At 60.8% G+C, this 433,356-nt stretch carries 398 protein-coding genes, 1 tRNA gene, 4 pseudogenes and 1 riboswitch; of the genes and pseudogenes, 186 read left to right on the top strand and 217 right to left on the bottom strand.

What is annotated here, in order from left to right; genetic code table 11:
- Nucleotides 1–149: 149 nt before the first annotated feature.
- Both EDE09_RS06020 and EDE09_RS06025 read right to left on the bottom strand, forming a co-directional pair.
- Nucleotides 150–1,730, bottom strand: a complete 1,581-nt coding sequence (locus tag EDE09_RS06020; RefSeq protein ID WP_165924124.1) for a DHA2 family efflux MFS transporter permease subunit — start codon at nt 1,728–1,730, stop codon at nt 150–152.
- Nucleotides 1,731–1,749: 19 nt separating this feature from the next.
- Nucleotides 1,750–2,964 (bottom strand): HlyD family secretion protein, encoded by a 1,215-nt coding sequence (locus tag EDE09_RS06025; protein WP_105371555.1) that lies wholly within the window; start codon nt 2,962–2,964, stop codon nt 1,750–1,752.
- Nucleotides 2,965–3,097: 133 nt separating this feature from the next.
- On the opposite strand from EDE09_RS06025, the gene EDE09_RS06030 reads away from it, so the two are divergent.
- From EDE09_RS06030 to lysS, 5 genes are all read left to right on the top strand, one after another.
- A complete protein-coding gene (locus EDE09_RS06030) occupies nt 3,098–3,799 on the top strand; it encodes a TetR/AcrR family transcriptional regulator (protein WP_112799148.1) in 702 nt (233 codons plus the stop codon).
- 94 nt (nt 3,800–3,893) lie between these two features.
- Entirely contained in the window at nt 3,894–4,649 is a 756-nt protein-coding gene (locus tag EDE09_RS06035; protein ID WP_132409347.1) for a TerC family protein, read from the top strand.
- A gap of 253 nt (nt 4,650–4,902) precedes the next feature.
- A complete protein-coding gene (locus EDE09_RS06040; protein WP_132409349.1) occupies nt 4,903–6,675 on the top strand; it encodes an SLC13 family permease in 1,773 nt (590 codons plus the stop codon).
- Between the two features lie 116 nt (nt 6,676–6,791).
- Nucleotides 6,792–8,249 carry a glutamate--tRNA ligase gene (gene gltX, locus EDE09_RS06045; RefSeq protein WP_105371552.1) on the top strand — a complete coding sequence of 486 codons (1,458 nt, stop codon included), beginning with the start codon at nt 6,792–6,794 and terminating at the stop codon, nt 8,247–8,249.
- A gap of 175 nt (nt 8,250–8,424) precedes the next feature.
- Entirely contained in the window at nt 8,425–9,924 is a 1,500-nt protein-coding gene (gene lysS, locus EDE09_RS06050; protein ID WP_132409351.1) for a lysine--tRNA ligase, read from the top strand.
- A gap of 128 nt (nt 9,925–10,052) precedes the next feature.
- On the opposite strand, the gene EDE09_RS06055 is transcribed toward lysS, so the two are convergent.
- Nucleotides 10,053–11,252, bottom strand: coding sequence for a hypothetical protein (locus EDE09_RS06055; protein WP_207914811.1), 1,200 nt, complete (start codon nt 11,250–11,252; stop codon nt 10,053–10,055).
- 253 nt (nt 11,253–11,505) lie between these two features.
- Here EDE09_RS06055 and EDE09_RS06060 point away from each other — a divergent pair, with 253 nt between their 5' ends.
- From EDE09_RS06060 to EDE09_RS06090, 7 genes are all read left to right on the top strand, one after another.
- Nucleotides 11,506–12,390: a metal ABC transporter substrate-binding protein gene (locus EDE09_RS06060; protein WP_132409353.1), complete on the top strand. Its 885-nt coding sequence runs from the start codon at nt 11,506–11,508 to the stop codon at nt 12,388–12,390.
- Nucleotides 12,390–13,280 (top strand): manganese/iron ABC transporter ATP-binding protein, encoded by an 891-nt coding sequence (locus EDE09_RS06065; protein ID WP_105371595.1) that lies wholly within the window; start codon nt 12,390–12,392, stop codon nt 13,278–13,280. Before EDE09_RS06060 ends, EDE09_RS06065 begins: the two co-directional genes overlap by 1 nt.
- Nucleotides 13,261–14,121 (top strand): metal ABC transporter permease, encoded by an 861-nt coding sequence (locus tag EDE09_RS06070; RefSeq protein ID WP_105371549.1) that lies wholly within the window; start codon nt 13,261–13,263, stop codon nt 14,119–14,121. The genes EDE09_RS06065 and EDE09_RS06070 overlap by 20 nt, the downstream gene beginning before the upstream one ends.
- On the top strand, nt 14,118–14,951 hold the full coding sequence (locus EDE09_RS06075) for a metal ABC transporter permease (protein WP_132409355.1): 834 nt from the start codon (nt 14,118–14,120) through the stop codon (nt 14,949–14,951). Before EDE09_RS06070 ends, EDE09_RS06075 begins: the two co-directional genes overlap by 4 nt.
- 45 nt (nt 14,952–14,996) lie before the next feature.
- Complete coding sequence (locus EDE09_RS06080) at nt 14,997–15,398, top strand: MarR family transcriptional regulator (RefSeq protein ID WP_132409357.1); 402 nt, start codon at nt 14,997–14,999, stop codon at nt 15,396–15,398.
- 73 nt (nt 15,399–15,471) lie between these two features.
- Nucleotides 15,472–16,767 (top strand): MFS transporter, encoded by a 1,296-nt coding sequence (locus EDE09_RS06085; protein WP_132409359.1) that lies wholly within the window; start codon nt 15,472–15,474, stop codon nt 16,765–16,767.
- A gap of 113 nt (nt 16,768–16,880) precedes the next feature.
- Nucleotides 16,881–17,678 (top strand): methyltransferase domain-containing protein, encoded by a 798-nt coding sequence (locus EDE09_RS06090; protein WP_132409361.1) that lies wholly within the window; start codon nt 16,881–16,883, stop codon nt 17,676–17,678.
- A gap of 55 nt (nt 17,679–17,733) precedes the next feature.
- Here the strand turns inward: EDE09_RS06090 and tal are convergent, their stop codons facing one another.
- Nucleotides 17,734–18,699: a transaldolase gene (gene tal / locus EDE09_RS06095; protein WP_132409363.1), complete on the bottom strand. Its 966-nt coding sequence runs from the start codon at nt 18,697–18,699 to the stop codon at nt 17,734–17,736.
- A 197-nt stretch (nt 18,700–18,896) separates the two neighbouring features.
- On the opposite strand from tal, the gene EDE09_RS06100 reads away from it, so the two are divergent.
- On the top strand, nt 18,897–19,892 hold the full coding sequence (locus tag EDE09_RS06100) for a sugar-binding transcriptional regulator (protein ID WP_132409365.1): 996 nt from the start codon (nt 18,897–18,899) through the stop codon (nt 19,890–19,892).
- Between the two features lie 20 nt (nt 19,893–19,912).
- On the opposite strand, the gene EDE09_RS06105 is transcribed toward EDE09_RS06100, so the two are convergent.
- The 3 genes from EDE09_RS06105 to EDE09_RS06115 form a co-directional block, all read right to left on the bottom strand.
- A complete protein-coding gene (locus tag EDE09_RS06105; RefSeq protein WP_132409367.1) occupies nt 19,913–20,395 on the bottom strand; it encodes a ClpX C4-type zinc finger protein in 483 nt (160 codons plus the stop codon).
- An 85-nt stretch (nt 20,396–20,480) separates the two neighbouring features.
- Complete coding sequence (locus EDE09_RS06110) at nt 20,481–21,362, bottom strand: bifunctional helix-turn-helix domain-containing protein/methylated-DNA--[protein]-cysteine S-methyltransferase (RefSeq protein WP_132409369.1); 882 nt, start codon at nt 21,360–21,362, stop codon at nt 20,481–20,483.
- 65 nt (nt 21,363–21,427) lie between these two features.
- A complete protein-coding gene (locus tag EDE09_RS06115) occupies nt 21,428–21,904 on the bottom strand; it encodes a DUF2244 domain-containing protein (protein WP_245505085.1) in 477 nt (158 codons plus the stop codon).
- A gap of 42 nt (nt 21,905–21,946) precedes the next feature.
- Between EDE09_RS06115 and nth the strand changes: the two genes are divergently transcribed.
- Nucleotides 21,947–22,729 (top strand): endonuclease III, encoded by a 783-nt coding sequence (gene nth, locus EDE09_RS06120; protein ID WP_132409373.1) that lies wholly within the window; start codon nt 21,947–21,949, stop codon nt 22,727–22,729.
- Here the strand turns inward: nth and EDE09_RS06125 are convergent.
- A complete protein-coding gene (locus tag EDE09_RS06125; protein ID WP_132409375.1) occupies nt 22,691–23,272 on the bottom strand; it encodes a TetR/AcrR family transcriptional regulator in 582 nt (193 codons plus the stop codon). The genes nth and EDE09_RS06125 overlap by 39 nt on opposite strands.
- Nucleotides 23,273–23,361: 89 nt before the next feature.
- Between EDE09_RS06125 and EDE09_RS06130 the strand changes: the two genes are divergently transcribed.
- Nucleotides 23,362–23,787, top strand: a complete 426-nt coding sequence (locus EDE09_RS06130; RefSeq protein WP_132409377.1) for a VOC family protein — start codon at nt 23,362–23,364, stop codon at nt 23,785–23,787.
- Here EDE09_RS06130 and EDE09_RS06135 read toward each other — a convergent pair.
- Nucleotides 23,784–24,497, bottom strand: a complete 714-nt coding sequence (locus tag EDE09_RS06135; protein ID WP_132409379.1) for a sulfate transporter family protein — start codon at nt 24,495–24,497, stop codon at nt 23,784–23,786. The genes EDE09_RS06130 and EDE09_RS06135 overlap by 4 nt on opposite strands.
- 194 nt (nt 24,498–24,691) lie before the next feature.
- Here EDE09_RS06135 and EDE09_RS06140 point away from each other — a divergent pair, with 194 nt between their 5' ends.
- From EDE09_RS06140 to EDE09_RS06150, 3 genes are all read left to right on the top strand, one after another.
- On the top strand, nt 24,692–25,015 hold the full coding sequence (locus tag EDE09_RS06140; protein WP_105371537.1) for a metalloregulator ArsR/SmtB family transcription factor: 324 nt from the start codon (nt 24,692–24,694) through the stop codon (nt 25,013–25,015).
- Nucleotides 25,012–25,443, top strand: coding sequence for an SRPBCC domain-containing protein (locus EDE09_RS06145; RefSeq protein WP_105371536.1), 432 nt, complete (start codon nt 25,012–25,014; stop codon nt 25,441–25,443). Before EDE09_RS06140 ends, EDE09_RS06145 begins: the two co-directional genes overlap by 4 nt.
- 83 nt (nt 25,444–25,526) lie before the next feature.
- Complete coding sequence (locus tag EDE09_RS06150; protein WP_132409381.1) at nt 25,527–25,727, top strand: hypothetical protein; 201 nt, start codon at nt 25,527–25,529, stop codon at nt 25,725–25,727.
- A gap of 52 nt (nt 25,728–25,779) precedes the next feature.
- On the opposite strand, the gene EDE09_RS06155 is transcribed toward EDE09_RS06150, so the two are convergent.
- The 11 genes from EDE09_RS06155 to EDE09_RS06205 all read right to left on the bottom strand — a co-directional run bounded on the left by EDE09_RS06155 (nt 25,780) and on the right by EDE09_RS06205 (nt 38,577).
- Nucleotides 25,780–26,172 (bottom strand): ester cyclase, encoded by a 393-nt coding sequence (locus EDE09_RS06155; protein WP_132409383.1) that lies wholly within the window; start codon nt 26,170–26,172, stop codon nt 25,780–25,782.
- 2 nt (nt 26,173–26,174) lie between these two features.
- A complete protein-coding gene (locus tag EDE09_RS06160) occupies nt 26,175–27,752 on the bottom strand; it encodes an FGGY-family carbohydrate kinase (protein WP_132409385.1) in 1,578 nt (525 codons plus the stop codon).
- 48 nt (nt 27,753–27,800) lie between these two features.
- Entirely contained in the window at nt 27,801–28,508 is a 708-nt protein-coding gene (locus EDE09_RS06165; protein ID WP_162712376.1) for an HAD family hydrolase, read from the bottom strand.
- A gap of 12 nt (nt 28,509–28,520) precedes the next feature.
- On the bottom strand, nt 28,521–30,002 hold the full coding sequence (locus tag EDE09_RS06170) for a mannitol dehydrogenase family protein (RefSeq protein WP_132409387.1): 1,482 nt from the start codon (nt 30,000–30,002) through the stop codon (nt 28,521–28,523).
- Between the two features lie 166 nt (nt 30,003–30,168).
- Complete coding sequence (locus tag EDE09_RS06175) at nt 30,169–31,173, bottom strand: ABC transporter ATP-binding protein (RefSeq protein WP_105371530.1); 1,005 nt, start codon at nt 31,171–31,173, stop codon at nt 30,169–30,171.
- Nucleotides 31,174–31,184: 11 nt separating this feature from the next.
- Complete coding sequence (locus EDE09_RS06180; protein ID WP_105371529.1) at nt 31,185–32,009, bottom strand: carbohydrate ABC transporter permease; 825 nt, start codon at nt 32,007–32,009, stop codon at nt 31,185–31,187.
- A gap of 9 nt (nt 32,010–32,018) precedes the next feature.
- A complete protein-coding gene (locus tag EDE09_RS06185) occupies nt 32,019–32,891 on the bottom strand; it encodes a sugar ABC transporter permease (protein WP_105371528.1) in 873 nt (290 codons plus the stop codon).
- 146 nt (nt 32,892–33,037) lie between these two features.
- On the bottom strand, nt 33,038–34,363 hold the full coding sequence (locus tag EDE09_RS06190; protein ID WP_105371527.1) for a sugar ABC transporter substrate-binding protein: 1,326 nt from the start codon (nt 34,361–34,363) through the stop codon (nt 33,038–33,040).
- A 145-nt stretch (nt 34,364–34,508) separates the two neighbouring features.
- Complete coding sequence (locus EDE09_RS06195) at nt 34,509–35,462, bottom strand: sugar-binding transcriptional regulator (RefSeq protein WP_132409389.1); 954 nt, start codon at nt 35,460–35,462, stop codon at nt 34,509–34,511.
- 77 nt (nt 35,463–35,539) lie between these two features.
- Nucleotides 35,540–37,387, bottom strand: a complete 1,848-nt coding sequence (locus EDE09_RS06200) for an ABC transporter ATP-binding protein (protein WP_132409391.1) — start codon at nt 37,385–37,387, stop codon at nt 35,540–35,542.
- Between the two features lie 26 nt (nt 37,388–37,413).
- Entirely contained in the window at nt 37,414–38,577 is a 1,164-nt protein-coding gene (locus EDE09_RS06205; RefSeq protein WP_132409393.1) for a M20 aminoacylase family protein, read from the bottom strand.
- 324 nt (nt 38,578–38,901) lie between these two features.
- Here EDE09_RS06205 and EDE09_RS06210 point away from each other — a divergent pair, with 324 nt between their 5' ends.
- The 4 genes from EDE09_RS06210 to EDE09_RS06225 all read left to right on the top strand — a co-directional run bounded on the left by EDE09_RS06210 (nt 38,902) and on the right by EDE09_RS06225 (nt 42,947).
- A complete protein-coding gene (locus tag EDE09_RS06210; protein ID WP_132409395.1) occupies nt 38,902–40,611 on the top strand; it encodes a peptide ABC transporter substrate-binding protein in 1,710 nt (569 codons plus the stop codon).
- Nucleotides 40,612–40,688: 77 nt separating this feature from the next.
- Complete coding sequence (locus tag EDE09_RS06215; protein WP_132409397.1) at nt 40,689–41,699, top strand: ABC transporter permease; 1,011 nt, start codon at nt 40,689–40,691, stop codon at nt 41,697–41,699.
- Nucleotides 41,692–42,618 carry an ABC transporter permease gene (locus EDE09_RS06220; RefSeq protein ID WP_105371522.1) on the top strand — a complete coding sequence of 309 codons (927 nt, stop codon included), beginning with the start codon at nt 41,692–41,694 and terminating at the stop codon, nt 42,616–42,618. The genes EDE09_RS06215 and EDE09_RS06220 overlap by 8 nt, the downstream gene beginning before the upstream one ends.
- Before the next feature lie 131 nt (nt 42,619–42,749).
- The gene (locus EDE09_RS06225) at nt 42,750–42,947 is read left to right on the top strand and encodes a CsbD family protein (RefSeq protein ID WP_105371521.1); all 198 of its coding nucleotides are present in this window, start codon (nt 42,750–42,752) and stop codon (nt 42,945–42,947) included.
- A gap of 242 nt (nt 42,948–43,189) precedes the next feature.
- Here EDE09_RS06225 and EDE09_RS06230 read toward each other — a convergent pair whose 3' ends face one another.
- Entirely contained in the window at nt 43,190–44,194 is a 1,005-nt protein-coding gene (locus tag EDE09_RS06230; protein ID WP_245422809.1) for a sensor histidine kinase, read from the bottom strand.
- A 193-nt stretch (nt 44,195–44,387) separates the two neighbouring features.
- Complete coding sequence (locus EDE09_RS06235; protein ID WP_105371520.1) at nt 44,388–45,182, bottom strand: response regulator; 795 nt, start codon at nt 45,180–45,182, stop codon at nt 44,388–44,390.
- Between the two features lie 169 nt (nt 45,183–45,351).
- Between EDE09_RS06235 and EDE09_RS06240 the strand changes: the two genes are divergently transcribed.
- The gene (locus EDE09_RS06240) at nt 45,352–45,534 is read left to right on the top strand and encodes a NepR family anti-sigma factor (RefSeq protein WP_105371591.1); all 183 of its coding nucleotides are present in this window, start codon (nt 45,352–45,354) and stop codon (nt 45,532–45,534) included.
- A complete protein-coding gene (locus tag EDE09_RS06245; protein WP_105371519.1) occupies nt 45,531–46,097 on the top strand; it encodes an RNA polymerase sigma factor in 567 nt (188 codons plus the stop codon). Before EDE09_RS06240 ends, EDE09_RS06245 begins: the two co-directional genes overlap by 4 nt.
- A 58-nt stretch (nt 46,098–46,155) precedes the next feature.
- On the opposite strand, the gene EDE09_RS06250 is transcribed toward EDE09_RS06245, so the two are convergent.
- The 21 genes from EDE09_RS06250 to EDE09_RS06350 form a co-directional block, all read right to left on the bottom strand.
- Nucleotides 46,156–46,611 (bottom strand): hypothetical protein, encoded by a 456-nt coding sequence (locus tag EDE09_RS06250; RefSeq protein ID WP_105371518.1) that lies wholly within the window; start codon nt 46,609–46,611, stop codon nt 46,156–46,158.
- Nucleotides 46,611–46,958: a DUF883 family protein gene (locus tag EDE09_RS06255; protein WP_105371517.1), complete on the bottom strand. Its 348-nt coding sequence runs from the start codon at nt 46,956–46,958 to the stop codon at nt 46,611–46,613. Before EDE09_RS06255 ends, EDE09_RS06250 begins: the two co-directional genes overlap by 1 nt.
- A 279-nt stretch (nt 46,959–47,237) precedes the next feature.
- Nucleotides 47,238–48,635: an amidase gene (locus EDE09_RS06260; RefSeq protein WP_132409399.1), complete on the bottom strand. Its 1,398-nt coding sequence runs from the start codon at nt 48,633–48,635 to the stop codon at nt 47,238–47,240.
- A 22-nt stretch (nt 48,636–48,657) separates the two neighbouring features.
- On the bottom strand, nt 48,658–49,476 hold the full coding sequence (locus EDE09_RS06265) for an ABC transporter permease (protein WP_132409401.1): 819 nt from the start codon (nt 49,474–49,476) through the stop codon (nt 48,658–48,660).
- Nucleotides 49,473–50,423 carry an ABC transporter permease gene (locus EDE09_RS06270; protein ID WP_132409403.1) on the bottom strand — a complete coding sequence of 317 codons (951 nt, stop codon included), beginning with the start codon at nt 50,421–50,423 and terminating at the stop codon, nt 49,473–49,475. The genes EDE09_RS06265 and EDE09_RS06270 overlap by 4 nt, the downstream gene beginning before the upstream one ends.
- A gap of 270 nt (nt 50,424–50,693) precedes the next feature.
- Nucleotides 50,694–52,223: an ABC transporter substrate-binding protein gene (locus EDE09_RS06275; protein WP_132409405.1), complete on the bottom strand. Its 1,530-nt coding sequence runs from the start codon at nt 52,221–52,223 to the stop codon at nt 50,694–50,696.
- Nucleotides 52,224–52,364: 141 nt separating this feature from the next.
- Nucleotides 52,365–53,294 carry a LysR family transcriptional regulator gene (locus tag EDE09_RS06280; protein WP_132409407.1) on the bottom strand — a complete coding sequence of 310 codons (930 nt, stop codon included), beginning with the start codon at nt 53,292–53,294 and terminating at the stop codon, nt 52,365–52,367.
- Nucleotides 53,295–53,323: 29 nt separating this feature from the next.
- Nucleotides 53,324–54,073, bottom strand: a complete 750-nt coding sequence (locus EDE09_RS06285) for an ABC transporter ATP-binding protein (protein ID WP_105371511.1) — start codon at nt 54,071–54,073, stop codon at nt 53,324–53,326.
- On the bottom strand, nt 54,070–54,915 hold the full coding sequence (locus EDE09_RS06290; RefSeq protein WP_112799212.1) for an ABC transporter ATP-binding protein: 846 nt from the start codon (nt 54,913–54,915) through the stop codon (nt 54,070–54,072). Before EDE09_RS06290 ends, EDE09_RS06285 begins: the two co-directional genes overlap by 4 nt.
- Complete coding sequence (locus EDE09_RS06295; protein ID WP_105371509.1) at nt 54,912–55,844, bottom strand: ABC transporter permease; 933 nt, start codon at nt 55,842–55,844, stop codon at nt 54,912–54,914. Before EDE09_RS06295 ends, EDE09_RS06290 begins: the two co-directional genes overlap by 4 nt.
- A complete protein-coding gene (locus tag EDE09_RS06300; protein WP_105371508.1) occupies nt 55,841–56,908 on the bottom strand; it encodes an ABC transporter permease in 1,068 nt (355 codons plus the stop codon). Before EDE09_RS06300 ends, EDE09_RS06295 begins: the two co-directional genes overlap by 4 nt.
- A 17-nt stretch (nt 56,909–56,925) precedes the next feature.
- Nucleotides 56,926–58,569, bottom strand: a complete 1,644-nt coding sequence (locus EDE09_RS06305) for an ABC transporter substrate-binding protein (protein ID WP_132409409.1) — start codon at nt 58,567–58,569, stop codon at nt 56,926–56,928.
- Nucleotides 58,570–58,616: 47 nt separating this feature from the next.
- Nucleotides 58,617–59,666 carry a dipeptidase gene (locus EDE09_RS06310; RefSeq protein ID WP_105371506.1) on the bottom strand — a complete coding sequence of 350 codons (1,050 nt, stop codon included), beginning with the start codon at nt 59,664–59,666 and terminating at the stop codon, nt 58,617–58,619.
- An 88-nt stretch (nt 59,667–59,754) separates the two neighbouring features.
- Nucleotides 59,755–60,432, bottom strand: coding sequence for a phosphoribosyltransferase (locus EDE09_RS06315; RefSeq protein WP_105371505.1), 678 nt, complete (start codon nt 60,430–60,432; stop codon nt 59,755–59,757).
- A 9-nt stretch (nt 60,433–60,441) separates the two neighbouring features.
- A complete protein-coding gene (locus EDE09_RS06320; protein WP_165924126.1) occupies nt 60,442–62,229 on the bottom strand; it encodes an adenine deaminase C-terminal domain-containing protein in 1,788 nt (595 codons plus the stop codon).
- Nucleotides 62,226–63,149, bottom strand: coding sequence for a nucleoside hydrolase (locus EDE09_RS06325; RefSeq protein WP_105371504.1), 924 nt, complete (start codon nt 63,147–63,149; stop codon nt 62,226–62,228). The genes EDE09_RS06320 and EDE09_RS06325 overlap by 4 nt, the downstream gene beginning before the upstream one ends.
- 12 nt (nt 63,150–63,161) lie before the next feature.
- Nucleotides 63,162–64,187 (bottom strand): ABC transporter ATP-binding protein, encoded by a 1,026-nt coding sequence (locus EDE09_RS06330; protein ID WP_132409411.1) that lies wholly within the window; start codon nt 64,185–64,187, stop codon nt 63,162–63,164.
- Nucleotides 64,180–64,962, bottom strand: a complete 783-nt coding sequence (locus tag EDE09_RS06335) for an ABC transporter permease (RefSeq protein WP_105371502.1) — start codon at nt 64,960–64,962, stop codon at nt 64,180–64,182. The genes EDE09_RS06330 and EDE09_RS06335 overlap by 8 nt, the downstream gene beginning before the upstream one ends.
- Complete coding sequence (locus EDE09_RS06340; protein ID WP_105371501.1) at nt 64,959–65,801, bottom strand: ABC transporter permease; 843 nt, start codon at nt 65,799–65,801, stop codon at nt 64,959–64,961. The genes EDE09_RS06335 and EDE09_RS06340 overlap by 4 nt, the downstream gene beginning before the upstream one ends.
- Before the next feature lie 106 nt (nt 65,802–65,907).
- Entirely contained in the window at nt 65,908–66,930 is a 1,023-nt protein-coding gene (locus tag EDE09_RS06345) for an ABC transporter substrate-binding protein (RefSeq protein ID WP_105371500.1), read from the bottom strand.
- A complete protein-coding gene (locus EDE09_RS06350) occupies nt 66,927–67,997 on the bottom strand; it encodes a LacI family DNA-binding transcriptional regulator (RefSeq protein WP_165924127.1) in 1,071 nt (356 codons plus the stop codon). Before EDE09_RS06350 ends, EDE09_RS06345 begins: the two co-directional genes overlap by 4 nt.
- Before the next feature lie 145 nt (nt 67,998–68,142).
- Here EDE09_RS06350 and EDE09_RS06355 point away from each other — a divergent pair, with 145 nt between their 5' ends.
- Nucleotides 68,143–69,570, top strand: coding sequence for an amidase (locus EDE09_RS06355; protein ID WP_105371499.1), 1,428 nt, complete (start codon nt 68,143–68,145; stop codon nt 69,568–69,570).
- A 257-nt stretch (nt 69,571–69,827) separates the two neighbouring features.
- On the opposite strand, the gene EDE09_RS06360 is transcribed toward EDE09_RS06355, so the two are convergent.
- On the bottom strand, nt 69,828–70,751 hold the full coding sequence (locus EDE09_RS06360) for a LysR family transcriptional regulator (RefSeq protein WP_105371588.1): 924 nt from the start codon (nt 70,749–70,751) through the stop codon (nt 69,828–69,830).
- A gap of 100 nt (nt 70,752–70,851) precedes the next feature.
- Between EDE09_RS06360 and EDE09_RS06365 the strand changes: the two genes are divergently transcribed.
- From EDE09_RS06365 to EDE09_RS06375, 3 genes are all read left to right on the top strand, one after another.
- Entirely contained in the window at nt 70,852–72,027 is a 1,176-nt protein-coding gene (locus EDE09_RS06365) for an acyl-CoA dehydrogenase (protein WP_105371498.1), read from the top strand.
- A gap of 182 nt (nt 72,028–72,209) precedes the next feature.
- Nucleotides 72,210–73,646 carry an NAD-dependent succinate-semialdehyde dehydrogenase gene (locus EDE09_RS06370; RefSeq protein ID WP_132409413.1) on the top strand — a complete coding sequence of 479 codons (1,437 nt, stop codon included), beginning with the start codon at nt 72,210–72,212 and terminating at the stop codon, nt 73,644–73,646.
- Between the two features lie 128 nt (nt 73,647–73,774).
- A complete protein-coding gene (locus EDE09_RS06375; protein WP_105371496.1) occupies nt 73,775–74,881 on the top strand; it encodes a DNA alkylation repair protein in 1,107 nt (368 codons plus the stop codon).
- A 19-nt stretch (nt 74,882–74,900) separates the two neighbouring features.
- Here EDE09_RS06375 and EDE09_RS06380 read toward each other — a convergent pair whose 3' ends face one another.
- From EDE09_RS06380 to EDE09_RS06445, 14 genes are all read right to left on the bottom strand, one after another.
- Nucleotides 74,901–75,515, bottom strand: a complete 615-nt coding sequence (locus tag EDE09_RS06380; protein WP_105371495.1) for an N-acetylmuramoyl-L-alanine amidase — start codon at nt 75,513–75,515, stop codon at nt 74,901–74,903.
- Nucleotides 75,516–75,712: 197 nt separating this feature from the next.
- The gene (locus EDE09_RS06385) at nt 75,713–76,735 is read right to left on the bottom strand and encodes a sulfate/molybdate ABC transporter ATP-binding protein (RefSeq protein WP_105371494.1); all 1,023 of its coding nucleotides are present in this window, start codon (nt 76,733–76,735) and stop codon (nt 75,713–75,715) included.
- The gene (cysW, locus tag EDE09_RS06390) at nt 76,732–77,619 is read right to left on the bottom strand and encodes a sulfate ABC transporter permease subunit CysW (protein WP_112799242.1); all 888 of its coding nucleotides are present in this window, start codon (nt 77,617–77,619) and stop codon (nt 76,732–76,734) included. The genes EDE09_RS06385 and cysW overlap by 4 nt, the downstream gene beginning before the upstream one ends.
- A gap of 2 nt (nt 77,620–77,621) precedes the next feature.
- The gene (gene cysT, locus EDE09_RS06395; RefSeq protein WP_105371492.1) at nt 77,622–78,443 is read right to left on the bottom strand and encodes a sulfate ABC transporter permease subunit CysT; all 822 of its coding nucleotides are present in this window, start codon (nt 78,441–78,443) and stop codon (nt 77,622–77,624) included.
- 79 nt (nt 78,444–78,522) lie between these two features.
- The gene (cysP, locus tag EDE09_RS06400; protein WP_105371491.1) at nt 78,523–79,521 is read right to left on the bottom strand and encodes a thiosulfate ABC transporter substrate-binding protein CysP; all 999 of its coding nucleotides are present in this window, start codon (nt 79,519–79,521) and stop codon (nt 78,523–78,525) included.
- A gap of 215 nt (nt 79,522–79,736) precedes the next feature.
- Nucleotides 79,737–79,976: a hypothetical protein gene (locus tag EDE09_RS06405; RefSeq protein ID WP_105371490.1), complete on the bottom strand. Its 240-nt coding sequence runs from the start codon at nt 79,974–79,976 to the stop codon at nt 79,737–79,739.
- A 585-nt stretch (nt 79,977–80,561) separates the two neighbouring features.
- Complete coding sequence (gene mmsB, locus EDE09_RS06410) at nt 80,562–81,449, bottom strand: 3-hydroxyisobutyrate dehydrogenase (protein WP_105371489.1); 888 nt, start codon at nt 81,447–81,449, stop codon at nt 80,562–80,564.
- Between the two features lie 80 nt (nt 81,450–81,529).
- Nucleotides 81,530–82,609 (bottom strand): enoyl-CoA hydratase/isomerase family protein, encoded by a 1,080-nt coding sequence (locus EDE09_RS06415; RefSeq protein WP_105371488.1) that lies wholly within the window; start codon nt 82,607–82,609, stop codon nt 81,530–81,532.
- Between the two features lie 221 nt (nt 82,610–82,830).
- On the bottom strand, nt 82,831–84,426 hold the full coding sequence (locus EDE09_RS06420; protein ID WP_132409415.1) for a GMC family oxidoreductase: 1,596 nt from the start codon (nt 84,424–84,426) through the stop codon (nt 82,831–82,833).
- Between the two features lie 13 nt (nt 84,427–84,439).
- A complete protein-coding gene (locus tag EDE09_RS06425) occupies nt 84,440–85,438 on the bottom strand; it encodes a branched-chain amino acid ABC transporter permease (RefSeq protein ID WP_105371487.1) in 999 nt (332 codons plus the stop codon).
- 1 nt (nt 85,439) lies between these two features.
- Nucleotides 85,440–86,327, bottom strand: coding sequence for a branched-chain amino acid ABC transporter permease (locus EDE09_RS06430; protein WP_105371486.1), 888 nt, complete (start codon nt 86,325–86,327; stop codon nt 85,440–85,442).
- A 256-nt stretch (nt 86,328–86,583) separates the two neighbouring features.
- Nucleotides 86,584–87,285, bottom strand: a complete 702-nt coding sequence (locus EDE09_RS06435; protein WP_105371485.1) for an ABC transporter ATP-binding protein — start codon at nt 87,283–87,285, stop codon at nt 86,584–86,586.
- Nucleotides 87,282–88,064, bottom strand: coding sequence for an ABC transporter ATP-binding protein (locus tag EDE09_RS06440; RefSeq protein WP_105371484.1), 783 nt, complete (start codon nt 88,062–88,064; stop codon nt 87,282–87,284). Before EDE09_RS06440 ends, EDE09_RS06435 begins: the two co-directional genes overlap by 4 nt.
- Entirely contained in the window at nt 88,064–89,266 is a 1,203-nt protein-coding gene (locus tag EDE09_RS06445; protein ID WP_105371483.1) for an ABC transporter substrate-binding protein, read from the bottom strand. The genes EDE09_RS06440 and EDE09_RS06445 overlap by 1 nt, the downstream gene beginning before the upstream one ends.
- A 176-nt stretch (nt 89,267–89,442) precedes the next feature.
- On the opposite strand from EDE09_RS06445, the gene EDE09_RS06450 reads away from it, so the two are divergent.
- Nucleotides 89,443–90,432, top strand: a complete 990-nt coding sequence (locus EDE09_RS06450; RefSeq protein ID WP_105371482.1) for a LysR family transcriptional regulator — start codon at nt 89,443–89,445, stop codon at nt 90,430–90,432.
- On the opposite strand, the gene EDE09_RS06455 is transcribed toward EDE09_RS06450, so the two are convergent.
- From EDE09_RS06455 to EDE09_RS06465, 3 genes are read right to left on the bottom strand one after another with little or no spacing between them, the layout of a single operon-like run.
- Complete coding sequence (locus EDE09_RS06455; protein WP_132409417.1) at nt 90,378–93,539, bottom strand: efflux RND transporter permease subunit; 3,162 nt, start codon at nt 93,537–93,539, stop codon at nt 90,378–90,380. The genes EDE09_RS06450 and EDE09_RS06455 overlap by 55 nt on opposite strands.
- 24 nt (nt 93,540–93,563) lie before the next feature.
- Nucleotides 93,564–94,721: an efflux RND transporter periplasmic adaptor subunit gene (locus EDE09_RS06460; RefSeq protein ID WP_105371480.1), complete on the bottom strand. Its 1,158-nt coding sequence runs from the start codon at nt 94,719–94,721 to the stop codon at nt 93,564–93,566.
- Between the two features lie 49 nt (nt 94,722–94,770).
- Entirely contained in the window at nt 94,771–95,373 is a 603-nt protein-coding gene (locus tag EDE09_RS06465) for a TetR family transcriptional regulator (protein WP_245422813.1), read from the bottom strand.
- Between the two features lie 195 nt (nt 95,374–95,568).
- Here EDE09_RS06465 and EDE09_RS06470 point away from each other — a divergent pair, with 195 nt between their 5' ends.
- Both EDE09_RS06470 and EDE09_RS06475 read left to right on the top strand, forming a co-directional pair.
- A complete protein-coding gene (locus tag EDE09_RS06470) occupies nt 95,569–97,512 on the top strand; it encodes a PAS domain-containing sensor histidine kinase (protein WP_105371478.1) in 1,944 nt (647 codons plus the stop codon).
- 59 nt (nt 97,513–97,571) lie between these two features.
- On the top strand, nt 97,572–97,853 hold the full coding sequence (locus EDE09_RS06475) for a BON domain-containing protein (RefSeq protein ID WP_105371477.1): 282 nt from the start codon (nt 97,572–97,574) through the stop codon (nt 97,851–97,853).
- Nucleotides 97,854–97,915: 62 nt separating this feature from the next.
- Here EDE09_RS06475 and EDE09_RS06480 read toward each other — a convergent pair whose 3' ends face one another.
- Nucleotides 97,916–100,258, bottom strand: coding sequence for a glucose/quinate/shikimate family membrane-bound PQQ-dependent dehydrogenase (locus EDE09_RS06480; RefSeq protein WP_105371586.1), 2,343 nt, complete (start codon nt 100,256–100,258; stop codon nt 97,916–97,918).
- Between the two features lie 172 nt (nt 100,259–100,430).
- Here EDE09_RS06480 and EDE09_RS06485 point away from each other — a divergent pair, with 172 nt between their 5' ends.
- Both EDE09_RS06485 and EDE09_RS06490 read left to right on the top strand, forming a co-directional pair.
- Nucleotides 100,431–101,066, top strand: coding sequence for a UdgX family uracil-DNA binding protein (locus EDE09_RS06485; protein ID WP_105371476.1), 636 nt, complete (start codon nt 100,431–100,433; stop codon nt 101,064–101,066).
- A gap of 2 nt (nt 101,067–101,068) precedes the next feature.
- Nucleotides 101,069–101,812 carry a glutathione S-transferase gene (locus EDE09_RS06490; protein WP_105371475.1) on the top strand — a complete coding sequence of 248 codons (744 nt, stop codon included), beginning with the start codon at nt 101,069–101,071 and terminating at the stop codon, nt 101,810–101,812.
- Between the two features lie 99 nt (nt 101,813–101,911).
- Here the strand turns inward: EDE09_RS06490 and EDE09_RS06495 are convergent, their stop codons facing one another.
- Nucleotides 101,912–102,418 carry a sigma-70 family RNA polymerase sigma factor gene (locus tag EDE09_RS06495; RefSeq protein ID WP_245422808.1) on the bottom strand — a complete coding sequence of 169 codons (507 nt, stop codon included), beginning with the start codon at nt 102,416–102,418 and terminating at the stop codon, nt 101,912–101,914.
- A gap of 152 nt (nt 102,419–102,570) precedes the next feature.
- On the opposite strand from EDE09_RS06495, the gene EDE09_RS06500 reads away from it, so the two are divergent.
- Together EDE09_RS06500 and ligD are read left to right on the top strand one after the other, a co-directional pair.
- Nucleotides 102,571–103,434: a Ku protein gene (locus tag EDE09_RS06500; protein ID WP_205839321.1), complete on the top strand. Its 864-nt coding sequence runs from the start codon at nt 102,571–102,573 to the stop codon at nt 103,432–103,434.
- A 2-nt stretch (nt 103,435–103,436) separates the two neighbouring features.
- Entirely contained in the window at nt 103,437–105,962 is a 2,526-nt protein-coding gene (gene ligD / locus EDE09_RS06505) for a DNA ligase D (RefSeq protein WP_105371472.1), read from the top strand.
- Between the two features lie 3 nt (nt 105,963–105,965).
- Here ligD and EDE09_RS06510 read toward each other — a convergent pair whose 3' ends face one another.
- On the bottom strand, nt 105,966–106,772 hold the full coding sequence (locus tag EDE09_RS06510) for a Ku protein (protein WP_105371471.1): 807 nt from the start codon (nt 106,770–106,772) through the stop codon (nt 105,966–105,968).
- Between the two features lie 109 nt (nt 106,773–106,881).
- On the opposite strand from EDE09_RS06510, the gene EDE09_RS06515 reads away from it, so the two are divergent.
- Together EDE09_RS06515 and EDE09_RS28095 are read left to right on the top strand one after the other, a co-directional pair.
- On the top strand, nt 106,882–107,085 hold the full coding sequence (locus EDE09_RS06515) for a hypothetical protein (protein WP_105371470.1): 204 nt from the start codon (nt 106,882–106,884) through the stop codon (nt 107,083–107,085).
- A gap of 191 nt (nt 107,086–107,276) precedes the next feature.
- Complete coding sequence (locus tag EDE09_RS28095) at nt 107,277–107,453, top strand: hypothetical protein (protein WP_157949003.1); 177 nt, start codon at nt 107,277–107,279, stop codon at nt 107,451–107,453.
- A 24-nt stretch (nt 107,454–107,477) separates the two neighbouring features.
- On the opposite strand, the gene EDE09_RS06520 is transcribed toward EDE09_RS28095, so the two are convergent.
- Nucleotides 107,478–107,807: a hypothetical protein gene (locus EDE09_RS06520; protein ID WP_105371468.1), complete on the bottom strand. Its 330-nt coding sequence runs from the start codon at nt 107,805–107,807 to the stop codon at nt 107,478–107,480.
- A gap of 127 nt (nt 107,808–107,934) precedes the next feature.
- Here EDE09_RS06520 and EDE09_RS06525 point away from each other — a divergent pair, with 127 nt between their 5' ends.
- The 3 genes from EDE09_RS06525 (at nt 107,935) to EDE09_RS06535 (ending at nt 109,425) form a co-directional block, all read left to right on the top strand.
- Nucleotides 107,935–108,522 (top strand): isochorismatase family cysteine hydrolase, encoded by a 588-nt coding sequence (locus EDE09_RS06525; protein ID WP_105371467.1) that lies wholly within the window; start codon nt 107,935–107,937, stop codon nt 108,520–108,522.
- A 134-nt stretch (nt 108,523–108,656) separates the two neighbouring features.
- A complete protein-coding gene (locus EDE09_RS06530; RefSeq protein ID WP_105371466.1) occupies nt 108,657–108,842 on the top strand; it encodes a hypothetical protein in 186 nt (61 codons plus the stop codon).
- 85 nt (nt 108,843–108,927) lie between these two features.
- Entirely contained in the window at nt 108,928–109,425 is a 498-nt protein-coding gene (locus EDE09_RS06535; protein WP_105371465.1) for a ferritin-like domain-containing protein, read from the top strand.
- Nucleotides 109,426–109,521: 96 nt separating this feature from the next.
- Here EDE09_RS06535 and EDE09_RS06540 read toward each other — a convergent pair whose 3' ends face one another.
- Nucleotides 109,522–109,890 (bottom strand): hypothetical protein, encoded by a 369-nt coding sequence (locus tag EDE09_RS06540; RefSeq protein WP_105371464.1) that lies wholly within the window; start codon nt 109,888–109,890, stop codon nt 109,522–109,524.
- 54 nt (nt 109,891–109,944) lie between these two features.
- On the opposite strand from EDE09_RS06540, the gene EDE09_RS06545 reads away from it, so the two are divergent.
- Both EDE09_RS06545 and glgA read left to right on the top strand, forming a co-directional pair.
- Nucleotides 109,945–110,310, top strand: coding sequence for a DUF2934 domain-containing protein (locus tag EDE09_RS06545; protein WP_105371463.1), 366 nt, complete (start codon nt 109,945–109,947; stop codon nt 110,308–110,310).
- Nucleotides 110,311–110,610: 300 nt separating this feature from the next.
- Nucleotides 110,611–112,089 carry a glycogen synthase GlgA gene (gene glgA / locus EDE09_RS06550; RefSeq protein WP_165924136.1) on the top strand — a complete coding sequence of 493 codons (1,479 nt, stop codon included), beginning with the start codon at nt 110,611–110,613 and terminating at the stop codon, nt 112,087–112,089.
- A gap of 60 nt (nt 112,090–112,149) precedes the next feature.
- On the opposite strand, the gene glgX is transcribed toward glgA, so the two are convergent.
- From glgX to EDE09_RS06565, 3 genes are all read right to left on the bottom strand, one after another.
- Nucleotides 112,150–114,228: a glycogen debranching protein GlgX gene (gene glgX / locus EDE09_RS06555; RefSeq protein WP_105371461.1), complete on the bottom strand. Its 2,079-nt coding sequence runs from the start codon at nt 114,226–114,228 to the stop codon at nt 112,150–112,152.
- Between the two features lie 69 nt (nt 114,229–114,297).
- Nucleotides 114,298–114,540 carry a membrane lipoprotein lipid attachment site-containing protein gene (locus EDE09_RS06560; RefSeq protein ID WP_105371460.1) on the bottom strand — a complete coding sequence of 81 codons (243 nt, stop codon included), beginning with the start codon at nt 114,538–114,540 and terminating at the stop codon, nt 114,298–114,300.
- Complete coding sequence (locus tag EDE09_RS06565; protein ID WP_105371459.1) at nt 114,537–114,824, bottom strand: hypothetical protein; 288 nt, start codon at nt 114,822–114,824, stop codon at nt 114,537–114,539. The genes EDE09_RS06560 and EDE09_RS06565 overlap by 4 nt, the downstream gene beginning before the upstream one ends.
- Nucleotides 114,825–114,935: 111 nt before the next feature.
- Here EDE09_RS06565 and EDE09_RS06570 point away from each other — a divergent pair, with 111 nt between their 5' ends.
- Nucleotides 114,936–115,202: a hypothetical protein gene (locus EDE09_RS06570; RefSeq protein ID WP_105371458.1), complete on the top strand. Its 267-nt coding sequence runs from the start codon at nt 114,936–114,938 to the stop codon at nt 115,200–115,202.
- Between the two features lie 231 nt (nt 115,203–115,433).
- On the opposite strand, the gene EDE09_RS06575 is transcribed toward EDE09_RS06570, so the two are convergent.
- From EDE09_RS06575 to coxB, 5 genes are read right to left on the bottom strand one after another with little or no spacing between them, the layout of a single operon-like run.
- Nucleotides 115,434–116,498 carry a c-type cytochrome gene (locus EDE09_RS06575; protein WP_105371457.1) on the bottom strand — a complete coding sequence of 355 codons (1,065 nt, stop codon included), beginning with the start codon at nt 116,496–116,498 and terminating at the stop codon, nt 115,434–115,436.
- Nucleotides 116,495–117,139 (bottom strand): cytochrome c oxidase assembly protein, encoded by a 645-nt coding sequence (locus tag EDE09_RS06580; protein ID WP_245422807.1) that lies wholly within the window; start codon nt 117,137–117,139, stop codon nt 116,495–116,497. Before EDE09_RS06580 ends, EDE09_RS06575 begins: the two co-directional genes overlap by 4 nt.
- Nucleotides 117,136–117,519: a hypothetical protein gene (locus tag EDE09_RS28585; protein ID WP_245422806.1), complete on the bottom strand. Its 384-nt coding sequence runs from the start codon at nt 117,517–117,519 to the stop codon at nt 117,136–117,138. Before EDE09_RS28585 ends, EDE09_RS06580 begins: the two co-directional genes overlap by 4 nt.
- Nucleotides 117,516–120,032, bottom strand: a complete 2,517-nt coding sequence (gene ctaD, locus EDE09_RS06585; RefSeq protein ID WP_105371455.1) for a cytochrome c oxidase subunit I — start codon at nt 120,030–120,032, stop codon at nt 117,516–117,518. Before ctaD (EDE09_RS06585) ends, EDE09_RS28585 begins: the two co-directional genes overlap by 4 nt.
- A complete protein-coding gene (gene coxB / locus EDE09_RS06590; protein WP_105371585.1) occupies nt 120,029–121,075 on the bottom strand; it encodes a cytochrome c oxidase subunit II in 1,047 nt (348 codons plus the stop codon). Before coxB ends, ctaD (EDE09_RS06585) begins: the two co-directional genes overlap by 4 nt.
- Before the next feature lie 197 nt (nt 121,076–121,272).
- Between coxB and EDE09_RS06595 the strand changes: the two genes are divergently transcribed.
- On the top strand, nt 121,273–121,473 hold the full coding sequence (locus tag EDE09_RS06595; protein WP_105371454.1) for a hypothetical protein: 201 nt from the start codon (nt 121,273–121,275) through the stop codon (nt 121,471–121,473).
- A gap of 34 nt (nt 121,474–121,507) precedes the next feature.
- Complete coding sequence (locus tag EDE09_RS06600) at nt 121,508–122,068, top strand: type 1 glutamine amidotransferase domain-containing protein (protein ID WP_105371453.1); 561 nt, start codon at nt 121,508–121,510, stop codon at nt 122,066–122,068.
- Here the strand turns inward: EDE09_RS06600 and EDE09_RS06605 are convergent.
- The 7 genes from EDE09_RS06605 to EDE09_RS06635 form a co-directional block, all read right to left on the bottom strand.
- Nucleotides 122,065–123,150, bottom strand: coding sequence for a DNA topoisomerase IB (locus EDE09_RS06605; RefSeq protein WP_165924137.1), 1,086 nt, complete (start codon nt 123,148–123,150; stop codon nt 122,065–122,067). The genes EDE09_RS06600 and EDE09_RS06605 overlap by 4 nt on opposite strands.
- Nucleotides 123,151–123,219: 69 nt before the next feature.
- A complete protein-coding gene (locus tag EDE09_RS06610) occupies nt 123,220–124,920 on the bottom strand; it encodes a sensor histidine kinase (RefSeq protein WP_105371452.1) in 1,701 nt (566 codons plus the stop codon).
- A 242-nt stretch (nt 124,921–125,162) separates the two neighbouring features.
- Entirely contained in the window at nt 125,163–125,990 is an 828-nt protein-coding gene (locus tag EDE09_RS06615) for a BON domain-containing protein (RefSeq protein ID WP_245422805.1), read from the bottom strand.
- Between the two features lie 192 nt (nt 125,991–126,182).
- Nucleotides 126,183–127,289 carry an ABC transporter ATP-binding protein gene (locus EDE09_RS06620; protein WP_105371450.1) on the bottom strand — a complete coding sequence of 369 codons (1,107 nt, stop codon included), beginning with the start codon at nt 127,287–127,289 and terminating at the stop codon, nt 126,183–126,185.
- A gap of 17 nt (nt 127,290–127,306) precedes the next feature.
- Nucleotides 127,307–128,188 carry a carbohydrate ABC transporter permease gene (locus tag EDE09_RS06625; RefSeq protein ID WP_105371449.1) on the bottom strand — a complete coding sequence of 294 codons (882 nt, stop codon included), beginning with the start codon at nt 128,186–128,188 and terminating at the stop codon, nt 127,307–127,309.
- Nucleotides 128,185–129,123, bottom strand: coding sequence for a sugar ABC transporter permease (locus EDE09_RS06630; protein WP_207914812.1), 939 nt, complete (start codon nt 129,121–129,123; stop codon nt 128,185–128,187). Before EDE09_RS06630 ends, EDE09_RS06625 begins: the two co-directional genes overlap by 4 nt.
- Before the next feature lie 160 nt (nt 129,124–129,283).
- Nucleotides 129,284–130,534 (bottom strand): ABC transporter substrate-binding protein, encoded by a 1,251-nt coding sequence (locus EDE09_RS06635; RefSeq protein WP_207914820.1) that lies wholly within the window; start codon nt 130,532–130,534, stop codon nt 129,284–129,286.
- Nucleotides 130,535–130,800: 266 nt separating this feature from the next.
- Here EDE09_RS06635 and EDE09_RS06640 point away from each other — a divergent pair, with 266 nt between their 5' ends.
- Nucleotides 130,801–131,853 (top strand): LacI family transcriptional regulator, encoded by a 1,053-nt coding sequence (locus tag EDE09_RS06640; RefSeq protein WP_132409421.1) that lies wholly within the window; start codon nt 130,801–130,803, stop codon nt 131,851–131,853.
- 23 nt (nt 131,854–131,876) lie between these two features.
- Here the strand turns inward: EDE09_RS06640 and EDE09_RS06645 are convergent, their stop codons facing one another.
- From EDE09_RS06645 to EDE09_RS06665, 5 genes are all read right to left on the bottom strand, one after another.
- On the bottom strand, nt 131,877–133,382 hold the full coding sequence (locus EDE09_RS06645) for a tripartite tricarboxylate transporter permease (protein ID WP_132409423.1): 1,506 nt from the start codon (nt 133,380–133,382) through the stop codon (nt 131,877–131,879).
- Nucleotides 133,383–133,392: 10 nt separating this feature from the next.
- Complete coding sequence (locus EDE09_RS06650; protein ID WP_105371445.1) at nt 133,393–133,854, bottom strand: tripartite tricarboxylate transporter TctB family protein; 462 nt, start codon at nt 133,852–133,854, stop codon at nt 133,393–133,395.
- Nucleotides 133,855–134,046: 192 nt separating this feature from the next.
- Nucleotides 134,047–135,030: a tripartite tricarboxylate transporter substrate-binding protein gene (locus EDE09_RS06655; RefSeq protein ID WP_105371444.1), complete on the bottom strand. Its 984-nt coding sequence runs from the start codon at nt 135,028–135,030 to the stop codon at nt 134,047–134,049.
- A gap of 207 nt (nt 135,031–135,237) precedes the next feature.
- A complete protein-coding gene (locus tag EDE09_RS06660; RefSeq protein WP_132409425.1) occupies nt 135,238–136,611 on the bottom strand; it encodes a sigma-54 dependent transcriptional regulator in 1,374 nt (457 codons plus the stop codon).
- Nucleotides 136,608–138,452, bottom strand: coding sequence for a sensor histidine kinase (locus EDE09_RS06665; protein WP_281033646.1), 1,845 nt, complete (start codon nt 138,450–138,452; stop codon nt 136,608–136,610). Before EDE09_RS06665 ends, EDE09_RS06660 begins: the two co-directional genes overlap by 4 nt.
- Nucleotides 138,453–138,662: 210 nt before the next feature.
- On the opposite strand from EDE09_RS06665, the gene EDE09_RS06670 reads away from it, so the two are divergent.
- The 14 genes from EDE09_RS06670 (at nt 138,663) to EDE09_RS06735 (ending at nt 155,575) form a co-directional block, all read left to right on the top strand.
- A complete protein-coding gene (locus tag EDE09_RS06670) occupies nt 138,663–139,139 on the top strand; it encodes a DUF4126 family protein (RefSeq protein WP_105371582.1) in 477 nt (158 codons plus the stop codon).
- Nucleotides 139,136–140,509, top strand: coding sequence for an FAD-containing oxidoreductase (locus EDE09_RS06675; RefSeq protein WP_132409429.1), 1,374 nt, complete (start codon nt 139,136–139,138; stop codon nt 140,507–140,509). The genes EDE09_RS06670 and EDE09_RS06675 overlap by 4 nt, the downstream gene beginning before the upstream one ends.
- 102 nt (nt 140,510–140,611) lie before the next feature.
- Entirely contained in the window at nt 140,612–142,579 is a 1,968-nt protein-coding gene (gene asnB, locus EDE09_RS06680; protein ID WP_132409431.1) for an asparagine synthase (glutamine-hydrolyzing), read from the top strand.
- Nucleotides 142,576–143,886, top strand: coding sequence for a lipopolysaccharide biosynthesis protein (locus EDE09_RS06685; protein WP_245505077.1), 1,311 nt, complete (start codon nt 142,576–142,578; stop codon nt 143,884–143,886). The genes asnB and EDE09_RS06685 overlap by 4 nt, the downstream gene beginning before the upstream one ends.
- Entirely contained in the window at nt 143,883–145,037 is a 1,155-nt protein-coding gene (locus tag EDE09_RS06690; protein ID WP_245505078.1) for a GNAT family N-acetyltransferase, read from the top strand. Before EDE09_RS06685 ends, EDE09_RS06690 begins: the two co-directional genes overlap by 4 nt.
- A 102-nt stretch (nt 145,038–145,139) precedes the next feature.
- Nucleotides 145,140–146,801 carry a GumC family protein gene (locus tag EDE09_RS06695; protein WP_245505079.1) on the top strand — a complete coding sequence of 554 codons (1,662 nt, stop codon included), beginning with the start codon at nt 145,140–145,142 and terminating at the stop codon, nt 146,799–146,801.
- A 10-nt stretch (nt 146,802–146,811) separates the two neighbouring features.
- Entirely contained in the window at nt 146,812–148,152 is a 1,341-nt protein-coding gene (locus EDE09_RS06700; protein WP_132409433.1) for an O-antigen ligase, read from the top strand.
- Nucleotides 148,145–148,918 (top strand): polysaccharide deacetylase family protein, encoded by a 774-nt coding sequence (locus tag EDE09_RS06705; protein ID WP_132409435.1) that lies wholly within the window; start codon nt 148,145–148,147, stop codon nt 148,916–148,918. The genes EDE09_RS06700 and EDE09_RS06705 overlap by 8 nt, the downstream gene beginning before the upstream one ends.
- 17 nt (nt 148,919–148,935) lie before the next feature.
- Nucleotides 148,936–150,165, top strand: a complete 1,230-nt coding sequence (locus EDE09_RS06710; protein WP_132409662.1) for a glycosyltransferase family 4 protein — start codon at nt 148,936–148,938, stop codon at nt 150,163–150,165.
- A gap of 165 nt (nt 150,166–150,330) precedes the next feature.
- Nucleotides 150,331–151,710, top strand: a complete 1,380-nt coding sequence (locus tag EDE09_RS06715) for a glycosyltransferase family 4 protein (RefSeq protein ID WP_245505080.1) — start codon at nt 150,331–150,333, stop codon at nt 151,708–151,710.
- Nucleotides 151,707–152,774, top strand: coding sequence for a glycosyltransferase (locus EDE09_RS06720; protein WP_132409437.1), 1,068 nt, complete (start codon nt 151,707–151,709; stop codon nt 152,772–152,774). Before EDE09_RS06715 ends, EDE09_RS06720 begins: the two co-directional genes overlap by 4 nt.
- Nucleotides 152,701–154,869, top strand: a complete 2,169-nt coding sequence (locus tag EDE09_RS06725; protein ID WP_105371436.1) for a glycoside hydrolase — start codon at nt 152,701–152,703, stop codon at nt 154,867–154,869. The genes EDE09_RS06720 and EDE09_RS06725 overlap by 74 nt, the downstream gene beginning before the upstream one ends.
- Nucleotides 154,870–154,957: 88 nt before the next feature.
- Nucleotides 154,958–155,173 carry a hypothetical protein gene (locus EDE09_RS06730; protein WP_105371435.1) on the top strand — a complete coding sequence of 72 codons (216 nt, stop codon included), beginning with the start codon at nt 154,958–154,960 and terminating at the stop codon, nt 155,171–155,173.
- A 186-nt stretch (nt 155,174–155,359) separates the two neighbouring features.
- A complete protein-coding gene (locus tag EDE09_RS06735) occupies nt 155,360–155,575 on the top strand; it encodes a hypothetical protein (RefSeq protein ID WP_112823758.1) in 216 nt (71 codons plus the stop codon).
- Nucleotides 155,576–155,604: 29 nt separating this feature from the next.
- On the opposite strand, the gene EDE09_RS06740 is transcribed toward EDE09_RS06735, so the two are convergent.
- On the bottom strand, nt 155,605–156,117 hold the full coding sequence (locus tag EDE09_RS06740) for a DUF892 family protein (RefSeq protein ID WP_105371433.1): 513 nt from the start codon (nt 156,115–156,117) through the stop codon (nt 155,605–155,607).
- Between the two features lie 56 nt (nt 156,118–156,173).
- Complete coding sequence (locus EDE09_RS28100) at nt 156,174–156,572, bottom strand: hypothetical protein (RefSeq protein WP_165924123.1); 399 nt, start codon at nt 156,570–156,572, stop codon at nt 156,174–156,176.
- A gap of 102 nt (nt 156,573–156,674) precedes the next feature.
- On the opposite strand from EDE09_RS28100, the gene EDE09_RS06745 reads away from it, so the two are divergent.
- Nucleotides 156,675–156,878 (top strand): hypothetical protein, encoded by a 204-nt coding sequence (locus EDE09_RS06745; RefSeq protein ID WP_132409439.1) that lies wholly within the window; start codon nt 156,675–156,677, stop codon nt 156,876–156,878.
- A gap of 88 nt (nt 156,879–156,966) precedes the next feature.
- Complete coding sequence (locus EDE09_RS06750) at nt 156,967–158,472, top strand: phospholipase D-like domain-containing protein (RefSeq protein WP_105371576.1); 1,506 nt, start codon at nt 156,967–156,969, stop codon at nt 158,470–158,472.
- On the opposite strand, the gene EDE09_RS06755 is transcribed toward EDE09_RS06750, so the two are convergent.
- A complete protein-coding gene (locus EDE09_RS06755) occupies nt 158,452–159,390 on the bottom strand; it encodes a UPF0104 family protein (protein ID WP_105371431.1) in 939 nt (312 codons plus the stop codon). The two genes, EDE09_RS06750 and EDE09_RS06755, sit on opposite strands and share 21 nt — an antisense overlap.
- 65 nt (nt 159,391–159,455) lie before the next feature.
- Between EDE09_RS06755 and EDE09_RS06760 the strand changes: the two genes are divergently transcribed.
- Complete coding sequence (locus EDE09_RS06760) at nt 159,456–160,208, top strand: endonuclease/exonuclease/phosphatase family protein (protein ID WP_105371430.1); 753 nt, start codon at nt 159,456–159,458, stop codon at nt 160,206–160,208.
- Nucleotides 160,209–160,211: 3 nt separating this feature from the next.
- Here the strand turns inward: EDE09_RS06760 and EDE09_RS06765 are convergent, their stop codons facing one another.
- The 5 genes from EDE09_RS06765 to EDE09_RS06785 all read right to left on the bottom strand — a co-directional run bounded on the left by EDE09_RS06765 (nt 160,212) and on the right by EDE09_RS06785 (nt 162,610).
- The gene (locus EDE09_RS06765) at nt 160,212–160,892 is read right to left on the bottom strand and encodes a phosphoribosyltransferase family protein (protein ID WP_105371429.1); all 681 of its coding nucleotides are present in this window, start codon (nt 160,890–160,892) and stop codon (nt 160,212–160,214) included.
- 126 nt (nt 160,893–161,018) lie between these two features.
- Nucleotides 161,019–161,261 carry a hypothetical protein gene (locus EDE09_RS06770; RefSeq protein WP_105371428.1) on the bottom strand — a complete coding sequence of 81 codons (243 nt, stop codon included), beginning with the start codon at nt 161,259–161,261 and terminating at the stop codon, nt 161,019–161,021.
- Nucleotides 161,262–161,282: 21 nt separating this feature from the next.
- Nucleotides 161,283–161,483, bottom strand: a complete 201-nt coding sequence (locus EDE09_RS06775) for a hypothetical protein (protein ID WP_105371575.1) — start codon at nt 161,481–161,483, stop codon at nt 161,283–161,285.
- A 48-nt stretch (nt 161,484–161,531) separates the two neighbouring features.
- Nucleotides 161,532–161,801, bottom strand: coding sequence for a hypothetical protein (locus EDE09_RS06780; RefSeq protein ID WP_112799329.1), 270 nt, complete (start codon nt 161,799–161,801; stop codon nt 161,532–161,534).
- A gap of 254 nt (nt 161,802–162,055) precedes the next feature.
- The gene (locus tag EDE09_RS06785) at nt 162,056–162,610 is read right to left on the bottom strand and encodes an XRE family transcriptional regulator (protein ID WP_105371426.1); all 555 of its coding nucleotides are present in this window, start codon (nt 162,608–162,610) and stop codon (nt 162,056–162,058) included.
- Nucleotides 162,611–162,707: 97 nt separating this feature from the next.
- Between EDE09_RS06785 and EDE09_RS06790 the strand changes: the two genes are divergently transcribed.
- Nucleotides 162,708–164,069, top strand: a complete 1,362-nt coding sequence (locus tag EDE09_RS06790; RefSeq protein WP_105371425.1) for an LLM class flavin-dependent oxidoreductase — start codon at nt 162,708–162,710, stop codon at nt 164,067–164,069.
- A 1-nt stretch (nt 164,070) separates the two neighbouring features.
- Nucleotides 164,071–165,306 carry an MFS transporter gene (locus tag EDE09_RS06795; protein WP_132409441.1) on the top strand — a complete coding sequence of 412 codons (1,236 nt, stop codon included), beginning with the start codon at nt 164,071–164,073 and terminating at the stop codon, nt 165,304–165,306.
- Here EDE09_RS06795 and EDE09_RS06800 read toward each other — a convergent pair whose 3' ends face one another.
- From EDE09_RS06800 to EDE09_RS06815, 4 genes are read right to left on the bottom strand one after another with little or no spacing between them, the layout of a single operon-like run.
- On the bottom strand, nt 165,307–166,122 hold the full coding sequence (locus EDE09_RS06800; RefSeq protein ID WP_105371574.1) for an ABC transporter permease subunit: 816 nt from the start codon (nt 166,120–166,122) through the stop codon (nt 165,307–165,309). It lies immediately after the preceding gene.
- A 4-nt stretch (nt 166,123–166,126) separates the two neighbouring features.
- A complete protein-coding gene (locus tag EDE09_RS06805) occupies nt 166,127–166,840 on the bottom strand; it encodes an ABC transporter permease (RefSeq protein WP_105371423.1) in 714 nt (237 codons plus the stop codon).
- Nucleotides 166,841–166,856: 16 nt separating this feature from the next.
- Nucleotides 166,857–167,636: a transporter substrate-binding domain-containing protein gene (locus EDE09_RS06810; RefSeq protein ID WP_132409443.1), complete on the bottom strand. Its 780-nt coding sequence runs from the start codon at nt 167,634–167,636 to the stop codon at nt 166,857–166,859.
- 24 nt (nt 167,637–167,660) lie between these two features.
- Nucleotides 167,661–168,434, bottom strand: a complete 774-nt coding sequence (locus EDE09_RS06815; protein WP_105371421.1) for an ATP-binding cassette domain-containing protein — start codon at nt 168,432–168,434, stop codon at nt 167,661–167,663.
- A 283-nt stretch (nt 168,435–168,717) separates the two neighbouring features.
- Between EDE09_RS06815 and EDE09_RS06820 the strand changes: the two genes are divergently transcribed.
- From EDE09_RS06820 to EDE09_RS06830, 3 genes are read left to right on the top strand one after another with little or no spacing between them, the layout of a single operon-like run.
- Nucleotides 168,718–169,365, top strand: a complete 648-nt coding sequence (locus EDE09_RS06820) for a TetR family transcriptional regulator C-terminal domain-containing protein (RefSeq protein ID WP_105371420.1) — start codon at nt 168,718–168,720, stop codon at nt 169,363–169,365.
- Between the two features lie 15 nt (nt 169,366–169,380).
- On the top strand, nt 169,381–170,574 hold the full coding sequence (locus EDE09_RS06825; RefSeq protein WP_105371419.1) for a pyridoxal phosphate-dependent aminotransferase: 1,194 nt from the start codon (nt 169,381–169,383) through the stop codon (nt 170,572–170,574).
- On the top strand, nt 170,571–172,187 hold the full coding sequence (locus EDE09_RS06830) for a 5-guanidino-2-oxopentanoate decarboxylase (RefSeq protein WP_105371418.1): 1,617 nt from the start codon (nt 170,571–170,573) through the stop codon (nt 172,185–172,187). Before EDE09_RS06825 ends, EDE09_RS06830 begins: the two co-directional genes overlap by 4 nt.
- Before the next feature lie 4 nt (nt 172,188–172,191).
- Here the strand turns inward: EDE09_RS06830 and EDE09_RS06835 are convergent, their stop codons facing one another.
- Genes EDE09_RS06835 through EDE09_RS06845 form a run of 3 tightly spaced genes read right to left on the bottom strand, consistent with a single transcriptional unit; the run spans nt 172,192 to nt 174,984 of the window.
- Nucleotides 172,192–172,470: a hypothetical protein gene (locus EDE09_RS06835; protein WP_105371417.1), complete on the bottom strand. Its 279-nt coding sequence runs from the start codon at nt 172,468–172,470 to the stop codon at nt 172,192–172,194.
- A gap of 42 nt (nt 172,471–172,512) precedes the next feature.
- Nucleotides 172,513–173,784 (bottom strand): DUF763 domain-containing protein, encoded by a 1,272-nt coding sequence (locus EDE09_RS06840; protein ID WP_105371416.1) that lies wholly within the window; start codon nt 173,782–173,784, stop codon nt 172,513–172,515.
- Between the two features lie 27 nt (nt 173,785–173,811).
- The gene (locus tag EDE09_RS06845) at nt 173,812–174,984 is read right to left on the bottom strand and encodes an aminotransferase (RefSeq protein ID WP_105371415.1); all 1,173 of its coding nucleotides are present in this window, start codon (nt 174,982–174,984) and stop codon (nt 173,812–173,814) included.
- Between the two features lie 73 nt (nt 174,985–175,057).
- Between EDE09_RS06845 and EDE09_RS06850 the strand changes: the two genes are divergently transcribed.
- Nucleotides 175,058–175,720, top strand: a complete 663-nt coding sequence (locus EDE09_RS06850) for a sulfite oxidase-like oxidoreductase (protein WP_105371414.1) — start codon at nt 175,058–175,060, stop codon at nt 175,718–175,720.
- A 51-nt stretch (nt 175,721–175,771) separates the two neighbouring features.
- Here the strand turns inward: EDE09_RS06850 and EDE09_RS06855 are convergent, their stop codons facing one another.
- From EDE09_RS06855 to EDE09_RS06865, 3 genes are read right to left on the bottom strand one after another with little or no spacing between them, the layout of a single operon-like run.
- Nucleotides 175,772–178,063: a xanthine dehydrogenase family protein molybdopterin-binding subunit gene (locus EDE09_RS06855; protein ID WP_132409445.1), complete on the bottom strand. Its 2,292-nt coding sequence runs from the start codon at nt 178,061–178,063 to the stop codon at nt 175,772–175,774.
- Nucleotides 178,060–179,043: a xanthine dehydrogenase family protein subunit M gene (locus tag EDE09_RS06860; protein WP_105371412.1), complete on the bottom strand. Its 984-nt coding sequence runs from the start codon at nt 179,041–179,043 to the stop codon at nt 178,060–178,062. Before EDE09_RS06860 ends, EDE09_RS06855 begins: the two co-directional genes overlap by 4 nt.
- On the bottom strand, nt 179,043–179,555 hold the full coding sequence (locus EDE09_RS06865) for a (2Fe-2S)-binding protein (protein WP_105371411.1): 513 nt from the start codon (nt 179,553–179,555) through the stop codon (nt 179,043–179,045). The genes EDE09_RS06860 and EDE09_RS06865 overlap by 1 nt, the downstream gene beginning before the upstream one ends.
- Nucleotides 179,556–179,787: 232 nt before the next feature.
- On the opposite strand from EDE09_RS06865, the gene EDE09_RS06870 reads away from it, so the two are divergent.
- A complete protein-coding gene (locus EDE09_RS06870) occupies nt 179,788–180,381 on the top strand; it encodes a TetR/AcrR family transcriptional regulator (RefSeq protein WP_105371410.1) in 594 nt (197 codons plus the stop codon).
- Nucleotides 180,382–180,386: 5 nt separating this feature from the next.
- Here the strand turns inward: EDE09_RS06870 and EDE09_RS06875 are convergent, their stop codons facing one another.
- From EDE09_RS06875 to EDE09_RS06910, 8 genes are all read right to left on the bottom strand, one after another.
- Entirely contained in the window at nt 180,387–181,190 is an 804-nt protein-coding gene (locus EDE09_RS06875) for a helix-turn-helix transcriptional regulator (protein WP_132409447.1), read from the bottom strand.
- Complete coding sequence (locus EDE09_RS06880; RefSeq protein ID WP_105371573.1) at nt 181,187–181,552, bottom strand: nuclear transport factor 2 family protein; 366 nt, start codon at nt 181,550–181,552, stop codon at nt 181,187–181,189. Before EDE09_RS06880 ends, EDE09_RS06875 begins: the two co-directional genes overlap by 4 nt.
- Before the next feature lie 89 nt (nt 181,553–181,641).
- A complete protein-coding gene (locus EDE09_RS06885; protein ID WP_105371408.1) occupies nt 181,642–182,253 on the bottom strand; it encodes a LysE family translocator in 612 nt (203 codons plus the stop codon).
- Nucleotides 182,254–182,343: 90 nt separating this feature from the next.
- Complete coding sequence (locus EDE09_RS06890) at nt 182,344–183,147, bottom strand: ABC transporter permease (protein ID WP_205839317.1); 804 nt, start codon at nt 183,145–183,147, stop codon at nt 182,344–182,346.
- Nucleotides 183,135–183,992, bottom strand: a complete 858-nt coding sequence (locus EDE09_RS06895) for an ABC transporter permease (protein WP_105371407.1) — start codon at nt 183,990–183,992, stop codon at nt 183,135–183,137. The genes EDE09_RS06890 and EDE09_RS06895 overlap by 13 nt, the downstream gene beginning before the upstream one ends.
- On the bottom strand, nt 183,989–185,032 hold the full coding sequence (locus tag EDE09_RS06900) for an ABC transporter ATP-binding protein (RefSeq protein ID WP_105371406.1): 1,044 nt from the start codon (nt 185,030–185,032) through the stop codon (nt 183,989–183,991). The genes EDE09_RS06895 and EDE09_RS06900 overlap by 4 nt, the downstream gene beginning before the upstream one ends.
- Nucleotides 185,033–185,113: 81 nt before the next feature.
- Complete coding sequence (locus tag EDE09_RS06905; protein ID WP_105371405.1) at nt 185,114–186,151, bottom strand: ABC transporter substrate-binding protein; 1,038 nt, start codon at nt 186,149–186,151, stop codon at nt 185,114–185,116.
- Between the two features lie 82 nt (nt 186,152–186,233).
- Nucleotides 186,234–187,208, bottom strand: a complete 975-nt coding sequence (locus EDE09_RS06910) for a 2-oxoglutarate and iron-dependent oxygenase domain-containing protein (protein WP_105371404.1) — start codon at nt 187,206–187,208, stop codon at nt 186,234–186,236.
- 112 nt (nt 187,209–187,320) lie between these two features.
- Between EDE09_RS06910 and EDE09_RS06915 the strand changes: the two genes are divergently transcribed.
- Genes EDE09_RS06915 through EDE09_RS06930 form a run of 4 tightly spaced genes read left to right on the top strand, consistent with a single transcriptional unit; the run spans nt 187,321 to nt 192,377 of the window.
- The gene (locus EDE09_RS06915) at nt 187,321–188,430 is read left to right on the top strand and encodes a carbohydrate kinase (protein WP_105371571.1); all 1,110 of its coding nucleotides are present in this window, start codon (nt 187,321–187,323) and stop codon (nt 188,428–188,430) included.
- A gap of 35 nt (nt 188,431–188,465) precedes the next feature.
- A complete protein-coding gene (locus tag EDE09_RS06920) occupies nt 188,466–189,395 on the top strand; it encodes a pseudouridine-5'-phosphate glycosidase (protein WP_105371403.1) in 930 nt (309 codons plus the stop codon).
- A gap of 56 nt (nt 189,396–189,451) precedes the next feature.
- Entirely contained in the window at nt 189,452–190,261 is an 810-nt protein-coding gene (locus EDE09_RS06925) for an enoyl-CoA hydratase/isomerase family protein (protein WP_105371402.1), read from the top strand.
- A gap of 10 nt (nt 190,262–190,271) precedes the next feature.
- Nucleotides 190,272–192,377, top strand: coding sequence for an acetate--CoA ligase family protein (locus EDE09_RS06930; protein WP_105371401.1), 2,106 nt, complete (start codon nt 190,272–190,274; stop codon nt 192,375–192,377).
- Here the strand turns inward: EDE09_RS06930 and EDE09_RS06935 are convergent, their stop codons facing one another.
- Genes EDE09_RS06935 through EDE09_RS06945 form a run of 3 tightly spaced genes read right to left on the bottom strand, consistent with a single transcriptional unit; the run spans nt 192,378 to nt 198,227 of the window.
- Nucleotides 192,378–193,355 (bottom strand): nucleoside hydrolase, encoded by a 978-nt coding sequence (locus EDE09_RS06935; RefSeq protein ID WP_105371400.1) that lies wholly within the window; start codon nt 193,353–193,355, stop codon nt 192,378–192,380.
- Between the two features lie 27 nt (nt 193,356–193,382).
- Nucleotides 193,383–196,859: an indolepyruvate ferredoxin oxidoreductase family protein gene (locus EDE09_RS06940; RefSeq protein ID WP_132409449.1), complete on the bottom strand. Its 3,477-nt coding sequence runs from the start codon at nt 196,857–196,859 to the stop codon at nt 193,383–193,385.
- Nucleotides 196,860–198,227, bottom strand: coding sequence for an FAD-binding oxidoreductase (locus EDE09_RS06945; RefSeq protein ID WP_132409667.1), 1,368 nt, complete (start codon nt 198,225–198,227; stop codon nt 196,860–196,862). It abuts the gene before it with no gap.
- 267 nt (nt 198,228–198,494) lie between these two features.
- On the opposite strand from EDE09_RS06945, the gene EDE09_RS06950 reads away from it, so the two are divergent.
- From EDE09_RS06950 to EDE09_RS06960, 3 genes are all read left to right on the top strand, one after another.
- On the top strand, nt 198,495–199,250 hold the full coding sequence (locus EDE09_RS06950; RefSeq protein WP_132409451.1) for a FadR/GntR family transcriptional regulator: 756 nt from the start codon (nt 198,495–198,497) through the stop codon (nt 199,248–199,250).
- A 30-nt stretch (nt 199,251–199,280) separates the two neighbouring features.
- Entirely contained in the window at nt 199,281–200,276 is a 996-nt protein-coding gene (locus tag EDE09_RS06955; RefSeq protein ID WP_132409453.1) for an MDR family oxidoreductase, read from the top strand.
- A gap of 127 nt (nt 200,277–200,403) precedes the next feature.
- Entirely contained in the window at nt 200,404–201,024 is a 621-nt protein-coding gene (locus EDE09_RS06960) for a nucleoside triphosphate hydrolase (protein ID WP_105371396.1), read from the top strand.
- 7 nt (nt 201,025–201,031) lie between these two features.
- Here the strand turns inward: EDE09_RS06960 and ugpC (EDE09_RS06965) are convergent, their stop codons facing one another.
- The 4 genes from ugpC (EDE09_RS06965) to EDE09_RS06980 form a co-directional block, all read right to left on the bottom strand.
- Nucleotides 201,032–202,102: a sn-glycerol-3-phosphate ABC transporter ATP-binding protein UgpC gene (gene ugpC / locus EDE09_RS06965; RefSeq protein WP_105371395.1), complete on the bottom strand. Its 1,071-nt coding sequence runs from the start codon at nt 202,100–202,102 to the stop codon at nt 201,032–201,034.
- Between the two features lie 15 nt (nt 202,103–202,117).
- Nucleotides 202,118–202,966, bottom strand: coding sequence for a carbohydrate ABC transporter permease (locus EDE09_RS06970; RefSeq protein ID WP_105371394.1), 849 nt, complete (start codon nt 202,964–202,966; stop codon nt 202,118–202,120).
- A complete protein-coding gene (locus EDE09_RS06975) occupies nt 202,959–203,897 on the bottom strand; it encodes a sugar ABC transporter permease (protein WP_105371393.1) in 939 nt (312 codons plus the stop codon). Before EDE09_RS06975 ends, EDE09_RS06970 begins: the two co-directional genes overlap by 8 nt.
- Nucleotides 203,898–203,964: 67 nt before the next feature.
- Nucleotides 203,965–205,263: an extracellular solute-binding protein gene (locus EDE09_RS06980; RefSeq protein ID WP_105371392.1), complete on the bottom strand. Its 1,299-nt coding sequence runs from the start codon at nt 205,261–205,263 to the stop codon at nt 203,965–203,967.
- Between the two features lie 231 nt (nt 205,264–205,494).
- Between EDE09_RS06980 and EDE09_RS06985 the strand changes: the two genes are divergently transcribed.
- From EDE09_RS06985 to EDE09_RS06995, 3 genes are read left to right on the top strand one after another with little or no spacing between them, the layout of a single operon-like run.
- Nucleotides 205,495–206,694 carry an ROK family transcriptional regulator gene (locus EDE09_RS06985; RefSeq protein ID WP_132409455.1) on the top strand — a complete coding sequence of 400 codons (1,200 nt, stop codon included), beginning with the start codon at nt 205,495–205,497 and terminating at the stop codon, nt 206,692–206,694.
- Nucleotides 206,695–206,725: 31 nt separating this feature from the next.
- Entirely contained in the window at nt 206,726–207,829 is a 1,104-nt protein-coding gene (locus EDE09_RS06990) for a Gfo/Idh/MocA family oxidoreductase (protein WP_132409457.1), read from the top strand.
- A 16-nt stretch (nt 207,830–207,845) separates the two neighbouring features.
- Nucleotides 207,846–208,487, top strand: coding sequence for a ThuA domain-containing protein (locus EDE09_RS06995; RefSeq protein ID WP_105371389.1), 642 nt, complete (start codon nt 207,846–207,848; stop codon nt 208,485–208,487).
- 26 nt (nt 208,488–208,513) lie between these two features.
- Here EDE09_RS06995 and EDE09_RS07000 read toward each other — a convergent pair whose 3' ends face one another.
- Together EDE09_RS07000 and EDE09_RS07005 are read right to left on the bottom strand one after the other, a co-directional pair.
- A complete protein-coding gene (locus tag EDE09_RS07000) occupies nt 208,514–210,505 on the bottom strand; it encodes an alpha-glucosidase (RefSeq protein ID WP_105371388.1) in 1,992 nt (663 codons plus the stop codon).
- 24 nt (nt 210,506–210,529) lie between these two features.
- Nucleotides 210,530–211,234 carry a GntR family transcriptional regulator gene (locus EDE09_RS07005; RefSeq protein WP_105371387.1) on the bottom strand — a complete coding sequence of 235 codons (705 nt, stop codon included), beginning with the start codon at nt 211,232–211,234 and terminating at the stop codon, nt 210,530–210,532.
- A gap of 98 nt (nt 211,235–211,332) precedes the next feature.
- Here EDE09_RS07005 and EDE09_RS07010 point away from each other — a divergent pair, with 98 nt between their 5' ends.
- The 4 genes from EDE09_RS07010 (at nt 211,333) to EDE09_RS07025 (ending at nt 215,156) form a co-directional block, all read left to right on the top strand.
- Nucleotides 211,333–212,490 (top strand): LLM class flavin-dependent oxidoreductase, encoded by a 1,158-nt coding sequence (locus EDE09_RS07010; protein WP_105371386.1) that lies wholly within the window; start codon nt 211,333–211,335, stop codon nt 212,488–212,490.
- Nucleotides 212,490–213,383, top strand: a complete 894-nt coding sequence (locus EDE09_RS07015) for an aldo/keto reductase (RefSeq protein ID WP_105371385.1) — start codon at nt 212,490–212,492, stop codon at nt 213,381–213,383. Before EDE09_RS07010 ends, EDE09_RS07015 begins: the two co-directional genes overlap by 1 nt.
- Nucleotides 213,383–213,916, top strand: a complete 534-nt coding sequence (locus EDE09_RS07020; protein WP_105371569.1) for a flavin reductase family protein — start codon at nt 213,383–213,385, stop codon at nt 213,914–213,916. The genes EDE09_RS07015 and EDE09_RS07020 overlap by 1 nt, the downstream gene beginning before the upstream one ends.
- A gap of 70 nt (nt 213,917–213,986) precedes the next feature.
- Nucleotides 213,987–215,156, top strand: a complete 1,170-nt coding sequence (locus EDE09_RS07025; RefSeq protein WP_105371384.1) for a pyridoxal phosphate-dependent aminotransferase — start codon at nt 213,987–213,989, stop codon at nt 215,154–215,156.
- A gap of 61 nt (nt 215,157–215,217) precedes the next feature.
- Here EDE09_RS07025 and EDE09_RS07030 read toward each other — a convergent pair whose 3' ends face one another.
- Nucleotides 215,218–217,614 carry a DNA translocase FtsK gene (locus EDE09_RS07030; RefSeq protein WP_105371383.1) on the bottom strand — a complete coding sequence of 799 codons (2,397 nt, stop codon included), beginning with the start codon at nt 217,612–217,614 and terminating at the stop codon, nt 215,218–215,220.
- 152 nt (nt 217,615–217,766) lie between these two features.
- Here EDE09_RS07030 and EDE09_RS07035 point away from each other — a divergent pair, with 152 nt between their 5' ends.
- From EDE09_RS07035 to cysG, 11 genes are all read left to right on the top strand, one after another.
- A complete protein-coding gene (locus EDE09_RS07035; RefSeq protein WP_105371382.1) occupies nt 217,767–218,354 on the top strand; it encodes an ANTAR domain-containing response regulator in 588 nt (195 codons plus the stop codon).
- A 37-nt stretch (nt 218,355–218,391) separates the two neighbouring features.
- Nucleotides 218,392–219,669 (top strand): CmpA/NrtA family ABC transporter substrate-binding protein, encoded by a 1,278-nt coding sequence (locus tag EDE09_RS07040; RefSeq protein WP_205839316.1) that lies wholly within the window; start codon nt 218,392–218,394, stop codon nt 219,667–219,669.
- 343 nt (nt 219,670–220,012) lie between these two features.
- Nucleotides 220,013–221,311, top strand: a complete 1,299-nt coding sequence (locus tag EDE09_RS07045) for a CmpA/NrtA family ABC transporter substrate-binding protein (RefSeq protein WP_105371380.1) — start codon at nt 220,013–220,015, stop codon at nt 221,309–221,311.
- A gap of 56 nt (nt 221,312–221,367) precedes the next feature.
- A complete protein-coding gene (gene ntrB, locus EDE09_RS07050) occupies nt 221,368–222,261 on the top strand; it encodes a nitrate ABC transporter permease (RefSeq protein WP_105371379.1) in 894 nt (297 codons plus the stop codon).
- A gap of 11 nt (nt 222,262–222,272) precedes the next feature.
- On the top strand, nt 222,273–223,070 hold the full coding sequence (locus EDE09_RS07055; RefSeq protein ID WP_105371378.1) for an ABC transporter ATP-binding protein: 798 nt from the start codon (nt 222,273–222,275) through the stop codon (nt 223,068–223,070).
- Between the two features lie 4 nt (nt 223,071–223,074).
- Nucleotides 223,075–225,525: a nitrite reductase large subunit NirB gene (gene nirB, locus EDE09_RS07060; RefSeq protein WP_112799415.1), complete on the top strand. Its 2,451-nt coding sequence runs from the start codon at nt 223,075–223,077 to the stop codon at nt 225,523–225,525.
- A 5-nt stretch (nt 225,526–225,530) separates the two neighbouring features.
- Complete coding sequence (nirD, locus tag EDE09_RS07065) at nt 225,531–225,869, top strand: nitrite reductase small subunit NirD (RefSeq protein ID WP_105371376.1); 339 nt, start codon at nt 225,531–225,533, stop codon at nt 225,867–225,869.
- A 49-nt stretch (nt 225,870–225,918) separates the two neighbouring features.
- Nucleotides 225,919–226,764 (top strand): formate/nitrite transporter family protein, encoded by an 846-nt coding sequence (locus EDE09_RS07070; RefSeq protein ID WP_105371375.1) that lies wholly within the window; start codon nt 225,919–225,921, stop codon nt 226,762–226,764.
- A gap of 50 nt (nt 226,765–226,814) precedes the next feature.
- Entirely contained in the window at nt 226,815–228,548 is a 1,734-nt protein-coding gene (locus tag EDE09_RS07075) for a bifunctional protein-serine/threonine kinase/phosphatase (RefSeq protein WP_132409459.1), read from the top strand.
- Between the two features lie 289 nt (nt 228,549–228,837).
- On the top strand, nt 228,838–231,510 hold the full coding sequence (locus tag EDE09_RS07080) for a nitrate reductase (protein ID WP_132409461.1): 2,673 nt from the start codon (nt 228,838–228,840) through the stop codon (nt 231,508–231,510).
- A complete protein-coding gene (gene cysG, locus EDE09_RS07085) occupies nt 231,482–232,960 on the top strand; it encodes a siroheme synthase CysG (RefSeq protein ID WP_132409463.1) in 1,479 nt (492 codons plus the stop codon). Before EDE09_RS07080 ends, cysG begins: the two co-directional genes overlap by 29 nt.
- A 51-nt stretch (nt 232,961–233,011) precedes the next feature.
- On the opposite strand, the gene EDE09_RS07090 is transcribed toward cysG, so the two are convergent.
- The 8 genes from EDE09_RS07090 to EDE09_RS07125 all read right to left on the bottom strand — a co-directional run bounded on the left by EDE09_RS07090 (nt 233,012) and on the right by EDE09_RS07125 (nt 242,489).
- Nucleotides 233,012–235,348 (bottom strand): polysaccharide biosynthesis tyrosine autokinase, encoded by a 2,337-nt coding sequence (locus EDE09_RS07090; protein WP_132409465.1) that lies wholly within the window; start codon nt 235,346–235,348, stop codon nt 233,012–233,014.
- A 76-nt stretch (nt 235,349–235,424) separates the two neighbouring features.
- Nucleotides 235,425–236,330, bottom strand: a complete 906-nt coding sequence (locus tag EDE09_RS07095; RefSeq protein ID WP_132409467.1) for a UTP--glucose-1-phosphate uridylyltransferase — start codon at nt 236,328–236,330, stop codon at nt 235,425–235,427.
- Nucleotides 236,321–237,334, bottom strand: coding sequence for a glycosyltransferase family 2 protein (locus EDE09_RS07100; protein WP_132409469.1), 1,014 nt, complete (start codon nt 237,332–237,334; stop codon nt 236,321–236,323). The genes EDE09_RS07095 and EDE09_RS07100 overlap by 10 nt, the downstream gene beginning before the upstream one ends.
- Complete coding sequence (locus EDE09_RS07105; RefSeq protein ID WP_132409471.1) at nt 237,331–238,260, bottom strand: glycosyltransferase family 2 protein; 930 nt, start codon at nt 238,258–238,260, stop codon at nt 237,331–237,333. Before EDE09_RS07105 ends, EDE09_RS07100 begins: the two co-directional genes overlap by 4 nt.
- Nucleotides 238,260–239,261: a glycosyltransferase family 2 protein gene (locus EDE09_RS07110; RefSeq protein ID WP_132409473.1), complete on the bottom strand. Its 1,002-nt coding sequence runs from the start codon at nt 239,259–239,261 to the stop codon at nt 238,260–238,262. Before EDE09_RS07110 ends, EDE09_RS07105 begins: the two co-directional genes overlap by 1 nt.
- Before the next feature lie 8 nt (nt 239,262–239,269).
- A complete protein-coding gene (locus EDE09_RS07115; protein WP_132409475.1) occupies nt 239,270–240,463 on the bottom strand; it encodes a glycosyltransferase in 1,194 nt (397 codons plus the stop codon).
- A gap of 67 nt (nt 240,464–240,530) precedes the next feature.
- Nucleotides 240,531–241,328, bottom strand: coding sequence for a glycoside hydrolase family 16 protein (locus EDE09_RS07120; protein ID WP_162712387.1), 798 nt, complete (start codon nt 241,326–241,328; stop codon nt 240,531–240,533).
- Nucleotides 241,329–241,331: 3 nt separating this feature from the next.
- Nucleotides 241,332–242,489 carry an acyltransferase gene (locus EDE09_RS07125; RefSeq protein WP_245505081.1) on the bottom strand — a complete coding sequence of 386 codons (1,158 nt, stop codon included), beginning with the start codon at nt 242,487–242,489 and terminating at the stop codon, nt 241,332–241,334.
- Nucleotides 242,490–243,249: 760 nt separating this feature from the next.
- Between EDE09_RS07125 and EDE09_RS07130 the strand changes: the two genes are divergently transcribed.
- Both EDE09_RS07130 and EDE09_RS07135 read left to right on the top strand, forming a co-directional pair.
- Nucleotides 243,250–244,218, top strand: coding sequence for a glycosyltransferase family 2 protein (locus EDE09_RS07130; RefSeq protein ID WP_132409477.1), 969 nt, complete (start codon nt 243,250–243,252; stop codon nt 244,216–244,218).
- 42 nt (nt 244,219–244,260) lie between these two features.
- Nucleotides 244,261–245,205 carry a polysaccharide pyruvyl transferase family protein gene (locus EDE09_RS07135; RefSeq protein ID WP_105371365.1) on the top strand — a complete coding sequence of 315 codons (945 nt, stop codon included), beginning with the start codon at nt 244,261–244,263 and terminating at the stop codon, nt 245,203–245,205.
- Here EDE09_RS07135 and EDE09_RS07140 read toward each other — a convergent pair.
- Both EDE09_RS07140 and EDE09_RS07145 read right to left on the bottom strand, forming a co-directional pair.
- Nucleotides 245,196–246,197, bottom strand: coding sequence for a glycosyltransferase family 2 protein (locus EDE09_RS07140; protein WP_132409479.1), 1,002 nt, complete (start codon nt 246,195–246,197; stop codon nt 245,196–245,198). The genes EDE09_RS07135 and EDE09_RS07140 overlap by 10 nt on opposite strands.
- Before the next feature lie 85 nt (nt 246,198–246,282).
- The gene (locus tag EDE09_RS07145; protein WP_105371363.1) at nt 246,283–246,576 is read right to left on the bottom strand and encodes an exopolysaccharide production repressor protein; all 294 of its coding nucleotides are present in this window, start codon (nt 246,574–246,576) and stop codon (nt 246,283–246,285) included.
- 729 nt (nt 246,577–247,305) lie between these two features.
- Between EDE09_RS07145 and EDE09_RS07150 the strand changes: the two genes are divergently transcribed.
- From EDE09_RS07150 to EDE09_RS07165, 4 genes are all read left to right on the top strand, one after another.
- Entirely contained in the window at nt 247,306–247,986 is a 681-nt protein-coding gene (locus EDE09_RS07150; RefSeq protein ID WP_105371362.1) for a sugar transferase, read from the top strand.
- 105 nt (nt 247,987–248,091) lie between these two features.
- On the top strand, nt 248,092–249,345 hold the full coding sequence (locus tag EDE09_RS07155) for a polysaccharide biosynthesis/export family protein (protein WP_105371361.1): 1,254 nt from the start codon (nt 248,092–248,094) through the stop codon (nt 249,343–249,345).
- A gap of 7 nt (nt 249,346–249,352) precedes the next feature.
- Nucleotides 249,353–250,681 (top strand): O-antigen ligase, encoded by a 1,329-nt coding sequence (locus EDE09_RS07160; protein WP_105371360.1) that lies wholly within the window; start codon nt 249,353–249,355, stop codon nt 250,679–250,681.
- A gap of 77 nt (nt 250,682–250,758) precedes the next feature.
- Entirely contained in the window at nt 250,759–251,769 is a 1,011-nt protein-coding gene (locus EDE09_RS07165) for an acyltransferase (RefSeq protein ID WP_105371359.1), read from the top strand.
- Nucleotides 251,770–251,782: 13 nt separating this feature from the next.
- On the opposite strand, the gene EDE09_RS07170 is transcribed toward EDE09_RS07165, so the two are convergent.
- Together EDE09_RS07170 and EDE09_RS07175 are read right to left on the bottom strand one after the other, a co-directional pair.
- Nucleotides 251,783–253,411 carry an FAD-dependent oxidoreductase gene (locus tag EDE09_RS07170; protein WP_105371358.1) on the bottom strand — a complete coding sequence of 543 codons (1,629 nt, stop codon included), beginning with the start codon at nt 253,409–253,411 and terminating at the stop codon, nt 251,783–251,785.
- Nucleotides 253,412–253,545: 134 nt separating this feature from the next.
- Nucleotides 253,546–254,454: a helix-turn-helix domain-containing protein gene (locus tag EDE09_RS07175; protein WP_105371357.1), complete on the bottom strand. Its 909-nt coding sequence runs from the start codon at nt 254,452–254,454 to the stop codon at nt 253,546–253,548.
- 151 nt (nt 254,455–254,605) lie between these two features.
- On the opposite strand from EDE09_RS07175, the gene EDE09_RS07180 reads away from it, so the two are divergent.
- The 7 genes from EDE09_RS07180 (at nt 254,606) to EDE09_RS07210 (ending at nt 261,659) form a co-directional block, all read left to right on the top strand.
- On the top strand, nt 254,606–254,791 hold the full coding sequence (locus EDE09_RS07180) for a hypothetical protein (RefSeq protein ID WP_132409481.1): 186 nt from the start codon (nt 254,606–254,608) through the stop codon (nt 254,789–254,791).
- Nucleotides 254,788–255,672, top strand: coding sequence for a sugar ABC transporter permease (locus tag EDE09_RS07185; RefSeq protein WP_132409483.1), 885 nt, complete (start codon nt 254,788–254,790; stop codon nt 255,670–255,672). Before EDE09_RS07180 ends, EDE09_RS07185 begins: the two co-directional genes overlap by 4 nt.
- A gap of 95 nt (nt 255,673–255,767) precedes the next feature.
- Nucleotides 255,768–256,583, top strand: coding sequence for a carbohydrate ABC transporter permease (locus EDE09_RS07190; protein ID WP_105371567.1), 816 nt, complete (start codon nt 255,768–255,770; stop codon nt 256,581–256,583).
- Between the two features lie 4 nt (nt 256,584–256,587).
- Entirely contained in the window at nt 256,588–257,700 is a 1,113-nt protein-coding gene (locus EDE09_RS07195; protein ID WP_105371355.1) for an ABC transporter ATP-binding protein, read from the top strand.
- A 32-nt stretch (nt 257,701–257,732) separates the two neighbouring features.
- A complete protein-coding gene (locus EDE09_RS07200) occupies nt 257,733–258,989 on the top strand; it encodes an ABC transporter substrate-binding protein (protein WP_105371354.1) in 1,257 nt (418 codons plus the stop codon).
- A gap of 5 nt (nt 258,990–258,994) precedes the next feature.
- Complete coding sequence (locus tag EDE09_RS07205; RefSeq protein ID WP_105371353.1) at nt 258,995–260,509, top strand: glycoside hydrolase family 28 protein; 1,515 nt, start codon at nt 258,995–258,997, stop codon at nt 260,507–260,509.
- Between the two features lie 4 nt (nt 260,510–260,513).
- Nucleotides 260,514–261,659, top strand: a complete 1,146-nt coding sequence (locus EDE09_RS07210) for a glycoside hydrolase family 88 protein (protein ID WP_105371352.1) — start codon at nt 260,514–260,516, stop codon at nt 261,657–261,659.
- Nucleotides 261,660–261,685: 26 nt separating this feature from the next.
- On the opposite strand, the gene EDE09_RS07215 is transcribed toward EDE09_RS07210, so the two are convergent.
- The 4 genes from EDE09_RS07215 to EDE09_RS07230 form a co-directional block, all read right to left on the bottom strand.
- Nucleotides 261,686–261,991 carry a DUF982 domain-containing protein gene (locus EDE09_RS07215; RefSeq protein WP_105371351.1) on the bottom strand — a complete coding sequence of 102 codons (306 nt, stop codon included), beginning with the start codon at nt 261,989–261,991 and terminating at the stop codon, nt 261,686–261,688.
- 88 nt (nt 261,992–262,079) lie between these two features.
- A complete protein-coding gene (locus tag EDE09_RS07220; protein WP_105371350.1) occupies nt 262,080–262,301 on the bottom strand; it encodes a hypothetical protein in 222 nt (73 codons plus the stop codon).
- A gap of 1 nt (nt 262,302) precedes the next feature.
- Complete coding sequence (locus EDE09_RS07225; protein WP_105371566.1) at nt 262,303–262,497, bottom strand: hypothetical protein; 195 nt, start codon at nt 262,495–262,497, stop codon at nt 262,303–262,305.
- Nucleotides 262,498–262,586: 89 nt separating this feature from the next.
- Nucleotides 262,587–264,704: an EAL domain-containing protein gene (locus tag EDE09_RS07230; RefSeq protein WP_105371349.1), complete on the bottom strand. Its 2,118-nt coding sequence runs from the start codon at nt 264,702–264,704 to the stop codon at nt 262,587–262,589.
- A gap of 334 nt (nt 264,705–265,038) precedes the next feature.
- On the opposite strand from EDE09_RS07230, the gene EDE09_RS07235 reads away from it, so the two are divergent.
- Entirely contained in the window at nt 265,039–267,006 is a 1,968-nt protein-coding gene (locus tag EDE09_RS07235; RefSeq protein WP_132409485.1) for a protein-L-isoaspartate(D-aspartate) O-methyltransferase, read from the top strand.
- A 39-nt stretch (nt 267,007–267,045) separates the two neighbouring features.
- Here the strand turns inward: EDE09_RS07235 and rhaI are convergent, their stop codons facing one another.
- Together rhaI and EDE09_RS07245 are read right to left on the bottom strand one after the other, a co-directional pair.
- Entirely contained in the window at nt 267,046–268,338 is a 1,293-nt protein-coding gene (gene rhaI, locus EDE09_RS07240) for an L-rhamnose catabolism isomerase (protein ID WP_105371347.1), read from the bottom strand.
- A 78-nt stretch (nt 268,339–268,416) separates the two neighbouring features.
- Nucleotides 268,417–270,513 carry a bifunctional rhamnulose-1-phosphate aldolase/short-chain dehydrogenase gene (locus tag EDE09_RS07245; protein ID WP_105371346.1) on the bottom strand — a complete coding sequence of 699 codons (2,097 nt, stop codon included), beginning with the start codon at nt 270,511–270,513 and terminating at the stop codon, nt 268,417–268,419.
- Nucleotides 270,514–270,712: 199 nt separating this feature from the next.
- Between EDE09_RS07245 and EDE09_RS07250 the strand changes: the two genes are divergently transcribed.
- The 7 genes from EDE09_RS07250 to EDE09_RS07280 all read left to right on the top strand — a co-directional run bounded on the left by EDE09_RS07250 (nt 270,713) and on the right by EDE09_RS07280 (nt 277,877).
- A complete protein-coding gene (locus EDE09_RS07250) occupies nt 270,713–271,528 on the top strand; it encodes a DeoR/GlpR family DNA-binding transcription regulator (protein ID WP_105371345.1) in 816 nt (271 codons plus the stop codon).
- 49 nt (nt 271,529–271,577) lie between these two features.
- The gene (gene rhaS / locus EDE09_RS07255) at nt 271,578–272,573 is read left to right on the top strand and encodes a rhamnose ABC transporter substrate-binding protein (protein WP_105371344.1); all 996 of its coding nucleotides are present in this window, start codon (nt 271,578–271,580) and stop codon (nt 272,571–272,573) included.
- Nucleotides 272,574–272,648: 75 nt separating this feature from the next.
- Nucleotides 272,649–274,181, top strand: coding sequence for a sugar ABC transporter ATP-binding protein (locus tag EDE09_RS07260; protein WP_245422797.1), 1,533 nt, complete (start codon nt 272,649–272,651; stop codon nt 274,179–274,181).
- Nucleotides 274,182–274,190: 9 nt separating this feature from the next.
- Nucleotides 274,191–275,180, top strand: coding sequence for an ABC transporter permease (locus EDE09_RS07265; RefSeq protein ID WP_105371342.1), 990 nt, complete (start codon nt 274,191–274,193; stop codon nt 275,178–275,180).
- The gene (locus tag EDE09_RS07270) at nt 275,177–276,178 is read left to right on the top strand and encodes an ABC transporter permease (RefSeq protein WP_105371341.1); all 1,002 of its coding nucleotides are present in this window, start codon (nt 275,177–275,179) and stop codon (nt 276,176–276,178) included. The genes EDE09_RS07265 and EDE09_RS07270 overlap by 4 nt, the downstream gene beginning before the upstream one ends.
- On the top strand, nt 276,175–276,495 hold the full coding sequence (gene rhaM, locus EDE09_RS07275) for an L-rhamnose mutarotase (protein ID WP_132409487.1): 321 nt from the start codon (nt 276,175–276,177) through the stop codon (nt 276,493–276,495). The genes EDE09_RS07270 and rhaM overlap by 4 nt, the downstream gene beginning before the upstream one ends.
- Nucleotides 276,492–277,877, top strand: a complete 1,386-nt coding sequence (locus EDE09_RS07280) for an FGGY-family carbohydrate kinase (protein WP_132409489.1) — start codon at nt 276,492–276,494, stop codon at nt 277,875–277,877. Before rhaM ends, EDE09_RS07280 begins: the two co-directional genes overlap by 4 nt.
- A 36-nt stretch (nt 277,878–277,913) precedes the next feature.
- On the opposite strand, the gene EDE09_RS07285 is transcribed toward EDE09_RS07280, so the two are convergent.
- Together EDE09_RS07285 and EDE09_RS07290 are read right to left on the bottom strand one after the other, a co-directional pair.
- Complete coding sequence (locus EDE09_RS07285) at nt 277,914–279,824, bottom strand: PAS domain-containing sensor histidine kinase (protein WP_105372790.1); 1,911 nt, start codon at nt 279,822–279,824, stop codon at nt 277,914–277,916.
- A 22-nt stretch (nt 279,825–279,846) separates the two neighbouring features.
- On the bottom strand, nt 279,847–280,596 hold the full coding sequence (locus EDE09_RS07290) for a helix-turn-helix domain-containing protein (RefSeq protein WP_105372791.1): 750 nt from the start codon (nt 280,594–280,596) through the stop codon (nt 279,847–279,849).
- Nucleotides 280,597–280,703: 107 nt separating this feature from the next.
- Between EDE09_RS07290 and EDE09_RS07295 the strand changes: the two genes are divergently transcribed.
- Nucleotides 280,704–281,432: a response regulator gene (locus EDE09_RS07295; protein WP_105372792.1), complete on the top strand. Its 729-nt coding sequence runs from the start codon at nt 280,704–280,706 to the stop codon at nt 281,430–281,432.
- A 43-nt stretch (nt 281,433–281,475) separates the two neighbouring features.
- On the opposite strand, the gene maiA is transcribed toward EDE09_RS07295, so the two are convergent.
- Genes maiA through hppD form a run of 3 tightly spaced genes read right to left on the bottom strand, consistent with a single transcriptional unit; the run spans nt 281,476 to nt 283,656 of the window.
- Entirely contained in the window at nt 281,476–282,111 is a 636-nt protein-coding gene (maiA, locus tag EDE09_RS07300) for a maleylacetoacetate isomerase (protein WP_105372793.1), read from the bottom strand.
- A 36-nt stretch (nt 282,112–282,147) separates the two neighbouring features.
- On the bottom strand, nt 282,148–282,519 hold the full coding sequence (locus tag EDE09_RS07305) for a Rieske 2Fe-2S domain-containing protein (RefSeq protein WP_105372912.1): 372 nt from the start codon (nt 282,517–282,519) through the stop codon (nt 282,148–282,150).
- Between the two features lie 24 nt (nt 282,520–282,543).
- Complete coding sequence (gene hppD, locus EDE09_RS07310; protein ID WP_105372794.1) at nt 282,544–283,656, bottom strand: 4-hydroxyphenylpyruvate dioxygenase; 1,113 nt, start codon at nt 283,654–283,656, stop codon at nt 282,544–282,546.
- Between the two features lie 117 nt (nt 283,657–283,773).
- Between hppD and EDE09_RS07315 the strand changes: the two genes are divergently transcribed.
- Entirely contained in the window at nt 283,774–284,244 is a 471-nt protein-coding gene (locus EDE09_RS07315; protein WP_105372913.1) for an Lrp/AsnC family transcriptional regulator, read from the top strand.
- Between the two features lie 20 nt (nt 284,245–284,264).
- Here EDE09_RS07315 and EDE09_RS07320 read toward each other — a convergent pair whose 3' ends face one another.
- A complete protein-coding gene (locus EDE09_RS07320) occupies nt 284,265–284,702 on the bottom strand; it encodes a MarR family transcriptional regulator (RefSeq protein ID WP_342588633.1) in 438 nt (145 codons plus the stop codon).
- A 58-nt stretch (nt 284,703–284,760) separates the two neighbouring features.
- Between EDE09_RS07320 and hmgA the strand changes: the two genes are divergently transcribed.
- Both hmgA and fahA read left to right on the top strand, forming a co-directional pair.
- Nucleotides 284,761–286,110 (top strand): homogentisate 1,2-dioxygenase, encoded by a 1,350-nt coding sequence (gene hmgA / locus EDE09_RS07325; RefSeq protein ID WP_105372795.1) that lies wholly within the window; start codon nt 284,761–284,763, stop codon nt 286,108–286,110.
- Nucleotides 286,111–286,117: 7 nt separating this feature from the next.
- Complete coding sequence (gene fahA / locus EDE09_RS07330; protein ID WP_132409491.1) at nt 286,118–287,440, top strand: fumarylacetoacetase; 1,323 nt, start codon at nt 286,118–286,120, stop codon at nt 287,438–287,440.
- A gap of 40 nt (nt 287,441–287,480) precedes the next feature.
- Here fahA and fhuF read toward each other — a convergent pair whose 3' ends face one another.
- Nucleotides 287,481–288,266, bottom strand: coding sequence for a siderophore-iron reductase FhuF (fhuF, locus tag EDE09_RS07335; protein WP_105372797.1), 786 nt, complete (start codon nt 288,264–288,266; stop codon nt 287,481–287,483).
- A gap of 341 nt (nt 288,267–288,607) precedes the next feature.
- Here fhuF and EDE09_RS07340 point away from each other — a divergent pair, with 341 nt between their 5' ends.
- Nucleotides 288,608–288,952: a cytochrome c family protein gene (locus tag EDE09_RS07340; protein ID WP_245422919.1), complete on the top strand. Its 345-nt coding sequence runs from the start codon at nt 288,608–288,610 to the stop codon at nt 288,950–288,952.
- 38 nt (nt 288,953–288,990) lie between these two features.
- Here the strand turns inward: EDE09_RS07340 and doeB are convergent, their stop codons facing one another.
- From doeB to EDE09_RS07390, 10 genes are all read right to left on the bottom strand, one after another.
- Nucleotides 288,991–290,010, bottom strand: a complete 1,020-nt coding sequence (gene doeB, locus EDE09_RS07345) for a N(2)-acetyl-L-2,4-diaminobutanoate deacetylase DoeB (protein ID WP_105372799.1) — start codon at nt 290,008–290,010, stop codon at nt 288,991–288,993.
- Nucleotides 290,011–290,017: 7 nt separating this feature from the next.
- A complete protein-coding gene (doeA, locus tag EDE09_RS07350) occupies nt 290,018–291,199 on the bottom strand; it encodes an ectoine hydrolase DoeA (RefSeq protein WP_105372800.1) in 1,182 nt (393 codons plus the stop codon).
- A 34-nt stretch (nt 291,200–291,233) separates the two neighbouring features.
- Entirely contained in the window at nt 291,234–292,226 is a 993-nt protein-coding gene (eutC, locus tag EDE09_RS07355; RefSeq protein ID WP_105372801.1) for an ectoine utilization protein EutC, read from the bottom strand.
- Entirely contained in the window at nt 292,223–293,224 is a 1,002-nt protein-coding gene (eutB, locus tag EDE09_RS07360; RefSeq protein WP_132409493.1) for a hydroxyectoine utilization dehydratase EutB, read from the bottom strand. Before eutB ends, eutC begins: the two co-directional genes overlap by 4 nt.
- 4 nt (nt 293,225–293,228) lie before the next feature.
- Nucleotides 293,229–294,014, bottom strand: a complete 786-nt coding sequence (gene eutA / locus EDE09_RS07365) for an ectoine utilization protein EutA (protein WP_105372915.1) — start codon at nt 294,012–294,014, stop codon at nt 293,229–293,231.
- Nucleotides 294,007–294,666 (bottom strand): ectoine/hydroxyectoine ABC transporter permease subunit EhuD, encoded by a 660-nt coding sequence (ehuD, locus tag EDE09_RS07370; protein ID WP_105372803.1) that lies wholly within the window; start codon nt 294,664–294,666, stop codon nt 294,007–294,009. Before ehuD ends, eutA begins: the two co-directional genes overlap by 8 nt.
- A 2-nt stretch (nt 294,667–294,668) precedes the next feature.
- Nucleotides 294,669–295,328 carry an ectoine/hydroxyectoine ABC transporter permease subunit EhuC gene (gene ehuC / locus EDE09_RS07375; RefSeq protein WP_105372804.1) on the bottom strand — a complete coding sequence of 220 codons (660 nt, stop codon included), beginning with the start codon at nt 295,326–295,328 and terminating at the stop codon, nt 294,669–294,671.
- A gap of 103 nt (nt 295,329–295,431) precedes the next feature.
- On the bottom strand, nt 295,432–296,283 hold the full coding sequence (ehuB, locus tag EDE09_RS07380) for an ectoine/hydroxyectoine ABC transporter substrate-binding protein EhuB (protein ID WP_105372805.1): 852 nt from the start codon (nt 296,281–296,283) through the stop codon (nt 295,432–295,434).
- Between the two features lie 59 nt (nt 296,284–296,342).
- Nucleotides 296,343–297,128, bottom strand: a complete 786-nt coding sequence (ehuA, locus tag EDE09_RS07385; protein ID WP_105372806.1) for an ectoine/hydroxyectoine ABC transporter ATP-binding protein EhuA — start codon at nt 297,126–297,128, stop codon at nt 296,343–296,345.
- 122 nt (nt 297,129–297,250) lie between these two features.
- Nucleotides 297,251–298,636, bottom strand: coding sequence for a PLP-dependent aminotransferase family protein (locus EDE09_RS07390; RefSeq protein WP_105372916.1), 1,386 nt, complete (start codon nt 298,634–298,636; stop codon nt 297,251–297,253).
- An 89-nt stretch (nt 298,637–298,725) separates the two neighbouring features.
- On the opposite strand from EDE09_RS07390, the gene EDE09_RS07395 reads away from it, so the two are divergent.
- The 12 genes from EDE09_RS07395 to EDE09_RS07450 all read left to right on the top strand — a co-directional run bounded on the left by EDE09_RS07395 (nt 298,726) and on the right by EDE09_RS07450 (nt 310,091).
- Nucleotides 298,726–299,244, top strand: a complete 519-nt coding sequence (locus tag EDE09_RS07395) for an Lrp/AsnC family transcriptional regulator (protein ID WP_105372807.1) — start codon at nt 298,726–298,728, stop codon at nt 299,242–299,244.
- A gap of 88 nt (nt 299,245–299,332) precedes the next feature.
- A complete protein-coding gene (locus tag EDE09_RS07400; protein ID WP_105372917.1) occupies nt 299,333–300,829 on the top strand; it encodes an NAD-dependent succinate-semialdehyde dehydrogenase in 1,497 nt (498 codons plus the stop codon).
- Nucleotides 300,830–300,857: 28 nt separating this feature from the next.
- The gene (locus EDE09_RS07405) at nt 300,858–302,237 is read left to right on the top strand and encodes an aspartate aminotransferase family protein (protein ID WP_105372808.1); all 1,380 of its coding nucleotides are present in this window, start codon (nt 300,858–300,860) and stop codon (nt 302,235–302,237) included.
- 10 nt (nt 302,238–302,247) lie between these two features.
- Complete coding sequence (locus EDE09_RS07410; protein ID WP_105372809.1) at nt 302,248–303,318, top strand: alcohol dehydrogenase family protein; 1,071 nt, start codon at nt 302,248–302,250, stop codon at nt 303,316–303,318.
- Nucleotides 303,319–303,510: 192 nt separating this feature from the next.
- Complete coding sequence (locus EDE09_RS07415) at nt 303,511–304,326, top strand: cytochrome c oxidase subunit II (protein ID WP_132409495.1); 816 nt, start codon at nt 303,511–303,513, stop codon at nt 304,324–304,326.
- A gap of 50 nt (nt 304,327–304,376) precedes the next feature.
- Nucleotides 304,377–306,155 (top strand): cytochrome c oxidase subunit I, encoded by a 1,779-nt coding sequence (gene ctaD / locus EDE09_RS07420; RefSeq protein WP_105372811.1) that lies wholly within the window; start codon nt 304,377–304,379, stop codon nt 306,153–306,155.
- On the top strand, nt 306,152–306,862 hold the full coding sequence (locus tag EDE09_RS07425; protein WP_132409497.1) for a cytochrome c oxidase subunit 3: 711 nt from the start codon (nt 306,152–306,154) through the stop codon (nt 306,860–306,862). Before ctaD (EDE09_RS07420) ends, EDE09_RS07425 begins: the two co-directional genes overlap by 4 nt.
- Nucleotides 306,863–306,874: 12 nt before the next feature.
- Nucleotides 306,875–307,585: a heme-copper oxidase subunit III family protein gene (locus EDE09_RS07430; protein WP_112799537.1), complete on the top strand. Its 711-nt coding sequence runs from the start codon at nt 306,875–306,877 to the stop codon at nt 307,583–307,585.
- A gap of 12 nt (nt 307,586–307,597) precedes the next feature.
- Nucleotides 307,598–307,951, top strand: a complete 354-nt coding sequence (locus tag EDE09_RS07435; protein ID WP_132409499.1) for a cytochrome C oxidase subunit IV family protein — start codon at nt 307,598–307,600, stop codon at nt 307,949–307,951.
- A 243-nt stretch (nt 307,952–308,194) separates the two neighbouring features.
- Nucleotides 308,195–308,404: a cold-shock protein gene (locus EDE09_RS07440; protein ID WP_007754805.1), complete on the top strand. Its 210-nt coding sequence runs from the start codon at nt 308,195–308,197 to the stop codon at nt 308,402–308,404.
- 176 nt (nt 308,405–308,580) lie between these two features.
- Nucleotides 308,581–308,961 carry a DUF6481 family protein gene (locus EDE09_RS07445; protein WP_105372815.1) on the top strand — a complete coding sequence of 127 codons (381 nt, stop codon included), beginning with the start codon at nt 308,581–308,583 and terminating at the stop codon, nt 308,959–308,961.
- An 89-nt stretch (nt 308,962–309,050) separates the two neighbouring features.
- Nucleotides 309,051–310,091, top strand: coding sequence for a fatty acid desaturase (locus tag EDE09_RS07450; RefSeq protein WP_132409501.1), 1,041 nt, complete (start codon nt 309,051–309,053; stop codon nt 310,089–310,091).
- Between the two features lie 131 nt (nt 310,092–310,222).
- Here the strand turns inward: EDE09_RS07450 and EDE09_RS07455 are convergent, their stop codons facing one another.
- Genes EDE09_RS07455 through EDE09_RS07465 form a run of 3 tightly spaced genes read right to left on the bottom strand, consistent with a single transcriptional unit; the run spans nt 310,223 to nt 313,070 of the window.
- A complete protein-coding gene (locus tag EDE09_RS07455; protein WP_132409503.1) occupies nt 310,223–311,017 on the bottom strand; it encodes an ABC transporter ATP-binding protein in 795 nt (264 codons plus the stop codon).
- A complete protein-coding gene (locus EDE09_RS07460) occupies nt 311,014–312,042 on the bottom strand; it encodes an iron ABC transporter permease (protein WP_132409505.1) in 1,029 nt (342 codons plus the stop codon). Before EDE09_RS07460 ends, EDE09_RS07455 begins: the two co-directional genes overlap by 4 nt.
- The gene (locus tag EDE09_RS07465) at nt 312,039–313,070 is read right to left on the bottom strand and encodes an ABC transporter substrate-binding protein (protein ID WP_132409507.1); all 1,032 of its coding nucleotides are present in this window, start codon (nt 313,068–313,070) and stop codon (nt 312,039–312,041) included. Before EDE09_RS07465 ends, EDE09_RS07460 begins: the two co-directional genes overlap by 4 nt.
- A 186-nt stretch (nt 313,071–313,256) precedes the next feature.
- Nucleotides 313,257–313,494, bottom strand: a riboswitch (cobalamin riboswitch).
- Nucleotides 313,495–313,951: 457 nt separating this feature from the next.
- Between EDE09_RS07465 and EDE09_RS07470 the strand changes: the two genes are divergently transcribed.
- Nucleotides 313,952–314,848 carry a LysR family transcriptional regulator gene (locus tag EDE09_RS07470; protein WP_132409509.1) on the top strand — a complete coding sequence of 299 codons (897 nt, stop codon included), beginning with the start codon at nt 313,952–313,954 and terminating at the stop codon, nt 314,846–314,848.
- 293 nt (nt 314,849–315,141) lie between these two features.
- On the opposite strand, the gene EDE09_RS07475 is transcribed toward EDE09_RS07470, so the two are convergent.
- From EDE09_RS07475 to blh, 8 genes are all read right to left on the bottom strand, one after another.
- On the bottom strand, nt 315,142–316,242 hold the full coding sequence (locus EDE09_RS07475) for a nitroreductase family protein (RefSeq protein ID WP_348631310.1): 1,101 nt from the start codon (nt 316,240–316,242) through the stop codon (nt 315,142–315,144).
- The gene (locus tag EDE09_RS28430) at nt 316,239–316,964 is read right to left on the bottom strand and encodes a hypothetical protein (protein WP_207914814.1); all 726 of its coding nucleotides are present in this window, start codon (nt 316,962–316,964) and stop codon (nt 316,239–316,241) included. The genes EDE09_RS07475 and EDE09_RS28430 overlap by 4 nt, the downstream gene beginning before the upstream one ends.
- Nucleotides 316,961–317,185, bottom strand: a complete 225-nt coding sequence (locus EDE09_RS28435) for a hypothetical protein (protein WP_207914815.1) — start codon at nt 317,183–317,185, stop codon at nt 316,961–316,963. The genes EDE09_RS28430 and EDE09_RS28435 overlap by 4 nt, the downstream gene beginning before the upstream one ends.
- Nucleotides 317,161–317,370 carry an FAD/NAD(P)-binding protein gene (locus EDE09_RS28440; RefSeq protein WP_207914816.1) on the bottom strand — a complete coding sequence of 70 codons (210 nt, stop codon included), beginning with the start codon at nt 317,368–317,370 and terminating at the stop codon, nt 317,161–317,163. Before EDE09_RS28440 ends, EDE09_RS28435 begins: the two co-directional genes overlap by 25 nt.
- 145 nt (nt 317,371–317,515) lie before the next feature.
- Nucleotides 317,516–317,947, bottom strand: coding sequence for a YeeE/YedE family protein (locus EDE09_RS07485; RefSeq protein ID WP_132409511.1), 432 nt, complete (start codon nt 317,945–317,947; stop codon nt 317,516–317,518).
- Nucleotides 317,944–318,354, bottom strand: a complete 411-nt coding sequence (locus tag EDE09_RS07490; protein WP_132409513.1) for a YeeE/YedE family protein — start codon at nt 318,352–318,354, stop codon at nt 317,944–317,946. The genes EDE09_RS07485 and EDE09_RS07490 overlap by 4 nt, the downstream gene beginning before the upstream one ends.
- The gene (gene bigR, locus EDE09_RS07495; RefSeq protein ID WP_132409515.1) at nt 318,351–318,698 is read right to left on the bottom strand and encodes a sulfite-sensing transcriptional repressor BigR; all 348 of its coding nucleotides are present in this window, start codon (nt 318,696–318,698) and stop codon (nt 318,351–318,353) included. Before bigR ends, EDE09_RS07490 begins: the two co-directional genes overlap by 4 nt.
- The gene (gene blh, locus EDE09_RS07500) at nt 318,689–319,987 is read right to left on the bottom strand and encodes a bifunctional sulfur transferase/dioxygenase Blh (protein WP_132409517.1); all 1,299 of its coding nucleotides are present in this window, start codon (nt 319,985–319,987) and stop codon (nt 318,689–318,691) included. Before blh ends, bigR begins: the two co-directional genes overlap by 10 nt.
- Before the next feature lie 276 nt (nt 319,988–320,263).
- On the opposite strand from blh, the gene EDE09_RS07505 reads away from it, so the two are divergent.
- Nucleotides 320,264–322,102, top strand: a complete 1,839-nt coding sequence (locus tag EDE09_RS07505; RefSeq protein WP_132409519.1) for a heavy metal translocating P-type ATPase — start codon at nt 320,264–320,266, stop codon at nt 322,100–322,102.
- Between the two features lie 686 nt (nt 322,103–322,788).
- Here the strand turns inward: EDE09_RS07505 and EDE09_RS07510 are convergent.
- On the bottom strand, nt 322,789–323,619 hold the full coding sequence (locus EDE09_RS07510) for a universal stress protein (RefSeq protein WP_132409521.1): 831 nt from the start codon (nt 323,617–323,619) through the stop codon (nt 322,789–322,791).
- Between the two features lie 294 nt (nt 323,620–323,913).
- Here EDE09_RS07510 and EDE09_RS07515 point away from each other — a divergent pair, with 294 nt between their 5' ends.
- Both EDE09_RS07515 and EDE09_RS07520 read left to right on the top strand, forming a co-directional pair.
- On the top strand, nt 323,914–324,195 hold the full coding sequence (locus EDE09_RS07515) for a hypothetical protein (protein WP_132409523.1): 282 nt from the start codon (nt 323,914–323,916) through the stop codon (nt 324,193–324,195).
- 254 nt (nt 324,196–324,449) lie between these two features.
- Complete coding sequence (locus EDE09_RS07520) at nt 324,450–324,977, top strand: Hsp20/alpha crystallin family protein (RefSeq protein ID WP_132409525.1); 528 nt, start codon at nt 324,450–324,452, stop codon at nt 324,975–324,977.
- Between the two features lie 310 nt (nt 324,978–325,287).
- On the opposite strand, the gene EDE09_RS07525 is transcribed toward EDE09_RS07520, so the two are convergent.
- The gene (locus tag EDE09_RS07525) at nt 325,288–325,731 is read right to left on the bottom strand and encodes a host attachment family protein (protein WP_105372920.1); all 444 of its coding nucleotides are present in this window, start codon (nt 325,729–325,731) and stop codon (nt 325,288–325,290) included.
- A 464-nt stretch (nt 325,732–326,195) separates the two neighbouring features.
- On the opposite strand from EDE09_RS07525, the gene EDE09_RS07530 reads away from it, so the two are divergent.
- Nucleotides 326,196–327,800, top strand: coding sequence for an MBL fold metallo-hydrolase (locus EDE09_RS07530; protein WP_132409527.1), 1,605 nt, complete (start codon nt 326,196–326,198; stop codon nt 327,798–327,800).
- A gap of 12 nt (nt 327,801–327,812) precedes the next feature.
- Here EDE09_RS07530 and EDE09_RS07535 read toward each other — a convergent pair whose 3' ends face one another.
- Nucleotides 327,813–328,796 carry a zinc-dependent alcohol dehydrogenase family protein gene (locus EDE09_RS07535; RefSeq protein WP_112799571.1) on the bottom strand — a complete coding sequence of 328 codons (984 nt, stop codon included), beginning with the start codon at nt 328,794–328,796 and terminating at the stop codon, nt 327,813–327,815.
- A 193-nt stretch (nt 328,797–328,989) separates the two neighbouring features.
- On the opposite strand from EDE09_RS07535, the gene EDE09_RS07540 reads away from it, so the two are divergent.
- Together EDE09_RS07540 and EDE09_RS07545 are read left to right on the top strand one after the other, a co-directional pair.
- Complete coding sequence (locus EDE09_RS07540) at nt 328,990–329,571, top strand: glutathione S-transferase N-terminal domain-containing protein (RefSeq protein ID WP_132409529.1); 582 nt, start codon at nt 328,990–328,992, stop codon at nt 329,569–329,571.
- Nucleotides 329,568–330,419: an alpha/beta hydrolase gene (locus tag EDE09_RS07545; RefSeq protein WP_132409531.1), complete on the top strand. Its 852-nt coding sequence runs from the start codon at nt 329,568–329,570 to the stop codon at nt 330,417–330,419. The genes EDE09_RS07540 and EDE09_RS07545 overlap by 4 nt, the downstream gene beginning before the upstream one ends.
- A gap of 164 nt (nt 330,420–330,583) precedes the next feature.
- Here EDE09_RS07545 and EDE09_RS07550 read toward each other — a convergent pair whose 3' ends face one another.
- Together EDE09_RS07550 and EDE09_RS07555 are read right to left on the bottom strand one after the other, a co-directional pair.
- On the bottom strand, nt 330,584–331,714 hold the full coding sequence (locus tag EDE09_RS07550; protein WP_132409533.1) for a DJ-1/PfpI family protein: 1,131 nt from the start codon (nt 331,712–331,714) through the stop codon (nt 330,584–330,586).
- Between the two features lie 143 nt (nt 331,715–331,857).
- Complete coding sequence (locus tag EDE09_RS07555) at nt 331,858–333,579, bottom strand: thiamine pyrophosphate-requiring protein (RefSeq protein ID WP_105372830.1); 1,722 nt, start codon at nt 333,577–333,579, stop codon at nt 331,858–331,860.
- Nucleotides 333,580–333,758: 179 nt separating this feature from the next.
- Here EDE09_RS07555 and EDE09_RS07560 point away from each other — a divergent pair, with 179 nt between their 5' ends.
- From EDE09_RS07560 to EDE09_RS07595, 8 genes are all read left to right on the top strand, one after another.
- Nucleotides 333,759–334,715: a TAXI family TRAP transporter solute-binding subunit gene (locus tag EDE09_RS07560; protein WP_105372921.1), complete on the top strand. Its 957-nt coding sequence runs from the start codon at nt 333,759–333,761 to the stop codon at nt 334,713–334,715.
- Nucleotides 334,712–336,664: a TRAP transporter fused permease subunit gene (locus tag EDE09_RS07565; protein ID WP_245505088.1), complete on the top strand. Its 1,953-nt coding sequence runs from the start codon at nt 334,712–334,714 to the stop codon at nt 336,662–336,664. Before EDE09_RS07560 ends, EDE09_RS07565 begins: the two co-directional genes overlap by 4 nt.
- Nucleotides 336,661–337,440, top strand: coding sequence for an IclR family transcriptional regulator (locus EDE09_RS07570; protein ID WP_132409535.1), 780 nt, complete (start codon nt 336,661–336,663; stop codon nt 337,438–337,440). The genes EDE09_RS07565 and EDE09_RS07570 overlap by 4 nt, the downstream gene beginning before the upstream one ends.
- 167 nt (nt 337,441–337,607) lie before the next feature.
- Nucleotides 337,608–338,624, top strand: coding sequence for an amidohydrolase family protein (locus tag EDE09_RS07575; protein ID WP_105372833.1), 1,017 nt, complete (start codon nt 337,608–337,610; stop codon nt 338,622–338,624).
- Between the two features lie 11 nt (nt 338,625–338,635).
- Complete coding sequence (locus tag EDE09_RS07580) at nt 338,636–340,075, top strand: aldehyde dehydrogenase family protein (protein ID WP_132409537.1); 1,440 nt, start codon at nt 338,636–338,638, stop codon at nt 340,073–340,075.
- A 33-nt stretch (nt 340,076–340,108) separates the two neighbouring features.
- Nucleotides 340,109–341,770 carry an FAD-dependent monooxygenase gene (locus tag EDE09_RS07585; protein ID WP_132409539.1) on the top strand — a complete coding sequence of 554 codons (1,662 nt, stop codon included), beginning with the start codon at nt 340,109–340,111 and terminating at the stop codon, nt 341,768–341,770.
- 86 nt (nt 341,771–341,856) lie between these two features.
- Nucleotides 341,857–342,846 carry an AraC family transcriptional regulator gene (locus EDE09_RS07590; RefSeq protein ID WP_132409541.1) on the top strand — a complete coding sequence of 330 codons (990 nt, stop codon included), beginning with the start codon at nt 341,857–341,859 and terminating at the stop codon, nt 342,844–342,846.
- A gap of 61 nt (nt 342,847–342,907) precedes the next feature.
- Nucleotides 342,908–344,116 (top strand): MFS transporter, encoded by a 1,209-nt coding sequence (locus EDE09_RS07595; RefSeq protein ID WP_132409543.1) that lies wholly within the window; start codon nt 342,908–342,910, stop codon nt 344,114–344,116.
- Between the two features lie 77 nt (nt 344,117–344,193).
- Here EDE09_RS07595 and EDE09_RS07600 read toward each other — a convergent pair whose 3' ends face one another.
- Nucleotides 344,194–344,874 carry a DUF2161 domain-containing phosphodiesterase gene (locus tag EDE09_RS07600; protein ID WP_132409545.1) on the bottom strand — a complete coding sequence of 227 codons (681 nt, stop codon included), beginning with the start codon at nt 344,872–344,874 and terminating at the stop codon, nt 344,194–344,196.
- Nucleotides 344,875–345,034: 160 nt separating this feature from the next.
- Here EDE09_RS07600 and EDE09_RS07605 point away from each other — a divergent pair, with 160 nt between their 5' ends.
- Nucleotides 345,035–346,270, top strand: coding sequence for a glycosyltransferase (locus tag EDE09_RS07605; protein WP_132409547.1), 1,236 nt, complete (start codon nt 345,035–345,037; stop codon nt 346,268–346,270).
- Nucleotides 346,271–346,433: 163 nt separating this feature from the next.
- Here EDE09_RS07605 and ugpC (EDE09_RS07610) read toward each other — a convergent pair whose 3' ends face one another.
- From ugpC (EDE09_RS07610) to EDE09_RS07640, 7 genes are all read right to left on the bottom strand, one after another.
- A complete protein-coding gene (ugpC, locus tag EDE09_RS07610; RefSeq protein WP_132409549.1) occupies nt 346,434–347,555 on the bottom strand; it encodes a sn-glycerol-3-phosphate ABC transporter ATP-binding protein UgpC in 1,122 nt (373 codons plus the stop codon).
- A gap of 23 nt (nt 347,556–347,578) precedes the next feature.
- The gene (locus EDE09_RS07615) at nt 347,579–347,959 is read right to left on the bottom strand and encodes a cupin domain-containing protein (protein ID WP_105372840.1); all 381 of its coding nucleotides are present in this window, start codon (nt 347,957–347,959) and stop codon (nt 347,579–347,581) included.
- A 14-nt stretch (nt 347,960–347,973) separates the two neighbouring features.
- A complete protein-coding gene (locus tag EDE09_RS07620; RefSeq protein ID WP_132409551.1) occupies nt 347,974–349,065 on the bottom strand; it encodes a Gfo/Idh/MocA family oxidoreductase in 1,092 nt (363 codons plus the stop codon).
- A 2-nt stretch (nt 349,066–349,067) separates the two neighbouring features.
- Entirely contained in the window at nt 349,068–349,895 is an 828-nt protein-coding gene (locus EDE09_RS07625) for a carbohydrate ABC transporter permease (RefSeq protein ID WP_112799601.1), read from the bottom strand.
- Entirely contained in the window at nt 349,892–350,902 is a 1,011-nt protein-coding gene (locus tag EDE09_RS07630) for a sugar ABC transporter permease (RefSeq protein WP_245505082.1), read from the bottom strand. Before EDE09_RS07630 ends, EDE09_RS07625 begins: the two co-directional genes overlap by 4 nt.
- Before the next feature lies 1 nt (nt 350,903).
- A complete protein-coding gene (locus EDE09_RS07635) occupies nt 350,904–352,157 on the bottom strand; it encodes an extracellular solute-binding protein (protein WP_132409553.1) in 1,254 nt (417 codons plus the stop codon).
- An 86-nt stretch (nt 352,158–352,243) separates the two neighbouring features.
- Nucleotides 352,244–352,909: a GntR family transcriptional regulator gene (locus tag EDE09_RS07640; RefSeq protein ID WP_132409555.1), complete on the bottom strand. Its 666-nt coding sequence runs from the start codon at nt 352,907–352,909 to the stop codon at nt 352,244–352,246.
- Nucleotides 352,910–353,042: 133 nt separating this feature from the next.
- Here EDE09_RS07640 and EDE09_RS07645 point away from each other — a divergent pair, with 133 nt between their 5' ends.
- Nucleotides 353,043–354,239, top strand: coding sequence for a Tm-1-like ATP-binding domain-containing protein (locus tag EDE09_RS07645; protein ID WP_132409557.1), 1,197 nt, complete (start codon nt 353,043–353,045; stop codon nt 354,237–354,239).
- A 9-nt stretch (nt 354,240–354,248) separates the two neighbouring features.
- Nucleotides 354,249–355,085, top strand: coding sequence for a phosphoenolpyruvate hydrolase family protein (locus EDE09_RS07650; RefSeq protein ID WP_132409559.1), 837 nt, complete (start codon nt 354,249–354,251; stop codon nt 355,083–355,085).
- Nucleotides 355,086–355,396: 311 nt separating this feature from the next.
- Here the strand turns inward: EDE09_RS07650 and EDE09_RS07655 are convergent, their stop codons facing one another.
- The 5 genes from EDE09_RS07655 to EDE09_RS07675 all read right to left on the bottom strand — a co-directional run bounded on the left by EDE09_RS07655 (nt 355,397) and on the right by EDE09_RS07675 (nt 360,322).
- Nucleotides 355,397–356,596 (bottom strand): mandelate racemase/muconate lactonizing enzyme family protein, encoded by a 1,200-nt coding sequence (locus EDE09_RS07655; RefSeq protein WP_132409561.1) that lies wholly within the window; start codon nt 356,594–356,596, stop codon nt 355,397–355,399.
- An 8-nt stretch (nt 356,597–356,604) separates the two neighbouring features.
- Complete coding sequence (locus EDE09_RS07660) at nt 356,605–356,931, bottom strand: NIPSNAP family protein (RefSeq protein ID WP_132409563.1); 327 nt, start codon at nt 356,929–356,931, stop codon at nt 356,605–356,607.
- Nucleotides 356,932–356,967: 36 nt separating this feature from the next.
- Nucleotides 356,968–358,329 (bottom strand): mandelate racemase/muconate lactonizing enzyme family protein, encoded by a 1,362-nt coding sequence (locus tag EDE09_RS07665; protein WP_132409565.1) that lies wholly within the window; start codon nt 358,327–358,329, stop codon nt 356,968–356,970.
- A gap of 61 nt (nt 358,330–358,390) precedes the next feature.
- Nucleotides 358,391–359,557, bottom strand: a complete 1,167-nt coding sequence (locus tag EDE09_RS07670; protein WP_132409567.1) for a mandelate racemase/muconate lactonizing enzyme family protein — start codon at nt 359,555–359,557, stop codon at nt 358,391–358,393.
- A 54-nt stretch (nt 359,558–359,611) separates the two neighbouring features.
- Nucleotides 359,612–360,322 (bottom strand): GntR family transcriptional regulator, encoded by a 711-nt coding sequence (locus EDE09_RS07675; RefSeq protein WP_105372852.1) that lies wholly within the window; start codon nt 360,320–360,322, stop codon nt 359,612–359,614.
- A gap of 206 nt (nt 360,323–360,528) precedes the next feature.
- On the opposite strand from EDE09_RS07675, the gene EDE09_RS07680 reads away from it, so the two are divergent.
- From EDE09_RS07680 to EDE09_RS07705, 6 genes are all read left to right on the top strand, one after another.
- On the top strand, nt 360,529–362,007 hold the full coding sequence (locus EDE09_RS07680; RefSeq protein ID WP_105372853.1) for a sugar ABC transporter substrate-binding protein: 1,479 nt from the start codon (nt 360,529–360,531) through the stop codon (nt 362,005–362,007).
- Between the two features lie 73 nt (nt 362,008–362,080).
- Nucleotides 362,081–363,040 (top strand): sugar ABC transporter permease, encoded by a 960-nt coding sequence (locus tag EDE09_RS07685; protein WP_132409569.1) that lies wholly within the window; start codon nt 362,081–362,083, stop codon nt 363,038–363,040.
- Entirely contained in the window at nt 363,037–363,924 is an 888-nt protein-coding gene (locus EDE09_RS07690) for a carbohydrate ABC transporter permease (protein ID WP_132409570.1), read from the top strand. The genes EDE09_RS07685 and EDE09_RS07690 overlap by 4 nt, the downstream gene beginning before the upstream one ends.
- An 11-nt stretch (nt 363,925–363,935) precedes the next feature.
- Entirely contained in the window at nt 363,936–365,033 is a 1,098-nt protein-coding gene (locus EDE09_RS07695; protein WP_132409571.1) for an ABC transporter ATP-binding protein, read from the top strand.
- A gap of 30 nt (nt 365,034–365,063) precedes the next feature.
- A complete protein-coding gene (locus EDE09_RS07700) occupies nt 365,064–366,227 on the top strand; it encodes a mandelate racemase/muconate lactonizing enzyme family protein (protein ID WP_132409572.1) in 1,164 nt (387 codons plus the stop codon).
- Between the two features lie 21 nt (nt 366,228–366,248).
- Nucleotides 366,249–366,995: a ribonuclease activity regulator RraA gene (locus tag EDE09_RS07705; protein ID WP_105372857.1), complete on the top strand. Its 747-nt coding sequence runs from the start codon at nt 366,249–366,251 to the stop codon at nt 366,993–366,995.
- A 115-nt stretch (nt 366,996–367,110) separates the two neighbouring features.
- On the opposite strand, the gene EDE09_RS07710 is transcribed toward EDE09_RS07705, so the two are convergent.
- The 6 genes from EDE09_RS07710 to EDE09_RS07735 all read right to left on the bottom strand — a co-directional run bounded on the left by EDE09_RS07710 (nt 367,111) and on the right by EDE09_RS07735 (nt 374,217).
- Entirely contained in the window at nt 367,111–367,908 is a 798-nt protein-coding gene (locus EDE09_RS07710; protein ID WP_132409573.1) for an inositol monophosphatase family protein, read from the bottom strand.
- A gap of 89 nt (nt 367,909–367,997) precedes the next feature.
- The gene (locus EDE09_RS07715; protein WP_105372859.1) at nt 367,998–368,663 is read right to left on the bottom strand and encodes an HAD family phosphatase; all 666 of its coding nucleotides are present in this window, start codon (nt 368,661–368,663) and stop codon (nt 367,998–368,000) included.
- Nucleotides 368,664–368,697: 34 nt separating this feature from the next.
- On the bottom strand, nt 368,698–369,759 hold the full coding sequence (locus EDE09_RS07720) for an ABC transporter ATP-binding protein (RefSeq protein WP_112799638.1): 1,062 nt from the start codon (nt 369,757–369,759) through the stop codon (nt 368,698–368,700).
- Nucleotides 369,756–371,978 (bottom strand): iron ABC transporter permease, encoded by a 2,223-nt coding sequence (locus tag EDE09_RS07725; RefSeq protein WP_132409574.1) that lies wholly within the window; start codon nt 371,976–371,978, stop codon nt 369,756–369,758. The genes EDE09_RS07720 and EDE09_RS07725 overlap by 4 nt, the downstream gene beginning before the upstream one ends.
- 72 nt (nt 371,979–372,050) lie before the next feature.
- On the bottom strand, nt 372,051–373,076 hold the full coding sequence (locus EDE09_RS07730; protein ID WP_132409575.1) for an ABC transporter substrate-binding protein: 1,026 nt from the start codon (nt 373,074–373,076) through the stop codon (nt 372,051–372,053).
- A gap of 118 nt (nt 373,077–373,194) precedes the next feature.
- Nucleotides 373,195–374,217, bottom strand: a complete 1,023-nt coding sequence (locus tag EDE09_RS07735) for an ABC transporter substrate-binding protein (protein WP_207914817.1) — start codon at nt 374,215–374,217, stop codon at nt 373,195–373,197.
- Between the two features lie 220 nt (nt 374,218–374,437).
- Here EDE09_RS07735 and EDE09_RS07740 point away from each other — a divergent pair, with 220 nt between their 5' ends.
- A complete protein-coding gene (locus tag EDE09_RS07740; RefSeq protein WP_132409577.1) occupies nt 374,438–375,178 on the top strand; it encodes a response regulator transcription factor in 741 nt (246 codons plus the stop codon).
- The gene (locus EDE09_RS07745; protein ID WP_132409578.1) at nt 375,175–377,268 is read left to right on the top strand and encodes an ATP-binding protein; all 2,094 of its coding nucleotides are present in this window, start codon (nt 375,175–375,177) and stop codon (nt 377,266–377,268) included. The genes EDE09_RS07740 and EDE09_RS07745 overlap by 4 nt, the downstream gene beginning before the upstream one ends.
- Before the next feature lie 164 nt (nt 377,269–377,432).
- On the opposite strand, the gene EDE09_RS07750 is transcribed toward EDE09_RS07745, so the two are convergent.
- The 5 genes from EDE09_RS07750 to EDE09_RS07770 form a co-directional block, all read right to left on the bottom strand.
- Nucleotides 377,433–379,082, bottom strand: coding sequence for an FGGY-family carbohydrate kinase (locus EDE09_RS07750; RefSeq protein WP_132409580.1), 1,650 nt, complete (start codon nt 379,080–379,082; stop codon nt 377,433–377,435).
- Between the two features lie 55 nt (nt 379,083–379,137).
- Nucleotides 379,138–379,866: an SDR family oxidoreductase gene (locus EDE09_RS07755; protein WP_132409582.1), complete on the bottom strand. Its 729-nt coding sequence runs from the start codon at nt 379,864–379,866 to the stop codon at nt 379,138–379,140.
- A gap of 21 nt (nt 379,867–379,887) precedes the next feature.
- Nucleotides 379,888–381,138 (bottom strand): sugar ABC transporter permease, encoded by a 1,251-nt coding sequence (locus tag EDE09_RS07760; protein WP_132409675.1) that lies wholly within the window; start codon nt 381,136–381,138, stop codon nt 379,888–379,890.
- An 8-nt stretch (nt 381,139–381,146) separates the two neighbouring features.
- Nucleotides 381,147–381,968 (bottom strand): ATP-binding cassette domain-containing protein, encoded by an 822-nt coding sequence (locus tag EDE09_RS07765; RefSeq protein WP_112799653.1) that lies wholly within the window; start codon nt 381,966–381,968, stop codon nt 381,147–381,149.
- Nucleotides 381,969–382,040: 72 nt separating this feature from the next.
- Nucleotides 382,041–383,087, bottom strand: a complete 1,047-nt coding sequence (locus EDE09_RS07770; RefSeq protein WP_105372868.1) for a sugar ABC transporter substrate-binding protein — start codon at nt 383,085–383,087, stop codon at nt 382,041–382,043.
- A 278-nt stretch (nt 383,088–383,365) separates the two neighbouring features.
- Here EDE09_RS07770 and EDE09_RS07775 point away from each other — a divergent pair, with 278 nt between their 5' ends.
- The 9 genes and pseudogenes from EDE09_RS07775 to EDE09_RS07815 form a co-directional block, all read left to right on the top strand.
- Nucleotides 383,366–384,379, top strand: a complete 1,014-nt coding sequence (locus EDE09_RS07775; RefSeq protein ID WP_132409584.1) for a LacI family DNA-binding transcriptional regulator — start codon at nt 383,366–383,368, stop codon at nt 384,377–384,379.
- Between the two features lie 555 nt (nt 384,380–384,934).
- Nucleotides 384,935–385,819 carry a dihydrodipicolinate synthase family protein gene (locus EDE09_RS07780; RefSeq protein WP_132409586.1) on the top strand — a complete coding sequence of 295 codons (885 nt, stop codon included), beginning with the start codon at nt 384,935–384,937 and terminating at the stop codon, nt 385,817–385,819.
- An 18-nt stretch (nt 385,820–385,837) separates the two neighbouring features.
- Entirely contained in the window at nt 385,838–386,497 is a 660-nt protein-coding gene (locus EDE09_RS07785) for a GntR family transcriptional regulator (protein ID WP_132409588.1), read from the top strand.
- 52 nt (nt 386,498–386,549) lie between these two features.
- Nucleotides 386,550–387,881, top strand: coding sequence for a sugar ABC transporter substrate-binding protein (locus tag EDE09_RS07790; RefSeq protein WP_132409590.1), 1,332 nt, complete (start codon nt 386,550–386,552; stop codon nt 387,879–387,881).
- Nucleotides 387,881–388,816: a sugar ABC transporter permease gene (locus EDE09_RS07795; RefSeq protein WP_132409592.1), complete on the top strand. Its 936-nt coding sequence runs from the start codon at nt 387,881–387,883 to the stop codon at nt 388,814–388,816. The genes EDE09_RS07790 and EDE09_RS07795 overlap by 1 nt, the downstream gene beginning before the upstream one ends.
- Nucleotides 388,817–388,830: 14 nt before the next feature.
- On the top strand, nt 388,831–389,652 hold the full coding sequence (locus EDE09_RS07800) for a carbohydrate ABC transporter permease (protein ID WP_207914821.1): 822 nt from the start codon (nt 388,831–388,833) through the stop codon (nt 389,650–389,652).
- 46 nt (nt 389,653–389,698) lie between these two features.
- Nucleotides 389,699–390,754 (top strand): sn-glycerol-3-phosphate ABC transporter ATP-binding protein UgpC, encoded by a 1,056-nt coding sequence (gene ugpC, locus EDE09_RS07805; protein ID WP_132409594.1) that lies wholly within the window; start codon nt 389,699–389,701, stop codon nt 390,752–390,754.
- 3 nt (nt 390,755–390,757) lie between these two features.
- The gene (locus tag EDE09_RS07810; protein ID WP_132409596.1) at nt 390,758–391,687 is read left to right on the top strand and encodes a sugar kinase; all 930 of its coding nucleotides are present in this window, start codon (nt 390,758–390,760) and stop codon (nt 391,685–391,687) included.
- Between the two features lie 252 nt (nt 391,688–391,939).
- Nucleotides 391,940–392,161: pseudogene (locus tag EDE09_RS07815) on the top strand (ABC transporter ATP-binding protein); the annotation flags it as partial.
- Between the two features lie 170 nt (nt 392,162–392,331).
- Here the strand turns inward: EDE09_RS07815 and EDE09_RS07820 are convergent.
- Together EDE09_RS07820 and EDE09_RS07825 are read right to left on the bottom strand one after the other, a co-directional pair.
- The gene (locus EDE09_RS07820; RefSeq protein ID WP_132409598.1) at nt 392,332–392,931 is read right to left on the bottom strand and encodes a gamma carbonic anhydrase family protein; all 600 of its coding nucleotides are present in this window, start codon (nt 392,929–392,931) and stop codon (nt 392,332–392,334) included.
- A 29-nt stretch (nt 392,932–392,960) separates the two neighbouring features.
- On the bottom strand, nt 392,961–393,341 hold the full coding sequence (locus tag EDE09_RS07825) for a nuclear transport factor 2 family protein (protein ID WP_112799675.1): 381 nt from the start codon (nt 393,339–393,341) through the stop codon (nt 392,961–392,963).
- Nucleotides 393,342–393,431: 90 nt separating this feature from the next.
- Between EDE09_RS07825 and ftrA the strand changes: the two genes are divergently transcribed.
- On the top strand, nt 393,432–394,409 hold the full coding sequence (gene ftrA, locus EDE09_RS07830) for a transcriptional regulator FtrA (protein WP_132409600.1): 978 nt from the start codon (nt 393,432–393,434) through the stop codon (nt 394,407–394,409).
- A gap of 104 nt (nt 394,410–394,513) precedes the next feature.
- Here ftrA and EDE09_RS07835 read toward each other — a convergent pair whose 3' ends face one another.
- The 8 genes and pseudogenes from EDE09_RS07835 to EDE09_RS28105 form a co-directional block, all read right to left on the bottom strand.
- Nucleotides 394,514–395,773 carry an MFS transporter gene (locus EDE09_RS07835; RefSeq protein WP_132409602.1) on the bottom strand — a complete coding sequence of 420 codons (1,260 nt, stop codon included), beginning with the start codon at nt 395,771–395,773 and terminating at the stop codon, nt 394,514–394,516.
- Between the two features lie 433 nt (nt 395,774–396,206).
- Entirely contained in the window at nt 396,207–396,896 is a 690-nt protein-coding gene (locus EDE09_RS07845) for a response regulator (RefSeq protein ID WP_105372880.1), read from the bottom strand.
- Nucleotides 396,893–399,583 (bottom strand): sensor histidine kinase KdpD, encoded by a 2,691-nt coding sequence (locus EDE09_RS07850; RefSeq protein WP_132409604.1) that lies wholly within the window; start codon nt 399,581–399,583, stop codon nt 396,893–396,895. Before EDE09_RS07850 ends, EDE09_RS07845 begins: the two co-directional genes overlap by 4 nt.
- A 7-nt stretch (nt 399,584–399,590) precedes the next feature.
- On the bottom strand, nt 399,591–400,160 hold the full coding sequence (kdpC, locus tag EDE09_RS07855) for a potassium-transporting ATPase subunit KdpC (RefSeq protein WP_132409606.1): 570 nt from the start codon (nt 400,158–400,160) through the stop codon (nt 399,591–399,593).
- Between the two features lie 2 nt (nt 400,161–400,162).
- Nucleotides 400,163–402,199: a potassium-transporting ATPase subunit KdpB gene (kdpB, locus tag EDE09_RS07860; RefSeq protein ID WP_132409608.1), complete on the bottom strand. Its 2,037-nt coding sequence runs from the start codon at nt 402,197–402,199 to the stop codon at nt 400,163–400,165.
- 9 nt (nt 402,200–402,208) lie between these two features.
- The gene (kdpA, locus tag EDE09_RS07865; protein WP_132409610.1) at nt 402,209–403,918 is read right to left on the bottom strand and encodes a potassium-transporting ATPase subunit KdpA; all 1,710 of its coding nucleotides are present in this window, start codon (nt 403,916–403,918) and stop codon (nt 402,209–402,211) included.
- Between the two features lie 13 nt (nt 403,919–403,931).
- Nucleotides 403,932–404,033 (bottom strand): K(+)-transporting ATPase subunit F, encoded by a 102-nt coding sequence (gene kdpF / locus EDE09_RS07870; RefSeq protein ID WP_207914818.1) that lies wholly within the window; start codon nt 404,031–404,033, stop codon nt 403,932–403,934.
- 351 nt (nt 404,034–404,384) lie between these two features.
- A pseudogene (locus EDE09_RS28105) lies at nt 404,385–404,558 on the bottom strand (transposase); the annotation flags it as partial.
- 37 nt (nt 404,559–404,595) lie between these two features.
- Here EDE09_RS28105 and EDE09_RS28110 point away from each other — a divergent pair.
- A complete protein-coding gene (locus EDE09_RS28110) occupies nt 404,596–404,844 on the top strand; it encodes a hypothetical protein (protein ID WP_165924133.1) in 249 nt (82 codons plus the stop codon).
- Between the two features lie 361 nt (nt 404,845–405,205).
- Here EDE09_RS28110 and EDE09_RS07885 read toward each other — a convergent pair whose 3' ends face one another.
- Nucleotides 405,206–406,021 (bottom strand): ATP-binding cassette domain-containing protein, encoded by an 816-nt coding sequence (locus tag EDE09_RS07885; protein ID WP_132409614.1) that lies wholly within the window; start codon nt 406,019–406,021, stop codon nt 405,206–405,208.
- A 140-nt stretch (nt 406,022–406,161) separates the two neighbouring features.
- On the opposite strand from EDE09_RS07885, the gene EDE09_RS07890 reads away from it, so the two are divergent.
- The 6 genes and pseudogenes from EDE09_RS07890 to EDE09_RS07915 all read left to right on the top strand — a co-directional run bounded on the left by EDE09_RS07890 (nt 406,162) and on the right by EDE09_RS07915 (nt 413,626).
- Complete coding sequence (locus tag EDE09_RS07890) at nt 406,162–407,046, top strand: AraC family transcriptional regulator (RefSeq protein ID WP_132409616.1); 885 nt, start codon at nt 406,162–406,164, stop codon at nt 407,044–407,046.
- A 163-nt stretch (nt 407,047–407,209) separates the two neighbouring features.
- Entirely contained in the window at nt 407,210–409,360 is a 2,151-nt protein-coding gene (locus EDE09_RS07895) for a TonB-dependent siderophore receptor (protein ID WP_165924134.1), read from the top strand.
- Nucleotides 409,361–409,422: 62 nt separating this feature from the next.
- Nucleotides 409,423–410,307, top strand: a complete 885-nt coding sequence (locus EDE09_RS07900) for an ABC transporter substrate-binding protein (protein ID WP_132409618.1) — start codon at nt 409,423–409,425, stop codon at nt 410,305–410,307.
- Nucleotides 410,308–410,314: 7 nt separating this feature from the next.
- A complete protein-coding gene (fhuB, locus tag EDE09_RS07905) occupies nt 410,315–412,291 on the top strand; it encodes a Fe(3+)-hydroxamate ABC transporter permease FhuB (RefSeq protein ID WP_245505083.1) in 1,977 nt (658 codons plus the stop codon).
- Nucleotides 412,292–412,303: 12 nt separating this feature from the next.
- Nucleotides 412,304–413,191, top strand: a pseudogene (locus tag EDE09_RS07910) (IS3 family transposase); the annotation flags it as partial.
- A 183-nt stretch (nt 413,192–413,374) separates the two neighbouring features.
- On the top strand, nt 413,375–413,626 hold the full coding sequence (locus tag EDE09_RS07915; protein WP_132409622.1) for a hypothetical protein: 252 nt from the start codon (nt 413,375–413,377) through the stop codon (nt 413,624–413,626).
- 271 nt (nt 413,627–413,897) lie between these two features.
- On the opposite strand, the gene EDE09_RS07920 is transcribed toward EDE09_RS07915, so the two are convergent.
- Entirely contained in the window at nt 413,898–416,669 is a 2,772-nt protein-coding gene (locus tag EDE09_RS07920; protein ID WP_132409624.1) for a GAF domain-containing protein, read from the bottom strand.
- Between the two features lie 258 nt (nt 416,670–416,927).
- Here EDE09_RS07920 and EDE09_RS07925 point away from each other — a divergent pair.
- Nucleotides 416,928–417,110: pseudogene (locus EDE09_RS07925) on the top strand (transposase); the annotation flags it as partial.
- A gap of 150 nt (nt 417,111–417,260) precedes the next feature.
- On the opposite strand, the gene EDE09_RS07930 reads toward EDE09_RS07925, so the two are convergent.
- Complete coding sequence (locus tag EDE09_RS07930) at nt 417,261–418,220, bottom strand: MBL fold metallo-hydrolase (protein WP_132409626.1); 960 nt, start codon at nt 418,218–418,220, stop codon at nt 417,261–417,263.
- 93 nt (nt 418,221–418,313) lie between these two features.
- Between EDE09_RS07930 and EDE09_RS07935 the strand changes: the two genes are divergently transcribed.
- Both EDE09_RS07935 and EDE09_RS07940 read left to right on the top strand, forming a co-directional pair.
- A complete protein-coding gene (locus EDE09_RS07935; RefSeq protein WP_132409679.1) occupies nt 418,314–419,267 on the top strand; it encodes a LysR family transcriptional regulator in 954 nt (317 codons plus the stop codon).
- A gap of 543 nt (nt 419,268–419,810) precedes the next feature.
- A complete protein-coding gene (locus EDE09_RS07940; RefSeq protein ID WP_132409628.1) occupies nt 419,811–420,845 on the top strand; it encodes a TerC family protein in 1,035 nt (344 codons plus the stop codon).
- An 89-nt stretch (nt 420,846–420,934) separates the two neighbouring features.
- Here the strand turns inward: EDE09_RS07940 and EDE09_RS07945 are convergent, their stop codons facing one another.
- On the bottom strand, nt 420,935–421,867 hold the full coding sequence (locus EDE09_RS07945) for an EamA family transporter (RefSeq protein WP_132409630.1): 933 nt from the start codon (nt 421,865–421,867) through the stop codon (nt 420,935–420,937).
- Between the two features lie 78 nt (nt 421,868–421,945).
- Here EDE09_RS07945 and EDE09_RS07950 point away from each other — a divergent pair, with 78 nt between their 5' ends.
- The 4 genes from EDE09_RS07950 to EDE09_RS07965 all read left to right on the top strand — a co-directional run bounded on the left by EDE09_RS07950 (nt 421,946) and on the right by EDE09_RS07965 (nt 424,375).
- The gene (locus tag EDE09_RS07950; protein WP_105372906.1) at nt 421,946–422,560 is read left to right on the top strand and encodes a CGNR zinc finger domain-containing protein; all 615 of its coding nucleotides are present in this window, start codon (nt 421,946–421,948) and stop codon (nt 422,558–422,560) included.
- A 120-nt stretch (nt 422,561–422,680) separates the two neighbouring features.
- Complete coding sequence (locus tag EDE09_RS07955) at nt 422,681–423,253, top strand: hypothetical protein (protein WP_112799732.1); 573 nt, start codon at nt 422,681–422,683, stop codon at nt 423,251–423,253.
- Complete coding sequence (locus EDE09_RS07960) at nt 423,250–423,813, top strand: hypothetical protein (RefSeq protein ID WP_132409638.1); 564 nt, start codon at nt 423,250–423,252, stop codon at nt 423,811–423,813. The genes EDE09_RS07955 and EDE09_RS07960 overlap by 4 nt, the downstream gene beginning before the upstream one ends.
- Nucleotides 423,803–424,375 carry a hypothetical protein gene (locus tag EDE09_RS07965; RefSeq protein ID WP_132409640.1) on the top strand — a complete coding sequence of 191 codons (573 nt, stop codon included), beginning with the start codon at nt 423,803–423,805 and terminating at the stop codon, nt 424,373–424,375. Before EDE09_RS07960 ends, EDE09_RS07965 begins: the two co-directional genes overlap by 11 nt.
- 18 nt (nt 424,376–424,393) lie before the next feature.
- Here EDE09_RS07965 and EDE09_RS07970 read toward each other — a convergent pair whose 3' ends face one another.
- Nucleotides 424,394–425,686: a hypothetical protein gene (locus tag EDE09_RS07970; protein WP_132409642.1), complete on the bottom strand. Its 1,293-nt coding sequence runs from the start codon at nt 425,684–425,686 to the stop codon at nt 424,394–424,396.
- A gap of 730 nt (nt 425,687–426,416) precedes the next feature.
- Here EDE09_RS07970 and EDE09_RS07975 point away from each other — a divergent pair.
- A complete protein-coding gene (locus EDE09_RS07975) occupies nt 426,417–427,547 on the top strand; it encodes an NAD(P)/FAD-dependent oxidoreductase (RefSeq protein WP_132409644.1) in 1,131 nt (376 codons plus the stop codon).
- Between the two features lie 15 nt (nt 427,548–427,562).
- Here the strand turns inward: EDE09_RS07975 and EDE09_RS07980 are convergent, their stop codons facing one another.
- The 4 genes from EDE09_RS07980 to EDE09_RS07995 form a co-directional block, all read right to left on the bottom strand.
- Nucleotides 427,563–428,336, bottom strand: coding sequence for an MFS transporter (locus EDE09_RS07980; RefSeq protein WP_245505084.1), 774 nt, complete (start codon nt 428,334–428,336; stop codon nt 427,563–427,565).
- Nucleotides 428,337–428,396: 60 nt separating this feature from the next.
- Nucleotides 428,397–428,951, bottom strand: a complete 555-nt coding sequence (locus tag EDE09_RS07985) for a hypothetical protein (protein WP_132409646.1) — start codon at nt 428,949–428,951, stop codon at nt 428,397–428,399.
- Nucleotides 428,935–429,960, bottom strand: coding sequence for an alpha/beta hydrolase (locus tag EDE09_RS07990; protein ID WP_165924135.1), 1,026 nt, complete (start codon nt 429,958–429,960; stop codon nt 428,935–428,937). Before EDE09_RS07990 ends, EDE09_RS07985 begins: the two co-directional genes overlap by 17 nt.
- Nucleotides 429,961–430,445: 485 nt before the next feature.
- Nucleotides 430,446–430,967 carry a MarR family transcriptional regulator gene (locus tag EDE09_RS07995; RefSeq protein WP_105375146.1) on the bottom strand — a complete coding sequence of 174 codons (522 nt, stop codon included), beginning with the start codon at nt 430,965–430,967 and terminating at the stop codon, nt 430,446–430,448.
- A 245-nt stretch (nt 430,968–431,212) separates the two neighbouring features.
- Between EDE09_RS07995 and EDE09_RS08000 the strand changes: the two genes are divergently transcribed.
- Both EDE09_RS08000 and EDE09_RS08005 read left to right on the top strand, forming a co-directional pair.
- Nucleotides 431,213–432,418, top strand: coding sequence for an MFS transporter (locus EDE09_RS08000; RefSeq protein WP_207914819.1), 1,206 nt, complete (start codon nt 431,213–431,215; stop codon nt 432,416–432,418).
- Between the two features lie 270 nt (nt 432,419–432,688).
- Nucleotides 432,689–432,997: a hypothetical protein gene (locus EDE09_RS08005; RefSeq protein WP_132409650.1), complete on the top strand. Its 309-nt coding sequence runs from the start codon at nt 432,689–432,691 to the stop codon at nt 432,995–432,997.
- Here EDE09_RS08005 and EDE09_RS28115 read toward each other — a convergent pair.
- Nucleotides 432,954–433,070 (bottom strand) — tRNA-Met (locus EDE09_RS28115). The genes EDE09_RS08005 and EDE09_RS28115 overlap by 44 nt on opposite strands.
- Nucleotides 433,071–433,356 lie beyond the last annotated feature (286 nt).

A 433,356-nucleotide genomic window follows, 5' to 3' on the forward strand; every position in this document is an offset into this window, starting at 1 on the left:
GTCGCCCTTCCGCAGTTGCGCTTCACTTCGCTCGCCATGACCAGCTTACGGTGGGACTTCCACCCACAAGAATGCGCCCATGCTGGGCGCACAACGAAAAAGGCCGTCGCTTGCGCGGCGGCCCTTTCCGGCGGTGGAATCTCTGGAACCTAGTGGCCTCCGCCTCCGGCGCCGGCAGGCGCCGCGGGTTTGGCAATCAGGAAGACGAAAAAGATCAAGCTGGCAAAAAGGCCGGTGAGCAACAGGAAAACGTCCATGAAGGAAAGCAGCCAGGATTGCTGGGTGATGATCCCGGAAATCTTCTGAAGCGCCGCAGAACTGCCGTCGAGTCCGTAGGAATTGAAGTTGGCGCCAACGCTCTCCAGCCAGTCGAGAGCTGCCGGATTGGCGTAGTTCACGTGTTCGGCCAACCGCTGGTAATGCGCGTCGGAACGCTGGGTCAGCATGGTGTTGATGATCGCCAGGCCAACGGCACCGCCGAGATTTCGCGTCAGGTTGAACAGGCCGGAAGCACCCTGGATGCGCGAGGGATGCAGCGTGCCGAGCGCGATATTGTTGATCGGCACCATGCACATCATCATCGACGCGCCGCGCAGGATCTGCGGCAGGAGCAACTCGTAGAAATCCCAGTCCGCCGTGATACCCGTCAGCAGCCAGGTGCCGAGTGCGAAGCCGCCGAAGCCGATCGCCATCATCACCCGAAGGTCGAGAACGTTCGTCAGGCGCCCGACGATCGGAGCGGAAACGAACATCGCAATGCCGGAGACGAACATGGTTTCGCCGATCATCAGCGAGTCATAGCCCCGGATGCGGCCGAGATAGAGGGGATAGAGATAGGTCAGGCCGTAAAGGCCGACGCCCATGACGAATGAAAAGAGCGAGCCGAAGGCGAAATTGGCATTGCCGAAGGCCCTGAGATCGACCACCGGGAATTCGATCTTGAAGGCGCGCCAGAAGAACACCACCGCCCCTAGGACGATGAACACCGTGCCCATGACGATATGTTCGTCGCTGAACCAGTCCTTGTTGTTGCCCTCCTCCAGGACGTATTCCAGCGAGCCGAGGAAAATCGCCATGGAGGCAAGCCCCCACCAGTCGAACTTCTTCCAGAGCTGCATCTGCGGCTTGTCGAAATCGATCATGCTCCAGGCGACGGCAGTTACCAGGATGCCCGGAATGACGTTGACGAGAAAGAGCCAGTGCCAGGAGAAGGCATGGGAGAGATAACCGCCGACCGTTGGTCCGATGGTCGGAGCCAGTGTCGCGACGAGGCCGATGATCGGCGACACGATGCTGCGCTTCGAGGGGGGGAAGATCGTAAAGGCAGCGGCGAAGACGGAAGGGATCATGCCGCCACCGATGAAGCCCTGCAGCGCCCGGTAGACGATCATCTGCTCGATATTCGTGGCGGTGGCGCAGAGCACGCTGGCGATCGTGAAGCCGCCGGCACAGATGGAAAAGAGTACGCGCGTCGAGAGAATGCGGGCGAGCGTTCCCGACAGCGGGATCATGATCACTTCGGCGATCAGATAGGATGTCTGCACCCAGGCGACCTCGTCCGAACCGGCCGACAGGCCCGCCTGGATTTCAGACAGCGATGCCGAGACGATCTGGATGTCGAGGATCGACATGAACATGCCGAAGACCATCGCGAAAAAGGCGATGAGCTTGCGCCTGTCCATAGGTTGGTCGGCGGGCATGACACCCGCCGCGGCCGTTGCTGTAGCCATGGCCGTTCTCCTTGATGGGTTACTTGGCCGCTGCCACGGTGGTGTTGTCCGGCGCGGTGCGCGTGTCGACATCGACAACGACGCTCAATCCCGCGCGCAGATGTTCGCGCTCCAGATCCTCCTTCGGGATCGAGATGCGAACCGGTACGCGCTGGACGACCTTGGTAAAGTTGCCCGTGGCATTTTCAGGCGGCAGCATCGAGAAAACCGCTCCTGACGCTGGCGCGATGGATTCGACAGTGCCGACGATCGGCTGGTCCTCATAGGCATCGACATGCACGCGCACTTTCGAGCCCGGTTCGAGGTGACCGATCTGGGTTTCCTTGAAGTTGGCTTCAATGTAGAGTTCGGTGAGCGGTACGAGCGAGGCAAGCCGCTTGCCGGCCGAAACCAGATCGCCGGTCTGGACCGCGAGATTGCCGATCACGCCATCATAAGGCGCCTTGAGCACGGTGAAACTGAGATCGCGGGCTGCCTGGTCGCGGGCGAGTTCCTGGGTGCGGACCGTATTGACCGCTTCCTTGCGCTGCGCCTGCAGGAGGCCAATATTCGCCTCGGCGGAGGCGACGGCGGCCTGCCCGGCGACGAGATTGGCGCGGGCCTGTTCGAGCGCGATCTTTGCATTGTCGAGGTCGGCGGTGGTGCCTACGGATTTCGCGGCGAGCTCGCTTGCCCGCTTCTGGGTAATCTCGGCGCCGCGTACCGCCGCCTCAAGCGCTCCTTGCTGCGCCTTGGACTGTTCAAGAGCGGCCCGCCCGCCGACGATCTGGGCGTCGATGCGGGAGATTGCGAGATTGGCGGATTCGATCGCCGCTTCTGCTTTTTGGAGCGCAAGCTTATAATCCCCGTCATCAAGCGTGACGAGCGGATCGCCGGCCTTGACGGACTGGTTTTCGACGACGTTTACTTTCGCAACATAACCGGAGACCTTGGGAGAAATGACGGCAAGGTTGCCTTCCACATAGGCATCATCGGTCGAAACGAGGAACCGACCGTCCGTCCACCAGTTGTAACCATACCATCCGGCGCCGCCGAGGAGGGCAAGCGCAATGACCGGCAACAGAAATCCACGCCGCTTCTTCTTTTCAGGCGCCTTCGCGGCGGCCGGCGCAGCGATCGCTTCCGCCGCAGGCTGCTCGGTTGTCGGCCGCTCGTTGCGGGCTTCGGCTTCGCTGGTGCCAATGTTATCCGTCGTTACGGCGCGCAATGCGCCGCCATTTTGAGAGGCCGTCATGTTCGTATACCGTCAATGGGAGTTCAGCATTTCATCGAACCGCTCGGTTCAGTGAGCTTGACATAGACCTTTCGATGACACATATCAAGGGCAATCGAACCGCTCGGTTCGAAAAGGTTAAAAAAGGCATCCAATGGCCAGACAGACAAGGAAGCAGGAGAAATCCGATCCGGTTGCAGCCGGACGTTTCGCGGCAGGGGAAGACCCCGCGAAACGGGAGCAGATCATCGACGGCGCAAGCCGCGTCTTCATGAAGCTCGGCTTCGACGCGGCGAGCATGAACGATATCACCCGCGAGGCGGGGGTGTCGAAGGGCACGATCTACGTCTATTTCCAGAACAAGGAAGATCTGTTCGCGGCACTCGTCGCTCGGGAGAAGGAACGCGTCACGCTACGGATGCGCGATATTCTCGCCGGCAGCGAGGAGGTCGAAGTAGGACTCTACCGATTCGGAATAAACTTCGTTGCGCATATCACCTCCTTGCAGGTGATCAACGCCATGCGAACCGTGATCGGTGTCGTCGACCGCATGCCGAGCCTCTGTCGGCAGTTCTTCAATTCGCCTTCGATGAACGTCCGCACCGTGCTCGACGATTTCATCAGGCGGCACGTAGCGCTGGGCAATCTGAACGTCGAGCATAGCGATCTGGCTGCGCGCCAGTTCATCGACATGACAAGCGGCACCTTCTTCAAGCTGAGGCTGTTCGGCGATCTCTGCGACGTTCCCCCGCAGTCGGAAATCGACGAGGTCGTAAAGGGCGCCATCAAGGTCTTCATGGCCGCCTATGGCGTTCATGACACATCCGTGATCGCAAAAGAGGCGGAACACGCCTGATTTTGGCGGTCGTCGCGTGACCGCCTCTTGTCTTCCCGCTGCCGATCCTTAAATCGGCAGGCGATTGTGTTTTGCGATTGAAAGGGAAGATTGGATGGACATTGCAGCGCTTGTAGCAGACCCGGCGGCCTGGGTAGCGCTCGTTACACTTGTGGTCATGGAAGTCGTGCTCGGCATCGACAACCTGATTTTCATTTCCATCCTCACCAACAAGCTGCCTCCTGAGCACCGCGACCGAGCTCGCAAGATCGGCATCGGCCTGGCGCTCATCATGCGCCTTGCTTTGCTCGGTACGATCGCCTGGATCGTCCAGCTCACCAATCCGCTGTTTGAGCTTTTTGGCCACCCCTTTTCCTGGAAAGATATCATCCTCATCGCCGGTGGCCTCTTCCTCGTCTGGAAGGCGACGAAGGAAATCCACCACAACGTCGATCCGGAGGATCACAAGGAGGATATGGTTGGCGGCGCGGCCAGCATGTCTTTTGCAGCTGCCATCGGGCAGATTCTCCTCCTGGACCTGGTCTTCTCGATCGACAGCATCATCACGGCCGTCGGCATGACCGAACATCTGCCGATCATGATCGTCGCGGTGATCGCGGCCGTGACCGTGATGCTGGTGGCCGCAACTCCGCTCGCCAATTTCATCGAGAGGAACCCGACGATCGTGATGCTCGCGCTCGGTTTCCTGTTGATGATCGGCACGACGCTGATCGCCGACGGCATGGGCTTCCACGTGCCAAAGGGCTACGTCTATTCGGCCATGGCCTTCTCGGCGCTGGTCGAAATCCTGAACATGATCGCCCGCAACGCCCGCCGGAAGAAGAAGGCGGGGCAGCAAACGCTGCACTGAGACCGGAGAATATGAAAAGGGCGCCCGCGGCGCCCTTTTTCGTTTGCCCGCGGTATACGATTGTGCCCCCCCGGCGAGACTGTCTCCATGCGGCACCCCCTGCGGAGCAATATCCTGCTCCAGGGTTGTTTAGCATTCGAACCTGCTTTATCGGAACTTTGGACTGCCGGCGGAATTGATGCGCTACCTCGGAGCGGCGATTTCCTCCAAAAGCGGAAACTCATTCGCCGACCTCTCAAAGCTGCGGAGCCGCATGACCACACAGCAGATCCTCGCCTTCACCCTGATCGCCGTCATGATGGCGGTCTTCATCTGGGATCGGTTCCGTTACGACGTCGTCGCCTGTTGTGCACTGGTGCTGGCGGTGGCACTGGGCGTCGTGCCGGTCGACAAGGCATTTTCCGGCTTCTCGGACGATATCGTCATCATCGTCGGCAGCGCACTCGTCGTCAGCGCCGGCGTCGCCCGCTCGGGCATCGTCGACATGGCGGTCAAGAAATTTTTCCCGAACCTCAACACGCTGCACACCCAGCTGGCGCTGCTGATGATCGCGGTGGCACTGCTTTCCGCCTTCATCAAGAATATCGGCGCCTTGGCTATCATGATGCCGGTCGCCTTCCAGTTCTCCAAGAAATCCGGCGCATCGCCTTCGAAATACCTGATGCCGATGGCTTTTGCGGCTCTTCTCGGAGGGTTGATGACGCAGATCGGCACCTCGCCGAACATCGTCGTCTCGAGGCTGAGGCAGGAACTCACCGGCAGTTCCTTCACCATGTTCGACTTTACGCCGATGGGTGCGCTGCTGACCGTCGTCGGCATCACCTTCCTGCTCTTCTTCCATTGGCTGGTGCCCAGCCGGACGAAGCAGAACAACTCGATCGAAGAAGCGATAGAGATCAAGAACTACACCTCGGAAGTATCGGTCACTGCGCAATCCGCCGTGCTCGGCAAGCCGATCAGCGATCTGCTGAAGCTGGGCGACGGCGAGGTCATCGCCACGGCCGTTCTGCGCGGCACGGCCCGCATGTCGCCGTTTCCCGATCTCCAGTTGCGCGAGGGCGACGCCGTATTGCTCGAGGGTCCCTCGAACGAGCTCGACCGGATCGTCTCCAGCGGTCGATTGAAACTTTCTGGCAAACCGCTGAGCGGCAAGGGCCAGGCCCGCCCGGATGTGATTTCCGTCGAGGCCGTCATCAGCCAGGAATCGACGCTGAGGGGGCTTTCCGCCAAGGAACTGGCCCTATCCTACACGCGCGGCGTCAATCTCCTGGCGATCAGCCGCCGCGGCGAGCGGCTCAAGGAACGGCTGGGGAACCTGACGCTGATGGCCGGCGATGTGCTGGTACTGCAAGGAAGCCGCAAGAACCTGCCCGGCGTGCTGCAGGACTTTTCCCTGTTGCCGCTTGCCCAGCGCGAAATTCTGCTCGGCACCCACCGGCGCGCGTTCGTGCCTCTGATCATCCTGGCGCTCGCCATGGCGGCGACCGCGGTGGGTATCGCTCCCGTGCCCGTCGCGTTCTTCGCAGCAGCATTAGGCATGGTCGTGTTTCGCGCCATACCGCTTGCGGACTTCTACAAGGCGGTCGACGGACCGATCCTCGTTATGCTGGCAGCCCTGATCCCCGTGTCGGATTCGCTGCGGACCACGGGCGGCAGCGAACTGATCGCCGGCTGGCTCGGCGGTGTGGCGGCAAGCCTGCCAGCATGGGGGGCGCTGGCGCTGATCACCATCACGGCCATGGCCGTCACACCCTTCCTGAACAATGCCGCGACGGTACTCGTCATGGGACCGATCGCCGCGAGCTTCGCGACCAATCTCGGTTTCAGGCCCGAGGCTTTCCTGATGGCGGTGGCGATCGGCGCCGGTTGCGATTTCCTGACACCCGTCGGCCACCAGTGCAACACGCTGGTCTTCGGCCCCGGCGGCTACCGGTTCTCCGACTATCCGCGCCTTGGCCTGCCGCTTTCGTTCCTGATCGTCCTCGTCAGCGTCCCGGCGCTGCTCTATGTCTGGCCCGTGAGGTAGGATTGCGGCCAAGAACCTTGACGCCTGCGGCTGAATATGCGCTAAGGCCTGCCTCAAATCCTTAGTCCCGATAAGCAGGTTCGCGCCGCTGAAGGCGCAAAGATCGAGCAGTATTCATGACAATCACCGGCCCCCGCGTCCGCATCGCCCCCTCGCCCACCGGCGAGCCGCATGTCGGCACCGCCTATATCGCTCTCTTCAACTACCTCTTCGCCAAAAAGCACGGCGGTACGTTCATTCTCCGCATTGAAGATACCGATGCGACGCGCTCGACGCTGGAATTCGAACAGAAGGTGCTGGATGCACTGAAATGGACCGGCCTCAGCTGGTCTGAAGGTCCGGATGTCGGCGGCCCCTACGGCCCCTACCGCCAGTCGGACCGCAAGGCGATGTATCAGCCCTACGGCCAGGAGCTTCTGAACAAGGGCCATGCCTTCCGCTGCTTCTGCACGCCGGAACGCCTCGAACAGATGCGCGAGGCCCAGCGCGCCGCCGGCAAGCCGCCGAAATACGACGGCCTCTGCCTCAATCTGACCGCAGAAGAAGTGACCGCCAAGATGGCGGCGGGCGAAAGCTCGGTCATCCGCATGAAGATCCCTACGGAAGGTTCCTGCGATTTCCACGACGGCGTCTACGGCGACGTGTCGATCCCATGGGATTCGGTCGATATGCAGGTGCTGATCAAGGGCGACGGCATGCCGACCTATCATATGGCGAATGTCATCGACGACCACCTGATGAAGATCACCCATGTGGCACGCGGCGAGGAATGGCTGGCGTCCGTGCCGAAGCACATCCTGCTCTATCGCTATTTCGGTTGGGAGCAGCCGGTCTTCATGCATCTCTCGCTGATGCGAAATGCCGACAAGTCGAAGCTGTCGAAGCGCAAGAACCCGACCTCGATCTCCTATTATTCCGCGCTCGGTTACCTGCCGGAAGCACTGATGAACTTCCTCGGTCTGTTCTTCGTGCAGATCCCGGAAGGCGAAGAAATGCTGACCATGGACGAGCTGACGGCAAAGTTCGATCCGGACAACCTTTCGAAGGCCGGCGCGATCTTCGACATCCAGAAACTCGACTGGCTGAACGGCCGCTGGATCCGCGAGAAGCTTTCGCCGGAAGACTTTATTGCCCGCACGCTCGAATGGGCCTCGGAAAACAGCCGCCTGACGGAAGGCCTGAAGCTCTCCCAGAGCCGGATCTCGAAGCTCGGCGAACTGCCGGGCCTCGCCGGCTTCCTGCTTTCCAACGATGTCGGCCTGACGCCCGCCTCCTTCGCCGGCCTCAAGACCAACCCGGCCGAGACGCTTGAAATCCTGCAGACGGTCCAGGCCGATCTCGAAAAGATGATCGAATGGAACGTCGAGTCGATCGATGCGGAGCTGCGCGCAATCTCCGACAAGCTCGGCAAGAAGCTGCGCGTCGTCACGCCGCCGCTTTTCGTCGCCGTCTCGGGTTCGTCCCGCTCGCTGCCGCTGTTTGACTCCATGGCGCTGCTCGGCCGATCAGTGGTGCGCCAGCGCCTGAAGATCGCCGCCACGGTGGTGGCTTCGATGGTGGGAAGCGCGGCCTAGTCCGCAGCCCCCTCATCCGCCTGCCGGCACCTTCTCCCCGAGGGGGAGAAGAAAGTTGCGGCACCGGCGGCATACTCTAATTTCCCTCTCCCCTCGGGGAGAGGGTGGGGTGAGGGGGCCAAAGGCTCCGCATAGCAAATTGATCTGCGGCGATATCGCCGAAAAGGCAAACACGATGACCGACAATAACACGACTGAAACCGCCCTCTCCTCCGACGCGACGCAGGTGCGCGCCCAGAAGCTCGCCATCCTTCGCGACAAGGTCGGCGACGTCTATCCGGCGCATTTCCACCGGACGCTGACGAATGCGGAGCTCGCCGAGAAATACAAGAACCTCGAGGCGGACGTGGAAACGCAGGATATCGTCACCGTTGCCGGCCGTGTCTATTCCTCGCGCAATTCTGGCATGTTCATGGATATCCATGACGCTTCGGGCAAGGTGCAGATCTTCTCGCACAAGGACACCACCCCGGAGGATGCCCGTGCGCTTCTGTCGCTTATCGATATCGGCGACATCGTCGGGGTGACCGGCGTCGTGCGCCGCACCAAGCGGGGCGAGCTGACGATCAACGCCCAGTCGATCATCATGCTCACCAAGTCGCTGCTGCCAATGCCGGAAAAGTGGCATGGCCTCTCCGATATCGAGCTGCGCTACCGCAAGCGCCATCTCGACATCATGACCAACGAAGAATCCAAGCTTCGTTTCCAGCAGCGTTCGAAGATCGTGTCCGGCATCCGCCGCTTCATGGAAAACGATGGCTTCATGGAAGTCGAGACGCCGATGCTGCAGGCGATCTACGGCGGGGCCACCGCCGAACCGTTCAAGACGCATCACAACACGCTGAAGCTCGACATGTATCTGCGCATCGCGCCGGAACTGTATCTGAAGCGCACGCTGGTCTCGGGCCTCACCGACAAGGTGTTCGAGATCAACCGCAACTTTAGGAACGAAGGCGTCTCGACCCGCCATAATCCCGAATTCACGATGATGGAATGCTACTGGGCCTATGCCGACTACGAAGACATGATGGATCTCGTGGAGCGCATGTTCCAGACGCTCGCCTTGAGCATCCACGGCTCGACCGAGTTCAAGTTCCAGGACAAGGAGCTTTCGTTCAAGGGCCCATTCAAGCGCGTGTCCATGCCCGACGCCGTCAAGCAAGCGACCGGCATCGACTTTCTGTCGATCAAGACCGACGAGGAAGCCCGCGCCGCGGCACAAGCCGCCGGCTTCGAGGTGGAGAAGGACTGGACCTGGGGCGAATGCCTCGCTTTCATCTTCGAGGAAAAGGTCGAGCCGACGCTGATCCAGCCGAGCCACGTCACCCATTTTCCGAAGGACATCTCGCCGTTTGCCAAGGAAGTGCCGGGCGAACCGCGCCTCGTCGAGCGCTTCGAGACCTATTGCAATACCTGGGAGCTCGGCAACGCGTTTTCCGAACTCAACGATCCGGAAGAGCAGCGCCGGCGCATGGTGGAGCAGCTCGAGCAGGCACATGCCCGCGGCGAGAAGGACAAGCAGCTGGACGACGAATTCCTCGACGCGATGGATCAGGGCATGCCGCCCGCCGGCGGCTTGGGCATCGGCGTCGACCGTCTTGTCATGCTGTTGACGGATTCGCCATCCATCCGCGACGTGATCCTCTTCCCGGCGCGCCGCGCGAAGGCGGATTGAGCAGCTCTGCTGATTTCGGATAGGCAAGCCTTACCAACGAAATCCATGGTCTTAGCTTCAGCTAAGACCATGGATTTTATAGCCTCTCCTCTTGCAGGGAAATCGCAAGGGAGGGATCCCCTCCAAATTCAATGCGCCGGCTTTACGGACGCTTCCTCGTCCGGCTTGGCTGCAGCGGGCGGAACTTGACCCGGTTCCTTGCCTTTCACCGGCTGCTGGCCCTCTTCACCGCGCATCTTGGCAAGCCAGGCAGCGCCTGCCGCATCGGCATCCATTTTTCCGCCGGTCGGCTGCGGGGCCGCTTCGCCATGCACGGTTTCTGCCCGTTTTTCATCCGCACCGGTCGCCTTCGACCAACGCTTGCCGCCTTCTGCCGCAGTCCTCGGCTCCGGAGCGGGCTCGTGCGGGCCTGGCTTTGCAGCCGGGGCAGAGGCCTGATCGCCGTGATCCTCGGCTGCCGCGTGGTTGTCTGCAGGCGCCCCATGACCATCGGCCGGAACCGGCGCGTGGTCCGCAGCTTCTGTAACATGACCTTCCGCCGGCGGCGCCTTCTCGCCGGAACCGAAGATCATGCCGCTTATGGAACCCAGCAAACCACCGCCATCCTTGGCTGCGACCTCGTCCCCATGCCCTTCGGCGGGAGCTCCGTGGCCTTCGGCCGCCGGTTCTTCGCCATGTCCGCCACTGCTTTCACCGTGGCCGCCTGACGTCTCGCCGTGCCCGCCGGCAGGTGCGCCATGCGCGCCCTCCGGAACCGCAGCCGCAGGTTCGACGCAATCGGCATGATCGGTCAGCCGCGCCGTGACCGCCTCGACATCTTCGGCCGGCAGGTCGATGCGCATGCCGTAATATTCGCCGCTGGCATTGGCCGAACCGTCGAGATAATAGGCGGAGTAGACCGCCGCGGCAGTCCCCTTCGGCATCTTGCCGGGATCAGGAATATAGATGACCTGCGCGCCGATCATCCGGCCGCGCATCAAGGCTCGGTCCGTCGGGCCGGCCTTGTCGATCAGCGCCACCTGGACGAGATCCGCCTTCTCCTTTTCCTGCACCGCGCGGGCGACCCGGAGCGCCGTGCGGATACGCGCCATGCCGTCGCCCGCTTCTTCGGTGGTAACGTATTTGCGGACCCAATAGCGCTGGTCGCGCTTGATCTTGATCGTCTCCAGAGCAGTGCATTCGAACCCGTTCATCTCCAGATAGGACGGGCCGAGAAGCTTGTCCGCACCAACGAAGACCGCTGCCGCGCCGCTGCCGCCACCCAGCACGACAATGCCGCCCATGATCAGGATGAGCTTTTTCGAGACCCGGAACGCCAGGCCCTTCACTTGCCGAACTCCGGCATGGTCAACCCCACTTTACGCAAAACAACCGAGGGAATATCGGCGGCATAATCGGTCATTCTCCTTGAAGAAGCTTTAAGCCCGCGCGGATGTTTCGACCGATCATCCGAAACCGGCCCTGCCTTTTCCATCGCTCAACCACATGTCTAGTTGCAAATGATTTGCAATAGCATTGACAGAAGCAAAATCCCGACTAGGTTAGATTGCGAATGAATTGCAGCTAGGGATCCGTCGCCGCATGTCTTTCCGAAAATTCCTCCTCATCGCAGCCGTTCTGGCGGTGCCCGCGTTTGCCAATGCGCAGGAAAAGCCGAAGGTCGTGACCACCTTCACCGTCATCGCCGACATGGCAAAGAACGTCGCGGGCAATGCAGCCGACGTGGAAAGCATCACCAAGGCGGGCGCCGAGATTCACAACTACCAGCCGACCCCGCGAGATATTCTGCGCGCCCGCGACGCGGACCTCGTTCTTCGCAACGGACTGAACCTCGAGCAATGGTTCGAAAAATTCCTCGCCAATCTCGGCAAGGTGCCGAGCGTTACGGTCTCCGATGGCGTCGAGCCGATGGCGATCGCCGGAGGCGCCTATCAGGGCAAACCGAACCCGCATGCCTGGATGTCGCCGGAAAACGCGGTGATCTATGTCGAGAACATCCGCAAGGGTCTTTCCGAAATCGATCCGGCGCATGCCGACACCTATGCCGCCAATGCCAAGGCTTATACGGACAAGATCCGGGCTGCGGTCCAGCCGATCCGCGATATACTTGGCAAACTGCCGGAAGATCACCGCTGGCTGGTGACGAGCGAAGGGGCCTTTTCCTATCTCGCCCGCGATTTCGGCCTCAAGGAACTCTATCTCTGGCCGGTGAATGCCGACAGCCAGGGCACGCCGCAGCAGGTGCGCGAAGTCATCGACGCGATGCGCGAGCATCAGATCAAGGTCATTTTCAGCGAAAGCACGGTGTCCGACAAGCCGGCGAAGCAGATCGCCTCCGAAACCGGCGCGACATATGCGGGCGTCCTCTATGTCGACTCGCTTAGCGAGGAAGGCGGACCGGTGCCGACCTATCTCGACCTACTTCGAGTGACCACCGAAACAATCGCAAAAGGTCTTTCGCAATGATGATGGGCAAGACGGCGCCGACAAGCGCCGGACTGAAACTGGACAACGTCACTGTCGCCTATCGCAACGGGTTGACTGCGCTCAGGCATGCGAGCTTCGTCGTGCCGAAGGGCACCATCACGGCACTGGTCGGCGTCAATGGCGCCGGCAAGTCCACCCTCTTCAAGGCGATCATGGGCTTCGTCACGCTCACCGAAGGTTCCGTCGAAATTCTCGGGATGCCCGCCCGGGAAGCGCTCCGCAAGAACCTCGTCGCCTATGTGCCGCAGGCCGAAGAGGTGGACTGGAACTTCCCGGTGCTTGTCGAGGACGTGGTGATGATGGGCCGCTACGGCCACATGAATTTTCTGAGGATCCCCTCGCGCCACGACCACGACATGGTTACCCGCGCTCTGCAGCGGGTGAACATGGAGGACTACCGCAAGCGCCAGATTGGTGAACTCTCCGGCGGACAGAGGAAGCGCGTCTTCCTCGCCCGGGCGCTCGCGCAGGAGGGACAGGTGATCCTGCTCGACGAGCCTTTTACCGGTGTGGATGTGACGACCGAGGAACAGATCGTCGAACTTCTGCGGGCCCTGCGCGACGAAGGCCGCGTCATGCTGGTCTCGACCCACAATCTCGGCAGCGTGCCGGACTTCTGCGACCGCACCGTCTTCGTGAAGGGCACAGTGCTCGCCTATGGAAAGACCGAGGACACGTTCACGGAAGCCAATCTGGAACTGGCCTTCGGCGGCGTGCTGCGCCACTTCATCCTCGGCGGCTCCGATCTCCACGACGATGCCGACGAACGCAGGGTCAAGGTTATCAGCGACGACGAACGGCCCTTCGTGACCTACGGCAACGGCCAACAAAAGGCTTCGGTGAAGACAGATGCTCCAGACGCTCCTTGAGCCCTTCACCTATGGCTATATGCTGAACGCCATCTGGGTCAGCGCGCTGGTTGGAGGCGTCTGCGGCTTCCTCTCCGCCTACCTGATGCTGAAAGGCTGGTCGCTGATCGGCGATGCGCTTTCCCATTCTATCGTGCCCGGCGTGGCAGGAGCCTACATGCTCGGCCTGCCCTTCTCGATCGGCGCCTTCCTGTCGGGCGGACTGGCGGCGGGCGCGATGCTCTTCCTCAACCAGCGCACGCGGTTGAAGGAGGACGCCATCATCGGCCTGATCTTCACCTCCTTTTTCGGTCTCGGCCTCTTCATGGTGTCACTGTCGCCGACTTCGGTGAATATCCAGACGATCGTGCTCGGCAACATTCTCGCCATCACACCCGCGGACACGATCCAACTCGTCATCATCGGCGGCGTCAGCCTTGCGATCTTGGCGCTGAAATGGAAGGACCTGATGGTGACTTTCTTCGACGAGAACCATGCCCGCACCATCGGCCTGAAACCCGACCTCCTGAAAATCCTGTTCTTCACATTGCTGTCGGCTTCCACCGTCGCAGCACTCCAGACCGTCGGCGCCTTCCTCGTCATCGCCATGGTCGTGACGCCCGGCGCAACCGCCTATCTGCTGACCGACCGTTTCGACAGGCTCGTCCTGATGGGGCTCGTGATCGGCGCCGCAACAAGTTTCGTCGGCGCCTATCTGAGCTACTTCCTCGACGGCGCGACAGGCGGCATCATTGTCGTGCTGCAGACAGCACTTTTCCTCGCCGCCTTCCTGTTCGCTCCGAAACACGGAATGCTCGCGGCCCGCAGGCGGCTGCGCAAGACGCTGGAGGAAACCGCATGAGCGAGATCCTAGAACTGGCGATCCTGCCCTTCCAGTTGCCCTTCATGCAATCGGCCTTCATCGTGACGCTGATGATTGCCGTGCCGATGGCGATCCTCTCCTGCTTCCTGGTGCTGAAGGGGTGGTCGCTGATGGGGGATGCCGTCTCCCATGCGGTGCTGCCGGGCGTCGTTGTCGCCTACATTCTCGCCATTCCGCTCTCCGTCGGCGCCTTCGCGGCCGGCATGATCTGCGCGCTCGCCACCGGCTTTTTGAAGGAGAACAGCCGGATCAAGGAGGATACGGTCCTCGGCATCGTCTTTTCCGGCATGTTCGGGCTGGGGCTTGTGCTTTATGTGAAGGTGCAGTCCGACGTGCATCTCGACCACATCCTCTTCGGCGATATGCTCGGCCTCCTGCCCTCCGACCTTGTTGAAACCGGCTTGATCTCGCTTGCCGCGACCCTGTTCCTTGTGATCCTGCGCAAGGACCTGCTGGTCCATTCCTTCGATGAACAGCATGCCAAGGCGATCGGCCTGCCGACGCGCCTGCTGCATTACGGATTGCTCGCGGTGCTGTCGCTGACCGTCGTCGGCGCGCTGAAGGCGGTGGGCATCATCCTTTCGGTCGCCATGCTGGTCGCGCCCGGCGCCATCGCCTTCCTGCTCACCCGCCGCTTCACGGCGATGCTGCTGACGGCGGTGGCGATCGCGGTCGGGGCCTCAGTCTGCGGCATCTACCTGAGCTTCCTCATCGACAGCGCCCCCGCCCCGACCATTGTGCTGCTGATGACTGCGCTGTTCATCATCGCCTTCCTCAAGACCACACTGACGCCGCGCGCCGCTGTCTGAACTTTGCCCTTGCGCAACCCACGTCGCGGGTATATACCCGCAGCCATGCCTAACGACACTTGCCACTGCATCATGCTGCGCCAGGCCTCCCGAAAGGTTTCGTCTTACTACGACGAGGCGCTGGCGCCGCTCGGGGTGAATATCGGTCAATTCAGCCTGCTGCGTAACATCAAACGGCTGGAACCGGTCTCGCTCACCGAGCTTGCCGGCAAGGTCGAGCTCGACCGCTCGACGGTCGGCCGCAACACGAAAGTGCTGGAGCGCATGGGGCTGGTTGCGATCGGCCATGGCGAGGACCAGCGGGAAGCGATGCTGACGCTGACGGAAAAAGGCCGCGACCTGCTGAAGGAAGGCGCGCCACTGTGGGATAGCGTTCAGGAGGATATCGAAGACCGGCTCGGCCCGGAGAAGACCAAGCAGCTTCTGGAGCTGCTCAAAGAGCTCTGATTTCTTGCCCGAAAGCGGGCATATACCCATAAAACGCCGCAGCCGCGGCGACGATCAGGAAAGGGACAGTTACATGATCTCCACCAGCGCCGCCCGATGGATGGCCGGCAGAAACCTCCACTACGGATGGGTGGTCGCCGCCACCACCTTCCTGACCATGTTGGCGACCGCCGGCGCCATGGGCTCGGCCGGCGTGATGATCCAGCCGCTGCACCAGGAATTTGGCTGGGACATCGCCGACATCTCCTCGGCCATGGCCGTTCGTCTCGTCCTCTTCGGCCTGCTCGGCCCCTTCGCCGCCGCCTTCATGAACCATTTCGGCGTCCGGCAGGTCGTATCCTTCGCGCTCGCCCTGATCATGGGCGGCCTCGTCGTCTCCCTGTTCATGACCGAGGTCTGGCAGCTCGTGGCTCTATGGGGCGTGGTGATCGGCGTTGGAACCGGCATGACGGCGCTGGTGCTTGGTGCCACCGTTGCAACCCGCTGGTTCTCCAAGCGCCGCGGCCTCGTCGTCGGCCTGATGACGGCGAGCAATGCCACCGGTCAGCTCGTCTTCCTGCCTCTCCTTGCCGCAATCACCGAAGCCTATGGCTGGCGCGCGGCACTCACGCTCACCGTCGCCGTCATCGCTGCGGCTATGCTGCTGGTGCTTCTCCTGATGCGCGATTATCCCGCCGACGTGGGCCTGCCCGCCTACGGCGATACAGCGGTGTCGAAGGCGCCGAAGCAGGATCACAAGTTTCTGGCGACGCTCGTCTCGCCGCTCGTGGCTCTTCGCGAGGCGTCCGGCAGCGCCACCTTCTGGGTGCTGTTCGGCACGTTCTTTGTCTGCGGGCTGTCGACCAACGGCCTCATCCAGACGCACTGGATCTCCATCTGCGGCGATTTCGGCATGGCTGCCGTAACGGCTGCGGGCACGCTTGCCGTCATCGGCATCTTCGATTTCTTCGGCACGATCTTCGCTGGCTGGCTCTCCGACCGCTACGATAACCGATGGCTGCTCTTCTGGTTCTACGGCCTGCGCGGCCTGTCCTTGATCTACCTGTCGCTTTCGGGCTTCAGCTTCATGGAACTGTCGGTCTTTGCGATCTTCTACGGCCTCGACTGGGTGGCGACCGTGCCCCCGACCGTCAAGATCGCTGCCGAAAAGTTCGGCCGGGAAAAGGCGGGCCTTGTCTTCGGCTGGGTATTCGCCGGACACCAGATCGGCGCGGCAACCGCAGCCTTCGGCGCCGGTTTCTTCAAGAGCGACTTCAACACCTATATGCCCGCGCTTCAGATCGCCGGCGTGATGTGCATGATCGCCGCCGTCTCGGTTCTCTTGCTGCGGAAGCCCGGCTCGGCAATGCCGGTGCCCCAAGCGGCCTAATCCACAGATAATCCACCCGGCGGCCAATCTCTATGGCCGCCGGGAAGCCGCATTTGCAAGATGCAGATCGCACGGGATATTGACATGGTCGAACTTTCTCGATGGGAGGCATCATGTCGTCGATTACCTCAGGCAATTCCGAACAATATGCCGATAGCCGCAAGCTGGCGGCCCGCGGTCGCCTCAACAGGGAATACACGATCGCCGAAACCGGCTGGTTTCCCTGGGTCGCCCGGCAGATTCCTCTCCGCCCTGGCGACCGTGTCCTCGACATCGGCTGCGGCCCGGCCTGGTTCTGGGCCTCGGTAGTTGAGGAAATCCCCGACAACCTCGATCTGACGCTTGCCGATCAATCCCACGGCATGGTGGCGGAAGCGGTCGACCGCTGCCGCACCCTGCCCTTCAGATCGGTGACCGGCTATCAGGCCGACGCGGTAGCGTTGCCCTTCGAAGATGGCTCCTTCGACGCCGTCATCGCCATGCACATGCTCTATCACCTTACCGATCCAGCCGTCGCGATTGCCGAGATGTCCCGCGTATTGAAGCCCGGCGGCGTGCTTGCAGTGACGACCAACGGCGTCGGCAACATGCGCGAAATCTACGCGCTGACCGCCGTGCTCGGCAGCCCGCCGGTCGATCCGGGCGGTGCTGCCTTCGGTTACGAAAAGGCCGAGGCGATGATGCATGCCGAGTTCGGCAATGTCGCCTTCTCCGAACATCCGGCCCGGATGCGGATTACCGAGCCGGAAGACGTTTTCCTGGCGCTGACCTCCTACCCGCCGGGAGACCGATCGAGCGAACCCCAGCTTGCTGCCTTCCGCGAAGCGATCGCCAGGGCTTTCGAAGCGGGCAACGGCGTGCTGGAAGTCGGCAAGCAAACCGGCCTCTTTCTCAGCAGAAAGCGGGCATGAAAGGCAAAAAGGCCCGTCGCGGGAGGGGCCTTTTGTTCATGCAGGCGGTGGAATATCAGGCGGCGGCGAGAGTCAGTTCCTTGCGGACGAGTTCGCGCAGCGCCGTCAGGTCCTTGGCAAAGGCGCGGATGCCTTCGGAGAGCTTTTCGGTCGCCATGGCGTCTTCGTTCAGCATCCAGCGGAACTGCTTCTCGTTCAGCGATTGCAAAGGCTCGGCCTTGAAGGTTTCCGGAAAAAGCTTGCGCTCCAGCTTGCCGGTATCCTTGTCGAGTTCGTCGAGGAGGGCCGGGCTGATCGTCAGACGGTCGCAGCCGGCAAGGGCTTCGATCTCGCCCGCATTGCGGAACGAGGCGCCCATGACGATCGTCGAAACGCCGTTCGCCTTGTAGTAATTGTAGATCTGGCGGACCGAAAGCACGCCGGGGTCAGTCTCGGCGGTATAGTCCTGGCCGGTCGATTTCTTGTACCAGTCGAGGATGCGGCCGACGAAAGGCGAGATGAGGAAGACCTTGGCCTCGGCGCAGGCGATTGCCTGGGCCTGGCTGAAGAGAAGTGTCAGGTTGCAGTCGATGCCTTCCGTCTGCAGGACTTCGGCGGCACGAATACCTTCCCAAGTGGAAGCAAGCTTGATCAGGATGCGGTCGCGTTCGATGCCGCGCTCCTTGTAGGCTGCGATGATCGAACGAGCCTTGGCGATCGAAGCTTCCGTATCGAAGGAGAGATCGGCATCGACTTCGGTGGAGACGCGGCCCGGAACGAGTTCGGCAAGTGCCGCACCGACATCGATGGCCAGACGGTCCGCCACCGCAGACACGACCGCATCGTCCTGGCCGCCCTGCTTGCGGCCCCAGGCGATTGCTTCCTTCACCTTGTCGGCGAAGATCGGCGTGCCGAGCGCCTTTAAGACGATCGTCGGGTTGGTCGTGCAATCCACGGGTTTCAGGCGGGCAACCGCCTCGATATCGCCAGTATCGGCAACGACCGTGGTCATGGAACGAAGCTGCTCTAGTTTCGACGTCATCCGAATATTCCTCGTTGGAAACTTAGGTCATCCACTCATAACCTGAACGCCTGTCGCGGGAATTTGCTCCTCCGGCGCGTAGAGAGACTATCGACCTTCCGTGGTCAGGAAGTCAAGACATTTGTCATTCCGAATTGACATATGTTTCATATGAGCCAATTATCGGAACACCCGTTCCCGATCCTTTCGGAGCCCCGTTGACCAAGCTCAGACGCGAGACCCATACCGCCTTTTCCGAAGCCGCGTCCCTCAGGCTGCGCGCTGCATGGCTTTATTATAACCAGGGATTAACGCAAAAAGATGTCGCCGAGCGTCTCGGCATCAGCCGCTCCACCGTGATCCGCATGCTCGATGAAGCGATGAAACGCTCGGAGGTGCAGATCTGGATCAGCGAGGGGATCGACACCTGCGTCGAACTCGCGACCCGATTGGAAAAGCTTTACTGCCTGGACGAGGCCGTCGTGGTGCCGGCGCCGCGGGACGATAGCACGACCGCGATGGCGAGCGCGGTTGGCCTGGCGCTCGGGCAGTTCCTTTCCGAAGTGGTGCAGAACGACATGACGATCGGAGTCGGCTGGGGCCGCACCATGACCGCCTCGCTGTCGAGCTTTCGTCCGCCGCGACGCGAGAACTGCAAGGTCGTTTCGCTGCTCGGCGGCATCGTCGCCGTCCACCAGACCAACCCGATCGACTATACATGGCGCTTCGCCGGCCAGCTTGGCGCCGAATGTTACATGTTCCTGGCACCGCTTTTGGTCGATTCCATCAAGACAAAACGAGCCTTGATCGAGCAGTGCGGGCTGAAGACCATCTACGATCTTGCCGAAAACCTCGATCTCGCGATCGTCAGCTGCGGCGACATCGGCCCGCATTCCACCTCGTTGTCGGAAGGATTCATCTCCAAGGCGGAACTGAACCGGCTGATTGCCGCCGGCTGCGTCTGCGACACCATGTTCAATTTCCTCGACAAGGAAGGTCGTTCCGTCGATCACGCGCTCAACGAGCGGGTGATGTCGATCGATCTCGATACGCTGAAAAAGGCGAAGCACATCGTGCTTTCCTCAGGCGGCGCCCATCGCGCCATTGCAATCCGCGCCACCATCCGCCGCATCGGCTGCAATACGCTGATCACCGACGAGACGGCGGCAAGGGAGCTGTTGAGGCTGGGCGAGGAGTCATTGCCTGCGCATTGACCTTGAAACCCAACAAACCGTCAGGAAGACGTCTTTTCGAATTGCGATGGCCAGAACAGCATCCGGGTGAACGTCTGCTGATAGACTAGGCCATTGGCGCCTTGCGGCCTCTGAACAAAGACGGAAATGCCGTCGGTGAAGTCTCCGTAGCCTCGCGCATAGGACCAGCCTATGAGCGAGGAGGAAAGCTCTGCGGCGCAATCTTCGATCAGGTCGTTGAGGGTTGCCCGGCTCTCCGGCAGTAGCGAGGCCGGATGCTCGAACAGGGGAAAGCTATCCAATTCCTTCCCTTCGTCCGGTTTGGCTGATGCCAGCGTTTTCCAATTCATCGCGATATCGACGCAGGCGCCGCAGATCGCCACGCCCGGGCCGCTAACGATATTGCCTACATTGGCATGCCGGTCTTCTCCGCAGAAACTGCAGACCACGGCATCGTCACCTCTGCCCTTCAGCAACCGCAGCGCGCCGCGGACTCTCTCTCCAAACGATGGATTGATGTGCATGTAGATCCCCTGAAGCTGCCCAACGTGACGGCAATATAGAACAGCTTCATTCCCGATCCATGCTCGGCCGAACGATCCTGGCCGGTCACGCCGCTCCTGCTTCCCAGCCGAGGATCGCCCGCTTGCGGGTCAGTCCCCAGTGATAGCCGGTCAGCGCGCCGCTTTTGCCGAGCGCCCGGTGGCAGGGCACCACGAAGGAGATCGGGTTGCGGCCGATCGCGGCACCCACGGCGCGGCTGGCGGTCGGCTGGCCGATATCGTTGGCCACATCCGAATAGGTAACGGCCTTGCCGAATGGTATCTTCAAGAGGCTCTGCCAGACCCGCACCTGGAAATCCGAGCCGATCAGCACCACCTTGAGCGGCTGGTCCCCAGACCATTTCGAACGGTCGAAAATGCGCGTGATGTAAGGCGCCGTGATCTCGCGGTCCTCCACATACTCGGCATTCGGCCATCGGCAGGTCATGTCTTCGAGGCAGGCTTTTTCGCCGTTCTGGTCGGCGAAGGCGAGGCCCGCCAGTCCGCGGTCCGTTGCCATGACGAGCGCGATGCCGAAGGGCGACGGGTGGAATCCGTAACGGATCGTCAGCCCGCCGCCGCGCGCCTTCCACTCGCCGGGAGACATGGCTTCGTGGGTGACGAACAGGTCGTGCAGGCGTCCGGGGCCGGACAGGCCGAGCTCGTAGGAGGCTTCGAGCAGCGGTAGTTCTTCCTTGCCGAGCAGCCGCTTGGCATGGTCGAGCGTCACCGCTTGCAGAAAGGCCTTGGGCGAGAGCCCTGCCCAGCGGGTGAAAACCTTCTGCAACTGGGTCGGCGACTGGCCGAGTTCGGCGGCAATCACTTCCAGCGATGGCTGGTCGCGGTAATCCAGCGTAATCATTTCGATGACGCAGCGGACGGTTTCATAATCGGAACCTTCAGGCGTCACGTCGGTGACGGGTTGAGCAATCTGAGCGAAAGCGTTCATGACATCTCTCCTTTCACCCATAGATGCTCCTTCGGCTCTGCCGAAACCACCCGTTTCTTGCAGTATCAGACTTTTCGTTTCACCGTGGCGAGAGCGCCCTTGAAGGCCTTTGCGAAGCTCTCCCGGTCGTCCGGATTGAGAAAAGAGCCGATGTCGGTAAACCGCCCCTCGCCCGTCACGAACATGCCGGTAATGCCGAATTCCTCATGCCGCTTCACCCGGAATCGCGCCCAGAACGGATTGAAGCGATGCTCTACCATGCGCCCCGCCGGCGAAAATTTGCGGATCGAAAGATTGGTGCGCGTGACGGTGACTTCCTCCCGCGCCTTGCCCGAGCGGTAGCTCATCTTCAGCGCGATATAGAGGCCCAGAAAATCGAGCCCGAAGAAGAGGCCGATCGGATAGGCGCCGGTAACCAGGAAGAACCCACCATAGATCAGGCAGACCGCACCCGACAACGCCAGCACGACACGGAACCCGGTCTTGCCGAGCGAACGATGGGGCGTGAGTTCGGCTGCGAAAACCGGCCGATCTTCTGGCATGTCCACGTTGCATTCCTTCATGCAGGCTGGCTATAGACGCATATGGCGACTTCCAAGACCAAATCCAGCACCAGCACTTTGCAAAAGTCAAATCACGGCTCTGCGCGAAAGCCCAGGCGTTACAAATCCGCCTATACCAAAGCGGAGATGGAGGAGATCTTCCGCCGCTTTTCCGTGCAGCGGCCCGAGCCGAAGGGCGAGCTGGAGCATGTCAACCCCTTCACGCTGGTGGTGGCCGTAGCGCTTTCCGCACAGGCGACGGATGCCGGCGTCAACAAGGCGACACGCGCCCTCTTCAAGATCGCCGATACGCCGGAAAAGATGCTGGCGCTCGGCGAGGAAGGTGTCACCCAATACATCAAAACGATCGGCCTCTACCGCAACAAGGCAAAGAACGTGATTGCGCTCTCGCGAATGCTGATCGAGGAATTCGGCTCCGAAGTGCCGAAGAGCCGCGAGGAACTGATCCGGCTGCCGGGCGTCGGCCGAAAGACGGCCAACGTCGTGATGTCCATGGCCTTCGGGATCCCGACACTTGCAGTCGACACGCATGTCTTCCGCATCGGCAACCGCCTGCTGATGGCGCCGGGCAAGACGCCGGACGAGGTCGAGGAGCATTTTCTCAAGGTCATCCCGGAGCAGTATCTCTATCACGCCCATCACTGGCTGATCCTGCATGGCCGCTATACCTGCAAGGCCCGCAAGCCGGAATGCGAGCGCTGCGTCATCGCCGATCTCTGTCGCTCGCCGGAAAAGACCTGCGACGTGCCGGCGCCGCTGGTCGAGCTACCGCCTCAATTTATTGGGGCTGAGGCCGTCGATTAAAGCCGCGATCGCCGCTTCGTAATTCTTGCGGTTGCCGCCGCAATCGATGGCGATCGCCGCCCGTTCGAAAGCCGCCGAGACCAGCACGGTCAAAGGATCGAGAAGCGGAAGAAGCGCGGCGCCCTCCAGGAGATGCGAGAGCCCCACCTTGAGGCTCGATTCCGCTGGATCTTCGCCATTCCCGGAATCCACGGCGGTCTGGGCCGGAGCCTCCTTGAGCAGCAACCGCGTTCGCCCGGGCGCGGCCATGGCATCGAAATATGCGCAGGCACCTTGCAAAAGAGCCTCCCGTGCCGATGAAGCCTCGGCCGACCGCGCCTCGATATCCGCAGCGACCTCCCCCGCTTCACGCTCCACCACCGCCCAGAACAGCGCTTTTTTATCTGGGAAGTGGTGGTAAAGAGCGCCGCGCGTCACCCCGGCGGCCGCGACGATGTCGGGCGTCGCCGTCTCGGCATATCCCTTTTCCACGAATAAGCGTCTGGCCGCCTCCAGAAGAGCGGTGCGGGTCGCATCGGTACGTTCGCGGTTGCTGCGCGCCATCTTAATCTCGCTATTTACATACAGACTGAATGTATCTATAAATTTACATACAGACTGAATGTATCCGCAAACTCCTTGGAGGGAAAGCCATGAAGGTCAGCAGCTATTATCCCGTCATTATGACCGGCGATGTCGCCGGCACATCCGATTTCTACATTCGGCATTTCGGCTTCGAGGCGCTGTTTTCGGCAGACTGGTATGTGCATCTGCAATCCAGGGAAAGCGAACACGTAACCTTGGCAATCCTCGACGGGAGCCATGAGACCATCCCGGAAAGCAGTCGCGGCAAAGCCTCCGGCCTGCTCCTGAACTTCGAGGTTGAGGATGTCGATGCGGTCTACGAACGTCTCAAAGCAGCCGGTTTGCCGATCCGGCTCGATCTCCGCGACGAAGATTTCGGCCAGCGGCATTTCATCACGTCAGACCCCAACGGCGTGTTGATCGACGTCATCAAGCCTATCCCGCCAAGTGCCGAGTTTGCATCAATGTACGATGGTTTGGCTCTGCCGGCCTAACCCTTGAACGCCGGATCGCGCTTCGAGATCGCCTTGTGGAGATGCACCATCAGGCCCGCGGCAAAAAGCGGCGTCAGAAGGTTAACGATCGGGACGGCCAGAAAACAAGCGATCAGAAGGCCCGCCATGAACACAGTCGAGGAATGTTTCGAGCGGAAGGCGCGAGCGTCCGTCGGCGTGCGAAACCGCATCGCCGCGAACTCGAAGAATTCCCGCCCGAGCAGATAACCGTTCACCAGAAAGAAGGCGATCAGGTTGATGCCGGGAATGAACAACAGAAACAATGCGATGATGTTGCCGACGATGACGACGCCCAGAAACTTGATCGAACTTGCCATCGCCTCGGCAAGCGGCATCGCCTTGCCGGGCACGTCATTGGGATAATCGCGCTTCTCGACCACTTCGGCGACATCATCGAGAAACAGGCCGGCAATCAGTGCGGTGATCGGCGCGATCAGGAGCGCCAGCGCCAGCGCGAGCCCGATGCTGGCAGCGATGGCGGCAATGAAGGTGAGCCAGCCGGTCCAGTCCGGCAGATCCGGGAAAAATGCCGCCATCCACGGCCAGGCATAAAAGGCGAAGAGTTCCCGCAGCCCGAACCAGAGACCGACCAGGACCAGGATCGTCAACCCCAGCGTCTTCCAGAAGACATTGCGTGTTTCCGGCGCGAAAAGATTGAGAAGCGAAAGGCGTGCTGCGTCGAGGATCATGCAAGGTCTCCGGTTGCCGCCAAGATGTAGGTGGGAGAGTGCGCGCGAACAAGCACGAGCGCCCCTCCTCACCGGCGGCGGCCAGGGCGGAACACCGTAATAAATTATGCAAATGCCACTTCGCGTTTCCCGCTTGACCAATTCATAGCTCACCAGCTATACGTCAATTCATAGCCGACGAGGTATGAATTGACGTGACAGCCGCCCATGACGAGATCTTCAGAACGCTTGCCGATCCCACCCGGCGGGCGATCTTCGAACGCCTGTGCCGGGAAGGAGAAAAGACGGTCGGAGCCCTGACGGCCCGGGCCGGAGTTTCGCAGCCGGTCGTTTCGAAACATCTTGCGGCCCTGAAGCGGGCCGGATTGGTGCGCGACCGCCCCGAGGGACGGCAGACGCATTACAGCGCGGAATTCGCCGCGCTTGCTCCCCTGGTCGACTGGGCAAACGAGATGACCAGCTTCTGGGAAAAGAAGTTCGATGCTCTCGAAGATCTTCTTAAAAGGATGGACCAATGAACGAAGTATCGCCTGAGGCCCGCACCGTGATGGTGGAACGGGAGATCCCTCACCCGCCGGAAAAGATCTGGCGCGCGCTTACCCAGCCGCACCTGATCCAGGAATGGCTGATGAAGAACGATTTCGCACCCGTCGTCGGACACCGTTTCAATCTCCGCGGGGAATGGGGCGGCGTGCTGGATTGCGAAGTCCTGATCGTCGAGCCGAACGAACGGCTCTCCTACACCTGGAACTTTGCGCATGACGATGCGGCCTACGACCTGAAAAGCGTGGTGACCCTGACCCTCACGCCGACCGCCAAGGGAACGCATCTGCGCATTGAGCAGACCGGCTTCCGGCCGGAGCAGAAACAGGCCTTTCACGGCGCCCGTCATGGCTGGCAGGGCTTTTTGGAGACGCTGGAGAAGGTTTTGGACGCACAGGCCTGAAAACCGCCCGTCATGGGAACCGCATCCGGCCATCCGGCGGACAAGCCGGCAACCATCAACGACCGATTTTGAAAGAAAAGACCATGACCTGGAGCAACGCAATCCGGCAGTCCCACCGCTGGCTGTCGATCATCTTCACGCTGACCGTCGCCGCCAACTTCGCCGCCATGGCATTCGGCGAACCGCCCGCCTGGATCGTCTACTCCCCACTGCCTCCCCTATTTCTGCTGCTGTTCAGCGGGCTCTATATGTTTGCACTGCCTTATGTGAGACGCAACGTCTGAGCAGAGGGATGACGAGCGGAGGTAGGCATGTGGCATCGCGAGCAAGGGAGGCCTATTGTTTAAGCTGAACCTCGATGGCGGCCTTGTCGATGACGGACCAGACCTCCGTGATCTTTCCCGTTTGGAATCGGTAGAAAACATTCTCGGTGAAAGAAATTTGCCTTCCGTTAACGTCGAGGCCGAGAAACGTGCCCATTGGGGCGCAATCGAAGGCAAGCCTCGCCGCCACATGAGGTGGTTCGCAGACGAGCAGATGGATGGAAAAATGCAGGTCGGGAATCTGCTCAAAGTCGTGGACCAGCATGCTCCGATAGCCTGACAGGCCAAGCCGTCTGCCATTGTGGACAACCTCGTCACTGACGAAGCAAGCCAGATTCTGCCAGTCCTGGCTGTTCAGGCAGGCAATGTATTCGCGATATATTTCGTCGAGGTCCGGGCTGTTCATGGTCAAATCCCCCGCAATTCCTCCCGATGCCTGACCATCGCCAGGAACCGCCGGTAATCCCGGGCGTATTGCGCCGCACGCGCCGAATCCGGCAGCCGTTCGCTGCCGCCGCCGTCCATCGCCCGCCCCGCCTCGAACAGGCTCGGCTGCACGCCGCCGGCGACCGCCGCGGTCATTGCCGTGCCGAGCAGAACGGCGTCTCGGTTTTGCGGGATCACCACCTTGCATCCTGTCACGTCCGCATAAAGCTCGACCAGCAGCGGGTTGTTCACATGGCCCCCGGTGACATGCAGGGTGTCGAAACGATAGCCGTGATCGGCGAGCGTTTCGAGGATGTGGCGGATGCCGAGCGCGATGGCGACTGAAGCGCGCCAGTAGAGCCGGCAAAGCCCGTCGAAGGAGGTGTCGAGGGTGAGCCCGCTGATGACGCCCGTCGCATGCGGATCGGCAAGCGGCGAGCGGTTGCCGTGAAAATCCGGCAGGACGTGAAGGTTCGGGGCAATGTCGCCATCGGTCTCTGCGCGCAATTCGTCGATGCGGGCGATGATGCGCCCGTGCAGCTCGGCTGTCGGTTCGCCGCCGGCGGCATGCATGTGTACCATATGGTCGAGCAGCGCGCCGGTCGCCGACTGGCCACCCTCGACCACCCAATGGTTCGGCAGGACCGCTTCGTAATAGGGGCCCCAGAGGCTTCGCCCAGGCTTTGCATCCCGCGCGAAGGCGACGACGCAGCTCGACGTGCCGCCGATCAGGGCAACGCTCGCCTCGAGTTCTGCTCTTCCCGACGCACCGCCGAGCACGCCCAAAGCGCCCGCATAGGCGTCGATCAGACCCGGCGCCACCTGGACGCCGGTATCGAGGCCGAGTTCCTCAGCTGCCTTCGCGCTGAGGCTGCCCATCGTGGTTCCGGCGCCGACGGTCTCTTCCGGCAGGCCGCCCTTCTCCTTGAGGTCCTCCAGCCCGGCAAGCGCCCAGAAATCGGCGTTCCAGCCGGGATTTTCGTGGGCGAGATAGTTCCACTTGGCCGTCAGCGTGCAGCGTGAGCGATGACCCGAACCGGTCGCCTTCCAGGTGAGGAAATCGGCAAGGTCGAAGAAATAACCCGCCCTCGCCCAGCTCCCGGGCAGGTGTTTCTTCAGCCACATCAGCTTCGGCATTTCCATCTCGGGCGACAGCGAGCCGCCCGAAAATTCCAGCACCTTGTGGCCGGTGGCCGAAAGCAGATCGGCCTCCTCGATTGCCCGATGGTCGAGCCAGACGATGGTGTCCTGCGCGTCCCTGCCGGTCGTCGAGACGCTGAGCTGATTGCCATCGCGATCACGGGCGACGAGCGAACAGGTGGCATCGAAGCCGATCGCGGCGATCCGGTCCGGCGTGATTCCGGCCTCGCCCAGGGCCTCCTTCACCACGCGGCAGGCGGCGGCCCAGATATCCTCCGAATCGTGCTCGGCGTGGTTTTCCTTCGGCCGAAACATCAAAATCGGATGCTTTGCCTTGGCAAGCAGCCGCCCGTTGCGGTCAAAGACGCCGGCGCGTGCGCTGCCGGTGCCGATATCGACCGCAACGAGGTGATCACGCATCCGGATCTGTTTCCTGTCCCTGTGCCTGTCCCATATGCCGCTGCAAGCCTAAGCCTGCTGCGAAACGGAGCCATTGCGGCCCTCGACATATTTTCGGACAAGGTGGATCAAATCCGGCATCGCGTCAAACACCACTTCGGGCGAAAGCGCGTCGATCCTTTCCCGGTAGCCCGGAGTGCCGGCATGCGAACCGCCGACGAAGGCAAAAACGGCCATCCCGGCACGGTGGCCCGCCTCGATGCCGGCGGGACTGTCCTCGATGACAATGCAATTTTCCGGATCGGTCCCCATCTGGCTTGCCGCATGCAGGAAGAGGTCCGGCGCCGGCTTGCCGTGTGCAACCATAGCGGCGGAAAAGATGTTCGGTTCGAGCTTGTCGATGAGGCCCGTCAGCGTCAAGGACAGCCGGATGCGCTCCGGCTGGCTGGACGAGGCGACGCAGCGACGCAGATCAAGACCATCAAGCGCATCGGCAATGCCGGCCATGGGCTGCAACTCCCTGCGAAAGCGGGCGTAGAGATCGTGGCGCATGTCTTCCAGAAAGCTCTCGTCCGCCTCGACGGCGAATTCCTCGCGCATGGTCCTGGTAATGGTGGCGAGGCTGCGGCCGAGAAAGCGGCGATAGGCTTCCGTCTCGTCCATGTCGAGGCCCTTGCGGCGAAGGGCATCGACCAGAACGCGGACCGAAACGGGTTCGCTGTCGACGAGAACCCCGTCGCAATCGAAGATCACCAGTGGTCCCGCCGTTTGAAGCACTTTGCCAACCCGTTATTTGACAAGTTCGTCCCGAAGATAAAGTTCGAGCGTCCTGGCCGTCCCCTCCCTCCAGAGCGTCGAGAGCGCATGGGCGAAGCGTTTCCGGAACAGCTCGGACTTCGAAACCTCGCCGAAGATCTCGTCGAACACAAGAAAGGCGTCCGGGTTATCCCTGGCTTTCAGCGCGGCCGCGTGCAGCTTGTCGGCGCTGGCGTCGTTGAACACGATCTCCCGGCCGCTATCCGACGTGCCGGCAAAGTAGCGGCACCAGAGCGCCGAGACGAGCGACAGGCCGACGATATCGAGGCCCTTGGCGAGCCGGTCGCGGGTGGACGGCAGGATGAATTTCGGCTGCCGGTTGGAACCGTCCTGCGCCAGCCGCGGAATGGTGTCGCCGATCTTCGGGTTGAGGAAACGGCGCTCGATCAGGCCGTAATAGTCGTTGAGATCGATATCGGGCACCGGCGGCACGATCGGGATGATCTCGTCCTTTTCCAGCTTGGCGAGGAACGCGCGGATCAGCGGATGCTCCATCGCCTCATGCACGAAATGGATGTCGAGAAGTGCTGCCGGATAGGCGATTGCCGCGTGGCCGCCATTCAGGATGCGGATCTTCATCAGCTCGTAGGGCGCAACATCGGGCACGAACTGGACGCCGACCTCTTCCAGCCGCGGCCGGCCGGAGGGAAAATTGTCCTCCATCACCCATTGCTTGAACTCTTCGCAGAAGACCGGCCAGTTGTCGTCGATATCGAAATCGTTCCTGAGGATGTCGATCTCGCGCTGGCCGGTCGCGGGCGTGATGCGGTCGACCATCGAATTGGGAAACGCGACGTTGTCGTGGATCCAGCGGGCAAAGTCCGGATCGGCAAGTTTTGCGAGCCCGATGACGGTGTTCTCCGTCACCTCGCCGTTTCCGGGAATGTTGTCGCAGGACATGATGGTGAAGGGCGCAATACCCCTCGCCTTCCGCTCTCTGAGGCCGGCAAGGATGAGGCCGAAGACGGTTTTCGGACTATTGGGATTCCTGCTGTCCTCGACGATCGCCGGATGGGCCGGGTTGAAGTGGCCGGCGGCATCGATGAAATAGCCCCCTTCGGTAATCGTCATCGAGACGATTCGGATCGTCGGGTCTGCGAGCTTCTCGATCAGCGCCGCGGTTTCGCCCGGAGCGATGATATCGGTCATTGGCGCGGTGACGCGGGCGGCGGTCCTGTTGTTGTCCTGTTCGACGACGGTAGTGAGGAAATCCTGGGCCGCGAGCTTGTCGCGCATCGCCGCATCGGATGGCATGACGCCCGCGCCGATGATCGCCCAGTCATGTGCCTTGCCGGTGTTGAACAGGTCGTCGAGGTAGATCGCCTGATGGGCACGGTGGAAATTGCCCACCCCGAAATGCAGGATGCCGGGGGTCAAACTCTTCGGATCATAGGCCGGCACGGCGGCGGTGCGCGCCACGTCTTTCAAGCTCGCCAGCGAAAGTTTTACCGTCATTATCTTAACTCCAGTATGGCCTGAGAAATCCCAAGCCAATAATTCAGACCAAGACCTGGACCCCGATTGAAAGCCGCGGTCGGCAGGCGTCTTGCACTCCCCTCGCCGTCATCCTCGGGATTGTCCCGAGGATGACGGTGGAGAACACAGCGCCCCCGTCGCAATCTTATCCCCGGATCGCCAGCCCCTTGTCGTCGAAACGATGCAGCTTGGACTCGTCCGGGGTCATGTAGACCGTATCGCCATGATAGGCGCCGAACTCGCCGTCGCAGCGCGCGGTGATGGGACCGATGCCGTCGACATCGAGGTGCAGGAACGTATCGGCGCCGAGATGTTCGGCGACCTTCACGGTGCCGCGCCAGGTGCCACTGTCCTTCGAGAGGCCGAGGTGTTCCGGACGGATGCCGGCGGTCCTGGCGCTCCTCGACTGGGCATAGGCTCCGTCGATGAAATTCATCTTTGGCGAACCGATGAAGCCGGCGACGAAGAGGTTGCGCGGCGACTTGTAAAGGTCGAGCGGCGAGCCGACCTGCTCGATATTTCCGCGGTTCAAGACGACGATCTTGTCGGCCATGGTCATGGCCTCCACCTGGTCATGGGTGACGTAGACCATCGTCGTCTTAAGCTGATGATGCAGATCGCTGATTTCGAGCCGCATCGTGCCGCGCAGGGCCGCGTCGAGGTTCGACAGGGGCTCATCGAACAGGAAGGCAGAGGGTTCGCGCACGATGGCGCGGCCGATCGCGACACGCTGGCGCTGGCCGCCGGAAAGCTGCGAGGGGCGGCGCTCCAGATAGTCGGTGAGGTTCAGAACGCGGGCGGCGGCCTCTACCTTCTTGTCGATCGCCGACTGCTCCATCTTCGCCATCTTCAGCGGGAAGGCGATGTTCTTCCTGACGCTCATATGCGGATAAAGCGCATAGGACTGGAAGACCATAGCCAGGCCGCGCTCGGCGGGTGCTGCGTGGGTGACGTCCTTGCCGTCGATCAGGATCTGGCCGCCGGAAACGTCTTCGAGACCGGCAATCAGCCGCAGCAGCGTGGACTTGCCGCAGCCCGACGGGCCTACGAAAACGACGAATTCGCCGTCGTTGATCTCGAGGTCGATCGAAGGGATGACCTTCGCTTCGCCGAAGACCTTCGACACTTGTCTGAGCGTGATGCTGCCCATATCCGTATTCCTTACTTAACCGCGCCGAAGGTCAGGCCGCGAACGAGTTGTTTCTGGCTGAACCAGCCGAGGATGAGGATCGGCGCGATCGCCATGGTCGAGGCCGCCGATAGTTTCGCCCAGAAGAGGCCTTGCGGACTGGAGAACGAGGCGATGAAGGCCGTCAGCGGCGCCGCATTGGTTGTCGACAACCGGATCGTCCAGAAGGCTTCGTTCCAGGCGAGGATGATGTTCAAGAGCAGCGTCGAGGCAATGCCGGGCACCGCCATCGGCGTCAGCACGTAGACGATCTCCTGCCAGAGGCCAGCGCCGTCCATGCGTGCCGCTTCCAGGATCTCGCCCGGAATCTCGCGGAAATAGGTGTAGAGCATCCACACGACGATCGGTAGGTTGATCAGCGTCAGCATGACGGTGAGCCCGATGCGAGTGTCGAGCAGCCCGAAATCGCGGAACATCAGGTAGATCGGCACCAGCACCGCCACCGCCGGCATCATCTTGGTGGAGAGCATCCACATCAGGATGTCCTTGGTCCGCTTGGTCGGCGAGAATGCCATGGCCCAGGCCGACGGGATCGCGATGATCAGCGCCAGGATGGTCGAACCGACCGCCAGCACGACCGAGTTCATGAACGGCTTGAAATAGTCGCGTTGCGTCTGCACCGTCACATAGTTCTCGAACGTGCCGGACGGGATCAGGCTGAAGCCGGCGATCGCTTCCGGCTCCGTCTTCACGCTGGTGATCAGCGTGTAGAGGATCGGGAAGAAGATGATGAGGGCGACGATCCAGGCAAAAACCGTGGCGGTGACCTTGTGTCTTGTCGTGACATTGCGAGCCATATCCGTCTCCTATCGATCCAGGTTCTTGCCGACGGCGCGCATCAGGAAGAAGGCGACGATATTGGCGAGAACGACCGCGATGATGCCGCCTGCCGAGGCGCCGCCAACGTCGTAGCCGAGAAGCGCCGTGCGGTAGATCAGGAAGGCGAGGTTGGTGGAGGCATAACCCGGGCCGCCATTGGTGGTGACGAGGATTTCCGCGTAAACCCCAAGCAGGAAGATCGTCTGGATCAGGATGACGACCGTGATGGCGCGGGCGAGATGCGGCAGCACCAGATAGATGAAGCGGTTGAAGAAATTGGCCCCGTCCATCTCCGCCGCTTCCTTCTGTTCGCCGTCGAGCGACTGCAGCGCAGTGAGCAGGATCAGGGTGGCGAAAGGCAGCCATTGCCAGGCGACGATGACGACGATCGAAAACAGCGGATATTGCGCGAACCAGTCGACGGGCCGGAGACCGAAGAACTTGGCGATATCCGCCAGCACACCATAGCCCGGATGCATGATCATGTTCTTCCAGATCAGCGCCGCGACCGGCGGCATGACGAAGAAGGGCGAGATCACCAGGATGCGGACGATGCCCTGGCCGAAGATCGGCTGGTCGAGCAGAAGCGCGATCGCAATACCGCCCACCACGGTGATCAGCAGCACCCCGCCGACGATGACCAGCGTATTCCAGATCGACTGGAAGAAGGCCGGATCGGTATAGAAATACTCGTAGTTGAAGAAACCGGTGAAGCTCACATTGGCGGGATTGAGCAGATTGTAGTTCTGGAACGAGAACCACAATGTCATCGCCAGGGGAACGATCATCCAGACGAGAAGAAGCAAGACGGAGGGCGCCATCATCAGGCGCGCCAACGTTTTCGTGTTTTGCGTTGCCATATCGACGCCCTCCCTCTGTTGCCCCGCGCCTTTTTTCTTTGGGAAGGAGACCGGCGCAGGAACATCGCTGCCTTTGTTGTATCAGTGACGGATTGTAGCTTGACCGCCCGGTGGAAAAGAGGACCGGGCGGCCGATGCTCGGGAGGTTACTTGATGTAGCCGGCGCGGGTCATTTCGCGCTTGGTGGCCGACTGGGCCTGTGCGAGCGCATCATCCACCGAGGACTGCCCGGCGACCACCGCGGAGAAGAGCTGGCCGACATTCGTGCCGATCGCCTGGAATTCAGGGATCGCGACGAACTGGCCGCCGGTGTAGGGCACCGGCTTGACAGTCGGCTTGGTGATGTCGGCCGCACCCATCGCTGCAAGCGTCGGAGCCGCGAAGGCTGCGGCCTTCTTGTATTCGGCGTTGTTGTAGAGCGAGGTGCGGGTGCCCGGAGGAACGTTCGCCCAGCCTTCCTTGGACGCGACGAGCTGGGTGTATTCCTTGCTGGTCGCCCAGGAGATGAACTTCTGAGCCGCGTCGCCCTTCTTGGAGGAGGTCGGGACGGCAAGGTTCCAGGACCACAGCCAGTTGCCGTGGTTGTTGACGCCTTCCTTGCTCGGGAAGAGCGCATAGCCCACCTTGTCGGCAACGGTCGAATCCTTCGGATTGGAAACGAAGGAAGCCGCAACCGTGGCGTCCATCCACATGCCGCACTTGCCCTGCTGGAACAGCGTCAGGTTCTCGTTGAAGCCGTTCGAGGAAGCGCCCGACGGACCGGCATCCTTCATCAGATCGACGTAGAACTGAAGAGCGGCCTTCCATTCCGGCTGGTCGAACTGCGGGTTCCACTTTTCGTCGAACCAGCGGCCGCCGAAGGAATTGGTTAGTGCCGTAACAAAGGCCATGTTCTCGCCCCAACCGGCCTTGCCGCGCAGGCAGATGCCGTTGATGTCGTTGGCGCGGTCGGTGATCTTGCGGGCAGCATCGCCGATGAATTCCCAGGTCGGGTTTTCCGGCATCTTGAGGCCCGCTTTGTCGAACAGGTCCTTGCGGTACATGATCATCGCGGACTCGCCATAGAACGGCGCGGCGTAAAGCTTTCCGTCGACCGTCAGACCGCCCTTGATCGCCGGCAGTATGTCGTTGGCGTCGTATTTGTCGCCGAGCTTGTTGAGCTCCAGCAGCCAGCCCTGTTTCGCCCAGATCGGCACTTCGTAGTTGCCGATCGTGAGGATGTCGTACTGGCCGCCCTTGGTGGCGATGTCGGTGGTGACGCGCTCACGCAGCACGTTCTCTTCCAGCGTGACCCAGTTGATCTCGATATCCGGATTGGCCTTGGTGAACTCCGAAGTCAGGCCCTGCATGCGGACCATATCGCCGTTGTTGACGGTAGCAATCGTGAGAGTTTCAGCCGAAGCCGCGGTGGAGAAAATGCCGGCAAACGCCAGCGCCGAGCAGGCGCCCAGCAAAACCGTCTTCAATGTCATATCTTCCTCCCAGAAGATGAGTAACGAGCATTCGCTTTGCTCGTGGGCAATTACTCATCAACCCACACAGAAAGTCAATCGCCTTTCGTCGCTGCACTGCAGCGGAGACGGGACATGCCATTGATTCAACAGTGGATAATTTTGCTCAAGCGGAGAGCAATTGCTCTGCAGTGGCTTCATCCGTGATGATGCCATTGATGATTTTGCCCTTCAGGGCGCCGGAAATTGCCGCAAACTTTTTTCTGCCCAGGGCGATTCCGATAACCGAGGACCTTTCGCGGGATGGGATCGGCACACTGGCGACGCGATCATTGATGGAATTGCCGAGCAACTGCCCTTCGCGATCGTAAATCCAGCCGCAGATCTCGCCGGCAGCGCCGCTCTTGACCAGGTCCAGCATCTCCTCCTTGCCGAGGAACCCGTCGATGCACAGAGGACCGTCGACGCCCAGTTCGCCGATGCCGACGAATGTGACGTCCGCCTGAGCGCCGAGTTCCAGTGTTGAACGAACCAGCGCTTGGCCGTGCAGCGTTTCGCGCTCCGCCGCCGACGAACAGAGGACCGGCAGCGGCATCGGGAAATGCCGTGCCTTGATCGCGTCCGCCATGGAGAAGATGACGTTGTAGTAAGCGGCCGAGCCGTCCGGGCCGATATTGCCGGTGAGCGAGACGATCCGGTGCTGCAGACATTCCATCGGCGGCAATTGGTCGACGGCCGCTTTCAGCGTACGGCCTGTTCCGATGGCGATGATGATCGGGTCCGGACGCTTGAGCCAGCGCTCGATCTCGGCAGCAGCCGCTTCGGCGATGCCGACCGTGCTGGAGACGCCGGCAGGATCGCTCGGCACGACCTCCGAATGGCGCAGGCCGTATTTCTTGCGCAGCGCTTCGGCAAGTTCCAGGCAGGCCGCTATCGGATGATCGAGACGCACCTTGATGAGACGTTCGGCAACGGCGAGCGAGACCAGCCGCTGTGCCGATTGCCTCGAGATGCTCATGGCCGCGGCAATCTCGTCCTGGGTGCGCCCCGCAACATAATAGAGCCACCCGGCCCGCGCCGCATCATCGAGCCGTCCTTGCGTATCAGACCGTTTTGCCATGGCAGAAAATCTCCTCCGCGCGTTGCTGCCACGTTTTGCGAGTTTCTGTCAAACGGGTGTAAAGGCGATAGGAAACCTCAAGCCACCTGCACCAGATGCCCCTCGCCCACTTCACGATATTCCCGTCTCGGCGGCACGTAGCCGACGGGGCGGATCGGGCTCTTGATTTCGTCCGTCGACATGTTGCGCTTGACCCTGCGGCGCGAGGGATCGGGGATCGGCACGGCCGACATCAGCTTGCGGGTGTAGGGATGTTGCGGATTTTCAAATACCGCCGCCCGCGGGCCAATCTCGACGATTTCGCCAAGATACATGACGGCAACCCGGTGGCTGACCCGCTCCACCACCGCCATGTCGTGGGAAATGAACAGGAAAGCGAGGTTCAAGCTCTGCTGCAGGTCCAAAAGCAGATTGCAGACCTGCGCCTTGATCGACACGTCGAGTGCGGAGACCGCCTCGTCCGCCACGATCACCTTCGGATCGAGCATCAGCGCCCGGGCGATCGCAATGCGCTGGCGTTGGCCGCCTGAGAATTCGTGCGGAAAGCGTTTCATCATGTCGGCGGAAAGGCCGACCTTGTCCATCAGGCTCGCCGCCTTGTCGCGCGCCTGTTGCTTGGTCCCGAGATTGTGCTCGATGAACGGCTCCATCACCGCCGACCCGATGCTCATGCGCGGGTTGAGCGAGGCGAAGGGATCCTGGAAGACCATCTGGATCGAACGGCGCATCTTGCGCAGCGTCGGCTGGTCGAGCTTCATCACCTCATAGCCGTCGAGCATCACCTCGCCGCTGGTCGGCGTGATGAGACGCGTGACCGAGCGGCCGGTGGTCGACTTGCCGCAGCCCGATTCGCCGACGAGCGACAGCGTTTCGCCTTCGAAGAGGTTGAAGGAAACCTTCTCCACCGCGTGCACGGCGCCGCTTTTGCGGCCGAAAAGGCCGGAATGGATGTCGAAGCGGGTGGTTAGATCCTTGACATCGAGGATCGGCGTCTTTCCCTTGGCGACCGTGTCCGAGACATCCGCTAGCGCCTGCTGTTCGCCGGTTTTCACGTCGATGATCGGGAACCGCAAGGGAAGCTTACGCTCGCCCATCGACCCGAGCCGCGGCACGGCAGATAGGAGCGCCCGCGTATAGGGGTGTTTGCCGCGATGGAAGATATCGTCGGTTTCCCCCGTCTCGACGGCGTCACCCCGATACATGACGATGGTCCGGTCGGCGACTTCGGCGACGACACCCATGTCGTGGGTGATGAAGAGAACCGACATGCCCTCCTCTTCCTGCAGCACCTTGATGAGGTCGAGGATCTGGCCCTGGATGGTGACGTCGAGCGCCGTGGTCGGCTCGTCGGCGATCAGAAGCTTCGGCTTGGAGGCGAGCGCCATAGCAATCATCACGCGCTGGCGCATGCCACCCGAAAACTGGTGCGGATATTCGTCGAAACGGCTTTTCGCGTTCGGAATCCGCACCTTTTCGAGCAGGCGGATCACCTCCGCCTTGGCTTCGGCCTTGGAAATCTCCGTGTGGACGGTGAGAGCTTCGGCGATCTGCTTGCCGATCGGAAAGATCGGGTTGAGCGAGGTCATCGGCTCCTGGAAGATCATCGAGATGTCGTTGCCGCGCACCTGCCGCATCTGCTCTTCGGGAAGGGACAGAAGCTCCCGGCCGTTGAGGAAGACCTGTCCTTCGATCCGGCTCGAATTCTTCGGCAGGAGCCGCATGATCGAAAGCGACGTGACGCTTTTTCCCGAGCCGGATTCACCGACGATCGCCACCGTTTCACGCGGCGCCACGTCGAAGGAAATATTGCGGACCACCGTGCGCCATTCGTCGTTCACGCGAAACGAGGTTGACAGATTACGCACCGAAAGGACCGGGGTCACCGAACCGCCGCCCTGTTCCATTGCAGTTCCCGAAAGCAGCATGGAAAATTCTCCTTGAGGTTCGGATGTCAGGCGGCGAGTGCTGTTTCGGCGAGCGTCACCCAATAGCTGACGCCGTAGGGAATGGCCTCGTCGTTGAAATCATAAGCCGCATTGTGGAGGCTTGCGGTATCGCCGTTGCCGATGAAGATGAAAGCGCCGGGACGGGTTTCCAGCATGTAGGAGAAATCTTCCGCTCCCATATGCGGCGGAACATTGGTGTGCACGGCTCTGGAGCCCGCAACCTTGCTGGCGATCTCCACCGCGAAATCGGTCTCCTCGTCATGATTGAAGGTGACGGGGTATCCGCGGCTATAGACGATCTCCGCGGTCGCGCCATGGGCGATTGCGGTCGACTGGGCTACTTCCGTCAGTCGTTTTTCGGCAAAATCACGGGTTTCCGGAAGCAGGGTACGCACCGTGCCGGCCAGCTTGACATAGGCGGGAATGACGTTGCTCGCCTCGCCGCCGTGGATCGATGCGACGGTCACCACGAGCGACTTCAGAGGATCGGTCTCCCGTGAGACGATCGACTGCAGCGCAACGACGATATGCGAAGCCGCGAGCACCGGATCGATCGAAAGATGCGGCTGCGCGGCATGGCTGCCGCGGCCATGGACGGTGATCTCGAACGTGTCGGCAGCCGCCATGGTCGAACCCTTGCGGATCGCAAAGCTGCCGACCGGCAAGCGCGGCTCGTTGTGCATGCCGAATACCTGAGCGATGCCGAACCTCTCCATCAGGCCGTCGTTGATCATCGCCAGCGCGCCGGCGCCACCCTCCTCCGCCGGCTGAAAGATTACCGCCACCGAACCCTTGAAATTGCGGGTTTCGGCGAGATATTGGGCAGCACCGAGCAGCATCGCCGTATGGCCGTCATGACCGCAGGAATGTGCCTTGCCGGGCGTCTTGGAAGCCCATGGTTTGCCGCTTGTTTCGAGGATCGGCAGCGCATCCATGTCGGCCCGGAAGCCTATGACAGGCCCCTCGCCCTGGTTACCCTTGATGACGGCAACGACTCCGGTCTGGCCGATGCCCGTTTCGACAAGGTCGCATCCGAAGGATCTCAGCTTTTCGGCAACGAATTTGGAGGTCTCGTGAACGTCGTAGAGCAGCTCCGGATTCTGGTGCAGATGGCGCCTCCATTCGGCGACTTGATCCTGCATTTCCGCGACGCGATTGATGACTGGCATGATCGAGACCTCGTTGTCTTTCTCTGTTTCCCACTCTGTTCGGGGCGGATATTGCGACGCATAAAGCAGGTTTTGCAAGCTTCAATTTTCCGACTTGAACGGAAAATAGGCCTATGCTTAGATGGCTCAAATTTTGATCATGCTCGCGTCAGGCGACACGGTTTAACTTGTTTTGAAGATAATTTTCGAGGAGGATAGAAGGAAAAATCGTCCTGCGAAGTCAACAAGTTACAAAAAGCCTTCGCGGACCCCAGGCTCCAAATTCCGGCATGACCGGAAGGCCGTCAACACAACTCATAAGAGAACGACAAGGGGAATAATAGCATGAAAAACCGCAAACTTCTTCTGGCTGGCACGGTTGCCGCGCTTGCCTTCGCCGGCTCCGCCGCCCATGCCGAGCGAGGCACCGACGGCGACCTGAAGATCCTCTTCTGGCAGGCCGTCTCCACCCTCAATCCGTACCTCTCAGGCGGTACCAAGGAAGTCTATTCATCCTCCATGGTGATCGAACCGCTCGCCCGTTACGACGAGAAGGGTGAACTCGTGCCGATGCTGGTCACCGAGATCCCGACGATCGAGAACGGTGGCGTCGCCAAGGACCTGCTCAGCATGACCTGGAAGCTGAAGTCCGGTGTGAAGTGGTCGGATGGCACGCCTTTTACGGCAGAAGATGTCATTTTCACCTGGAAATATTGCGTCGCGCCGGATGGCGGCTGCGCGCAGAAAGCCCAGTATGAAGGCGTCACGAGCGTCGAAGCTCCGGATCCGATGACCGTCAAGATCACTTTTTCCGAACCGAAGCCCTATCCCTACAGCGCCTTCGTCGGTGCCCAGTCCCCGGTAATTCAGAAGAAGCAGTTCGAAAACTGCGTCGGCGCCAAGGCTCCGGGCTGCACGTCGGCCAACTTCGGTCCGATCGGTACCGGTCCCTTCGTCGTCAAGGAATTCAAGCCGAACGACGTCATCACCTTCGAGGCCAACAAGAACTATCGCGATCCCGCCAAGCCGGCGTTTGCAACCGCGACCCTGAAGGGCGGCGGCGATGCCGCTTCGGCCGCACGCGCCGTTCTGGAAACGGGCGAGTTCGACTATGCCTGGAACATGCAGGTCGAGCCGGAAGTGCTGGCCACCATGCTGAAAGCCGGCAAGGGTCAGCTCGTGACCTCCTTCGGCACCCAGGTCGAACGTATCAACCTCAATTGGTACAACCCGGATCCGAAGCTCGGCGACAAGCGCTCCACCAAGGAAGCAGGCCCGCATCCGGCCCTGAAAGACCCGGCTGTCCGCCGCGCGCTTTCGCTGGCGATCGATCGCAGCATCATCGACGAGGCCGGTTACGGCGAAGCTGGCAAGCCAACCTGCAACATCGTCCCGGCACCGGAAGCCTATGCATCCACCAAGAACGACAGCTGGTGCCTGAAGCAGGACATCGATGCGGCCAACAAGCTGCTCGACGATGCCGGCTGGAAGAAGGGCGGCGACGGTATCCGCGCCAAGGACGGCGTGAAACTGTCTTTCCTCTACCAGACCTCGACCAACTCCGTCCGTCAGGCGACACAGGAACTCGTCAAGGACATGTGGTCTCAGATCGGCGTGGGTGCCGAACTGCGCAACGTCAGCGCCTCGGTCTTCTTCGGCGGTGATCCTGCAAGCCCGGACACCTTCCAGAAGTTCTATGCCGACGTCGAAATGTACACCAACAACTTCGATGGCACCGACCCGGAAAAGTACCTGGCCGAATGGCTCTGCGACAAGGTTCCGAGCCCGGAAAACGGTTGGCAGGGTCAGAACATCCCGCGTTACTGCAACCCGGCTTATGACAAGCTCGTCGGCGAGCTCTCCAAGACCGCCGATATCTCCAAGCGTGAAGAGCTTGCCAAGCAGCTCAACGACATGCTGACCGAGGAAGGTGCGCATATCCCGCTCATCCACCGCGGCAGCGTCTCCTCGCATTCCGTGAAGCTTGATGGCGTTCGCATGAACGCCTGGGATTCCGAACTTTGGAACGTCGCCGACTGGTCGCGCAAGAAGTAACGACGGTCGCCGGGCCTCGCCTTTGAGCGCAGGCCCGGCGAACGCCCTTCCTTCCGCGCCAGTTCGGAGAGTTCTCGATGTTCACATACACCTTGCGGCGATTGCTTTTTGCAATCCCGACGCTGCTGGTTATCAGCTTCGTCATCTTTGCGCTGCTGGATCTTGCGCCCAGCGATCCGACCGGCGATCTGCCGTTGACGATCCCCCCGGAAGTCCGCGAACAGATCCGCGCTTCTCTCGGCCTCGATCAGCCTTTCCTCATCCGCTATCTGAAATGGCTGCAGCAATTCTTCATCAATGAACCGCTCAACATTTTCGAAAGCCTCACCGGCTGGCAGGTCGGCGACGGCGAGCGCATGCGGGTGCTCTCCTGGGCGACCCGAAGCCCGGTGGTCGATCTGATCGTCCAGCGCCTGCCGCAGACCCTCTGGGTGGTCGGTCTCGCCTATCTCTTCGGCGTCCTGATCGCCATCCCGATCGGCGTCATTTCCGCCTACAAGCAATATTCGATCTTCGACCAGATCGGCACCTTCCTGGCCATGGTCGGCTATTCCGTTCCGACCTTCTTCACCGGCGTCCTCCTGATCGTCATCTTCTCCTCCTATCTGCAATGGTTTCCCTCGGTCTACGACACCAATCTGAGGGTCACGGACTTTGGAAGTTTCGTTGCGCAAATGAAGCAGATGATACTGCCCGTCACGGTCCTGGCTCTCTTCAACGCGTCCCAGATCACCCGTTTCGTGCGGGCCTCGATGCTGGACAACCTGCATCAGGACTATGTGCGGACCGCCCGCGCCAAGGGCGTCAAGGAAAAGTCCGTCCTGCTCATCCATGTGCTGCGCAACAGCCTGATCCCTGTGGTGACGGTCATTGCGCTCGGCGTCCCGACGATCTTCTCGGGCGCCATCATCACGGAGCAGATCTTTCGCGTAAATGGCCTCGGCCAATTGCTGATCACTGCCGTGCAGGGGGCGGATATCCCGCTCGTGCAGACGCTCACCTTCATCTTCGCGGTGCTGATCGTGCTCTTCAACCTCATCGCCGACGTACTCTACGGCATTCTTGATCCGAGGATCCGTTATGACTGATGCGACCATCGTAACCGCACCGCCCGCCAAGGCCGCCTCGCCCGCTCGTTCCGCCCTCGTCGATATATGGCGACAGTTTCGCGCTCACAGAGGCGGCGTCGTCGGGCTTATCGTCTTCACGTTCATCGTGACGGCGGTCTTCGTCGGCCCGTATATCCACCGGGTGGCCCCGAATGCCATCAACATCCGCGACAAGAACCAGTGGCCGTCGCTCGCTCACCCGTTCGGCACCGACAATCTGGGCAAGGACATGCTTGCCCAGGTGCTCGCCGGCGGACGCATCTCGCTTGCCGTCGGCATCACCGCCATGCTGCTGGCGCTCTTCCTCGGAACGCTGGTCGGTGTCGTCTCCGGCTATATCCGAAGGCTCGACGGCCCGTTGATGCGGATCACCGACCTGTTCCTGGCGCTGCCGCTCCTGCCTTTGCTGCTCGTCATCATCATGCTGTTCCGCGACACGCTCCGCGCCGCCTTCGGACCGGAAACCGGCATCTTCATCCTGATCGTCTTCGTGATCGGCATCACCAGCTGGATGCATACCGCCCGTATCGTCCGCGGCGACGTGCTGGCGGTAAAAAGCCAGGAATTCATCCTGGCGGCGAAATCGAGCGGTATGCGGGAGTACCGGATCATCCTGAGGCATATCCTGCCCAACGTGCTGAGTTCCATCATGGTCTCGGCCACGCTCGGCATCGCTTCGGCGATTATCACGGAGTCGGCTCTTAGCTTCCTGGGCCTTGGTTTCCCCTCGGATTTCCCGACCTGGGGACGCCTCCTGTTCGACGGCGCAAATTTCCTGCAGCTCACACCATCGCGCGTGCTCTGGCCGGGCCTGGCGATCTCGCTCACTGTGCTCAGCGTCAATTATATGGGCGACGCAATCCGCGACGCGCTGGATCCAAGGGCGTTGAAACACTGATCCGCCCCCATGCACCCAGATGGCGGCTTCGGCCGCCATTTTTGTTTCATCCTCCGTCGGAACCAGCTCAGGGATCATCTCGTTCAATTGCTTGGTGGAATGACCCACCCCACAAACACGGGAGCAAGACGATGAACTGGAATCAGGTGGAAGGAAATTGGGAACAGTTCAAAGGCAAAGTTCAGAGCCAGTGGGGCAAGTTGACCGGCGATGATCTGGATGTCATCGCGGGCAACCGCAAGCAGCTCGCCGGCAAGATCCAGGAACGCTACGGCAAGGCACAGGACGAGGCCGATCGGGAAGTCGACGACTGGCTCCGCCGGCACTGAATTTTTTTTCGAGGGTCCCGGAACCTATTCCGGGACCACTCGTTATAGCAGTGTTCGAAGGCAACCCCCCGTCCCCCGCCCTACAAAAGCCTTCGGACATACTCTTCAATCCCCCTCGAAGAGACGAACTGGCTCGGCTCCGTCAATCGGAACCGGGCCAGCTCAGTTTTGTGGGCAAACAATGGGTAGCCGGTGGCCTCCATCACGACGGCAGGCTGGGCGCCGAAATCTCCGCTATCTTCTCAGTCGTTGGCGCCTTCCAGAGGGAAAACGAGCCTGTAGCTGATGCGGTCATAGGCGATGACATATTGAGCCTTGCCGTTGACGGCAGCCGGGACGACGCGCTCCAGCACTGTGCTGCCGAAATGCGCCTTCAACGCCTCTTCATGCTCCTGCGAGTTGACGGCTGCTTCCAAAACCTCGTCCCAGACGATCTCCAGCACGTCATGGCCGTCGAGTTGCATCCGCCCGCAGGTGATATTGATGACGCGGCCGCTGCGCAGAAGCGACCCGTGGCTTACCGCATTGACGATCAGTTCGTGCAAGGCGAGCCCGAGATGCAGCGATGCATTCGGCGTCAGCAGCACGTTGTCGCCCTCGACACGCACCAGATGTTTGTTTTCCGGCAGGTATTTTTCCGTCTGCTGCTGCACGAGCTCGAAGAAATAAGCGCCGCGCCAGCTGGAATCGGTAATCAGGTCCTGGGATTGCGAAAGCGAATAGAGCCGCCCCCGGAACTTGTGCAGGAAAAGCTCGAGAGAGCCGGAATAACGGGCCGTCTGCAGCGCAATGCTCTGGATGATCGCAAGCAGGTTCTTGGAGCGGTGGCTGACTTCTCTCAACAGCGCCCGCAGCAGCCGCTCGCGATGGCGCTCCTCCGACCGGTCGATAATGGTGGTGACGAGGTGGATGCCGCGCTTTGAAAATTCCACCGCCTGCACGCGAAATTCGTAGACCTGCTCGGTTCCGACGGTGATTTCGATATGGCCGTTTTTGCCCGGCTCGGTGATGGCCGACTTGAGAGCCTTAAGCTTGGCGGCTACGTCTTCGCCAAAGAGGCTGATATCGCTCGGCGTCGTCACGTGCTCGGTTGCCCAGACCTCCGGAAGGTTTGTGACGAAGAGATAATTGAGGCGGGAATCCTGGATGATGACGCTCACGCCGAGATCCACGAGTGCCGGCATGAAAAATTCACGCAGTTTGTCATCGCTCTGACCAGCCTGCTGCCATGTCAGGGGATGCGACAATTTCCTCACTCCGTTGCGGACTTCCGGGGAAACCGGGGTGCCCGCTGGAGAGACCCCGGATTTGCAAGTTTGGCATTTATAGGACGTCGCAAGTGCTGGAACAACCCGGCAGCGACGACATCAGCTGCCGCTAAAGGAGTAGGCAGGGTCGCGCCAGCTGGCGACGACCGCTGTTCTCCTTGCGTCGCGCAGATCACGCAGCCGCCTTCACCGCCTCGTTGAAGAAGAGCGCCTGGCTGATCAGTGCCTTCACCATGTCCGGATTGAACGGCTTGGTGACGAGGAAGGCAGGCTCCGGGCGTTCGCCGGTCAGGAGCCGCTCCGGAAAAGCGGTAATGAAGATGACCGGCACACTGGACGACTTCAGGATTTCATTGACGGCGTCGATACCGGAGCTGCCGTCCGCAAGCTGGATATCGGCAAGCACCATCTTCGGATGAGACGTATTGAAGAGCGAAATCGCTTCCTTGTGGGTGCGCGCGATGCCCGTGACACGGTGTCCGAGGTCCTGCACCATCTGCTCGATATCAAGCGCAATCAGCGGTTCGTCTTCGATGATCATGATCTCCGTTGCAACCTGGCGGGAGATCTCGCGGGTCGCTTCATCGAGCAGGCGGTTGACTTCGCTGACGCTGACATCCAGCACCTCGGCTGTTTCCTCGATACTGAAACCTTCGACCGATATCAGCAGGAAAGCGTGCCGGGCCTGCGAGGGCAATGTCGACAGATTGGATGCCGCACGTTGCTCCCACGCGAAAGGCGACTCGATCGGCCGGATTTCGATGTTGGTGGAACCAAAAATCGTGACGAATAGTTTATAAAGCGAGACACGGTCCTTGGACGTTTCCGGGAATATAGAAACGTCTGCGATCAGCGCTTCCAGGACCGCAGCGACATAGGCGTCTCCCGAGGTCTGAGATCCGGTGACTGCCCTTGCATATCGACGCAGATAAGGAAGGTGAGACGCAACGCGTGTGGTAAGTGACATACAAAATCTCCCCTGATGCCCGACGGGCAATTGACCCATTATGAACGTGGGCAAGTAAAAAAAGTTCCGGAAGGGGGAACTTATTTTCCTCCCAGGAATTCTCATGCCCGAGATATCGCAACAGGCTGCCCGCGTGATGAGTGAAGAAGAAGATAGAAAAAAAGATGATATGACGACAATTCAACCCCACGAAGTCAGACCTGGAGCGGTGCAGCCTAACGCTTCCATTTCTCGCAAACTGCGCGAATTCTACGATGCCGTGCAAGAGGAAGGAATTCCGGACCGTTTTCTCGACCTTCTTGAGCGCCTGGAGCAGGCCGAGAGAAACGCAAAGCCGGTGAAAGTAAAATGAGCAAAGAAGACGAGATCGACGATCGCGGCTTCAAGCGCGACCTCCTGGCGTCGCTGCCCAATCTGCGCGCTTTTGCGGTATCCCTGACCGGCCGGCACGACAAAGCCGACGACTTGGTGCAGGACACGATCATGAAGGCCTGGGCCAACCAGTCCAGCTTCACTGCCGGGACCAACATGAGGGCCTGGCTGTTTACGATCCTTCGCAACGAATTCTACAGCCAGATGCGCAAGCGCGGCCGCGAGGTCCAGGACAGCGACGGCCTCTTCAGCGAGCGTTTTTCGGTGCATCCGGAGCAGTATGGCCGCCTCGACCTTCAGGATTTCCGCAAGGCTCTCGACAAGCTGCCCGACGATCAGCGTGAAGCGATCATTCTAGTGGGAGCTGCCGGCTTTGCCTATGAAGAGGCCGCCACGATCTGCGGCTGTGCCGTCGGCACGATCAAGAGCCGTGTCAGCCGGGCCCGTACCCGTCTTCAGGAATTGCTCGGCGTCTCCGGCGAAGGCGACTTCGGTCCCGACCCGGACCACGCCGCAATCACCGCCCGCGCCTTCGGCAGCTGAAAATCAAGCGGTTGATCAACAAGGAAAAGCGGCCCCCGAAACCGGGGGCCGCTTTTTATTATTCGGCCGGTTCGTCAGCATGACGCTTGGCCGGCGCCATCTGTCTCGTCAACAGGAAACCAAGGCCGGCCGCAACCGAAACAAACAGGAGCGGCCGCGACTTTACGATCAACGGCAGTGCCGAAAGTGCCGCGGTTGCCATCAGCGCCTTGCTGCTGTTGGCTGCCGCTGCTTCGCGTTTGCGCCTCGCCTCAGCCCGATTTGCCGTCGCGACCCAGAAATACATAATGAGAGCCAGGACGAGCGCGCCGCCTGCGACGACCAGCAAGGCCATCGGCATGCCCCACAGGCCACCGAGATAGACGGCGAGCGCCGCGACCACCAGCGCATAGGCCGTCAGCAGGAACAGCAGTGCGAAACCATAAAGAATTGCGTTTCGCCTGAACCGGCTCATGAACGCCGCGATGTCGATCGCGGCGAGCGAAGCCAGGAGAGGCCCAAGTCCCGTCATCATCAGCGGCGCGTCATCAGTGCGAACAGGAATCCGACGCCTGCGGCGATCGCGACGGCCTGAATGGGGTTTGTCCGGATCTGACGCTCGAGGTCGCGCTCCAGCGATACGGCCTGTTCGCGGGCGGCCTCCACCATATGCATGGATGCGTCGGCCGCCTCGTGGGCAGCGCGGCGCGCCTTGCCGCGCACTTCGCTTGCCTTCTCGTTGCCGACGGTGGCGACAGAGCGGGCGAGCGAGGCGATGTCCTCCCGAAGCTGCTGCAGCTGCGCTTCGATGTCCTTCGAAGCGGCAGAGTTCTGGCCGTTGCCGCTGCGGGCGAATTCGCTGGTCGGATTGGCAGTGGGCATATTCGATCTCCTCGGTTTATCGGTTCTTTGAAGCACTCAGGCCGCGATCCGGCTTTGCGAAAAATCAAATGACGCAGAAGTGGGTGAGCAGATCGGTCACCGGAATCCGGTCATCCAAGGCCACAGGAATATACCTCTCATCTTCACCCCTCCTCGACAAATACGTGACGAGCGCGCGGCTTTGCGGTCCCGTTTCGGACTGCCCGCGTTGAACGCGGCAGAAACGTGATTGTTCCGAGACAAGGTATGGAGCAGAAGACCTGCCGATGAATCGTAGGATCAGTTCGTGGCGGGCGGCTCCGGCCAGCGAGCGATGCCGCCAGTCCATTCTTCGAAGGCTCGGGAGAGCTTGAGGACGAGCATGTCGTCGAAGCGCGGCCCGACGATCTGCAGGCCGATCGGCATGCCGGATTTCGAGAAGCCGCAGTTGATGGACGAAGCCGGCTGCTCCGACATGTTCCAGGGAACGGTAAAGCCGATATGCTCGAATGGCAGCGCCGGATCGTTAGTGGGTGACGCCCATTCGGCCGGATAGGAAACGATCGGATTGGTAGGCGAGATGACCGCATCGACGGTTGTAAACAGCCTGCCGCAGGCCTTGCGCATCTCGATCGTCTGATTGAAGCCGCGCACTGCCTCGACGCCGGAAACAGAAGCGCCTCCTTCCGCCCATTGATAGATATAGGGCAGGATCAAGGCTCTGCGCTCCTCCGGCATCTTCTCGATATCGCCCCAGAAGCGTGAGCGCCAGAAATTGTCGAGCCCATCGAGCATGACGCGGGTCATCACCGGGTCGACCGGGACGACGATGGCGCCCGCCTCCTCGAAACGTTTGGCCGCCGCGACAACCGCATCGCGGACCTCGTCGTCGAGCGGCAGACCGACACCCGCGTCGAGCATCAGCCCGATCCTCATGCCCTTCACATCCAAGTGGAGGTCGAGCCAGTCGAAGGCGTTGGGCGGCAGGCTGGTGCCGTCACGCCAGTCCGGCCGCGAAAGTGTCGCCATGGACATGGCGGCATCCTCGACCGTTCGGGTCATCGGACCGGCGCAGCGGCCGACGTAATAGGGATCGACCGGGATCCGGCCCTGGCTCGGCTTGAAACCGAAAAGGCCGGTCCAGCCGGCCGGCAGACGCACCGACCCGCCGATATCCGTGCCGATATGCAAAGGTCCGAAACCGGCCGCACCGGCCGCCGCTGCTCCGGCGCTCGACCCGCCCGGATTTTGTGTCAGATCCCAGGGGTTGCGGCTCAGGTGATGGAAGCTCGAAAGGCCGGAGGAGAGCATGCCGTAGTCCGGACACGTGGTCTTGGCGAAGATCACCGCGCCGTCTTCCCGGCAGCGTGCGGCGATCGGCGCGTCCTCGGCGGCCGGCACGAGTTCCACCGCAGCCGTACCGAGCGGTACCGGCTGGCCCTTGGTGGCGATTAGTTCCTTGAGCGTGACGGGCACGCCGTCGAGGGGACCGAGCGTCTCGCCCTTCATCCATCGTTCGGTGGAGGCGGCGGCCTGGCCGCGCGCGCTGTCCGGATCGTAGAGATAAAGCGCCTGCACATGCGGCTCGAAAGCCGCAATGCGGTCTTCGACCGCCTGCCAATATTCGGAAGGAGAGAGCTTGCTGGCCGCATAGAGGCCCTGCAGCTCGCGGATGGTCAGTTTCAGGAGGTCGTTCATCGCAATATCTTCGTTCTTGAAATCAGGAATTGTCGCGCGGATCGAGAAGGTCCCGCAGCCCGTCGCCCAGCATGTTGAGGCCGAGGACGGCGAGCGCGATGGCAAGGCCCGGCATCAGGGCCAGCCATGGTGCCTGGCCGAGAAAGGTCTGGGAGTCGGCAAGCATCCGGCCCCAGGTCGGCGCCGGCGGCGGCATGCCGAGACCGAGAAACGAAAGCCCCGCCTCCGTCAGGATCGCAAGCCCGAGCTGGATCGTCACCTGCACGATGATCTGGTTGGAGATGTTCGGCAGCACGTGGACGAGTGTGATCTTGGCTTTCGATCGTCCCATTCCCACCGCCGCGGCCACATAGTCCCTTGTCCAGATCTGCAGCGCCGCACTCAGCGTCAAACGGGCAAAGACCGGCACCATGAAGACGCCGATCGCGACGATCGCGGTGAACCGGCCGGAGCCGATGAAAGCGCCGAGCATCATGGCTGACAGGATCGGCGGCACGGCAAAGATGATGTCGCAGCCGCGCATGACGATGAGTTCGAGCCAGCTGCGCCGCATGGCCACGACGACGCCGACCATGGTGCCGATGCTGGCGCCGAGCGCCACGGCAAGAATGGAGGTGGACAGCGAATTCCAGGCGCCGACCATCAGCGCGGAGGCCACGTCGCGGCCGAACTGGTCGGTACCGAGCAAGCCGAATTCGAGCGGCGCCTTGAGCTTGTGGACGATGTTCATCTTGGTCGGCGGCAACGGCGTCCAGACGAGCGAGAGGAGTGCCACGGAAAACAGCCCCAACGAGATGAAAAGCCCGATCAGCAGGACGGGACGGCTAAGCGTTTTCCTCATCGCGCACCCGCCCTCAGGCGCGGGTCGATCGCCAGGTAGGCGAGATCGACCACGAAATTCATGAGGATCACCAGACCTGAGAAAAACAGCACGACATCCTGCATCACCACGATATCCCGCTGGGAAAGCGCCTGATAGGCAAGCCGTCCGAGCCCCGGCAGATTGAAGACGTTTTCCACCAGCACGGCGCCGGCAATCAGGAAGGTGAATTGCAGGCCGAGCATGGTGACGACAGGCACCAGCGCGTTCGGCACCGCATGCCGCCAGATGGCGGTGCCGTCGCTCAGGCCCTTGGCGCGCGCAGTGCGGACGAAATCCTCGTTCATCACTTCAAGCACCGCCGCCCGTGCCACCCGCGTCAGCACACCCGCCTGCGGCAAGGCGAGTGCCACCGCCGGCAGGATGAGAGCCTTGAGGCCGGCGGACAATCCGGCCTCCCAGCCGGGGAAGCCGCCCGCCGGCATCCAGCCAAGCATGGTGGAAAAGAGAATGATGAGGATCAGCCCGACCCAGAAGGCCGGCACCGCAATGCTGATATAGGAGAACAGCCCGGCGGCAAAATCGAAGGCGCCGTTATGCCTGCGTGCCGCCTGCACGCCGAGCGGAACGGCCACGAGAACGGAGATGACGATCGCGATCAGCGCCAGCGGGAGGGTGACGCCAAGCCGTTCGGCAATCAGACCGGCGACAGGCACCCCGTAGGTATAGGACTGGCCGAGGTCGCCTTGCAGGACGCCGCTAAGCCAGGCGAGGTATCGCACCGGCAGCGGCTGGTCGAGGCCGAGCTGTTTCTGGAGCGCGGCAAGCGTTTCCGGACTGGCCGACGTGCCGAGCATGATCGCCGCCGGATCGCCGGGCAAAAGGTCCATGACCGTGAAGATGATCAGGGAAACGACGAGAAGCGTCACGACGAGGCTGAGAAAGCGGCGGATAAGGATGGAGATCATGGGGAGACCTCCCGATTTTGAACGATCCTCATTCCTGTGTTTGTCATAGCGACGAGGGTACGGGAAGCGGTACGGCAAGCTCCCACCGATCTCCCCCCTTGAGGGGGAGATGTCACTGAAGGTGACAGAGGGGGGTAGCAACGGCGCGGCAAACACGATGGCTCAAGAATATGCTGAGAGGTTACCCCCCTCTGCCCTGCCGGGCATCTCCCCCTCAAGGGAAGAGATCGATATGCCGCACGCACCCCACTCCAACTCATCGCTCAGGCTTCACTCTTCCCAATGAACATCCGTGAGGACGTTCGACGGGATCGGCTCGTTTTCCCAGAGCCCCTTCACCTTGGCGTTCCAGACGCCGAGTTTCGGCATCACGAAGAGGTAGAGCGCCGGCACGTCACTGGCGAGAATGGTCTGCGCCTCGCCGTAGAGCTTTTCCTGCTCGGCAGGGTCCGAGGTCCCCTCCACCTTTTTCAGAACCTCGTTGAAGATCGGGTTCTTGTAGTTGAAGTAGTAGGGATCGCGGGCATAGATATCGATGTCCATCGGTTCGGCATGAGCGACGATCGTCATGTCGTAATCCGCGGCCTTCAGCACGTCCGCCACCCACTTGGCGGGGAATTCGGTCGTTTCGATATTCATCGTCACGCCGATTTCGGCAAACATCGCCTGCAGTATCTGCGAGGTCCGCTGCGCATAGGCCATCTGCGGCGCCTTGATGGTGAAGGTAAATCCATCAGGATAACCGGCCTCCGCAAGCAGCGCCTTCGCCTTTTCCGCGTCATAGGCATAGACGCCGGTCAGATCCTTGTAGCCGCGGTCGTTCGGCGTGTAGTGGCTGCCGATCGGGGTCCCGAAGCCGGACCATGCTCCTTCCACCACGGTCGCGCGATCAACCGCCATCATCAGCGCCTGCCGGACCTTCTTGTCGCTGAACGGTTTGCGCGTGTTGTTCATCCCGGCAACCACCTTGAGCTCGGTATTGCCGATCACGGTCGCAAGCGTCTTGTCGCCTTCGAAGGACTTGATGAGTTCCGGTGCAGCGAATTCCGGAAACGCATCCACATCGCCGGCCTTGAGCGCAGCCGCCTGGGCCTGCGGATCGCTGATAAAGCGGAATGCGGCCGTGTCGAGCTTCAGCGACACGGCCTTGTTCCAGTAGTCGGAATTTCTGGCGAGATCGACCTTCGATCCCTTTGCCCAGCTTACGAACTTGAATGGGCCTGTACCGATCGGAGTCGTCTTGTTCTCAGCCGCTGATCTCGGTTCCACAATGCTGGAGGACGGCCAGCCCAGCCAGTAGAGCAGGCTGCCAGCCGGCTGCTTGAGCTTGAGGACCAGTGTCGATGCATCCGGCGTCTCGATCGTGTCGATCGAGGCGAAATAGCGCTTCTGCGGATTGACGGAATCTGCGCCGCGAGCCCGGTCGATCGAAAATTTCGCGACGGAGGAATCGAAAGCGGCGCCGTTGTGGAATTTGACCCCCTGACGCAGCTTGAACGTGTAGGTGAGGCCGTCCGGCGAGATCTGCCAGCTTTCGGCAAGCTGCGGCTGCACCTTGCCGGCCCTATTGATGGTCGTCAGGCCTTCGAAGATGTTCTGCCAGGTCACCTGGCCGATGGCGACCGGTGCGGCGATGGTCGGGTCGAGACCCGCCGGCTCGATCGTCATGCCGACCGTGATTGCAGTCTTGGGCGCCGCTTCAGCACCCCTTTCCGCGAGGAAAGTACCCGCGGCCACAGCCAGCGCGAATGTCGCGCCTTTCAGAATCGTAGCCGAGTTCAAGAACGTCATCCTGCCCATCAATGTCCCCTTTTGGTTCACGATCCGGCCTGATCGGCACCTGCAGGATCGCTCTTTAACCGGAGTGTGTCATTTCGCAGGTGCACACACAATGCAGATTTTTGTGTTCTCTGTGTAGCCGAAATCGATACACAAACACGTTTAGCTCGCCGCTTTGCGGGCCGCCGGCTTGCGGTTGCCGGCGCCCCGCATGAACCCTTCGATGAAATCGACGAGCTTGCCGGCCGCGAAGGAAAGCTGCCGGTCCGGCGCGACGCAGAGATCGATCGGAGTACGCACACCCTTGCCGGCCGCAATCGGTACGGCGACGAGCTGGCCCGTATCGATCTCGCGCTGCACGGCAAGCGCTGGCAACAGCGTTATCGCGGCGCGGCGCAGCACCAGTTCCTTGAGCATTTCCAACGCCCCGGTGACGAAGACCGGGTCAAGTTCCAGTCCGTCTCTGGAAAAGATCTCCTCGAAAGCCTGTCTCGCGCCAAAACTCTTGTCCGGCAGCGCAAGCGGCATCTGGGCGAGATCGCGCAACGTCATTTCCCTGGCTCCGGCCGCCGGGTGATCGGCCGCCATGATGACGTCATAGGTGATTTCGGAGCGCAGCCGCACCTTCACGCCGGATATCTTCGGCGCAAAAAGCGTCACGACGAGATCGGCTTCGGCGGCAGCCAGCGCCTCCACCGCCTCGCGGGCGCTGGTGATCGTCACCTCGAACCTCAGCTTCGGATATTTTAGGCTGAACTCCGCCAGAACCGGCGCAAGGAGATTGGCGACCGTCGCTCCATTGGCATAGATCACCACCCGCCCGCGTTGAAGCCCCTGCAGGTCGTCGATGAGCTGATGCACATGCTCCAGCTCCCGCAGCGTCCGCCCTGCCCTTGCCGCCAGCAGCTCGCCGGCGGCGGTCAGCTTGATGCCGCGATTGCTGCGCTCGACGAGCGGCGTCCCGAAATAATGCTCGAGGTTCTCGATCTGCCGCGACACGGCGGTGGCAGCGACATTGAGGTTCTCTGCCGCCGCCCGCATGGAGTTCGTCCGCACCAGTTCATCGAAATACATAAGCGCGCGAAGCTGCATGCGACCCTTGTCCTGTCAAACCTGCCCTGTCAGCCGCGGCGGAAACCTTCGCTGGCAACAAGCAGCTGGCGGGTATAATCGGCGGAAAACTCGCGCTTTTCCAGCGCTTCGACCGGCATGGTTTCCACCACCTTGCCGGTCTTCATCACCGCCAGCCTTTCGCACATGTGGCTGATGACGCCGAGATCGTGGCTGACCATGACGAAGGTGAGGTTCCGGTCGCGCCGCGCCTGCTCGAGAAGGTTCAGAATTTCCGCCTGGATCGAGGCGTCGAGCGCCGAGGTCGGCTCGTCGAGGAGCAGGATCTTCGGCTCCAGGATGAGAGCCCGGGCGATCGCGATGCGCTGCCGCTGGCCGCCGGAAAGCTGGTGCGAATAGCGGAAACGGAAACCCGATCCCAATCCCACCTCGTCGAGCGCCCGGGTGATCCTCGCCTCGATATTGTCGAAACCGTGGATGACGAGGGGTTCCAGCAGCAGGCGGTCCACCGTCTGGCGCGGATGCAGGGAGCCATAGGGATCCTGAAAGACCATCTGGACGGTCTGGTAGAAGTCCTTGTCGCGCCGCCGCCCGGAATAGGAGCGGCCGTTGACCGTGAGCGTACCTTGGGAAAACGCTGTCAGACCCGAAACGGCCCGCAGCAGCGTCGATTTGCCGGAACCGGACTCGCCGACGATCCCGAAGGACTCGCCCACGCCGACATCCAGGCTGACATGGTCGAGCGCCGGAAAGCCGTCATAGCTGACGAGCATGTCGCGGATGGAAATCGCAGAGGTCATAGCGCCCACTCCCGCTTGCGATCAAGCACCGGCAAGGGGTGCCGGTCGGAGCCGATGGTCGGCAGGCAGTTCAAAAGCCCGCGTGTATAGGGATGTTGCGCATCGGCAAGGTTGGCGGACGGCAGCTCCTCCACGATCTTGCCGGCATACATGACGATGACGCGGTCGCAGAAGGAGGAAACGAGCCTCAGATCGTGGGAGATGAAGATCAGCCCCATTCCGCGCTCGGCCACCAGCTTGTCGAGGATCGACAGGACTTCGAGCTGCACGGTGACGTCCAGTGCCGAGGTCGGCTCGTCGGCAATCAGCAGCTCGGGGCCGCAGATCAGCATCATGGCGATCATCGCCCGCTGTCCCATGCCGCCGGAAACCTCGTGCGGATAAAGGCCGAACACCCGTTCCGGATCGCGGATCTGCACCGCCTCCAGCATGGCGAGCGCCCGGCTCTTCGCTTCCGCCGAGCTTACCTTCTCATGGGTCTTGAGAGTTTCGACGATCTGCCGGCCAATCGTCGAAACCGGGTTGAGCGAATATTTCGGGTCCTGCAGGATCATCGCGATCCGCTTGCCCCTGAGCGCCCGGCGCTCGGTCTTCGGCATGGCCAGAAGATCCCGATCCCCAAAGGCGAGCTTCCTTGCGGTGATCTTCGCGTGGCCCGGCGTCAGCCCCATGATGGCGCGGCCTGTCTGCGACTTCCCGGAACCGGATTCGCCGACGATGCCGAGCCGTTCCTTGCCGAGCGTGAAGGAGACGCCGCGCACCGCGTTGACTTCACCGGTACGCGTCGGGAACGTGACGCGAAGATCCTCGACCGTCAGGAGCGGGCTTGGTGATCCGGTCATTGGCCGGCCTCCTTCGGATCCAGCGCGTCGCGCAAGCCGTCGCCCAGAAGGTTGAATCCGAGGCTGACGATCAGGATCGCAAAGCCCGGCATGGCGGCGACCCACCACTGGTCGAGAATAAATCGGCGGCCGGATGCGATCATCGCCCCCCATTCGGGAAGCGGCGGCTGGGCGCCGAGCCCGAGGAAGCCGAGGCCGGCGGCGATCAGGATGATGCCCGCCATGTCGAGCGTGACGCGGACGATCAGCGAGGAGAGGCAGAGCGGCATGACGTGACGCAGGACGATGCGGAAGGGCGACGCGCCCATCAGCTTCACCGCGGCGATGAACTCGGAATGGCGGAAGGTCAGCGTTTCGGCACGGGCAATGCGGGCATAGGGCGGCCAGGACGTGACGGCGATGGCGAGGATGGCATTCTCGATGCCGGGGCCGAGGGCCGCCACCAGCGCAAGCGCCAGCACGAGTTTCGGGAACGCAAGGAAGATATCGGTGATGCGCATTAGCACCGCATCGATCCAGCCGCCGGCATAACCGGCAACCGTACCGACGATCAGCCCGATCGGAGCCGCGATGACCGCCACCAGCACGACCACGAGCAGAGTCAACCGGGAGCCGTGGATGAGACGCGAGAGGATGTCGCGCCCCTGGTCGTCGGTTCCGAGCAGATAGCCTGCTGTTCCAGGCGGCAGCAGGCGTGCATTGCGCAGGTCCCCCTGCACCGGATTGTAAGGCGCCAGCACGTCAGCCAAGGCCGCGACCACAAGCAGAAGGATGAGGATGCCGAGCCCCACCAATGCCAGCCGGTTTTCCGCAAACCGCCGCCAGACGATATAGGCACGTCCGAGCCGCGCCTGCTTGCGCGAGGTCGGGCGGTCGGAGAGCAGCCATTCGCGGCTATAGGGTCTCGTTTCGGGTTCCACGATGCTCATCGGTTGCGAGTCCTCGGGTCAAGCGTGCGGTAGAGGAGATCGGAGAAGATGTTGATGCCGACGAAGACCGACCCGATGATCAGGGTGCCGCCGAGCACCGCGTTCATGTCCGCATTCTGCAGCGAATTGGTGATGTAAAGGCCGAGCCCCGGCCACGAGAAGATGGTTTCAGTCAACACCGAACCCTCCAGCAGGTTGGCGTAGGAAAGGGCGATCACGGTCACCAGCGGCACCGCTGCGTTTCTCAGCGCGTGAAACCAGATGATGCGGGCCTCGGAAAGCCCCTTCGCCCGCGCGGCCACGACATACTCCTGCGAAAGCTCGTTCAGCATGAAGGAGCGGGTCATGCGGCTGATATAGGCGAGCGAGAAATAACCGAGCAGCGATGCCGGCAGGATGACATGCCGGAACACGTCCCAGAACACATCCCATTGTCCCTGCCAGGCTGCATCCAGAAGGTAGAAGCCGGTGATCGGCGTGAAGGTATATTCGTAGACGATGTCGATGCGGCCCGGATAGGCAACCCAGTTCAGTCGCGCATAGAACAGCACCAGCGACAGGAGCCCGAGCCAGAAGATCGGCACCGAGTAGCCGATCAGTCCGATCACCCGCACCACCTGGTCGGCGATGCTGCCGCGCTTGACGGCGGCCAGCACTCCGAGAGGAACGCCAAGCAAGGCTCCGATTAGCGTACCGATCGTTGCAAGTTCGATCGTCGCCGGGAAAACCCTCGCGATATCCGTCATCACCGGATTGGTGGTCAGCACGGACGTGCCGAAATCGCCCGAAAGGGCCTGTTTCACATAGAGGTAGAACTGCTGGTAGAGCGGCAGGTTGAGCCCCAGCTCCTCCCGCACGCGCTCGACCACATGGGCAGGCGCGCGATCGCCCACAATGGCGAGCGCCGGATCGATCGGCACGACGCGGCCGATGAAGAAGGTGACGGCCAGGAGACCAAAAAAGGTGGTGACCGCGGTGACCACGAAACGCAGCACGGCGGTCAGCAACGACGAGGCACGGCGCCTGTTGCGCCGTGTCGCGATTGTCGAATCGGTGAGGGTCAAGGAACCGGCCCTTCCGGTTATTCCTTGGAGACCGTATAGACGAAGTTGGTATCGAAGCTCGGGCCCAGCTTGAAGTTCTTGAGCTTGGAGGAATAACCCGCGACTTCCGTCTGCTGGAAAACGATCACGAACGGGCTCTGGGCCAGCACCTTTTTCTGCAGATCCTCGTAGGTCGCGGCACGCTTTGCGCTATCTTTCTCGAGCAGCGCGCCCTTTGAGGCGTCGCTCAACTCCTTCGGCACGTCCCAGGCATTGCGCCATGCGAGCGTCTTGTTCTTGCCTTCGTCGGAATTGTCCAGGTTGATCGTAAAGGTCTCCGCATTCGAGTTCGGGTCGAAATAGTCCGAGCCCCACTGACCGATATAGATGTCGTGCTGGCGGGCGCGATACTTGGTCAGCGTCTGCTTGCCGTCGCCGGGGATGATGTCCATCTTGATCCCCGCCTGGGCGAGCGTCTGCTGCACGCTTTCGGCAATCCCGGTAACCGGCTGGGTGTTGCGGACATCCATGGTGACGGTGAAGCCGTCCTTCAGGCCCGCCTTCGCCAGCAGCTCCTTGGCCTTGGCGACGTCCAGCTTGTACGGATTTTCGTTAAGCGCCCCAAGCTGTCCCTTCGGCAGGAAGGTCTGATGGATTTCGCCGATGCCCTTGATCAGCGTGGCGCCGATCGCATCGTAGTCGACCAGATATTTGATCGCCTCGACCACTTCCGGCTTGGCAAGGTTGGGATTCTTCTGGTTAAGGCTGAAATAGTACAGCGTGCCCTTCGGAGCCGAGGTCGTGGAGATGCCTTGCTTCTTGGTAACCGCATCGAGGTCGCCCGGCTCGAGGTTGCGCGCAATGTCGATGTCACCGTTTTCAAGTGCCAGCCGCTGGCCCGCGCTTTCCTTCATATGGCGATAGATCACCCGCTTCAGCGTCGGCTTCTCGCCGAAGTAATTCGGGTTGGCTTCCATGATCACCGCCTCGTTGGCGCGCCATGCAAGCACCTTGTAAGGTCCCGAACCGGCATAACCGGTCTTCAGGAATTCGTTGCCGAAATCGGTATCGTATTTGTATTCGGCGCTGGGCGTGACCTTCTTGGCCTTTTCCATCACGACCTTCTTGTCGACAATGGACGCAACCGTCGCGGTCAGCACGTTCAGCACGAAGCTCGGTGCATAGGGCTTGTCAACCACGAACACGAAGGTGTTCGGGTCGGATGCCTTCGCTTTTTCGGCCACGTTGTCGCCGGTCAGGCCGAACTGGGTGAGAAGGAATGCCGGCGACTTGTCGAGCTTGACGGCACGCTCGAACGAGAAGGCGACGTCGTCCGCCGTGATCGGGTTGCCGGACGCGAATTTCAGGCCCGACTTGAGCTTGAAGGTATAGGTGAGCCCGTCGTCGGAAACGGTCCAGCTGTCGGCGAGTTCGCCGACCACCTTCGACGTGTCGCTCGGATCGAGCATGACGAGCTTGCTGTAGCTGTTGGCGGTCACTTCCGCGGTCGACAGTTCGAAGGCTTCGCCGGGGTCAAGGCTGATGATGTCGTCGATCGCGAAGCCTTCGACCAGCGTGTCGGCGGGCGTCACCGCGAAGGCCTGCGGTGCGGCCATCAGCAATACGGAAAGGGCAGCGCCGGTCGTAAGCACGCGAAGGCTTTTGTTCAGCGAATGAATCATGGTCGTTGTTCCCTGTTTTTCCTTTTTTGGACCCCTGGAGAAGCAACCTATTCGTGCCAGGCCTTCCCCAAAACTCTCAGCCAGTTTTCCCGGCACATCTTTATGAGTTCGTCGTCAGCGTATCCCTCAGTTTTGAGGGCCGCAACCAGATTCTGATTGCCCGCAGCATCCTGAATCTCTTCGGGAATCGACGCTCCGTCGAAGTCCGAGCCAAGTGCCACGTGATCGATGCCCATGCGGTCGACAAGGTGGTTCACATGACGCACCATGTCGGAAAGCGGCGTCGATACATTGTCGCGCCCGTCGGGGCGCAACATCGTGACCGCATAGTTGAGCCCCACCAGGCCGCCGCTCTCCTTGATCGCGTCGAGCTGCTTGTCCGTCAGGTTGCGGGCGACCGGCGTCAGCGCATAAGCGTTGGAATGGCTGGCGATCAGCGGCTGGTCGGTGGTCCTCGCCACATCCCAGAAGCCCTTTTCGGTGATATGCGCAAGATCGATGAGGATGCCGAGCCTGTTGCAGGCCCTGACGAGTTCAAAGCCGAGATCGGTAAGCCCCGGGCCGGTGTCGGGCGACATCGGATAAGCGAAAGGTACGCCGTGCCCGAAGATGTTGTGCCGGCTCCAGACGGGTCCGAGCGAGCGCAGGCCGGCGGCGTAGAAAACCTCCAGATTGTCGAGGTCGGGATCGATCGCCTCGCAGCCTTCCATATGCATGACGGCGGCAAAGATGCCGTCCTCCATTGCCTGACGGATTTGGGCGGACGAACGGCACAGGCGCCACGCTCCCGCACGATCGAGACGGAGCGCAATCGCGGCCTTCTCCAGCGCGATCGCCAGCGAAGGAAGGTGATCGAGCGGCGCGGAAAGCGGCGTTTCGTAGCGGCCGTTAGCGTCGGGCTCCTTGAGAACGAGGTCACCTGACGGAATATAGATGGCGCAAAGCCCGCCCGCGAGGCCGCCGGCCTTGGCGCGGGGGCCGTCGATATGGCCGCTGGGCGTACCGTTCATGAACTCGGAGACCGGGTCGCCACCCGCCTTCATGGTTCGCCAGAGGCGTAGAAGCACGTCGTTATGGCCATCGAACACCAGTTCCATGAAGCTATTCCCGATTTTGTGAGAATCCCGCGGTGAGTGATCTGTCGATCCTATTCAGACATCAGCCTTTCGCAAGGCACAAAACGCCTCAGGCGGTCCAGATCCCCTCGCCCGCCTTCTTCAGCATCGGCGTCCTGAAGACCCCGACGACGCGCGGGCGCCATTGAGGGCCGAAGCCGTCGAGCCGGTCCTGCCAGCGCTCCGATTGCAGCATGGCGGCACCGACTGCCACCGGCTCGATCCCGAGCGATGCCATCAGGGAAAGGCCGGAGACGATCGACGCGCCGCTTGATATCACGTCGTCCACCAGGGCGACGCGCTTTCCTTCAATGAGCGGCAGCATGCGCGGATCGACGTAAAGCCGCTTCTGCTGTTCGGGCGTCGTGATCGAGGATAGCGGCACCGACAGGCCTTCGTCGTACCAGAACTTCTTCGAGGTCCCGAGCGGCACATAGCGGGCGAAACCGAGAGACCGGGCGACGGCCGCCGCCAGTGTCAACCCGAGCGTCGGCAGGCCGACGACTACCTCCGGCCGATGCGCCGCAAGCTTCGGAGCAAGATCTGCGGCAAGCGCGTCCTGAACGTCGAAGCTGGCCTGGTTGATGATCAGCGACGCCAGCGCATGCTCCCCATCGGCGAGAGGACGGATCGGCAGCCTGATCTGGCGGCCGTCGTCGAGCGTGGCGGGAAAAAAGCCGGAGAACGGTCCACCACGATCGAATGTGCCCGCCGGGTGGACGTCCTGCCAGAAATCGTGCGGCTGCATGCGCGTTTCCTATTCGAGCACTTCGAGGATCGGCGATTCCATGAGCGTGCCGGTGGCGACATCGGCAATGCCGCGATCGGTCTGATGCGGACCTGCATTGCAGGCAAGCGTCGCGCCGAAACAGGCTTTGAAGATTAGGTAGGGCGGCTGCCAGTCCACCACGCGGTCCATGGCCGCGCGGATTTTCTCAAAGCTCGCGGAAACCTCCTGCATCGAGGCCTGCGAGACGAGGCCGGAAAGCGGAAGAGGCAGCAAGGCTTCGATCTTTCCGCCGATTGCCACCGCCATTCCGCCGCCCGCGGTTATCACCGCATTGGCGGCCGCCGCCATGTCGGCGGGATCGGACCCGAAGACGGTGAGGTTGTGGCTGTCATGGGCGAGCGTGGTTGCGAAAGCGCCCTTCCATTTGCCCCAGCCGGTGAGGAACCCAAGACGGGTGCGGCTGTCGGCGCGGCCGTGGCGGTGGGTCACGGCGATCAACGTCGCGCCCTCCGGGGGTACCACATAGCCGTCGACGACATCCGCATCCGTCTGCCCCCAGTTCGTGAAACGCGGGCGATCGATGGTCGCGAGCCGCACCTTCCTGCCCGTCGCGGGAAGCCTGAAATCCTCGGCCTGGAGGGGCTCAAGCTTGACCGAGTCGCGAAGCAGCGACGGGTCGGCGGCAAACAGATCGATCGTCATGGCCCCGGCCCGCGCGGCCAAGGTGCCGCTTGCAAAGACCTGGCGCGCGCGGAAATCCTTGAGATCCTCGAACAGCACGATGTCTGCCCGCCGACCGGCGGCGATGAGGCCGAGGTCGGCACGACCAATCCTGACGGAACCGTTCAAGGTGGCCGCCTGCAACGCCCATTCCGGTTTCATCCCATAGCGGACGAGCCGGCGCACCACATCGTCGAGACCGCCGTTCTTGGCGAGATCGTCCGGAAAGACATCATCCGTCGCGAGCGTCACGGTCTGCGGCAGCTGGCCGAGTCCATTGAGCGCCTGGACGAATTCCGGCAGCAGGTGGTCATGCGAGCCGCGCAGCTCGATTGTAAGGCCTGCGCGCAGTTTGGCGATCAGATCCTCGCCCGAGACGAGCTCGTGGTCGGAGGTCACGCCTGCCGTCATGAATGCCTGGAGATCCGGTCCCGCGAGGCCGCGCGCATGGCCGCAAACGAGTTTCTCCGAGGTCAGCGCGGTTTGCACGATGGCACTGATGCGAGGTTCGCGGTCGATGACGCCGCGCATGTTCATCACCTCGGCAAGCCCGGCGATCTTCGGCCAGAAAAGCATCTCCTCGATGGCCGAGACGTCGAAATCGGCTCCTGCCACCTCGAAACCGGGAGCGGAAGGGACCGAAGACGGTGCCAGCACGACGGCCCGAAGCGGCAGCAGCTTGACCGAATCCAGCGCCCAGCCGACCCCGTCGATGCCGTGCACATTGCCGAATTCGTGGGGATCCCAGACGACTGTCGTGACGCCGCGCGGCAGGACGGTGCCGGCATAGGTCGCAGGCGTCACCATCGAACTCTCGATGTGCATATGGGTATCGATGAGGCCTGGCGAAATGAAGGTGCCGGACGCATCGACGATCTCAGCCGCATCGGACCGGCTGCCGGCCTCATGAACGCTGGCGATCAACGGGCCGATGATGCCGATGTCGGCAGGGCGTAGCTCGCCGGTCACCACGTCGACCAGGGTACCGCCGGTTATCAGGATGTCGAACGGACCGTCGCCTCGCGCGGCCGCCACCGCGCGGTCGCGCAACCCGGGCTCTGTAAACTCCTGTACGGTCGCTATGATGCTCTTCACCAGCTTGCCTCCGCGCGCAATGTTTCGAGGATAACGGTTCTTGCCTTCTCGACGTCGATCTCGACGCCGAAGGCTGCATTGAATTCCCCACGGCCGGCCCGCGTCTCGATGACGGTGCGTCCGCGCGTGAATGTTCCCGCAAGCTCCACGTCGAGGCGAGCCTTTCGCCAGATGACTTGTTCGGGATGAGCGAAGGCGACCGCCGCCACTGCATCGTAGAGTGGCATGGCCGGGCGGCCCCGGCTCGTGGCAATGGCGACGAACCCGGCGAGCAGATCGGCGAGCAGCGCCGCATTGCGCCCTCCCGCAGCTCGGATCGGCGCCACGTCCTCGGGCGCACAGAGAACCTGGCGACAGAGATCGAGATCGATCATCCGGAACGGGATCCCGTGCGCCAAAAGGATTGCCAGCGCTTCGGGATCGGCGAAGGCGTTGAATTCGGCGGAAGCCGTGTGATTGCCGGAAGTCACCCCACCGCCCATCCAGGTGAGATCGGTGATCCTGTCGGCTAGATCCGGCCGGGCAAGCGCCACGGCGGCGATATTGGTAAGCGGGCCGAGTGCCAGGACGCGCCGTTCTCCCTCATCCTTCTCCAGCCAGGCGCAAAGCGCTTTAAAGGCATCGTTGTGGAAGGTATCGGCGAACTCGGGAAGGTGGAGACCAGTCGTCGGCATGCCGGCATCGCCCAGAACGTTGGCCGCCGTTTCCAGCCGGCCAAGTGCGGGAGCGGCGCGTCCGGCATGAATTGGGAACGGCCAGACGAAGGCTGACGCTGCGCCGGCGGCGTTGTGGCGGACACGCTCCAGCGGCGCATTGCCGAAGACGAGCGAAACACCGTCGATCGCAAGTCCCGCATGCGCAGCCACCATGACCGCTGCTATGTCGTCGAAGCCCATGTCGGTATCGATCCAGATGCCCATGTCAGCGACGCCTTACGAAAACTTGGAAAGGAGCGCGGCCTTTTCGGCCGGCAGGTCGAAGAGAAGATCGGCACCGAGCGGGTGAGCGGACAGACCTGCCTCGACCTCCGCCTTGATCGGGCCGAGCGAAGTATCCAGCAGATATTCCCGGCTATCGCCGGCAAAGGATGTGCCGCGCACAGTGCCCCGGAAAGGACCAGTTCCCAGGGTCACCATACGCGGCCGCCAGGCGAGACCCGCCGCTGAAGGGGCCTCGCCTGAGAGTTCGATCAGGCCGCCGCTCGTCCTGAGCCTGCCGCCTTCAAGAGGAAAGATGTTTTCGAAGCCGACGAAATCGGCAACGAAAGACGAGACGGGGCGGTTGTAGATGTCCTCCGGTGATCCGATCTGCTCGATCGCCCCGCCCTTCATCACCACGATCCGGTCGGCGAGCGCCAGCGCCTCGGCCTGGTCGTGGGTGACGAAGATCATCGTCACCCCTGTTTCCTTCTGGACGCGCTGCAGTTCGGTGCGCATTTCGAGACGCAGGCGGGCGTCGAGGTTCGAGAGCGGCTCGTCGAGCAGCAGCACCTTCGGCTCCATGACCATGGACCGGGCCAGCGCCACGCGCTGCTGCTGGCCGCCCGAAAGCTCCGCCGGCTTGCGGTTCGCAAAACTCGACAGGCCGACGGATTTCAGGCCGGCCTGAACCTTGGCATCGAGATCGGCACCCCGCATTCCCTTGAGCTTCAATCCGAAAGCGACGTTTTCATAGACGGAAAGATGCGGGAACAGCGCATAGGACTGGAACACCAGGCCGACGGCGCGCTTGTTGGCCGGCACCCAGGCCATGTCGGCACCGTCGAGACGGACATGGCCGCTTTTCACCGGCAGCAGGCCGGCGATCGCGCGCATGGTCGTCGTCTTTCCGCAGCCGGACGGGCCGAGAAGCGCGATCAGTTCGCCCTTCCTGATGTCGAGATCGAGATCGGCGACCGCGACCGTGTCGCCATAGGCGAGCGTCAGCTTTTCGAGCGAGAGGTAGGACGCATCAGACATAGCGGGAAAATCCGAGAAAACGTTCGGCGGCAAAGACGATGCCGATGGAAAGAAAGGCGAGCAGCGAGGAAAGTGCGGCAACCGACGGATCGAAGACGATCTCCATATAGGCGATCATGTCCACCGGAAGAGTGCGCACGCCCGGCCCGGAAAGGAAGAGCGACACCGGCACCTGGTTGAAGCTGGTGACGAAGCCGAGGATGAAGGCCGACATGATGCCGCCGCGGATGTTCGGCATCACCACCCGGAAGAAGGCACCGAGCCGCGACGAGCCGAGCAGCACGGCGGCCTCCTCGATATCGGAGCGCAGGTTGTCGAGGCTGGCGGAAACGACCCGCACCGCATAGGGCAGCACCAAAGCCGTATGGGCGACGAACAGCGCCAGCGTTATGCCCACCTGGAAGGGGACCACGATATAGCGCAGGAGCGCCAGGCCGACGATGATGCCCGGCACAATGATTGGCGCGGAAACGACGGTGCGGACGATTTCCGCGCCCGGCAGCTTGTAGCGCGACAGGGCATAGGAGGCCGGAATGCCGAGCACCAGCGCCGCCGCTGTGCCGCCGATCGCCAGAAACAGGGACATGGCGAAACTTGCCTGGAAACTCTCGACCGTGAAGACCTTGGCGATCCAGCGGAGGGAGAAGCCCTGCGGCGGGAAATTGAGCGTCTCGCCGGCCGAGAAGGAGGCTGCCACGATGATCAGGAACGGCCCGATCAGGAAGCCGAGCACCAGAACCAATGTAATGGGGATGAAGAGGCTGCGCGCATTCATGGCCGGCTCCTCATCTTGTTCCTCGCGGTCGCAACGCGCTTCAGGAGAATATTGGCGGCAAAGCTCATGACGATCAGGATGAAGGCGATGACGCTCGCCGAGACGAAATTGTTGGAGACCGAAACCTGCTGGTAGAGCAGCGTTTCCAGCATCAGCACTTTGGAGCCGCCGAGGATGGCCGGCGTGATATAGGCCGTCAGACAGCCGGTGAAGACCAGCGTGCCGCCGATGACAAGACCCTCCTTGGTCAGCGGCAGCACCACTTTCCAGAACACCTGGAACCAGTTCGCGCCGAGTACCCGGGCGGCAGGAATGGCGTCCTTCGGCATGTTTTCGAGCGCCGAGATCAGCGAGATGATCATCAGCGGCAGGAAGAGCTGCAGAAGGCCGATGAAGATCGCCGTCTCGGAGAACAGGATGCGCAGCGGCACTTCAGTAATCCCCAGAGCCTGAAACGCCTGGTTGACGATGCCGGTGCGGCCGAGGATGACGATCCAGGCGTAGGTGCGAGCCACCGGCGAGATCATCAGCGGCAGCACGACGAGCCCCGTCATCCGGCCCTTGGCGCCGGGCTCCAGGCTGACGATCGCGAATGCCGCCGCATAACCGATCACCGCCGAGACCACCGTCACCAGCGCTCCGAGCTTCAGCGTGCGCAGGAAAACGGTCTGGTTCAGAGAATTGGAAAAGAAATCCGTATAGGCCGAGATCGTCCAGCCGCCAGCGGAACTGCGAAATCCGTCGGAAAGCAGGATCACCACCGGCACGAGGAAGACCGCCGCGGCGAAGAGCGCGGCGGGCAACGCAAGTGCAAGCGCTTCGGCCCTGTTTTGAAACATCTGAAGTGACCCTGTTCCGCAGAAAGTAGGGATGCGGACAGGCATTCGCGCGCTGCCCGCATCCCTCAGCCTTGGGAGGCTATCTCGTAATTACTTTATGGATTGCTTATTGACCGACCGCCTCGTTCCAGCTCTTGATCCAGCCGGCCCGGTTGTCGAGTGCGACGGCGGATGGAATGAGCTTCAGGCTTTTCGCCGTTTCCTCGCCATAGGTAAGGTTATTGGCGGCGGCTTCCGACAGCTTCACCTCCTTGTTGGCCGGGCTGTCGATCATCTTTTCAGCCACCTTGGTCTGAACGTCCGCCGAGAGCCAGAAGTCCATGAACTGCAACGCCAGGTCGCGGTTCTTGGAACCCTTTGTGACGACCATGACGTTCATGCCGCCGGTCTGGCCTTCCTTCGGAGTGGCCCAGGCGATCGGCATGCCGAGCTTGGTGAACGGCGCCCAGGTGAAGCGGCCGATCGGCGCTGCCCAGATTTCCTCCTGCTGCATCAGTTGCACGAGCTGCGAGGACTTTTCGTAGAAGGTGACGATCTCGTCCTTCTTTTCGCCGACCGCCGCGATCGCCGCCTTCAGGTCCGGCGTATCCTTGCCGAGCGCCTGCCCCAGCATGTAGAGCGCCGGCGGCCCCTGGTTGGTGGTGACGTTCGGCCAGGCGATATGGCTTGCATATTCCGGCTTCAGGAGATCTGCCCAGGATTCGATCTTCATCTTGTCGGAACGATAGGCGATCGAGGTGGCGTAGAACGTGTAGCCGACGCTCATACCGTCCTTGTTCGGATCCTTGGCGATGTCGTAGAGCTTGTCGAAGTTGGAGAGCTTGGACGTGTCCACCTTGTCGATCAGCCCGGCGCGCGAAGCGGCCAGCGCATCGGCCATGGAGACGACCGCCATATCGACCACCGGATTGGCCTTGTTGGCTTCCATCTTGGCGATGCGCTCGACGCTGTTGCCGGTCTCCACGACAAGCTTGCAGCCGCAGACCTTTTCGAAGGGATCGTAGATGATCTGCTTGTATTCGTCCTGCGCCAGCGCATAGACGGAGATTGTCAGCGTCTTTTCCTGGGCCTGAGCCGCCCCTGTGGCGAGCATCAGAACAGCGCCCGATGCAAAAATGACCTTTTTCATCGCGTAAGTTCTCCTGCTGTCGGTTTTATCGTTGAGGTTTGGGCATGCGAATTCGGAACGCCGCTCGACTGGCGGACGATAAGCTGCATGGGCACGCGGTCCCGGGCGGACGAGACCTTTTCCGCCGTCTCCGGCTCGATGCCGCCGGCAGCCTCGATGGCGCCGGTAAGGGCTGCAACCGCCAGATCGGCGATTTGTGCCATGTCCATGCGCATGGTGGTCAACGCCGGAGTGACCACGGGCGACCAGACGAGATCGTCGAAGCCGGTGACGCTGACCATTTCCGGCACGCGAATGCCCGCGCGCTGCAATTCGGTAAGCGCCCTCAGCGCCGAAAGGTCCGAAACCGCCGCAAACGCAGTAAACCCGGCCCTCGCCTTGGCCACGAGACCGAGAGGACAGCCTTTGCCTGAAAGAGCCTCCACCTTTTCGATCCACAGGGTTTCGCATTCGACTTCGGCGCCGAGGCCCGCCTTCAACCCGCCGATCCGGTCGTTCTGCACGTTGGAGGAGCTGCCCGTCCCGATCAGCAGGACCTTTCGATGTCCGAATGCGGCCAGATGCCGGCCCATCTGCGCCCCGCCATCCCAATGGTCGGCGGAAACGGTGTTACCGGGGGTCGACGGCGTATCGATGACCGCGACGGGACAACCGACATCGGCGATCCGCGTGCCGCGCCGGGGTACGATGACCATGCCGTCGACGCCGCGTTCGAGAAGCCGGTTGATCGCCTCGGTCTGCTGGCCGATATCGCCGCGGGAGTCGGCAATCAGCACGCCGAAGCCGGCATTCGAGGCGGCATTTTCGATCGCCTGGGCGATCTGCGGGAAAAGCGGATTGGCGATGTCAGGCAGCACCAGACCGAGCACTCCGGTGCGGCCGGTCCTCAGCGCCCGCGCCGTCAGGCTCGGCACATATCCAAGCTCCGCCGCCTTGGCGCGGACCTTCTCGACGAGTTCCGGAGATACCCTCCCCTTGCCGGAAAGCGCATTCGACACGGTCGCCGCCGACACACCCAGTGCGGCCGCAATCGCGCTCATGTTCGATCCGGTTCGGACAGCCTTCATCAGGGACCCTGCTTAAACGTTTAATCAGGATAGAGGGGCCGTACTGTTTTGTCGAGTCGTTTACAGGCCTCTCGCAACTTGTCCCGGGCTTCTTGACTTTTTCAGCTTCCCGGAAGGAAATCCAGACCGCCATCGGGAGACAGATATGCAGGACGAGGAAATTACCGGGCTTTCCGCCATTGAGCTTTCGGAGGCGATCCATGATGGCCGGCTCTCCTGCATCGATGCAATGAAAGCCTATCTCGCACGGATCGGGAAATTGAACCCGGCGATCAACGCCATCGTCAGCCTTCGCGACACTGGCGCCCTGCTTGCCGAAGCGGCCGCCTGCGACACGGAACTGGCCGGAGGGACTTCGCGCGGCTGGATGCATGGCTTTCCGATCGCCATCAAGGACCTCTGCGAGGTAAAGGGCATCCGCTGCACCTACGGTTCGCCGCTCTTTGCCGATTTCGTGCCTGATAAGGACGAGGTGATGGTCGAGCGGATCCGCGCGGCGGGCGCGATCATCATCGGCAAGACCAACACGCCCGAACAGGGCTTCGGCTCGCAGAGCTACAATCCGGTGCACGGCACGACGAAAAATCCCTACGATGCGACCAAGACCGCTGGCGGCTCGAGCGGCGGCGCAGCCGCAGCCCTTGCCGCGCATCTGCTGCCGGTGGCCGATGGCAGCGACATGATGGGGTCGCTGCGCAATCCGGCGGCGTTCAACAATGTCGTCGGTTTCCGTCCGAGCTACGGCCGCATCCCCTCGTCGCTGAAGCTCGAACTCTTCATGGGTCAGCTTTCGGTACTCGGTCCGATGGGGCGCACCGTGCGCGATGCCGCCGCATTGCTCTCCACCCAGGCCGGCTATGATCCCCGCGACCCGCATTCGCTGGCGACCGAAGACCTGACGCCTGAAATCCGCCATGACTTTTCCGGCACCCGCATTGCCTGGCTCGGCGATCTCGGCGGCTACCTGCCCTTCGAACCCGGCGTGCTGGAACTCTGCAGCGCCACCCTGCCCCTCTTCGAACGGCTCGGCTGCAAGGTCGATGATCTCGTGCCGGATTTCGACATGGCGGATGTCTGGCGGTCCTGGACGACGCTCCGAAGCTGGCTCGCCGCCAATGGCATGCGCGACAGCTACGACGATCCGGAAAAGCGCGCGCTTATGAAGCCGGAGATCATCTGGGAAATCGAACGCGGCCTCGAGATGACCGGACGCGAGGTGCATTTCGCCTCGAAACGTCGCAGCGCCTGGTATCAATATATGCTGGCGCTTTTTGAGCGCTACGACTACCTGATCCTGCCGTCGGCTCAGGTTTTTCCCTTTGATGCGGACATTCATTGGCCCAAGGAAATCGCCGGCCACACAATGGATACCTATCACCGCTGGATGGAAGTGGTCATCGGCCCCTCGATGGCTGGGCTGCCGGTCGCCGCCATGCCCGCAGGCTTTTCGCAAAAGGGCCTGCCGACCGGCATCCAGATCATCGGCCGACCGCGGGCGGACAAGGCGGTGCTGGAAATGGCACTTGCTTATGAAGCTGGGACGGATTGGTTGGATATGAGGCCGAGGCTTTAGCCGCGAGGGCGCAACGGGCTCCCTCTAATCTCCCCCCTTGAGGGGGAGATGTCACGAACGTGACAGAGGGGGGTGCCGCCGCAAACTCAACAGCAGAGGGAGTATGCCACCATACCCTCCTCTGCCCTGCCGGGCATCTCCCCCTCAAGGGGGGAGATCGACATGCCGCACCGCTTTGCCTTGCTCAGCCCTTTTGATTCAACCGGTTGAGCCTAAGCCTCTGCCCTTGCGGGGAGGATTAAGGCCACCTCAGCGCCTTACCACCCCACCACCTCTTCCTTTTCCCGATACCGCCCGACCTCTTCCAGCAACCACGCCCGAAAGGCCACCACCGGCCGGAAATCCTTCTTGCTCATTGGCGCCACCGCATAATAGGCGCTCGGGCTCCTGACCTGATGCGGAAACGCCTCGACCAACTGCCCGCTCGCGAGCTCTGAGTCGATCAGGAAAAGCGGCATCAGCGCCACGCCGAGCCCGGCGATGCACGCCTGCGCCACATTGCCGAACTGCTCGAAGCGCATGCCCTGCGACGGCGTGCCGGTTATGCCGAGGCTTTCGAACCAGTGGCTCCAGGCACCCGGTCGTGAGGCCATGTGCAGGAGCGGCAGACGCAGGAGGTCTTCCCCCTTGCCGATCGGATGCGTCTTGAGAAAGGCGGGTGAAGCGACCGGCGCCACCATCTCCTCCATCAGGAAGGTGCATTCGGCGCCCGGCCAGTCTGGCTCGCCGATATGGATCGCCATGTCGATGCCGTCCCGATCGAAATCGAAGACGCCGATGCGGGTCGCGAAATTCAGCGTGATCTCCGGATGACGCGCGACGAAATGCGGAATACGCGGCATCAGCCAGCGGGTACCGAAGGTCGGCAGGATCGCGATATTCAGCTGGTCGCTATGCCGTTTGGTCATGGCGGCCAGCGACGCGGAGCGGATCTGCGCGAGTGCGCCGGCAACCGCCTTGGCATAGTCTGCGCCCGCTTCGGTCAGCACCACGCCGCGGCTGGTGCGGTCGAAAAGCAGGATGCCCAATTGCTCCTCCAGCCCGGAAACCTGGCGGCTGATCGCCCCTTGCGTGAGCGACAACTCGTCCGCCGCACCGGAAAAACTGCCTAGCCGTGCAACGGAATCGAAGGCGGCGAGAGCCGAGGTGGAAGGAAGGAATTTTCTCGAAAGGTTCACCATGGTGCTATTACTATAGATCATGGCGGATTGAGTAAACGGTGCTTGCTCTCAGCCCCGCTGCGGCGATAATTCCTTCAACTTTGAAATTGGAGGCAGACCCTTGGCTTTTTCCTGGAGCGATCCCTTTCTCATCGAAGACCAGCTGACCGACGAGGAGCGGATGATCCGCGACGCGGCGGCCGCCTTTGCCAAATCCGAACTCCTGCCGCGCGTCCAGGAGGCCTATCTCGATGAAACGACGGAGCCCGAGCTTTTCAGGCTGATGGGCCAGACCGGCCTGCTCGGCGTCACGCTGCCGGAAGAATACGGCGCGGCCAACGCCTCCTACGTCGCCTACGGCCTCGTTGCCCGCGAGATCGAGCGCATCGACAGCGGCTACCGCTCGATGATGAGCGTCCAGTCCTCGCTGGTCATCTACCCGATCTACGCCTATGGCTCCGACGAACAGAGACAAAAATACCTGCCGGGCCTCGTCTCCGGCGAGCTGATCGGCTGCTTCGGCTTGACCGAACCCGATGCCGGCTCCGATCCGGGCGGCATGAAGACGCGCGCGGAAAAAATCGAAGGCGGCTACCGCCTGCGCGGCTCCAAGATGTGGATTTCCAACGCCCCGATCGCCGATGTCTTTGCCGTCTGGGCAAAATCGGAAGCCCATAACAACGAAATCCGCGGCTTCGTGCTGGAAAAGGGCATGAAGGGCCTCTCGGCGCCGAAGATCGGCGGCAAGCTCTCGCTGCGCGCGTCGATCACCGGCGAGATCGTCATGGATGGCGTCGAAGTCGGCGAGGATGCGCTGCTGCCTGGCGTTTCGGGACTGAAGGGTCCGTTCGGCTGCCTGAACCGCGCCCGCTACGGCATTTCCTGGGGCGTCATGGGGGCTGCCGAAGACTGCTGGTTCCGCGCCCGCCAGTATGGCCTGGACCGCAAGCAGTTCGGCAAGCCGCTCGCCGGCATGCAGCTCTACCAGAAGAAGCTCGCGGACATGCAGACCGAGATTGCGCTTGGCCTGCAGGCCAGCCTGCGCGTCGGCCAGCTGATGGATCAGCACAAGATGGCCCCGGAAATGATCTCAATCGTCAAGCGCAACAACTGCGGCAAGGCGCTGGATATCGCCCGTCAGGCCCGCGACATGCACGGCGGCAACGGCATCCAGATCGAATTCCACGTCATGCGCCATTCGCAGAATCTGGAAACCGTCAATACCTACGAGGGCACCCACGACGTCCACGCGCTGATTCTGGGCCGTGCCCAGACCGGCATACAGGCCTTCTTCTGATCCGCTTTCAACCGGCATTTGAGCGCAGGCGCGGGCTTCCCGCGCCTGCGCTTTTATTAGTATTACTTTTTCGCCAGCCCATTGATTGGGGACGGCTTTTATCTTACGTCAGCACCGGAATTTCCATCTGCCTCGGCGATCCCGACTACGCCGATCCCCCTTTGATCATGAAAGTGGACCTCATGCAGACCTATCCTGACGTAAAGCTTTTCATCAACGGCGAATGGCGCGATGCCATCGGCGGCGAGACCTTGTCCGTCGTCGATCCAGCAACCGAAGAGGTGATCGGCAAGATCGCCCATGCCCGCAAGGCCGATCTCGATCTGGCGCTGGAAGCGGCAGGCAAGGGCTTCAAGATCTGGCGCGATACCTCGGCCTTCGAGCGCTCGAAACTGATGCGCAAGGCCGCCGACATCATGCGCTCGCGCGTGGAAACCATCGCCTATATGATGACGCGCGAACAAGGCAAGCCGCTCGCCCAGTCGAAGATGGAAGTCATGGGTGCGGCCGACACGATCGACTGGTTCGCCGAGGAAGCCCGCCGCACCTACGGCCAGATCATCCCGGCCCGCTTCAGCGGCGTCTCGAACATGGCGATCAAGCTGCCGGTCGGTCCGGTGGCCGCCTTCACGCCCTGGAACTTCCCGATCAACCAGCTCGTCCGCAAGCTTTCCGCGGCACTCGCCACCGGTTGCTCCATCATCGCCAAGGCACCGGAAGAAACGCCGGCTTCCCCGGCCGAACTGATCCGCGCCTTTGCCGATGCCGGCATTCCGGCAGGCGTCGTCAATCTGGTCTACGGGATCCCGGCCGAGATTTCCGAATACCTGATCCCGCATCCGGTCATCCGCAAGATTTCCTTCACCGGCTCCACGCCCGTCGGCAAACATCTGGCGGCGCTCGCCGGCAGGCACATGAAGCGCGCGACGATGGAACTCGGCGGTCATGCCCCGGCGATCATCTTCGATGACGCCGATCTCGAAAAGGCGATCGAAGTAACGGCGGCGGCGAAGTTCCGCAATGCCGGCCAGGTCTGCGTCGCGCCGACCCGCTTCCTCGTGCAGGACGGCATCGCCGACAGGTTCATGGAAGGTTTCGTCAAGGCCGCGCGGGCAATCAAGGTCGGCAACGGCCTGGAAGACGGCGTCACCATGGGGCCGCTTGCCAACGACCGCCGCATTCCTGCCATGGAAGAGATGATCCATGATGCGGTATCGAACGGCGCCGAATTGAAGACCGGGGGAAAACGCATCGGCAACAAGGGCTATTTCTTCGAGCCCACCGTGCTTGCCGACGTGCCGACCTCGGCGAAGGTGATGAACGACGAGCCCTTCGGCCCGCTTGCAATCGTCAACCGCTTCTCGCATTTCGAGGACGCGATCGCGGAAGCCAACCGCCTGCCCTTTGGTCTCGCCTCCTACGCCTTCACGGGCTCGGTCAAGACCGCTCACGCCCTCGGGCGCGAGATGGAAGCCGGCATGCTGACGATCAACCATAACGGTCTTGCCATTCCGGAAGTGCCCTTCGGCGGCATCAAGGATTCCGGCTACGGCACGGAAGGAGGTTCGGAAGCGGTCGAAGCCTACCTCGAAACCCGCTTCGTCAGCCAGATGAGCTGAACGCGCACCCGCCGACAAACCAACCACAACCGGCCGACGCCTCAAGCATCGGCCGGTTTTCTTTTGCCCTTGCCTCCCCCAGACGAGTCGAATAGCAAAACAAAAAGGGAACATCTGAAGGTGAGGACATGGCCGAGACTGAAGCCGAAGCAGCTCCGCTGCTGAAGGAAATCTTCAATCGCGAACGCCTTAGACACTTTGCAGCCGAAACCGCCGCAATCTATCCCGCATTCGACTGCGAGAAGTTTCTCGCGCTGGCCTCGGAAGGTCTCGACGGCCTCAGCATTATGCAACGGCTCAGGCAGATCGCGGTCGCCTACCACCATGTCCTGCCCGGCGGTTTCGAACGAAACCTCGAAATTCTCCGCGCGCTCGCGCCGCGCATAGACCACGGCTTCGCCTCCATCACCCTGCCGGAATACGTGGCCCTCTACGGCCACGACCATTTCGATCTCTCCATGGATGCACTCGCCTTTTTCACCCGCTTCGGCTCCTCGGAATTTGCCGTGAGGCATTTCCTCCTGAAGGACCTCGAGCGGACGCTCAAGGTCATGCAGCGCTGGTCGCTCGATGAGAATGAGCATGTGCGACGCCTTTCGAGCGAAGGCTGCCGGCCTCGCTTGCCCTGGTCTTTCCAGTTGAAGGCGCTGATCGCCGACCCCTCACCGGTCGCGCCGATCCTCGAAAACCTGAAGAGCGATCCAAGCCTCTATGTCCGCAAATCCGTCGCCAACCACCTGAACGACATCACCAAAGACCACCCGGAATGGGTTTTCGACACGATCGCGCATTGGGATCAGAACGATCCCCGCACCGGCTGGATCATCAAGCAGGCACTCAGAACGCTGATCAAAAAGGGGGATTCCCGCGCCCTCCATCTTTTCGGCGCGGGCCACAAAGCGGAGGTGACGGTCGATGCCTTTGCCGTAACGCCCCCCGCAGTGAAGCTCGGCGGTTCGGTAAAGATCGCAGCAAGGCTCACGTCGACCGCCACTGAACCGCAGAAGCTCGTCATCGACTACGCCGTCCATTATGTGAAGAAGGCCGGCGGCACGTCGAAAAAGGTCTTCAAGTGGAAGGAGATCACGCTTGCGTCCGGAGCAGCCTGCGAGCTTTCGATCAGCCGCGCCATCCGAAATTTCACCACGCGTGTGCACTATCCCGGGCGGCACCCGGTCGAACTCATCGTCAATGGCGAGGTTCTGGCAACGAGCAGCTTCGAACTTCTGCCTTGACGCAGTTGCCAGTCCCGGATCAGGTATGGCGCCCGAGGATACGCGACCGTACGGAATTCATTGGGAAGGCCGGACCGGGGTCCGACTTTCGCGGCCACGAGATGTCGTCATGGCCCAAAATGTCGAGGAAGTTGTATTTTGCATGCAGTGCGTGGGCGACCTCGATCAGCCTGTCCAGCTGCTTCTGCGGATATGTATGCCAGCCGCGCACAGGCCCTCCCCGCTCGTGAGCTGCCTCCATGACCTCGCCATCCGGGATTTCCTTGCCGAACCACGTCGTGAACTTGCCGTTCGCAAGTTTTGTCAGAACACCGCCGTTGGAAAGTTCAATGCCTATCGAATGACTGTTGAGGCCGGCGATTTCTCCCCACTGGCTCCGCCCGGCATGCCAGGCGACACGATTGAACGGCACGATCTGCGCCACCTTTCCGTCCCGCCCGATGAGGAGGTGGACCGACGCCTGGGTCTCCTTGTCGCGGGCAAGCGACTGAAGGTCTCCATCGAAAGAGGCCCCGGCGGTATAGTGGATGACCAGAAAACGGGGATCGAGCGCCCCGCCCATTTTGGTCGTGCCCTCATCGAGAATATCGACGCCCTGCGAAACAAGTTTATGGTTTGCGATTGAAAACGACATGCGCCCCTCCAAGCGTAGGTGGCGCCCCGTGAACGCCGGCAGTCGGATCGCTCACGCAAAGGAGAACCCTGGCGCGCGGCGAGCCGGCGACCTCCAGAAGGGTGACAACGATAGCTGACGACATGCGGGGCAGGTATGCTTACGCAACAACCTTCGCATACAGTATCAATAATTGCAAATGCAATTTTAATACAACTTTAAGTAAGCAGGAACACTTTCGCCCGCCGCAATGTCACGAAGCCGCCATCCCCTGCTTTCACGAGGCGTTCCGGCTCGACATCGAATTCCAGATGCTCGCCAGTCTCGGCCGTCGCCAACACCCGGCGACCGTCGGCGCGGTCGAGTACGCGGATGATGCTGGCGGGAATGCCGGGGCCTTGCAGCGACCAGTCGAGATCGGTCGGACGCGCATAAAGCTCGGCCTTGCCGTTCGCCAGGCCGGAAACCTCGATCGCGGCGCCGCTGGCATAGGCCCTGCCGTCGCGCACTTCGGCAGCGATCACGTTGGCATCGCCGAGGAATTTCATGACGAAGGACGATTTCGGATCACGGCAGACCTCTTCCGGGGTGCCCTGCTGGACGATCTGGCCGTCTTTCAGGATCACAACCCGGTCGGCAAGGTCGAGCGCCTCTTCCTGGTCATGGGTGACGAAGAGCGTGGTGATGCCGAGTTCCGAATGGATCTCGCGCAGCCAGCGGCGAAGGTCGCGGCGGACATTTGCATCGAGCGCGCCGAACGGTTCGTCGAGCAGCAGCACCTTGGGATCGACCGCAAGTGCGCGGGCAAGCGCCACACGCTGCCTTTGGCCGCCGGAAATCTGCGCCGGAAACCGATCGCCGAGGCCTTCGAGGCGAACCAGACGCAACAGATCCAAAACGCGGGCGTCGATCGCCGCCTTTTCGCGTTTCACCCTGGACACCTTCATGCCGAAGGCGATGTTTTCCGCGACCGTCATATGCGGAAAAAGCGCATAGTGCTGGAAGACGAAACCGACGCCGCGATCGCGCACGGGAATATCGGTCGCATCCTGATCGCCGAAATAGATGTGGCCTTGATCCGCATATTCGAGGCCGGCGACCATGCGCAGGATCGTCGTCTTGCCGGAACCGGATGGCCCGAGCAGCGCGACGAGTTCACCGCTTTCGATCTCCAGCGAAACATCTTTCACCGCACGGAAGGTTTCAAAAGTTTTGACGACGTGGTCGAGGCGGATTTTCATGAGGTTTTCTCCGCAGTATTGGCGGCAAGTGCCGGACGTCGGATCCGGCCCGCCCCCTGGCGCTCCAGCGCCACCTTGGCAATGATGGTGAAGACGGCGATCAGCGCCAGGATGGAAGCCGAGGCGAAGGCACCTGCCGCCTGGTAGTCGTGATAGAGCAACTCGATATGGAGCGGCAGCGTATTGGTCTGGCCGCGGATATTGCCCGAAACGACGGAGACGGCGCCAAACTCGCCCATGACGCGCGCATTGCAGAGCACGACGCCATAAAGCAGCGCCCATTTGATGTTCGGCAGCGTCACCGAGAAAAAGGTCCGCCAGCCGGACGCGCCGAGGGAGGTCGCCGCCTCTTCAAGATCGCGCCCCTGAGCCTGCATCAACGGGATAAGTTCGCGCGCGACGAAGGGTGCGGTTACGAACATCGAGGCCAGAATGATGCCGGGGATCGCGAACAGGATCTTGACCCCATATTCGTCCAGCACCGGCCCGAATATGCCCTGCAGGCCATAGACGAAAAGATAGGCGACGCCGGCGACGATCGGGGACACGGAGAACGGGATCTCGATCACAACGAGCAGGAAACGCTTGCCCCAGAAATCGAACTTGGTGATCGCCCAGGCGGCTGCGATGCCGAAGACCGTATTGACCGGCACGGCGACGAGCGCCGCAAGCACCGTCAGCATGATCGCGTGGCGCGTATCGGGATGGGTGATCGTATCGCGATAGACCGCCCAGCCTTTGGCGAAGGCTTCGACGCCGATGATGATCAGCGGTGCGAGGATCAGGAAGGCGCCGAGGACGAGCACCACGCCGATCAGCAATCGGCGAAAGAGCGGCTGGTCGCCAACGCGCGGCGGCTTGCGGCGGGTAGCGGGAGTGCTCATCGTCAACCCCTCGCCGTGTAGCGCAGCGCCCGCGACTGCATCCAGTTGGTGAGCGCGAGCATGAAGAACGCTGTCAGGAGGAGGACCGACGCGATCGCAGCAGCGGCCTGATAGTCGTATTCCTCGAGCCGGATGAAGATTAAAAGGGCAGTGATCTCCGTCGACATCGGCTGGTTGCCGGCAATGAAGATGATCGCCCCGAACTCACCAAGCGCCCGCGCGAACGAGAGCGAGACGCCGGCCAGAAGCGCAGGCGTCAGGAGCGGCAGGATGACCTTGCGAAAGATCGCCCAGTCCGAGCCGCCGAGCGATTGCGCCGCCTCTTCCAGCGCCGGATCGAGATCCTCCAGCACCGGCTGCACCGTGCGCACGATGAAAGGCAGCGAGGTAAAGCACATGGCGATCATGATGCCGAGCGGCGTATAGGCCACCTTGATGCCGAGATCGCCGAGGATCGAGCCGAACCAGCCGTTGGTGGTAAACAGCGCCGTCAGCGCAATGCCGGCCACCGCCGTCGGCAGCGCGAAGGGGAGATCGACCATGGCGTCGACGATGCGCCAGCCGGGAAAGCGATAGCGGGTCAGCACCCAGGCGAGTGCGAGGCCGAAGAAGAGATTGAAGACTGTGGCGCCCAGCGCCGAAAGCACGGTGACGCGGTAGCTCGCGAGCGCCCGGCTGGATGAGACGATCCTCCAGTAATCCTCGGGCCCGAGGCTCGCCGCCTTGAAGACGAGCGCCGCCAGCGGGAGCACGACAATCAGCCCGACATAAAACAGGGTCACGCCCAGCGACAATGGCAGTCCGGGCAGGACATTGCGTCTCACGCAGCTACTTCCTTTTTTCACGGCAAAGCCCGGCGAAGAGAATCCGCCGGGCAGGATCAAATAATGTCAGGGTGCCGGATTAACGGCTGCCGTAGAGCTTGTCGAGAGTGCCGCCGGACGCGAAATGCTCCGACTGGATCTTCTGCCAGCCGCCGAACACGTCGTCCACCTTGACGAGCCGGATTTCCGGGAACTGGCTCTTGAACTCTGCCGCCACCTTCTCGTTGTTGATGCGATGGCCGAACTGCGCGGCGATCCGCTGGCCTTCCTCGGAATAGAGGAAATCGAGATAGGATTTGGCGAGCGCTTCGCTGCCGTGCTTCTTGGCGACCTTGTCGACGATGGCAACCGGGAATTCCGCAAGCAGGCTGACGGATGGCGTGACGGCCTCGACCTTGTCGGCGCCGTATTGTTTGGCGATTCCGCGGGTTTCCGCTTCGAAGGTGATCAGCACGTCGCCCGTCTCGCGCTCCACGAACGTGGTCGTGGCGGCGCGACCGCCGGTATCGAAGACCGGAACATTGTCGAAGATCTTGGCGATATAGGCTTCGATCTTTTCCTCGTCGCCGTCATAGGCTTCCTTGGCCCAGGCATAGGCCGCGAGATAGGTGTAGCGGGCGTTACCCGAGGTCTTGGGGTTCGGGAAGACGGCATGCACGTCGTCACGCGCCAGATCGCCCCAGTCCTTGATGTTCTTCGGATTGCCGGCGCGCACCAGGAAGGACGGGAAGGAATAGAAGGGCGAGGCGCTGTTCGGGAATTCCTTCTGCCAGTCGGCCGAAACAAAGCCCTGTTTGACCAGGAAATCGACGTCCGTCACCTGGTTGAAGGTTACGACATCGGCTTCCAGCCCTTCGACGATGGACCGGGCCTGCTTGGAGGTACCGGCATGCGACTGATCGATCGTGACGCCCGGATGGCTCTTGATGAAGGCCTCGTTTTCTGCCGCGAAGATTTCACGGGCGATGTCATAGGAGGCATTGAGGAGTTTGTTCGGCTGCTGGGCGAGCGCAGGCGTTACGAAAAGCGCGGCCAGGGGGGCGACAAGCGCGGTGCCGAGGATAAGGAGGCGGTGCATGGATTTCTCCGGTGTTCGAGACTGACGGAGAAACTACCGGGAGACACGACGGACCGCGAGGAAGGGGGGACCCCGCCAGATGGCGAGCTTGGAAATTTTTCTCCATTTCAGCATCATTTGGCGGAGCTTTTACCCCTGTTTTACAATGCCCCCTTTGGCCCGCGCCGAAAAGCCCAGGGCTTGAATGCGCCACGGGCTCTCGGCGGACAGGTACCTTAGCGCCACTGACGGCCGTCGGCGCCGCTCTGGCAGCCGTAAGGGGGCAGAATATTGCCGAAGGTTTCGTGCAGCCTGTCGCATCCCCATTTATTGATGGGCCCCGGCATCCGGCTGTTCAGTTCGATGCCGATCTCCTCATACGCCGTTTCGCTGTTGGTCACGTATCTGTGCCAACGGAAGCCGATGACGGCAATCAGTGCGATCATGGCGATCGAAATCAGCTTGATAACTTTCATATTATTTCTCCGTGCATAAAATAAGCGGCCTCAAGACTGCCGAGACGGCGCTTCCGGTTTGCGCCCGGAAGCGGCCATCCCCTCTTTATGATTGCTCTGAAAAAGTCCAGCGCTGATCGGCTATCGATTGCAATCCCCAACCCGGATCAACCTTTTTGGTCGGCGAAGTATCCCGAAGCGTTTCCCATTTCGTCCACGAAATAAGCCGCAGATGCCCACGGGGATATTCGAAGATCTCTCAAAAAATAATCCTCCACCCCTTCAATGACTTCCGTCGAACGAGCCGCTCTTTTCGTCCCCCTCCCTCGCCGCCGCGCCACAATCATCCCGTCATCGGATGGGAACCGGGTTCGCGAACCGGCCTCCTCCTCGGGTTCTCGGCTCGGTTCCGGTGATGGTCGTGAAAAGTGGTCTGACGAGGGCTGGGAAATCCTCGAATGATCGCCGAAGCGGCCGGGGCAGGCAGACAAAATCTACCTTCTACCCGCATCACCCACTGCCTGCCCCGTTCCCGACCATGCCGGTGCTGCCGGCGTGGCCAAACGTGTTGGCGAAGCCCGCCTGCATCAGAAGATCGGATCCACCCTAGGCACCCGCCTTCTCCCGCAGCATCTGGATGATCGCGGAAAAGTCGTCGCCGCCATGCCCGGCTTTCTCAAACTCCGCATAAAGCTCGGACGCGTGACGCCCGAGCGGCGTGGCGGCCCCCGTCTGCCTGGCTGCCTCCTGCGACAGCGTCAGGTCCTTCAGCATCAGCGCGGCGGCGAAGCCGGGTCTATAATCGTTGTTGGCGGGCGAGGTCGGCACCGGCCCCGGAACCGGGCAATAGCTGGTGAGCGACCAGCACTGCCCGGACGAGGTGGAGGCGACGTCAAACAGCGCCTGATGCGAAAGACCGAGCTTTTCCGCCAGCCCGAAGGCCTCGCAGACGCCGATCATCGAAATGCCGAGGATCATGTTGTTGCAGATCTTCGCCGCCTGCCCGGCCCCGGGGGCACCGCAATGAACGATCTTCTTGCCCATGGCTTCCAATATGGGTTTTCCCATTGCGAAAGCCTTTTCCGAACCGCCGACCATGAAGGTCAGCGTCCCGGCCGCCGCTCCGCCCGTGCCGCCCGAGACCGGCGCATCGAGCGCGCTGCAGTTCATCACCTCCGCCAGCTTGTGCGCCTTGCGGGCGCTTTCCACATCGATGGTGGAGCAGTCGATGACCAGCGTGCCCTCAGGCAAAAGCGTCGTCAGATCGCTCCAGACCGCCGTGACATGCTGGCCTTTCGGCAGCATGGTGATGACGCATTCGGCATCGCTGACGGCTTCCGAAAGTGCGCCGGCGGCCTTGATACCGGCTGCTGTTGCGGCCTTTACGGAAGCCTCCGACAAATCGAAGCCGCGAACCTCGTGGCCCGCCTTCACCAGATTGGCGGCCATCGGTCCGCCCATATTTCCAAGGCCCACAAACGCGATCTTGGTCATCTTTCCCTCCCGTCTGTTCTTCTTCCTGCCGTTTGGTCGTTATCCCGAAACCCGCTTCCATTTTCGGGGCGCGGCCCGATCTATAGCCGATGGTCCGCAAACAGAACCGGATGCCGCACGGCGAGATATTTTTCGAGCTCCGCCTCGCCCACCTCTTCGAGCGTTAGAGGCCGCCATTTCGGGTTCCGGTCCTTGTCGATCACAGCCGCCCGAACCCCCTCGTAGAAGTCATGGTTGTGCAACAGTTCCGAAGCGACCGTGAACTCGCGCTCCAGGCATTCGACGAGGCTCGAGCTTCCACGCCCCAGGCGCAGCAGCCGCAAGGCCAGTTTCAGGCTCGTCGGCGAGCGTTTGGCGATCACTTCGCGGGTCTTCACCGCGAAAGCATCATCCTCCTTATTCAGAGCTTCGACAATCTCCTCAACGGTATCGAAACCAAAGCAGCGGCTGATCAAATCGCGATTGGCCTGAAGCTGGCTCTCGCCCGGCACGACCGCAAACCGATCCATCACCGCGCGGACCTGCTCGTCCGAAGCGCCACCCTTCAGTTCGCCGAGTGCTTCGACCAGCGCATCGAGCCGTTCGGACGGTACGCAAACATCGGCAAGATCGGCATAGATTGCGTCAGCCGCACCGATCATCTCGCCCGTCAGCCCCATCCACGTACCTGTTTCGCCCGGAGCGCGCGGCAGGAGCCAGGTGGCGCCGACATCCGGCACATAGCCGATGCCGGTTTCCGGCATGGCGAGTTTCGTCCGCTCGGTGACGATGCGATGCTTGCCGTGCGAGGCGACACCGACGCCACCGCCCATGACGATGCCGTCCATCAACGCGACATAGGGTTTGCCGTAATGGGAAATAGCGTAATTGAGCGGAAATTCCTCGCGCCAGAAACGCGTCATCTCAGCGTCCCTGGTCCTGCCCATCTCGTGGATGACGCGGATATCTCCACCGGCGCACAGGCCCCGCTCGCCCTCCCCCTTCAAAATTACGCAGGAAATGTCCGGATCGCCCGCAAACTGCTCCATTGCCGCCTTCATGGTCCGTACCATGGAAAGATTGAGGCTGTTCAACGCCTTCGGCCGGTTGAGCCGGATAATGGCGGCCGAGCCGATACGATTGAGCAGGATTTCATCGGTGTGGTTTGCGGTATCGGGCATGCTGCTTCCTTCTCCTTTGGGTGTTCGGCGCGGGAGATTTTCCCTTCTCCCCAGCGGGGAGAAGTGCCGAGCGAATGCGAGGCGATGAGGAAGCGCACGGCAGAACGCCCATTTCGAGACCGAGGACTTTGCCCCCTCATCCGGCCCTTTGGGCCACCTTCTCCCCGCGGGGGAGAAGGTAACATCGCACCGTCCAAACTCTCTACATTCGACATCCCACCCTACCTGTTATCCGCCAAAATCATCTCGGCCGCCTTTTCGGCGATCATGATCGTCGGCGAATTGGTGTTGCCGGAGGTTATATTGGGCATGATCGAGGCATCGGCGATACGCAATTTCCCAAGCGCCCGCATTTTCAGCCGTGGATCGACGACACTCTCCGGATCGGCGCCCATGCGGGCGGTGCCGACCGGATGGAAGATGGTCGTGCCGATATCGCCCGCGGCTCTTTCGAGATCGGCTTCCGTCTCGTAGCTCGGGCCAGGCTTGTATTCTTCCGGATGATAGCGCGCGAATGCGGGCTTGCGGACGATTTCCCGGGTTAGCCGGATCGACTTCACGGCAACGTGCCGGTCGGCCGGCGCGGAAAGATAATTCGGATGAATTGCCGGAGAAGCGGCAAAATCCGGGCTTTTCAGATGCACCGAACCGCGGCTTTCCGGGCGAAGGTTGCAGACGCTGGCAGTCATGGCCGGAAATGCATGCACCGGGTCGCCGAACTTGTCGAGCGAGACCGGCTGCACGTGATATTCGAGATCCGCCGTTTCCTTGTCCGGTCCGGACTTGGTGAAAATGCCAAGCTGGCTCGGCGCCATCGACATCGGCCCGGAGCGCTTGAATGCATATTCGAGGCCGATCGCGGCCTTGCCGACCAGGCTCGATGCCTTTTCGTTCAGCGTCGGAACGCCGGTCACCTTGTAGACCATGCGCAGCTGCAGGTGGTCCTGCAGGTTCTCGCCGACGCCCTTGACCTCCTTGACCACATCGACCCCCGCATTCTGCAGGATATCGCCGCGGCCGACGCCGGAAAGCTCGAGGATATGCGGCGTACCGATCGCGCCGGCGCTGAGCACGGTTTCTTTTGCCGCATAGGCCTTCTTGGTGACGCCGTCGTGCTGGAATTCGACGCCCTTGACCTCGCCGTTTTCGATGATCAGCCGCCGCACATGCGCCTTCGTCAGCACGGTGAGGTTCGAACGTTTCATCGCCGGACGCAGGAAGGCCTTGGACGCATTCCAGCGGATGCCGGAGCGCTGGTTGACATCGAAATAACTGGAGCCCTCGTTGTCGCCCCGGTTGAAATCCTCGACGATCGGGATGCCGGCCTCTTCCGCCGCCTTCTGGAAGGCATCGAGCACCGCCCAATGGAGACGCTGCTTTTCGATCCGCCACTCGCCGCCGGCACCGTGCATCTCATCGGCGCCTCGATAGAAATCCTGGCTCTTCTTGAAGATCGGCAGCACGTCGTCCCAGCCCCAGCCGGTGCAGCCCATCTGCCGCCACAGATCGTAGTCCCGCGCCTGGCCGCGCATGTAGATCATGCCGTTGATCGAGGAGCAGCCGCCGAGGATCTTTCCGCGCGGATAGGAGAGCGAGCGGCCGTTCAGCCCCTCTTCCTTCTCAGTCGTGAAGCACCAGTCGGTGCGCGGGTTGTTGATGCAGTAGAGATAGCCGACCGGAATATGCACCCAGTGGTAATTGTCGTTGCCGCCCGCTTCCAGGATCAGGACGCGATTTGCCGGGTCCTTCGACAACCGGTTGGCGAGGACGCATCCGGCGCTGCCGGCGCCGATGACAATGTAATCGTAATTTTCCATTGCTTGTGACCGTTCAGCGCCGATGCTCGAAGCCGAGCTTGCGGCCGAGGCGGGAGGCATAGAATTCGCCGATAAGGCCCCGCCGGAACAGGAGGACGCAGACCATGAAGACGACACCGGTGATGATCGTTACCGGGAAATCCGAGGTCGCCAGATAGTTCTGCAGGGTGACCACCAGACCGGCGCCGAAGATCGGCCCGATCAGCGTGCCGATGCCGCCGAGCAGCGTCATCAGGATGACTTCTCCGGACATCTGCCAGGCGACGTCGGTGAGCGTCGCGAACTGGAAGACCAGCGCCTTGACGCCGCCGGCAAGGCCCGCCAGCGCCGCGGACATCACGAAGGCGCCGAGCTTGTAGCGTGCGACGGAATAACCAAGCGAGGTGGCCCGCGCCTCGTTCTCGCGGATCGACTTCAGGATCATCCCGAAGGGCGAGTTGATGAAGCGCCAGATCACCACCATGCCGATCAGGAACACCGCCAGCACGAAGTAATACATATTGGTCGACTGGCTGAGGTCGATGAAGCCGAAGAGATGCCCGCGCGGCACCGACTGGATGCCGTCCTCGCCTTTGGTAAATTCCGCCTGCAGGCAGAAGAAGAAGAACATCTGAGACAGCGCAAGCGTGATCATCGCGAAATAGATGCCCTGCCGGCGGATTGCCACGTAACCCATGACGAGGCCGAGCAATGCTGCGCCGACGACGCCGGTCAGGACGCCGAGCTCGGGCGGGAAACCCCATTCCTTCACCACATGGGCGGTGAAATAGGCAGCCCCCCCGAAGAACGTCGCGTGGCCGAAGGAGAGCAGCCCGGTATAACCGAGCAGCAGGTTGAAGGCACAGGCAAACAGGGCGAAGCAGAGCAGCTTCATCAGGAAGATCGGGTAGAAGAACAGCGGCGCGAGAAGGAGCAGGATCAATCCCGTGGTGAGGAAGATCGCGTAGGTCATCGACGCGGTGGCCGACCGTTCGGCGCGCGGTTTGGCTGCGGTATGGGTCATGTCGCTCATCTTACGCATCCCGTCCGAAGAGGCCGGCGGGCCTCAGCAGAAGCACGATCGCCATGATCACGAAGATCACGATATTCGAGGCTTCCGGGTAAAATACCTTGGTGAGGCCCTCGGCGATGCCGAGCATGTAGCCTGTGACGATCGCGCCCATGATCGAACCCATGCCGCCGACCACGACCACCGCGAAAACGACGATGATGATGTTCGAACCCATCAGCGGCGAGACCTGGTAGATGGGGGCCGCGAGCACGCCGGCGAAGGCCGCGAGCCCCGCCCCGATCCCGTAGGTCAGCGTCAGGAGCACCGGCACGTTGACGCCGAAGGCCTGTACGAGAACCGGGTTTTCCGTCGCCGCGCGCAGGTAGGAACCGAGCTTGGTCTTCTCGATCAGCAGCCATGTGCCGATACAGGCGACAAGCGATACCACGACGACCCAGCCCCGATAGATCGGCAGGAACATGAAGCCGAGATTCGTGCCGCCGGCAAGCTGCGCCGGTACCGCGTAGGGCTGGCCGGATGAACCGTAGAGATAACGGAAGGTGCCCTCTATCGTCAGCGCCAGGCCGAAGGTGAACAGCAGGCCGTAGAGCGGATCGAGATTGTAGAGCCTCGACAGCATGGTGCGTTCGATGAATGCGCCGAACAGGCCGACGACGATCGGCGCGAGGATCAGCGCGAACCAGTAGTTGATGCCGAAATACTGCAGCATCAGCATCGCCGCAAAAGCGCCGAGCATATATTGCGCGCCGTGGGCGAAATTGATGACCCGCAACAGCCCGAAGATGACGGCGAGGCCGAGGCTCAGCATCGCGTAGAAGGAGCCGTTGATCAGCCCGATCAGGAGCTGCCCGAGAAATGCCTGGAGCGGGATTCCGAAGATCATCGTCATGGGGCGAGGCTCCTCCTGACCAATGTCGTCGCGATTTGAGGAAGACGGCGCGGCGTGCCAATCTCCCCCCTTGTGGGGGAGATGCCCGGCAGGGCAGAGGGGGGTGGCGCCACACCCTCTTCAGTCGAACTTGCCGTACTACCCCCCTCTGTCACCTCCGGTGACATCTCCCCCACAAGGGGGGAGATCGGGAGCCTGCCGCACCGCCCATATTCCATATCCAAATGCCGAGGTTTCCTGAGAGCGATCACCATCCCTACACCCCCAGCACTTTATGCAGCATGTCCATCTTGCCCGGCAGTTCGCCGACCGGGAAATCCGCGACCATCTTGCCATGCTCCATCAAGTAGAAGCGATCGGCGATGCGGCTTGCGAAGCGGAAATTCTGCTCCACCAGGAGCACCGTCATGCCGCGCTCCTTGAGTTTCTTCAAAACCTCGCCGATCCTCTGCACGATGACCGGGGCAAGTCCTTCGGTCGGCTCGTCCAGGATCAGCAACTTCACGCCCGTGCGCAGGATGCGGGCGATCGCCAGCATCTGTTGCTCGCCGCCGGAGAGTTTCGTGCCGGGGCTGGCGCGGCGTTCTTTCAGGTTCGGGAAAAGTTCGTAGATCTCGTCGAGCGACATGCCGCCCTCCGCCACCACCGGCGGCAGCATCAGGTTTTCCTCGACGGTCAGCGTCGAGAAGATCCCGCGCTCTTCCGGCACGAAGCCAATACCGGCATGTGCGGTCTTGTGCAGGGGCACGCCGAGCATGTCCTTGCCAGCGAAGCGGATTTCGCCCTTCCGCTCGCGGATGATGCCGACGATGGTGCGCAGCGTTGTGGTCTTGCCGACGCCGTTGCGGCCGAGAATGGTGATCGTCTCGCCCTCGCCCACGGTCATGTCAACGCCGTGCAGCACATGGCTTTCGCCATACCAGGCATTGAGGTTGGAAACTTGCAGCAGAGGGGTCATGCGTCCTCCGAACCCATATAGGCGAGCCGCACGCGTTCGTCCTGGCTGACCGTGGCATAGTCGCCTTCGGCGAGGATTTCGCCGCGCTGGAGCACGGTGACGTGGTGGCAGATGTCGGCGACGACGGAAAGGTTGTGCTCCACCATCAACACGGCCCGGGTCTTGGCGACTTCGCGGATGATGTTGGAAACGGTGCCGATATCCTCCTGCCCCATGCCGGCCATCGGCTCGTCGAGCAGCAGGACCTTCGGATCGAGCGCCAGCGTCGTGGCGATCTCCAGCACACGCTTGCGGCCGTAGGAAAGATCGGCGGCCAGCGAGTTACGCTCCCGCTTGAGGCCGACTGCCTCGATCAGCTCGTCGGCGCGGGCGTTCAGGCGATCGAGCGAGGACATCGGCAGCCAGAACTGCGTTGCGAGACTGTTCGGCCGCTGCAGCGCGACGCGGACATTGTCGAGCACGGTCAGATGCGGGAAGACCGCGGAGATCTGGAACGAGCGCACCAGCCCCATGCGCGCCACCTTGTCCGGCGCGGTCCTGGTGATATCCGTGCCGAGCAGGGTGATCGAGCCGGATGTCGGCTGCAGGAACTTGGTGAGCAGGTTGAAGACGGTCGTTTTCCCCGCCCCGTTCGGGCCGATCAGGGCGTGGACGCGCGCATGTTCGACGTCGAGATCGACATTCTTCACCGCCGCGAAGGCGCCGAAGTGTTTCGTGAGGCCGCGGGCGGAAAGCACCACCCGCGGCTCCTCATGCGTTGCTGTCGCGGAAACCGCCATTACTTCACCAGCTCGCAGCCGCTCTTTGCAGGATCCATGTAGGCTTCCTTGCCGGGAATGGTAGCGAGAACATTGAAGTAATCCCACGGCTCCTTGCTGTCGGCCGGCTTCTTGACCTGCAGCAGGTACATGTCATGGATCATGCGGCCGTTCTTGGCGACCGTGCCGTTGCGCGCGAAGAAATCGTCGACCGGCATTTCATGCAGCGCCTTGGAGACGGCGTCCGCGTCGTCCGTTCCGGCCTTCTGGATCGCCTTCAGATATTGCGTCACCGCCGAATAGGTTCCGCTATGGACCATGTTCGGCATCTTCTTGGTGCGGGCGAAGAACTTCTTGGCGAATTCGCGGCTCTTGTCGTCGAGGTTCCAGTAATAACCTTCCGTCAGCGTCAAGCCTTGAGCAGCTTCAAGGCCCAGACCATGCACTTCGGCAAGCGTGAAGAGCAGGGCCGCGAGGTTCTGGCCGCCGGCAGTAATGCCGAATTCGGCCGCCTGCTTGATGGCGTTTGCCGTGTCGAGACCGGCATTGGCAAGCCCGATGACCTTGGCGCCGGAAGATTGCGCCTGCAGGAGGAACGAGGAGAAGTCGGTGCTCGCCAGCGGATGGCGGACCGCGCCGACAACCTTGCCGCCGCTCGACTTAACGAAATCGCTGGTCTGCTGCTCCAGCGAGTAACCGAAGGCGTAGTCGGCGGTCAGGAAGAACCAGGTGTCGCCGCCTTGCTTCACGAGCGCTCCGCCGGTGCCGACGGCGAGAGCGTGGGTGTCATAGGCCCAATGGAAGCCATAGGGGCTGCAGGCCTTGCCCGTAAGATCGGTGGTCGCCGCGCCGGTGACCATATTGATCCTTTTCTTTTCCTTACCAATCGCCTGCACGGCGAGCGCAACCGACGAAGTGGTCAGCTCCATGATCGCATCGACCTGCTGGGTATCGTACCACTGGCGGGCAATGTTGGAGGCAATGTCAGGCTTGTTCTGGTGGTCGGCGTCGACGATCTCGACCGGCACGCCGAGCACCTTGCCGCCGAAATCCTCCACCGCCATCTTCGCGGCTTCGACCGACGACTTGCCGCCGAAATCCGCATAGACGCCCGATTGGTCGTTCAGGACGCCGATCTTGACCTTGCCGTCCGATGGGCTCTGCGCAAAGGCCGCGCCGCTTGCCAGAAGAACCGCCAGGGACGTCAGAATTGTCTTTCGCATGATTTCTCCTCCCAGAGATGCCAGAGTGCGAGTCTGTTCAAAATTGGTGAGCCACTCTCCTCAAAGCGACCATTCCCAACCTCATGCTTTAGTAAAACCGCCATTGACGCAAGCTGGAACATCAAATTAATTGCAAACAGCATCTGTGCATTTTTGAACAGATGCTTGGGGGGATCATGACCGGAAATCCGAACTTCACCTGGGACGACCTGCAATATTTCCTGGCGGTGGCCCGCACCGGCCAGCTCTCGACGGCTGCCCGGCAGTTGCGCACCAGCCACGCCACCGTTTCGCGCCGCATCGACCGGCTGGAGTTTTCGCTCAAGGTAAAACTCTTCGAACGCAATCCGCGCGGCTATGTTCTGACCGCGCTCGGCCAGCGCTTCATAGAGGCGGCGGAACGGATCGAGGCGGAGGCGGATCGACTTGCCGCAGACATAACCTCCGGGACGACCGCCCAGCGGGGCGTGGTGCGCCTGAGCGCGCCGGAAGGATTTGCGAACTTCTTCTTTGCCGACAAGATCCGCGATTTCTGCGACAGCCATCCGAACATTTCGCTCGAACTGGTGACGATCCAGCAGATCATGTCGCTGTCGCGCAAGGAAGCCGACATCGCCGTGTCGCTCGATCCTCCCAAGGAAGGCCCCTATCTCACCGAAAAGCTGACCGACTATAACCTGAACGTCTACGGGTCGAAATCCTACCTCGCCAAGGCCGCTCCAATCCGCAGCCGGGAGGATCTGCTCGAGCATCCCTTCATCGGTTATATCGAGGATATGATCTTCGTTCCCGGCCTGGATTACCTCGGCGACGTGCATCCGGGCATCAAGGCGCGGTTCCAGAGTTCAAGCATCTTCGCCCAGATGACGGCCACTTTGAACGGGCTCGGGCTCTGCGTGCTGCCGCATTTCATCACCCGCACGCAGCCGGATCTGCAGATCGTCCTGCCGGACGAGGTGGAACTGCGGCGCAACTATTGGCTCGTCTGCCATCGGGACCTGAGCCACATACCGCGGGTGCGCATGGTGACGGACTACATCTTCGACGCCGTCAAGCACAATCAAAACGCCTTCCTCCGGGGATTCCAAGCCCCGGAGGAAGGCGGGCGACATTATTCGGCAGCCATGGGCAGGGGTGTTTCACGGCTTTCGAACAGGTCGCCTTGATTTGCCGGCTGGAGGTCATCATCGCTCTTCTTCTTACGTTCGCGACCAAAGAAGAGCGCATAGCCGGCGGGGAGGACGAGGATGGTGAGCACGGTGGCCACGAGAATGCCGCCCATCATTGCATAGGCGAGCGGTCCCCAGAACAGGCCGCGCGAGATCGGGATCAGCGCAAGCACCGCAGTCAATGCCGTCAGCGTGATCGGTCGGAAACGGCGGACGGCGGCGCCGACGATCGCTTCCATCCGGTCCATGCCGGCGGCGATATCCTGATCGATCTGGTCGACGAGAATGATCGAGTTGCGGATGATGATGCCGAGCAGCGCGATCACTCCGAGGATGGCGACGAAGCCGAAGGGCGCGCCTGTGATCAACAACGCCATGGCGGCGCCGATGATGCCGAGCGGGCCGGTCGCCAGCACCAGCATGGCCTTGCCGAAATGCTGGAGCTGGACCATCAGCAGGAGCAGGATGACAAGCAGCATGATCGGCGCCTTGGCGGCGATCGACGCCTGGCTTTCGGCAGAATCTTCAGCCCCGCCCTGGATCTCGATCTTGTAGCCCGCCGGCAGGCTGGCCCGCAGATCGGCCATGCTGTTGTAGAGGTTGAGCGAAACCTGGGTGGGCTCGATGCCATCCGGCAGCGTCGCCTTGACGGTGATCGTCGGCAGGCGGTCGCGGCGCCACTCGATGCCTTGTTCGAGCACGGGCACGACCTTGGCCACCTGCGAGACCGGCACGAAGCCGCCGAAATCGGTCGGCACATAGACCGACTGCACGGCCGAAAGCAGATTGCGGGTCGCTTCCGGTTCACGCACGACGATGGACACCGTTTCCTCGCCGTCTCGGAAGTCGCTGATCGGCGCGCCTGAGGCGGAGGCCTGCAGCATCTGGCGAACGCGCTGCGAGGTAACGCCGAGGGCGCGGGCGCGATCCTGGTCGACGACCAGTTTCATCGCGGGCACCGGCTCCAGCCAGTCGTCGTGGATGGCGCCGAACAGCGGCTGCTGCCGGTAGCGTTCCTTGACGAGATCGGCGATACGGCGGACCTCGGCCTTGTCGGGACCGACCACGCGCATCTGCACGGGCCAGCCGGTCGGCGGACCGAGGAAGAGACGGTCGACCTTGCCGCGCACGGTCGGGAAATCCTTCGCGAGGATGTCCCTCAGCTTGACGATCAGCCGCTCACGCTCTTCGACACCCTTCGACATGATCAGGAGCTGCGCATAGTTCGGGTTGCGGAGCTGCTGGTCGAGCGGCAGGAAGAAGCGCGGGGCTCCTTCGCCGATGAAAGTAGCAACGAAGGTCTTGTCCTCATCGGGCAGGATCTTGTTTTCCAGCGCCTTGGCCTGGCGCTCCACCTCTTCGATCGCCGTGCCTTCCGGCAGCCACATGTCGACCAGGATTTCCGGCCGCGACGACTGCGGGAAGAAGCTCTGCGGGATGAACTGGAAAGACCAGAGGCTGCCGGCGAAGACACCGATCGTCAGAAGGAGAACGATGATCCGGTGCCGGACGGCCCAGCCGACCGTCGAGCGGAGCCGCCGGTAGAAACGCGTGTCATAGACATCATGATGGGTGCCGGCATGCGCCCGCTGTTTCAGGATCATGTAGCCGAGCCAGGGCGTGAAATAGACCGCCACGAACCAGGATACGACGAGCGCGATACCGACCACGAAGAACAGCGAACGGACATATTCGCCGGCGGTCGACTCGGCAAAACCGACCGGAATGAAGCCGGCGGTGGTGATCAGCGTGCCGGTGAGCATCGGGAAGGCGGTGGAGGAATAGGCGAAGCTTGCGGCGTCGATGCGGTGCAGCCCCTCCTCCAGCTTGCGCTCCATCATCTCGACCACGATCATCGCGTCGTCGACGAGGAGCCCGAGCGCGATGATCAGCGCGCCGAGCGAGATGCGCTGCAGCTCGATGCCCAGGTAGTACATGATCGCAAGCGTGGCCGCGAGCACGAGCGGGATGGCGATCGCGATCACGATTCCCGAGCGCCAGCCGATCGAGATCAGCGAGACGACGAGCACGATCGCCAACGCCTCGAGGAGCGCCTGGGTGAACTCGCCGACCGCCTCCGTCACGACTTCCGGCTGGTTGGAGATCTGCTCGACCGAAACGCCGACCGGCAGGGTCTGTTCGAAGCGGTGATAGGCGGCTTCAAGCTCGTGGCCGACATCGGTGACCTTGAAGCCCTTGGCCATCACGACGCCAAGCTGGACGCTGTCCTTTCCGTTGAAGCGGAACTTGCGCTGGAAGGGATCTTCGAGACCTTCCTTGACGGTGGCGATATCGCCGATCCGGATCACCTGATCGCCGGCGCGCAACCGCAATTCGCGAATGTCTTCCGGCGTCGTAACACCGCCTTCGACAGAAATCCGCACGGAATGGTCGGCGGTCTCCACACTGCCGGAAGGATCGACATCATTCTGGCCGGAAAGCGCGTCGCGGATGTTGAGAACGGTCAGACCGCGCTCGGCAAGAGCTTTGGACGAGACGTCGATGAAGATCTTCTGCGGCTGATCGCCGAGGATGACGGCCTTTTCCACGCCGGGCGTCGCAAGCAGTATGTCACGCGCCTGGATCGCGAACTGCTTGAGCTCGGGAAAGCTGTAGCCTTCGCCGGTGATCGCGTGCAGCGTGATGAATGTATCGCCGAACTCGTCGTTGAAATAGGGGCCGAGCAGGCCGGACGGCAGTTCCTGCCGGATATCGCCGATCTTCTTGCGCACCTGATAAAAGGCGTCGGCGACTTCCTCGCCATCAGTATCGCCGTTGATCTGGACGGTGGTGATCGCGAAGCCGGCGCGGGTATAGGAGCGCACGAAATCGAGATGCGGCGTCTCCTGCAGCTTGCGCTCGATCTTGTTGACCACCTGGTTCTGCATCTCGTCGATCGAGGCGCCGGGCCAGACGCTTTGAACTACCATGACGCGGAAGGTGAAATCCGGGTCTTCCTTCTGGCCCATGTTCATGATGCCGAGCGCGCCCATGACGATGATGAGGCCAAACAGGAAGCGCGCGATGCTTGGATGGGCGATTGCCCAGCGCGACAGGTTGAATGAGGCTTTTTCCGAGGGATCGGCCTGATGCGAGGAGTTCATGGTCGTGGTCCTTGAAACCGGAAATCAGGGCGCAATCGAAGCGGTGCTGATGCTGCTGACGGAGCCGAAGCGGGACGCAACGGTTTCGGGCAGCTTCACCTTCATATCTTCCTGCATGAACTGGGTACCGGCCGAAACGACGAGATCGCCTTTTTCGAGCCCCTGCAGGACACGTACGCCGTCATCGGAGAAATCGGCGACGGTAACGGCGCGGGAACTGACGGTCCCCTTCTCGCGATCGACGATCCAGACCACCGGATGACCCTCTTTCTTGCCGAGCGCCGCAAGCGGAATGGACCAGGTCTGCACCGCGTTGTCTTCGGCGGCTTCGATCGTGGCAGTCATTCCGAGAAGCACGCGCGGGTCTTCCGGCAGGCTTACGCGGACCGCGAAGGTGCGCGACTGCGCATCGGCGCTGCCGGCCACCTCGCGGACCTTGCCGTCGAGCACGAGATCGGCGGCGGACCAGAAGCGGACCTTGACCGTCTTGCCGGGCTTGAACTGACCAACCTCTACTTCCGGAACGGCAACCTGCACTTCCTTGCCGCCATCGACGGCAACGGCCATGACCGGCGTGCCGATGCTGACGACCTGGCCTATATCGGCGCTGACCGTCGTGACGATGCCGTTCTGGTCGGACTTGAGCTCGGTATAAGCCACCTGGTTGCGCGCCTGATCGAGGGCGGATTGAGCGGATTGGCGGGCGGAAACGGCCTGGTCCCGGGCAAGCGCCGCCTGCTCCAGTTCCGATTGCGAGGTGATATTCTTCGAGTGAAGCGAGTCGGCGCGGCGATAGGCAAGTTCGGAGATTTCCACCTGCTTCTGTGCGGAGGCCAGATCTGCTTCGGCGCGACGAACCGCCAATTCGTAGTCCACGTTATCCAGCCGCGCCAGGACTTCGCCATGGCTGACGCGGTCGCCGACATCTACAAGCCGCTCGGTGACCTTTCCGGCAACGCGGAAGCCGAGATTCATTTCCGTGCGCGCCTTGACGGAGCCGGAATATTCAAGCCGCCGCCCCTGATCGGGAGCGGCAATTTCAGCCACCTTCACGGGGCGCACCACTTCCGGCGCTTCGGCTTTCTTCTCTTCCGAGCAGGCGGTGAGGACGGCGAGCGCTGCAGCAAGCGCCAGAGCCTTGGAGAAAAAAGACACGTGATTTCTGGGCGTCACGACAAACATGGTCCGCACTCCTAATAGCGGGTAACGAAAAAGGCGCGTCCGGCGCCGATCACTTCAATGCATGCAAAACGAATTCCACGATATCGGCAGGGGTACTGTGCCGGTTCTCGACCAGACACTCGGCAACGATCTGCGGATGGCAGAGCACAACCATGCTGGAGCAGCAGCATTCCGCCGCCACGTCCGGATTCTGCTCGCGGAATTCGCCAGTCTCGATACCTTCGCGGATGAGGCCGGCGACGATGACGCGCATCTTCTCGATGTGGTCCTGCACGGCCCCCCACTGCTCCTCGATGGCGATCACCACCATCTCGTGCACCTTGTTCTCATGGAGAAACGTTTCGACCGTGATGCGGTGCTGCTGCAGGAAATGGTCGCGGATCCGTTCTGTCGCGCTTACCGGGCGCCTTGCGTTTTCAAGCGCGACGGCCTGGCTTGCTTCCAGCATGCGCCGGGCGAGCGCCTGGTGGATGTCCGCCTTCGAGGAGAAGAAACGGTAGATGTTGGCCGGCGACATGCCGAGATCGCGGGCGATATCGGCGACATTGGTCTTTGTGTAGCCGTAGTGCTTGAAGAGACGCTCTGCCGCATCGAGGATGCGGGTGACGTTCTCCTGCTTCGTTGTCTCCAGGGTCTGCTCCATGGAATCCATCTTGCTGGCGGCCTTCTGTTTACGACTGACGAATTTCATATTTCGTCAGTCGTAAACTCATCACATGTGTTTGTCAACGCCGACTCCGCCGAAAGGGGCGAATCGTGTTAAGGTCGCACCGTGGCGGGAACCATTCCGGGCGTTGCACGTTACGCTACGTCGCGCCGCGCGATCCGCCGGCGCTGGGGACGATTAATGAGTATGACGCAAAGTTACGACGTCTCGTTGCTTGATGAGGAGCGCTATAGACTTCTCGTGGACGCAATTACCGATTATGCGATCTTTATGCTGGATGCGGACGGCCGGATCGTGAGCTGGAACCCGGGAGCGCAACGCTTTAAAGGCTACGAAGCCTGGGAAGTGCTTGGAAAGCATTTTTCACACTTTTACACCCCCGAAGACCGCCTAGCCCGTCTGCCGGAAAAGGCCTTGCGGACGGCGGCGAGCGAAGGCCGCTTCGAAAGCGAGGGCTGGCGGGTGCGAAAGGACGGCAACCGCTTCTGGGCTCATGTCATCATCGATCCGATATGGAGCAGATCGGGCGAACTTCTGGGTTTCGCCAAGGTAACCCGCGATCTAACGGAGCGGAAACAGGCCGAACTCGAGCTCAGGCGGAGCGAGCGGCAATTCCAGATTCTCGTTCAGGGCATCTCCGACTACGCGCTCTACATGCTCGATCCCGACGGCTACGTCAGCAGCTGGAACGTCGGCGCTGAACGCATCAAGGGCTACCAGGCCGAGGAAATCGTCGGAAAACACTTCTCTCAATTTTATACGGAGGAAGACCGCGAACGCGGCGAGCCGCAGCGCAGCCTCGATATGGTCAGGAAAGAAGGGCGGACCGAGAGGGAGGGCCTGCGGCAGCGCAAGGACGGTACCCGGTTCTGGGCTCATGTGATCATCGATGCGATCCACGACGACAACGGCGAGCTTATCGGTTTTGCCAAGATCACCCGCGACATCACCGAAAAGATCGAGGCGCAGAAGGAACTTGCAAAGGCCCGGGAAGAGCTCTTTCAAGCCCAGAAGATGGAGGCGATCGGCCAGCTCACCGGCGGCGTCGCCCATGATTTCAACAATCTCCTGATGGCAGTCCTCGGCAGCCTTGAAATTCTGAAGAAGCGATTGCCTCAGGACCCTTCGATCACGCCGTTGCTCGACAACGCCATCCAGGGCGCCGAGCGGGGTGCCGCGCTGACGCAGCGCATGCTGGCCTTCTCCCGCCGCCAGCAACTCAACATGCAGACGGTCGATGCCCCCGCGCTGATCGGCAACATGATGGACTTCGTTCAGCGGTCGCTTGGCGCCGAGGTGCGCATCGAAACGCGATTTTCAGGCAATGTGGCTCCGGTCGTCACGGATCCTGTGCAGCTCGAAACGGCCCTCCTCAATCTTGTCGTCAATGCCCGCGATGCCATGCCCGGCGGCGGCCTGATTACGATTGCTGCCGAAGACTATGTCGCGGACGAACATCACAAGCAGCTGAAGCCCGGCCACTATGTCCGGCTGTCCGTGGCCGATACCGGGGAAGGCATGGACAGCGAGACGATCTCACGGGCCGCCATACCGTTCTTCACCACCAAGGGTGTCGGCAAAGGTACCGGTCTCGGGCTCTCCATGGTGCAGGGCCTGACCGAACAATCCGGCGGCAAGCTGTTGATCGAGAGCAAAAAGGGGCACGGGACGACCGTTTCGCTGCTCCTCCCCGTCGCCGATGTCAACGACTGCCCTCCACCTTCTGAGACGGCGATGTCCGCGCTTGTCGACCCTCCCAAAGGCAATCTGACCATCCTGGCTGTCGATGACGACGCTCTCGTGCTGATGAACACGACGCTGATGCTGGAGGACCTCGGTCACACCGTGATCGAAGCCTACAGCGGCGTCGACGCGCTCCGGGAGCTGAAAAGCGGCGCTCACAAAGTCGACCTTGTCATCACGGATCATTCGATGCCGCGCATGACCGGTTCGGAACTTGCAGCCGCCATCCGCGAGGAATGGCCGGGGCTTCCGGTCGTCCTGGCAACCGGTTACGCCGAACTGCCTTCGGGCGGCGACAACCGTCTGCCAAGGCTGCCGAAGCCATTCTCGCAGAACCAGCTTCAGGAAACCATCGCCTCGGTATTGGCGGGCGCAGCCTGAACCAATTCGCTACGACAAACGTTGTTTGGCCGGACCTTGACAGGAACGGAGAGCGATCAATGGTTTTCAAACATCAGCATTTTCACGAGACACCGCCGGAAGTCGAAGCGGAATTTCCGCCGAGCGCCACCCTGGAAGGCGCCGTTTCCGATGCGCTCGCATCCGCCGGCGGCATAGACGCCTCCGACGTGACTGTGACGGCCCATGGTGCAACCGTCACGCTGGCAGGCACTGTCCTGCAGGAACGCGAGATCGCCCGAGCCGGGGAAGTCGCACGCGGCGTCGCTGGCGTCACAGACGTCCGAAACGAGATCAGCGCCAAGGGCCTTGCGGGCTTTTGAAGCGATCACGGCGAAGGCCCGAAGGCAAGACCTTCGGGCCTTCGAGCACTCCAGGCCATTCGTCAGCGCGGCAGCGCGTAGGCGATGACGTAGTCGCCCGGTTTGGTGCCGACCGAGCCGTGGCCGCCGGCCACCATCACCACGAATTGACGGCCGTCGTCGACCGCATAGGTCATCGGCGTGGCCTGCCCACCGGCGGGCAGCCGCGCCTTCCAGAGTTCCTCGCCGGTGGTGAGGTTATAGGCCCGCAAATAGTTGTCGACGGCCGCCCCGAGGAATGCCAGGCCGCCCTTGGTGATCATCGGACCGCCGATGCCGGGCACCCCGACCTTGAAAGGCAGAGGCAGCGGCGTCATATCGTAGACGGTGCCGTTGCGGCGCTTGTAGGCGATCTCGCCTGTCCGCAGATCGGCAGCGGCGACATAACCCCAGGGCGGCGCCTGGCAGGGGATCTGCAAGGGGCCGAGGAAAGGTCCCATATACACGCCGTAGGGTGCCCCCTCATTGCGGTTAAGGCCTTGTTCGCTGCCCTTCTGATCCTGCTCCTTCGGCGGGATCTCGGAGCGCGGCACCAGGCGCGAAGTGAAGGCGAGATAGGTGGGCATGCCGAACATCACCTGCCGTTCCGGGTCGATCGCGACGCTGCCCCAGTTGAAGGTGCCGAAATTGCCGGGATAGACGATTGTGCCCCTGAGGGACGGCGGCGTGTAACGGCCCTGGTAGTTGTACTGGTGATAGCGGATACGGCACACCATCTGGTCAAACATGGTGACGCCCCACATGTCCTTTTCCTCAAGCGGCTCCGGCTTGAAGGTCAAGGCGGATGTCGGCTGCGTCGGAGCGGTGAAATCCTCAGGGATCGCCCCTCCCGGCGCCGGTTCTTCCGTCACCGGAATGATCGGCTCGCCGGTGCGCCGATCGAGCACGTAGATATCGCCCTGCTTGGTCGGTCCGACCAGCGCCGGTACGACGCTGTTGTCCGGCTTGGTGATGTTGAGAAGCACCGGCTGGGCGGGAACGTCCATGTCCCAGAGGTCGTGATGCACCGTCTGGCGCACCCAGCGGTCCGCACCGGTATTGAGGTCGAGCGCCACGATGGAGGATGAATATTTTTCGACGCTTTCGCTGCGGCCCATGCCCAGCTGGTCGGGAACCTGGTTGCCGAGCGGGATATAGACGAGCCCCAGTTCTTCATCGACGCTGAAGACGGACCAGCTGTTCGGCGAATTCGTCGTGTAGGTCTGGCCGGGCTGAAGCGGCTGCGTCTGCCCCGGATTGCCCGAATCCCAGTTCCAGATCAGTTGTCCCGTATTGACGTCGAAGGCCCGGATGACGCCCGACTGCGACTGAGTGGAATAGTTGTCGTTGACCGCCCCGCCGATGATGATCTTGTTGCCGGCGATCGCGGGTGGCGACGTGGAATAATAATAGCCGGCCGGATTGTATTTCATGCCGGCCTCGAGACGCAGCGTGCCGTTGTCGGCGAAGGATGGGCAGACCTGGCCGTTTGCCGCATCGAGCGCAATCAGGCGTGCATCCGAAGTCGGCAGATAGACGCGTTCCGCGCAGGGCGTTCCGGCCGCCGCTGCCGGATCCTTGTAATAGGACACGCCCCGGCAGGTCTGGTGCTGCCTGTCCGGATTGAGGCCGGCATTGGGATCATATTTCCATTTCTGCTGGCCGGTGGTGGCGTCCAGGGCGATCGCCCAGTTGTGCGGCGTGCACAGATAGAGGGAGTTGCCGACTTTGAGCGGCGTCACCTGATAGGTCGTCTCGCCCACATCCTCCGGAAGCTTGACGTCGCCGGTCTGGTAGCGCCAGACCTCCGTGAGGTTGGCAACATTGTCCAGGTTGATCTGGTCGAGAGGCGAATAACGCTGGCCGAAAGGCGTGCGTCCATACTGATGCCATTCGCCGGGGGGTACGTTTCCGCCCATGGCGGGCGCCGCCGCCACCGACTGTGTCGGCAATTCGCCGGTTTTGCTGAGCGGATCCATAAACATCGAGAGGACGGCGACCGCAATGGCAATCGCCAGCGAGATCGCAAGCGGCGTGGCACTTGCGCCATAACGTGCGCCGGTAGGGCTGAGAAAGCCAAGCGGCTGCCGGATCGGGGGCGTGAGCAGCCAAAGGCCCAAAAGAATGATGACACCTCCGCGCGGTCCAAGCTGCCACCAGTCGAAGCCGACCTCCCAGATCGCCCAGACGAGCGACGCCAGCACGAGGACCGCATAGACCCTGAGCGCCACGGACTTCCTGAGGAAAAGAAGAATTGCAGTCAGCACGAAACCCAGACCGCAGATAAGATAATAGGCGCTTCCGCCGAGCAGCACCAACTGGCCGCCGCCGACGGCCAGCGCGATCCCGATCAACGTAAAGAGGATCGCGGTGATCTTGATGGCCATTTTGAAAAACCCTGTCCGCAAAAAAGATATGAAGCCGCGTGGGAACAATCCGCGCTCTGCGCCTTTAACCCGAGCTTGGCGGAAAGGTTCCAGCACGACCGGACATTCCCCCGCTCGATTTTCCGGAACCTGCGGCAGTCGAGCTGGTTCTGCCACATCAAGGAGTTCCGGCATGCTGACCTCCCGCAAAGGCCCCGCTTTCGAAACGACGGGCGCAGACGGAGACCACATTTCCGACGTCAGGAACGACGCGGAAAATTGCACCCGTTGCGATCTTTATAAAAACGCCACCCATCTCGTCTTCGGTGAAGGGCCCGGACGGGCAAGGATCCTGTTCGTGGGCGAACAGCCGGGGGACAGGGAAGACCTAGCGGGCAAACCCTTCGTGGGGCCGGCCGGCAGGCTGCTGGACCGCTGCCTCGACGAAGCGGGCGTCGACCGCGACCTCTGCTACGTCACCAACGCCGTCAAGCATTTCAAGTTCGCCGCCCGCGGCAAGCGCCGCATCCACGCAAAGCCGAATGCCGGCGAAGTGCAGGCCTGTGCCTGGTGGCTGGCGGCCGAACTGCGGCTGGTGAAGCCGAAACTTGCCGTGGCGCTGGGCGCGACGGCGCTCTATTCCTTACTGGGACGGCAGGCCAAGGTCACCCGCGACCGGGGAACCGTGTTGCGTTCGCCAGACGGGCTGCCGGTCCTCGTCACCATCCATCCCTCGGCATTGCTGCGGACCATGGATCAGCCGGATGCGGAAATGAACAGGGCCCGGTTTGTTGAGGACCTGAGGAAGATCGCGGATTTTGTGGAGTAGGCATGGCATACGAACTTTATTACTGGGACGGCATTCCCGGCCGGGGCGAATTCGTGCGCCTCGCTCTCGAGGAAGCCGGCGCCAAATATCTCGACGTGGTGCGAACCAGCCACGGGATGTCCGCCATGATGGAATATCTGCGTGGTAAACACGGTTATCTCTGCACGCCCTTTGCTCCGCCGTTTCTCAAGGATGGCGACATCATCGTCTCCCATGTGGCCAACATCCTGCACTATCTCGGCCCGAAACTGAATCTGGTTCCGAAGGACGAGAAGTACCGGATCTTTGCGCACGGCCTGCAGCTCACGATCGCCGATTTCGTGATGGAAGCGCACGACACGCACCATCCGATCAGCACCGACGACTATTACGAAGACCAGAAGGACGAGGCCAAGGCGCGTACGGAGGCCTTCCTCAAAAACCGCGTGCCGAAGTTCATGGGTTACTTCGACCGGATCATCGAGGGCAATCCGGCAAGCGGCGGCTACGCGATCGGCGGTGCGCTAAGCTACGTGGATCTGTCGCTGTTTCATGTTTCGGAAGGGCTCGCCTATGCCTTCCCCCGCGCCATGAAGAACTTCGACAGCTCTTTTCCGCGTGTTGCCAGACTGCGCGACATGGTCCGCGATCGGCCAAACCTCAACGCCTATCTCAAGTCCGATCGTCGGCTCGCCTTCAACCAGTCCGGAATATTCCGGCATTATCCGGAATTGGACCAGGATCCGGGCCGAACCGGGATCAGATAAAAAGGAAAACCGGCGCGATCGTCGCAACGATGACGGCCACGGCAATCAACGTGAACTTCATGGATGATCCCCCCAAGGCGACTGGCCTCAACCGACAGCTCAGCTCGCATCCTCTCCCAGTTCCTGCAATATCTGATGCCTCGCGCGATTGAGCCGACTTTTCACCGTGCCGACGGCGCAGTCGCAGATTTCGGCAGCGGACTCGTAGCTTTCGCCGAGGATCGCCACGAGGGTCAGAACTTCGCGGTAGTGCGGCGGAAGCTTCTGCAGCGCCCGCTGCACCTCCTTTGCCCGCGCAGCGGTCTCCTGGGTCGCCGCCATGGCGGTGTCGCCGGAAACATTTTCCTCGACCCCCGGCGCCTCGCGGCCGAGCACCTTGACGCGGGTGTAGAACGTGTTGCGCATGATCGTGAACAGCCAGCTCTTCAGCTTGGTGCCCGGCTCGAATTTGTCGAGGTTGGCGAGCGCCTTGGCAAGCGTCTCCTGCACCAGATCGTCCGCATCGCTGGGGTTGCGGCAGAAAGTGCGGGCAAATGCGCGGAGGGCCGGGATGAGCCTGACTATGTCCGCACGTGCAGGATCACTATTCAACTGTGATTCAGACACCGTTGCCTACCTCTCCGAACTCGATGGGCTGGAATTTCGGTGGCAAACGCACGCCTTGCGTGTTTGGTTCCAGTAAGATGAATAGCTTGTTCATCTTGCTCGCGGAACAAACCGGCCCATACCCCTGTTGATAGGACTCTCACGGAGTTCTGATCGTGGCACCGCGTGCAAATTGGAAGGGTTATCTCAAGGTTGGCGAATTGAGTTGTCAGGTGGCGCTTTATACCGCCGCCTCCACGTCCGATCGCGTCAGCTTCCACATCATCAACCGGGCAACCGGCAACCGCGTCCACCGCCAGATGGTCGATGCCGATACCGGCAAGGCGGTGGAGAACGAAGACATCATCAAAGGCTACGAAATATCGAGCGGCGAATATGTCTTCCTTGAGCCGGACGAGGTGAAGGCGGCAGTGCCCGAGGCCGACAAGACGCTGGAGCTGGAAGCCTTCATCCCTTGTGACGGTGTCGACACCGCCTATCTCGACAGGCCCTATTATCTGGCGCCGGCCGACAAACCGTCGGCGGAGATCTTCGCCCTGATCCGCAAAGGACTTGAAGAAAAGAACGTCGCAGCCCTTGCCCGGACCGTATTGTTCCGGAGGCTCCGGACGCTGCTGATCAGGCCGGGCGAGCAGGGCCTGATCGCCAGCACGCTCAACTATGATTACGAGGTCCGGCCGGCCAAGGAGATCTTCTCGGACATCAAAAACTTCAAGATCGACGGCGAAATGCTCGATCTCGCCAGACACATCATCGACACCAAACGCGGCGAATTCGACCCCACCGAATTCGACGACCGCTATGAGACGGCCCTTGCCGAACTGATCCGCGCCAAGATCGAAGGCCGCAAGCTGAAGAAGAAGGCAAAAGCGGAACCGAAAAAAGTGTCGAGCCTGCTCGACGCCTTGCGTCAGAGTGCCGGCACACCCTCAGCAAGGAAGAAGGCCGCGCCCAAGAAGACCGCCGGTAAAACCGCATCTCGCAAGACCGCCGCTCCGCAGAAAAAGGCTAGCTGACCATGGCGTTGGAAACCTATAATCAGAAACGCAATTTCAAGGTCTCGCCGGAGCCTCAGGGGAAATTCTCCCGCACCCGCAAGGGCAAGACCACCGGCAACAGCTTCGTGATCCAGAAACACGACGCTACCCGGCTCCACTACGATTTCCGACTGGAGATGGACGGGGTTCTGAAAAGCTGGGCCGTCACCCGCGGCCCGAGCCTCGTTCCCGGCGAAAAGCGTCTTGCGGTACATGTGGAAGACCATCCGCTGGACTATGGCGGTTTTGAAGGCACCATTCCTGAAGGCAATTATGGCGCCGGGGCCGTCCTCCTTTGGGATCGCGGCTCCTGGGAGGCGATCGGCGATGCGCATAAGGCCTACAAGAAAGGCCATATGGAATTCGAGCTGAAGGGCGAGAAGCTGGAAGGCCGCTGGCATCTGGTGCGCATGGGCCACCGTGAAGGGGAAAAGCGCGAGAACTGGCTGCTGATCAAGGGTGAGGACGAATTTGCCCGCAGCGAGGGCGATGCCGACATTCTGGAGGAGATGCCGCTTTCGGTGAAGACCGGAAAGACGCTCGAGGAAATCTGGGGCCGCACGCCGCCCAAGAAGAAGAAGGCGATCAGGAAAAACAGGCCGACGGCTCCGGAGCCCGAAGCGACGGAGGTTGCGGTCGCCGGGGTTAAGGGCGCGAAAAAGGCCGACCTGCCGGAATTCGTCGAGCCGCAGCTTGCGACATTGGTGAAAGCCGCGCCCTCCGGACAACGGTGGCTGCACGAGATCAAGATCGATGGTTATCGCCTGCAGGCGCGGGTGGAGAACGGCAAGGTCAGGCTGCTCACCCGCACCGGCCTCGACTGGACCCACAAGTTCGGCGAGGAGATCGTTTCGGCATTCACAAAGCTCGATCTGTCGAGCGCCGTGATCGACGGCGAGGTTGCCGTTGAAGCCGGTTCCGGTGCGACAGACTTCTCTCTGCTGCAGCAGGATCTGAGCGAGGGGCGCTCGGATCGCTTCACATTCTACGCCTTCGATCTCCTCCATCTCGACGGCTACGATCTGACCGGGGCAAAGTTGCTCGCGCGCAAGGAGGCGCTGGAGAGGCTTCTAGCCGGCAGCGGCCCTGCCCTGCGGTATAGCGAACATTTCGGCGACGAGGGAGGGCTGGTGCTCAAACATGCCTGCCGGCTCAGCCTCGAAGGCATCATCTCGAAGATAGCCGACGCACCCTATCGCCCCGGGCGCGGGCGCGATTGGGTAAAGTCGAAATGTTCCGCCCGGCAGGAATTCGTCGTAGCGGGCTACGTCCCCTCCTCCGTCAGCAACAAGGCGATCGGCTCGCTGGTGATGGGCTATTACGAGAAGGGAAAACTCCGCCATGCCGGACGTGTCGGCACCGGTTATTCCGGCGCGGTGGCGCAATCCCTCTTCAAGCGGCTGAACGAGATCCGCATCGACAAGAGCCCGTTTGACGAAAAGCTCGCCGCGGTGGAAAAGAAGGATGTCGTTTTCCTGAAACCGGAGCTGGTCGCCGAGGTGGAATTCCGCGGCTGGACGGCCGACGCGCATATCCGGCATGCGGCGTTCCGAGGATTGCGGGAAGACAAGGATCCGAACGAAATCGTCCGGGAGGGCGGCCCTGTGACAGCTACCGAGGAGGAAAAGCCGCCGAAACGGACGGTCAATCTCACCCATCCCGACCGCCTCTACTGGCCGGATGCAGGCGTGACCAAGGCCGGTCTGGCGGATTATTACACGCAGGTCTGGCGCCTGATGGCTCCTTTCGTCGTCAACCGGCCGCTGGCGCTCATCCGTGGCCCTGACGGCATCAACAGCCAGCTCTTCTTCCAGAAGCACGGCTGGAAGGGCATGACGAAAAACGCCGTCCTGGTGAAGGATCCCGCCGATCCGAGCGAGGAAGATATCACCATCCGCGACCTAGACGGCCTTCTAGGCCTGGTCCAGGGCGCGACGCTCGAGGTCCACCCCTGGGGCTCCAATCTCGACGACTGGGAAAAGCCGGACATGGTCAATATCGACCTCGATCCCGGCGACGGCGTCTCGTGGACGGAAATCATCGCGGCGGCACACGAGGTGAAGCAGCGATTTGAGGACATGGGGCTCACCGCCTTCGTCAAGACATCGGGCGGCAAAGGATTGCATGTCGTGGCGCCCGTGAAGCCGAAAGCGGAATGGCCCCAAGTCAAAGCCGCAATGAAGGCGCTCGCCGACGGCATGGCCGGCGACGACCCGGACAAATACGTCTCGACCATCACCAAATCGAAGCGCAAGGGAAAGATCCTGATCGACTACCTGCGCAATGGCCGCGGCGCGACCGCCGTCGCTCCCTACTCCACTCGTGCCCGCCCTGGCGCCCCGGTCTCCATGCCGGTCGCCTGGGAAGAACTCGGCGGCGCGATCGGCCCGAATTATTTCACCGTCAACAACGCGCCCGCCCGAATCTCTCAACAGACAAGCGACCCCTGGGGCGATTTCCGCAGAGCGGAGACGCCGATTGAATTTAAGGAGAAGAAGAAGAAATAGCTTCTATTTTCGCGTCGACTTGCGCTCCGCCTCGAGGCTCTTCTTCAGGGCGGCGGTAATATCGATGACATTGCTCGTCCGCTCTGGGGTTTTCTCTTCGGGCCGTTTCTTCGCCTTGCGGCCTTTCTTGCGCTCGGCGATGATTTCCAGCAGCCGGTCCTGGACCGGATCGTCGACCATGGAAGGCTGCCAGGCCTCCGTCCGTTCCTCTATCACCTTCTTCAGCATCGTCAGATGCCGGGCTTCGGGCTTTTCTCGCAGCGCTTCCGCCGCATACTCGTCGGCATCGCGCACTTCGTCTCCGTAGCGCAGCGTCCAGACGACAATTCCCTTGTCCTTCGGCAGCAGCAGCACCGCGCGCTCGCGGCGATACATTACGAGCCGCGCGATCCCGCCAGTCTTCGTCTTGGCCATTGCCTCCCGGATGACCGCGAAGGCTTCCGCGCTCACCTCGTCGTCCGGGGCGAGATAATGCGGTCTGTCATACCAGATCCATCCGATGGAACCCGCCGGGACAAACCTCTCGATATCGATCGTTCGGGTGCTTTCCAGTCCCACATCCTCGAGCTCATCATCCTCGAAGAGCACGTAGTTTTCCTCGTCTTTGGGATAACCCTTCACCTGGTCGTCGTCTTCGACCGCCTCGCCGGTCTCGGCATCCACATATTGGCTCAGCACCCGGTTCTGGGTCTTGCGGTTGATGTTGTGGAACCGCACCTTCGCCCCTTCCGAGATGGCCGGCGTCATCGTCACGCGGCAGGTGACGAGCGAAAGCTTCAGATAGCCTTTCCAGAAGACGCGCGGTGCCACGGAGAACCTCCTTCTTTTGCGGCGATAACCCATGCCGCACCGGCTTGGTTCCGGAACAAACGGCAGGAGAAGCCGTTTTCTTCCAGACGCAGCACAGGAGGGTATTTCCATGAGCACGAACAACAGCCCGAACGCTCCCCGCAAGGAGTGGGACAAGAAGACGGCCGAACGCTCCGCACGCTCGAAACACGAGAGCCAGGAACTGGAAGAACAGCTGAACGAAGGGTTGGAAGATACCTTCCCGGCAAGCGATCCGGTTTCGACCACGGTGACGTCCATTCCCGCGGGCACACCGAAACCGCCCAAGCATTAGACGATTCTCGGCAGGGTCCTGGAACAAATCAGGCGGCTTCCTGGATAGGAAGTCGCCTGATTTGATTTATGGCCTGTGACTTTTTCGGGATATCCGAAGCCAAGCATATTGCGGTAAGGAGGAATACTGCAAATTTTGGCGGGGCGGGCAACTTCGGCTTGGATTGGCCGGATATCGATGACGAGGTCGGGATGGCGAAGCAGAATAGTCCGGTTGAGGAACAGGAAGTCAGGATGGGACGGCGCGTCAATCGCCGGGTTTCGGTCCTGCTCACCGAAATCGAGAAGGAGGAAATTCCCGACCGCCTGCTCGAACTGGCCCGCGAGCTGCAGAAGGCGCTCAACGGCAAGACCAATGGGGCCGACTGACGACCTTGAGCCGGTCAATATCGGCTAGAGCTGGGTCGATATCAGATTGTCGATCCTGACCTGTCCCTCCACCACGCCTCGCGGGCCTTTCGCATCAAACCGCCCGCTCTCGTCCTCGATCACCGTATAGAGTTTTTCGCTGCGGAAGGCGCTGGCCATCTGTGTGGAATTGCCTTCTGAGGGCAAGGCGTCGATTTCGGTAAAGTCGAGTTCCGCTTCGCTCGCAACGAGACGGGCGTCGCCTGCCGTCCTTGCGCGGACGATCACTTCGCCCTGCGGAGGCGAGTTCTGCCAGTTCGGATCATGGGGCGGCGCGATCGGCACCAGGCGGTAGATCTTAAGGCTGTCCTGCATTTTCTCTTCCCTTCGGCAGTCATCTCCATTCCCAACAGGCAACGCGATCCGCGCACCTCAAGTTCCTCTTCGCCGGAACTTTTGCCCGCGGGCCGCCGTTCGTGAACGCTGACGGAGTAAATGCGCCATGGAAGACCCGAACCGCTGCCGACATCTTTGCGTCGATATGCAACGGATGTTCGCAGAAGATACCCCCTGGCATATTCCCTGGATGCCGCGGGTACGGGAGCCGGTCGCCGAACTTACAGGAACTCATCCCGCCGAGACGATTTTCACCCGCTTTGTGCCTCCGAGAACATCCGCCGAAGCAGGAGGAAGCTGGCGCAGCTATTACGAGAAATGGGCGATGATGACGCGCGAGCGGCTCGGCGACGAGATGGTCGACATCCTGCCGGAGCTCAGAGCCTTTGTTCCGCCAGCACTCGTCTTCGACAAACCGGTCTATTCACCCTGGCTCGACGGTCGGCTCCATCATTTCCTGCAAGATCAGGGCGTGACCACGCTCGTTATATCGGGCGGAGAAACGGATGTCTGCGTCCTCGCGGCCATTCTGGGAGCGGTCGACCTCGGTTATGCGATCATCCTCGTCAAGGATGCGATCTGCAGCACCTCCGACGAAACCCACGACGCCTCCCTCGCCCTTTTCGGCAGGCGCTTTTCGACCCAGCTGCGGATCGCCGGCGCCGACGAGGTGCTGCAGTGGTGGCAGGGATAGGCCCGTTCCGGAACCTTTTGCGGCAAACGGCTGTTTCCCAGATACGCCTCTGTGATCGAGGGAAACCCACAATCAGCAGCCCCTTGGGCTGCCCCGGCACGGCCCGCAGGGACCTTGCCTGAAAGGAGAAAGCGATGGCAGACAATTTCTGGTTTGTGGTCGTGGCGCTAGGCCCGATCCTCCTTGGCGGAGCGATCGCCTACGCATTGCTGCAGCGTCGCCGCCTGACGAGCGGCGAGGAAAGCAAGCAGGAGGAGGCGATCGAACGCCTCTACGATAAACCGCCGGGCGGGCGCGAGCCGCATCCGGGCGGTCACTGAGAGCGAGGAACTTTCAGTCCGCCTCGTCGTTCTATGTCTCGCAACAGCCATTCGAACATTTTCATAAAAATCCAAGGAGAGAGCAATGGCCACCAAGACCCTCGACGACCTTTTCTATGAAACCCTCAAGGACATTTACTACGCCGAACGCCAGATCGTGAAAGCCCTTCCTAAGATGGCGCGCGGTGCTCAGGACCAGAAGCTGAAAGCTGCATTCGAAAAACACCGGGACGAAACGGAAGGTCAGATCGAGCGCCTGAAACAGGTCTTCGAGATCATCGGCAAGCGCGCGCAGGGCAAGACTTGCCCGGCGATCGACGGGATTATCGAAGAAGGCGAGGAAATTCTTGACGAATTCAAGGGCAATCCTGCACTCGACGCCGGCCTGCTCGCCGCCGCACAAGCCGTCGAACACTATGAGATCAGCCGCTACGGCACCCTGCGCAGCTGGGCTCAGCAGCTCGGGCTGAAAGAGGCAGTCACGCTTCTTGAACAGACCCTTGCGGAAGAAAGCAAGACGGACGAAGCCTTGACCGCACTTGCCGAGTCCGCCGTCAATGCAGCGGCTCAAAAGGCCGCGTGAGGTGAAAAGCTAAGGGGCGCGACATCAGGTTGCGCCCCTGACGAGACGGAAAAGCCCGGCTTGGCCGGGCTTTTCATTTCCTCCCTTTATTCGGGCTCAGTGACGGAACGAGCCGCTCGGTCTCGAAGTCGCCATGCCTTGCGCCAGGATCTGCACCGGCAGCATTTCGCCGTTCAGCGCTTGCCGCCGGAAAACCTTGTCCCGGGTGGAACCGGAGCGGGCGAGCTGGGCTTTTGCAGCATCCATAGCCAGATCATAGGTGTGATAATAGGACGCGGACTGCACCCCATCTATGACATAGACCCAGCCGGTTGCGTGCGGGATGATATCGCAGTACTTTTCCATTTCGATGTGTCTCCTTCCCGGCGGAATAAACATATTTGGGCTGCCGAAAGTTCCGTCGGGCAGACTTTTGAATTGGCCGTGTGCCTGTTGGCCGAATTGTGAGTTTTCGTTTTTGACCATGGAACTTTGCTCCCGCGAATCCGTTGGGGCAATCGGGCGAATGGAGACTAAATAATGGCGGAATCCGAACAAGACTGGATCAAGAAGCGGGCCTACGCTTTGTGGGAAGCGGAAGGCTATCCTACCGGCAAGGACAGAGAGCACTGGGAACAGGCTAAGCTGGAATATGCGACGTTGAAGCCCGCGGCGCTGAACGGAGCGTCGGCCAAGGCTTCGGGTGGCAAGGCGGCAGCGGCGGTCAAACCTCCCAAAGCAGCCTCGAAGGCCGCGGCTCCCAAGGCAGTCTCCCCTAAGGCGGCGCCTAAGACAGTCGCATCCAAGGCCGCATCCGCAAAAACCGCGTCGAAACCACCGGCGGCCATCACCGCGGCGGTCGAACCTGCCAAGAAACGTTCCAAAAAGGTACCGCCGGGCAAATAGTTCCGGGGGCGGGAAAAACAGCAAGGACCAAGTTTACCGGTCGCGACGAGTGCCATCGTCGCGGCGGCAAGATTTTTTTGTTCCGGGAAATGACATGACATCTGCATCCGAATTCCGCCTGGAGCCGACCCCGAGAGGGAACGTTGGCCAGGGCTTGGTTGTTTTGGAAGAACTGAACGGGCTATGGCGGAGAGACGCATGATGAACGCCCACCTTCCGGTCGACGAGGGCCATCACAATCCGCGCAGCGTGATCGGCCATGAAGCTGAGATCGTTCCCGGAAAGCGGGCTTTGCCGCATATGAAAGTTCTTTCGGTCACCTCGGAGATCTACCCGCTTGTCAAGACCGGCGGGCTTGCTGACGTGACCGGCTCCCTGCCGAAAGCACTTGCCGGCTCGGGTATTGAGACCACCACACTGATCCCCGGGTATCCGCGGGTGATGCAGCAGCTGAAAAGCGCCATGCCGCTCGTCACCTTCGAGAGCCTTCTGGGGGAGCGCGCCTCGTTGCTCCACACCCGGATCGAGGGTTTGAGCCTTTTCGTACTGGATGCCCCAAGCCTCTACGACCGACCGGGCGGTCCCTATGTCGACGACACGGGTGCAGATCATGTCGACAACTGGAAACGGTTTGCCGCCCTGTCCCTCGCCGCGGCCGAAATTGCCGACGGTGCCCTGCCCGGCTGGGTTCCGGACCTCGTCCATACCCACGATTGGCAGACGGCACTGACCTCCGTCTACATGCGCGAACGCGGCTGCATGACACCTGTTGTCCTGACCATTCACAACCTGGCTTTCCAGGGGCAATATCCTGCAACCCTGCTTAACAGCCTCGGTCTGCCGCCCCAGGCCTATTCCATGAACCGGCTGGAATATTTCGGTGATATCAGTTTCCTGAAAGGCGGATTGCAGACGGCCGATGCGATCACCACGGTTAGCCCGACCTATGCACGGGAAATTCTCACACCCCGTTTCGGCATGGGGATGGACGGTGTTCTGAACGCGCGCATTTCCATTCTGCGCGGCATCGTCAACGGCATCGACCTCGAGGTATGGGATCCTTTGACGGACCCGCACCTGCCGCGCAACTACGATGCCACCAACCTGCGCCGAAAGCGGGAAAATCGCCGGGCGCTGCTGGAGAAGTTCGGCCTGGACACGACTGGAAACGGCCCGGTGTTCTCCGCCGTCAGCAGGCTGACCTGGCAGAAGGGTTTCGATATGTTCGCCGAGACGGCGGACGAGATCATCCATCGCGGCGGACAGGTCATCGTTTTCGGCCAGGGTGATCACGGGATCGAGCGGGCCCTCCTCGACGCGGCCTCACGCTTCCCCGGTCGAATGGCCGTCCACATTGGTTATGACGAACCGACGGCGCATCTGATCCATGGAGGCTCGGACGCCATCGTGCAGCCCTCGCGCTTCGAGCCTTGCGGCCTGACCCAGCTCTATGCGCTGCGTTATGGCTGCGTACCCGTCGTTTCCCGCACAGGCGGACTATCGGAGACCATCATCGACGCCAATGATGCCGCGATGTCGGCCCGCGTCGCGACGGGTTTTCAGTTCCACCCGGTCACCACCGACGGCCTGCGCCTGGCGCTTCGGCGCGCTTTGCATGCGTACGAGGACCCGAAAATGTGGGCACGGCTGCAGAACCAGGGCATGAAGGCAAAGTTTTCCTGGGAACGCAGCGCCCTGCAATATGCGGCGGTCTATGCCAACTTGGTGAAGAAGTCCGGCCAGGGATCGGCCTCGGATCGATACCGGGCGATACTCTGATCACAGATCGCGAAAACCGGCCTTCGAGGCCGGTTTTCTGTTGCCGATCGGCCGCTTCCTTTACGGTCTGCGGAACAACACCAGGCTGCGGCCTTCGAGCTCGAAATCCTTTTCCTTGGTGATCACCTGGCCATGCCTGGCGGTATCGGAGGTGGTGAGTTCCAGCACCCAGCCGCCCTCGCCGAACTGTGGGATGCGGAACGGCACATTGCCTTCGAACGGATTGAAGAGCAGCAACACGTCGTGCCAGATGCCTTCCTCCTCCCGAAGATCAGGCCGGCCGATATAGAGGCCGAGCGTCGAGCCCTCGTCCCATTGTTCCGGCGTCTGAAAGCCGCCGCCGGCATTGAACCATTTGATCTCCAGTCCGTCGCGCCAGTTCTCGCGCCTGAGAAGCGGCTGCTCCTTGCGCAGCTTGATGATGTGGCGCGTAAATTCGCGCAACGCCTCGCAGGTCTCCGGCAAATCCTCCCAATGGACCCACGAGATCTCGCTGTCCTGACAATAGCCGTTGTTGTTGCCCATCTGACTGCGGCCGAATTCGTCCCCGGCAAGCAGCATCGGCGTGCCGTGCGAGAAGAACAGCGTCGCGAGGAAATTGCGCTTCTGACGGTCGCGGACCGCGTTGATGTCCTCGTCTTCGGTCGGCCCCTCGGCACCGTAATTGTAGCTGCGGTTGTCGTTATGGCCGTCGTTGTTGTCCTCGCCGTTCGCCTCGTTGTGCTTCTCGTTGTAGGAAACAAGGTCGTTAAGGGTGAACCCGTCGTGCGCGGCGATGAAGTTGACGCTCGCCCAAGGCCGGCGACCGCGCTGGTCGTAGAGATCGCCGGAGCCAAGCAGGCGGGCAGCGAAATCGGTCGAGACATTCGTTCCCTTCCAGTATTCGCGTACCGTGTCGCGGTACTTGTCGTTCCATTCCGCCCAGCCCGGCGGGAAGCCGCCGACCTGGTAGCCGCCAGGCCCAATATCCCAAGGCTCGCCGATCAGCTTCACCTTCGACAGCACCGGGTCCTGCGTCATGGCGTCGAAGAAGCCGCCGCGCTGGTCGAAACCCTGCGGCTCGCGCCCGAGGATCGTCCCGAGATCGAAGCGGAAGCCATCGACATGCATGAATTCGACCCAGTAGCGAAGCGAATCCATCACGAGCTGCAGCACGCGAGGGTGGGACGTGTTGACGGTATTCCCGGTGCCTGTGTCGTTGATATAGTAGCGGTGCTGGTCCGGCATCGTCCGGTAATAGGAAAAATTGTCGATGCCCTTGAAGGAAAGCGTCGGCCCAAGCTCGTTGCCTTCGGCGGTATGGTTATAGACCACGTCGAGAATGACCTCGATTCCCGCGTCGTGGTAAGCGCGCACCATGTCGCGGAAGCCTTGGATGCCTCTCGGGCCGTAATAACGGGAGGCCGGCGCGAAGAAGCCGAGCGTATTGTAGCCCCAGAAATTCTTGAGACCCTTGTCGAGCAGATGCTGGTCGTCCGGGAAGTCGTGAACGGGCATCAGCTCGACGGAGGTAACGCCGAGGCTTTTGATGTAGTCCACCGAAGCCTTGTGGCCCATTCCTTCGAACGTGCCGCGCAATTCCTTCGGGATCGCCGGATTGAGCTGAGTGAAGCCCTTCACATGCGTCTCGTAAATGACGGCGGCGGGCCAGGGAATGTTCGGCCGGTTCTGATCCTGCCAGTCGAACTCGTTGGGATCGATCACTCGACACTTTGGCATGAACGGTGCGCTGTCGCGCTCGTCGAAGGTAAGATCCTTATCCTCGTGCAGGAGATCGTAGCCGAAATGGGCCTCATTCCATTTGACGTCGCCCACAAGCTCGCGGGCGTAGGGATCGATCAGCAGCTTGTTGGGATTGAACCGATGGCCATTCTCCGGATCGTAAGGGCCGTGGACGCGATATCCGTAAAGCGCGCCAGGCTTGAGGCCCGGCACATAGCCGTGCCAGACCTCGTGGGTATATTCCGGCAGCTCCAGCCGCGCGATTTCGATCTTGCCGCTATTGTCGAACAGGCATAGCTCGATCCGTTCGGCATGGGCCGAAAAGATCGCGAAGTTGACCCCCTCGCCGTCGTAATTGGCGCCGAGCTGATGCCAGTATCCCGGCTCCACTGTGAAATGGTTCGATTTCGTGTCCATGCGGCACCCTTCCAAGTTTCCGCCTGATAATGGTGCCGCACAACAAATCGTTCCCTAGGGCTTCAAAATCTATGGATTGCCGGAGCCTGCCGGCGCAGGGGTTACGGGTGGATTGCTGGTTGTCCCGGACGGGGATGTGGCAGGGCTCTGGCCGCCGGTGCTTGTTTGCGGCGTGGGATCCTTGTCCGCGGGTGCCGTGTTGTTTGGCTGCTGCGGCGGCGTGTTGTTGATCGGGTCACTCTGTTTTTCGTTGTTGTCGCTGCACGCGCTCAAAAGAACCACCGTCGAAAGGGCAAGGATCAGGCGTTTCATTTTTTCTCTTCTCCATCGAGATTGCTGACGGAACCCCGGCGCCGATGGGCATCGAGTGCGATGACTTTCTCTACCGCGGCAACATCTTCCGCCGCTGCGACGGGAACCGGATCACTGGCGATCGCTTCCAATACCTCAGGAGAGATCGCGCCTTCGCGGATCACATATTCGAGCGCTTCCCGGGTTTGCCGCTCCGCCTTCAGCTGGGCGTAAAGGGCAAGGATCAGACGGTCGCGCACGTCCCGTTCTCCATGTCCTGCCCCTGATCTGACGAAGTCCGCCATGGTCGTTCTCCCTATCTTTGTTAAGGGATGAACTTTCGGTCCGGGCGATTGTTCCCTCCGTCAAACGGTCCCCTATCTCCTTGAGCAACGGAATTCGTCAGGAGGATTGAGATGTCGGCGCTGACACCCGAGGAACTGGAAGGACGCCTGAACGCACACCGGGAGCTGATGATCGAGCTTCTGGCGGCAATGATCGGCGGAGAGGTCACCATCTCCTCGTTTCTGAGGCGGCTGAGGGACGATGCCACCTTCAAGGACAATGAGGAGGATCCGGGCGTCATGCCCGAAGATACCTTTGCGATAGAAAATTCCGCCGCGCGTGAAGTGCGCGCCATACTCGAAGCGGCCCGCGCCCGGGCAGAGGCGGACGACCGTTGAAACGTCGTTAACCGTAGCGCTTCACATTTATGGCAATCCCGCCACGTTTATGGCCATTTCGTGGAACTAGAATGGTGTTTTCTCGTTCACTTGCTAGGGAAGCGATGGAGGCGTCTATGGTCAGGGAATGGGTAGAGGCGGCAGGCTTCGTTCTTGTGATCGCGGCATGCTACATGCTCGTCATTCCAGTCTGATTTTGAAAGCTCCTGGGGAGGAGAGAGTGGCCTGAACTCAAGGGCCCCTGCTCTCGCGGCTGGCAAAAAAGGCCGCGAGAGCGGCAAAATCCTCTTCCTTTAGACTTCTGGCTGCCTCGGTCATCAGGTGACTGAATGGGCCGCCGCCTCTGGCACCGGTATGAAAGAGGCGAAGTTGACGCTCCAGGTAAGGAGCGGTCTGACCCGATATGCGCGGATAGGCCGGGTTGCCGCCGGCCTTTTCATGACAGCTCAGACAGGCCGGCACCTTGTCAGCCGGCCTTCCTCTTTCTGCCAGCTCCCGCCCCCTTTCGACCAATTGCGGATCGCCTTGGCCGATCTGTCGTGCAGGCGGCGCCTGCTTGGCGTAATAACTCGCAAGCTCCGGCAGGCTCTCTTCCGGCAAGGTGCCGGCTGCCACCTGCATGATGCCGCTCGGACGCTTTTCCTCCGCATAAGCCTTGAGGCTGTTGAGCAGATACGCCTCCGACTGGCCGGCAAGCCTGGGAACGATACTGCCTTCCGTAAGCCGCTTTTCCGCATGACAGCTCTCGCAGGTGATCGGCAGCGGCGAGACCTCGCCCGCATGGCCGATGCCGTGCAGGCCGGACACCTGCAGATAGGCGTTTGCGTCCATCTCCGGCAGCTTGCGCAGAAAAGCGACCATCGCCCAGATCTCGTCATCGCGCAGCCCGGTCGGCCAGCCCGGCATGCCGGTGAAGCGCACGCCATGTTTGACGATCTCGAAAAGCTGGGCATCGGTCCAGGTCGGCACGACCATCTTCAGGTCGGGCGGCCGCGGCAGCATGGCGAGCACCGCATCGGACCGCCCCTGCGCCGGCGAGCCGTGACAGATAGCACAGCCGGTCTCGAAGTGGCCGGCGGCTGGTGGCAGAAGCGCCGGATCGTCGAGCGGCGGAACCTCCACGAACAGTGCGGCGGTGCGCACCGAATTCTTCATCACCCAGTGGAGGAACCAGTCCGTCACGCCCCAGTGGCCCGTGCTCGCCCTGACGCTCATCAGTCCCGACCAGGCGAAAACCATGCCGAGCAACGGCAGTACCACGACAAGGGCAATCAGGTATTTCCTCGGGATCGTCATCGGCCCCTCCTCCCCAAAGGCTTTGGCGCATCAATGTTCAGCGTGCGAGCCAGGAGCGCTACGCCACCGGCCAGATAGACGACCGCGCCGACGAGCAGCATCACCACGCCACCTATCTGTTGGTCCGTCCCGGCATTCAGCACGACACCGAAACAGCTTACCTCCCCGTCACCGTAAAGCGGCCGCGGCGAAAGCGCCAGAAGCGCGCCAAGCAATGTCATATGCATCGATGTGAAGAGAAGCCCGACCGTGCCGGCAAGCCGCCGCTCTTCACGGCCACCGGTGGCGCCGCCGAGGCAGGTCAGCCAGAGCGTCAATCCCGCAGCCACGAAGACAAGCTGTTCCAGCACCGTGACGACGGTAGAGGTTTCCGAGAGAGCCCGCACGGCCGGCACATGCCAGCCCCATACAGCGACCAGCTCGATCAGCGAGGCGAGCACGGGTGTCAACCAGGCCCGCCCGGCGGTGAAGTCGAGGCGGGTTCCCGAAAGGCCGACGGCAATCAGCGGTGCAGCACCTGCCACCACACCCATATGCGCAATCATGTGGACGGAAAAGGAGCCCCGGTCGGCAAAGGGGAGCAGGAACGCCCAGAGCAGGAGAAGCAGGACAAGGCCGAAAACCCAGGCCGCCCGCTTCAACGCTGGCACTCCGCGATGAAGATCAAGGGAATGGCGGCATAGACGACGGCGACGAAACTGAGGCCGGAGAGGAGAAGCGTCGCAAAACCTTGAAAATACTTTCGATCTTCCCGCGTCGCCGCGTCGTGCGGAGGATCTCCCGATCCGAAACCCCATTGCCGCCAGGCGAGATAGGCGGACAGCACGATCATCGCCAGCGCCAGCAGCGTGAAGACCCCCAACGCGAACCGCAGGGTGCCGAAGGTAATCTCTTCGGCCAGCCCCTTGGCGCAGAAGATGGCGACCGCCGCATAACATACGACAAAATGCAGCGCCCAGACGGTGGGCGCGGTAAACAGCGTCCAGAGGGTTTCGACCTCGCGCGGGATGAAGCTCTTCATTCTATCACCATCGGAAAGAGGCCGATGACGCCGAAGGTTGTCACGGCGGTGACGGCCATGAAGTGCCAGTAGAGCGTAACATTGCGGATATCCTGATCGTATTCCGCCGTCATCCTGCCGGCAAAACTGCGGGCCAGGCAGTAGAGATGCATGATCGCGCCGACGGCGCCATGCGTCACCGTCCAGATTGCCAGGATCCAGACGGTGGCGGGATAGACGTTGGCGGTCGGATCCATGGCGTGGAAATAGGGACCCGCCAGACCTGCAAGCGACGCTGCGACCGTGACGACGAAGCCCGCGACCAGCGCGAGCCGTGCCCCGACCGGCCCCTTTTCATTGAGCTCCCGCGCAAGCACCGTCAGCGCCCACGCGACGACGAAGAGCGCCAGCGCGATCATCGGCCATAAGATGCCCGGCCCCTGTGCCGCGGCGGTGAAATCCGCATGGATCGTCCAGTAGAAGAAATAGCCGAAGATCAGGCTGGCGAAGGCCGTTCCGTCACCCACCATGGTGATGAACATCGCCCACCAGCCGACCGACGCCGGACCCGAGACATAGATCGGCAGTTTGAGCCCGAGCCCGACATCGATCTCCGGCTCCTCCGGGATCGGCGCCGTCCCCGTCCACAGCCAGACGACGATGGCCACGAACGTAATGATCGCGCAGACAATGGTCGTGATCCACCAATGGAAGGTGAGCGCGATAAAGACCCCGCCGAGCGCAAGCGCCGCGATGATCGTCACATAGGAAACGCCGCCGACCCGCAGGCACTGGATCGGATCGGCATCCAGGACCGAGGTGACGAGGGTTTCGCGCTTGCCCGACTTCGCATCCGGCAGATAAAAGCGGCCCGCCTCGATATCGCGCTGCAGGTTCGGCTGGTCCCAGAGCGGATAGCGGCTGGTGATGACCGGCACCGAGCGCATGCCCCAGCTCTCGTCAGGATCGTTCGTCCATTCCAGCGTGCCGGAATTCCAGGGATTGAGATTACGCGCCGTCGGTTTTGGCTTTGGCCTCAGAATATCGGTGACGACGATTGCCACACCCGAGGCGAAGATGAAGGCGCCGATCGTGGAGACCAGGTTGAACCAATCCCAGCCGATGCCCTCCGGATAGGTGAAGACGCGACGCGGCATGCCTCGCAGGCCGGAAAAATGCATGGGGAAGAAGGCAATGTTGAAGCCTGAGAACATCAGCCAGAACGCCACCTTGCCCCAGGCATCGCTGAGCTTCTTGCCTCTTACGAACGGGAAATAATAATAGATGCCGGCAACCACCGGAAACAGCATGCCCCCGATCAGCACATAATGAAGGTGCGCGACGACGAAATAGGTGTCGTGCGCCTGCCAGTCGAAAGGTACCAGCGCCACCATCACGCCGGTCAATCCGCCGACCACGAAGATGATGACGCCGCCGGCACCGAACAGCATCGGCACCGAAAAGATCACCCGGCCGGCAAGCATCGTGGCGATGAAGACGAAGATCTGCACTCCGGTCGGGATCGCCACGGCCTCGGACGCAGCGGAGAAGAAGGCCAGCGAAATCTGCGGCAGGCCGGTCGCGAACATATGGTGCACCCAGAGCCCGAAACTCAGGAAGCCGGTGCCGACGGCCGCCAGCACGATCCAGGAATAACCGACGATCGGCCGCTGCGAGAAGGTCGGCACGATCATCGCCATCAACGCGATCGCGGGCAGGAAGATGATATAGACCTCCGGATGGCCGAAGATCCAGAAGAGATGCTGCCAAAGGAGCGGGTCGCCGCCCCTCTTGGCATCGAAGAACGGCCAGTCGAACATCCGCTCCATCTCGAACAGGATGTCACCGGCGATCAGCGGCGGGAAGGCAAACAGGATCATCCCTGCGACGATCAAGAGATACCAGGCGAACATCGGCATGAGGTTGATGCGCATACCCGGAGCCCGGCATTTCATGATGCCGACGATGATCTCGACGGCCGCGGCGATCGACGCCACCTCGATGAACGAGAGGCCGAGCAGCCAGATATCCGCACCGATGCCCGAATATTCCTTGTCGGTCGCGAGCGGCGGATACATGAACCAACCGGCATTCGGCGCCGCATTGAAGAAGATCGAACCGCAGACGAAGATCCCGCCAATGAGGAAGCTCCAGAAGCCGAAAGCAGAGAGACGCGGGAACGGCAATTCGCGGGCGCCGAGCATCGACGGCAACAGGAAGATGGCGATCGCCTCGAAAATCGGCACCGCGAACAGAAACATCATCACTGTGCCGTGCAGCGTAAAGGCCTGGTTAAAGAGATCCGCCGAGATGAGATCGTTGTTGGGCACCGCGAGCTGCAGGCGCATCAAAAGCCCGAGCAGACCGGCAAACAGCATGAAGGCGAACGCAGTCACGCCGTACCAGAGGCCGATCTCGCTATTGTTGACCGATGTCCAGTAACGGAGCCCCTTCGGCGTCTCCCACACCTTGCGGAGCCGTTCTTCCTGGGCCGCCCTTTCTTCGGCCGAGAAATTGCCGAGCTCTGGGGTCATCGTAGCCCTTTCAGGTAAGCTGCGATCCGTTCGACATCCGCATCCGGCAGCATGGAGAAATGAGGCATCCGGACCTCGGGCTTGACGCCGTCCGGGTAGCGGATGAACCGCGCAATATGTTCGGCCGTATTGGCTAGCGACCCGGCGCCGACGCTGCCGCGTTCTCCGAAGGCGGTAAGATCCGGACCGATCGTGCCGCGCGCCTCGGTGCCTGAAATAGCATGGCAGGCGGCGCAGCCGTGCCTCAGGAAAAGTGCCAAGCCCTCCGCGTCAGCACCCGACGAGTTTTTCCGCGCCGAAAGCCAGGCTTCGTAAGCCCGTGGCTCCATGGCATGCACCGTAAAAGCCATCAGCGCGTGGGACGGCCCGCAGAATTCGGCGCAGACCCCGCGATAGGTGCCCGGTTTTTCGGCGACAAGCGTCAACCGGTTTTCGCGCCCGGGGATCATGTCCATCTTGCCCCCGAGCACCGGGATCCAGAAGGAATGGATGACATCCGGCGACTTCAACAGGAAAACCACCCGCTCGCCGACGGGTATGCGCACTTCATTTGCCGTCTCGAAGACGGGCCCGCTGTCCTCACCGAGATACCGGACCCGCCACCAGAATTGCTCGCCGGTCACTTCGATGCGCCGCATGCCGCTTGCATCATCCTGAAACCAGGGCCGCATGACCGGCATCAGCCAGACGGCATAGGTCAGAAGCGCCGCAAGCACCACGGTCGGAAAAACGGCTCCACCCCACAGGACCAACTGGCCGGCACTTTTCGTCGAATGCGCCCGCCGCTTGCGTGCCGCGTAAAAGAGCAGACCGACAACGCCGCACCAGATGACGATCCCGCCGATCAGCATCGTGTAGAAGAGCGTGGCGACGCCTGCCGCCTCGGGTCCTGCGGGATCCAGCGCGGATTGCGCTCCCGAGCATGACGCGAGCGGCGGAAAAACGAAAAGGAGGAGGTGATGGCGTCGACAGACGCCGTGGCGGCCCAGGCTTGGTCCTGATCGAATTGGCCGGCCGGAGGCAGCCAAGCGGTCATCATTCATTTCGGCCGATACCTGGCAAGTGTTTTGCGGCAACGCCGCGAACATCCGGCCAAGAACGCGGCTTGCCCGCTTTTGTTCCAGGCCCCCGATAACTTTCTGTAACGTTCTGAGAAAAAGTTGGAACGATTCCCTACCGCATGGGTTTGCTCCTTCGTGAGAGGGCCGGACGCCCTTGCCTCGCGACGGGAGAAATCAACATGCGACACTTTTTCAAGATGCTCAGGAACAGGCTGACCGGAATCCGGCACGAGAAGAAGACTTTTGCCGTGGAACACCCCGAAGAGCTTCAGGTTATGGTGCCGGAGGCCGTGGTTCTGCCTCTACCTAAGTCGCCCCGCGATGAAATCAGCGTTCCGGCGTCGATCAACGGCCGTGACCTTTCCTCAGGCCGCTTGTGAAGGAGCCGGACGAAATCGACCGAAGGAGTAATGAATGACCGCTATCGATTCCGCTTCCATCCTTATTCTGGCCACCGACGGCTATGAACGATCGGAACTTCGGGTTCCGTTGGAGGAGTTGAAGAAGCGAGGCGCCACCGTCAAGATCGCATCCATCAAAACCGGCGAGATCAAGAGCTGGGACGAGAAGGATTGGGGCGATACCGTGTCCGTCGATCTCGAGGCGAAGAATGTGAAGACGGAGGAGTTCGACGCCCTGGTTTTGCCCGGCGGGCAGATCAACCCAGATCTTCTGCGCGTTAATGAAGAAGCCGTGAAGGTGGTGCGAGACTTCGTCAAGAGCGGCAAGCCGGTTGCCGCGATCTGCCACGGCCCTTGGCTGCTGGTGGAAGCGGATGCGCTTCGCGGCCGCAAGGCTACCTCTTACCATTCCATTCGCACCGACATCCGCAATGCCGGCGCGTCCTGGAAGGACGAGGCGGTGGTCGTCGACAACGGGATCATCACGTCTCGATCGCCAAAGGATCTTCCCCAGTTCGTGGAAAAGATCGTCGAGGAGATTCAAGAAGGTCCCCACGATCGCCGCGCGGCCTAAGTTTTCGCCAGCTCTCCAACAGCCGCCCGCAGTGCTTCGCGGGCGGTCATCGGCGGGTTCTCCGGGGAAACCTCCCGGAGAAAGGCCACCAATCGGCCCTCGCTTTCCCTCAAGCCCCTCGGAACATTCAGCTCCGCCTTGTTTGTCATTATCTTTTCCAGTGGCGCCGTGTTTTCAGAAAGCTCCAAAATGCTTGGATGGATATAGCTGGAGCGGCAAACCGCCGGGGTATTGTGCAACGCGTCAGAAGCCGCGTGAGCCATCAATTTTATCTTTGGAGGCTTTCCTTCCCTTTCCATGAAGTCCCAGGCAGCGTTGAAGGCGGTGAGACTCCCGCCCCAGGTCCGGAATGTCTTTGCCGACACCGGAAAACCCGCCGCCTTGGCAAGGTAGGCGTTCAAGCGACCTGAATCCACCGAATGAGGCACGCCCTGTTCATCTGGCCAGGAAAACAGCTGCCGTCCGGGCAGATCCGCTATCTCCTCCAGGATGCGCTGCAGGCGCGGATGCTTCAGCGTGTGCCGTACCCTCTTCCCGCCCTTCGCCGTGAAGCGCAGGAGGACCGCGTCGTCCGACAGGGTCATATGACGCTTCAAGAGCGTCGTTGCTCCATAGGTCCTGTTCTCTTTTGCGTAGGCCTGGTTTCCCACCCGCAGGTGCGTCGCATCCAGGAGCGCGACCAGCGCAGCAATCACGGCCTCGGTTTTATCCAGACCAAGTGCCAGATCCCGTTTCGCCCGGCTGCGAATCCGCGGCAGCGCCTCTCCGAACTTCAAGAGCTGGTCGAACTTTCGTTCGCTGCGGAAACTCTGCCAGTCGGGATGATACCGGTATTGCTTTCGGCCGCGGGAATCATACCCTGTTGCCTGCAGGTGGCCGCGAGGATCGAGGCAGATCCAGACATTCTCGTAGGCAGGCGGCAGCCCGAGCGCTGCGATCCTTCGCCGCTCCCGCTCGTCAGTCAGCAGCGCTCCGTCCGGCAGGCGGTAGCAGAACCCTTTGCCGCGCCGGAGCCTGCGGATGCCGGGTTCCGTATCGCTGACATAGGTAAGGCCGATTGTTTGAAGGGTATCCTGATCGATGTCGATTGTGGTGAGCATGGCGTCCATGGCCGATTAACGGCAAAGCGACGCCTTCGTTCCGGTTGTCGGCTAAATCGCTATGTCCCTCAGATCGTCGGCGCCCTCGCCTCGCTCGAACGCGGCACGCGGCGCGGTCAACCTCCAGCAAAGCCCTCCGGGATTAAAATCGATTTCGACCTCCCCCCCAAAAGCCGCTGCCGCATGGCGCTTGACGATGGTGGTGCCGAAGCCGGTGCGTGAGGGCTCATGAACCGGCGGCCCGTTCTTTTCTTCCCACACCAGGCGCAGCTTTACCTCGTCCTCATCATCCTTGACCACGTCCTTCCAGGCGATCCGGACCTTGCCGTGCGGCACCGAAAGCGCACCGTACTTGACGGAATTGGTCGCAAGCTCATGCAGGATGAGGCCCAGATTCTGTACCGCTTCGGCTTTGAGCGTGAAATCCGCTCCCTGAAGTTCGACCCGCTCGGCCACTTCTCCAAAGGTACTGAGATGGATTTCGATGACTCGCCGAATCGAAACCCCCGACCACTGCTCTTTCGCAAGTGCTTCGATGGATTTGCCGAGCCCCTGCAACCGGCCACTGATAGCCCTCTGGAACTCCTCCATGGTGGTGTCCTTGCGCGCCAGCTGACGCATCATGGCCTGCACCAGAGTCAGGATGTTCTTCGTGCGATGTACGAGCTCATGCAGGATCAGATGGATGCGGTCCTCCGCCTGGCTGCGGTCGAAGGATGCGTTCGATAGAGCCACCGCAACCTGGTTGGCTTCGCGGATTTTCGTTTCGATGGGCGAAACGATCTCGCCCCTGCCCATCCGTTCAGCCATTTGCGCGAGCTGCCGGATGGGAATCCGAAGCTGACGCCCGACCAGCCAGGCGATCAACATGCCGACGGCGAGAAAGATCGCGCCGCCCCCGATCAACTGCCGCCATGTGGTGAGAATGCTCGCCTGCGCCGTATCGATCGGGCCCCAGACGACCGCCTTCCAGGTCCAGCCGGTGATCTGCGCATAACCATACATCTGCCTGCGGTCACCGCTCATGTCCTCGATGGTCCCCTTGAAACCTGTCATCAGCTTCAGGGTATTTGCGGGAAAGGCAGAGCCTGAGGCGAATGTGTCGGCCCCGACGGACGTAACTACATTTCCCAGGCCGTCGACGATGGCGACGGACCAGCCTGCGGGAAGCCTCTCCACGGAAATCAGCTTCTGTAGATCCTCGGCATTCTGCGTGATGACCATCGCCGCACCGGCGCCGGAGACTTCGGTGGGCATCGGCATGGTGATGTTGAACACATGCTTGCCGCTGGTTGCCCCGAAAAAGACGCCGGAAACTTCGGTCACGCCGCTGCGCAGCGCCGACTGAAGCGCCGTTGGATTGGAAACCTTCTGGAGGGGAGTTCCAAAGGGCACGCGCGTATTGAGTTTCTGTTGCCCATCCGCATCGACGACCAGCACATACAGCGAATTGGAGCGCAGGCTGGTCTGGGTCCTGTTGTGGAATGACTTCAGGTCCCCGTTTTTAAGCTCCGGCGACGTCACGAGGATCCGCAGCGTCGTTGCCATATCCTGCAGCTCGCGATCGACGGCGCGAGCAATGAGCTGTGCGTCCTCAGCCGTGTCGTTGGCAAGGATTTCGCGCTCGTTCGCCTCCAGCTCCATCATCAGATAACCGACGAAGATCAGCAGGGGCAGAGCCACACCGGCTGCGAGCGCAACCAGATACGCGCCAATGGGCGCAATCGGGAAAAACCGCGAAATTCTTAACATTTCCTGGAGTTAACCCGAAAAGACGGCGCACGTGGCCTGCCGTCCGCCCTCATGTTCATTTATGTATCCCGCCATCTACTAATATATGCAGCACAGGACTTCTAACTGGTTTTGGAAGTCGGGCCAAGGATTGATTGCTGACAATGTGTCTTTTCCGCGAGGGTTCGCCGAAAGGGGTTTTATCATCGACTTCGAGGACTGGACCCCTCCGCAAAGCGGTCCAGTGGCGCCTGCCGACCGGATCAGATGGTCGTCGAACCTGTCAAGGTGTCGGTCGGAGCGTTGTTGACGCGCAGGTTGTTCTGCACATGCCGTACACCCGAAACACCGTCCACGAGATCCTCGGCCCGGCGTTTGTCCCAGCGGCTGGAAACGAAGCCGTCGAGGGTGACCTCCGCACCTTTCACGGTAACCGAGATGTTCGAAGCGTCCAGTATGGGATCATCGCTCAGACGGTCGTTGACGTCTTCTTCGATCCTGGTGTCGGAGCGTTGGTAACCCTTCGGTCCCTTTCCCCGATGTTCATCCATCGCGCGACGCTGTTCGGCCTCCTCATCGCCGAACCAGGAAGCGACCTCGTCGCCTGCCCGCTCCATGAAGCCACGTTTGCGGCCATAGTCCTCTTCTTCGCGGAACCGGTGCTCCTGGCCGTAGCGCGGCCGGCTCTCGCCGCCGTAACCATAGTCCGAACCGTATTGCTCGCCATAGGCCTGGTTCACGCGACCGCGGCCGGGTTCATAGCTGAATGAAGAGGGTCTGCCCCGGTAGGAGTCGCGCGCCCATATTCGCGAGCGCTCCGTATCACCGTAGCCGGGGTCATAACCGTAGTCGTCGGTGGCCCATTGCTCGCCCCGGCCATAGCGGGAGAACCGCGAGCGATCGCCATCCTCCCGGCCGTATTCGTGATCGCCGGGAAAATTGTCGCCGCTTCGCTGATTGTCGCCAAAACCGCGGACGTACCCCGTGTCTCCCGGGCGATAATCACCGGACGGCTCGCGAGGAAAATCGCGTTCGCCTCGCATCCGGTCGTTTCGATACCGGCCCGGTTGAGAATAGTTTCCGTTAGCCATTGTTTGTCTCCTCGACCTGGTTGGTTCCGTTCCAAACGGAACACAAACCGAACGCAGCCTCCTCCGGATTGTTCCGGGCTTTCGCGGAGCCAAGCCCTCGAATTCGGTGGTCGACAAGAGTGCGGCTTCGCGAGAAACAGCCCCGGACGGAGCCACGTCCGATTGATCGCGCAAACGTCAATGACGGGCGCGTCAGCCGATGCGGCTGCCACTTTCGGGATCGAAGACGACGGCCTTGTCCAGGTTGAAGGAGAAGGGAAACTTCTCGCCGAGTTTCACCTGCACGTCGGAGCGGGTTCGGGCGGTAAAGCTCGCGCCGTCCAGCTTGCCGGTGACAAAAGTATCCGAACCGGTCGGCTCGACCATGATGACGTCGGCGGCGATCTGGGCCGTGGCGCGCGCCTCGGGATCCACCAGGCCGGCATCGGTGATCGTTTCCGGACGCAGGCCGAGAATGACTTCCTTGCCGTCGGGTAGGATTGTCGTAACCGATGGCGGCATGGCGACTTTGACGCCTTCGTTGCCGAAGAGCGAAATGCCCTGCGCGCCGGCGGCGGACATCACTTTGCCCTTCAGCATGTTCATTGCCGGCGAGCCCATGAAGTCGGCGACGAACAGGTTGGCCGGGTGATTGTAGATCTCCGCCGGCGTACCGACCTGCTGGACCATGCCTTCCTTCAAGACGACGATCTTGGTGGCGAGCGTCATCGCCTCGATCTGATCGTGGGTAACATAGACGATGGTGGCGTTGGTGTTCTGGTGAAGCGCCTTGATCTCGGCCCGCACCTCGACACGAAGCTTCGCATCGAGGTTCGATAGCGGTTCGTCGAATAGGAAGACCCGCGGCTGGCGAACGAGCGCGCGGCCCATGGCGACGCGCTGGCGCTGGCCGCCGGAAAGCTGGCTCGGACGGCGTTTCAGCAGGTGCTCGATCTGCAGGGTTTTAGCCACCTGCTTTACCGCGGCCTCGCGCTGCGCCTTCTCGATGCCGCGCATTTCAAGCGCAAACGCGATGTTCTGTTCCACCGTCATGTTCGGATAAAGCGCGTAGGACTGAAAGACCATGGCGATGTCGCGCTGCGAGGGATGCAGGTCGTTGATCACCTGGCCGTCGATGACGATATCGCCGGACGACGGCGGCAGGAGACCGGCGATGGCATTCAGGAGGGTCGACTTGCCGCAACCTGAAGGGCCGACGAGCACCAGGAAGCCGCCCTTTTCCAGATCGATATCGATACCCTTGAGGATCTCGACATTGCCGATCTTCTTGCGAATGTTCTTGATTTCAAGAAAGCTCATTGACGGTTATCCCTAAGTCAGCCCTTGACTGCGCCGGCCATCAGACCGCGCACGAAGTAGCGTCCGGCGACGATATAAACGAACAGCGTCGGCAATGCCGCGAACACGGCCGCGGCCATGTCGACGTTGTATTCCTTGACGCCGGTGGAGGAGGAAACGAGGTTGTTGAGCGCCACCGTCATCGGTGAGGCCTCACCGCCCGCAAACGAAATTCCGAACAGGAAGTCGTTCCAGATATTGGTGAACTGGTAGATGATCGTGACGACGATGATGGGCCCGGAACTCGGCAGCAGGATGCGCCAGAAGATACGGAAGAAGCCGGCGCCGTCGATCATCGCTGCCTTCACCAGCTCGTCTGGGAAAGCTTCGTAATAGTTGCGGAAGAACAGCGTCGTGAAGCCGAGGCCGTAAATCACGTGCACCATGACGAGGCCCGTGGTGGAATTCGAAAGGCCGAGGAGACCGAGAAGACGCGCCATCGGAATCAAAACCGCCTGGAACGGAATGAAGCAGGCGAACAGCATCATGCCGAAAACCAGTTTATGACCGGGGAATCGCCATTTCGTCAGCACGTATCCGTTGAGGGCGCCGAGCAGCGTCGAGATCAGCACGGCCGGAACCACCATCTTGATGGAGTTCCAGAAATAACCCTTGATGCCGACGCAGCTGACCCCGATGCAGGCCTCGCCCCAGGCCTTGACCCAGGCGGCGATCGAAGGGGAGCCCGGCAGGGCCAGCATGTCGCCGCCGCGGATCTCGTCGAGCGACTTCAGCGAGGTGATCAGCATCACATAAAGCGGCAGGAGGTAGACGAGTGCGAGCACGACGAGGGCCGCATAGATGAAATAGCGGGCGGCGCGGGCCTGGCCGGCGCTGACGGTTTCGTTGGCCGCGCTCATTGGTGCTTCTCCCGCAGTTCCGAATAGAGATAGGGCACGATGATCGCGGTGATGCCCATCAGCATCATGACGGCGCTCGCCGAACCGACGGCCATCTGGTTGCGCGTGAAGGTATAGGAATACATGAAGGTGGAGGGCAGCTCGGTCGCATTGCCCGGCCCGCCTCCGGTCAGCGCAATGACCAGATCGTAGGACTTGATCGCCATATGCGCGAGCACGATGAAGGCGGACAGGAAAACGGGGCGTAAGAGCGGAATGATGATGCGGCGATAGATGGATATCGTCGAGGCGCCGTCGATCTGGGCGGCCTTGATGATCTCCCCGTCGATGCCGCGAAGACCGGCCAGGAACATCGCCATGACGAAACCGGATGCCTGCCAGACCCCGGCGATGACGACGGTGTAGATCGCCATATTGGGATTGACCAGCCAGTCGAACTTGAAGCTTTCCCAGCCGAGATTGTGCATGGTGTTTTCAAGCCCGAGACCGGGGTTCAGAAACCATTTCCAGGCCGTGCCGGTGACGACGAAGGAGAGCGCCATCGGATAGAGAAAGATCGGCCGTAGCACGCCTTCGGCGCGGATCCGCTGGTCCATCAAGATAGCGATGAACAGACCGATCGCGATGCAGATGCCGATGTAGAGAATGCCGAAGATTGCGAGATTCTGCATGGCCACATACCAGTTGGGCTGCGACCAGAGACGGAAATAGGCGTCGAACCCGCCCCATTTGTAGACCGGCATGATGCGGGAGGTCGTGAACGACAGATAGATCGTCCAGAGGATGAACCCGTAGACGAAAACCAGGATGACCGCGAACGACGGCGCCAGGACGATCTTCGGCAGCGCGTTGCGCAATCCGTCCGCAAGTGATCGGCCCTGTCTCTTTGGGATCCCATTGGGCGTCAGGGCGGGCACCGGCTCGATTGTCGTCATCATGACCTCCGGATGAGGGCGGGAGAAATATCAGTTCCGAGGATGCGTGACCTATCCTCTCACCAACAAAATCTGGCACCTAGCCTTTGGCTAAGATGCTGAATTACAAGTAAGGGGATCGCCGTCGGCAACCCCCTCACCTTGGCGTTCAACTATGCCATCACTTGGCGGCAGCAACCGCTTCCGGCAGGCGCTTCAGCGCCGCGTCGGTCGTGAGCTGGCCGTTGAGATGCTGGGTGATGACGTCGAGCATGGCTTCCTTGATGGCGGCCGGCTGGGCATAACCATGGGCGAGCGAGCCCATCATCGTGCCCTTGGTGGCTGCTTCGGCCAGATCCTTCATGCCCTTCTTGCCGCAATCGTCGAACTTCTCGTCCGAGATGTCGGTGCGGGCAGGTACCGAACCCTTCACCGTGTTGAAAGCGATCTGGAATGCCGGATTTTCGACGGCCGAAGCCATCTTGAGCTGTGCGGCACGCTGATCGTCACCCACGTCGAACATCATGAACTGGTCGGCATTGAAGAGAACGGACCCTTGCGTGCCGGGGAAGCGGATGCAGACGAAGTCGGTGCCCGGCTTCTTGTTGGCGCGCAGCCACTCGCCCTTCGACCAATCGCCCATCTGCTGGGCGCCGGACTTGCCCTCGATGACCATGGCAGTCGAGAGGTTCCATTCGCGACCCGAGAAATTCTGGTCGAAATAGGTCCTGAGCTTCGACATGGTGTCGAAGACCTTCTTCATGGTGTCGCTGGAAAGCGAAGCCGGATCGAGGTCGAGAACGGCCTTCTTGTAGAAGTCCGGACCGCCGACGGAGAGAACGACGGCTTCCCAGAGCGTACCGTCCTGCCACGGAACGCCGCCATGAGCGAGCGCGGTAAGGCCCTGGCCCTTGAAGTTGTCGAGCAGGGCGATGAACTCGTCGATATTGGTCGGAACCTTGCCGCCGGCCTTGTCGAGGGCGGCCTTGTTGATCCACAGCCAGTTGGTGGAGTGGATGTTCACCGGAGCCGCGATCCAGTGGCCGTCATACTTGGAAAAGTCCTGGAGTGCAGCCGGAATGACCTTGTCCCAGCCTTCCTTGGTGGCGAGTTCGTCGAGGTTTGCGGCAACACCCATTTCCGCCCAGTCCTTCAGGTCGAAACCGAGGAGCTGAACGGCGGTCGGCGGATCGCCGGCGGTAACGCGGGCGCGCAGCGCGGTCATCGCCGCAGAACCTGCACCGCCGGCAACCGGCATGTCCTTCCAGGCAACGCCTTCCTTCTGCAGGTTTTCCTTCAAGACGTTGAGCGCCGCCGCTTCGCCGCCCGAGGTCCACCAGTGAAGGACTTCGACGCTTTCGGCTGCCTTGGCGGCACCGGCCGTCAGAGCGATAATCGCCGCACCGGCGGCGAGTTTGCTGATCATTCGAATATTCATTGAGATTCTCCCTTTGCATCCGGGCTCCTCTCCGGATATTTCGATTTATAACGATATAAATGCGGTGGGTGTCAACCCGGACACGGAGATTTCTACAGCAATCGGACATACCGATAACAGATTGAATTCAATGCGAATTTCCCCAAAACTCGAAATTTTTCTCCGGAATCGAGAAAAAATTCCCGCGTAGCCGAAAAAATTTGTAACGATATAGATGAAGCTTGCCTTGGTTTTTTGGGCGGGAACGGAGGAAGAAGGAGATGTCGCTGGGAGACCTGGGGGAGAAGGGTCGGCGGGCGAAGCCGGAGCGGGAATCCGGGCAAGCCGGCGGCAACGCGAAGCCCACCCTGAAAACCATCGCCGAATTGACGGGACTTGCCGTCACCACGGTGTCGCGTGCGCTCGCCGATGCGCCGCAGATAGCCCTGGAGACACGCCAGCGTGTGCGGCAGGTGGCAAGCGAGATCGGTTACCTGCCCGACCGTGCGGCCCAACGCCTGCGTACAGGCCGCACCAACGTCATCAGCCTCGTCCTCGATCCTCACGAGGAAATCCTGAGCTATGCCACCTCTATGATCAAAGGGCTGACGGAAGCGCTCCGCGGCACACCTTATCACCTTGTCATCACGCCGCATTTCTCCGACACGCCGCAGGCCGACCCGGTCCGGCATATCATGCGTAACCGCATGGCCGACGGCATTATCTTCACCCGGACCGAACCGTCGGACGAACGCGTAAAACTGCTGATGGAAAACAATTTTCCATTTATCTGTCACGGTCGGACGGAACTGGCGACCGCCCATCCATACGTCGATTACGACAACTATGGTTTTGCCTATCTGGCGGCGCGAAAACTGATCGCGGCGGGCTGCAGGAAGCTGTTCATCATCCTGCCGCCTGAACGCTTCACATTTGCCCATCACATGCGGCACGGTTTCATGACAGCAGTGCGGGAGGAAGGGGTCGCGTTCGAGATCGCCAGAGACGTCACGCTCGACAGCGGATCGGACGATATCCGCGATTATCTTTTCCGCCGGATGGGCGAAGCGGAACGGCCGGATGGCTTTATCTGCGGCGGCGAGGTTTCCGCCCTTTCGGTCATGGCCGCAGCCTACGACCACCATCTCGAACTGGGGAAGGATGTGCGCCTGGTGGCCAAACAAACCTCCGGCCTTTTCGACCAGATCAGGCCGCGGGTCGAAACCATCTACGAGGACCTGGCGGAGGCCGGGCTGCTGATGGGCCGCCTGCTTCTGAAGCGTATCGGCGGCCCCCAACCTATCGACGAAATGCAGGTGCTCCAGACCGTCTGAGGTCCGGGGCACCCAATGATATCTCAATCCTCTTCGACGAAGACTTCCTCGCGTTTCTTCTTGACGCTCGGCAGGAAGACGACGACCAGGACCAGCGCTGCGATAAAGAGAAGGCCGGCGCTGATCGGACGCGTGACGAACGTTGTCGGATCGCCGCGCGACAGGATCATCGCACGCCTCAGATTCTCTTCCAGAAGCGGCCCGAGCACGAAGCCGAGCAGCAGCGGCGCGGGCTCGCAGCGGAGCTTGACCAGCACGTAGCCGATGAAGCCGAAGAAGGCCACGGAGTAGAGATCGTAGACGTTCGAATTGACGCTGTAGACCCCGATCGAGCAGAAGGCCATGATGATCGGGAACAACACGTAGTAAGGGATGGTCAACAGCTTCACCCACAGCCCGATGAGCGGCAGGTTGAGGACGACGAGCATCAGATTGCCGATCCACATGGAGGCGATGATGCCCCAGAAGAGGGCCGGCTGCTCGACAGCAACATTCGGACCCGGCACGATGCCCTGGATGATCATCGCGCCGATCATCAGCGCCATGACCGGATTGGCCGGAATGCCGAGGGTCAAAAGCGGAATGAAGGAGGTCTGCGCACCGGCATTGTTGGCTGATTCAGGTCCGGCGACGCCCGCTACAGCTCCCTGGCCGAATTCCTGCGGGTTCTTTGAGACCTTCTTTTCCACCGTGTAGGAGGCGAAAGCCGCAAGGATTGCACCGCCGCCCGGCAGGATACCGAGGATCGAGCCGATGACAGTGCCGCGCAAAACCGGCGCGACCATCGCCCGAAAGTCCTCCTTGGTCGGCAGCAGGCCGCTGACCTTCGACACCAGCACCGACCGGCTCTTTTCGTTTTCAAGGTTGCGGAGAATTTCCGCGATACCGAAGACGCCGACCGCGACGGCAACGAAATTCAGGCCGTCGGCATACTCACGAATGCCGAGCGTGAAGCGCGGCGTTCCGGTGTAGATGTCGGTGCCGACGAGCCCCAGCAACAGGCCGAGCGCCACCATCGCCAGCGCCTTGACGATCGAACCGTGCGCCAATGCAATCGAGGACACCAGGCCGACGACCATCAGGGAGAAATATTCGGCCGCGCCGAACTGCAGTGCGATTTCGGTGAGCGGCGGCGCAAAGATCGCTACCAGGAAGGTCGAAACGGTGCCGGCGAAGAACGAGCCGATCGCCGCGATCGCAAGTGCTGCACCCGCCTTGCCCTTGCGCGCCATCTGATAGCCGTCGATGGCCGTGACGGCAGAGGAGGATTCACCCGGCATGTTGATGAGGATCGCCGTGGTGGAGCCGCCGTATTGCGCGCCGTAATAGATACCGGCGAGCATGATCAGCGAAGAGACCGGCTCCAGCTGAAACGTGATCGGCAGCAGCATGGCGATCGTCGCAGTGGCGCCGATACCCGGCAGCACGCCGATCAGGGTGCCGAGCAGCACGCCGATCAGGCAGAAGAACAGGTTTTCCAGAGAGGTTGCGGTCGCGAAGCCGAGCGCGAGATTACTGAACAGATCCATCACTCACACCTCAAAGACCGAGCCAGGGGCCGAAACTGCGGAACGGGAGGCCGAGGCCGTAGATGAAGACCGCGACTGCGAAAACCGTCAAGGCGGCGGAGAGAACAACCGCCGTCAGAGGCTTCATCCGCCCTGATGCAAACGATGCGATCAATGCCGTGAAGAACAGCGCCGGCACGAAGCCGAGGCCCCGCACGGTGAGGCCGAAAAAGATCGGTGCCGGCAGGATGAAGAGCATCCCGCGCCAGGCGATATGGCCGATCGGCTCACCATGGACGCGCGCGGCCTGAACGAGGATGATGACTCCGAACAGCATCAGCGCGCAGGCGAGAATGAACGGGAAATATCCCGGGCCCATGCGAAATGCCGTACCGAGTTCGAGCTCGAAGGCCTGATAGGCGAAGTAGATGCCCGTCAGGACGAACAGCAGTCCGCAGATCAGATTGGTGGTGTCGAATTTCAGCGAATTCATGGTGTCTCCGTATGGATCGAAGAGCGGATGGCCAAGATCACCTGGTCAACGGATCCTCTTGGACGAGGATGACGAAGGGCCGGCCACCAAACCGTTCACACCGTTTTTCTTTAGAGAATCCCTCCCCTCCGGAGTGGAGGAGAGGGATTGGAAAGACGCGAACCGAATGAAAGCCTCAGCCGATGGTGCAGCTTAGTCGGCGTATTGTCCAGCAGCCTCGATGATCGGCTTCCAACGGGTGATTTCGCCTTCAAGCTTGGCCTTCAGCGCTTCCGGAGTGGCATCGTTCTCGGACGAGGGCTCCGTGCCGAGTTCGGCGAAGCGGGCGGCGACGTTCGGGTCCTTCAGCGCGACCTTCAATGCAGCGCTGAGCTTGTCGATCGCTTCCTTAGGGGTGCCCTTCGGCGTGTAGATGCCGTGCCAGATACCCACCGTCAGTCCCGGCAAGCCGGCTTCGGTGACAGTCGGAAGATCCTTCAGAACGTCGAGGCGTTCCGGCGACGTGACCGCATAGGCCTTTACTGTGCCGCCCTGGATCTGCTTGGTGGTGTTGGTCGTCTGGTCGCACATGATATCGACCTGTCCGCCGAGAAGATCGGTCATGGCCGGACCGGTGCCCTTGTAGGGAACCGTGACAAGGGGCGTCTCGATCGCGCTCATGAAGAGCATGCCGCAAAGATGCGAGGCAGCGCCGATGCCGGCATTCGCGACAGTAACCTTATCCGCATTGGCCTTGGCGTATTCGATCAGTCCCTTGAGATCCTTCGCTTCCATGTCCTTGCGGGCAAGCAGCGTCATCGGAACTTCGGTGACGAGACCGACATAGTCGAAAGCGTTCAGCGTGTCGTAGGAAAGCTTGCGGTAGAGGGTGGCGCTGGTCGCCATGCCGATATGGTGGAGCAGAACCGTGTAGCCGTCCGGGTCGGCGCTGGCCACGCGGCCCGCGCCGAGCGTGCCGCCGGCACCGCCGACGTTTTCGACGATGATCTGCTGGCCGAGATTCTTCGACATGGATTCAGCTACCAGACGGGCAACCGTGTCGGTTGGGCCGCCGGCCGCAAACGGAACCACCATGGTGATCTGCCGCTCCGGATAACCGGCGGCATTGGCGGAAGCGGAGAAAAGCGAAAGCGCCGCAAGAGCGGTAGCGCCAATAAAGGCGTTCAGGGTTTTCATCGGGGTCCTCCAGGATGAAATAGAGCACAGTCAGCGCTCAAGTCCTCCGGCGCCAACCTGCCGGAAATCTGCGCCAATGCGCTGGGCAGGTGCAATCATTTGAAAAGTACTAAATCGTTTTTTCTAGCTTTGATGCGTTGCACCATGGGTGGATTGGGCCACAAGGCGCCAAAAGCATGGGTGGATTTCCACCCATTACATTCGCCGTTATCCGTCCCGGTCGTCCTGCAGCAGGTGTTCCACGCCCAAGATCTTCTTGTCGAGGCCATATTTCTGCATCTTTTCGTAAAGCGTCTTGCGCGAAATCCCGAGAGATTCATAAACCGGCCTCAACGCACCCCCATGGGCGGCGATCTCGCCGGCAATGATATTTCGCTCGAAAGCCGCGACCTTGTCAGCCAGCCGCCCTGCCCCGTCTCGTCCCGGCACGGCGGTCTCGCCAGGCCTCGGGTCGAGACCGAGCACCAGGCGGTCCGCGGCATTGCGCAGTTCCCGCACGTTGCCCGGCCAGTCGCGCTGGGCGATCGCAGAGATCACATCGGCGGGCACGTTCGGATCCTCCCGGCCGTAGCGCGCCGCCGCCTCTCGGACGAGCTGCAGGAAGAGCAGCGGGATATCGGCTCGTCGCTGAGCGAGCGACGGGACATGGATGGTTGCCACGTTGAGGCGGTAGAAAAGATCGGCGCGGAAACGCCCCGCTGCGACCTCTGCCTCCAGGTCCACTTTGCTGGTGGCGATAAAGCGGACATCCAACGGCACGGTTTCGTTGGAGCCGAGCCGCGTGATCACCCGCTCCTGTAAAACGCGCAGGAATTTTGCCTGGAGATCGACCGGCATCGAACCGATCTCGTCGAGCAGGATCGTGCCACCGCGGCCGTGCTCGAACTTGCCGTAACGGGGACGCAATGCGCCCGGAAAGGCGCCGGCCTCGTGACCGAACAGCTCGCTTTCGATCAGGTTTTCCGGCAGCGCAGCACAGTTGATGGCGATGAACGGCTTATGGGCACGCGGGCTGACATCGTGCAGCGCCCTCGCCACCACCTCCTTGCCCACCCCCGTCTCGCCGATAATCAGCGTATCCGCATCGGCAGCCCCGATCGCGCGGAGCTGATAGCGCAGGTCGACCATGACTTGGGTGCGCCCCGGAAGCCGTGCCTCGACATCATCGCGCTTGCCGGCGACCGCCCGTAGCCGCCGGTTTTCGAGCACCAGACCGCGCCGATCCAGCGCCCGGCGGATGATGCCCGCGAGATGCTGCGGCGTGAACGGCTTTTCGAGAAAGTCGTAGGCACCTTCCCGCATTGCTTTCACCGCAAGCTGGACGTCGCCGTGGCCCGTCACCAGGATCACCGGGATTTCCGCATCCAGCTCGCGGATGCGGTGAAGCAGCGTCATGCCGTCGATGCCGGGCATACGGATATCGCTGACGACCACCCCGTCGAAGCCGAAACCCGTAAGTTCGAGCACATGATCCGCATGGGAAAATGTCTGGACCGAAAGGCCGAAGAGTTCCAGCGCTTGTGCGGTCGAACGGCGCAGCTCCTCCTCGTCGTCGACCAGCAGCACCCTTTGTCCGTTCACTCGGCTGCCTCCAGAAGATTGCCGTCGGCAGCGTCGAGCTCGATGTTGAAGACTGCGCCGCCATCGGGATGCTCACCGACGCTCAGACTGCCGCCGAAATCCTTGATGATATTGTAGGAGATCGAAAGGCCGAGCCCCAAGCCCTTGCCCACGCCCTTGGTAGTAAAAAACGGATCGAAGATGCGCTCGCGGATGGCCGGTGGAACGCCGGGACCTCGATCGCGTACCGACACGACCACCTTGTCGCCCTCCTTCTCGGCAGAAACGGTGATACGCCGGTCCTCCAGCCCCTCCACCGCATCGGCCGCATTGGTGATGATGTTCACCAGAACCTGCTGCAGGCGCACGGCCCCCGCCTTCACGGCCGGCAGCATCGGATCGATCTCCACGTCCAGGACGGCATCGGCCGTCTTGAGCCGCGCCGCCACGATCTCGAGCGTATCCCGCATCACGTCCTCGATCAGCACGGGACCGAGCTTCTCGTTCGGCTTGCGGGCGAAGTTGCGCAAGTGCTTGCTGATCGACGCAATGCGGTCGATCAGCGCCGAGATGCGACGGACATTGTCCCTTGCCTCGTCCGTCCGGCCGAGATCGATGAGCACACCCGTCGTCTCCGCATAGGTCTTGGCTGCGGCCAAAGGCTGGTTGAACTCGTGGGAAAGGGCGGCCGACATCTGGCCGAGACCGGCGAGCTTGCCGGCCTGGATGAGATCGGCCTGCGTCTGCCGCAACCGCTGTTCGGTGAGCCGCCGCTCGGCGATCTCCTCCTCGATGCGGCTGTTGACGCGGGCAAGATCGGCGGTGCGCTCCGCCACGCGTCGCTCCAGTTCGTTGCGGGCTTCCGCCTGCAGCTGCATGCGTTCATTGAGGCGTGCGCGTCGCTGCATCAGGACGGCAAGCGCCAGGCCGGCGAGGCAGAGCGTCAGGATCGCCGCGACGGTCGCGGTTTTCGCCTGGGTACGGACGGAACTCGTGTCCATCAGAACGTTGACCGTCCAGCCCGCATCCGGCATGGGCTGGGAAACGATGAGATATTCCTTCTCAACCCGATTGTCGGCAATGACCATGACATCGCGATCGGCAAATGCGCCGCGCTTCACCGGCAATTCCCGCAGTTTCGCGTCCGCATACCGCCTGGAGGCCTCAGTGCGTGCGATCCGTTCGGGAGTCAGCGGCAGAATGCTTGCATAAAGCCATTCCGGACTGCCGGTCATGAAGATGATGCCTTCCGGATCGGAGACGAAGATCCGGTCGTCACCGCCGCGCCAACTGTCTTCGATGGAATCGATATCCACCTTGAAGACGATCACGCCGCGGATCACGCCGCCGACCTCGATCGGCGAGCCGAAATAATAGCCGCGTTTCAGGGATGTCGTGCCAAGCGCATAAAAACGCGATTGCCGCCCAGCCGCCGCGTCCTGGAAATAGGGCCGGTAGGTGAAGTTCTCGCCGATGAAGCTGATCGGAGTGTCGTAATTGCTCGCCGCAACGGTCTGGCCGTCCATCGTCATCACATAGATATCGGACGACTTGAGAAGAGCGTTGACGTCCTTGAGATAGGCATTTGTCGTTGCCCGCAGCGCGTCGTTTCCTGGGTCGAGGATTAGCGCCTCGACATTCTGCTGATCGGCGATCAGCGCCGGCAGAGCCTCGTAACGCTTCAGGTGGCCATCCAATGCCGATACCGCCAGCCGCAATGTCGTGGCGGCTTGCGTTTCGGCTTCGTTCATATAGCCGCGCGCCGCGATATCGTTGCCCCTGAAGATCAAGGCAAGCCCAAGCACCGCCAGGAGGACCAGCGGCAAAAGAAGGCGATATCTCAACAGGCCGGGTCCTCCCATCTCTCCGCCCCGCAAAAGGGGCACGGCTATTGTAATCCGTGGTGGAGCGATTTCCATCACTTCCTTTCATGAGCCCTAACGTTCAACTGCAGCCGTAGGACGCATAAAGGAGACATGCTCGCTTTTATGGAAGTTTTACTTGACCTGCCGCCTGAGCCGGAACAGTCTGGCAAGCGGGTATCGGCGCCGGTCTCGGCATCAGGGGGCTTCATGGTCTACGTGCTTGCGCTTCTCATCGGCATCATCGCCGGCCTTCGTGCCATGACGGCGCCTGCCGCCATCGCCTGGGCCGCTTATCTCGGCTGGCTCAATCTTTCCGGTTCCTGGCTCGCCTTCATGGGCTCAGTCTGGGCCGTCGGCATCTTCACCATTCTCGCAGTCGTGGAACTCGTGACCGACCAGCTGCCCTCGACGCCGAGCCGCAAGGTTCCGCAACAGTTCGGCGCCCGGCTCCTGATGGGTGCCCTGACCGGAGCCGCCATCGGCACACCCTATGGCGGTTGGATCGTCTGCCTGATCGCCGGCGTCGTCGGCGCAGCAATTGGAACTTACGGCGGCGCAGCCGTCCGCGCCAAACTCGCCGCGGGCTTCGGAAAGGACCTGCCTGCAGCCTTGATCGAGGACGCCGTCGCTATCATCGGGGCCTATCTGATCGTTGCGTCCCTGCCGATTCCGGTCGCCGCATGACGGCTTTCGACGCGATCATCATCGGCGCTGGACAGGCCGGCCCCTCGCTTGCCGGGCGTTTCAACGATGCCGGCAAACGCGTCGCCATCATCGAGCGGAAGCATGTGGGCGGGACCTGCGTCAACACCGGCTGCAAGCCGACCAAGACGCTCGTCGCCAGCGCCTATGCCGCCCATCTCGCCCGCCGCGGCAGCGAATACGGCGTCGTGCTCGAGAGCTCCGTGAAGATCGACATGCCGACGGTGATGCGCCGTTCGCACCAGGTGACGCTCGATTCCCGCCACGGCAACGAGAGCTGGCTGGAAGGCATGCCGAACTGCACCCTGATCCGCGGCCATGCCCGTTTCGAAGACAAGAACACGGTGCGGGTCGGAGACGAACTGCTGACCGCGCCGCAGATCTTCATCAATGTCGGCGGACGCGCCGCGATCCCGGATTTTCCGGGCATCGGCGAAGTGCCGTTCATGACCAACAGCGACATTGTCATGCTCGAGCGGGTGCCGGGCCATCTGGTCGTCGTCGGCGGCAGCTATATCGGTCTGGAATTCGCGCAGATGTATCGTCGCTTCGGCGCGGAGGTCACGGTCGTCGAGAAGGGGCCGCGGCTCGTAGGTCGCGAGGACGAAGAGATTTCCGAAGCCATCCGCGGCATTCTGGAAGCCGAAGGAGTCAAGATCCGCACCAACGCCGAATGCATCCGCTTCCGCAAGCACGGGGACGGCATCGCAGTCGGGGTGGACTGCGCAGAGGGCGAACCGGAAGTGATCGGCACCGATATCCTGCTCGCCGTCGGCCGGCGGCCGAACACAGACGACCTTGATCTGGACAAGGCAGGAGTGGAAACCGACGGCAAGGACTATATCAAGGTCGATGACCGTCTGGCAACCAGTGTCGAGGGTATCTGGGCGATGGGCGACTGCAACGGCCGCGGCGCCTTCACGCATACGGCCTACAACGATTTCGAGATCGTTGCTGCGAACCTCTTTGACGGAGAAGACCGCAAAGTCTCCGACCGGCTGCTCGGGTACGCGCTTTACATCGATCCCCCGCTTGGCCGCGTCGGCATGAGCGAAACGGAAGCCCGCAAGGCAGGAAAGAAGGTTCTCGTCGGGCACCGGCCGATGACGCAGGTTGGCCGCGCGGTCGAAAAGGGCGAGACCCAGGGCCTGATGAAGATCGTGGCGGACGCCGACACGAGGCGTATCCTGGGAGCCGCCATCCTCGGCACCGGCGGCGACGAATCCATTCATGGCATACTCGACATGATGAATGCCGGCGCCACTTTCGATACGTTGCGCTGGGCGGTCCCTATCCATCCCACGGTGTCGGAACTCTGGCCGACGGTCGTCCTCGGCATGCAGCCGACCTGAACCTCTTTTGGACATATCTAAATTTTTATCGACTGCTTAAGGAGAGCCTCAAGCATTTTCGTCTATGACCGGCGTTCAAGGTCCTGTTCATGACGGAAACAGATGTGCGGTTTTGCTGGCTTCCTTGGTGAAGCATGTGGCTCCGGTGATCCGGAAGCTCTCCTGTCGTCCATGGCGGCCGCGATTGCCCATCGCGGACCGGACGGACAAGGCGTGTTCGCCGCGCCGGGCGTCGGGCTTGCCCATGTGCGCCTGTCGATCATCGGGCTCGCCGACGGCCAGCAGCCGATGACGAGTGTCGACGGCCGATTCACCATCGTCTTCAACGGCGAGATCTTCAACTATGTGGAACTGCGCGACGACCTGAAGGCTCGCGGTATCGTCTTTCGCACCGGCAGTGACACGGAAGTGCTGCTTCAGCTTTATGCGCTCCATGGCAAGGACTGCCTTTCGCGCCTCAACGGCGACTTCGCCTTCGCCATATGGGATGCGCGTGACCGGCGGCTGATGCTTGCCCGCGACCGGATGGGCGTGCGGCCGCTCTTTTATACCCGGCACAAAGGCGCGCTCTACTTCGGTTCCGAAGTGAAGGCCCTGCTCCAGGTGCCGGGCATCGAGGCGGAACTCGATCCCTTTGCGCTCGACCAGATCTTCACGCTCTGGGCGCCGATCCCGCCGCGGACGGCCTTCAAGGATATCCGTGAACTCGAGCCAGGACATCTGCTGACCGCCGAAGGCGGACGCATCGACGTCAGGCCCTACTGGTCGCTTGACTTTCCCGATGCCGACGACCGGGCCGAGGCGGACCAGGGCGCGATGGAACAAGAGCTGAGGGCACTCCTTGCCGATGCGACGCGGCTTCGCATGCGTGCCGACGTACCGGTCGGCGCCTATCTTTCCGGCGGCCTCGATTCCTCGCTGATCACCGCCCTGGCGGCGCCGATGGCGCCGAATGGATTGAACACCTTCTCGGTGACCTTCGACGACGCCGAGCATGACGAAAGCGCCTTCCAGATGGAAGTTGCCCGCGCGCTCGGGACGCACCATCGTGCAGTCGCAAGCGGCTCGGCCGATATCGCGGCGAGCTTTCCGGATGTGATCAACTTTACGGAGCGGCCGGTTCTGCGCACCGCGCCTGCCCCGCTCTACCGCCTCTCCGGCCTCGTGCGGGACGCCGGCATGAAGGTCGTGCTGACCGGCGAAGGGGCAGACGAGATCTTTGCCGGTTACGATATCTTTCGGGAGGCGCGCGTGCGGCGCTTCTGCGCCCGCCAGCCGGGTTCGAAAATCAGGCCGCATCTCTTCCGCAAGCTCTACCCTTATTTGCCCGGCTTGAAGCAGCAATCGTCGGATTACCTCGCGGCATTCTTCGGCGCCTCGAACGACGTTGCCGGCGACCCGCTCTTCTCGCACCGGCCGCGTTTCCGCTCCACGGCCGCGGCGAAGATCTTCTATTCCGACGATTTGCGCGCCACTCTCGGCACCTATGACGCCGCCGAAGAGCTTGCCTCTCGCCTGCCCGACAACTTCCGCCGCTGGCATCCGCTGCATCAGGCGCAATATCTCGAAGGCCGTTTCCTGCTGCCGGGCTACATCCTTTCCAGCCAGGGAGATCGGGTTGCGATGGCACATGGCGTCGAAGGCCGGTTCCCATTCCTCGACCACCGCCTGGTCGAATTTGCGGCCCGGCTCAATCCAAGCATGAAGCTCAAGGGTCTCGAGGAGAAACATATCCTCCGGCGGGTGGCAAAGGACCTGCTGCCGGATGTGATCACCAAGAGGCCCAAACAGCCATATCGAGCGCCAGACGGCCGTTCCTTCGCCGGCAACGACGAGCAAGCCTATGTCGGCGAGATGCTCGGCGAACAGGCAGTCGCGGAGACGGGACTGTTCAATGCGCGGGCGGTCGCCAAATTGCATCAGAAGTGCCGGACACAGACGGTTTCAGGTTTCCGCGACAATGCCGCCTTTGTCGGCATTCTTTCGACACAACTCTGGCTGCGGAAGTTTACGGCCCGAGACGCAGCCGGTGCCGATCACATTGCCAAGGCGGCAGGAAGTAAAGCATGACGGCGCCCGGATTAATCCAGAAGATGGCACGCCTTCGCGGTTTCCTGCCGATGTTCTTGTCCTATGCCGCCTCGGGCGGCAGTCTGATCGTCAGTTCCTTCGCCCAGCTCCTGACCTTTGCCATCCTGGCCCGCTTCCTCGGCGTCCACGAATTCAGCTTGTTTGTGGCAATCACAGCGGTCTCGGCGATCGCGGTTCATCTCTGCGGCCTCGGCGCCACCGAATGCCTGGTGCGCCGTGTCGCCCGCGACCATGCCATCTATCCTCGCATGCTCGGGCATAACCTGATCCTGATTGCGGCGAGCGGCCTTGCACTCATCCTGATCGGCGCCGTGGCGCTGCCCTTCTTCTTCGACGTATCTGCCGATCCGGTGGTAAACGTCGTCGAGATCACCCTCATGCTGGTGACGAACATTCTGCTCGTCCGTTGCATCCTGTTCGCCGAACAGGTCTTCATCGCCTTTTCCGATTTCGGCTCAGCGAACAAGGTGGTCATGGGTTTCGCGCTGATCCGCACTGCCGCAGCCGTGCTCGCCTGCCTCATCTTCGGCGTATCGACGCTCTCGGGCTGGATCATCTGGCAGTTCGCGGCGCATCTCCTCATGCTGGCTTTCTGCGTCCAGGCGCTTCGCCGCCTCGGCCGACCCCGATGGGGACTTGTCCGCGAGGAGCTCCGGCTCGGCCTCTTCTTCAGCATCCCCTTCATTCTCAAGGCGGCACGTCAGAATGCCGACCTGCTGGTCCTGAGCCTGGTCACCACGGCCGAGATCGTTTCGAGCTACAGCGTTGCGCGTCGCATCATCGAAAGCAGCTACCTCTCCGTCGATGCGCTGAACCGCATCGTTTACCCGGGTACCGCAAGAGCGAGCCAGGCCGGGCTTCATCATGCGGCCGAACGGGTATCGAAGATCTTCGCCGTCGCATTCACAATCAGTGTTGCAGCAGGCGCGACGGTCTATGTATTCGCGCCGCTGCTGCCCTTTCTTTTCGGTCATGAATATGTCTCGCTCGTAGGTTTCGTCCGCGTCCTCTGCTGGGTCGTGGTGCCGGTCGCCTGCTGGGCGATTGCGCTTGAAGCACTTGGCGCAGCCGGCCATCAGGGCGCGCGCGCTTCCGTCCTGGGAACCGGCAGCCTGGTTGGTGCAGGCATCGCTGCATGGGCGACCTGGTATGCCCCGCCGCTCGGCACCTTCGTATCCTATTACGTGATCGAGGCAGCGATGGCGGCCGCCGCCTGGGCTGTTTATCTGAGCGTGGTGACGAGGAGCAGGCAGACGAGTTTTGCCGTGAGCGAGCCTGCCGAATGAACCTGCCGTACAGCCATCCGGCCGTGGAGGCTCCTGCCGTCTTCCTCACCCGCAACGCCACACATGGCGTGCGTCCGATGGAAGCTGCCGACCTTCAAGCCGTCGGCCGGCTCTTCAACAAGGCATTCCGGAACAAGGACGAGGCGCCGCAACAAGACCTGGTGGATTATCTAGACCGCGTTTTCCTGAAATGTCCGGGCTACGCACCGGAGCACGGCAGCATCGTCCATCAGGATCACCAGGGCCGGATCGACAGCGCATTGCTGGCGCTTCCGATGCCCTTTTTTGTTTACGGCAGGCGAATTACCGCGCGTCTTCTCTGTGCCTTCATGGCGGACGGAAAGACCGGTCTTGCCGGTGCGGCAAGACTGGCGCGCACGATCCGCCTCTCGCAACCGGACCTGTGTTTTTCCGACAATGCCTCCCCCGTCAGCGCCGATCACTGGACGACCGGCGGCGGTTTCATGCTTCCCGTTCAAAGCCTCGAGTGGCGCCGCACCTTCCGACCGTTTCAGGCGGGTTTCGATCGATTAAGGAGAAAACTGCCGGCCGGCAGTCATCTTCCGCTTTCGACATCGCTCAAACCGGCGGACTTCCTCGCGCGGCATTTTTTTGGCACGTTCACGCCTCGGGAACCTGTCGGCGGAACCTCGATCGAAGCGGATTTCGATGATTTCGTCACATGCGCCGCAACGATGACAGAGTGCTTTGCGATCCGCCCCGACTGGTCGCGTGACGATCTTCTGTGGCTGATGGATACGGCCGCTTCGAACATTTCGCTCGGCCGGCTCCGCTGCAAACGTGTCCTTAATACCAAAGGCACGACGATCGGCTGCTACCTGTTTTTCGGCAAACCGGGCAGAACGGCGCACGTCCTCAATATCCTCTGCCGGGAAGGACACGAATTCGAAGTGGTCGGGCATATGTTTGCGGACCTTTCGGCCTCCGGCTATTCCGCGGCCCATGGTATGGCGCAACCTTTCCTGATGAACGCGTTGATGCGACAGAGGCAGATGAGCTTCCGGCACCGCGGCTATTTCTGCATGGTGACGCGGCATAAGGACATCCGCGAGGCGGCAACCGGAAACGATATCTTTGTCGGCGGCCTTGCTTCCGAAAGCTGGAGCCGTCTCCTCACGGACTTCGCGTAATGAGAGATTAACGCGATATTCACCGTACTGACCTAGTGATGAAGCCTAATATTGGCGAAATGCGGCGGGTTCGATGCTTCCGCCGCATGGCTGGAGGTGTGCATGTACCGGCCGAGGGAGCCCGAGAACCGACGCCCGGCGTCATCGTCCGCGCCTGCCGGCCAGCGGGGCGGCATGCCCTATCGCGGCTCGCTTCTTGATCGGCTGGACGACGACCGCTTCCAGGAGCCCTACCAGGACGATAACGATAGCCATGCGGGCGAAAGCGACGATTATTGGCGTCGTCAGAGCCGGCAGCCGCAGCCCGCCCCGCGTCCTGCGCCGGAACCGGCGACGACCTACCCTTCCTCTCTCAACGGGGTCGTCGAAGCGCAAATCCGCAGCCTGTCGGAGATCGGCGCCGGCGACGTCCTCTCCTGGCTGCGCAAAGGGCTGCCCTGGATCATCTTCTTCGTCGTCCTCGGCGTGATCGCAGCCTTTCTCTATTCCGCGACCGCCACGCCGCGCTACACCGTCTATACCGACATCATCATCGACCCGCAAAACCTCAACGTCGTCACCGACGACGTGTTCGCTTCAAGCCCGCAACGGGATTCCCAACTGCTGGAGGTGGAAAGCAAGCTGCGCGTGCTGACGTCCCGCAATGTGCTGAAACAGGTCGTCGCGGACATGAACCTGACGGAAGATCCGGAATTCACCAAGCCCAGCGCGCTGGAGCCGCTGCTCCGTCTGATCTCCCCAAACCGCCCCGCAAGCGACAAGGAGCTCGGCGTGCTAATGGAGCTCGGCGAGCGGGTAAAAGCCGCCCGCGAGGAACGGTCCTTCGTGGTGACGCTTTCCGTGTGGTCCGAGGATCCGGAAAAATCGATCAGGCTCTCCGAGGCGATCGTCCGCGCCTTCGAAACCGAGCTTTTCGAATCATCAGCCGACAGCGCCGGCCGCGTTGCCGCCACGCTCACCAGCCGCCTCGACGAACTGCGCGCCCAGGTGACGGACGCCGAGGAAAAGGTCGCGCAGTTCAAGCGTGACAACAATATCCAGGAATCCAATACCGGCGAGCTTGCAAGCAGCCGCATTTCCAGCGCCCTCGACACGCAGGTCCTTGATGCGCAGCAGCGGCTGATCCAGGCCGAAGCTCGCTACAATCAGATGCGTTCGGCCGTTGCCGACCGGCGGACGGCGACCGCGACCGTCTTTGATTCTCCCGGAATGCAGACGCTGAGGACGAGCTACAATACGTTGCAGCAGCAGATCGGCTCGCTGACCCTCACCTACGGCTCGCGTCATCCCCGCCTGGTCTCACTGCAATCGGAAAAGGCAGCGATAGACAAAGCCATAACCGATGAAGCGAGCCGCATCCTCGAGACGGCCAAGACCGACGTGGACCAGGCGCGTGCGACGCTGAACCAGCTCCGCGGCAAGGCCGACGCTGAACGTTCCACCGTTTTCACCAACAACGATGCGCAGATACGTCTGCGGGAACTGGAACGGGATGCGCGCGCCAAGGCGGCAGTCTACGAAACCTATCTCGGCCGCACACATCAGATCACCGAACGCCAGCAAATCGATACCAGCAATGTCCGTGTGATCTCGCCGCCCGTGCCGCCCAAGACGAAGAGCTGGCCCCCCCGCACGATCATCCTGCTTATAGGCGGCGCTGCCGGCGGCTTCATGCTCGGCACCGGATTGGCCCTTTTGCTGGGGCTCGCACGACATCTCAGCGATGTTCGCCAGCGCTTCGCTTACACGCAGAGATATTCCTGAGGCGTTGAGCATGCGCAACCCTTCAGCCGTCGCGACAGGCCACGCCGATATCGATCACCGCCCCCTGATCGGATCCCTGCTGTTCCTCGGCCTGTTCCTGTTCTTTGCGATATCGATCGATCCCTTTTACGATCTGACATTACCCTCATCGGCGAGTATCGCAACCGACAAGTCCAGCCGGCTGAACCAGATCCTTTTCATCTTCCTGCCGTTCGGCGCAGTTTTGTGCAGCATGGCGACCTCCATGCGCGGCACCTTCCTGCAGCCTCGCTGGCTGATGCTGACGATCTTTCTCTGGCTGCTGTTCGTTTCCCTTCTATCGAACCACGGCGCCAACAGTTTCAAGGCGCTGGTTCTCACCTCACTTGTCGTCATCGGCGCCAATGCGAGCGTGCTGCTGCCGCGTTCCGAGACACATTTCGCCAAACTGCTGGCGGTCGGAACGCTCGCCAGTATCGGCCTCTGCTATTATGGCATCTTTTCCCTGCCCCACCTGTCCATCCACTCGGCAGCCGAGGTTGCCGAACCCATGCATGCCGGCCTCTGGCGCGGTTATTTCCCGCACAAGAACAACGCCGCCGCCGCCATGGTGCTGTTTGCCTTCTGCGGTATATTTGTCATGCAGGTCTGGTCGAGGCTCGTGGGCGTCGCCATCTTCGCAAGCGCGACCTGGTTCCTGATGCATACCGGTGGCAAAACCGCGTCCGCCATGCTGCCGGCAATTATCCTGCTCTCCTGGCTGTTCGAGAAATTTCGGTTCCTTCGCATCCCGCTTTCGATCGGCGGCGTCGCCGCCTTCAACCTGCTTGCCGTCGGCGCTGCGACCTCACCTGGCCTAAGGGAGTTGGTGACAAGCTTCGGCGTGGATGCCACCTTCACCAACCGTTCCGATATCTGGCAGCTGGCGACCAATGCGATATCGGAATTCCCGATGACGGGTTTCGGCCTGAAGTCCTTCTGGCGCACACAAGAGCTTGTTTACGGCGGTCAGGGGGTCGCTACCTGGGCAGTCACGGCGTCGCATGCACACAACTCCTACGTGGAAATCCTGCTCATCGGTGGGATCCCCGCCCTGTTGCTGTCGCTGATCTGGTTTTTCGCCGTGCCGCTGCGGAGTTTTTCGAAAATCACCGCTCAAGGAAGGATGACCCACAGCGGGCGGCTTTTCCTGCGCATCTGGCTTTACATGATATTCACCACCTGCCTCGAAAGTCTCTTTTACGAAAGCTCTTCCGGCTACATTGTCGGCTGGTTCCTGTTTTGCATGGCGCTCTTTGGTATCCGCTACGAAGCCAATGCCGTTCATATCGAGGAGAGGCCGTCGGGAAGAGGAAGAGGGGGGCATGGCTGACGCATTCAAGGCAATGGAGGGACTGATCGACCGGGTGAGCAATCGGCTTATCTGGAAGATGGCTCCACGGACGCGTACCGTCGCAACCGACGTGCCGATTGTCTCCTTCACCTTCGACGACGTACCGGAGACCGCTTTGACCAATGGCGCGGCCATCCTAGAAAAATACGACGCATCGGGCACGTTCTATATCGCCGGAGGCCTTGAAGGGCGCATCGAGCCGGACCGCAAGCTGATCAGCCGTAGCGGTTGCCTTGAACTCTTCCGGCGCGGCCATGAGATCGGCGGCCATACCTTCACCCACCGCCGAGTCCGCTCCTACGGCAAGTCGCTTTCAGCGGACCTCGAGAGAAATGCCGACTATCTCAGCGATGCCGGCATTACCCGCCCGGCCAGCAATTTTGCCTTTCCCTACAATGCCGCTTGGCCGCTCGCCCGCCGCGAACTTGCCCGGCGTTACCAGACCTGTCGTGGCGCAGGCGAGGCCATCAATCGCGGTCCGGTCGACCCCTTGATGCTGCAGTCGGTAGAGATCCGCCAACCGGAGGACCATGCCCGCGGGCTGACGGCCTGGATAGACGATGCCGTGAAGAACCCGGGATGGCTCATCTTCTTCACCCATGACGTTACCGAAACGCCGACCCCATACGGCTGCACGCCGGCGACGTTCGAGCATCTGGTGGGTTATGCCCGTGAACGCGGCTGCAACATTCTGACCGTCGAGGCGGCGACGCGCGCCCTTGGCTGGGAGACATCCGCCCAATGAACGTCCATGCGACAACCGTGGCGGTGCCCCGCCTCCTGAACATCAACAATTACTTCTATCGGCGCGGCGGTGCCGAAACCGTTTTCTTTGATCATACGGCGCTGTTTGAAGAAATCGGTTGGGATGTCGTGCCTTTCGCCATGCAGCACGAGAAGAACCTCTCCTCTCCCTGGTCCGACTATTTCGTCTCGGAGATCGAATACGGCCGCGAGATCGGGTTGAAGGACAAGGTCCTGCAGGCGACCAAGGTTATCTATTCCTTCGAGGCTCAGCGGAACCTGAAGCGCCTCATCGACAAGGCGCGGCCTGATGTCGCCCATGCCCACAATATCTATCATCACCTTTCCCCGGCGATCTTTTCCACCCTGAAAGATGCAGGCGTCCCGGTGGTGATGACGGCCCATGACCTCAAGCTCGCATGTCCTTCCTACAAGATGCTGCGCGACGGCCGTATCTGCGAAGCCTGCAAAGGCGGTCGGATCCATAACGTCGTGGTCAATCGCTGCGTCAAGGGCTCGCTGCCGCTGAGTGCTGTGGTCTTCGCCGAGAGCCTCCTGCATCGCTCGCTCGGGCTCTACCGCAACAAGGTCGACCGGGTGGTGGTACCGAGCCGCTTCTACCGCGAAAAGCTGATCGAATGGGGCTGGCCGGCCGAAAAGCTCGTTCATGTCCCGAATTTTGTGGACGTCGACCGGTTTTCGACGAAATGGCACGAGAGCGACTATTTCGTTTTCGCCGGGCGCCTGGCTCCGGAAAAAGGCATCTCCACCCTGATCCGCGCCGCGGCTCAAGCCCGGCAGAAACTGATCATAGCGGGAACCGGGCCGGAAGAGGCCGCTCTCAAGGCGCTTGTGCGATCTGCCGGTGCCGAGGTCGTTTTTGCGGGCCATCTGTCGGGAGATATCCTGTTCCGCCTCATCGGCCAGTCTCTCGGGCTCGTCCTGCCGTCGGAATGGTATGAGAATGCACCGATCAGCATTCTGGAAGCCTATGCGCTGGGACGTCCGGTGATTGGAGCCTCGATCGGCGGCATACCGGAAATGATCCGCGAAGGAGAGACCGGACTGAGCGCTGCCCCCGGCTCTGTCGATGACCTGGCGAGGACACTTGACGACCTCGCTAGCCGATCGGTGAAGGAGCGGGCTCAGATGGGGCAAGCCGGCCGCGCCTGGATTTCCGACGAATTCTCCCGCACCGTCTATCGGCAGCGAATGTTTGATCTTTACCAGTCCCTTATCCGCCGCTGAACGCGAAAAACCGCAATCTCGAAAAGGGTCACCGGGTCGAGAAAATTTTTCGTCACTTTGCTCAGGAACCGCACAACTCCTTTAAAATCTTAGCTTTTTTCTTTCCGGTATGAGAAGGTTCCTTGCATAGAACGGGCAGCAGAAAATGAATTTCTGGTGCCCGTAATGAACGAGAAGACCAATCCTCCGAAGATGCGGCATTCGCAGTCCACCCGGACGTATCCGGGGGACATCTCGTCGCTCGAACACATCCCTGCGCAACTGCTGCAGGCGCAGGCTCTTCCGCACAGCGATCAAGCCGGGCACAGCCGGATTGAGCGCGTCGTCCTGAACCAGACACCCCGGCTGTCTCCGGTCTTGCCGGATATCGGCACCGCTCCCGGCATCCGTGTCGACCGGGAACCGGTTCGCCGACGCGTCATGATGCTTGGCCTTCGGGGAATACCGAATGTGCAGGGCGGCATTGAAAAGCATGTCGAAATGCTGAGCCAGGAACTTGCAGCCCGCGGCTGGGATGTCGAGGTCCTCGCGCGCCGCCAATACCTGCCCGAGCCGACCGCCTCCGCCTGGCGCGGGATCCGCGTAACGCCCCTTTGGGCGCCGAAATCAATGCTTCTCGAAACCTTCGTTCACACCCTCGTCGGCGTCGTATACGCTGCCGTTCGCCGCCCTGACATCCTGCATATCCACGCGGTCGGTCCCGGCCTGCTCGCCCCGCTGGCTCGTCTCCTCGGGCTGAAGATCGTGATGACGCACCATGGATACGACTACGACCGCGAGAAGTGGAGTACGACGGCCAAGCGAGCGCTGAAGCTCGGCGAACGGCTTGCCATGTGGTTCGCGAACGCCAGGATCGCCGTGTCGCGCGACGTGACGGAAACCATGAAGAGCCGCTATGGCGCGGAGGTGGCCCACATTCCGAACGGCGTCACGGTGACACCGAGCCTTGTTGGTAAAGCGACGCTAGACCGGTTCGGCCTGCAGCGCCGCCGCTACATCGTCATGGTCGCCCGTTTCGTGCCGGAAAAGCGCCAGACGGATCTGATCGCGGCTTTCGAAAAACTGAAGCAGACCGACTGGAAACTGGTTCTGGTGGGGGGCGCCGACCACAAAGGCATGGCCTATGCCAAGGAAATCGAGGCTGCCGCAGCCCGGGTGCCTGATGTCGTGCTGACGGGTTTCCAGAGCGGTGAAGACTTGGCCGCGCTGTTTTCCCAGGCCGGTCTCTTCGTTCTGCCCTCGCTCCACGAGGGCATGCCGATCTCGCTGCTTGAAGCCATGAGCTACGGCTTGCCTGTCCTCGCAAGCGACATCGTTGCCAACCACGAGGTCGATCTGCCGCCCGAGGACTACTTCCCGCCGGGCGATATAGACGCCCTTGCCAAGGCCCTGGAGCGCAAGATGGCCGAGCCTTTCGGTCAGGAGGGCGCCCTGTCGCGCATCCGCAAGGTGGAACAGACCTATGCATGGCCGTCAATCACCCGAAGCACACTGGCAATCTATCACTCGGTTGCGACGCGGAAGAAGGTGAAGGAGCGGCTGTGAGCGTATCGATCATCATCAAGACTCTGAACGAAGAGAAGCGGATCGCCCGCACGATCGAATTCGCGCTTGCCGGCCTGCCCGGCGGACAAGGCGAGGTGATCGTTGCAGACAGCGGCTCGGCGGATTCCACGATAGAGATCGCATCCCGCTATCCGGTCCGGATCGTCCAGATCCAGAACCCTGCCCGCCCGAGTTGCGGCATCGGCCCGCAACTGGGCTTCCAGTATGCGCGGCACGAGTTCATCTGCTTGCTCGACGGCGACATGGACCTCGATCCCGCGTTTTTGCCGGCCGCTACGGCGTATCTGAGCAACCATCTCAAAACGGGCGGCGTGACCGGCCATGTCGAGGAAATGATGCTCGACAATCTGGAATATACCCGCCGGGTCCAGCGTAACGCCCCGGAAAACCGCGTGGGCGCCATCGACAGGATGAACGGGGGCGGCCTTTATCGTCGCAGCGCGATCGAGAGCATCGGCTATCTGACGGACCGCAACCTGCACGGCTACGAGGAGTTCGACCTCGGCATCCGGCTGCGCAGCGCCGGCTGGGACCTGTATCGGCTCGACCGCCGCTTCGTCCACCATTATGGCCACAGCGTCAATTCCTACCGCCTTCTCGTCCGGCGCTGGCAGACGAAATATCTCTTCGGGGTCGGAGAACTGTTGCGAGCCTCGGCCGGGAAACCCTATTTCCGGCAGATGCTGCAGGAACTGCCGGAGCTGAAGCTTTGGGCGCTGGTCGCGTGTTGGATTCTCCTCTCGCTCGCATTGATGATCGCCGTCCCGAATAAGCTTGCCGGTCTGACGGCGGTGCTGGGCCTCTTCGCATGCGTCGTCGCTCTGATGTCCTGGCGAAAGGGCGGGGTGTCGCTCGGGCTTTACACGGTCGTCGCCTGGCTGTTCCATACGGCAGCGCTGCCTTTCGGCTTTTTCGCCCCGCGTCGAGATCCTCGTGGATGGGTGGAGAGCCGTGAGATCGGAGACATTGATGAAGAGACTGATCCGCGCTCTGGCAACGACACTCGCGCTCACGGCTTCGGCGTCCGCAGCCTGGCCGGCTGACTGGCTTCCGGTCCGCGAGATATCGCTGGCCGTCGAGCCCGGTAGTCCGCTCGATTTTTCGGACCTGCTCCCCAACGGCTCCATCGACCAAAACGACCATCTCGTCGTCGGCACGGACGGCCATCTGGCGAAAGCCGCCAAGCCCGACGTACCGGCCCCCATGTTCTGCGCCTCCCTTGCCTGGAGCCCGGCATCCGGCGGTTTTCCGAACCATCAGGACGCGGATGTCTATGCAAGGCAGCTCGCCATGCGTGGCTACAATATCGCCCGCCTCCATTTCACCGATGCGGCACTGATGTTCGGCCGGCAGAAGGATTTCGATTTCGATCCAGAGGTCCTCGACCGTATCCATTATCTGATGGCCGCGCTGAAGAAGAACGGCATCTACTGGATGGTCGACGGGTTGACCTCATGGCGCGGTGGTTCCGGCGGTTACGACGATCGCTGGGATCCGTCCGAAGGACTCAAGCTGGAGGTGAGTTACGAGGAAAAGGCCTTTGCCCATTGGAAGAGGCTGGCCACCGATTTCCTCACCCGGGTCAATCCCTATACCGGCATTGCGCCGATCCGTGACGAGGCCCTCGGCCTCGTGATCCTGGCCAACGAAAACAGCATAGAATTCGAGACGGTTGTCCATGACAGGATCGGCCGGCCCTACCCGGACAGCCTGCGCCAGCCGTTCAACACCTGGCTGCGCGAGCGCTACGGATCGACCCAGGCGCTTCGGACCGCATGGCCCGACCTTCGGGCGAACGAACGGCTGGAAAATGCCTCCGTACGCCTGCCCACCGATCGTTATGTCGACAGCCCCCGCCTGCGCGACCTGCAGGCCTTCTTCGTCGAAACCGAGCGCGGAACCGCGGCCCGCATGACGGAAGTCCTGCGAGGCCTCGGCTATCGCGGTCTCATCAGCGACTACAATAACTGGCCGACGGTGCAGACGGGCCTGACCCGCCAGAACCTTCAAGCCGTCACCATGAACACCTATCATGATAGCGTAAACAGCTACGAACCCGGCGCGAAGATCGAGAACAAAAGCTCGCTTGCCGATGCCGGCGCATATATGCGCGTCGCGGCTGCAAGCCGCTGGCTCGGCAAGCCTTTCGGCATCACCGAATACGACCACCTGTTCTGGAGCAGATATCGCTATGAAGCCGGGCTTGTGATGCCTGCCTACGCAGCGCTGCAGGGCTGGGATATGCTCTGCCGCCACGGCCATGGGCCGATCGCCCTGCAATATGGCGAACCCTTTCCCCACAAGCGGGCAATGTTGCCTTATGCGATCGCGCTCGATCCGGTAGCCCGCGCCGGCGAAACGCTTGCAGCCCTTCTTTTCCGGCGGGGCGACGTCAAGACCTCGCAGAACAGCATTCCTTTCCTGGTCCGGGGCGAGGAGGATCTGAGCGGCGACATGCAGGCCGCGGAACCAGATGCGCTGACCAAATTGTCGCTCGTCTCCCGCATCGGCCTCAGACAATCCGATGGGCTGCGTGAGCCCCTTGCAATCAACCAGCCGCGCAGCGAGGCGGATGCAGGCAAGCTGCTGGCTGCGTTGAAAGGCGCCGGCCTGCTGCCCAAAAACAGTCGGACCGATCCGTCCGCCGGAATTTTCCAGAGCGATACCGGGGAACTGCTGCTCGACAGCAAAAAACTCCGCCTGACATTGTCTACACCCCGCACGGAAGCCGCCGCTTTCACTACCTTGGAAACCGCTGTCGATCTCGGAACCGTCCGGCTCGAAGGCGGAGACCAAGATGCGCTCTTCGCAGCTTCCGCCATCGATGGAGCCGCCTCGCTCGCGGCAAGCAGACGCATGCTGCTGATCTTCGCCACCGACGCCCGCAACAGCAGCATGCGCTTTCGAGATCCGCAGGAGAAGGTGATCGAGGACTTCGGGACTTTGCCGGTATTGATCCGCAAAGGTGCGCTATCGATCGAGTTCAAGAACCGCGCGGGCCGCTGGCGGCTTTCCCCTATAGGCTTGGATGGCGTGGTGCATCCGCCGCTTCACAGCGGAAACGGACCGCTGCGTTTCGATCTTACGAACGACGCGCCGGCAGGCCCGACGACATTCTTCCTGCTTGAGACGGACTGATCTTGCCGCTTCCCACACCTTTTCAGGATCAAAAACGCACTTTGGAGGTTCTGTCTCCGATCGGAAAAAACATCAGGAGGAAGAACTCATGGCCAATGCCAATTCGAAACACATGGGATCAGGCGCGACTGGCAAAGGCAGCGGAAATGGCGCCATGACGGATATCGACAAGGACATCCTTCCGGAGAACATGGTTCTTTCCAACAGAGACAAGGCACAGCACTCGCGGGAGCGCGGACTGGACAGCAAAACAGTCCAGACCGAGCAATTTCACGACCATGAGGCCAACCATCTGGATGACTAGAAAACGCTGCCTAATCACGTCTGGTTGAGAGGGGCCCAAAACGTGGCCTCTGTCGAAACATTGACCGTTCCTGCCTTGAAAAGGACGGCAAAAAGAGTAGTCTTGAGCCATTGCCAGCCATTGATACGGGCGCTGGCGACTGGAAGACAGAAAGCGCTTTCGCCCCCCGCAGTGGAGGCTGAAAAGATGAATTCGGCAGTCCTCACCAATACGTTCGAACCACGTGAGTTGGCTTTCCTCAAGCGCGTCTTCGACGGTATTTGTGCCGAGCGCGGCTTGACCGGCGAAAGCCTGGCCGCCAACGATCTCGCTGCGCAGATTATTCAACTTTATCAGCAGGGTATCAGGAACGAGAAGGAACTCGAGATTCAGCTCGATGGCGGCGAGATCTCGAAATTCTGACCGGATGCAGCCGTCCTGGCGACGGCCCGTTATCTTTTGGCCATCAAATCCCGCTCGTCGCGCATCAGGAAGATGCGCGTCAGCGGATCGAGATTAGCCCCCAGCCAATCCGCCATTACTATTTCCTCCTCCAGTATCCGCTCAAATACGGCTTTGGCCTCCCTCTCCTCCAGTTCGTCGGCCGCAGCGATCAGCACGCGATAGCTGGCGATTTCCAGATGCTCGAAGGCATAGCTTCCCATCGCTCCCTTGACGATTTCGTCGCTGACCAACATGCCGCCGACCCCTTGGGCCTTGGCTGCCAGCTTGGCCGCCACATCCTTGAGCGTCAGCACCCCGCCTGAACTGGAAAACTGGTCGAGCAGGCTCTTCAGCGCCTGTGCGTGGCCCTCGGTCTCGTGGAGGTGACGGATGATCTGTGCCTTGAGGTCCGGATAGCTTTCTATCCGCCGCGATTGGTCGGTCAGCATGGTGATTGCCTGCTCCTCCATCGCGTGCGCGGAACGAAGCCACACGAGAAAATTGTCTCGGGCATGTGTCATTCGCCTCTCCTCCAAAAGATTGCCCCCAGAAAGTGACGTTTTGGGTCTCTGAACAATCAGGGCTCGGGCAGCGATCCCCGAAAGGACTTCGCGGATCCATCCTGCACGAAGGAAACATGGCGCAGGTTCGCGAATTGTCCAAGGGCATAATTCCACAGCATAGGGGCAAGACCATGACCTAAAAATGCCACGCCGGACGTGTTGCTGCAGCAATCTTCGTCGCCAGCCCGCTGCTTCTGATCGGCTGCCCCCCAATGGCTCGCAGTTTTTTCATGCCGTCGTTTGCGAGGAACAATCTTCATGCGGAACGGTTGTTCAGTGAGTAACAGGGAGTGTAGTAATGACACCTGACCCTCGCGAACCGGGCGACCGTCCGCCAATGCCGGCGCCGATTTGGAATCCGGAACCACCCATCGACGAACCAGAACCCGATCGCCTGCCGGACGAATCTCCACTGCCAAATCCGGACGAAAATCCCAACCCGCCAGTTTATATGCCGCCCGGCAGACTGGCCTGAATCGAGGGAATGGCGCGGCTGGAGCGCCGCAAGGATACTCATGGACATTCGAAGCCATAGCAACCTGAACCATCGGGACATGAAACAGACGCACCACCAGACACCGGTAAAGGCCGGCTTATGGAAGCTACTGGTCGCTGCCGCTCTCATCCTCCTGGGCCTGATCGCCGCCATCGAAATATTTGGCGATGCAGGCACCGAACTTGTCGCGCCCCGTCCGCCGGGAGTTGTAACCACCAAATAAATGGTACAAGACTGCGACAGCCACCGGATTGTTGGAACAAAGGCCAAAAATCCGGCGTTTCTTGTCACCAAATCATCAGGTGGCGCAGGTGGACGTGAAAATACAATCCGATCAAACGACGCGAACCGTTCCCAAGGCGGAGCCGATCATTCGCCCGGGCCGCAATGCATGGGGCAGCGCGCGAGCGAAGAAACTCGCTTTCCTCGTCGACGGAGAGGAGTATTTTCTCCGGCTCGACCAAGTGCTTCGGCAGGCGGAACGCTCAATCTCCATCGTCGGCTGGGACTTCAACCCGGACATTCGTCTGAAAGTCCGAGAAGGAGATGAAGAGACGCTGGGGGAACTGCTTCGCAGACTTGTCGAGGAAAAGCCGGCGCTGCAGGTCCGTATCCTCGTCTGGGGAATGGGCCCGGTCTATTCCAGCAAGAGCCTCAAGATGTTTGGCAGGATGACCTGGAGCGATCATCCGCGCATTCGCGTTCATCTCGATTTCGAGCATCCCTTGCGGGCAAGCCACCACCAGAAGATCGTCGTCATCGACGACAAGACCGCCTTCCTGGGGGGCATCGATCTTACCGCCCGGCGCTGGGACGATCGCAGCCATGCGGCAGACCATCCACTGCGGCAATCGGCCGACGGCACGCCCTATGGACCGGTCCACGACATGCAGACGATCGTCAGCGGCGACACTGCCAGGCTGATCGGCGATGTGGCTCGCCGCCGGTGGAGGAAGACTACACGAGAAGTTCTGGAGCCCCTGGATATTACCGGAGAGGAGCCCTGGCCGGCGGACCTTGAGCCGGCGCTTACCCATTGCAATACCGGCCTTGCACTCACCGAACCCTGGAAATGGAAAGGCCGCCGCGGCCATCGCGAGGCGATCCGGTTGACGCACGACGCGCTAAAAGCCGCCAGGCACCATCTGTACATCGAGACGCAGTACCTCGCCTCCTTTGGCTTGGCGCGAACGCTCGCCAAGCAGCTTCGCAGAGCCGACGGCCCCGAGATTATCGTCGTCGTGACCCGAGAATCCCATGGCTTCCTGGAAAAGCTGATGATGGGGCACAACCGCAACCGACTGATCCGCCGCCTCAAGCGTGCGGACCGTTATGGCCGCCTGCGGGTCTTTTATGCCGTGGTGCCCAACGGCAAGGGGGGCGATCTGGAGGTGATCGTCCACTCCAAGGTCATCATTGTCGATAATTGCTTCGTTCGTGTGGGCTCCTCCAATCTGAACAACCGTTCGGAGGGCCTCGATACCGAGTGTGACCTGGCCATAGAGACCTATGACCCGGCGGGCCAGACGGCCGTCAACGCGCTGCGCAACGACCTTCTTGCCGAACATCTGGATGCGGAGCCGGCAGAAGTGGCGCGCCTCATCGAGGAAACTGGGTCGATGGTGCGTTCTGTCGACCGGCTCAACGTCAAGCCGCGCGGCCTCAGGCCGTTCGACGTCAATCCTGAAAAGGGTGAAACGCAGTCTCTGGTTGGCACCGGAATCATCGATCCCAAACAGCCCTTCTGGCCGATTCCGGAAATCAAAAATGCTCTGCGCCGCCTTTTCCTCCGCCTCTCACACCACCGTCTGCTCTGACAGCCTTCCAGCGCGATGCCGATAATAGGCTTCGGTCACTAGCAAGGTCGGGATCCCGATCCCCAGCGGCACGAAAAAGTAAAGCACCCGGAAGGCGATGAGAGCCCCGATGGAGGCCGTCGAAGGCAGAATGCTCAGCATGGTGGCTTCCAGTACGCCGAGTCCGCCGGGCACATGGCTGATCAGAGCGGCGATGTTGGCTGTGACATAGGTCGTCGCCACGGCAAGATAGCCGGTATCGGTGAAGCTCGCGAGAAGCTGATGAATAGCTGCCGCGACGGAGGCGAAGTTGAGGGTGCCGATGAGAATCTGGCCCAGCGCCAGCTTCAGCGGCGGCGGTTGGAATCTCCATGTTTTCAGATGGAGGGGCCGGTGCACGAAGGCACATACCAGCAGATAGGCGGACGGAAGCGCCAGACACAACATCCCGACGGCTCCTTTCACCCATCCATCCAGCCGGAACAGGTCCGTTTCCGGGGGCTGCAGCAGAAGTGCCAGGCCGGCAAGGGTGGCGAGCCCGAGCCCCACGGTGATACCGCAGAAGATGATGACCTTCGCCACATCTTCGGCGGTCAACCCCCAGCGCGAATAGAACCGATAGCGCACCGCGCCGCTGCTCAGGGCCGCCAGCCCGACATTGTGCCCGATGGACAGAGCAGTGAAGGAGGCGAGCGCAGTCTGCCGATATAAAAGCCTGCGGCCCGTGTAGGCGACAGCGAGCGTATCGAAGCCGGTAAGGCACAAATAGGAGAGGATGACGAAGAAAAAGGCGCTCATCAGTCGGATGCCGATAATCGCCTGAAGCGACTCCTCGATCTCGTCGAGAGTGTAGCGACCAAGGCTTCGGTAAAGCAGGAAGACCGCCACGCAGATTGCTGCACCGATTAAGAGCTTCAGCAGATGGCGTTTCGCAGGCATAAATCCTCCCGTTGCGGTTCTCCGACATCGGGAACGAAAACTTAGGTAAAGGTGTTCCCAGCGCTATGAACGATCGAACAACTCCTTCACCTTCCCGCAGGCGTCGCCTAAAAATCCTCAGTTACAACGTTCACAGCTGCATCGGCACCGACCGCAGGCTTGATCCGGCGCGGATCGCGGAGGTCATTGCTGCGGCAGAGCCGGATATCATCGGACTGCAGGAGCTGGATGTCGGCCGCGTTCGCACCGGCGGTGTCGACCAGGCCCACGCGATCGCTTCCCTGCTGCAGATGGAGTACCACTTCCATGCCGCCCTCAGCGTCGCGGAAGAGCGGTATGGCGACGCCATCCTGACAGCCCTGCCGGCAACAACGATAAAGGGCGCCGGCCTTCCATCGATCGGCGAGCAACGCGGCGCAGTCTGGGTCGAAATTGCGCTGGGCGATCACCGCCTGCAGGTCTTCAACACCCATCTCGGCCTGCGCGGACGCGAACGCATCCGGCAGATCAACACCCTTTTGGGGCCCTCATGGCTCGGCAACTCGGCCTGCCATAACAGGCCGGTGATCCTGATGGGAGATTTCAATGCAATACCGTCCACCGCCACCTATAAGGCTGCAGCGCGCCGCCTGGCGGATGTGCAGGTTGGATCCGGGGCGAAACCTAAGGCTACATTCCCGTCGCGCTATCCGCTGTTGAGGATCGATCACATATTCGTCTCCCAGGAGGTCAAGCCCGTGGAGACGCAGGTTATCTCGGCGCCGCTTGCCCGCCGCGCCTCCGATCACCTGCCTCTGCTGACGACGGTCGAGATATGACCCTCAATGGATCATCCGCGTCAGCCGCCGGGCATCCTTCAAGAGGCGCACGACGTCCTGATCGGTGGTTTCGGTGAAATCCTGGTAATAGCGCCTGACCGCATCGAGATGTTCCGGGGTCGACAGGCAGATGATCTCGTCGACCTCATCGCGCAAGATTTCCAGAAAAGCCCGCGGGGCAACCGGCACGGCGACCCGGATGGAACGCACGCCCATCTCTTTCAGCGCATGGATGCCGGCTCGGATGGAGCCTCCGTTGGCAATGCCGTCATCGACCAGAATGACGTCTTGACCCGCATGGTCGTGATCCTCCGGTTCGTCTTCGCCGAAATAGATCCGATGACGACGCTCGATTTCGGCGAGCTGATGGTCTTTTTCGCTCACCAGATAACCCGGTGGGATCTGGAAATGCCGGGCTGCCTCCTCGTTGACCACGACATAAGGTTCCTTGCCGTCCACCACGGCGCCTATGCCGTATTCGGGATGACCGGGAGCTGCGATCCTGCGGACGATCAGGAGATCGAGGGGTGCTCCGAGCCTTTGAGCGATCTCGAAGGCCACGGGCACGCCGCCGCGGGGCAGTGCCATGACGACGGGAGCGCGTAGCGGCATCCCCTTCATCGCTTCCGCTAGCTGCCTGCCGGCATCCTCGCGATCGGAAAAAGTTGCGCCTGAACCGAACATGTTATCCTCCCACCACATGTGGCGCGGCCACCAGCCGCGCCGTCGCTTCCTCCAACCCTATGTCATCATAACACCGGGCGGCGTCGGACAACACCGGGATTGTCGTTCGGTTCCATTCACTGAAAGTCAGGAGCCGCTACCCTTGTGGTGTTCGCTTTCCTGGTTGCGGCCGCGGATAATGGCAGGATCATCCTTCATCGAAACATCCGCCGCCCGCATGTCCAGATTGTCACCTTTTCGAAAGGCCTCGCGGGCTGCGTCACTGCGATTCAGGTCTGCCTTGGGATCGAAATCCTTGCCCGCATTCGCGGTATTGACGCCCTTTTGAAGGATATCCCGCTGCTGCTGGTGGGTCTTGTTGCCTTGCATGGTCGGTTCCTCCTGACCTCGCTATTTGTTGGCGCGACCGCGCTGATTGGGGTCGACGCCGCCGAAACGGTTGGTGTCGTTGCCGACATCGCCCTCGTCGGTGTTTTCCCCGATGATTTCGTCATTGCCGTCGAAACGGTTCAGCCCTTTCGACTGGCCGATACCGGGGTCGGCTTTGAGATCGGCGTCACTTGGCCGAACGGTCTTGAAGTGCTTGGACATATCGTGCTCCTTTCGGGCAATCAGCCGCAGCATTTGAGCTGCAGACCGTCAGTGCTTCGTGCGAGAGACAAACTTGTTGAAACGGCTGGTTTTGCCCGCTTCCGTTTCTTCCTGGTAGAGGAAGGCGAGCTTGTTCTCGTCGAAGATCGAGAAGAAATCGTCCCATGCGATTTCCTCCAGGGACTCTTCCGGCTTACCGAAATCGACACGCAGGATACCGCCCTCCTCGGCGCCTTTCACGCGGGCCGGGTGACCGCCGCGTTCCTCGATCCACTGCCGGATTTCCTTGTGGCTGGTGGTTTCTACGGCTTTGCTCATAGTGTTCTTCTCCCTGTCTTCTCAGTGCAAAACCGATGCCCTTGAGGATTGTTCCGCGCAAAGGGCGATTGAAAAATCGGCGGAACAAAACTCACGATTACGTGTTCATGGCCTGTCGGGCGCCGAACCTCCACGCGGCCGACAGCGTCATAAGTACCCTCCCCACTTGGCGCCTCCCCCGCGGGAGGCGCCTCTTTCTTTCGGGGGTTCGGCTTTCAGGGTTCGGGCGATCAACGCCCATCGAGCGTGGCGCGCTAACGGCGCGTCAGCGCCACGACATAGCGGGTGGGTTCGGTTCCGGGGTTAAAGAAGGAGCAATCGGCCGGCGATCCGAGAAGCAGGCAATCACCCTCCGAGAGATGATGCAGCACTGCCCCTTCCTGGAAATCGAGCTTTCCGGAAAGAACCCAGATCTGCTGATGCTGGAAGGCGAAGGCCGATGCCGGGTAAGGCACTCGTACATGGGGAGGCAAGAACACTTCGATCAGCTCAAGCATCGAGTTCGGCGGCGAAACTGCCCGGCGCGTATAACCCGTCTCGGGATCGGTCCAGACCGGCTGCTCGCGATGCGGAGCCATCCGCTCCCGTTCCCTTTCCGCGAGCGCCAGCAACACCGAAAGCGGCAAGCCGAAGGCGCCGGAAAGCCGGCCAAGCACCGTGGCGGTCGGACTTGCCTCACTGCGTTCGATCTTGCTGATCATCGCTTTGGAGACCCCGGAACGCTCCGCCAGCTCGGCCAATGACCAGGCGCGGGCCTCCCGCTCCATTTTCAATCTTTTCGCGATCGCTTGAACCGGATCCTGTTCCATCTTCCGTTCCGCTTGCCTTCTCAGGCTCGTCTTCTATAGTAGACGAGATAATCCTATAAGAGACGCACAGGGACTGCAACGACATAAGGGGAACTTCGTGGCGCGCGAAATTCGGTTCAATGCTTTCGATATGAATTGCGTCGGGCATATCCAGCAAGGGCTTTGGGCGCATCCTGGCGATCAGTCGCATCGATATACGCAGCTTCGCTACTGGACGGATTATGCAAAGAGGCTCGAGGCCGGCTTGTTCGAAGGCATCTTCCTCGCGGATGTCGTTGGGGTCAACGACGTCTACGGCGGCAGCGGCGCGGCCGCTCTCAAAGGCGCCGTTCAGGTGCCGGTCAACGATCCGATGCTGCTGGTGCCGGCGATGGCGGCAGTCACCGATCATCTTTGCTTCGGCATTACCGCCAATCTGACCTACGAACCGCCTTTCCTTTTCGCAAGGCGCATGTCGACGCTGGATCATCTGACCGGCGGCCGCATCGGCTGGAACATCGTCACCGGCTATCTCGACAGCGCAGCACGCGCGATCGGCCTCGACACGCAGGCCGCACATGACGATCGCTATGACCTCGCGGATGAATATATGGAGGTGATGTACAAGCTGCTGGAGGGCAGTTGGGAGGATGATGCGGTAGTGTTCGATCCGCTGGACCACGTCTATGCCGACCCGGCCAAGGTCCACAAGGTTCACCACCATGGCAAGCAGTACCGTATCGACGCGCTGCACCTTTGCGAGCCTTCGCCGCAACGCACGCCCGTTCTCTATCAGGCCGGTTCCTCGATCCGCGGCCGGCAATTTGCAGCCACCCATGCCGAATGCGTCTTCGTCAACGGCCAGAAGATCGAGGGGATTAAAGGCATCGTCGACGACATCCGTGCCCGCGCCATGGAATACGGACGCAAGGCCGAGGACGTGAAGGTTTTCATGGGCGCGACAATCGTCACCGGCAGGACGGAAAAGGAAGCCCGCGAAAAATTCGAGGATTATCGGGCTTATGTCAGCTCGGAGGGCGCACTCGTCCATGCCGCGGGCTCGCTCGGCATCGACTTTTCGAAATACGACCTTGATGAGCCGATCGAGACGGGCAAGAGTTCCGCGATCGTCTCCAATGTGGAAGCGATGACCCGGACTGCCGGGCCGCAATGGACCAAGCGCAAGCTGCTGGAACAGATGGTGCTCGGCAGCCGGCAGACCCCGATGATCGGTTCGGCCGAACAGATCGCCGACAATCTCGCCGACTGGATGAGCCAGTCCGGCGTCGACGGCTTCAATCTGTCGCGCACCGTCGTCCCGGAGTGCTTTGACGATATCATCGAACTGGTGATCCCGATCCTGCAGGAACGCGGACTCTACAAGACCAGCTATCGCGAAGGCACATTTCGTGAAAAGCTATTCGGATCGCCACGGCTGCCCGACAGGCACGTCGCCGCTAGATATCGAACGACTGGATGAGATGAGTACGGCCACGTCTCCTGGACCGCAGCTACAAGGCCGCTGGGGCATGCTGGCAGTTCTCTGCCTTGCCGTGGTGCTCTCCTTCTCCACCTGGTTTTCGGCAAACGCCATCGCACCGGAACTGAGACGCGCCTGGTCGCTGTCGGAAGGTGCTGCCGCATGGCTTACAAACGGCGTCCAGATCGGGTTCGTCATCGGCGCCCTCTCGGCGAGTTTCTTCAACCTGCCGGACCTCATCCGCATGAACCGGCTGATGGCCGCATCCGCCCTTCTCGCGGCGCTCTCCAACGCTGCCGTGCTTCTGGAACCAGGCCCTGCAGGCGCAGTCTTCTGCAGGATAGTGACCGGCTTTGCGCTCGCCGGCGTCTATCCGCCAGCGCTGAAGCTGGTGGCGACCTGGTTCGTCTCGGGCCGCGGCCTGGCGCTTGCCGGTGTCATCGGAGCGATCACCGCTGGATCTTCCCTGCCGCATCTCTTCCGCGGTGTGTCTTCGGCCGTCGATTGGCAGAATGTCGTAGTTCTTTCGAGCAGCGCCACGCTGGTCGGTGCAGCCGTTTTTCTCTTCTTCACCCGAGAAGGCCCCTATCCCTTCGGCAAGGCGCTGTTCGATCCGCGCCAGATCGGCCGGGTGTTGAAGGACCGCAACCTGCTTCTGGTGAACGGCGGCTATCTTGGGCATATGTGGGAACTTTATGCGATGTGGGCCTGGCTTCTCGCCTATCTGACAGCAGCATTCGGCAACGGCGGCAGCGGGATCAACAGCGAAGCCTCACTACTGACTTTTGCAGCCGTAGCCTCAGGCGTCGTAGGCTGCTTCGCCGGAGGAGCGCTTTCCGACCGTTTCGGCCGCACCGCAACGACGGCGGGAATGATGATCGTCTCCGGCTCCTGCGCGCTCCTGATCGGCCTCGTCTTCGACGGCCCCTTCTGGCTGCTGACGCTGGTGGTTGTCATCTGGGGCATCTCGATCATCGGAGATTCCGCGCAGTTTTCGACCGCGGTCACCGAGCTTGCCGACCGCAGCTACATTGGTACCGCGCTGTCGCTGCAGATGGGTATGGGTTTTGCACTTACGATCTTCATGATCTGGCTGATGCCGCATGTGGCGGACTTTTTTGGCGGCTGGCGGTGGGCCTTTGTCGTCCTTGCGGTCGGACCGATATTCGGCACGGTCTCGATGCTGGTCTTGCGGCGCAGACCCGACTCCCTGCGGCTCGCCGGCGGAAGGCGCTGATCAGGCGCCGCGGGTCGGTATGCGACGCTCTAGAAGATGAAACCCTCCAACGAGAGCGCCCGTCAGACAAAGATAAATCAGCGCAAGCAAAAGCAACGGCTCATAGGTGAGAAAGGTATCCTGCCGAACTTTCGATATCACCGCATAAACGTCGACCACGGTGATGGTTGCAACGAGTGGCGTCGACTTGAGTTGCAGGACCGTTTCCCCCGCAAGCGTCGGCAGCGCCCGGTGGATCGCACGCGGCAGCCAGATGCGACGAAACACCGTCCACCGGCTCATGCCGAAGGCCCGCGCGGCCTCCAGTTCTCCGCGCGGCACACCGGCAAAGGCACCCCGCATCACTTCGCCCTCATAGGCCGCGAACGACAGCATCAGCGCGGTGAAGCCGTAAGGCCAGGCCTGTCGCAGATAAGGCCAAAGGAAAGACGAGCGGATTTCCGGATATTGCGCAAAGAGCGAACCGAGGCCGTAATAGAGGAGCCAGAGCTGCAGCAGCAGCGGCGTGCCGCGGATGATCGTACAAAAGCCTTTGGCAAGCCAGGCAAGCGGACGCGGTCCCGTCACCTGCACCAGTCCGATCGGCAGCGCCAGCAGGAAACCGATGACGGAGGTCCAGAACAGCATGACCAACGTCTGCCAGACGCCGTACACCAGCCGTGGCCCGTATTTCGGCAGCCAGTCCCAGCGCAGAAGCCAGGCGGCGCAGAGGACGATCATCAGGAATACCGCCGCCAGGAACAGCCGGTGCGGCTCGAGCAGGCTGCGCGCCTTTGGCGGAATGTAAATCGGCAGAATAGACGTTTCTTCACTCATGCCGTCAGACCGTGCGCGGCATGCCGCGCCGCGCATGCCTTTCGATGAAGCCGATGATGATGTTCGAAAAGAGCGTCACCAGGAGATAGAGGACGCCAGCCGCAAGGTAGAAGGTCATATAGGCTTTGGTAGAACCGGCGGCCTGCCGGGTAACCAGCGTCAGTTCGCTGAAGCCGACGACCGCCAGCAGCGCAGTATCCTTGGTAGCGATCATCCAGAGATTGGAAAGGCCTGGAATGGCGTAAGGCAGCATGGCGGGCAGCGTGACGCGCCGGAGCGCCTGGAACGGCGACATGCCATAGGCGCACGCCGCCTCGATCTGGCCTGACGGCACAGCCTTGATCGCGCCACGCAGCACCTCGGTCGAATAGGCGCCCTGCACGACGCCGATGACGAAGATGCCGGCCGCAAGCCCGCTGATATCCACCGCCGGCAGGCCGATCAACAGAAAGAGCTGGTTCACGGCATCCGTCCCCGCATAATAGAGCAGCAGGATCAGCACCAGTTCCGGCACGGCGCGGGTGAGGGTCGTGTAGATTTCGAGCAGATCACGCAGGATCGGCCCGCCATAAAGCTTGCCGAAAGCGCCGCCGACCCCGATGACGAGGCCGAGCAGATAGCCGCCTGCGGCAAGTTCAAGAGAGGCCAGCAGCCCGCCGAGAAGGACGCCGCCCCAGCCGGGCGGCGAGAGAGCGAGGATGTCGAGGTTGAACGGCATGGGCCGTCGCTACCGCTCAGCCGCCATAAATGTCGAAATCGAAGTACTTCTTCGAGAACTTGTCGTAGGTGCCGTTGGCGCGGATCGCCTTGATCGCCGCATTGATCTTCGTCTTGAGTTCCGTCTCGCCCTTACGCAGACCGACACCGACGCCGGCACCGAGGATAGCCGGATCGTCCTTTACATTGCCCTTGAGGTCGCAGCACTTGCCGGCATCGGAGGCAAGGAAGGCGTCGAGCGCAATGGCATCGGCCTGAACCGCATCCAGCCGTCCGGCCGCGAGATCCTGGTTCGCCTCATCCTGCGTCTGGTATTCCTTGATCTCGGTGGCCCCTGCGGCGAAATATTTGTTCGCATATTCCTGATGGACGGTCGAAACCTGAACGCCGATGATCTTGCCTTTGAGACCGTCCGGCGTGGCGTCGAACTTTTCGGTCTTGGGCCCAACGATACCAGTCGGCGTGTTATAGTATTTGTCGGAGAAATCGATCGTCTTCTGGCGCTCCTCCGTGATCGACATGGAGCCGACGATCATGTCGATCTTCTTGGTGGTAAGCGCCGGGATGATGCCGTCCCAGGCGATCGGCGTCGGAATGCAGTTAAGTTTTGCCTCGGCGCACATCGCCTCCATGAAATCGATTTCCCACCCGACCCATTTGCCGCTCGCATCCGGCGAGGTGAACGGCGGATAAGGCTCAGCCGCAAAGCCCACCTTGACTTCCTGCGCCTGGGCAGCGCCCAGGGCCGCGGCACCGACAGCAATCGCCAAGGCAACCATCTTAATGATCTTCTTCATGATTTTCCCCTTTTCTTGTTTTGGTCAATGAATGGAGCTGATGAATTTCTTGAGCCGCTCCGACTTGGGAGCACCGAACATGACCTCGGGCGGCCCCTGTTCCTCGATGAGGCCGTTGTCTAGGAAAACGACGTGGTTCGAGACCTCGCGGGCGAATTTCATCTCATGGGTGACGAGGATCATCGTCCGTTTCTCGCGGGCCAGATCGCCGATGACCGACAGCACTTCGCCGACCAGTTCCGGATCGAGTGCCGAGGTCGGCTCGTCGAACAGCATAACCAGCGGCTGGATGGCGAGCGCCCGGGCAATCGCGGCCCGCTGCTGCTGGCCACCGGAGAGGAAGGCGGGATAGGCGTCACGCTTCTCGTAAAGCCCGACCCGGCGCAGCAACGTCTCGGCGATCTCGATTGCCTTGTCCTTCGGCTGCCCCAGCACATGTACCGGCACTTCGATGACATTCTGCAGCACCGTCATGTGCTGCCACAGATTGAAGCTCTGGAAGACCATACCGAGCCGGGAGCGGATCCGCTGCACCTGCCGACGGTCGGACGGCGCCAGCCCGCCATGGCCATCCTTCTTCATCGCGATGGTTTCACCATGAATTGTGATCGTCCCCGCGCTCGGCAGCTCCAGCATGTTGATGCAGCGCAGAAAGGTGGACTTTCCTGAACCGCTGCCGCCGATGATGGCGATCACGTCTCCCTGACGGGCAGTCAGCGAGACGCCCTTCAGCACTTCCAACGGACCGAAACGTTTATGCAGGTTCGCGACTTCTATGGCCTGCGCCGAATCCGTCATGGATAGCCTTAACCGCCGGCCAAGAACCGGCCGGTCACACGATTTCGCACTGTTCCCCCAGCTTATGATTTTGGGCTCGCGGCGCTGGTAACGCGGCCTTGTGGAAAGAAGTCTGGCACTTGTGCGGAAATTATTCAACCGTATAATAACACCGAAATCGAAAAAGAGCGGCACCGTCCGACTCGACTTCCCAGGTAATGGACACCATGACCGCTTACGGCTCTCGAGCAATCTCCACGTCTTTGATGCGTGATAGAAACGGATGGCCGCTTGAGGTCCAGAAATGACGTCGAGCAGACGCAGCTACCACCGGGCGAGCGAGGCCGAGCGACGTGAGGACCTGATCCTTGCCACGCTCGACTGCATAGCCGAGTTCGGCATCCAGGGCGCGACGGTGCGCCAGATCGCCACGCGCGCCGGCGTTACCGGGGGGCTGATCCGGCATTATTTCGCCGGCAAGGACCAGATGCTGCAGGCCGCCTACCGCAAGGTGATGACGGGCATGACGGAAACCGCGATCACTGCAGCGATCGAAGGCGAGACCGCCAAGGCTCGACTGCGCCGCTTCATCGTCGCCAACGTCACGCCACCGGTCACGGACCCGCGCACCCTCTCGCTCTGGGCGGCCTTCATCAGCCATATCCAGATCGATCCGAGTTTTGCCGCCATTCACCGCGAAAACTACTTCGCCTTTCTGGAAGCGCTGGAGACCCTACTGACCGCCTTCTTTGCGGAGCAGAACCGGGAGGTCAGCTCGAAGGAATGCCGCGCGCATGCCATTGCACTCAACGCGCTGGTGGACGGCCTCTGGCTTGAAGGAACGCTGGCTGCCGACATGTTCGCCGAGAAGGAACTGGCTGGGAATGCCCTGATATCCGTGGAAGCGCTGCTGCGTCTCGAACCCGGCGAACTTTCTGCGGACGAACGATAACAAAAGGAAAAACCGATGCGCTATGCCTCGATCACCGACCGTCTCGCCCATCTCGGTTCCGGCCGTTGGGCGCTCCATCTCGCTGCCCGGCGCATGAAGGCCTCCGGCGAGGAGATTATCGAGCTCACGATCGGCGAACCGGACCTCGCGCCCGACAAGGCGCTGCTAGACGAGGCTGCCCGCGCCATGTATGCAGGCCGGACCCGTTATTCCAACGGCCGCGGCGAACCTCCGGTGCTCGAAGCGCTGGTCGAGAAATACGCGAAGCGCCGGCCCGGCGTCACAGAACGCAATTTTCTCTGCTTCCCCGGCACCCAGACGGCGCTTTACGGCGTCATGACCGGTCTTGTCGAAGCCGGCGACGGCGTGCTGGTCGGCGACCCGCTTTACGCGACCTATGAAGGCGTCATTGCCTCCACCGGCGCGCATATGATCCCCGTGCCGCTTCGGCCGGAGAAGAAGTTCCACCTGCAGGCAGAAGATCTCGAACGGGCAGTGACTCCGGAAGCCCGCGTACTGCTGCTCAATACGCCGCACAATCCGACCGGCGCAGTTCTGACGGCTGCGGAAATCGTAAAGATCGGCGAAGTCTGCCGGCGCCACGATCTCTGGATCGTCTGCGACGAGGTCTACGAGCAACTGATTTTCGAAGGCACGCCCTTCGCCTCTCCGTTCGACCTGCCGGAGCTTGCGGAGCGGACGATTGTGGTTTCCTCGATCTCCAAATCTCATGCCGCCCCGGGCTTCCGCAGCGGCTGGGCGGCGGGTCCGGAGGAATTTTGCGAAAAGCTTCTGCCTGTTTCGGAGACCATGCTGTTCGGTGTGCAACCTTTCATCTCCGACATGACGGCCATGGCTCTCTCGCAGCACTTCGACACCGCCGACATCATGCGCGAAAACTATCGTCGACGTGCCGAGATCGTCGCGAAGATGTTTGCCGGCAGCAATCTGGTCAAGCCGATGCCTCCGGAAGGCGGCATGTTCATCCTTCTCGACGTGACGTCGACCGGCCTCGGCGGCGAGGAATTTGCCTGGGAACTGCTGCATCAAGAAAAGGTCGCGGTCATGCCCGGTTCCTCGTTCGGAGATCAGGCCGCCGGCTTCCTGCGCATTTCGCTGACCATGCCCGATGACGTGCTCGAAACGGCGATGGGGCGCATCGGCGACCTCGCAAGCCGCCTGGTGTCACGCAAGGAAAAGCGCGCATGAGCGGCAACCTGAAGACCGTCGGCGAGACGCTGATCGATCTTCTGGAAGCCAATGGCGTGGATGTCGTCTTCGGTATTCCCGGCGTCCACACCGTCGAACTCTATCGCGGGCTCGCCGCCTCGAAAATCCGTCACGTGACGCCGCGCCACGAACAGGGCGCGGGCTTCATGGCGGACGGTTATGCCCGCGTCAGCGGCAAGCCGGGCGTGTGCCTCGTCATCACCGGGCCAGGGCTGACCAACATCATCACGCCCATGGCGCAGGCCTATCAGGATTCCGTGCCCATGCTGGTGATCTCGGGCGTCAACGCGCGCGCCACGCTCGGTCATGGCCGCGGCCGGCTTCACGAACTGCCGGACCAGCGCGGCATGATGGCGACGCTGGCGCTGATGTCGCATACGCTGCACAACCCTGAAGACCTGGGCGACGTAATGGAACGGGCTTTCGCGATCCTCCGTTCGGGAAGGCCGGGGCCGGTGCATATCGAAATCCCGACCGATGTGATGGCGGCGCGCATCAAGGCGCCACGCCTGCGTAACGTTGCGGCGAGCCGCCCACGCGCCGAGGCCGTGACGATCGATGAAGCCGCTCGCCGTTGCCTTGCAGCCCACCGGCCTGTGATCCTGGTGGGCGGCGGCGCTGTACCGGCGGCGAAGGACATTCTGACGCTCGCCGAACGGCTGGACGCACCGCTGGTGACAACCACCAATGCCCGCGGCGCTTTCGCGCATCACCCGCTGTCCGTACCGGCGAGCCCCAGCGTGAAATCCGTGCGGAAATTGATTGCGGATGCCGATCTGGTTCTCGCCTTCGGCACTCAGATGGGACAGACAGACTACGATATGTATGGGAACGGCGGTTTTCCGGAGCTGAAGAACCTGATCCGCGTGGATATCGACGCCGCCCAGCTGGCTCGCGGCCCGCAGGCGGCGCTTTCGATCCTCTCTTCCGCGGAAAACGCCGCATCCGACCTCCTGGCTGCAATCGGATCCGGCAACCGCCGGCAGTCTGACGGAGCGGGGCGGGCAAACGAGACCCGGCTGGCCGCACGGGCAGAACTGACACCGAAGATGCGCGTCGAGATCAGCATCCTGAACATCGTCCGCGATACCCTGCCCGGCGCGATCATCGTCGGCGACAGTACGCAGGCTGTTTATGCGGGGAACCTCTATTATGAAGCGGGCCGGCCGCATGGCTGGTTTAATGCCGCGACCGGTTACGGCGCGCTTGGCTACGGTCCTCCGGCCGCCGTGGGCGCAGCGATTGCCGAACCGGAAACGCCGGTCGTCTGCGTGACGGGCGATGGTGGGTTTCAGTTTACCCTGGCGGAGATGGGCTCGGCGAAGGATGCCGGGTCAAACGTCATCTTCCTCGTCTGGAACAACGACGGTTATCAGGAGATCGAGACCTACATGGTCGAAAACGGCATCGAGCCGGAAGGCGTAAAACCTTCTCCGCCCGATTTCCTGAAGATCGCCGAGGCTTACGGTCTGCCCTCGGTGCGCCTTGGGGACATCAAAGAATTGCCGGCGGCTCTTGAGAATTTCCGCCGGCTTGAAGGCCCGTCGCTGATCGAAATCCATCAGACGAAAACGGTCGGCGCGACTGCCTGAACTGTCAGTGCTTGTCCTTGCGTCCGCTCTGCTCGGCGACCGCATCTGCCTGCGTCTCGATATCGTAAGGCACTGTCTGACCGGCGTCGCCCGCGTCAGCAACACGGCCCGCCGGATTGCCGGGACCTTCCGCATCCCAGACCTTTCGGGCCTTGTTGAGATCAGCGGTCGATGGATCGGGGTACTTCTTCGAAGTTTCCTCGCCGGTACCGGAGCTTTTGGCGATGTTCGGACGGCTATTGCCGAAACGGGCGGCTTCCCGGTTGGCATCATTGCGTTCCATGATGATCCTCCTTTTGGTTCTATCGAGAACCATCGGGAGACATCATCGTTCCCCCTTAGCGCCGCGCTTTTCGGCCGATTCTTCGGGCGCCGGTTCGAAACCGAAGACGCTGCGGCCTCCCCATTCATGGGATTTTCGAAATTCGCCGGCGACGATCTCCTTCAAGTCTGGACCTGTGACATAGCGCTCGAGCTGCCGGGCTTGATCGTCGAGCCGCTTCAGAGCCTGCAGTTCCTCCTCCCGGCCAAGCTTCGCCTGGCCGACGGCCGATTTCATCACCTTGATGGTCTCGTCATAGACCTTGATCGGCACAGGAAAAGGATGCCGGTCCTTGCCGCCATGAGCGAGCGAAAAACGGGCCGGATCGGAAAATCGGCAAGGCGCGCCGTGCACGACCTCTGCCACCATGGCAAGCGCCTGAACCGTACGCGCGCCGACACCGGGCGTCAGAAGCAGCTGCTCGAAATCTTCCGGTCCTCGGTCGGCTGCGGCGGCGAGCGTGCCATGCAGCCGCTTCATGTTGACGTCGTCCTCCCGGACGTCGTGATGCGCCGGCATGACGAGATGCGGCAGCATCGGCTGCGCCAGATCTTTTGCTTTGCGCGCCGGATCGAGCGCAATCACCTCGCGAACGATGCGGTCCGGCCCCAATGAGGAAAGAAGATCCAACTGGCCCTTTCGCGAAGCATCGGCCCGGTGGTCGGCGAGGTTGACGATCTCGCCCTGCCTGCGGCCTTCGATCGCCGCGTGCGGTGAATCCACGAAACTCGTAATGCCTTCTGACAGCCAGTGGTAGCGCCGCGCCTGGCGTCTGTCGCCGTTCATGCCTTGCTGCACCACAACCCATTTGCCGTCGTCGGTAACGATGAAGCCGTGCAGGTAGAGGTCGAAACCATCCTGCACGGCGGCGCTATCCACCTTGGCGACCAGCCGGCTGGTCGTCGCAAGCCCGCAGCCGTCGATGCCGACCCGGTTGCCGACGGCGATCAGTTCGTCCGGCGTCTTGCGGGAATTCTGGCCGCGCCCGCCGCAGACATGGATGCCAAGCTCGCCGGAAAGCGGCGTCAGGCCGCGCTTCAAGGCGCCGATGACGCTGGTGGTGATGCCCGAAGAGTGCCAGTCCATGCCCATGACCGAGCCGAAGGACTGGAACCAGAAGGGATGCGCCAGCCGCCGCATGAACTCGTCGCGCCCATAATGGATGACGATCGCCTGCGCGATGACCGCCCCGAGTTTCGTCATCCGCTCGCCCAGCCAGGGGGGAACACGGCCGCCGTGAAGCGGGAGATCGGCACTTCCTGCTCTTTGAACCATGATCCGCTTATATACGGACAGGCGGCATCAAGACAGAGAAAAGTTCTGCAAACGTTCCTTCAGGCGGCCGATTGTCGCCACGTCCGCATTGGCGAAGGCAAAGCGCAGATAATTCTGCTGACCATCCCCGAAATACGCGCCGGGAATGCAGATGACCCCGGCTCGCCTCGCCAGTTGCTCCGCAACCTGCGCCGAGCCGACACCAGCAAAAGGATGGCGCACAAAGGCGAAGTAGGCCCCGATCGCGTCGAGTTTCCAACCGGTCAAGCCCCGCATCACGGATCGCAAGGCATCGGCGCGACGGCCGATTTCCTGCCGGTTTTCCTCCCGCCAATCTGCAAGCAGCGGTAGCGCTTTAGCAACAGCCGCCTGAGCGGCGCGAGGCGCGCAGATCTGCAGGTTGTCCATGATCTTGGCGATCTGCTCCACCGCCCGTGAACCGGCCGTGATGGCGCCAAGCCGATGGCCGGGGATGCAGAAGGACTTGGAGAAGCTGTAGAGGCTGATCAGCGTTTCCTCCCAGCCTGCCAGGCTGAAAAGGTTATGCGGCGCCTGGCCCGCCACCGGCATGAAGTCGCGATAGGTCTCGTCGAGGATCAGCCAGATGCCCTTTTCACGGCAGAGCCGGAAGATCGCTTCGAGCAACGACGGCGGATAAATCGCCCCTGTCGGATTGTTAGGCGAGACCAGCGCCAGTGCGCGGACGTCCGGCGTGATCGCGCGCTCGAGGCTGACCAGATCGGGAAGAAAGCCGTTTTCCGCCGCGCAGGCCACGAACGCCGTCTTCACGCCCATCATCGCGAGCGTCGTCTCGTGGTTGAAATAAAACGGCTCGGTCATCAGGACCGTGTTGCCGGGCCCCGCGACGGTCATCGCGGCACAGACGAAAGCCTGGTTGCAGCCGGAAGTGACGTGGATGTTGTCAGTGCCAAGAGACGCGCCATAGACCTCCGATGCATGCTCGGCATAAACGCGACGAAGCTCCGCTTCGCCCTCGATCGGTCCGTAACCGGTAAACGCGGTGGAGGATGCCGTTTCACCGAGAAGCTTCAGCATTTCGGGATGAGCGGGATAGCCGGGCACGGCCTGCGACAGGTCAATCAATGGCCCCTTGGAGCCGTCGTAAGCGCGTCCCCAGGCAAAAACGGAGGGCACGGGCGGCGGTGAGAGCTTTTCGACGAGCGGATTGAAGGCAGGCATGATTTTCCAGAACGGGCAATTGATTTGGTCCCCTTGTTTATCAGATTATCGAGGGACGCAAGGAGAACCGGTCATGCCCGACGACATTCAGCCCGAGGATTCGAAGCTCACCGTCACCAAACGGAAATGGGCCGAACAGGGCAAGTTCCTCACCGGGCGTATCACCCGTCCGGAAACCGATCGCCTGCCGCCCGGCCAGCACCTCGTCAAGAACTGGCCGGTGCTCGATCTCGGACAGCAGCCGCGGGTTGCCGCATCCCAATGGAAGCTCGACGTTCGCGGCCTCATCAACAACCGGAGGACCTTCGACTGGGCCGCATTTCAGGCCCTGCCGCAGAGCGAAATGCGCTCCGACATCCATTGCGTGACGACCTGGTCGCGCTACGACAACAACTGGAAGGGCGTCTCCACCCACGACTTCCTCGATGCCGTCGATCCGAAGGACGAGGCCGTGGCGGTGATGCTGACGAGCTACGATGGCTATACCACCAACCTGCTTCTCTCCGACTTCGCCTCCCCGGATGCGATCATCGTGACCGAATGGGAAGGGCGACCGCTGACGGAAGAGCACGGGGGGCCGGTTCGGCTCGTGGTGCCGCATCTCTATTTCTGGAAAAGCGCCAAGTGGCTGAACCGGATCGAGTTCCTTGCCCGGGACCAGGCAGGCTTCTGGGAAAAGAACGGTTACCACATGCGGGGCGACCCTTGGGCGGAAGAGCGGTATTCGGAGGATTGAGACCTGGATGGGAAGCCCCTCACCCACCGGCAGGCGGATGAGGGGAGGCAGCTAGATCAGCTTTTCCAGCGTGATCGGAAGATCGCGCACGCGTTTGCCGGTGGCATGGAAGACGGCGTTGGCAATCGCAGGGGCGACCCCCACGATGCCGACCTCGCCCACGCCCTTGCCGCCCAGCACCGAAGCGTCGTAATCCGGCACGCCGACCGAGATCACCTGGATATGCGGTATGTCCGCATTGGTCGGCACCAGATAATCACCCATATTGTTGTTGATGACACGGCCGAAGCGCTCGTCGACCAACCCTTCCTCGAGCAGCGCCTGACCAATGCCCATGATGATACCGCCACGCCACTGGCTTTCGGCGAGCTTCGGATTATAGATCCGGCCGCAGTCGAAGGCCGAGACGACGCGCGACACCCGCACGGTTCCGAAATCCTCGTCCACCTTCACCTCGACGAAATGGGCGCACCAGCTGTGCATGGAAAGATCACCGGCGGTCGGCCCTTGGATATTGGCCATGGTCGTCCACGACCGTTTGTGGTCCTCCGGTCCGTTGGCACCTTCCGGCAAGGTATTGCGCTGCGTTTCGATACGGTCCCGACCGATTGCCGACATCAGTTCGGCGAGGGTCAAGGAAGGACCTTCGCCACGGGGCACGGAAATCCGGCCCCCGGAGATGACAAGGGTATTGGCGCCGGTATCCCGGAACGGCGAGTTGCTGTCGTTGAGAGCCAGACCGATCAGCTCGTCGCGCGCTGCCGTGGCGGCCTTGTGGACGGCGCCGGTAAGAGCTCCGGCAAGCATCGACCCGCCAGCCACCGTCGCACCGGGCAGCGATGAATCGCCGAGCTTGACGTCCACCCGTTCCGCCGGAACGCCGAGCACCTCCGCCGCCGTCTGTGCGAGGATGGTGTAGGTGCCTTGCCCCATGTCGATCGCGCCGCTGACGACCTCGACGCTGCCGTCGCCGAGAATGCGGATGAGCGCCTCGCTCGCGGCCTTGAGCACCGGAAAGGTGCCGCAACCGATACCCCAGCCGACCAGTTGCCGGCCATCCCGCATCGAACGCGGCTCATGGCTGCGCCCGGACCAGCCGAAGACGTCGGCTCCAACCGTCAGCGCCTCGCGAAGTTGGCGCGTCGACCATGGCTTGCCGGACTGGTAGTCGTGATCGGCATAATTCCGCAGCCGCAGTTCCAGTGGGTCTATTCCAACCGCATAAGCGAGTTCCTCGATTGCACTCTCGATACCGAAGGCGCTCGGGTTCTTGCCCGGAGCGCGCAAGGCTCCCGGCGTCACGGTATTGACCGGAACCAGACGGTGTTGCGTGCTCAGATTGGGCACGGCATAAAGCAAGGGCGTCGCAGCGCCCGTCTGCTCCGGAAAGTCGGCAAAGACGGAGGTTTCGCTTGCACCGCGATGAACGATCGCCTGGAGAACACCATCCTTCGTAGCGCCGATCCTGATGGTCTGCTTGGTCGCCGCCCGGCCGCCATAGGCGGTGAAGGTCTGAGGACGGGTAACCGCCAGCTTGACAGGCCGACCGAGCTTGCGGGCGGCTGCGGCAGCCACCGCACCATAGGTATATCCCATGGCCTTCGAGCCGAAGCCGCCGCCGATGAAGGGTGATACGATCCTCACATTCTCATAGGGAATGCCGAACCATTCCGCATAGGTGCGTGCCATGCCATGCGTCCATTGGCTCGGCTCCCAGACCGTCAGGAACTCGCCCTCCCATTTTGCCGTCAGCCCGTGAGGTTCGATCGGCACATGATATTCCCGCGGCGTCCGGTATTCCGCCTCGATCCTGACATCCGCGGCGGCATAGGCCGCCTCGGCATCACCCCAGCCAACGGTGAGCATATCCACCAGCCTGCCCTCGCCGGCGTTTGGATCGTCAAGGCTCGTCACGGGCTGCGCCTCCTCGTAGGAGACCTTCACCAGCTTGGCCGCCTCCGTCGCCTGCTCCAGCGTCTCCGCCACGACGGCGGCGATCGCCTGACCGTTGAAGCTGATCTGACGCGGCAACGGGCGGAAAGGTTCGTTCTCAGGGCGATTGCCGTGCCAGTCGGACGCCACCAGGAGGCCGAGATCGTCTTCCGGCGTGAAGATCGAGAGTATGCCGGGCGCAGCCTTTGCAGCTTCGGTATCGACCGCAACCACACGGCCGGCGGCAATGGTGCTCTGCACCAGCACCGCGTGAACGACGTTCTTCACGGGCTGCTCGAGGGCATAGGTCGCGCCGCCGGTGGTCTTCAATCTGCCGTCGAGCCGTGAAAAGCGGCCGCCCACCATGCCGTCGGCGGCATCGCCGTGTTTGCGGGTTTCCATAATGGTCATGCCAGACCTCCCATTGTCAGGATGGCGCGTGCGACGACGCGCGGCGCAAGTTCGATCTTGTAGCGGTTGCCGCCATGTGAAACGGCATCCTCCATGGAAAGGCGGCTCGCCTTTTCCACGGCGTCGACGTTCAGCACGGTACCGACCAGCGCCTGCTCGACGGTCCGGGCTCTCCATGGTTTGGTCGCCACACCGCCGAGCGCGACGCGGATGTCCCGCACGGTCTGCCCGTCGGCCTCGAACTCGATTCCGACCGCAGCGCTCGCCGCGGCAAACTCGTAGGACTGCCGGTCGCGGACCTTCAGATAGGTCGAGTTCTTCGCTGCCATGGAGGCGGGAATGCTGATGCCGGTGATGATCTCACCCTTCTTCAGCACGGTCTCCCAGTCGGGTGTTTCCCCCGGCAGCATATAGAAGTCTTCGATCGCAACCCTGCGGCGGCCCATTTCCACGTATGCATCGAAGGCGACCAGCGCCACCGCAAGATCGCCCGGATTGACCGCGATGCAGGCTCTGCTCGTGCCGAGAACCGCGTGGTTGCGGGTTACGCCGCCGATCGCCGAACAGCCGGAACCGGGATTACGCTTGTTGCAGGCAGGAAAGGCGCCGGGGTCGCGGAAATAAGGACAGCGGGTCCGCTGCAGAAGATTGCCACCGACGGTCGCCATGTTGCGTAGCTGAGGGGAGGCCGCGAGCGACAGGGATTGGGCAACGGCTGGAAATGCTGCCTTCACTCCCGGATGATCGGCTACCTCTTCCATCTTGGCGAGAGCACCGATCGTCGCTCCGTTTGCATCGACGGTAATATCGCCGAGGCCGGCAAGATGAGTGATATCGACGAGGGTATCCGGTTCGAACACGCCACATTTGGCGAGATCGAGCAAGGTCGTACCGCCGGCCAGCAGCATAGTGCCGGCGTCAAGGGTCGCACGACTGGCCTCTTCGGTGGAAGCGGCGCGGAAATAGGAGAAATCGCGCATCAGGCCACCTCCGCCTTGTCCTTGGCCGCTACACCAGTCGTAACCGCGCTCGCCGCTTCGCGGACGGCCGCGACGATGCTGTTATAGGCTCCGCACCGACAGAGATTGCCGGACATGTATTCGCGGATTTCTTCTTCCGAACCGGCATGCCCTTCCCGGATACACGCCACCGCCGACATGATCTGGCCGGGCGTGCAATAGCCGCACTGGAAGGCATCGTTCTCGATGAACGCCGCCTGCACGGGATGCAGGTCGCCGTTCTCGGCCGCGATCCCCTCGATCGTGATGACCTGCTTTCCTTCCACCTGAGCAGCGAGCGTCAGGCAGGAGAGCACGCGCTTTCCGTCGACATGGCAGGTGCAGGCGCCGCACTGGCCTTGATCGCAGCCCTTCTTGGTGCCTGTAAGACCAAGATTTTCGCGCAAGGCATCAAGCAGCGTGACGCGTGTCTCAACGTCAAGCTCGTACCGGCTCGCGTTGATGTCGAGTGAAAGATGTATGGTTCGTGTCATGATAAGCTCCTGCTATCGTCACGAATTGAATTTTTTGGATCGAAGCCGCTAGCCGGACGACCGGCTCGCGCTAAATAAAATCGCGGGGGCGCTTGGGCGCATCTTTGCGCATGACACCCGACCCCTTCCTGGATTATGAGGTAGATGACACTCCGCACAAACGGAGGCGCCTCCGTTTAACTAGTTGGCATCCTGACTTTCGTCAAGTCCTCATTGTCTGGGAGCATGCATTTTGGCCCCGGCCGAACCAAATACACCATCGCCGGAATCGACGAAGCTTCGCGCCGACGCTCGCCGCAACCGCGATAGACTGGTGGAAGTGGCCGCCGTAGCGTTTGCGGAAAAGGGCGTCGAGACGTCGCTCGAAGATATAGCGCGACAGGCTGGCGTCGGCATCGGCACACTCTACCGCCATTTTCCCACCCGGGAACATCTCGTGGAGGTGGTCTACCGCCGGGAACTGGAAAGCCTTGCAGACGCGGCGACGGAACTTGCAGAAAAATACCCGCCGGACGTGGCGCTGGAGGAATGGATGCGGCGCTTTGTGAGTTATATCGCGACCAAGCGCGGCATGTCCAACAGCCTGAAGACCTTGATGAATTCCAACTCCACGCTGTTTGCGGAAGGTTTTAGCAATATACGAAGCGCCTTCGAGCGCCTCGTCCGCGCGGCTGGAGAGAATGGCCTGATCCGGACCGACATCGACACGGCGGACCTGTTGCAGGCACTTTCCAGCATCTACTCAATGACGGATTCTCCCGACTGGCGCGAGCGATCGCACCGCCTGATCGGGCTTCTCATGGACGGTCTGAAGGCGCGCAAATAAATCCGTCAGACGCCTTCTGCCATCCGCCGCAGAAGCTCCGCCGTCTCGTCATTAGCGGGGAAGAAGGATTCGATGGCAAGCTCCGACAAGGTGACATCCACCGGGGTACCGAACACCGTCGTTGTCGAGATAAATGAAAGCAATCCAGCCGCCGTCCGCAGCTCCAGGGGCACAACGATCCCGGCGTAGTCGCCTGGTTGCTTTGAAGAGCTTTCAGGTGCCGGATAGCCCGACAACTCCTCCAGCAGCCCTTGGAGAATGCGGTCGCCTGTGGCGGCGACCTGCTGGTGCAGCCGTTCCAGCAGGTGATTCCGCCACTCCGCAAGATTGGCGATCTGAGGCGCAAGCCCCTGCGGATGAAGGCTCAGCCGCAGGACATTGACCGGTCCCTCCAGAAGCGACCGGTCGGCCACGTCGGCAAGCAGCGGTGCCACGGCGGCATTTGCCGCCATAAGGGTCCAGTGCCGATCGATGGCAAGCGCTGGAAAAGGCTCGTGTCCCTTGAGTACCATGTCGATCGCCTTGCGCGCCGCGGCCAAAGCGGGATCGTCCAGCGTGCGTTCGGCATAGACCGGCGCGAAACCCGCAGCGAGCAGCATGGGGTTCCGCTCGCGGAGCGGCACCTCCAGCCGTTCGGCGAGATGCAGGAGCATGTCGCGGCTTGGAAGTGACCGCCCGCTCTCGATGAAACTGAGATGGCGTTGCGAAATCTCAGCCTCCAGCGCCAGATCGAGCTGGCTCATGCGCCGGCGGCGGCGCCAGTCGCGCAGGAAATCGCCGAGAGGACGGGCGGTCGCGATCGTATTCATGCGGCAGCCGGAACCTGATCGAGAAAACCATAAACGGCCTTCAGACGGCCATTTTCAAGCAGGGCGAAATCCGTTCCCTTGATGATCGGCTCGCCGCCCTGCGGCCCAAGTCCCCACGAGAAGCGAAGGTTGTCCGCGTGACCATCAGCCGTGCCGAGCAGTTCGAAACGGAAGCCGGGGAACCGGGCCTGGACCGCCTCGACCAATCCGTTGATGTCCTCATGCCCTTCTCCGCGCATCAGCGGGTCGACATAAAGAGCGTCGGTTGCCCAGGCTTCGGCGATCATAGCGCGACGGCGAGCGGCGTTCGTCTCGTTCCAGATAGCGAGGTAACGTTCGGCATGTGTGGCTGCATCAGTCATTTTCTTCTCCTTTTTATCGCCCGGCTCGTTCCAGGCAGGGCGATCATGCGGGAGCACCGGCATCGTCTCAATTACGCGGCAGGTAATAACTATCGCTCCGAAAGCGCAAGCCTGGCGCCGAGTAGGACGAACGCGCCTGCAAATGTGCGGCGCATCCAGCCCAAAATAGACGGCCGAGAGATGACGTGGTTGCGGACCGAAGCGGCAAATACCCCGTAGATCGCGAAAATCGCGAAAGTCATCAGCATGAAGACGAGGCCGAGTTCCGTCATGCGCAGGACGGGAGAGGCGTCATCAGGCCTCACGAACTGCGGCAGGAAGGCGAAAAAGAAGATGGAAAGCTTCGGATTGAGCGCATTGGCAAGGATGGCCGAAACGATGACTTGGCGGGCCGAGCGGGACGTGGTTTCGGGCTCTACAGTCAGCGCGCCCTTCTCCTTCAGCACCTGCCAGGCCATGAAAAGGAGATAGGCCACCCCAAGATATTTGACCGTCTCGAAGGCCAGCGCACTGGCATGCAAGAGCGCCGCCAGACCTGAAACGGCCGCCGCCATATGCGGGACTATGCCGAGCGTGCAGCCGAATGCCGCGACAATGCTCGCCTTTGTCCCACGCGAAAGACCCGCAGCGAGGGTGATCAGCACGCCCGTACCCGGCGATGCGACGACGATGAAAGAGGTGAGGAGGAATTCAGGTGTCATCAGGCGATCCTTTCAAGGTTTCGCCTGAGGCTAACGACCGGATCGAAACCGATCTTGAATGAAATTGCAGGCGGCAGCTCCCGGCCCCGATCAGAAGCGGTGGATACGCAGACCGAGCACCTTTTCCGAGACGACCACCACGACAAGCGTCAGCACGATCGAGCAGGTCGAGACAGCGGCGGCCTCAGGCGTGAAATTGGTCCGCAGGTAGTCGAACAACTGGATCGGCAAGGTGGACGTCCCGACATTCTTCAGCATGAAGGAGATCGTGAAGATGTCGAAGGAGATGATGAACGCAAAAAGGCAGCCTCCGATCACGCCCGGCTTGATGAGCGGCAGCATGATGCGACGGAAGCGCGTGAAGCGTCCGGCGCCAAGGCTCTGGGCGGCCATGCTCCAGGCGGGATCGTAGCTTTCCATCGAAGCCGATACGTTTATGAAGACGAAAGGCAGCGTGATTAGCACGTGACCGACGATCATGCCGACCATGGTTTGGGTACCGACACCGATCGAATAGACGAAAAAAAGCAAAGAAATGGCCGTCAGAACTTCCGGCAGCAGCAGCGGCGCCAGCATGGCGATCCGCACTGTCTCCTTCAGCTTGCCAGAATGCTGCACGTAGAAAATCGCCGCCATGGTGCCGATGATGCCGGAGATCACGGTGGTGACGGCCGCAATCCACAGCGACGTCCGGATTGCTCGCATGAAGACTTCGTTGTTGAAGAAGACTCCGTACCAGCGGAAGGACAGGCCTTGCGGCGGAAAGGTCAGGAAAGCGCCGGCATTGAAGGAGGCACCAACGACAACGAGGATCGGCGCCAGCAGAAAGGCGTAGATGACAAGGCAGTAGACGGTGAAGAACGGTTTCGACATCGTAATGCTCATGCCTTCCATTTCATGACGGTGAGCCTTCCGAAAAGCACGACGAAAATCGCCCCCGTGACCGATAGCACCAGCGCCATGGCGGAACCGAAAGGCCATTGGAACGTGTCGATCAAGGCGTCGACGACCGTTACAGCCATGGTCTTGACCCTCAGACCACCGATCAACGAGGGCGTTACATATGCACTCAGCGACAATACGAAAACGAGAATGCATCCGGCCTGGATGCCGGGCAGCGACAGCGGCAGGGTAATGCGACGGAAGGCGGTTAGTTTTGAGGCGCCGAGGGAACGGGCGGCGGCTTCAAGGGACGGATCGATGCCCTGGATGGCGCTCATGATCGGCAGGATCATGAAGGGCAGGAAGACATGCACGAGCGCGATGATGATGCCGAGCGCATTGTACATCAGCGGCAAGGGGCCATCGATGAGACCCCAGCCCATCAGCGTCCGGTTGATCAGGCCGTTGTTGCCGAGCAGGATTGTCCAGCCATAGCTGCGGATGACGATGCCGACGAGAAGCGGGGAGAGCACGAGGCCGTAACCGAGCGCCCGGAGGGAGGAGGTTCCGCGGGCAAGCTGCCAGGCGACGGGGTAACCGAGCACAAGACAGGCAAAAGTGGTCACGAAACCGATCCAAAGAGTGTTCACCACTTGTTGGATGTAGAAGATATCAGAGAAGAACTTGCCGTAATTCGCAAGCGTCAATCCCGGCCCATAAGGCGTTCCCTGCCCCGGCATGCGGAAACTCATCAGCACGATGTTGAGATAGGGCAGCACGAGGAAAGCCGTGAGCAGGATCGCAGCCGGCGCGATCAAAAGCAGCGGCCCGAGGCGTTTTCCGGCAACAGCGCTCATGCGACGCTCCCAAGCGGCCAGAAACGGTCTGCCGGCGCATGAACCAGCACGGTCTCGCCATCGCGGAACCGGGTTCGCGGAAAGGTCTGAACGTTGACAATGGTACCGTTGGCAAGCTCCAGACGATAATCCACGAGACTGCCGGAATAATAGCTGGAAAGCACTTTTGCAGGAACGCCGGCAACACCCGCCGTGACGGGCAAAAGCTCCACCGCTTCCGGCCTCAGCGCCAGCGTTATATCGGCGCCGTCAGCATAGTGGCCGACCACCGGCACATCCCCGAGCGGGGTGGAGACGATACTGTTGACCACCTTGCCGCGCACGATGTTGACCTGTCCGACAAATTCCGCCACCTCGAGATTGGCGGGCCGCTCGTAGATATCGGAGGGAGCGCCGATCTGGGCGATGCGGCCGCCGAACATCACGACCACCCGGTCGGACATGGTCATGGCTTCCGCCTGGTCATGGGTCACGTAAACGGTGGTGATGCCGACGCGCCGCTGCAGGTCCCGAATGAAGACCCGCATTTCCTCGCGCAGCTTCGCATCGAGATTGGCGAGCGGCTCATCGAGCAGCAATATCTTCGGTTCGATAACGAGAGCACGGGCGAGCGCCACGCGCTGCTGCTGGCCGCCGGAGAGCTGCCGCGGATAACGCTCCGCATAACCCGTAAGCTGCACCATATCCAGGACCTTGGCGATGCGGTCGCGGATCTCCGTCTTCGGGATTTTCCGCATTTCCAGACCGAAGGCGAGGTTTCGTTCGACGGTCATGTGCGGAAACAGTGCGTAGTTCTGAAAGACCATTCCGATATCGCGTTTTTCGACCGGCACATGCACGACGTCCCGGCCATCGAAGCGGATCGCGCCTCGCGTTGCGTCCTCGAAGCCGGCGATCATCTTGAGCGTCGTCGTCTTGCCGCATCCGGAAGGACCAAGCAGGGAAATAAATTCCCCTTCGGCGATCCTGACCGAGATACCGTCGACTGCAGGCCCTTGCCCATAGTCCTTGGTCAGCTGTTCGATGCTAACCTCTGTCATGAAATTTCACTTTCGGAATTGAATGCTCAAAAAAGGCGATCATGGTCTGCCCCAGGCAGACCATGATCGCAGCGGGGAAAATCACCTGACGGTTTTCGCCCAGCGCTCGGCGAGTTCGCCCTGCTTCTCGTTGACGAAATTCCAGTCCCAGGTGAGGATCTTGTCCATATCGGGACCGGAGACCGGTACATCCGCCTTGAGATCGTCTGGAACCTTGACCTTGGCATTGGTCGGCGAGATGAAGAACTGCTTCATCATCATCGACTGAACTTCCGGCGAGAGCAGGAAGTTTGCATATTGGTATGCCAATTCCTTTTCCGGGGCGTTCGCGAGGATATTGATGGTCTGGTCGAACATGATCATACCCTCTTCCGGGATGATGCAATCGACGGGGAGGCCCTGGCGGCGCAGCCGCGCGATTTCGCCGAAATCGAAGGGCGCCACGACGATCTCGCCGGACGCAAGGCCGGTCGACATGTTGAAGTCCACCTGGATGACGGAACCCAGCTTTTCGAGCGCGGCGAATCCCGCATCGACGTCATACTGGTCCTTGCCGAAGATCTTGGAGAACAGCAGCAGCTCCATCTTGCCAGCGCTGTTGGCGAAGTTGTAGAGACCGATCCGGCCCTTGAATTCCGGATTGTTCCAGAGGTCCTTCCAGCTCTTCGGCGGCGTTTTCACGAGATCGGTCCGGTAGCCGAGACCGATCGGGGAGACAGCCCCGATGGCGCCCCAGCCGTCGGTCTTCTTGGCGAGCGGATAAAGATCGCCGTAGTTCGGCAGCTTCGTCAGGTCGAGCTTTTCGAAAAAGCCTTCCTTGCGCAGGCCGGAGGCGAAAACCTCGTTGGTCATAACGATCGAATAGGGCGGCTTTGCAACGCCCGCCGCACGCAGGTTCGCGCCCCAGACGCGACCGTTGCCGACATCGAGGGTCACCGTCGCACCGCTCTGTTTGGCGAATTCCGGCGCCACCGCCGAACGCCAGTATTGCTCCCAGACGCCCCCGAGCGTGGGTACGATCAGTGTTTTCTGCTGTGCCCGCGCGGGTAGCCCGGTCAGGCCTGCGGCAGCTAGAGCACTCATTCCGGCAAGCGCCTGCCGTCTTGTCAAACTCGTCATGTGCAGTTCCCCTTGTTGCGATCTATCGAGATCATTCGTGTGCCGGCGTATTTTCGCTTCTGCGCACAGGTTCGGTCGTCCGTCAGCCTTTCGAGAAAGCCTGTTTCGTCTTCAGATCTATGTATTCGCCGTAGGTGATCGGCTCATATTTCGCGCCACCCTTGATGAAGGGCGGCAAGCACTCGATCACGGTATCCTTGGAAGGATTGAGGAAGAACGGGATCGACTGGCGGCGCGCCGTGCCCTTGAAGCCGCTCGGCGGATTGGCGACACGGTGGGGCGTCGAAACCCATTCGTCATTGGTCCAGCGCATGAAAGCGTCGGCAATGTTGATCACATAGGCCCTTTCGATGGAGGGCGCATCCAGCCACTCCCCGTTGCGATTGCGGACCTGCAGCCCGCCCGGAGAAGCCTCCGAACGGAGGATCGTCATGAAACCGTAGTCGGTGTGGACGCCGGCGCGCAACTGGCCCGGCAGCGGCGATTCCGCCTGTTCGGGGTAGTTGATGACCCGCAGCGCCGAGAGATGGTTCTCGAAAGACGGCTCGAAATAGTCCTGATCAAGTCCGATGGCCTGGCAGAATATTCGGCGCATATGCTTTGCGAGCACTTCCATCTCCCCGAAGTAGTCGCGGAAAGCCTGCTCGAGGCCTTCCGGCCTCTCGGGCCATGTATCGCCCGGCAGATTCTTGCCGAAATTCAGACTCTCCTTGTAATCGCCGGGGGTCTTTATGCCGAGCGTGGCGGCAAGCGCTTCCTCCGCGATCGGCGAGAACGATACGCCGCCCATCACGCCAGCGCCGCGCCCTATCGTCTTTTTCCAGTCCTGCGGATAGTCGAAAAAGGCGCGGGCCAGATTGTAGAGCCTCAATGTGATGTCCGGCGAAACGCCGTGGCCGGTAACGAGGAAGAAGCCGGTATCGCGACATGCTGTTTCGATCGCTTTGACCACTGCAGCGGCGCCTGCCTCCTTTCGAACGAAGGGTCCGACATCAATGACCGGTATGCCGGGAACGGCCTGGCCGGATGACACGGGATTGGCGCTCGAAACGGGCATGGCCTAACCTCCATCTGCATTTGACAAACAGATGTTGACAAAAACATCTGTTGTTGTCCATATCCAAATTAACGAAATTGAGCGCGGCTCTCGCCGCAAGGACGTGCATCAGATGGATGACCTCGCTCCGCAGGAAGCGGCAGTTCTGGCGATCATCAAGGACAACCCCTTTGCGGGACAGCAGGAGATCGCCACCCAGTTGGGCTTGGCCCGCTCCACGGTTGCCGCGCACATCGTTCAGCTCATGCAGAAGGGCTATATCCTCGGCCGCGGTTATGTCATGCCGGCGGAAACCCGCGCTGTCTGCATCGGCGGCGCGGTGCTGGACCGGAAATACCGCGCCAAACATGATCTCGTGTTCGAGACCTCCAATCCGGTCGACGGCATCCGCTCCATGGGCGGCGTCGCCCGCAACGTCGCGGAAAATCTGGCGCTTCTCGGCACGACGACAAGCTTCGTATCGATCGTTGGCGACGACGAAGGTGGCCGGGCGCTGCTGAAGCATATGCGCGACCGTGGCATCGACGTAAGCCAGATGGTTACCACAGCGGAACGGCCGACGGCGGAATACGCTGCGATCCTCGATACCAAGGGCGATCTCGTGCTCGGCATTGCCGACATGGGCATTTTTGATCTGCTTCTACCCGCCCATTTTGAACGCATCTGGCCGCATCTGGCCGCCGCCAGCTGGGTCTTCTGCGATTGCAACCTGCCGGCCGAGACGCTCGCCGCGCTGATCGCGAAGAGACAGGGAGCGCGCTTCAAACTGGCGGTCGATGCGGTCTCGACACCCAAGGCCGCACGTCTGCCGAAAGATCTTTCGGGCATCGACCTTCTGTTCATGAACATCGACGAGGCAAACGCCGTCCTGCACCGCAAGGCGCACGAAACGATCGGCGACGCAAAGGAGGCAGCCGTTGCCCTGCAGGCAGCGGGCGCCCGCGAGGCGATCGTCACCATGGGGTCCCGCGGTATCGCCGTGGCCGGCGTCGAGGGCGCCCGCACCTTCCCCGCCGTGCGCGCCACTCCTATCGACATCACCGGCGCCGGCGACGCAATGATCGCCGGCACGTTGCACCGGATCCTTCACGGCGAGGACACCTATACCGCAGCGCGCACCGGCGCCCTTCTCGGCACGCTGACGACGGAAAGCCCCGCCAGCGTCCATACCGAACTCTCCGAACGCTTCCTGGAAGCCAACATGCACCGGCTTGCCGGATAGATCCGCGGCCGAAAAACATCCGAGGAATACCCGAAATGACCCTTCTGAAACCGAAGCTGAGCCGCGAAGTGGCTGAAACCATCGCCGAAGGCGGTCCGGTGGTGGCGCTGGAATCGACCATCATCACCCACGGCATGCCCTACCCTGCCAATCTTGAAACGGCACTCGCCGTAGAAGATGTCGTACGTGCGAACGGCGCCGTGCCAGCAACCGTCGCCGTCATCGACGGAGTGCTTCGCGCCGGCCTCGAAAGAGACGAACTGGAAGCTCTCGCCCAGGCAAAGAGCGTCGTGAAGGCCTCCGGCCGGGACCTTGCGGTCGCCATGGTGCACAAGCAATCGGCCGGCACCACGGTATCCGCCACGATGCTGCTGGCGGATCTCGCCGGCATCGACATCTTCGCCACCGGCGGCGTCGGCGGCGTGCATCGCGGCGCCGAGCAGACGTTTGATATTTCTGCGGATTTGACGGAGCTCGGCCGGACCAAGACGGCCGTCGTCTGCGCCGGTGTCAAGTCGATCCTCGACATAGCCAAGACGCTCGAATATCTCGAAACCCAGCGCGTACCGGTGATCGCCTACGGCACCGAGGATTTTCCCGCCTTCTTTACCCGCAAAAGCGGCTTCAGAGCCGACCATCGGCTCGATACCCCTGAAGAAATTGCCGAAGCCATGTGGCTACACCATAAGCTCGGTACCGGCACCGGCCTCATGATCGCCAATCCAATCCCGGAAGACGCGGCGCTCACACCGGAATTCATCGACGGGACGATTGCCGATGCCGTACGCGAAGCGGACGAACGCGGCATCGGCCGTAAGGAATTGACCCCCTTTCTGTTGGCGCGGATCAACGAGCTCTCCAGGGGCGAAAGCCTGAAAGCCAATATCGAACTGGTGAAGAACAATGCCCGCCTGGCTTCGAAGATGGCCGTCGCCTACGCGGCGCTCAAGAAGAGCGGCCGATAGATCGGCTCAAGAATACGGGCAATCACGGCAAGTGAGTCATAACAAGGGGAACTGCCATGAGCTATGAGACCATCCTTTATGAAAAGGACAAGACCGACAAGTTCGCGACGATCACCATCAATCGCCCCGAGAAGATGAACGCGATGGACAAGACGGTGATCCGCGAAATCAATGCGGCCCTGAAGGCCGCGATCGAAGATCCGGACGTCAACGCGCTCGTCATCACCGGCGCCGGTCGAGCCTTTTCGGCCGGCTACGACCTGAAGGGCGACGATTTCGATGTGGATGTCGACTTCTGGCGTGCCGACATGACCGAGAACGCCGAGGCGCTCCTTAATATATGGCGGGCGCCGATCCCGGTCATTGCTTCGGTCAACGGTTATGCGCTTGCCGGTGCGCTGGAACTGATGATGTGCTGCGATCTGGCGATCGCCGCCGACACCGCCAAGTTCGGCGAGCCGGAAGTGCGACACAATTCCGGTCCTCCCGCACTGATGATGCCGTGGCTGCTCGCAACCCGCGACGTAAGGTGGCTGATGTTCACCGGCGACATGGTGGATGCGGAAGAGGCGCTGCGCATGCACCTGATCAACAAGGTGGTGCCGGCCGATCAGCTGAAGGAAAAGACCGAAAACCTCGCCCGCAAGCTCGCACGCATGCCGGTTCCGGCGCTGAAATACACGAAGGCTTCGATCAACAACCAGCAGATGGTTGCCGGCCTGCTGCCCTCCTTCCAGTACAATATCGAGGCCATCGCCGCACTCCACGTGACGAAGCAGGGCCGCGAGTGGATGGCCAACCTCGCCAAGATGTCGCTTAAGGAATACCTCGCTTTCCGCGACAATCCGTTCAAGGGCCTCGACTGAGGCTTTGGTCATGGCGGCGAACACGCCTGAAGCAATGCGGGCCTTGATGGCGCCGCGATGTGTCGCGGTCGTTGGCGCGACCGAACGCGCCGACGCCTCGTCCAGCTTCGTGATGAAGAACCTGATGCGCTTCGGTTATCAGGGGCAGATCATCCCGGTGCACCCGACGGCGGAGTGGGTCTTTGGTTACCGCGTGTCCCCTTCCCTTTCTGCGCTCAACGCCGCGGCAGACGTCGCCGTCATCGGCATTGCGGCCGAAAAGGTGATCGGCGCGCTGGAGGAAGCGGGTGAGGCGGGGATCAAGGCGGCGGTCGTTCTGGCCTCCGGTTTCGCGGAACTGGACGAAACCGGCCGCGAGCGGCAGCGGCAGTTGGTCGAGATCGCCGAGCGTTACGGCATGGCGATGTGCGGGCCGAACTGCCTCGGCCTCTTCAATCTCAACACCGGCGCGGCCCTTTATTCCTCCAGCCTTTCCACCAATTTGAAAAAGGGCCGCTTCGCGATCCTCTCCCATTCCGGCGCCAGCGCCATCGCGCTCAGCAATACCGGCAGATTTGGCCTCAGCCACATCGTATCCTCCGGCAACAGTGCGGCGACCGACATTCCCGATTACCTCGATTTCCTCGCCACGGATTACGACACCCGCGCCGTCGGCATCGTCATCGAGGCGATCCGCGAGCCGGAAAAGCTGGCTGCCGCGATGGAGAAGATGCATGTCGCTGGAAAACCCGTCATAGCGCTTCGGGTCGGCCGCTCCGAACGCGGCGCCCAGGCCACGGCCGCCCATACGGGCTCGCTCGCCGGCAGCAACGAAGCCTATCACGCCTTCTTCCGCCGCGTCGGCATCATCGAAGTGCCGGATATGGACAGCTTCATGGAAACGGCGACGCTTTGCCTGACATTAAAGCAGAGGCCGACCAAGCCGGGTGTCGCGATCATCGGCGTCTCCGGAGGCGGTGTGGCGCATGTGTCCGATATCGCCGACGAAGTTGGCCTTTCGCTGCCAGAACTGCAGCCGAAAACCATCGCAAGAATCAGAACCCTGCTGCCGCCCTTCGCGACGCCCCAGAACCCGCTCGACACAACCGGCATGGTTTTTGCCAACGGCGATATTTACCGCGATGTGCTGCACAGCCTCGCCGCAGATCCATCGATCGGTATGATCGTCGCAGCGCAGGACGCCCCTCAGGGTCTCGACGACTTCGGCGCTTCCGAATATCTTGGCATTGCAGAGGCCGTATCTGACTATGCCGAAACCGGCCAAGCACCCGTCGTCTTCATGAGCAATCTCTCCTCCGGGCACCACCCGGCCGTGGAGGCAAGACTGCCGGAGGTGCCGGTTTTACGCGGCACAAGAAGCGCGCTGACGGCGATCGCCAGCCTGATGGCTCAGACCGACGCCGTCTCTTGGCCGGGCAACATATCTGCCGGGAAAAAGCCGCTTCCTGCCAAGGTACTTACCGAAAGCCAAGCCAAGGCTCTGTTTGCCGCCGAAGGCCTGCCGGTCCCGAGGGAAAGGCTTGTCACCAGCGCCGATGCCGCGGCCGAAGCAGCCAGCGCACAAGGCTTCCCCGTCGTCATGAAAATCGAATCGCCCGACATCCTCCACAAGACCGAGGCCGGCGGCGTAAAACTCGGCATCGCCTCCGAAGCGGAGGCCAGAACCGCATTTGCGGCAATCATGGCAAACGCCCGTGCTTATGCTCCGGAGGCGGAGCTGCGCGGCGTCTCGGTACAGGAAATGGTGACGGGCGGCGTCGAAGCATTGGTCGGCCTCGTCCGCCACGAACCGTTCGGCTTCGGTCTCGTGGTCGGCTGCGGCGGTGTTTTGGTTGAGCTGGTAAAGGACAGCAGTTTCGACCTGCTGCCGATCGATCAGGCTCGGGCGGAAACATTGATCGGTGAGACGAAGCTTGCCACTCTCCTCGACGGTTATCGGGGCGCGCCGAAAGCAGACCGCAAGGCGCTCGCCGAACTGCTCGTCAAACTCTCCGAATTCGCGGCTGTTTACGGCGACGATATCGAGGCGATTGATCTCAACCCGGTCGCGGTCCTGCCGGAAGGACGGGGAGTGCGCATCCTCGACGCGCTGATCATCCCGCGCAGAGGCAAATGATCAGACGAGCCGAAGCATCGGCTGCCGCGCCAGTTCCTCGCGGCCAAGCCAGGAAAGCCGCTCCGTCAGCAGAGCATAAAAACCGTCTGCATCCACGTCCCCTATGAACAGTGCGTTCTTCGGGCGACCGGAAACACCCCACCAGTCGGCCACCGTCATGCCCTTGGTCAGCTCGGATTCCGTCTCGATTTCCACATTGCACTGGCGGCCGCAATAAAGCTCCGGTTTCAACAGGTAGGCAATGACGTTCGGATCGTGCAGCGGCCCACCTTCGCTTCCATATTTTGCGACGTCGAAGCGCTCGAAATAGTCGAGCCAGCCGACCACGGCATAGGCAAGCGGCGTTCCGATATCGCGGATCGCATTCACGCGGGCTCTGGTCGTCAATGTCTTGTGCGTGACGTCGAGCGGCATCATCACGATCGGAACGCCGGAGCCGAACACGACGGCCGCCGCCGGCGGATCGACATAGATATTGAACTCGGCGGCAGGCGTGATATTGCCGCCCTCGAAACAGCCCCCGCCCATCAGCACTATCTTCTTGATGCGCCCCGCTATCTCCGGCGCCTTGGTCAGCGCCTTGCCGAGGTTGGTGAGCGGTCCGAGCATGCAGAGTGTCACCGAGCCTGCGGGCTCGTCCATCAACGTCTCGACGATGAAATCCACTCCATGCATTTCCTGAAGCGGCATGGTCGGCTCGGGCAGCTCCGCACCGTCGAGTCCGGTTGCGCCATGCACGTGCTCGGCCGTCACCAGCGGCCCGGTCATCGGCTGATTGCAGCCGGCAAAAACCTTGATGTCGGAACGGCCGGCCAGTTCGCAAATCTTGCGGATATTCCTTTCGGTCAACGACAACGGCACGTTGCCGGCCGCAGCGACGATGCCGAGAACCTCGATTTCAGGACTCGCCAGCGCAAGCAGAATGGCGAGTGCATCGTCCTGACCGGGATCTGAGTCTATGATGATCTTTTCTGCCATTCTGGTCACTCTCGGATACGATGACGGTTACGCGACATGGGTGAGCGGCTCCCTCGCCCGCCACATCGCCATGAGATCGGCCTTGCGCTTTTCGAAACGTTCGATGGAAGCCCGCTTGATGTGGCCGAAACCCCGCACCATGTCCGGCAGGCCGGCAAGCTCCACCGCCAAGGCATGGTTGTCGGCATCCATGCCGGCGGCGATTTCTCGCACGAGGGAAAAATAATCTTCCACGAGCTGCCGCTCCAGGCGGCGCTCCTCGGTGCGGCCGAAGGGATCAAGGACCGTACCGCGGAGGAATTTCAGTTTTTCGAGCACCGCGAATAGGGGGCGAATCCATCCGCCGAAGGCGATCTTGGCGGGATGACCGGTACGCTGGTCGATCTTCGTGATCATCGGCGGTGCGAGGTGATGCCTGATCTTGAAATCGCCTTCGAACTGCTCGGCAAGCCTCTTTTCAAAGCTACGGTCTCGATGCAGGCGCGCGACCTCGTATTCGTCCTTGTAGGCCATCAGTTTGAAGGCGTTTTTCGCCACCGCCTCGGCAAAACCGCCTACGCCCCGCACCCGTGCTTCGGCCGATTTCGCGATATCAACGACACCGGCATAACGCGCCGCATAAGCGGAATTCTGATAATCGGTAAGGAAGGCCACGCGACGGGCGACGATCTCCTCCAACGTCTCTGCCTTCAGTTCCGTCTTCGCCGATCCGGCCTCGCGGGCGACAGCCTCCAGATCGACTGCGGCACGGCGTCCCCAGCCGAAGGCGGCACGGTTCATGACAACCCCGGTGCCGTTGAGCTCGATAGCTTTGTCGATGGCAGTAAGGCTGATCGGCACGAGGCCCCGTTGCCATGCGTAGCCGAGCAGGAACATATTGGAGGCGATGGCATCGCCCAGGAGTGCGACCGCAAGATCGGTCGCGGCCACCGTCTCGACGGCTTGGTCCCCGGCCGCCCGGCGCAGTGATTTCAGCGTCGCCTCTTGCCTGAAATCGATCGTGGTATCTTTCACGAAAGAAGCAGTCGGCGCGAAATGGTCGTCGATGATCGCCCGCGTCTTGTTCTTCGCAAACGAGGCGAGCGAATTCTTCTGCGCCGCCACGACGACATCGAAACCGAGCACGAGGTCACTTTCGCCAGGCCCGATCCGCACCGCGTTAATCTGGCTTGGATCCTTCGCCAGCCGAATATGCGAGATGACCGAGCCGTTCTTCTGGGCAAGACCGGTCTGGTCGAGCGTCACCAAAGCCAACCCATCGACAAGTGCCGCCTGGGCAAGAATGGCGCTCACGGTTATGACGCCGGTTCCGCCGATGCCGGCGAGCAGCATGCTGTAGGGTGTCTCGAAGGTCGCGGTAAAGACCGGCAGCGGCAGATCGTCGGTCCTGATCGATTTCGACTTAACCCTAGGCTTGCGGAGGCTGCCGCCCTCCACGGTTACGAAGCTGGGACAGAAGCCCTTGAGGCAGGAAAGGTCGGTATTGCAGCTCGACTGGTTGATGCGTCGCTTGCGGCCGAATTCCGTCTCTTGCGGTTCGATCGAGATGCAGTTGGAGACGGCGGAACAGTCGCCGCAGCCCTCGCAGACTAGTTCGTTGATGAAGGCGCGCTTGGTCGAAACAGGATAGGCGCCGCGCTTGCGCCGGCGGCGCTTTTCCGCCGCGCAGACTTGATCATAGACGAGAACCGTGACGCCGGGGATATCCCGCAGCTCCCGCTGTACCGCATCGAGCTCGTCGCGGTGATGGACGGAGACCTCGCGTGGCAGATTGCCCTGCCAGACCTCCGGCCTCTCGGCGACCACGACGACGCGCGCAGCGCCTTCGGCCTGCATCTGCGCGACAATGCCAGGCACCGTGACGTCACCGTCATGTTTCTGGCCGCCGGTCATGGCGACGGCGTCGTTATAGAGGATCTTGTACGTGGCGTTGACTCGCGCCGCAATCGCGGCCCGGATGGCGAGCACACCTGAGTGAAAATAGGTGCCGTCGCCCATGTTGACGAAGATATGCTTCTCGTCGGTAAAAGGCGAAAGACCGATCCACGAACCGCCCTCTCCCCCCATCTGGGTAAAGGTCGAGGTATTCCGGTCCTCATTGCCGATGATCATCATGTGGCAACCGATGCCCGTCGAGGCACGGCTTCCCTCCGGGAGACGGGTCGAGACGCTGTGCGGGCAGCCGGAACAGAAATAGGCTTCGCGTTTCAGCGCCGTCGCTTCGATACCGAGCGCAGCCGTCATCTCGTCCACAAACCGCGTCTTGGCCCGCAAAGCTTCGTCCAGCACGCCGAGACGGGAAAGAATTGCCTTCGCCACCGACAAGGTGCCGATCTCACCGATTGCCTGAAGAAGCGTGCCGCCGCTCGCACCCACTTTGCCAAACACCCGCGGTCGCTGGCCGTCAGGCAGGTTGAAGAGCAGCGCCTTGATCTGGTCTTCGAGGATCGAGCGCTTTTCCTCGACTACCAGCAGGTCGTCGACGCCCGAGGCAAAGCCTGCGATGCCTTGCGGCTCCAGCGGCCAGACCAAGCCAACCTTGTAAAGCCGGATACCCAGTTCGGCGGCGCGGGCCTCGTCGATACCGAGAAGCGCCAGGGCACCCAAAAGGTTAAGCCAGGATTTGCCGGTCGAGACGATGCCGAGTCTTGCTCGTTCGGCGCCGCCCCATACCGTGCGGTCGATCCTGTTGGCTCGGGCAAAGGCCTGAGCGGCGAGCATCTTGCGCTCCAGCCGGAGTTCCATCGCATGCGGCCCGTCCGGCCAGCGCAAGGACAGGCCATCCGGGGCGAAAATCTCGTTGGGGATGACGATCACCGGCCTGTCCGGATCGAGATCGACCGTCGCCGAACATTCCACGACCTCAGTCTGGCACTTGAAGCCGATCCAGGCACCGCAATAGCGGCTCATGGCAAAACCAAGAAGGCCATATTCGATATATTCGCCGACCCCCGCGGGCGAGAGCATCGGCACCATGGCGGAGATGAGATTATGCTCGCTCTGATGCGGCAGGGTGGAGGAGACCGCGCCATGGTCGTCGCCGACCAACAGCAGCACGCCGCCGTTCGGATTAGTACCGACGGCATTGGCATGGCGGATCACGTCCATACTGCGATCGACGCCCGGACCCTTGCCATACCACATGGCAAAGACGCCGTCATAACGTGAGCCTTCGAACATGCCGGTCTGCTGGGTGCCCCAGACCGCGGTTGCTGCCATATCCTCGTTCAGGCCCGGCTGGAATTTGACATGCGCCGCCTCCAGATATTTCCGGGCCCGCGCCATTTCGCGATCGAAACCGGCAAGCGGAGAGCCACGATAGCCGGAAACATAACCGGCCGTGTTGAGCCCCTGCGCGATATCCCGTTGCCGCTGGATCATCGGCAGGCGCACCAGCGCCTGGGTGCCTGATACCAGGATCCGGCCCTTTTCCAGCGTATAGCGATCGTCGAGGCTCACCTGGCGATCCATCGGGTTCGTGTCCGGCGCCGCGTGGATCGACATCTAAGCCCGCTCCGCCTGCAGCACCGAAACCGGGGCTTCAAAGACCCGACCGCGGTTGAGGATGTAGTTCGGATCGAATGCAGCTTTCAGCCGCCGCATGGTGGCTATCTCGGCTTCACTTCGTGCGAACCGGAGATATTTGAGCTTATCCGTACCGATGCCATGCTCGGCGGAAACGCCGCCGCCAACTGCAGCAATGCCTGAAAATACCGCTTCGGCGATCCTCTTCTCGTGTCGTGTCAGCACGCAGTAGTGCAGGTTGCCGTCGCCGAGATGGCCGAAGATGAAGGACACCGCATCGGGGTCAATCCCCGCTATGGCGTGCGCAGCGGTATCAAGGAACTCCTGCATGCGAGAGAGCGGTACGGAAATGTCGTAACCGGCCATTTTGCCCAGGCTGAAGAGATAATCGTTGATGCCGTCCCGGATTGCCCATAAGGCATTGAACTCACGGAGTGAGTTGGAGAGCACGATGTCGCTCGCAAACCCCTCCTCCAGCGCCGTGGCCAGCGCAGCTTGGAAACGTTCGTTGTCGTATTCCGGTGCCTGCCCCTGGATTTCGACCATCGCATACATGCCGGCCCCCGTTTCGACAGGCGGGCGGATCCCCATATGAGCGATGGTCTCATCGTAGACATTCGGGAAAATCACCTCGAAGGCCGATAACAGCCCGGAAAGTTCGACCCGCAGCTTCGCCAGCAGCCCCTGCGCCGCTTTCAGGGACGGCAGCGCCAGAAACGCATTGCGCTCGATCTTCGGCTTGGGGTGCAATTTGAGGCAGGCGCGCGTGACGATGCCGAGCGTCCCTTCCGTCCCTATGAACAACGGGTTGAGATCATAACCCGAATTGTCCTTCGGCAACCCTTTGAGCGACGAGAGGATGGTACCGTCGGCCAATACGGCTTCCAGCCCCATCACCTGCGCCCGGTACATGCCGTAACGCAGCACCCGGATGCCGCCGGCATTGGTGGCGATGTTGCCCCCCACCGTCGCCGTGCCGCGCGAACCGATATCCACGCCGAAGAAGAGTTCATTGTCGCTCGCCGCCTGCTGGACCACCTGCAAAGGCGTGCCGGCGCCGGCGATGAGGGTTTGGGCGGCAACGTCGATGCCGTCCACACCATTCATGCGTTCGAGAGAGATTGACACCTCTCCGGCAAGAGGCCGCGAGGCGCCCGAAAGCCCGGTCCGGCCGCCCTGCACGACGACCGGCTGGCCGAGTTCATTGGCGGCGGCAAGGATTGCGGAGACCTGGGCGGTATCGCGGGGGCGAAGCACGGCGAGAGGATGATGGCCGGCAGCGGTCGCATCTGCCGCATAGCCCGCTGAAATCCCGTCGCCAATGAGGATGCCGGAAGCATCCAGCATGTTTTCAAGACATGCGAGAAGGCGGTTCAGACGGTCAGACAATTGCGTCCTCCGCCGGATATCGCGCCTTACGGCCACAGTTCAGCACTCGGCCGAATCCGATCTCGCCCATGCCGGTTCCCCTTGCCTGTTCGGCTTTGGAGGCGAGGTTATTCCCATTCCACTATTTGTCAAACCTATATTTAAAAAGCAGTAGCCTTTTCATCCTCGCCATGGCATCACTAGCGTCATGAGACATGGCAAGAAATATGTCTGGGGAAGAGTGGCATGATCCTCAAATATGACGAGGTGGTTCGCACCGGCATCGCCAAGCAGGTGGCCGAAAATATCCGGTCCGCGATCATGGACGGCAGACTGAAGGTCGATGAACGCCTGCCGACAGAAGAAGAACTTGCCCGCAGCTTCGGCATCTCGCGCCCTACCGTGCGCGAGGCTCTGAAGCGCCTCGCCGCGCAGAATCTCATCCATTCCAAGCGGGGGCCTACTGGCGGCAACTTTGTCAAGCGTCCGGATCCGGAGGGGTTGTCCAAGGCGATTACCGGTGCTGCGACCCTCCTCGTCGGCGTCGGCGCTTTCGACATCGAGGAGATCATCACCGCCCGGCTGGAAACGGAGGCTGTCTGCTGCCGGCTGGCTGCCGAAAACCGCAGCGAAACGGACCTCGCCGCCATGGAGGCGGAGATCGCCGTCCAGTCCGACGAGAAAATCAGCGACGAGGATTTCTGTGCTTCCGATGTGCGCTTCCATCGGGCACTCGTGGAGGCGACCGGTAATGGGCCGCTGAAGCTGATGATGTACACGGTGATCGAAGCCTTCATTCCGATCACCAACATGATCGTCTTTCGAGTGCGCGAACGCCGGCACGTCGCATCGCTGCATCAGGAAATCCTGGATGCGGTGCGCGAGCGACAGGATGATAAGGCGACCGATGCGCTGGCCCGGCTGCTGGCTTATGTGCGCGAAAGCTATGCCGCCGTCCTCGATGCGCGGGCAAAACGTGACACCGCCGAGGCATCCGCCTGATCAATTGCCCAAAAAAAGTGGAGAGACGCCATGACCGAGACCTTTACCGCCATGGTGATCGATGCCGTGGACGGCAAGCCAAAAGGCAGTTTCAGGCAAATCTCGATTGCCGATCTTCCCGACCACGACGTGTTGGTCGAGATTGCCTATTCGACGCTGAACTATAAGGACGGGCTGGCTATCACCGGCAAAGGCCGCATCGCCCGCCGTATGCCCATGGTCGGCGGCATCGACCTGTCCGGCACCGTTGTCGAGTCTCGATCGCCGGAATGGAACCCGGGCGACAAGGTGGTGCTGAACGGATGGGGACTTTCCGAAACCGAATGGGGCGCCTTCAGCCGTTATCAGCGGGTCAGGCCCGAGTGGCTGATCCGGCTGCCCGACACCTTTTCCATGGAACAGGCGATGGCCGTAGGCACCGCCGGTTACACGGCTGCGCTCTGCGTCGACGCGCTTGAAAAATGGGGTTCCATCAAGCCCGGCGAAGGTGAAGTACTGGTAACCGGCGCGGCCGGCGGTGTGGGCTCGGTGGCGATCGCGCTCCTGGCGGCTCGCGGCTATAATGTCACGGCCTCGACAGGACGACCGGAAACCCACGACTATCTCGCCTCTCTCGGCGCCACCAACTTCATCGACCGGGCCGTGCTTCAGGAGAAAGGCGGGCCGCTGCAGAAGGAACGCTGGACCGGCGGCGTCGACGCTGTCGGCTCGACTACGCTCGCCAACGCGCTTTCCCAGACGGTGCGCGGCTGTGCAATTGCCGCCTGCGGGCTTGCAGGCGGCGCGGATCTGCCGGGCACGGTGCTGCCGCATATTCTGCGGGCGGTAACGTTAATCGGGGTCGACTCCGTTTTCGCCAGCCGCGAACAACGGCTCGCCGCCTGGGCCCGGCTGGCCCGCGACATGGACAAGGGCAAGCTCGACAGCATGACGGCCGTCGAACCCATGTCCAACCTTCCTCAGCTCGCAGAAGATATCGTCGCCGGAAAGATCCGCGGGCGCGTGGTCATCGATGTGACGAAGTAGAGCGAGGACCTCCAGCAGGTTCGGCACCGGTCCTGGGAATTCGGCAGGCGTTGAATCTGCTGGTGCCAGGAACGGGCAAACAGGATAGAAGCCGCGGGGTGTGATCTAACCGCAGGGTTCTGGAACCATGACACTGGACGATATCTCAAGCACCGTGATCGACCGCGCCAAGGGCAGCAGGCGCTTTATCGTGGCGATTGCCGGCCCGCCGGGTTCGGGAAAATCGACGCTTGCCGAGCGCTTGCACGAAGCCTTGCTGGCCAAAGGCGAAACCGTGGAGATCCTGCCGATGGATGGCTTTCACATGGACAACGCCATTTTGGAGGCGCGCGGCTTGCTGCTCCGTAAAGGTGCACCGGAAACCTTCGACGTGCGTGGCTTTTCGGACGTCCTGCGGGCCGTCCGCAGCGCCGAAGAGGAGGTGCTTGTGCCGGTCTTCGACCGATCCCGCGAGCTTGCCATCCCCTCGGCGCGGCCGATCGATCCTCAGACCCATATCGTGCTTGCGGAAGGCAATTATCTGCTGATCGACGAAGCGCCCTGGTCGAGGCTTGCGGACCTGTTCGACCTTACCGTCTTCGTCGGCCCGAGCGAAAATGTTCTGCGCGAGCGCTTGAGGCAGCGGTGGGTCCATTACGGGCTCGACGAGGCCGCGATCGACTGGAAGCTGGACGGCAACGACCTGCCGAACGGCCGCTACATCCTGCAGCATTCACGGCCTGCCGATATCCAGCTGGACACCTTCTAAGCTCCAATCACAGCGCAATGCCGCTTTCGCGATCGAAGACATGCACCTGGTCGGCGCTGATATTCGCCTCGAACCGGGCGCCGTAGCGGGCCGGATATTCGCCGTCGACAATCGCCGTCACCGGTTGGCCCGCGAGATCGAAGACCACATGGGTCTGGGCGCCGGTCGGCTCGACCAGAAGCGTCTGGCCCGCCAGCGCTGTTCCGCCGGTTCCGGGGCTCAGATGCTCGGGTCGAAGGCCCACCTTGATCGCCTGGCCGCGTTTTACCTTGCGGTCCGGCGCGATGCGGATCGCTGTCCCGTCTCCAAGGCGCGCGGCAGGCTCACCGCCCTCCCCCTCCACCGTGCCGTCGAGGATATTCATCGCGGGCGAGCCGATGAAGGCCGCGACGAAGAGGTTGGCAGGTGTCTTGTAGAGCTCCAGCGGCGTGCCCTCCTGCTCGACCCGCCCCTGATTGAGGACAACGATCCGATCAGCCAGGGTCATTGCCTCGATCTGGTCATGCGTGACGTAGATCGACGTCGTGCCCACCTTCTGGTGGAGCGTCTTGATCTCGGAGCGCATCTGCACGCGTAATTTGGCATCGAGGTTGGAGAGCGGTTCGTCGAACAGGAAGACGGCAGGGTTGCGGACGACCGCCCGCCCCATGGCGACACGCTGCCGCTGACCACCCGAAAGCTGCGCCGGCTTGCGGTCGAGAAGCGGCACGAGGTCAAGCATACGGGCCGCCTCGCCCACCCGTTCCGCGATCACCTGCTTCGTGGCACCCGAGAGACGGAGGTTGAAACCCATGTTCTCGGCAACGGTCATATGCGGATAAAGCGCATAGGATTGAAAGACCATGGCGATGTTCCGCTCGCGGGGCGTCAATTCGTTGACGACCTTGCCACCGATGAGGACATCGCCATCGGTGATCTCCTCAAGGCCGGCGATCATCCTCAGAAGCGTGGATTTCCCGCATCCAGACGGACCGACAAGGGCGATGAACTCGCCGTCCTCTATCGAAAGGCGCACCCCATGGATGATCTCCAGCGAGCCGTAGGATTTTTTGACGTTGGACAGTGTGACGGATGCCATGGGTGCTATCTCCGGTCAGGACTTGACGGCGCCGGCGGTCAGTCCGGCAATGATGTGCTTCTGGGCAAGGAAGAAGACGATGATGGTGGGCAGGATGGTGAGCGTGATGAATGCGAGCACCAGTTGCCACTCCGTCCCGAATTCTCCGCGATAGACCATGATCCCGAGCGGCCATGGATAGATGGATTCGGAGTTGAGCATGATGAGCGGCAGGATATAGCTGTTCCAGCTCGCCACGAAGGAAACGATCGCGACGGTCGCAATGATCGGGCGGGAGAGCGGCAGGGTGACGTGCCAGAAAAAACGCATATAGCCGCAGCCATCCACGAAGGCCGCCTGGAACAATTCCTCCGGAAGGTTGCGGAAATAATTTCGGAACAAAAGGATACTCATCCCGAGGCCGAAGGCGACCTGTGGCAGCACCACCCCCCAATAGGAATTGAGGAGGCCGAGATCGCGGATCCGGATAAAGAGCGGCAGGATCGCCGTGGCGGCGGGAAACATCAGCCCGATCAGAAAATAGTTGAGCAGAAAGGTCGCGCCGAAGAATTTGACATGCGCAAAGGTAAAAGCGGCCATGGCGGCGACGGATACGGTGAGGAACACGGTGAGCGTCGCGATGATCAGCGAATTCATCATCTGCCGCCAGTACCGCTCCCCGAACAGGATGTCGGTATAATTGGACCATTGCCATTCCACTGGCAGGCCGAACGGATTGACACGCAGATCGCCAAGCGTCTTGAAACCTCCGAGAGCTGTCGTCAGCAGCGGGATGACGACCACGGCCGCGATGATGGTGAGCGAGACGTAGAGGTAGATTTTCGTGCCGGCGCTCATCCGGATGGCGGTTCTCGTCTCAGTCATGGCGCATGAATATCCGTTTGTAGCTGAAGGCGAGCGTGACGCAGATCACGAACAGGACGACGCCGACAGCACTTCCAAGACCGACCTGCATCCGGGTCACCCCGAAATTGTAGAGGAAGGTCACCATGGTCTGGGTGGAATTGAATGGTCCGCCGCCGGTCAGAGGCATGATCATGTCGAAGAGCTGCAGCGAACCGACCACCGCAAAGAACACCGAGAGGCGCAGCGTCGAACCGAGCAGCGGCAGCGTGACGAAGCGGAATTTCTGCCAGCCGGTCGCCCCGTCGATCTCGGCGGCTTCGAGCACGCTCTTATCGAGCGACTGAAGCCCGGCGATGAAGAGCATCATGTGGAAGCCGAAATATTTCCAGACCACCACGGCCAGAACCGCGTAGATGGCGAGGTCCTTGTCGGCGAGAACGTACGGCGTCTCGACCCCGAGGAACCCGGCAACGGCCGCGAAAAGCCCGTAGTCGCCGTCATAGACAAAACGCCATATGAGCCCCGCCGCCACGTCAGCGAGCACATAGGGCAGGAAGAAGATCAGCCGGAAGACGACCACCCCAGTAATCCGGTTCGCCAGCATCGTGGCAAGCCAGATCGCCAGCGGTATCTGCAGCAACAGTGAAACGACTATGATCAGGAAATTGTTCTTGAGCGCAGTCAGGAAGGCGCTGTTCTTGAAAAGCACCTCGAAATTCCGCAAACCGACGAACTGCTCGGGCAGGCCGTAGCCGTCCCACCGATAGAGGCTGTACCAGGCGGCCTCCCCCATCGGCATGATCACGAAGATCGTAAAGAGAAGTAGCGCGGGCGGCAGAAACAGGATCAGAACCGGAAGCCGGCCGCGCGCCGTAGGGCTCTTGCGCCTGGCAACGCGCGGGGCGCCAGCCGCGTGATCTATGGCGGTCGTTGCAGAAATATTGGTCATTTTCGTTCCGACTGTCATGGTCGCATGGAGTGCACCGGCGGAGCGTCGGCCCCGCCGGTGCCTCGCATCACATCTTGTCCATCTCCACCGCGTCCTGGATCGCCTGCGCGCCCTCTTCCGGCGACATCTGACCCGACACGATGGCGACCGACGCGTCGTTCACGACCCGGCCGACGGAAGGACCGAGTTCCTGATCGAAGAAGTTCTGGTGCCAGGTGGAAGTTTCCAGCTGTTTGGCCGACTCCCGAAGGAGGGGATTGGTGACGCCATCTTCGGCTCCGACCGCCGCCGGCAGGATCATCCCGGCTTTCGCCATCATGCGCTCATTCTCAGCATTCGTTAGGTAGGCCAGGAAATCGAGAGTTTCCGGCGGCGCCTTCGCCGTCACGGCCCATGCGTTGATGCCGCCCAGCGTATCGGTGGCCTTGCCGGCTCCCCCGGCTACGACCGGGAAGGCAAACCGGCCGATATTGTCGCTCGCAAGCCCCTTGCCGTCGCCGGCATTCCTGCGTTGGAATGCTTCCGTCGTCTCGAAGCCGAGGATCATCGCAGCCTTGCCGTCGCCGAAGACCCCAAGCGCCTGCGGCCAGGTCGTGGCGAGATAACCTGGCTGGAACGGCTCGAGCTTGCCGAGTTGAGCAAGTTGCTCGCCGGCTTTCACCGCTTCCGGCGCCACAAAACCGTCGCCCGCGCCGGTCTTCATCGCGTCGAAGCCCTGCTGTCCGGCATTGCGCATGACGAGATAGCTCCAGTAGAAGTGGATCGGCCACTTCTCCCCGCCGCCTCCCGCAATCGGCACAATCCCGGCATCCTTCAGCTTTTTGACCGCTCCCAGGAAGTCGTCCCAGGTCTTGATGCTTGCGGCATCAACCCCGGCTTTCGTGAAATACGCCTTGTTATAGAAGAAGCTGACCGTTCCCATCTTGTAGGGCACGGCACTGACCTTGCCGTCGAAGGTGACCGCCTTGAGGGCAGCAGGATTGTAGCTCTTGCCCCAGGCGCCGCCATCCGCCTTCATCTTGTCACTGATGTCCTTCAGCGCGCCGGTCGCCTGTTGCTGCTTCAGCACGCCTCCGCCCCAGCTGTAGAAAAACGACGGCGCGTCAGCAGATTGCAGAAGCGTGGGTAGCTTTGCCTTGAAGGCCTCGTTCTCAAGAAACTGCATCTCGACCTTCACGCCGGGATGCTCGGCCTGATATTTGTCGGCGATACCGCGCCAGATCTTCACATATTCCGGATTGAGTTCCAGATGCAGCCATTTCACGACTGCATCAGCCGAGGCTGTGGCAGCCGTCGTGCACAAAGCCAGCATGCCGATGGCAGTGGCAGACGCGAAGCGAATTCCGAATTTTCCGATGGTCAGCATTTTGCACTCCTCCCGTAGCGCTTTATTTCCGATCCCGGATTAAATAAAGCGCGCAGGCTTGTCGACTGTCAATAGGAAGAATGGGAAAACGCCTATTGCCGCGCCAACCTCCGAGGAAGATGCAAATTTTTGTTGCGTCCTGCAGAAAATCGGTACTAGAAGATGACTGATTTAATTTGCCTCACGAAATAAATCGCGGCGCGATTCACTCGTCAGGCCTTGAGAGTGCCGATGAAGACCGCCGATCCCGAGCTGATGCGTGCCATCAATCGCCTGAGCGTGCTGGATACGATCCGCCGCCATGGCGCCATTTCCCGCGTGGAAATAAGCGAGCGCACCGAGCTTTCCACGACCACCGTTTCGGCAATCACGGCCTCGCTTCTCGATGATGGGCTGATCCTCACCCGCCACGAAGGCGATATACGCAATGAAGCCGTGCGCGGGAGGCCGCGGGTCATGCTGGAGGTCAATCCGGATGCTGCCCGCGTCGTGGGGGCGAAGATCGCCGCGAGCCGCATGGTTTTTGTCGTCGCCAATTTCAGGGGCGACGTGCTCTCGACGCTGACACTCCCGATTCGCATCGACCGGCAGCCGATCGCCGTCATTGCCGACCTGGTCGAAGATGGCGTCCGCCGCTGCGTCGTTGATGCGGGGCTGTCGCTGGAGGATGTCGACAGCGTCTGCCTCGGGCTGCCGGGCGTCATAGAACATCGCACCGGCTATATCCGCTCGAGCCCCATCTTTCGCGAAACCAATATCGATTTTGCCGCAGAAATGACGGCGCGCCTTTCGACGCCGACGATCATCGAAAGCGACGCGCATGCCATCACCCTCGCCCACCACTGGTTCGGTAAGGCCCGTGAGTTGGAGGATATGGTGCTGATCTCGCTCGAGCAGACGCTGGGGCTTGGCGTATTGCACCGCAATCGCCTCTTCCGAGGCGCCGGCGGCCTCAGCCACAACCTTGGGGATCTCGTGCTTGGCATGGGAGCACAAGGGATTGTCCGGCTTTCCAGCCAGGCCGGGGAAAGCGCGATCCTGGGGGAGAAGCAGGCCGACGGGCGTTTTGCCGAAGCAGTGCGGCTTGGAAGAGGCATGACCCATGTGCAGGCGCTGATCCAGGCCGATGATGACAGGCTGATCGCCGCAGCGGTGCGTGCCGGCGAAGCCGTCGGCATTACGATAGCCAATATCGTCACCCTGTTCGCCCCGCCACGGGTCATTCTGGTCGGCTCGTCGCTGGCTCTGGGGGAGCCGTTCCTGAACAGCCTTCGCGACGCCTATGCGCTTGCGGTGCCACCCTCGCTCAAAGGTGTCAGTGAACTCGTTTTCGACGATTCCACTGACGATTTCTGGGCGCAGGGAGCCGCTGCGGTTGCCCTTTACGAACTTTATGAATCGCCCTGGAGCACCACGGGACCCGCGCTCTGAGCGGAAAATGCAATTATCGGGAGGAGGAATAATGAACAAGGTCGGCATCGGCATCATTGGATGCGGCAATATTTCAGGCGCCTATCTGAAGGCGATGACCGCTGACTTTCCCATTCTCGACATTCGCGGCTTGGCCGACCTCAACCGCGAGCTGGCCGAGGCCAAGGCCTCCGAGTTCGGTCTGCCGGCGAGAACGGTAGACGAATTGCTTGGCGATCCGACGGTGGAGATCATCGTCAATCTGACTGTTCCGAAAGCGCATGTGGCGGTCGGTCTGCAGGCGCTCGACGCGGGAAAGCACACCTATTCGGAAAAGCCGCTCGGGATTAATTTCGCCGAGGGGAAAAAACTGGCGGAGGTGGCGAAGGCGAAAGGCCTGCGCATCGGCGCCGCTCCCGATACCTTCCTGGGCGGTGGTCACCAGACCGCCCGCGCATTGATCGATCAAGGTGTTATCGGCATCCCAGTCGGCGGCACCGCCACCTTCATGTGCCCCGGCCACGAGCGCTGGCACCCGAACCCTGCCTTTTATTACGAAGTGGGCGGCGGGCCTATGCTCGATATGGGGCCTTATTACATCACCGATCTCGTCAACCTTCTAGGCCCGGTCGCGCAGGTCGCAGGCTTCGCAATCACGCCCCGCAAGGAGCGCATCGTAACCAGCGAACCCCGCAACGGCGAGCGCATTCCCGTCCATGTGCCCACGCATGTCGCCGGCGTCATGGCATTTGCCAACGGCGCGGTCGTGCAGATCGGCATGAGCTTCGATGTTGCGGGCCACAAGCATGTGCCGCTCGAGGTCTACGGCACGGAAGGTACGTTGATCGTTCCGGACCCGAACCGTTTCGGCGGCCCGGTCGAGTACCTCAAGAAGGGTGGCCAGTTCGAAGATCAACCCGTGACCATGCCCTATGCGGACGGCAACTATCGGTCGATCGGGGTGGCGGACATGGCCCACGCGATCCGCTCCAACCGGGCACATCGCGCCAACGGCGATCTGGCGCTGCATGTGCTGGAGGTCATGGAAGCGTTCCATACCGCCGCCGAAACCGCCCGAACGATCGAAATCACCACCGCCGTGGTGCGCCCGGCGCCGCTCTCCGACTCCCTCGTCGACGGCCGGCTCGCCAAGTAAATTCCAGGAGGAAGACATGAAAGAAGCATTGATCGTCTGGGGCGGATGGAGCGGACATGAGCCGCAGGAATGCGCAGCCATCATCAAGGACATGCTCGAAGAGGACGGGTTCAAGGTCTATCTCGAACATTCGACCGAAGCCTTCGCCGATCCCTCGATCCATGACCTGAGCCTGATCGTCCCGATCATGACCATGTCGAAGATCGAGAAGGAAGAGGTCAAGAACCTTGCGGCCGCAGTCGAAAGCGGCGTCGGCATCGCCGGCTATCACGGCGGCGCAGGCGACGCTTTTCGCGAATCCGTCGACTATCAGTTCATTATCGGCGGCCAATGGGTCGCCCATCCCGGCAACATCATCGACTACACGGTCAACATCACCAAGCCGGACGATCCGCTGGTGGAAGGGATCACCGATTTCCCCTACACATCCGAGCAATATTACATGCACATCGACCCTTCGAATGAGGTGCTCGCGACCACCACCTTCACAGGCGACCATGCCTACTGGATCGACGGCGTCGTCATGCCGGTCGTCTGGAAGCGTAAATACGGCAAGGGCCGCGTCTTTTATTCCTCGCTCGGCCATCAGGCGAAGGAATTCGACGTGCCGCAGATGAAGACCATCTTCCGCCGCGGTGCGAATTGGGCTGCGCGTTGATATAGGTACGGGCGACGGAGTCGCCCCTATATCCCTCTTAAGGCGGCAAAGGTTTCCTTGAACAAGGCATCCGCCCGGTAGAAGACCGGTGGATGGCCGATCGGCGAAGCAACCGTCACTTCTTCCCCACCGGCAAACTCCTCGCCACTCCACACATGCACCCAATCTGCCCCTTCCGGCAGATAAACCAGGCGCTCTTCCTGCGCAGCGTGCCACACCGGCGCCACCAGCAGTTCGGAGCCGTAGAGGTAGGCATCCTGAATCGCATAGGTCTTCGGATCGTGCTCGAAATGCAGGAAGAGAGGCCGCTGCACAGGCAGGCCGCAGGTGGACGCCTCCCGCGACAAGCTCTTCAGATATTTCCCGAGATGAACATAGATCCGCGTCATCCGCGCGAAGTGAGCAAGGACGTCAGGGTCCTGATCGACCTGCACATTGTCGCGCGGCCGGTTCCCCTCATGCGTTCGCATGACCGGCGTGAACGCGGCCATTTCCGCCCAGCGCATGATCAATTCGGGTGTGCGGACATTGCCGAAGAGGCTGGTGTAACCGCCTATGTCGGAATGATGATAGGCGTTCCCCAGCAGCCCCGACGACAGCGCCGCACAAATGACGGTCACCAGTCCATCATGCCGGGAAAAATCCACGGACTGATCCCCGCCCCAAAGCAGCGGACAGTGCCTCTGCACGCCCGTGAAGCCGGCCCGCATGAAGAACAGCGCGTCCCCCGCCCTGCCGCGGCTTTCGACCGCCATGGCATTGACCTCGGCCCACAGCGTCGGCCAGGCATTATGCATCAGCTTGGCATCTATGCCGTTCGCAAGCTCGACGTCGATCGGAAGATATTCGCCGAAGTCGGCCATCCATCCGGACAGTCCATAGTCCAGCATACGCCGACCGATGATTTCCTCGGCAAACCAGTCGGCGGCTTCCGGGTTGGTGAAGTCGACGACGCCACAGTCGAACTCGCCGAAATCGACGATCGCCGTACGGCCGAGCTGGTCCTTGGCGAAATAACCGGCGGCTTCGGCCTCCGGGAAAAGAGATCCGTCGACAGCGAGATAGGGGTTCACATAACCCAGGAACCGGATGCCTTCGTCATTCAGGGCAGCAATGCGTTGCCGCAGATCGGGATAACGTTCCTCGTTGGCCTGCCAGTCCCAGAAAAGGCGTGAGCCGAACGAGGTCTGGCGGATGCCGACCCAATCTTCGCACCAGAGGCCGGAAACCTGCACCCCGGCTTTTCGCATCTTCTCCAGTCGCTCGAAGGAATTGGAGCCATCCTTGAGACCGATGATTGCTCCCTTGTAGACCCAGTCCGGCAACTCCGGCTGCCGGCCAAAACGCAGTGACAGCATGGTCACAAGCTCGGCAAAGGTCGGAGCGCAGTAAAATTCGATCCGCTCCGGCACGGCCCACACCTCAAGCTCGTGAAATGACCGGCGGCGAAAATCGAAGATGGAATAGGCAGTCGTCTCGACATGCAGCGCATATCGGGCAGAGGAGAGATAGGTCGGCTGGGGATAGTTGGTGTTGTAGTAATCTCCCCCGGCCTTGTCCTTGAGATCGGATTTGAACGTGATCTCGCTCGTCTTGTCGCGGCCGACGCCAGGTTCGGAGGTCCAGAGCGGAAAACGGCGCCCACGCATGTCGAAATAGGACATTTGCTCGCCGCCGCCCCAGACATGCTCGTCATGTTCGGCGTGGATGCGGATCCAGAAACGATTGATGCTGTCGTCCAGCGATCGGAAAAAGATCGTGGATCCCTCGATCGTCAGCTCCAGACGCGGCGGCAGGCCCTCAGCCTCCGACAGGCTAATCTTTGAACCATCCACCTCTGCATGCCGTAGCGGGCTGCGTTCGACGATATAATCCTCGACCTCGAAATTGCCGCGATACATATCCATCCGTTCCTGGCCATGCCCGACGAAGACGGACGGGGACGAGGCCGTATGCTGCAGGACCGTGCGGCCGCTCAAAGAGATGGAGAAACCTTCAGATGTCGCGTGGAATTTCATCATTCTGCTAATCAATTGAGATCCCTACCGGAGTCGCGACACGTAACGTGCCACCGAATGATCGAACCAGGTGCGGGAGACCTCGGCCACCGCACCGTCCTGCGCCTGACTGAGCCGCAATACGTGGGGAATCGGGGCGCCGGGTCTTTGCCCGAATGTCGGCGGAGCCCATTCGGGCACCGTGTCGAGATCGATCCTGTCCTCGGCCTTCGAGATCCAAAGACCGAGCCGGGTCCGATAATAGAGGTAGAGGGATTCCGAGAGATCTGCGGCCGTGATCGAGGGCGTATAGGACCCGTCGAGCCAGATCTCTTCCAGGGCCGCCATCTGCCCGGACAGCCGACGAATGCGGCGAATGCGATGTCCTTCCGGCGAAAAGCCGAATTTCGGCAATATCCCCGGTTTGTCGAGCCGAGTCACATCCAGCACTTCCGCCGTCGGCAATCCGCCGCCCTGGATGAGCTCCAGTCGGAACATCGCATAGACACTTCTCGGATCGCTCACCGCCCGGACGTAGTTGCCGGATCCCTGCACCCGCTCGAGGAGCCCCCGCGCCTGAAGCTCCGCCAGCGCCTTGCGCAGCGTCCCGACCGCAATGCCGAGCTGCGTGGCCATATCCCGCTCCGGCGCAAGCTTCTCGCCGTCGATTAGCCGGCCGGCAGCGATGTCGCGCACGAGCAGCTCGGTGATCTGCAGATAGATAGGCAGACTGCCGGGATGGCTCTCCATGAACTCTTTTCTCCTCCCCGAGAAAAATTGATACATCATTGATCTACATCAAATCGGATGTTATGCAAGTGACAATCGTCAAGGACGGAGGAGCGTTTATGAGTGTTGTGCCGATTACATCGCCGGAGCTCGATGCGGCGGAGGTCTCCTGGTTTTCGGCGCTGTGTTCGGACGACTATGCCTATCTCGGCGTACCCGAGGACAGTCTGAAATCGAGCTGGGAGCATTGCTCGGATATCGTCAAACGAGCGGAAAAACTAGGCTTCCGCAATATCCTCTGCCCCTCCTCCTACCAGGTCGGCCAGGATACGCTGAGCTTCGTCGCGGCCTGTTCGCAGATCACCGAGAAGATCAATCTTCTGGCCGCGATCCGTTGCGGGGAGATGCAGCCGATCATGCTTGCCCGCACCGTGGCCACCCTCGATCACATGCTGAAGGGCCGGCTGACCCTCAACGTCATCAGTTCCGATTTTCCGGGCGAGATCGCTGACAGCGCCTTCCGCTACCGGCGCAGCCATGAGGTGGTGCAGATCCTCCGGCAGGCCTGGACGCGCGAGACAATCGATCACGAAGGCGAGGTGTATCAATTCAAGGGCGTTTCGACCGAACCCGCGCGACCTTACCAACAGAATGGCGGCCCCCTTCTCTATTTCGGAGGCTATTCGCCGGATGCGCTGGAGCTTTGCGGCGCGCAGTGCGACGTCTATCTGATGTGGCCGGAACCCAAGGATCAGATCGCCGAGCGCATGAAGGCTGTCAATGAACGGGCACAGGCGCACGGCCGCACGCTGGATTATGGCCTGCGGGTCCATATGATCGTTCGCGATACCGAACAGGAAGCACGGGAATACGCCGAACATCTGGTCTCGAAGCTGGATGACGAATACGGCCGGCTGATCCGCAGCCGCGCTCATGACAGCATTTCCCTCGGTGTTTCACATCAGGCCCGCACCCGCGAACTCGCGGATAAATTCGGCTATGTGGAGCCGCATCTGTGGACCGGCATCGGCCGGGCACGTTCCGGCTGCGGCGCGGCACTTGTAGGATCCGTCGACCAAGTACTTTCGGAGATTGAGGCTTACCAGAAAATGGGTATCCGCGCCTTCATCTTTTCCGGTTACCCTCATCTCGACGAGGCGGAACATTTCGGCCAGAAGGTGCTGCCGCAGCTAAAGACCTGCTCCCTGCCGCATGCCTATGGTCGCGTGCCGGCAGAGACCCCCGCAACGTCCCTCGGTACAGGAAGACGCCACTGATGGACCGCATTCAACTTTCGCCCGAACTGAAACTGAGCCGCCTCGTCTATGGCACCTGGCGCATCTGTGACGATCCGGACACCTCACCCAAGCATGTCCAGGCGAAGATCGAGGCCTGCCTCGCTAAGGGCATCACCACCATGGACCACGCCGATATCTACGGAGGCTATACGGCCGAGGCGATCTTCGGCGCGGCGCTGAAGGCCTCGCCTTCCCTGCGCGACAAGATCGAAATCGTCACCAAATGCGGCATCGTTGCGCCTGCGGGCCGGCATTCCTCAGTCCGCGGCAAGCATTACGATACCAGTGCCGCACACATCAATGCTTCGGTCGAGGCGTCGCTGCGCGACCTCGCAACCGAACACATCGACCTGCTGCTGATCCACCGTCCCGACCCTTTCATGGATCCGGACGAAACGGGACCGGCGCTCGACGCGCTCGTCGCCTCCGGAAAGGTTCGCGCCGTCGGCGTTTCGAATTTCCGGCCGTGGGACTATTCGCTGCTTCAGTCGTCCATGGAAAACACGCTGGTCACCAACCAGATCGAGATGAGCCTTCTCGCTGCCGAAGCCTTTACCAACGGCGACCTCGCATACCTTCAGGAGCGGATGATTGCGCCCATGGCCTGGTCACCGCTTGGGGGAGGCTCACTCTTCAAGCCGGAAAATGCCGCTTTGATGAAGCTTCTGGAGCGGGTCGCCGGCGAACACGATGTCGATGCAACCGCAGTGGCGCTCGCCTGGCTGCTCGCGCATCCGGCCAATATCCTGCCGGTTCTCGGCACCAACAATATCGCCCGCATCGCGGCGAGCGTAGATGCCATGAAGGTCAAGATCGACCGCCAGACCTGGTTCGAACTCTACACCGCAGCCCTTGGAAAGCAGGTGCCATGATGCCTTCAGCCGACACCATCCAGAGCCTGAAAGAACAGCTCTTCATCCCCAATGCATCGACTGCAAGGCATTATCGCAATGCGCTCGGCACGTTCACGACGGGAGTGACGGTGGTGACGGCAAAGACGCCGAAAGGGCCGATCGGCATGACGGTGAACAGCTTCACCTCCGTGTCGCTCGACCCGCCGCTCGTCCTCTGGTCACCGGCCAAGAGCTCGAGCCGGCATCCGGCCTTCACCGCTGCGGATCATTTCGCGATCCATGTGCTGAGTGCGGAGCAGGATCGCCTAAGCGCCCGCTTCACGCGCGGCGGACTTGGGTTTGACGAGCTGGAGTGGAGCGAAAACAGCGAGGGTGTACCGGTCATTCCCGGCACACTCGCCCGGTTCGAATGCCGGCTCACCTCTATGCACGACGCCGGAGACCACACGCTGCTCATCGGCCTCGTCCTGCGTGCCGCCCATCGCGAAGGCGATCCGCTGTGTTTCTCGCGCGGCATGTTCGGACGTTTTGAGAGCGCGGGCAGCCAGTAGCCGGGAAAAATGTTGACCTCTCTGCGGAGTTGAGCCTAGGCAGGGAAGACGCAATTCCGACAGGCCAATCATGACAATCATCAGACCGGACATCAGCGCCCGCGCCGCGGCAGCGCCCCGCAGCGGCATCGGCGAAATCGTGACCTACGCCCGAGGCCGCGAAAACCTGATGCCGCTCTGGATCGGCGAAGGCGACCTTCCAACGCCCGATTTCATCACCCGCGCAGCCAGCGAAGCGCTTCTCGCCGGAGAAACCTTCTATACCTGGACCCAAGGCATTCCGGCGCTTCGCGAAGCGATCGTCCGCTATTACCAGCGGCACTACGGAGTAACCCTTGCGCTTGACAACATCTATGTCACCGGCTCGGGCATGCAGTCGATCGTGCTTGCGATCCAGACGGTTGCATCTGCCGGCGACGAGATCATCCACCTCTCGCCGGCATGGCCGAATGTGGTGAATGCGATCGGCGTTTCGGAAGCGAAGCCGGTTGCCGTGGAACTGGGCTTTGAGGACGGACGCTGGGTGCTCGACATGGAACGGCTGAAAGCGGCAATCACGCCGAAGACCAGCGCGCTCTTTATCAACTCGCCATCCAATCCGACCGGCTGGACGGCAACCCGCGAGGATTTAAAGGCGGTCCTCGAACTCGCCCGCCAGCACGGCCTCTGGATCATCGCCGACGAAATCTACGGTCTCTATTATTTCAATGGCGCCCGCGCGCCGTCCTTCATGGACGTCATCGAGCCGGAAGACCGGATCATCTTCGCCAATTCCTTCTCGAAGAACTGGTGCATGACCGGCTGGCGCGTCGGTTGGATGGTAGCACCTGCCGAGATCGGCCAGACACTGACCAATCTCATCCAGTATTCGACCTCAGGCGTTGCTCAGTTCATGCAAAAGGGCGCGATTGCTGCACTCGACGAAGGGGACGATTTCGTCCGCACCAATATCGAACGGGCACGCATATCCCGCGATATCCTCTGCGACGCGCTGATCGCCACCAACCGCGTCGAAACCCGTAAGCCGGATGGCGCTCTCTACGCCTTCCTGAAGATCGATGGCGTCACCGACAGCCGCGAAGAGGCGTTCAGGATCGTCGACAAGACGGGCGTCGGCATGGCGCCGGGAACCGCCTTTGGGCCGGGCGGCCAGGGTTTCATGCGCGCATGCTATCTGCGCGATCCGCTGCAGATCGAGGATGCGGCGAACCGGCTGAGCGACTATATCCGTAGCCGATAAGTCGCACTCTCCACCAAATGAGCTGCACCAATCCCACCTCCCCACGAAGGGAAATGGGTCGTCAATCGCCGAAATCCTCGGCCACGGCCACATTCGGGCGACCGCCGGCGATGATCTCGCGCTTGCCGACATGGTTCGCAGGCCCGACCAAACCTTCCTGCTCCATGCGTTCGACCAGGGAGGCGGCGCGGTTATAGCCGATCGACAGGCGCCGCTGGATATAGGAGGTCGAGCACTTCTTGTCCTTCATGACCACCTTGACCGCTTTTTCGTAAAGCTCGTCGCTGTCGTCACCGCCCATGGCGCTCTTATCGAAGACGGCTTCCTGCGAAACGTCCTCTTCTTCCGCCTCGTCCTCATCCTCGGTGACCGTGCCGAGATAATCCGGCCGGCCCTGGGTCTTGAGATGACGCACGACGGATTCCACTTCGGCATCCGACACGAAAGGTCCGTGGACGCGGGAAATCCGACCGCCGCCTGCCATGTGCAGCATGTCGCCCTGGCCGAGCAGGTGCTCGGCGCCCTGCTCGCCTAGGATCGTGCGGCTGTCGATCTTCGAGGTCACCTGGAAGGAGATGCGGGTCGGGAAGTTCGCCTTGATGGTGCCGGTAATGACGTCGACCGAAGGGCGCTGGGTCGCCATGATGAGATGGATGCCGGCGGCACGCGCCATCTGCGCCAACCGCTGGATCGCGCCTTCGATATCTTTCCCGGCCACCATCATCAGATCGGCCATTTCGTCGACGATGACGACGATGTAGGGCATCGGCGACAGATCGAGCTCCTGATCCTCGTAGACGATCTCGCCCGTGCTGCGGTCAAACCCGGTTTGCACGCTGACGGTGATCACCTCACCCTTGTCGCGGGCAAGCGCCGCGCGCTGATTGTAGCCATCGATATTGCGGACACCGAGGCGCGACATCTTGCGATAGCGGTCCTCCATCTCGCGCACCGCCCATTTCAGCGCAAGAACGGCTTTCTTGGGATCGGTAACGACGGGGGTCAGGAGATGCGGGATTCCGTCATAGACGGAAAGCTCGAGCATCTTCGGATCGATCATGATCAGCCGGCACTCTTCCGGGCGCAGCCGGTAGAGGAGCGACAGGATCATGGTGTTGATGGCAACCGATTTGCCCGAGCCGGTGGTGCCGGCGACGAGCAGATGCGGCATCTTGGCAAGCTCGGCGATGACGGGTTCGCCGCCGATGGTCTTGCCGAGGCAGAGCGCCAGCCGATGCTTGGTCTCCCAATAATCCTCGCATTCGATCAGCTCGCGGAAATAGACTGTCTCGCGGGTCGCATTCGGTAGTTCGATGCCGATCACATTACGACCGGGCACAACGGCGACACGCGCCGAAAGCGCCGACATCGACCGGGCGATATCATCCGAGAGGCCGATGACACGGGAAGATTTCACACCCGGCGCGGGCTCGAACTCGTAAAGCGTAACGACCGGGCCCGGCCGCACGTCGATGATCTCCCCGCGAATGCCGAAGTCCTCAAGAACGCTTTCGAGCAGGCCGGCACTCTGCTGCAGGGCATCCGGCTGAAACGCCTGGCCGCGCTCGCCTTGCGGCTCCTGCAGCAGGGAGATCGGTGGGAATTCATATTCCGCCACGGCCGGACGAACAGCCCGCGCACGTGGAAGCTCGGGCTGCGGCACCGCGGCAGCGGTGATAACAGGTACCGGTTGCGGCGGCTCTGCCAGAACGGGAGCCAGGGCCTTCGCGGCCGGCCGCGGAGCAACCTGAACGGGAACCACGGGCTCCGGAACCTTGATCGGCTCCGGCCTCGGAGACGGTGCAACGACGACGGCGCGGGCAGCCGGCTTTCGGGGCACCTCGCGGTAAAGATTGGTCACCGGTTGACCTGGCTGCGCCGCGATTGGCCGCATTTCCGGTTGAAGAGGAACAACCAGTGGTTCGACAGGCGCCGAGCCTTCCAGTTCGAACGGCATCACATCCCAGAATGCAAAGTCGGAAATTGCGATATCCCGCCGGCTTTCGGTAGGTGCCGCCATCACGGGAATTGCCTCTCGGTACGAAATGATCATGGTTTGCTCTTCGGCCGCGGTTCGCCGCATCGTCGCGGCGAGCCTCTGCAGGCCCGCTATTTCCTCGACCGGCACTATCGCCTGTTCAGCGACGGCTTCCGAATCATGGTCGGCGGCGTTGATGAACATCTCCGAGGAAACGGCTTCCGCCTCGCCGCCCGTCTCTGTGACGGCGGACGGGCCGGAAGGCTCGGTACCGAGCGGCCTCCGGTGCAAGACGCTTTCGGGCGTCCGCGTGAAGCGCACGTTCGGCGCAAGCCGAAACGCGGCCTGCCACGGCGCCTGCTCCAGCACGGGCTGGTTGAAATCCTCGAGACTCTTGGGATGGGCGCGCTCCTGCGCGGCATCGCCTTCGGCACCGGATTGGTCGGAACTCTGGGGAAAATTAAGACGTGAAAATTGCATGAGACCCGGACGAGATACGAGGATGGCACATCCTTTCATTAAGTAAAAAATAAAGGTTAACCGCTTCTTTCCAGACTGCCTCGCGACGATGCAATTCAGGCAATTGATGATCACGCTTGCCAAGGTTGCTGCACTGCGGCAACATTATATGAATGCGGGCTCCCGATCTCACCATTCTGGTCATGGACGAAAATGCCATCCGCGCTTCCATCATCGAGGAAGGGCTGCGGGAGGCTGGCCACAGCAATGTGACGGTCATCCATGAGGTTCAGGGCGTCGCCCGGATCATCGAAACCTTGAAGCCGGACGTCATCGTCATCGATATCGAAAACCCCAATCGCGACATGATGGAGCACCTTTTCCAGCTCACCCGCACCGTGAGCAGACCGATCGCCATGTTCGTAGACCGGTCCGATACGGCACTTATCGAGGCGGCGATGGAAGCAGGGGTCTCAGCTTATGTCGTTGACGGGCTGAAGAAGGAGCGCGTCAAATCGATCCTCGACATGGCGGTCAGCCGTTTCAACGCCTTCAGCCGCCTTCAGCGTGAACTGGCCGAAGCGAAATCGGCGCTGGAGGAGCGCAAGGTCATTGAGCGCGCCAAGGGCATTCTGATGAAGATGCGCGGCCTTTCGGAAGAGGAAGCATTCGCGCTGCTTCGCCAGACTGCCATGAATGAAAAAAAGAAGATGTCGGAGATCGCGCAAAGCGTCGTGACCGCCGCCGGACTTTTGATGTGATGTTTTCGCCCAGGAAGATTTCCGGGAGAAAGCCGGAGTGAACATGATGACGAAAATCGGCCAATCCGGAAGCGACCTCCCCACGCCCGCGCGCGTCAATGGCGAAGGTCCGAGAGTTTTGCGCGCCGGCTTCATTCCGCTGGTGGACGCCTCCGTGCTGATCGCCGCCGCCGAATTCGGCTTTGCGCGCAAGGAGGGCGTGACGCTTGACCTGGTGAAGGACGTATCCTGGGCGAATGTGCGCGATCGCCTCGCCTTCCGTCAGTTCGAAATCGCCCACATGCTGTCGCCGATGCCGGTCGCCTCCATGCTGGGGCTCGGCTCGAATCCATCGCCCACCATCACGCCGTTCTCGCTTGGCCAGGGCGGCAATGCCATCACCCTTTCCACCCGCCTTTTCGAACGCATGCGAGAGATTGCGGGGATTGCCGAAAACGCCACCGCTCTCGAAAACGCGGAAGCTTTGGCAAAGGTACTGGAGGTGATGAGAAAACGGGGAGAGCCTTTGCCGACGCTCGGCATGACCTACCCTTTTTCCTCGCACAATTACGAATTTCGCTACTGGCTTGCAGCAGGAGGAATAGATCCGGATCGTGACGTGAAGCTGGTCGTCGTCCCGCCGCCGATGACCTCGGACGCCCTCGCAGCGGGTGCGATCGACGGGTTCTGCGTCGGCGCGCCATGGAATATGGTGGCCTCCGAACGTGGTGTGGGCCGCATCGTCGCTGCCAAGCAGGATATCTGGCCGTCAGCACCGGAAAAAGTGATCGGCATGCGGCCGGACTGGGCCGAAAGCCGGCCAGAGACCGTATCGCGGCTCCTCGTGGCGCTCGATGAGGCAGCCCGCTGGTGCGACCGGCCTGAAAATCACGATGCGCTCGCCGAAGCCCTGGCCAGCCCCCGCTTCATCGCCGCGCCGGTGGATATCATCCGCCACGTTCTTGCGGGGCAATTCAGCCTCGACGCCAAGGGAAACCGCCGGATCATCGAGGACTATTTCACGTTTCATCGCGGCTTTGCGAATTATCCCCGCCCCAGCCACGCCCTCTGGCTCTACAGTCAGATGATCCGCTGGGGTCAGGCAGAGTTCAACGAACGGGGACTTCGCGCGGCGGCAAGCGCCTACCGACCCGACCTTTACCGTGCCGCCTTGGGCACCGGTCCGGCCAATGCCGATATCGGTATCGAAGGCGAACGCGATGGCGATCGCTTCATGGACGGCCATGTCTTCGACCCGTCCAACATCGCCGCCTATATTGAGAATTTCGCTGTCCGCAGCCCTTTGGCAGACAATGCCGAGCGACACGAAATCTGAGAATGCCGCAATCGGTGCACATCGTTTGCGCGCCTTCAATTTAGCAATCGCACAAAAATATTGCAGCACGGCACGCAGCTTCATATTTAAGCTGCGAATTTCATAGCGAAAATATTTCTTTAAATTCAGCGCTCTAGATCCCCACCCGCAAACTGGCACGCCCTTTGCATTGCTTTATCTGCACCGGTCAATGGCGACCGGCGCGGATAGGCGCGGCATAAGCGCTTACACAAGACACCGACGTCGCAAGGTCTTTGCTGTCCGGGATCCTCCCATCCCGTGGACGCAATTTCCGAGCGGCGTTTTTTTGTGCCTAAAACCGGCCAGCAGAGGGAACCTGCGCATGACCAAGATTTTGACGACCGGCATCACACGCCGCTGCATGCTCAAGACGACTGCCACTGCCGCCCTCATCGGCGCAGTCAAGACTGCCTTTCCGTCCGGTGCTTTCGCAGCCGGTGCTGGCCCGGAGGTAACCGGCGTCAAGCTCGGCTTCATCGCGCTCACCGATGCCGCTCCCCTCATCATTGCCAAGGAGAAGGGGCTTTTCGAAAAGCATGGCCTTCCTGATGCGGACGTCTCCAAGCAAGCCTCCTGGGGCGCGACCCGCGACAACCTCGTCCTCGGCGGCGCCGCGAACGGCATCGACGGAGCCCATATCCTTTCGCCGCTTCCCTATCTCATGCACACCGGCAAGGTGACGCAGAACAACAAGCCGGTGCCGATGGCGATCCTCGCTCGCCTGAATCTCGACAGCCAGGGCATTTCGGTCGCCAAGGAATATGCCGATACCGGCGTGCAACTCGATGCCTCCAGGCTGAAGGCTGCCTTCGAAAAGAAGAAGGCCGAGGGCAAGGAAATCAAGGCTGCCATGACCTTCCCGGGCGGCACCCACGACCTCTGGATCCGCTACTGGCTCGCCGCCGGCGGCATCGATCCGAACAAGGACGTATCCACCATCGTCGTGCCGCCGCCGCAGATGGTCGCCAACATGAAGGTCGGCAACATGGACGTCTTCTGTGTGGGCGAGCCATGGAACGAGCAACTCGTGAACCAGGGCATCGGGTTCACGGCCGCCACCACCGGCGAACTCTGGAAGGGGCACCCCGAAAAGGCGCTCGGCCTTCGCGCCGACTGGATCGAAAAGAACCCCAACGCCGGCAAGGCCCTGCTTATGGCCGTCATGGAAGCCCAGCAATGGTGCGACAGCATGGACAACAAGGCGGAAATGGCCGAGATCCTCGGCAAGCGCCAGTGGTTCAACGTTCCCGCGAAGGATGTTCTCGGCCGTCTCCAGGGCGACATCAACTACGGCAACGGCCGCGAGGCCAAGGGCACCGATCTTTACATGAAGTTCTGGAAGGATGGCGCCTCCTATCCGTTCAAGAGCCATGACACCTGGTTCATGGCCGAAAACGCCCGGTGGGGATACTTGCCCGCCGACACCGATATCAAGGCATTGGTAAATCAGGTGAACCGCGAGGATATCTGGCGCGTGGCCGCCAAGGAGCTTGGCGTCGCGGCTGCCGATATCCCCGCCTCGTCCTCGCGCGGCAAGGAAACCTTCTTCGACGGCAAGGTCTTCGACCCGGAAAATCCCTCGGCCTATCTCGACAGCCTTTCGATCAAGGCTGCGTCCTGAACCCCCGCCTCCGGCGCGTGACGGGCGCGCCGGCTTTTTATTCATAAGGAGCGCTGATGTCCGCCCTGGCAAAAAAAGAAAAACTCTCCACGATCGCCTCAGCCAAACCGGCTGGCAAAGTCGTCCCCTTTTCCGGCAGACAGGTCGCCAAGATCGATGTCCGCCGGATGGGGGCGGCCGCCTTGCGTAACGTTGTTCCGCCGGTCGTCGTCCTGGCGCTGATCCTACTCGTCTGGCAGGTACTTTGTTCGTCGCCGCAGGCCTCGCTGCCATCGCCGCATGTCGTCTGGACGGAAGCCTATGACCTGATCGCCTACCCCTTCTTCAACTATGGCTCCCAGGATATCGGATTAGGCTGGCGCGTCCTGGTATCTCTGCAGCGCGTCGCCTACGGCTTTGGGCTTGCCGCAATCGCCGGCGTCATCGTCGGCGCGATCATCGGCCAGTCCGTCTGGGCGATGCGCGGCCTTGACCCGATCTTCCAGGTCCTGCGCACCGTGCCGCCGCTCGCCTGGCTGCCGCTGTCGCTCGCCGCCTTCCAGGACTCAAACCCATCGGCAATCTTCGTAATCTTCATCACCTCGATCTGGCCGGTGATCATCAACACCGCCGTCGGCGTGCGCAATATCCCGCAGGATTATCGCAACGTCGCCCAGGTGCTGCGCCTTAACCAGTTCGAATTTTTCTTCAAGATCATGCTGCCGTCGGCGGCACCCTACATCTTCACCGGCCTGCGCATCGGTGTAGGCCTTTCCTGGCTCGCGATCGTCGCGGCCGAAATGCTGACCGGCGGTGTCGGCATCGGCTTCTTCATCTGGGATGCCTGGAACTCGTCGCGGCTGCCCGACATCATCGTCGCACTCGCCTATATCGGCGTTGTCGGCTTCGCCCTCGACAAGCTGGTTTCCGCGCTCGGCAAGATCATCACCCGCGGCGCTTCGGCAAACTGAGGAGCGGACCCATGAACGCCTATCTGAAGCTCGACCATATCGACAAATATTTCGACCGCGGCGGCGTGCGCGCCGAGGTGTTGAAGGACATCAACCTGACGATCTCCAAGGGTGAATTCGTCTCCATCATCGGCCATTCGGGTTGCGGCAAGTCCACCTTGCTGAACCTCGTCGCCGGGTTGACGCCGGTTTCGGCCGGCGCTGTCCTGCTTGAAAACCGCGAGGTCAATGCGCCCGGGCCGGAACGTGCCGTGGTCTTCCAGAACCACTCGTTGCTGCCCTGGCTGACGGTGTATGAAAACGTCAATCTCGCCGTCGCCAAGGTCTTCAGCCGGACGAAAACCAAGGCCGAACGCCACGACTGGGTGATGGCCAATCTCGACCTCGTCCAGATGGCACACGCCAAGGACAAGCGGCCCTCGGAAATCTCCGGCGGCATGAAGCAGCGCGTCGGCATCGCCCGGGCTCTTGCCATGGAGCCAAAGATCCTGCTGCTCGACGAGCCCTTCGGCGCTCTCGACGCATTGACCCGCGCGCATCTGCAGGATGCGGTCATGGAAATCCACTCGCGCCTCGGCAACACGATGGTCATGATCACCCATGACGTCGACGAGGCGGTGCTGCTTTCCGACCGCATCGTCATGATGACCAACGGACCGTCGGCCCGGATCGGCGAAGTCCTCGACGTGCAGATCGACCGCCCCCGAAACCGCATCGAACTCGCCTCCGACCGCACATACCTCAAGTGCCGCGAGGCCGTCCTCAAATTCCTCTACGAACGCCACCGCTTCGTTGAAGCCGCGGAGTAATATCATGACTGAGAAACTTGTTATCATCGGTAATGGCATGGCCCCCGGGCGCATGCTGGAACACCTCTTCGAACAGGCGCCGGGCCGCTATCAGGTCACGATCTTCAATGCCGAACCGCGCGTCAACTACGATCGCATCATGCTCTCGCCCGTCCTTTCGGGCGAGAAGACCTACGAGCAGATCGTCATCCATGGTGACGGCTGGTACATCGATCACGGCATCACGCTCTACAAGGGCCACAAGATCGTCGCGATCGACCGCGCCGCGAAGACGGTCACCTCCGATCACGGCGTCACCGAGAGTTACGACAAGCTGGTGATCGCCACCGGCTCGGTACCTTTCATCATTCCGGTGCCTGGCAAGGATCTTCCCGGCGTCATCACCTATCGCGACCTGGACGACGTCAACGCTATGCTGCTCGCCGCCCAGTCACGCGCCAAGGCCGTGGTGATCGGCGGCGGTCTGCTTGGGCTTGAAGCTGCGGCCGGACTTGCCGAGCGTGGCATGGACGTGACCGTGCTGCATGTCATGCCGACGCTGATGGAACGTCAGCTCGATCCCGCCGCTGGCTATCTCCTTCAGAAAGCCGTCGAAGATCGCGGCATCAGGGTCATCTGCAAAGCCAATACCAAAGCGATCATCGGCGATGGCAAAGTGGAAGGCATCGAACTCGACGACGGCCGCATCATCCCGGCAACGCTCGTTGTCATGGCGGTCGGCATCCGGCCGAATGTCGGCCTGGCCAAGGAAGCCGGACTTGCCGTCAATCGCGGCATCGTTGTCGACGCCGGCATGCAGACCTCGGATGGCGACATCTTCTCCATCGGCGAATGTGCGGAAGTGGGCGGCATGGTCTACGGCCTCGTCGCGCCGCTCTACGAAATGGCGCGCGTCGCGGCCGCGCACCTCGCGGGCGATACGAAGCCTGCCTTCGTCCATTCCGACACGCCGACCAAGCTCAAGGTCACCGGCATCGATCTCTACTCGCTCGGTGATTTCGCCGACGGCGACGACCGCCAGGAAATCGTGCTGCGCGATGCCACTGCGGGCGTCTACAAGCGCCTCGTCCTCAAGGACAACCGCATCATCGGCACCGTGCTTTACGGCGAGACCTCCGACGGCGCCTGGTTCAACGATCTGAAGAAAAAAGCGACCGACATTTCGGAAATGCGTGACACGCTGATCTTCGGACAGGCCTATCAAGGGGGTTCTCCGCTGGACCCTATGGCGGCCGTTGCAGCCTTGCCGGATGATGCGGAGATCTGCGGCTGCAACGGCGTCTGCAAAGGCAAGATCACCTCAACGATCACAGCCAAAGGCCTGACGTCGCTGGACGATGTGCGTGCTCACACAAAGGCCTCCGCTTCCTGCGGCAGCTGTACCGGGCTTGTCGAGCAGTTGATGGCGCTCACGCTTGGTGACGCCTACAACCCGGCCGCTGTCACTCCCATGTGCACCTGCACAGAACTCGGCCATGACGACGTCCGCCGCTTGATCAAAGCGAAGAAGCTGAAGACGATCCCTGCCGTCATGCAGGAACTGGAGTGGAAGACCTCCTGCGGCTGTGCCAAGTGCCGCCCGGCGCTCAACTACTACCTCGTCTGCGACTGGCCGGACGAATATGCCGATGATTACCAGTCGCGTTTCATCAACGAGCGTGTCCACGCCAATATTCAGAAGGACGGCACCTATTCCGTTGTTCCGCGCATGTGGGGCGGTGTCACCAACTCCCAGGAATTGCGCGCGATCGCCGATGTGGTCGACAAGTTCGAGATTCCGTTGGTGAAGGTGACGGGCGGTCAGCGTATCGACCTTCTAGGCGTCGAGAAGGAAGATCTGCCGGCTGTCTGGGCCGATCTCGGCAAGGCGGGTTTCGTCTCCGGCCAGGCCTATGCCAAGGGCTTGCGCACAGTAAAAACCTGCGTCGGCTCCGACTGGTGCCGCTTCGGCACGCAGGATTCGACGGGCCTCGGCATCCGCATCGAGAAATTCATGTGGGGTTCCTGGACGCCTGCCAAGCTGAAAATGGCCGTCTCCGGGTGTCCGCGCAACTGCGCCGAGGCAACCTGCAAGGATATCGGCGTCATCTGCGTGGACTCGGGCTTCGAGATCCATTTCGCAGGCGCCGCTGGCCTCGACATCAAGGGCACGGAGGTGCTTGGCCTGGTGAAGACCGAGGACGAGGCGCTGGAGCACATCGTGGCACTGACCCAGATGTACCGCGAGCAGGGCCGTTACCTGGAGCGCATCTACAAATGGGCGAAGCGCATCGGCCTCGACGAAATCCGCCGGCAGATCATGACCGATACGGAAAAGCGCAAGGCCTATTACGAGCGCTTCGTCTTCAGCCAGAAATTTGCGCAGGTTGACCCCTGGTCCGAGCGCGTTTCCGGCAAGGACAAGCACGAGTTCAGGCCGATGGCGACTGTCGGCTTCAATCAGGCCGCGGAGTAAAGGAGATGACGATGAACTGGATTGCAATCGGCAAGATCGATGACATCCCGCTTCGCGGCGCCCGCTGCGTGAAGACGCCCATGGGTAAGATCGGGGTGTTCCGCACTGCTGAAAACCAGGTTTTCGCCATCGAAGACCACTGCCCTCACAAGGGCGGCCCACTCAGCCAGGGGATCGTGCACGGCACTTCGGTGACCTGTCCGCTCCACAACTGGGTGATTTCGCTCGAAACCGGCAAGGCGCTCGGTGCCGACGAAGGCTCCGTCAAAACCATCCAACTGGAATTACGCGGCGACGAAATCTTCATGGCTCTCGAGAGCCTGGCGCTCGCCGCAGCCGAATGATGCTTGCCACACTCTCTACAAAAATCATGACTGGTGGAGGAAATAAACCATGTCCTATGTAGCCCCGCAGGAACTCGCGACGAAAATGATCGACGCGGGTGAATCGAAAATCTTCATGTCCACCAAGGACACCCTGATCCGCGCCTATATGGCCGGCGCCATCCTGGCACTGGCAGCAGCCTTCGCCGTCACCATCACGGTCAATACCGGACAGCCGCTGCTAGGCGCACTGCTCTTTCCGGTCGGCTTCTGCATGCTCTACCTGATGGGCTTCGACCTCCTTACCGGCGTCTTTACGCTCGTACCGCTGGCCTTGATCGCCAAGCGGCCAGGCGTGACGCTCGGCGGCGTGCTGCGCAACTGGGGTCTCGTCTTTGTCGGCAATTTTGCCGGCGCCATGACGACCGCCCTCTTCATGGCGATCATCTTTACCATGGGCTTTTCCGAAGCGCCCAACGCCGTCGGCCAGAAGATCGGTGTGATCGGTGAATCGCGCACGATCGGTTACGCTGCTGCTGGAGCGGCCGGCATGCTGACCCTTTTCGTGCGGGCGGTCATGTGCAACTGGATGGTTTCGACGGGCGTCATCGGCGCCATGATGTCCAATTCGGTATCCGGCAAGGTCATTGCCATGTGGATGCCGATCCTGGTCTTTTTCTATCTCGGTTTCGAGCACTCCATCGTCAACATGTATCTCTTCCCGTCGGGCATCATGCTGGGCGGTCATTTCACCTGGCTGGACTACTTCCTCTGGAACGAAATCCCCACCGTAGTCGGTAACCTTGTGGGCGGCCTGACCTTCGTCGGCGGCGTGATCTACGCCACCCACTACAAGACCTCGCCAAGCCGCAAGGGTGAAGAAAAGCCCGCGACACGGCTTGTCGCCGCGGAGTAGTCTGCACTGGCTCCGCCGCGGCCGGCGGAGCCACCCTCCAGGAAAAATCTATGCTGCAGTCTCTCGCCCCGGGCAAACTCAAGGTCGACATCGGCCAGTATTCGGCGCCGGGCCGCAAGGCAATCAATCAGGATTTCCACGGCGCCATCGTCCCCGAAGGCGCCGTTCTTGCAATGAAGGGCGTGGCGCTTGCCATCGCCGACGGCATCTCCTCAAGTCCGGTCAGCCACATCGCCGCCGAGACTGCGGTCAAGAGCTTCCTGACCGATTACTACTGCACCTCCGATGCCTGGACGGTGAAGACTGCGGCGAGCCGTGTGATCGACGCCACTAATTCCTGGCTCCATGCGCAGAACCGGGGTGTGGAGAATCTCGATCGCGCGCATGTCACCACATTTTCGGCGCTCGTACTGAAGGGGCGTCGGGCACATATTTTCCATATGGGCGACAGCCGTATCTGGCGGTTGTCGGGCGACAGTCTGGAGCCGCTGACAAGCGACCACCGCCTGACCCCATCGCAGAGCGAAAGCTATCTCGGCCGCGCGCTTGGCCTCCTTCCTTCGGTGGAGATCGATTATCACCGGCTGGACATCCATACCGGTGACGTTTTCGTACTGACCACAGACGGCATCCATGACCATGTCGCTCCTCGCCATATCGCAGCGCGCCTCATGTCAAAAGGAGATCTGTCCGCTGCGGCCAAGGACATTGCCGCCTCGGCATATGAAGCGGGAAGCGACGACAATCTGACGATCCAGGTCGTTCGGATCGACAACCTGCCGCATGACGATTTCGAACCGGTCTTCGATCTTGCGGGTTCCCTGCCTCCAGCCTCCCTGCCCCGGATTCCCGGCGATTTCGAGGGATATCGGCTCCATCGGCAGATCCATGCAAGCAGTCGCAGCCACATCTTTTTCGCAACCCAGCCGGAAACCGGCGAGAACGTGGTCTTGAAATTTCCCTCCGCAGACATGCGCCAGGACGAGAACTACCTTCGGCGCTTCGCGATGGAGGAATGGGTCGCACGCCGGGTCTCAAGCATTCACGTGTTGAAGAGCCGGCAGCCGCTCAAGCCGCGCCGGTCGCTCTACCTGGTGATGGATTATGTGGAGGGCGAGACCCTTGCCCAGTGGATGGCCGATCGGCCAAAGGCGGATCTTCGGTCGGTGCGGGATATCGTCGGCCAGATCGCCAATGGGCTTCGTGCCTTGCACCGGAAGGAGATCATCCACCAGGACCTGCGGCCTGAAAACATCATGATCGATCGGAGCGGTACCGTGAAAATCATCGACTTCGGATCGGCAGCAGTGGCCGGAGTGATCGAAGCGGCGCCGAGCCTTGATGACCCCGACATACTCGGGACGGTGCAATACGCCGCGCCGGAATATTTCGCAGGCGAGCGGGGAAGCGAGCAGTCCGACCTCTACTCGCTCGGGGCGATTGCCTACCACATGCTGACGGGCCGACTGCCCTATGGCCCGGCGGTCGCACGCACAAGAAGCAAGAAAGAGCAGCGGAAACTTCGTTTCGCCGGCCTTCGCGAAATCCGCCCCGATGTGCCGGACTGGGTCGAGGAAGCCATCCGCAAGGCCGTCGATCCCGATCCAGCCAAACGATACACCGAACTCTCGGAATTCGAATATGACTTGTCGCATCCGAATGCGAAGCTCCTCAGGACCCGTTCGCCTTCGTTGATGGAACGTAACCCGCTGCTGTTTTGGAAGGTGCTAAGCCTGTTTTTAGGGCTGATCATTATCAGTCTACTGGCCCAAGACTTCACCTGAAAAGGCATATGCACAATTTTTGAGCTGCAATTGCATCTTATTAAATCTTGTGCAATTCCGTTTCTTTTGCGATGATACAGGCGGAGCAAAAGGCCCTTTCAGCCATGTTCCAACCGGCAAATCTGCAACGGAGCGGACCCGCCGAAAGCCCAAATTCAGGCGCCAGCATCGACGCTGTGTACTCACCCAGAGTCCTTTCGGGACTGGTTGATTGCGCAGCGTTTTTCGTTTCCGGCTCCTGGGAATGCCGCTTCAGCAATCTGTCGTCCAGCGAGGAACTAGTAGGCCGATGCGCCCAGAACTCCGGAATGAGAACAGCACAAGGACCACCTGCCCCTATTGCGGCGTAGGCTGCGGCGTCATCGCCTCCGTCGATGGGACAGGTACGGTCAAGATCGCGGGCGATGCCGACCATCCCGCCAACTATGGCCGCCTCTGTTCGAAAGGCTCGGCGCTTGCCGAAACCATCGATCTTGACGGTCGGATCCTCTATCCGGAGATTCACGGCGAGCGCAGCAAATGGGACGAGGCCCTGGATCTTGTCGCCCGCAAGTTTTCCGAGGCCATTGCCGAACATGGACCCGATTCAGTTGCCTTCTATGTCTCGGGACAATTGCTGACGGAAGATTATTACGTCGCCAACAAGCTGATGAAGGGCTTCATCGGTTCTGCGAACATCGATACCAATTCCCGGCTCTGCATGTCCTCCTCCGTTGCCGGCCATCGCCGCGCCTTCGGTTCCGACACCGTTCCCGGGACCTATGAGGACCTGGAACTTGCCGATCTGGTGATCCTCACCGGCTCCAACCTCGCATGGTGCCATCCGGTGATCTACCAGCGCCTTGCGGCCGCTAAGGCTGCGCGGCCGGCTATGAAAGTAGTCGTTATCGATCCCCGCCGCACCATGACCTGCGACATTGCCGACCTGCATCTGGCGATCCGCCCCGATGGGGATGTTGCGCTTTTTATGGGCCTGCTTGCCCATCTCAGCAAAAGCCTGGCCATAGACGAAGCCTATATCTCCGCCCACACAGAAGGTTTTGCAGACTCACTCGCATCCGCATCGGCGCTCACGCTCGACACTTTGATCACGCGCACCGGTCTGCCGGTTTCCCAGCTGCTCGAATTCTTCCGGCTGTTCGAAACGAACGAAAAGGTGGTGACCTGCTACAGCCAGGGCGTCAACCAATCCTCGACCGGTACCGACAAGGTCAATGCCATCCTCAACTGCCACTTGGCCACGGGCCGCATCGGTAGACCCGGCATGGGGCCTTTCTCGCTGACCGGTCAGCCGAATGCCATGGGCGGACGAGAAGTCGGCGGGCTGGCAAACATGCTTGCCGCCCATATGGCGGTCGAAAACCCGGAGCATCGCGACCGTGTGCAGCGGTTCTGGGCATCGCCGACACTCGCGCAGAAACCTGGGCTGAAGGCGGTGGATATGTTCCGCGCCGTGGCTGACGGACGTATCAAGGCGCTGTGGATCATGGCAACGAACCCGGTTGTTTCAATGCCGGATGCGAATGCGGTCGAGGCAGCCATACAGGCCTGCCCCTTCGTCGTGGTCTCCGATATTCAGCACGAGACCGATACGGCGCGCCATGCGCACGTGCTGTTGCCCTCTGTCGGCTGGGGCGAAAAGGATGGCACCGTCACCAATTCCGAACGCCGCATTTCCCGCCAGCGACGCTTCCTGGCCGCTCCCGCGGAAGCCAGGGCCGACTGGTGGCAGGTTGCTGAAGTCGGACGCCGCATGGGTTTCACAGGCTTCGACTTTTCGTCGGCGGCCGAGATTTTCGCCGAACACGCGGCGCTTTCGGCATTCGAGAACGAGGGCAGCCGCGATTTCGACATCGGCGCTCACGCGGCAATCGATGGCCCTTCTTATAACGCCTTGATGCCTTTCCAATGGCCGCAACCTGCTGGCTCGCAGCCCGCGACGACCCGCTTCTTCGCAGAGGGCGGTTTCTTCCACCCTGATCGCAAGGCCCGCTTCGTTGCGGTCCAGGCGCCGGAGACGGACCGGAGCAGCACGCGATATCCGCTGACACTCAACACCGGCCGCGTCCGCGATCATTGGCATACGATGACCCGCACGGGCAAAAGCGCCAGGCTTTCGGGCCATATCGCCGAACCCTTTGCCGAACTACATCCACGCGATGCGATGGAGCTCGGCGTCCGAGGCGCCGGGCTTGTGCAGCTGGAAAGTCCTTACGGCAAAGCCATCGTGCGTGCGCTGGTAACTGAGCGGCAGGCGCAAGGCAGCGTCTTCGTGCCGATGCATTGGAACGACCAGTTCGCGGCGCAGGCACGCATCGACGCACTCGTCGCTCCGGTGACCGACCCCCATTCCGGCCAACCTGCGTCCAAGAACGTCGCCATTGCCGCGCGGTCCTTCGCTGCCGCTCTTTATGGTTTTGCAGTGTCATCCACCAGACCGGCCACACCGAAGGCCGATTATTGGGCTCTTGCCAAAGCCGAGGGCGGATGGCGGGTGGAGCTGGCATTCGCGGATCAGGTCGGCGACTGGACGGCCTGGTGCCGGAAAGCCTTTTCCATAGGCGGCGATATCGAGCCCCTCGGTTATGCCGATCATGACACCGGAGATCTTCGGCTCGCCTTCTTCGATGGCTCGAGACTGCTTGCCGCCCTGTTCCTTGCGCGCCAACCCGTTGCCGTCGCCCGCAACTGGGCGATCGCCCAGCTGACGGCCGAACATAGCGACCTGCGCAAGCGCTTTGCCATCGTCGCCGGTCGGCCCGGCGCTGACCAACCCGACCCAGGCGCCACCGTCTGCTCCTGTTTCTCGGTTGGCGTCAACCGCATCGTCAGTGCCGTCCGGGGCGGCTGCCACAGCGTCGAAGCCATCGGCAGGGAAACCAATGCCGGCACCAATTGCGGCTCCTGCCGCGCAGAAATCAGGGGGATCATCGATGGATGTCTTGCAGCAGCAGCGGAATGATGCGCCCGCCCGCCTGGCGCCCCTTGCGAAGCTTCCCGTCTTCTGGGGGCTTGAGGGCAAGCGGGTGATTGTCGCAGGCGGATCGGATGCCGCGGCATGGAAAGCGGAACTTCTGGCCGCCTGCGGTGCCGAGGTCCACGTTTATGCCAAAGACCTCACCGAGACCTTCGGCCAGTTGGTCGGGCGCGGATCCGAACATCCGCAAGGCCGTTTTGTACATCACCCCCGGATGTGGAGTGCCGAAGTGCTGAACGGGGCCACCCTGGCGGTCGCCGATTGCGAAGAGGAGGCCGAAGCGGAAGCCTTCTTCCATGCAGCGCTGAGAGCCGGCGTACCGGTCAACGTGATCGACAAGCCGGCCTTCTGCCAGTTCCAGTTCGGTTCGATCGTCAATCGTTCGCCGGTCGTCGTGTCGATCTCCACGGACGGCGCAGCCCCGATCCTGGCTCAGGCGATCCGTCGGCGTATCGAGACACTCCTGCCGCAATCGCTGAAAGGCTGGGCAGAGCTTGCCCAATCGATGAGAGAAAAGATCAATGCCCGGCTCGCGCCTGGTCAGCAACGGCGCGCCTTCTGGGAGCGTTTCGTCGATCGTGCATTTGCAGGTTCCAATACGCCGGAGGAGGCGGTCGGCGGGGCGCTTTTGAGGGAGGCGGAAAGGCTCTCGGAAGCCCCCGCCATCGGCCGCGTCACCTTGGTCGGAGCCGGTCCCGGCGACGCGGAATTGCTGACGCTGAAAGCCATGCGTGCCCTGCAGGCCGCAGATGTCATTCTCTTCGACGATCTTGTTTCCGACGATGTGCTGGAACTCGCTCGACGCGAGGCAAAGCGGATGCTGGTCGGCAAACGCGGCGGCCGTGAAAGCTGCAAGCAGGAAGACATCAACGCGATGATGGTCAAGTTCGCCAAGGCCGGAAAACGCGTCGTGCGTCTGAAATCCGGCGATCCGATGATCTTCGGCCGTGCTGGCGAGGAGATCGCCTGCCTGGAGCAGGAGGGAATACCCGTCGACATCGTACCTGGCATCACCTCGGCCAGTGCCATGGCCTCCAGGCTCGGCGTGTCGCTCACCCACCGCGACCATGCGCAGGGTGTCCGATTCGTCACCGGCCATTCCCGCAAAGGGGTGCTGCCGGATAATCTCGACTGGCGTGCGCTCGCCGACTCCAGCACTACGACCATCTACTACATGTCCGGCCGCACTGCCGGAGAGATTGCCGCCAGACTTATGGCGGCGGGAATGAACTCCACCATGCCTGTCGTCATCGTCAGCGCGGTGAGCCGGCCAAACGAACGGCGCTGGAGCGGCTCGTTGAGCGATATGCCTGCCGCGATGGCTGAAATCGGCATCGACAAGCCGGTGCTGATCGGCATCGGCGACGTATTCCGCAAGGCTCTCCGGACTGCGGACGTAAATCGCCTGGATGGCAGGATGGCCGTACGCGCCTGAGACTTGCGGATGAGCTGGAATGAGAAGGGGCGGTAAACCGCCCCTTTCAGTTTATCGAGGCGCCGACGCGGAGCCTTCCTTGTAGTAGGAGAGGTAATTGTTGCGCAGCCGCTCGGGTGCGCCAGGATCCGCATAGCGGTGCAGTTCCGACATCTCCGTCTTGTTGAGGATGACGCCGACCGTCTTGGAAGCGATCTGCGGCTCCGAACGCATCACCGACTGCACTGCCTTCGTCGGTGTGACACCCCATTCGGTCACGAAGACAAAGCCGTCGACATAAGGCTCGAAAGCCTTGGCATCGATCACCGGGATAAGCGGCGCCAGATCCACGACGATGACATCGAACGCATCCTTGACGCTTTCAAGGAACTGGCTCATGCCGGCTGAAGCAAGGAGTTCGCTCGTATGGGCAAGCTGCTTGCTGCGCGTCGTCATCGGCAGGATTGTCAGTCGCGACCGGCGATCTACCCGGGCGGCATTGGTCCAGGACGTCTTCTGCAACACGACCTCGACCAGACCGATCTCCGGCTCCGATGCCAGCATGCGGCTCAAGCCCGGATTGCGGAGATCCGCATCGATCACGAGGGTGCGCACGCCGCTCGAGGCGATGAGACCTGCGAAATTCGCGGCAACCATCGACTTGCCCTCGCCAGGAAGGCAGGAAACGACACCGATGACCCGGCATTTGCGCTCCTGCAGCATGATATCGCAGGCAAGCTTGGTATTTCTGAGCGTTTCGGCAAACTGCGAACGCGGCGCTTCGACAGCGACCCTCATCAGACGCCTGAACGAGATCGGGTTGCCGGGCGGTGCAGCCGCAGCCTCCGCTTCGGTCGGTTGAGGTGCCGGCTTTTCTTCGGCATGGATGCCGGAGAGCGTCGGCAGGTAGCCGAGGAAGCGAAGGCCCAGCTTGTCCTGAACATCATCACCGGTGCGGAAGAAGCGCTCGCGCAGTTCCAACAATGTCGCTGCCGCGCAGCCGAGCATCAGCCCGAGGACGACCGACAATGCCATGGTGAGCGTCTTGCGCGGGCTGGAGGGGGCCGTCGGTGTACCAGCCTCGGAAATCACCCGTGCCTTGGCGATCGGGAACGATTGCCTCTGGGTCGCCTCTTCAAATCGACCGAGATATGACTCATAAAGCGTCTTCAGGGCCGCAGCCTTCTGCTCCAGTTCGCGAAGCTGCACCATCGAGACATTGGCTTCGGAATTGCGGCCGGCGACCCGGTCGATGCTATCCCGCAGCGACTTTTCGCGAGAGCTCGCAACCTCGAATTCGTTGCGGAAACTTCCCGTCAGCTGCTGAAGTTCGCGGTAGATCTGCTGGGAGATCTCCTCCTTCTCGCTCTTGAGGGCAACTGCCTGGGGATGATCCGCGCCGAACTGCTGGATGACGCCCCGCTCGCGATCATTGATTGCGATATAGCGCTTGCGAAGATCCTGGATCACCGAGTTGTCGGTATCGCGCGCCGAAATGACTGCATTCTCGACGGCCGCCTCAGCACCCTTGTCGATGATCGCTTTATATTGCTGGTAGCGCGCTGAAGCGGTCGCGGAATCCGCCTGGGCGACGATCAACTGGCTGTTGAGATCGGAGAGCTGCTGACTGGAGAGGAGCTCACCGCGCGGAGAAACAAGCCCATGCTCGGTCTTGTACTGTTCAACAGCGAGGGAAGCCTGCTGCGCGCGGCTGTTGAGGTCGTTCAGCCGCTCCTGCAGCCAGAACGAGGCTCGTTCAGACGCGTCAAAATTGGCATTGAGCTGGTCGGTCAGATAGGAATCCGCATAAGTGCGAGCAATCGCCGCGGAAAGCTGCGGATCCGGAGAGCGGATGGAAATCGCGATGACCGAACTGCGCCCGACCCGCTCCACCGTCAGAGCCTGCTGCAGAACGGCGGCCGCCTTCTCGCGACGGCCCATGCGCTCGAGCTCTTCAGAGGGGGGCGGTCCGCCCGGCGTCAGCAGAGATGTCACGCTCTTGATCGCGCCCTTGGCGAGATCGACGGGTGATTTCGGTGGATTCACCAGCGTCTCGTTTTGGTCGAACTTCCCCTTATCAACGACGCGCAGTGCCAGTGCCTTCGATTTGAGGATTTCCACGGCGCTCGACATGCGGTTGTCGATCTGCTGGGCGGTCTGGCTGTCCTTCTCATCCTCAGCGTAGCGCGAGAGATTTTCGTCGATGAGAATCTGCGTCATCGCCGTGTAGATTGGCTGGGCCATGAAAAGATAGAGCCCTGCGAGAACGACCGTCGCAACTATGCATGCAATGATCACGCCCAGGCGGCGTATGACCGCTGCCCAGAGCTTGTCGAGATCGAGGAACGTGTCGCTGTCGCGCGTCTCGCTCGGAAATATTGTTCGCGGTCGAAAGTTTACCTGATCCATTGGGCTCGCTTTCCGGAGCTTGTAAGTGACGGACGGCAGTTGGTGCTGCCGCCCGCCGCAAATAGGTTTGATTATGCTATGCGGCCTGGACGCGCGTCTCGTGCGACATCAGCAGCTCCTTGAGAGAGGCATGGATTTCTGCGCCCATGTCGGCGCGCAACATGGCGAATGCCACATTGGCCTCGATAAAGCCGCGCTTGCTGCCGCAATCAAATGTGCGCCCCTTGTAAGGATGCGCATGGAACGGCTGGACCTGGGCAAGCTTGTGCATGCTGTCGGTCAGCTGGATCTCGTTGCCGGCGCCACGTTCCTGGCTGGCCAGAAGCTCGAAGATCTCCGGCTGAAGAATATAGCGGCCATTCAGGTAATAATTTGACGGCGCGTCCTCCGGTTTCGGCTTTTCGACCATGGCCGTCACTTCGAAACCGTTCTTGACGCCCCGACCGACACCAACGACGCCGTAGCTCGATGTCTCCTCGGGTGCGCATTCCTCGACCGCGAAGACATTGCCTCCGACCTCTTCATATAGGTCCATCAGGCCGGCCATGCATCCCTGCGGGCCGTAGGACACCATGTCGGGAAGCAGGAGGGCGAAAGGCTCGTCGCCGACAAGCTCACGGGCGCACCAGACCGCATGTCCGAGGCCGAGCGGCACCTGTTGACGGGTGTAGCTTACGGTGCCGGCGACCGGCAGCATCTTCTCGAGCTGCGTTACCTGTACGGTCTTACCCGAGCGCGTCAGGGTGGCGATAAGTTCCGGAGCGCTGTCGAAATAGTCCTCGATCGCGGTCTTGTTGCGGCTGGTGACGAAAATGATGTTCTCGATCCCTGCCTGCATGGCTTCATCGACCGCATACTGGACGACGGGGCGATCGACGATCGTCAACATTTCTTTCGGCATGGCCTTGGTGGCCGGCAGGAACCGAGTGCCGTTGCCTGCGACGGGGATCACCGCCTTTCGAACTGGTCTGTTCATATCCATTCCTTCGTCCTTTCCGGAGGGCGCCCCCGCCCTATCCGATCGGATTTCAGTTGGCGCCAGCGGTGTCCCACCAGCCGGCGCATGCGGACAGCAATCGGCATACGCAGGTGCTTGAGTGCACCCGGATGCCGGACTGCTGTTTTCAAGAAGCCCCCCACGGAGCCTTTCTTGATTTCGTCGACGAGCGTTAGAAATGCCGTCGCCTCGTGGAAACTTCTGGTGCGGCGGGTTTGAGCCGCCATGGCCTTGGCATCCAGTTTGTAGCGGGCGAGAAAGGCCCGGTCGGAAGCCAGCATCGCGTCGATGTGGGACTGCTCCAGCACCCGCGAAATCGAACCCTGCCTCAGGTGATAGACGTAGCCGACATCCGGAGTGATTGCGCAGCGTGCACCGCAGGCAAGCGCCGACGCGAGCAGCAGGTAGTCTTCCCCTACCCTCAGCGTGTCATCAAAACGCAGTTGGTGACGGACCAGGAAATCGCGTTCAAAGATCGGCTTCATGTAACCGAAATTGAAGGTCGACTGGAAGATCACGTTCGAGCCGATGAAGTCGGCAAGCGTCAGGATCGGCCGCCGCTTGAGCTCTTCCCGGGCAAACATGGTCTGCGGCTTTCCGCCCTCAATGGGAACCACGTCGAGATTGTCGAGTACCACCTGAGCCTCGGCTTCCTCAGCACGCTCCAGCATCGTCAGCAGACGGGTGGGATAGACCGTGTCGTCGGCGTCGAGAACGGCAATCCATCGTCCCCGCGCCGCCGCAAACCCGGCATTGCGGGCCGCTGCAGGTCCGCCGTTTTCCTCCTGCTCGATGAGCCGCACCCGCTCGTCCGGATAGTGGCGTACGAGTTCTCGCGTGGCGTCCTTCGAGCAATCGTCGATGACGATCACCTCTACCGCTACGCCGATCTGGGCAAGAGCGCTGGCAATCGCTTGCCCGATCGTATCCTGGGCATTGTAAGCCGCGATCACAAAGCTCACATCTGGCTGGAAATCGGACATCGTCATGCGGTTTCGACGGCTCCATATTGTCGGATTTCGCGCATCCCCAGTGTGCCGGAGACCACGCCGGCATGAAGCGCAGCGCGCAGGACATAACGATTGCGCTTGACGGGTGAAAATGCCGTCGCCGCGCCCATTGCCGCGCAGAAGACGAATTTCAGGCCCGCAACTCCGGTCTGTTTGACACGGCTCAGGCCGGCATTTTTCGCGGCAAGAATGCGCCCATGCGTCTGACCTGACCGGAAACGGCGCTTGGCAAGCCAAGAAAAGCTGGCGCGCTTTTCCGGAACCCGTTCTTCGACGATGGCGTCCCGGGCGAACTCGATGCGCCCGCCGTCGTCGGTCAATCCCGTAAAGAAATGCGTATCCTCGCCACCGCTCTGTCCAAGCGACAGCGCAAACCGTCGCCCAGATACCGCCGGCGAGCGCATGTCGAGCAAAACGTTGCAGGTGTAACCGGTTCTGATACGCCCCTCGACCCACACCGGCATGGTGGAGTGGAAATCACCCTTCCGCATCCAACCGGCGCTTCGGCCATCATAAATCGCCCTGACCGGGCCTAGAACCGCATCGGCTCCGCTGTGCATCAGGGTAGAGAAGAGTTCGGCGAGCCATAGAGGCGTCGCCGTCTCGTCGTCGTCGATAAAGGCGAGATAGTCCGCATCGCTTTCGGCAAGGCAGGCATTGCGCGCGATGGAGATATTCGATTTTGGGCAATGCACGTAGTGGATCGGGAACGGCGAATGCACCCGCATCTCGTCTACCAGCGCCCGCGCACTGGGACTTGCGTCGTTATCGGCGACGATCAGGCGCAGCTGGACTCCCATGGGTTCGGCGAGCCTGAACAGGGATTCGAGCGTCGCCCGCAGTTCCGGCCTCCGATAGGTGCAGATGCCGATATCGATACGAACCGATCTTTCGCCTGCCGTCATCACGCCGCCCTCCGTCCGACGCCGGCCAATTCCAGCCAGAAGCCGGCAGACCAGGCAAAATGCATGATCATGGCCGAGAGCGAGGCGAGCGGGCCGTAGGGGTTTTTCTGTCCGACAGCCATCCAGAAGCCGTAACCGAGGCAGGCAGCAGCCCAGATCACCAGTGGTACCGCCGCCCACCAATAGATGAGTGCCAGAACCGCCCCGACAACGACCGGTGCGACTGCCAACGGAATCGCCTGCCGGAGCTTCGGGACTGAACGGTGTTTCATGAGATTTTTTGCCCGGCCGCGACCGTAGGCGAGATATTGCTTGAAGAGGGCCGAAGCGCTGGCTCGCGGATAATAGGTCATATAGGTCTTGCCGGTCATCCAGATCCGGAAGCCGGCGGCGCGCAGCCTGAAGTCAAGCTCGGCGTCCTCGTTGTGACTGAAATTCTCGTCATAACCCCCGACGGAACGAAAGGCCTCAATTCGCATCAGCGCGTGATGGCCGTGATCGACCCATTCGCCGCCCCCTCCCGCACGATGCTTGGAGCCGCCGTTGCCGAGCTTGGAGTTCTGAGCAATGGCGGTCGCCTTCTGAAAGAGGCCGAAACCGATGGTTTCCATGCCGACCACCACGGAATCGGCGTTCATCTCGATCGCCTCATGGATGAGGGTCCGGCAATAGTCATCCGGGTAATCGCCATGTGCGTCGATGCGGATGAGATAGTCCCGATCTTCTCCGAAACGATCGACGGCAAGATTGATGGCGGCGCTTTGTATCCGCTTGGCGTTGGCGAGCAGCAGGAGGTCTGGAATTTCGGACGTGAGACTGCTGACGATCTCGGGCGTGCCGTCCCGGCTGCCGCCGTCGGCCACGACGATCAGCATATCCATTGCTCCGCGCTGCGCATGAAGCTTGCGCAGAAGAGGTTCGATCGTCGCCGCCTCGTTGAGGCAGGGGATCACCAGAAGCGTTCGGGCATCCTGGATATCGGAGAGCAAACGCGAAACCATACTCCACCTCACGACTGCACGGTTGATACAGCCGGCACATCCGCCGGCGGCGAGATGTTGGGATGTAGGGCGGAGAGCCGGGAAACAAGGGCGCGGCAATCTGCAGGGCCTGTAACCCACTGGCTGCGTTCGACAGCGCTGAGGCGTGAAACAAGATCGAGGTAACGTGCCTCGGTCATGCCCTTGAACAGCATTTCGAGCGCTTCGGGCGTCGCTCTTTCGATCGCCGGGCCAATTCCCCGGTTCTCCACGAACCTCCCGGTCTCGGTTCCGGAAAGGGCAATCGGGACAGTGCCGTAAAGACCGCCTTCGTAGAGCCGGTTCGGCAGGAGCCAGCTTGAATTGAGCCCTTCCTCGAAGAAGTCGATCGCCCAGCTAAATTGGACGTCGCGATAGATCGCCGCAAGATCCTCCGGATTGCGGTAGGCGCCGTGGAATTCCACGTGAGGCGCACTGCTCACCTTCGCATCGAAATCATCGAACTCGCTGTAGGCAGGGCGACCGCGCAGAACGACCTCCACCCTGCCATCCATCCGCCTTGCCAATTCGAGCAAGATATCCAGCGATTTTCGGCAGCGGAGCGCACCGAACCAACCGATCCGCCAGGGTTGTCCAGGCTTCGGCAATCGCGGTGCCGGCGCGGCAGACACGATTTCGGGCTTCAATGCCAGCACCTTGTTCTCCAGGAGCAGGACCGGCAAGTCGAGCCCCGAACGGGGCTTGAAGAAATTCTCCACGAAAGCCGGCGAACTGGTGACCAGTAGGCTGGCACGGCGGCCGAAATAGCGCTGGACCTGACGCATCAGCCGGCCCTTGGCGCCTTCGTCCAGGAGCAGCCTGTGAATATCGAGGCATTCATAAACCACCGGAATGTCGCGACCGAACAGCGAGGCCGCGTGGCCCGCAAGCGCCAGGGTCTCCAGGTTGCGGGCGATGATGACGTCTGGCCGCGTCACTCCGGCCAATTTCGACTTCAAGGTCATTCGCGCAGCGATCACCGCGCCGATACGCTGGGCGAAACGGCCGTCCGCAGTTCTCCCGAGCACTGTGGTCGGTACATCGCGCTCGTCCGCCAATACGCTGGCTCCACGCTTGAAACCCGCGACAGTAACCTCTGCGCCACCCGCCTTCAGCGTGAGTACGCGGCGCCTGATCGCCGCGTCGGCCAGATCGTGAGCGAGATAGAGAACATTCAGACTCAAGTCGTCCAACTCCTTTCAGTCCCTCCCGGCCCTTCCAACCTGTTGGAAAACCGGGAGAGCAAATGCCTCAGTCAAGCGTGCAAAGCACGGATTCGGGAAAACGGCAGTCCTCGCCAAGCGCCGTAAAGGCGATGCGGTCGACAGACATCGAGGCCGGCTGGGTATAGGAGAACGCGCCCATCCAATTCTTCAGGGTGTCCGTACCCCAGAGGCTGAGGAAGATCTTCTGAGGGTTCGACGGTATCTTCGCCTTGTCGGTCACTTCCTGGACGAGTTTTCCGTTCAGGAAATAACGAAGGCGGTTTTCTTCCCAGATGAAGGCATAGTCGTTGAACCCCTGGTCGGCGCCGCCGGCGACCGGCACCAGCTTTTCATTGCCGCCCTTCGCACCGATATACTGATTGACCTGTACTTCGCCCGCGTTCTTGCCGAGAACTTCGAAGTCGATCTCGTCATGCGGTTTCTTGTCGGTGGGGCCGATATAGGTGAAGAACGCCGAATTCAGGCCGGAGCCGGTCGCCGCCTTCATGCGCACCTCGTAGGTACCATATCCGTAGCGAGCCTTCGTCTGAATCTCTCCGCAGGCGTAGTTTCGATCCTTGGCTTTGCCTTCGGAAAATTCCAGCTGCAAGATACCGTTCTCGACCCGTACCTGCTTCTTCGACCATGTGCAGTTCTGATGGCTGCCGTTATTCCAGCCGTCGGAAACGTACCAGAAGGAGCGGTCGAGGCTGTCGAAGTTTTCCACGAAGGATTTGCTGTTCGCACCCTGCTGCGCGAACGCGGCAGACGAAAGCATGCCCAACGCCGCGGTTGCGATGATGATCTTGCAGGTTTGCTGAATCTGTCTGGCTTTCGCCATCATGTTTCACCTTTGTTGTTGCGTCATGGCCGGCTCGCCAGGGCGAGAAAGTCCGGCAGGAGAATGGGACTTTGCAGCTGCGGTAAGTTTGGCCTTGCGCCCGCGGCTGCCGGTCAGCACTTCGTAAAGCGCCGGCATTGCACGAGAGATGTAGCGGTTGGAGAAGGCGAGGATGATGAAGCTCCCCAACGCCGCGCCGAAGTAGAAGAGCAGATAGAACTCATCCCCCGCCAGCCGGTTCCACACCATCCACATCACCACGAGCAGTGGATAATGGGCGCAGAATATCCAGAAGCTCAGGCTGCCGGTGGCGGCGAGACGTTGGCTGATAGGCAGCCGAATCAGGAAGGAGGACATCAGCCAGAAACCCACCACACCGAGCATCGACAGGGTATTGCGGGCAAGATCGACAACCCAGGGGAAGTCGGGCCCGGTATGGTATTGCGCGACGGAAAGCAGGGCTGCCGCTGCAAGGGCAGTTGCACTTCCGATGCCGGCAAAACGGTCGAGAGCCTTGAGGTCCTGCCGGTAGAGCGCCAGGAATATTCCCAGCGTGAAGCTGAAAAGGATCGTTTTCTTCAGCACGATCCCGAGCGTCACCTCGGGCAGGATCGCCACGAAAAACAGGACGCCGAGCGTAGGCCCGGGGTACCGGCGGACCAGGAACGCCAGGATCGGCGAAAGGATGATGCAGACGACGAGATCGCGCAGGAAATAGAGGGGAAGATTGATCGGCAGTTCTTCCGTCGCCAGCGCGGAACTGAGCAATTCGCGCGGCGCAGCATTCCACAGATCGGGGAAATATCCTTCGCCGATACCGATGCGCTGAGCAGCGAACACCGCAGCAAACAGGCCTACGTTCCAAAGCAGGAACGGAAGCAGCACGGTTCTCGCCTTCGAGCGGAGTGTCTTTGAATAGTCGAACCCGCTCCAGCCGCGCTGGAACAACAGGTAGCCCGAAATAACGCTCAGGCATGGCACGCCGATGCGGAACAGGCTGTCGCCTAGAAAGACCCTCAGCCAGTCGAAGAACCCGTTCGCCCCAATGAAGGGGCTGGTCTGCGGATCATGCGGCACATGCACGAAGACGATGCCGGAAATCAGCAGGATACGCATCAAATTGATACGGGAGGATATGTTCTGATCAACAGTCAAACGAGTCACCCCTTTTGGGCAGTGCCTCCCTTCACCGCCGTTTCAATCAGAGCAGACTTGAGCCCGCAATCCGAAAAAGGATCGCCCCGACTTTGGCGCAAAATGTGGCGACGCAGCAAAAAACGTTGATGACAGGTCTCGAAACGACGCGCCTCGACTGGTTTTCACCCCTCAGAAATTGTAGCACCCATCATAATTTCCAAGGGTTTCGTGCCAAGTTCTCATAGATGATTGTTGCAGTGCAGCACGCGAAAAAAATCTGTTTCTCGGCGACAAAAACGTTCTATGTGACCGTACGGGATTACCGCGCGAGATCTGAACCCATCTAAATTGGGGCAAAATAAAGGCGCTTTTGCGGCACATTAAGGCGGAGAAGGCAGAGTTACTGACCCTCGCCTCCATGAGGGATCAATGGCCGAATTTTTCGTAGAGCACATCAGACACCGTTGCGAAATATGGTGAGATCCACCGCGTCGATCACGGCCGGAAACTGCAGGAGAAATAGGCGTCTCAGCCGTTAATTCGAAATCTTCCGGCATGGGTGCTCTTGCCGGAATCGGCGCCGTGACAAATTTCAGCCTGAATGTGACGGTCTTTGATAGCCCGCTTCAGCCGGAATTTGGCGTGATCGCTTCACGCCTTTGGCTGGAGCATATGTCAAAATCCCGTTGCTGGAGTTCAGTCTAATACGGCAGCGAGCTGCCGCCTAAACCCGGAGCCCGACGAGAGTCAACGGCTTGCAATTCTTTGAGGAAGCAGGGGCGAAAACATGGCGACGTTCACGGTTGTTATCCCGTTTTACCAGAAAGAGGCCGGCATACTGCGCCGGGCGCTGACATCGATTTTCGATCAGAACTATCAGGACTTTGACATAGTCGTCGTCGACGATGAGTCCCCCCTGCCCGCCGACATTGAGCTTCAAGATGTTGATAAGGTTTGGAAATCTCGCATTCGCGTCATTCGCCAGCCGAACGGAGGACCAGGGAGCGCGCGCAATACCGGTCTCGACAATGTGCCCGCAGACACCCGATTCGTCGCGCTGCTGGATTCTGACGACGTCTGGCTGCCGGACCATCTCAAGAATGCCTATGACAGCATGACCCGGTTCGACGCGGAGTGCTATTGGGCCTCGATGCAGCCCAGTGAGGAATTCTATTACCACTTCGGAATGGCCGAACTCGAGCGGACGGAGGGCGGCGTTCGGGTCTCCGAGAACCCGTTGGTCATCGAGATGCCGGACCTGGCGAGCGTCATGCTCAAGAATTGGAGTTTCCTACATCTTTCCTGCATGGTCATCGGCCGGCCGGTCTTCGAAAGCATCCGGTTCGAGCCGTCGCTGCGGTTGGCGGCGGAGGATGTGCTCTTCTTCTGCGACTGCATCCTGAAATCGAAGCGGACACTGCTTTGCGATGCGCCGGGCGCGGCCCGCGGAATGGGGCTCAACATCTTCCACAGCATCGACAACCGCTCGCCGCAATTCCTTCGACAGCAATTCAACACCTGGGTGGCACTCGATACGCTCGAAGAACGTTTTCGCTCGCGCCCGAGCGACGTGGCGTCGATTGCCTCCTACAAGAACACCGCCCGCCGCCAGGCCCTCTGGAGCCAGGCCGGGCGGGTCAAACGGCGGCAATCGCCTGATTTTGGTCTGCTCGCCCGTTGGGTCATGCGCGACCCGGGGCTCATCCGGGCCGCTTTCGAACTTGGTGCTGGAAAGCTTGGCCGCAATGCGCGCTGATATCCGCACATCCCTTTCAATCATCATCCCATGGAGGCCCGCATGAAAGCGTACTACTGGGAATCGCATCACGGAAATTTCGGCGACGATCTCAATCTCTGGCTCTGGGACTTCCTGCTTCCGGGCTTCCGGGACGTCCATCCGGACGTTCTGCTGGTGGGAGTTGGCACGGTACTCAATCCGGTACTTCTTCCCAGCGGCCAGAAAAAACTCGTCGTTGGAAGCGGATACGGTTATGGCACCCCTCCTGAAACCGGCAATGCCGCCGAATGGGATGTCCGCGCGGTGCGCGGGCCTCTGACGGCCCAAAAACTCGGGCTTTCGCTCGATATGGGCGTCACCGATCCGGCCGCCATGATCGCTGACATGCCAGAATTCCAGAACGTTCCGAAGATCCACAAGAAGACTTTCATTCCCCATTGGGAATCGGCCGAATACGGAATGTGGGGGGCCGTCTGCGAGCCGGTAGGCCTCACTTATCTCGACCCCCGAGGCGAGGCGAAGTCGGTGATCCGACACATCGCCCAGTCGGAGCTGATCGTCGCCGAATCCATGCACGGGGCCATCCTTGCGGATGCATTCCGGGTGCCTTGGGTGGCAGTCAGCACGTCTCGTTCCATCAACAATTTCAAATGGAACGACTGGGCAAGCTCCGTAGGCACGACCTATGAGCCGCGCTACGTTCCAGTCTCGACGCGCGCTGAAGCGGCGGCCAAACAATCGCGTTTCTGGGGCATGCGTTTCGACAAACAGCCGCCGGCTTTCCCAACAGCTTCCGAAGCGCCTGCCGGCGAGGTCATCGTCCGCCCTGCCCCGCCCCAGAACGGGCTTCGGGGCGTGGCCAAGCAATTTCTTGCGGCCCCCTCCGTGCTGGCTCTCTGGCAGGCGAGCCGGGCTGAACCGCGGCTTAGCCCGGATAGCGTTCTTGAGGAGAAGAAACAGAAATTTCGCACGGTTCTCGACGGAATACGCAGGGATTACTTCTGAGCGGCGGGAATGCCCGGCAGCAGATAACGCATCGCGGGCGCTTCGGCCGGTACTCCCGACTTCGCGCGCAAGAGATCGAGCTTATCGAAGAAGATACCTGTGACAACGGCGGGAAACGCCTGCGGCCGCCCCAGCATGTGGCGGATCGCAGCGAGTTTTCCCGCCTTCGACTTGACGTCCAGGAAGGCACGTAGCTCGTATTTGCCGCGAATATGATCTCTATGCTGCTTGATGACGTCACGCGCCGCCGGCGGCAGTCCCGGATCCGCCAGGATGGCCTCATCCGCCTCGTAGAACTGGCGCAGATCTTCCGTCCGGTGGCGACCGCTCAGGGAATTTGCCCGTATCACGGCGCCATAACCGCAATGCTCGATCACCTTGTAGCGGGCGCCCTTGGCAAGCGCCCGGACATAGAAGTCATAATCTTCACCGAGACGCATTTCCTCCTTGTAGCGCAGGCGATGCGCCTCAATGAAGGACCGCCGGATCACCGGCTTCAGGAAGCCTGTTTCGCCTCGCTTCAGGCCGCGCCGAGAGATGTTGCCCTCCACGAATTCAACAAGCGGTATGGTGCGCGTACGGGCTTGGAAACGCTCCGGCCGGACCGTTTCTGCCTGCCCGTGGACGAAGGCAATATTGTCGGCAATGAGATCCCAGTCGTCTTCGGCGAGCATCGGTTCGAAACGATCGGAAAAGAAGAAATCGTCGGCATCCAGAATCGCAATCAGCGGAGCGGTCGCCATGGCGATGGCGTGGTTGCGGGCAGCCGAAGGACCGCGATTCCTGTCGAATGAAACAACCTTAAGCCGGCCGGTACCGTCGTCTACGTCACGCGCCGCATCCGCGGTCCTGTCGGTCGAGCCATCATCCACCACCACGACCTCGCTGACCTGAGCCTCTTGCAGGGCCGATCGGATGGCTATTCCGATGGTATCCGCGGCATCCTTGGCCGCGATGATGACGCAGATCGTCTGGTGAGCAGTTCCGGCCATAGCGGTCTCCATGCTTCATCGGTCACGGGAACTATGGACTTAGGAAAGTGGCCGCGATGTGGAAAGGGTAGAAAAACCTTCGAGGCTAGGCATCGCTTGCAGGGACGTTGGGAGCCGCATCGGCGCGCATCGTGTCCCGCCGGCTGCTTTCCCTGGCGCTTTTCGAAGAGACCGAATCCGGAGAAGCGGCCTCTTCACGGTACTTTTTTTCGCGATGCACCAGGTAAAGAACGCCTATGAAATAACCGACCTGAAGAATGACGGCACAGATAAGCGTCTGTATAAAGGCCGTATAAAACGAGTCGGTCATAAAATAGGCCGACACCGCAAAAGCGATTAGTACCCCTGTCATGCTGACAAAGACGCGCGGTGCGTACATGATCGTTCCTCCCGACCGCAAACTTGCTTGGCTTGACGGTCTTTCGGCTCCTCTCCCACAACAACAACCATAAGAGCCTGCAAGAGAGGATTCAAGTTTTCCTGCGCCCATTGTGCCGGACTGTTAGTGAAACTTTCGTAAGGTTCCGCAGGTTCCTTTTAAATATCTCGTTTCTTTCTCTCTTCTGGCTCGCCGTCGCAAGATCATTGCCACCTTTTCGCCATATTTTTGCCCCGGTTCGCAAGCGCTGGAACGTTTTTTCCGTTTCCGTCGCTCAGACGGACCGAGGCCGGATCAACTTTTGTTACAAAGCTTAAGAAGGCCGACCGGCGTTTATTGCAGCGCACCATTGTATTGCGGCGCAACAGGAGTGGGCCTTTGGTCCTAGCTGCAAGCTACTTTGGTCCCAGCGGCAAAGAAGCCAGCGGGAGTATAGCTGAAATGCAAGCGGGAGAACGCGTGATCTATAGATAAGGGAGTACGAATAATATTGGTAACCAGACCGTCTCTACGAGAGCCTTACAATAATTTTCCGGCTTTCATCAGCATAAATTGCAATAGAAGCAACCAGTCATAGGGTGGGCCAGCGGGGCCGGCCGACCATCCGGCGATGGTTGAGCCAAAAATTTGACTGGCATCAAATTCCGAACACAGACTTATTATCACATTGCACGCTAATACGCGCCGTAATGGCACCGACTATCGCAAAACCTAAATGGAGTTCACTCTATGAAGTCAGCGACACGTTCGGCAGGTTCGCCGTTTTCAACTTCTGACCAAGCCGGCAGGATTCTCCCCACCGGCGGCTTGGCGAAACGAAGCTTCGACATAACAGCCGCCGCCCTCGCACTCCTCCTTTTCAGCCCCATTTTCATTATGATCGCGGCGCTGGTAAAGTTTTCCGACAATGGACCGATCTTGTACGGACATCGTCGGATCGGTCATAACGGCCGCACGTTCAAATGCCTGAAATTCCGCACAATGGCCGTCAATGGCGATGAAATTCTGCGGAATTACCTCCGAGACAATCCGCAAGCTGCGGAAGAGTGGCGGGCGACCCGCAAACTCAAGAACGACCCCCGGGTGACAGTCGTGGGAACGGTATTGCGTAAACTCAGCCTCGACGAACTGCCTCAGCTCCTCAACATTCTGCGCGGAGAGATGAGCGTGGTCGGCCCAAGGCCGGTGGTGGACGAAGAGCTGAACCTTTATGACAGCTTTGCCGCCTTTTACCTTCGGACCCGCCCGGGCCTTACCGGCCTTTGGCAGATCAGCGGCCGTAACGATGTTTCCTACGAAAGCCGCATCGCCTTCGATACGCAGTATGTCCAGAACTGGTCGCTTCTCGGCGATGTCGCAATCATTGTGAGAACCATCCCTGCTGTTTGCATGGCACGCGGCAGTTATTGATCGTTCTTTCTCTTCCACAGGATCTGAACTCGGTCGTCTGACCGGATCGGAAAATGATGGACCCGGAGCGTGGAAGCAATTCCACGCCACTTGAGGAAAAAACCCATGCAGATAGGAACCGCCTCCGCGAGGAGCTTGCGTGTTTTATGCTTTCTGACCGGCGCATTTCTTGCGCTGACCAGCAGTGTCCTGGCGGACGACAACAGCTATCGCCTCGGCGTGATGGACAAGCTGCGCATCCGTGTGGCGGAATGGCAGCCGGCCGAAGGTACCGTGCGCAACTGGGACGCAGTCAGCGGCGACTATACGATCGGCCCTACTGGCTCGCTTTCGCTTCCGTTCATCGGCGACCTCCCCGCCGCGGGGAAGACGACCGGGGATGTAGCGAAAATCATCGGCGAGGAATTGCGCGGCAAGTTCGCGCTGCGCAACCTGCCGTCCGCTTCGGTGGAGATCGCCCAGTTCCGTCCGGTCTTTGTCACCGGCGACGTGACTACACCCGGCGAATATCCCTATGCACCCAATCTGACCGTGCTGAAGGCCGTCAGCCTTTCGGGGGGGCTTCGCCGTTCCGATGCCGGACAGCGTTTCGCGCGTGACTTCATCGATGCCCGCGGCGACGCTGCGGTTTACGATTCGGCCCGCGGCAGACTGCTGGCCCGTCGTGCACGGCTGCAAGCAGAAATCGCCCGCGCGCCGGAAATCAAGATGCCTCCGGAGCTGGAAAAGGTTCCAAACGCCGCCCAGTTGATCGCTAGCGAAGCGGCTCTCATGAAGTCCCGCCGCGATCGCTATGAACTTCAGCTAAAGGCCCTGGCGGACCTTCGCAGCCTTCTCGAAACCGAGGTGCAGTCCCTCAACCGGAAGGCTGAAACGCAGAAACGCCAGTTGCAACTCGTCAACGATGACCGGGACAAGATGGCGCGTCTGACGGAACAGGGGTTGGCGACCTCGAGCCGGCGCCTGACGGCCGAGGAACGCGCGGCAGACCTCGAATCGAACATGCTCGATACGGACACGGCCGCGCTGCGCGCCAAACAGGACATCAACAAGGCCAATCAGGACGAAGTCAACCTTCGCAACGACTGGGAGGCGCAGCGCGCCAAGGAGCTGCAGGACACCGAGGCCGAGCTCGAAAAGCTCGGATTGCAGCTCACTACCAGCCGCGAAATGATGTCCGAAGCATTGGCACAATCGGCAGAAGCTCTAAAATTCGATCCCGCCGGCCACTCCGCCACGATCAAATACCTGGTGGTGAGGGACGAAGGCCAGGGGCCGAAGGAGATGACTGTCGGCGAAAACGACAGGCTTCTGCCCGGCGACGTCATCAAGGTCAGCTCAGAACTCCTGATGCAGTGAGGACGGCATGAGGATCGCCAAATCTGCGCTGATCGATCCGGCTCGCAACGAGATCTATGGCATCGCGGCTATCGCGCTGTCATTTTTCGTCTTTGCCTATTCGAGCCGGTTCGGGCAGATTTCGATCCTTGCCTATTATGGCGCCTGGTTCCTGCTGGTGCTCGTCGATTATCGGCGGGTGCTGGGCAACTATCTGAAATACATCTGGATCTTCAGCTTTGCGCTGTTCTGTTTTCTTTCCGCCTTCTGGTCGCCTGCCTTCGGCGTATCGTTGCGGACGTCCATTCAGTATCTCACGCACATCATCTGTGCGCTGATCGCCGTTCGGACAATAAGCACACAGACCCTCACCCGCGGCGCGATCGTCGGCACTGCCGTCGTGCTGATGTATTCGCTGCTTTTCGGCACCTATCTCTACGACGCCATCGATGGCGGCTACAGTTTCGTCGGCGCCTTCTCCTCAAAGAACCAGCTTGGGTTTTATGCCTCGCTTGGCGCTTTCTTTTCCTATGCCGCAATCCTGGTCTTCCGGGCGCGATCTGTCTGGCTCGTCGGCGCCGCCGTAAGCGGCTTGCTTTCAGCCTATTCGCTCGCGGCATCGAAATCGGCGACCTCGGTCATCACCACGCTCGGTGTCATAGCGCTTTGTCTGGGGATGCAGGCGATCATGTCCTTGTCGCCCCGGACCCGGCGCATCTTCTTTGCCGCCTCCCTGGTTCTGGTGGTGATTGCAGCTGTCGGCGCGCTTCAGTTCGGCGCCATGGACGCGATCCTTTCCGTCTTCGGCAAGGATTCGACCCTGACCGGCAGAACCTATCTGTGGCAGCAGGGAATCGAGGCGGCCCGCCAGCACCCGCTATTCGGCATTGGCTATCAGGGATACTGGGTCGTCGGATTTTCCGAGGCAGAAAGGCTCTGGCAGGATTTCTTCATCGCGTCCCGCAACGGCTTCCATTTCCATAACACCTACATTGAAACCATGGTGGAAACGGGACTGGTCGGAACACTGCTCCTCACCTTCATCTTGCTGACCACCCTCGCCGGTCATTTGAGGCGGCTGTTGACGGTGGCCCGGAACCCGGAATCCCTCCTGCTCTTCAGCATTGCAGGCCTGCTGCTCATCCGGTCCTTCGTCGAGATCGACATCATGCATCCTTACCATGTCGGCTCGTTCCTGCTCTATTTCGCTACCGGCAAACTGGCGATCAGGCAGGTCCAGGCAAACCGGGCCTATTTCGACCGTTTCGCTACCGGCAGAAGCAACCCGCAAGGCGCCGGAGCGCCCGCATCCTTTAGACGCGCAAACGGCTTCGATCTGGGCCGTCGGAGCTCTTGATTGGGTCGAAACTGATCCGAGCGAGCTTCGCCTACATCTCTTTGTGTTTTGACTGCCATAATGAGGCTCCAACCTAGATGCAGACGCTATACTCCATCCAGTATCTGAGAGCATTCGCTGCCTTGGCCGTCGTGATATTCCACGCCGGCGAACGGACGGGCCTGCCCTTCACAATCGGTGCCGCCGGCGTCGACGTGTTCTTCGTGGTAAGCGGCTTCATCATGATGGCCATCAGCGACAGCCGACCGGTCAGTCCCGGGCACTTCTTCCGCAACCGTCTTCTGCGCATCGCGCCGGCTTATTGGGCTGCAACCTTCGCCATGGTGATCGGCGCGGCCGCCGGCGTCTTTCCGAACCTGCGGCTCGACCCCGCGCACACGCTCGGATCCTTCTTCTTCATTCCCATCGCCTCGCCCAGCAGCGGAAATCTCTGGCCGGTCCTGGTGCAGGGCTGGACGCTGAATTATGAGATCTTCTTCTACACCCTCTTCGCGCTCGTCCTGTTCCTCAGGCCCGGATCGCGGCTCCTGGCCCTGGCTCTCCTGTTCGGCGCCTTCGTCATCGCCGGCACCTTGCTGCAACCAAAGAACCCGATCCTGGCGTTCTACACGGCACCTCTTATTCTGGAGTTTGTCGCAGGCGCAGCGCTTGCGAAACTATGGGCCGCCCGGCGCCTTCCGTCCCCGACAGTCGGCCTTGCGCTCGTCGCTACGGCGGTCGCGGGTTTCGCAGCGATCCATCTGCTGAAGTTGGAGTTCGACGCCTTGACCTGCGGACCGCTGGCGGTCCTTCTCGTGCTCGGAGCTCTGGCGATGGAGGCCGGCGCCCGTCTGCGCAGACTCCCTCTCCTCGCCTACCTGGGCGACAGCTCCTATTCCATCTACCTCTGGCACACCTTCGCCATCTCCGTCATCGTCAAGATCGGTTTTATGCTCTCGCTTCCCGCCGCTGCGATCCTTTTCATAGCGGTCGTGCTGGGCACGGCATCCGGCATCGCCGCCTACGAATGCCTGGAGAAGCCGCTCCAGTCGTTGTTGAAGGGAAAGAGGCCTTCGTTCCGGCGTCTGCCGGTGCGTTCAGTTCGGTAAAGCGCCGGTGCGGTTAGCGGTTCGGAGCGGCTGCAGACTGATCCTTGAGATGATCCGCAAGGCGAAGGGCGAGTGCGACGGCCGGCAGGGTGGGATTGGCGTGCCCGCCCGTCGGGAACAGGCAGCTGCCTGCGAGATAAAGATTGGCTATCCCGTGGACGCGGCAATCGGCATCGGCGACACCTTCAGCCGGCGTTGCCGCCATCCGGCTCAGGCCGATCTGGTGGTACCCGTCAAAAGCCTGGTTCAACACCGCTTGCCGCCGCGTATCGGGATCATGCAGATATTCCAGCCGGCCAAGTCCATTGCGCCGCAGCCAGTCATCCAGAATCTCGTGCGACCTCAGCACGGATGACAGATCCTGATCGGTCACCCTGTAATCGACGGCCAACGCATCGCTGGGCGCCTGCCCGCCATTCGCCTTGAGGAACACTCGGCTTTCCGGATTGGGCACCTGCTCGGCGTGATAGCGGAGGAGATAGCGACCCTTCGGATTGATCAGAATACGCCACCGGTTGCGGCGCCGCTGGCGCATGTTTTGAAGCACACCGGATAGATCGATCAGCCAGCGCCGATCGGTGACGATATTCCTCCAGTGCTCCCTGCGGTTGATGTTCTGCGTCCCTCTCGATGTCGGAGCGAGCCCGTTCGAAAGGCGGCGATAGAGCCCCAAAGCCTTCAGGAAGAGATAGACGAGCGACAAGCTGCCGGATCCGTGGATCGGATCTGCGATCGAGACGGCATCCAGCCAAAAGACGCAGTTGAGTAACCGCTCCTTCAGCTGTACGGCCGTCGAGACCTGAAACCGTCTGCGAACGATGTAACCCTGGTCGTCAAGCTGAAAGGCGAACTGTCTCGCCATGGCGGGCTTCTCCAAGTGCAGCAACGCGATATACCCTGTCAGGTGCCCCTGATAGAACCGCCCGGTAGGACCCTCACTTCCACCACCGAATTCGGACCTGTCCCGTTGCAGCGAGAGAAGCAGGCGGGCATTTTCCAGCCCGCCACCCGCGAGGACAAAGTTCCCGGCTGCAACATGCATTTCCTCGCCGTCTCGATGAACCGTTATGCACTCGACCCGCCCGCCGGAGGAATCGAGCCGGATGCCGGTGGCTCGGCCATTCACCAGCCGTATCCGCCGGGAGCCGTTCAGCCGCCTCGCGCTTTCGGCACCGAGATCTGGCTGCCGGCTCCAGCGCTCGATCGCCTCGGTGGAGATCGACGCGTCGGCGATGCAAAGTTTCTCGGGAGCCGTTTGCGTCGGGCTGCAGTTGAGAAAGGAGAAGGCCTCCGGATAATATGAACGCAGGGATTCGTGCGGCAACGGCCAGCCGGAAAAAGGCACATGGCCGCGCTTCTCGAAATCCAGGTCGTCGAAGGCGACGCAACGTCCGCCCCAGAGCGCCGAGGCGCCGCCAATTCCGGGTCGCGACATCGCAAGCGAAGGCGCGTGATGAGCGTTCTGGAATTCGATATTGCCTGTATTGCCAGCGATGGCAGCGCCATCGGCTCCCATTTCCAGAAGAGTGACGTCAAGTCCAAGCTTTTCCAGCTTGAAGGCAAGCGCAAGTCCCACAGGCCCCGCGCCGACGATACATATGTCCGCCGTCTCTGATCCCCTAACACGGTCCGCCGCTGCCATGGCCGCCTTTCAGCAAGAGCCTACCATCAGCAGATAACGCGAAATGATCCACTTGGGACAGCTCAATTTCGCAAAGCCGGAACTTCTTTGTGATGTCGTGCCATGAATGTCTCCCCGCCACATTCCTGTCGGTCTCATCGTGTCAGCGGGTAAAGCAGTTGCCCATCCTCTTCGCCTCGCGGAAACGCTCCTTCTCGGCTTCTTCTTTCCGACTGCTGGTAGCCCAGCGGGCTGATGCCGATATAGCGTTTGAACATTCGGGAGAAGTAATAGGCATCCGAATATCCGGAGAGTTCGGCCGCGCGTTTTACACTGCAACCTCCGGCCATCAGTCCCATGGCGCGTTCCATCCGCTTGAACTCCTGATATTTGTCCGGCGTCCAACCGACCCGCTTGCGGAATTCACGCTTGAAGTAATCGCTGTTGTAGGGCACCGCGCCGACCGCCCGTTCCACGATCTCGTCGTTCAAGGGATCGGCCGCGATCTGGCTGGCGGCAACCATCACGGAAAACGAAAGGGCGTCGGGATTGTTCACGTTTCCGACCGACTGCTCCTTCCAGCCGATATGCGCCTGCTCAATGAACTCGATCAGTAGGAACATGAAGAGGTGATGCTGGAGAAGGGTCGTGGAATAGGGTGGCGCATTGTCGTGGTAGTAGCGGGTCAATGGCTGCATCATGTCCCAGCGGGCAAGCGTCACCGCTTTCCTGAGGTTCATCTGCGCAATCATGTCGAGGCGCCCGAAGAGATCGAGCGTGAAATGCTGGGCAATCCCGGTATAGGGCTCCGTTGACGTAGAGTAGCCGACGAAGCGTACGCCGGCAGGCAGAAGCATGGCCCTGCCCGGCGCCATGTCGATCGTCTCGTCCTCGACCTCGTAACGAGCCGAGCCCGTTAGGCATATAATCAGGTCATGGACGCTGTTCGATTTGTCGACACCCCAGGTATGGGAATGCTGCATCCTTATGGTTGAACGCGTCAGCGTCAGGGCGAGTGCCCCCATGGGAATTCCAGCCAGAACGCTACCTTCAATTTCGTCCATCCTTTTCCCCCAATTTGTCGATTTGATCCCGCCCCCAAGATGAGATTATCAGCGCAGGAGCTGAAACCTCAACACATCAGAGGGCCAGATTGGGAGGAAATGGCGGAAATCTGCAGGGTGCCCGATACGTATCGGACCCCCGGGGATTCCTATGCCAGAATTTGCGATGCACAATACGGGAACTGTCTCTTCGTTTAATATAGCCTATATCGGCGACCGCTTCCTCAACCGGGCGGCATTGTCTCGCGATCGTACTGCAGGCCTGTTCCGCGGGGGAATTGCCGCGGCGATGCACCGCCTGTCGGAGGCACCTGTTAAAGCGGGGAAAGCAACATGAGCGGAGACAGCCGGTTCCTCGGGCTCTTCTACCTATCGCCCTACATCATCGGGCTGCTGATCTTCACGGCAGTGCCCTTCGTCGCCTCGCTCTATCTGAGTTTCACGAACTACAACCTGATGGACGAGCCGATCTTCATCGGTCTGGCAAACTACGTCAAGCTCTTCACCAACGACCGCACTTTCCGCAAATCGCTCTGGGTGACGCTCGTCTATGTGTTTACGACCGTGCCGCTGAAGCTCGCCTTTGCGCTCTTCATGGCCGTGATCCTCAACTACAAGCTGAAGTTCATCAACGTCTTCCGCACGGCCTACTACGTCCCCTCGATCCTCGGCGGTTCGATCGCGATCGCGGTGCTGTGGCGCTACATTTTTGCCGATGTCGGCCTCGTCAATATGGGCCTGAACCTGCTCGGCTTCGAATCCGTCAACTGGTTCGGCGATCCCACCAATGCGCTTTTTACCATCACCCTGCTCCGCCTATGGCAATTCGGCTCGGCCATGGTGATCTTCCTGGCCGCGCTGCAGAGCATCGACAGGACGCTCTATGAGGCCGCCTCCATCGACGGCGCCGGCAAGTGGACGAGCTTCATCTACATCACCCTGCCGCTGATCACGCCTGTCATCTTCTTCAACCTGATCATGCAGATGGTCCAGGCCTTCCAGGAGTTCAACGGCCCTTACATTATCACCCAAGGAGGCCCGCTGAAGTCCACCTATCTCCTGCCGATCTACATCTATGACGAAGCCTTCAAGCGTTTCGACATGGGATATGCATCGGCCATCGCCTGGGTCCTCTTCGTCATCATCATGGCGCTCACCCTCATCGCCTTCTGGTCCTCGCGCCACTGGGTCTATTACGCCGGCGACAAGAGGAGCTGACCATGACCGAACACGTTCTCTCCCATGATCCGTCGACGGTTGGCGAGGTTGCCGGCATCCGTGCCCGCGAGCATCGCCGCCACAAGGCAGGCATCATGCTGCGTTATCTGATGCTCGCCGCTGTCGGCCTCCTGATGCTCTACCCGCTGATCTGGCTGATCGGGGCATCGTTCAAGACGAATTCTGAGATCTTTGCCAATCCCGGCTTCTGGCCGGAAAACCCGACGCTCGACGGTTATATCAAGGGCTGGCAGACCTCGACGCCCTATTCCTTCGGCACATTCTTCCTGAATACGCTGTGGATCGTGATCCCCAAGGTCATCGGCACCGCCATCTCGTGCACCGCTGTGGCCTATGGGTTCGCCCGCTTCGAGTTCCCGTTCAAGAAGCTGCTGTTTGCGTCGTTGATCGCGACGCTTCTGCTGCCGAATGTGGTGACCCGTATTCCGCAATATCTTCTCTTCCGCGATCTGGGATGGCTCGACAGCTTCCTGCCGCTCTGGGTGCCGTCTGCCTTTGCAGGAGACGCCTTCTTCGTCTTCATGCTGGTGCAGTTCCTGCGCGCCATCCCGCGCGACATGGAGGAAGCCGCCCGCGTCGACGGCGCCACCACCTGGCAGACGATGATCTTCATCGTCGTGCCGCTGCTGATGCCGGCGCTCATCTCGGTCTGCCTTTTCCAGTTCATGTGGACGATGAACGACTTCCTGGGGCCGCTGATCTACATTTCGTCGGTCGACAAATATCCGGTCTCGCTGGCGCTGAAACTCTCGATCGACACCACTGAGGCGTTCGAGTGGAACCGCGTGCTCGCCATGTCCGTGCTGGCGCTGACGCCGGCGCTCGCGGTCTTCTTCCTCGCGCAGAAATATTTCATCGACGGCATCTCGTCCGGCGGCATCAAGGGATAGCGACATGGCACGTCTGCAACTGAGAAATCTCGAAAAGGACTACGGTTCGCTTCGCGCCGTGCATGGCATCAACCTCGATGTCGAGGACGGCGAGTTCATGGTGCTGGTCGGCCCCTCCGGCTGCGCCAAGTCTACGACCTTGCGCATGATCGCGGGCCTCGAACGGATTACCGGCGGCGAAATCCGGATCGGCGGAGAACTGGTGAACGACAAACCGCCGGGCGACCGCGGTATCTCCATGGTCTTTCAGAATTATGCGCTCTACCCGCATATGAAGGTGCGCAAAAACCTGTCGTTCAGCATGCGGCTGAAGCGCCGCCCTGCCGAAGAAATCGAAAAGGCGACGGAGCACGTTTCGGGACTGCTGGAAATAGACCCGCTCCTGGAACGGCTGCCGAAGCAGCTTTCCGGCGGCCAGGCGCAGCGTGTCGCGGTCGGCCGCGCGCTGATCAAGAAACCGCAGGTTTTCCTATTCGACGAGCCTCTCTCGAACCTCGATGCAAAGCTGCGCGCCTCGATGCGCGTTCGCATCACCGACCTGCACAAGAGGCTGAAGGCGGAAGGACAGCAGGCAACGGTTGTCTATGTCACCCACGACCAGACGGAGGCCATGACCATGGGCGACCGGATCTGCGTCATGAAGGACGGCCACATCATGCAGGTCGCCGATCCCATGACGCTCTACAACCGTCCGGCCAATACCTTCGTCGCCGGCTTCATCGGCAGCCCGGAGATGAATTTTCTGGATGGCGAGCTTGAAGGACAAACCCACGTTAAGGCCGCGGATCAGACGGTCGCACTCGGGGACGAATTCGCGCACCGGCTGTCGGTTGGAAAGTCCGGTTGGGTGACGCTCGGCATCCGGCCCCAGCATCTGCGTATCGCCGAAGCCAAGACCGCGGGCACGCTCAAGGGCAAGGTGAACCATATCGAGTTCATGGGCCACGAGGTCTATCTCTACGTCGACATCGGGCCGAAGCGCCTGATCGCCATCGTACCTTCGGCTGCCTATGACCGGACCGCGCTTCGCGATGATTGGATCTGGCTGAGCCCGGACCCAAAGGGAGTCCACCTGTTCGATCGCCAAACAGGTGAAAACATCAGCCTGGCGATCTGAAACTTCAGCGTTCCAACTTGGGAGGAGCCAAAATGAGAACCATGATCATGACCGCGGCACTGTTTGCCGCCACCAGCCTTTCGACCGCATTTGCTGCGGACCTGCGCATGTCCTGGTGGGGAAGCGACGACCGCCACCTCGCAACCCAGGAAGCGCTAAAGATCTGCGGCAGCAAATTCGGCCATACCGTGGCGCCGGAATTCACCGGCTTCCAGGGGCATCAGGAAAAGATCGCCACTCAGCTCGCTGGCGGCACCGAAGCCGACATCATGCAGGTCAATTGGCCGTGGCTACCGCTTTTCACCAAGAACGGCACCGGCTTTGCCGATCTCTACCAGTACAAGGACATCATCGACCTCGGCCAATGGTCCAAGGCCGATCTCGACAGCGGTACGGTTAAGGGCAAGCTGAACGGCATCCCGGTCTCGACCACGGGCCGCGTCTTCATGTTTAACAAGACGACCTACGACAAGGCCGGCGTGCCGATCCCGACCACCTGGGAAGAACTGATCGCGGCCGCGCCGAAGATGAAGGAGAAGCTCGGCAAGGACTATTATCCTTTCGAGGGCGCTGCACTCGACGCCCGCCTCATGGTCATCCTGCGTACGACGCAGAAGACCGGCAAGGACCTGATCGATCCCGCAACGAACAAGGTTTCCTGGACAGAAGAGGAGCTCGTCGAAGGGCTGAAGTTCTACCAGACCCTAGTGGACAAGGGCGTGATCGAGTCCTGGAAGCAAGTCGCAGCCGGCGGCAATACGCCCCTGCATGAAAACCAGAAATGGGCAAAGGGTCAGATTGCCGGCACGTACCAGTGGGACAGCACCTACGGCAAGATTTCCACGCCCATGGAAAAGGGCCAGGAACTCGTCCCGGTCAAGTTGCTCACCGTCGCCGGAGCGAAGATCGACGGCGTCTATCGCAAGCCATCGATGCTGTTTGCCATCTCCAAGAACAGCAAGGACCCGAAAGCGGCAGCGCAGATCGTCAATTGCCTTCTCAACGATCCGGCGGCGGTAAAGGTGCTGGGCGCAACGCGCGGCATTCCCTCCAGCAAGGCCGCACTCGATGTGCTTAACAAGGAAGGCAAGGTCAAGCCTGTCCAGCTGGAAGCCTACAAGCGGGTGATGGAACCCAGCAGTCCTGGAGTTTCGCCGCTGAACGAGCATCCGCGTGTCACCGAAGCTTTCGACACGAACTTCGAGGCCTTCGCCTACGGCCAGCAATCCGCCGAGGACGCGGCCGCTGAGATCATCGCCGGCATCAACGAAGCGCTGACGGGGATCTGAACATCGTGACGATTGCCGCCATCGAACTTCTGACCACCGGACCACGCAGTGCGACCTTCAGTGTCGATGCCGAAAGGCATCTTTTCGAACGGGACTCTTCGTTGGCCTGGACCGTTCGGAAGGTCGATGGCGATATCGTGGCTGAAGGGACGACGAGACGCGTCGTCTTTACAGTCGCTGAACTCGAACCGGGCAGCCATCTTTCCCTCCAGATTGGTCAAGCCCGCCTTGAGTTCACGACAAGAAAGGAAACGGCTCTCACCGACATCAGCGATTTCGGCGCCTCAGTCGGCTCATCAGATAATGCTGAAGCGATCCAGGCCGCAATCGACGCTCTCCCCTCCGAGGGGACGCTTCGGATACCGCCCGGGCGCTGGCTGAGCGGCCCTGTCTTCCTCAAGAGCGACATGACGCTGCTGCTCGACGAAGGAGCCGAACTGGCTGCAGTCTCGGACCGCGAAACCTTTCCCATCCTCCCAGCCCGCCACCCGGATGGCCGCGTGCTCGGCACCTGGGAAGGTGTGACGGAGGCGTGTTACGCCAGCCTGATCAACGCGATCGACTGCCGCAATATCCGGATCAGCGGAAAAGGCATCATCGACGGCGGCGGCGATCGCGGCGACTGGTGGTTCTGGCCGAAGGAGACGCGACAGGGTGCCAGACGGGCCCGCACCGTTTTCCTTTCCGGATGCGAAGACATCACTCTCTCAGGCCTCACCATCCGCAACTCACCGTCATGGACGGTACATCCGGTGCTTTGCAGCCGACTGCTCGCGGCGGATCTCACGATCCGGAATGATCCGGACTCGCCCAATACGGATGGGTTCAATCCGGAAAGCAGCTCTGGTATCCGCCTTGCCGGCCTTCATATTTCTGTCGGAGACGACTGCGTTGCCATAAAGGCGGGCAAGCGCAGCCCGAACGGCGGGCCTGATCGGCCGACGGAGCGCGTTAGGATCTCCAATTGCCTGATGGAGCGCGGCCATGGCGCCGTGGTCATCGGCAGCGAAATGAGCGCCGGCGTCCGCGACATCCAGATCACGAATTGCCACTTCCGGGGAACCGACCGGGGGCTCAGGATCAAGACGCGCAGAGGCCGTGGCGGAACGGTGTCGAATATCCGGTTTTCAGACAGCCTAATAGAGGCTGTCGCAACACCGGTGGCGGTCAACTCCTTCTATTTCTGCGATGCCGACGGGCGGTCGGACTACGTCCAGTCGCGCGCCCGCCTGCCGGTTTCCGACGAGACGCCCAACATCCGGTCGATCTCGGTGAAGAACGTCACGGTCTCGGGCGCCCGCACCGCTGCGGCCGTATTCTACGGTCTGCCCGAAGCGTCCATCTGCGATATCGCTTTCGAAAACTACACAGTTTCCTTCGCGCCAGATGCCAAGGCGGAAGTGCCGGAAATGGCCTGTCTCCTCCCGCCCCTTCGTCACGCCGGCATTGTCGCGGAAAACACCACTTTTAGTCGCCTGGCGATGCTCTCGCCGGCTTCGATCCATCCAGCCCAAGACTGAGCCCATGCTTCAAACTTATTTCGACGATTACGCCCGCGGATACGAATATTACAAAGGCGGAGCCTGGTGTTATGAAGACGGATGCCTCTATCGCGGTCTGATTACGCTTTATCAAGCGACCTCCGAAAAGCGTTGGCTCGATCATCTCATCCGCCTGGTCGGCGGTCAGATCGATACGCAAGGCCGCTTGATCGGCTACGAGATCGATGAATTCAATATCGACAACATCCTCCCCGGCCGCGCCCTCGTTTTCCTTTATGGGTTGACCAGCGACGCCGCCTGGCTTGATGCCGCCGCTCCTCTCGCAAGGCAGCTCGATACGCATCCGCGTACCGGCAGCGACGTCTATTGGCACAAACTCCGCTACCCGCATCAGATCTGGCTGGACGGCCTCTATATGGCTCTGCCTTTCAAGATCGAATATGCGCGCGCCGCCTCCCGGCCGGATATGCTTGATGAGGCTCTTCAGCAATTTTCAACCGCCCTCGACCTGACCTACGACCGCGACGCGGCACTCTACCGGCATGGTTATGACGAGTCGCGCGAACAGACTTGGGCGGACCCGCAAAGCGGGCTGTCCCCGGCTCACTGGGCCCGATCGATCGGCTGGCTGGCCATGGCCTTTGTCGATATCATCGAGAGCCTTCCGCCGGGCCCGGCACGGCAAGATCTCATTCTCCGCGCTTCGGCACTCGCATCCAAGCTGCTTGCCTTGCAAACTTCCGATCATCGGTGGCTGCAGGTGATCGATCGGCCCGATGTGAGGGGGAATTACGCGGAAAGCTCCGCCACCGCGATGTTCGCCTATTTCCTTCAAAAACTCGCCCGCCTTAAAGGCTCGGCAGCTTTTGCTCATGCCGGGAAAGAAAGCCTCCGCTCCCTTGTCGAACATGAGTTGCGCCCGGATGAAACGGGAACATCGAGGCTGCAGAATATCTGCTGCGTCGCCGGTCTGGGCGGCTTCAACGGCCGCTACCGTGACGGGACGGTGGAGTATTACCTTTCGGAGGAAATACGGGCCGATGATATCAAGGGCGTCGGCCCGCTGATGATGGCTTTCGCAGAGACCTTGCGGACGCCAGCCGCCGCCCGGCGATCCTCTGACATTCCAACCGAGGAGCGGATCAAACTCAGCGCCGCCAGGCAATGAAACGGCTGGATCGCCGGATGCCGGCCCTAAGCGGAAGCAGCCATCCTTCCAACCGTCGGCTGCGAAAAGCCGATGGCGCCGACCATGACGGCAGGCATGCCAGCCTCGAGGCATGCTGAAATGAAGGCCTCGCGGGCGACTTCCGTGGGCACCATCCTGTTCAGGGCGGCGCGAGCACGGCGAACTGCGCGGTCATATCGTTCGCCGCGCTTCAGCGGCCACTCGTTCTCCAGGAAATCGAGCGCGTCGTAAACAGTTCTGAAGCATCGTTCCAGGCCCGACTGGAGACGGATCGTCACTGGCACTCTAAACGGCATATCCGGGATGTTCATGATTTCCTCCTTTCAATCTCAGCCGGATAAAAGAAGCGAAATCAATCTGGTGAATGGGATCTGACGTTTCAAGAGGCCTGAATCCGGTTCAGCGCTCCTTGCTCGCGTCCGCCGGATCGAAATTCGGATCCCAATCGTTTGCAACCCGTTTGGTGCCCGGCGGATTGCGATGGGCGGTAGCATCCTCTGATCCGGTGATGACGGTAGGTTTCGCGCTGTGCACGCCACTGCTCTTGCGATCAGCCTGAGACTTGGCGAACTGCCCCTTGGCATCAGCCTCGGGACCGGTGCCCGAATGGTTTTTCTTCATCTCAGTCTCCCTTGGTCTTGCCGGCATCCGACACCTTTTCCCGGGAAGGATCCTGATTGTTCTCGCCAAGCGCATCACGATCGTGATCGGGATCGTCTTTGGCTGGCATGTACCCGCGAGGCCTGTTTTCTTGCGGACCTTCCCAACGTGGAGATTGATCCGTAGTGCCGGGAGCGCCTGGTTTTGGTGTATTCATACCCATGTTTGAACCTCCTTGAGACAAGGATAACAAACTGGCACTCTCAGAGTTCCCCCGCGCGACGCGACGGCCCCGTCAGCCGCAGCTCAGGCCGCGCGGGACAGGAGCTTCTTCTGGATCTCAGCCGCTTCCATGGGTTTCCCCACAAGATGACCCTGCAGTTGATCGCAGCCGGAAAGGTAAAGAGCCTTGGCCTGCGCGGGTGTTTCTACCCCCTCGGCCGTCACGGGAATGTCGAGTGCATTTGCGAGCAGGATGGTTGCGTTGAGAATCTGTGCTCCCCGCTCGTTGTCGATCCCCATCACAAGCGACCGGTCGATCTTCATCCGGTCGAAGCCGAATTCGCGCAGCGCCCCGATGCTGGCGTAACCGCAGCCGAAATCGTCGAGAGCGAACTTGACGCCCACCGCTTTCAGGTTGGCAATCGATCGCTTAGCCTGCTCGGGATTAGCCATCAACACCCCTTCGGTAATTTCGAGCGTAAGCCGTCTCGGATCGAATGATTTCGCCTTCAGCAAGGCGACAACGTTCGCCGCAAAGTTCGGATTTCTCAGCTGGATCGGCGACGCATTCACGGAAATGGCGATATCCTGCCACGTCCCGACTTCATCGATTGCCGATGCAAGAATAAGCAGCCCAAGCTCGTCGATCAGGCCGGCCCGCTCGGCGATCGGAATGAAAATTTCGGGACTGACGGGACCGGTTTCCGCCGTCCATCGGGCGAGGACCTCGACCCCCCTCCATTCCTGAGTGGCGGCGTCGACAAGTGGTTGGTAGACCGGGCGGATGCTGTTGGACGCAATTGCCGCGCGGAGTTTCGTTTCGAACTGGCTGCGGCTTTCCCGTTCCAGGTCGAGTTCCGCATGATATGCGACCGCCTGTCCCCGGCCACTTTCCTTGGCCCGATACAAGGCGACGTCCGCGCGTCGGACGAACTCCAGCGGATCGGTAGCACTTGCATCCGTGGCCACGATGCCGATGCTCACGCCGATCTCGATCGTCCTGCCGCCTATCTCAAACGGACGGCTCAAGGCTTCCAGTATGGAGGAAGACAGTTCCCTGGTGTCACTTCTGGTCGCAGCGATCGCGAATTCGTCCCCGCCGAGGCGCGAAAAAGATGCGCCCGCAGGAAGTAGAGCCGTCACTCGCGCCGCGACGAGCTTGATGAGTTCGTCGCCGACCGCATGTCCCCATGCATCGTTGACTTCCTTGAAACCATCGAGATCGAGAAGGTGAAGTTCGACCTCCTCCTTGTCGGCCAGACGCCGCTCCACCTCCTCCAGGAACCCGGCGCGGTTGAGAAGCCCGCTCAACGGATCATGGATCGCCCGGTGATGCACCTCCTGGGCGCGCCGTTTGAAGCCGCGAGCGGAGAAGAGCCCGGTCGCTACGATGGCAATGAAGAAGGCTGACAGAAGCAGGGCGGCAGCCATCAGGTAGGCCTTGACCCCGTAGTATATCCTGGAGCCGGGATCCCGGCTCGGCCATTCCAGGTAGGACACGGCTTTTCCGTCGATGTCGGGCAGAACTGTATTCAGCGTCTGAATATGGGGGACATCGACGACAAATAGTCCACCCAGATCAAAAGTCTTGGCGATTTCGGCGATGGCTTCGGAGTTCAAGACTTTGGCAAAGATCAGCGTATTGAAGGCCTGCTGCACATCCGGGGTCTCCTCATAGGGCTGGATAGAACCGGCTCCGAAGAGGACGACGCCGTCGGCCGTTTTCACGAATCCGCTCACCGGCTCCTGACCCGATTGCGCCGCCTTCTTTGCGAGATCCGGAAGCGCCGTACCGAAATATTCAAAGGGATCGAATTCCTCGCCTTTCTTGTGAGCAGTCAGTGTGCTTCCATCGGCTCGAAGTACGATCGCAATATCGTACAGAGGGTAGTCCTCGGTCGTGCTTCCCCAGTTCTCATAGGCCCATTCCTGGGCGTTATCCGACGCCATGGCCTTGAAAGCATCGTCCCAGACCGCGTTATCCCTGACGGTTGCCCGCAATCGGCTTTGAAAAGCTTCCACGGCAGCCGAGGCCGCGTGTGAGGCCCGCGCGTCATCGATCGTCGTGGCCGCCTCGGTCATGTCTCGCACGGCGATGGCGACCAGGAAGGCGAGTACCGATCCAACGAGGACAAAAAAACTCGTCACGGCTGCGACGACGAGAAGTGCGGACCGAGATGATCGGGTGCGGAGGCTCTGCATTCTTGACCAGCGTTACTCTGTACAAACAGCAGGTTGGCCTGCCTGGTCAAATATTAGATCACCTTAATCAACGAGAGATTAAACTTGCCCCCATTTTTCGTTCCTGGTTAATGATTCTATCGGATGGAAGCCGTCATAGACACAGTTTGCAGCATCAGAAATCGTGCCGCTTCGCATGCCCTCGTTTCCGCACCTGCGGACAGCGGAACGGCCACCTGAGTTGAAGGAAGCAAACCGGGCGATTTTTTGTCAATCCGGCGACGGCATTTCTTGAAACCACTTGCCGTTACCATAGTTTAGCCCGCAACGGGGTGAAGTTTGCGGGACGAACGCCATGCAGGACTTCGAATACGCTCGTGAGCGCATGATAGAGGCGCAGATAGCACGTCGGGGCCTCAGGAACCCTGAGCTGCTCCGGGCTTTCCGCGAGGTGCCGCGCGAGGCATTCGTCGAGAGCGGGTTCGAAGAGTTCGCCTACGAGGACACACCCCTTGCGATCGGCGAAGGGCAAACCATCTCGCAACCCTATATCGTTGCGTTGATGATAGAACGGGCAAAGATCGGGCGAGGCGATGTCGTGCTGGAGGTCGGCACTGGCTCGGGTTATGCCGCGGCTGTTCTCAGCCGCATCGCCGATCAAGTTTACACCATCGAGCGATATCCGAGCCTTGGAGAACAGGCCAGACGCCGGTTCCGCCGCCTGGGGTTCGGCAACATCGCAACCAGGGTGGATGACGGGACAAAAGGCTGGCCGGAAGCCGCGCCGTTCGACGCAATTCTTGTGGCAGCCGGCGGGCCATCTGTGCCGCCGGCACTCAAGGAGCAGCTCGAAATAGGAGGCCACCTGATCATGCCCATCGGTTCGGAAGGCGCTCAACGGCTGGTCCGCGTGACGCGGACAAGCGCTGCGACCTTCGAAGAAGAGGATTTGGGAGGCGTTCGCTTCGTCCCGCTCGTGGGCCAATATGGATGGCGCGACGCGTATGAGAAATCGAGGCGTGTCCCAAAACCGCTTCCTGAATTGATCTCGGACGCTGCCGAACCGCTTCCCGACTTCGACGACCCCGCCTTCGGAGCGCTGTTCGACCGTTTCGGCGATCGCCGCGTGGTACTTCTCGGCGAGGCCAGCCACGGCACATCGGAATTCTATCGCGCCCGCGCCGCGATCACTCGCCGCCTCATCGAACATCACGGTTTTACGATCGTCGCCGTCGAGGCAGACTGGCCTGATGCCGCCGCGATCGACCGTTATGTCCGGCACAGGCCCGGAAGGTCCGGCGAGGTTGAGTTCCAGCGCTTCCCGACATGGATGTGGCGCAACCTTGAAGTCGCGGACTTTATCGGCTGGCTGCACAGATACAACGCCGCTGTGCCGGATCAGCGCAACCGGGTCGGCTTCTACGGTCTCGACATCTATAATATGAGCGGCTCAATCGCGGCCGTGCTTGCCTATCTCGACCGCACGGATCCAAAGGCCGCGAGGGTGGCGAGAGAACGTTACGGATGCCTGACGCCTTGGCAGAACGACCCTTCCACCTATGGCCGCGCGGTGCTGATCGAGGGTTACGACAAATGCGAGAAGGCGGTGGTCGCCCAGTGCAGGGAATTACTCGAACGTCAGCTCCAACGAGCCGGCGAAGATGGTGATGACCTCCTTGACGCAGCCCAGAATGCGCGCCTGATTGCTTCCGCCGAACGCTACTACCGGATCATGTATTATGGCGGTGCGGACTCCTGGAACCTGCGTGACACCCATATGTTCGAGGCGCTCCAGCAACTGCTGGAGGCGCACGGCTCGCAATCGAAGGCTGTCGTCTGGGCTCATAACTCCCACATCGGCGATGCGCGGCATACGGACATGGGAACATCCAGAGAAGAAGTGAATATCGGCCAGCTCTGCCGCCAGCGCTTTGGCGCTGCTGCTGCTCTCGTCGGCTTCGGCACCCATGAAGGAGACGTGGTCGCCGCAACCGACTGGGATGGGGATATGGAGATAAAAACCATCCGCCCCACGTTGGAGGACAGTTATGAGAGCCTATTCCATATGACGCGGCACAAGCGCTTTCTGCTCGATATGCCGAAACACCCCGAAGTGCGGCAGCAATTGTTGGAGCCGCGGCTCGAACGTTTCATCGGCGTGATCTACCGGCCGGAAACCGAACGCCTGAGCCACTATATGTACGCATCGCTGCCGCAACAGTTCGACGCTTTCGTGTGGTTCGACACAACGACGCCGGTTACGCCGCTCGGACTCGTCGAAAAGCACGAGGGCGTCCCGGAAACCTATCCTTTTGGCCTGTAGCGACGAGCGGCGCCAGGTCGAGTCAGCTTGGGATTGGCTTCAGATGATCCCGCCACCGCCTGCAGCCGAGGCCGGCCGTTCCAGCGCGACCTTTTTGCGGTAACCGCTGGCACGATAAGTGGCTACCGGATCGACCGCCCCTCCCGCACGCCGGCGAGCCTCGGCGAGAATCGGCTCAACATCGGTCCTGTAGGCGCGCTTTAGTGTTTCCGACGCCATTAGCGCATCGTTCTCCTGCTGATAGTCATCCAGAGCTGCGCGATCGACCAACAAGGCCTGCGCATAAGCCCGGCGGATTTCGTTGGCGCTGGAGATCAGACTTTCAATCGGATCGGTGACGTTGTGTGACTGATCGATCATATGGGCCGGGTGGAAACCCTTAACGCCGCGGTGTTCGGCGTCGACCAGTTCATTGAAGACGAGGAACAGCCGGTAGGGCTCGATTGCACCGGCGTCGAGGTCGTCATCGCCATATTTCGAGTCGTTGAAATGGAAGCCGCCGAGCTTGCCGAATTGGATGAGGCGGGCGACGATCATCTCGATATTGGTATTCGGCGCGTGGTGACCGAGATCGACGAGGCAAAAGGCCTTCGGACCGAGCGTGTTGGCGATCACGTAGTTGGTGCCCCAGTCCTGCACCACCGTCGAATAAAACGCCGGCTCGTACATCTTGTGTTCGGAAAACAGCCGCCAGTCATCCGGCAGGGCCTTGTAGATTTCCGCCATGGCGGCAAGATAGCGCTCGAAACTCTTGGTGAAGTTACTTTGCCCCGGGAAATTTGAGCCGTCGCCGATCCAGACGGTCAGCGCCTTGGAGCCGACCGCCTTGCCAATCTCGATACATTCGAGATTATGCTCGATCGCTTGGCTGCGCGTCGCGGCATTAGTGTGGCTGAGCGAGCCGTATTTATAGGACTGGGCCTGGCCGGGTGCGTCGGAAAAGGTGTTGGAATTCATCGAGTCGAAGCCGAGCCCCAACGCGTCACCCTTGGCTTTCAATTCCTTCGCATCCGCCTTGTCCCAGGGGATGTGCAGCGAAACGGTCGGCGTTGCCTGGGTCAACTGATGGATGACAGCGCAATCATCCAGCTTGTCGAAGATGCCCCGCGGTTCGCCCTGCCCCGGAAAGCGGGCAAAACGTGTTCCCCCGGTGCCGACGCCCCAGGAAGGGACCGCGACGAAAAATTCGGATACCTTTCGGGTGATCGCGTCGATATCGATGCCGCGGCGTGACAGGTTCTCGCCAAGCGCCTGGTAGTCGGACTGGAGCGCTGGTGTCCGCTTTTCATTTTCAGCAGCGACAACGTCGCCGGCAATCTTCAGATCTGTCATGACGATCTCCTCCCTGATGCAACCGAAGCGTCCACCCGCCGCCGGCCTTGGGAGAGCCGGAAGCGGGCGGACAAGCTGTTAGCGCGTAAAACTCTGCGCGTTACCGGCATCCACATTGATGATATTGCCGGTCGACTTGGCGGACGCATCCGAAGCGAGGAAATAGATTGCCTCGGCGATGTCTTCCGGGAAGACGTTGAGCTTCAGCATCGAGCGCTTGCGGTAATGTTCCTCCAGATCGGAAACCTCGATCTTCGAGGAAGCCGCCCGCTGCTCGCGCCATTCGCCGTTCCAGATTTTCGAGCCGCGCAGCACCGCATCCGGATTGACCGTGTTGACCCGAATGCCGGCGTCGGCTCCCTCGAGCGCCAGGCAGCGCGCGAGATGAATTTCGGCAGCCTTGGCGGTGCAATAGGCCGATGCGTTCGGCGAAGAGGCAAGTCCATTCTTCGATGCGACGAACACGACGTTGCCGCCGAGCTTCTGGCGACGGAACAGCCGGAACGCCTCGCGCGACACGAGGAAATAACCCGTCGCCAGGATGTCGATATTCTTGTTCCACATCGCAAGGGTGGTGTCCTCGACCGGCGCCGAAGAGGCGATCCCGGCATTCGAGACGAGGATGTCGACGCCGCCGAACTCGACGCAGGCTTCCGCAAAGGCGGTAACGACGGCATCTTCCTTGGTGACATCAAGCACCACGCCGCGCACGGCGTCCTTGCCGAAAGATTTCTCGAAATCGGCTTTCGTTGCGTCGAGCGCTCCGCCGTCAATATCGGCCAGCACCACGCAGGCGCCCTCACCCATCAACCGCGCCGCGGTCGCACGACCGATACCGCCGGCACCGCCCGTGACGAACGCCACCTGACCGGCAAGGCTCTTCGGCTTCGGCATGCGCTGCAGCTTCGCTTCTTCAAGCAGCCAGTACTCGATATCGAAGGCCTCCTGTTCCGGCAGGCCCTGGTATTCGGAAACGGTGGACGCCCCACGCATCACGTTGATCGCATTCACATAGAATTCGCCGGCGATGCGGGCGGTCGCCTTGTCGCGGGCAAAGGACAGCATACCAACGCCGGGGACGAGGAAGATGACCGGGTTGGGGTCGCGGATTTTGGGCGAATTGTCGTGCTTGCAGGTTTCGTAGTAGCGGGAGTAGTCGGCACGATAGTTTTCCAGCGCCTTGTCCAGCGCCGCGATGACGCCGTCCACGTCCGGCTTGGCCGGATCGAAGTCGAGGATCAGCGGGCGGATCTTGGTGCGCAAAAAGTGGTCCGGGCAGGACGTTCCAAGGACACCGAGCGGCTTCAGGTTCTTCGAGTTGACGAATTCCAGCACCGCGTCCTGATCGTCGAAATGACCGAGCTTGCGCTCCGCCTTGCCGATACGGCCGCGGATTTCCGGCATGAGCTTTGCGGCGATCGACCGACGCTCCGGAGCCGGCAGGCTCTGCAGGACCTCGCCGCCGAAGATCGTCTTGCCCTCGGTATGCTGCGCGAACCACTCGATTGCCTTGTTGATGATTTCAAGCGTCAGTTCGTAGCAGGCCTTGGCATCGTTCGCCCATGTGAACAGGCCATGGCTTTCCAGCACCACGCCCTTGGCGTCCGGATTAGCCTTGACGAAGGCTTCGAGGTCGAGACCGAGCTGGAAGCCGGGGCGGCGCCAGGGCAGCCAGCCAATCGCGTCGCCGAAGATCTGTTTCGTCAGTTCCTTCGAATTTTTGGACGCGGCGATCGCGATGATCGCATCCGGATGCATGTGGTCCACATGCGTATAGGGCACGAAACCATGCAGCGGCGTATCGATCGAAGCAGCGCGCGGATTGAGGTTGAAGGTGCAATGCGGCAGGAAGCCGACCATCCGGTCTTCGTCCTCCACTCCCTTGTAGAGCCCCTTCAGTGCCTCCAGCTTGTCGAGATAGAGCGTCGCGAAACCATCGAGCTTGATCGTCCCGACGTCCCCGCCGGAGCCCTTGACCCACATGACGCGGACCTTTTCACCGCTCAGCGGGTCCGTTTCCATCACCTTGGCGGAGGTATTGCCGCCGCCGTAATTGGTGATGCGCTTGTCGGCGCCGAGGAGATTTGAGCGATAGAGCAGCTTGCCCGGCTCATCGAGTTTGGCTGCGTGGGAATCTTCCCAGCGGTTTTCGAGAAGGCGGGTTTGGCCCGACATCGCTTTCCTCCCAAAGTGTTTTGGTTCATGGCGACAGACCAGCCGCCACCTCCCATAACGTGGATATCGCGCATTGCCACGCCGCCTGTCAATCAAAAACGATCATAAACATTCATTGTGCAACGCAATAAAAGCGAATTTGATCGTTTATGATTGACAACGTAAATTTTCCAGCAATATTGGGATCGAGGAGGAGCCCATGCACGAACGTGAACGCCATCGCATCATTTTGAGCGCGATTCAGGAAAAGCCCGTCATCACGGTGCAGGACATCGCCGAATTGACCGAGGCATCCGAGGCGACGATCCGACGTGACATTGCCGCACTTCATGTTCAGGGCAAGCTCCGGCGCGTGCGCGGCGGGGCCGAAGCGGTGCATCCGCCGCAGATCGGCCAGCTTGCCGCCCGCTCGTTCCGGGTTTCCGAATCCGTCAATATCGACAAGAAACGCGCAATCGCGCGCCGCGCGGTGGAACTCTGTGAAGAAGGCGATTCCGTCATCATCAATGGCGGCACGACCACCTTCCAGATGGTGCACTTCATGTCGGCGCGCCGCCTGCAGGTCATGACGAACTCCTTTGCGATCGCCGAACACCTCGTCAAACATTCGAAGAGCACGGTGACCGTTCCGGGCGGCGCGATCTACCGCGAGCAGAGCCTGATCCTGTCGCCCTTCGAAAACGACGCCATCCGCAATTTCTATGCCCGGCGGATCTTTATCGGTGCCCAAGGCGTGGGGCCGCTGGGCGTGATGGAAGCCGACGCGCTGGTGATCCAGAGCGAGCAGAAGCTGATGCAGCAGGCGGAAGAACTGATCGTGATGGTGGATTCGAGCAAATTTCAGCGTCGCTCGAGCCTCATACTTTGTCCGCTGGAGCGGGTAACCACCGTCATCACGGATGACGACATATCCGAAGATGCCGCGCGAATGATCGAAGGCGCCGGCGTCAACCTGATCATAGCCGGCACTGCTGCGGCGGCGCCGGCCGAGGAGGATTCCACGTCGGCCGCATGAGAGCGCCCGGCGGGAGGGAAGTGAACTTTTTCAACTGGGAGGACTGACAATGAAACTAGCCAAGAAACTTGCCCTCGGCGTGGCAATTGCCTTCGCCGCCATGACGACGGCGGCGAGTGCCGCGGACATGAAGATCGCACTGGTCGTCAAATCGCTCGGCAACGGCTTCTTCGAAGCTGCCAACAAGGGCGCGCAGGAAGCCGCCAAGGAACTCGGCGGCGTCGAAGTCATCTACACCGGTCCGACGACCACCACGGCCGAAGGCCAGATCGAAGTGATCAATTCGCTGATCGCTCAAGGGGTGGATGCGATTGCCATTTCCGCCAATGATCCGGATGCCGTTGTTCCGGCGCTTAAAAAAGCCGCCCAGCGCGGCATCAAGGTGATTTCCTGGGATTCCGGCGTGGCCAAGGAAGGCCGCATCATGCACCTGAACCCGTCTTCCAACGAGTTGATCGGCAAGATGTGCCTGCAGCTTGCGGCAAATCATCTGGAAGGCGGCAAGGGGGACTTTGCGATTCTCTCGGCTACCACCACCTCGACGAACCAGAACACCTGGATCGCCGAGATGAAGAAGCAGATCAAGGATTTTCCAGGCCTTAACCTCGCCACGACCGTTTACGGCGACGACCTTGCCGACAAGTCCTATCGCGAAGCCCAGGGCCTCCTGAAATCGCAGCCGAACGTGAAGGTCATCGTCGCTCCGACGACCGTCGGCGTGCTCGCTGCTTCCCAGGCCGTCAAGGATGCCGGTCAGATCGGTAAAGTCTACGTAACAGGCCTCGGCCTGCCGTCCGAAATGGCGGGCGCCATCAAGTCCGGCGCGACGAAGGAATTCGCCATCTGGAACCCGATCGACCTCGGTTATTCCGCGACCCAGATTGCTTACCACATCGTCAAGGGTGATACGGACGGCAAGCCGGGCTCCGAGATCAAGGCTGGCCGCATGGGCTCGATCAAGGTCGGCGACAATGGCGAAGCCGCGATGGCCGACCCGTTCGTCTACAATGCCAAGAACATCGACGAGTTCTCCAAGATCTTCTGATCCTTTGAACACCTCCCCTCCGGCGGTCGCGAATGGCCGCCGGGACTTTATTCGGATTTCACTGGCTGATCGATGATGAACGCTGTCGCACCAACGAACGACTTGGCCCCGCTTGCCGCGGAAACGCCGATCCTGGAAATGCGCGGCATCAGCCAGATCTTTCCCGGCGTAAAAGCTTTGGATGGCGTCAGCATCAAGCTCTATCCCGGCCAGGTCACGGCGCTGATCGGTGAAAACGGCGCCGGCAAATCTACCCTTGTCAAGATCCTGACCGGCATCTATCGCCCGAACGAGGGCGAGATCCTGATCGACGGCCAGCCCATCGCTTTCCACAGCGCGCAAGCCGCGATCGACGCCGGCGTCACGGCGATCCACCAGGAAACGGTCCTGTTCGACGAGTTGACTGTCGGCGAGAACATCTTTTTGGGGCATGCCCCGCGCACCCGTTTCGGCACGATCGACTGGCGGCAGATCAACAGCCGCTCGAAAGCGCTCATGCACCAGCTCGAAAGCGAGATCGATCCGACGATCCGCCTGCGTGATCTGTCGATCGCCCAGCGGCATCTGGTGGCGATCGCACGGGCTCTGTCCGTCGAGGCGCGTATCGTCATCATGGACGAGCCGACCGCCGCCCTCTCCCGCAAAGAGATCGACGATCTCTTCCGCATCGTCGAAGGCCTGAAGCGCCAGGGCAAGGCGATCCTCTTCATCAGCCACAAGTTCGACGAGGTCTACGAGATCGCCGAAAATTTCGTGGTTTTTCGCGACGGCCGCGCGGTCGGACAGGGCAAGCTGAAGACCACCCCGCAGGACGAAATCGTCCGGCTGATGGTCGGCCGCGACGTCAAGGACGTCTTTCCCAAGGCCGAGGTTAATATCGGTGCCCCGGTATTGCGCGTCGAGAACTACTGCCACCCGACCGAATTCCGCGACATTTCCTTCGAGCTGCGTCGCGGCGAAATCCTCGGCGTCTACGGGCTGATCGGCGCCGGACGCTCCGAACTCTGCCAGTCGCTGTTCGGCATTACCCGGCCCTCAGCCGGGCGGCTGACACTCGAGGGACAGCCGATCGAGATCCGCTCGTCAAGCGACGCAATCCGGGCCGGGCTCGTCTATGTGCCGGAGGAGCGCGGGCGCCACGGCTTGGCCTTGCCCATGCCGATCTTTCAGAACATGTCGCTCCCGTCTCTGAAGAAGACCTCGCGCTCGGGTTTCCTGAAGGCCGCCAACGAACTCGCGCTCGCCCGCAAATATGCCGAGCGGCTGGATCTGCGTGCCGCCGCCCTTTCGGTGCCGGTCGGCACCCTTTCGGGCGGCAATCAGCAGAAGGTTGTCATCGGCAAATGGCTTGCCACCCGGCCGAAGGTGATCATCCTCGACGAGCCGACCAAGGGGATCGATATCGGTTCGAAGGCTGCCGTGCACGGCTTCATCAGCGAACTAGCGGCGGAAGGCCTGTCGATCATCATGGTCTCCTCGGAACTGCCCGAGATCCTCGGCATGTCGGACCGGGTGATGGTGATGCGCGAAGGTTTGGCCGCCGGTATCTTCGAACGTGACCGGCTCAGCGCCGAAGTTCTCGTCCGCGCCGCAACCGGCAACCAGTAGGAGAAGCCCATGAACCGCCTCCTGAAAAGCCGTGAGATCCTGCTGGTCGTCATCATTGCGATCATGGTCGCCAGCTTTTCCACCCGCGCACCGGGCTTTGCCTCGCCGGGCAACCTCGCCAATATCTTCAACGACACCTCGATCCTGATCATCCTGGCGCTCGGTCAAATGACGGTGATCCTGACAAAGTCGATCGATCTGTCGGTCGCCGCCAACCTGGCCTTTACCGGCATGGCCGTGGCGATGACCAATGCCGCCTATCCGGACCTGCCTTTGGCGCTGCTGATCGTGATGGCGATCGGCATCGGCGCCTTCCTGGGGGCCATCAACGGTTACCTGGTTTGGGCGCTGCAGATCCCGCCGATCGTCGTGACGCTCGGTACGCTCACCATCTATCGCGGCATGGCCTTTGTGCTGTCGGGCGGCGGCTGGGTCAATGCCCATCAGATGACGCCCTCCTTTCTCAATATCCCGCGGATGCCTGTGCTTGGCCTGCCGATCCTCTCCTGGATCGCAATCGTCATCGTGCTTGGCGCTTGGTTCGTGCTGACCCGCCTGCCCTTCGGCCGCGCCGCCTATGCATCTGGCGGCAACCCCACGGCAGCGGTCTATGCCGGCATCGACATAGGCTGGACCCGTTTTCTCGCTTTCGTCCTGTCGGGAGCACTGGCTGGCCTCTCCAGCTATCTCTGGGTATCGCGTTATGCGGTTGCCTATGTGGATATCGCCGCCGGTTTCGAACTCGATACGGTCGCAGCCTGCGTGATCGGCGGCATATCGATTGCCGGCGGTATCGGCTCCGTCGCGGGTGCCGTGCTCGGCGCGCTCTTCCTTGGCGTCATCAAGAACGCGCTTCCAGTCATCGGCATATCGCCCTTTGCCCAGATGGCGATCTCGGGCATCGTCATTGTGCTCGCCGTCGTCTTCAACGCCCGGGCTGAGAAGAAAGCCGGACGCATCATCCTGCGCGACCGCGCAGCTCCGGAGGTCACCGCATGAGCGACGTTGCAACGACGAAACGTGTGATCCCCGACCGGCTCGGAACGAAAACCTCACGGATGCTCGCAAGCTGGGAAGTGCTGCTCTTCGGCGTCGCGGTTTTGATCTTCATCTTCAATTCCTTCGCCTCGCCCTACTTCCTCAACGCCTGGAACCTCTCCGACGCAACCTTCAACTTCACCGAAAAGGCGATGATCGCCTTTGCCATGGCGCTGCTCGTGATCGCCGGGGAGATCGATCTTTCGGTGGCAGCAATCATCGCGCTTGCCTCGACCGCGATGGGCGCTGCGGCACAGATGGGCATCGGCACGCCCGGGCTGGTGGCGATCGGCATCGGCACCGGACTTCTCTGCGGCGCATTCAACGGCCTGCTCGTCGCCGGCTTGCGCCTGCCCTCGATCGTGGTGACCATCGGCACGATGAGCCTCTTCCGCGGCATTTCCTATATCGTGCTCGGCGACCAGGCCTATGGCAAATATCCGGAAAGCTTCGCCTATTTCGGTCAGGGTTATGTGGCCTGGGTCTTCTCTTTCGAATTCGTCCTGTTCATCGGGCTGGCGACAGCCTTCGCCATCCTCCTGCATGCCACCAATTTCGGCCGTCAGATCTATGTGATCGGCAACAATGAATTTGCGGCGCGCTTTTCCGGCATCCCGGTGGAGCGCGTGAAGTTCATCCTCTTCCTCCTGACCGGGCTGATGGCAGGCGTCGCCGCCGTCTGCCTCACCTCGCGCCTCGGCTCGACCCGCCCTTCGATCGCTCAAGGGTGGGAACTGGAAGTGGTCACCATGGTCGTGCTCGGCGGCGTCTCGATCCTCGGCGGTGCGGGCACGATCGCAGGCGTCGTCATTGCTGCCTTCGTCATGGGTCTCGTCACCTTCGGGCTGGGGCTCTTGAACGTTCCTGGCATTGTCATGTCGATCTTCGTCGGCCTCTTGCTGATCATAACGATTGCCGTGCCGATCATTGCCCGCCGCATCAAGGAAATGAACCGATGAGCCAGGAAAAATACGCTTTCAAGATGAAGCTCCATCCCGGCATGGAAGCGGAATACCGTGTCCGCCACGACGAGATCTGGCCGGAACTGGTAGGGCTGCTGCACGAGGCGGGGGTCAGCGACTACTCGATCCACCTCGACCCCGAGACCAACATCCTTTTCGGCGTATTGACCCGCCCGCAGAACCACAAGATGGCGAGTCTGCCGGATCATCCCGTCATGAAGAAGTGGTGGGCGCATATGGCCGACATCATGGAGACCAACCCGGACAACTCTCCAGTTGCCAAAGATCTGGTGACGGTTTTCCATCTGCCATGAGTAAGCCTGAAAGGATCGCCGTTCTCGATATCGGCAAGACCAATGCCAAAGTCGTCGTGCTCGATTGCGCGACGGGCAAGGAAATCGCCGAAAAGCGGACGCCGAACCGGGTTCTCGCCGGCCCGCCCTATCCGCATTACGATATCGAGGCGCTTTGGAATTTTGCGGTGGACGCCTTGAAGGTGTTTGCGGAGACGCTTGGCTTCGACGCGATCTCCATCACCACCCATGGAGCGTCCGCAGTGCTGCTTGACGCGGAAGGGGATCTCGCTCTTCCAGCGCTCGACTACGAGCATCTCTATCCGCAAGACGTGCAAACAGCCTATGCGGCAATCCGGCCGCCCTTTTCCGAAACCTTCTCGCCCGTCCTTTCCGGCGGGCTCAATGTCGGGGCGCAGCTCCATTACCAAAAGACGACTTTCGCGGACGACTTCGCCCGCGTCAGCAGGATCCTCACCTATCCCCAATACTGGGCCTTCCGGCTGACCGGTATCGCGACAAACGAGATGACGTCGCTCGGTTGCCATACGGACCTGTGGAACCCGCGCGAAGGAACCTTTTCCTCGTTGGTGGACGAACTCGGCATCCGCGATCTGATGGCGCCGGTGCATTCGGCCTTCGATATGCTCGGGCCGGTTTTGCCTGAGGTCGCGCGGGAGATCGGCCTCGACGAAGAGATACCCGTCCACTGCGGCATTCACGATTCCAATGCTTCCCTGCTGCCGCACCTGATCGGCCGCGAGCCGCCCTTCGCTGTTGTCTCGACCGGCACCTGGGTAATCAATTTCGCCGTCGGCGGCGATCTTGATCACCTCGACCCAGAGCGGGACACGCTCGCCAACGTGGATGCATACGGACGCGCCGTCCCTTCGTCCCGTTTCATGGGTGGCCGCGAATTCGAGATGCTAACATCGGAGCTCGGCAAGCTCTCTCCGGGAGCGGCATTGGCCGCCATGCCTCGGATCATCGAAAACGGCCTGATGCTGCTGCCGAACATCACCACCGGATCCGGGCCTTTTCCTGGCCGCGAGCGACAATGGCTCAACGACGAGGGGGTGTCGAACGACGAGCGCTGGGCCGCCGCCTGCCTTTATCTCGCACTGATGACCGAGACCTGCCTGAGCCTTGTCGGGGCAAAAGGACCAATTCTGGTCGAAGGCCCATTTGCCTCCAACGAAGCCTATCTGCAGGCGCTTGCTTCACTCACGTTGCGGGAGGTTGCTGCCTTGTCGGGATCAACGGGCACCAGCCAAGGCGCGGCACTCCTGGCCGGAGCCCTCCCGCCCCCCGAAACCCCCTCCACGAGATATCAGGGCATTCTGCCGGGATTAGGCGCCTATCGTCAGGAATGGCGGAACCGCCTGGGTCTTTTCGATTGCTGACCGCCGACGTGAGACGGCATCCCTTTACCGCCTCTTTCAATCCAGAAGCTGTCGCAGCCGCGTTGCAAGCTCTCTCGCCGTATAGGGCTTTTTGAGCCAGCTTCCGGATTGGGCAAGCTCGCGGCCGGCGATGGCGGGCTCGGCATAGCCGGACGTGAACAGGACTTTCATGTTCGGCCGCTCCTCTCTTACCCTTTGCGCGAGTTCGTCGCCAGTGATCCCGCCCGGCATGACGATATCGGTAAAGAGCAACGCGATATTGTCATGGCGTTCGAGCTGTTCGAGCGCCTCCTTGCCGTTTGCAGCTTCGACCACCTGGTAGCCGAAATCGGTCAGGCGGGAAATGGCGACGCGGCGAACGCGCGGGTCGTCCTCAACCACCAGAATTTTCTCCGTACCGCCCGGAATTGGCGCCGGGCGCGACACATCCTCATTGCTCGAAGCAGCTATTACGTCCTTCTGAGCGGCGTGCAGGAAAATCCTGACGCTCGTGCCCTGACCCGGCTCGCTGTAGAGCTGGATGTTGCCGCCCGACTGCTTGGCGAAGCCGTAGACCATGCTGAGGCCAAGCCCAGTGCCGGCCCCCACACCCTTGGTCGTGAAGAACGGCTCGAACGCTTTTTCCTTCACCTCCGGGGTCATGCCCATACCGGTATCGGTCACCGAAATCAGGACATAATCGCCGGTTCGCACATGGGGATACATCTGGGCATAATCGACATCCAGCTTGACCCGGGATATCTCGATGGTCAGCTTTCCGCCCTTCGGCATTGCGTCTCTCGCATTCAGCGTGAGGTTGAGAAGCGCGTTCTGCAATTGCGACGCATCGACAAGGGCTTCGTTGGAAGCACCCGTTACGACGGTCCGGAACTCGATCGTTTCCCCGAGCGTGCGGCGCAGAAGGTCGGAGAAACCGGTTACCAGCTGCCCAATGTCGACAAGCTTCGGGTTGAGCGGTTGGCGTCGCCCGAAAGCCAGCAACTGTCCCGTCAGCTTGGCACCATCGTCGGCGGCGTCCTGCGCTTCGCGCAACAGCACGAGTAGTTTTTCGTCGGCCAGCTTGTTTTCGATCATCTCGAGATTACCGCTGATGACGGTGAGCAGATTGTTGAAGTCGTGCGCCAGCCCGCCGGTAAGCTGGCCGATAGCCTCCATCTTCTGCGATTGCCGCAGCTCTTCCTCGATCTTGTGACGGCTGGTGAGATCCCGGATGAAGCCTGTGAAAATCCGTTCGCCGCCTGTAAGGGCCTCGCCTACTGCAAGTTCCATTGGAAATACCGACCCATCCTTCCGTTGCCCCGTGACCACTCGGCCATAACCGATGATACGGCGTTCGCCCGTGGTGAGATATCGAGAGAGATAACCATCATGAGCCTCCCTGTCCGGCGACGGCATCAGCATCTTGACATTGCGCCCGCAGACTTCATCCGCCGAATAGCCAAAAAGTCTCTCCGCGGCCGCGCTGAAAGAGGAGATGATGCCAACCTCGTTGATCACCACCATAGCTTCGGGCACGGTGTCGAGAATCGAGCGCAGATGCGCCTCTCGCCCCGCCAGATCGTTCTGCACCCTCCGCATGTCCGTCACATCGTTGTTTGTCTGGATGATGACGGCCTGTTCACTGTTGAGCGCAACCCAACGCGTCGCCACGAAGATACGCTGGCCGTTCTTGTGCTGGTGAACGACCTCACCTTCCCAGGATTGCGTCTCCAGAACCTGCTGCCGAATCGAATCCAGAGGCTCTGGAAATTCCGTGGCCAGTAACTCTTGCACCACTTTTCCGATCGCTTCCTCGGCCGTCCAGCCATAGAGGTTCGCACATCCGGCGGTCCAGCGGGTGATGACGCCATCCAGGCCGTGAATGATGAGGTTTGCATCATCGAGAAGGCGGGCGACGGCATCGAGCTCGGTTTCGGTGGTGCTGTCGGTATGCGTATTCGAAATCATTTCTCTTCCGTGAGCGGTGCCGCTAGTGGCGGCGACGTTCACCATGACCGTCGAAATCCCGCCTGCTGTCCTCGTATTCATCGCCGTCTCCGGCGAGATGCGCAAGGGCGGAGGGCTTTGTAATCTGCAACGAATGCCGCCCGGCGGCAGCCACGATTCCCTTGCCGGCCAGTTTCGTGATTGTACGCGAAACCGTCTCGATCGTAAGCCCCAGATAGTCCGCCATGTCCTGACGTGTCATCGGCAAGTCGACAATCCGCTTCATTGCGCCCTCGGCAATGGATCGTTTCAACCGCTTCTGGAGGAAAGTGCAGACCCTTTCCTCGGCATTTTTGCTGGACAGAAGAACCATCTGATCTTGGGCAGCAGCCATTTCGTCGCAAACATGGGCCAGCACCTGCGGCCGAAGTTCTGCTGAATCCGACACGGCCGCGTCGAATGTCTTGCGGGTGAGACGGCGAACCTTGGCAGAGGTGATCGCCTCTGCGCTATAGAGATAATTTCCTCGCAAAGAAACGCCAACCATGTCCCCCGCATCGAGGAACCCCGTGATGACACGACGCCCATCCGCTATGATGCGATAGATTCGCAATGTACCTTCAAGCACATCGAAGACATGTTTTGCTTGATCGCCTTCGAAGAACAGCGCTTGGCCGGGCGCCAGATGTTCAGCCGGCTGCTTCGCGAACAGCGTGCGCAGGGAGTTTGGGCCACTATCGTCAATTGTTGTTGCGAACGCGTCTTTATAAATGCGATTGCTGGTAACGAACATGGCCCTGCCTCCATCTGCGGATGGGCTCAATTGACCAAATCCGGGTAACACGCGAATGCTAACCCGGTGAAACATGGTTCTATTTGGTAACAGACTGTAACAACCCCATGACCCTGCTTTCATCCACTGCCGCACACATCCTCGTCGTCGACGACGACCCTCGGATCCGTCAGATGCTCATCCGATATTTCGAGGATGAAGGATATCTCGTAAGCACGGCTGGCGACGGCACCGAAATGAAGGTTCAACTCCGGCAGAAAGAGATTGATATCATCCTGCTCGATCTTTCGCTTCCCGGCGGGCAGGACGGTCTTGATCTCGCTCGCGAGGTTCGGAGCCACTCGGATGTGCCGATCATGATGCTGACGGGACGCGATGATGTGGTGGACCGGATCATCGGCATCGAGATCGGAGCCGACGATTATATCGCCAAGCCCTTTCATCTGCGCGAGGTGCATGCGCGGCTGAAATCGATTCTCAGGCGCCGCCAGCCTGGTACCTCCAAGCCGGAAGCCAACGAAGACAAGATCATCCGTTTCGAAGGATGGAGCCTCAATCTTTCCCGGCGGCAGCTTCTGGCGCCTGATGCTTCGGAAGTCGATCTGACGACGGGCGAATTCGACATGCTGGCAGCCTTCCTGCAGAATGCCGGGCGGGTGCTGACGCGGGATTTCCTAATGGATTCCACCAGAGGGCGTCAGCTTGAGGCATTTGATCGCACCATCGACGCACAAATCGTCCGGCTGCGCAGAAAGATCGAGGCAGACGCCAGCAATCCTCAATTGATCAAGGCCGTTCGTGGCGTCGGCTATATCTTCACCGGCAAGATCGAATGATACCGTGCTTCACGCAGCCCCTCGAAAGGGACTTGGCCCATCGTCAACGCGCCGCCTTGTCCGGATGTGCTGCAATAAAAGGCGCCAACTTCGCGCAACGGTCGGCAATTTCCACAACCTTTTGGAATCCGGAAAGCTCCACGTCCCATCGTCGCGCGTTGTAGATCTGGGGCACAAGGCAGATATCGGCCATGGTCGGTCGATCGCCATGGCAAAACGCTCCGGTCGACGGCGAATCCAGCAACGTTTCGAACGCGCCAAGCCCCTCATGGATGAACTTCTGCATCCAGGCTTTTCGCGTTTCCTCCGCACCGTCAGTCAGAGACATCACATGCGCCACGACATGCAGATTGCAGACGGGGTGGATCTCCATGGCGATGATATAGGAGAGCGCCCTCACCCGCTGCCGCCCGACGGGATCGTCAGGCAAGAAAGCTCCTCCGCGCGTTTCATCCAGATATTCGATCACCGCCAGTGACTGCGTAAAGCTGTGCCCGTCGATCTCCAGTACCGGCACCAGTCCCTGCGGATTGCGCCGCAGATATTCTTCGGATCTGTGGGCCTTTGCGAGCAGGTCGATGGGTACCGTGACAAAGGGTTCGGCCAGCATATTGAGCGCAATCCGCAGCCGGTAGCTCGCCGACGAACGCCAGTAATCATAAAGGACGGCGTCTGTCATTCGTACCCTCATATATCTCGTGACGAAGTCCTCAATCTAGGCTCCGATCCGCAAATTGCCATTCGCATCTTCCGCGATGGGCACGGGATCGAGCCCCTCTGCCGCATCACCGGAAAGGCAGGCACCGGTTGTCACATCGAAGGCGGCCCCGTGCGCTGAACACAGGAACCGCGCACCGTCGGCGGAAAGAACAGAATCGGATCGGTAGTCGAGCGGAAGATACTGGTGCGGACAGGCGTTAACGAAGGCCCGCACGCGACCGGACTTCCGCACCAGCAGAAGCGGAAAGATGCCTCTCTCCGTCTGCACTGATAGGCAGCGGGCGACGCCCTCGTCGATCTCGGAGGAAGCACAGACGAGCGCGCCGGTCTCCGGCGCACTCGAATAGGAGCGCCACCCATCACTCATCTGCCGCGGCACCCAAAACCAAGATCATTCGGCCGCATCGACCTTCAGAACCCCGCGCCGGATCTGGTCTTCCTCGATCGATTCGAAGAGCGCCTTGAAGTTGCCCTCGCCGAAGCCGTCGTCACCCTTGCGCTGAATGAACTCGAAGAAGATCGGGCCGATGACGGTTTTCGAAAAGATCTGGAGCAGGACGCGCGTCTCTCCGCCGCCCACGACACCTTCGCCGTCGATGAGGATGCCGCGCCGCTTGAGCTTATCGAGCGGCTCCTGGTGATCCTTTACCCTTGACTTCGACTTCTCATAGTAGATGTCCGGCGGTCCCGGCATGAATTCGAGGCCATTAGCCGCGACCGCATCCGTGCTGGCGTAAATATCGTTGGTGGCGACGGCGATATGCTGAATGCCCTCGCCCTTGTATTCGCGCAGATATTCCTCGATCTGGCTGCGATCATCGGAGCTTTCGTTGATCGGAATCCGGATCTTGCCGTCGGGTGACGTCAGCGCCCGGCTCGTCAGGCCGGTCATCTTGCCGGCGATGTCAAAATAGCGGATTTCTCGAAAATTGAACGTGTCGTGGTAGAATTTGTACCAGGTGTCCATGTTGCCACGCACGACGTTGTGGGTCAGGTGATCGAGGTAGTAGAAGCCAACCCCCTCCGGCTTCGGATTTTCCTCGCCAAGCCATTCGAATTCGGCGGAATAGCAGCTTCCATCATCACCGTAGGTCTCGACGAAGTAGAGCAGCGAACCGCCGATGCCGATGACGGCCGGTACGTCCAGCGACTTGCCTTCGCCGGTGTATTCCGTGGCTCCGAGATCGACGGCTCTTTTGAGAGCGTGCTTTGCATCGACCACGCGCCAAGCCATGGCGGGTGCACATGGGCCATGCTGGGCAACAAAGGCCGAAGCATGGCTGTCGGATTGGCGGTTGAGCAGGTAGTTGATGTCGCCTTGCCGGTAGAGAACGACATCTTTTTCGCGATGTCTGGCGACCGGCGTGAAGCCCATCTGCCGGAAGAGCGTATCCAGCTTCTCCGGCTCAGGATGGGCAAATTCCACGAACTCGAATCCATCGGTACCTGCGGGATTGGCAGCGCTGATCTCCGCCTTCGGCGCGTCGTGCGGGAACGGGCCCATGCAATTCTCCTCCATTGCTTGATGAAGAAAGCTTGCCGATTTCGGCCTGCAATGTCCTTGCAAAATGAGGAGCCTCCGGTCATCCTTTGCACGATTTATGCATCTGCGAGGGGTATCATGCACGAAACTTCCCTGGATACGTTTGACAAGGCCATTCTCAATGCATTGCAGCGCAATGCCGCACTGACCAATGCGGAGATCGCCGGCATCGTCAACCTTTCGGCTTCGCAATGCTCACGGCGGCGAGCCCGGATGGAGGCAGATGGCATCATTACGGGTTATTCGGCGCAGTTGGCGCCTGAAGCGCTTGGGTTTGGATTGCGGGCCATCACCCGCGTCAATCTTTCCACCCATAGCGAGAAGAACGCCGAGTCCTTTGCAGAATTTCTGTCCCGGCACAACGAGGTTCGGCAAGCCTATTCCGTCTCAGGGGATGCGGACTACGTGCTCATCATCCTTGCGCGGGACCTTGCTGCCTTTGCGGATTTCATCCACCGGACCCTGCTGCCGCATCCGCAGGTGGCGCAGGTTCGCTCGGAGATCGTGCTGATGCGCCTCAAGGACGAGCAAGGATTGCCACTCGGCTGACTCTGTAACGCGGCCGCGGCTTAATTCATCTTCTTCACGCGCTCCAAGGCATCCAAGGCATCGAGAAGTGCCTGGGCATGAATGCCCAGGGAGCAGAGCAGCTTCTCCTCGTAGGCAAGCGCGCTCGGCACGATATTTTCGTAGGCTGTGAGCCCCTGGGGCGTCAGGGCAAGCACTTCCTCGCGGCGATCCTCCAAGCTCTCCCGCCGCTTCAGCCAGCGCCTTTCTTCTAAAGCGCGCACCGCCCGGCTGACCTTGGTCTTGTGCATGAACGAATGCCGGCCAATGGCTTTGGCGCCCATCTCTCCAAATTGGCCAAGCGTTGCGAGAACCCGCCACTCCGGGATCGTCAGGTCATAGTCGCGGCCGTAGATCTCGCGGAACTCCTGCGAGACGACCGTCCCGATGCGGGCAAGCCTGTAGGGAAGAAAATGCTCAAGGGCGAGTTTTGTCATCATTGATAGTTACAAAATCGATGGTTACTTTTGCAACTAATTTCGTGATGGAGGACACGCCATGAATATTCAGCCTTCCGCCGCCCCTAAGGGTGCAGAACAATCGGCGATCCAGGCCGATTACATGTCCGGTTTCGGAAACGGCTTCGAAACCGAGGCGCTTGTGGGCGCACTGCCGTTGGGCAGAAACTCGCCGCAGAAATGCGCCTATGGGCTGTATGCGGAACAACTCTCCGGTTCACCCTTCACGGCGCCCCGTACCACCAATGAACGGTCGTGGCTTTATCGCATTCGGCCAACCGTGGCCCATTGGGGCAGCTTCGAGAAGATCGATCAGGGTCTTTGGCGCACAGCGCCGGCGCCCGAGGCGGAACTGCCGGTCGGCCCGCTTCGCTGGGACCCCATTCCGTTTCCGCCCGAACCGCTATCCTTCATCGAGGGCATACGCACCCTGACAACGGCAGGCGACAGCGGTGCCCATGGCGGCATGGGCGCTCACGTCTATCTCGTGACCCGCTCCATGGTGGACGAGTATTTCTACAATGCCGACGGGGAAATGCTGTTCGTGCAACAGCAGGGAGAACTGCGCCTTTGGACGGAGTTCGGTATCATTGACATCGAGCCCGGCGAAATTGCCGTCATTCCGCGTGGCGTGAAGATCCGCGTCGAACTGCGTGGCACGTCGGCTCGCGGTTATCTCTGTGAGAATTACGGCGGTGCGTTCACGCTGCCGGAACGAGGTCCGATCGGTGCCAATTGCATGGCCAACCCGCGCGACTTTCTCACGCCGGTGGCGGCCTATGAGGATAGAGACGCCCCGTCGAGACTTTTCGTGAAATGGGGGGGCAGCCTCTGGGCCGCAGAGATTGAGCATTCGCCCCTCGATGTAGTCGCCTGGCATGGCAATTACGCGCCCTACAAATACGATCTCCGACGTTATTCGCCGGTCGGTCCAGTGCTTTACGACCATGCCGACCCGTCGATCTTCACCGTCCTGACCTCGCCTTCCGAAACGCCCGGGACGGCGAATATCGACTTCGTGCTCTTTTCCGACCGCTGGCTCGTCGCCGAAAGCACGTTCCGCCCGCCGTGGTACCACATGAACGTCATGAGCGAGTTCATGGGCCTCGTCTACGGCCAGTACGATGCCAAGACCGGTGGCGGCTTCGTGCCCGGAGGCGCCTCGCTGCACAACACCATGCTGCCGCACGGGCCCGACGTGGATGCTTTCGAGAGGGCGAGCAAGGTCGAGCTCAAGCCCCACAGACTGGAAGGCACGATGGCCTTCATGTTCGAGACGCGTTTTCCCCAGCGGGTGACCGCTTTTGCCGCCGAAACACCTTGCCTGCAGAAGGATTACACCGCCTACGGCAAGAGTCTTGCGAAACATTTTGATCCGAACAGGCGCTGAGGCCGATATGTCCATTCTCGATGAAACGCACGCTCCGAAGCTTAGGAGTTTCGTGGCCACGGCAAACGGTCACCCCGATTTTCCGATCCAGAACTTGCCGATCGGTATCTTCAGCCGCGGCAGAGCCGAGCGCCGGGGCGGCATCGCTATCGGCGATGCGATTTTCGATATCGGCCTCGCGCTGCAATCGGACCTTTTCCAAGGAGAGGCGCAAGAGGCGGCCGAGACGGCGGCCGCTTCGGAGCTGAATGCGTTCCTTGGGCTGGGTACATCTGCCCGCATAGCGCTCCGCCGTCGCGTTTCGGCCCTGCTTGCGGCCGATTCCTCCGAACGGCCGCAGGTCGAAGCCTGCCTCCACCAATCCTCCGATTGCGCCATGCATCTGCCGGCTCGGATCGGCGACTACACCGATTTCTATGTCGGCATCCATCATGCAATGCATGTCGGGCAGCTCTTCCGGCCCGACAATCCGCTCCTGCCAAACTACAAGCACGTCCCGATCGGTTATCATGGCCGCGCCTCTTCGATCCTTGCCTCGGGCACGGCGATCCGCCGGCCGAACGGTCAGACGAAAACTCCCGATGCCGAGGCCCCGACCTATGGGCCGAGCCGCAGACTGGATTACGAGCTGGAAATCGGCGTTTTCGTCGGGCCCGGCAATGCTCTTGGAGAGCCCATTGCGATCGGCGACGCCGCCGAACATATTGCAGGCTTCTGTCTCCTCAACGACTGGTCGGCGCGCGATATCCAGGCTTGGGAATATCAGCCGCTCGGCCCCTTCCTCGCCAAGAATTTCGCCTCGACGATCTCACCTTGGGTGGTCTCACCCGAAGCGCTGGCACCCTTCCGCATCGCCCAGACACCGAGAGAGGAAGGCGACCCCCAACCCCTGCCCTATTTGTTCGATGAGCAGGACCAGCGTCAGGGGGCAATCGATCTGGAGCTGGAGGTTGCTGTCATGACGGAAGGACTGTCTCGAAAAGGCCTCCCGCCGCATCGGCTCGCGCTGTCGAACACCCGCCATATGTACTGGACGGTAGCCCAGATGATCACTCATCACGCGAGCGGCGGCTGCAATCTGCAGCCGGGCGATCTTCTCGGTTCCGGTACGATATCAGGGCCGGATCTCGCAGCCGCCGGCAGCCTTCTGGAAGCGACTGAAGGCGGCAAGTCGCCGATCCGCCTCGCTTCGGGCGAAGAGCGGCTGTTCCTGGAAGACGGTGACGAAGTTGTTTTCACCGCCCGCGCCCGCCGTGACGGCTATGTCACCATCGGCTTCGGTTCATGCAGGGGAAAGGTGCTGCCTGCCCTTCACACCCTGCGGAGCTGAGGTTTTGCTGATGCCTCTTCTAAGGCCGGTGTGATCCGACCTACTGGCGGCCGTCCGGTACCGGGCAAGCCTCACCGCATCCGCCGACACCTGGAAGGTTGTAACGAAGGCAGCAAATTTTCCGGCGCGAAAATTCCAGTCCACATTGTTGCCGCGCGATGCGGATCATCCCATGCATGGGATTTCGGCGCCCGTCCGGCCAGATCGGCTCATCAAGCAGCGCCAAACCGTCCTCGACCAATTCGCGGCTGTGCTTATAGGCGATTTCCTTGAGTATCCAGGCAAGATAAGCGGCCACGTTGTTCCAGAGAAGCTTCGGCGCCACGACAGCATGGGCTGCGATCGCTTCGACAAGAGGCTCGACATGCCCGAGCAAGAGATTGTGAAGCTCGGCGCCCGGATCAGCCGCGGTGAATGTATCAGCCGTCATCAGAAAGGCTTCAGGCTCGGCCGTATCTTCGTTGCAGACTATCGAAACCTGGCTGAGCCCCAAAGGCAATCCGATCCGGTGAGCGAAGAGATGCACACACGGCGCCACGGTAAGGATGCTGAAATAATAAAGCGTCCACATCGACACGACGGCGCGCCGGTCGCTGCCGGGAAACTTGCTGGCATATCGGGAGATAACATCGTTCAGCGTCGCCGCTTCCCGCAGATCGCTGCAGGGAATGACGGATCCAGATCCCGTGGATGTTCGCAGGAGCTTGCCGCGGCAGTAGGAGAACGGGCTCTTTTCCACCAGTCTGTCGAGGTCGAAGGCCGGGTTGGCGATGAAACCTTCCTTGCCGTTCGAAGTCGAGACCTCTCCGCTCGCATCTCCTGCCATTCGTCACAATCGATGTTTCGGGCCGGCTGTGTTCAGCACTGGCCGCACGGAAACCCACCGCCCTGCTTCATTTCCAGGAGGAACTAAAGAACGCAGTCGGCGATGTCAATGTAAGATGAGTGAATTTATCATATTTAAAACAGACAGATTTTGGACCTCTGCTGCGAGGTAGGGTCGCCTGCGCCACTGCGACTGCAACCTCGGAACTATGTTGACTTGCCTTTTCCCAGGGCTACTTGAATTATTGGGAGAGCCGGCAGTCATGGCTGCCCGCCTGTCAAGGCTCGACCTTTGGGAGAAATGACATGTATTTCAATGTTTGCCTCGGCGCACTTGGCGTGATGATTATGACCGTGACTCACGCCCACTGTCAGGACGCCGCCGCCGGCGAAAAAGTTTTCGCCAAATGCAAGGCCTGTCACGTCGTCGATACGGATCAAAACAAAGTCGGTCCGTCGTTGAAGGGAGTGATCGGTAGAACTGCCGGAACGCTCGGCGACTTCAAGTATTCCAGCGCCATGGTCGATGCCGGCAAGAATGGCACCGTCTGGGATGAGGCAACGCTTGCCACATACCTTCGTGATCCCAAGGGCACGATCAAGGGAACGAAAATGGCATTCGTCGGCCTCAAGGCGGACGAAGACATCGCCAATGTCATTGCCTATATCAAGCAGTTCCCGAAATAGAGCCGCAGGAAAACGCGGCAATCACTTCGCCTTTAACGTCAATCCGAACTATGACTGACGACGGCGGCAATCACCGCCACGCAATCGCCCGCCTTGACTAGTCCCGGAAAATGCCGGGCGCACAGGATGCCATTCATTTTTGCATGAATCTCGCGCGGCGCAGCGCCGGTCCTTCCGGTCGGGTAGATACGGGCCACCACGGCACCTTCTTGGACCTGGTCTGCGAGGTCGAAGGTGAACTCGATCAGCCCGTCCTCTTCAGCGAACACGAAACAATCGCCGCCCGGCATATCGAGCCAGGTCGTCGATCCGACGTCGAACCTGCCCGCGACGATGCCGGCATGGCGCAGCACGTTCATGACGCCGCGTTTGGCGATGCCTGCGGTTTTCGCCGTTGCCGTGCCGCCGCCGCCAAGTTCCGTCGTGATGAAGACCTTGCCCATCTCCTCGGCGGCCGTGTCGTACATGCCGACGGCGTCGATTTCGAGCATCTTCATCGAATAGGGTGCGGAAAACGCCTTCACCAGCTCGAAGGCTTTTTTCTCCTGCTCTTTGTCAGGCAGGATGTGAGCGGCGCAGAAGGGCAGGAAATCCAGCGTCCTGCCGCCCGAATGGAAATCCAGTATGATATCGGCGCGCGGCAGCAGTTCGCGCTGAAAATAATCGGCGATCTTCTGCGTCACCGTCCCGTCCGGGCGGCCGGGAAAGCTGCGGTTCAGATTGCCCTTATCGATCGGCGAAGTGCGCGTGCCGGTCAGGAAGGCTGGGTAGTTCATTGCCGGGACGATGATGACCGTGCCACTTACATCCTCCACCTTCAGGCTGCGCGCGAGATCGAAGAGCGCGATCGGTCCTTCGTACTCATCGCCGTGATTGCCGCCTGTCAGGAGCGCGGTCGGCCCCTTGCCGTTGCGGATCACCGTTACTGGGATCATCACCGATCCCCAGGCGGAGTCGTCGCGGCTGTAGGGCAGCCGCAGGAAACCGTGCTGCACACCCTCGGCATCGAAATCCACCGTCGGGCTGATCGGCGAGGGCCGCAAAGCTGTCTCGCTCATCACCGTCTCAGTCCTTAACCATCAGCTTGCGCGGCACGTTCGCCAGGCATTCGACGCCGGTCTCGGTAATGAGAATGCTCTCCGTCGTCTCAAAGCCCATGTCTTCCAGCCACAGGCCGGTCATGAAATGGAAGGTCATGCCAGGTCTGAGCTCGGTGCGGTCGCCGGGGCGCAGGCTCATGGTGCGCTCGCCCCAGTCCGGCGGATAGGAAAGACCGATCGGGTAACCGGTTCGGTTGTCCTTGACGATCCCGTACTTCTTCAAGACGCCAAAGAAGGCATTGGCAATATCCTCGCAAGTATTGCCGGGTTTAGCCACCGCAAGGCCCGCCGCCATGCCCTCCAGCGTCGCTTTTTCGGCATCGAGAAAGGCTTGCGTCGGCTTGCCCAGAAACACCGTTCGCGAGAGCGGCACGTGATAGCGATTATAGCAGCCGGCGATCTCGAAGAAGGTGCCCTCGCCCTCCTTCATCGGCCGGTCGTCCCAGGTCAGATGCGGCGCCGAGGCTTCCACGCCCGACGGCAGCAGCGGCACGATCGCCGGATAATCGCCGCCGATACCGTCGACGCCGCGCGTGCCGGCGTCATAGATTTCGGCGACGAGGTCGCATTTGCGCATGCCGACCTCGATTTTGTCGAAGATCCGCGCATGCATCGCCTCGACGATGCGGGCTGCATTGCGCATATATTTGATCTCGGTTTCGCTTTTCACCGCGCGCTGCCAGTTGACGAGCGCGGTCGCATCCACGAACCGGGCGTTCGGCAGGTGCTTCGTGAGCGATGCGAAGGCAGCAGCCGAGAACCAGTAATTGTCCATCTCGACGCCGACAGTCAATTTGCCCAAGCCGCGGTCGGTCAGGATACCGGAGAGATAGTCCATCGGATGCCGCTCGGTCGACTGAACGTAGTGGTCCGGATACCCGACGATGTTTTCGTGGCGGAGATAGGCGGTCAGCTTGGCGCCATTGGCATCTTGACCTCGACCGAACCAGATCGGCTCGCCGGATGGCGGCACGATGACCGCCTGATGCACATAGAAAGACCAGCCGTCATAACCCGTCAGCCAGGCCATGTTAGAGGGGTCGCTGATGATCAGAAGATCGATCCCCTTTACCTCCATAGCGCGCCGTGTCTTTTCCAGCCGTGCAGCATATTCGCCAAGTGAGAATTTGAGATTGGGCTGGGTCATGTTTCTTCCCTTCATTATCCGGTGCAAGACCGGCTCAGCTTTCGAATGTGATGCCAGCGCCGGCGGCATCCGCTCGCGCGAAGGCAAGCGTGGCGATGGCGGTGTCCTGGATCCCCGTGCCGGTGAGGTCAGCGAGTGTGATCTGTCCGGGGTTCTCGCGGCCTTGATGGAGACCGGCGACGACGTCGCCTAGCTGCGGGAACACTGCATCCTCTGAAACCAGCCCGGCCGCGATCGCGTGATGCAGTTCCCCCAGCCGCCTGGTCTGTTTGAGGCTATCGGCGACATAGACGTCGATCTTGGCGATCGCCGTCGGCTCGACCTCGTTCTTGTGCTCGGCATCCGAGCCCATGGCAGTCACGTGCTGACCTGACCGAAGCCAGTCGGCCCTCAGGATCGGCGTTTCGGACGGCGTCGTGGTAACGATGATATCGGCCCCGGCGACGGCGGCCTGAGGGTCGGCTTCAGCGCGGATAGGAAAGTCGAGCTTGGCGGCCAGCTCGGTCGCAGCGGCTTCGGCCTTTGCCATATCGCGCGCCCAGATGCGCGCCTCCCGGATCGGGCGGACCAGCGTCAGAGCCTCCAGCTGAAGGCGCGCCTGCATGCCTGCTCCGAAGATCGCCGCAATGCTCGAGTCCGGACGCGAAAGGTGCCTGGCGGCCACCGCGCCGGCAGCTGCCGTCCTGACATCGGTGAGATAACCGTTATCGAGCAACAGCGCCTGAACGAGACCGGTGCGACTGGACAACAAGACCATCATCCCGTTTGTGCTCGGCAAGCCGATCTTCGGATTGTCGAAAAACCCGGGGCTGATCTTGATGGCGAAACCTTCCAGGCCGGGCACATAGGCGGTCTTTACGTCCACCTCGCCTCGATGCTCGGGAATATCGAGGCGCAAGATGGGGGGCATGGCAACAGGCTTGGTGGCGAGCGCGCGAAATGCGTCCTCAACGCAGGCGACCGCTTGGCCGTCGAGCGGAACAAGTTTGCGCAGGTCCCTTTCGGTGAGAATTACCATCCGGCTCATGCGGCATCCTTTCCATGGGAGATGTCACCGTTGATCACGCGCCGGTGCTGCTCCATGTCGATATTGCGGCCGGAGAGAATGGTGACGACAGGGCCTCGACTTGCGACCTTGCCCGCCAACAGCGCCGCGATGCCCACGGCTGCGGCGCCTTCGACTACTTCGCGCTCGACGGCATAGGCATGCCGCATGCCGGCCGCGATCTCCGCTTCGGAGAGAAGGACGACGTCATCGAGAAGATCCCTACACATCGCGAAAGTGACGCGGTTATCGAGACCGATGCCGCCGCCGAGCGAATCCGCCAGGCTCGATAGCTCCTCGACCAGCACCGGTCTGCCGGCGTCGAGGCTCGCCTTCATCGCTGCTCCGCGCTCCATCGTCAGGCCGATCACCCGGACCGATGGTTTCAGGCCCTTCACCGCAGCGGCAACGCCAACGGCAAGCCCCCCGCCGGACAACGGCACCAGAACGGTTTCCACCTCCGGGCACTGTTCGATGATCTCGAGGCCCAGCGTGCCCTGCCCCGCGACGATGGCCGGATGATCGAAGGGCGGCACCATGACCAGCCCCTCTTCCGCGACCAGTCTCTCCACCTCCTCCTGCGCCTCGTCCTGCGAGCGCCCGACAATACGTACATGGGCGCCTAGCCGGCGGATTTCCGAGACCTTGTTCTCCGGCACGAGCGACGACATGCAGACGGTCGCGACGGAGCCTTCTGCCTTGGCCGCAAAGGCGAGCGCCCGCCCGTGATTGCCGGTGGAAGCAGCCACCACCCCTCGTGACCGCTCTTTCCGAGAAAGGGAAAGTACGGCGTTCGTCGCGCCGCGCAATTTGAAGCTGCCGGTGGTCTGGTGATGCTCCAGCTTCAGATGGACCGGCACGCCCATATGCTCCCTCAGCGTTGCCGATTGCGTCATCGGAGTCCGGAGTACACGACCATCGAGCCGGGCCGAGGCGGCGCGGATATCGTCAAGCTGAACCGGCAAGGTTTTCCCGCTCATGAACTCAGCCCTCCGAATAGGGTTTTGTCATCAGCGTGCCCAGTTCTGGACGCAAAGCGGTTTCACCGCAGAGGCGCAGACAGGCCCAGGCAGTGGCCAGATTACTGGTAACCACAGGCTTACCTATCGCAGCTTCGACGCGCCCCGCGACTTGAGCGGCCCGGACGGCGGTACAGGAGATGAAAAGCGACTGCGACTGCGGATCCATCGCTTCGCTGGCGAGCGAAACGATCTCGTCTGGAGCAATGCGAGCCATTTCGCGATCATCTTCGAAACCAAGGCAGGTGAAGCGGTTGATCGTGAAGCCGAGGCCGGCGAAATAATCGGCCATCGGTCGGCTCGTCTCGACGGTATAGGGGGTCAGGATCGAGATACTGTGCGCGCCCAACGCCCGCAGTCCCCTTACGGCCGCGGCAGTCGGCGTCACGACCGGAACGCCCGGCTTGGCAGCACGTATCGCCTCCTCGATCCTGACATCTCCGATCACCACGGAGGCGGAGGTACAGGAATACATGACGGCATCAAGCGGCTCGTCGGGCAGAATGAGCGATGCGCCTTCGCTTAACGCCGGCTGCATCTTCATGAGATTTTCGGGCGTCGTGGGATTGGCATAGGGGATGCGATTGACGTAGACGCCGATGCGGTCGCTTGCGACCATGCGCTGGAAGTCCACCTCCGTCGTATGATCCGTGGACAGGATGACGAGGCCGATCCGCTTTTCAAGCGGCCGCTCGTCCAGCCGCGGTTTTCGGCCATGGAGGTTTATGTCGACAGGAACCATATCAGTCATCCATCCGGGCATAACGTTCCTCCAGCCAGCGCAGCCCGACGACCGAGAGCAGGCTGACGGCGAGGAAAAAGACGCCGACCAATGTCATCGGCTCGATGTAGCGGTAATTGCTGTTGGCGATGCTCTTCGCCTGGTTCATCAGTTCCAGCACGGTGATCGCCGAAAGCAGCGGCGTCTCCTTGAACATCGCGATAAAATAGTTTGCGAGCGCCGGGATCATCGGCGGAATGGCCTGCGGCAGGATGACGTGTATCCAGGCCTGCCGCGTGGTGAGATTGGTTGCGTTGGCTGCCTCCCATTGGCCGCGCGGCACGTTTTCGATACCGGCTCGGTAGACCTCTGCAGTATAGGTTGCGTAATGCACACCGATACCGATCACGCCGGCAACCAGCGGCGACAGGCGGATGCCGATATCGGGCAGCACATAGAATATGAAATAGAGCTGTACGAGAAGCGGCGTGCCGCGGATGAATTCCGAGACGAAGCCGACCGTGCGAGATACCGCGGCGATCGGCGAACGGCGCGCAATGGCGAGAGCGAGACCGATTACCGCAGCCACCAGCGCACCGAGAATGGTCGCCAGTATGGTGATCTTGAACCCTTCGAGAAGGGTCGGCATGATCTGCCAAACGAAATCCCAATCCCATTCCATGATCAGGTCCTCACGCCATCGAGACCGCGCGTCATCCGCCGCTCCAGCCAGCGCATGGCTGTGGAAATCGCCCACGCCATGACGAAATAGAGGAAGAGGATCGTGGTGAAGGGAATGAGTGTGTTGCCGGTCTGTGCGCGGACGACCTGTGCCTGGAAAGTCAGGTCCGTCAGCGAGATCAGCGACACGACCGCGGTTCCCTTCAAGAGCTCGATGGCATTGTTGCAGAAGGTCGGCAGCATCAGGGGCAGCGCCTGCGGCAGGATCACATGGCGCATGCGCTGATAGCGCGAGAGATTGAGCGCCACGCAGGCCTCGGTCTGCTGGCGCCCAACGGCCTTGACGGCACCGCGCACGACTTCGGCCCCATAAGCCCCGACGTTCAGCCCCAATGCAAGCACGCCTGCCTGAAGCGGGGTAAGCGTGATGCCTGCAAAAGGCAGGACGAAGTAGACCCAGAAGAGCTGTACGAAGATCGAAGTACCGCGGAAGAACTCGATATAGGTCGTGGCAAGCGCCCTCACGGCGAAGAAGCGTGAGAGCCGGCCGAGCCCGGCCAGAAAAGCCATCACCAGCGCCAGAGCCGACCCCATGACGGTCAACTTCAGCGTCACCAGCGCGCCCTCGAGGATCAGCGTCAAATAGCCGGACCAGACCGACATCAGCAAAAACTTCCCATCATCCGATACAGTGCAGAGACGGCCTTCGGCCGTGACCGGTGGCGGACCGGGACATAGACCGCTCCGTCCACCTGATCTCGGCAGCTTACTGGGCGGCAGTGCATTGCTTGTCCCGGGTCGTCGACATGGCGGCCTTGGCAGAGAAGCCGTAGGGCTCGATGAGCTTGGCGAACTCGCCGGATTCCTTCAGCTTCTTGAGTTCCACGTCGAAGGCATCGCGAAGCGCCACATCCTGCTTGCGGAAGGCCGCCCCATCACAATAAACCGGCGCTCCGACGACGGGTGCGACGACTTCGAGGTTTGGATCCTTGGCCTTGTCCATGAGGTCGTGGATCGAAAGGACCGGAAGCGAGTAGACGTCGATACGACCGTCCTGAAGCATCTTGACGCCGCTCTGCCCGTCGGGCACCACGATGACACGGTCGCGCGGCACGCCGGCCTGGAGTGCGAGCTTCTCCTCGGTGCCGCCGCCCGGTGCCCCGATCTTCGCGTTGGTGTTGTCGGCAATGTCCTTGTAGCTCGTGAGCTTCAGCGGGTTGCCTTTCTTGACGGCGAAAGCTTCCGCATCGCAGAGGATTGGCTCGGAATAGGCGACCGCGTTGCAGCGCTCCGGCTTCATGAAGAGACCGGCGGTAATGGCGTCGTGCCGGCCGGCCTGCAGGCCCGGGATCATCGCACCATATTCGGAGATCGAGGCCACGACCTCCTTGACGCCGAGGCGCTGGAAAATGACGCGCGCGACGTCCGGTGCGGCACCCGACACCTTGCCGTCGGCGCCGACGGCCGTATAGGGCGGCTCGTTGGCGATGGCGATACGGGCAAAGCCCTGTTCCTTGAGATCGTTCAGCTTGTCGTCAGCGGCGAACGCAGGCACCCCGGCTGCGATGGAAAGCAACGTTGCCATACTGACGGCGGTCGTGAGAATTCTTGTCTTCATTGTCCCAATTCCTCTGGTTTTCCTATTTATTATTCGGGCAATGTCACCGCTCCAGGCGGTCAGACGCGGTGCCCCGCCGCGATGATCTTGCGGAGAAAACCCTGCGTTCGCTCCTGCTTGGGGTTTCGGAAAATCTCCTCCGGCCTCCCCTCTTCGACGATCTTGCCGCGATCGAAAAACAGGACGCGATCGGCGAAATCGTGAGCGAAACCCATCTCATGCGTTACGAGAAGCATGGTCATGTCGGTCTCGGCTGCCAGCCGCCGCATAACGTTCAATACCTCTTCGACGAGTTCCGGATCGAGCGCCGAGGTCACCTCGTCGAACAGCATGATCTTCGGAGAGAGCGCGAGCGCCCGGGCGATCGCGACGCGTTGCTTCTGGCCGCCGGAAAGCTGGGCCGGCACCGCCTTCGCCTTGTCCGCCATGCCCACCATGTCCAGAAGTTCCATCGCCCGCTTTTCCGCGTCTGCGCGCCCCGCGCCCTGCGTCAGCATCGGCGCGAGCGTGATGTTGTCGAGCACACATTTGTGCGGAAACAGATTGAAGTGCTGGAAGACCATGCCGATCTTCTTGCGCATGCGATGCAGGTGGCGCTCGTCGGCAGAGATCAGGTCCGCGCCCTTCCTCATGTGATATAGCTGCTCGCCGTCAACCTCGATATGGCCCCCGCTGATCGTTTCCAACGTCATCAGAATGCGCAGGATGGTCGTCTTGCCGGAACCGGACGGACCGATCAACGCCAGCTTTTCGCCAGGCATCACCTTGATAGACAAGCCGTCGAGAACGGTGAGCGGACCATATCTCTTCACGATGTTGTCGATGCGGATGATAGGGGATGCCATTCATGTCTCTCCCTGTTGAGACAAGCAATGCACCAACGATGACGGCCTCAAGAAATCATGTCAATTCATAAAATAATATCATGACAATATTTATACATCTGCCCATTTCCCCAGCGCTAAACCTAAATCGCGAGCAGAAGCGCCTCTGGATTTCCTTGAGTGAGCGAAGCCACAATCCCGAGGCCTGTCCTCAGGTCGTCGCCTGACGTGGAGCCCAGCGAAATCCGCACAGCGGGCGCCCATCCCTGACCGGCGGTGCGAAACGATGTGCCCGGGGCGATTGCCACGCCACGCAACCTCGCTTGCGACACGAAACCCTCTTCCGAATGAGCGTCGGAGAGAGGAAGCCAGACATGCAGGCTCTGCGGATGCGAATAGTAACGCAGTCCCGAAAGCGCCTCCTGGGCGATGGCATGCCGGTCGGCAAGAGCTTGGCGCTGCCAGTTGACAAGCTCCATGGCAGTACCGTCGGCCACCCAACGGGTGGCGATCTCGGCGATTGCGGGGGTAGCCATCCAGTTCGAAACCAGATGCCGGTTTGCGACTGCGGCCACATACCGGTCGGGAGCGACGAGATAGCCGATACGCAAGCCGGGTACGGTAATTTTGGTAAAGCTCGTGACATACAGCGTGCGCTCCGGCGCGATTGCCGCAATCGGCGGAGGCCTGTCGCCCACCAAGGGGCCGAGGACGTCGTTTTCGATGATTGCGATATCATGCCGGCTTGCCACTTGCGCCAGAGCTTCCCGTCGCCGTGCACTCATCAGGGTGGCTCGTGGATTGATAACCGAGGGCTGCAGGAAGACGGCGCGGATAGGGCTCGTGCGGCAGGCTTCGTCTAACGCTTCCGGAATCATGCCGTCGTCATCGATCGGCAAGCCTTCCAGATGAATGCCGAGATAGGTGGAAAGCGGCACCAGCGTATGGTGGCTGATCGCCTCCGTGGCGACGATCGATCCAGGTGGAGCGGTGCTCATCAGCGCCACCGTCATGCCGGATGTCGCGCCATTGGTCAGGTTCACGTTCAGGGCGGAGGCCTGGATGCCGCAAAGAGCAAGCCACTCGGTCGCAATGGCGCGATGACGTGGAAAGACCATGTTCGGTCGAAAGGAGAGCGCAGAACTGGCCGGCAGGTTTTCCGAAAGCCAGCCGAAGGCCTGCCGCATCTTGTCCAGATGCATGTTTTCGCAGACCGGCTTGAGGATCGACAGATCGATAACCTCGCCCAGCCTCTCCGGCAGGTAGGGCGGCTCGGGCTCTCGGGGCCGGCTCTGGACGAAACTGCCGCGCCCGATCTCGCCGGAGATCAGCCCGCGGCGGATGAGGTCGTCATAGGCGCGGCTTACTGTCTGAACCGAAAGGCCGAGGTCGTCCGCCAAGCGGCGATGGGTGGGAAGTCTCGCGCCGCTGGCAAGTGTCCCCTCCTGGATGGCGCGCGCAATCTGCTCGGCGAGCGAGAGATAGGCCGGTCGGCGAAGTTGAGAGGGATCCGGTCGCCAATTTGTCATGATTTCGACTGTGCTTAAAATCAGTTCAATTGACAATGCCAAAACGAATTTTCATTGTCTTTCTTCACAACTGCACGACAGGAAACCGTATGAAAATCGACGCCATCGACCTGCGAATCCTGGAAGCCGTCCAAAGCGACGGTCGAATCACCAAGCTTGCGCTCGCCGAAAAGGTCGGGCTTTCACCGACGCCCTGCTGGATGCGCCTTCGAAAACTGGAGAAGGCGGGCATCATTGCCGGGTATCACGCGCACCTCGCGGCGCGGCGAATCGCACCCATTGCCAGCGTCATGGTGGAAGTCACGCTTGCCAACCACCGCCAAAGCGATTTCGATCGCTTCGAACGCGCTGTGTCAGCTATTCCGGAGATTACGGCCTGCTGGTCGGTCGGCGGTGGCGTCGATTACATTGCAAAGATCGTGACCCTTGATATCGATGCCTACCAGCGGCTGATCGACGATCTGCTCAACCGCGAGCTCGGTATCGAGCGTTATTTCACCTACATCGTTACAAAAACCGTGAAGGAAGAGACCGGGGTGCCGGTCTCGGCCCTCTTCCGGGCCGACACCGGTGACAGACAATTTCTCCGGACAGACCCGCCAGTTTAGACCATCTCTCTCTTTCCGCCCCGCGGAATGGACAATCTCTCGCCGAAGCTCCGCCACACTGGAGACGAGCTTGAATGAGGATCTGGCCATGACCGCAATTTTTGCACGCCCTGCCTATCACGAGGCCCTGATGCGTCTTATCGATCGTCATCTGCTGCGCGATCTCGCCTATGTGAACGGACGTTGGATCGCCGGCACGGAGGGCCACAGCTTCCAGGTGACCGATCCCTCCTCCTCCGCCACGCTTGCCTTTGTCGCGAGCCTGGGCGCGGAGGAAACCGGCATTGCGATCGACGCCGCCGCGGCCGCTTTTCCCCTCTGGCGGGCAAAACTGCCGCAGGAGAGGGCAGCGATCTTGAAGGAATGGCATCGGCTGGTATTGGCAGCCAAGGAGGATCTTGCGCTCCTGATGACCCTTGAACAGGGCAAGCCGCTTGCCGAAGCTCGCGGCGAGATCGACTACGCCGCATCCTTCATCGAGTGGTATGCCGAGGAAGGAAAGCGCGTAAACGCCGAAAGCGTCACCAGCCACCTGCCGGATGCGGAGATGATCATCCGGCGCGAACCGCTCGGCGTCGTCGGCGTGATCACACCTTGGAACTTTCCCTCCGCCATGCTGACCCGCAAGGGTGCAGCGGCGCTTGCCGCCGGCTGCACGATCGTTGCCCATCCGTCCTCCGAAACGCCACTTTCGGCCCTGGCGCTGGCCGAGCTCGCCGAACGTGCCGGCATTCCGGCCGGCGTGTTCAATGTCGTGACCGGTGACGCAGCCACCATCGTTGGTCGGCTTTGCGAAGATAACCGGGTGCGGGCGATGAGCTTTACCGGCTCCACCGAGATCGGCAAGCTGATCGCCGCGCAATGCATGCCGACAATGAAGCGGCTGGTCTTGGAACTCGGCGGACATGCACCCCTCATCATATTCGAGGACGCGGATATCGATCGCGCCGCCGATATAGCGATGGCCGCCAAATTCGCGACCTCCGGGCAGGACTGCCTCGCGGCCAACCGGATTTTTGTCCAGCGGCCGATCCTTAGCGCCTTCAACGCCGCTTTTGCCGGGCGGATCGCTGCCCTGAAAATTGGCAACGGGCTGACCGAGGGCATCGATATCGGCCCCCTCATGCATGAGCGCGCCATGACAAAGGTCGAGGCGCAGGTGGGGGATGCGATTAAGCGCGGTGCGCGACTGATCGCCGGAGGCAAGCGCCACGCGGCCGGTCCGTTGTTTTTCGAACCCACGCTATTGGTGGATGTGCCGGACGACGCGCTGGTCATGCGCGAGGAGACCTTCGGGCCGGTTGCGGCCGTAACTGCCTTCGACCACGAGGATGAAGTCATCGCCCGCGCCAACGACACCGAATACGGCCTGGTCGCCTATGCCGTCACGGAGAACGGCGCCCGCCAGCTGCGCGTCAGTCGGGCGCTCGAATATGGCATGGTGGCCATCAACCGCGTGAAGATTACCGGCGGGCCGATCCCCTTCGGCGGATGGAAACAGTCCGGTCTCGGGCGCGAAGGTTCTCGCCACGGCATCGAGGCCTTCAGTGAAGTCAAATACATCTGCATCGACACGGCCGGCTGAGCGGTCCCGTATCTCGAAGGAAAAGCCAATGCTCGAAAGAAATAATGAACTCACCGCCTGGGACCGGGACCATTTTTTCCATCCGTCGACCCATATGGGAATGCATGCGCGCGGCGAGACGCCGACCCGCGTGATCGGCAGCGGAGAAGGCGTCTACATCACCGACGTCAACGGGCGCACCAGCCTCGACGCCTTCGCCGGCCTCTATTGCGTCAATGTCGGCTATGGGCAGCAGAAGATCGCCGAAGCGATCGCCGAGCAGGCGAGAAACCTCGCCTACTACCATGCCTATGTCGGCCACGGCACCGAAGCCTCGATCACTTTGTCGAAGATGATCATCGATCGGGCGCCGGCCGGCATGAGCCGTGTCTATTTCGGCCTTTCCGGCTCCGACGCCAACGAGACCAACATCAAGCTGATCTGGTACTACAACAACATCCTCGGGCGATCGGAAAAGAAGAAGATCATTTCGCGCTGGCGTGGCTATCACGGTTCCGGGGTGATGACCGGCAGCCTTACCGGCCTCGAACTTTTTCACAAGGCCTTCGACCTGCCGCGAGCACCGGTCCTGCACACCGAAGCGCCTTATTATTTCCGGCGGCCGGACCGCTCCATGAGCGAAGAGCAATTCTCGCAATATTGCGCCGACAAACTCGAAGAACTGATCCTGGCTGAGGGCCCCGATACGATCGCCGCCTTCATCGGCGAACCGATCCTCGGCACCGGCGGCATCGTACCGCCGCCGAAGGGCTATTGGGAGAAGATCCAAGCCGTGCTCGGCAGATACGACATCCTGCTCATCGCGGATGAAGTCGTCACCGGCTTCGGCCGGCTCGGCACCATGTTCGGTTCTGACCATTACGGCATGAGACCGGATCTGATTACGATAGCCAAGGGCCTGACTTCGGCCTATGCGCCGCTCTCGGGAACCATCGTCTCTGACAAGGTCTGGCAGGTACTGGTCCAGGGCTCGGACCAGATGGGAGCGATCGGCCATGGCTGGACCTATTCTGCGCATCCGATCTGCTCGGCTGCGGGCATCGCCAATCTCGAATTAATCGACGAACTCGATCTGGTGACGAAAGCAGGCGAGACCGGCGCCTATTTCCGGAGCGAACTCGCCAAAGCGGTCGGTTCCCATAAGTATGTCGGTGAGGTCCGCGGCGACGGCCTGATGGCTGCGGTCGAATTCGTCGAAGACAAGGACGACCGCACATTCTTCGATCCTTCACAGAAGATCGGCCCCCGAGTCGCAACGGCACTCCTTGAACGCGGCGTCATCGGGCGCGCCATGCCTCAAGGCGACATCCTCGGCTTTGCGCCGCCCCTCTGCCTCACTCGCGAAGAGGCGGACACCGTTGTGAAAGCCACGGCGGAAGCGATCGACAGCGTCTTCAAGTCGATCTGAGGAGTGCCGAATGAATACGATTCCCAAAACCATGGCCGCCGTACAGCTGATCGGTCATGGCGGCCTCGACAAACTGATCTATAACCGCGCCACGCCCGTTCCGGTGCCTGCCGATGGCGAAGTGCTGATTAAAGTCACCGCTTGCGGCATGAACAACACCGATGTCTGGGTCCGCCAAGGGGCCTATGGCACCGAAGACGACCCGTCCGCCGTCTCGACCTGGCGCCGGCAAGGCAATACGTTGACCTTTCCGCGCATCCAGGGCACCGATACGGTGGGCTGCATCGTCGCGGTCGGCAAGGGCGTCGATGACGCCCGGATCGGCGAACGCGTCATGGTCGATTTCTCGATCTACAACCGCGACGACGACAGCCTCGCCGATATCGATTACATGGGCCACGGCCGGGATGGCGGCTATGCGGAATACATGGCGCTGCCATCCGAGAATGCGCATGTGGTCGATACCGACCTCACCGACGTCGAACTCGCGACCTTCTGCTGCGCCTATCTGACCGGCGAACGGATGCTCGAACGGGCGCGACTTTCGGCGGGTGAAATCGTGTTGGTCACCGGCGCATCCGGCGGCGTTGGCTCTGCGATCATCCAGTTGGCGCGAGCGCGCGGAGCCGTCCCCATTGCTATTGCCGGCGCCGGCAAGGAGCAGGCGGTGCTCGATATCGGCGCGGAAGCGGTCGTAACGCGAGGCGCGGGCAATCTGGTCGACGCCGTGCATTTGGCGACGCGAGGCAGACCAGTCGACGTCGTCGCCGATCTTGTCGCAGGACAGATGTTCAACGACCTGTTGAAGATCCTGCGCCCGGAGGGCCGTTATACGACGGCTGGCGCGATCGGCGGACCGGTCGTGCAACTGGATCTCCGGACGATGTATCTCAAGCAGCTCGAACTGCACGGGTCGAGCCAGGGGAGCCGGACCGATTTCCGACGGCTCGTCCGCTATATCGAGGAAAAGAAGATCCGGCCGCTTGTCGGCGGCGTCTATCCTCTCTCTGAGTTTCATCAGGCACAGACCGACTTCATGGCCAAGAATTTCGTCGGTAAATTGGTGGTGGTTCCGGACTGAAACCATCCCGTGCGCTGCGACGCAGAGCCTGCGAGGGGATCGATGGTTGAACGACGGAACCGGCCGACGCCGGGGACACATGCTTAAATTGCCGTAATTGCGGGTGTTTTCTATTTGTGAGATAATCAAAAAATAAGAGTTGCGAAATGCGGTTTCCTATCCACGGTCGGATCGGCTCAGGGAGGGGCGGAAATGGCTGTCGTGCTGATCCTCGTCTTGCTGGTGGTGGGCTCGCTGCTCTTCCATGTGCTGAGCCCATGGTGGTGGACGCCGATTGCGTCCAACTGGACCTATATCGATAGCACTCTCGTCGTCACCTTCTGGATTACCGGCGTGGTTTTCGTGGCCGTGGTCTTGTTCATGGCCTATTGCGTCTTTCGCTTCCGGCACAAACCCGGGAACAAGGCGGCGTACGAGCCGGAAAACCGCAGGCTGGAAATGCTGCTCGCCTCAGGCACCGCCGTCGGCGTCGCCGCCATGCTCGCGCCCGGCCTTGTGGTATGGAACCAGTTCGTCACGGTGCCGGACGAGGCATCACCTCTGGAGGTCGTCGCGCAGCAATGGCTGTGGAGCTTCCGTCTGCCGGGAGTGGACGGGAAACTCGGCCGCGCGGATACGCGTGACATCACCTCCGAAAATCCGCTCGGCCTTAACAGGAACGATGCCGCAGGTCTCGACGACGTGATCGTAGAGGGCGGCGAATTGCATTTGCCGGTCGGCAAACCGGTGCGGGTGCTGCTGCGCTCCGTGGACGTCGTCCACGATTTTTACGTGCCCGAATTCCGCGCCAAGATGGATATGATCCCCGGCATGGTGACCTATTTCTGGTTCACACCGACGCGAACCGGAACTTTCGACATTCTCTGCGCCGAACTGTGCGGCGTCGGCCATCCACAGATGCGCGGAACGGTCGTGGTCGAGGAGGCCGCGGACTATCAGATCTGGCTCGACCAACAGCAGACGTTCAACCAGCTTCTGGCATCGGGAGAGCAGCAGCCGGTCAACTGAGGCCGGGAAAGACAGTCAAAGCGGCATCGGATGAAACGGGAGGAGATATCATGGTCGAAATTCCGTCTGGCAGCGCAGGCGCCGTTCCGGCCGCCGAGGTGGAGGATGTCGAGCTTTATCATCCGAAAAGCTGGTGGACGAAATACGTCTTCAGCCAGGACGCCAAGATCATCGCCGTGCAGTACTCGCTCACGGCCATCTCGATCGGTCTGGTCGCGCTCGTGCTTTCCTGGCTGATGCGCCTGCAGCTTGCCTTTCCCGGCTATTTCGCCTTCATCGATGCCAATCACTATTACCAGTTCATCACCATGCATGGCATGATCATGGTGATCTATCTTCTGACAGCGCTGTTCCTCGGCGGTTTCGGCAATTACCTCATTCCCCTGATGCTCGGCGCCCGCGATATGGTGTTCCCGTATGCGAACATGCTGAGCTACTGGATCTATCTGCTTGCCGTCCTGATCCTGGTCGCAGGCTTTTTCGTCCCCGGCGGCCCGACAGGGGCCGGCTGGACCCTCTATCCTCCGCAGGCCGTTCTGTCCGGTACGCCGGGCGGCAGCGACTGGGGCATTCTCCTCATGCTCTTCTCACTGATCGTCTTCATCATCGGCTTTACCATGGGCGGCCTGAATTATGTGGTGACGGTGCTGCAAGGACGGGCGCGCGGCATGACGCTGATGCGCATGCCTTTGACCGTCTGGGGCATCTTCACCGCGACCGTGATGGCGCTGCTTGCATTTCCCGCCCTCTTCGTCGCCTGCGTCATGATGCTGTTCGACCGATTGCTCGGCACGAGCTTTTTCATGCCCGCCATCGTCGAGATGGGCGAGCAGCTGCAACACGGGGGCGGCAGCCCGATCCTCTTCCAGCACCTGTTCTGGTTCTTCGGCCATCCGGAAGTCTATATCGTGGCGCTACCCGCTTTCGGCATTGTCTCTGACCTTATCAGCACCCATGCCCGCAAGAACATCTTCGGCTACCGCATGATGGTCTGGGCGATCGTCGTCATCGGCGCCTTGAGCTTCATCGTCTGGGCGCATCATATGTATGTCAGCGGCATGAACCCGGCCTTCGGCTTTTTCTTCGCCACCACCACGCTGATCATCGCTGTCCCGACTGCCATCAAGGTCTACAACTGGGTGCTGACACTATGGCGCGGCGACATCCATCTAACCCTGCCCATGCTCTTCGCGCTAGCCTTCATCGTCACCTTCGTCAACGGCGGCCTGACCGGACTGTTCCTAGGCAACGTCGTGGTCGACGTTCCCCTGTCCGATACGCTGTTCGTCGTCGCGCATTTTCACATGGTCATGGGCGTCGCGCCGATCCTCGTCATCTTCGGGGCGATCTACCACTGGTATCCCAAGGTTACCGGACGGATGCTGGACGATTTCCTCGGTCATATCCATTTCTGGATCACCTTTCTCGGCACCTATGCGATCTTCTTTCCCATGCATTATCTCGGCCTGCTCGGCATGCCGCGCCGCTACCACGAACTGGGAGACACGGTCTTCGTTCCGCCTTCGGCCAACACATTGAACGTCTTCATTACCGTCATGGCGCTCGTTGTGGGCGCAGCTCAGATCGTCTTCCTGTTCAATCTGGTCTGGAGCCTCTTCAAAGGCAGGCAAGCAGGCGGCAATCCCTGGCGGGCAACGACGCTCGAATGGCAAACGCCGCAAACCCCTCCTGCGCACGGGAATTGGGGCAGGGATCTGCCGGTGGTCTACCGTTGGGCCTATGACTACAGCGTGCCGGGATCGGCTGAGGATTTCATTCCGCAGACGCAGCCTCCAAGCGGCGGCCTCACGAGGGAGGTCGTCGCATGAACGTCGTGCTGATCTTCCTTGCCCTAATCGGCGGCGTCATTATCTGGTGGCTGGCCGGGCAGCGGCTGATGTCGAAACCCTGGCTTGAAACGGGCCTGGAGCTGCCCGCGACAGACAGGCGGGAACTGCCGTCCAAACCTGCGGTGAAAATCGGCCTCTTTGTCTTCCTCGGCGTCGTCGGCGCCCTCTTCAGCCTCTCTGTCAGCGCTTATTTCATGCGCATGGCCTCGGCGGACTGGTGGGCCACTCCGGTTCCGCGCCTGCTCTGGGCAAACACCGCCGTGCTCGTGTTGAGCAGCGGCGCCCTGGAATGGGCAAAAAGAGAAGCGCGGCATGACCGCATGGAAAGCCTGCCGCTGGCGCTAGCAGCCGCTTTTTCGCTTGCCGTTCTCTTTCTCATCGGACAGATCCAGGCCTGGCGGGAGCTGGTATCGGCCGGCTACGTGCTTGCCGACAACCCAGCCAACAGCTTCTTCTATATGCTCACCGGCCTGCATGGCCTTCATATCCTCGGAGGGCTTGTCGTGCTTGGCCGTACGACAGTGCGGGTATTTGCAGCGGATGTACCGCGAGACAGGCTACGTCTTAGCGTCGATCTTTCCGCCATCTATTCCCATTTCATGCTCGCCGTCTGGCTGCTGCTCTTCGTGCTCTTTGCCGGCTGGGCGAATGATTTCATCGATCTCTGCCGCCAACTGATCAGCTAGGAGGTATCTCGGATGACACAGTCTCTCGGCAATTCCGACCTCGGTCCCACCGGGCTGCGAGGGGTCGCCGCCGATTTTTCCTCCGATCAGCGCGCCTTCAAGACCGCCTCCTGGGGCAAGGCGATGATGTGGATTTTTCTCCTCAGCGACACCTTCGTCTTCGGCTGCTTCCTGATTGCCTATATGACGGCCCGAATGTCGACGCCTGTCGCCTGGCCCAATCCGAGCGAAGTCTTCGCGCTTCATATCGGCGGGCAGGACGTACCGCTGATCCTGATTGCGATCATGACGTTCGTGCTGATCTCAAGCAGCGGCACCATGGCGATGGCTGTAAATTTCGGCTATCGCCGCGAACGCGGACGGACGGCCGCCCTGATGCTGGCGACGGCGCTTCTCGGCGCTACCTTCGTGGGCATGCAGGCCTTCGAATGGACGAAGCTGATATCCGAAGGTGTGCGTCCTTGGGAGAATCCCTGGGGTGCTCCCCAGTTCGGATCGACCTTCTTCATGATCACCGGCTTCCATGGCACTCACGTCACGATCGGCGTCATCTTTCTCCTCATCGTCGCCCGCAAGGTTTGGCGAGGGGATTTCGACGTGGCGCGCCGCGGCTTTTTCACAAGCCGGAAAGGCCAGTACGAGTCCGTCGAGATCATGGGCCTCTACTGGCACTTCGTCGATCTGGTCTGGGTATTCATCTTCGCGTTTTTCTATCTGTGGTGAAGGAGCGTCATCATGAGCGAGACAACATCGCATATGCAGACACCCACGCAAGCGCACAGCGCGCAGCATCCGATCCGGCTCTACCTCCTCGTTTGGGGCCTGCTCTTCGTGCTCAGCGCCTTTTCCTACATGGTTGATTATCTCGGGGTCCAGGGCTTGGCGCGCTGGTTGCTGATCATCGTCTTCATGATGCTGAAGGCAGGTTTGATCGTTGCTGTCTTCATGCATATGGCCTGGGAACGGCTGGCGCTCGTTTACGCTATCCTGCTGCCGCCGGCAGCCGTGCTGATCTTCATGGCACTGATGGTCTCGGAAGCGAACTACACCATCTTCACCCGGCTCGCCTTCTTCAACACCGCGCCCTGATCGCGCAGTGTTGGCGCCGATTGCATTCGGTAAAAATCTACCTTAAGTAGCATTATTTATATTTCCTAAAACAAAAAGTTGACAATCGCATTGGCATCCCCTATTTGAGAACCATCGATACTTTGTTTGCTGATATTGTTGTTGCTGCGCCTCGCGCTTCTTGACGAACGTTCCCTCTCAAAAGTCGAAAACATCCCGCCGTGCGTCGCCCGGCGGTCCACAATTGCTATGAAAGGGTTCGTTATGACCACTGGCACAGTTAAATGGTTCAATGCCACCAAGGGCTTCGGCTTCATTCAGCCTGACGACGGCAGCGCCGACGTTTTCGTTCACATCTCTGCTGTCGAGCGCGCCGGCATGAGCTCGATCGTTGAAGGTCAGAAGCTCGGCTTCGAACTCGAGCGCGACAAGAAGTCGGGCAAGATGTCTGCAGGCCAGCTTCAGGCTGCCTAAACTTTAGCTTCCATGACCACGGATGTACTGGCATGGGTAGCGAAAGTATGCGAAGGCCAGGCGGATGTCTGGCCTTTTTCTGTTAAGGTAATTGGCTGACGCGAATAGTCGCCCGGCTTCCCGCGAGCGATCTCCGCCTGCACCTGTAACATGCCGAAAAATACAAGGAAGATCCATTGAGACACCCGAACGACAACAGCTTTGCCGAGCGCCGCAAAACCGCAGCGGATGCCAAGCAAAGGCTTTTGGCGAAATTTGCGTCCGCCCCGAAAGCGGACGATCCCGCCATGCAGGAGCGGCGTGCTGAGCGCGAAGCCGTTGCGGCAGCGCGAGAAGCCCGCCGCGCCGAACGTGAAGCATTGAAGGCAGCGGAAAATGAGCGCCTCCGGAAGGAAGCGGCGGAATTGACCGCCGCCGCGGAAGCCCATGAAAAAGCCGAGGCTGCCGCCAGAGAAGCAGAAATCAACGAGCGCGTTTCCCGCGTCGTGGCCGATGAAGCCGCCCGCAAGGCAGAACGCGACCGCCGCTACGCGGCACGCAAGGCCCGTCAGCGCTGACGGTTGCAGAGCATATACCAGCAGAACGCAACGGCGAATCTCTCCTCGGAGCTGCTGCGCCCCGAGGCCGAGAAGGTGGATCGAACTCCATGAACGCCCATGTTTTTCCAATCGCCAATGTCGCAGATGACAACGTCGGCGCGTGGCTGAAGATTCTATCGAAATATCGGCAGCCCCGTTTTGGCCGCAGCGCATTCGAACTGATCGTCACGCTTCTTCCCTTCACGGCGTTCTGGGCCGGCGCCTATATCTCTGTCGTCCTGGGTTTTCCGATCGGGCTCGTCCTCGTTCTCCCGGCAGCCGCCTTTCTGCTGCGGCTCTTCATGATCCAGCACGATTGCGGGCACGGCTCGTTCTTCGCGCGCCGGCGTCTCGACAATTGGACCGGGCGGGCCCTCGGGGTTCTGACCCTGACGCCTTACGACTACTGGCGGCGGGCGCATGCCGCCCATCACGCCTCGGCCGGCAATCTTGACGAACGGGGCGTCGGCGATATCACCACGCTGACGGTTGCTGAATATCATGCCCTTCCCTGGTCGAAGCGTCTCGCCTACCGGCTTTACCGTCATCCGCTGGTCATGTTCGGCATCGGGCCTGCCTGGCTCTTTCTCTTCAAGCAGCGCCTGCCTTTCGGGATGATGAATTCCGGGGCTTTGCCGTGGGTTTCCACGATGGCGACCAATCTCGCGGTCGCAATCCTCACGGCTCTGATGATCTGGGCCGTCGGGCTCGTTCCCTTTCTGCTGGTCCATCTGCCGGTGGTTCTGCTTGCGGGTGCAGCCGGCGTATGGCTCTTTTACGTCCAGCATCAGTTCGAGGACACCCATTGGTCGAAGGGCGACGAATGGCAGTTCCCGAAAGCCGCGCTTCACGGCGCATCCCATTACGACCTGCCGCTGGTGCTTCGATGGGTTACCGGCAATATCGGCGTTCACCACGTCCATCACCTATCGAGCCGGATTCCTTACTACAGGCTGACGGAAGTGCTTCACGACCATCCCGAGCTTGCTGGTATCGGCCGCATAACCTTGTGGCAGAGCATTCAGTGCGTCAGGCTCGTGCTTTGGGATGAAAAGAGCAGCAAGCTCGTTTCCTTCCAGGATGCTGCGAAGATGGCAACGCCTGCGTGATTTAACCGGCAACGTGCGGCTCTGCCGGATTACCTCCGGAAATCGTATCCTTCCGCGGTTCATTGACGGCGTATTGCATCACGCCGGCATGATCTTTCATCGGGAGAAGTTGCAGTCGGCACGCCGTGATTTTACCCCATGGAAGCAGATTGCCCGCCCTTTCGGCCTTGTGCTTGAAAACGGACGTGACAGCTTCCTTGGATATCGATTTCGACTTCGGCTTCGATCCCAAAAACCTCGCGGATGCGTTTGGCGGTGAGCACCTCGGAAGGCGTTCCGAGCGCAGCCAGCCGCCCGCCCTGCATCACGGCGATCCGATCGCAGAACATGGCGGCATGGTTGAGGTCGTGCAGTGCCGCGACCACTGTAAGCCCCTGCCGGCCGACGAGATCGAGCAGGCTGATCTGGTGGCCGATGTCCAGGTGGTTGGTCGGCTCGTCCAGGAGCAGAATCTTCGGCTGCTGGGCAAGAGCGCGGCCAATATGCAGACGTTGGCGTTCCCCGCCCGAAAGCGTATGCCAAAGCCGATCGGCAAGATGAGCCATGTCGACATTGGCAAGGGTCGCCTCGACGACCGCATCGTCATTGGCTGACCAGGGCGACAAAGGTCCGAGATAAGGCGTGCGTCCAAGCTCGACGGCCTGCCTGGCAGTGATCCGCTCGGCGGTCTCCGCCTGCTGCTCCACAAAAGCCAGATGCCGGGCGACTTCGCGCCGACCGAGCCTGCCGATCGGCACGCCATCCAGAATGACCTCGCCGGACCGCGGCCTGCGGATGCCGGAAAGCAACGCCATCAGACTCGTCTTCCCCGAGCCGTTCGGACCGATGAGACCGAGAAACTCTCCTTCCCTGACCTCCAGCGAGATGCTCTTCACAATCGCAGCTTCCCCGACGCCCCAGGAAACGTCTTTTGCCGTAAGCGTCATCCGCGTCCCCTTCGCTGCCCCAGAACGAAAGCGAAGGCCGGCGCTCCGACAAGGGCGGTGATCACTCCGATCGGCAGGACCTGACCCGGGATGAGAACGCGGGAAAGGATATCCGCCAGGATCATGAAAACGGCGCCGATCAGCGCGGCAGCCGGCAACAGCACGCTGTGGCGGACGCCGACCAGCATGCGCGCTGCATGCGGAATGACCAGACCGACAAAGCCGATGGAGCCGACGATCGAAACCATGACCGCCGTCATCATTGCGGAGACTCCGACCAGTGCGACGTAGGTGCGGCGAACGGATATGCCGAGTGATGCCGCCGATTCCGCGCCGAACGTGAAGGCGTCAAGCGAGCGGGCATGCCAAAGGCAGACCAGAAGACCCGTCAATGCGGCAGGAATCGCCAGCCAGGCATCCGGCCAGCGGACTCCAGACAGATTGCCGAGCAGCCAGAACATGATGCCCCGCGCCTGTTCCGCGGTCGCCGCCTTGGTAACGATGAAGGAAGTGAGCGCATTGAAAAGTTGCGACCCCGCAACGCCTGCAAGAATGATGGCCGCCGTTCCCTTGCCCGCCTTGAGGGCCAGCAGGCTGACAAGGGCAAAGGCTATGAGGGCTCCGAGAAGTGCACCCATCGGGAGCGTCATCATGCCGCCCCCCAGGCCAAGAATCGCCACGCTGACGGCCCCGGTGGAAGCCCCCGCGGAGATCCCGAGGATATAGGGATCGGCTAGCGGATTGCGCAGCAGCGACTGCAGCACCACCCCGGACAAGGCGAGCGCCGCACCGCAGCAAGCCGCTACGACTGCCCGACTGAGCCGATAGCTCCAGACGATGCCTTCGTCGATCGGCTCGAGCGCATAGCCCGCACTCCACAGCCGGTTGGCCACCGTCTTGGCAACCACCCCGAACGGGATCGAAGTCTCGCCGATCGCTGCGCCAAGCCACAAGACTGCGACGAGGACCACAAGCGCCAGCGGAATAGCGCCCGTACGGCCAATGGAAGAGACTGCAGGTCTCATTTGACCAGACCGGCGCCTGCAATGGCATCGGCCAGCGCCTCAATGCCCTCGATGGTGCGGATCGTCGGATTCATGGCTTGCGCATCCATGTCGAAGACATGGCCGCTCCTAACTGCCGGCATCAGGCTGGCGACAGGATCGGTGTCCAGGAATTTACGTTTCGCCTCGATGCTGTCCAGCGGGTAACGGCGGCGATTCATTGCGCCGGCCACAATCATCGTCGGATTGGCCCTGGCGATTGTCTCCCAGCCCACCGTCGGCCATTCCTCGTCGGTTTTGATGATGTTTTCGATCCCGAGAGCCGACATGATGTAGCCGGGCGCCCCGTTTTTACCCGCCACGTATGGGTCAGCGTCTTGCTGGGCGCTGGAAAACCAAAAGACGGCCGAAAGCCTGCCCTCGACAGAAGCGACCTTGGCGCGCGCCGCTGCCTCACGCCGCTTGAGATCGGCCACTACTTCCTCGCCCTTTTCCTGCACGTCGTAGATCTTCGCGAGATCACGAACCTCCTGATAGACGAGGTCCATGGTAAAAACCTGATGGCGGACGCCGTCGCCGGCGGCGGAATTTTCCTTGCCCATGCAGTCGGACGGCGACGTGTAGACCGCGATGCCCAGTTCCTCGAACTGTTCGGGCTTTGCAACGACACCCTCGGGACCGACCTGCCACTGGAACTGCACGGTGACGATGTCCGGCTTCTTTCCAAGCACGCTTTCAAAGCTCGGATCGTTGTCGGCGAGGCGTTCGATCTTGGCGTTGACCTCTTCGTAGCCTTTCAGGACAGGCCCGACCCACAGCGCAGTGCCGATCACCTTGTCCGCAAGACCGAGAAGGTAGAGAATCTCGGTGCTGCTCTGGCCGATCGAGACGGTGCGTGACGGCGCGTTCTTGAAGGTTATCTGCCGCCCGCAATTCTCAAGCGTGAGAGGATAGACGGTTTCTGCCGCCAGGGCGTTGTGAAACAGTCCTGAAACAATCAAGGACAAAGCGCACAGGCCAACGTGCGGCCACCGCTTGGAAGTGATCATCGTTATATTTCCCGAAGTGTGATGTGAATGCGGGTCCTGAACGGGCCGCGCTAGATATCAGGATGCTTTCAAAGCACCCGGTCGCCCCGTCGACGATGGAGATCTGGGAAATATGATACGCAAAAGCGCGATGAAGCGCGGGTGTCGGCCATGTCTTTCTCCTCTTCGGGCATCCCCGCCCGTGATGATGGATCGATGTTCGACGGCAGGTCTCCTGGCTTGCGAATATCTGTCGCCCACCTGCCTTCCCGCGCCCAAAACCAGCGCAGTGGCATGGCGCCTTTCGGCACCACGAGGATGGACGGCAATCCGCTCACAGTTGCGGGGGCAGCCACGGTCTTGGATCCCCTTCGGGTCGTCCGCACCGTATTCCCTTTTCGTCCCGTTGCTTTTGACTCCGGGAACCGTCATCGCCAGATAAAGGCCCGTCCGTCTCGCCGTCAAGCTGGAAAAGACGGCAGCCAAGGTGCGGAGACCGAAGAGCAAGCGTATGAGATTTCCGCGCCCGTTCGGACCGGGGACTTTGGTCGAGATCGGCTCGGCGAGATACCGGTGATAGGTGAGGAGAAGCATACCGAGCCCCGTGTCGTATAATCACTCTCAAAAATCACACGGATCTGCATATGTAATGTTATTACATTCGTCAAATGAAAAGTTGCGCAAGAATGCTTCGTTACGGGCACCGGCCTTCTCTTTTCAGCCGCCGATGTCGTCCTTGCCGCTAATCGAGACGGAGGGGTGCGGCCGGGCGTCGTCGAGACGGAAGGATGCTGTCTCGCTGAAGACGGCAGCAGAGGCAACGCCTATGGATTGGTATCCATACTTCGCTTAATTTATCGATCCAGACCATAAGTCGTCTATGAAAACCGGACGGGGAAACGATGGCCAGGGAAGATTTCAACGACCTTTTATGGTTCCTGGCCGTGGCAGAGGAGCGGAGTTTCACCAGGGCTGCGGCCAAACTCGGTATTACTCAGTCCACGCTTAGCCACACGATCAAGCGCCTGGAGACACGCATGGGCCTGCGGCTTCTGTCCCGCACCACCCGTAACGTGGCGCTGACCGAAGCCGGTGAGCGTCTGTTTCAATCGCTGGCGCCTCGGGTCTCCGCCATAAGGGATGATCTTGCGGCACTCATGGCCCTGCGCGACAAACCGTCCGGCACTATTAGGATTACCTTGTCTGATCACGCGCTGGAAAGCATCGTCTGGCCCAGACTGCAGCCGATCCTTTCTGAATACCCCGATATCAAGCTTGAGCTGAGCCGGGATAACGGCTTGCGCAATATTGTGGAAGACGGTTTCGACGCAGGGATAAGGCTCGGCGAGAGCATCGAGAAAGACATGATCGCCATCAGGGTCGGTCCCGACTGGCGAATGCTGGCTGTCGCCTCGCCCCAGTACCTTGCCACGCAACCGCCGCCGCAGCATCCGCAGGACCTCGTACAGCATAACTGCATCAACATGCGCCAGGCCACCGGCGGCGGGCTCTACGTCTGGGAATTCGAGAAGGACGGGCAAGAGCTACGTGTCAGAGTCGACGGCCAGCTCACCTTCAATAGCTCTTACCCCATGATAGATGCTGCCATGAAAAATGGTGGCATCGCCTATCTGCCGGAAGATCTTGTCGCCGAACACATCGCGACTGGACGCCTCGTGCCCATGCTGGAAGAATGGTCGCCTCCATTTTCAGGCTATTTCATCTATTACCCGACCCGGCATCAGAACTCCCCTGCCTTCAAGGTCGTCGTGGATGCCTTGAGATACCACGGGCATTAGGCGGTAGGGACGAATTACGTTTCAGGGATTCCGGGCGGGCGCAATCGGTCCCAACTTGGCCACCCCCTCGGATAAGAGCCTCGCCAACTTCATCGATTCATCAAATTCGCCGCTACCGCGACATGGCTCGAGTGCCAGCTCGTTCCCAGAGAAGGTCTGCTGTAGACCGCGGCGCATCTGAGAAGCTGAGCAAGGGGTTCGAGCATCCGATTCCGCAACTACCGGAAAGGCCCGGGCCGTCGCCAATGACGCTTGTCCGCAGATCCCATGACGGCGAGGTCTCGTGTGTTCGCTTACGCCAGCACCGCCTCCACCGGGCGCCGCGGCGAATAGGGTAGCGTCGGCCCATATCCGAACCGCATGACGATGTCCGGCCGACGTCCAGGCAGGCCGGCGAGCGCGGCCAGCTCGGGTCGCAGTTGCGCGACTTCCACCGGTTGATTGATAAAGGCATGCTTGAGACCGAGCGCCGTCGCCTGCAGGGCGAAGCGCTGGCAGGCACGTCCGGCGCGGACCCAATGCTCCGCATCGTCGCGTTCGGAAACGAACACCGCTACGCCCGCTGACGAATGAAGCTGCCTTGCGTATTTATCGTTCTCGGTATCCGCGCGAAACGCGAGATCGAAGAGGTGCGGACCCAGCCAGCTCGGCAAGGATGGGTTGCCGCTCGTAGGGCCGAACAGCCCATCGCCAGATGCCATCGCCTGGCGCGGGTTGAAGCGCAACCAGGATTTCAGTTCGCGCATGAAGGCGGCGTCCGCCATCTGCGCGGTGTTTCCGGCGAGGACGAGATCCCGCACGCGATCCATCCCGGTCCTCCCGGTGATCAGCACGAGATCGACGCCCGGCATGTCTGCCGCCGCTACCAGAGCCCGGAGGTCTGCCGTGGAAACGCTTTTGCCGTCATAGTCGGCGCGGGTCGACTGGCGCCTCGGAATCGCCGCGAACAGATCGGATCGGCTCGCTGCTCCGTCGCCGAAAACCAGTGTCACGGTGCCTTCATGCGCCGGATCGAAGCTGATTTCTTTGGCAGGACGGCCAGCCGCGGAGGCGGCGAGCGCGAGGTTCTCGGCTGCGCATCCGAGGCTCGCAAACAGATGGTGGTCATCGGCATCGACCACCGGGGTGCGCCGCGTAGGGTCGGCGAGGATGTCAACGCGCCTCTCACCGAGGCGAAACCGCCACGGCTGCGTGTTGTGGCCGTTCGCGGCAAGCGTCGCGTAGCGGACAAGTTCGTGCAGCCGGGGGTTTTCAGAAAGCACGGCCCTGCTCGCCGCAATCGAAACTTCATACGCCTCCATCGAGCCCATCTGACGTAGGCTCCAATAGGTAGCACCTGCGCCCGCGATCGCCACCGCGCCGCCTCCGATGAGCAGACCGCGCCGCGTCATCATCCGAATAACTCCCGCGGCATGCTCTCATCCCGGCGGCCGGGGCCATCGGGCAGGAAGGCGACATGGTCGCGGCGGCAGATCGCCCGAACCGCTGCGCGCGCCGTCATGAGGCCGCACGGCAATCCTCCGCCGGGCTGCACCCATTGACCGACCATCCGGAACCGGTGGAGGCCCGGCAGAGTCTGGCGACGCGGCCGAAAGCCGACGCCTGGCGTAGGCAGAAAACCCTCCATGCTGCCTTTCCAGTTGCCGGTAAAGTGCATGACGCTGGCCGGCGTCGAAACATCCGTCACTTCGATGGCTTCGCGGACACCCGGCAGGCGGCGTTCGAGAATTTCGATCACGGCTGAAGCAATGCGCCGCTTCTCCACCTCGTAGGCGGTCGCATCCTTGCGCCGCAGATCCTGCCAATAGGCATAGTTCCATGTTGGCAGAAAGCAGGTGACCGCGGTCTTGCCTGCGGGCGCAAAGGTCGGATCGAAATGGAAGATGCGGAACGCGACGGTGTCGAGGCTGGTCTCGGGATCGATTTCGAGTGGCTTGGCCAGAGTTCGAGCGAGGAAGCCGGGTTCCTGCGAAAGGTCCCTTGCGACGCCCAACGAGACTTGCAGATAGGAAGGAAAGACCTTCTGGCTGTCGTAGAAGGCGTCGATCGCCGCGTTGCGATAGCGGCCCTCGAGCATATCGTAGATCGACGCGTGGCCGTCGGCGCCGGAGATCACCCAGCCGCCCTGATGATCTCGCCGTCGCTCAGCCTGACGCCCACGGCAACGTCATCCTCGACCAGGATCGTTTCGACTTTCGCCATGAGGCGCAATTTTCCGCCAAGCGCGCGGAAGCGTTGGGTGATCGCGTCGATGATCGACTTAGCGCCGCCCACCGCGTAACCCGCATTGCGTGCACTCATCCAGCCGAACATCAGCACGAGCGCGATGGCAGCCATGTCGGCCAGTGCAGGCAGGTTTCAAATGTGTAGCCGTTCCGCGTCCAGCTGGTCGCGAGGCCTCCCGGGATCGCATGCTGCTCCAGGATCGTCACCTGATAGCCGCAGAGCTGCGCGTAGACGCCGGTGCACAAGCCCGCGATCCCGCCGCCAATGATTACGATATGTCGAGCAGGTTCAGGCATGGAGAAACCCTCGTTGGACGAGGTAAAGCTGGGCGACTTTTCGGCTCCCTTCATTGAGGCAGGTCAAACGGCCGTCTTGTCACAAAGGTTGTCAGTTCAAACATCCACGGCACTGCCGTTTTCGCACTGCCAGCCGCGCCGCAGATCACGTCCGTCTGCTCCATACTCTGTCATACAAGGTCATTCCGCCCAGCATGGCTGCGACGAATAGGACCGTCTGGGGGAGGCCGACCGACAGGGATGCAACGGCCGGACCGGGACAGAAGCCGCCAATCCCCCAGCCCAGGCCAAACAAAGCCGAACCGACCACCAAGGGTGCATCGATCCGATTGTCCGTCGGCACATGGAAGCTGTCGTCGAGTACCGGACGCTCCATCCGCTTCATCACCTGCACGCCGGCGAAGGCGACGACGACCGCGCCGCCAAGAACGAACGCCAGGCTTGGGTCCCAGGCGCCGAAGATGTCGAGGAAACCCTGGACGCGGACAGGATTTAGCATGCCGGACAAGGACAGCCCGAAACCGAAGACGATGCCCGAAGCAAGCGCAGCGGAGAATTGAGATGCGTGGCGGTTCATAATCCGAATCCTCGCAGCACTGCGACGGCGACCACACCCGCCGTCATGAAGGTGGCGACGGCCACCATCGAGCGCGGCGACAGGCGAGCCAGGCCAAGGACGCCGTGGCCGCTGGTGCAGCCCGACCCCATCCTGGAGCCGAAGCCGACGAGCAGTCCGGCGACGATGATGAGCGGCCAGCCTGCCGTAATCTGCACAGTGGGCCAGCCGCCGAATACGAGCAGATAGGCGAGCGGCCCGAGGAGTAATCCGAGGACGAAGGCCACATTGGTGGTCAAGCCGATCCCTTGCGCAAGACGCCCGACAATCCCGCTGACCCCGGCGATGCGGCCGTTGAGGAGCAGGAGCATGACAGCAGATGTGCCGATCAACATGCCCCCGACCAATGAGGGGAGATATGTGTTCATTTGCCTTCCTTCACGCAGAAGATGTCATAAAGAGCGCCGACCAGCAGCGCGGCCTTTTCCTCCGTCAGGCGATAGAAGATTTGTTTCCCCTCCCGCCGCGTTTTGACGACGCCCGAGCCACGCAGCACGGTGAGATGCTGCGACAGATGCGGCTGGTGGACGTCGACCTTCTCTTCAAGCTCCCCGACGGAATACTCGCTCTCCACCAGGGTGCAGACGATCATCAGGCGCGCCGGATGGGACAGCGTCTTCAACAGGTTTGCCACCTCGCCCGCGCGCAGGGACATCTCCGCCGGAGACAGCCCTGCCTTCATCATCATCTTCAGGTCGGTACTCATTCCCACGCGGCTCCTTGCAAGGCATCCAGCGGAAACTTCAGGTAGCGCTTGCCGTTGGCTTCCGGTTCTGGCAGGCGGCCGCCGCAGATATTCACCTGCAAGGCATGCAGGATGAGCTTCGGCATCTGCAGCGTCTTGTCGCGCTTCGTCCTCAGCGCGACGAACTCTCGCTCCGTCACTCCGGCAATATGCGGGTTGGACTTCCTTTGCTCGGCGACAGTGCTTTCCCAGCGAGGCGCGCGGCCGTCGGGCTGGTAGTCGTGGCCGGTGAAGATCCGGGTCTCATCCGGCAATGCCAGAATACCCTGGATCGACTTCCATAAAACCCGTGCATCACCACCCGGGAAGTCCGCGCGCGCGGTGCCGCTGTCTGGCATGAAGAGCGTGTCATGCACAAAGACGGCGTCACCGATCACATAGGTGATGGAGGCAAGCGTATGTCCGGGCGAAAACAGCACCTTGGCCTCGATCGAACCGATCTTGAAGGTCTCGCCATGGGCGAACAGCCGGTCCCATTGCGAACCATCGGTCGCGAGCTCCGGCCAGTTGTAGATGCCTTTCCACAGCTTCTGGACGTCCACCACGTGCTCCCCAATGGCCGTTTGAGCGCCGGTCTTCTGCTTCAGATATTGTGCCGCTGAGAAGTGGTCCGCATGCGGATGGGTGTCGAGGATCCAGTCGACTGTGAGATTGTTGTCGCGGATATAGTCGAGAATCGCATCGGCATTGATGGTCGCGGTCGCTCCGGCCTTCTCGTCGAAATCGAACACGGGATCGATGATGGCGCAGTTGCCCGTTTCCGGGTCGGACACCACGTATTGGACGCTCCAGGTGCGCTTGTCGAAAAAGCCCTTCACCTGCGGCCTGCGCCCGGCATGCTTGGTGAGCCAGGCTGCAGCTGAACTGGTGTCGAACCCGCAACCGCGCCCGAACTCCACGACCTCGTCGGCAGACATGCGGCCGTCAAGGACCTCACCGATCAAATAGATGCTCAAGGAACGTTTGCCCGTCTGACAATGCGCGACAACCGGCCCGTCCGACTCCTTAACGGCGCGCTGAAATGCCCGCACATCCGCTTCGGTGATCGTATCCGCCGTGACAGGGATGAAGGCGTAGGAGAGGCCGCAGTGTTTTGCCTCCTGCTGTTCGGCGTGGGTCCCCGGTTGGGCGGGATCTTCGTTGTCCGGCCGGTTGTTGATGAGCGTTCGGAAGCCTCTGTCGCGAAACGACCGGATGTCCTCGATGCTCGGTTGCGGCGAGATCGACAGCTTTTTGGATATCTCGATGACAGGCATGGTTAGCTCCGTTAGCTCAACTCAATATTCATTATATTATATTATATTATATTATATATTGATATAATTTCAAGGGCACGCTCGAAGCGGACGCTCGTCCAGCTTTCTCGTTCGATATCTTTCCATATATAGTTGTTCGAGCCGTACTCCTGGTGTTGATATCGATCTGCCTGTTGCGGATCTGCCGCGACGCTGGAGAACGCCTCCAAGTGGCAAAGGTCCGGGTCAGCGCTAACCGGAATGGCGGTTGCTGTTGCTTTACCGGAGGCCTGATACATGGACCACTCGAGGGAAGATCGACTGAAGGCCGTTCTCCTCGTTGTCGCGATCGGCGGGCTCCTCCTGGGGCTTGGACTATCCCTTTCCGGCTGGGACGAAGCGGCGCGGCTTGCCTGGACCCTCGCCACCCTCCCCGTCTTGATGGCGCTCTTCATGGAAATTTTCCGGAGTCTATGGCACGGGGAAACGGGTCTGGACATAGTTGCGGCGCTTTCGATGACAGCAGCGCTCACCTTTGGCGAGACGTTGGCGGCTACGATTGTCGCTGTGATGTATACGGGCGGCACGTTCCTCGAGAGCTTCGCCGATGGGCGAGCCCGCCGCGAAATGCACGATTTGCTTTCCCGAGTGCCGCGGACAGCGACACGCTACTTCGGCGTAGGCCTTCAGGAACTTCCGGTCGATGGCATCCGGCCCGGCGATCGGCTTCTCATCCGCCAGGGGGACATCGTCCCGGTTGACGGGACCGTCGCCGCCAATGGCGCCTTCGTCAACATGTCCGCACTGACCGGCGAATCTCTTCCCGTATCGCTCGCCAGAAACGAAGACGTGCTGAGCGGTTCGACGAACGCAGGAGACGCGTTCGACCTCATCGCTACGCATGAAGCCAAAGATAGCACTTACGCAGGTATTGTGCGCCTGGTCGAGGACGCACAACGCTCCAAGGCTCCCATGTCCCGGCTCGCCGACAGATGGTCGATAGGATTCCTGGCGATCACTGTGATGATTGCCTTTGCCGCATGGTGGTTCACAAGAGACCCGATCCGGGCGGTCGCGGTGCTGGTCGTGGCGACGCCCTGTCCGTTGATCCTGGCGGTGCCCGTGGCTCTCGTGGCGGGGCTTTCGCGTGCCGCCCATTTCGGCGTCCTTATCAAGGGCGCACATTCACTCGAGAACATGGCTCGCATCCACACTCTGGTCCTGGACAAGACGGGGACGCTCACCGACGGCCGGCCCCAGATCGCCTCGATCCACAGCCCGTTGGGCTACACTGAGGACGAAATCCTACGGTTTGCCGCCTCCGTGGACCAAGCATCGAAGCACCCTATCGCCCAGGCTATCGTTGCGGCGGCCCGGCGGCGAAATCTCCCTCTCGCTCTGCCGTCGGAGGTAAACGAGGTGGCGGGAGAAGGGATAGCGGGCTGCGTGGACGATAAGGAGGTGACGGTCGGCGGCAATGGCTTCGTGGAAAGGCGCGTCCAAGCCACGCCATTTTCCATTCCGGAAACCGCAGCCGGTTCGGTTGTCGTCGCTGTCGCGATTGCAAACAGGCTGGTTGGTTACATATTGATGGCCGATCCGGTGCGGGAAGAGGCGGCGGAGATGCTTGACGGGTTACGCCACGAAGGCATCCGGCGTATTCTGCTCGCCACCGGAGATCGCGCCGCTGTAGCCGAACGTGTCGCCGATGGCCTCGGTCTCGATGGAATTCGTTCCAGCCTCACTCCGGATCAGAAGGTACTGGTGGTACTGACGGAGCGAAAGAACGGACCTGTCATGATGGTTGGGGACGGCGTCAATGATGCGCCGGCCCTTGCGGCGGCAGACGTCGGCGTCGCGATGGGCGCGAGGGGAGCCGCCGCCTCCGCCGAAGCAGCGGACATCGTCCTTCTGGTGGACAGGATCGACAGGCTCCGTACCGGGATAGAGATCGCCAGGCGATCACGCAGGATTGCGATCGAGAGCGTTGTCGTAGGGATCGGCCTTTCGGTGTTCGCCATGGTGGCTGCAGCGCTCGGCTTCCTGCGCCCGGTCGAGGGAGCAATCCTGCAAGAGGCAATCGACGTCGCCGTCATTCTAAACGCGCTTCGGGCGCTAAGGATAAACCCGCGATGAAGAGAATGGGCGCTGCTTGCTGCTTCATCTGACGGACGCCGATGCCGTCTATGCGGGTTTCGGCGAGCGGGCTCCACGCCCGCTGGCAAAGATTGATCCGTCCGCCATGGATGAAACGCAGTTCCCGGCAGGATCGACGCGGCGGCCCGCTTTTCAAGGAAGCCAGGCGTCGAGCCGTCATAGGCGGCCTGGAAGATGCCGCTGAAATTATTGCAGGGACAAAAGGAACTGTCTTTGAGAGGGATCAAAGATGATCTTCGCGGGGGGTGGCTACAATAACAATTGGAGGCTTTGCCTGGTTCGCCGGCATGAACGTCCAGCTCAGGCACATGCAGGAGGCGTCATTGGATCTTCATCGCGCAGCAGTCGAGAAATTATGGGAACGACATCGTCCATCTGACGCCCGCGGCCATGGCAAACTGCCAAGTCCGAATAATTCTTCCCCCGAAGAAACGATCAGTGTCGAAGCATTCTGCGGTTGCCATGGCATTGACGAGGCCGAGATCAGGCAGCTTCAACGGCTTTTGGGTCCCTTCGCTATCAGAAATGAGCTGTGGGCGAACATTCGTCGTCAGCCGCGCTTCAGATAGCCATCGGAGCACGACAATGCCCGCAGCACCGGCTGCGGGCATTGATCTGGTCCAACCCTGTTTCCCACCCCGCATACAGCAGGTCGCGACATCGGATCAGCGGGCGAGGAAGACGGGAAAATCGCACCTGTCCAGGATCGAGGCCGTGACGCCACCGAATATCCTCTCGCGAAGCCGCGAATGCCCATAGGCTCCCATGACGATCAGATCGCAATCGAAATCGAGCGCACGCTGCTCCAGAACTTCGGCGACGGGCCGTCCGCCGCTGGCAACCTGCTCGACCTGCACGGTGGCGCCGTGCCGGGCAAGATAGGTCGCCATGTCCGCGCCAGGCTCTCCGCCATTTTCCCAATAGGAACTGTCTGGATCGATCAGCACGACGTAAACGAGGTCCGCGGAAACGAACATGTCCAGCGCCTCTCGGGCGGCGCGAGCCGCCTCGCCCCGAGAATTCCAACCGAGCAATATCCGTTTGGGCTTCAAAGTCGACGCACGCTCCTTGGAGGCCAGGAGAAGCGGTCGGTGGGCATCGAAGACCGCACCGTTTATGATCGCCTTGGCAAGTTGAGGATCGCCGCGAACTCCATCGCCCAGAATGACCACATCCGCATAGAGCGCGCGCCTATATATCTCCTCGTCGAGCGTGACAGTCTCGGCATAGACTTCGCCGACGTCAAAAGACAGCCCGCTTGCTTTGCATTCTGCTTCCGCCTTCTTCCGGATCTCATCGAGAATTTTCAGCTCATCGTATCGCTGATCGAGCCATGCGGTACCGGCTGGAAAATCGCCGACATTTGGCGGTAGGGCCAGGCCTGCAACAACGATGGAAAGGTGAGCCTCGAGTTCCGAGCCGAGTGCGATAGCTTTCTTGATATCGGACGCAGCGCCGGAGGCACCTATGACGGCAAGAACTGTCTTGAAAGGCATGGCACGTTCCCTCACGATGGGCCTTAATTGACCTGATACCGAAAAGTTGTAACCGCGTAGCAGCGGGCAACGATGATCTGCGTCAAAGTGGTTGGCGAATTTCGACGCATAGAACCACAGCCCCGAAGATCATTGATGGGGACTAACGTTCTCCAGATGCTCCACCTTCTCATACAAACACGCGACCAATGGTGGGGCCGACAGAAACCTAGAGGTGCCCGCAGCATTGATCTCGATCACTGAAGATATGCGGGACATGCCTATACTGGAGCCTTCTACAGCGAGGAGGATGCTATGCCATTGAAGCTCAAGTCAGGATTTATGACATCCGACGGAGACGAAGGCCGCCTCTTGATGGATTCGGGAACAGGCGACCAGGTCGTGCTTGTGACTCATGACGCGCTCGAAACCATCGCCAATCCGCCACGAGCAGATGAATTCAGGCTCCAAGAATATGTCGACCTCTTTAGCCAGATCGCAAGTGACAAGTTCGACAGGAAGGAATTCGACGCCGTCGGCCATATTCGCGTGACGTCTGAGGACATCCGCACCTTCCGCTCCCTGCATGCGCGATAGCGTTGCTGGCTTTAACGGCCGGTGGAAAGACATCCGTTCCGTAAACCGCCACCACGAGTATAGGCAACAGGAACTTGCTCCCTGCCTAATCGAAAAATTCATCGAAGCTCCTCGGCCATATATCATTGATGCTGGTCAATGCGTGCAAATCTGACACGAGCTTGAATTACGGTGCTCGATGAAGAGCTGCCACCGGGACGAGGAGAGCGCTTGTTTGCGCTGCATAAAGTCCCTTAACAGCAAAGGAGAATGTAATGGTTGAGGCTGCGACGAAACTGCCCGTTCAGAAGGATGAAAAGCCAGTACAACCGGCTGGTCCCTTCTGGTCTCCCTTCCAAACGCTTCGCAATGAGATTGATCGGCTGTTCGAAGATTTCGCTCCGACCTCCTGGCGTAATCCGGAACGCTCCTTGTTCGGCCGAGCCATGCCGTCGTTGAACGGCTGGGCCACCGCGCCGGCTGTCGATATTGTTGAGAACGACGACGCTTTTGAAGTCACCGCGGAAGTTCCTGGCATCGACGAAAAGAACCTCGATGTGAAGCTTTCGAACGGTTACCTGATCATCCGCGGTGAGAAGACCGAGGAAAAGGAAGAAAAGCAGAAGGAATATCACGTCTCGGAACGCCGTTATGGCTCCTTCCAGCGGACGTTCCAGCTTCCGGACGGGATTGACGCCGAGAAGGTGGAGGCGACCTTCCATAAAGGCATTTTGAAGGTCAAGCTGCCCAAGAGCGCAGAAGCTAAGAAGAACGAGCGCAAGGTTGAGATCAAAGCTGCTTGATCGACCGGCTCTTGCTTTCCAACCCGGCGCGCATCAATATTTTGCGCGCCTTTTCTTTTTAGTCGGCCAATAGCTAACAGCCGCTCCAACCGCTCCAACATATCCATAACGTGGTCGGGCGGATCGAGACGGGAGAATTGCTGGTGAGTCGCCCCGCAGATACCATCAGCTTGGACACTACGAACCGGAGTTTCGATGAGCGGCCCGGCGTCTGCAGTCGCAGACGTCGTTATTGAAGCAATTGCTGAATACCGCGGGGTTGCATGAGTTGAAAGAGACCGGCAGGCAGTATCCGGCGGTCTCTTTCAGACTAGAAGGCCAGGTGCTTTTCGATTTCCTGCACCGGTAGCTTGATAAGATCCTTATCATACTCTGCAAGGATCAGCTTTCTGACCGAGACCGGCATCGCGTGACGCAGGTCTGCAAGCGCCTTCGGCGGTGCGACGACCACCAGCTTATGGACTTTCTTTTCTTCGCAAATCGCCTCCAACCTCTCGGCGACAGTGACGGAGAAGTGTTCCTCTTCCTGCTCATGGAAATCGGTTTGTCCAAGCGCGCTGCGTCGGCTACCGACCGCCGCTCGACCGGGCCTGTCCGTCCCCTGGCTACGTGCCGAAGGATTGTCAGGCGCTTCGATCACCTGTTCGACCTCCAACGCCAGTTTAAACGCCGTACCGGTATTGCGCAGCAAAAGTGCCTTCTGCCCGTCCGCAACGAGCACCCAGGCGTCGTAGGGAATGACCTTGCTCTTCATCACACACCCTCCTTGGAGATAGGAGCAGGATAATCATTTCAGAAGGGACGGATTTGATCAGCATCAATCATCCTACCGTTCTGGGCTCGGCCACCAGAAGCGCCTTTGACGCTGCTCGATACCATCCGCGGAAAAGATGGAGACCGTCCTGGAAGACGTGCGGATCTTAATATGCGACCGAAAAATTCCGCTCTCCCCGACATGACGGGCCTGCTCGAGGAGATCGCCAAATCCGGCCCACCGCTTCCGGCCGCCCGGCGAAATGGTTACCGCATATTCGCCGACCGGCGGAAGAACCGCAATCTTGAGAAGCGGAACAGCGACGTGAACGCCGCCCGATCCGGAGAGCGTAACTGCTCTTTGAAGAGCATAAGTACGGTGATTTCCGTCAACTTGCCGACAGTGCGGATGAGTTAGACGGAGAAATACGATATCTATTCATTTAAGACACAAGGAGGCCCGCGTTGAACGATCACTCCCCGCGTATCGCGTTCCACGGAGCAGCCGGCACTGTAACCGGCTCCTGTTTCCTCCTTGAGTTCGGAGATATCCGAATCCTCATCGATTGCGGGATGTTTCAAGGCTCAAAGACGGAAAAGGAACTCAATTATCGTCCTTTTCCGTTCGCACCCTCATCGTTGGATGCGGTTCTCCTCACACATGCCCATATCGATCACAGCGGCTTGCTTCCCAAGCTCGTTAAGGATGGCTTTGCCGGTCCGATCTTTTGCACGCCGGCGACCTTGGATCTGTGTGCAGTCATGCTGCCCGATTCCGCTCACATCCAGGAAATGGAAGTGGAGCAACTCAACCGGCGCAATGAGCGGCGGGGCCGCAAATCTGTCGATCCGATCTATACCGCGGCTGACGCTATGGCCGCTCTGGTTCAGATGAGAACTGTTGGGTTCGAGCAATGGGAGGAACTGGATCCGGCCATCCGCTTCCGTTTCTGGAATGCTGGGCATCTTCTCGGATCAGCCTCCATCGAGGTCGAGATCGGGACGGCCGCGGCGCGCCAGCGGCTTCTTTTCTCAGGCGATATCGGCCCGAGCCACAAGCTGCTGCAATTCGATCCTGAAGCCCCTCCCGGCTGGGACTATGTGATTTGCGAGAGCACCTACGGCGACGTCGACCGCCACGATCCTTCCGACGAAGCGCGGCGGACCATGTTGCGTGATGAGGTCCGCCATGCCTGTCGCCACCGGGACGGAGCTCTCCTTATACCATCCTTCGCCGTCGAACGTACTCAGGAGCTTTTGGCCGACCTGATCAATCTTATGGAGAGACACCAGATTGACCAATGCCCGATCGTCATCGACTCTCCGTTGGCCCTGCGAGCAACCGAGGTCTTCAAGAAACATGCCCGGGACCTCGAGAACGGTGACCTGCTGCTTCGTGCCCTTCGAGCCAGGAATGTCCGGTTTACCGAAACCGCCGAGCAATCCAAGGCGATTGACAACATGCGAGGTTTCCACATCGTCATCGCGGCGAGTGGCATGTGCGAGGCTGGCCGTATACGACATCGCCTGAAAAATTGGCTGTGGCGGGAGGAAGGGACCGTTCTCCTCGTAGGCTATCAAGCTACCGGAACGCTGGGACGCCTGTTGGAAGACGGTGCCCCTACCGTCCGGATCCAGGGCGACGAGATTGCCGTAAGAGCAAGCATCCGCAAGCTTGACGTCTACAGCGGCCATGCCGACGGGCCGGAACTCGCTGCATGGCTTGCGGCACGCGCGCCGGTCCGGAGAGCCGTATTTCTGGTCCATGGGGAACTGCCCGCAGTCGCGGCCATGAAGGAGCGCATTTCCACCCTGCAGCCTCACGTCAGGGTCATAGAGCCATCGCTCGATGCCGAGTATGCTCTGACGCCCAGGGAACCGAGAGAGATTTCCATCGCGCAGGCTCCGCCGAGGCTCAACGCATTGCAGGTTGGCCGTAGGGACTGGCACAACGACTTCCAGTCTCTGATTCTGGATCTCCAGGAGAAACTGGACAGGGCGGCGGACGAAAAAGCTCGCGGAGCAATCCTGCGAAAGGTCAGACGTGCCCTCTCGGGCTCCGAGGAGTAAGGCGTTAACTTGTCAGGGGATGAGGACGGCTGCGCCGCTCAGGCGCCCTTCCCTAAGATCATCGAGTGCGCGGTTTGCATCTGCGAGCGGATAGACGACAGTATGCGTCCTCACGTTTGCTGCCGCCGCGGTCGGGAAGAACTCCTGCGCATCTTCCCTGGTGAGGTTCGCGACGGAGACCACCTGCCGCTCCTCCCAAAGAAGGGCGTAGGGCATCTGCGGAATGTCGCTCATATGAATGCCACCGCAAACAACCCTCCCACCCTTTTTGATTGCCTTCAATGCTGCCGGCACCAGACTGCCGACTGGAGCGAAAATGATCGCCGCATCCAATGGCGCCGGCGGCGGCTCATCGGAACCACCCACCCATGCCGCACCGAGTTCCTGGGCAAAAGCCTGCGCCTGCCTGTCGTCCGGCCGCGTAAAGGCGTAGACCTGCCTTCCTTGCCAGCGGCAGACCTGCGCTATGATGTGCGCGGCCGCTCCGAACCCGTAAAGCCCCATCCGCCTGCCTTCTCCCGCCTTCTTCAGGGATCGCCAGCCGATCAAGCCCGCGCAGAGAAGTGGTGCCAAGGCAACAGGGTCGGCCGCCATCGGAAGATCGAAGGCATAGGCAGCATCTGCCACCGCATGCGTGGCGAAACCGCCGTCCCGCGTGTAGCCCGTAAAAAGAGGATCATCACAAAGGTTTTCGGCCCCCGACTTGCAATAGCCGCAATGACCGCAGGTATGGCCGAGCCAGGGAATCCCGACTCGTGAACCGATTCTCGCCGGGGGAACTCCCTCCCCGACCGCATCCACGATGCCGACGACCTCATGGCCGGGCACAAGCGGAAGTTTTGGGTTCGGAAGATCCCCGTCGACCACATGCAGATCGGTCCGACAGACCGCACATGCCTCTATCCGGACACGGAGCTCTCCCGCTTTCGGTTCAGGATCTGGCCGCTCCACCAGTTCGAGCGGCTTTCCGACCTCATGCAATACCATGGCCTTCATAAGGAACCTCCGCGCAATCGTCCATCCGTTGCAAGGCGTCGCTGGCTCGCCGCTCCGCCTGCGAGCTTCCGCGGAAAGTCGCTCCATAAACTACACCCGATCTGCCTCCTCAAAAACCGATTGCAAAATAAAATCGGTACGCTATTATGCAACCAGTTGCAAATTGCAATCAATATCAGGAGCAAATGGATCAATGAAGCTCTACTATGCGCCCGGCTTCACTAGCCTCGCCGACCACATCGCATTGCTGGAGGCTGAACTCCCGTTCAAGCTGGTCAAGGTCGACATCGAGACGAAGCAGATCGAAGGCGGCGGCAGCTATACGGCCATCAACCCAAAGGGCTACGTGCCGGCGCTTGAGTTCAACGACGGCGAGGTGCTGACCGAAAATGTCGCGATCCTGGCCTGGGTCGCCGATCGCGCACCGCAGCTCGCGCCGCAGGGTCATCTGGGCCGCGAGCGCCTGCTCGAAATGCTGAGTTTCATCGCGACCGAGATTCACAAGCGCTTTCCCACTTACCTGTCGCTTCCTGAAGGCATCCGGGAGCAGACCGCTCAGGAAATACTGCACTGGTTTGGCTTCGCAGCAGGCCGATTGGAGCGGGGATATCTGTTTGGAGAGACATTCACTGTCGCTGATCCCTATCTCTTCCAACTGGCGTGGGGTGCAGCTCAACTCGGCTTTCCGCTGCCCGAGCCCCTTGGCGATTATATCGCGCGGATCGAACAGCGGGCCGCCGTACAAGCGGCGCTTCGCCGGGAGGGCTTGGCATGAGTGAGCTTGTTATCCGCACTGACAGGCTCGAGCTCGCCACGCAGAGCTTCGGCGACCCGGTGCATCCACCCGTCATTCTGATCATGGGCGGGATGGCATCGATGTTGTGGTGGCCGGAGGAATTCTGCCGGCGGCTCGCTGAACAGGGCCTCTTCGTCATCCGCTACGACCAGCGCGACACAGGTCTTTCGACAAAATATCCGCCCGGTCGGCCCGGCTACACTTTCAACGACGCCGTCGATGATGTCTTCCGCGTGCTCGACGGCTACGCGATTTCGAGCGCGCATCTCGTCGGCTTTTCTCTCGGCGGCATGATCGGCCAAGGCGCCGCATTGAAGTTTCCGGAACGCGTGCTTTCCCTGACGGCGATCAGCACCTCGCCGGTCGGGGTGGACAAATCGCATTTCCCTCCGAGCGGCGAGGCCTGGATGGAGCATATGTCCGTGGAGGCGGATTGGTCGGACCGCTCAGACGCCGTCGCATATCTGGTCGAGGATGCGCGCCTGACCGCCGGGACGGCACATACGTTCGACGAAGCCGGGACCCGAGCCTTCCTTGAACGAGATTTCGACCGCTCCGGAGGTTATCTCAGCGCCACCAACCACAGCATCCTCTTTGAGGTCGGCGAAATATGGCGGGGCCGGCTGAACGAGATGATGGCGCCGCTTCTTGTCCTTCATGGCACGGCCGATCCAGTCTTCCCGCTGGCGCACGGCGAGGCACTGGTGCGAGCTGTGGTCGATGCAAAGCTCGTAAAGGTAGAGGGTGGCGGCCATGAAATTCATCCCGAAGATTGGCGACAGATCATTTCCGCCATCGACGAACATGTCCGAACATCCGCCCAGTAACAGTAACAGGCCAAATGAGGGTTGAGAACTGGATCGTGCCAACGTCTATGATGCCGGCAAGGAGTCGGCGTTTATAATCTCGCACCGAAATGGATCGGGCATTGATGCCGACTGACCTGCAGGCGCTACCGCACATTCGGTTATAGCCGGCACTTCGGGCGTGGTCAGCGCGGATATTCGAGCTGCATGGCGACCACATTGGTGGTGGGGTGACCGTAGCGCCCCGCAATCGCCTCCAGCGCCTGATCGAGCGCATCCGCCGGCTTCCGGTCGGGAAAGGTCGACGCGCGACGCCCTTCTGGCCAGTTCACACGCACCTGGTCCGGCATGACACGAATACCGCTGCGCGTTTCTACGACATCCGTCGAGGTGGAAAAGATCGTGACGCTCGAACGGTAGGTCCGCGACCAGACATCGGCCACCAGGGCAAGCGACACCTCATCCATGCGCGGCTCGACGCGGATGCCGAGCTCATCCCGGTTCCACAAGGCCACCTGGTTGGCAAGTACGGTCGTCGCAAACGGTCGAGTCAGTTTAAAAGCAGCGCTGGCATGCCGCGCATCCCACCGCTCGAGCCCGAGATCACGAGCCGCCGCTTCGGCCTTAATTCGGCCAGCGATCGCTTCGATCAACGTCAACATCATCGGCATTGAGGCGGTGATGCCGGTTGTCGTGGCGACGTTTCCGTCCGACACCATACGGCGATCGGCTACATATTCGATCGTCGGGCTGCGGCGAAGCATTTCACTCAGGTAATACCAGTGGGTGGTGGCGCGCCGCCCATCGAGAAGACCTGAAGCGCCGACGACCTTGGCGCCGGCGCAGATACCAATGATCTTCGCGCCCTTCTCCGCCTGGCTCCGTAGCCATGCAAGCGCTGCCGGATCGTCGTCGCGGCTCATGGCGGGCACGTAGTCCGCTCCGTCGGGATGGTTGGCGTCGAACTCCGTGATCGTCGCGTCCGGCTCGACCTTCAGGGCCGGATAGAGCTGAACCGGCCCCGGCCTGGTTGCCAGCATCATCACGTCGGCGACGTCCGCCCGCCGCAGGATGCCGGTAGGTACGAGATAGTCGGTCGTTTCGGTGGCATCGTTGATGCCGATGACCGCGACAAGCGGCCGCTCGCGCTTGGTTGGCCTGAGCGAAGCAAGCATCGCGTCCGCCTCCGCCTGCGGTACGAGGGGTGCATTTGCAGCCCTCGTACCAGACGGCAGGCTGATCATCCAACCGCCAAAACCTGCCATGCCAAGAGTGGCAACCGCGGCGGCACCCCATATCAAGACGGATTTCCGCATAGCTGAACTGCTCCGACGGTATCCACGAGTCTTTGAGAGCAGTCACTCCACGTGATGCTTTCGCTGATTAGCGCAATACTACCAAAGCACGCGTCTGACTGAAAAGATAAAAGCCGTCGTGAGAATTTGGGCTTACGCCGATTTCAGCGGTCGTCTGAAACGGCAATCCTGAGTTCGAGCATCGCCTGCCTTTTCTCCTTGCGGATCACGCCAATGGCGCGCTCCAGTGCCCCCGGAAGGTCGCGCCCGTGCTCGACCCGTTCAGTGTAAGCTCGGCTTGCGGCCGCGATCGCGCTGTAGTCCGGAGAAGGTTCAAGCGAGACGAGAGGCATCTTGTTCGCCATAACTGCCGCCCCATCCGGATAACTGCTGACGACGGACCGGCGGACCGCGTTCCAAATGCCGTTGTTTTTGACGATTGTTAGAATAGGGAGTTCCAGTGCCTCTGCAATCTGATGACATGCAACAGGATTGGCGAACATATAGGAACCATCGCCGATACAGGCGATGCAGAGCCTGTTGCGGTCGGCAAGCTGCGCTCCGAGCGCTGCCGGCAGTCCCCATCCAAGCCCGCCGGAATGCGGATTGTTGAAGATGCGATTGGGACCGCTCACCTTCATCACCTCCGGTACGACGCCGAGTTCAGAAAAAATCACCGCCCGACTGTCGATCGCCTCGGAAATGCAGCGGCTCATCCATTCGGCGGACATCGGGCTCTCACACCCTGCAGCAGCCAGTGCGGCGGCGCGCTCCACGCGCTGCTGCGCCCGCGCGGCGATCATCCTCCGCCGCTCCTCGGCACCGCCCGCCAACGGCCGCACCGCCTCGCGAAGCGCGGCCATGGCCGCGGCCGGATCGCTGACGATCGCAAGATCACTGCGATGACCGCGGATCGGCATGCGCTGGAAATGCGGATCGGGCCCTATCTGGATTACCCGCGTATTACTGTCCGGGCGGTGGAGCGACTCCATCCAGGGAATGGCGCTGTCGATCACCAGCACGACGTCCGCCTCCTTGAGCGGCGCCTTGACGTCATAGCCGAGAAACATCGAGTGCTCCGACGGCATCACGTTTCGCACCGTGTAGGGCTCGACGACCGGGATGGCGAACTCCTCCGTAAATCGAAGGATTTCCGCGGCCGCCTTTCCATCGGGACCGCTGCGCTGGCATATGACAAGCGGCGCGCGAGCCGCGGCAAGCCAGGCAGCAGCCGTTCGGATCGCCTCCGGGTCGGGATAGGCGACCGACGATACCGCTTGCGGGGAAACCGACTGCCCGGCAATAGGCGGGACAGCGTCCATCAAAGGCTCCCGTGGAAGGCTGACATAGACCGGCCCGCGCGGCTCGCTCATCGCAAGGCGCGTCGCACGGGTCGCAAGGATCTCGCCCTGCTCCGGGTAGCGCATTTCATAGTGAAATTTGGTGACGTCGCTTACCATCGAGGATTGATCGTACATCTCCTGCCCATACTGGATGGGCGTCACTCTGGTACCGCGGCGGCCGCTTTCGGTGATCGGCGTACGCCCTGAAAGCACCACCACGGGAACGTTGTCGCTCGCCGCATTGATCACTCCCATGACGGAATTTGCCAGGCCGACATTGACATGCACCATCGTCGCCTGCGGCCGGCCGGTGACGAGGTAATAACCGTGGGCCATGGCAACACTCGCAGTCTCATGCGGGACCGTGATAGGTTCGGGAACGGAGCTTTTATCAAGCGACACAAAGGCTTCGATAATCGGCGGAAAGTCCGTACCGGCATTGGCGAAGATGTAATCGATGCCATTGCGCTTGAGCCCCAAAAGGAGGGATTCCGCGCCCGTCGTCAGCGTTTGGACCTCCGTTCCTTCAGTCGCTTCGTCCATGAGGTCCTCCCAGTGTCCGTTTATCAGCCCCGCCCGGCCGTCCCGACCAACTCGCGTCACCTCAAAAATGCACTTGTAAATTATCAAAATGCAAGAGATGATCGATCAATAATCTCTCTTAATGAGATTTTATGTCGGTTGCTTGGCCGATGGAGGAAACAAGCGGAGGAGAGAAAATCATGAAGCAGCAGTTGTTTGCCGCCGCTCTGGCGGCTGGACTCGTCATGTTCGGCAGTGCGTCCGCCCAGACCGTCGGTATCGCAACTTCAAATCCCGGCTCGATTTTCCACAATATCGGTACGGCGGTGGCGAAGGCGGCCAACGACGCGGGATTGAATGCGACAATCCAGCCAGCAACCAGCCCGAACCAATACATGCCGCTGGTCAATCAAAACGACGTCGAATTCGGTGTCGGCAATCTGGAGGAGTTCAATAATGCCCTGAAAGGCGAGGCCTGGTTTTCCGGCAGCGTCAACGAAAACCTTCGTATTGTCGGGCTCATCATGCCGATCAAGGAAGCGATCTTCGTGCGGGCCGACAGCGACATAAAGACAATCGCCGACCTTAAGGGCAAGCCTATGGTCGACGGTTATACGGCGCAACAGACGATCCTGCCGCAGCTCGACGCCATCTATGCGACCGCCGGGTTGACGCGTGCGGATATGCGGCCTGTTCAGGTCCCGAGCGTCGTGGCAGGCGCAGATGCATTTATCTCTGGCCAGAGCGCCGGCTTCATCTTCGCCCATGGCGCAGGCAAGGTGCGCGAGGCTGACGCCGCCGTGGGCGGTCTAAGGGCGCTGACTATACCGGACACGGAGGAAGCGAAGGCCGCCATCCGAAAGCATTGGAAGTCAGGATATGTCGTGAAGATGGAGCCCGGCCCGGCCACTCCGGGCGTACGCGAAGCCGGCACCTACATCGCCTATCCGCAGCTTGTCTTCACAAACTCCGCCGCAGACGAGGAAGCCGTCTATAAAATGACGAAGATCCTTTATGAGAGCAAGGAAGCGATGAAAGCCGCCTTTCCGCCCTTCGGCGAATTCCAGCCCAAGAACATGGTGGGCGAGACCGCGCCGGGAGAATATCATCCGGGCGCTATCCGCTTCTACAAGGAAGTCGGGCTTTGGAAAGAGTGACCGCCATGGACGCGGAACGCACGAGGGAGCCCGATTTCGGCGTTCCCGCCCGCCTATGGAGACCTGTGGCTGCTGCGCTTGCCGCAGCCGTCACCCTATCGGCGATGGCGTGGTCTCTGGACGTGCCCCGGATGATGGGCGTCTCCTATTATCCGCAGCAGTTCCTCGCCGTCATCCTGGCGTTGACCCTGCCCCTCGCATTCATGCTCTATCGGCCTGATCGCGAGAAACGGACAGATCAGGCGTTGCCCTGGTATGACGTCGCCGGCGCGATCCTCAGCCTCACAGCCTGCGCCTATATCGCCATCAACTATGCTACGGTGGTGAATTTCGTATTCACCCGTCCGATCGAGGCTTGGCTGCCAGGTATTATCCTGCTGGTGCTGCTTCTCGAGGGTTTGCGGCGATCCACGGGCTGGGTTCTCGTCGTCATCATGATCGTATTCCTGCTCTATGCGATGTTCGGAAACATCGTTCCGGGGCGATTGGCAGGCCGTCCGCAGGACTGGCAGAAGCTTGCAGGCTACATGGCCTACGATGTCAATGGCGTTTTCGGATTGTCCCTCTCCGTCGGCGCCACGATCGTGGTGGCCTTTATATTCTTCGGCGCGCTCTTGGGAGCAACCGGCGGCGCAAAATTCTTCACGGATGCTGCGCTCCTCTCAATGGGGCGCTATCGCGGCGGCTCGATGAAGATCGCCGTCGTGGCGTCGGGCCTGTTCGGCTCGATCTCCGGCTCCGCTGTCGCCAATGTCGTAGCAACGGGCGTTGTCACTATCCCCATGATCAAACGTGACAAATATCCCGCGCACAAGGCTGGCGCCATCGAGGCGGTGGCTTCAACCGGCGGACAGCTGATGCCGCCCGTCATGGGCGCTGCTGCCTTTCTGATGGCCGAATTCCTGCAGGTACCTTATGCAGACGTGGCGCTCGCGGCTCTTGTCCCGGCCCTGCTCTACTATGGCGCATTGTTCATCCAGGCCGACCTCGAAGCGGCCAAACTAGGTATCAAAAGCGCTCCGGAGGATCAGATCCCTAGCCGCCGTACGATCATGGGCGGCCTCCACTTCCTGATCGCCTTCGGATTGCTGATCTATGCGCTCTTTGGAATGAACTGGCTCCCAGAACGCGCTGCCTTCCTTGCCTGCGCCAGTGTCGTGGCGACAGCCGCCGTCTTCGGTTACGACGGCATGCGTGCATCCGTCCGCCAACTCCTCGACACAATCGTGGAAACAGGGGAATCCGTCGTCGAGATCATCGTCATCTCGGCCGCCGCCGGTATTGTTATCGGCGTGATGAATATCACGGGCCTAAGTTTCAATCTCACCTACGCTCTCGTGCAGCTCGGCGGCGGCAGCGCGATCGTCCTGCTGCTGATGTCCGCCATCGTCTGCATAATCCTCGGCATGGGCCTACCAACGCTGGCCGTTTACGTACTGCTGGCTTCGCTGGTTGCACCCGCGCTGGTCGAGGTCGGCTTGCATCCGATGGCGGCCCACCTCTTCGTTCTATACTTCGGCATGATGTCGATGATCACGCCCCCGATTGCGCTCGCTTCCTTCGCCGCAGCCAGCATCGCCAAAGCTGATCCGATCAAGACTGGGCTTGCCTCGTGCAAGTTCGGCTGGATCGCTTTCGTGATCCCGTTCATGTTCGCCTACTCCCCCAGCTTGCTGCTGATCGGAGAGACTGGCGAGGTGGCGTGGGCGGTCCTTACCGCGACGTTCGGCATGTGGCTGGTGTCGGCAGCACTCGCCGGTTACTTCGCGAGCCGCTTATCTACGTTGATGCGGATCGTTTTCGCCGTCTCTGGCATCCTTTCGCTCATCCCCGCAGGCGCATTCCCGGGAGCGATCTACACCGATGCCGTGGGACTTGTGGTAGGGATACCCGCGATGATATTCGCCTATGTCACCGGGAGAAAAGTGGTGGAGCATGCAATAACTTGACGACAAAGGCGATCAATAGTCTCGAACGTCTGCAGGCCGTTCTGGAGGTCTTCAGCGAAGATCGCCTCGAATGGACGCCGGAAGAAATGATGGAGGTGTTGGGCTATAGCCGCCCCACCCTCTATCGCTATCTCAAGATCCTGAAATCGGCGGGGCTTCTCACCTCAATGCCGAACACGGGTTTCACGCTCGGGCCGAAGATCGTTGAACTGGACTATCTCCTGAGGAAGTCCGACACACTGATCTTGAATGGCGCCCCACATCTCGAGAATCTCACTTCGCGATACAGCTGTACCGCATTGGTCGTGCGTTGGTACGGCGAAAAGATCCTTTGTGTCGATTCGCGCAGTTCGGTGAAGAACCCCGTCAGTTCCTATCCCCGCGGCCGTCCGATGCCCTTGAGCCGCGGCGCGATCGGGCGCTCGATCATGGCCTTTCTTCCCAAGCGGCATCTCGTGCCGCTGATCGAAAGGGCAATGGCGGACATGAAGGCAGTCGGCCTAGGAAGCACTATAGAAGAAGTACTGGAAAGCCTGAAACGGGTCAAAAAGGCGGGGTTTGCGGTTGCCTATGGCGAGGTGACGCCAGGCGTAGTCGGAATAGCCGCCCCCGTCTTCGATGCAGGCCGGAGCCCGATTGCAAGCGTTTGCGTCACCATTTCCGGCAGCCTCGTCAACGGCACGACGATTGACGAGATCGGGCAGCACGTTCGCCGTTCAGGCAGCGAGATCAGCGCTGCACTGGCATCCCACCGACATCAGGCTACCACGCAATAAATCTCATATAGAGAGAAAATGTGTTGACTTGACTTTCCCGCCCCAGCATCTTGGGGGCCAAGGGAGGAGGAGCTGTGTCGACGTCGCAACGGCAGGCTCCCCATTTGGAAAAGGATCTGGCGAGTATGCCCGCCGGCGCCTGCAGGACGGCTAGGAGGAGGTCTCCCATGAAGAAGATCGACATTTTCAATCACATCTGGCCGAAGCCCTTCTTCGACGCGCTGATCGACCATATCGGCGCGATGACGGACATCACCATGCGTTCCGGCGCCGTGCCTATGATGACGGAGCTCGACCGGCGTTTTGAGGTGATGGATATGTTCGGAGAGGACTACCAGCAGGTCCTGTCGCTCGCCTCACCTCCGCTAGAAAAGCTCGCCGGGCCGGAAAAGGCGCTCGATCTCAGCCGGATCGGCTCGGATTCCATGGCCGAACTCTGCCTGAAATACCCGGAACGCTTTCCCGCCTTCATCGGCACCGCAGCACTCAGCAATCCTGACACGGCCGTGGCTGAGGCCAAGCGCGCGATCGAGGAACTCGGTGCCGTTGGCATGCAGATCTTCACCAATGTCGGCGGCAAGCCGCTGGACCTGCCGGAATTCGGGCCATTCTTCGAGTATATGGCCTCCGCCGGCAAACCGGTCTGGTTGCACCCTGCGCGCGGCGAAAACTTTCCCGATTATCTCAGCGAAAAACGCTCCGAGTACGAGATCTGGTGGACCTTCGGCTGGCCCTACGAGACCTCTGCGGCAATGGCGCGCCTGGTCTTCTCCGGCCTCTTCGACAAATATCCGGGCCTCAAGGTCATCACCCATCACGCCGGCGGCATGATCCCCTTCTTCGAAGGTCGGGTCGGCCCCGGCTGGGACCAGATGGGCAAGCGCACGACGGATCGCGATCTCGCTGCGGTCCGCCGCTCGCTCAAGCGGCCGCACCTTGAATATTTCAAGGACTTCTACGCCGATACGGCAAGCTTCGGATCCCGCATGGCGATCAAGCACGCGATCGAGTTCTTTGGCGAGGACCACGTACTCTTTGCGTCCGATGCCCCCTTCGATCCCGAGGGCGGTCCGATGTACATCCGCGAGACGATCCGCATCCTGGAGGAACTGGACGTCTCGGACGAGGTGCGGCGCAAGCTCTTCCAGGACAATGCCGTCGCGTTGCTCGGCCTCAACATCTGATGGAGTTCACGATGCTGGCGGAACTTGGGAGAGCCGACAACTACATCAATGGCGAATGGATCGCCGACGGCGGAACTGCCGAAAGCACCAACCCGGCCGACGGCAGCGTTCTCGGCCATTACGTGCCGGGCACCAGGGCTCTCGCCGATCAGGCCGTGGCCGTTGCGCGCCAGACCTTTGACCAGACCGACTGGGCCTCCTCCCCTCGCCTGCGCGCGGCGGTGCTGTTCGAATTCGCCGACCGGCTGGAAGCCGCGCGCGACGAGATCGCCGACCTCATCGTCGCCGAAAACGGCAAGCTGAGGCGCGAAGCGCTCGGGGAAACGATCGGCGCGATCTCGGAGGCCCGCTATTACGGCGGCCTTGCGCGCACCATCCTTGGCCGCACGATCGAAACCGCGCCGGGCAATTTCTCGATGATGAACCGCGAAGCCGCCGGCGTCGCAGCAATCATTGTCCCCTGGAACGCCCCGGTTACGCTTCTGGTCCGCTCGCTTGGTCCGGCACTCGCAGCCGGCTGCACGACCGTTATCAAGCCCGCACCACAGACACCACTCATTCACCAGCGCGTCATGCAATGCCTTCACGACTGCCCCTCCCTGCCGAAGGGCGTGGTCAATTCGGTAAACGAGAACGGCACCGAAGTAGGCGAAGCGCTGGTTGCTTCCGACGACGTAGACGTCATCAGCTTCACTGGCTCGAGCGCCACGGGCAAGCGCATCATGGCTGGCGCGGCGCCCACCTTGAAGCGTCTGTCGCTTGAACTGGGCGGAAAAGCTCCGGCTGTGGTCTTCGATGACGCCGATCTCGATCAGGCCGTGCGCGAGCTGACGAGCGGTTCGCTGATGATGGCGGGGCAGATCTGCGTCGCTGCCGCGCGTTTTCTCGTGCACAAATCGATCGAGCAGGAGTTCACCGCAAGGATGAAGGCCGCCTTTTCCGCCGTTCGCACCGGGCCGGGAGCCGATCCGCAGAGCCAGATGGGATCGCTGATAGATCTGCCTAACCAGAAGCGTGTTGCCTCCATCATCGAGCAAGCGGCGGACGAGGGAGAGCTTGTCCTGCGCGGCGAGCCGCTCGGCCAAGGCGCCTTCATGACGCCCAGTCTCTTCCGCATCGATAACCTTCAATCGGAACTGGTGCAGGAAGAGTTGTTCGGCCCGATCGTGTCAATCGAGGGCTTCGAGGACGAAAAGGAGGCAGTCGCGAAGGCCAATGCCACCCGTTACGGTCTGGCAGCCAGCCTCTTCACCCGCGACCTCAACCGCGCGACCCGCGTTTCCCGTGCCATTCGTGCCGGCACAGTCTGGCTCAACTGCCACGGCCGGCTTTTTGCCGAGGGCGAAACCGGCGGCTATCGCCATTCGGGTCTTGGGCGGCTTCATGGACCGGAGGGCCTCAACGATTTTCTCGAGACCAAGCACGTCTACCTCGAGGCCGGCGCCGTCTGATTGCGGCAACTCCTGAGCGACAGGTATTTGGAAATGCAGAAGAAAACGGCAGACGTTGTCATTGTCGGTGGCGGTCCGGTTGGTACGGGCCTGGCGATCGAGCTCGGTCAGCGGGGCATCCACACCATCCTGGTCGAACGCTACCCCTCTCCCCAACAGGTGCCCAAAGGTCAGAACCTGACGCAGCGGACGATGGAGCACTTCCACTTCTGGGGGGCGGAGAAACAGTTGCGCGCCGCCCGCACCGTGCCAAAGGAATATGGGATCGGCGGCCTCACCGCCTATGGTTCATTGCTCGGCGATTATCACTACGATTGGCTCCAGCGCGAACTGGTCCGCCCCTACTATTTCACCGAGAACGAACGCCTGCCGCAGTACCGCACGGAGGAGGTCCTGCGCGAACGGGTGCGGGAGTTGCCAGCGGTGGAGCTCTTCTATGGCTGGACCGGCGAGGACGTGAGGCAGGACGAGGACGGGGTGACGGTCACGATCACCAGCCGTGACGGAAGCGAACAGCGCAGTCTCAGCGCCGCCTATGCCGTGGGCTGCGACGGCAGTCGATCCGTTATCCGCGAAAAGGCAGGCATCACCCAGACCAAATCCGACCACGACCGGCTGATGGTGCTACTGGTGTTCCGCTCGACCGGGCTTCACGAACTCCTGAAGCGTTTTCCAGGCAAGTCCTTCTACAATGTCCTGCATCCGGACCTGAAGGGCTATTGGCAGTTCTTCGGCCGCGTGGACCTCGGCAAAACCTGGTTCTTTCACGCGCCGGTACCGCCTGGAACCACAAAGGAAAACTTCGACTTCGCCAACTATCTCCACCGGGCCGTCGGAGCGGAATTCGACATAGAATTCGAGCATGTTGGTTTTTGGGATCTGCGGATCGCGACCGCCGACAGCTATCGCAATGGCCGGATCTTTATCGCGGGTGACGCGGCCCATAGCCACCCGCCCTATGGTGGCTACGGGATCAATACCGGTTTCGAGGATGCCCGAAATCTCGGCTGGAAGCTTGCAGCCACGCTACAGGGCTGGGGTGGAGAACGCCTGCTCGACAGCTATGATATGGAACGCCGGCCGGTCTTCATATCCACTGCCCGCGATTTTATCGGGAAGGCGATCGAGAGCGACAGGGCTTTCCTGGAGGCATTCGACCCTGCCCGCGACCGTCCGGCATTCGAGGCGGAATGGCAGGCACGGGGATCCGGGGCGCGTGCGGAAGTGAATGCTTTCGAGCCCAACTACCGGGGCTCTCCTGTCATCTGGAGTGATTTCGAGGGCATGCCGAATGCCATCGGTGGCCACGAACTGCGCGCCAAAGCCGGACATCACCTGCCTCCTCAGATGCTGTCCTCAGGCCGCAATATCTACGAAGAACTCGGCCCCGGTTTCACGCTGCTCGCATTCAAAGCCAGTCCTGCTCTTTTAGATGATTTCAGGATTGGCGCGGAACGCCTGGATCTACCACTCAAGATCGTCACAGATGACAGCGATGAGGCCAGATCCGCTTACAAAGCGCGTTATGTGCTTGTTCGACCCGATCAATTTGTCGCCTGGGCCAAGGAAGATGAGACATCTTCTGCACTATCAATTCTTCTTCGTTGCCAAGGTCGATCAGAAACATACGATATGACCCGGCATTTGAAGAGAAGCGAAGCGGACGCTCTCAAGACGCTCAATCCAGACGCCTGACTGGCGACGATTTCGCGAAAAGCAACGCAGAAAGCTCGCCAAGGTTTGGACTTGCAAGCCGGACGCTCTGCACCTAAATTTGCCAAATGCTTGATCATTTGTCCCGGCCGCCGTCGCCTTCACACATTCCGATGGATGCACTAAGCGAAGTGCTGCAAGACTTTCGCTTGAGTGGGGTGAATTATGGGCGCTGCGAACTCCGGCATCCATGGAGCATCGCCTTTACGCAACAGCAGCTGCTTCGTTTTCACTTTGTCAGCCAGGGTCCATGCTGGATTCATACCGAAGCCCAGGGATGGCAGGAGTTGAATGAAGGCGATCTGATGCTGCTGCCGCAAGGCATCGCGCATCGATTGGCCAGCGCACCGGATGTTGTCGGCGATTCACTCAAAAGTTGCCAGGTGACCAAGTTGGGGAGCAACGTCTGCGAAGTGGTGCAGCAAGGAACGGGTGCGACCAGCACCCTCTTCTGCGGCTCCATGGTTTTGGGGGCGAATGCACTTAATCCCTTGATTGCTTTGATGCCGCCAATGATCAAAGGCTGCGATGTGGCTGGCAATGATCCCATTGTTGGCCCCCTGCTTGCAGCTATGACGGCGGAAGCTGCACAGCCTCAAATGGGCAGCGCCACCGTCTTGTCACGTATGGCGGAGCTGCTCGTTGCGCGGCTTATCCGCTGCTGGGTCAATTGCAGCGGAGCCTCGACTACCGGCTGGCTCGCCGCCATCCGCGATCCTCATATCGGCCGCGTTCTGGTAGCGATGCACCGAGACCCCGGCCATGACTGGACTCTCGAAAGTCTCGCTGGCGTGGCAGGCCAATCGCGATCCGTCTTTGCTGAACGCTTCAGCGCTGTTTTAGGGGAAGGCGCGGCGCGTTATCTCGCGCGTCTACGTATGCAGCTCGCCCGCGAATTGTTGGGCCAAAACGGCCTGTCGGTTGCCGAGGTTGCCTCGCGTCTGGGCTATGAATCCGAGGCTTCCTTCGCTCGTGCGTTCAAGCGCCTCACGAGCGTCTCACCAGGCCTTGTGCGTCGCACAAGTTCCGGACGAATTGATATGGATTTCGGATTTTAAGCTACATATCATCCTAAAGGGTTCGGTTATGAAATTTCCCTTGAGCTAAAGGGATATCTCAATGACGGACACAATTTCACAGCTTGAATCCACCACGATGGACCTTGATGCCGCCGAGCCAGTCGCATGGAGCGGGGCCACCTGGTTCGCCGTTCTTTCGATGGCGGCTACCAGCTTTGCTCTGGTATCGGCCGAATTCCTGCCGGCGGGTCTGTTGACGCCCATGGCGCGCGATCTCGGCATTACCGAGGGAACGGCCGGACAGGTCGTCACCGCCACGGCTTCCGTCGGCGCGGTGACGGCGCTCCTGAGCAATGTTCTCATAGGCAAATTGAACCGCAAGACGGTGCTGGTCGGCCTAAGTGCGCTGGCGATCGGTTCCAATATTCTTGCCGCGCTGGCGACCGATTTCTGGCTGTTGTTGTTGGGCCGGGCCGGGTTGGGCATCGCGCTTAGCGGCTTTTGGGCGCTTTCGGTCGCGGTCGTGGCGAGACTGGTGGGCGCCAATGCGACGGGTCGGGGCATGGCCATCGTCACCCTCGGCGTCTCGCTCGCCACCATAGCTGCACCATCAATGGGCGCCTTGATCAGCGACTGGCTGGGCTGGCGCAGCGCCATGGCTATGACAGCGGGGCTTGCCGCGCTGGCCATGCTGCTGCAGGTACTCAGCCTGCCAACGCTGCCTGCAAATACAAGCAACAGTCTCGCCGATGTTTTCCGGCTGACACGCCGGCGTGGCGTTCAATTGGGAATGCTGGCCATCCTTTTGCTGATGACGGGGCATTTTGCTGGCTCGGTTTATGTGCGTCCCTTCCTCGAACAAGTGACGCTCCTTGAAACCGGACCGATTGCCTTGGCGCTGCTCGGTTTTGGCATTGCCGCTGTGATCGGTAACATTGCCGGTGGCCGACTGGCGGACGCCAACATCCACATGGCACTCGCAGTCACCGCCGTGTTGATGGCGTTTGCGGCGCTCGCATTGGTGCTTTGGGGCGCCCATATTGGCGTTGCCTTCAGCTTCGTCACGCTCTGGGGCTTCGCCTTCGGCATGGCGCCGGTGGTACTGCCTACCAATCTTTCCCGCGAGGCACCCGACGCTCTGGAGGCAGCGGGAAGCCTGATGGTCGTCTCTTTCCAGGTGGCCATCAGTATCGGAGCGGTTTTCGGGGGTTACGTTGTGGACCACTATGGCGCTATGGGGCCCTTGGTCCTTACCGCCGTCCTGGCCGCATCGACGGTCGCCTTGGCGCTGCTGCAGCCCCGCAGCTGATCTTGCTTCTGGATGAGTAAAGAGTGGGCGGTGCTTCCTCACGTGACGGACAGCATCGCCCAGGCGCCCGAGGCAAATCAAGCCGGTACGGCCGTTGTTGACTGCATGTCCTGCTGCGGCCATCGCTGCAGCGCCTCCCGCCCAGCGTCGGTCAAGCCGTAAACGCCTCTATCGAGCCGTTCAAACCAGCCATAGACATTCGAAAGCAGGATTTTTCCGGCATCCGGTATGCCGGATTTGATTTCACGCACACGCAGCGGTCCTGATGCCAACGCTGCTGCACAACCGAGCGCCTGCTGGCGGTACGCGGTCATGACGGGCGCGCGCGTGCTCCCGCCTACTGCCGGGTCGCCGCGCCGCCTCTGGTGTTCGCGCATCAGCTTCGAACGCCGTTTCGGATTGGTGCGCGGCATTGGCGATATGGAGCCGACGATAACGCTGACGTCACCGGCATCGGAAATGCCGAGCATGCCGATTCCGAGCCTGCGGCAGAGATCGCGGTAGCGCTTGTCCGCCTCGCGACCTTTGCCCTTGGCCGATACTCGCGCCGCGATCCAGACCTCGTCAGCAACAGCTGCGCGATCGACGGCTTGCAGTATGAGCTCCAGGTTGAAGCTCAATTTTAACTCGCAGATCACCACAACAGCCGGATCACTGTCGCTCAAGCCGACGAGATCGCAGCCGCCAACCTCGCCCTTGACGACGTAACCTGCCTGTTCGAGAAAGCCTTTGACGGGCAGATAAAGCGAAGTTTCCATATGCCTGCGGGATTAAGCGGAGGTTCACTCCATACCTACATCGATTTGTCCCTCCAGGACACCGCTTCAATGGCGGCAACATCGTTGTTTCGAGACGTGGTCTCGTTATTCTGCGTGCGCACGTTAAATACGCTGCACATCAAGGGTGGCGAGGGATAACATGCGTGTTGCGATCCATACTTACGGCACGCGCGGCGACGTCCAGCCATTTGTCGCCTTTGCTCTGGCATTGCGGTCAGCCGGACACGATGTCCAGCTTGCCGGACCCGTTCAATATGCTTCGCTCGCCAAAGATCGGGAGATTGCATATGTGGCCCTGCCAGGAGACCTGGTGGCACTTATCGACACGCCCGAGGGGAAAGCAGCGATTGAAGGGGGCGAGGGTTTTGCAGCGGGTCTCAGACTGCTCAAAAATATCCGCCCATTGATCGAAGGTCTTCTTCTTGCAGAATGGGAAGCGGCTCGGGATTTCCGTCCGGATGCTATCGTCTACCATCCGAAGTCGCTGGCCGCGCTTCATATAGCAGAACAGCTTGGCTCGATCCCAATCCTCGCTGCGCCGTTGCCCGTCCTGACGCCTACGTCAGCCTTTCCCAGCCCCATTCTTCCTTTCCGCTCTCTGGGCCCATTAAACAGGCTCAGCCACAGGGCCGTCGCATGGGGCAGCCAGCGTCTGTTCGCCAGAACGGTTTCAAAGTGGCGCCACCAGCATCTGAGTTTGCTCCCGGACAGTCCGCAAACACTCCGCCCAAAGGCAACCCTATACTCATATAGTCGCCACATAATTCCCATTCCCGCCGACTGGGACAAAGATGTTCATGTAACCGGTCCCTGGTTCCTCGAAAGACCAGACTGGGCGATGCCGTCCACGCTGCAGGATTTTATCGCTGGTGGGAGCGCCCCGGTCTATGTTGGGTTCGGCAGCATGCCGGCAATGTCGTCTGGAACGCTGACCGAAGCAATCGTCGGAGCTCTTCGCCTGACCGGCCGGCGCGGCCTTCTGTTGAGCGGAGGGGGCGCGATCTCCCCTTCGTTGCAGGATCCTGACCTCTATGTCCTCCAAGATGCACCGCACGATCGCATTCTACCGTTCGCGCATTCGGCTCTGCATCACGGTGGCGCCGGAACGACTATGGCATCAGCGAAGGCAGGCATCCCCTGCGCCATATGTCCGTTCTTCGGCGATCAGCCATTCTGGGCGCGCCGGATGTACGATCTCGGCGTCTCTCCGCCCCCGTTGTCAAGGAAGCGCATCACGACAGACGCAATAGCCGGCGCAATCGACGCGATGGACGCTCCTTTGCTTCGCGATCGCGCCGCCTCGCTGGGCGAGCAGGTCAGGCAGGAGGAAGGGCTGAAGTCGGCGGTTGCGCTGCTGGAGCGATACTGCCTTTGACGCCTTTGGGACGGAGATCTGGCTCCGCTTGCCAGACCTGGTTGGGCGGCGTGTTTCGCCGGCCTGATCGGCGCCTGCTCATGCCGCGCCGCATAAGGCCACCTCCGTAGGCAAGGTGATCGATGCTCAGCGCCTGCCTGCAAGACAGTTACCTGCGAGACGACTACGAACCTGCGCCAACCCGATCAACGATACGCGTGGCAGTGTTTTGTGTTGCCTGAAGGCGCCGGCCGGTCGCAGCGTCGAAAAGGTGAATGTCTGTTGCATTGACATCAAGGAATATCGTCTCACCAGGGCGCAGCGCGACGCGCTCGCGCAGCAGCACGGTTAAATCTTGCTCTTCCACCCGGACGATGACCTGCGTTTCCGATCCGGTTGGCTCAACCACGGCGACGCGCGCGGGAATGCCCCCTTGCGCCACGATAGAAAGTTTTTCCGGCCGGACGCCGTAAATCAGTTCGCGATCTCCGCAGAGCGGCGTCCGCTCCGCTGGCAGCGGTAGCGGGACGCCGGCCGTCGTGCGAAACGTCCTGGGACCGTCGGCTTGTACGCGGCCTTTGATCAGGTTCATGGCGGGCATGCCGATGAAGCCGGCAACGAAGGTGGTGGCGGGATTGTCGTAAATGTCGAGCGGTGTGCCGACCTGCTCGACAATGCCATCGCGCATGACGACGATACGGTCCGCCATCGTCATCGCCTCCGTCTGATCGTGAGTAACATAGACCGTCGTGATCTTCAGTCGCTGGTGCAGTTCCTTGATTTCCGCCCGCATCGCGACCCTGAGCTTTGCGTCGAGATTGGAGAGCGGCTCGTCGAACAGGAAGACCTTGGGATCGCGCACGATGGCCCGGCCCATGGCCACGCGTTGGCGCTGACCGCCGGAGAGGTGGCGCGGATGGCGGTCGAGATAAGACTCAAGCGCCAGGACCTTTGCCGCATTGTCGACCCTCCGCGCGATCTCGTCCTTGGCCACGCCACGTAGCTTCAGCGAAAAACCCATGTTTTCCGCGACGGTGAGATGGGGATAGAGAGCATAATTCTGGAACACCATCGCAATGTCGCGATCCTTGGACCTGAGGCCGTTGACCACGGCTCCCCCGATCAAGAGCCGACCGTCGCTGATCGATTCCAGCCCGGCTATCATTCTGAGCAGGGTGGATTTTCCGCAGCCCGAGGGGCCGACCAGAATGATGAATTCGCCGTCTTCGATGGCGACGTCCACTCCGTGGATGACCGGAAGGCTGCCGTAGCTCTTCCTGATATTCTGCAATCCTATCGAAGCCATGTCTCTCCTCCCCCGACAGGCCCTCAGGCCGTGCCCTCGCCTTCGTGGTTCACGGCCGTGCGCTGCCCGGACGAAAACATGATGAGCGCAAACAGCGGTTCGGAGCCGAGCGCCCGCGCCCAGTGGTGGATGTTGCGGGGAATGCGAATGGCATCGCCCTGATGGAGCAGGTAGAGCGCGTCGCCGAGCTTGTGCTCGCAACTGCCGGAGATGACATAGAGGATTTCCTCGCAATCGGGATGGGAATGCAGCTGGTTGCGTTCGCCGGGATTGATGCGGCAGGTGCCGAAGGTCATTTCCGCGCCCGGCGTGCCTTCCCCGGTGATCTTCCAGTTCAATTCGCCCCAGGATGTCGGCACGAACTCGCCGCCCGCCTTCCTGAAAATGATGTCGCTTTCGGTCATATGCGGCTCCCGGATCAAAGATTTGTCGTGACGCCTGCATCGGCGCTTCGGTAGAATGCGAAAAGTTTCATGATCTCGCGGGCAACCTCGAGCGTGCCCTTCGTGATCGGGCGACCGGACTGGATCGCATCCGTCAGGTGCAGGATCTCCGGCACGTATCCGAGATAGAAGAGATTGTTGTTGTAGAGTTGCCCCAGCGAGTGTTCCGGCTCGTAGACAAGGGCAGCATTGGCATCGGGCTGGATGAAGCTCGCCGCCCGGCCGTAGCTTGGCAATGCGGCCTTGCGAAAATAGGTTAGCTTGCTGCCGTTCTCGACAACGGCATTTGCACCCTCGCCGATGATCTCGACCCGCTCGAACATGCTGCCGCCGGACTGGCCCGCCGCTAAATGCAGCGTGCCGATCGCGCCCGATCGAAATCTCATGTTGGTGACCGTTGCCCCGGTGCCAGGCTCCCACTCGTAGCTCGCACGCTCGATCTCTCCGCCGAGGAAGTTGAGAATGGATCCGGGATGATAGATGTGGTCGAGGAAGCTCTGCATCTTGACCAGGTCGCCGCGCTCGGTGGGCGCCGGCAGGCTCTGGGGGTAGCGCACGTTAATGGAGGTCAGTCTGCCGAATTCGGGCGAACCGACCAGATCCTTCAGCTTTTCGATCGTCGGGAAGAAGGTCTTCTTGAGGCCCGTCATGACCATGCGGCCGGCGGCGGCACTGGCGGACATCAGCCGCTCGATTTCCTCGGCGCTCGCTGCCGTCGGCTTTTCCATCCAGACATGGCAACCCGCCTTCAGCGCATCCAGCGCAAGGTCGGTTGCCTGCACCCGACCATCTGGATGATACGCCGTGACCAGGAATACCAGGTCGGGCTTTTCCTTCGCCAGCATCTCGTGATGATCGCTATAGGCCATTTCCGCACCGAACAGCTTGGCGAACTTGGCTGCGCGCGCGATGTCGAGGTCGCAGATGCCGAGCAGTTCGACCGGTGCATAGCGCAGGGCCGGATAGACATTGCGATAGGCATGGCCGCCGGCGCCGATGAAGCAGGCCTTGATGTGGTTGTCGAATTCGAAATTGTAGCGGATTTCCCGCTGGACATGATGTGACATGGTCAGCCCTTGATTGCACCCTGCGTCAGGCCCTCGGTGAAGCGGCGCTGCATTAGGATGTAAAGAATGATGATAGGCAGGAAGGAAATGACGGTGCCGGAAAACACCAGCCGGTATTCGGAAGCGTAAGTGCTGGCGAACCTGACCAAGCCGAGCGGAAGCGTCTGCACCTCGGGACTGATCAGCACGATCAGCGGCAGGAAGAAATCGTTCCAGGTGGATAGCGCGCTGATGATGATCAGCGCCTGGATCGCCGGCGTCGAGATCGGCAGAAGCACCTTGGTCAGGATCTGCAGATGCGATGCCCCGTCGATCTTGGCGGCCTCGACGAGTTCGTCCGGCACGCTGATGAAGAAGCTGCGCATCAGGAAGATGCCGAAAGGAATGCCGCTGCTCACCTGCGCCAGCACGATGCCCGACAGCGTGTTCACCAGGTTAAGGCCGAATAGCACCTGATAGAGCGGGATGACAACGGCCTGGACCGGAATCGTCAGCCCCAGGATGAAGGTGTAGAAAAGCCATTCCCGGCCCGGAAAGCGGATCTTTGCCAGGGCATAGCCGGCGGGCGCGCAGGTCAGCAGCGACAGGATCACGACGCCGGCGAGATTGAGCAGGCTGTTGCCGACCAGCTCGCCGAAGCCGCCGATTTGCCAGGCATCCTGGTAGTTGCGCCACATCAGATCGGCGGGCCAGGCATAGGGATCGGCCTGCCCGATCTCAGCCTCGGTCTTGAGGCTCGACACAATCAGCCAGGCAAAGGGAGCCAGGATGAGAAGCATGACGGGCGCCAGGCCGAGCACGACGGGCCATTCGCGGTGACGGGTGCTCATCGGGAAAGCCTCGCGCGCCAACGGTTGAAGACAAGGGTGATGGCGATCGCCAGCAGGCTGAGCAGTATACAGAGCACGGCCGCCCTCCCGTGATCCTGAGACTGGAAGGCGAGCCGGTAGATATAGGTGGTGATCAGCTCGCTCTGGTAGAACGGCCCGCCATTGGTCATGACGAAGACGGTAGCGAAGCCTTTCAAGCCGTTGATCATGGCCAGAGAAATAACGAAGGTGGTTACCTCCCTAAGTCCCGGCAACGTTACATATACGAGCTTTTGCCAGCTCGAGGCGCCGTCGACCTCCGCCGCATCGTAGAGCGAGTGGTCGATATTCTGCAGGCCGGCGATGAACAGCAGCATATAGAGGCCGAACCCCTGCCACGAGCTCGCGACATTGACGGAAAACAGCACCAGGGCGGGATCGGAGAGCCATCCTTGGGTGAAGGCGCCCAGACCCAGCTCCGTCAGCGCAGTGTTGAGAAGGCCGTAGAACGGGTCGTAGATATTTGCCCAGATGACCCCGACCACGGCCAGCGACACCAGATGCGGCAGGAAGAACGCCGTCCGGAAAAACACCTGCGTGACCTTCAGCCGGCTGATGGCGAGAGCCAGCGCCAGCCCGAGGCCGCCGGCCAGCACCACATGGTAGATCAGCCACAGGAACGTATGCCACAGGCTCTGCCAGACGATAGGATCGGCCGCCGTCGCCACATAATTGTCGAGGCCGACGAAGCTGGACGCCGCGTTGAAACCGGCCGAACTGTTGAAGCTCAGCCAGAAGGTGGCCGCAATCGGCAGCAGGCTGAACACCGCGTAGAGAGCCAGGGCAGGCGCCATCAGCCACATCGCGCTGCGGGCATCGTGGCTGTCGGAGTTGCCGCAACTGTCTTCCTTACCCGCTGACCTGGCAGGATGATGCCGGGATTGGGTGGCACCTGCTGGCCTCGGCCCGTCGACAGGGGTGCCAAGGGGAGCAGCAGCGCTGCTCCCGGGCGTTTGACGGATGACCACGCTATTTCGCCTCTGCCATTTTTGCCTGGAGCTGCCGCATTCCGGCCTCGCCGGTGATCTGCCCGGAGATCAGTCCCTGGATTACCTGGAAATAAGTGTCGAGCACCGTGGCGGGCAGGTAGACGCTGGGATTGTAGCCAACGCCGCCGGCTGCGACCGCGAAGATTTCCTTGAGCACGGGGGTCGGCGGCTCGACGCCGGTGAGTTCGCGGGGATAGATCATGGTGCTGGCCGGCGCCTGGGCACGCTTCTTCATGACGGCATCGGACAGCATGAAGTCGATCCATTTCATCGCGAGATCAGGCTGCCTGGAATTGACCGGCACGAGCCAGCTCCAGCCGACGCCGCCGGTCGGGATCGCCTCGCCAGGCAGATCGGAGGGCATAGGCGCATAGCCGGCATTAGCAAGGTCATATCCGGCCTTGCGCGCATTGGCGGTGAACCAGGGACCGGCGACGAACATGGCGGCGCGCTTGTTGAACCACAGCCGCGAGGCACCGTCGAGATCGAGACCCGCCATCTCCTTCTTGATGAAACCGGCCTCGACCAACTTCTGCAGCCGCACGGCACCGGCAGCGATCTTCGGATCGTCCCAGGCGATTTCCTTACGCAATGCCTTGCCGATGGCTTCCTTGCCGCTGGCCGACTGCAACAGGTTGCCGAACAGGTGGCCGGCACTGCCTGTTGTGCGCGGGCCGATGGCGATCGGCTGCAGGCCCTTGGCCTCGATGGCCGCCAGCAGGGTTTCGAACTCCTTCCAGGTGGCTGGGATCTTCCAGCCGGCCTGAGCGAAGATGTCCTTGTGATACCAGATGCCCAGCGCATCGAGGCCGTCGGGCACCTCGTAGATCTCTCCGCCGAATTGGCCTTTCAGCTCCGCATAGAGCCAGGGATAGATCTGGTCCTTCCACCCGCGCTTCTCGTATTGTTCGGTCAGCGGCATAACCTGCTTGGCATTCTTGACGATGCTGATGCGGCCGATGCCGGAGTTGGTGAGGATGACGTCCGGCCCGGCATCGGACTGGATAGCGGACTGCACGGCGCCGTTGCTGATCGTGCCGGTCGGCGGCATGAACTCCACCGTCACGCCGGGATTGGCCTTTTCGAAATCCGCTTTGATGCCGTTCCAGAGTTCGGCAACCAGCGGCTCGGTGATCTGCTCCGGCCCCCACATTTTCAGCGTCTGCGCATTGGCCACGGCACCGCCGGCGAAAATGGCGAGCGCGGCCACACCGGCTGCAAGAAATTTCAGCATTGTTTCCTCCTCTTGAGCGGCCACGCCATGGACCGCCTCCCGTTTTGCTGGAAAAGGGGAACCTCCCTCCCCTTCCCGTCGCCCGGCTAGGTCGCCGGGCTTTCCTTCCTGAAGCGCGCGAGCACCGCCTGCTGCACGTCGCTGATATGCGCATGCATCAGCGCCTTCGCCTGCGGGATGTCCCGGGTCCTGAACGCCTGCAGGATCTGATCGCGCTCCTGCGCGGCCCGTTCGGCAAACTCCTTGCTTTCATTGGCGATGGCGCGGCAGATCTGGATTTGCAGGGCCAGCCGCGAGAGCGTTTCGATGAGAGGCGCGCTGCCCGACAACTCGGCGATGGTCTCGTGGAACTCCCGGTCGCGGGCGCCATAGGTCTCAAGGTCGCCCCGCCGCAGCGCCGCCACGGCCTCGTCCAGGATGCGCTCGAAGCCGGCAATGTGGGCGTCGCTCATCTGCGGCACCGCCAGTTCGACGGCAAAGCATTCCAGCGTCTTGCGCAACTCGTAGAGATCGCTGACTTCCTTGCGGCTGAAGCTCCTGACGAAGAAGCCGCGATAGGGTTTGATCTCGATCAGGCCCTCCTTGGCGAGCGTGCCGATCGCCTCGCGGAACGGTGTGCGGCTCACCTGGAGCCGCTCCGTCAAAAGCTTCTCATCGATCGACACGCCGCTCGGCAACTCTCCCGATACGATCAGGCGAACGATCTCCTCATAGATCCGCTCGCGGAGGGTCTGGTGTTGCGGAGCATTCATGGCGTCATTTCCGTCTGGATTTCGATGATTAAGTATGCAATATCCAAAATAATATACAATATGCAAAATGCGGGTTTGCGAAAAATTCCGCGCCGTTGGTGGGGAGGCGGCGCCGAAAACGGGAGGAAAAATTATGAAAAAGGTTTATATCGTCGGCACTTGCGACACCAAGTTCGCCGAGCTGGACTATGCGCGGAGCGCTACCAGGCAGGCCGGCGCAGAGGCGGTGCTGGTCGATGTGGGCACCCAAAGTTCCCATCCCGGCGCCGACATCGCCGCCAGAGAAGTGGCGGCAAACCACCCCTCGGGTGCGGCTGCGGTACTCAGCCAGGCCGATCGCGGCAAGGCGATATCGGCCATGGCCGAGGCGCTCACAGTCTTCCTTCAGGAACGCAACGATATCGGCGCCGTCCTCGGCCTTGGCGGCACCGGCAATACAGTGCTCGTGACCCGAGTCATGCGCGACCTGCCCGTGGGTGTGCCGAAGCTCATGGTATCAACGGTGGCCTCCGGCAACGTCGCCCCCTATGTGGGGCCAAATGACATTGCGATGATGTATTCCGTCGTCGACATCGCCGGCCTCAATGCCATATCCCGCAAGGTGATCGGCAATGCCGCGCATGCGGCGGCCGGCATGGTGCTCCATCCACCTGTTCTGTCGGCAGATGACCAGCCGGGCGTCGGCATGACGATGTTCGGTGTGACGACCGCCTGCATCACGCAACTAAGGGATATGCTGGACGACGCTTACGAGCTGTTCGTCTTCCATGCCACCGGCGTCGGCGGCCAATCGATGGAGAAGCTGGTCGATTCAGGCCTGTTGCAGGCGGTCATCGATGTCACAACGACGGAAGTGCCAGACCTTCTGGTCGGAGGCGTCTTTCCCGCCACCGAGGACCGTTTCGGCGCGATCATCCGCACGAAAATTCCTTATGTCGGTTCGGTCGGGGCCGTGGACATGGTGAATTTCGGTGCGAAGGAGACCGTGCCTGCTGCATTCCGCGACCGCAGGCTGCATGTGCACAATGCCCAGGTGACCCTGATGCGCACCACGCCGGGGGAGAACCGGCGGATCGGTGCATTCATCGTCGAGAGGCTGAACCGCATGGAGGGCCCGGTCCGTTTCCTGCTGCCATTGCAGGGCGTATCTGCGATCGACGCGCCGGGACAGCCGTTTCACGATCCGGCAGCCGACGAAGCCCTGTTTTCGACCATCCGCGCCGGCTGGAAGGCGGCTCCGAACCGGCAGTTGATCGAACTCGACGCCCATATCAACAGCCCCGAATTCGCAGCGGCGCTCGCGGCCAATTTCCACGCCATCACTGCCTGAGGAAAAATCATGACACGCCATTCACGCAACGACATCCTGGACCGCCTGCGCCGCAAGATCGCCGAGGGCCGACCAATCATCGGCGGCGGCGCCGGCACGGGCCTTTCCGCCAAGAGCGAGGAGGCGGGCGGCATCGACCTGATCGTGATCTACAATTCCGGCCGCTATCGTATGGCGGGCCGCGGCTCGCTTGCTGGCCTGCTGGCCTATGGCAACGCCAATGATATCGTGCGCGACATGGGGCGCGAGGTGCTCCCTGTGGTACGCCACACACCGGTGCTAGCCGGCGTCAACGGAACCGACCCTTTCATGCTGCCCGACCTGTTCCTGGACGAGTTGAAGGCCATGGGATTTGCCGGCATCCAGAACTTCCCTACGGTTGGCCTGATCGATGGCACGTTCCGCACCAATCTCGAGGAGACCGGCATGAGCTTCGACCTGGAGATCGACATCATCGCGCGCGCCCATGCCAAGGACATGCTGACGACACCCTATGTCTTCAGTGGCAAGGATGCCGTCGCCATGGCTGAGGCCGGTGCGGATATCGTGGTGTGCCACCTGGGCCTTACGACCGGCGGCGCGATCGGGGCTGAAACTGCCGTGACGCTCGACGAATGCGTCGAGCGGATCGACGCCTGGGCGGACGCGGCGCGATCGGTGCGGGAAGATGTCATCGTCCTTTGCCACGGAGGTCCGATCGCCATGCCTGATGATGCGGCCTATGTGCTCTCCCGATGCAAGGGATGCGATGGCTTCTATGGTGCAAGCTCGATGGAGCGGTTGCCGACGGAACTGGCGATCAAGGCCCAGATAGAGGCTTTCAGCAGTCTCCCCGGTATACGATAAGGATACGCGGCGATGGCGGCACCGTTATTACTTCAGGCCCTGGACACGCACACCGCCATCCCGGCAACCTCCGGGCCAGCCATGGCCCCACTGCCTTTCAACGGCGGCTTTCTTCGCCGACCAGGGATATGGCATGGGACAAAGCCTGAGTCCGCGTGACGTCAAGAGGCTGGGAAACCGAGTGCGACCTCGTCATCATCTCGGCAAGCGAACCGCAGGGACAGCTGGCGCTTCAAGGCGGCCCGCATTGAGGGAGATATGCGCCGCTACGTCCCGACGGCGCGGAAGATTGCACGGCAGGTGGAGGGAGTTCAGAGGAAGAAGCCCGCATCCTCTTCCCTGAGATATTTCCTGGCCGCCTCAGCGTCGATATCGAGGCCCAAGCCCGGCGCTTCCAGTAGGTCCACCATGCTATCCTTCACGATCTGCGGCGGCAAGCCGATTATCAGATCCTCCCACCAGGAATCGGAGGCGGTCGGATATTCGAAGGCGATATAATTTGCAGGCAACGTGGCGCAGACATTGATCAACGCGCCAAGCCCCAGCAGGCCGTTGGCGGTGCCGTGCGGCGCCATCAGGATCGAATGCATATAGGCGTGCTCGGCAACCCATTTGAGCTCGGCGATGCCGCCGATGTCGGCCGGATCGGGGCCGATGACCCGCACGGCCTGGGTCTCGATCAACTCCTTGAAATTGTGCCGGAGGTAGATCTGCTCGCCCGTGTGGATCGGCGTCGAGGTTGAGATCGTCAGTTCCCGATAGGCCTGCGGATTTACCCACGGAACATAGTCGCCGGTCAGCATGTCCTCGAGCCACATCAAATTGTATTTCTCCACCGCACGAGCGAACCTTATCGCATCCGGCAGCAGCCAGCCCGGACCGCAGTCGAGCGCCAGGCTGACCTTGTCGCCCAGCACCTCCTTCATCGCGGCCACGCAGTCGAGCATGTGATTGAAACCGCGCTCGCTGATCACGCCCTGATCCATGGCGCCGTGATAGCCGGCTTTCTTCTGCGTGACGCCGTAGTGGAAGCCCTCGATACTATCCTTCATGTTCGAGTGGAACGAGATTCCCTGCTTGACCATGAAGAAGTTCTGCGGCTGCTCCATCATCCATTTGACGTCAGCGGCGTAATCCTCCGGCCGGTCGCCCACGCGTTTCTGGCGAACAGAACCGTTGTAGACGCGCACCTTGTCCCGCACCTTGCCGCCGAGCAGCTTATAGGCGGGCACGCCCGCGGCCTTGCCGGCAATATCCCACAGCGCATGCTCGATAGCGCTCACCGCCGCGCCATACGGCTTGAAAGAGCCGCGTTGGCGGATCTTCAGCATGACCCTTTCGACATCGGTCGGATCTTCGCCGATCAGCGCCTCGCGGAAATGCAGCACCCAGGGCTTGAGATAGGCCTTGGTGAATTCGACTTCGCCCAAGCCATAGAGGCCCTCGTCGGTGACGATGCGGACGATCGGGTGTTTGCCGATAACGGCGCAGCGCAGGTCGGTGATTTTCATGGCGCGCTCTATTTCACCGAGGAGAAGGAAGTCGGCGCCAGCAATTGATTGCTGATATTGGCGATGATCGGGCCGTCGGCCTCGGATTCATCGCGCGCCTTTAGCCATGCCGGATCTGTGGTGAACGCCTTCCATTTCACCTCGCGCTCGGCCAGCGATTCCCAGGCCAGGAAGTAGGTGAGGCGCTGACCGTGTTCGCCGACGATTGTTGTGAAGAACCCGGCCTGCCGAATGCCATGCCTGTCCCACAGGGCCAGGGTGTGGTCGTTGAAGCGCTTGAGAAGTGCGGGCAGCCGACCCGGCAGGCAGTCGTAGATACGAAGTTCGTAGATCATGGTCGCTCCTGACGTTCGTTATGTTTTTCCAGCCGGTCAGCTCCAGGTGCGATCCCAGGAATATTCATCGTCCCAGCGATCGGTAGGCTGCCAGATGCCGGTGACGCCCGGCTGCAGATGTTGCGAGATCACCTCATCGACGACGTCGTCGATCCCTAGGCCCGGCTTGTCCGGAACAGTGATGAAGCCATCCTTGACGAGCGGCTTGGGAAGGCCGGTGACGATATCGTCCCACCAGTCGACATCGGCGGAGTGGTATTCGAGCGCCATGAAGTTTTCGGTGGCTGTCGCGACATGTGCGGCGGCCATTGCGGCGATTGGACTTTCTGCCATGTGGATGGCCATGGCGACACCACGGTCCTGCGCCATGTCGCCGATCTTCTTGGTCTCGAGGATGCCCCCGCTCGTGAGCAGGTCTGGGTGGATGACCGAAACGCCACCGCTATTGAGCAGAGGCTCGAAGCCCTCCCTGAGGTATATGTCCTCGCCAGTGCAAATCGGCACCGTGGTGGAGTCCTGCAGCTGTCGGTATTGCTCGCTGTATTGCCAGGGGATCACATCCTCGAGCCAGGCCGGCACGTATTTTTCAATCCGCCTGGCAAGCCGAATGCCGTTCTGCACTGAGATATGGCCGATGTGGTCGATGGCGAGCGGAATATCCATGCCGATGACGTCACGAACCTCGGCAATGTATTGCTCAAGGAAGTCGAGGCCCTTGTCGGAAAAATGGAGGCCGGTAAACGGGTGCGGGACGTTATGCAGATCGTACGCAGCGTTGCGGACGCGCCGCTCTTCAATGGTTTTCAGCGGGCCGCGGCCGGGGTGGTGGCGATACCCTTCAAGTGAGCCGGCAGGAGACACGACCGCACCGGGCACATCCGCAATCTGCATCAATCCCAAATCCATCTTGAGGAAGGTGAATCCGAGCTCCATGCGCTGCTTGAGGCGCTTGCCGGTCTCGGTGCCGCTCGGCACGGTGGCGTCGGTATCGCAGTAGACACGCACCTTCTCCCGAAACCTGCCGCCGAGCATCTGGTAGATGGGAACGCCATAGGCCTTGCCGGCGAGATCCCACAACGCAATTTCGACCGCCGATACGCCGCCGCCTTGCCGGCCGTGCCCGCCGAACTGCTTGATCCGCCGAAACAGGCGATCGATGTTGCAAGGATTTTCACCAAGCAACCGGCTCTTCAGCATCAACGCATAAGTGGCGCTGGCGCCGTCGCGTACCTCACCGAGCCCGACGATGCCCTGGTTGGTGTAAATCTTGAGCAGAACGGAGGAGAAGGGGGCACCGTCGATTTCGGCTACCCGCATATCGGTTATGCGAAGGTCGGACGGTTTGGAATGCGTGTTCACCCGATTGAGCGCCTCGTCGGCTCCATATGCCTCTGGCATGATCTATCCTCGTTTCGGTCGTGGGGTGGTCGTCGCGCACGCGGGGCGGCATAGAGTGTTGCTAGTTCAGCTCTATCTCGTGGTTTTGAAGGTAATCGCGGTTCATCTCAACGCCGAGACCAGGCATTGACGTAAGCTTCAGGCTGCCGTTGGAGACGTCGAGCGGCCTGTCGATGAGGTGATCGTATTTGCCCAGGTTCCACTCCGACGTTTCCAGTTTGTAGAAATTGGGAACGGTCATCATCACCTGCGCGCCCGCGACCACGTTGATCGGCCCTGCGGCGTCATGCGGCGAGACCGGGATGTAATAGGCTTCACAGAGGGCAGAAATCTTCTTGAGTTCGGTAATGCCACCGGTCCAGGTGACATCGGGCATGATGTAGTCGGCGAGCCTGTTTTCCAGCACCGGCACGAAATCCCACTTCGTGTGGCCGCGCTCGCCCCACGAGATAGGTGCGCTGACCTTCTCGCGGACCTGTCTGAGAGCGTTGAGGCTCTCCGGTAGGCAGGGCTCCTCGAACCAGTCGATTTGGCCGGCTTCCTCAAGGCTCCGACAAAGGCGAATAGCGGTCGGAACATCAAACCGGCCATGCGCATCGATAAGGATGTCGACATCAGAGCCCGCTGTTTCACGGATCAGAGCCGTGAGTTCGGCAGCTTCGCGCTCATCCTTGCGGGTCATGCTGCCATCGAGGTAGCCGTCCCGCTGTTCGCGCGGCAGTCCACCGACGGCGCTGCCCTGGTAGGGGAAGGGATCGAACTTGAGCGCAGTATGGCCGGACTCGACGATATCCCTGATCTCGCGAACCACCGCCTCCTTACTGGTAAACTTGGCCTGGTTGGGGTGGGTGTAGAGCGAAATTTCATCGCGCACCGGTCCGCCCAGCAGTTCGTAAATCGGCTTGCCAAGAACTTTGCCTCGGATGTCCCAGAGAGCTATGTCGATGGCGCTTACGCATTCGACTGCAGCGCCGCGACTGCCCATATAGGTGAAGCTGCGGAATATCTTGTGCCACAGATACTCGATCCGCGCCGGGTCCTCGCCTGTCAAAGCGGCACCGATCTGCCGCAGGATCGTACAAAGGGCGCGATTGGCGAGTCTTGTCGTGGTGGTGATCTCTCCCCAGCCGCTCACCTCCTCGTCGGTCATCACCTCGACAAACAGGAATTCTCCCCAATAAGAAGCATCGGATTTGATGAGCCACGGCCGAACGCTGGTGATTTTCATCTCGACTGCCTTTAGCTGAAGTAGTGGGATAACGATATTTAACGGTTATGGAATTTATCCCGCCCGAGCGGCATTTCGCGCACGCATGTGTTCGAGGATGTGCCGGCCGGAGCCCTCGACATGGCGTGCAATGAGGTCGGCTGCCTCGTTCGCATGGCCTGCTTTTACATGCGCGATGAGCTCGCGATGTTCGCTTAGGATCGCAGCGCGCCGGGCGAGCGTGAAGTCGAAACGCCGGCTCACGGCTCGAAGCACTTCGCGATGCTTCCACCAAAGCTCGGCGGCATGGCGGTTGTAATGCTTCTGGTACATGACGGTATGAAAGGCGGTGTCCAGCTCGCTGTGCCTGAACGGATCGGCAAAGTTGTTCTCTTCAATCAAGCCCTGGATGCGTTCGAGTTCGGCAATGTCCTCGACGGTCGCCATATTCACGAACCACTTCGTCAGCGCCGGCTCGATCAAGACCCCAATCTCGTAGATGTCCCGAACGAAATCCTGATCTATGGGCCTTACACGCGCTCCGCGGTTGGGAACAAAGGTGACAAAACCCTCCCCCCGCAACAGTTGCAGGGCCTCGCGCACAGGGTTGGTTGAGGTGCCATGGCGCCGGGCGAGATCGGTCACGACAAGCCGTTCGTTGGCCGTAAGCCGTCCTTCGATGATGTCATCCCTGATCTGCTGGTAAAGCGAGGCGCCCTCGCTAGAGGCCCCCATAGCGTCGATGCCCTCGGGTGGTTGCGCCTTAAATTCAGTGGTCTCAGCCAAAATTATCCCCATTAAATACACACATTATTGGGATAACACGCGAATGTTCGGTAAACAATGTACGATTTCTCTCATTGACAGGAAATCTCTGATCTGAAAACGTATGATCAGGTCAAAGGGATACATTAGAGGAGGTCCCGCGGCCGGGGAGCAAGACCGCTCGCCTCGACGCAGAGCGGCATGGGAGAGAACCTGGGAGGTTACCTATGACGAGGATTTCATTCGGTCGTGCCGTCCTGCACGGCACTGTCTCGACTGCTTTGATGGTATCGTTGATGTCTGGGTCTGCGCTGGGTGCGCCGGTCGACCTCAGCAAGTGGTCGCCGGAATACGTGCGTTCCATCGCCGGCACACAGGATTTTGATACGGCGGGCGATTGCGCCAAGGTCACTCCGCTCGACTACAAGGGGCGCCTGACTTTCTGGTATCAGGGCGTGTTCGAGGGCGACCCCGACCTCCTGCGCCAGTATTACAAGGAGTTCTTCGAGAACTTCCGAAAAACCTACCCAAACATCCAGCTTGAAGAACAAGCCCTCACCTATAACGACCTGCTCGACAAATTCCGGACCGCCCTCCTTGGCAATGCGGCACCCATGGCGGTCCGCCTGCAGATCCTGGGCGGTACCGAGTTTGCCTCAAAGGGCTATTTGCAGCCGCTCAAACCCGAGGATGTAGGGTATTCGACTGAGGACTTCTGGCCCGGCGCAATGAAGGCTGTAACCTGGGAGGGGACGACCTACGGCATTCCGACCAACAACGAGACGATGGCGTTCATCTGGAACGCCGACATCTTCAAGCGTGCGGGTCTCGATCCGGACAAGGCTCCGGCAACCTGGGACGACGTTGTCAAATATTCCAAGCAAATCCATGATAAGCTCGGCGTCGCCGGTTACGGCCTCGTGGCGCGCAAGAATGCCGGCAATACGCCGTACCGTTTCATGCCGCAGCTGTGGGCCTATGGCGGCGGTGTCTTCGACGAAGCGTCCGCCAACCCGACCTATAAGGAGGTCCAGCTCAATAGTCCGCAGAGCAAGACGGCATTGCAGGCCTCCTACGATATGTATGTTCGTGACAAGTCGGTTCCGGTTTCGGCGCTCACCAACCAGCAGGCCGACAACCAGCCGCTCTTCCTCGCTGGCCAGCTCGGCATGATGATCTCGCACCCGTCCGACTACAACGTCATGCTCGACCTCCAGAAAAAGGCGACGGCTACCGACAAGGACAAGGCGCAGACCGTGATCGACAACATGCGTTACGGCCTCATTCCGACGGGCCCCGACGGCAAGCGTGCAGTCGTGTTCGGCGGCTCCAATATTCACATCCTGAAGCCGGAATATGTCGAGGGAGGCAAGGTGGACGAGCCGGCGGCAAAGGCTATCATCTGCATGTGGACGAGCCCCGAATGGTCGCTGAAGATGGCCTATGCCGGCTCAAACCCAGGAAACCTTAACGGCTTCAAGACCAAATGGATGAAGGAACGTCTGGACAGCATCAAGTTCCTTGATGTCACGACCTCGATGCTGCCATACGGCATCCCCTTCCCGGCACTGCCACAGTCCCCCGAAATCATGAACATCATCGTCCCGGATATGCTGCAGAATGCCCTAACCGGAGCCATGACGGTCGACCAGGCAGCGGATGACGCAGCCAAGAAGGTAAAAGAACTGATGGACGGCGGACTCTAGTCCAAACCTGACGATCTCACCGGCTGCACCCCAATTGCAGCCGGTTCGTTCCGAAGAATAAGGGCACCGTACAGTGACGATCTTGACTGGCAAGGCCGAGGCTCACCGAAGACTTCCATCCGATAAGTCCGGCATGCTGCGAAAGATCTGGTCGCATCGCGCTGACTACGCGTATGTGCTTCCCGCAATCGTCGTAATGCTCATCGTCATAGCCTACCCTGTCTACTACACGATCGAGCTGTCGTTCTTTAACACGCCGCCTGGCCTGCAGCTCCGGGACAAGATTTTCACCGGGCTCGACAACTACACCGCCATCCTTAAAAGCCCGGTGTTCTGGAAGGTCACCTCGAACACTCTTATCTGGACACTGGCATCCACCTTGATCGCATTTGTCCTGGGGTTTGCCTGCGCCTTGGCACTCCATCGCGACTTTGCCGGTCGCGGCATCCTCCGCGCCATCCTGATCATTCCCTGGGTCATCAGCGCGGTCGCCGCGTCGTATATCTGGAAGTGGATCTACCATTCGGACTTTGGGATCATCGGCGCGGTGCTGGTCGGCCTCGGCCTGGCCGATCGGCCGCCGAATTTCATCGACAGCGTCAGCACGGTGCTGCCCTCGCTGATCGTCGTCAACATCTGGCGAGAGTTTCCGTTTGCCATGATCATGATGATGGCTGGCCTGCAGACGGTTCCCGACCAACTGCTGCGCGCCGCAAAAGTCGACGGAGCCAATGCGTGGCAGCGGTTCTGCCACGTCACCTTTCCGCACTTGAGAAACGTTTCGACGGTGACGATCCTTCTGCTGGCAGTGGCCAACTTCAATTCTTTCATCATCCCCTGGATCATGACGGGCGGCGGGCCGTCGAACGCGTCGCATATCTGGATCACCCATATTTATGAACTCGCCTTTGGCCGCCAGCGCTGGGGGGTGGCGTCGGCCTATTCGGTGCTGCTGTTCATGATCGTAATGTCGCTCGGCTACTTCTATGTCCGTGCGCTAAGCGGCAACGAGCGAAAGGACGGGAACGTATGAGCGCGATTGCCGGGACTGCTTCTCGAGGTCAGGGCCGTCGCCGGCGCATCGACGGATGGCGATGGAGCGGCCGCATTTTCCTCGTGTTCATACTGCTTTACACCGCGTTGCCGATGATCTGGATGCTGATCACCTCGATCAAGTCCGGCTTCGCGGCCATGCAGTTCCCGCCGCAATGGTGGCCGGACCAACCAACCCTCGCCAGTTACCAGAAGCTGCTCGATCCGCAAAACAGCGTCGGCCAGGACTTCCTGCGCTTCTTCTGGAACAGCCTTTTCGTCTCCACAGCCACGACCATTCTTTCCGTGATCGTGGCAGTTCCTGCGGCCTACGCGTTTTCGCGCTTCACCTTCCCGGGCCGGAACTTTCTGTTCTTCGCCGTCTTGCTTCGCAACATGTTCCCAGCAGTGATCTTTCTCGTGCCGCTCTTCATCCTGATGCGCGCGATCGGGCTGGTGAACACGCATGGGTCGCTCATTCTCACCTACCTCACATTCGGCCTGCCGCTGGCAATCTGGCTCCTCAAGGGCTTCTACGACAACATCCCGGTGCAACTTGAGCAGGCGGCGCGCATCGACGGGGCAACCCGGTTCCAGGCCTTTGTCCTGATCGTGATGCCGCTCTCGGCGCCAGGAATCATCGCCACAGCGATCTATTCCTTCATCGGCGCGTGGAACGAGTACATATACGCCTACACCTTCCTCTCCAAGAATGAGCAGTTAACACTGCCGGTCGGCATCCAGCGCTTCTTCTCGGAAAATACAACGGACTTTCCGGGCCTGATGGCGGCGAGCTTCATGATGAGCGTGCCCGTCGTGGTCCTGTTCCTCGTCCTGCAACGATACTTCGTACGCGCTCTCACGGAAGGCGCAGTCAAGCACTAGGGGAGTTGCCGGTGGCCCACGTGGTCCTTAAAGATCTGGTCAAGACTTATGGCAGCTTCAAAGCTGTCAACAATGTTTCGCTGACGGTCAACGACGGCGAATTCGTTGCGCTCGTCGGTCCTTCAGGCTGCGGCAAGACAACCACGCTCAACCTTGTGGCGGGGCTCATCCCCCTCACATCTGGCGACATCGTCATCGGCGATCGGGTGGTCAACGACCTCGATCCCAAGGACCGGGACATCGCAATGGTGTTCCAGAATTACGCGCTCTATCCGCAGAAATCGGTCTACAAAAATCTGGCGTTCCCGCTGCAGATGCGCAGGCTGCCAAAAGAAGAGATCGACAGGAAGGTCAGGGAAGCAGCACGAGTGCTCGACATGACCGAGCTGCTCGAACGCAAGCCGCGGGAACTTTCGGGCGGGCAACAACAGCGCGTGGCGCTAGGCCGCGCCCTCGTTCGCGATCCATCGGTATTCCTGATGGATGAACCGCTCTCCAACCTCGACGCGAAGCTGCGCGTGCAGATGCGGTCGGAAATCAAGCGTTTTCATCAGGACCTCAAGGCGACGATCATTTATGTGACGCACGACCAGCTCGAAGCCGTAACCATGGCCGACAGGATGGCAGTGATGAACGGCGGCTACCTGCAGCAATACGATTCACCCGCGCAAGTCTTTGCCCACCCGGTGAACATGTTCGTCGCCAGCTTCGTCGGCAGTCCGGCGATGAGCCTTGTTCCGCTGGAGGCATCGACGGCAAACGGCAAGTCCGTGTTGACCAGCGCGGAGGGCTGGAGCCTCGAGCTCTCGCCACACAACGCCCAGAAGGTCGCGAAGGCAAAAACCAGGAAAATCGTGCTCGGCGCACGTCACTCGACGATCAAGCTGCACAAGAGTGCGGTGCCAGGAAGCATCCCTGCCAAGGCCTACACGGTGGAGCCGACAGGAGACGTCACTTTCGTACAGGCGTTCCTGTCCGGCGCTCTCGTCAACATCAGCATGCCGCCGACCATTGCCGTCGCGCCCGATGAGCAGATCTGGCTCGAGTTCGACCAGGAGCGGATGCATCTGTTCGACGGCGAAACAGAAATGGCCCTCAAGGCCCACTGAGACAGAGCGGATGCGTGAACGAGGGCGTGGATGACTACGAAATTCAAAATAACCGCTATCAGGCCCTATCCTGTATGGGTGGGGACACGCAACCAGATGCTCGTCAAGGTCGAGACCGACCAGGGCATCTTCGGCTGGGGCGAGAGCGGCTTGAGCGGTCGCGAGAAGGCGGTTGTCGGCGCGATCGAGCACTATCGCGAGTTTCTCATCGGCCGCGATCCGATGCAGATTGGTCGGATCTGGCAAGAAAGTTATCGCAGCCAATATTTCGAAGGCGGGCGTGTTCTCCAGGCGGCGATTTCCGCCATCGACATTGCCCTTCACGACATCAAGGGCAAGGCGCTGGGGGTTCCCGTTTACGAACTGCTGGGCGGCAAGCAGCGTGACCGCGTTCCCACCTTCGCTTCGACCGGTGACGAGGCCGAGGGCGAAGTTGCCATCGAACGGGCCCGCGAGCTGCGCGCACAGGGGTGGCAGGCGATCCGCTTCTTCCCTATCGGGCAAAGCAGCAGGGATATCTTTGAGCCGCGCGAGTCGATCGGCGCTACTGCAGCCATGTTAAACAAGGCACGCAAGGCGCTGGGCGAGGAGGTCGTGCTCGGCGTCGACTATCATCATCGGCTGTCGGTGGCGGAGGCGGCGAGCTTTTGCAACAAACTCGACCGTGGCGTGCTTGATTTCCTCGAAGAACCGATACGAGACGAGACGCCGGAGGCCTATGAATCCCTGCGCAAGATGACCGACATCCCCTTCGCGATCGGCGAGGAATTTGCCAGCAAGTGGCAGTTCCTGCCCTATATCGAGCGCGGCATTCATCAGTTCAACCGGCTTGATGTCTGCAATGTCGGCGGGCTCACCGAAGCCATGAAGGTCGCTGGCTGGAGCGAGGCGCATTACGTGGATCTGATGCCGCACAATCCCCTAGGCCCAGTCTGCACGGCCGCAACCATCCATCTCGCCGCCGCGGTGCCGAATTTCGCCTGGCTCGAGACCAGGGCACCCGAAACCAAGCTGGGTTTCGACAATTCCGACTTCTTCCCCGTGCAGCCACGGCTCGATGGTCCCGACTACCCCGTCAGCGATCTGCCGGGGCTCGGCGTCGAGGTCAACGAAGAGGCGGTCAAGGCGGAGAGCTTTCGTTTCTGGGAGGCGCCTCACCTGAGGCGCCGCGACGGTTCCGTTACGAACTGGTAGTTTCATCCATCGGAGTCTCAAATGACGCATATTCCAGACATTACGCGGCCGCCCAAGGACCTGATCGACGCGCTGAAGGACATCGGCGCCGCGACGGTTGCCGGCACGCTTGGCCATATGGGCTTCCGTAATCCGCACATGGTCGGTCCCGTGCCGCAGAACCATGGGAAGTCGATCGTCGGGCCGGCGCTGACGCTCCAGTTCCTGCCGCAGCGACCGGACCTCTTCACCGAGGGCGAATATGCCGATCCGGAGACGCAGTTGCACCGGCATGTGCTCTATCACGCGCAGGAGGGCGACGTGGTCGTGGTCGATGCGCGCGGCGACATGAGTTCGGGCGTATTCGGCGATATGATGTCGACGTATTTCAAGGGCAGAGGCGGCGCCGGCATCGTCATCGACGGGTGCATGCGCGATCGGCCCAATGTGGAGAAGCTGGATCTCCCCTTATGGCTGCGCGGCTGGACGCCCAATTATCATGTCCAGACCAGCATCTACCCCAATGCCGTCAACGTTCCGATCGCCTGCGGCGGTGTCACTGTCATCCCCGGCGACATCATCGTCGCCGACGATGATGGGGTAGTGGTGCTTCCAGTGGCAATGGCGTCGCAGGTAATCAAGGAGTCGCAAAAGCATCACGAATGGGAGGAGTTCTCGCGAGCGAAGCTTATGGAGGGGGGGTCGTTGCAGCGCTATTATCCGCTGCATAACGATGCGCAAGGAGAATACGAAGAGTGGCGCAAGACAAACCGCCTGGGAACAATTTAGCCGATGAATTACCCTGGGCGGGCGTCGGATTTCTAGGACCCAACAATCGAACGCCACCCTCAGTCCTTGGCCGCCTTAATCGAAACGAAATCATCTGCGTTGGACGGCTGGGAGTTCAACCGGCATGGATTGCCAGCAGATCGGCGTAGGCTGTCTGATTACTCGCCAGCACCGGATGGCCCTGCAACAGGGCTTCTCCCTCAGCGGGGAAAGGGAGATGGCTTCCACCGGCTTCCTTGACGAGGCAATAGCCGGCCATGCAATCCCAGGCGCGCATGTAGGGCTCGTAGTATCCGACAAGCCGGCCCGCGGCCACATAGGCCAGCATCAGGGCACCGGAGCCGTTCCGGATGAAATTTCCGCCTTTGCCGAGCAAGGCGGAGACAATCGCACCTACCCGTTCCGGGGTGACATAGGTGTTGCAGCCAATGCCGGTCATGCCGTTTTGCAAAGTTCTTGACGGATCGAGGCTGAGCGTCTTGTCGTTCAGGCTCGCGCCCGCGCCTGCTGCTGCTGCGTAGAGTTCATCATCGCATGGAACATGGATTACGCCGATCACCGGCACACCGCGGTGCAGAACTGCGATCGACACGCACCATGTCGGCATGCCATTGACGAACGGCGCCGTCCCGTCAATCGGATCGACCACCCACATCAATCCCGACTGTCCTTCCTGGTAACCGCCTTCCTCGCCCAAAAATCCGTCTGCCCCAAAGGCTTCCGCCACGCGCTGTCGTATGAGCGTCTCGACATTGCGATCGGCAATGGACACGACGTCCTGCAGATCCCGCTTCGTCTCGATCACGAGCGTCTCGCGCCGGTTGAAGTAATCGAGCGCCATAGCGCCCGCCTCACGTGCAATCGCTTTGGCGAGAGCGAAGCGCTTATCAAGTCCGGTTTCTTGCAACGTCATGCTGGTATTCCTTGAATGGTTCTGGTCGTTGACTGTTTAAGAGGTCGATGCCGTCAGCTTGCGAGGCCGGGGTGAGACAGCAAAGGTGACTAGGAGGATCGTTGCCGATGTTCGTCAGGGTTGCGCATCGAGCTGCCGCCTACCGTGGTCTCGCATTGCGGCTCGTGGAGAGCGAAGCTGTTTACATCAATGACGCTCATTCCCGCCCGTCGAGCTGCTTCAATTCCTTGCTCGCTGTCTTCGAACACGACACATCGGTTTGGTTCAATTCCCAACAAAGCGGCCGCCTTCAGGAACAGGTCCGGCGCCGGCTTTGGATTAGCCACATCATCTATCGTGACCACCTCGCTGAAATACTCCCGTAGACGAGTTCCTTGTAACGTGGCTGTAACGATTTCTCGGGAACCACCAGAGGCAACGGCCATCGGAAGCACGCCAGCCAGCCGGCGAACGGTTGCGGCAACCACGCGAACTTCGCGCACATTGTGTACATTCCGGAGAAAGCGCGATCGCATCGTGGCAATGACGCATTCGCGATCGAGCACAACGTCGAATTCTCGTTCGAAGGCATCCATGAGAACCGCTTCAGACATCCCCGCACGCGCCAAGTACCAGGCATGGCTCATCAGCTTGCCGGAAAGTGAAAAGCCGGAGGCCCATGCGTCCGCATAGACAGGGGGAGTGTGCACGAGCGTGCCGTCGCAATCGAAAATGACAGCCTCGAAATTATTCTCGAGCGATAGAATATCAATCATACTTGCTCCTTCGAACGCATTGGCTCAGGGGCTCTTAGGCGCTGATAAGAGCGATGCCGCGGCCGCGGAAGCCTAATGTGGCTTCGGACTCGGCAGGGAGGATACGGTCAACGGCATGGTCAACGATGAAGAGCGTGCCGACCTCCGTTTCGACCTCGTATTCGACATGGTCTCCAAGATAGGCCGAATGCAGAATGCGGCCGGCGAGCCCCTGCCCGCGCCCCTCCAACAGCGAGACAGCGCTCGGGCGGACGGCGAGGCTTGCTGCACCAGGCTTCGCCCTGCCCGCGGGCACCCGATGCAGGAATCCGCCGATACGGATTTCTGCGTCGGCGCCATCGATGCCGAGCACGTCGCACGGGATCACATTGGCTTCCCCCATGAAATCGGCGATGAAAGAGGAAGCGGGCGATTCATAAAGCTCGCGCGGGGCTCCCGACTGGGCAATCTGCCCGTCCTTCATGACAATGATGCGATCCGAGACGGCGAGCGCCTCGTCCTGATCATGCGTAACATAGACGGCGGTGAAACCGAGGCGCTGCTGGAGTTCGCGGATTTCCGTGCGCACCCGGCGGCGCAGGCGGGCATCGAGGTTGGAGAGAGGCTCATCGAGCAGAAGCACCTGCGGCTCCAGTACGAGCGCACGAGCCACCGCGACGCGCTGCTGCTGTCCGCCGGAGAGTTCGGCCGGCAGACGCTGTCCCATGCCGGCCAGGCCAACGAGCGCCAGCCCCTCCTCCGCCTTCTCCCGCGCTTGCCTGCGGGACAGGCCGGAAGATTCGAGGCCATAAGCGACGTTCTCAAGCGAGCTCATGTGCGGAAAGAGTGCATAGGACTGGAAAACCATGGAAACGTCGCGCTCGTTGGCCGGCAGCATGGTGACGTCCTTGCCGCCGATGAGGATTCTCCCCGCCGTCGGATGTTCAAGACCGGCGAGCATCCGCAGGGTCGTCGTCTTGCCGCAGCCCGAGGGGCCAAGCAGGGTGACGAGCGTTCCGGGCTCGATGGTGAGCGAGAGGTCGGGAATGGCGGTGAAGGCGCCGAAGGTCTTTTTCACGTTCTGGAAGACCACGGAACCGGCTTTCTGGGTAATCATGCGGTTTTCTCCTGACGAAGAGTGGCGGACGGGGTAATGCCGGCGACGCGGTTTTCGCGCCGAAGCCGCCGTTCGCCAACAAGAAGCTGGAAGCCGGTGATGACGGCGACCATGACGACGATGAGCATGGAGGAGTAGGCGATTGCCACCCCGTATTCACCGTTTTCGACGAGGCCGACGATGTAGGAGGTCGCCATGTTGTATTCGGCGCTGACGAGGAAAATGACGGCGCTGATGGAGGTGATGGCGCGCACGAAGGAATAGACCAGCGCCGCCGTGATTGCAGGCCGCAGGAGCGGCAGTATGATCTTGCGGATCGTGCGGAAGCTGTTGGCGCGTAACGTCAGCGAGGCTTCGTCCAGGCTCTTGTCGAGCTGGCTCATCGCCGCAATGCCGCCGCGCACGCCAACCGGCATGTTGCGGAATACGAAGCAGGCGATCAGGATCAGTGCCGAGCCGGTCATTTCGAGCGGCGGCAGGTTGAACGCCATAATGTAGCTGACGCCGATGACCGTGCCGGGAATGGCAAAGCTCATCATCAGAGCGAATTCGAAGGCGTTCTTGCCGGCAAACTTCTGGCGCACGATGATATAGGCTGTCAGCAAGCCGACGATCGCCGTCAACGGTGCAGAGATCAGCGCGATCTCCATCGTTGTCCAGAACGAGTTCCAGGCGACGCCCGTCCAGACAAATCCGTTGTCGAAGCTGATCGAGAAGGCCTTGGCGTAGTGGTCGAGGGTTAGGGAATTGTCGAGGCCCCAGGTCTTAACGAAGCCGCCAACGAGGATCATTCCGTAGATGACGAGCGTGAAGAGGCCCCACGGGATGACGAGAGCGTGTACGCCGATCGAGACACCGCGCGGCAGGGCGATGTGGGCACCGCTGTCACCCTTGCCCGTGACCGTCGCGAAATTCTTGCCGGAAAGCCAGAAACGCTGGGCAAGGAAGGCAGACAGAGTAAAGGCAAGCAGCACCATGGCGAGTACGGCGGCGCGCGAGGGATCGTTCTGCGAACCAACGACCGCGAAGAAGATTTCCGTCGAGAGCACGCCATGGCTGCCGCCGAGCACCAGCGGATTGCCGAAATCGGCCATGCTCTCGATGAAGCCGATGAGAAAGGCGTTGGCGAGGCCCGGCTTCATCAGCGGCAGCGAAACGCGCCAGAAGGTGCGCCAACGGCCGGCCCGCAGCGTCTGCGAAGCCTCCTCCATCGACGGGCTGACGCCCTCGACGACGCCGATCAGCACGAGGAAGGAAATCGGCGTGAAGGACAGCACCTGCGCGATCCAGATGCCGGTGAGGCCGTAAAGCCAGCGGCCGGGCTCGATGGCGAAGAGGTTGGACAGGCCCTGCGTGATGACGCCGGCACGGCCGAAGAGCAGGGTCAGCGCAAGACCGATGACGAAGGGCGGCGTGATGATCGGCAGGATGGTCAGGAGGCGCAGGCCCTTCTTATAGGGAAAGCGCGTACGGGTGGCGACGAGCGCGAAGGCAAGGCCGAGCAGTGTTGAACCGAGGCCGGTCATGATGGCAAGCCAGAGCGTGCGCCAGGCGACGCCGCAGCGCGCGCCACCGGTCAGGCAGCCGAGGCTCCAGATGCCGGAATCCTGCACGTTGCGGGTGAAGTTATCCGGATTGAACGAGCCGTCGAAATCCTGCACCGCACCGATGAACATGCTGCCGATCGGGTAGAAGACGAAGACGATGACGAGGAAGACGAGGAGCGAGATCGCACTGACGACGAAGGCATCTCCCTTCATCACACCACGCTCGGCAAGACCGAAGGCAAAGAGCAGCACGAAGGAGATGGCGGAAAGGACAGCACCGGCGCCCATCGCCGGCTGGCCGTCGGACAATGGCCCGAACAGCGTCCCGCTGATAGTCCATGTCCAGCCGGTAAGGCCGATGGCGAGGCCCTGGAACGCGAGGAACAGAATGCCCAGCGCGCCTACCCAAGCCAGAACGACGCCCCGGCGCATCGGATCTCCCATACCGCGGGCAGCACCGGCGATGAGGAGGAGCAGGACGGCACCGGCAAGCCAGAGCCGGCCGTGCACGCCGACCTGCACCAGATTCGGCGCCGCTGCGGAAGAAAAGGGGAAACCGGCCAGCCAGCCCAGCCCGTAGAAGCCACCGTCGATCCGGTACCAGGGCAGAAGGGTCATAGCGACCGCGCCCAGGAGCAGGACGACGTCCAGCCTTCGATTGCCATGCATCATGGCCGACCTCGCTGTCATTGCGTTGAAAGGAGACGGCACCCCAGAGGGAGGGCGCCGCCACTCAGGACACCATCAGTTGGCGGCGGCGCCGATTTCACGATCCCAGCGCTCGAGGAGCGCCTTGCGCTTTGCCGGGTCGCCGTAGGTCTTGAAGTCGTAGTCGATCAGTTTGATGTTCTCGAAGCGCGGAGCTTCCTTGGGGATTTGGGCGCTCTTGTTGGAGGGGAGCTGGAAGGATTTTGCGTCCTTCATTCGCGACTGGACTTCCGAGGTCAGCGCCCAGTCGTACCAGATCTTGGCATTGTCGAGGTTGCGCGCACCCTTGATGATCGACATGGAGCCGATCTCGTAACCGGTGCCTTCGCACGGCGTAACCGACTTGACCGGGAAGCCTTCTGCCGTCTGCGCCACCGCATCGTGCACAAAGACGATGCCGAGAGCCGTTTCGCCGCGGGCGGCCGCCTTGACCGGCGCGGAACCGGACTTCGTGTATTGCGAGATGTTATTGTTGAGCTTCTTCAGGTAATCGAAAGCCTGATCCTCGCCCATGATCTGCACCAGAGAGGCCAGCGCCGTGTAGGCCGTACCGGAGGAATTTGGATTGGCGATCTGGATCTCACCCTTCAGTTCCGGCGTCAGGAGGTCCGCCCAGCAAGCCGGCTCTTTGAACCCCTTCGATTTGAAGATTTCCGTGTTGTAGCCCCACCCGAGCGCGCCGGCGTAAACGCCGACGGTGCGGTATCCGGAGCTTTCCGCCTGACTCTTCGCCCAGTCGTGCAGTTCGTTGAGTTTAGCCGACTTGTATTCGAGCGTCAGGCCTTCAGAAGCGGCCTGCAGATGCGGGTCGCCCGTCCCGGCCCACCAGATGTCCGTCTTTGGGTTGCGCGCTTCCGCACGTACCTTGGCATAGGTCTCGCCGGATGAGAGGCGCACCATGTTCACTTTGATGTCGCCATGGGCTTTCTCGAAATCGCCCTTCATTTGCTCGCAAATGACGACGTCCGCCGAGCAAATGAGGTTGAGGTCGCCGGCCGCCTGCGCCGGGAGAGCTGCAAGCGCCGTACCAGCGAAGAGCATAAGGGAAAGGGTCTGTTTCATCGGGGCATCCTCCTGTTGCCTGGTTTTCCGATTTTGGTGCGAACGAGACACGGCAGGGCCTTCGGCCTGCTTGCGAGCGGCGCGTTCACGAAGTTCGGGTCGTGGTTGGTGTTGGCAGTTAGTTAGTCGCTGATATCACCGCGTCGAACTGTTCGAGCAGCCGACTTCGCTCTTCCGGCGAGCCAAAGGTAGCGAAGTCGTAATCGACCATCTTGATCAACGAGATATCGGGGGCGGCGAGCGGCAAGGTCGATTTCGCGTTGGACGGGACCTGGTTCTGGCCGGCAGCGGCACCGGTCCCCTGACCTTCCGGGCTCAGGGCGAAATCGACGAACTGCCTTGCCTCTTCCGGATGCCGGGTACCCTTGACGATGCTGACAGCCCCGATCTCGTATCCGGTACCCTCACAGGGGGCGACGATGACGAGAGGCGATCCCGCCTGTTTCTGCGTCACGGCGTCATGCATGAAGGAAATGCCGATCAGGGTTTCTCCGCGCGCCGCCGCCTTGACCGGTGCGGCACCTGCGGTCGTGTACTGGTCGATATTGCGGTTGAGAGCCGCAAGGAAGCGGAAAGCCTCGTTTTCGCCGAAAAGCTGCACGAGCGTCGCAAGCGTCGTGAACGCGGTCCCCGACGACTTAGGATTGCCGCTCTGGATACGGCCGCGGTAGGCGATGTCCGTCAGGTCCTTCCAACAGGTCGGTGCAGGCAGCTTCAGTTCACGCAGAAGGTCGGCGTTGTAGGCAAAGCCGAGCGCTCCGGCATAGATGCCCGCCGAGCGGCTACCGGACATGGCAAAAAAATTCAGCGCCCAGGGCAGCAGGTCTCGCTCATGCGCCGGCTGATACGTTTCGAGCAGGTTTTCCGAACCCGCCTGCAGATGCGTGTCACCAGTGCCGCCCCACCAGACGTCGACTGTCGGGGCCGCCTTCTCGGCACGGATCTGGTTGAGAATATCTCCGGTGCTCTTGCGGGTCATCGCAATTTCGAGGCCGGTTTTCGTCTCGTAGGCCGTCTTCATCTCGGCGCACCACGCTTCATCGACACCGCATAGCACGGTGAGCGATGGGGCGGCCATGCCAGCCGAAACGCTGCACAACCACAATGCAACGCCCGCGCCGAAAGCGCTTTTACCTCTCACGATATCCTCCCATTTGGAACGGTGAACGTCCCAATCTCCGCAGTCAGGATGCCACATCTACCAGCTGCCGCAACCCTCAGAATGGTTACCGTTCTTACAACCGCGGGCAGGCCCGGCATTCCGAAAGTGACAAAGATTACAAATATGACAGGCCCCATAATGCGAGCCGCTTTGAAGATTGCGATGGCCCCGCCTATGATGGGCGCGGGAGGACGTGCATATGTTGAATGAGAGGATAAGGATTCTGATCGTCGAGGACGATCCGGATATGGCCGAGCTCATTTCCGACCTGGTGGAGGCGGAGGGCTGGACGCCGCTTACCGCACCGTCGGCAGAAGAGGCCGCTGGCGTGATCAGCCGCGAAACCGTGCATCTGGTTCTGGTCGACCACAATCTTCCGGGCACCTCCGGTCGCACCTTCGCGCAGCGCCTCCGTGCGCAGACCAATATCGGCATCGTCATGGTGACGGCCGCCGGCAGCGCCGCCGACCGGGTGCTCGGCCTGGAAACGGCGGCGGACGACTACGTCGTCAAACCCTTCGAGCCGATCGAGCTGACGGCGCGCATCAAGGCTGTGCTGCGCCGGACGATCCCCTCGCTGAAGCACGAGCCGGAAATCGACCGCAAGCATGAACCGGCGGCGCTGAGGCTCGGCGACTGGTCGGTCGATCTTAAAAACCGGCGCGCCGTCTGCCTGAATGATCCCGCCAAATCCCTCACCAACGCCGAATTTGCCCTCCTCGAAATTCTTGCCGAGACCCCGAACCTGCCCGTCAGCCGCGCTCACATCCTCGACAGGCTTGGCGCCGAAAGCGAGCGTTATATCGACCGCAATGTCGACGTGCTCGTGCTGCGCCTTCGCCGCAAGATCGAGCGCAATCCGGACCTGCCGCGCCACATCCAGACACGCCGCAGCAAGGGCTATGTACTGAGTACCGACGACGGCGAGCTCTCGCCGTGATCAGTCGCCCGTTTCTCTCCTCGATCGCCTTTCGGCTGCCCTTCGCGATTGTCTTCATCTGCGTACTTGTCTTCAGTCTGGCCACGGTCGCAGTCTACGGCCTCCAGCGCGCCCGCGAGGAGATGGCGGCTTACGGCCTGCAGGCGTTTTCAAGTCTCGCCAAGGCATCACTTGTCTCGCGGCAGGTCTCCGATCTGGTGTCCAGCGCGCCTTTCCTGATGAACGCCACGTCGCCTTACAGGGTCTCCAGCGAAAGCAGGTCGGTCGTCGCCCAGGTCGATGCGCTGCTTCTCACCATGCAGCCGAAACACGACGAGACGGTTATGAAGGGGTTTGCCGGGGCCCACATCGTCGAGCTGCTGGAGACGATCCGCATGCAGACGACGACACTTGCCGGCGATGCGGAAGCGGCTCAGCAGCACAAGGCAGAGGCCGCGGCCGCGCTCGGGGAAATTGCTACCGGCGGCGGGATCGCAGACGCCGATTTCCGCCGGCAGCTCAACGATATCGTGCAGTCGGCGTCGAACTCGGACAGTCTTTTCCAGCTCGGCGAACTGCGTCGCCGCTATGTCGCTGAAACGACGCAGCGCCTTGAACGGGCCGCCCCGGATTCGCGGATTTCCCCCGACGAGTTGATGCCCTATGAGCGGGTCTTTGAGGCTCAGACCCGTTATCTGCTTGAAATGTTTTCCATCCGCGCCGCAGTGGGGCGCCTGCATTCCGTTTCTCGCGATCTCTCGCATGCGACCGAGACCCAGAGCGAGGCCGTCGCCCGGGGTCTCAACGAAGATCTCATTTCGACGTCCGACGCTCTGAGCCGCTTGCTTGTCATCGTCGCCCTGGCGTCGCTGCTTGTGCTGGTCATGGCGATTTTCTCCATCCGCTCCGTCATGCGCGTTTCGCGCGGAATCGTCGCGCTCTCCACCGGCATGAACGCGCTGGCCGAAGGACGCAAGGATGTCGAGACGCCGAGCTATGAGGGCACGGAGACGGAACTGGTCCGTCTGCTCGAAGCTTTCCGTGCGTTCCGGGAGAGTGTCGAGCGCGTGACGCGGCTGCGGCGCACGGCCGAGGCGGCCGCCCGCACCATCCGTTCCACTTTCCGCAGCATGAACGAGGGCATCGCGTTGTTCGATCCGCGCGGCCGGCCAATCACGATGAACCGGCGCGTCATCGAGCTGGTCGGCTGGTCCGGCTCGGCCCGGAAGCTGCCGCTCCGCAGTTTCGTCGCGCCCCTTGAAGAGATCGATCCGGCACTTCTGCCGGCCGAGAACGATGCCGGACTGCTCCGCGACCGGGCCGTGCTGCGCCATCGGTCCGATGCCGGCCGGGTGACGGAAGTTTCGCTATCGCGCCAGCCGGATGGCGGGATCATCCTTCTCGCACGCGATATTACCGACATGGATCGGCAGGAGGCCGAGGCTGCGAAGATCCAGCGCCTCGACGGCATCATGCGCATGACCCATCAGGTGAGCCATGAGGTAGGCAACATGATCGGGATCATCACCGGCAGCCTTGGCCTGCTGGAGCGCGAAGCCGGCTTCAATGACCGGCAAAAGCGGCACATCGCCCGCATCCGCAAGGCAGCCGACCGGGGCAGGTCCCTGGCCGGAAGCATGCTTTCGATCGGCAGCCAGCAGCCGAGCAATCCTGGCCCGGTGGAGATCGGCGCAGTGCTGCGCGGCATGGCCGACGTGCTGGAAATCGCCATCGGCGAAAAGTGCCGGCTTTCCTTCGAGATAGACGACGACTTGCCCACTGTCTTCATCGACGCGGCCCTCTTCGAGCAATCGATCCTTAATCTCTGTCTGAACGCCGCTGCGGCCATGCCGGCGGGCGGAACGATTCTCATCCGTTGTTCCCGCAGCGATGCCGGCGTCAACGTCAGCGTGGCGGATAACGGCATCGGCATGACAGCGGAGGCGATCGACAAGGCGTTCGAACCTTATTTTACCACCCGCGATGCCGAAGGGGGCGCCGGTCTTGGTCTGGCTGTGGTCTACGGCTTCGTGCGCCAAAGCGGCGGAGACGCCCGTATCACCTCGTTGCCGGGCAAGGGAACGGTCGTCGAACTTTTCTTTCCCGCATGAAACCTGCCATCCGCTCTTGAAGAGACCGACGATCCTACGACCTTTGCTAGTCGTGTTCATCGACCCACTTCCTTTGTTTCATCGCGCCGGCCTGCAACGCGCCGTAGTTGATGGCACCTACCCGCCTCGCATGACGAGCGGCATCAGAACACGCATGAGCAATTTCAAACCGCGAGCGCCGTCGAAGGTCGTATCTTTCTCGAAATTTCCTGAAGGCTGAGAAAAGCTTGGTAACGCTGTTCATGAACCCCGACCATATCCTGGTCCCTCGGCTCATACACCGAGGCAACTGATGAGAGCGTGCCCATGGCGTGGCGAACATCGGGATAGACGCCGGCAGCGACACTGCCGAGGATGGCCGAGCCGAGCAGGACCGGTTCCTCTGCGACTGGGGCGAGAACCGGCTTGCCACAGGCATCCGCGAGGATCTGCCGGACCAGCGGACTTGCCCCCGCACCGCCGCTGATGACGACCCGTTCCACCGAAGCGCCGGCCTTGGCCTGCGTCTCGATGATCTGGCGCAGTCCGTAACCGATGCCACAAAGGCCGGCGATGTAGAGAGCGACCAGGTTGTCGAAGTCGCGCTCCATTCCAAGCCCCGCGATGACCGCGCGGGCATGCGGATCGGCGAAGGGCGCGCGATTGCCGAGAAACTCCGGGACGACATGCAGGCCGGCCGCGAGCTCGACCGCCTCCGAGGCATTCGCGACCTTGCCCGTGGCGATTTCGGCCATAAAGGCTGGAAGCGACTTGCCCGCTACGCGCGCCCTGGCTGTCGCCTCGCTTGCTGCCGGATGGAAGGAGAGAAGCTGGTCGATCGCAGCGCCGGCCGCACTCTGACCGCCCTCATTCAGCCACATGCCCGGCACCATGGCCGAGTAATAAGGCCCCCAGACGCCGGGCACGAAGACCGGCTCTGCGGTCGAGGTCATGGTGCAGGAGGAGGTGCCGAAGACATAGGCGAGGTTCTCGGTGGGATTGCCGCCGATCCCGACCGTGCCGATCCCGCCCGCATGGGCGTCGATCATGCCGGCCGCGACCGCGGTGCCAGGCTTCAGCCCCATTTCATTTGCCGCCTCTTCCGTCAGCCCCTGGCCGAGACGGATCCCGGGCTCGACGATCGCTGTACCGATGCGGGCAAAGCCCTCAGCCGCCAGTTCGTTGAGACCGATCTTCTCGAAATAGCTTTCATCCCAGCGCGCCTCATGGGCGAGATAGGTCCACTTACAGGTCACGGTGCAAGTCGAGCGGGAAAGATCGCCGGTCGACTTCCAGGTGAGGAAATCGGCAAGGTCGAAGAATTGCCAGGCGGCCGCAAAGATCGCGGGGCGGTTTTCCTTCAGCCACAGGATCTTCGGCGTCTCCATCTCGGGAGAAATGCGCCCGCCGACGTAGCGCAGCACGTCATGACCCATGGCGTTGATGCGCTCGGCCTGGGCAACCGCGCGATGGTCCATCCAGACGATGATATTGCGTTCGGCCTTCTCCGACGGCCCGACGGCGAGCGGCTTGCCGCCCTCCCCGAGCACGACGAGCGAGCACGTCGCATCGAAGCCGAGCCCGACGACCCGGGTCGGATCAACCCCGGCAGAAGCGACCGCCTCACGGATGATCGCGCAGACCGCGTTCCAGATTTCCGTGCTCGACTGTTCGACGATCGAGCCGGCCTCGCGAAAAAGCGTGATGTCGCGCTTGGCGACCGACAGCATCTTGCCGGAGAGGTCGAACAGACCCGCACGCGCGCTTCCCGTTCCGACATCAACGCCGATGACGTATTGCTGGGCTCCCTCGGACGAGTTTTGGGCTGGGGTCATGATCTTACGCTCTGCTGTCGGCTTGTAGTGTGCGTGCTTCCGGATCACGCCGGCGTCAGAGATCGACGCTGTTCGGGAGGATCACGAGATCGCGGATCGTCACGTTGCGCGGCCTCGACAGCATGAAGAGCACGGCGTCGGCCACTTCCTTTGGCTGCATCAGGCTGCCATTGGCAAGCGCTTCCTCCATCTTGGCCTTCGGCCAGTCGTCGAGCAGTGCCGTGACGACTGGCCCTGGCAGGACCGCACCGACACGCACGCCGTGCGGAGCGAACTGACGGCGGGTCGAATGCACGAAGGCCTGGACTGCGAACTTCGATGCCGTGTAGATCGGCTCCCAGACCACCGGCACCACCCCGGCAATCGAACTGGTGAACAGGATGTCGCCCGACTTCTGCGCGATCATGTGCGGCAGGACCGCATGCACCGAGCGGAAGGCGGCATTGATGTTGAGATTGAGCATCCGGTCCCAGGCATCCGGATCTCCCTCGGCCACCGGCCCACCGATATAGGCGCCGGCATTGGCATGGAAGATATCGAGCCGGCCAGCAAGCTCCAGGATGCGGGGAAGCATGCTGGAGACGGCAGGACCGTCGAAGAGATCGACCACCAGGGGCTTTGCGCGCTCGCCGAGTTCCTGGCAAAGCGTCTCGAGCTTGTCCTTGGCGCGGTCGATCAGAACGACGGTCGCGCCTTCGGCGATCAGTGTGCGGGCGCATTCAAGCCCGATACCTGAGGCGGCGCCGGTGATCCCCGCAACCTTGCCCTTCATCAGTTCAGTCATAACAGGTCTCCAGTTTTCAAATCAGGCGCGGCCATGGCTGACGCGCGAACGGCGAGCGAGCGAGTCGACGATCACGGCGATGGCGAGAACGGCACCGGTGATCATGTAGCGAAGCGACGAGCTGAGGTTGAGCAGCGTCAGGCCGTTCGAGATCGCCTGGATGACGATGATGCCGAGAAGTGCCGAATAAGCGCTGCCGCGACCGCCGAAGAGGCTGGTGCCGCCGATGACGGCTGCGGCGATGGCGTTCAGATTGACGTCACCTGTGCCCGCCTGCTGGCTGGACGAGGCGAGACGGGCTGCCGAGAGCGTGCCACCGAGCGCGGCCAGCGTTGAGCACAGCATGAAGGCGCTCATGTAGATGCGGCGGACATTGATGCCGGAGCGGCGGGCGGCTTCACGGTTGCCACCGACCGCGAACATGGACCGACCCCACTGAGTCTTGGTCAGTGCATAGTTGAGGATGACGACAAGAGCCACGAAGAGGCCGAACATCCATGGCACGCCGCGCCCCATATTGAGGTAGTAGACGGCAGCTTCCAGGACCAAAGTCAGAACGGCGGCCTTGACGACGAGGCTGCTCAGCGGCTGCGAGGAGAGATTGACCGCCTGACGGCGCTTCCTGATCACCAGACCGGCAGCAATCAGGACGGCACCCGGGACCAGGGCGAGCAGGTAGGACAGCCAGTCCGGCATCACGAGGATCTGGCCGAAGCGGACGAGCGGCGAAGCATAAGGCAGATTAATGCTGCCCGTTGGGCCGAGGATATAGAGTTGCATCCCAAGCAATGCCAACAAGCCTGCAAGCGTGGCAACGAAGCTCGGCATGCCGAGACGATTGTAAAGCATGGCGTAGAGTGCACCTACTGCCGCGCCCGTGACCAGGGCGGCACCAATAGCGAGCGGCAGCGAAATGCCGGAATTGACCCAGAGCACGCCAATGATCGCGGAGGCGAGACCACTCATCGAGCCGACCGACAAGTCGATTTCGCCGAGGATGAGGACGCAGACGATACCGAGCGAGATGATGCCGACGGTGGCGCTATCGAACAGCAGGTTCACCAGATTGTTCGGTGCGAGGAAGATCGGGTTGAGGATGCTGAAGACCGTCGAGATGACGATCAGGCCGATCGCAACCGGTAGCATGCCGAGATCGCCGGAGCGGACGCGGCTGATGAAGGCGCGGATTGTGCCGCCGATGCCGTCGGCGTGGCTGACACGCTCGTCGCTGCGATCGAGTGCGAGCGAGGTGGGCTTGGAATTGGGGGACATGTCGGTGCTCATGCGTGGCTCCCGCCGGTTGCTGCCTGCTCGCCGCTCTTGCGGCCGATACGGCGCGAGACGGCGTTTTCCGTGGCCCCTGTGATGGCGGCCACGAGTTCGTGGCTGGACGCGTCCGGACTGAAGACGCCGTTGTTCTTGCCGAGACGCAGGACCACGATGCGGTCAGCGACTGCTCGTACGTCTTCCATGTTGTGGCTGATGATGATGACGCCGAGGCCGCGCTCACGCACGCGCTCGATCAGATTCAGAACCTCTGCCGTCTGGGCGACACCGAGGGCAGCGGTCGGCTCGTCGAGCATGATGATCTTCGGGTCGAGCAGCAGCGAGCGCGCGATCGCGACCGTCTGGCGCTGGCCGCCGGAGAGCGAGGCGATCGGTTCTCGGACCGAGGGGATACGGGCCGCGAGCTCCCGAAGCAGGGTCCAGGCTCGCACTTCCATCGCCACCTCGTCGAGGTTCCAGGGCGATATCTCGTGGCCGAGAAAAAGATTGGCTACGACGTCGAGATTTTCGCACAACGCCAGATCCTGGAACACCGTCGCGATGCCGAGTTCGAGCGCGCGGCTAGGGCTGTCGAGCGAGACTTCCTGGCCACAGAACTCAATCCGGCCGGAGCTCGGCCGATGGACGCCCGCCAGAACCTTGATTAGCGTCGACTTGCCGGCGCCGTTGTCGCCGACCAGAGCGACGACCTCGCCCGCCTTCACCTCCAGCTCGATGTCGGACAAAGCGGATACAGCACCGAAGTTCTTCGAGACATTGCTCAGCTTCAGGATGGTCGTGCCTTTTGGAGGCAGACCGATGTCATTTCGTTGCATGACGGGCGCTCTTCTTTCGACATGGGTCACGCCCGGCCGGAGCAAGCCCCGGCCGGGCGCCTTGGGAGATCATTACTGGGTGATACCGAGCTTCTTGCAACCCTCGGCATATTCGCCGGTGCAGATTTCTTCGGGCTTCTGGATGCCCTTGTCGAAGATCTCAGCCTTGATGTTTTCCGCGGTCACAACGGCCGGCACGAAGAGCTCGGACGGTGTGTTGTAGAGCGTGGTCTTGGCTTCCGGGGTTTCGCCCTTCAGGAGCTTGACCGCGACGTTGGCGGCGGCAGCGGCGACGATTTCCGAAGGCTTGGAGATCGTGTTGTACTGGTCGCCCGAGATGATGAGCTGCAGGGCAGCGATCGTCGCGTCGTTACCCGTGATCGGTGGAACCGGGTTTACGCCGGCGGCCTTGAAGGCGGCGATCGCGCCACCGCCGGTCCCGTCGTTTGCGGCAACCACGCCCTTGATCTTGGCGCCGAAGCGGGTGATCTGGCCAGCCGCCCATTCCTGTGCCTTCGGCGGCGCCCATTCCGGCGTGTCGAATTCGGCAAGCGTCTTGTAGTCCGAGTCCTTCAGACCGCGATGGATACCGTCACGGATGAGGCCTGCCGCCGCATCGGTCGGTGAACCGTTGATCTGCAGGACGCCCGAGCCGCCCGGAACACCACTCGCTTTCAGGTGATCGACGAGCGACTTGGCAATCGCATGGCCGATGCCTTCGTTGTCGAAGGAAACGTAGTAGTCGGCAGCCTTGTTCGGGATCGGCCGGTCATAGGCGATGACCTTGACGTCCTGGGACTGGGCGATTTCGACAAGCGCAGCAGCCGCAGCGGAATCGACCGGGTCGAGAACAACGACCTTGGCGCCCTGCGCGATCACCGAGTTGAACTGCTGTTGCTGGAGTGCGACGTCCGCATTGGCATTCTGATAGATAACAGTGCAGGACGGGCAGAGCTTGGCCATCTCGGCCTTGAAGCCCGGATAGTCGTGCTCTTCATAGCGCGTCGATGCCTGGTCGGGCATCAGGAAGGCGACGGTTGCCCCCTCCTGCGCGAGAGCGGAACCGGAAACCATTGCGGCGAGACCGGCGGTTGCCAGCAGCATGGAACGAATTTTCATATCTCATTCTCCTCCTTGAATGGGAACAGCTCGCCTTAAAGAGACTGCCCCGGATCATCGCTCCCCATACCCATTCCGCATCGCCTGACATGAGGACGCAGCTCATCGTTCGTCGCCGAACACATCGGCGCCGCAAGACATGGGCACTGACAGAACGCCTCCCGGCTGACTCTCCACAGCCGACCTGCATTATCGATGGAGCAAGATTGCTCAATCGATGAAGCATCAATTGCCACTTCTCTCGTTTGATGTCAAGTTGGGTTCATCAGGAGGAATTCGTGAATCAGCAGCGCCCGCAGAAAAAGACGACGATCTACGATCTGGCCGAACTTGCCGGAACGTCGGCGAGCGCCGTCAGCGCCGTGCTAAACGGGAACTGGAAAAAGCGCCGGATCAGCACGCAGCTTGCGGAGAAGATCACCCGGATCGCCGAGGAGCAAGGCTACGCGGTGAACATGCAGGCGAGCCTGTTGCGGCGCGACAAGTCAAAGATCATCGGCATGATCGTGCCGAAATACGACAACCGCTATTTCGGCTCGATCGTCGAAACCTTCGAAATCATGGCGCGGGAACGCGGCCTGTTCCCTATCATCACCTGCACTTTGCGCGATCCGGATCTTGAGGTCGAGGCAGCTCGAACCATGCTATCTTACCAGGTCGAATGGCTGATCTCGACCGGCGCAACCAATCCCGACCGGATTACCGACATCTGCCTTGCAGCCGGTGCCCACAGTCTCAATCTCGATCTGCCGGGAACCAAAGCGCCCTCGGTCATCTCTGACAATTTCGCCGGCGCGCGCGAACTGACCAGGCGCACCCTCATCAATCACCGGCGTAAGACCGGCGTGATGTCGCCACTACTCTTTATCGGCGGGCGGGGCTCAGACCATAACACCGCTGAGCGTATCCGCGGTTTTCGCGTGGCGCACCAAGATCTCGGCGTCCCGATCGAGGAACACCATATCCTTGCCTGCGGCTACGCCCCGGAAAAGGCTGCACAAGCGCTAAGCGCGATGGCAGCAAGGGAAGGAAGCGTGCCGCGCGGCATGTTCGTCAATTCGACCATCTCGCTGGAAGGCGTCATGCGGTGGATCAAGTCATCGCCGCACTTAAACGGAGCGCCTCCCATCATCGGCTGCTTCGACTGGGATCCGTTCGTCGCGCTGCTTGGTCACGACATCGAGATGGCGCGACAGGACGTGCCCGGCATGCTGACGGCCGCCTTTGACATCCTCGAAAAGGGTGGCGATGATACCAGGAATCTAATCGAAATTCCGCCTATCTTTGCGTGAGCCAGACAAGAGGGGGTTGTCCAACCCAGGGGACTTCCCAGGGACGGGAACGTGCAGGTATCCCCACAATGGACGCAGAAGCGGACGGGCGGATATCGATGGAATCTGAACCACCGAAGCCGTTGTTATGCGGCAGGAATCACGTCGGTCAAAGCAAGCGGGATCTTTGCAGCGGGCTTCACCTCAGCGATCTGCCGGTGAAAGCGGGCGTCGGCAAAGCGCAAGTCAAAAAAAGGTTGCGCAGCAGCTGGTCGAACGCGCCCGCCCTTCTGATTTCCAGCACCCATCCGGGCACGCTGTCCATCTTTGGCGCTACGCGGCCACATCCACCGATACAAAACTCCCCGCCGTTGCCACGGCGCTTACCACTCCCGTCCCTTGGACAGGAGTTAAAATTCTTTGACCTCCAGAAGATGTAACAAACATATTGAATCTATTCGATAAAAATCCGGTTCAGACAGCATCAAGACCGACACCCTATTACTGCGAATCAGCTATTTACAACTAACATGTTAAATGCATATTATAATGATGTTAGTTCGGAGGAGCAGTCTATTGGCAACGAAGTTCGGCCTGTCAGCGGCGCTGACCACACCGTTTGACGAAAGCGGCAGAATCCTGCTCCCCCTCCTCGTGGAACATGCGAAGTTTTGCCTCGCTCATAGTTGCGATAGCGTCACGGTGTTCGGCACCACCGGCGAAGGCAGCTCGATTGGCTCTCACGAGCGCGGCAAGGTTCTTTCGGCGCTGACGTCCGCCGGTATTTCCGGCAGACAGATCGTTGCGGGTGTTCTTGTGGATTCCGTTTCGGATGCGGTGGAGCAGATGGCTGAAGCGCTGGACGCCGGTGCCCGCAATATTCTTCTGGCCCCTCCTTCGTATTTCAAGAATGTCACCGATGATGGTCTGTTCGGATGGTTTTCCGCAGTCTTTGCCGGACTAGGTTCCAAGGCGCGCGATGTGATCGTCTACAACATTCCCTCGGTCACCATGGTCAAGATCTCGGTTGAGCTTGTTGCGCGGATGCGGGCGGCTTTTCCTGCCATCGTGGTCGGCGTCAAGGATTCTGGCGGCGATTGGGCGTATACGGAGCATCTTTTGAAGGGCCACGGCGACCTGGCGATCATGATCGGCGATGAACGTCATCTGGCCCAAGGCACCGGCATGGGCGGCCAGGGCGCCATTTCCGGCATGGCCAACCTCTTGGGCGCTGAAGTGCGCGCCATGGCCGTGGATGGCAAGGATGATCGCCGCATCACCGATCTTGTGGAAGTCATCCTGAAATATCCGGTCACCCCGTCCGTCAAGGCGCTGGTTGCCCATACGAGCGGGAACACGCTATGGCTGAACGTGAGGCCTCCGCTCGTTACCGTCGCGCCGCAGGATCGCGAACGGATTGCTCTGGCATTCGATCAGGCTTTCGCAACGCGGGCCGCCTGAGGCTCAATGGAGACGTTCATGGAGGAGACAGGCGAACAGGTTCCGTTGCGGGAAAAGGCATATGAGAGCTTCACGCGTCATCTGCTCGCGCGGGATGTTCGCCCCGGCCAGTTTATTTCGCAGCGGCAGCTGGTGGAACTGACGGGGCTGACCCTCGGTGCGATCCGTGAACTCATTCCGCGGCTGGAAACGGAAGGACTGATCAAGACCGTGCCGCAGCGCGGGCTTCAGATCGCTCATATTGATCTCAGCCTGATCCGCGAAGCCTTTCAGTTCCGCATCGTGCTGGAAAAAGAGGCGGTCGTCTTCTTCACCCGCAATGCAAGCGATCAGGCGGTCCAGCAACTGCTGGAGCAACATCGGGATATCGTGCAGCGGATTGAGGCGAACGGCCCTTCACCCGAGCTGGAACAGCATGCACAGGCAACGGACTGGGGCATGCACAATGCCTTTGTCGATGCCATGGGCAATTCGATCATCTCGAATGCCTATCGCGTCAACGCCATCAAGATGCGCCTGATCAATCAGGAGCGCATCCGCATCGAAGGGCGCGTGGGCCCGGTCATGAAGGAACATTTAGCGGTGCTCGAAGCCATCGAACGCCGATCGGTTGAAGACGCGATTCAGCGCCTTGTGGCACATATCGGAAATGCGAGGGATCGCGCGCTCGCAGTGTGATTTTGTCAATCGGCCGCTCGGAGGAGATGCGGTCGTTCAAAGGGAGGATAATATGACGACTTCGATCATGAAGCCGACGCGCCGCTCGTTTCTGGCGGCCAGCGCGGCATTGGGCGGCGCTGCCATGCTGGGCGGCAGGACGGCATCCGCCGCAGTGGACTGGAAGCGATTTTCCGGCACGACGCTAAACGTCAACCTGGTCAAGAGCCCGCGCAGCGAAACCCTCATCAAGTATATATCGGAATTCGAGAGCCTCACCGGTATCAAGGTGAATGCCGAAGCAACGCCGGAACAGCAGCAGCGCCAGAAGACGGTGATCGAACTCAGCACCGGCAAGCCAAGCTTCGATGTGGTGCATCTGAGCTATCACGTCCAGAAGCGCCAGTTCGAAAAGGGCAATTGGCTGGCCGATATCAGCGGCTTTCTGAAAGACCCGTCGCTGACTGATCCTTCCCTGACGGAAGGCGATTTTGCCGAAGCAGGTCTGCTGTTTGCCAAGGATGCCAAGGGCGTTCTGCGGTCGCTGCCCTTCTCGGTGGATTACTGGATCGTCTACTGGAACAAGGATCTCTTCGAAAAGAAGGGGCTTTCCTACCCCACCACATTCGAGGAAATGGTTGCCGCTGCCGAGAAGATTACTGATCCTTCGTCAAACACCTACGGCTTCGTCGCGCGCGGCCTGAAGAATGCGAACACCCCAGTCTGGACTTCGCTGATGTTGGGTTACGGAGCGGCCCCCATCGGTGCCGACGGCAAGGTGAACACGACATCCAAGGAAGCGGTGGAGGCGGCGAAACTCTACCAGCGCCTGATGACCAAGGCGGCCCCTCCCGGAGTCTCCGGTTTCAACTGGGCGGAAGCACAATCGGCCTTCCTTCAGGGCAAGATCGGTATGTGGTTCGATGGTGTGGGCTTTGCGCCGCCAATCGAGGATCCGCAGAAGTCGCGGGTGGTCGGCAAGACCGGCTATGGCGTGATGCCCAAGGGTCCAGCGGCACAGGCTTCCGGCACCTTCGGCGATGGCCTTGGCGTTGTCGAAGCTTCCGCCAACAAGGAGGCAGCCTACCTGTTTTGCCAGTGGGCCATCTCGCACGATATGGGCGCACGCCTGTTGCAGGCCGGTGCTGGGGTTCCGTTCCGGCAGTCCATCCTGTCCGATCCCAAGGTGCGCGAAGGTGTAAAGATGCCGGGCGCATGGCTGGATGCGGTCGCTGGTTCCGGCAAGATTTCCAAGCTCGCGCTACCGGTTGTGATCCCGGTTACCGAATTCCGCGATATCTACGGGGTTGCGCTCACCAATATGATCGGCGGTGCCGATCCTGAAACAGAATTGAAGAACGCAACGGCCCAGTTCGAGCCGGTTCTGGCGCGAAGCGAGGGATAATGGCATCGTTGGGCATCGAAAACTCGATGGCTGACGGCAAGGCAAAGAGGGGCAAGCCATCACGGCTTGCTCCCAATTACTGGCCTTTCGTTTTGCCATCCCTGCTGGTCGTGTCGGCGGTCATCGTTTTTCCATGGCTCTTCACGCTGTGGATGAGCGTCAATAGCTGGACATTGGGGCAGCCACGCACCTTCATCGGTTTTGCCAATTTTGTGCGGCTGGCGCAGGATATGCGGTTCTGGGAATCCCTGTGGCACACCACGACATACACGGCCCTTTCTGTCGTCCTCCCGCTGTTCTTAGGCACGCTGGCAGCATTGGTTTTCGATGCAAAATTCCCGTTCCGTGGCTTGCTCCGCGGCGTCTTCGTGATGCCGATGATGGCAACGCCGGTGGCCGTGGCACTGGTCTGGACCATGATGTTCCATCCGCAACTTGGCGTTTTGAACTATATGCTGTCCTTCATCGGTGTCGGGCCGCAGGAATGGATCTACAACCAGTTCACCGTCATCCCGTCCCTGGTGCTTGTCGAAACCTGGCAGTGGACACCGCTCGTCATGCTGATCGTGCTGGGCGGGCTGGCTGCCGTACCGCGCGAACCCTATGAAAGCGCGGAAATAGACGGTGCCAATGCCTGGCAGAAATTCCGCTACCTCACCATGCCGATGATCGCGCCCTTTCTGATGATTGCCGTCATCATCCGCTCCATCGATGCGATCAAGAGCTTCGACATCATTTATGCGATGACGCAGGGCGGACCGGGCACGGCCTCGGAAACCATCAATATCTATCTCTACAATACGGCATTCGCCTATTATGACATTGGTTACGGCTCAGCCATGGCCGTGGTCTTTTTCCTGATCATCATTGCGCTCTCCTTCGTTCTTCTGATGGTTCGCCAGCGCGCTCAGTGGTCGGATATGGAGGACCGCTGATGACCAGCCGCATCATTCGCAAGAAGACGCTCGATCAGGTCGGCCTTCTTTTCGTCGCCTTCGTCATGGTTTCGCCCGTCATCCTGTTTTTTCTCTGGATGATTTCGCTGTCGCTGAAATACGAGATCGACAACGGTGCCTATCCGCCGATCCTCATCCCTGAAACGTTCGCCTGGTCGAATTATGCGAAGGTGTTCGAGGAAAACAATTTCCTCCTCTACTTTTGGAATTCCGTTCTGGTCACAGGTTCGGCCACGCTGCTGGCGCTGATCATCGGGGTGCCATCCGGCTATGGAATTGCCCGGTTGAAGGCGGAAAAATCGGCTGTCGTCATCATGATCGCCCGCATGACGCCCGGCCTCTCCTTCCTCATCCCCCTCTTCCTGCTATTCCAATGGACTGGCCTCATCGGCACGCTCTGGCCGCAGATCATCATTCATCTCGTCGTCACGGTTCCCATCGTGGTCTGGATTATGATCGGTTACTTCGAAACGACACCAATGGAACTGGAAGAGGCCGCCAGCATCGATGGCGCGACACCGTGGCAGGTCTTCCGGATGGTGGCACTGCCTATCGCCAAGCCGGGTATCGTCGTCTCCTTCATTCTGGCGCTCATCTTTTCGTGGAACAACTTCGTCTTCGGCATAGTGCTTGCCAATCGCGAAACAAGAACGCTGCCGGTCGCCGTCTACAACATGCTCTCCTTCGAGCAGGTCAGCTGGGGGCCGCTTGCAGCCGCAGCCCTGATCGTCACCCTGCCCGTGCTATTGCTGACCATGTTTGCGCAAAAGCAGATCGTGGCCGGTCTCACCGCCGGTGCCGTCAAGGGCGGTTAAAGGCACCGAATTTCTCGCCAGTACCCACAGATCTCAGGAAACGACCATGGCAACCGTGAACATTCAAAATATCCAGAAGAACTACGGCTCGGTGAAGGTCATCCATGGCGTCGATATAGACATCGCGGACGGCGAGTTCGTGGTTCTCGTTGGCCCTTCCGGCTGCGGCAAGTCCACGCTTTTGCGCATGATCGCTGGTCTTGAGGAGGTAAGCGGCGGCGAAATCCGGATCGGGCCGCGCGAAGTCTCGCATATGCCCGCGCGTGATCGCGACATCGCCATGGTGTTTCAAAACTACGCCCTTTATCCGCACATGACGGTGGCCGACAATATGGGCTTTGCGCTGAAACTGAAGAAGGTCGATCAGTCGGAGATCCGCGCCAAGGTGGGACGGGCAGCGGCTATTCTCGGCCTTGAGAAGCTTTTGGACCGTTATCCGAAACAATTGTCCGGCGGCCAGCGCCAACGCGTCGCCATGGGACGCGCCATCGTCCGCGATCCGCAGGTGTTCCTGTTCGATGAGCCGCTCTCTAATCTCGATGCGAAACTGCGCGTGCAAATGCGCGGCGAGATCAAGACCATGCATCAGCGGATCGGCACCACCACGATCTACGTCACGCATGATCAGGTGGAAGCCATGACAATGGCCGACAAGATCGTCGTTCTTCACGACGGCTATATCGAGCAGATCGGCGCGCCGCTGGAGCTTTACGACCGCCCAGCCAACATCTTCGTGGCTGGCTTCATCGGCTCGCCCGCGATGAACCTCATCCACGGTCGCGTGGAAGAAGGTGCATTCCGCACTTCCAAGGGGCTCATTCTGCCGCTGCCGCAATCCCTGCCTGCCGATGTGGGAGGCCGCGAGCTGATCTATGGTATTCGTCCGGAACATATTCGCGCCGAGCCGCAAGGTATCGAAGGCCGGGCAATCCTTGTGGAAGGCACGGGATCGGAGATTTTCGCCCGGCTGGATGCCAAGGGTGAGGATATTGCCTGCCTGTTCCGCGAAAGGTTCGACATCCGCTTTGGCGATACGGTCCATATGGTTATCGATCCGGCTCGCGTGCATCTGTTCGATAAGCAGACCGGCCGCAGGCTCTGATCTATGCAAAAGCGCGTTCTTTGCGTCGGAGCAGCTGTACTCGACACGATCTTTCGCGTCCACGAATTGCCGAAGGGCGAAGGCAAGATCCTGCCTTCGCAGATGGTGCAGATTGCGGAAGGCATGGCCGCCAGCGCCGCCTACGCCATCGTGCGGTTGGGCGGCAGCGCCTCGCTTTGGGGCGCCGTCGGAACAGATGAAACGGGTAAAAGAATACGCGGCGATTTGGCTCGCGACGGTATCGACGTCAGCGAAATGACAATTGTAGCCGGCGCGCCCTCCGCAATTTCCACAATTCTGCTGGACGACCGGGGCGATCGGCTGATTGTGCCGTTTTACGATACCCGGCTTCACGCCACCTTGCCACCGGTCACCAGGGCGGAGATTGGCCGCTTCAATGCGGTGTTGGTGGATGTGCGCTGGCCTGCGCTCGCGCTCGAAGTGCTGAAACTAGCCCGAGAGGCGGGTATCCCTGCCATTCTGGATGGTGATGTCGCGCAGGTGGAAATACTGGAACGTCTTGCCCATGCGGCTGACTACATCATCTTTTCGGAGCCTGCGGCGCGCGCGCTTTGTGACCTCCGGGAGGAAAGCGAACTTGTTCGCACCCTCGCCGCACGTTTTCCCCATGCTCTTGTGTGCGTAACTTTCGGACCGGGCGGTGCCTATTGGCAGGATCTCCGGAGCCAAACTCTATTTCACCAACCTGCTTTGCCGATCGTTCCGGTCGATACGCTTGCTGCGGGCGATGCATTTCACGGCGCCTTCGCTCTTGGCATTGCCGAGGGCCTCGATGTTGGAAATGCTGTGCGGCTGGGCTCGGTTGCAGCAGCTTTGAAATGCACCGTTTTTGGGGGACGCGTCGGCATGCCCTCGCGCGCTGAGGCCGAAGCCGCACTTCAGCAACTGGCTCCTTGCAATGTCTACGTCTAAGAGAGCTTTTTCCGAATGCGCCTTGAAAGAGTGTATCGGTAGGACATCGAGACTTTCATTTCGCCGAGATCCCTTCCCGTCCTGCGATGGGCACGCTCGGTCAGTTCGCGCTCGGTGATTGCCGATAGGAAGCGAGCGGCTGACCATTCTTCCCGATCGGCATATTCGGCAAATTACGGTCAGAGGGTCTTAATTGTGGGCTACCGGAGCTCGTTGAGCATAATGCCAGCCTTATTCCATTAATGACACCTGCGCGACCGCGAGAAGCTGACATACATCCTAGTCAGCCACGACCTCGCCGTGGTCGCCCATCTCTGCGACCGCGTTGACATCATGCAGAACGGCGGCTTCGTGGAGGCGGCAGCAAAGGCTCAGTTGTTGAAGGGCACCGTGGCACACCCCTACACCCGCACCCTGATCGAGGGCAGCAAGGGGTACGTCGGCAGAGTCCGCTTGAAGAGCGTCGTGCCGTAGCAAGCGTCCTCAGCACGCCTGTAGATCTGGTGGCAGCGCACCCGTCCCAGCCTGCTGACGGCATTCTTGCATTTAAAAGGGATCCGAACCGCTAACCAGACTCTCGCCGACGTGTAACCTACTGAACAGACACACAAATAACCTCTGCGACCGCGTTAACAAGCAGACATCTAACAACTGCTTTCGGCTCGATGAATCCCAAGACCATCCGACAAGCGCGACGTAATGTTTTTCATCAGATCGGGCGAGCTTCTATCTACACCATAGACGAAACCAGGAAAATCCAGTGTCTTCTGGACTGTCCATATGGCTTCATGCTGGTCGGGGGGCAGAATTTGTGCCGGGTCACCGACAGCGATCCATCCGATCGGCACGGTCGAGCCCGGTTCCAGTCGGGTTCGCAGGTGCACGGTTCCGTTGATGCGAACTTCGGACCCGCGCCCGATCTGCGCCCCGTGAAATACGGCTGCCCCGGTGGCGATGAAAACTTCCCCGTCGATTTGAGCACCAACCACGTGGCTGTTAGGACCGACGATGCAATGGTCCCCAATGGAACAGGCATGGCGACTGGTGGCGCGGATCACCGCATTCTCGAGCACGATGCAATTCCGTCCGATGAGGATGGAGCCGCCGGCTTCCGCCACCAAGCGAGCTCCATGCATGATTCTGCTGCCCGCACCGATGGTAACATCACCGCAGACCGTCGCGTCCTGCGCAACCCAGGCGTCGGAATCGACCGATGGCGACCGTTCGTCGTAAGACAAAATCATGTTTTACTCTCCTCTCACAATCTCGGCTGCTATGATGTTGTCTTCACACGTTCGAGATGCCAGACCTTGGCGACGATCCGCCAGCCCTCAGTCCCTTTCACGAAGCAAAGGTGATCGACGAAGACGTTCGCGTGGATCCGCAGCCTGACCTTCACGGTGGCTGCAGCCGGCGAAAGCCAATCGATCAGGATGATTTCGTCTTCACGTTCCTGCGAGCGACTTGCGGGAGATTCGCGCTTTGCAATCACCTGCCGATAATCTGCAATCGGGTCCACCGTGATTGCGCCTTCGTCAGCGTCGAACAGGCTTGAGGCCGGATGAAAGACCTGATCAAAGAGCGAGAGATCGCAGGCGTAGAGGGCATCGAAATAGGTTTGGATGGCGTTTAGCAGCTCTGTATCGCGGCTCATCTGGCTTCTCCGGATTTGTTGGCGAGTGACCGTTTCGCACACCGGCAGTTCGAGTTGCCAGCGGCAGGATTGCCAGATAAGACGGCATTCATGCCAAAAACTGAGAATCCACGCCTTCTCGCAAACAGACGTGTCGTCAGCCTCGTCTACGACGGCCTCTGTACCTTCGAGTTCGGGATCACGGCCGAAGTCTTCGGATTGGACCGCCCTGAAGCAGGGCCCGACTGGTATCAGTTCAAATCGGTCTCGCTGGAGGATCAGTTTCTTCATGCCTGTGGTGGTCTGACGATCGCAGCAACAGGCACTGAAGCCGATCTGCATCGGGCCGGAACAATCATCGTCCCCGGTTGGCGAGGACCCGATGAACCGGTACCGGAACAGATTTGTAAGGCATTGGTTCACGCTCACGAGGGCGGCGCTCGCATTGTTTCCATCTGCGGGGGCGCTTATGTGCTTGCGGCCGCCGGCCTGCTAGATGGCCGCCGTGCGACGACACATTGGCGTTTCGCCGAGGATCTGGCCCGCCGCTATCCTGCTATCGAGATCGACGCGAGCTGTCTCTATGTCGATGAGGGTGACATTCTGACTTCGGCGGGCAGCTCGGCAGGCATTGATCTGTGCCTGCATATCGTCCGTTCGGATTTCGGGGCAGAGCTCGCCAATATGGTGGCGCGTCGCCTCGTGATGTATAGCCATCGCCAGGGCGGGCAATCCCAGTTCATCGAGCGCCCCGTGCCGCTCCGGCGGGAGGCCGATCGGTTATCCTCGATCCTGGACCACATTCTGGCCAACCTTCACCATCCACATACGATAAGTTCTCTCGCTCACCACGCGGGCATGAGCGAACGCACCTTTCAGCGTCGCTTTCATGCCCTGACCGGCTTACCACCGCTCAAGTGGATCCTCAGGGAGCGGCTGGAGCAAGCCCGCATCTTGCTGGAGACTGATTCTGCCGAGCCTGATGACATCGCAAGCGTGACCGGACTCGGAAGCGCGGAAAACCTGAGGCTGCAGTTTGGTCGACATTATGGCGTCAGCCCGTTGACCTATCGTCATCGTTTTGCATAGCGCGCTGAAATGGGCCAGTCTCCTCTGAACCGCCGCGGAGAACGTCGTGAAACGTCCATTTTCGCGGTGGCCGAATTGCAGCTCCTCCCCGCGAATGTCGCGGTTCATGAAGCAGGATAGGCGCCCCGCAAATGTGGCCCCGTTGCAGCTCCCGGCGAGCCTGCCGGGGAACGCTGTTTGGCGGCTTTCGGCGGTGGCATGCGCGTGCCGATCGCGAACAGAACTGCACTGACGGCCGCAAACCCGGCAAACAGCAGGAACATGCCAGGTCCGCCAAAAGCGCCGAGCATGAAGCCGCCGAGAGTCGGCCCGATGAAATTGCCGATGGTCGAAAACGAGTGCGCGCCGAAATAGCTGCCTCTGTTCCGATTGTTGGAGATACCATCGACCAGCATATATTCAGATGGCACGACGAGGATCTCGCCGATCGTGAACACGATCATCGAGAACGCCAGCCCCCAGAAACCGACAGCACCAAGGAAACCGATCTCACCCAGCGCAAACAGGACGCAGCCGACCACAAGACCGTTGAGGGCGCCCGCGCGTTCGATGATGCGCCGGGCGAACGGGTTCCCGATCAGGACGACCGCACCGTTGATCGAAACGAGATAGGCGTAGATTTCCATGCCCCCGGTGACGTTTCCCGTCAGGTAGGGGGCAAGCGTCGCCGACCATTGGCCATAAACTGCAATCAGCAATGTGCCGCCACCGACAAAGAAAGCCAACCGTGGATCGCGGACCGCCGCCTTCAGACTCTCGATCAACGGCAAGGAGGCCGATGCTTTGGAAACACCATCGCGCCGGTACACCGGTACCTTCAATAGATGCAGGACCAGCGCGAACATTGCATAGATAAAGCCCGCAATAACGAAAAGAGTGGTGGACGCTGCACCGGCAGCGATCCCCATCAATGGTCCAACGGCCCAGCCGACATTCGTGGCCGTATAACGCCACGAAAAATATTTGAGACGCAGCGGCTCGGGGCACACATCACTCATCAGGGCGCGTGAAATCGGCTCGTAGATCGCAAGAGCGACGGCAGCAGCGATCTGAGCAATGCAAAATGCAACAACCGTTTCGGCGAGCCCCATACCAACCAAGGCAAGAGCCATTGAAAGCAAGGTAAGCACCAGCACTGTCTTGCGCCCCACCCTATCCGACAGTGTGCCTGCGAAGGGAGCCGTGAGAGCGCCAAGCAGGGGGCCGATCCCGAGAAGCGCACCAATCATGGCCGGACCGAGCCCGAATGACTGCTGCAATTTGATAGCGAGGAACGACAGCGTCATGGCGCGGGCGATGGTCACGAATCCGGAGCCCGCAATGAGGAGCAGAACATAGTTCAGTCGTTGTCTATCATACGTCATCTGCGCCCTCAGGGATTTACTGTCGAATGAAGCGATTCCCGCGCTAGCCTATCCGATCTTCCATCAGATGACCTGGATTCTTGCAACGTATGAAGGCCGGAATCTTGCTGCATCGCTTTTTACGACTATCATCAATTGACGCGCTTTTCGGGCGAGAAGAGAAGCGCGGGTGACGTCTGCTATCGAATCGATTGCGGATGTAACGCAACCACGCCTCATGAGTGGTCACTTGCTTGCCGGCTGCCTCATGGCACTAGCTATCGGCGACTCCGTTCGCCGGTAGCCAGGTCAGTTCGTCGCGGACTTCTTTTGCATTCCGCGACAACACGTGCCCGCACTGCCCGTTCGGCCTCCAGTCCTCCTGCGGACAGCACGAGTTCATATCCAGGTCACTCCTGGAACGACACCTGATACAGGTCATTAGATTTCGGCTTCACTCTTGCTCGGCCATTCGATAGCCCACGCCAGGCTCCGTCCTGACGATCCTCGGCTGCGTCGGATCCCGTTCGATCTTCTGGCGCAACTGACCGATGAAGACTCGCAGATAATGCAAGTCGTCACCATGGGCGGGACCCCAGACGGTCGTCAGGAGAGCACGATGTGTCACGACGCGGCCGGCATGGCGCGCAAGCAGCAAAAGCAGGTCGTATTCCTTGGGCGTCAGGTGAACCGTTTCGCCATCGCGGGTGACCCGTCTCTTGATCGGGTCGATCGTCAAACCGTCGATCTCCGTAACGGCCGGGATCGCGTCGCGCCGCCCGCGGTGGCGGAGCGCGGTGCGGATCCGGGCGGTCAGTTCGCCGATGCCGAACGGTTTCTCGACATAATCGTCTGCCCCAAGATCGAGCGCCGCGATCTTTTCGCTTTCGCGGTCACGGGCCGACAGGATGAGGATCGGGATGTCCGACCAGCCGCGCAGGCTGGTGATGACTTCCTTGCCATCCATGTCGGGAAGGCCGAGATCGAGGATCACCAGGTCAGGTGCCTGGGTCGCCACGGCCTTCAGCGCTTCGGCGCCCGTGCCGGCCTCGACCACCTCGTATCCGGCAGCGGAGAGAGAAGGTTTGAGGAAACGCTGGATCTGCGGCTCGTCGTCGACAACCAGGATGCGGGACTGGTTCATCTGACGTCGTCCCTGGCTTCACTGCTTGCTGGAAAGCGCATGACGATTCGCGTGCCCCTCTTCTTCAAGGCCGGGCTCTCCGCATGAATCTTGCCACCCATGGCCTCGACGAAGCCACGGGCAATGGAAAGCCCGAGCCCCGTTCCCGGCGCGCGCCCGTCCGGCTTTCCCCTGCGATAGAATTTTTCGAAGATGCGGTCCAGATCTTCGGGCGGAATGCCCTTACCCTGATCGGTGACCGAGATCAGCACGTCCCTGCCGTCACGTCTTGCATAGACGTTGATCGGCTCTTCACCGCCGTATTTCACGGCGTTGTCGAGAAGGTTGAAGAGGACCTGGCCGATCAGCACGCTGTCGCCTCGGATCAGCGGCATGTCAGCGGCTATGCCGGTTTCGATGATGCGCCCTGGCGCATGCTTTCGTGTGCGTTCGACGGCGGACTGGACGACATCGGCGACATCTACCCAGTCCTGCTTTGGCTTCAGCGTGCCAGCCTCGATCCTTGTCATATCCAGAAGATTGGCAACAAAGCGGCTCATGCGGCTGCTTTCTTCCTCGATCGACTGCAACAGATCGTCGCGGTTTTCCGGCGTCATCCGCTCGCCGAGCTGGCGGAGACCCGTGACGGCACCAGTGATCGTCGCGAGCGGCGTGCGCAGATCGTGCGAGATCGATGACAGAAGGGCTTCGCGGTAGCGCTCGCCCTCCAGCCGGGCTGCCTGCTCCACCGTCTCGTCGGCGAGGCGCGCGCGGTCCAGTGCAATCGCAGTCTGGTCGAGAATGGCAGTCAGCGAACGTTCAGCGTTGAGATCCAGGCTTGCGCCCGAATGCTCGATGCCGCAGACGCCGACAATGCCGTGCGGTCCAAGAAGCGGCCGAAATTCGAAGCGGCTGTTCGGCAGCGTCCCGGTGCCATGGCCGGCGGGCTCGCGCTTGTCATGGGTCCAGCGGGCGGCGGTCATGTCGGTCACGTCGAGTTCGGTGTCCGGCGGCCAGGCGGCCGTCACGGCAAGGTCTCCCTTACGCGGCACGAGAAGCACGACATTGCGCTTCAGGCTCGCCTGCAGTTGTGAAACAGCGAGCCAGATCGCGTCCTCGCCCTTTGCCGTGCTCGCGAGCTTGCGGGAGAAATCGTAAAGCGATTGCAGCGCGGCCGCGCGGATCCGCGCCACCTCCGCCTGTTCGCGGATGCGCGAGGCTAGACCGCCAGCAATGATGGCAACGGCAAGAAAGACGAAGAGCGCGAAGACCTCGTGCGGGGCCGCGATGGTGAAGGTGTGGCGGGGATCGATGAAGAAGAAGTTGTAGGCCAGCGCCGACAGGATAGCGGCCAGGAATGCCGAAGCGTAGCCGCCGACCACCGAGGCTCCGAGAACTGCCAGGAGAAAGAGCAGCGATATGTTCGGCAACTCAACGAAGACGTCGATCCCCTTGCCCACGACCGTCGTCGGGGCGACGAAACCGAGAGCCCAGATTGCCGATTGCCTGAGCGCGGAAGCCCTCGGCAGGCTGACTGAGGGCCGCGCGCGTTCAGGGGGCGACCCCTCCGGTGTGACGATGTGGACACCGAGACCCGAGGCCTCGCGCGCCAGCGCATCGGGCAGCGAGCGGGAGACGAGCTTCTGCCAGCGGCTGCGCTTGCGCGTGCCGATGACGATCTGCGTCGCATGCTCTCGACGCGCGAGCTTCAGGATTTCCTCAACGAAATCATTGCCGACGACACGGCGCGTTTCCGCGCCCAACTGCTCGGCGAGACGAAAGAGCGTTTCAATCCGCTGCAAGCGTTCCGGTGTCTCCACCTCTCGGTCGGCCCTCTCGATCGAGACGACTAGCCACGGTGCGTTCAAACCCGAGGCGAGACGGCTTGCCACGCGCACCACCTTTTCCGACAGCAGATCCGAACCGACGCAGACCAGGAGCCGTTCGCCGGTGGCCCAGGGGCCGTCGATGGCATTTTGCTTCAGGTAGTCGACCATCTGGTCGTCGACCCGGTCGGCGGTGCGGCGCAGCGCCAGTTCCCGAAGCGCCGTCAGGTTGCCGAGGCGGAAGAAGCGATCGACGGCGCGGTTGGCGCTTTCCGGCAGATAGACCTTGCCCTCCTTCAGGCGTTCGATCAGCTCCGAGGGCGCCAGGTCGACGAGAAGCACTTCATCGGCACGTTTGAGGACCACGTCGGGCACGCGTTCGCGCACGGTGACACCGGTGATCTGGGCGACGAGATCGGCCAGACTTTCGAGGTGCTGGATGTTGAGTGCCGTCCAGACGTCGATGCCGGCCGAAATCAGTTCCTCGATGTCCTGGTAGCGCTTGGGATGGCGGCTGTCTTCCGGATTGGAGTGGGCCAGCTCGTCGACGATGATGATGCGGGGACGCCTTGCGAGAGCCGCATCGAGATCGAACTCCTCCAGCATCCGTCCGCGATGGGCAACACGCCGGCGCGGCAGGATCTCCAGTCCGTCGAGCAGGCCTGCCGTTTCGCTTCGCCCATGGGTTTCAACCAGGCCCACGACGACATCGCTGCCATCGACCTTCAGGCGCCGGGCGCGCGACAGCATCGCATAGGTCTTTCCAACGCCGGGCGCAGCCCCCAGAAAAATGGTGAGTTTGCCCCGGCGGTCTTTCTCCGCCAGGGCAAGCAGGGCATCGGGATCGGGACGTCTTTCGTCCTTACGGTCGTCATCCGCCATCAGGCTCTCACATCTTCAGGGCGTCGAGCGCCAGATTGAGCTCTAGCACGTTGACCCTTGCTTCGCCGATAATGCCGAAGGCCGGGTTTTCGATCGACCGGGCGACAAGTTCTGCGACAACAGTGGGCTGCAGCCCCCTCGCCTGCGCGATACGGGCAACTTGCGCCTCGGCAAAGGGGGGCGAGATATGCGGGTCGAGGCCGGAGCCCGAGGCGGTGACAGCATCGCCCGGAACGGGTGCGGCAAGTCCCGTTCCCTTCAGCCTTTCGACGTCGGCAACGACCCGATCCTTGAGCTTCACCGAGGTCGTGCCGAGGTTCGAACCGGACGAAGCGGCTGCGTTGTACGGGTCAGGATCCGTGGCCGAAGGACGCGGCCAGAAGTAGCGGTCGGAAGTGAAGTTCTGGCCGATCAGCACTGAGCCGATGACTGTGCCGTCGCGTTCGATCAGGCTGCCATTGGCTTTTGCTGGCATCACCGCCTGGGCAATGCTGTTGATCGCCAGGGGATAGGCGAGACCGGTGAGTGCGGTCAGGGCGACAACGAGGGTGAGTGCGGGCCTGAGATGGTTGAGCATAATTACACCAGACGAAGGGCGCTGACGGCAAGGTCGATGACCTTGATGCCGGCGAAGGGAAGAACGAGCCCACCGAGGCCATAGACCAGCAGGTTGCGGCGAAGCAGCGCTGCCGCACCGGAGGGGCGATAGGCGACGCCTTTCAGCGCCAGCGGGATCAGCGCCACGATGATCAGCGCATTGAAGATGACGGCCGAGAGGATGGCCGACTGCGGCGAGGCAAGCCCCATGATATTGAGCGCTTCGAGCGCCGGATAGGTGGCCACGAACAAGGCCGGGATGATGGCGAAGTACTTGGCCACGTCATTGGCAATCGAAAAGGTCGTCAGCGATCCGCGTGTCATCAGGAGCTGCTTGCCGATCTCGACGATCTCGATGAGCTTGGTCGGACTAGAATCGAGGTCCACCATATTGGCGGCCTCGCGGGCGGCCTGGGTGCCGGTCTGCATGGCGACACCGACATCGGCCTGGGCAAGCGCCGGCGCATCATTGGTGCCGTCGCCGCACATGGCAATCAGGCGACCGCCCTGCTGTTCCCGGCGGATATAGGCAAGCTTGTCTTCCGGGGTCGCCTGGGCGAGGAAGTCGTCGACGCCGGCTTCCGAAGCAATCGCGGCGGCCGTGACCGGGTTGTCGCCCGTTACCATGACCGTGCGAATGCCCATGGCGCGGAGCGCCGCAAAGCGTTCTTTGATGCCGGGCTTCACAACATCCTTGAGGTGGATGACGCCGAGCAGGCGGTCTCCGTCGGCAACGGCGAGCGGTGTGCCGCCGGTGCGGGCGACCTGGTCGACGGCGCGGCGGAATTCGGCCGGCGCATCCTGATCGGTCAGACCGGCGAACTTCAAGACCGCGTCGACAGCGCCCTTGCGCAGCCGGCGCTGACCGATGTCGACGCCAGAAAGGCGGGTTTCGGCAGTGAAGCCGATGACGGCATCGAACTCGGTCTTCGGCATGGGTACACCGAATTCGCCTGTCGCCAGTGCCACGACGGAGCGTCCCTCGGGCGTTTCGTCGGACAGCGAGGCGATAAGGGCTGCCTCTGCCAGTTCGCTCGGCGTCACACCGGGGGCGGCCAGGAAGTCGCTCGCCATGCGGTTGCCGAAGGTGATCGTGCCCGTCTTGTCGAGAAGCAGCGTGTCGACATCACCGGCTGCCTCGACGGCGCGGCCGGAGGTGGCGATGACGTTGAAGCGCACCAGGCGGTCCATGCCGGCGATGCCGATGGCCGAGAGAAGGCCGCCGATCGTCGTCGGGATCAGGGTGACGAGAAGGGCTGCCAGCACCGTGACCGAGAGCACCGTGCCGGAATAGCCGGCCAAGCCCCAGATCGCGACGCAGACGAACAGGAAGATCAGCGTCAGCCCCGAGAGCAGGATCGACAGGGCGATCTCGTTCGGAGTCTTCTGGCGCTGGGCGCCTTCGATCAGCGCAATCATACGGTCGACGAAGGACGAACCGGGCTGGACGGTGATCTTGATCTTGATTTCGTCTGACAGAACCTGCGTGCCGCCTGTCACCGCCGAGCGGTCGCCGCCGGATTCCCGGATGACAGGCGCGGATTCGCCGGTGATGGCGCTTTCGTTGACCGAGGCAACACCTTCGATCACTTCGCCATCGCCGGGGATGAGTTCACCGGCCGCGACCAGCACGATGTCGCCGACCTTGAGGCTGGAGGCCGGGATGGTTTCCGTCTTGCCGTTAGCGGCAAGACGACGGGCGACGAGTTCGGACTTGGTCTTCTTCAGGCTGTCGGCCTGGGCGCGGCCACGGCCCTCCGCCACTGCTTCGGCGAAGGTGGCGAAGAGCACGGTGAACCAGAGCCAGGCGGCGATCTGGCCGGAGAAGCCGGCCTCACCGGGATTTCCGGCGAGGTCGCGGATGAAGAGGATCGTCACGACAACGGCGACGATCTCGGTCACGAAGATGACCGGATTGCGCAAGAGCTTGCGCGGATCGAGCTTGACGAACGCATCGCGGATCGCCGGAAACAGGATCGAGGGGTCGAGAAGACCTGGAGCTTGGTGGTCTTTTGACATGATGGTTCCTTAGAAGGTCTGGCCGGCGAGCATGGCGAAGTGTTCGACGATGGGGCCGAGCACCAATGCGGGCAGGAATTGCAGGCCGCCGAGAATGAGGATGATGCCGATCAAGAGGCCAACGAAGAGCGGGCCGTCCGTCGGGAAAGTGCCAGCAGAGGCAGGCGACTTGACCTTGGCGGCGAGCGATCCAGCGATCGCCATGACCGGCACGACATAGGCGAAGCGGCCAAGCAGCATCGCGATCCCGAGCGTGGTGTTGTACCAGGGCGTGTTGCCTGTGAGGCCGCCGAAGGCCGAGCCGTTGTTGCCGGCTGCCGAGGTATAGGCATAGAGGATTTCCGACAGACCGTGCGGGCCAGCCGTACCGACGCTTGCCACTGCGAAGGGCAGCATGGCCGAGACGGATGTGAAGCCGAGGATGACCAGCGGCAGGATGAGCACGGCCAGCATGGCGAACTTCATCTCGCGGCCCTCGATCTTCTTGCCGAGGAATTCCGGCGTGCGTCCGACCATCAGGCCGGCGACGAAGACGGAGAGAATTGCGAAGACCAGCATGCCGTAGAGACCCGAGCCGACACCGCCGGGGAGCACTTCGCCGAGCTGGATGAGGAACATCGGCACGAGACCGCCCAAGCCCGTGAACGAGCCGTGCATGCCGTTGACGCCACCATCCGAGAGGCCAGTCGTCACCGCCGCATAGAGCGCGGTCATTGCCTGGCCGAAGCGGACTTCCTTGCCTTCCATATTGCCAAGTGCCGGATCGACACCGATCGCCGTCAGAATGGTGTTGCCCTGGGCTTCGGCCCAGTAGGTGACGGCCACGCCTGAGATGAGCAGGAACGCCATGGCCGAGATCAGCGCCCAGCCCTGCCTGCGGTTTCCGACCATCTGGCCGAAAGTGTAGGCCATGGCGGCCGAGATCGACAGCATGGCGAAGATGTTGAGATAGTTCGACCAGGCGGTCGGGTTCTCGAAGGGATGGGCAGCATTGACGTTGAAGAAGCCACCGCCATTGGTGCCGAGCTGCTTGATCGCTTCCTGGGAGGCGACGGGGCCGAGTGAAATCACCTGATTGGCGCCTTCCAGCGTCGTGGCCGTGACCGAGCCGGCGAGCGTTTGCGGCAGGCCCATGGCGACGAAAGCGAGTGCGACGACAATGGCGAGCGGCAGCAGCACGTAGAGCGTGGCTCTCGTTACATCGACCCAGAAATTGCCGAGCGTGGACACTTTGGATCGGGCAAGCGCACGGGTCACTGCGATGGCGAGCGCCAGGCCAATCGCTGCAGACAGAAAGTTCTGCACGGTGAGGCCGGCCATCTGGCTGAAATGACTCAGCGTGGTTTCGCCGCCATAGTTCTGCCAGTTGGTATTGGTGACGAAAGAGACGGCCGTGTTGAAGGCGAGGTCCGGCGCCATGCCGGCAAAGCCTTGGGGGTTCAGCGGCAGATAGCCCTGAAGGCGCAGCATCGCATAGAGGACAAGGAAGCCGGCAAGCGAGAAGGCGAGCATGGCGAGCGTATAGCCGAGCCAGCTCTGCTCCTTCTCCGGGTTGATGCCGCTTACCCGGTAGAGATCACGCTCCACGCGGCCGAGAATGGAGGACAAAAAGGTCCGCTCACCGGAAAACACCCGCGCCATGTAGAGGCCGAGTGGTTTGATGACGATGAGAACGGCGAGGAAGAGGAGGCTGATCTGCAGCCATCCGACAATGGTCATGGATCTGCTCCGATCAGAAGCGTTCGGGACGCAGGAGCGTCACGACGAGATAGACGCCGAGGGCGATGGCGACAGCGAGGCCGAAGAGAGGTTCAAGCATTTGCGTTGCCCTCACAGCCGGTCGAGCGCGCGGGCATAAAGGGCCAGCATGAGAAGCGTGCCGCCGCCGAGCGCGATAAAGATGAGGTCGGACATGTCCGGGTCTCCTGTTGATACAGGAGGAGAATTAAGGGCGTTTCGGGTTAGGCTTCGATTGGGAAGGCGCGTGGTGGAGATAAAGAAAACATAAGGATGCACCCCCGACGGTCGAGTATCGCCCCATTGCCATGATAGCCACAGCTACCAAGCAGGCTTCGTCTGTCCGAGCCGGAGGGCCGGTTGGCTGGCGGATCACCTGCCCGCTTCGCGGCGGTCGCCGTCAAACCGCCTTCAGTGGTTCGAAGACGGCTTTCATGGCGGGATCGAAGCGGATAGCGGGCAACGCTGCGATGTAAAGGGCGTCTCGCACGGGCTTGCGACCACCTGCGATCATCCTCTTGCCGCGCATCAGACCACTGTCGCGATTGACGGGCGTAACGCCGACCAGCTTAGCAATCTCGCCTTTGCCAATCAGCCCCAGTTCGGGAAGGCCGGCAATCAGGAAGCATGCGGTTCGCAGATCGATGCTCTTGAGCGACATGAGAACCTTCGCCTTGAGGGGCAAGGCCTTCATCCGACTTGAGGCATGCTTCCATAGCATCGACCCCCGACTGGCGCTGCTGCTGCAGGAATGCAAGTGCCTCCTCGATCCACGCCCCGGCATTGGTGCCGGCGACGAATACGAATCCAAGATCGGCATGAGAAACCAAACTGCTTCATCCATTCCTTTTCAGTGTAAAATTGCCGAATTCTGCAACGTCCGCCTGGCCCCGCTCGTCTCGAAATGAACACTGGACAACATCAAGCCGTACCTGACTAGCCTGATCATCTACCGCAAAATCATCTACCGCAAACACCCGCCGATGCGGATGAACTGCATCAACTGGCGTTCAATAAGCGATGCATGCGGTCTCGAAGACGAGCTGACGGCGGCGCTTAAGAAGAACCTGCTGCCAGGCCTTGAAGCCATCGCACGCTGGATCGACAAGGAGCGAACGATAGATGATAATCGGCCCACGCCGGATGACGAGCGCCGGGCGCCAGCTGCGCGACGGGATAAGTCCTTATCTGCGCCCCGAGAACAGGCATCGCCTCGCACGATCCCGCTGCATGACATCCATACCAAATTGCGACAGAGCCTTCTTGAGATTACTGGGCCAGAGCCGCCAGCCGACCGCTTGAAGGCTGGCGCATGATGTCCATCCGGACGTCGTAGATGCGAACAAGTTCCTCGGTCGTCATGACCTCTCCCGGAGTGCCATGGGCAATCAGCCGGCCGGAATGCAGTGCAACAATCTCATCGCAGAAGCGGGCGGCCATGTTGATGTCGTGCAGTACGGTGATGATGGTGATGCCCTTGTCGCGGCAAAGATGGTGCGTCAGAGACAGGACGTCCAGCTGATGGCCGATGTCGAGTGCGGAAATGGGTTCGTCGAGCAGAAGGCAGGCGGCATCCTGCGCCACGAGCATGGCAAGCCAGACACGCTGGCGTTCGCCGCCCGACAGGCTGTCCACCATGCGCTCGGCAAAAGGACCTATACCGGTGAGTTCAATTGCCTCCTCCACCTTCTGCCTGTCGATGGCGCGGAACCGGCCGAGCGCGCCGTGCCAGGGATAACGGCCCAGCGCCACCAGCTCCTTGACCAACATGCCGGGCGCTGCCGGCGTCCGCTGCGGCAGATAGGCGAGCCGGCGGGCGAGTTCCCGTGTACCCCAGCCTTCAAGGGGCTTGCCTTCGAACTGGATAGTGCCCGCGCTCGCCGCCTGCTGCCGGCCGATCAACTTCAACATTGTTGATTTGCCGGAGCCATTGTGACCAATCAGAGCAATGGACCGGCCTGCCCGAAGATCGACCGTCAGCGGATGCAACAGGACGCGACCTTCGATTGCAAAGCTCACCTCCTTCAATGAGAGGAGAGGAGGACTTGGCTTGGCGATCTCACGCTCGTTTGCGTTCAGCGGCATAGTGCATCATCCATAAACTGCAAGGGTAGGCTTCCTTTGTTATCAACAGATGGCCTGCTTGAAGACCACACGCAGGCAGGATTGATACCCTGCATTAAAGTTGATAACTATACACATGTTTATTCGATCAGGATAGCTGCATGACTTTCCAGCCACGAATGCAGAACAGGATCGAGGGTTTTTCGGTGATGGGCGGGCTGAAGCGCCGCTACTGGAACGGCATGACCGCCGACCTGTGGGACGTGGAATGCGCCGCCTATGCGGGCGGCCACTATGTGGCACGGGATCCAAGACTGTTCATCCTGCTCGACCAGCGCGGCCACGGGCGTCCTCTGGTCAAGCTTTCGCCGAAATCCCGCGGCGCCCCACAGGACAGCAACCAGAGCCCGATCTCGTACATTCCCGCCGGCATGGATCTCTGGATGGACTTTGCCGACGTGCAGTATGTGCGTCATCTCGATATCCACTTCGACGCGGATATCCTCGGCCGTCGGCTCATGGAAGAAATCGACCCGAAAAAGCTCAAGGACCCCCAACTGCTGTTCTCGGACCAGCGCGTCATGGCGCTTGCCGGACTGATTGCCGCCGAGATTTGCAATCCCGAGCCGTTGCACGATCTCTACGGGGACGGGCTTACCCTGGCGCTCCTCATCGATGTCCTGAAAATGGTGAAGACACCGCCGCGGCGGCGAGGAACGCTGGCAATCTCCCAGCTTCAGCGCGCCACAGATTTCATCACCGCAAACTGCATGCGCAATATCCGTCTGCAGGAACTCGCGGACTTGACGGGGCTGTCACCATCGCATTTCAGCCATTCGTTCAAGGCGTCGACTGGCATGGCGCCCCACGACTGGCAGATGAATGCCCGGCTGGAACGTGCGAAGGATTTGCTGGTGTCAGATGCCTATCCTTTGACAGAAATCGCTGCTGAAACCGGGTTCTCGGATCAGGCGCATTTTACCAAGGTCTTCCGCAAGCATATCGGAACGACCCCGGCCCGCTGGCGGAAGGCGAAGCAGGAGTGATGCATTTTTGCATATATTTGCCCGCCGTTTCTGAATTTGCCCAAAAACGTCCAATTGCCGCTGATCGAACCAAGCCGAAACTTTAAATATGAGCTAGCTGCTCATCTTATTGCGATGCCGCTTCTCGCGAGCGGCGGAAAAGTTCGTGTGAGTGGGGCTTGAAATGGAAAAGAGAGAAGCGGCCTTGGGGGCAAGGCTAGGACTGGGTACGGGTGTAGCACTGGCAGCCCTTTGCGCCGCCTGGGCGGCGCACGCGCAGAATGCCGATACGACACTGGCGCCGATCGTTCTTCATGGCGAAGGCGAAGGCGATGGAACCGGCCCGGTCAAGGGTTATGTCGCGAAGAAATCGACGACCGGCTCCAAGACCGATATGCCGCTCAGGGAAATCCCCCAATCCGTGTCGGTCATCGGCAGGGAAGAGATGGACGACCGCGGCGCCGTCAGCAAGATCGATCAGGTGCTCCTCTACACGCCCGGCGTGTTCGGTCAGCCCTATGGCTCGGATCCAGACACCGACTGGATCTATGTTCGCGGCTTCAACGCATCGCAGACGGGCGTGTTCTTCGACAGCCTGGCGCTCACCAGTCACTCCTACGGCGGCTTCCAGCTTGATCCGTTCATGCTCGAGCGCGTCGAGGTCCTCAAGGGACCGGCCTCCGTCCTGCTCGGTGGCGCCAACGCAGGCGGCGTCGTCAACCTGATCCGCAAGCGCCCGACCGACGAGCCTTATTACTACACAGAAACCGGCATCAACACGAACGGCAACGCCTTCTTCGGCTTCGATCTCTCGGACAAGATCACGCCTGACGGCAGCTTCAGCTATCGCCTGACCGGCAAGCTGGCGGGCGGTGACAACTATACCGATTACAGCGAGGACCTGCGCGGCTTCATCATGCCGCAGTTCACCTTCTCGCCGGACGCGGGCACCAGCCTGACGGTCTGGGGTTATATCAGCGGCCTGGATCAGGTCCATACGACGAACGGCCTGCTGCCCTACGGCGGCACGGTCGTCAGCGCCGGCTACGGCAAGATCCCGCGCGACATGTTCCTCGGAGACCCCAATTTCGACGACGGCACGGTCGTCCAGAAGATGGTTGGTTACGAGTTCGAGCACGAATTCGAAGGCGGCTGGAAGTACACGCAGAACCTGCGCTATTCCAACCTCTTCAAGCGGGAGCAATACGTTTATCCGTTCGATATCGACCAGACGGACGCGGTGGTCGGCCGCTATAGCGAGGACATCACTTCGAAGGCCAACGCCTTCAACGTCGACAACCGGATTGAAAACGAATTCGACCTGGGCGGCGCCTCGCACAAGGTCATGGCGGGCCTGGATTATCGATATTACCGCCTCGATACCGACCAGTTCGCGAGCGCCTTCGGATCAGTGCCCGCTTTCGATCCCGCCAACCCCGCCTACGGCGTCGCCCTGCCGCCGGTCGCCCGCAACCTGCACCAGGTCTATACGATCAACCAGGTCGGCGTTTACGCCCAGGACCAGATCAAGTTCGGCGACGGCTGGATCGTCACCTTGAACGGCCGCTACGATTACGTCCACAACGAGATCGAGGACCTGCTCGCGGGAACGCAGAACTATTCCAGTAACGATCGTGCCTGGAGCGGCCGCGCGGGCCTGGCCTACGAGTTCGCCAACGGCCTGACGCCCTATGTCAGCGCCGCAAGCTTCTTCAGCCCGATCGTCGGCCTGACGGGGGGCGCCGCGCCGAAGCCCGAGGAAGGCTACCAGCTCGAGGCAGGTGTCAAATACGAGCCGACCTGGCTCGATGGCAGCCTGACGGCCTCGGTGTTCGAGATCACCAAGCAAAATTACACGATCACGACCGGCGGGATAACCAGCCAGATCGGCGAAGTCCGCTCTCGCGGTATCGAAGTGGAAGGTAAATTCAACCTGGACCAGAACTGGAAAGTCATAGCGGCAGCGTCCTATACCGACATCGAGATCACCAAGGACGATCCGACGCTGATTGGAAAGACGCCCAATGTCGTGCCAGATGTCCTGGCCTCGCTCTGGCTCGACTACACCGTCACGGAAGGACCGCTGGAAGGGCTCGGCTTCGGCGCCGGCGTGCGTTACCGCGGCAAGTCCTGGGCGGACAATGCGAATACCCTGCGCGTTCCGGATGCGACCGTCTTCGACGCAGCGATCCACTACGAGAAGAACGACTGGAAGGCGTCGCTCAACGTCACCAACCTGTTCGACAAGGAATATGTCGCAGGCTGCAACACGCAATATTTCTGCGGCTACGGCGAGGCACGCACCGTCAACTTCAAGATCAGCAAGGTCTGGTAATTTGACAATCTTAGACAAGTTTTGCAGGAAGGCCATTTTGGCCTTCCTGTGCCTTGGGAGACATGTCAAGAGTGCACCGATTTAGCCGCAGAGCCATCCTTTCAGCCGCCGCTGCGTCGGCTGCGGCGCGCGTCCTGCGCGCGCAAGATGCGGGTCCGCGGATTGCGACTCTCGACTGGGCACTTCTTGAAACGCTGCTTGCGGTCGGCGCCAATGTCGTGGCTGCAACCGAGCTTCGCCAGTTCCGCCAGGTTGCGGTCAAGCCCGATGTGCCGCAGGGCGTCGCCGATCTCGGCCTGCGGGGCACGCCGAATTTCGAGGCGCTGCGTTTCGCCCGCCCCGACCTGATCTTCAACTCGAACTTCTATGCCTGGGCCGATCCGCTGATGAGCCGTATCGCGCCGGTCGAAAGTCATCCGATCTATAAGCCCGGCGAAAGTCCATATATCCTCGCAGAACAGGCGACGCTGGCGATCGGCGAGCGCCTGCGGCTCCCCGCAGCCCGCCGGATGGTCGAGGATCTCGCGGACAGGCTCGATCGCTATAAGAACCTCTTTGCCAAGGGTGACGGCCGTCCCCTCCTGCCGATCAACCTCGGCGATGCGCGCCACTACAGGGTCTTCGGGTCCGACAGCCTGTTCGGCGAGGTGCTGAAACGCATGGGGCTGGCCAATGCATGGGTAGGCGCGACCAGCTATTCGGCCATGGCGCCGATGGGCATCGAGACGCTGGCTTCGATGCCCGAAGCCTGGATCGTCCTCATTCCTCCGCATCCGGAGGATGCCTTTGCGGCACTGACCGAAAGCGTGTTCTGGAAGGCCTTGCCGGCGGTGCGGGAAAACCGCGTTCTGACGGTCGGATCGATCAATCCCTACGGGGCTCTGCCCGCAGCAAGCCGCTTTGCCGAGTTCGTGGTGAAAGGGTTTTCTTATGTCCGGAACGGTTAGTCTCCCCATGCCCATACGTGCCGGCCTGCCCCACTTTCTCCCTGCCGTCGTGCTCGGCATCGCTTGCGTTACGTCGTTCATTCTGCTGCTGGCGTTTCGCCCGCACGTTCCGGGGGAGGCAGCGCCGACCGCGGCGCTCGACGCAATCCTGCTGTGGAACAGCCTTCTGCCCCGCGCTGCAATCGCTTTGATCGCCGGTGCCGCGCTCGGCCTTTCCGGTGCGCTGCTGCAAAGGGTGCTGCGCAATCCGATCGCCGATGCCTCGACCCTCGGCATCGCATCGGGTGCGGAACTGGCGCTGGTTTTCAGTCTCGGTTTCCTGCCGCTTCTGGGCGGCATCTCCCGCGAGCTGATCGCTTTTGCCGGCGGCTTTGTGGCGGTCGCCATCGTGCTGGCGCTGAGCTGGCGGCGCGGGCTCGATCCGGTCACGGTAGCGATCTCGGGGATGATTGTCAGCCTGATCGCGGCCTCGCTCAGCGTGACGCTCATCCTGGCGCGCGGCGAATATGCGATGTCGATCCATATATGGGGTGCGGGTGCCCTCAACCAACAGGACTGGAGTGGCGTCAACTCGCTCGCGCCGCGGCTCGGAGCGGGCATCGTCGCCGCGGCGATGTTGTTGCGACCGCTGAATGTCCTGGCCCTTGATGATTCCAGCGCTAAAAGCCTCGGCGTGGCGCTGCACGGGGTCCGGTTTTCGATCCTTATCCTCGCCGTCTGGCTATCCGCCTCGGTCACGGCAACAGTCGGCATCATCGGCTTTCTGGGGCTTGCAGCGCCCGCCATGGCAAGGTTCTGCGGCGCGCGAACAACCGGACAGGTGATGATAACGTCTCCTCTTGCGGGAGCCGCGGTTCTCTTTCTGGCCGATTGCCTGACGCAATTGCTGGGTCCAGGTTTTTCCGATCTCGTACCGACAGGTGCCGCAACCGCGCTGCTCGGCGGGCCGTTGCTTCTCCTCCTTCTGCCGCGCGTCAACGGATTCTCTGCCATGACCGCAACAGCCGATGCCACCTCGCGACAGTTTCGAAAGCCTGCCGTCGCGCTGTCGCTCCTGGCAGCGGCGCTTGCCGTCATCCTCGCACTCGTGCTGACTTTGGGCCCAACGGATAGGGGCTTGAGCGTTGCACTTGGTCCGCTCTTTTCCGAGCTCCTGCCCTTCCGCCTGCCGCGTATCCTGGCAGCCGGCGGGGCCGGCGCGCTGCTCGGAGCAGCCGGTTTCACCATGCAGCGGGTGACAGGCAATCCGATCGCAAGCCCTGAAGTACTCGGTGTTTCGAGCGGCGGCGGCGCCGGTTTGACGATCGCTCTCTTCGTCTTCGGTGTCCCGTCACCTGCAATCGTGCTTCTCAGCATGGCGCTCGGCTCGCTTGGCGCCTTCCTGGTGACGATCGCAATTGCCGGCCGCTCCGGATTTTCGGCCGAACGGCTGCTGCTTGCCGGCATCGCCATCAGCGCCTTCTGTATGGCAATCGTCAGCATGGTGCTCGCCCAGGGCGACATGCGCAGTTATGTCCTGCTCACCTGGATGTCGGGATCGACCAATCGCGCTGGCGCTGTCGAAGCCTGGACGGCAATGATCACGCTCGTGGTGTTGACAGCACCGCTTTTCCTGATGACCCGCTGGCTCGCCATCCTGCCGCTCGGCACCAGCCTCTCCCGCAGCATCGGTCTTCATGTCCTGCTGTCCCGCCTTTTGCTCGCCATTCTTGCTGCATTGATGACGGCGATCTCATCTTTCCTCATTGGCCCCTTGAGCCTGGCGGGATTGATCGCGCCGCATCTCGCCCGGCTTCTCGGCTTCCAGAAGCTGCAATACAATCTTGCCGCGGCGATCCTGATCGGCGCAGGCGTGATGATGATGGCCGACTGGCTGTCGCGGGTTGTCATCTATCCCTATCAGGTGCCGGTCGGCCTCTTTGCCGCGCTGATCGGCGGTCCCTACCTTCTCTGGCTGCTCGGCCGAAAGGAAAGATCCGCATGATGGCAGAACGCTGAAGGAAGCCTTGGGAAAAAAATAACACGGCCGTCTCAACGCCGAGAGCCTTACGGCAAATGCGAGCATTTGCCTATCGGCCAAGGGATGGCCGGGAAAGCAGTGGCGTTGCACGGGGTGAGCATTGCGCTTGCCTGCCGCACCTTCGAGGTCAGCGAGACCTGCTATCGTTACAGCGCCAAGCTGAACGACGAGAACGAGCAGATCGCCGATCTCCTCTTCGGACTGACGCGGGCAAAGAAGACCTGGGGCTTTGGCCTGTGCTTCCTTTACCTGCGGAATGTCCGAGGACATCGCTGGAACCACAAGCGCGTATACCGCATCTACCGTGAGCTGGAGTTGAACCTCAGAATCAAGCCACGCAAGCGTTTGAAGCGGGACAAGCCGGACGCTCTGACTGTGCCGGATGCGCCGAACCTGGTCTGGTCAATGGATTTCGTGGCGGATCGTTTGGAGGATGGTCGGCAATTCCGACTGTTGAATGTCTTGGACGACTTCAACCGCGAGGGGCTGGGCATCGAGGTGGACTTTTCGCTGCCTGCTGAAGGCGTCATCCGCAGCCTGAACCAGATCATCGAATGGCGAGGCAGACCATTCGCAATTCGTGTGGATAACGGACCTCAGTATGTCAGTGGCAAACTGATGGAGTGGGCAGCAACGCAAGGAATTGCCTTGAGCCATATCCAGCCCGGAAAGCCGCAACAGAATGCCTATGTCGAGCGCTACAACCGCACCGTCCGACATGAATGGCTTGACCAGTACATCATCGAAAGCATTGAGGAGGCGCAGGAATTCGCCACGCAGTGGCTCTGGATGTACAACAACGAACGGCCCAATATGGGCATCGGCGGCATAACGCCCGCACAGAAACTGAAAATGGCCGCGTGAATTTTACTGCCGAGCCCCGTTAAGAATGGGGGATTACCGGAGCGGCTCAGCGGGTGGTGGAAAGCGAGTTCTACGGTCCCCTACTGCTTGCCAAATAGGGTGCTCCCTCTCTGCCTTCGTCGCGCCTTCAAGCAAGCCATTTACGCGGCAGTCGATTTCGTAAGTGAAAATGGTCCACAACTGATGGTGCAGACTTTCATCGACGAAGAGCAACTGACCGCCATCAGCTATCAACTTTATCGAGATTCCGAAGCAATCCTCGAACACTGGCGGCATGCCGATCCCTACATCGCTGAAGTTATGCGGTATTGCACGGTTGTCGCGTTCGAGATTTACGGCGAGCCAAACCCCGCGGTTATGGAACGGATGAACCCCATGCTTCAGGCCGGTCGCGCTACCCAAATGGTCCGTCTCGCGGGTTTCGTTCGGCAATAACCAGACGCTCGATCGCGTTACCACGCTCTCGGGCGAGAGCTTATGTTGGAACTGCAGTGCGGCGCTGAAGGCAGACTGACGTTCTGATGTGTTTAGGCGCTTGCACAAGCAAGTCCGGTGTTGCCACAACAACAGCTCAATGCCGCCGGTCGCGGCGCCCGGATTACCTTAACAGCTGCTCACACCTTAATGGGAGTTGGACCAGCGATATCGGTTTTCGGCCAGAGCGTGCTGGAAATCGGGCGGTCGTAAGGCTGGGATCTCGCGTGGGCTATTCACCTTCGATGGACACCTTCACCCGTCGTGCCAGCGTATCCATGTCGAACGGCTTGGTCAAAACCTCCATGCCTGGCAATAGATGCCCTTGGTTTAACACTGCATTCTCCGCGTAGCCCGTCACAAACAGGACAGGTAGGTTCGGCCGCGTCTCGCGGGCACGATCTGCAAGCTGGCGGCCATTCATGCCATTTGGCAGCCCCACATCGGTCAGCAACAGGTCGATCTGTCGATCTGCTTCCAGGACCTCGGTTGCCTCACGTGCGTCACCAGCCTCAATGACCACATAACCCAATTCCTCCAGTTGTTCAGCAGCGACCATGCGGATCAGAGGCTCGTCGTCCACGAGAAGGATTGTCTGACTTGGCGCCGCAGCAGTCGGCCTGCCGGCAGGTATCGTCTCGTCCGCGCCAACCTCCCCCGTGAACCTAGGCAGGTAGATGAATACAGCCGTACCTTCGCCCAGCTCCGAAAAGATCCTGACGCTGCCGCCGGATTGGCCGGCGAACCCCCATACCATCGACAAGCCGAGGCCGGTCCCCTGGCCGATGGGCTTCGTAGTAAAGAATGGATCAAAGGCGCGAGCGACTGTTTCTGGTGCCATGCCCGTACCCGTGTCCGAGACAGAAACCGATAGATATTGACCGGCCTTCAACCCCAGAGCAGGCGCCATGCGATCATCAATCCAATGGTTTGCCGTTTCGATCGTCAACGTGCCGCCGGATGGCATCGCGTCGCGTCCGTTGATACACAGGTTCAGAAGCGCGCCTTCCAATTGACCCGGATCGACAAGTGTCGGCCATGCTCCGGATCCCTGAACGACCTCGACGGCGACTGCGGGGCCAACGCTCCGACGCACCAGCTCCTCCATCGAAGTTATGAGCTTGTTGACATCCGTGGGCTTGGGAGCAAGCGTTTGTCTCCGGGAGAACGCGAGCATACGCTGCGTTAAAGATGCGCCGCGCGCGGCCGCGCCAGTTGCAGCAGTCAGATAACGATCGATATCGCTCAAACGCCCCTCTGCCACGCGGCTCCTCATCACCTCGAGACTGCCGAGGATCCCTGCCAGGAGATTGTTGAAGTCATGGGCCAGCCCGCCGGCGAGTTGCCCTACGGCCTCCATCTTTTGCGCGTGCCGCAGAGTTTCCTCCGCTGCCATGAGTTCGCCAGTGCGCTCCGCGACCGTTGCCTCCAATGACTCGTTGGCGCGACGCAACTCCGCCTGGCTCGCGAACAACTCGGCCTCTGATCTTACGCGTTCAATATGGGCCCATGAGCGCTCGGTGACTTCCTGGACCAGCGCAAGTTCATGAGACGTCCAATTATGCGGCAGCTTGCGATGGACGGCCATGAGAGCCGTAAGTTTTCCATTTTTCACCAGTGGCAAGCAGATCGTCGCCGCGATGCCAATTTTCCTGAACGTGGCTGCTTCTTCCGGGGCAAGTTCCTTCAAATTGTCACTGATCACGAGGGGGCGTCCCGCAGAAAGCTCGTCAACGGCTAATCTGCCAAAATCTCTGAGATGATATCGGCCAGTAATGTGGTCGGAACCGGGGGCCGCCCAGTCTCCTCGTATGGTGAAGCCGTCCTCGTCAGCGTCCATGTCGGCGTAGGCGCAAACGGATACGCCCAGTTGTTCGCCGAGCATACGGGTGCTGGTTTCCAATATGGCGTCCGCATCCTTTAGCGGAGACGTCGTCTTTCCTAGCGCATCGAGGAAATCCAGCCGCGCCGTATACCGTGCCTTTTCAGCTTCCGATTTTGCGCGCTCGACAGCCGACCACGTCCGTTCGGCAACCTCGGTCGCAAGAGCAACATCGTTATGCGTCCACTTGAGTGGAAGCGGATGGTGAAGAAATAACATAGCTCTTAATTGGCCATGTTTGATCAGGGGCACTGCCAAGACGGTTCGCGATCCGATTGCATGGAACACCGCAGCCATGCTCCCGATCCGATCATCCTGGTCGACGTCGTCTACGCACAGGACTCGACCGTGTTTGAGCTCTTCGATGATCGACGGGCCGAAGTCATTCATGCGGTATTTGCCAGCAGCACTCGCGATTCGCCCGTCTGTCCAATCGCGCTCCACGATGACGTGTTCTTCTTCATCATCGATTTCACCGTAACCAACTCTTGCTACGCCGAGCGCTCTGCCCAGTGCTTCGGAAGCTGCGGCCATCACTGCAACTGGATCTGCGATATCCCTCAGCGTTTCCTCCAACGCGAGATGAAAGGCTTGCCTCTTCTCCAGCATAACGCGCTGGGTGGTTTCAGTGACGGCGCAGAACATTCCCCGCACGGCGCCATGGTGATCCCGTACCGGCGAATACGAAAAGGTAAACCAGCTCTGTTCGTCATAGCCGGCGCGGTTCATAATCAGCGGAAGGTCCTCGCTGAAGGTGGCGATGCCCCTCATCGCTCTATCAATAAGAGGGAAGATGTCGTCCCAAATCTCGTGCCATATATCCTTGAACCGCGCGCCAAAGGCGGCCGGATGCTTTCCACCGAGTATCTGCGCATAGGCGTCGTTGTAAAGGAAGGCCAGTTCGTCACCCCATGCCACGAACATGGGGAACTGGCTATCGACCATCAGGGCTATCACCGATTTGAGAGAGGGATCCCAACAGTCCGGCGGGCCAAGGGATGTGCGTGCGAAGTCAACCGTTTTCAGGAGTTCGGCAACCGGATGTAGAGTAAGAGGCGCCTGCAGAATATTCGGCCCGGAATCCATCAATCCGTCATCGATCGCGATCCACGCATTAGCCATTAGCACCCCCGGCGCATCAAAAACGCTGTTTAACGTCTGTTAGCGCGACAGAGTTCCGCCAGCTAAACTCAAGTTCAGAATCTCAGACGCGGACACGCGCTATCTTGCTGATGCCAGTGATCGTAGTAATGCCACGGACTTACCTGAGCCGGTGGCCGGATTTACCTGGTATCATCACCACTTTCCGACGGATCTTCACTGAGCGTCCGAATGTCGGCCGCTGAGTTTATGCCGACGACGCACGGAGAGTGCGGCTCTTCGAGGCATCACAACGTCGAGTGGCACTACATCGCACCGGGAAAGCCGAGGCAGAACGGCTATGTCGAGTCCTCCACCGGCCGTATGCGTGGCGATCTCTTGTACGAAAGCCTGTTCTTCGGCGTTGATCGTGCCCGCAGCACCATCGAAGAATGGCCGGAGGATTTTAACCATTTCCGACCGCGGCGCCTGTTGAGCATTTGTACTCATTCAAAAGACGAAATCAGCAGGAACCCTCGGCAAGACGACGTTCTTAACTGCCGAAGAAGAGGCTGTTGTGCAGCCTCTTCACTGATCCGCTTGTTTCACCGGATGACAGCCGGTTGTCGGACCTTAACCGTAGTTGATCGGCAGCCAGTCGTAATTCGTGCTGTCTTTGCGCACATGGCCGATGCCCGGAAAGGCGATATGCGCGCCTGCCACAAGATATCTGCCTTCCACCGCCTGCTTGAAGGCAATGTCGCGTGCGGCCACGGCGCCTGTCTGGTCGATGTCGAATTCAATGGCGACGCCCGGTTCATCGAATTGCACGATATCGCCATGGGTGATGTCGCCCCAGAATACGATCTTCTGGCCTTCGCTTTCCAGCGTGATGGCGCTGTGACCCGGCGTATGCCCCGCATAAAGAATGGAACCGAGACCGGGAACAGGTGCCGCGTTATCCGCGAAGGTCTCGAATTTTCCAGCTTCAGCATATGGTGTTACACATTGATCCGCCTCGACGAACTGCTGCTTGACGATGCCCGAGGCTGCCTTCGCATTCGCCGCACTCAGCCAGAATTTTGCCTCTCGTTCATTGACCCGCAACATGGCGTTCGGGAAGGTACGTTTGCCATTGCTCATCAACCCGCCGGAGTGATCGGTATGAATATGAGTGAGGACGACATCATCGATGTCATCCACCTTGTAACCGGAAGCCTCAATGCTGGACACGAGTTTGCCGAGCGATGGCCCTAGATAGGCACCGGTGCCTGCATCGATCAGCACCAGTCTTTCTCCAGTATTGACAAGGAAAGCGTTGACGGAGGTTGGGACCATGTCCGGCAGAAACGCATCTTTCAGCGCGTTTTGTGCATCGTGCTCGCTGGTGTTGGTGTAGAGCTTGGCAAGCGGCAGGGCTACAGTTCCGTCCGACAGGGCCGTAACCTCCACAGTGCCGATTTTTAACCGGTAGAATCCGGGTGCTTGAACAGCTGCAAAGGGTGCTTTGGCGAAAGTGACTGACGGCACGACAAAAGGTACGACGACCAGGCCGGTCAGAGCGCTTTTGAGAATGGAACGGCGGGATGGCATAAATTTGATCCTTGATTGAGGGTGCGGAGTGACTTGCAAGTTCCTCGTCATCAGCTAAGGATGTCTCGATCAGCAATCAAATCGATACCACTTATGCAAGTCATCGATCACTTCAATCTACGTTCATTCGATCTCAATCTTCTCGTAGCTTTCGATGCCATGATGGAAGAAATGAGCGTCACCCGTGCAGCGCAGCGGCTGAAAATTCAGCAGCCTGCCATGAGCCACAATATATCGACCCTGCGGACCTTGTTTCAGGATGAGCTCTTCATCCGTATAGGACAGGTGATGAAGCCCACGGCACGAGCGCTCAATCTGGCCGGTCCGGTACGGCAAGCTCTACGGCAGGCGCAAGCGGCCGTCTTGATGGCGGACGTATTCGATCCGGCCACCGAGCAACGCACGTTCCGGCTGGGACTTTCCAGCGAAGTGGAACTGCTGTTGCTGCCCGATCTGACGGCACGCCTGCGAGAAACCGCACCGGGCATACGCATTCTGGCTCGCGGAGGTGATGCGGCAGAGGTCGACGCGATGCTGGATGCGGGCGTCATCGATCTGTCTGTGGGGTGCAGCTATCTACCGGACTCACGGCACCATTGCGAGCCGCTGTATCAGTCCAGCGTATTGTGCTGTTTCAATCCGCATTTGCTGAAGCTTTTCAATCCGGTGGGCCTTGATGCCTATATGGCAGCACAGCATGCGGTGATCTCGCAAACCGACAGCCTGCATGGCTGTGTCAAGGATGCGCTGGAGCATGCGGGTGCAGAACTGGAAGTGGTGGCGGCAGCTCCCGATTTCATGTCGGTATTGGCGACTGCACATTCATCAGCGGTGATTGCCACCGTCTCATCGCGCATTGCGCTTCGTTACGGGCCGCTGCTGGGCCTTGAGGTCAGCCCGGTGCCACTGGCGCTTTCTTTTCCACCGGTCGCAATGGTCTGGCCGCTTCAGATGGATAGCGATCTTGGCTGCACATGGTTACGGCAACAGATCCGTGAGGCGATGCTGACGACGAACGGGGGCAATGTCGTGGATGTTGCGGCCTGACGTTCCATAATGAGCAGCGTGCGTTTGAACGCCATCCGGCCTAATGGGGGACCTAACCATCTATCTAGGCATTCCGAAATCTGGCCGTTGAAGGGATGTGAACTGCCGATCTGGTTGTCAAGATCAACTTATCATCTCGACTGCACTTATAACATACGTCGGCCGCAGCCGAGAAAGAATTACCGATTTGGGCCGGAAGATATTCGATCACCAAGTCTGGACGATCCCGGCCATCATAGAGCGCACCACGGTCGCCATCCGTGGTTTAGGTGCTATTGCAGGAAATGCGGCCCAACCCAGCTCCGAGATTTTTAGGGAGTCGTCGACGCTGCAGCCACTGTCGGGAAAATTCGCGATCGATCCTTGATCCAAAGAGCCTGCAAACCTATCTGGCTATTGCGGACCGGGCCCCTCTCGCGGAGGCTGATCAAGCCTCGTGATGTCGGACCGCATCGGAACGATCCCGATGCTCTGACAGCCCGGCATTCGCGCCACAGTCATGTGCGGTCGCTCCGATCATTTCCGATCAAGAGGAGCGACAAAATGGATTTTCTCTTCACCGACTTGCTTGGCACGCCTGTCTGGTTCTGGCTGGCATTTCTTGGCCTCGTCGCCGCGCTCACCGCATTCGACCTCGGGGTCCTTCACAAGGAGGATCGCGAAATGGGGATCAGCGAGAGCTTGAAGCTCTCAGCCTTCTATATCGGGATTGCCCTGCTGTTCGGGGCCTGGGTCTGGTATGCGCGCGGGCCTGAACCCGGCATGCAATACTTCACCGGCTTCTTCATCGAGAAGGCGCTTTCGATCGACAATGTCTTCGTCATCAGCCTGATCTTCACCTATTTCGCGATCCCGCCCAAATACCAGTACCGGGCGCTGCTGTGGGGCATCCTGGCTGTGATCGTGTTGCGCGGCCTGATGATCGCCGGTGGCGCGGCGCTGGTGAATGAGGCGTATTGGGTCCTCTACCTCTTTGCGGCATTCCTGATCTTCACAGGCGTGAAGATGTTCTTTGCGGGCGACCAGCCGATGGACGTCGCGAACAACCGCGCGGTACGGTTCATCTCGACCCATATGCCGGTCACCAGGGAACTGCATGGCCAGCGCTTTTTTGCGCGTGTGCGGGACGGAAAGACGGGCAAGCCGGTCATTGCGGCGACGCCACTGTTCCTCGCGCTCGTCGTGATCAACCTGGCGGATCTCGTGTTCGCGGTGGACAGCGTGCCGGCCATTTTTGCAATCACCACCGACACATTCATCGTCTACACCTCCAACATCATGGCGATCCTGGGTCTGCGCGCGCTTTATTTCGCGCTCGCGGCCATGGTTCACCGCTTCCACTACCTGAAATACGCGCTTGCGGCGGTGCTCGTGTTCATCGGAACAAAGATCTTCGTCGCTGACTTCTGGCTCGGAGGAGATAAGTTCCCGCCTGCGGTAAGCCTTGGCGTCACCTTCGCGTTGATCGCAGCCGGTATTGCGTATTCGCTGTGGCAAACACGTAGCGAGCCGGAGCCTGACCGATCAAGAGAGGCGGGATCAAAGGACTCAGCCCGCATCTCAGACCCTAAACCATAAGGTCAGGTGGTGGCTCGGTTGGCGAAACACAGCATTTCGCGCCGGACTCGAACTTCGAAGCCGGACCGTAAGGAAGGTCCGGCAACCGGTTATTGCCCAGCTTTCCTTGCCGCCAGAAGAAGGCTCTCAAGCCGGTCGGCGAACAGGCATCCCCCCGCGGCCAGCATCATCAAGATCATTCCGGTGACGCTCTGCAGGGTGATCGCCTCCCCTGCCAGCAAAGCACCCACGCCGACGGCGATCGCCGGAGATACGAAGGCAAAACTGCCGGCTCGCGACGGGCCAATGTCCCGCAAGAGCTGCATGTAAATGCTGTATCCGATCAAGGAACCGAAGATGACAAGAAAGAGCCATCCCGCGATTGCGCGCCAGCTCCACATGGTCCCGATGGCGGCCGTGGCATCCGGCTCCATGATGAAGGAAACTGCGAGCAGCACGCCACCGCCGATCAGCGTCGTTGATCCAGACAGGACCACGCTTCCATAGCGCGATATGAGCGGTCGCGCGAGCACCGATCCCCATGCCGAGGAGATCGCTGCCCAGGCAACCGCTACAAGACCGAGCACTGCCGACGAGCCTGCATTGGTCGCCGCGAGCGCAGGTGCGAAGAGAACGGCCAGTCCAGCCATGCCGAGCACCATGGCGCCAAAGCGAACGATGCTCCAGCCCTCCTCACTCAGCGCGATGCCGAAAACAAGCAGAGCCAGCGGCGTCAATGACATCTCCAGCACGGCGGCCGTGCCGGAGGGGACGAATTTCATCCCCCAAAACAAGGGACCATAACAAAGGGTAATCATAAGCAGACTGGTGACGAGCAGCCGAACTACGTGCTGCCCCTGCATCAGCGTCAGGGAGCGCCGGATCGCACCCCATCCCAGGAGCACGATCCCTGCGCAGATGAAACGTGTCGCGGCAAAGAGCATCGGAGGAACGGTTGTGACGCCGATTTTGACGGCGATCCATGTCAGTCCCCAAACGAGGCAAAGGATGAGGAACTTGGTGAAGTTGCCAACAGATGTCACTGGGCTTATCCTATGTAACGGTTTAAATGCATTACATACGTTACAACAAGGTGCCGGCGAACTTGTTCCGGTGGTGACATGGCGACTTCGACGAGAGACATGCCGCTGAATGGCGGCCATCCGGCTCTTGACTTCGTCAACACGGTTGACAGCCGAAGGGGACGATGGGGCCCTGACCTGCTGCGGTGTTGCGACGACCTTATCGTCCTGGCGGCGCGGGTTGGCCTGATCGATGAGAAGCAGGCGGTCATCCTTGACCAACTTGCTAAGAGGCGGCCGCAACAAGCAGGAACCTTAGTTGAAGAGGCGATCAGCTTGCGGGAGGCGATATACGACCTCTTCGTGGTGGAAGACACAAATCAGCCCTACCCGGACAAGCCGTTTGCAGTTATCCACGAGAGGGCCAGGCGCGCGCGTGCGCGGCAGCGTCTCTTCGAAACAAAAGAAGGCTTTCAGTGGCTGCAGCCGATTAGCGAACTTACCGACCTTGTGGACCTGTTCGCCTGGCAGGCGTCTGAACTGCTCATCAGGCGACATGAGCGCCGTCCGGTGCGAGAATGCAAAGGCGATAATTGCGGCTGGCTGTTTCTCGACACTTCGAAGGGCGGGCGCCGTCTTTGGTGTTCCAATGCAACCTGCGGCACGCACGCAAGGGTCAAACGCTTTCGAAGAAAAGCAGACCCCCAGAATTAGGGCCGGCATACATCCGCTGTGCAGCAGGGTCGGTGCATAAAAACAACCCATCGGGTCGAAAAAACGGGAGACTTCGACTATCTATCTCGGCATGATCGATTTTGCGGACCGAAGCCGGCAATGACGCGGAAGATGAGCAGGGCTTGGCTCACAAAGCTGCTCGCCGGTGCGGGCGGACTGTTGGCCGCAGCGCTTTCCCTAGGATATTCCCTATACGAGCAGCGCGAAGCCGACATGATTCCGCAGGTGGAAGCGGCGACGCCGGTTGAAGCCGGACGCTGGAAGGTTTCCGTCAGCAGAAGCACTATCGACGCAGCGATGCCGAACGGGGCACGAATATCGCCAGGCAAGAAGGCGGTCGTCGTCGAGATGATGCTAGAGAATATCTCGGCGGAAAGCTCGAACCTCTATGGCAACCTGATCAAGCTCGCCAATGTCCACGATGCATCAAAGCCACAATACTATTTGAAGCGTGACCGGGCCATATTGTGGGACTTGCATCCGAGAATGCCTGAAGCTGTAACTGCAGTCTGGGAGGTTCCGGCGACACTTTCGCTACCGACTGTTTTGCGGCTACGGATCGAGGGCGCCATCTTCAAACCGCGGGACAATCTCTATGCCGCGCCCGGCTGGTTTCCTTCGGGCAGCGTTGCGGAGGTAGCATTGCCCCTCAATGTGGGGATTGAGCCATGACGCGGCAAGCCCCGATGGTCCTCACAATAGTCCCCGTCGCTGCGCTCCTCGCGGCGTTGCAAGCAACGACGCCGCCCTATGCCATGCTGACCGGCCCAATCCGCACGACAGGGCACCAGACCGAGACGGTTTTGAGCACGACCTTCGGCGTGAAGGTCCATCGCGTATTGAAGGCCGGAACGATTGCCTACGCGCGGTTCGGGCGGGCAGTCCAACTGCAGACTTCCGGAGTTTGGATCGTGGTCTCCGCCGAGCTGCGGGCCTTCCAGAAAACGATGCCGGTTCGCGCAGCGACCCTCATCGGCGCCTCCGGCCGATCGTATCGCCAGTCTCGGCGCGCAGGGGAGGCTCCAGGCATTCTCTCGGCGAAAGTCGTTCAGCCTGGCTTGCCGACGACAGGCATTTTCGTTTTCGAGCTCCCCGACGACGAGACACTAGGCATGAAGCTCGTGCTTTCGGAGCAATATGATCCACAACTGAAGGACGAGATCGGCGTGTTTCTCGAAGACGATGGAACGGCCTCGCGCGACAGGCTGGAGATTGGCAAAGATGGTGTTTGACGGCGAGCGGAAGATGTGGTGGCTTTCGCTCGCCAGCCTGCCAGCGCTCGTCGCTGTCGCCGTCGTGATCAATGCCTGGCGCAATATCGAGAATTACAGGCACCGCATCGAGACCGATATCACGCAAGGGCCGGATCACCTCGATTACGCAGGCGCGACGTGGCGGCTCGAAAACGTACGCCTGCTTGGTGATGGCCGGGACGCCAAACTGCGCCTTCCCGGTCAGATGCGACTTGTCATCGTTCGCTTGGTAGCGACAGCCACGCGCGACATCGGTGATGCCTGGGGACAATGCGAGGTCAGCCTGACGGATGGAACGGGGCGTCGCTGGTTGCCGCTCGACGTCAGCCTGTCAAACGATATCAGCCGCGACCTCGATCCTGGCAGGGAACCCGTCAGTGGCTGCGGTATCACGTCGCTGAAACCGCCTCCAAAGGATCATGCTGCCCTGATCGAAGAGAAGTTCGTGGTTCCGGCTGAGGCAGTTCCGGTCCTCTCGGTCAAATTGAGCACAGCTGCCTTGCGGCCGAAAGCAATCGGTTTTGCTCTTGATTTGAATTGAAGTCGCGGCGCTCCGCCTTCATTTTCGGCCCCTCCACTCTCGCCCTTGTGCGAATCCGATCTCGAGCGTGGCCGCCAGAAGGCAGATCTTGATCGGCGTCACCAGTAGTCCTTCGCCCGGCTCGCTTGGCGTGCCTATGAAGGGTGAGATGGTCTGCGCGATGATCTGCCAGAGCGACAGGTCATGTGGGCCAATGAACTGCGTGAGACCGTACCAGGCCCACGCGGATCCCCAATCCAGCAGGCGATAGACAAGAATGGCGGCGAGGATCGCGACGATGCCGGAGTTCAGCGCGAGGCCGACGCCCTCGGCGAGGGCGCGATACCGTTTAAGTGTGCCCTCAACGAAGTGCGAAATGAAATCGCGTACGGATTTCGGCAGCGTCTGCCAGCGGGAAACGGCACGAGCGAAACGCCCCTCACCTAACGCGGGCTCGCCGTGGATGTCATAGCCGTAGACAAGAGCTGCGAGCGTCAACCAGACCACGGGGTAGAGCGAATAGAAGAATAGCCCGACTAGTCGTGTGTGGAGCGGCAGGGGGGAAAATTCTGGAGGCAGCGGAATGGCTTGCTGTGCGGCGGCGTCTGCTACCGGCGTCAGGGAGCTAAGCAGCATGCCCATCGTTTCCGGCAGATGACTGAACCAGGCTCGAACGTCATCCTCCCATTCAGAGAGGACGAAGAGGCCGATAAAAGCCCAGTTGGCTTCGCAAATCACGATAAGGATCGGCCATATCGAGGCACGCGAACGTTTGTGCATAGCCTTTGCGAAACGGCGCACGGCCCAGGCGACGACCACGGGCGCGATCAGCCATGCGCTACCCGATACGTCAAGCAGGCCGACTGCCTCGCCCGAAAGAAGGAGACTGAGAGACAGGCGGGAGTAGTCGCGCACGGTGTCGCCCAGAAAACCCCAGGCTGCGTAGAAGGCGAAGAAGGGGACCAGAGTGAGAGCCAGAGCGCTCACGAAATTGCCGGGAACCGTTTCGATCTCGGCATGCGGCTGTCCCGTCAGCGTCCGCGAGGCCGCGTCGAGGGCCGGCAGGCCGCGGCGGACCGTCTCGAACAAAGCAACGACGACGACGAGCTTCAGCAGGACCACTAACGCCAGCGCCGACAGGCCGGCCAGCGAATTCCATCGCCCGATCATGGCTGCGGCCTCGTTCAGCAGGAGATTGCCGATAAACCCCAGCAGCCAGAGCGCCGCCAGTTGCGGCCAGAAACGCCAAAGCAGGGAGGCCGTCAGATGCAATAGTTGAAGGGCGGTTCGAATACCGGCGCTGAATCCGATCGACGAAGCAGGATTTGACATCTGTTCCCAATAGCATTTCGTTGACTGCGGGCCAACGGCTCAGAACATGAAGATGCAGCGCGCGCATTACCATTTGGGGCGTGACGACAGGCAGTTGATAGCCACCTTTTATCCGGTTCAGAACGGCCTGCTGATCACTGGACAGAATGCCCGCTCGTGGTGGACCGGGCTGGAACCCTTGCCAGTACGCTAAGGTTCACCAAAACCTCTTGATCAAACGCCTTTGTGACGAAGGCGGCAGTCAAACCTCCCCTCGTCTCAAACACTAGGTAGTGGCTGCGAGCGGCGCCTCCTCCGTTACCCGAATTTTCCGGGCGAGGTTGCGAGAAGCCTCTTACGCTCCACTACCTTCCTATTGTACTTGGGTGGCCGGGTGGCGGACGTCCCTTACTCGGTACAAGAATTATCGAGGGGCCTCCTACCCGCGAACCTCTGCCAGTGAGGATAGGTGACCGTCCGACCATCATCGCGAACTGAGAGCCGCAGCCATGCAGAAGTGGAATGAAATCGCTCACCTGCAGGCAGCGTAAGCGAAGTGGCGGGCGAGGCTTTTGACCGCAGCCTGTTAACTTGACGGTGTCATTGCGTGATCCGATCAGCTTATATAGGGTTACATCCGTCGCGAAAATCGGCTGCCGGTCCTGGCAGTCGCAGATACGTCCGTCATGACTTTTGTCCTGGCCGCACCAGCGTCTCCCGAAGCAACAGATCTATCTGCAGGAGCGCTTACATGCGTCATTCCATCACGATTATCGGTGCCGGCCTTGCCGGCCTGACCCTCGCACGAATTCTTCATCTTCACGCTATTGCGGTAATCATCTACGAAGCCGAACCCACCGCCAATGCTCGTTCACAGGGCGGCCTGCTCGACATTCACGAACACAACGGCCAGATCGCACTCAAGGCCGCAGGACTTTATGAAAAATTTCTCGGTCTCGTCCGTCCCGGTGAGGACGCCAAACGCGTGGTCGATAGGAATGGTGCGGTTCTGTTCGAGCATCCCGGAGACGGGTCTTTCCGGAGTCCGGAAGTCGACCGGGGCGATCTGCGCGCGATGCTGATCAACTCGATCCCGGCCGATGCGATCAAGTGGGGGCACAAGCTGACATCCGTCACGTCTCTGGAGGGAGGCCGCCGTCGTGCCACGTTTGCCAATGGGACAAGCGTAGAGACCGATCTCCTTTTGGGGGCGGACGGCGCATGGTCGAAGGTTCGTCCGCTTGTCTCCGATGCGAAGCCCATTTACTCGGGGATCTCATTCATCGAAACGATGCTGCTCGATGGGGATCGGCGGTTCCCGGCCATTGCCGAGGCAATTGGCGAAGGCACGCTGATGGCTGTCGCGCCCGGTCAGGCCATCCTCGCCCATCGTCATGCGGACGGAACGCTCCATACCTATATCGCCCTGCGCAAGCCCGAGGATTGGACGAAGTCGATAGACCTGACCGATACCAGGGGGGCCCTGGCTCGGATTGCCGTCGACTTCGAAGGATGGTCGGAGCCTTTGCTGACGCTTGCGACCGAGAGCGACACCGCGCTCGTGTTCCGTCCGATCTATGCGCTGCCGGTTGAGCACCGCTGGTCGCGCAGGCCCGGCGTGACTTTGCTGGGCGATGCGGCGCATCTCATGTCTCCCTTTGCAGGGGAAGGGGCTAATCTGGCGCTTTATGACGGTGCAGACCTCGCCGAGGCGCTCATCGCGTCGCCGGACGACCTGGAAGCGGCCCTCGGTCGCTATGAGGAGAAGCTCTTTCCTCGAAGTGCCCGTATCGCGTCTCTGACGGCGAAAAATCTGGACTGGTTCTTTGGCGAGGGCGCCCCTGAAAGCGTCGTGGCGCTGTTTCGGCCGCATCTTGGATAGGGCCCCGCCCCTGAGTCATTGCCCGGCCAACCTTGACGATCTCACTGGACCGACATAGTGGACGAGACTGCCGCGTTCGGCCGCCGTACTTAGGTAGAGGAGCTGCGCGCCGAACACGATCCCGGTCGCGATGATCAGCAGGGCCACACGGCGCTTCGACAGGATCCGCCCGCTATTCCGAACCAACAGTTTCGGCCGGAATTCTATACGTTTAGCGACCGGCAATGTTTCCGGGTGTCGCATTTCCAGCCAGATGCCAAGCAGGACCGTGATCAAGAGACAGATACCGAAGACGCTGCGCCAACCGGCAAGCGAGATCACACCCTGACCCAGGGCAGGAGCCAGCATCGGCACGAGAATAAAGAGCGTGAACATGAAGGACATAACGCGCGCCATCGCGTCGCCTTCGAACTGATCGCGGATCATCGCGCGTGTCGCGATCTTCGGCCCGGACACGCCTACACCCTGAAGGAACCGGCCCAGGATCACTATTTCGAGCGAGCCTGCCAGCATCGACGTGACGGTCCCGATCGCATAGAGGCAAAGGCCGAGCACGAGCGCCTTCTTGCGCCCTATCGCATCGGACAACGGCCCTAACAGCAATTCCCCGAACACCATGCCGAAGATGAACAGCGATATGACGTGCTGCGTGGATAGCGGCGGCGCGACACCAACCTCTTCTCCGATCTGGCGTAATGCCGGCAGGAGCGCATCGATGCTCAGCGAGGTCAACGAGGTCAGAAGGGCATAGAGGATAATGCGTTCGCGGAAGCTGATGGAATATGTCATGTGGTTATATACATTTATAGAGATACCCAGCGAAGAGACCTGCCGGGCTTTAAGAGATCCTCAGCCGCGAGGTCTTCGCATGCCTGGCTTCATGCCGTCCGGGCATTGTCCTTGATACACGGCCTCGACCGTCGAAATCAGCTTGTCTCCTTTCCCGCCTATTCCCTCGAACAAACTGGCGGAAACAAAGTGGTAACGGGATGTGAAATCTCCTTCATAGGTGACAGTAAGCTTTACCTTGCCCGTCATCGAGGATTGGCAGTTCGCCTCGATTTTCCGGGACCCGAGCGTAGCCATCCTGTTGGATACCACACACTCCTGCGCGAAAGTCGACCAGACATCCGTCTCGATGAAGTTGGTATGAGTGTCATCGACGCACAAACTCCCTTTTACCAAGCGATTATCTGGCGAGTCGAATACCCACAAACCTGTCTGACGCTTTGGAAAGTCGTCAGCGGCGACCGCCGCTGGAGGCCAAGCTGCAAGCAGTGCGAAAACCGAAAGAAGTTTAACTGACATATTGTCCTGGTCCTTCATTTGTTTGTTTGTTTGTTTGTTTGTTTGTTTGAGAATGCGAGGCCCAACAGGACACCTTCCATCAACGAAAATCGCCAACACCGTTGTTTTCCACCCGCACTGTATCCACAACCTCGAGAATGGCGGCAATGACCACATCGGGCCGAGTGAACTGGATATAGTGTCCGGAATCAGCCACCAGCTGATGACGGCTGCGCGTTGACCAGGAAGCCTCGTCGTCATGCAGCTTCCTCCAAACTTCACGACGACGCGTGTCCGCCTGCCGAGACATGTTCTCTGCTTTTAAAGCGTCATTGCCGAGTGGTGCCATTGCCGTGAGCACAACCAACGGACGGTCACCCAACGTGCGAAGACCGCCGGCCTCCCCCAGCGTCCGGTCGACATTCATATTCTCGGATACTACGGCCGCCAGCGATGTACTTACAAAGGCCTTGGCCTTCTCCGTGACGCGTACCGGAACATCATGTGCTCCGTCAGCCGTCGCCATGAGGCGGATAATCCCGGTCCATGCAAGGCTCGACGCGATCTGCATAGCTTCGTTGATGTAGTCCGGCGGTGTGTTCGCTACCTCCGCGAACCGAGCGACCTGATCCGGATGCGAGGCATCGACGAACACCAGGCCCGCGACTTCATCACCAAATTTCCGGGTGTAGGCCATGCTGTAAGGCCCACCGATCGAATGGCCGGCCAGAACGAAAGGTCCCTTCTCTCCTGCCGCGGTCAGGACGGCCCGAAGATCCTCTGCCACGGCATCGGCGTGCTGCGGCGTGAACTTCGGCTCGCTCCACATAATTCCGGCGCGATCATAGGCACAAGCGCGGGTAAGGCGTGCGACGCTGTCATGTACCTTTGCCCACGAAAGCGTCCCATAATTGTCCAGTCCCGCTTCAAGGATGACGGTCGGCGATCCTTGGCCACCGCAATCAAGATGGATATTACGTCCTCCAACGTCAATCAGTCTGCCCGGAGGCGGGTATTTTGCCCTGGCCCAATGCCGCGACAACACCTCGTAGGCGCTGCCCACCGCAACCGGCAGAACGACCAGTGCAACCAGGCAGAAGGAAACAAGCTTGAGCAAGAGCTTCATATGAACCGGCGGGAGGGTCGAGAGAGCTTCAGGGCCATTATACGGCTCCGTAAGAGAGGACATACTATTGCGAAGACGTTCATAGTTCAGGTCTCGGAACGCGCCGGCATCGGGCATAGCTGGAATGGATAGCTTATAAAGGGTTTGACCATCCGACTAGATTCGGCCACGAAACCCTGACGCGCGCAAAAGTTGATAGCGCGCCTGTTCCCTCGGCTTCCTCAACAACGTCGATGATGGCGACGTGGCCGCAGGCTTCATCAGTTACTCCATCGCGGCGCGGGATCAGATGCATCCAAGCGCTCGGTCTTCATCTGTTACAGCAAGGAGGGTCAGAGAGCCCGGAGCGGCCTCCTCCAAGGTTGAGGCCATGAATCTCTCCTGGAGGTCTTTCATTGACCTACCGTGGCTTGCAGAATTTACGATGACCTTCGCAGGCGGCTCACCCCACTGGCATGCCTTCGGAAGGACCGCTCCTGGCGCATTCACCGTGATTGTGTATGTCGTAAGCCTGCAAGAAGCTTAATGGAAAGAGCGTTGAACTGATGTTGCTCGGCCATTGTTAATCCTGCCAGCGCCAGGCGCTCGTTTTCGACATGCTTCGCAAGGATCCCGTCGATCAACGAGACACCTTTGGGGGTCAAAGCCACCAGTGTACCGCGTCGATCGGTCGGATGGTTTCGTCGCTCCACCAAACCCTCTCGTTCAAGGCGATCTATACGAGCCGTCATTCCACCTGAAGAGAGCATTGCGGATTCATAAAGCCGGGTGGGGGTGAGTTCGTAGGGTGCGCCCGAGCGCCGCAATGTTGCCAAGACGTCGAACTCCCCGCTTTGTAGGCCATGCTCCGCAAAAAACGGAGTGAGACGATCGCGCATGATGATCAGCGTAATCTCTCCGAGACGGCCGAGCACCTCCATCGGAAAGGGATCAATGTCAGGACGCTCCCTCCGCCATTGTTCTGCTGCAGCAGCTGCGGGATCCAAGCTGTTGATAGGCTCACTCATATTCGTGCCTCGATTCTACGAATGTTCGCGATGATTCAGCCGTGTAGGGGCCGGTGTTGTCATGGCCGGTCGCGGATCCACCTGTGGCATGTCGGGCTTTCTGTTCTCGGAGCATCGGTTCAGTCCGTTGGTTTTTAATCCTGCGCAAGCACGCACTCATCGACTCCGTCGTATAAAACTGTTGATGCTTTCAACCATGTCATTTATCTCGATGTCAAGATTCTTAATAGCAAGCGATATAGAACGTGCTCCAACATCAAGATGTGCAACGCAAAAGCCATGAAGCATCCTCCGCTTCGAACACCCTTTCGATAATCGCCGTTGTCGCCGTTGCGCTGAACTTGCGGCCGGCACTTGCGGCTTTGGGCCCCGTTCTCGACCGGATCGAAGCAGGATCGGGCCTGACATCGACTGGCGCTGGGGCGCTGACGACGCTTCCGGTTTTTCTAATGGGATTGGGCGCCCTCGCCGGCTCTTCCCTGCAGCAATCGATCGGGGATAGACGCGGCATTGCTCTGGGAGTAGCGATCATTGCGCTTGCCTGCATTTCGCGGCTCCTCTGGTTTTCCAGTGCCGGGCTTCTTGCCAGTGCAGCAGTATGCGGTCTCGGCATTGCTGCCGTTCAAGCGTTGATGCCCGGATTCATCAAGCGGGTATTCCCGTTGGACGCAGGGCGCGTCATGGGATTGTACTCAACCGGCATCATGGGGGGCGCAACCATGGCAGCCGCGACTGCGGCTGGTTTGTCCCGTTTCGTAGGTTGGGAAGCGATGCTGGGGCTGTGGGGGCTGCCTGCTCTCCTTGCCCTTGTTCTGTGGAAAGGAGCATCCTCTTCGGATGCCTGCGTGAAACAAACGGCATCCCGTCAAACCGTGGGTCGATCACCGTTGAAAAGCGGCAAAGCCTGGCTCCTGCTTATCTTCTTTGGCGTCGGTACGGGCGCCTATACGCTTGTCCTGGCATGGCTACCACCTTTCTATATTCAACTGGGGCGCAGCGAAGATATTGCCGGCTATATGCTCGCGGGTCTTACGCTGATGGAGGTTGTCGCCGGTCTTGCTGTATCGGCTTTAATCAACCGCTTTCCTGATCGGCGGGGACCGCTGGCCGCCGCACTTTTCGCCATTCTCGCCGGCCTGATCTGCCTCATCACCATGCCACTGACTATGGCACTTCCCGCAATGATCCTGCTTGGGCTGGGGATCGGCGCGCTGTTTCCTCTGTCGCTGATCGTGACGCTCGACCACGCCGACGAACCGGCGAGTGCCGGCCGCCTCTTGGCCTTCGTCCAAGGAGGCGGCTATATTATCGCAAGCGTCATGCCCTTTGCGGCCGGCTGGCTGCGCGCCCATTCAGATGATTTGTCACAAGCATGGGTCATGATGGCTCTCGGGATCGGTCTGCTTATCTTGCTCGCGATGCGTTTCGCTCCCGAAGAGCGCATCGTTTGACTGCGTCCGCGGCAAGGCAGAAGGCAGCGCTCTACATTGCAGAAGCCATTTCCTGGAACGATGATCGTTCCGGCCTGATGCAGATCGAATTTAATGCCTGTCGCTGTGACCGTCAGGCCACCGCAGGCATGAAGAACCCGATCCTCGGGAAGGCATCGAAGCGAAAGCTGTTGTCAATGTCGGCCTGCTCAAAAGCGCGGTTTCCGCCGTCAAGACCATGCTGTCAACGCGGGAGTGTGGGGTGGAGGAAAGCTGGAGATCGATTGCCAGTTGGTGCAAAAGGTGGTCATTGCGCCATCGGCAGATGGCAAGACGGCGGAACTGATCATTCACGGCCGCCTTGCCGCTATTCTGGCTGCCCAGGAAGCGTGGCGCGAGGTTTCACGGGAACTGCGCAGTGAGCAATCGGCGGAGTTCGACCGCAGGCGTTCGGCTGGGGAGTTCAAGTCACTAGCGGACAAGACAAAATTCCTGCGCCGCTGCGAAGCCTTGCTGGCCGAGCGTGGGCAGGAATGGATGCTGTTACAAATGTCGGTGGTTGCGGGGGCAGGATTTGAACCTGCGGCCTTCAGGTTATGAGCCTGACGAGGTGAGGCCGAAGAGCAATCGATTGAGTATCGATTGCCGGCCGAACGGGCTGCTCCACCCCGCGCCATTTAGGTAAGCCGCTGCGCGGCTTATCCGGTTTGGTGCAAAACCCTTTGGGTTTTGTCACGGTGATGTAAGCGCGAAGCGCTTGCATCTTCTGCCGGAGCAAATTGCAGAGCAATTTGTCTCCTTTAAGGGATGCACCGGTATAGGATGGTGAGTTCCCTTGGCATTTCAAGTATTCTGCTCTGTGCCTTGAACGACGAAAGGCCGCTTTGGGGCGGCCCTTGAGTTTGGCCAGGGGCCTTAGGTTTCGTATTGAGAAGATTTTCGATCCACATTTTCATGTG

Origin of the sequence: Neorhizobium sp. S3-V5DH (genome assembly GCF_004343065.1) — a bacterium.
In the GTDB taxonomy this organism is placed as follows: domain Bacteria; phylum Pseudomonadota; class Alphaproteobacteria; order Rhizobiales; family Rhizobiaceae; genus Neorhizobium; species Neorhizobium huautlense.

What these genes read in the sequence shown, in the direction of transcription:
- EDE09_RS06520 (WP_105371468.1), bottom strand. Translation starts at nt 107,807, where the DNA reads ATGCAGGACAGCCTTAAGATCTACCGCCTGGTGCCGATCGCGCCGCCC.
- EDE09_RS07485 (WP_132409511.1), bottom strand. Translation starts at nt 317,947, where the DNA reads ATGAACCGCCACGCATCTCAATTCTCCGCTGCGCTTGCTTCGGGCATC.
- EDE09_RS07730 (WP_132409575.1), bottom strand. Translation starts at nt 373,076, where the DNA reads ATGAAACAGACCCTTTCCCTTATGCTCTTCGCTGGTACGGCGCTTGCA.
- cysP (WP_105371491.1), bottom strand. Translation starts at nt 79,521, where the DNA reads ATGCACCGCCTCCTTATCCTCGGCACCGCGCTTGTCGCCCCCCTGGCC.
- EDE09_RS07990 (WP_165924135.1), bottom strand. Translation starts at nt 429,960, where the DNA reads ATGAAGCTCTTGCTCAAGCTTGTTTCCTTCTGCCTGGTTGCACTGGTC.
- EDE09_RS07155 (WP_105371361.1), top strand. Translation starts at nt 248,092, where the DNA reads ATGCAGATAGGAACCGCCTCCGCGAGGAGCTTGCGTGTTTTATGCTTT.
- EDE09_RS07955 (WP_112799732.1), top strand. Translation starts at nt 422,681, where the DNA reads ATGACGCGGAAGATGAGCAGGGCTTGGCTCACAAAGCTGCTCGCCGGT.
- EDE09_RS06745 (WP_132409439.1), top strand. Translation starts at nt 156,675, where the DNA reads ATGGACATTCGAAGCCATAGCAACCTGAACCATCGGGACATGAAACAG.
- EDE09_RS06025 (WP_105371555.1), bottom strand. Translation starts at nt 2,964, where the DNA reads ATGACGGCCTCTCAAAATGGCGGCGCATTGCGCGCCGTAACGACGGAT.
- EDE09_RS06405 (WP_105371490.1), bottom strand. Translation starts at nt 79,976, where the DNA reads ATGAAAGTTATCAAGCTGATTTCGATCGCCATGATCGCACTGATTGCC.
- EDE09_RS06255 (WP_105371517.1), bottom strand. Translation starts at nt 46,958, where the DNA reads ATGCCCACTGCCAATCCGACCAGCGAATTCGCCCGCAGCGGCAACGGC.
- rhaI (WP_105371347.1), bottom strand. Translation starts at nt 268,338, where the DNA reads ATGACAGATCTGAAGATTGCCGGCGACGTTGTCGCTGCTGAAAATGAA.
- EDE09_RS06450 (WP_105371482.1), top strand. Translation starts at nt 89,443, where the DNA reads ATGACCGGAAATCCGAACTTCACCTGGGACGACCTGCAATATTTCCTG.
- EDE09_RS06855 (WP_132409445.1), bottom strand. Translation starts at nt 178,063, where the DNA reads ATGACCATTATGGAAACCCGCAAACACGGCGATGCCGCCGACGGCATG.
- EDE09_RS06040 (WP_132409349.1), top strand. Translation starts at nt 4,903, where the DNA reads ATGACCACACAGCAGATCCTCGCCTTCACCCTGATCGCCGTCATGATG.
- EDE09_RS06145 (WP_105371536.1), top strand. Translation starts at nt 25,012, where the DNA reads ATGAACGAAGTATCGCCTGAGGCCCGCACCGTGATGGTGGAACGGGAG.
- EDE09_RS07475 (WP_348631310.1), bottom strand. Translation starts at nt 316,242, where the DNA reads ATGATGACGCGGCGCGGTCTGCTCATCGGAGGCGGCGCGGTGGCGATC.
- EDE09_RS07520 (WP_132409525.1), top strand. Translation starts at nt 324,450, where the DNA reads ATGGTTGAGGCTGCGACGAAACTGCCCGTTCAGAAGGATGAAAAGCCA.
- EDE09_RS07440 (WP_007754805.1), top strand. Translation starts at nt 308,195, where the DNA reads ATGACCACTGGCACAGTTAAATGGTTCAATGCCACCAAGGGCTTCGGC.
- EDE09_RS06170 (WP_132409387.1), bottom strand. Translation starts at nt 30,002, where the DNA reads ATGACGGTAAAACTTTCGCTGGCGAGCTTGAAAGACGTGGCGCGCACC.
- EDE09_RS06360 (WP_105371588.1), bottom strand. Translation starts at nt 70,751, where the DNA reads ATGGTGAACCTTTCGAGAAAATTCCTTCCTTCCACCTCGGCTCTCGCC.
- EDE09_RS07015 (WP_105371385.1), top strand. Translation starts at nt 212,490, where the DNA reads ATGGACCGCATTCAACTTTCGCCCGAACTGAAACTGAGCCGCCTCGTC.
- EDE09_RS07820 (WP_132409598.1), bottom strand. Translation starts at nt 392,931, where the DNA reads ATGATTTTGTCTTACGACGAACGGTCGCCATCGGTCGATTCCGACGCC.
- ehuA (WP_105372806.1), bottom strand. Translation starts at nt 297,128, where the DNA reads ATGGCATCCCCTATCATCCGCATCGACAACATCGTGAAGAGATATGGT.
- EDE09_RS07740 (WP_132409577.1), top strand. Translation starts at nt 374,438, where the DNA reads ATGTTGAATGAGAGGATAAGGATTCTGATCGTCGAGGACGATCCGGAT.
- EDE09_RS06730 (WP_105371435.1), top strand. Translation starts at nt 154,958, where the DNA reads ATGGCCAATGCCAATTCGAAACACATGGGATCAGGCGCGACTGGCAAA.
- EDE09_RS07505 (WP_132409519.1), top strand. Translation starts at nt 320,264, where the DNA reads ATGGACCACTCGAGGGAAGATCGACTGAAGGCCGTTCTCCTCGTTGTC.
- ntrB (WP_105371379.1), top strand. Translation starts at nt 221,368, where the DNA reads ATGTCCGCCCTGGCAAAAAAAGAAAAACTCTCCACGATCGCCTCAGCC.
- EDE09_RS06755 (WP_105371431.1), bottom strand. Translation starts at nt 159,390, where the DNA reads ATGCCTGCGAAACGCCATCTGCTGAAGCTCTTAATCGGTGCAGCAATC.
- EDE09_RS07960 (WP_132409638.1), top strand. Translation starts at nt 423,250, where the DNA reads ATGACGCGGCAAGCCCCGATGGTCCTCACAATAGTCCCCGTCGCTGCG.
- EDE09_RS06560 (WP_105371460.1), bottom strand. Translation starts at nt 114,540, where the DNA reads ATGAAACGCCTGATCCTTGCCCTTTCGACGGTGGTTCTTTTGAGCGCG.
- EDE09_RS07965 (WP_132409640.1), top strand. Translation starts at nt 423,803, where the DNA reads ATGGTGTTTGACGGCGAGCGGAAGATGTGGTGGCTTTCGCTCGCCAGC.
- EDE09_RS06330 (WP_132409411.1), bottom strand. Translation starts at nt 64,187, where the DNA reads ATGTCTGATGCGTCCTACCTCTCGCTCGAAAAGCTGACGCTCGCCTAT.
- EDE09_RS06220 (WP_105371522.1), top strand. Translation starts at nt 41,692, where the DNA reads ATGACTGATGCGACCATCGTAACCGCACCGCCCGCCAAGGCCGCCTCG.
- EDE09_RS06265 (WP_132409401.1), bottom strand. Translation starts at nt 49,476, where the DNA reads ATGAGGAAAACGCTTAGCCGTCCCGTCCTGCTGATCGGGCTTTTCATC.
- EDE09_RS07825 (WP_112799675.1), bottom strand. Translation starts at nt 393,341, where the DNA reads ATGAGCCGCGATACAGAGCTGCTAAACGCCATCCAAACCTATTTCGAT.
- EDE09_RS06085 (WP_132409359.1), top strand. Translation starts at nt 15,472, where the DNA reads ATGATCTCCACCAGCGCCGCCCGATGGATGGCCGGCAGAAACCTCCAC.
- EDE09_RS07665 (WP_132409565.1), bottom strand. Translation starts at nt 358,329, where the DNA reads ATGCCAGAGGCATATGGAGCCGACGAGGCGCTCAATCGGGTGAACACG.
- EDE09_RS06205 (WP_132409393.1), bottom strand. Translation starts at nt 38,577, where the DNA reads ATGCCAGTCATCAATCGCGTCGCGGAAATGCAGGATCAAGTCGCCGAA.
- EDE09_RS07470 (WP_132409509.1), top strand. Translation starts at nt 313,952, where the DNA reads ATGGCCAGGGAAGATTTCAACGACCTTTTATGGTTCCTGGCCGTGGCA.
- EDE09_RS06955 (WP_132409453.1), top strand. Translation starts at nt 199,281, where the DNA reads ATGACCGAGACCTTTACCGCCATGGTGATCGATGCCGTGGACGGCAAG.
- EDE09_RS07680 (WP_105372853.1), top strand. Translation starts at nt 360,529, where the DNA reads ATGACGAGGATTTCATTCGGTCGTGCCGTCCTGCACGGCACTGTCTCG.
- EDE09_RS28110 (WP_165924133.1), top strand. Translation starts at nt 404,596, where the DNA reads ATGAGAACCTTCGCCTTGAGGGGCAAGGCCTTCATCCGACTTGAGGCA.
- rhaM (WP_132409487.1), top strand. Translation starts at nt 276,175, where the DNA reads ATGAGCCAGGAAAAATACGCTTTCAAGATGAAGCTCCATCCCGGCATG.
- ligD (WP_105371472.1), top strand. Translation starts at nt 103,437, where the DNA reads ATGGCGTTGGAAACCTATAATCAGAAACGCAATTTCAAGGTCTCGCCG.
- EDE09_RS06290 (WP_112799212.1), bottom strand. Translation starts at nt 54,915, where the DNA reads ATGACCGGATCACCAAGCCCGCTCCTGACGGTCGAGGATCTTCGCGTC.
- EDE09_RS06960 (WP_105371396.1), top strand. Translation starts at nt 200,404, where the DNA reads ATGACACTGGACGATATCTCAAGCACCGTGATCGACCGCGCCAAGGGC.
- EDE09_RS06280 (WP_132409407.1), bottom strand. Translation starts at nt 53,294, where the DNA reads ATGCAGCTTCGCGCGCTTATGTATTTCGATGAACTGGTGCGGACGAAC.
- EDE09_RS07940 (WP_132409628.1), top strand. Translation starts at nt 419,811, where the DNA reads ATGGATTTTCTCTTCACCGACTTGCTTGGCACGCCTGTCTGGTTCTGG.
- EDE09_RS07455 (WP_132409503.1), bottom strand. Translation starts at nt 311,017, where the DNA reads ATGACGCTTACGGCAAAAGACGTTTCCTGGGGCGTCGGGGAAGCTGCG.
- nirD (WP_105371376.1), top strand. Translation starts at nt 225,531, where the DNA reads ATGACGATGAACTGGATTGCAATCGGCAAGATCGATGACATCCCGCTT.
- EDE09_RS06295 (WP_105371509.1), bottom strand. Translation starts at nt 55,844, where the DNA reads ATGAGCATCGTGGAACCCGAAACGAGACCCTATAGCCGCGAATGGCTG.
- EDE09_RS06115 (WP_245505085.1), bottom strand. Translation starts at nt 21,904, where the DNA reads ATGCCAGAAGATCGGCCGGTTTTCGCAGCCGAACTCACGCCCCATCGT.
- EDE09_RS07930 (WP_132409626.1), bottom strand. Translation starts at nt 418,220, where the DNA reads ATGCCATCCCGCCGTTCCATTCTCAAAAGCGCTCTGACCGGCCTGGTC.
- nirB (WP_112799415.1), top strand. Translation starts at nt 223,075, where the DNA reads ATGACTGAGAAACTTGTTATCATCGGTAATGGCATGGCCCCCGGGCGC.
- EDE09_RS06665 (WP_281033646.1), bottom strand. Translation starts at nt 138,452, where the DNA reads ATGGGAGGACCCGGCCTGTTGAGATATCGCCTTCTTTTGCCGCTGGTC.
- EDE09_RS06285 (WP_105371511.1), bottom strand. Translation starts at nt 54,073, where the DNA reads ATGACCTCTGCGATTTCCATCCGCGACATGCTCGTCAGCTATGACGGC.
- EDE09_RS07220 (WP_105371350.1), bottom strand. Translation starts at nt 262,301, where the DNA reads ATGAAGAAAAACCATTCGGGCACCGGTCCCGAGGCTGATGCCAAGGGG.
- glgA (WP_165924136.1), top strand. Translation starts at nt 110,611, where the DNA reads ATGAAAGTTCTTTCGGTCACCTCGGAGATCTACCCGCTTGTCAAGACC.
- EDE09_RS06110 (WP_132409369.1), bottom strand. Translation starts at nt 21,362, where the DNA reads ATGAACGCTTTCGCTCAGATTGCTCAACCCGTCACCGACGTGACGCCT.
- EDE09_RS07415 (WP_132409495.1), top strand. Translation starts at nt 303,511, where the DNA reads ATGGCTGTCGTGCTGATCCTCGTCTTGCTGGTGGTGGGCTCGCTGCTC.
- EDE09_RS07690 (WP_132409570.1), top strand. Translation starts at nt 363,037, where the DNA reads ATGAGCGCGATTGCCGGGACTGCTTCTCGAGGTCAGGGCCGTCGCCGG.
- EDE09_RS06105 (WP_132409367.1), bottom strand. Translation starts at nt 20,395, where the DNA reads ATGCACATCAATCCATCGTTTGGAGAGAGAGTCCGCGGCGCGCTGCGG.
- EDE09_RS07525 (WP_105372920.1), bottom strand. Translation starts at nt 325,731, where the DNA reads ATGAAGAGCAAGGTCATTCCCTACGACGCCTGGGTGCTCGTTGCGGAC.
- coxB (WP_105371585.1), bottom strand. Translation starts at nt 121,075, where the DNA reads ATGAATGATGACCGCTTGGCTGCCTCCGGCCGGCCAATTCGATCAGGA.
- EDE09_RS06900 (WP_105371406.1), bottom strand. Translation starts at nt 185,032, where the DNA reads ATGACAGAGGTTAGCATCGAACAGCTGACCAAGGACTATGGGCAAGGG.
- EDE09_RS06785 (WP_105371426.1), bottom strand. Translation starts at nt 162,610, where the DNA reads ATGGAACAGGATCCGGTTCAAGCGATCGCGAAAAGATTGAAAATGGAG.
- EDE09_RS06775 (WP_105371575.1), bottom strand. Translation starts at nt 161,483, where the DNA reads ATGTCCAAGCACTTCAAGACCGTTCGGCCAAGTGACGCCGATCTCAAA.
- EDE09_RS06195 (WP_132409389.1), bottom strand. Translation starts at nt 35,462, where the DNA reads ATGGCAAAACGGTCTGATACGCAAGGACGGCTCGATGATGCGGCGCGG.
- EDE09_RS06490 (WP_105371475.1), top strand. Translation starts at nt 101,069, where the DNA reads ATGGCATACGAACTTTATTACTGGGACGGCATTCCCGGCCGGGGCGAA.
- EDE09_RS07170 (WP_105371358.1), bottom strand. Translation starts at nt 253,411, where the DNA reads ATGGCAGCGGCGGACCGTGTTAGGGGATCAGAGACGGCGGACATATGT.
- EDE09_RS07410 (WP_105372809.1), top strand. Translation starts at nt 302,248, where the DNA reads ATGAATACGATTCCCAAAACCATGGCCGCCGTACAGCTGATCGGTCAT.
- EDE09_RS06895 (WP_105371407.1), bottom strand. Translation starts at nt 183,992, where the DNA reads ATGAGCGCTGTTGCCGGAAAACGCCTCGGGCCGCTGCTTTTGATCGCG.
- kdpC (WP_132409606.1), bottom strand. Translation starts at nt 400,160, where the DNA reads ATGCTCAACCATCTCAGGCCCGCACTCACCCTCGTTGTCGCCCTGACC.
- tal (WP_132409363.1), bottom strand. Translation starts at nt 18,699, where the DNA reads ATGACGTCGAAACTAGAGCAGCTTCGTTCCATGACCACGGTCGTTGCC.
- EDE09_RS06065 (WP_105371595.1), top strand. Translation starts at nt 12,390, where the DNA reads ATGATGGGCAAGACGGCGCCGACAAGCGCCGGACTGAAACTGGACAAC.
- EDE09_RS07390 (WP_105372916.1), bottom strand. Translation starts at nt 298,636, where the DNA reads ATGACAAATTGGCGACCGGATCCCTCTCAACTTCGCCGACCGGCCTAT.
- EDE09_RS07645 (WP_132409557.1), top strand. Translation starts at nt 353,043, where the DNA reads ATGAAAAAGGTTTATATCGTCGGCACTTGCGACACCAAGTTCGCCGAG.
- EDE09_RS06645 (WP_132409423.1), bottom strand. Translation starts at nt 133,382, where the DNA reads ATGGATCTGTTCAGTAATCTCGCGCTCGGCTTCGCGACCGCAACCTCT.
- EDE09_RS07090 (WP_132409465.1), bottom strand. Translation starts at nt 235,348, where the DNA reads ATGGATCAGGTAAACTTTCGACCGCGAACAATATTTCCGAGCGAGACG.
- EDE09_RS07285 (WP_105372790.1), bottom strand. Translation starts at nt 279,824, where the DNA reads ATGATTTCGAATACGCATACCGACAGCACCACCGAAACCGAGCTCGAT.
- fhuF (WP_105372797.1), bottom strand. Translation starts at nt 288,266, where the DNA reads ATGGCAGGAGATGCGAGCGGAGAGGTCTCGACTTCGAACGGCAAGGAA.
- EDE09_RS07405 (WP_105372808.1), top strand. Translation starts at nt 300,858, where the DNA reads ATGCTCGAAAGAAATAATGAACTCACCGCCTGGGACCGGGACCATTTT.
- EDE09_RS06475 (WP_105371477.1), top strand. Translation starts at nt 97,572, where the DNA reads ATGGTTTTCAAACATCAGCATTTTCACGAGACACCGCCGGAAGTCGAA.
- EDE09_RS06175 (WP_105371530.1), bottom strand. Translation starts at nt 31,173, where the DNA reads ATGGGCAGCATCACGCTCAGACAAGTGTCGAAGGTCTTCGGCGAAGCG.
- EDE09_RS07250 (WP_105371345.1), top strand. Translation starts at nt 270,713, where the DNA reads ATGCACGAACGTGAACGCCATCGCATCATTTTGAGCGCGATTCAGGAA.
- EDE09_RS06335 (WP_105371502.1), bottom strand. Translation starts at nt 64,962, where the DNA reads ATGAATGCGCGCAGCCTCTTCATCCCCATTACATTGGTTCTGGTGCTC.
- EDE09_RS07180 (WP_132409481.1), top strand. Translation starts at nt 254,606, where the DNA reads ATGCCAGAATTTGCGATGCACAATACGGGAACTGTCTCTTCGTTTAAT.
- EDE09_RS06210 (WP_132409395.1), top strand. Translation starts at nt 38,902, where the DNA reads ATGAAAAACCGCAAACTTCTTCTGGCTGGCACGGTTGCCGCGCTTGCC.
- ctaD (WP_105371455.1), bottom strand. Translation starts at nt 120,032, where the DNA reads ATGACCCCAGAGCTCGGCAATTTCTCGGCCGAAGAAAGGGCGGCCCAG.
- EDE09_RS06225 (WP_105371521.1), top strand. Translation starts at nt 42,750, where the DNA reads ATGAACTGGAATCAGGTGGAAGGAAATTGGGAACAGTTCAAAGGCAAA.
- EDE09_RS07000 (WP_105371388.1), bottom strand. Translation starts at nt 210,505, where the DNA reads ATGAAATTCCACGCGACATCTGAAGGTTTCTCCATCTCTTTGAGCGGC.
- EDE09_RS06350 (WP_165924127.1), bottom strand. Translation starts at nt 67,997, where the DNA reads ATGAAGGCTGTCCGAACCGGATCGAACATGAGCGCGATTGCGGCCGCA.
- ehuD (WP_105372803.1), bottom strand. Translation starts at nt 294,666, where the DNA reads ATGGAATGGGATTGGGATTTCGTTTGGCAGATCATGCCGACCCTTCTC.
- EDE09_RS06545 (WP_105371463.1), top strand. Translation starts at nt 109,945, where the DNA reads ATGGCGGAATCCGAACAAGACTGGATCAAGAAGCGGGCCTACGCTTTG.
- EDE09_RS07165 (WP_105371359.1), top strand. Translation starts at nt 250,759, where the DNA reads ATGCAGACGCTATACTCCATCCAGTATCTGAGAGCATTCGCTGCCTTG.
- EDE09_RS06780 (WP_112799329.1), bottom strand. Translation starts at nt 161,801, where the DNA reads ATGAGCAAAGCCGTAGAAACCACCAGCCACAAGGAAATCCGGCAGTGG.
- EDE09_RS06970 (WP_105371394.1), bottom strand. Translation starts at nt 202,966, where the DNA reads ATGACTGAGACGAGAACCGCCATCCGGATGAGCGCCGGCACGAAAATC.
- EDE09_RS06685 (WP_245505077.1), top strand. Translation starts at nt 142,576, where the DNA reads ATGACGGCGCCCGGATTAATCCAGAAGATGGCACGCCTTCGCGGTTTC.
- doeB (WP_105372799.1), bottom strand. Translation starts at nt 290,010, where the DNA reads ATGAGCGAGACAGCTTTGCGGCCCTCGCCGATCAGCCCGACGGTGGAT.
- EDE09_RS06315 (WP_105371505.1), bottom strand. Translation starts at nt 60,432, where the DNA reads ATGCAGCCGCACGATTTCTGGCAGGACGTCCACCCGGCGGGCACATTC.
- EDE09_RS06625 (WP_105371449.1), bottom strand. Translation starts at nt 128,188, where the DNA reads ATGAGCGCGGCCAACGAAACCGTCAGCGCCGGCCAGGCCCGCGCCGCC.
- EDE09_RS06740 (WP_105371433.1), bottom strand. Translation starts at nt 156,117, where the DNA reads ATGACACATGCCCGAGACAATTTTCTCGTGTGGCTTCGTTCCGCGCAC.
- EDE09_RS06425 (WP_105371487.1), bottom strand. Translation starts at nt 85,438, where the DNA reads ATGAGCGACATGACCCATACCGCAGCCAAACCGCGCGCCGAACGGTCG.
- EDE09_RS06850 (WP_105371414.1), top strand. Translation starts at nt 175,058, where the DNA reads ATGCCCGACGACATTCAGCCCGAGGATTCGAAGCTCACCGTCACCAAA.
- EDE09_RS07785 (WP_132409588.1), top strand. Translation starts at nt 385,838, where the DNA reads ATGGAGGAGACAGGCGAACAGGTTCCGTTGCGGGAAAAGGCATATGAG.
- EDE09_RS07140 (WP_132409479.1), bottom strand. Translation starts at nt 246,197, where the DNA reads ATGGCCGGAACTGCTCACCAGACGATCTGCGTCATCATCGCGGCCAAG.
- EDE09_RS06630 (WP_207914812.1), bottom strand. Translation starts at nt 129,123, where the DNA reads ATGACGACAATCGAGCCGGTGCCCGCCCTGACGCCCAATGGGATCCCA.
- mmsB (WP_105371489.1), bottom strand. Translation starts at nt 81,449, where the DNA reads ATGACCAAGATCGCGTTTGTGGGCCTTGGAAATATGGGCGGACCGATG.
- EDE09_RS06485 (WP_105371476.1), top strand. Translation starts at nt 100,431, where the DNA reads ATGCTGACCTCCCGCAAAGGCCCCGCTTTCGAAACGACGGGCGCAGAC.
- EDE09_RS07435 (WP_132409499.1), top strand. Translation starts at nt 307,598, where the DNA reads ATGAGCGAGACAACATCGCATATGCAGACACCCACGCAAGCGCACAGC.
- EDE09_RS06035 (WP_132409347.1), top strand. Translation starts at nt 3,894, where the DNA reads ATGGACATTGCAGCGCTTGTAGCAGACCCGGCGGCCTGGGTAGCGCTC.
- EDE09_RS06770 (WP_105371428.1), bottom strand. Translation starts at nt 161,261, where the DNA reads ATGCAAGGCAACAAGACCCACCAGCAGCAGCGGGATATCCTTCAAAAG.
- EDE09_RS06695 (WP_245505079.1), top strand. Translation starts at nt 145,140, where the DNA reads ATGTACCGGCCGAGGGAGCCCGAGAACCGACGCCCGGCGTCATCGTCC.
- EDE09_RS06470 (WP_105371478.1), top strand. Translation starts at nt 95,569, where the DNA reads ATGAGTATGACGCAAAGTTACGACGTCTCGTTGCTTGATGAGGAGCGC.
- EDE09_RS06815 (WP_105371421.1), bottom strand. Translation starts at nt 168,434, where the DNA reads ATGACGGATTCGGCGCAGGCCATAGAAGTCGCGAACCTGCATAAACGT.
- EDE09_RS06865 (WP_105371411.1), bottom strand. Translation starts at nt 179,555, where the DNA reads ATGACACGAACCATACATCTTTCACTCGACATCAACGCGAGCCGGTAC.
- EDE09_RS06655 (WP_105371444.1), bottom strand. Translation starts at nt 135,030, where the DNA reads ATGAAAACCCTGAACGCCTTTATTGGCGCTACCGCTCTTGCGGCGCTT.
- EDE09_RS07465 (WP_132409507.1), bottom strand. Translation starts at nt 313,070, where the DNA reads ATGATCACTTCCAAGCGGTGGCCGCACGTTGGCCTGTGCGCTTTGTCC.
- EDE09_RS07710 (WP_132409573.1), bottom strand. Translation starts at nt 367,908, where the DNA reads ATGACGTTGCAAGAAACCGGACTTGATAAGCGCTTCGCTCTCGCCAAA.
- EDE09_RS07095 (WP_132409467.1), bottom strand. Translation starts at nt 236,330, where the DNA reads ATGGATATGAACAGACCAGTTCGAAAGGCGGTGATCCCCGTCGCAGGC.
- EDE09_RS06075 (WP_132409355.1), top strand. Translation starts at nt 14,118, where the DNA reads ATGAGCGAGATCCTAGAACTGGCGATCCTGCCCTTCCAGTTGCCCTTC.
- EDE09_RS07070 (WP_105371375.1), top strand. Translation starts at nt 225,919, where the DNA reads ATGTCCTATGTAGCCCCGCAGGAACTCGCGACGAAAATGATCGACGCG.
- EDE09_RS06465 (WP_245422813.1), bottom strand. Translation starts at nt 95,373, where the DNA reads ATGGATTCCATGGAGCAGACCCTGGAGACAACGAAGCAGGAGAACGTC.
- EDE09_RS07700 (WP_132409572.1), top strand. Translation starts at nt 365,064, where the DNA reads ATGACTACGAAATTCAAAATAACCGCTATCAGGCCCTATCCTGTATGG.
- EDE09_RS07020 (WP_105371569.1), top strand. Translation starts at nt 213,383, where the DNA reads ATGCCTTCAGCCGACACCATCCAGAGCCTGAAAGAACAGCTCTTCATC.
- EDE09_RS07270 (WP_105371341.1), top strand. Translation starts at nt 275,177, where the DNA reads ATGAGCGACGTTGCAACGACGAAACGTGTGATCCCCGACCGGCTCGGA.
- EDE09_RS06020 (WP_165924124.1), bottom strand. Translation starts at nt 1,730, where the DNA reads ATGGCTACAGCAACGGCCGCGGCGGGTGTCATGCCCGCCGACCAACCT.
- EDE09_RS06600 (WP_105371453.1), top strand. Translation starts at nt 121,508, where the DNA reads ATGACCGCTATCGATTCCGCTTCCATCCTTATTCTGGCCACCGACGGC.
- EDE09_RS06975 (WP_105371393.1), bottom strand. Translation starts at nt 203,897, where the DNA reads ATGACCAATATTTCTGCAACGACCGCCATAGATCACGCGGCTGGCGCC.
- EDE09_RS07210 (WP_105371352.1), top strand. Translation starts at nt 260,514, where the DNA reads ATGCTTCAAACTTATTTCGACGATTACGCCCGCGGATACGAATATTAC.
- EDE09_RS28435 (WP_207914815.1), bottom strand. Translation starts at nt 317,185, where the DNA reads ATGGCTGCCATCGCGCTCGTGCTGATGTTCGGCTGGATGAGTGCACGC.
- EDE09_RS06080 (WP_132409357.1), top strand. Translation starts at nt 14,997, where the DNA reads ATGCCTAACGACACTTGCCACTGCATCATGCTGCGCCAGGCCTCCCGA.
- rhaS (WP_105371344.1), top strand. Translation starts at nt 271,578, where the DNA reads ATGAAACTAGCCAAGAAACTTGCCCTCGGCGTGGCAATTGCCTTCGCC.
- EDE09_RS07260 (WP_245422797.1), top strand. Translation starts at nt 272,649, where the DNA reads ATGAACGCTGTCGCACCAACGAACGACTTGGCCCCGCTTGCCGCGGAA.
- EDE09_RS07885 (WP_132409614.1), bottom strand. Translation starts at nt 406,021, where the DNA reads ATGCCGCTGAACGCAAACGAGCGTGAGATCGCCAAGCCAAGTCCTCCT.
- EDE09_RS07760 (WP_132409675.1), bottom strand. Translation starts at nt 381,138, where the DNA reads ATGTCCCCCAATTCCAAGCCCACCTCGCTCGCACTCGATCGCAGCGAC.
- EDE09_RS06930 (WP_105371401.1), top strand. Translation starts at nt 190,272, where the DNA reads ATGGCGGCGAACACGCCTGAAGCAATGCGGGCCTTGATGGCGCCGCGA.
- EDE09_RS06565 (WP_105371459.1), bottom strand. Translation starts at nt 114,824, where the DNA reads ATGGCGGACTTCGTCAGATCAGGGGCAGGACATGGAGAACGGGACGTG.
- cysW (WP_112799242.1), bottom strand. Translation starts at nt 77,619, where the DNA reads ATGAGCACTCCCGCTACCCGCCGCAAGCCGCCGCGCGTTGGCGACCAG.
- EDE09_RS06925 (WP_105371402.1), top strand. Translation starts at nt 189,452, where the DNA reads ATGAGCTATGAGACCATCCTTTATGAAAAGGACAAGACCGACAAGTTC.
- EDE09_RS06610 (WP_105371452.1), bottom strand. Translation starts at nt 124,920, where the DNA reads ATGTTAAGAATTTCGCGGTTTTTCCCGATTGCGCCCATTGGCGCGTAT.
- EDE09_RS07650 (WP_132409559.1), top strand. Translation starts at nt 354,249, where the DNA reads ATGACACGCCATTCACGCAACGACATCCTGGACCGCCTGCGCCGCAAG.
- EDE09_RS28440 (WP_207914816.1), bottom strand. Translation starts at nt 317,370, where the DNA reads ATGCCTGAACCTGCTCGACATATCGTAATCATTGGCGGCGGGATCGCG.
- EDE09_RS06620 (WP_105371450.1), bottom strand. Translation starts at nt 127,289, where the DNA reads ATGAGCTTTCTTGAAATCAAGAACATTCGCAAGAAGATCGGCAATGTC.
- EDE09_RS06200 (WP_132409391.1), bottom strand. Translation starts at nt 37,387, where the DNA reads ATGCTGCTTTCGGGAACTGCAATGGAACAGGGCGGCGGTTCGGTGACC.
- hmgA (WP_105372795.1), top strand. Translation starts at nt 284,761, where the DNA reads ATGAATATTCAGCCTTCCGCCGCCCCTAAGGGTGCAGAACAATCGGCG.
- lysS (WP_132409351.1), top strand. Translation starts at nt 8,425, where the DNA reads ATGACCGACAATAACACGACTGAAACCGCCCTCTCCTCCGACGCGACG.
- EDE09_RS06160 (WP_132409385.1), bottom strand. Translation starts at nt 27,752, where the DNA reads ATGCGTGATCACCTCGTTGCGGTCGATATCGGCACCGGCAGCGCACGC.
- EDE09_RS06240 (WP_105371591.1), top strand. Translation starts at nt 45,352, where the DNA reads ATGACGACAATTCAACCCCACGAAGTCAGACCTGGAGCGGTGCAGCCT.
- EDE09_RS06840 (WP_105371416.1), bottom strand. Translation starts at nt 173,784, where the DNA reads ATGGTTCAAAGAGCAGGAAGTGCCGATCTCCCGCTTCACGGCGGCCGT.
- EDE09_RS07715 (WP_105372859.1), bottom strand. Translation starts at nt 368,663, where the DNA reads ATGATTGATATTCTATCGCTCGAGAATAATTTCGAGGCTGTCATTTTC.
- EDE09_RS06725 (WP_105371436.1), top strand. Translation starts at nt 152,701, where the DNA reads ATGAAGAGACTGATCCGCGCTCTGGCAACGACACTCGCGCTCACGGCT.
- EDE09_RS06615 (WP_245422805.1), bottom strand. Translation starts at nt 125,990, where the DNA reads ATGGCTAACGGAAACTATTCTCAACCGGGCCGGTATCGAAACGACCGG.
- EDE09_RS06535 (WP_105371465.1), top strand. Translation starts at nt 108,928, where the DNA reads ATGGCCACCAAGACCCTCGACGACCTTTTCTATGAAACCCTCAAGGAC.
- EDE09_RS06990 (WP_132409457.1), top strand. Translation starts at nt 206,726, where the DNA reads ATGAACAAGGTCGGCATCGGCATCATTGGATGCGGCAATATTTCAGGC.
- EDE09_RS06950 (WP_132409451.1), top strand. Translation starts at nt 198,495, where the DNA reads ATGATCCTCAAATATGACGAGGTGGTTCGCACCGGCATCGCCAAGCAG.
- EDE09_RS06275 (WP_132409405.1), bottom strand. Translation starts at nt 52,223, where the DNA reads ATGGGCAGGATGACGTTCTTGAACTCGGCTACGATTCTGAAAGGCGCG.
- EDE09_RS07555 (WP_105372830.1), bottom strand. Translation starts at nt 333,579, where the DNA reads ATGGACGAAGCGACTGAAGGAACGGAGGTCCAAACGCTGACGACGGGC.
- EDE09_RS07670 (WP_132409567.1), bottom strand. Translation starts at nt 359,557, where the DNA reads ATGAAAATCACCAGCGTTCGGCCGTGGCTCATCAAATCCGATGCTTCT.
- EDE09_RS07720 (WP_112799638.1), bottom strand. Translation starts at nt 369,759, where the DNA reads ATGATTACCCAGAAAGCCGGTTCCGTGGTCTTCCAGAACGTGAAAAAG.
- EDE09_RS06715 (WP_245505080.1), top strand. Translation starts at nt 150,331, where the DNA reads ATGAACGAGAAGACCAATCCTCCGAAGATGCGGCATTCGCAGTCCACC.
- eutB (WP_132409493.1), bottom strand. Translation starts at nt 293,224, where the DNA reads ATGAGCGGGAAAACCTTGCCGGTTCAGCTTGACGATATCCGCGCCGCC.
- EDE09_RS06935 (WP_105371400.1), bottom strand. Translation starts at nt 193,355, where the DNA reads ATGGCAGAAAAGATCATCATAGACTCAGATCCCGGTCAGGACGATGCA.
- EDE09_RS06760 (WP_105371430.1), top strand. Translation starts at nt 159,456, where the DNA reads ATGAACGATCGAACAACTCCTTCACCTTCCCGCAGGCGTCGCCTAAAA.
- EDE09_RS07230 (WP_105371349.1), bottom strand. Translation starts at nt 264,704, where the DNA reads ATGCAGAGCCTCCGCACCCGATCATCTCGGTCCGCACTTCTCGTCGTC.
- nth (WP_132409373.1), top strand. Translation starts at nt 21,947, where the DNA reads ATGGCGACTTCCAAGACCAAATCCAGCACCAGCACTTTGCAAAAGTCA.
- EDE09_RS06915 (WP_105371571.1), top strand. Translation starts at nt 187,321, where the DNA reads ATGGATGACCTCGCTCCGCAGGAAGCGGCAGTTCTGGCGATCATCAAG.
- EDE09_RS06180 (WP_105371529.1), bottom strand. Translation starts at nt 32,009, where the DNA reads ATGGCTCGCAATGTCACGACAAGACACAAGGTCACCGCCACGGTTTTT.
- ehuB (WP_105372805.1), bottom strand. Translation starts at nt 296,283, where the DNA reads ATGAAGACAAGAATTCTCACGACCGCCGTCAGTATGGCAACGTTGCTT.
- EDE09_RS06090 (WP_132409361.1), top strand. Translation starts at nt 16,881, where the DNA reads ATGTCGTCGATTACCTCAGGCAATTCCGAACAATATGCCGATAGCCGC.
- EDE09_RS28095 (WP_157949003.1), top strand. Translation starts at nt 107,277, where the DNA reads ATGGCGAAGCAGAATAGTCCGGTTGAGGAACAGGAAGTCAGGATGGGA.
- ftrA (WP_132409600.1), top strand. Translation starts at nt 393,432, where the DNA reads ATGCCAAAAACTGAGAATCCACGCCTTCTCGCAAACAGACGTGTCGTC.
- EDE09_RS06125 (WP_132409375.1), bottom strand. Translation starts at nt 23,272, where the DNA reads ATGGCGCGCAGCAACCGCGAACGTACCGATGCGACCCGCACCGCTCTT.
- EDE09_RS07135 (WP_105371365.1), top strand. Translation starts at nt 244,261, where the DNA reads ATGAAAGCGTACTACTGGGAATCGCATCACGGAAATTTCGGCGACGAT.
- EDE09_RS07075 (WP_132409459.1), top strand. Translation starts at nt 226,815, where the DNA reads ATGCTGCAGTCTCTCGCCCCGGGCAAACTCAAGGTCGACATCGGCCAG.
- EDE09_RS07770 (WP_105372868.1), bottom strand. Translation starts at nt 383,087, where the DNA reads ATGAAAATTCGTTCCATGCTGCTGGCAACCGCCGGTCTCGCCGCAATG.
- EDE09_RS07280 (WP_132409489.1), top strand. Translation starts at nt 276,492, where the DNA reads ATGAGTAAGCCTGAAAGGATCGCCGTTCTCGATATCGGCAAGACCAAT.
- EDE09_RS07005 (WP_105371387.1), bottom strand. Translation starts at nt 211,234, where the DNA reads ATGGAGAGCCATCCCGGCAGTCTGCCTATCTATCTGCAGATCACCGAG.
- EDE09_RS07595 (WP_132409543.1), top strand. Translation starts at nt 342,908, where the DNA reads ATGACGGACACAATTTCACAGCTTGAATCCACCACGATGGACCTTGAT.
- EDE09_RS07295 (WP_105372792.1), top strand. Translation starts at nt 280,704, where the DNA reads ATGACCCTGCTTTCATCCACTGCCGCACACATCCTCGTCGTCGACGAC.
- eutC (WP_105372801.1), bottom strand. Translation starts at nt 292,226, where the DNA reads ATGAGCCGGATGGTAATTCTCACCGAAAGGGACCTGCGCAAACTTGTT.
- EDE09_RS06245 (WP_105371519.1), top strand. Translation starts at nt 45,531, where the DNA reads ATGAGCAAAGAAGACGAGATCGACGATCGCGGCTTCAAGCGCGACCTC.
- EDE09_RS07490 (WP_132409513.1), bottom strand. Translation starts at nt 318,354, where the DNA reads ATGAACACATATCTCCCCTCATTGGTCGGGGGCATGTTGATCGGCACA.
- EDE09_RS07920 (WP_132409624.1), bottom strand. Translation starts at nt 416,669, where the DNA reads ATGGCTAATGCGTGGATCGCGATCGATGACGGATTGATGGATTCCGGG.
- EDE09_RS06480 (WP_105371586.1), bottom strand. Translation starts at nt 100,258, where the DNA reads ATGGCCATCAAGATCACCGCGATCCTCTTTACGTTGATCGGGATCGCG.
- EDE09_RS07615 (WP_105372840.1), bottom strand. Translation starts at nt 347,959, where the DNA reads ATGACCGAAAGCGACATCATTTTCAGGAAGGCGGGCGGCGAGTTCGTG.
- EDE09_RS07030 (WP_105371383.1), bottom strand. Translation starts at nt 217,614, where the DNA reads ATGCAATTTTCACGTCTTAATTTTCCCCAGAGTTCCGACCAATCCGGT.
- EDE09_RS07120 (WP_162712387.1), bottom strand. Translation starts at nt 241,328, where the DNA reads ATGATGGCGAAAGCCAGACAGATTCAGCAAACCTGCAAGATCATCATC.
- EDE09_RS06830 (WP_105371418.1), top strand. Translation starts at nt 170,571, where the DNA reads ATGAGCGGCAACCTGAAGACCGTCGGCGAGACGCTGATCGATCTTCTG.
- EDE09_RS06640 (WP_132409421.1), top strand. Translation starts at nt 130,801, where the DNA reads ATGTCGCTGGGAGACCTGGGGGAGAAGGGTCGGCGGGCGAAGCCGGAG.
- EDE09_RS07580 (WP_132409537.1), top strand. Translation starts at nt 338,636, where the DNA reads ATGCTGGCGGAACTTGGGAGAGCCGACAACTACATCAATGGCGAATGG.
- EDE09_RS07545 (WP_132409531.1), top strand. Translation starts at nt 329,568, where the DNA reads ATGAGTGAGCTTGTTATCCGCACTGACAGGCTCGAGCTCGCCACGCAG.
- EDE09_RS06810 (WP_132409443.1), bottom strand. Translation starts at nt 167,636, where the DNA reads ATGAAGAAGATCATTAAGATGGTTGCCTTGGCGATTGCTGTCGGTGCC.
- EDE09_RS06530 (WP_105371466.1), top strand. Translation starts at nt 108,657, where the DNA reads ATGGCAGACAATTTCTGGTTTGTGGTCGTGGCGCTAGGCCCGATCCTC.
- cysG (WP_132409463.1), top strand. Translation starts at nt 231,482, where the DNA reads ATGGATGTCTTGCAGCAGCAGCGGAATGATGCGCCCGCCCGCCTGGCG.
- EDE09_RS06270 (WP_132409403.1), bottom strand. Translation starts at nt 50,423, where the DNA reads ATGATCTCCATCCTTATCCGCCGCTTTCTCAGCCTCGTCGTGACGCTT.
- EDE09_RS07845 (WP_105372880.1), bottom strand. Translation starts at nt 396,896, where the DNA reads ATGAACCAGTCCCGCATCCTGGTTGTCGACGACGAGCCGCAGATCCAG.
- EDE09_RS06060 (WP_132409353.1), top strand. Translation starts at nt 11,506, where the DNA reads ATGTCTTTCCGAAAATTCCTCCTCATCGCAGCCGTTCTGGCGGTGCCC.
- ugpC (WP_132409549.1), bottom strand. Translation starts at nt 347,555, where the DNA reads ATGGCTTCGATAGGATTGCAGAATATCAGGAAGAGCTACGGCAGCCTT.
- EDE09_RS06875 (WP_132409447.1), bottom strand. Translation starts at nt 181,190, where the DNA reads ATGAATACGATCGCGACCGCCCGTCCTCTCGGCGATTTCCTGCGCGAC.
- EDE09_RS07190 (WP_105371567.1), top strand. Translation starts at nt 255,768, where the DNA reads ATGCTGCGTTATCTGATGCTCGCCGCTGTCGGCCTCCTGATGCTCTAC.
- EDE09_RS07200 (WP_105371354.1), top strand. Translation starts at nt 257,733, where the DNA reads ATGAGAACCATGATCATGACCGCGGCACTGTTTGCCGCCACCAGCCTT.
- maiA (WP_105372793.1), bottom strand. Translation starts at nt 282,111, where the DNA reads ATGACAGACGCCGTCCTTTATGATTACTGGCGTTCGTCGGCGAGCTAC.
- EDE09_RS07055 (WP_105371378.1), top strand. Translation starts at nt 222,273, where the DNA reads ATGAACGCCTATCTGAAGCTCGACCATATCGACAAATATTTCGACCGC.
- EDE09_RS06670 (WP_105371582.1), top strand. Translation starts at nt 138,663, where the DNA reads ATGGTCTACGTGCTTGCGCTTCTCATCGGCATCATCGCCGGCCTTCGT.
- EDE09_RS07585 (WP_132409539.1), top strand. Translation starts at nt 340,109, where the DNA reads ATGCAGAAGAAAACGGCAGACGTTGTCATTGTCGGTGGCGGTCCGGTT.
- EDE09_RS07235 (WP_132409485.1), top strand. Translation starts at nt 265,039, where the DNA reads ATGCAGGACTTCGAATACGCTCGTGAGCGCATGATAGAGGCGCAGATA.
- EDE09_RS07625 (WP_112799601.1), bottom strand. Translation starts at nt 349,895, where the DNA reads ATGAGCACCCGTCACCGCGAATGGCCCGTCGTGCTCGGCCTGGCGCCC.
- EDE09_RS06880 (WP_105371573.1), bottom strand. Translation starts at nt 181,552, where the DNA reads ATGACTGATGCAGCCACACATGCCGAACGTTACCTCGCTATCTGGAAC.
- EDE09_RS06885 (WP_105371408.1), bottom strand. Translation starts at nt 182,253, where the DNA reads ATGACACCTGAATTCCTCCTCACCTCTTTCATCGTCGTCGCATCGCCG.
- EDE09_RS06070 (WP_105371549.1), top strand. Translation starts at nt 13,261, where the DNA reads ATGCTCCAGACGCTCCTTGAGCCCTTCACCTATGGCTATATGCTGAAC.
- EDE09_RS06800 (WP_105371574.1), bottom strand. Translation starts at nt 166,122, where the DNA reads ATGAGTGAAGAAACGTCTATTCTGCCGATTTACATTCCGCCAAAGGCG.
- EDE09_RS07175 (WP_105371357.1), bottom strand. Translation starts at nt 254,454, where the DNA reads ATGGACGAAATTGAAGGTAGCGTTCTGGCTGGAATTCCCATGGGGGCA.
- EDE09_RS06310 (WP_105371506.1), bottom strand. Translation starts at nt 59,666, where the DNA reads ATGGAACTGGTGTTCGATGGCCATAACGACGTGCTTCTACGCCTCTGG.
- EDE09_RS06385 (WP_105371494.1), bottom strand. Translation starts at nt 76,735, where the DNA reads ATGAAAATCCGCCTCGACCACGTCGTCAAAACTTTTGAAACCTTCCGT.
- EDE09_RS07765 (WP_112799653.1), bottom strand. Translation starts at nt 381,968, where the DNA reads ATGCAACGAAATGACATCGGTCTGCCTCCAAAAGGCACGACCATCCTG.
- EDE09_RS07245 (WP_105371346.1), bottom strand. Translation starts at nt 270,513, where the DNA reads ATGTCGGGCCAAACCCGCCTTCTCGAAAACCGCTGGGAAGATTCCCAC.
- EDE09_RS06910 (WP_105371404.1), bottom strand. Translation starts at nt 187,208, where the DNA reads ATGCCCGTTTCGAGCGCCAATCCCGTGTCATCCGGCCAGGCCGTTCCC.
- gltX (WP_105371552.1), top strand. Translation starts at nt 6,792, where the DNA reads ATGACAATCACCGGCCCCCGCGTCCGCATCGCCCCCTCGCCCACCGGC.
- EDE09_RS07025 (WP_105371384.1), top strand. Translation starts at nt 213,987, where the DNA reads ATGACAATCATCAGACCGGACATCAGCGCCCGCGCCGCGGCAGCGCCC.
- EDE09_RS07320 (WP_342588633.1), bottom strand. Translation starts at nt 284,702, where the DNA reads ATGATGACAAAACTCGCCCTTGAGCATTTTCTTCCCTACAGGCTTGCC.
- EDE09_RS06735 (WP_112823758.1), top strand. Translation starts at nt 155,360, where the DNA reads ATGAATTCGGCAGTCCTCACCAATACGTTCGAACCACGTGAGTTGGCT.
- EDE09_RS06690 (WP_245505078.1), top strand. Translation starts at nt 143,883, where the DNA reads ATGAACCTGCCGTACAGCCATCCGGCCGTGGAGGCTCCTGCCGTCTTC.
- EDE09_RS06340 (WP_105371501.1), bottom strand. Translation starts at nt 65,801, where the DNA reads ATGTTTCAAAACAGGGCCGAAGCGCTTGCACTTGCGTTGCCCGCCGCG.
- EDE09_RS07535 (WP_112799571.1), bottom strand. Translation starts at nt 328,796, where the DNA reads ATGAAGGCCATGGTATTGCATGAGGTCGGAAAGCCGCTCGAACTGGTG.
- EDE09_RS06860 (WP_105371412.1), bottom strand. Translation starts at nt 179,043, where the DNA reads ATGCGCGATTTCTCCTATTTCCGCGCCGCTTCCACCGAAGAGGCCAGT.
- EDE09_RS06700 (WP_132409433.1), top strand. Translation starts at nt 146,812, where the DNA reads ATGCGCAACCCTTCAGCCGTCGCGACAGGCCACGCCGATATCGATCAC.
- EDE09_RS06820 (WP_105371420.1), top strand. Translation starts at nt 168,718, where the DNA reads ATGACGTCGAGCAGACGCAGCTACCACCGGGCGAGCGAGGCCGAGCGA.
- EDE09_RS07755 (WP_132409582.1), bottom strand. Translation starts at nt 379,866, where the DNA reads ATGACTGAACTGATGAAGGGCAAGGTTGCGGGGATCACCGGCGCCGCC.
- EDE09_RS07460 (WP_132409505.1), bottom strand. Translation starts at nt 312,042, where the DNA reads ATGAGACCTGCAGTCTCTTCCATTGGCCGTACGGGCGCTATTCCGCTG.
- EDE09_RS07835 (WP_132409602.1), bottom strand. Translation starts at nt 395,773, where the DNA reads ATGACGTATGATAGACAACGACTGAACTATGTTCTGCTCCTCATTGCG.
- EDE09_RS06460 (WP_105371480.1), bottom strand. Translation starts at nt 94,721, where the DNA reads ATGTTTGTCGTGACGCCCAGAAATCACGTGTCTTTTTTCTCCAAGGCT.
- EDE09_RS06995 (WP_105371389.1), top strand. Translation starts at nt 207,846, where the DNA reads ATGAAAGAAGCATTGATCGTCTGGGGCGGATGGAGCGGACATGAGCCG.
- hppD (WP_105372794.1), bottom strand. Translation starts at nt 283,656, where the DNA reads ATGGGCCCGTTCCCGCACGACGCGCCGAAGGCGGAGATCAGCGCTGCC.
- EDE09_RS06415 (WP_105371488.1), bottom strand. Translation starts at nt 82,609, where the DNA reads ATGCCCGATACCGCAAACCACACCGATGAAATCCTGCTCAATCGTATC.
- EDE09_RS07265 (WP_105371342.1), top strand. Translation starts at nt 274,191, where the DNA reads ATGAACCGCCTCCTGAAAAGCCGTGAGATCCTGCTGGTCGTCATCATT.
- EDE09_RS06375 (WP_105371496.1), top strand. Translation starts at nt 73,775, where the DNA reads ATGGCCGAGACTGAAGCCGAAGCAGCTCCGCTGCTGAAGGAAATCTTC.
- EDE09_RS07975 (WP_132409644.1), top strand. Translation starts at nt 426,417, where the DNA reads ATGCGTCATTCCATCACGATTATCGGTGCCGGCCTTGCCGGCCTGACC.
- EDE09_RS07980 (WP_245505084.1), bottom strand. Translation starts at nt 428,336, where the DNA reads ATGACATATTCCATCAGCTTCCGCGAACGCATTATCCTCTATGCCCTT.
- EDE09_RS06920 (WP_105371403.1), top strand. Translation starts at nt 188,466, where the DNA reads ATGACCCTTCTGAAACCGAAGCTGAGCCGCGAAGTGGCTGAAACCATC.
- EDE09_RS06380 (WP_105371495.1), bottom strand. Translation starts at nt 75,515, where the DNA reads ATGTCGTTTTCAATCGCAAACCATAAACTTGTTTCGCAGGGCGTCGAT.
- EDE09_RS06445 (WP_105371483.1), bottom strand. Translation starts at nt 89,266, where the DNA reads ATGCGAAAGACAATTCTGACGTCCCTGGCGGTTCTTCTGGCAAGCGGC.
- EDE09_RS06250 (WP_105371518.1), bottom strand. Translation starts at nt 46,611, where the DNA reads ATGATGACGGGACTTGGGCCTCTCCTGGCTTCGCTCGCCGCGATCGAC.
- ugpC (WP_132409594.1), top strand. Translation starts at nt 389,699, where the DNA reads ATGGCAACCGTGAACATTCAAAATATCCAGAAGAACTACGGCTCGGTG.
- kdpA (WP_132409610.1), bottom strand. Translation starts at nt 403,918, where the DNA reads ATGACCATTGTCGGATGGCTGCAGATCAGCCTCCTCTTCCTCGCCGTT.
- EDE09_RS07145 (WP_105371363.1), bottom strand. Translation starts at nt 246,576, where the DNA reads ATGTACGCACCGCGCGTCTTTGTCAGCATGACAGGGGTACTAATCGCT.
- EDE09_RS07425 (WP_132409497.1), top strand. Translation starts at nt 306,152, where the DNA reads ATGAACGTCGTGCTGATCTTCCTTGCCCTAATCGGCGGCGTCATTATC.
- EDE09_RS07130 (WP_132409477.1), top strand. Translation starts at nt 243,250, where the DNA reads ATGGCGACGTTCACGGTTGTTATCCCGTTTTACCAGAAAGAGGCCGGC.
- EDE09_RS06420 (WP_132409415.1), bottom strand. Translation starts at nt 84,426, where the DNA reads ATGGAAAATTACGATTACATTGTCATCGGCGCCGGCAGCGCCGGATGC.
- EDE09_RS06890 (WP_205839317.1), bottom strand. Translation starts at nt 183,147, where the DNA reads ATGGAAGGCATGAGCATTACGATGTCGAAACCGTTCTTCACCGTCTAC.
- eutA (WP_105372915.1), bottom strand. Translation starts at nt 294,014, where the DNA reads ATGACTGATATGGTTCCTGTCGACATAAACCTCCATGGCCGAAAACCG.
- EDE09_RS06135 (WP_132409379.1), bottom strand. Translation starts at nt 24,497, where the DNA reads ATGATCCTCGACGCAGCACGCCTTTCGCTTCTCAATCTTTTCGCGCCG.
- EDE09_RS07950 (WP_105372906.1), top strand. Translation starts at nt 421,946, where the DNA reads ATGGCGACTTCGACGAGAGACATGCCGCTGAATGGCGGCCATCCGGCT.
- EDE09_RS07605 (WP_132409547.1), top strand. Translation starts at nt 345,035, where the DNA reads ATGCGTGTTGCGATCCATACTTACGGCACGCGCGGCGACGTCCAGCCA.
- EDE09_RS06370 (WP_132409413.1), top strand. Translation starts at nt 72,210, where the DNA reads ATGCAGACCTATCCTGACGTAAAGCTTTTCATCAACGGCGAATGGCGC.
- EDE09_RS06345 (WP_105371500.1), bottom strand. Translation starts at nt 66,930, where the DNA reads ATGAAAAAGGTCATTTTTGCATCGGGCGCTGTTCTGATGCTCGCCACA.
- EDE09_RS07110 (WP_132409473.1), bottom strand. Translation starts at nt 239,261, where the DNA reads ATGGTTTCGCGTTTGCTCTCCGATATCCAGGATGCCCGAACGCTTCTG.
- ehuC (WP_105372804.1), bottom strand. Translation starts at nt 295,328, where the DNA reads ATGTCGGTCTGGTCCGGCTATTTGACGCTGATCCTCGAGGGCGCGCTG.
- EDE09_RS07035 (WP_105371382.1), top strand. Translation starts at nt 217,767, where the DNA reads ATGCGGGCTCCCGATCTCACCATTCTGGTCATGGACGAAAATGCCATC.
- EDE09_RS07550 (WP_132409533.1), bottom strand. Translation starts at nt 331,714, where the DNA reads ATGCGGAAATCCGTCTTGATATGGGGTGCCGCCGCGGTTGCCACTCTT.
- glgX (WP_105371461.1), bottom strand. Translation starts at nt 114,228, where the DNA reads ATGGACACGAAATCGAACCATTTCACAGTGGAGCCGGGATACTGGCAT.
- fhuB (WP_245505083.1), top strand. Translation starts at nt 410,315, where the DNA reads ATGCCCATACGTGCCGGCCTGCCCCACTTTCTCCCTGCCGTCGTGCTC.
- EDE09_RS07100 (WP_132409469.1), bottom strand. Translation starts at nt 237,334, where the DNA reads ATGACGATGTCCGATTTCCAGCCAGATGTGAGCTTTGTGATCGCGGCT.
- ugpC (WP_105371395.1), bottom strand. Translation starts at nt 202,102, where the DNA reads ATGGCATCCGTCACACTGTCCAACGTCAAAAAATCCTACGGCTCGCTG.
- EDE09_RS07290 (WP_105372791.1), bottom strand. Translation starts at nt 280,596, where the DNA reads ATGTTCGTTACCAGCAATCGCATTTATAAAGACGCGTTCGCAACAACA.
- EDE09_RS07895 (WP_165924134.1), top strand. Translation starts at nt 407,210, where the DNA reads ATGGAAAAGAGAGAAGCGGCCTTGGGGGCAAGGCTAGGACTGGGTACG.
- EDE09_RS06215 (WP_132409397.1), top strand. Translation starts at nt 40,689, where the DNA reads ATGTTCACATACACCTTGCGGCGATTGCTTTTTGCAATCCCGACGCTG.
- EDE09_RS06845 (WP_105371415.1), bottom strand. Translation starts at nt 174,984, where the DNA reads ATGCCTGCCTTCAATCCGCTCGTCGAAAAGCTCTCACCGCCGCCCGTG.
- EDE09_RS06455 (WP_132409417.1), bottom strand. Translation starts at nt 93,539, where the DNA reads ATGAACTCCTCGCATCAGGCCGATCCCTCGGAAAAAGCCTCATTCAAC.
- EDE09_RS07315 (WP_105372913.1), top strand. Translation starts at nt 283,774, where the DNA reads ATGCACGAAACTTCCCTGGATACGTTTGACAAGGCCATTCTCAATGCA.
- EDE09_RS07515 (WP_132409523.1), top strand. Translation starts at nt 323,914, where the DNA reads ATGCCATTGAAGCTCAAGTCAGGATTTATGACATCCGACGGAGACGAA.
- EDE09_RS06705 (WP_132409435.1), top strand. Translation starts at nt 148,145, where the DNA reads ATGGCTGACGCATTCAAGGCAATGGAGGGACTGATCGACCGGGTGAGC.
- EDE09_RS06595 (WP_105371454.1), top strand. Translation starts at nt 121,273, where the DNA reads ATGCGACACTTTTTCAAGATGCTCAGGAACAGGCTGACCGGAATCCGG.
- EDE09_RS07185 (WP_132409483.1), top strand. Translation starts at nt 254,788, where the DNA reads ATGAGCGGAGACAGCCGGTTCCTCGGGCTCTTCTACCTATCGCCCTAC.
- asnB (WP_132409431.1), top strand. Translation starts at nt 140,612, where the DNA reads ATGTGCGGTTTTGCTGGCTTCCTTGGTGAAGCATGTGGCTCCGGTGAT.
- EDE09_RS06185 (WP_105371528.1), bottom strand. Translation starts at nt 32,891, where the DNA reads ATGGCAACGCAAAACACGAAAACGTTGGCGCGCCTGATGATGGCGCCC.
- EDE09_RS06355 (WP_105371499.1), top strand. Translation starts at nt 68,143, where the DNA reads ATGCAGGACGAGGAAATTACCGGGCTTTCCGCCATTGAGCTTTCGGAG.
- EDE09_RS07850 (WP_132409604.1), bottom strand. Translation starts at nt 399,583, where the DNA reads ATGGCGGATGACGACCGTAAGGACGAAAGACGTCCCGATCCCGATGCC.
- EDE09_RS07810 (WP_132409596.1), top strand. Translation starts at nt 390,758, where the DNA reads ATGCAAAAGCGCGTTCTTTGCGTCGGAGCAGCTGTACTCGACACGATC.
- EDE09_RS06030 (WP_112799148.1), top strand. Translation starts at nt 3,098, where the DNA reads ATGGCCAGACAGACAAGGAAGCAGGAGAAATCCGATCCGGTTGCAGCC.
- EDE09_RS07890 (WP_132409616.1), top strand. Translation starts at nt 406,162, where the DNA reads ATGACTTTCCAGCCACGAATGCAGAACAGGATCGAGGGTTTTTCGGTG.
- EDE09_RS07750 (WP_132409580.1), bottom strand. Translation starts at nt 379,082, where the DNA reads ATGACCCCAGCCCAAAACTCGTCCGAGGGAGCCCAGCAATACGTCATC.
- EDE09_RS06440 (WP_105371484.1), bottom strand. Translation starts at nt 88,064, where the DNA reads ATGGCGGTTTCCGCGACAGCAACGCATGAGGAGCCGCGGGTGGTGCTT.
- EDE09_RS07430 (WP_112799537.1), top strand. Translation starts at nt 306,875, where the DNA reads ATGACACAGTCTCTCGGCAATTCCGACCTCGGTCCCACCGGGCTGCGA.
- EDE09_RS06130 (WP_132409377.1), top strand. Translation starts at nt 23,362, where the DNA reads ATGAAGGTCAGCAGCTATTATCCCGTCATTATGACCGGCGATGTCGCC.
- EDE09_RS06430 (WP_105371486.1), bottom strand. Translation starts at nt 86,327, where the DNA reads ATGACGATGATCTTCGGAATCCCGCTCCAGGCATTTCTCGGGCAGCTC.
- EDE09_RS28585 (WP_245422806.1), bottom strand. Translation starts at nt 117,519, where the DNA reads ATGAAGAGCTTCATCCCGCGCGAGGTCGAAACCCTCTGGACGCTGTTT.
- EDE09_RS06540 (WP_105371464.1), bottom strand. Translation starts at nt 109,890, where the DNA reads ATGGTCAAAAACGAAAACTCACAATTCGGCCAACAGGCACACGGCCAA.
- EDE09_RS07540 (WP_132409529.1), top strand. Translation starts at nt 328,990, where the DNA reads ATGAAGCTCTACTATGCGCCCGGCTTCACTAGCCTCGCCGACCACATC.
- EDE09_RS06675 (WP_132409429.1), top strand. Translation starts at nt 139,136, where the DNA reads ATGACGGCTTTCGACGCGATCATCATCGGCGCTGGACAGGCCGGCCCC.
- EDE09_RS07635 (WP_132409553.1), bottom strand. Translation starts at nt 352,157, where the DNA reads ATGCTGAAATTTCTTGCAGCCGGTGTGGCCGCGCTCGCCATTTTCGCC.
- EDE09_RS06515 (WP_105371470.1), top strand. Translation starts at nt 106,882, where the DNA reads ATGAGCACGAACAACAGCCCGAACGCTCCCCGCAAGGAGTGGGACAAG.
- EDE09_RS06825 (WP_105371419.1), top strand. Translation starts at nt 169,381, where the DNA reads ATGCGCTATGCCTCGATCACCGACCGTCTCGCCCATCTCGGTTCCGGC.
- EDE09_RS07970 (WP_132409642.1), bottom strand. Translation starts at nt 425,686, where the DNA reads ATGTCAAATCCTGCTTCGTCGATCGGATTCAGCGCCGGTATTCGAACC.
- EDE09_RS07010 (WP_105371386.1), top strand. Translation starts at nt 211,333, where the DNA reads ATGAGTGTTGTGCCGATTACATCGCCGGAGCTCGATGCGGCGGAGGTC.
- EDE09_RS07900 (WP_132409618.1), top strand. Translation starts at nt 409,423, where the DNA reads ATGTCAAGAGTGCACCGATTTAGCCGCAGAGCCATCCTTTCAGCCGCC.
- EDE09_RS07215 (WP_105371351.1), bottom strand. Translation starts at nt 261,991, where the DNA reads ATGAACATCCCGGATATGCCGTTTAGAGTGCCAGTGACGATCCGTCTC.
- EDE09_RS06150 (WP_132409381.1), top strand. Translation starts at nt 25,527, where the DNA reads ATGACCTGGAGCAACGCAATCCGGCAGTCCCACCGCTGGCTGTCGATC.
- EDE09_RS07660 (WP_132409563.1), bottom strand. Translation starts at nt 356,931, where the DNA reads ATGATCTACGAACTTCGTATCTACGACTGCCTGCCGGGTCGGCTGCCC.
- EDE09_RS07560 (WP_105372921.1), top strand. Translation starts at nt 333,759, where the DNA reads ATGAAGCAGCAGTTGTTTGCCGCCGCTCTGGCGGCTGGACTCGTCATG.
- EDE09_RS07105 (WP_132409471.1), bottom strand. Translation starts at nt 238,260, where the DNA reads ATGACGGCAGGCGAAAGATCGGTTCGTATCGATATCGGCATCTGCACC.
- EDE09_RS06435 (WP_105371485.1), bottom strand. Translation starts at nt 87,285, where the DNA reads ATGACCCCTCTGCTGCAAGTTTCCAACCTCAATGCCTGGTATGGCGAA.
- EDE09_RS06190 (WP_105371527.1), bottom strand. Translation starts at nt 34,363, where the DNA reads ATGACATTGAAGACGGTTTTGCTGGGCGCCTGCTCGGCGCTGGCGTTT.
- EDE09_RS06570 (WP_105371458.1), top strand. Translation starts at nt 114,936, where the DNA reads ATGTCGGCGCTGACACCCGAGGAACTGGAAGGACGCCTGAACGCACAC.
- kdpB (WP_132409608.1), bottom strand. Translation starts at nt 402,199, where the DNA reads ATGTCAAAAGACCACCAAGCTCCAGGTCTTCTCGACCCCTCGATCCTG.
- EDE09_RS06155 (WP_132409383.1), bottom strand. Translation starts at nt 26,172, where the DNA reads ATGAACAGCCCGGACCTCGACGAAATATATCGCGAATACATTGCCTGC.
- EDE09_RS07600 (WP_132409545.1), bottom strand. Translation starts at nt 344,874, where the DNA reads ATGGAAACTTCGCTTTATCTGCCCGTCAAAGGCTTTCTCGAACAGGCA.
- EDE09_RS06940 (WP_132409449.1), bottom strand. Translation starts at nt 196,859, where the DNA reads ATGTCGATCCACGCGGCGCCGGACACGAACCCGATGGATCGCCAGGTG.
- ctaD (WP_105372811.1), top strand. Translation starts at nt 304,377, where the DNA reads ATGGTCGAAATTCCGTCTGGCAGCGCAGGCGCCGTTCCGGCCGCCGAG.
- EDE09_RS07305 (WP_105372912.1), bottom strand. Translation starts at nt 282,519, where the DNA reads ATGAGTGATGGGTGGCGCTCCTATTCGAGTGCGCCGGAGACCGGCGCG.
- EDE09_RS07160 (WP_105371360.1), top strand. Translation starts at nt 249,353, where the DNA reads ATGAGGATCGCCAAATCTGCGCTGATCGATCCGGCTCGCAACGAGATC.
- EDE09_RS06575 (WP_105371457.1), bottom strand. Translation starts at nt 116,498, where the DNA reads ATGACGATCCCGAGGAAATACCTGATTGCCCTTGTCGTGGTACTGCCG.
- EDE09_RS07590 (WP_132409541.1), top strand. Translation starts at nt 341,857, where the DNA reads ATGCTTGATCATTTGTCCCGGCCGCCGTCGCCTTCACACATTCCGATG.
- fahA (WP_132409491.1), top strand. Translation starts at nt 286,118, where the DNA reads ATGTCCATTCTCGATGAAACGCACGCTCCGAAGCTTAGGAGTTTCGTG.
- blh (WP_132409517.1), bottom strand. Translation starts at nt 319,987, where the DNA reads ATGCCTGTCATCGAGATATCCAAAAAGCTGTCGATCTCGCCGCAACCG.
- EDE09_RS07510 (WP_132409521.1), bottom strand. Translation starts at nt 323,619, where the DNA reads ATGCCTTTCAAGACAGTTCTTGCCGTCATAGGTGCCTCCGGCGCTGCG.
- EDE09_RS07725 (WP_132409574.1), bottom strand. Translation starts at nt 371,978, where the DNA reads ATGATGCATGGCAATCGAAGGCTGGACGTCGTCCTGCTCCTGGGCGCG.
- EDE09_RS07935 (WP_132409679.1), top strand. Translation starts at nt 418,314, where the DNA reads ATGCAAGTCATCGATCACTTCAATCTACGTTCATTCGATCTCAATCTT.
- EDE09_RS07575 (WP_105372833.1), top strand. Translation starts at nt 337,608, where the DNA reads ATGAAGAAGATCGACATTTTCAATCACATCTGGCCGAAGCCCTTCTTC.
- EDE09_RS07195 (WP_105371355.1), top strand. Translation starts at nt 256,588, where the DNA reads ATGGCACGTCTGCAACTGAGAAATCTCGAAAAGGACTACGGTTCGCTT.
- EDE09_RS07340 (WP_245422919.1), top strand. Translation starts at nt 288,608, where the DNA reads ATGATTATGACCGTGACTCACGCCCACTGTCAGGACGCCGCCGCCGGC.
- EDE09_RS06235 (WP_105371520.1), bottom strand. Translation starts at nt 45,182, where the DNA reads ATGTCACTTACCACACGCGTTGCGTCTCACCTTCCTTATCTGCGTCGA.
- EDE09_RS06805 (WP_105371423.1), bottom strand. Translation starts at nt 166,840, where the DNA reads ATGCCGTTCAACCTCGACATCCTCGCTCTCTCGCCGCCCGGCTGGGGC.
- EDE09_RS06525 (WP_105371467.1), top strand. Translation starts at nt 107,935, where the DNA reads ATGGAAGACCCGAACCGCTGCCGACATCTTTGCGTCGATATGCAACGG.
- EDE09_RS07080 (WP_132409461.1), top strand. Translation starts at nt 228,838, where the DNA reads ATGCGCCCAGAACTCCGGAATGAGAACAGCACAAGGACCACCTGCCCC.
- EDE09_RS06945 (WP_132409667.1), bottom strand. Translation starts at nt 198,227, where the DNA reads ATGCTGGATGCTTCCGGCATCCTCATTGGCGACGGGATTTCAGCGGGC.
- EDE09_RS07995 (WP_105375146.1), bottom strand. Translation starts at nt 430,967, where the DNA reads ATGAGTGAGCCTATCAACAGCTTGGATCCCGCAGCTGCTGCAGCAGAA.
- EDE09_RS07450 (WP_132409501.1), top strand. Translation starts at nt 309,051, where the DNA reads ATGAACGCCCATGTTTTTCCAATCGCCAATGTCGCAGATGACAACGTC.
- EDE09_RS07795 (WP_132409592.1), top strand. Translation starts at nt 387,881, where the DNA reads ATGGCATCGTTGGGCATCGAAAACTCGATGGCTGACGGCAAGGCAAAG.
- EDE09_RS07400 (WP_105372917.1), top strand. Translation starts at nt 299,333, where the DNA reads ATGACCGCAATTTTTGCACGCCCTGCCTATCACGAGGCCCTGATGCGT.
- EDE09_RS07705 (WP_105372857.1), top strand. Translation starts at nt 366,249, where the DNA reads ATGACGCATATTCCAGACATTACGCGGCCGCCCAAGGACCTGATCGAC.
- EDE09_RS07915 (WP_132409622.1), top strand. Translation starts at nt 413,375, where the DNA reads ATGGTGCAGACTTTCATCGACGAAGAGCAACTGACCGCCATCAGCTAT.
- EDE09_RS06795 (WP_132409441.1), top strand. Translation starts at nt 164,071, where the DNA reads ATGAGTACGGCCACGTCTCCTGGACCGCAGCTACAAGGCCGCTGGGGC.
- EDE09_RS07790 (WP_132409590.1), top strand. Translation starts at nt 386,550, where the DNA reads ATGACGACTTCGATCATGAAGCCGACGCGCCGCTCGTTTCTGGCGGCC.
- EDE09_RS06650 (WP_105371445.1), bottom strand. Translation starts at nt 133,854, where the DNA reads ATGAATTCGCTGAAATTCGACACCACCAATCTGATCTGCGGACTGCTG.
- EDE09_RS07620 (WP_132409551.1), bottom strand. Translation starts at nt 349,065, where the DNA reads ATGTCACATCATGTCCAGCGGGAAATCCGCTACAATTTCGAATTCGAC.
- EDE09_RS07045 (WP_105371380.1), top strand. Translation starts at nt 220,013, where the DNA reads ATGACCAAGATTTTGACGACCGGCATCACACGCCGCTGCATGCTCAAG.
- EDE09_RS07150 (WP_105371362.1), top strand. Translation starts at nt 247,306, where the DNA reads ATGAAGTCAGCGACACGTTCGGCAGGTTCGCCGTTTTCAACTTCTGAC.
- EDE09_RS06305 (WP_132409409.1), bottom strand. Translation starts at nt 58,569, where the DNA reads ATGATTCATTCGCTGAACAAAAGCCTTCGCGTGCTTACGACCGGCGCT.
- EDE09_RS06260 (WP_132409399.1), bottom strand. Translation starts at nt 48,635, where the DNA reads ATGAACGACCTCCTGAAACTGACCATCCGCGAGCTGCAGGGCCTCTAT.
- EDE09_RS06765 (WP_105371429.1), bottom strand. Translation starts at nt 160,892, where the DNA reads ATGTTCGGTTCAGGCGCAACTTTTTCCGATCGCGAGGATGCCGGCAGG.
- EDE09_RS07640 (WP_132409555.1), bottom strand. Translation starts at nt 352,909, where the DNA reads ATGAATGCTCCGCAACACCAGACCCTCCGCGAGCGGATCTATGAGGAG.
- EDE09_RS06325 (WP_105371504.1), bottom strand. Translation starts at nt 63,149, where the DNA reads ATGGGCATCTGGATCGATACCGACATGGGCTTCGACGACATAGCAGCG.
- EDE09_RS07225 (WP_105371566.1), bottom strand. Translation starts at nt 262,497, where the DNA reads ATGAATACACCAAAACCAGGCGCTCCCGGCACTACGGATCAATCTCCA.
- EDE09_RS07395 (WP_105372807.1), top strand. Translation starts at nt 298,726, where the DNA reads ATGAAAATCGACGCCATCGACCTGCGAATCCTGGAAGCCGTCCAAAGC.
- EDE09_RS06985 (WP_132409455.1), top strand. Translation starts at nt 205,495, where the DNA reads ATGAAGACCGCCGATCCCGAGCTGATGCGTGCCATCAATCGCCTGAGC.
- EDE09_RS06980 (WP_105371392.1), bottom strand. Translation starts at nt 205,263, where the DNA reads ATGCTGACCATCGGAAAATTCGGAATTCGCTTCGCGTCTGCCACTGCC.
- doeA (WP_105372800.1), bottom strand. Translation starts at nt 291,199, where the DNA reads ATGACCCAGCCCAATCTCAAATTCTCACTTGGCGAATATGCTGCACGG.
- EDE09_RS06835 (WP_105371417.1), bottom strand. Translation starts at nt 172,470, where the DNA reads ATGGAACGCAATGATGCCAACCGGGAAGCCGCCCGTTTCGGCAATAGC.
- EDE09_RS07655 (WP_132409561.1), bottom strand. Translation starts at nt 356,596, where the DNA reads ATGAAAATCACCGACCTGCGCTGCGCCGTTATCGGCAAACACCCGATC.
- EDE09_RS06905 (WP_105371405.1), bottom strand. Translation starts at nt 186,151, where the DNA reads ATGACGAGTTTGACAAGACGGCAGGCGCTTGCCGGAATGAGTGCTCTA.